Raw genomic sequence first — 450,986 nt, 5'->3', positions numbered from 1 at the left:
CGACCTGACGCGCTGGCCGGACGAGCTCCCCAATGTCGGGTGGGCGTACGGCGTACCCAAGACGCATCTCCGGGAACTAGTCGAGTACTGGCGTCACGGTTACGACTGGCGCGCGGCGGAGCGGCGCCTGAACGAGTGGCCGCAGTACACGACCACCATCGACGGCGCGAACGTCCACTTCGCCCACATCCGCTCGCCCGAGCCGGAGGCGACGCCACTCCTCCTCACCCACGGCTGGCCGGGCTCGATCGTGGAGTTCACCCACGTCGCCGGACCGCTGTCCGACGCTCGCGCGTACGGCGGCGACCCGGCCGACGCCTTCCACGTGGTGATCCCGAGCATCCCCGGATTCCCTTTGTCCGGGCCGACCCGCGACACCGGCTGGGAGCTGCTCCGCATCGCCGAGGCCTGGTCCGAGCTGATGACGCGCCTGGGCTACCACCGGTACGGCGTCCAAGGTGGCGACTGGGGTGGCGCGATCTCACGTGAGCTCGGCCGGCTCCACCCCGAGCAGGTGGTCGGCGTACATCTCAACCTCATCCCGGGCGCGGGCGCGACCGCCGAGCCGACACCGGAAGAGCTCGAGCCACTCGACCCGGCCGAGCGCGAACGCACCTGGGCCTCGTGGCGCCGGTATCAGGAATGGGCGAAGGACAAGCAGGGGTACGCCGACCTGCAGTCGACGCGACCGCAGACCCTCGCCTACGCGCTCACCGACTCCCCGGTCGGGCAGCTGGCCTGGATCGCCGAGAAGTTCGCGGAGTGGTCGGATCCGGCGAGCGCCATCGACCGCGACCTGCTGCTCACCAACGTGATGCTCTACTGGCTCACGCGTACGGCGGGATCCGCGGGCCGCATCTACTACGAGCGAGCGCATGCGCCGTACTGGGGTCAGCCGCCGGAGCCGTCCGCCACCCCGACCGCCTTGCTGGATCTTGCGCACGACAACTTCATCCCGCTGCGCCACATCGCGGACCGGACCAACAACATCGTCCGCTGGACCAGCCACCCGCACGGCGGTCACTTTGCCGCGCTCGAACAACCCGGGGTCCTGGTCGACGACATCCGGGCGTTCTTCGGGTCCTTGGCCTGATGGCGGTGCGCCGGCATGCGCCAGGTCTTTGCCGGCGCACCTGCTCGGTCGGCAGACCGCCCCGGTACCCGCAGCGCAAACACTGAATCAACTTCGAACTATCGTGACAGCATGAGTTTCACCGGGTTCCCGGCCGCGGCGCTGGACTTCTACGACGACCTCGAGATGGACAACAGCAAGACGTTCTGGACGGCGCACAAGCACGTCTACGAGGAGTCGGTCCGCGCTCCGATGGCGGCGCTGCTGGCGGAGCTGGAGGAGGAGTTCGGCCCGGCGAAGCTGTTCCGGCCGTACCGCGACGTGCGGTTCGCCAAGGACAAGACGCCGTACAAGACGCACCAGGGCGCGTTCATCGACGTCGCGCCGGCGACCGGGTGGTATGTGCAGGTCTCGGCGCCCGGTGTGCGGGTCGCGGCCGGGTTCTACGAGGCGAGCTCGGAGCGGCTCGGCCGGGTCCGGACGGCGATCGACGACGACCGGCGCGGCAAGCAGCTCGAGCGCTTGCTGGCCGACCTCACCGGGGCCGGCTGGGAGATCGGCGGCGACAAGCTGAAGACGAGCCCGCGCGGGTACGACGCGGACCACCCGCGGATCGACCTGCTCCGGCACAAGTCGCTGACCGTGGGGAAGTCCTACGGCTTCGAGCCGGTGATCCACACGCCCGAGCTCGCCGAGCTGGTGCGCGCCGACTGGCGTGCGACCAAGCCGCTGATCACCTGGCTGACCGACAACAGCTGAACGCCGGACCGGCGCGCTGGAACGTCAGTCGTCGTACGAGCGCAGGATGCGGGAGAGGATGTCGCGCGTCTTGTTCGGCGGCGGCGCCGCGACGCACAGCGCTTCCATGGTGGCCGTGTAGCGGTCCAGGTCCTCGAGCTTGTCCAAGTACAGCGCACTGGTCAGGTGCTCGATGTAGACGATGTCCGGCAGGTCCTGCTCCGGGAAACGCAGGATGCTGTACGCGCCGCCGGTCGCGGCGTGGCCGCCGCCCTCGAACTCCATCACCTGGAGCGTCAGGTTCGGCAGGTGGGTGGCTTCGAGCAGGTGCTCCAGCTGCAGCCGCATCGCCTTCACGCCACCGATCGGCCGGCGCAGCACCGACTCGTCGACGACGGCCCACAGCCGCACCGGGTCGGGCCGGGTCAGGATGCCCTGCCGGTTCACCCGCAGCGCGACGCGGCGCTCGACCTCGTCGGCCGGGATCAGGCCGCGGCCGAGCTGGACGACGGCACGCACGTACTCCGGGGTCTGCAGTAGGCCGGGGATGAACTGCAGCTCGTAGGTACGGATCAGCTGGGCGGCGGACTCGAGGTCCAGGTAGGAGTGGAACCAGCTCGGCAGCACGTCGCCGAAGCGGTGCCACCAGCCGGGGTTGTTCGCGTCGCGCGCGAGGGAGAGCAGTCGCTCGCGCTCCTCGCCGTCGTCCAGGCCGTACAGCGTCAGGAGGTCGCTGACGTCGCGCTCCTTGAAGCCGACACGGCCGAGCTCCATCCGGCTGACCTTGGACTCCGACGAGCGGATCTCCCAGCCTGCGTCGGAGCGGCTGATCCCCGCCGCCTCCCGCATCCTTCGCAGGTGCGCCCCCAGGATGATCCGGAGCGCAGTCGGCCCGCTTTGCGCGCCCGACTCGGTCACACCCACCTCCCACAGCCCCCAGCAGTTCGGCTCAGCGGCGACATCACTCCGCAGGCAGACATCATCGCATGGACGACCGGCAATCTGCCGAAGTTCTTACATAAGCCGCCAGTCTTCACATCCACGATCACACAGCGTAGTGCTGAACCGGTCAGCCGAGGTCTATTTGTCCTGACAAATAGACACTCAGGGCCGCTGTTGAACGGTGTTCGCCGGTCGCCTCGAGGGCTCTCCGCAGGCGGAAACCAGGTTTTCGGGTCACGAAGTGGAAAACGTGCGGATGCACGTGCATCCGACGCTTGCATTCGCAGCGTGCCGACGCCATGATTGATTCATGCACAGAAGGTGAGCTGAATCTCGCGAAAAGTGACATCGCGTGATCCGGCAGGCCGGTCCTACAGACCGCCGGTGGCGCAAGCGCCGGCATGACTGGTTGGGGAACCCGAGTCGATGAACCACGACGACAGTGAGGCAGCCGAGCACACCGCCGACACGAGCGGACGCGCGCCCGACGAGCTGACCGAGCGGGAGATCCAGGAACTGGTTGCGCGTTGCCCCGAGCAACAGCGCTGGGCCTTCGAGGGCTGGCTGCGCGGCGTCCGTCACCTCGACGGCGACCCGATCGTGAGCTTGGCCCCATGACCACCGACCGAGCAGCAGGAGGCCGAAAGATGGTGCGGATCTGGCTGGGAGACCACCTGATCGCCGAGTACCTTGCCGAGCCCGACCGCGCATCGCGGTACCAGCGGGTGATGACGCCGAAGTTCACCGGATTGCGAATCACCGTTGACAATTCGGCCGGCGCGACGGCGTCCGAGCTGCCGAGTGAGCAGCTCTGGCCGCTCACCGTGCAGTAGTAGCTGCCTGCCCCAACCAAAGACCAAGGCCGACCCTTGCCGGAGGGTCGGCCTTTGCTGTTCACCTGCAGTTCAGTACGGCGCTCTGCCGGACGCGCTCGGCGTCGTCGGCGGGGCGCCGTACTGCTGCCCGTTGACTCGTCGCGATGCCGGTTGACTCGTCGCAGACAAGAAGAGGCCCCTTCGTCACTCGCCTGGCGAAGGGGCCTCTTGCTTCCGGTGAAGTTCAGACGAGGTCGTCGAACTCCCCATCGTTGACGCCGCCGAGGAACGCCTCGATCTCGGCCTTGGTGAACACCAGCGCCGGCCCGTCGGTGTGACGCGAGTTCCGCATCGCCACGCCGCCGCCCGGCAGTTTCGCGACCTCTACGCAGTTGCCGTTGGGGCCACTCCGCTGACTCTTCCGCCAGTTCAGCTCGGTGATCGAGTCGCCGGGCATGCCGTTGTAGACAGCAGTCATCAGCTGCACCTTCCGTACGTCTTTGGCATATGCACGTGCATTTGGCCTTGCATTTGCATCGTACACGCTTAGCGACGATGTGTCCGCCCCGTTACCCCGCGTGCCAAAACCCCCCACCCCACCCCTCCCCCGTAGCCCCCCGTGACCGTTTCTCCCCACCACCCCGCCCCAAATGCCCACCACCCCCACCCCACGCCTCATCACCCGGCTCGGCTCCGCCGGACACCTCGCCACCCGGCTCTGGGGTGGGGCGCCGGGTGGTGGTGCCCTCGGCTACCTCGGCCTGTGGTTCTGGAGGGTTGTTGGGGTTGGGGGGATGGGGGGTGGGGAAAGAGGGGGATGAAGGCGTTGCAGGTTGGTGGTTTGTCAGGACCTGGCGGATATGAAAAGGCTTCTCTGGTTGAGGAATCAGGGAAACGAGCGGTTGCTTCGACCGACTTTCGGACCAACACCCCCGCCGGACCGAACCAGTGCTCCAACAGGTCCGCAACTGCCCTACGATGACAGTCCAGAATTCCCCGACACGAAGGCTGCGCCGATGGCGACTTCCGACACTTCGGATCCGAATCCGGAGTTCGACACTTCCCAACCGACCATCGCGCGCGTCTACGACGCACTGCTTGGTGGTAAAGACAACTTCGCCGCCGACCGGGAAGGCGCGGGGCTCTACCTGAAGTACGTCCCGGACGCCGGTCGCTGTGCGATCGAGAACCGGCAGGCGCTGGTGAAGGGCGTGCAGTACCTGGCCCGCCAGGCCGGGATCGACCAGTTCCTCGACATCGGCAGCGGCCTGCCGACGCAGAAGAACACCCACGAGGCGGCGCAGGACGTCAACCCCAACGCCAAGGTCGCGTACGTCGACAACGACCCGATCGTGCTCGCGCACGGCCGGGCGCTGCTGGCGACCAACAACAGCACCATCGTGGTGACCGCGGACCTGAGGCGGCCCCAGGAGATCCTGGACAACCAGGAGATCAACGCCCACCTGGACTTCAGCCGCCCGATCGCGCTGATGATCGTCGGTCTGCACATGCACTTCCACGACGACGAGAAGCCGGACGAGTGGGTCCGGACGATCATGAACAAGATGGTCCCGGGCAGCTACCTGTTCATCACCGACTTCGTCGACACCGGTGAGCCGCTGCAGAAGGGGATGGAGCGGGCCGGCCTGGAGAGCCTCGGCAACGGCTGGATCCGGACCCCGGAGCGGATCGAGCAGCACTTCCTCGGGATGCCGCTGATCCCGCCGGGCCTGGACTTCCTGGCCCGCTGGTTCCCGGAGGACCCCGACGCCGCCATCCCGGCCGTCGACGAGCTGCAGCCCTACCAGCGCATCCTGATGGCAGGGATCGCCAAGAAGGAAGTCTGACCCTCAGCACCCCGCAAGGCGCGCGCCCCGGCACCCGGGACGCGCGCCTTTCGCATGTCCGGAAAATGGTTGGGTACCGCACCCATCGTGGACAGGGTGCAGAACGTCTGGGGCGAGCGAACGCCGCACGAGCGCGGTACGGCGTGGCCGGTCCGAGTGGATCAGGAGTTGTCCATCGCCGAGCACGAGGTCGATCGGTGGGTGCAGTCGGCCTGTGTGCTCTGCAGCAACGGCTGTGCCTGCGACATCGCGGTGAAGGAAGGCAAGATGGTCGGCGTCCGCGGCCGGGCCGTGGACCGGATCAACCACGGGCGGCTCGGCCCGAAAGGGTTGTACGCCTCCTGGCAGTGGAGCGACCAGGACCGGTTGACTCAACCACTGGTTCGAACGCCTGACGGACTGCGGCCCGCCCCCTGGGACGAGTCGATGAGCCGGATCGTTGAGGAGTCGAAGAAACGGCACCCGCTGCAGCACGGCTTCTACACCAGCGGCCAGCTGTTCCTCGAGGAGTACTACACCCTCGCGGTCATCGGGAAGGCCGGTCTAGGTACGCCGCACATGGACGGCAACACTCGCTTGTGCACGGCGACCGCGGGAGCGTCGCTCAAGGAGACGTTCGGCTCGGACGGCCAGCCCGGCAGCTATGAGGACATCGACTCGTGCGACGCGCTCTTCCTGTTCGGGCACAACATGGCCGCGACCCAGACAGTGCTGTGGTCCCGCGTCCTCGACCGGGTCGAAGGTCCGGACACCCCGGCGATCGTCGCCATCGACCCCCGCGACACCCCGGTCGCGCAGCTGGCCGCACGCACCGGCGGTCTGCATCTTGCGCCACTGCCCGGCACGAACCTGGCGTTGATGAACGGCCTGATCCACGAGCTGATCGAGCACGGGTACGTCGACCAGGAGTACGTCGCCCGCCACACCCTCGGGTACGACGAGCTGGTCGCGACCGTGGCGCCGTACGAGCCGAAGCAGGTTGCGGAGATCTGTGGCGTGAGCGCGGTCGACGTCCAGCGGGCGACCGAGCTCTTCGGGACGTCGGAACGCGTGCTGTCTACCGTGCTGCAGGGCTTCTACCAGTCGCACCAGGCGACCGCTTCGGCCTGCCAGGTCAACAATCTCCACCTGCTGCGCGGTCTGATCGGGAAGCCGGGCTGCGGCGTGCTGCAGATGAACGGGCAGCCGACCGCGGAGAACACCCGGGAGTGCGGGGCTGACGGTGACCTGCCCGGTTTCCGCAACTGGGCCAACCCACAGCACATCGACGAACTGGCGAGACTCTGGAACGTCGACCCGCTGAAGATCCCGCAGGGCGCCGCCGACGCACGCGATGCAGCTGTGGCGGTACGTCGAACAGGGCTCGATCGACTTCCTCTGGATCTCCGCGACCAACCCGGCGGTGTCGCTGCCCGAGTTGCCGCGGATCCGGGAGATCCTCGACCGGGACGAGTTGTTCCTCGTCGTCCAGGACGGGTTCCTGACCGAGACGGCGCAGTACGCCGACGTCGTGCTGCCGGCCGCGCTCTGGGGTGAGAAGCAGGGCACGTTCACGAACGCGAGCCGCACTGTGCATCTGTCGGACCAGGCTGTCGATCCGCCGGGGGAGGCGCGCAGCGATCTCGAAATCTTCCTCGACTACGCCCGCCGGATGGACTTCCGCGACCGGGACGGCGATCCGCTGATCGGCTGGGCGACGCCCGAGGAGGCGTTCGAGGCGTGGAAGGAGTGCAGCCGCGGCAGGCCGTGTGACTACAGCGGCCTGACGTACGACGCTTTGCGCGGCGGCAGCGGGATCCCGTGGCCGTGCACCGACGAGGTGCCGGAGGGAACCGATCGGTTGTACGCGGACTCGGTGTTCCCGACCGACCCGGCGGTCTGCGAGGACTTCGGACACTGCCTGTTGACCGGAGGCAGTACGACGCCCGATCAGTACAAGGCCAAGGCCCCGGCCGGGCGGGCGTTCCTGAAGACGGCCGCGTTCCAGCCGCCGCCGGAGTGGATCTCGGCCGAGTATCCGCTGATCGCGACCACCGGGCGCTCGCCGTACCACTTCCACACCCGGACCAAGACGGGCCGGTCGCCGAAGCTCCGGCGCGCCGAGCCGTCGGTCTGGGTGGAGCTGTCCGCCGCGGACGCCGCCGACCTTGGGGTTGCCGAGGGCAACCAGGTGCGGGTGGAGTCGGCCCGCGGGTGGATGGAAGGTCCGGCGCGGATCGGCACGGTCCGGCCGGGCGTCGTGTTCGTCCCGTTCCACTTCGGCTACTGGGACGACGATCGCCGTACGGCGGCCAACGAGTTCACGCTCACCGAGTGGGACCCGGTCTCGAAGCAACCGCTCTTCAAGGTCGCCGCCGTCCGGGTACGGAAGGTGTGACATGCATCTGTCCACGTACTTGGGCCTGCTGCACTCCGCGGAGGAGTCCCTGGCCGACGCATTCGGCAAGGTCGGCCGTGACCACGCCGACGAGCCGGACGTCGAGCACCTGTGTCACGCGCTCGGCGAGAAGGCAGCCGGTCATGTCGAGGCGCTCGGGCCGTTCATGAGCCGGTACGGCGAGCAGCGCGAGGACGAGCCGGATCGCCTCCGCGCGGCCGAGTTCAGCGGCACGCGGTCGGGCGGCGTCGGCCTGCTCCGAGATCTGCAGGACCTCTATGCGCTGGCGTCGTTCGTCGACATCACATGGACCGTGGTCGGCCAGGCGGCGCAGGGCGTGCCCGACGGCGATCTCCTGAAGACCGTGAAATCGTGCCAGGCGGAGACAGCGACTCAGCTCAGCTGGCTCCAGACCCGGATCAAGCAGGCGGCTCCGCAGGCTCTGATCGTGGCGAAGTGAGCGGCTTGGTGGCCGGACCGTCCAGGTTCTGGCCGGTGTAGCTGAAGCGGGAGCCGTGGCAGTTGCAGTCCCAGGTGGTGTCGGCGGGGTTCCAGCGCAGCGGGCAGCCGAGGTGGGTGCAGACGGGGTCGACGGTGTAGAGGTCGCCGTCGTGGTCGCGGTAGGCGCCGACGGTGCTGCCGTCCTCGAGGGTGAGCAGGCCGCCCTGCCCGATCTCGAGGTGGTCGAGCCCGCCCTTCAGCCGGCCCAGGTGCCCGCTCGCGAACTCCTTGCCGACGTGCAGGTTGTCCTTCACCAGCTTCGCCACCGCCTGGATGTCGCCGATCCGGCCGGCGTCGTACAGACTCGCCGTCGGGTTGTCGCGGTCGAGGACCAGGTCGCGGAGGATGCCGGCGGCAACGGTCCCGTTACTCAGGCCCCACTTGTGCATGCCGGTGGCCACCAGGACCGGCGTACCCGGCGCCTTGCCGACGAACGGCAGCAGGTCCGGCGTGCTGTAGTCGTGCGCGGACCAGCGGTACTCCGGCACGGCCTCGAAGCCCCACGCCTCGCCGACCCAATCGACCAGGCTCTGGTACGTCGACTCGGCGTCGCTCTCCTCGTCGTTGCCGACGACGATCAGGCCGTTCGGGCCACCGCCCGGCCACGGTCGGGTCGACCGCGTGGGTGAGTCGACGGAGATCGCCATCCCGCGCGGCGCCTCGACCGGCAGCCGTACGGCGATGCCCTGCGACTGGCTCGGTCGGGTCCGCGCGAAGTACCCGCCGGTGAGCCCGATCGGCAGCAGCGTCGCGAGGATCGCGTGGTTGGCGCGGACCAGCGGTCCCTGCGCGGTCACGGCCTGGATGTCGTGGTCGGTGTTCAGCTCGGTCACCCGGCTGTTCTCGAAGATCCGGCCGCCGGCCCGAGTGAACGCCGTCGCGAGGCCGGCCAGGTACTGCGCCGGATGGAGCTGCACCTGGTCGTCGAAGCACACGACCTCGGCGACCTTCAGTGGCAGGTCGAGCTCGTCCGGGTCGACGAAGCGGGCCGGGAGCCCGAACGCTGCCGCGACATCGGCCTCGCGGCGCAGCGGCGAGTCGGGCGTCGCCGAGTAGACGAAAGCCGACGTACGGGTGAGCTCGCAGTCGATGCCGAGCCGGTCCACCAGCGCGGCGACCTCCTCGACGGCGGCCTGGTTGGCGGTCGCGTACTGACCCGCCTTGCCGGCGCCGTGCCGGTCGAGCAGATCGGCGTAGATCGCGCCGTGCTGGGATGTGACCTTGCCGGTCGTGTTGCCGCTGGTCCGCCCACCGACCCGGCCGGCTTCCAGCAGTACGACGTCCGCGCCCTCCTGCTGCAGGTACAGCGCGGTGGTCAGTCCGATCACGCCACCACCGACCACGACCACGTCAGCGTGCTTGTCGGCGAGAATCCCGTCGTACGCCGGAATCGTCGCGGTCGCGAGCCACACGGAACCTTGCGTCGTCATGTGGTTCCGGTACCCGCGCGGGGCGATCTCAGTGCTGCCGCTCGGCCAGTAATGCGAGCCGGCGCAGGGTTTCGTGGTTGCGGACGCTCAGGATCGGGTCGACCAGACTGTGCGGGAGCGCGGCGGCCGGTCCCTTGACTGCCTGCTCGCGCATGACCAGGTGGCAGTCGCCGTCACGGTCGGTCGCGACGAACTCGACCTGGCCCTCGCCGGTCGGCCAGGCGCGTACGCGGAGTTGCAGGAAACGCAGTGGCTCGTACTGCTGGACGGTCGTGGTGTCGTCGATGACCAGCGGCCAGATCCCGACCGAGTGGTGCAGGCTGCGACCGGGCTGCGGGAACCCCTCCTCGACGTCCCGCACCCGGGATGCCCCGACCACCCAGGCGGCGTACGTCCACCCGTCGGTCAGGATCGCGAATACGTCGGCCACGGGCGCCCGGATCAACCATTCGTTCTCCGTCATGCGCCGCCTGTACCCAGGCCTGAAGCGTTGTCAACGTTCTGGTGACATGGGACTTGTCAACGGATCGATGACATGCTAGAACATGAAATGCGTGTTGACACCGACTGTCGATGAACCTGGAGGTGGAACGATGTTGATGCGCACTGACCCGTTCCGGGAGTTCGACCGGCTCGCCCAGCAGTTGACCGGTGCGGTGTCACCGGGGACGTGGTCGCGGCCGAGCCCGATGCCGATGGACGCCTACCGGTCGGGTGACGATTACGTGATCGTGTTCGACCTGCCCGGAGTGAGCCCGGACGCGATCGACCTCGACATCGAGCGGAACGTGCTGACCGTGAAGGCGGAGCGCCGTCCGGCCGCGCTGGACGAGGACGTCGAGATGCAGGTGGCGGAGCGACCGCTCGGGGTGTTCTCGCGGCAGTTGTTCCTCGGTGACACCCTCGACGCGGACCGGATCAGCGCGTCGTACGAGAACGGCGTGCTGACGCTGAAGATCCCGGTCGCCGCGCAGGCCAAGCCGCGCAAGATCGCGGTCGCCGGCGGTGAGACCGGCAGCCGGACCGTGACCGGGGAGACTGTCGGCGACAGCAAACAGCTCGACGCCTGACCGCCGACGCCCGACAGGAGTTCCGATGGCACAGCCCGATACGCCCGCTCCGGCGGCGGCTCTGGAACTCTTGCTCGAGGTGCTGGGGAGGTTGCCCTCCGCCCCGAACGTCCCCGGGGTGGAGGGCGATTCCGCCGCGGACGAGGTGCTGGACGCGCTGGTGGCGCTCCGGGAACTGCGCGAGCAGCTGAACGGCTGGGAGCCACGGCTGATCGAGGCGGCCCGGGCCGCCGGGATCAGCTGGATCCGGCTGGCCCCCGTGCTCGGCGTCTCCAGCCGGCAAGCCGCCGAACGGCGTTATCTCCGGCTCAACCCGCACGCGTCGCAACCGGAACTGAACGGCGAGCAGCGGGTGCAGGCGGCCCGGGACGAGCGGGCCGGCGACCGCGCGGTCGCGAGCTGGGCCCGGGACAACGCTGCCGACCTGCGCAGGCTCGCCGGACAGGTCGCGGCACTCGACGGGCTCGACGGTACGGCGCAGGCGAGTGTCGACGCTGTACACGATGCCCTCGGCAACAACGACTCGGCCGCTCTGCTCGCGCCGCTCGCCGCGGCGGGCGCGCAGCTCGGCAAGGATCACGAGGCGCTGGCCGACCGCATCACCGAGGTCGGCGCCCGCACCGACGAGGCCCGCCGCACGAGCCGAACCCGCCACAACGACACCCAGCCCGCCCCCACAGACAAGGCATAGGGTCGCGCGCGTGTCGCGCGCATGAGTTCTCGCCAGGTGGGGTACGGGCGAGATTGCAAGGGCATGACCGTGGTCCAGATACGTGCCACGCCGTGACTCACCGTCGCGAGGTCATACCAAATGGTCACCGTAGAACAGCAGGTTCCTGTTCAGTGTTCGACCGCGGCCGATCGGGCCGCCCGGGAAGCAGCCACCCGACAGCTGATGGAGCGCAGGGCTGCCAGCATCGACGAAGCAGAGCGGCAACGGCTGCTCGAAGAGGTCGTCGAGCTCAACATCGAGATGGCCCGCGGGATCGCCCGCCGGTTTCGAGGCCGCGGGGCCGAGGCGGACGACCTGGAGCAGGTCGCGTACCTGGGCCTCGTGAAGGCGGCCCACCACTACCGCCTCGACGCCGACACGCCGTTCATCGGGTTCGCCATCCCGACCATCCGGGGCGAGGTGAAACGCTACTTTCGCGACTGCGCGTGGACAGTGCGGATCCCGCGCCGGCTGCAGGAGATGCAGGGCACGATCGCGACCAAGCTGCCGCTGCTCGAGCAGCAGCTGAACCGCGAGCCGACGCCGGCCGAGATCGCCGCGCACCTGGACGTCGAGGTCAGCGAGGTCGAGCAAGCGCTCGCTGCCAAGGGGTGTTTCAACGTCCTGTCGCTGGACCGCCCGTCCGACGTGGACGCCGACCTGACGCTGGCCGACGTGGTCGCCGACACCGAGGACGGCAGCATCGACCAGCTGGAGACGGTCGAGATGCTGCAGCCGGTGCTGTCCGAGCTCGGGCCGCGGGAACGCCGGATCCTCCAGTTGCGGTTCGTCGAGGGCTGGACCCAGTCCGAGATCGGCCGCGACATCGGCGTCAGCCAGATGCAGGTCTCCCGGGTCCTCCGCAAGATCCTGGACGACCTCCGCACCAAGCTGGCCCCGCTCCCGGCCGCCGCCTGACCCGCACGCCGGTGCTTGCCCGGGGCAACCCCGGGCAGGTGCCGGCTGCCCGTGACGCCGGGTGGGCGTTCGTCGTTCATCTGTCCGTGCTCATGGTGGGGACTCACCCGCCCGGGATGGTCACGCCGGGCCCCGGGTAGTTGCACAATGGGGGAAACGACGGATGGAGTCGGTGGTTTTGGCGTTCGGGATGTTCAGGACAGTGCCCGCGGACGCGGTCACCATCGTGCGGTCGTACCCGCCGATGGTGGTCTGCTTCGCGGCCGCGTTGACCGGAACGGCGCTGGTCTTCGACGTCTTCTACCTGATCGCGAGCCCCGGGCTCACGCTGGCGCTGGTCTACACCGTGCCGGTCCTGGCCGGTCTGATCGCCGGTCTGGTCGCGGCGGCCGACGACTTCGGGCTGGAGCGTGCGGTGCTCCTGCGGACGGTCGGGGTGGCGGTCGCCTTCGGCCTCACCAACGCGGTCGTCGTGGCGATGCTCGCCGCGATGCGCCGGACCGACCCGACGAACTGGAAGGCCGGTGGCCAGGCGGTGCTGTTCGCCGGGTGCACGGTCGCCGCGGTCGCCATCTCGATCGTTGCCGTCAGCAAACTGATCGACGTACTGGGCCTCGAGCTGCGGACCAAGCTGCGGCGCCGCCCGGTCCGGGTCCCGGTCGCCGCGGTGGCGGTGGCGGCGGCCCCCCGGCCCCGGGCGAGCAAGGAGTCCGCCGCCCGCGCCCAGCCCGTGCCGGTCCCGGCGCCACCACCACCGACTCCGGACGACGAGGAGACGATCCACATCTACGTCCCGCCGCCGCCGAAGATCGTGGATCTGGAGGAGGCTCGTCCGGTCAGCGCTAGCGAGTCCACCGGCCACGCCGACCGGCTGGTCCCGCGAGTACGTCGTACTGCGACCCGCCGTGCGCACAAACCCGGTCGGCGTCCCGGTCAGTAGCAGGTCTGGTCGGTGGCCGGGAGGCGGCCGCTGATCAGGTAGGACACGACCCGGTTGTCGACGCAGTCGTTGCCGTACTCACCGAAGACGCCGTGCTTGCGCGCGTTCTTCAGGGTCAGCAGGCGTGCCTTCGTCAGGCCCTTCTGCAGTTGCGCGGCGTTCGCATAGATCGCGCGCGGGTCGCCGTCGGCCGCGACGATCAGCGCCGGCTCCCGGTTGGCGATCCGGGTCAACGGCTCCTGCGGCTGCACCGGCCAGAACGCGCACGGCGAGATCATCCGGGTGAGCGAACCGAAGTACGGCTCGGCACGCCGGTGCTGCTGGATGTCGCGCCAGTAGGTCTGCGGATCCCGCGAGACCGCCCGGTCGCCACACGGGATGGCGATCTGCGCGCTGATCAACTGCGAGAACGCAGGGGTCAGCAGCAGCTCGAGGAACCCGCCGAGCTTCTCGCCCGGCTCGACCGGCCCGTTGGTGGCCGCGAGCAACGTCTGCACGAACTCGGCGTACGTCGCCCGGGCCGGATCACGGTCGTCAGCCAGCGGGCCGAACAACACCATCGGCATCGACCCTTCGTCGAGCGTGTACTTCCCGATCCGTAGGCCCTTCTCGGCCGTCACCTGGTAGATCCGGTCGATCTTGGCCAGCACCTGCGCGGTCGTCGTACCCAGTTGGTACGTCGAGTGCCGGGCAGCCGCCCAGGTCGCCCAAGCACGCAGTGCGGCCTCGTTCGCCGGGCCGACGTCCCGCAGCAGCTGCGGTCCGTACTTCGACGGATCCATCGGCCCGTCCAGGACGACGCGATCCGTGCGGCCGGGGAACAGTTGCAGGTAGACCGCGCCGAGGTAGGTGCCGTACGAGTAGCCGAGGTATGAGATCTTCTCCTCGCCGAGCGCGATCCGGACCTGGTCGATGTCCCGGGCAGTGTTCCGCGTGGTGATGTACGACAGCACCGATCCCGCGTTCTCGGCGCACCGCGCGGCGATGTCGGCCTGCTGGCGGGTGGAACGCGCGAACGACGACCGGTCGCTGCCGCCGGACCACGGCCAGCCCGCCAGCGGGAGCTTGCAGTCCACCGGCGTACTGCGGCCGACGAAGCGCGGATCGAGTCCGATCAGGTCGTACCGCGACCCGGCTTCCTTCATCGCGACCCGCAGCCGCAGCGGCATCGTCAGCCCGGGACCACCCGGACCGCCGTCGTTGAGCACCATCGCACCGATCCGGTCACCGGTCGCCTTCAGCCGCGACATCGCGATGGTGATCTTCGGCCCGTCCGGCCGGCTGTAGTCGAGCGGCACCTTCAGCTCACCACACTCCGCCCCGGCCTCATCGAGCGCAGCGCCCTCGGCGTCGGCTTCGTTGAGCTGACAGTGGTGCCATTGGATGGCGGGCGGTTCTTCCGTGGCATGCGCCGTACCCGACAACAGCGCCAAGACCAGTAGCAGTTTCATCGATCCTCCTCGAAGTCACTCCCGACGCTAGAGATCGGCACGCCCCGGCACAGTGCGCCTGAGACCCGCTTGGAGGTCGCGTGCGCGCTACCGCTTCGCGACACTGGGAGGCGTGTGGGATCTCGTGGTGGTCGGGGCGGGGCCGGCCGGGGCTTCGGCGGCGTTGGGGGCGTTGGCCGTGGATCCCGGCCTGTCGGTGCTGCTGCTGGATCGGCACGAGTTCCCGCGGGACAAGGCGTGCGGGGACGGGATCGCGCCGCACGTGTTCGACCTGCTGGCCGAGGTCGGGGTGACCGGCATCGTCGACGACTGGACGCCGGTACGGCGGTTCACGCTGACCCGGGGCCCGGTCGGGGTCGACCGCGACATGGCCCGGCCGAACTGGGTGGTGCCGCGGACCGTCTTCGACCAGCGGCTCGCCGAGGCGGCCCAGGCCGCCGGGGCAGATCTGGTCCGGCGTCGCGTCCGCGGGATCAGGGTCGCCAAGGACTTCATCACTGTGGACGGTGAGCTCGAGGCCCGGTTCGTCGTCGGCGCGGACGGCGCGCATTCCGTCGTACGGCGGGATCTCGGGGTGCCGCCGGGACCGGTCGCGCTGGCGATCCGCGGGTACGCGCCGACCCCGCCCGAGCGGGCGGCGAGCCAAGTGATCGCTTACGGTCCGGGCCGGCAACCGTCGTACGCCTGGTCCTTCGACCGTGGCGACGGCTGGTCGAACGTCGGGTACGGCGAGCAGCTCACGGCCAGTCGCCCCCGCCCGACCCGAGCCGACCTGCTCGCGCACCTGGAGGAGTTGCTGCCCGGAACAACCGACGGCGGGAAGTCCTGGTGGGGTCACCATCTGCCGCTGTCGAGCTGGTCCTGGCGTCCGCAGTCAGGCCCGGTGATGCTCGCCGGTGACGCCGCCGGGCTGATCAACCCGATGACCGGCGAGGGCATCTACTACGCCGTCGCGACCGGTCTCCTGGCCGGCCGAGCGGTCGCCGAGGCACTGCACGACAACAGCACCGACGCCGGTACGTCGTACCGTCGCCAGACGAGCCGCCTGCTGGCGAAGCACCTCCGGCACACCGCGCTGACTGCTCAGCTCACGCGCTCTGCCCGCGTCCTCGACGCCGGTATCCGCGCCGCCGCGAACGATCAGGCCATCTTCGACGACCTGGTCGAGCTCGGGCTCGCCGACGGCCTCATCACCGGCCGCCTGCTGCGCTCGCTGGTCGTGTGACATCGTGAGCGAGTGGACTTTCCGACGACTGCGTGGCAAGGGGTTGAGCTCGAGCAGCGGCTGGCGTGGGCGCGGCGCTGGATGCAGCGGACCGCTGCGGCGGCCGGGCGGTTGCCGGACATGGCGTCCGTGCGGCTCGCGGTCACAGCGCACCTCGATCTGAAGTCGGCGCTGTTCCTCCAGGCGTACCGGGAGGCCGGGGCCGCGGTGATCGTGCACCCGGCCGATCCGGCGACGACCCGGCCGGACATTCAGCGACTGGTCGAGACCTGGGGGATCGAGGTCACCGACCCGGGCGCCTGTGTCGAGTGGGCTCCGACGCACACCGTCGAGATGGGCGGCGACATCGTGGTCGAGGCCGCCGCGCGCGGGTACGACGGCGTCGTCGCCGGGATCGAGATGACGCGGACCGGGCTCAACCGAGTCGCCGAGCTGGCGTTGTCCTACCCGGTGTTCGACCTGGACGGCGTACCGCTGAAGAACCAGTTGCACAACCGGTTCACGGTCGGCACGAGCACCTGGCACACGGTCGTCGCCCGGACCCAGCTCTCACTGAACGGCCTCGACATCCTGGTCGTCGGATACGGCGAGGTCGGCGCCGGCCTGGCCCGTACGGCGCGGGGCCTCGGAGCGATCGTGCAGGTCGCCGAGGTCGATCCGGCCCGCGCGCTGGTCGCGTCGTACGACGGCTTCGAGGTCGTCGAGCTCGGTGGTGACCGGGCCGACATCGTGGTCACCGCGACCGGGCGGACCGGGACCGTCTCCGCGGACGTGATCCGCGGCCTGAAGGACGGGTGTCTGATCGTCAACGCCGGTCACTCCCCGGACGAGCTCGACCTCGAGGCGCTGGGGGCCGGCGAGCCGGCGATCCCGTCGGTCACGAGTCATCGGGTCGGCGGCCGCGAGATCCTGCTGTTCGCCGGCGGGCACGTGGCCAACCTGGCGGCGGGGGACGGCGACAGCCTGAACGCCTTCGACATCACCGCCGCGTTGATCGTCGACTCGGCCGGCTGGCTGGTGGCTCACGGCAACGAGTACCCGGCCGGCATGCACCCGTACCCAGGTCCTAGCTGAGCGCTGCCAGCTGCTCCGGCGAGAGCCGGGTCGGCGTCGGCACGGCCGTGTAGGTGTCCGCCGTCGGCTGGTCGAGGACGACCGGGTCGGTGTACTCGTCGTACTTGGTCGCATTGACGAGCGCCTCGGTGATGCGCTCAGGTGGCCAGCCCAAGGCTCCGGCCAGCTCGTCCGCGGTGAGCGGACGGGTCGCGTGCAGGAGCGCGGCGAGCACGGTGAAGGCGTCGTCGATGACCTCGAAGGCCGGCCCGCCGGCCATGTCCTCGCCCAAGCGGTGGAAGAAGTCGGCCATCTTGCCCAGGCGAACACCCGCAGGTGACTCGGAGCCGAGCAGTTCGGCGCCTTCGGCGGCGGTCTCGGCCCAGTTCAGGTTGGTGCGGGCGCTGACCTTCCAGGCGTGCACCCAGACGTCCTCGGCGATGATGTAGTGCTGGAGCCGGCGGCGTGGGTCGGGCTCCCGATGGATCATGCCGACCTGCTCCAGGTAGCCGACCGCCTTGGAGACCGAGGCCGGGCTGACCCGGAGGACCTGGACCAGTTCGGGCGCGGTCAGGCTGCTGGTGTCGGCGGTGTACAGCTGCGCGAGGACCCGGGCCGCCATCCGCGGGAGGCCGCCGTCGACCATCATCGCGGCGAAGCGCTCGGCGAAGTCCTGTACGACCGCCCGATCGCCGGCCGGCGACGCGTCCCGACCGGCCGGCCTACTCCGCCGGGCCCGTGAGCTCGTGGCGTAGTGGGCGTGGTCGGCCCGGTAGCCGTGGGCGCCGCCGTTCCGGGCGACCTCGCGGCTGACCGTCGACGTCGGACGGTCCAGCTCGCGGGCGATCTCGGCGTACCCGAGCCCGGACTCCAGGCCGGCCGCGATCCGCTGCCGGTCCTCGTGCGTCAGCCTGCCACCCGGCATCCGCGCCTCCTCAGTGCGTTCATCGTCAGCTCATTGCAACGGCCGGTTGCATTCGATCTCATCGTCATTGCACAGATTGCCACGTTTCGCCCCGAAAGTCAGGCGATCACGCCCTGAGAGGCGTTGCCGGGTACCTGAACGCAACGTAGCTTTCAGGAAATCGGAAACGAAAGGAGCCGCCTCATGGTGCTGGCGGTGGACGGCCTGCGGATGCGCTACGGCGACATCGAGGTCCTGCACGACGTCTCGTTCCAGGCCCGGCACGGCGAAGTCGTCGCCCTGCTCGGCCCGAACGGCGCCGGGAAGAGCACGACCATCGAGATCCTGGAGGGATTCCGGCTGCGGTCGGCCGGAACGGTCGAGGTGCTCGGCGTCGACCCGGCGCACGGCGACGAGCGCTGGCGTTCGCGGCTCGGCATCGTGCTGCAGTCCTGGCGCGACCACGGCAACTGGCGAGTCCGTGAGCTGCTGCACCACCTCGGCACGTACTACGCGCCGTACTCGACAAGCACCATCGATCGCCCGTGGGACGCCGACGAACTACTGGCTGCGGTCGGCCTCACCGATCACGCTGGCCAGAAGATCAGGACCCTGTCCGGCGGCCAGCGGCGCCGGCTCGACGTCGCGATCGGGATCGTCGGCCGGCCCGAGGTGCTTTTCCTGGACGAGCCGACCACGGGGTTCGACCCGCAGGCCCGCTACGACTTCCACGACCTGGTACGGCGCCTCGCCGCCGAGCACTCGACCACGATCCTGCTCACCACCCACGACCTCGACGAGGCGAGCAAGCTCGCACACCGGATCCTGATCCTCACCGACGGCCGGATCGTCGCCGCCGGTTCGCCGGCCGAGCTCACCACGCTGATCGCCGGCGACGACGAGGTCCGCTGGACCATCGACGGGCAGCACTTCCGCAGGTCCACCGCCGACTCGACCGAGTTCGTCCGCGCCCTCTTCACCCAGTACGGCGCCGCCGTCCGCGACCTCGAAGTACGGCGTGCCTCCCTGGAGGACACGTATCTCGCGCTGGTGCGTGGAAAGGAGCCGGTCGCATGAACGCGTCCGCCGTCCGGGCCGGGTGGAAGCGCGGCCTGATCGAGCTGCGCCAGTCCTTCACCAACGGGCCCGAGCTGTTCAGCCACTTCCTCTGGCCGCTGCTGATGCTGGTCGCGTTGTTCTTCCTGCGGGACCGGGACTTCGGCTCCACCGGCTTCCTGCTCGGCGCGCTCGCGTTGCCGAGCATCCTCGGCATGAACGCCGCGATGGGCATGGTCAGCATGAGCCAGCAGCTCACCGCGGACCGCGAGGACGGCACGCTGCTGCGGGCCAAGGCGACCCCGAACGGGATGCCGGGCTACCTCGCCGGCAAGGTCGTCTCGGTGGCCGGCGGAACGCTCGCCGACCTGGCCATCCTGCTGATCCCCGGCCTGCTCATCGTGGAGGGGCTTGCGCTCGGCTCGGCCGCGGGCTGGCTGACCCTGGTCTGGGTGCTGGTGCTCGGGATGGTCGCGACGCTGCCGATCGGTGCGGTCCTCGGCTCGGTCTTCACCACCGCGCGGTCGCAGGGGCTGATCCAGCTTCCGGTGCTCGGCCTGATCGCGATCTCCGGCATCTTCTACCCGGTCACCGCGCTGCCGGACTGGCTGGAGTGGATCGGCCAGCTGGGCCCGATCTACTGGATGGGCCTTGGGATGCGGTCGGCACTGCTGCCCGACAGCGCGGTCGTCGTCGAGATCGACGCCTCCTGGCGGCACCTGGAGACGGCCGCAGTGCTCGGCGTCTGGGCGGTGATCGGGCTGGCCGTCGCTCCCGTCGTACTCCGCCGGATGGCCCGCCGGGAGTCCGGCTCCAAGGTCGCCGAGCGCCGCGACCGGGCCCTCCGACGAGTCGCCTGAAGCGTTTTGAAAGGGGTGTTGAGCCTGACGACCCGGATGCGCCGGACCCGGACGAGGAGGAACCGTGGTGGCGACAGGAGACCGGCGGCTGAACGTCTGAGATGGTCGGAGGATGGGCGACCAGATGGACGTGTGGGCGGTGCAGCGGCCCGGGCCGATCGACGACGGGCCGTTGCAGCGGGTGCGCCGTCCGGTGCCGGAACCGGGGCCGGGAGAGGTGCTGGTCAAGGTCGAGGTGTGCGGGATCTGCCGGACGGACCTGCACCTGTGTGAGGGCGACCTGGAGCCGCGGCGGCCGGGCGTCGTACCCGGTCATCAGGTGGTGGGATCGGTGATTGGGCGTGCACCCGGGGCCGAGCGGTTCGCAGTGGGGGATCGGGTCGGGATCGCGTGGCTGCGTGGGACCTGCGGGTCGTGCGAGTTCTGCCAGGCGGGATCGGAGAACCTGTGCCCGCGGTCGTCGTACACGGGCTGGGACGCAGACGGCGGATTCGCCGAGTACGCCGTCGTGCCGCAGGACTACGCGTACGCGCTGCCGGCCGACCGCCCAGCCGCGGAGCTGGCGCCGTTCCTTTGTGCGGGGATCATCGGTTACCGCTCGCTGCTGCGGGCGAATCTCCCGCCGGGCGGCCGGCTCGGCATCTACGGGTTCGGCTCGAGCGCGCACCTGACGGCCCAGCTCGCGACCGCGCAGGGCGCCGAGCTGTTCGTGATGACCCGCGGCGAGCGGAACCGGGAGCTGGCCCGCTCACTCGGTGCCGCGTACGTCGGTGAGACTGCCGATCGACCGCCCGTCGCGCTGGACTCGGCGATCGTGTTCGCTCCGGCCGGCGAGGTCGTGCCGTACGCCTTGGAGGCGGTGAGGCCTGGCGGGACGGTCTCGGTGGCGGGGATCCATCTGACCGACGTCCCGCAACTGAACTACGAGCGTCATCTCTTCCACGAGCGCGACCTGCGCAGCGTCACCTCCAACACCCGGCGGGACGGCGAGGAGCTGTTCCGGCTGGTCGCGCGGCTGCCCGTCCGCGCTCACACCACCGTGGTCCCGTTCGACGCTGTCGACCGGGCGCTGTCCGACGTCGCGAACGGGCGGGCAGCTGGCTCGCTGGTCGCCGTACTTAACGTTTGAACCGTTCGGGGCCGCAGTTCGTTAGAACTGGGTGAAGATTCAATCCGGGGTGGGGTCGGGGCTTCAGCGCGGACGACTAGCTGCGTTAGATTTGATCAAATCCGACTGGGCTATCAGGGGAGTGTGAACGCCATATGCGAGGTCTGACCAGGCAGGTGTGGTCGGTCCTTGCGGCTGCCTTCCCGGCGCGACAGGTTGGGCAGTGCTGAGCAGGGTTCTCGGCGCGGTGGGTGTGGTCCTGCTGATCGCCGGGGTGGTGTTCGCCGTCCGTCCGGTCACCGTGGACGGCCGGGACTGCGGTTCGGTCTTCCAGCCGGACAAGGGGATCACGCCGATGCAGTGCGACCCGCGCCTGGACGCCCGCGGTGACGTCGTGGTCGGGCTCGGGACCGGCGGCGTCGCCCTGATGCTGACCGGATTCGCGGTCGCCGCCGTCCGCGACCGCCGGACCCGCGTCGCCTCCTGAGCCACCCGCTCACCAGTGCGTCAGTCTGCGCGCACGATCGTTGCTAGGACCTCGTTGAATGCCTCGGTCGACGACGGGTGCGTGTAGATCGAGTCGCGCAGCTCGGCCGCAGTGATCCGGTGCCGCATCGCCAGCGCGACCGTGTTGATCAGCTCCTGCGCATCGACGCTCAGCAGCGCCGCGCCGAGGATCTCGTCGGTCTCGGCGTCGACCACGAACTTCATCATCCCGCGGGTCTCCTCGACGATGTACGCCCGCGGCATCGCGACGATGTCGGCCACGTTCTCCAGCGCGATCCGGAGCCGGTAGCCGGCCGCGCGGGCCGTCTGCTCGGTCAGCCCGACGGTGGCCAGCGGCGGTGACATGAACAGCGTCTGCGGTACGCCGACCCGGTCGGCGGTGGACCGCTTGCCGCTGCCGAGCAGCTGGTCGAGCACGATCCGGCTGTCGTCGAGCGAGATGTAGGTGAACTGCGGGCCGCCGTTGACGTCGCCGAGGGCGAAGATGTGCGGCTGGCTGGTGCGGAGGTACTCATCCACCTCGATCGCCCCGCGTTCCGTCGTACGCACGCCTGCCTTGTCCAGCCCGAGGCCGGCGGTGACCGGAGCGCGGCCGGTGGCGGCCAGGATTGCGTCCACCATGAGCGTGTGCTCGCGGCCGTTCCGCTCGTACACGACTGTGTCCTCGCCGCGGATCTCCAGGACGTCGGCGCCGGTGACGAGCTCGATGCCGTCGGCGGACAGGATCCCCGCTGCCGCGGCGGCCACGTCCTCGTCCTCGCGGCCGAGGATCCGCGCCGCCGACTCGAGCACCGTCACCTGGGCGCCGAACCGGCGGTAGATGGACGCGAACTCGATGCCGAGGTAGCCGCCGCCGATGACCGCCAGCCGGCCGGGCAGCCGGGTGGTGTGGATCAGGTCGACGTTCGTGACGGTGCGCGGGCTCTCCCGTAGTCCGGGGATGTCCGGGATCACCGGCTCCGACCCGGTGTTGACCAGGAAGGTCTCGCCGGTCACCCGCAGATCATTGCCAACAGCAACCGTATGCGGATCGACGAAGCGGGCTTCGTCGGTGAGCACGGTGATCGTCTCCGCGCCGTTCAGAGCCTCGTAGTTGCCGGCCCGGAAGGTCGAGGTGAGTTCGCGCACCTCGCCGATCGCGTGCTCGAACCACTCCTGGGGCGGGTCGTCCGGGCGCCGCTTGCCGGAGTGGTGCACCAGCGCCTTGGTCGGCACGCAGCCGACGTTCGGGCAGGTGCCGCCGTACATCTGGTCGGAGCGCTCGATCAGCACCACCCGTTTCCCGGCCCGGCCGAGCGCGGCCGCGGCCACCTTGCCGCCCTTGCCGAACCCGATCACGACCACGTCCGCTTGCAGGGTAGAAGTCATGAGGTTGAGTTTGGTCGCTAGCATTGAGACGCAACAGCTCTTTTCGGCGCAATTTTCTGCTCAGGAGTCTCATGGACACCATCACGCGGCTCATCGAGCTGGCCCGGCCGGCGGCAACGGTGGACAAACGCTGCCTGCTGGCGGGCACGACCGAGATGAAGATCGCGCCGTACGGCGACACGGAAGCGGCGTTCCATTTCGTCCTCGCCGGCGAGTGCACGCTGGAGCTCCCCGGTCGTACGGTCCAGCTGAAGGCCGGTGACGCCGTCCTGCTCGCGAGCAGTCCGTCCCACACCATCCGTACGCCGGGCGCGGGCCGGGTGCGGCCGTCGGTCCAGACCCCGGGTACGGCGTTCGACACGATCCGCAGCCCGTCGGACGAGGAGCCGGTCACCGACATCTTCTGCGGCCGCTACACCGTCGGCTCGCGGTCCGGCGGACTGCTCTTCCGCAGCCTGCCGGATCCGCTGGTCGTGTCCTTCGATCCGGATGACGAGGCAGTCCGGACGGTGAGCACCCTGATGCGCGTGGAGGCCCTGGCCGAAGGACCAGGTACGGCGGCCATCCTCAACGCACTGTCCTGTGCCCTGTTCGCGATGATGCTGCGTCGCGGCGACCTGGCCGGGGTCGCGCCCTGGACCGCGGTCACCGACTCCCGGATCGCAGCCGGCATCGACGCCGTACTGCAGGATCCCGGCGCCGACTGGACCGTCGAGCGGCTGGCCGAGGTGGCCGCGATGTCCCGGGCGACGTTCGTCCGGCACTTCGGCCGGCACACCGGGACGACAGTCGCCGGGTTCGTGACGACGGTGCGGATGATGGTCGCGGCCGACCTGCTCACCGACCGCGACCTCACTGTCGCGGTCGTCGCCGATAGGGTCGGTTACCACTCGGAGTCGGCGTTCACCAAGGCCTTCCGGGACGCCACCGGCCAGACTCCCGGCCGGTTCCGCCGGGGCATTTCCTGATCAGCCGTTGACCTTGACACCGTGTCAACCGGAAAGGTGGGGGCATGTTCACCATCGGGGACTTCGCGGCATTCGGGCAGGTTTCGGCCCGGATGCTCCGGCACTACGACGCGATCGGGTTGCTCCGGCCGGCAGTCGTCGACGCGGCGACCGGGTACCGCTACTACACGGCCGCGCAGCTCAGCCGGCTGAACCGGATCATCGCGCTGAAGGATCTCGGGTTCAGCCTGCAGCAGGTGCACGAGATCGTCGACGCCAAGCCGTCCACGGAGGAGCTGCGCGGCATGCTCCGGCTGCGGCGGGCGCAACTCGAGGACGAGCTGGCGCGGAGCGCGTCCCAGCTCATCAGTGTCGAGGCGAGGCTCCGGCTGATCGAGAAGGAGGGTCACATGCCCACTGACGACGTCGTACTGAAACACATCGCCCCGACCCGGGTCGCCCAGCTCACCGCGCTCGCCAAGAGCTACGAAGGTGAGGACATCGCCCCGGTCATCCAGCCGCTGTTCGGCCAGCTCATGGACCGCCTCGGCGCGGCCGGCGTGGTGCCGTCCGGTTCACCGCTCGCGTACTACGAGGACGCCGAGGACGACCAGATCCTCGTGCACGCCGCCGTACCCGTCGACGCCGACACAGTGGCCGACGTCGACGTGCACGAACTACCGGAGCTCGAGCAGGCCGCCACCATCGTGCACCAAGGAGACATGTACGAGGCGGACCGCAGCATGCAGACACTCGCCCGCTGGATCGAGGACAACGGGTACCGCAGCCAGGGCTACGCCCGGGAGGTGACGCTGCAGTTCGACCCGGAGAACCCCGCCAACTGGGTGCACGAGTTCCAGATCCCGGTCACACGTCCAAACTGATCGTCGCGAACGAGTGCGGTGGCAGCGTGACCCGCAGGCCACGCGGGTCCGCTGCCAGGTCGGTGAGCGCCACCGGGGCCACCGCCCCGGGATCCGTGGGGGTGTTGTGCGTCTGCGGCTTCGATGCCGTGAGCAACCGGCCGGCCGGGTTGCGGAACTCCGCGCCTCGCAGGTCCAGTACGACGTCCGCCGGCGAGCTCGGGTCCAGGTTGCTGACCGAGATCAGCGCCTTGCCGTCCTTCGCGCTGGCCGACGCGGACAGCAGGTCCATCGTCTTTCCGTCCAGCTCGTACGGCTCCGGCTGCTCGACCAGGTGCACCGGGACCGACGTCGCGTCGTGGTGTCCCTTGTTCATCTCGAACACGTGGTACGTCGGGGTGAGCACGAGCCCACCGCCGTCGTCGGTCAGCAGCATCGCCTGCAGCACGTTGACCGTCTGGGCGATGTTGGCCATCACCAGCCGGTCCGCGTGCCGGTGGAACACGTCGAAGTGCACGCTCGCCACCAGCGCGTCCCGCAGCGCGTTCTGCTGGAACAGGAACCCGGGGTTGGTACCCGGCTCGACGTCCCACCAGGTGCCCCACTCGTCCAGCACCAGGCCGACCTTGCGTTCCGGGTCGTAGGCGTCCATCACCGCGGAGTGGCCGCGGATGATCCGGTCGATGTCCTGCGCCTTGATCAGCGTCCGGTAGTAGTCGTCGAGCGCGAACTCGGTCGCGCTGCCCTTGCTGTCCCAGCTGCCGGCGATCGTGTAGTAGTGGAACGAGATCGCCTGGAAGATGTTCTTCGGCTCCCGGCCGCAGCCCAGGCAGCTGATCGCCTTCATCAGCGCCTCGGTCCAGGCCAGGTCGTAGTCGGACGCTCCGGCCGCGATCCGGTAGAGCTTGTTGTCGCCGTAGCTGCGGCAGAAGGTGGCGTACCGGCGGGCCAGGTCGGCGTACGCCTCGGCGCGCATGTTGCCGCCGCAGCCCCAGGTCTCGTTGCCGACACCCCAGAACGGGACCTTCCACGGCTCGTCCCGGCCGTTCGCCTTGCGCTGCCGGACCATCGGGCTGTCACCGTCGCGGGTCAGGTACTCGACCCACTCGCTCATCTCCTGGACGGTCCCGCTGCCGACGTTGCCGTTCACGTACGGGTCGGCGCCGAGCAGCTCGCACAGCGCCATGAACTCGTGGGTGCCGAAGTGGTTGTTCTCCTCGACGTTGCCCCAGTGCGTGTTGATCATCGACGGGCGGTCGGCCTTCGGGCCGATGCCGTCCTTCCAGTGGTACTCGTCGGCGAAGCAGCCACCCGGCCAGCGCAGGTTCGGGATGTCCAGCGCCTTCAGGGCCTCGACCACGTCGAGCCGGATCCCGCCCTCATTCGGCAGGCCGGAGTCCTCGCCGACGTAGAAGCCGCCGTAGATGCAGCGCCCCAGGTGCTCGGCGAAGTGGCCGTACAGGTGCCGGCTGATGGTCGGTCCGGAAACGTCCAGGTCGATCACGACCCGTGACGACGATGCGTTCGACAACGAAGTCTCCTTGTTTTCTTGATGTTTCAGACAGTACGACGCAGGTCAAGAGCGACCGGTGCGTCGCGGTCGCAGCCGAGCCGCTCCCCGTCCGCGCGCAGTACGGCGACGTGGATGTCGGTCAGCCGCCGCGGGTCGACCACGTTGTCGACGGATCCAGCGGTGCGGTGGGTGAAGTAGAAGATCCAGCCGACCTCGAGCCCGTCCTCGTCCCGGCCCACCACGACGTCCGCGTGGTGACCGACGCCGCGGTCGAGCGAGCGCGATCCCGGTTCGTCGAGGATCTGTCCGGCGGGCTCCCAGGTGGTCAGGTCGGTCGACCGGTACACCGCCTGGCCGCGCCACTCGTCGGTGATCATCCAGTAGTACTCGCCGAGCCGGAACACGTTCGGCCCTTCGTGCGGAGCACCACCGATCACCTCGACCGGCGCCGACCACTCGGTGAGGTCCGTCGAGTCCACCGACCAGGTGGTCGATCCGTGCGCCTCGTCCTTGTACCAGAGCCGCCAGCCGCCGCCGGGCAGCTCGTGCGCGCAGGCGTCAATCACCCGATCCGACGAGAGCGGCAGTACTCCGTCGTACTGCCAGGCGACGAGGTCGGTCGAGCTGTGGTGCAGGATCGATCGCGGATGCCCTTCCCAGCGGTCGGGTACGCCGGGGATGTAGCTGGTGAACATGTGGAAGCGATCGCCGGCGCGGATCACCTCTGGCGCCCAGAGCGTGTTGCGGCCCGGATGCGGATCGAGGCCGGCCACGACCCCGTCGTACGTCCAGGTCAGGCCGCCGTCGGACGAGCGGGCCACGCCGATGTCGGTGCCGTGCACCCAACGCGTCCCGCCATCGGGCTCGCGCGCCCGGCGCTGGGTGTAGAACATCCACCACGTCCCGTCCGGTCCGGCGATCACCGCCGGATCGGTCGGCGCCAGGTGCACCGGATCGGTGTAGAGCGGCGAGGGAGCTCGGGTCACGACTTCACGCTTCCGGCCAGCAGGCCGTCGACGATGTGGCGCTGGGTGAGGATGAAGAAGACGACCATCGGGATCAGCACCAGCACACTCATCGTCATGAAGCCGGGCCAGTCGGTGGAGAACTCGCCGACCGAGCGGTACACCTGCAGCACCAGGGTGGCGTTCTCCGGCGAGCTGAGGAACACGCTCGGCGTGATGAAGTCGTTCCAGATCCACATCGTCTGGAACACCCCGACGGTGGCCAGGATCGGCCGGATCAGCGGCAGCACGATCCGCCAGTAGATCTGGAACGGACCGGCGCCGTCGATCCGGGCCGCCTCGATGATCTCGAACGGCAACCGGCTGATGTAGCCCTGGATCAGGAAGTAGACGAAGATCGAGCCGCCGGTGTAGATCACCACCAGCCCGCGCAACGTGTCGACCAGCTCGACGTCGACCAGCAGCCGGTACAGCGGGATCAGCGTCGACTGCCCCGGCACCACGAACCCGAGCAGCAGCAGCGCCCCGAAGATCCGGTTGAACCGGCTGGCCCGCATCGCCATCGCGTACGCCGCGGTGGAGCCGACGAACAGCATCACCACGATCGAGGCGACCGTGACGATCAGCGTGTTCACGAAGCTCCGCCCGAGCGGCACGGTCTCGAAGATCTGCTGGTAGTTGCCCAGGAACAGCTGCGTCGGCAGCGCCAACGGCGACCGCGTCATCTCCTCCTGCGTCTTCAACGTGTTGACGACGATGTAGTACAGCGGCACCCCGACCAGGCACGCCAGCAGGATCATCACCACACTGGTGACCGGCGAACGTCGTTGTTTCAAAGGACTCTCCGTTCGATGCGGCGGGAGACCCAGAGCTGGGCGACGGCGACCACGCTGACGGCGATGGTGAACAGGACGGCGAGCGCCGAGGCCAGGCCGTAGCGGCCCTGGGCGACGCCGCTGGTGATGATCGACTGCGTGATCGTGTACGTCGAGTAGCCCGGACCGCCCTTGGTCAGGGTGTACGGGAGGTCGTAGACCTTGAGCCCGCCGGTCATCAGCAGGAAGTTGCTGATGACAATGGCCGGGGTCAGCAGCGGCAGCGTGAGGTGGAAGAACTGCTGCCGCGCCGACGCGCCGTCGATCGTCGCGACCTCGTAGTAGTCGGACGGAATCGACTGCAGGTAAGCGAGGTAGAGCATCGCGTGCCAGCCGGCGCCGCCCCAGACCGCGACCACGATCACCGACAACCGCGCCAGCGTCGCGTCCGACAACCACGGGTACGGACCGGCGTTGAAGAGACTCTCCAGCACCGAGTTCAGTACGCCGGAGCCCAGCGGGGACAGGATGTAGCCCCAGACCAGGCCGAGGATCGCGATACTCGGGATGGCCGGGAAGAAGAACACCGACCGGACGAAGTTCCGGGCGAAGAACTTCTTGTTCAGTACGACGGCCAGCGGGATCGCGACCACCGTGATCAGCACCGCCGTACCGATCGTGAAGGCCAGCGTGAACCCGAGTCCGGCCAGCATCGACGGGTCGGTCAGCACCTTGGCGTAGTTCGACAGGCCGACGAACTTCACGTCGGCCGAGTAGCCGGTGAAGTCGGTGAAACTCCAGTAGAACGTCTGCGTCAGCGGCACTACCAGGAGCACCACGAAGACCAGCGCGACCGGCACCAGGAACAGCTGGTTCGCGGTCGTCTCACGGGCCCGCGCCCAGCCGGTCCGCGGTGGCCGGCCCGCGGCCCCGGCCGGAACCTCGGTGGAGGTCCCGGCCGGAGCGATCAGGCCAGCGGTCACGACGTACTCGCAAGCTTGGTGTCGAGGGCGGTCGCGACCTGCTCAGGCGTTGCCTTGCCCTGCACCAGCAGCTGGAGCTGCGCGGTCGCCTCGACGTTCAGGATGTCCTCGGCCCGCTTCCAGGCGATCTGCGGCAGGTAGACGTTGCCGGCCCGGACGTCCTTGACGATCGGGGTCAGCGCCGGGTCGAGCTCGGGCTCGAAGTCGGTGGTGACGGTGATCGCGCCGGTCGCCTTCTGGTAGAGCGCCATCGCCTCCGGCGAGTCCAGGAAGGCGAGGAACTTCTCCGCGACCTCGGGGTTCTTCGCCTTCGAGTTGATCGCGTACCCCGGGCTGGCCGCGCCGGCCAGGTACGGCTTCCCGCCGCCGATCCCGGGGATCGGGGCCATCTCGATGTTCAGCTTCGGCGCCGCCTTGCGGACCCCGGGGACGTCCCACGGGCCGGCGATCATCATCGCCGCCTCGCCGGTGGCGAACTCGGTCCGGACCTGGTCACCGGTCAGGCCGACCACTCCGCGGGTCACCAGGCCCTCGGACCACAGCCGCGACCACTGCGTCAGCGGCTCGACCCAGTAGTCCTTGAACTTCGCCGAGCCGTCGAAGATCTTCTGGTCCATGGTGTCGCCGGTGGACGCGTTCTGCGCGCCGAGGAAGGCCGACAGCGGCGTCGACATCCCCTGCACGGACTCCAGGTACGGCGTGACGCCGGCATCCTTCAACTTGTGGCACAGGGCAAGGAACTCGTCCCAGGTCTGCGGGACCGTGGTCGCGCCGGCCTTGGCCAGCAGGTCCTTGTTGTAGAGCACGCCGGCGCCCCAGGACGCGACCGACATCCCGTACACCGCGCCGTCCGGGCCGGAGTACGTGGTCTGGTTGAACTTCGGCACGTTCTTCAGGTACGCCTTGTCCTTCAGGTCGACCACGTGCTTGCCGTTGATCAGGTTCGTCTTGTTCTCGGCCGCGATCGCGAACACGTCGGCCGCCGTACCGGCGAGGATCCGCGACTGCAGGGTGGAGATGTACTCCGCGACCGGCGGGGCGTTGGAGAACTCGACCTTGAGGCCGGGGTTCTGCTCCTCGAACTTGGCGATCAGCGGCTTCATCGTCTCCTCGCCGTCCCAGGAGAAGAAGGTCAGCTTCTTGTCGTCACCGCCGCTGCCCGGGGTGCCGCCACAGGCGGCCAGCGGGAGGGCGAGGGCGAGGGCCGCCAGGGCGGCCAGAGTGCGGCGTTTCCTCATCGCAACTCCAGATCGTGTTTAAGGTATGGACCATGAAGAAGGGCAGCACCGTGGTGACGATGGCCGATGTGGCGCGGTCCGCGGGGGTGTCCACGATGACCGTGTCGAACGTGATCAACGGCCGTCCGCGAGTGGGCGCGGCGACCCGGGAGCGGGTGCTGGCGGCGATCAGCGACCTCGGCTACCAGGTCAACCTGGCCGCCCGCCACCTGCGCGCAGGCCGCACCGGGGTGGTCGGCCTCGCGGTTCCGGAACTGGAACGCCCGTACTTCGCCCAGTTGGCCGGCCGGCTCGCCGACCGGTTCGAGGCCCACGGCCTGCGGATCGTGATGGAGCGCACCGGCGCGAGCCGCGAGGGTGAGCTGGACGCCGTCGCGTTCTCCCGGCTGCGGATGTACGACGGCCTGATCCTCAGCGTGGTCGACATCGACCCCGCCGAACTGACCCAGATCCGGACCGACGCGCCGGTGGTGCTGATCGGTGAGCGGGCGCTGCCGTCGCGGTTCGACCACGTGATGATGGACAACGTCGACGGCGCCCGGCAGGCGACCGCGCATCTGCTGGCCACCGGGGCCCGCCGGATCGCCCTGCTCGGGGGGAACCCGGACACCAGCGCGAACATGCCGGCGCTGCGGGCCGAGGGCTACGCGATCGCGCACACCGAGGCCGGCGTGCCGATGGATCCCGAGCTGACCGTCCGGTGCAGCTTCCGGCTGCAGGACGGGTACGACGGGATCCGGGCGCTGGTCGATCGCGGGATCGCCTTCGACGCGGTGTTCGCGCTGACCGACGTGGTGGCGATCGGGGCACTGCGGGCGCTGGCCGATGCCGGGCGCCGGGTGCCCGGCGACGTCCAGGTGGTCGGGTTCGACGACATCGACGAGGCGTCGTACCTGGTCCCGTCGCTGTCCTCGGTGAACCCCGGGCACGACGAGATGGCCGAGGCGATCACGTCGCTGCTGGTCGCCCAGATCACCGGCGGCCCCACCGGCGACCCCCGGGAGCTGATCGTCCCCGCCGAGCTGATCCAGCGCGGCACGACGAACCCCGCCGCCTGACCGCACTGCAAACCTCATCGAATCTCCCGGAAGGGTGGGCTGTCCGACAGAGGTATATCGATAAACCTAACCAGTCGGCAAGAGGTCGACTCCGATGAGTTTCCGTGCCGGGTGGGCGTGGCTCAGCCCGGCGCCACCGCTGAGGGCGAAAGCGCCGGGCTGGATTTTGGGGTGCTCAGCCAGGGGTTGGGGAGCGCCGGCCCCGGCCCTTGCCCTGGAGGGTGGGTACGTCGCCGGGCTCTTCGTGCACCGTCCACTGGGCGTCCACGGACTTCACGCCCGGGATCCGCTTGACCGCGTGCCGGGTCGCCTTCTCCTCGGCGGCGAGTATGTCGCCGACCAGCGTGACGGTCCCGTTGTCCACCCGGACCTGGACCGCGTGCGGGTGGCTCGTGTGCCGCCCGAGCTCGGCCCGGACCCGGTCGTGCAGGACCGAGTCGTCGGCCGAGCGCCCGGTGACGCGGTAGCGAGCGGCCATCGCCATCCCGCGTCCGCGGTTCGTCATGTTCCGGGACATGCCGCTCATGCCCGCGCCCATCCCGCGGCCGGCGTTCGCGGACTTGTCCCGCAACCGGGCTCGTCGTGCGCGGCCTCTGTCCGGGTCCAGCAGGTATTCGGTCACCACCCCGGCACAGACGCCCGCCACGGCAAGCCCGGCGGTCTTGAGGAACGGATGCCCGTGATCCTTCACCGCGATACCGCGGCGCCGGGTACTGCGGTCGACGATCAGTCGCATCTTTCTCTCACCCTCTCGATGATGGTCGCTCACCGATCGGGTACCCATTCGGCCGTAGGGAAATCGTCAGCGCTCCAGCAGCGTCGCGATCTCCGTCAGTTGCTCGTCCCGCAACGGCCCGAACTCCATCGCCCGCGCGTTCTGCTCGGCCTGCTCGACCGTGCGGAACCCAGGAATCGGAACGGTTCGCGGGCTTCGCGCCCACAGCCAGGCCAGCGATCCCTGCGCCAGCGTCCGCCCGTCGCTCTCCAGTACGTCGCGAATCGCCGACACCTTGTCCCACCACTCCGGCGCGGGCACGCCGCCCTTGTCGAAGTACCGCAACCAGGCCGGCGGCAGCGTCCGGATGTCCGCCCCGGTGGCCGGCTGGTTCGCGTCCCGGCGGCCCAGAAGCCCCATTCCCAAAGGCGTTCGGTTGATGCTGGCCAGATCGGCCCGCTCGCACAGCGCGAAGAAGTCCGGCGCGTCGTGCAGGACGCTGGCCTCGTGCTGCACCGCCGAGCAGTGCTTGCCTTCAGCAAAGAACTCCGCGCTGGCCAGGGTGTCCGTGCTCCACGCGTAGCTGCGGATCAGTCCTTCGCGGACGAGATCCTCACACGCCTCCCGCAACGGCAGCGCGACCTCGTTGGTGGTGTCGAAGTGCAGTTGGTAGACGTCGATGTGGTCGGTCCCGAGCCGGTCGAGTGACGCCCGGACGGCCTTGCCGACGTACTCGGCCGACTTGTCCTGGTGGTGCATGACGCCGGTCGACTCGTCGAAGGTGTTGCCCCACTTGGTCGCGATCACCACCTGGTCCCGCATCCCCGCGAGCGCCTTGCCGAGCACGCGCTCGCTGTGCCCGGCGCCGTACACGTCGGCGGTGTCGAAGAAGGTCACGCCGAGCTCGACGGCCCGCCGGATCGCCCGCACGGACTCGTCGTCGTCGACCTCACCCCACCCGAGCGGCTCGCCGGCCGGATTCGTGAACGGACCCCCGATCGCCCAGCACCCGAACCCCACCGGGCTGACCTCGATACCGACTCGTCCCAAAGCACGTTTCTCCATGCTCCGAGCCAACCAGCATCACGGTCAGACGTCCAATGCATCTTTGCCGCGCAATCAATGCATGCAGAACATCAACTCACACCGGTGACTCCGCCCGCGGCGTCGGTGGTGTAGAGCCCCTTGGACAGATCCAATACGACAAGTGGGTTGCCGAACGGGTCCGCGACGACGGCGCAGCGTCCGACCGGGATGTCGAAGGGGGCCTGCACGAGGCGGCCGCCGCGGCCGACGAGCTGCTCGGCCGCCTCGTCGGCCGAGGTCACCAGCCAGCTCGGCGCGTAGTCGAGGCCGGTCGCGAGCACGATCTCGGTCTCGCTGTCCGGTAGCCGCAGCCCGGCCTGGCCGATCTCGTCGTTTCGCCACACCAGCTCGTGTCCCAGCGCGTCCCGGTAGAACGCCAGCCCGCTGTCCAGGTCCGGGACTCGCACCGTCACCGCATCCACTGCTCGCAGTAGTCCGCTCATGCGTTCCAGAATGACGCCTGGTGAGGTTGTCGGCTGAGATCAGGAAGCGCGAGCGGCCAGGGCTTCGTTCATGGCGATGAACTGCGGCTTGATCGTGTTGTTCAGCATGGACTTGGTGAACGGGATGGCGGCGCCGCGGAAGGTCTCCTCGTGGATCAGCCGGGTGCGGCCGTTCGGGAGCTCCTCGAGGCGGAACGAGTGCTCGCCGTCGAAGATGAACCCGGGCGGGACCTTGCCGATCCAGCGCAGCTCGCGGTTCGGCTCGACGACCAGCAGTTCGGGGGTGAACGAGGTCTCCTTGCCCTCGGTGTCGCGCAGCACGTTGGTGATCGTGCCGCCGGCCGTCAGCTCACCGGTCGAGGAGATGATGAACGGGTTCCACTCCGGGTACTTGTCCCGGTCGGCGAGCACCTTCCACACCTGCTCCGGGCCGGCGTCGATCTCGATCGCGGTGTGCAGGACGAACGGCCGGACGACCGTGTAGGCGGTGTAGCCGGCGATCAGCACGATGAGGGCGCCGAGGGCAACGAGGATCTTCATGACTGCTCCTGAACAGGACCGAGCGTGCTGAGCACCAGCTCGCTCACGTAGGCGGGTGTGATCGGCTCCCCGGTGATGAGAAGCCGGTAGTACAGCGGGCCGACAAGCTGGTCGACCAGAACGGCGGGGGAGGCGTGCCCGGGGACGAGCCCGTCCTCCTGGGCTCGGGCGACGACCGCGGTGACGGCCGCGTGCCGCTCACCCCACAACGCCCGGACGCTCTCGCTGACGCGCGGTTCGCGAGCGGCGGCCGCGGTCAGGTCGGCGACCAGGGTCGTCGGTACGGCGGCCAGCGCCGAGTAGATCGCGGTGACGAGGCCGGTGAGGTCGCGGCGCGGGTCGTCACTCGGCTCGAACGGCACGGCGGTCCGCAGCCCGGCGATCATCGCGATCACCAGCTCGGCCTTGCTCGGCCAGCGCCGGTAGATCGTCGTCTTCGCGACGCCGGCCCGGTCGGCGACCCGGTCGACCGACATCCCGTCGTACCCACGCTGCCGCATCTCGGCCATGGCGGCGGCCAGCACCCGGCCCTCCACTCCGGCATCCCGCGGCCGCCCTCGCCCCACCATCACCGTCTCCTTTCCGCTACTCCGGTATCGAAAAGGTAGCTCAGACCCCTGATTTACGCAACTCCGGTAGCGAATAAGAAAAGGCTGCCACGAGTTGGCAGGTTTTGCTGACAGCGTGGCGCAGGTGCTCAGCTCTCATCGGCTGCTGCTTCCGGCGGCCTTCATCACCTCCCTCGGCAACAACATCCAGCTGATCGGCGCCGCGCTCCTGCTTGTCCAGACGCACGGCTCGATGCTCGACGTCGGCTGGCTCTTCATCGCGGTGGCCGTCCCGCAGGCGGTGCTGTCGCCGTACTTCGGCCGGCTCGCCGATCGCTTCGACCGTCGCAGGCTGTGGATCGGCTGCGACGTGGTCAGCGCGGTCGCCGCTCTGTGCCTGCCAGTCGGCCTGGGGATCGGCGGCCCGCAACAGGCGGTCGTCTACGCGAGCAACTTCCTGCTGGCGATGGTCGCGGCGTTGTTCGTCCCGGCCAGTGCCGCGCTCGTGCGGGAGCGGGTGCCGGCGCCGGAGCTGCGCCGGTTCAACGGGCACTACGAGATCGCCCTGCAGTCGGGCATGTTGCTGTCGGCATCGATCGGCGGATTCGCCTTGCAGTACTTCGGTTCCACGCCGCTGTTCGTGTTCAACGCGTTCACGTTCGTTGCCTCGGCGCTGCTTGTGCTCGCGGTCGGGCGGACGGCTCGGCGGGCCGAGGTGATCGAGGAGTTGCGACCGGCTGTAAAGCCCGCCGGACGGCGGTTGCCCGTTGGTGCGCTGGCGTTGCTCTACGGCCAGGGGTTGGTGGTGGTGACGGTCTTCAATGCGTTGCTGCCGGTGCTGATCGTCGGTGAGTGGCATCGCGGTGCAGCGGTGGTCGGGATCGTCGACGCGTTGGGCGGGGCCGGGTTCCTGCTGGCCGCGGTGGCCTATCGGCGGTCCGCCGTACGTCTCGGGGATCTGCGGGTGGCGATTCTCGGGTTCGTCGCCGGCAACGCGCTGCTGGCGGTGCAGCCGCTGTTCGGGGCCGGTGTGCTGATGGGTGGTGTGTTCGTCGGGGCGTTCGTCTTCGGGCAGGCGCGGATCGCGGCCCGGTCGCTGCTGATGACGTCGGTCGAGGAGTCCCAGGTCGGCCGTGCGTTCGGCGCCGCCAACGGCTACGGCCTCGCGGCGACTGTCGTCGTCATGCTGCTCGCGTCGTTCGTCACCGGCCGCACCGACACCAGGTACGGGTTCGCCCTGCTGGCCGCGATCAATGTCGCCGCCGCCGTACTGGTCGCCGCCTGGATCCGCCGCGCCAGATCTAACAGTACTTATATAAGTGCTGTTATGATCCGGGTATGGAGGATCCGAGCGAGCAGAGTCAGTGGCGCGGGTTGCATCGGTTGCTGGCGGGGATGGATGCGGAGATCGCGCGTATCTACACCGACCGGCAGATCAAGGGACTCAAGCCCAGTTACGTGATGGAGCTGCTCCGGCTGCACGCCAGGGGGCCGATGACGATCACCGAGCTGGCCGAGTCCGTCGGCCGGACCCACTCGGCGCTCAGCCAGAAGGTCTCCGCGATGCGCGCCGCAGGCCTGGTGCGGACGGTGCCGGGCGCCGACGCCCGGAGCAAGAAGGTCGCGCTCACCGCGAAGGCCAAAGGCATCGTCGAGCTGCTCGCGGCCGAGTGGCGGGCGACCGAGGCCGCGATCACCGAGCTCGAGGCCGAGCTCCCGTACCCGATGACCCAAGTGGTCCGGGACGTCGAGGAAGCCCTGGCTCGCAAGAGCTTCCACGACCGCATCGCCGAAAAGCTCGAGTCATGAGTGCCCGGCATGCGCTGATCGACCTGGAGCCGCTGCGGCTCTCGCCCGTCTTCCGGCGGTTGTGGGCCGGGCAGGTGCTGTCGACGTTCGGCGGCCAGCTCGCGTTCGTCGCGGTGATGTTCCAGGTGTGGGACCAGACGGCGAGCGCTGCGTGGACCGGGGCGGTCGGGTTGTCGCAGGCGTTGCCGCTGATCCTGCTCGGGCTGTTCGCCGGCGTGGCCGTCGATCGGGTCGAGCGGCGCCGGTTCTACCTGATCACGATCAGCGGCCAGGTCGTCGTGTCGGCGCTGATGGCGAGCCAGTTGGCGATCGGGCCGGTGCCGGTCGGCGTACTGCTGGGGCTCGTCGCGGCGCAGGCGGCGTTCGCGGCTGCCGGCGGGCCGGTGGCGCGGACAGTGCTTCCGCAGTTGCTGCCGCGGGAGTTGCTCGCCGCCGGGATCGCGCTCAACCGGATCGCGTTCCAGGGAGCGATGCTGGTCGGCCCGGCGGTCGGCGGACTGATCGTCAACGCCTGGGGTGTCGGCGTCTGCTACCTGATCGACTGCCTGAGCTTCCTCGCGGCGTTGTACGGCGTGCTCGGCCTGCCGACGATGCGTGTCGAGGCGGTGGCGCGGCCGGGACTGCGTGGGGTCCGGGACGGGTTGGCGTTCGTGGTGTCGACGCCGGTGATCCGGGGTGCGCTGCTCACCGATCTCGCGGCGACGGTGTTGTCGATGCCGGTGAGCCTGTTCCCGGTGATCAACGCCGAGCGGTTCGGCAACGATCCCCGGACGCTGGGGTTGTTCCTGAGTGCGATCGCGGTCGGCGGGGTGGTGGCGTCGGTGCTGTCCGGTTCGTTCACGCGGCTGCGGCGACCCGGTGTGGTGATGCTCGCCGGGTCCACCGGGTGGGGGATCGCCCTGGTGCTGTTCGCGTTCTCGCCGTTGCCGTGGCTCGCGTTGGCGTTCCTCGCGGTCGCCGGCGCCGCCGACACAGTGGCGGTGGTGGCGCGGAGCACGATCGTCCAACTGCACACGCCGAACGAGTTGCTGGGCAGGGTGACGGCCGCCGAGCAGATCGTCGGACAGGCCGGCCCTGACCTCGGAAACCTTCGCGGCGGCCTGGTGGCTCAGGCGACCTCCGGAGTCGCAGCGCTGGCCTCCGGCGCCATCCTGTGCGTCGCCGCGGTGGCAGCCGTGGCACTGACCACCCCTGGCCTCCGCGGTGCGGAACGACAGGAGGTGTCCGGCCGAACCCGCACACCTCCGGCGTAGCAGACGCGTGTGGAGGTGGATACCTCCTGTCGTTAGGTACCGACGGTGCGGAAGCCGGCGTTACCCATCGAGGACTCCGGGGTGTTCGACGACCGGGCCGCGTTGCGGTAGCGGTTGCAGTACGAGTCGTGGCACAGGTACGAGCCGCCGCGCATCACCCGGGCGGCGCCGAGGGACGGGCCGCGTGGGTCCTCGTCCGGGGAGAACTTGTAGTACCGCGGGCCGAACCAGTCCGCGCACCACTCCCACACGTTGCCGACCGTCTGCCAGAGCCCGTAGCCGTTCGGCTCGAAGGTGTGCACCGGGGCGGTGGTGAGGAAGCCGTCCTCCTCGGTGTTCGACTGCGGGAAGACGCCCTGCCAGATGTTGCAGCGCCAGACGCCGTCGTCGCCGATCAGGTCGTCGCCCCACGGGTACCGCGCGCCTTCGAGCCCGCCGCGGGACGCGAACTCCCACTCGGCCTCCGTCGGCAGCCGCCGGCCCGCCCACGAGCAGTAGGCGACGGCGTCGTTCCAGCTCACGTGGACGACGGGATGGTCGTCGAGCCCGTCGAGGTCGGACCGGCCGCCGCCCGGGTGCCGCCAGTCCGCGCCGCGCACGCCGGCCCACCACGGTGTGCCTGCGGCGGGACCCATCAGGTCGGCCGGGTCCGCCTGCACCGCGAGGTGGAACACCGCGGAGAACCCGAAGATCTCCGCCTCGGTCCGGTAGCCGGTGTCCTCGGTGAAGCGGGCGAAGTCCCGGTTGGTCACCGAGGTCGCGTCGATGCTGAACGGCTTCACCCGCACCTGGTGAATCGGTGTCTCGCCGTCCCCCGGGTTGCCGTCGCCGTAGCCGTCACCCATCGCGAACAGGCCGCCCTCGAGCGCGATCTGCTCGATGTCATGCTGCCCGGGCGCAGACGCTGGTGCGGGTGGCGTCGTACTGATCCCGACCACCGGGCGCGACGGCGCACAACACGACGGCTGTTCCTCACTCATGAATCCAGGATCTCATCACAGGGTCGGCGGGCCTTGCTCGATGCGGCGGAGGATGGGGTCGAGGCGGTAGAAGTCGGTGCCGCGGATGAGTTGGCGCTCGTCCCACCAGGTGGCGCCGGCCTCGGCCAGGGGCTCGATGGTTGCGCGGGCGTCGGCGGGGGTGGTGATGCCGCCGACGATCACGTCGTACGGCGTGGTCTGGTCGTCGCGGAGGCTGCGCAGATAGGTGACCAGCTCGCGGAGTTGGTCGACCGGCGGGGCCTCGCCGTGGTTGGCGTCCAGGAACAGGGGTACGGCGCCGTCCCAGCGGGCCGCGCGTCGCATCGGGGCCTTGCGCGGCCAGTAGCCGGCGATCCAGATCGGCGGGCGCGGGTGCTGAACGGTTGCCGGCAGCAACGTTACGTCGTCGGCGTGGTAGTGGCGGCCGTCGTGGTCGACCCGCTCACCGGACCAGTACGCCGTCAGCAGGTCGAGGCCCTCGTCGAGGCGTTCGGCCAGCACCTTCGGGTCGGTCTCGTCGCCGAAGCTGCCGAACTCGTCGTCGATCGGACCGCCCAGGCCGGCGCCGAAGACGACCCGGCCGTTGCTCATCGCGTCCAGCGTCGCGACCTGCCGCGCGAGCTGCTCCGGCCGGCGCCGGGCGACCGGCGTCACCAGCGGGCCGAGCGTGATCCGCGACGTCGCGAGCGCGGCTGCGGTCAGCAACATCCACGGATCGCCGAACGGCTGCCCCTGCCGCTGCTTCTTGCTGTGGACCACGTGATCCCACAAGAACAGCCCGTCCCACCCCGCCTCCTCAGCCGCCCTGGCCACCCGAGCCACCGTGCGAGCGTCGGCAAAGTCCCCGAAGTTCGGAATGTTGATCGAAAAGCGCACCCCCGCATCCTGCCCCGTCGCACCGACAGCTTCAATCGGTTACCCGGTCAGTCCGGGGTGGGGAGGGCTTCTTCGTGGAGGCTGGTGAGCATTTCGTCGCGGAAGTGGATGAGGTGGAGGCGCCAGACTTCGGCGGCTTGGGTGGGGTTGCCTTGGACGACGTACTGGATGACCTGGCGGACCTCCTCGACGTGACCTTCGCGGGTGGGTTCGGGGCGCAGGGCCGAGGAGCGGAGCTGCATCCAGTGCTCGGACTCGGTGTGCCGGAGGGCGTCCTCGAGAGCCGTCTCGAGGACCGGGTTCCGGGCGGCGCGCGCGACGGCGCGGTGCACTGGCAGATCGCTCCGGTAGTGACCGGTCCGCTCGAACTCCTCCTCGAGCGCGGCCCCGGCCTCCCGCAGCGCCGCCATGTCCTCGGGGTAGCGCTTCTCCGCCGCGAGCCGGGCGAGCTCGGGCTCGATCACCAGCCGCGCCTCGAACACCTGGTTCGGCGTCACCTCGGCGCCCCAGTTCGCGACGTGCGCCGCGGACGCGATCACCACCGTCCCGTGGCCCTGCCGGGACCGCACCAGCCCGGCCAGCTCCAGCCCCGCGAGCGCCTCACGCAACGTGGGCCGGCTGACACCGAGCGTCCGGGCCAGCTCCCGCTCGGCCGGCAACCGCTCGAACCGCTGGATCCGCCCGTCCCGGATCGCCGCCACCACCTGGTCCGCGACCTGGGCAGGCGCGCTCCGCGGTACGACGACCGGCGCGAACGGCCCCTCGTCGCCGGGTGTGCTCGTTTTATCGGACGCACTCACACGACAAAGTGTAGAACAGGTTGACAGGTGGTCAGACCAATTGTCATAGTCCCGCCATGAATTGGTCTGACCACCTGGCGAATCCGAGCAGCAACGGCCGCGAGATCCTGTACGGCGCCCAGACCGCCCAGGCACTCGCCAACTTCCCGCTGGCCGGCCCCCGCCTCGCGGACCGCCCCGAGCTCGTCAACGCCGTCGTCGCCGTGAAGATCGCCGCCGCCTGGGCGAACTCCGCCCTCGGTGAGCTGGACGAGGAACGGGCCCGCGCGATCGTCACCGCCGGCGAGGAGGTGCTGGACGGCAAGCACCGCGACCAGTTCGTCCTCCCCGTCGTCCAGGGCGGTGGCGGCACCTCGACGAACATGAACGTCAACGAGGTCCTGGCGGCCCGCGCCAGCGCGCTGTGCCGCCGCAACGTGCACCCCAACGATCACGTCAACCGCGGCCAGTCCACCAATGACGTGATGCCGACCGCGATCGCGATCGCTGTCATCCCGCTCGTCAACCAGGCGCTCGTCGGACTGCGCCACGTCGCCGAGTCCCTACAGAAGAAGGCGATCGAGTACGACGCCCTGGTGCATCTCGGCCGGACTTGCCTCCAGGACGCCGTACCCATTCCGGTTGCCGACTTCCATCGGGGTCAAGCGGCGAGCATCGACCCGGCGGCGGACGCGTTGGCCGCGGCGGCGGATCCGCTGTACGCCGTACCGCTCGGAGGGACTGCTGTCGGCACGGGGCTCGGCGCGGCGCCGGGGTTCGCCGAACGGGCGCTGGAGGAACTCGCGGCGATCACGGACCTTCCACTCACCTCGTCGCCGAGTCCGTCGTACGCACTGGCGAGTCTCGAGCCGCTGACTGCGGTCACCGAGGCGGCGAGCCGGGCCGGTCGCGTGCTGGCCCGGATCGCCCGGGACCTGCGGCTGCTTGCTTCCGGGCCCGTCGGCGGGATCGGTGAGATCGAGCTCCCCGCCGTACAGGCCGGCAGCTCGATCATGCCGGGCAAGGTGAACCCGGTGATCCCCGAGCTGGTCATGCAGGTGTCGTTCCTGCTGAACGGCGCGACCACCGCCGCGCGCGGCGCCACCGAGGTCGGCGAGCTGGAGGTCTCTGCGATGGCGCCCGTCGTCACGCTCGGCCTGCTCGACGGCCTCACCAACCTGCACCGCGTCGCCGAAGTCTTCGCCGATCGCTGCATCAACGGGCTCCGCTGGCGCGAAGACGCTGTCAACCGCAACCTCGCCGGCTCCCTCGAGCCCGCCGTACGCACCGCCACCACCACCGGCTATGACACCGCCGCGAGGGCACATCGATAAGGAGACTGTCATGTCCCACCGATCCCGCCTGCTTGCCGCAGGTCTCCTGCTCTTGACCATGGCCGCGGGCTGCGCGGACCCGACCACCGTGTCCGACGCCGCCTCGACCCCGGACCCGACCTCGGGTTCGACCGGGCCGAGTGCTCCGGCGACGGTGCCGGTGACCGAGGCCGACCCCGAGGTCGAGGCGTTGGTGCCGGCGGAGATGAAGAAGAAGGGCACGCTGGTGTTCGCGACCAACGCGCCGTACCCGCCGCTGGAGTACTTCAAGGAGGACAACAAGACGCTGATCGGGTACGACATCGATCTCGGCAACGCGATCGGCGCCGCGATGGGGCTGAAGGTGGAGTGGAAGAACATCTCCTTCGACGCGATCATCCCGGGACTCCAGGCCGGCAAGTACGACGCCGGGATGGCCGGGTTCAGCATCGAGCACGAGCGGCTCGGCACCGTCGACTTCGTCTCGTACTACCTGTCCGGCGGCGGCTTCCTGATCAAGAAGGGCAGCGGGATCAAGGTCGGCTCGTTCGACGATCTCTGCGGTTACCGGGTCGCGGTCCAGAAAGGCGTCAGCCAGGTCGACGCCCTGGTCGAGGCGAGTGAGCACTGTGTCGCCGAGGGCAAGAAGGCGATCACGGTGAACCAGATCCCGGACCAGAACGTCGTCGTCCTGAACCTCGCCTCCGGCCGCGCCGACGTGGTCGTCGGTGACAAGCCGCAGGTCGAGTACGCCGCCGGGCACGCGGACGGGCTGTGCGTGATCAGCACGTACCAGACCGGCCACAGCATCGCCGGCATCGCCGTACCCAAGGGCAAGAAGGACCTGACCGCCGCGCTGCAGGCGTCGATCAACCACCTGATCGAGAACGGCGACTACGCGCAGATCTCGAAGGTCTGGAACACCGGGGTCGCGGTCGAGGGCGCCACGCTGTCGGACCAGTACCAGAAGGTCAGCCGGCCCTGGGGCGTCGGTCCGGACGGCACCGTGAACAAGTCGCTCGTCTTCACCGATCCGGCCGCGATCCCGCCCGGGCACACCTACTACTACCAGCCGGTCCGTGAAGGTTGTGCCTGATGACGACCGAGGTGCAGAACGCACCGAAGACCGGTGAGCTGGAGATCCGGGCGATCCCGCCCAGACATCCCTGGCGATGGGCTGCCGCGGCCATCGTCGTACTGCTGGCCGCGATGCTGGTCCACTCGATGCTCACCAACCCGCGGTACGAGTGGGACGTCGTCTTCTCCTGGTTGCTGGCCAAGACGATCCTGCGCGGCCTGCTACTGACGCTGGCGCTGACCGCGGTCTCGATGCTGGCCGGCATCGTGCTCGGCGTCGTCTTCGCGGTCATGCGCGGCTCGGAGAACCGGTTGCTGTCCGGTGCCGCCGGCATCTACATCTGGTTCTTCCGCGGTACGCCGTTGCTCGTCCAACTGGTCTTCTGGTTCAACCTGAGTGCGCTCTACCCGCAGATCGGGATCGGCGTGCCCTTCGGCGGCCCCGAGCTCACCTCGCTCGACGCGAACGCGCTGATCTCGCCGATGACGGCCGCGTTCCTCGGGCTCGCGCTGAACGAGGCGGCGTACATGGCCGAGATCGTCCGGGCCGGGATCGTCTCGGTCCCGGCCGGCCAGGTGCAGGCGGCGTCCGCGCTCGGCCTGACCCGGATGAAGACGATGCGCCGGATCGTGCTGCCGCAGGCGATGCGGGTGATCATCCCGCCGACCGGCAACCAGACGATCTCGATGCTCAAGACCAGCTCCCTGGTCAGCGTCCTGGCCATCCCTGAGCTGCTCTACAGCGCGCAGATCGTGTACTCGCGGACGTTCCAGACGATCCCGCTGCTGATCGTCGTCAGCCTCTGGTACCTGGCTCTGACCTCGGCGCTGACCGTTGCCCAGGGCAAAATCGAGCGCAGGTTCTCACCGGACGCCGATCCGGTGGTACGGCGCTCCTGGCGGTTGGGAGCACGCGGATGACACAGCCGTTGCTGCGCGCCGAGCGCGTCCACAAGAACTACGGCGCCAACGAGGTGCTGAAGGGCGTCGACCTCGACGTCATGCCGGGCACGGTGGTCTGCATCCTCGGTCCGTCGGGGTCCGGGAAGAGCACGTTCCTGCGGTGCATCAACCACCTGGAGCGGATCCGGTCCGGCCGGATCTCCGTCGACGGCGACCTGATCGGCTACCGCCAGGTCGGTGACAAATTGCACGAACTGGACGAGAAGGCGGCCAGCCGGCAGCGCGCCGAGGTCGGCATGGTGTTCCAGGAGTTCAACCTGTTCGCGCACTTCACCGCGGCCGAGAACGTGATGGCCGGGCCGGTGCTGGTCCGCGGCGTGGACCGCAAGCAGGCGCGGGCGCAGGCCGTCGAGTTGCTGACCCGGGTCGGCCTGGCGGAGAAGGTTGACGCGTACCCGAGGCAGCTGTCCGGTGGCCAGCAGCAACGTGTCGCGATCGCCCGTGCGTTGGCGATGCGGCCGAAGCTGATGCTGTTCGACGAGCCGACGTCGGCGCTCGATCCCGAGTTGGTCGGCGAGGTGCTCGATGTGATGCGCACGCTGGCGGCCGAGGGGCAGACGATGATCGTGGTGACTCACGAGGTCGGGTTCGCGCGGGAAGTCGCGGACGTCGTGGTGTTCATGGATCAGGGCGTCATCCTCGAGGTGGGGCCGCCGGACGCCGTACTGAACCATCCTGTCAATCCACGGACCCAGGCCTTCTTGTCGAAGGTGCTGTGAGGAGCTTCATGCCTGTGTACGACGTCGCCGTACTCGGACTCGGCGCGATGGGTGCGACCGCGGCCTGGCGAGCCGCCGGGCGCGGACTGTCGGTGATCGGGTTCGAGCAGTTCACGCCTGCGCACGCCCGTGGTTCGTCGCACGGTGGTTCGCGGATCTTCCGGAAGACGGTGTTCGAGGGGATCGAGTACGTCCCGATCGTCGATCGTGCCGAGCGGTTGTGGGGCGAGCTCGAACGGGAGTCGGGAGCAACGATCTTTCGGCGGTCAGGCGGGCTGTGTATCGGGCCGGCTGATGGTGAGCTGGTTCGGGATGCGAGGCGGTGTGCGGTCGATGGTGGGGTAGAGGTCGAGTTGCTCGATGCGGATGCGTTGGCGGCTCGGTTCCCGCAGTTCGCGGTGTCGCCGGGGGATGTCGGGGTGCTCGAGCCGGGAGCCGGCGTACTCGATCCTGAAGGATGCATTCGGGCTGCGCTCGACCTGGCGAAGGCCGCTGGTGCGGAGCTGCGCTTCGAGACGAGGGTGACCGGGCTGCAGCATGACGACGACGTTGTGCTGATCTCGGTGGGGGAGGAGACGTTCTTGGCGCGCCGGGCGATTGTTGCCACCGGCGCCTGGTTCACGGATCTGGTGCCGGAGTTGGCGTTGCCGTTGCGGGTTCAGCGGTCGCCGTTGGTGTGGTTCTCGGGACCGGATCGGAGTGCGTTCGAGGTGGGGCGGTTTCCGACGTTCATTTGGGAGAGCGGGGAGCTGGATGGCTGGGGGATCCCGGACGTGGACGGGCGCGGCGCGAAGGTCGGCGCGGGGCCGTCTGTGCCGAAACGCTGGCTCGAGCACGCGGCGGACAACAACTATCCGATCGGCCCAGCGGACACGGGTCCGGGGGAAGCGTTCGTGCGGCGTGCGTTCCCCGGGCTGGAACCGGTCGCGGTGGCCGCCGCGGCCTGTATGAACTCCAAGTCGCCCGACGGCGACTTCGTCATCGGGACACCAGCGGCTGCGCCCGCGCTGGTGCTGGCCGGTGGGTTCTCGGGGCATGGATTCAAACACGCTGCCGCGGTCGGTGACATCACCGTCGACCTGGCCGTGGACGGCGCGAGCGAGATCGCGTTGGCGCGGTTCTCGCCGGATCGGTTCTTCGGAGGACAGGGATGAAGCTGCGCACACTGGGACGGGCCGGCGTCCGGGTCAGCCCGATCGCGCTCGGCACGATGAACTTCGGTCCCGTGACGCCGGCGGACGAGGCGCACCGCATCCTCGACGCCGCGACCGACGCCGGGGTCAACCTGATCGACACGGCGGACGTTTACGGCGCCGACGCGAACCGGACGATCGCCGACGACTCGATCGAGAAGGGCCGGACCGAGCGGATCATCGGCGACTGGCTGGCTCAACGGCCCGGCTGGCGGGATCAGATCGTTCTTGTCTCCAAGGCTTACGGGCGGATGGGGCCTGGGGCGAACGATCTGCATCTGTCGTCGGTGCATCTGCGGCGGGCGTGTGAGGCGTCGTTGCGGCGGTTGCAGACCGACTACCTGGACGTGTTCATGCTGCATCACGTCGACCGCTCGACCAGCTGGGACGAGATCTGGGAGACGCTCAGCGACCTGCGCCAGGCCGGCAAGATCCGGTACGCCGGAACCAGCAACTTCGCCGCCTGGCAACTGGTCCAGGGCCAGGAGGCGGCCGCCCGGCGCGACCTGCTCGGCATCGTGGTCGAGGAGAGCATCTACAACCTGATGGAACGCACCGTCGAGCTCGAGGTGCTCCCCGCGTGCGCGTCGTACGGCATCGGCGTCATGCCGTACTCGCCCCTCAACTCGGGCCTGCTCGCCGGCATCCTCTCCAAGACCGACAAGGCCTCCCGCAGCGCATCATCCCGCGCCACCAGCAACCTGGCACTCCACCACGCCAGGCTGGAACGCTACGAAAAGCTCTGCCGCGACCTGGGCCACCCACCCGCCGTAGTAGCCCAAGCCTGGCTCTGCGCCCAACCCGCAATCGTCGCCCCGGTCGTCGGCGCCCGCACCCTCCAACACCTCCAAGACGGCCTCGCCGCCGCCAACCTGACCCTGGACCCCGCCACCCTGTCCGCCCTAGACGAAATCTTCCCCGGCCCAGGCCCCGCCCCCGAGTCCTACGCCTGGTAGGTCTGCAGAACCTTGGTGATGTTGGTGAGGGCGGCGTTCAGGTAGTCGGGTTGTAGACCGTGCGTGATGCGCAGGTGGTGTTCTACGCCGAAGTGGTGGCCGGCGCCGACCAGGACGCCGGCTTGGGTGCGGAGGGTGTCGGCGACTTCGGCGCTGGTCAGCGGCAGGTGGTAGCGGACGAAGGCGAGGGCGGTGGCCTCCGGCGGGACCACCGACAGGAGCCCGTTGCTCTCGGCAACCCACTTGGCGAGACGGGTGTAGCCGTCGCGGATCAGCCCGCGGTTGCGGGTGAGCAGGCGGCCCTTCGACTCCAGCGCGATCTCGGCCAGGTGCATGGACAGCATGCTCGTGGCGATCGTCGCGTACTCGTGCCGTCGCCAGGCCGCCTCCACCAACGCAGGCGGCGCAACCAGCCACCCCAACCTCAACCCAGGGAGCCCGAAAGCCTTCGACAGACTGCCGACGCAGACGAGCTTGTCGTACCGGCTCCACAGGCTCGGCGTGATCTCGTCGGTCAGTCGCTCGGTGCCGCGATACACCTCGTCCGCCAGCACCCAAGCCCCGACCCGCGCGGCCGCGGCGACGACCGCATCCAACTCGTCCGGGGTCAGGATCGTCCCGACCGGGTTGTTCGGATTCGTGATCGCGATCAGCTTCGTGTCCCGCCGTACGACGCTGTCCAAGGCCGCAAGGTCCGGACGCCAGCCGTTGTCGGGGTCGAGCGGGAACGCGTCCACCTCGGCGCCGGCGTTCAGCGCGAGCCCGCGCACCTGCCGGTACCCCGGCTCCATCACCACGACGTGATCACCGGCTTCGACGAGGCTGGACACCGTGATCGCGTTGGCCTCGGCGGCGCCCACAGTGACCAGCACGTTGTCGGAAGCCGCTCCGTGCCAGTCGGCGATCAGCGCCCGCAGCGCATCCGTCCCACCGACCGGCGGGTAGTGCAGTTCGGTCTCGAGCATCTGTCGTACCGCTGCGGGATCGTCGCCGAGCAGCTCGCCGAGCGCGACCGGATGGCAGCCGCTGTCGGCGAGGTTGTAGTCGACGGAGTGTTCGTACCGGGACTGCCACTCTTCGAGGGCGAACGGCGTGAACGTCATGAGGTTCCTTTCAGAGCAACCGTGCGACGGCCAGGTCCTCGAGACCCAGGCCGATCGAGCGGAAGAAGACGGGTCGGTCACCGGACGGGCGTTCGCATGCGTCGGTGAGGAGTTCGGGAAGGTCGCCGCGCAGGCGGTCCGGCGACCACACACCCTGCTCGGCCGCGATGAGTAGCTCGCCGGCCGATCCGGTGACGGTCGCGCGATAGTCGCCGTACACCTCGAGTCCCGGCAACGCCGCCGGGTCGATCTCGTGGGCGCGCGGCGCGTTGGTGCTGATCGACGTGACGAGCGTGCCGGGGGAGAGCGCGGTGACGTCGATGACCGGCTCGGCGGCCGACGTACAGAGGAGTACAACGTCCGCGCCCGATGCAGCCTCGTCGGCGCTGGCTGCGAGCGTCACGCCATCCGGCGCCTCGCGCAACGAGCGGCTGTACATGCGTACGTCGGTGAACGACCGGACCGCGTGGGCGTAGCGCAGGTGCGCATGGGCCTGCGCGCCCGAGCCGATGATGGCCAGCGTGGACGCGTCCGGGCGGGCGAGCAGGTCGACGGCCAGGGCAGTCGTGGCTGCGGTTCGCTCGACAGTGAGTGCAGCCGAGTCGCACAGGACCGCCGGACGACCGGTCTGGGTGCTCAACACGAGCGTCCACGCGGTGACGACGGCCGGACTGCTCGGCTGAGGCAGGTACGGCGACACCTTCACGCCGTACGCGTCACCCGCCGCGGCCTGGTAGGCGATGACGTCCCCGCCACCGGGCAGCAGCGTGACAGTCTGGGGCGGCTGGACCGCAGTACCGGCCGCCAGCTCGGTGAACGCCGTCCGCAACGCGTCGAGGACGTCGGCCACCGGCAACTCGGGAAGCTGTTCGACAACAGGTATGCTAGTGCTCATAATGAGCAATATAGTGCACATCAAGGAGTGCGGGTGTCAACCGAGACCAATCGCAGTACGGCGTTCATCGAGCGACTCGGCGGCGAGGTGCGCCGGCGTCGGCAGGCCGACGGGCTGACCGTGCAGGCACTGGCCGACCGCGCCGGGCTGAGCCGGCGGATGCTCACTCAGATCGAGCAGGGAACGGCGAACCCGAGCCTGGTGACCGTGGACAAGATCGCCGAGGCGCTCGGCGTCGACTTCGCCACCCTGACCGCGCCGTCCACGACTGACTCGCTGCAGCTCTCCGACCCCGTCGAGATCTGGCGCAGCGACGCCGGCAGCCGCGCCGTCCTGCACGTCGCCGCATCCCGCCGTGGCGGCCCCGAGCTCTGGGAGTGGACCCTCCAACCCGGCGACCGGTACGACGCCCAACCCGACCCACCCGGCTCCGAAGAACTCATTCTGGTCATCGCCGGCGCCCTCACGCTGACGGCCGACAACCAGTCCCTCACGCTTATGCCAGGCCAGTCCGCCCGCCTGGCCAGCGACCGCAGCTACTCCTACGCGGCGTCCTCCGCCGGGGCGACCTTCACTCGCGTGGTGACGCTAGGCGCAGCTCGATGAAGGGGATGGTGTCGCCGGGGAGCAGGTAGGTCTCGACCTCTTCGAAGCCGTGTGACTTCGCGAACTGCAATCCGTCCTCGTTGGTCGCCAGGATGTGGGTCTCGATGCCCTCGGCGCTGAGCTCCCGGCCGCGCGCCAGGCTGCGCTCGTAGATCGCCGTACCGAAGCCCTGCCGGCGGTGCTCAGGCAGTACCCGCGCGATCACCGTCGCCGCCGCGGTCTCCTCCGACGGCGGCCGGACCGTCGAACATCCGACCAGGACATCACCGGCGTACGCGACCTCGAGCACGTGCCGCCCGGCCCGCTCGCGAACCTCGTCCACCGACAACGGCGCCGTCGGGATGATCTCGTTGTGCACCCGCTGCCAGTCCAGCAGCGTCCCCTCATCACTCACCGGCACAATCCGCAGCTCAGGCACCCTGCGAGTCTAGTGGCGTGCGAGGCTAGGGCCGTGCGGATTCTCTACGTGGGTAACAGCTTCACGGCGCGGAACAACCTGCCCGGGCTGATCAAGGCGATGGCGGCGGCTCGCGGGATCGAGATCGAGCACAAGCTGATCCAGGCCGGCGGCGCCTCGCTGCGGCAACACCTCAACGCCGGGAAGGCGCTCGAGGCGATTGCGAGTGGTGCGTACGACGTCGTCGTACTGCAGGAGCAGAGCACGCTGCCGATCAAGTCACCGGCACGCTTCCGTGAGAGCGCCCGGGACTTCGACGCAGCCATCAAAGCAGCCGGCGCCCGTACGGCGCTCTACATGACCTGGGCCCGCCGAAACGCCCCCGACACCCAGCAAGCCCTCACCACCCAGTACGCCGCCGCCGCAGCCGAACTGGACGCCACCCTCATCCCGGTAGGCCTCGTCTGGCAACACTTCCTGGCCACCCACACCGAGCCGCCGCTGCACGACAAAGACAACAGCCACCCAGCCCTCCCCGGCTCCTACCTAGCCGCCTGCGTCTTCCTGATAGCCCTCCTCAACGAAGACCCCGCCCCCATCGATGTCCCCATCAAATCCCTAGACCCCGAAACCGCCACCCACCTCCGCCAATCCGCCTGGACCATCTACGAGTCCCTCACCGCCTAACCACCGAAGGACATGGCCAAAGGACACGGCCTCCGGCCGCGACTGTTCTCTTGGCCACCTCCGGCGGCGCGCCCAAGCAAGTTGCGGTGGAGGTGATCGGCGACAGGCAACCCGCTCCCAGCCACGCCGCCAACCGGAGGTGGTGACGTCGCCGACCTCAGCGCGTTCGGTCGCTCGTCGGTGTGCTCGTCAGTGTCACCAGGTCGTGTGGCAAGGCGCGATTCGGTGAAGGTGGTTGGCGGCGGGCAACCCCGTGCCAGCCACGCCGCCGTACGAACGGAGTGGTTCGGTGAGTTGTGGATTCGTGTTGAGGATCCGCTTGCCGGAGGACCGAATTCGACAACTCGGCGACCGCGCCACCGGCACGTTGGGTCCCTCGTCGGTGCGCTGCTCACCAGTTCGTTGGCCAGGGCACGGTTCGGGTGGAGGTGGTCTGCGGCAGGCGACCCCGTCCGAGGCACGCCGCCGTGCGACCGGAGGTGGTTCGGTGAGTTGTGGATTTCGGTTGTAGCCCAAAGCATGCTGGAGGACCGAAATCGACGACTCGGGGACGTTGCCGACACCGGCGCGGATCGGGCCCCGGTTGCGCTGGGCAGGTGGCACCAGGTCGTGGGCCGGCGGAGGCGGCCGATGGACAGCCGCTCCGGGGTGAACCTGGACGGGCGTCTGCCGGGGATGCGGCGGGTGGGGGCGGGGCTCGACTCGGGTTCGAGTGGCTGTTGTGAGTTGCGACGTTCCTGCATACACCGGTCGGGGTGGTCCCGCGCTGATCGCATGGGCTTGAAGGCCGGTTGCGGCTCGCAAGAACTGTCGCCGCCGGAGGCGGGGACCTTTCGTGAGGGCGGGGGCCTACTTGGCGTCGTGGAAGACGAGGCCTAGGGTTTGGCGGTGGCCGGTGTGGATGGGGGAGACGCCGTGGCGGACGGGGGCGGCGGACCAGCCTCGGGTTGATTCGACGGGGCGGTCTCGGGTGGTGAAGACGAGGCCGTGGCCGTGCGGGATGAGGGTGGCGGTGCCGCGGGACTGGGCGCGGGGGCGTTGTTCGACCAGGAGGAACTCGCCGCCGGTGTGGTCGACGCCGGGGTCGTTGAGGTTGATGACGACCTGGAGGGGGAAGACCTTGTCGCCGTACAGGTCGCGGTGCAGGGCGTTCCAGTCGCCGGGGCCGTAGCGCAGCAGGATCGGGGTCGGGCGGGTCTGGCCGGCGCGGTGGCAGATGTCGAGCCACTCGTCGAGGGTTTCCGGCCACTCGGCGTCGCGGCCGAGCTTCTCGTACCAGTCGCGTGCTATTGGCAACAATCGCGGGTAGAGGGCGTGCCGCAGCGAGTCGACCGCCTCGGGGAACGGCTCGGCGAAGTACCGGTACTCGCCCTCGCCGAACCGGTGGCGCGCCATGTTGACGGTCGCCCGGAAGCGCGAGGCGTCGTCGTAGAGCGCAGCGATCCGGGCCGCCTCCGCCGGGGTCAGCAGTTGCGGCAGCAACGCGCGCCCGAGGTCGTTCACCTCGGCCGTGACCTGGTCCCAGTCCGCCTTCGCCACCCGTCGCTCGTATCTGTCCATGACAGTGGAACGGCCCAGGCCGCAGATGTGTGAGAGGGGCCCGTCACAATCCGCCGGGGCAGTCGGTCCTTGCTTGTGAAGGCGGGCGTCTCTTGACTGCGGGCGCGCGCGGAGCGACGGTTGGGGGAGAGGTGGGTGGGCACCGGATGCGTATGTCGGACAGTGGTTGGGAAGCGTACCGCCGCGGCTGGAAAGCAGCAGTGGTGGTGCTGGCCGGCCTCGGCCTGGTGACTGCGCTGGTCTTCGTCGGATGGTCGACCAACCTGGTCGCCTTCCTGATGGGCGGGACGCTGGTGGCCTCGGTGTACCTGAGTGTCGGGCTGGCCCAGGAGCGGAAGACCCCCGAGCTGGTCCGGGACGTGCTCCGGTGGGCCGGGCGGGCCGGGCTCTGCGTGGTGGCGATCTGTGGGTACGCGACCGCGATCGGGATGGCCACTCTCTGGCTGGTCCTGCTGCTCGGCGTCACCTCACCGCCCCTCGTCAACTGGCTCTGGCCCCACCAGGAGGGTCCGGTACGGCGACCTGCCCCGGAGCCCCCGGTCGAGCGCCAACCCCGCACGAACCGAAAACCCGACCGCAAGCCGAAGATGGACCGCAAGCCGAAGCCCGACCGCAAACCGAAGACCGACCGCAAGGCGAAGAGCGACCGCAAGCGGCAGCCGATCCCCGAGCCCCCGCCACCGCTCCCGGAGCCGGTCGTGCACGAACCGGCCGCGCCGGTCGACCTGTCCAACTTCACCGACCTGGACCTCTGCCTCGCCTGGCGCCGCAGCTTCACCGAGCTCGAGGGCTGCACGACGGACGCCCAGCGCCTCGCCGTGATCGCCGCCCGGCACGCCTACCTGGACGAGCTCGAACGCCGCGCCCCCGACGCCTTCGCCCAGTGGCTCGAGTCCGGCCCCCGAGCCGCCGGCAACCCCGCCAAGTTCTTCGCCCCGCGCACCAACCACGGCGAACCTGAGTAAACAGTCGATTGACGATCTCCCGTCACCGGCCGGGGTGCATAGATACCATCGATGCATGCTCGATCTGGTTCGGCTTCGGGTATTGGCGGCCGTGGCGGCTCACGGGTCGGTGACCGCGGCCGCGCAGGCCCTGCACTACACGCAGCCGACGGTCAGCCATCACCTCGCGCGCTTGGAGGCGGCCACCGGTGCGCGCCTGGTGCAGAAGGTGGGGCGTGGGATCCGGCTGACGCCCGAGGGGCAGGTGCTCGCGCGGCGGGCGGCCGAGATCATCGGCCGGGTCGACGCCGCGGACGCGGAGCTGGCGGCGCTGATCGGGCTGGAGGCCGGCCGGGTCCGGCTCGGCGCGTTCACCTCGGCGCTGACCGTGCTGGTCCCGCCCGCGGCCGCCGAGCTCCGCCGCCGGCACCCCGACATCGAGCTCGAGCTCACCGACGTCCATCCGGTCGTCGCGCAGCAGCAACTCCGGGACGGAGAGCTCGACCTGGCGATCGTCTTCCGGTACGACGACGATCCGCCGAGCGACGGCATCCGGTACACCTACCTGCTCGACGACCCGGTCTACCTGCTGAGTCGCCGTACCGGGGACAAGCTCACCGACCATCGCGACTCCGCCTGGATCGCGGGGTGCGTGAACTGCCGGCAGGAGTTCGTCGACCTCTGCGCGGAGGCCGGGTTCACCCCGCGGATCGCGTACACGAGCGACGACCTCATGGTGAAGCAGGCCTTCGTCGCGCACGGCCTCGGCGTCACCACCATGCCGGGCCTGGCGCTGCGCACCCACCTGGCCGACCGGGTGAAGGCGACGAAGGTGAGCGCCGTACGCCGCATCTATCTCGCGACGTACGGCGAACCACCCGACCCGCCGGCGACCGCTGCGTTCATCGAAGCGCTGGAAAGGCATCACGGAGGTCGGCCCCGATGAGGTCGATCGCGTGCCGTCCGGCCGACAGCACTCCCGGGAAGTTGAGGAACGCGTGCATCGTGCCGGCGTACTCGACCAGTCGCGCCGGTACGTCGTCCGCCGCGAGCCGGGCCGCATAATCTCGTGCATCGTCGCGGAGCGGATCGCGTCCGGCCGCGAGGATCAACGCCGGCGGCAGGCCGTGCAACGACCCGGCCCGCAGCGGTACGGCGGTCGCCGGCAACTCACCGGCCGGGAAGTACTGTGCCGACGACCAGCGACCCGGCGCGATGCTGAGGAACGTCCCGTCGAACAGGCGGTACGACTCGGTGTCCTGGTCGACGTCGAGACTCGGATAGCAGAGGATCTGCCGGTCGGGGAGCGGCCGGCCTACGTCCCGGGCGAGCAGGCAAGCCCCGGCGGCGAGGGCGGCGCCCGCGCTCTGACCGCCGACCGCGATCCGGCCGTCGCCGTTGAGCTCAGCAGCATGCTCACGCAACCAGTCGAGCGCGTCGCGTACGTCGTGCAGCCCTGCCGGATAAGGGTCTTCCGGCGCGAGCCGGTAGTTGAGTGAGACGACGGTGACGTCGCCGACGGCGGCGATCCCGGATGTCGCGCACTCGATGTCGCGTAGGTGCCCGCCGATGAATCCACCCCCGTGCAACCAGAGCAGCAGCGGCCTCGGCTTCTCGGTCAGCGGCCGGTACAGCCGGGCTTCCAGGGTGCCGATGGTCAGGTCCTTGACCTCGATGCCCGGGGCGACCGGGCCCGCGAGCTCGGGGTCGGGCAGCTCCTCACGGTCGAGCAGCAGGGCCTGGTACGGATCGAGCTCCGGACCTGCCGGCTCGGCCGCGAACCGGGCCAGCAGGGCATCGGTCTCCGGCGCGAAGGCGGGCTGGTCGACGATCGTCATGCCGGGACCTGTGCGGGCTTGAGGTGGCGGGCGGCGTGGCCGAAGAGGGCGCCGTCCGGCGGGGTCGCGGCGTACTCGGCGAGTGCTCCGATCCCGCCGTCGTACCCACCGCCGGTCGCCGGGTCATTCCACGCGTTGTCGTCGTACTGCTGGATCTCTGCGACGAGCGCGTCGGTGACGCTGTGGAACCGATGCAGGAGCAGCCCCGACGGGATGTGCCGGCCCGCCTCGACGCCGCCGACGTTCAGCGCACTGCCCGCGTCCGCGGTCTCCCAGCGCGGATCCAGACTCCAGTGCAACCGCCCGGCTGCGGCATCCCGCAGTACCGCGAACGTGATCTCGTCCCACATCAGGATGTGTGCGGTCAGGTCGTGCAGCGAGTCGCAGAAGTGCCCGAGCGGCCCCGACACCACCCGGTACGGCGCCCGCAGCTCAGCCTCACTGAGCCCGTCGATCCGCTCCGCCAGCAATCCATGGTCGTCCATCACCAACCGAGCCGCCTCGCCCGGAGTAGTCGTCGCTTTACGCATGTCTGCAGCCAACCATCCCGCCCTGCGGAGCCGGCCCGAATTGACGAATCTCCTCAATCCATTGCCTTGTGGCGTCTGCGAGGATGGTCGGGTGACGACGATCGCGGTGGTTGGGGCTGGTGGGGTCGGCGGGTACTTCGGGGGGCGGCTGGCGCGAGCCGGGGTGGAGGTGAACTTCGTTGCGCGCGGCAATCACCTGGAGGCACTGCGGGCTGACGGCCTGGCGGTGCGGAGTGTGGCCGGCGACTTCGACGTGGCGCCGGTGCGGGTGACGGGGGACGCCGCAGAAGTTGGGGTGGCCGACTACGTCTTGGTGTGTGTGAAGACGTGGCAACTGGCCGATGCGATCGCCGCGATCGAGCCGCTGGTCGGTGACGCGACGGCGATCGTGACCGTGCAGAACGGGGTCGAGGCGCCGGATCAGGTGGCGACGGTCTACGGGCGGGAGCGGGTTCTGCCGGGCGCCGCGGAAGTGATTGCGTACGTCGAGGGCCCGGGGACCATCCGGCACCTCGGCGGGCCCGGCCGGCTGACCTTCGCCGAGTGGGACAACCAGCCCACGCCGCGGACCGACTGGTTGCTGACCGCCTTCACCGACGCCGGCCTGCTCGCGCGAAACCCGGACGACATCTGGGCCGCCCTCTGGACCAAGTTCCTGTCCGTCGTCCCCGGCGGCGGCCTGGGTACGGCGACCGGCGCCGGCTACGGCGTCCTCCGCTCCCGGCCCGGGACGCGGCGACTGCTGACGGAAGCGACCACCGAGATCCGCGACGTCGCCCTGGCGCTCGGGATCGAGCTGCCAGCGGATGTCGTACCGAACACCCTGGCCTGGATCGACAACTTGCCCGCGAACGGGACCACGTCGCTGCAGCGCGACATCCTGGCCGGCCGTCCGCACGAGCTCGACGCGTGGACCGGCGCGGTCGTCCGCCTGGGCGACCGCGCCGGTGTCCCCACCCCCGTCAACAGCTTCCTCTACGAGATCGCCGCCGCCCGCGCTGAAGGGCGTGGCTCCTGACTCCCCGCCTACTGCGCGGCACTCGGCACGGCACCTCGCCGCACTGGCGCGAAGGCCACGATGCTCCGCATCGAGACCTCCGCTCCAGGTGTGCGCGATCCTGTTCCGCCCGTTGCGCGGCAGCATCCAGGACACGGTCGACCGCCGCTTCAATCGGTCCCGGTACGACGCCCTGCACCGGATGGCCGGCTTCCTCGACGACGTCCGGTCCGGTCGCCGTACCCCCGAGGAGGTGCAGACCGTCCTCCGCGAGATCCTCGCCGACCCCGGCCTCGAGCTGCTCGTCTTCCTGCCGGAGAGCCAGCGGTACGTCGACCTCGCCGGGCACACCCGGACCGACGACGACCGGCACCGGATCGCGATCGAACGCGGCGACCAGCCGATCGGGGTCGTCCTGCACGCCGGCACGGCCGAGCTCAGCCCGGAGCTGCTTCGGCGCGTCGTCGAGGATGGCGGTCTCGCGGTCGAGATCGCTCGGCTGCGGGCGGAACTGCGGCTGCAGCTGAACGAGGTCAAGGCGTCCCGGGCCCGGATCGTTGCCGCCGGCCACGCCGAGCGCCGCCGGATCGAACGCGATCTGCACGACGGTGCCCAGCAGCGCCTGGTCTCCATCGGGCTTGCGCTCCGGCACGCCCAGCACCAGCTCGGCTCGGCGCCCACGGCCGCCGGTGCAACGCTCGATCGTGCGGTCGAGGAAGCGACCCTCGCGATCGGCGAGCTCCGCGAGCTCGCTCGTGGCCTGCCGCCGACCCAGCTCGACGACGGGCTGGCGCCGGCCTTCCACGACCTCGCGCGACGGGCTCCGTTGCCGGTATCGGTCGACGTGCCCGACGAGCGGTTCGAGTCCGGCGTCGAGGCGGCGGCCTACTTCATCTGCTGCGAGGGCCTCACCAACGCGGTCAAGCACGCGAACGCCACGCGGGTCGGTCTGGCGGCGAGGCATCAGGACCACAGCCTGCTGGTGACGGTGACCGACGACGGCGTCGGTGGTGCGGCCGCGGGCACCAGCACCGGCCTCACCGGGCTCGCCGACCGGGTCGCGGCGCTCGGCGGGATCTTCCGCATCGACAGCGAACCGGGCCGCGGTACGACGCTCATCGCGGAGCTGCCATGCGGATCGTGATCGCGGAGGACCAGGTGCTGCTGCGTGAAGGGCTCAAGATGCTCTTCGTGGACGGCGGCCACGAGGTGGTCGCGACGCTGGGCGACGCGGATGGGCTGCTTGCGGCGGTGGCGTCGTACCAGCCGGATCTGGTGGTGGCGGACATCCGGATGCCGCCGACGTTCAGCGACGAGGGTGCGCGGGCGGCCGAGGCGGTGAAGAGCGCGCACCCGGAGGTCGGTGTGCTGCTGCTGTCACAGCACATCGAGACAACGCACGTGGTGAGGCTCGTGTCGTTGGGCGGATTCGGTTACCTGCTGAAGGATCGTGTGCTCGACATGGGGGAGTTCCTGGCCGCGGCCGAGCGGGTTGCGCGGGGTGGGTCGGCGCTCGATCCGCAGGTCGTGGCCGGTTTGGTGGCACAGCGCGGGGACCACGATCCGCTGGCCGCGTTGACCGAGCGCGAACGGCATGTGCTCGAGCTGATGGCCGAGGGACTGACCAACAGCGCCATCGCACGGCGGCTGTTCCTCAGCGAGCGTACGGTCGAGGCGCATGTCCGGCACGTGTTCACCAAGCTCACGTTGCCGGAATCCGAGGACGGGCATCGTCGCGTTCTCGCCGTACTGGCTCATCTCAGTGCGGCGACTCCAGACCGAGGTCGGCCAGGATCTCCGTGACCGGCCGCCCGGGTGGGGCCGCGGCGGTGAGGCCGCGGATGCAGCCGGTCATCACCATCCGGAAGTAGGCCTCGCTGCTGATCTTCGCCCACCTGCGCCAGGCGGGCTGACCGAGCGCGGGCGCCGCGATCAGGGTTGCGGCGCCCGCTTCTTCCGTTGCCCGACGACGATCAGTACGGCGCCGATCGCGGCCAGCACGAAGAACGAGCCGACGGCGCTGAGGGCCGGCACCATGAACGTGGCAGCGGTGTGGCGGCGGCCGACGAAGTACGTCGCGCTCTCGTTGGTGCACACGACCTCGACCGCCTGCGCCGGGACCTTCTCGACCGAGTGCGCGACCACGTAGTAGAGGTCGCCGGCGTCGTCGAACTGCTCCGAGCGGGACGGCGCCTGCAGCGCGATCGCCGTACCGCTCGCGTCGGTCGCCGTACAGGACTGGCCGGCGCCGCGCTCGGACGCGAAGATCGTCAGCCCTTCGCCGTCGAGCCGAACCGGGCCGTCGCCGATCGGCGCCGGTGTGCCTGGGATGGCGCGCATCAACTGCACGCCGAAGAAGCCGCTGATTACGAATGCCAGCACCAGGCACCCGGCACCGGCCCACGTCAATTTCCGCATCCGCGAAGGTTAGTGGTTCAGGCGCAGGATGCGGGCAGAGGGTTCGGGGACGTCGGTTGTGATGCTGAGCGAGTTCTCGTCGGTCCAGGTGTAGGTCCAGCCGGTGGTGCCGGTCGGGAAGTGTGGCGTGATGGTGGATCTGGGGACAGGGAGGGTGATGGCGGCCGGTCCGGGCGCGCGGTGCCAGAGGGCCAGGTAGGAGACATTGGGGCCGCTCAGGGACAAGGCCAGCCACTCGTCGGTCCACTCCGGGAGACCGAGCGGCCAGGCCGGGACGAGGGAGTCGAGATCGTCGAGCAGGACGCGGTGAGCGGCTAACGCGGACCGAACCAGGTCGAGCTCGGACGGCGTCATCCGATCGAGGTGGCCGGAGAGGTAGAGGCGACCGGGGATGCCGTTGACGAGAGCGAAGACGAATTCCTCCTCCGTGCTCCCGCTGATCGGGTAGGCCCAGTGGCCCGCCTGCTCCGGGAGTACGGCGGTGGGGGCGGCCGCGGTGATCGGTGCGTAGAGCAACGGATGTTCCTGGTCCGAGGTCGACTGCAGGTGCAGGCGGGACAACATCGCGTAGTCCATCCGCATCGCGCCGGACGCGCAGTTCTCGATCAGCAGCTCGGGGTGGCGTTCGTGGAGGCCGTCGAGCCAGCTGAGCAGTGCCCGGTTGTGTTCCAGCAGTCCTTGACCGAGCGACTTGCCGTCCTTGTCGGTGCCCGGTCCGGTGGTCGTGTTGTTGTCGAACTTGAAGAAGCCGACGCCGAAGTCGCCGACCAACCGGTCGACGGTGTCGTCGAGATGCTTGCGCGCCGCCGTACTGCGCAGGTCGAGGAGATAGCGGCCGGACTGGGCGACCCGTACTCCCCGGCGGCTGAGGAAGCTGTCGTCGGGGAGTTCCCGGGCGAGCGGTGACCGGACCCCGATGACCTCGGGCTCGAGCCAGAGGCCGGGAACCATGCCGCGGCTGTGGATCCGGTCGATCACCTCGGCGAGACCGTTCGGGAACCTGGTCGTCGACGGCTGCCAGGCCCCGACGGTGTTCCACCAGTCACCGTCGGCGTACCAGCCGGCGTCGATGCAGAAGTAGTCCGCGCCGACCTCCGCGGCCGCATCGATGAGCGGCAGCAGCTTCTCGGTGGTCGGATCACCCATCAGGGTGTTCATGTAGTCGTTGAAGACGACCGGCATCCGGTCGTCGATCGGGCGCCGGTGGCGGATCGCACGGCGTTGCCGGGTGAGGGCGCCGAATACGCTGTCCAGATCCGTGCCGGCGACGAGCGAGACCGGCACAGTCGTGAACGGCCGGCCGGCCGTGAGCGTGACACTCCACTGGTGCTCCTGGTCGGTCGGACCGCTCAGCAGCAGGTAACCGCCACGTTCGTTCTCGCCGAGCTCGTAGTGCCACGGCCCGTTGTGCTCGATCTGCCAGCCGATCGCGTACGGCGTGGTCCGGCCGATCAACGCACCGAGCGGAAGTCGCTCCCCGGTGGACCACGAGCCGGTGTTCGTCACCGCATGCCGGCTGCGGGCGACATGATGGTGCGGATCGCGGTCGATGTTTGCCAGCGCCGCAGAGCGGAGCGACTGCACGGACCACCGGTTCTCGGCCATCCAGCTGTTGACCGCGGAGTACAAGTCGGCGTCGATCGACACCAACCCGACGACCAGCGACGACAGGAAAGTCAGCTCGAGGCTGCCGGACCCGGTCATCGACGCCTCGGACCACGCGCGGACGCCGGCCCGCGCTTCGAACACGCTGGTGACGCGCAGCCCGGTGTCCGGCTCCTCCTGGATGATGCGCAACATCGCGTCGGTCTCTTCATGGCGGACGTAGCGCAGCTTCTGCCCGAGGCTCGTTCCGGCCTGCCGGCTGTGGCTCGCCGCGAGTCCGTGCCCGACGGCCGAGACCTCGACCAAGGGCTGGCTGGGATCCGTTTCACCACCGTCCGGTTGGGAGGCTTCGCGTACGCCGATCAGGCGGACCGGACCGTCGTCGTCGAGAGCGAAGGTCAGGGTCAGGTCAGGGGTACTCCACTGCAGCAGGGGCATCCAGTCGCCTCAATTCGTGGCCGGGCTCACGGTGGCTTGTTCGAGCAGGTAGTCCTCGACGGTGAAAAGGTGGGCCGCCATCCGGGTTCGGGCCCGGTCCGGGTGGTGGGCGGCGAGGGCGGCGAGGATCGACAGGTGTTCGCGGTGCGAGGTCTCGTCCGCCCCGGGCTGCGAGATGGATCGGCGCAGCCGGTCACGCATCGTCCGTCCACCGAGCGCGTCGATCAGTGCGGCCAAGATCGGGTTCCCGGCTGCGTTCGCGATGATGCGGTGGAAGGCGATGTCGTTCTCGATCACGGTCTCGTGGTTGGGTTCCTCGAGCGTCAGCTCGGCCTCGTTGTGGCGCAGCAACTCGGCTGCCGCCTCGAGATCGGCCGCGTCGATCTGCAGGGCTGCCAGGGCGGCGGCCTCCGTCTCGAGGATCCGGCGGACGGCGTGCAGGTGATGGGTTCCGCTGCCGTCCTGGAGGTCGACGACGAATCCCATCGGAACCAGCAGCATCGACGGATCGAGCTTGGTCACGTAGGTGCCGGCGCCTTGCCTGGTCTCGAGCACTCCCATCATCGAGAGCGCCCGAACCCCTTCCCGCAACGGGTTCCGGGAGACCCCGAGGACCGCGCCGAGCTCCTTCTCGACCGGAAGCCGGTCGCCGGGCCGGAGCCGGCCGTCGAGGATCATCTGCCGAATGCCCTCGACGACGACGTCGGTCTGTGAGACGCCCGGCGTGCGTGGCGGGTCAGCGAGCTCGCCCGGGTTCATGGCACCGGGTCCTCGGCTCGGCGGGCGGCCCAGTAGGCGCCGTCCGGAAACTGGTAGGTCTGGAGTGACTCCCTGTGCATCTCGGCACTGTAACCGGGCGCTGCAGGCAGCACGTATGCACCGTTGCTGACCACGCAGGGCGCGACGAAGTGCTCGTGCAGGTGGTCGACGTACTCGGTGACCCGGCCGTCGAGGCTGCCGGAAACGGCGACGTAGTCGAAGATCGCGAGGTGCTGAACGAGCTCGCACAGACCGACTCCACCAGCGTGCGGGCAGACGGGTACGTCGAACCAGGCGGCCAGGAGGTAGACCGCCAGGACCTCGTTGACGCTGCCCAGCCGGGCCGCGTCGAGCTGGCAGTAGTCGATCGCGCCGGCCTGGAACATCTGCTTGAACAGGACTCTGTTCATCCCGTGCTCGCCGGTGGCGACGCCGATCGGCGCCACCGCCTTGCGGATCGCGGCGTGCCCGAGGATGTCGTCGGGACTGGTGGGTTCCTCGATCCAGACCGGCTCGAACTCGGCCAGCGCCTTGACCCACTCGATCGCCTCGGGCACGTCCCACACCTGGTTCGCGTCGATCATCAGGTGACCGTCCGCTCCCAGCACTTCGCGAGCGATCCCGCACCGCCGGATGTCGTCCGCAAGGTCGGCGCCGACCTTGAGCTTCACGTGTTTGTAGCCGGCGGCAACGGCTTCCTCGCAGAGCCTGCGCAGCTTGGCGTCGGAGTAGCCCAGCCAGCCGGCCGAGGTGGTGTAGCAGGGGTACCCGGACGCCTCGAGCTGCTCGATTCGTCGCTTACGACCCTCTTGTTGTCTCGCCAGCAGGGTGACCGCCTGCTCCGGCGTCAGGACGTCGGACAGATACCGCAGGTCGGCGGCGGCAACGAGCTGCTCGGGTGACATGTCGGCCAGCAGTCGCCACAGCGGTACGCCGGCTCGCCGGGCGGCCAGGTCCCACACCGCGTTCATCACCGCGGCCAGGGCCAGATGGATGACGCCCTTGTCCGGTCCGAGCCACCGCAACTGACTGTCGGACTGGAGCTCCCGGTAGATCCCGCCGAGGTCTTCGCACAGCACGTCGACGTCCCGGCCTACCAGCGGCTCGCCGCGCTGAGCCGCTGCGGCGACGCACAGGTCGTTGCCGCGCCCGATGGTGAACGTGAAGCCGTGCCCGGTGAGCCGGGGGTCGTCCGTGTGCAGTACGACGTACGCCGCCGAGTAGTCGCCGTCCTTGTTCATGGCGTCCGATCCGTCGCTGGTCAGCGAGGTCGGGAAGCGGATGTCGACGACCTCCACCGAGGTGATGTGTGGCATGGCGCGCCCCTCAGGATCAGACAATAGATGGGATCTTTCTTCAGATCCGACGTCGTTCAGTATGGACCAAGAGCAGACACAGCGCTACGATTCCGAAAAATCATGGGATCAATTCCCGTGACGCGACGGAGGGTTGTGAGATGGGCGACATGCTGGGCCCGGACCGCTCCGGCCTGCAGCGGCTGGTGTACGACCGGCCGGCCGGAACCTGGCTGGAGGCGTTGCCGCTGGGCAACGGCCGGATCGGCGCGATGTGTTTCGGCGGTGTCGGCACCGATCGGATCGGCCTGAACGACGAGACCCTCTGGTCCGGCGGTCCGGAGACCGCGCGGTTGCTGTCGACTCCGCTCGGCGCGACCGGCGCCGGGGCCGTGCAGGCTGTCCGCGACGCGCTCACGGCGGGCGACATCCGCCGGGCGCACGAGCTGGCCCGAGGTCTTCATTCCGGCTACTCGCAGGCGTACCTGCCGCTGGGTGATCTCCTGCTCGAGTCACGCGTCGATGGAGTGACACCTGCCGCGGGCGACGTCACGCAGTACCGACGGGAGCTCGATCTCGACGCTGCCCTGGCCGTGGCGGAGTTCGAGGTGGGCGGCGTTGCCGTTCGCCAGGAGGCCTTCGTCAGCGCGCCGGACGGCGTACTGGTGCAGCGAATCACCGCATCGCGACCCGTCCTGGCGCTCACGTGCCGGCTGACGTCGCAGTTGCGGTCGGCCCCGCACGCGGTCGAGAACGGACTAGGACTGTTCCTGCAGGCGCCGGCCGATGTCGCTCCGCCGCATCGTGACGTACCGGAGCCGATCCGGTACTCCGACGGTGCGGATCGGGGCATGGCGGCGGCCATCGCCTTGCGTGCAACCACCGACGGCCGGCTCCGGGTGAGCGAGGCCGAGCTCATCGTCGAGGACGCAGCGGAGATCGTGCTGATCGTCTCGACCGCGACCGGGTACGACGGCCCCTTCACTTCGCCGACCCGGACAGCCGAGGAGTGCTGGTCCGCGGCGGACCAGGTCGTGCTCGCCGCGCTCGATCGGGAGTACGGCGACCTCGTGGCGGATCATCAGCGTGATCACCGGCGGCTGTACCGCCGGTCGTCGCTCGAGCTGGCCGGATCGCCGGAGCGGTCCGGGCTGCCGACCGATGAGCGGGTGGCCCGGGCGGTCGAGGTCGAGGACCCTGCCCTGGCCGCACTGATCTTCAACTACGGCCGCTACCTGATGGTGGCGAGCTCGCGACCGGGTGGCCTGCCGACGAACCTGCAGGGGATCTGGAACGACATCCTGCGGCCGCCGTGGAGCTCGAACTTCACGGTGAACATCAACACCGAGATGAACTACTGGCCGGCCGAGACGACCAACCTCTCCGAGTGCCACGAGCCGCTGCTTCGGTATATCGATCACCTGGCCCAGGCGGGCCGCAGTACGGCCCGCGAACGGTACGGCTGCGGCGGCTGGACCGCGCACCACAACGCCGACGCCTGGTGCTGGACCAACCCCGTCGAGGGCGACCCGCGGTGGTCGAACTGGCCGCTGGCCGGCGCATGGCTCACCAGCCACCTGTGGGACCACTACGAGTTCACCGGCGACCTGGAGTTTCTCGGTACGGCGTGGCCGGCGATGCGCAGCGCGGCGGAGTTCTGCCTCGACTGGCTGGTCGAGCGGCCGGATGGCAGCCTCGGTACGTCGCCGTCGACGTCCCCGGAGAACGACTACCTGGCCGACGACGGTCTACCGGCCTCGGTCACCGAGTCGTCGACCATGGATCTGGCGCTCATCTCGGAACTGTTCCGCCGGGTCGAGCAGGCGGCCGAGTTGCTCGACGTCGTGGACCCGCTCGTCGACGAGCTCGCCACGGCACGCAAGCGACTGCCGGAGCCACCGGTCGGCGCACGAGGTCAACTGCAGGAGTGGGCGGCGGACTTCGCGGAGGAAGATCCGCACCACCGGCACATGTCCCACTTGGTCGCCCTTCACCCGGGCAGCGCGATCACGCCGGACGGCACGCCGACTCTGGCAGCAGCGGCCGCGCGCACGCTCGACCTGCGCGGCGACGAGGCGACGGGCTGGTCGCTGGCGTGGAAGATCAACCTGCGAGCCCGGCTCCGCGACGCGGCCGCGGCACATCGGCTGGTGCGCGCGTTCCTGCGCCCGGCGAACGACACCTCGACCGACTACGTGGGCAGTGGCGCCGGCATCTACCCGAACCTGTTCTGCGCGCATCCGCCGTTCCAGATCGACGGCAACTTCGGGGCGACGGCAGGAATCGCGGAGATGCTGCTGCAGAGCCACACCGGCGAGATCGAGCTGCTGCCGGCGCTGCCCGCCGAGTGGACCAGTGGACGAGTGACCGGCCTCCGGGCCCGCGGCGGGGTCGTCGTCGACATCGCCTGGACACCGAACGGCATCGAGGCCGTCCTGACGGCTGACCGGGACCAGGAGCGGATCGTGCGCCACGGCCACGACCGGGTGCCGGTGAGTTTGACGGCCGGTGTCGGTCACCGCATGAGCCCGAGTTGATCGCCGGCCTGCACGAGGAGGTTCGATGGCAGTCCTGACAAGCATCCCGCCGCCCGTCGGCGAAGCACCGGCCCAGCAGCGCCGGCGCCGGCGGCGTGAACGCACCACCGTCACCGGTCTGCGGCGGAGTCTGCGCCGGCACTGGACCCTGTACCTGCTGATGGTCGTGCCGCTGGTCTGGTTCGTGGTGTTCAAGTACATCCCGATGTCGAACGCGGTGCTGGCGTTCAAGAACTACAACGTGGTGGCCGGCATCTGGGGCAGTCAGTGGACCGGCTTGCGCAACTTCGAGCTGTTCTTCCAGAACCCGGTGTTCTGGACGCTGCTGAAGAACACTTTCCTGCTCTCCGTCTACACGGTCGCGGCCAGCTTCCCGCTGGCGATCGTCCTGGCGCTGGCGCTGAACGAGATCCGCACCGGGTTGTTCAAGAAGTCGGTCCAGCTGGTGACGTACGCGCCGTACTTCATCTCCACCGTGGTGGTCGTCTCGATGACGATCCTGGTGCTGTCGCCGCGGCTCGGCATCGTGAACGAGGGGCTCGGGTTCTTCGGCGTACCGGCGGTGGACTTCCTGGGCAACCCGGACTACTTCCGGCACATCTACGTGTGGTCCGACGTCTGGCAGACGACCGGGTACTCGGCCGTGATCTATTTGGCGGCGCTGGCCGGGATCGATCCGGCCCTGCACGAGGCCGCCAAGGTCGACGGTGCCGGCCGGCTGCGGCGGATCATGCACGTCGACCTTCCCGGCATCATGCCGACCGCGGTGATCATCCTGGTGCTTGCGGTCGGCAACATCATGGCGATCGGGTTCGAGAAGGCGTTCCTGCTGCAGAACCCGCTGAACCTCAGTGAGTCCGAGATCATCGCCACCTACGTCTACAAGACCGGCCTGCTGAACGCCGACTTCAGCCTGGCCACCGCCGTCGGCCTGTTCAACTCCGTCATCAACCTGGTCCTGCTGCTGGGCGTCAACATGGTGGCCAAGCGGATCACCGGAAACGGACTGTGGTCATGAGCGCCGGAACGACGACCCTGCCGAGCAAGCGGACCGAGCGCCGGGCGGCGCGCGCACGCCGGATCCAGGAGTCGCGCACGGACCGGATGTTCATGTTCTGCGTCTACCTGCTGCTGATCGTGTTCCTCGCCGTCGTGCTGCTGCCGCTGCTGTACATCGTGGCGAGCTCGTTCAGCAGTCCCGAGGCCGTGTCGTCCGGGCGGGTGCTGTTCTGGCCGGTGGAGTTCTCGCTGCGCGGGTACCGCGCGGTGTTCGAGAACCCGCAGATCATCCAGGGCTACGTGAACTCCTTGTTCTACACGGTCGTCGGCACGCTGGTCAGTGTCGTGATGACGATCGCGATCGCGTACCCGATGTCGCGCCGTACTCTGGTCGGCCGGAACGTCGTGATGAGCCTGATCCTGTTCACGATGCTGTTCACCGGCGGGCTGATCCCGACGTACCTGGTGGTCCAGCAGGTCGGACTGCTGGACACCCGGTGGGCACTGATCGTCCCGCAGGCGATCGGCGTCTGGCAGGTGATCATCGCTCGGACGTACTTCCGCACCGTGATCCCCGAGGAGCTGGTCGAGGCCTCGCAGCTGGACGGCTGCGGCGACCTGCGGTTCCTCTGGTCGGTGGTGATTCCGCTGGCCAAGCCGATGATCGCCGTGATCGCTCTGATGTACGCGATCATGCAGTGGAACTCGTACTTCGACGCGCTGATCTACCTGAAGAACCCGGATCTGTTCCCGCTGCAGCTCGTGCTGCGCAACATCCTGATCCTCAACACCTACAGCGGCGGCGCGATCGACGCCTCCGTCGTTCTGCAACGGCAGCAACTGGCCGATCTGCTCAAGTACTCGCTGATCGTGGTGGCCAGTGTGCCGGTGCTGCTCATCTATCCGTTCGTGGCGCGCTACTTCACCAAGGGAATCATGATCGGCGCCGTCAAGGGCTGATCCTTCGCACCATCTCTACCCCTGTGAGGGACAACATGACAACTCAGCTCAGGAGAACCAGGTTCGCGGCGGTCGCCGGGCTCTGTGTTCTGGCACTCGGCCTGGCCGCCTGCAGCGGATCCGGCACGACGGCGGACGAGAGCAAGCCGCTGCCCACCGTGACCGGGAACCCGGCCGTGACACTGGACGTCTTCGCGCCGCAGGGCGCCGAGACCAACCTGGCCACGAACGAGTTCACCCAGAAGGTGAAGCAGCAGTTCAACATCAGCTTCAAGTGGCAGACCAGCACGTTCGACGGCGGGCCGGCCAAGGAGAAACGGCAGATCTCGCTGGCCAGCGGCGACTACCCGGACCTGTACCTGCTGATCCCGTGGGTCGACCAGTTCACCCCCGCCGAGCTGCTCAAGCTGGGCAGCCAGGGCGTCCTGGTTCCGCTGAACCAGCTGATCGACCAGTACGCGCCCAACATCAAGAAGGCGCTCGACGCCGAGCCGGAGTGGAAGGCGATGGCGACGGCTCCGGACGGCAAGATCTACGGCATGCCGCAGTGGGTCGACTGCTACCACTGCTCCTACCAGGGCAAGTTGTGGATGAACACCGCCTGGCTGAAGAAGCTCGGACTCGAGCAGCCGAAGACCACGGAGGACATGCGCAAGGTCCTGCAGGCGTTCAAGACCCAGGACCCGAACGGCAACGGCAAGGCGGACGAGATCCCGCTCAGCGCGAGCGTGCGGGACGCGTTGATCCCGTACTTCATGAACGCGTTCATCTACGACCCGCAGGGCACCAGCGGCAACAACAACTCGACCCTGGTGCTGAAGGACGGCAAGGTCGACCTGCAGGCCAACAAGGACGGCTGGCGCGAGGGACTCAAGTACCTGAACTCACTCTACAAGGAGGGCCTGATCGACAAGGGCGCCTTCACCCAGAACCCGGACGCGCTGCAGCAGCAGGGTGACGGTGGCAAGGCGCCGCTCCTCGGCTCGGCCACTGTGCTGCACCTGGGCATCGCGGTCAGCAACCTGCCCGACGGTCGCCAGAAGCAGTACGACGCGGTCCCGCCGCTGACCGGGCCGGGCGGTGCGAACTTCACCGGGTACAACTTCCCGAGTGCGCCGGGTGCGACGTTCGTACTGACGAACAAGGCCACCCAGGAGGAGCAGATCCAGGCGATCAAGCTGCTCGACTACATCTTCACCGACGAGGGGCAGATCAACGGGCAGTTCGGCAGCGAGGGCAAGACCTGGACGAAACCACAGCCAGGCGACGTCGCGCTCGACAAGTCGCTGAAGCCGGTGTTCAAGCAGATCCCGCAGCCCTCCGGCGCAACTCCGCCGAACTCCGGGTGGGGAGCGCTGGCGCAGTACAACAACACCGAGAAGTTCCGGAACTCCGAGGCGATCGCGACCGACATCTACAGCCCGGCCGGGTACGAGCGGCGGTTGTTCGAGGCAACCAAGCTGTACGAGGGCAAGGAGGACAAGGCGCTGATCTACCCGTACTGGAAGGTCTGGATCGATCCCTCGCTGGGCAGTGAGGTCGCGACCTTGCAGACCAACATCGAGAACTACGTGCAGCAGAACGCCCTGCAGTTCATCACCGGGTCGAAGAACATCGACTCCGACTGGGACGCCTACGTCAAGGGCCTCGAGGGCCTCGGCCTGAAGCGCTACCTCGAGATCCAGCAGACCGCGTACGACAAGATGCCCGGCAAGTAGCTCGACCGTGGGCCGGCCGGTGTGAACCGGCCGGCCCACACACCCATCACCGACCAGGAGCAACCAGTGCCGTTCGACGCAACTTTCGAGTCCCTGTCCACGTTCGAATGCCCGGACTGGTTCCGGGACGCGAAGCTCGGCATCTGGTCGCACTGGGGACCGCAGTCGGTGCCGCGGTACGGCGACTGGTACGCACGCCACATGTATCGCCAGGACAGCGACCAGTATCGCTACCACCTGCGTACGTACGGCCATCCGTCGGAGTTCGGCTACAAGGACGTCGTACCGCTGTGGAAGGCCGAACGGTTCGATCCGAAGGACCTGATGGACCGGTTCGTCACGGCAGGCGCCCGGTACTTCGTGGCCCAGGCCGTGCACCACGACAACTTCTTCAACTACGACTCGGCGGTCAACCCCTGGAACTCGGTGCGGGTGGGCCCGGGCAAGGACATCCTGGCGCTGTGGAAGGCCGCCGCGGCCGAGCGCGGGCTGCCGTTCGGGATCACCGAGCACCTGGGTGCCGCACTGGGGTGGATGGCCGTCAACAAGGGCAGCGACAAGCACGGGCCGCTCGCCGGCGTGCCGTACGACGGCACCGATCCGGCGTACCGCGACGTGTACCTCGACAACAGCCGCTACCTTCCCGCGGACGACGTGGTGGTTCCGGACCCGTGGTACTGCGACGATCCCGCCTGGCGCGACTACTGGCTCGCGGCGGTGACCGAGATGATCGACCGGCACCAGCCCGATCTGCTCTACACCGACGGCCCGTTGCCGTTCGGCGAGGTCGACTACGAGCCCGGTCTGCGGGCGGTCGCGCATCTCTACAACACCAGTGCGCGGATCCACGGGACGAACCGCGCCGTGTACCAGCAGAAGGACCGCCGGCCCGAGGTGCACGTGGTCGGTGTGATGGACATCGAACGCAGCCAGACTCCTGGTATCCACTCCGAGCCCTGGCAGACCGACACCTCGGTCGGTGACTGGTTCTACAACGTGCGCGACGTCTACAAGACCGCCGGTCACGTGATCGAGATGCTCGTCGACATCGTGGCGAAGAACGGGAACCTGTTGCTGAACATCCCGCAACTGCCCGACGGCACGCTCGATCTGGAGTGCTCGCAACTCCTCGACGACCTCGGCGCCTGGATGCGGGTCTGCGGCGAAGGAATCTACGGGACGAGACCGTACCGGGTGTTCGGCGAGGGACCGTCGAGTGTCGTGATCAAGGGCTTCACCGAGGACCGCGTGAACTGGACCGACGCCGACTACCGCTTCACCCGCCGCGAGGACACCGTCTACGCTTTCCAGCTGGCCTGGCCGTCCGACGGCCGCGCCGTCATCCGAAGCCTCGCCGGGAGCGAGACAGTCACCGGCGTCCGCCTCCTCGGCCACGGCCCGGTCCCCTTCGACCAGGCCCACGGCATCCTGATCGCCCGCCTCCCCGACAACCCTCCTCTCGCGGCCGCGAACTGCCTCGCCCTCACCGTGGCAACCACCTGAAACCACTTGGAACGGACACCGCCTCCGGCGAACCGACACCGCCTCCGGCGGCGGCAGTTTGTTGCCGCCTTCGGCGGGGTCGCGGGTGGGGTTGTCATGGCGTGGAGGCGGTCCGGGTTCCGGGAGCGTGGTGGCCTCCGGTGCAGTTCGACAGGACGTATACCCACGGCTGGCTGCTCCCTCGCCTGAACCGGCTGGGGATCGGGGTCGAGGGCCGGACACCTCCTGTCGAAAAGGACACAAGCCGCATTACGACCCCAACGTTGGTTGCCGCGGCGCTAGCTGCTCGGTAAGTCTCGCGGGCGACGACATCACGGCGTTGCACCGGCTTCTCCGCCGATGGGCGCCTGGCGCGTCTCACCGGTTGGCGCAGCCGCCGGAGGCGGCCGCTAGAACAGCCGCCGCCGAAGGCGTGTCCGTCCTGCGGTGGGCGGGGCTGTCCGCCGATGCCCTCGAGCCGGACGCCGGTTCGCGACCCCCCCGACGGCGGCTGCAGAACAGCCGCCGCGGAAGCCAGTGTCCGTCCTGCGGCCAGGCGTTCTCTCCGCCGGTCGCCTCCGGCCGGACAGCGGCTTGCGACTCCGCCGAAGGCGGCTGGAGAACGGTCGCCGCCGAAGGCGGTGTCCTTGGACCTGAGCCGCCCGGAGTTGTAGAAACCCGCAGAACTTACCCGGTTCAGCTTGTGCTGGGTGGGGCGCGGCCGGCTGGTCACGGTTTGGCAACTGGGTGGCGAGGTCTTGCCAGGGGTTATTCCAATGGTTAGTTTAACCGGCACTCAAACGCTCAGGGTTCAACAGAAACCCTCAGGGTTCAACAGGCAAGGAGGGCCAGCGATGGCCATGGACGGGACGCAGCTTTCGCGTCGGGGTTTTCTCGGGATGGGTCTGGCCGCGGGCGTCATCACGCTCACCGCCTGCGGGGCCGACAGTGACGACCAGGGTTCGTCGTCGGGCAACGCCACCGCCGCCAACCTGGTGATGACGGTGTGGGGCGGGGAGAACGACAAGACGACGTACCAGAAGCGGATCGACCTGCTGGTCAAGAAGTTCCCCGAGCTGAAGGTGACGCTGCAGCTGATCCCGGGCGACGGGTACGCGCAGAAGGTCCAGACGATGATTGCCGGCGGCAAGGGCCCGGACATCATGCAGGTCGCCGAGAGCGTCAACGTCTACTCGAGCAAGAACCAGATCCAGCCGCTGGACGAGCTGGCCGCGAAGGCCGGGATCGACCTGGAGAAGCGGTTCGGCTCGATCGGGAAGCTGTACTCCTACCAGGACAAGGTCTACGCGGTCCCGGACCGCTCCGGCGCGATGATCGTCTTCTACAACAAGGCGCTGTTCGAGGCCAAGGGCATCAAGGCGCCGAGCGCGGACTGGACCTGGGACGACGCGCTCAGCGCGTTCAAGGAGCTGACCGTGCCGGGCAAGCAGTGGGGTTACGCCGGCTCGGGCTGGTGGGCCCAGTGGTGGAGCTTCGTGTACCAGAACGGCGGCAAGATCATCGACGACAGCGGCAAGCCCGCGGTCGCCACCGACGAGGTGATCGAAGCGCTGCAGTGGGCCGGTGACCTGATCTTCAAGCACGGCGTCGTACCCACCCAGAAGCAGTACGCCGACATGGGCGCCGACGTCGGCGGCGACGCGGCGTTCGCGAACGGCAAGGTCGCGGTCAACACCACCGGGTTCTGGGGTATCAGCGGCCTGACCAAGTCCAAGATCGAGTGGGACATCGCCCCGCTGTGGAAGGGCAAGGAGCAGGCGGTGACCGCGTTCGGCAGCGGCCTGGCGGTGTCGCGGACGGCGAAGAATCCCGAGGCGGCGCTGAAGGCGATCGACTTCCTCACCTCGCCGGAGGCCCAGCAGCAGATCATCGCCACCGGCCAGGACGTGCCGGCCAACATCGAGGTGCAGAAGAGCGAGGCGTTCCTGAAGCCGGCCTGGATGACCAAGCCGGTGAACATGAACGTGTTCGGCGAGTCCAGCGACTTCGTCTACCGGGCGCCGTTCATCCCGGCCTGGAACGAGATGCAGAAGGCGTTCGACGACGGGCTGGCCGACTTCTGGCTGGGCAAGCAGGACGCCCGGACCGCGCTGACCGCGATCCAGAAGCGGCTCGAGACCATCGTCAAGCCGAGCTGATGTCCAGGTTGCGCCGCCGCGAGGCGATGTGGTTCTACCTGTTCGCGTCGCCGTGGATCATCGGCTTCGTGGTGTTCCTGCTCGGCCCGATGATCGCCTCGGTCTACATCTCGCTGACCGACTGGGACTCGTTCACGCCGCCGAAGTGGGTCGGGCTGGAGAACTACACCCGGCTGCTGACCGAGGACCCGGTGTTCTGGAAGGCGTTGTGGAACACGTTCTACTACGCCGCGATCTCGGTGCCGCTCGGGCTCGGGATCGGGCTGTGGCTGGCGAACCTGCTGAACAAGCAGGTTGGCCTCCGCAAGGTGTTCCGGACGCTGATCTACCTGCCGACCCTGGTGCCGCTGGTCGCGACGGCGATGATCTTCAAGATGGTGCTGGCCCCGTCCGGCCCGCTCAACGACGTGCTCGGGGTGTTCGGCATCCCGGGCCCGTCGTGGCTGCTGGAGGCGGTCTGGGTGAAGCCCGCGCTGATCCTGCTGTCCGTCTGGGGCGCCGGCGGCGCGACCGTGCTGTTGCTGGCGGCAATGAAGGGCATCCCGCGCGAGCTCTACGAGGCGGCCGAGGTGGACGGCGCCGGGCCGATCCGGCAGTTCTGGAGCATCACCGTCCCGCAGCTGACCCCGATCATCTTCTTCAACCTGATCATGGGGCTGATCGGCGCCTTCCAGGTGTTCTCCCAGGTCTACATCCTGACCAAGGGCGGGCCGAACAACGCCAGCCAGATGATGGTGCCGATGCTGTTCGACGAGGCGTTCTCCTTCTACCACATGGGCTACGCATCGGCGCTGTCCTGGCTGCTGTTCGCAGTCATCCTGGTGTTCACGCTGCTTGCCTTCCGCACCGCCCGGCGCTGGGTGTTCTACGAGACCGAGGTGAAGTAATGGCCACCGTCCTCTCTCCTGCTGCACCGCCGCAGCAGGACCAGCGGCGTACGCCGGAGCGGCCGCCCGGCCGGGATCGGGTGCTCGGCGTGTTTCGGGCGTCGCCGTTCACGTATGCGACGTTGATCGTGGTGTCGGCGGTGTTGTGTGTGCCGTTGGTGTTCGTGGTGTCGATCGCGCTGGCCAGTGACCAGACGGTGAACGCCAACACCTTCACGATCCTGCCGCGCGAGTTCCACTGGGACAACTTCACCCGGGTGTTCAGCACCGACCTGCCGATGCAGCGGTTCCTGCTGAACTCGGTGATCATCTCGACCGGCGCGGTGATCGGCCAGGTGCTGTCCAGCGGCCTGGTCGGCTACGCGTTCGCCCGGTTGCGGGCGCCGGGCAAGAACACGCTGTTCATCATCGTGCTGGCCACGATGATGATCCCGGCGCAGATCACGATGATCCCGCAGTTCATCCTGTTCAAGGAACTCGGCTGGGTGAACACCTACCTGCCGCTGATCGTGCCGAACTTCTTCTCCAACGCGTTCAACGTCTTCCTGGTCCGGCAGTTCGTGTCCCGGCTGCCGAGTGAGATCGACGAGGCGGCGATGGTGGACGGGCTCGGCTTCTTCGGCATCTACCGCCGGATCATGCTGCCGATGCTCAGCCCGGTGCTGATCGCGATCGGGATCTTCACCCTGACCGCGACCTGGGGCGACTTCATGGGCCCGTTGATCTACCTGAACGACGAGACCAAGATGCCGCTCGCCCTGGGCGTGCAGTACATCACCAGTACGTCGGCCGCGCTCCAGGCGCCACCGTGGAACCTGGTGATGGTCGGGTCGATCCTGCTCACCTTGCCGATGATCCTGGTGTACTACCTGGGTCAGCGGTACCTGTACGAGATGGACATCAGCGGCGGCAGCGCGGGGGTCAAGTGAACGCGGTTTCCATGGATGCCCAGGGCATCGTCATCGACGGCAAGCCACAGGTCGTCCTGTGCGCGTCCCTGTTCTACTTCCGGCTGCCCCGCGAGCAGTGGCAGGAGCGGCTCGAGCAGGTGCGCGCGTCGGGCTATACGTGTGTCGATGTCTACCTGCCATGGAACTTCCACGAGCTCGCGCCCGGCCGCTGGTCGTTCGACGGGCGGCGGGACGTGGCCGCGTTCCTCGACCTCGCCCACGCGACCGGGCTGCACGTCATCGCCCGGCCCGGTCCGTACATCTGCTCGGAGTGGGACGGCGGCGCGCTGCCGGCCTGGCTCGGCCTCGACCCGGACCTGCGCGTCCGGCAGAACGAGCCGCGCTTCCTCGCTCAGGTGAGCGCCTGGTACGACGAGGTGCTGCCGCTGCTCGCAGCCCGGCAATTCGGCGCGGGCGGCTCGGTCATCATGGTCCAGCTGGAGAACGAGCTGGACTTCTTCGACTGCGAGGACCGCACCGGTTACCTCACTGCCCTGCGCGACCAGGCGGTTGCCCACGGCATCACGGTGCCGCTGGTCGCCTGCGCCGGTCAGGGTGACCTGTTCGGTGCCACGGGCAACGTGCCGGGCGTCGTACCGGCGTGCAACTTCTACCCGAACGACGACTCGCCGTACATCGAGGAAGAGGTACGGCGCTACACGCAGCTGCTCGGGGATCGTGGGTTGCCGCTGCTGATCACCGAGACCAACCGGCGGCACCGGACACTGCGCCGGTTGCTGGCCAGCGGTGCGTCGCTGATCGCGCCGTACCTGCAGGCCTCGGGGTGGAACTTCGGGTACACGCCGTCGAGCGGCAACTGGGGCACGCCGGGCAACTTCATGAGCCACGGGTACGACTTCGGCGGTTACGTGTCCTCGACGGGGATCGAGCGGCCGGAGTACGGCGAGGCGCAGGTGCTCGCCCGCGTCCTCGAGGCACTGGGCTCCCGGTTGGCGCTGGCCACGTCGGGAGCGTCGGTCGAGGTGGTCGCGGACTTCCCGACCAGCTCGTCTCCGTCCGCACTGGACCTTCACGGCGGCGGACAGTTGGTCGCGGTGCCGAACCTGGGATCGGAAGACGGGCGCGCCCGCGTCCGGGACGTGTCTGTGGCGGTTGCGGCGGACTCGTGCCCACTGATGCCGATCGACCTGCCGCTGGGCGACAAGACGCTCACCCTTGCGTCCGCCGACCTCGTCGGGCTGTCCGATGACGGGCTGATCTTCTCGTCGAAGGTTCCGGTGACCGTTGTCATCGGCAACACCTCGGTGGAGATCGCGGTCGGGAGCAGCTTGGTGGTCGACGGCGTCCCGGTCAGCGTGCAGGCGCCGCCGGACGTCGACGCGCCCGCGAAGGTCGAGGCGCAGGACGTGACTGTGGTGCGCCGGCGGGAGACCGAGGCTCCGGACAAGCCCGCGGGGACTCACGAGTTGCCGCCGACGCTGGAGTCGCTTGGGGTCTATCGCGGACGCGGGACGTACCGCGCGACGGCTGACCTGGCGGGTGTCGACGAGCTGTTGCTAGTCGGGGCGGCGGACATCGTGGATCTGTCGGTCGGTGGGCAGGTTCAGACGCTGGCCGGTTTCGGTGCCACCGAGCGGATCGACGTCCGGGGGCTCACCGGCGAGATCGAGACGACGGTCGAGATCTGGGGTCATGCCAACTTCGACGATGCGCGGCTCCCGGCGCTTCAGCTCGGTGCGTTGCGCGGTCTGGGCGCACTGTGGTCGATTGTCGACAATCAGGACATCTCGGCGTTGTGGATCGTCGACGGGCACTGGGCCGGCGACCCGGCGCCGCTGCGGAGCCTGACCGGATGGAGCAGCACGCGCGTCGGCACGCCGGTCACCTACACGCGCCGGATCGACACGACGATGACGACGGCCTTGCATCTGGACGGCGTACGCGAGCCGGTGCACGTGACGGTCGGCGACGGTGAACCTTTCACGGTGCACGCCGAGAATCCGTGGGTGCTCGTGCCGGCCGGGACCAAGCAGATCTCGGTGACCGCGCCGCACAACCCGAGTGGGGGCGGCCTACGCGCCGAGTTGCTGAGCTTGCAGCCGGTGACCGACTGGACGTGCGCCGTGCAGGACGACGAGCTGCTGACCGCGTTCGCGCTGCAGGACGGCCCGGCGACGGAGATCGAGCTGCCGCTGACGCTGGAGCCGGGGGAGGAGGCCTGGCTCGACGTACGGCTTCCATCGTTGCAGAATGGATCGGTTGTCCGGCCCGAGGGCACGCAGGTGCGGGTCACCGGCTGGGCGTCCGGCGAGTGTGTGGGGCGGGTCTGGACCGGGGAGCGTCCGGCCTTCTCCGGCGGCGATCCCGACGTACTGTGGATTCCGCCGGGTTGGTCCGGGCTGACGCTGCTGGTCCGGGGCGTCGGTGGCCCGGGCACGCCGGAGCTGCGAAAACTGAGTGTCGAGTGATGGAGGGGGAAGGTTGCCGAGGCAGACGTCTCGCGATCTGCGCAACGAGAGCCGGTTCGAGGTTCTGCACGCGCTGTTCTCGCTCGGTCCCTCGACCCGGCAGGAGATCGCCAAGCACACCGGGCTGAGTACGGCGACCGTCGCCACGCTGGTGACGCAGTTCCTGGCCGAGGGGGTGCTGCGGATCGCGACGGTCGAGCAGAACACCGTCGGCCGTCCGTACGAGCGGCTCAGCATCGACCCCGACCGCGGCCGGATCATCGGCATCGACGTGGCCGAGACCTACGTCGACGCGACCGTGTACGACGTGACGCTCGGGCCGCTCGGGCAGAGCGAGGTGGCTCTCGACGAGCACGAGAACGACCCGGCGTACGTCGTCGACGGCATCGTCCGCGCGATCAAGGCGGCCGTCGAGGCCAGCGGGACCCGGCGCGACGCGATCATCGGCGCCGGGGTGAGCATGCCCGGCCAGGTCCGTCCGGACGCCGGCGTCTCGGTCTTCGCGCCGAACTGGGACTGGCACGAGGTGAAGATCGAGGCGCTGCTCGAGGAACGCCTCGGCATGCCGGTGTACGTCGACAACCCGCTGAAGGCGGTCGCGCTGTCGGAGATGTGGTTCGGCGTCGGCCGGGAGACCAAGACGATGGCCGTGGTCAACCTCGGGACCGGCGTGGGCGCGGGGATCGCGATCGACGGTTCACTGCTGCGGGGCGCGGCCAACAACGCCGGCGAGTGGGGTCACACGCTGCTGCAGCTGGACGGCCGGCCGTGCCGGTGCGGGCGGCGCGGCTGTGTCGAGGCCTACCTCGGGGTGCACGGGCTGGAGATGTCGCTGGCCGAGATCGATCCGGATCATCCCGCGCTTCGGCAGCCGCTGCAGCGGGGGTTCGTCGACGCAGTCGCCGAGGGGCTTGCCGCCGACGATCCGGCGCTGCTCGAGCTTGCCCGCCGTACGTCGCACTACCTGGCGGCCTCGCTCGGCGACCTGGTCAACCTGCTGAACGTCCCGCACGTCACGCTCACCGGGTGGACGACGAAGGCGCTGGCCGAGTGGCTGCTGCCCGCCGTACGGGAGGAGCTGCCCGAGCATGTGCTGCCTGGTTCGCGGCCAGGGCTGACGGTCGGGGCCTCGCGGGTGCCGGGCAATCCGGTGGCGCTCGGGATGGCGGCGTTCACGTTGGAGCAGTTCCTGGGCGCGCTGGGGCTGGCAAGCTCGGCCAGCGCGCCGGGCACGCGCCGCCGGCTGCGCGCCAAAGCCTAGGCAGCTTTCTCGAACTGGGTGGTGTAGAGCTCGGAGTACAGGCCGCCGGCGGCGAGCAGCTCGTCGTGCGTGCCGCGTTCCCGGATCCGGCCGTCGTCCAGGACGAGGATCAGGTCCGCGTTGCGGATTGTCGACAATCGGTGTGCGATCACCAGCGAGGTCCGTCCGGACAGCGCGTTCGCGAGCGCGGCCTGTACGGCGGCCTCGGACTCGGAGTCCAGGTGTGCGGTGGCCTCGTCGAGGATCACGATCGACGGCGCCTTGAGCAGCAGCCGGGCGATCGCCAGCCGCTGCCGCTCGCCACCGGACAGCCGGTAGCCGCGGTCGCCGACCACGGTGTCGAGTCCGTCGGGCAGGCTGTTCACCAGGGTTGCGATCTGGGCGGCCTCGAGCGCCTGCTGCAACTCGTCCTCGGTCGCCTCCGGTCGGGCGAAGAGCAGGTTGGACCGAATCGTGTCGTGGTACATGTGCGAGTCCTGCGTGACCACGCCGATCACCGATCGCAGCGAGTCCTGCGTGACCTCGCGGACGTCCCGGCCGCCGACCAGGATCGCTCCGCCGGTCACGTCGTACATCCGGGAGACCAGGGAGGCGAGGGTCGTCTTGCCGGCGCCGGACGGACCGACGACCGCGACCAGCTGGCCGGGCTCGACGGTGAAGCTGACGTCCTTCAGCACCTCTTCGCCGGTCTCGGCGGACAGTGTCGCAACGGACTCGAGCGAGGCCAGCGAGACCTCCTCGGCGGACGGGTAGCGGAAGGACACGTGCTCGAACTCGATCGACGGCTCGACGGTGGCCGGGAGCTCCTTCGCGTCCTTGCGGTCGGCAACCATCGGCGGGAGGTCGAGCACCTCGAGCACGCGCTCGAAGCTGACCAGCGTGGTCATGATGTCGACCTGGATGTTGGACAGCGCCGTGAGCGGGCCGTAGAGCCGGTTCAGGTACGCCGTCAGCGCGACGACCGTCCCGATCCCGAGTGCTCCCTGGACCGCGAACACGCCGCCCACGCCGTACACGAGAGCCACGGCGAGCGCGGCGACGAGGGTGAGCGAGACGCGGAAGATGGCGGCGTACATCGCGGTGGTGACGCCGATGTCGCGCACCCGGGCGGCCTTGCCGGCGAAGTCCTGCGAGGAGTCCTGCGTCCGGCCGAAGACCTTGGCCAGTACGGCGCCAGCGACGTTGAAGCGCTCGGTCATCGTCTGGGCCATGGTCGCGTTCAGCCGGTAGGTCTCGGCGGTTGCCTCCCGCAACCGGCCTGCGATCAGCCGGGCGGGCAGGATGAACAGCGGCAGCAGGACCAGCGCGAGCAGGGTGATCTGCCAGGACATGACGAACATCGCGCCGAGGACGAGGGCGACGCTGAGCAGGTTGGAGACCACGTTCGAGAGCGTCGAGGTGAAGGCTTGCTGGGCGCCGAGGACGTCGCCGTTCAGGCGCTGGATCAGCGCGCCGGTCTGGGTCCGGCTGAAGAACGCGACCGGCAGCTGCTGGACGTGGTCGAACACGGCGGTGCGCAGGTCGTAGACGAGACCCTCACCGATCCGGGAGGAGAACCAGCGCTCGGCCAGCGCGAGCGTGCCGGCGAAGACCGCCAGGGCGCCGACGGCAAGCGAGAGCCAGATGACCAACTGGGTGTTGCCGGGGACGATGCCGCGGTCGATGATCTCGCGGAACAGCAACGGGGTGGCGGCGCCGGTGGCCGCGTCGACGGCGACCAGGACCAGGAAGACGGCCAGTTGGCGGCGGTAGGGGACGGCGAACTTGAGGATCCGCCGGAGCGTGCCGGCGGAAAGCTTGTGGTTACGGACCGAGGAGTCCTTGAGCAGCGAGCGCATCGCGCGACCGCCGCCGGCTCCAGAGCCCGGAAGTCCGGAGATCTGTGACATCGGTGCCTTTCGGTCGGGGACCAGATATACTGAGTTTAGCTCACTATGAGCTGGGCTCACAAGATCCGTCAACCCTTAGGCTTTGCTCGTGCCCGGACCGGATGACACCGCTGAACAGATCGCGGCGCTGCTCGAAGGCATCGTCCGCCGGCAGCGGCGCGCGCTGAAACAGGACGTCGACGTCACCCACGGCCAGTTTCGTCTGCTGCGCACCCTGGACCACGCCGGCCAGCCCCTGCGGCCCAGCGAACTGGCCAATCAGCTCGGCATCGTGCCGCGCTCGGCCACCACGGTCGTCGACGACCTGGAAGCCGCCGGCCTGGTCGCCCGCCGCCCCGACCCCGCCGACCGCCGCGCCACCCTGGTCGCCCTCACCCCAGCCGGCACCAAGGTCCTCACCACCATCCGCCGCCAACGCCGCGACGCCATGGTCTCCCTCATCGAACGCCTGACCCCCACCGAACAATCAACCCTCCTCCACCTCCTAACCCGCCTATCCGACGACTAACCACGCCCCCCACCACCCCGCCACGACCGCCCCGCCGCCACCGCCCCCCGCGTCCCGCCGCCGCGCCCGCCGCACCCGCCGCGCCGCCGCACTGCCGCACCCGCCGCGCCAGCCGCCCCCGGCGTCCCGCCGCCCCCCGCGTCCAGCAGCCGCGCCCGCCGTACCCGCCGCGCCCGCCGTACCCGCCGCGCCCGCCGTACCCGCCGCGCCGCCGTACCCGCCGCGCCGCCGCGCCCGCCGCCCCCGCGCCCGCCGCCCTCCGGCGCGCCCCCATCCCACGTTTGAAGGGATAACCCCTTCGCTTGTGGGTTCTCCCCTCGCAGACGAGGGGAGAACCCACAACTCGAACGGATATCCCTCCGAAGGTCAGGCCCCGATGCGCAACGCTGCCCATTCCGGGCCGAAGGGTCTCCCACGCCCCCGGAGCCCCGCCGGCCACGGCCCGCACCAGGCTGGCAGTTGTGGTCGCCTACCGCGGACGACGTTGCGTGGAGGGCCGGGACATGCGGACAGGTAGTGCACCGGCGAAACGCCGTACACGCCGACCCGACGGCGCTCAACCGCACCACCGTCGACCCGGCACTACCTGTCGAAATGCATGCCCTCCCGTCTCGCCGCCACCGCAGACTCACCCATGGCCCAGCCAGACCAGCACACCCGCCATACCAACCACACATCAGTCACAAGAGCCGGATATCCCATGCCATTGTGGGTTCCCCACTCGTCTACGAGCGGAGAACCCACAACGCGGAGGGATATCCCCTGAAGTTGCCGGTGGGGACGGGTGGAGGAGGGGCGGGGGAGGCGGTCTCGCCGGGGTGGGACGGGGAGGCGGTCTTACGGGCGCGGCACGGGGGCGGCGGTTGCGGCGGCGGGAGGCGGTCTTACGAGGGGTGGGACGGGAAGGTGGTCTCGTGGGGGTGGGGCGCGGAGGGGGTCGCGGCGGCAGGCGAGGAGGCGATCGCGCAGGAGTGTGGCGGGGAGGCGGTCGGCGCGGGCGTGGGACGGGGAGGCGGGCTCGCGGGAGTGTGGCGGGGAGGTCGCGTGGGGGTCGGGCGGGGAGGTGGTCGCGTGGGGGTGGAGCGGGGAGGCGGGCGGCGCGGGAGTGGGACGGGGAGGCGGGCTCGCGGGGGTGGGCGGGGTGTTCGGGGTCGGGCGGGGTGTTCGGGGTCGGGCGGGGGTGGGTTAGGTGGGGTGGGTTAGCCAGTGGATGGGGTCGGTGGTGGGGAGGGTGGGGAGGCCTTCGGTGGTGAGGGCGGCGGTTAGGAGGGTGCGGCGGTGGGCGGCGTAGGTCAGGACGTGGGCGATTACTGCGCCGATGGTGTAGATCTCGATCGTCTCGCCGGGGCAGACGATGAGTTCGTCGAGGCGGGCGTCGGCGCAGACCGTGCGTACCTGGTCGAGGAACTCCGGGCCGGCGACGGCCAGCCGTTCCTGCAACTGGCTGATCGAGGGCCGCTCCTCGGTGCTGAAGTCATAGGGGCGACCGGCGATTGCGGCGGTCCACATCTCCAGCTGGATCACGAGTCGCGCTAGCAGTCGACGTACGGTCGGATCGTCGTCGACGCCCGAGATGGACAGCTCGATCGGGGCGTCGAGGCGGTCGTCCGGGAGGGTCGCCGCCTGGGTCATCAGTTCGCCGGCGAGCCACACGTGGTGCTCGACCATCCGCGTCAGGACGTCCATCGAACTCACCTTCTCTCTGGCCGGCACCCGGATCCCGGCCGGCGGATGGAAGTGCACGCCACGCGGCGAACCGATCTGCAGTCGCGTCGGCTGTCGGCGCCAGGTCGCCGGCGCGACGCCGTACGCCCGGCTGAAGGCCCGGGTGAACGACTCGTGCGTGCTGTAGCCGGCTTCGACCGCGACGTCGAGGATCGACCAGGTCGTCGTGAGCAGCCGGTACGACGCCCGCTCCAGCAGCACCCGGCGTCGCATCCGGCCCGGCGGCTCACCGGCCGCGGCCGCCACCATCCGATCCAGGTGGAACCGCGACAACCCCACCCGCCGCGCCAGCTCCTCGCCGTCCGCGACCGCATCCTCCAGCGCCCCGGCCAGCACCCCTAGAAACTCGTCGAACGCGTCGGTCCCCATCACCCCATCGTGCCCCGCCCTCGGCCCACCCGCTTGACGTGTTTTGCGGTCAGTGGTGGTGGCGGGGCCGGTGCCCGGGATCCACCACAGCATCCGGCGGAACGCCTCCATCGCGGTATCTGGTACTCCGGATGCAGCGTGCGTCCGCTGGAACCAGTGCAGTGGACGGCGCGTTGTAGCAGGCGTCGTCGTTCTCAGCCGTGGAGGAGACCGTTCGTGTACGTGCCGACCGCGCCGATGATCGCCGCCGCCTTCGAGTTAGGGGAGGCGGTGGGGGAGCTGGACCTGGTTCGTCGTGGGGATACCGACACCTGGCGGCTGGAGACGGCGACGGGGGAGTACTTCGTGAAGGGCTACTGGCCCGACACCGGCGGCCAGTTCACCTCGGGTGGGCTGCTCGATCAGCTCACGATGGCGATGGACTTCGAGCAGCGCGCGCACTCCGCAGGGATCGATCTCGCCGAGCCGGTGGCTCCGGTCGACCCGGTGGCCGGGTGGGTCACGCGGGTTGAGGATCGCCTGTTCAGGGTCTATCGCTGGATCGCGAGCCGCCCGTTGAGCGCGGACGACGACATCTCCGAGTGGCTCGGCCGGACGATGGCCCAGGTGCATCAACTCCAACCGCTCGGCCGGGCCGGCCTCCCCGAATGGTGGCGTACGGCGCTCAAACCGCAAGCCGACTGGGAGCAGTGGTTCACCGAAGCCGACCGCCTCGGCAAGACGTGGGCGCCACTCGCGTGGGAACGGCTGCCGGACATCACCGCCGTGACCGCCCGCATCACGGCCGCCTGCGACGACGCCCCCGACTGCGTGATGACCCACGGCGACTTCAAGACGCACAACCTGCTGATGACGCCGAACGGCCCGGTTCTGATCGACTGGGATAGCGTGCGCGTCGACAGCGCAGCCCTCGAGGCCGGCCGGGTCGCGCACATCTTCGCGGCCGGTGCGCCGGAAGGCATTCAGCGGGTCTTGACTGCTTACACCGAAGCCGGTGGCGACGTCTCCTGGGCGGGGGACGACCTCTTCCTGAGCGTGGCTCGCAAGGACCTGCACAGTCTCTTCGAGCATGTGCAGGTTGCCCTGGGCATCATGTCTGCCCCGCGCTGGATGACCGACCCGGACCAGATGATTACGGACCTGCTCAGGCAGGAAGGCTCTGCCGCAGGAAGTTGAGCTGCCGGTGCAGGAGGTTCTCGACCGTCTGCGGATCCTTCACCGCATGGCCTTCCCCGGGGAGCATGACGAACTCGTGCGGTGTGCCGAGCGCGTTGAGGGCGCCGGCGAAGCGGAAGGCGTTGCCCGGCCAGACGTTCGCGTCGGCCAGCCCCTGGATCAGCAACAGCGGTCGGCTGAGGTTGGCGGCGTACGGCAGCAGTGAGGTACGGCGGTATGCCTCCGCCTGCTCGTCCGGATGACCGAGGAAGCGTTCCTTCCAGTACGAGTCGTACCAGCGCTGATCCGTGACCGCGGCCCCGCCGATCGCTGCATGGAACACGTCCGGCCGGTGCAGCAGTGCTCCGATGGCCAGGTAGCCGCCGTAGCTCCAGCCGCGAATCGCGACCCGGTCGAGGTCGAGGTCGCCGTACTGCTCGGCAATCGCGTGCAGGGCGTCGATCTGGTCGTCGAGCACCGGCTCGAGGATGTCGCCGACCGTCGCGCGGTCGAACGCCGGCCCGCGTCCCGGCGTGCCGCGACCGTCCGTGGTGAGCACGATGAACCCGTGCTCGGCAAACCATTGCGAGGTCAGGAAGAACGGCGACCGGTAACGCTGTACGAGCTGCTGCCCGGGACCTCCGTACGGCGTCAGCAGCACCGGAAGCTTCGAAGACCCGGGCTCATGCCATGACGGCCGGAACACCGCGGTCCGCAGCTCACGTGGCCCGGAGCTGACGAACTCGACCCGCAGGTCGAGCACCGGCTCCTCCTCGACGGATGGCAACTCTTCCCCGTTGACTGTGATCCGCCGTCCGGCCGGCGTTCGTGAGTCCAGCACTACGGTGCCGTCGGCCACCAATCCGTCGTGGACACCGGGCTCGTCGGTCAACCGCCGTACGTCGCCATCCCAGACATACATGTGGACCTCGGTCGGATCCGGCTGGGCCGTGAAGGTCACGGTCTCACCGATGACCCAGGAGACATCGGCGACCTGCAACCCGGGCGGTGTCACGGCCTCGTCGCCGATCATCAGCCGGTACGTGTCGACCGCCTCGTCCCGCTCGATCCACACCAACCGGCCGGACGCCGTCTGCCGCGGCACACCCTCGGGTACGCCGACGAACTGCGGATCCGTCACCTCGCGAACCAGCGTGGTCGCGCCCGATCCGGGATCAACCTCGAGCACCTGCAGACACCGCTGATCCCTTGTCTGGACGGCGATCAGCGGCCGCTCGGCCGTCCACAGGCCGCGAACGACGTACTCGAACCGCTCCCGGTCCCACTGCACCTCGCGCCGCTCGCCGTTGAGGTCGAACACGAACAGCCGGACGTCGGCGTTCGCCGTACCCGCGGCTGGATAGCGGAACGGCTTCGGCTCCGCGGTCGGGTCGGTTGGATCCGCGATGAATCGGACCTGGACCCGGCTCTCGTCGACGCGGGTTGCCAGCAGGCGTTGGCCGTCGGGCGACCACCACATCCCGTCGCCACGTCCCATCGACATCCAGGCCGTGAACTCCGGCCTTCCCCAGAAGACGTTCCCGCCGTCGGCCTTGGCGAGCGAGCGTTCGTTCTTGCCGTCCACGTCGATGAGGTGCAGCGCGCGGTCGCGGCCGAACGCGATCGTCTTCCCACTCGGGTCGAGGCGCGCCACATCGACGTTCTCGACCGGTAGTTGGTCGAAGTGCCGGCCGATCAGGTCGGCCAGGAACAGGTCGTGCTCGCGGATCACGAGCAGGGTGGCGCCATGACCGTCGTACGACGATGCCGGGCCGACGCGTCGCTCGTGCTGCTCGGCGACGTCGTACGCCCAGAGCGCGTCGTCGCGCAGGTAGACCACGAACCGTCCGGCGCCGGCGATCCCATGGTTGCCCGGCGCACCGGCCCGGAAACGCTTGGTCCGGGCAAGCTGTCCCGGCAGATCCGCAACCACCCCAGCACCTCCGGCCTCGACGCGGATCGCCAGTCTGTCAGAGGTCCGGTCAGGTGGTGAAGAGCTTTCCGTAACCAGTTGGACGCGCGGCGCAGCCGGCAGCGTGCAGAAGCCCCCAGAGCAGTGCCGAGTTGGCCGTCAGCACCGGACGGCCGAGGTCCTCCTCGAGCGCCGAGACGATGCCGACGGCACGGAAACCGTTGCCGCCGATGAACACGGCCTCGGCCTCGTCGGGCGTGTACTTGCGGACCCAGGCGTAGAGCTCGGACGGGTTGACGCTGCGCTGGTTGCTCGGCAGCCCACAGGGTTTGCGCAGCACGACGTCGAACTCCTGCGACGCGAAGTACTCGCCGCCCAGCCGGTTGAGCTCGGCGTCGAACCATGGCGGGTCGAAGATCGCGAGCGTCCGCGCGTTCAGCCGGCGCAGACCCGCCACCGCCGAGGCGCAGGTCGCGACCACCGGGATGCCGGCGCTGTGCCCTTCCAGCCGCTCGACGACCTTGTGCTCACCGTCGGCGCCGTTCAGGTACGACGAGCTCGTGAAACCGATGCCGATGGCACCTAATGGGGCCGCGGCGAGCAGCGCGACCGCGTCGTCGATGTACGGCGGCTGGACGAACATCTGCACCGGCGCCAGCGCGATCGTCGGATCCATCAACCCGCCGGTCGTCATCGCCCCGAACGGAACCCGCGCCGCATGCACCCGCACACCCTCCGGCGCCATCGCCTGCAACTCCGACTCCGGCCCGACATCCCCATGCGGCGTCAGCACCCCGAGCCGTACCCGCACATCCCACCCATCCGGCTGCCACATGTCCCAACCTCCGTCCCCCACCTTCGATTGTGCGCTCGGGGAACCAGCAACGGCTAGGGCTGGAGGGAGGCCACCGTCTCGAGGATCCGCCAGTCCTCTTCGGCGGTACGGCGGACGTCCGGGCTGATGTAGGTGTCGAGTACGACGTACTCCGCGCCGAGCTCGGCGAGCCCGGCCAGGTCGGCCTTGATCTGGTCGAGGGAGCCCTCGCCGAGCACGCGGTCGTCGTCGGCGAGCTCGGTCGTCGGGTGGGCCCGGATCCGCGGGCAAAGGGCCGGCAGGTCCGCGCCCGCCTCGGTCGCGGCCCGGCGCAGCATCGGCATCCCCGTGTCGCGCAGCCAGTGTGGATGCGGGTTGATCGGGTGCCAGGCATCGCCGTACTGAACTGCCCGCCGGACCGCCGCCCGGCCAGCCCCGCCGACCCACACCGGCGGGCGCGGCGCCGGCCGCGGTCCGGTGTGGATCTCGCCGTACGGCGCGTGCGGCCCGGGTGACGTGGTGATGTCGTTGCTCCAGGCATCCACGATCGCGGCCAGGTACTCGTCGGTGATCGGACCACGACGGTCGAACGGCACACCGAGGGCCGCGTACTCCTCCTCGGACCAGCCGGATCCGACCCCTAGGATGAACCGCCCGCCGCTGAAGTGCGCGAGGTTGGCTCCGACCCGGGCGGTCTGCAACGGATGGCGGTAGGGGAGGACCGCGACCGACGTGCCGAGCTCCAGCCGGGTGGTGTGCGCGGCGAGCCAGGTGATCGTGGTGAACGGGTCGTAGAACGGGACCGGGTACAGCGCCTGCACCTCGGGGGTCAGAGCGATGTGGTCCGAGATCGTCGCGAGCGCGAACCCGGAGTCCTCGGCGAACCGGGCCCAGCCCAGCAACGACTCGGGTGTGGTGCCCGGGCCGTAGTTGAGCAGGTTCAGCCCGAGCTTCACCGTCGCGCCTCCAGGAAGGCGGCGAACGGTTCGCGCGCCTCGGCGAGCTCGATCTGCACGATGCGATCCGGGTCGAGCTGCCGGGCGGCCGCCTGGATGTCGATCAGCACAGGGGCGAACGGCGTACCGAGATCAGGCACCCACTCCTTCGGGGCTGCGTAGACGATGCGGTCGATCTCGGTGGCGATCGCGGTCGTGTGGCAGATCGGGCACGGTTCGCAGCTCGTGTAGAGCGTCGTACCGGTCAGGGTGATCGTGCCGAGCTCACGACAGGCGGCCCGGACGGCCACGACCTCGCCGTGCGCCGTCGGGTCGTTGTCCCGCAGCGCGGTGTTCACCCCGGTCGCCACCACCTCGTCCCCGTTGGCGATCACCGCCCCGAACGGCAACTGCCCCTCGGAGCCGTTCACCCGCGCCAACTCGATCGCCTGCCGCAACAACCCGAGCTCCATGCCCGGACGCTACCCGCCGCCCCAGGCCACCCACCACCGGATTCCGCGTGCTCAGTGCGTCGCAGGGCCGGTCGTGCTCTCCCGTATGACGAGGTCGTAGTCGGCCGGGAGCTCGGCCGGTGGCGACTGGTCACCGTCGAGGCGGCTCAGCAGCAGCTGGACGGCGTGCTTCGCGATCTGGGTCTTGTCGGGGCGGATCGTGGTCAGGCTCGGCGTGCTGTAGCGGCCGTCCTCGATGTCGTCGAAGCCGACCAGCGCGATGTCCTCGGGAACACGGAGGCCGCGGCTGAGGATCGTGCGCAGCGCGCCCAGCGCCAGCAGGTCGTTGTAGCAGAAGACCGCGTCCGGGGGATCGGGCAACGCGAGCAGCTCGGCCATCGCGGCCGCGCCGTCGGATCGGTGGAAGAACTCGGTCGGACGGATCAGCTCCGGCACCACCTCGAGGCCGGCCGCGTGCAAGGCGCTGCGATAGCCCTGGGTCCGCAACTGGCCGGTCTTGCGGCTCTCGTCGGACTGGTCGCCGATGGCGGCGATCCGCTGCCGGCCGAGATCGATCAGGTGCCGGGTCGCGAGCCCGGCGGCGGCGACGTTGTCGATCATGATGTGGTCGAGCCCGCCCTGCACGACGCGCTCACCGAGCAGCACCACCGGGGTGGAGGACGGGCGATCGCGGAGATCCGCGTCGCCCAGGGCGAGCGGGCTGAAGATCAGCCCGTCGAACATCGCCGCGCGGTTGCCGCGCATCACCAGCTCCCGCTCGCGCACCGGGTCGCCGTCGGTCTGGTCGACCACGACCGTGTAGCCGGCGGATGCTGCCTGCTCGATCACGGCCCGGGTCAGCTCGGCGAAGTACGGTACGTCGAGCTCCGGCAGCACCAGCGCGATCAGCCCGGACCGGCCGCGCCGCAGCGTGCGGGCGACCGCGTTGGGCTGGTAGCCGAGCTCGTCCAGCGCTCGCTGCACCCGGGCCCGGGTCTCCGCGGCGACCTGGGGAAAGTCGTTGACGACGTTCGACACCGTCCGGACCGAGACACCGGCCCGTTCGGCGACTTCACGCAGTGTGGCGGGCACTGGGTACCTCTTCCCGGTCGGCGAGCTCTTGACACTTGCAACGTTGCAAGCATAGCGTTCCGAGCGTTCCTTGCAACGTTGCAAGCCCCGCAGAAGTCATCAGCTCTGCCGAAGTCATGAGGAAGCGCCATGACCACTTCGTTCTCGTCCCCTGTCTCCCGCCGCACCGTGCTCCGGGGCGCTGGTGCCGCCCTGATCGCCGGCGGACTCGGCGCCTGCGCGCCGGGGAACACCACCGGCAGCACTCCGCTGCCGAGCAGCGCGACTACGCCCCCGTCCGGTGAGCTCACCATCTGGGACCGCACCGGCGACCTGTTCAAGGTCTTCGACAAGGCGATCGCGAGCTTCACCGCGAAGTACCCGCAGGTGAAGGTCAACCACGTCGCCGTCGACATCAACGCCAAGCTCCCGGCCACGCTGATCAGCGGCGCCGGCGTGCCCGACGGCGCGTTCTACGACGACGCGCTGCTGACCGGGGTCGCGCCGCACCTGCACGACCTCAGTCAGCTGATCGAGCAGTACAAGGCGGACATCGCGCCGTACAAGCTCGGGGTGGTGACCGTCGACGGCAAGGTCGTCGCGGTGCCGTGGGACCTCGACCCCGGCCTGCTGTTCTACCGCGAGGACATCGTCACCCAGGCGGGTGTCGATCCGGCGAGCCTGACGACGTACGACGCCCTCCTCGGCGCGGCCAGGACGGTCCGGGAGAAGTTCCCGAAGGCGAAGCCGATCCACCTGGAGAACGACCAGTTCCTGGCCCAGCTGTGGATCGACATGTTCGCCAACCAGCAGGGCGGCGCGATGGTCGACGCGGCGGGCAAGCTCACGATCGACTCCGATCCGTACCGAAACGCGCTGACCTGGCTCGACCAGGTGCGGGCCGACGGGCTGGGGACGCTGGCGAAGTACACCCAGCCGACCGACCTGCAGACCCAGGACAACGGGACGCAGGTGTTCGTGCCGTGGGCGCAGTGGTTCGTGTTCGCGCCGCAGCAGTTGCTCAAGGCAAGCAAGGGCAAGTGGCGGGCGACCGCGCTGCCGGCCTGGCAGGAGGGTGGCGCCCGGTCCGGGGTGATGGGCGGTTCGTCGTTCGTCATCCCGGCGAAGTCGAAGAACCCGGAGCTGGCCTGGCGGCTGTACGAGCACCTGGTGTTCAGCAAGGAGGGGTACACCGCGGTCTACGGGCCGAACGACGTGTACCCGGGTGGCCTGAACACGTCGATCCCGTCGTACCTGCCGGCGCTCGACCCGAACGCGCCGCTGTTCAAGCCGATCGACGCGCTCGGCGGGCAGGACCTGTGGAAGGTCGCGGTCGAGGCGGGCAGGCAGGTCCCGGGCGGGTACTCGATCCCGACCTGGTGGGGCAAGGCGGTCGACTACTTCGGCGTCAACGTGCAGAAGTTGCTCGCCGGGCAGATGAGTCCGGACGAGGTGCTGAAGACCTCGGCCACCCAGATCCAGAAGAACCTGATGGGGCCCAGTTGATGGTGACCGTCACCGAGGCGGCCCAGACTCGGCGGGAGGCGCATCCGGTACGACACCGCCGCCGGGTCAAGGCTGCGCCGTACCTGTTCGTCGCGCCGTTCGTGCTGGTGTTCGCGGCGTTCAGCGCGTATCCGATCTTCTTCGCGCTGCAGTTGAGCTTCACCAACTGGCACGGGGCCGGGGTGCTGGAGTTCATCGGGTTGGCGAACTACCGGTTCCTGCTGGCGAGCCCGGACTTCTGGCAGTCGATGGCCGTGTCCGGTGGGCTGTGGCTGCTCGTCGTACCGGCGCAGGTGCTGATCGCGCTGACGATCGCGGTGGCGTTGCGCAAGGCAAGGTTTCGGGCGTTGTTCAGCGCCGCGTTGATCGCGCCGTTCGTCACGCCGCTGGTGGCGATGGCGCAGGTCTGGATCATCTTGTTCGACCAGGACTTCGGAGCGGTCAACCACGGCCTGACCTCGCTCGGCCTGCCGGCGGTCGGCTGGCTGACAACGTCGATCTGGGCCAAGGTGACCGTCGCGCTCCTGGTCTTGTGGCGGACCACCGGGTACGCCGTCATCTTGTTGATGGCGGGATTGTCGACAATCCCCTCGGACGTCTACGAGGCCGCCCGGATCGACGGCGCGAACGCGTGGCACCAGTTCTGGTCGATCACGGTCCCGCTGGTTACCCGCACGTTGAGCTTCGTCGTCGTGATCGGGACGCTGACCGTGTTCCAGCTCTTCGCCGAGCCGTACGTCGTCACCGGCGGCGGACCGTTCAACGGGACCCGCACCGCCGGACTCTACCTGTACAAGCACATCACCAACTCCGACCTCGGTCTCGGCGCGGCGAACTCGATGCTGCTCGTGGTGATGGTGCTCGCGCTGTCGCTCGCCTCGATCCGGCTGCTGCGTTCCCGGGAGGACGGATGAAGCTCTCTGCTGTCGGTCGCTACGGGTTGCTCACCATCGCCGCTGTCATCAGCCTGGCGCCGTTGCTGTGGATGATGGCTTCGTCGCTGAAGCCCGGTGGCGACATCATCGCGCGGCCGTTCAGCTTCGACCTGGGGCAGCTCACGCTGGGCAACTTCCGGGCGATGCTGGACACGATCCCGATCGAGACCGGGTTCCGGAACACCGCGATCGTCGTACTCGTCAAGGGCGCGTTGACGATGGTGTTCTGCCCGATGGCCGGGTTCGCCTTCGCGAAGTACGACTTCCCCGGCAAGCGGCTGCTGTTCGGCACGGTGCTGACCACGTTGATGCTGCCGACGCTCGTGCTGCTCATCCCGCTGCTGCTGGAGATGAGTCAGCTCGGTTGGGTCAGCACGTTCCAGGCGCTGATCCTGCCGGGGGCGATCGACGCGTTCGGGGTGTTCTGGATGCGGCAGGTGATCATGTCGATCCCGGACGAGCTGCTCGACGCCGCCCGGGTGGACGGCGCCGGCGAGCTGCGGATCTTCGCGAGCATCGTGGTCCCGGTGATCCGGCCGGGGCTGGCGGCGCTCGGCGTGCTGACCTTCATCAACATCTACAACGACTTCGTCTGGCCGGTCGTGGCGGTGAACGACGAGCAGCACCAGACCCTCCAGGTGATGCTGTCCGCGCTGGCGCAGAACATCCGCTCCGGCCAGCTCGGCGCCGACTGGACCAGTGTCTGGGGTCAGCTGCTGGCCGCCAGCACGATCGCCGCGATCCCCGTCCTCATCGTCTTCATCGCCCTGCAACGCCACCTCATCAAAGGCGTCATGGCCGGAAGCCTCAAAGGCTGACTGGAGAACCCTGTGAACACACCACGCCCCGACTACCCCCGCCCACACTTCGACCGCTCGACCCAGTGGCTGAACCTCAACGGCGAGTGGGACTTCGCACCCGACCCAGCCGGCACCGTGCAGCCGGATGACGAGTTCCCGGCAACCATCGTCGTCCCGTTCCCCTGGGAGCATCCTGCGTCGGGTGTGGTCGCGCATTGGTTGCCTGTCGCCTGGTATCGGCGGCGGATCGAGCGGCCTGCGGAGTGGGCCGGGCAGCGGACCATCCTGCACTTCGGTGCCGTGCACCATCACGCCACCGTGTGGGTCAACGGTCAGCCGGCAGTCGAGCATGAGGGTGGGTATCTGCCGTTCGAGGCTGACATCACCGACCTGCTGGACGACGGGACCGGCACGCTGGTGGTGCGCGTGGACGCGCCGCTGGACAAGCGGTTCATCCCGCACGGGAAGCAGCGGAGCATGCCGGCCGACGACTACGACGGCTGTGCGTTCTCCCCGTCCAGCGGGATCTGGCAGGCCGTGTGGCTCGAGCCGCGACCGGCGGAGTACATCTCCCAGCTCACCCTCCGCCCGACCCCGGAGCTCGACGGCATCGAGGTGACCGTGACCGGCCCGTCGCCGGTCCGGATCGAGATCCCCGGCGTCGCCGTCCACGAGTTCGACGACCTGACCGGCCCGGTCACCCTGCCGATCTCCGAGCCGCGGTTGTGGAGCCCTGAAGATCCCCACCTGTACGACGTCGTCGTCACCGCCGGCGAGGACACGGTCCGCGGCTACACAGGGTTGCGGCGGATCGAGTGGCAAGGCAACAACCTGCTGCTGAACGGCGTGCCGACGTACGTCCGTGGCGTGCTGGATCAGGGCTTCTGGCCCACCGGCGGTCACACCGCGCCGACCGACGACGCGCTCAAGCGGGACCTCGAGCTGGCGCGGGAGGCCGGGTTCAACCTGGTCCGGAAGCACTTGAAGCTCGAGGATCCGCGCTGGCTGTACTGGGCTGACAAGGTCGGCATGCTGGTCTGGGCCGAGCCGCCGTCGACCGGCCGCTTCACGCCGGAAGCCGTTGCTGCTTTCGAAGCGGTCACCGCCGGGATGGTCGAGCGCGACGGCAACCACCCGAGCATCGTGATCTGGGGTGCGTACAACGAGGAGTGGGGACTCGACTGGGACGTCCCCGGTGATCCCGCGAAACAGGACGCCGTGCGGCGGGCCTACCGGATCATCCGGGACGCGGACCCGAGTCGTCCGATTGTCGACAACTCCGGGTGGGCGCATGTCGAGACCGATCTCGTGGACTGGCACTACTACGACGAGAACATCGGGTCCTGGGCGGCGGTCGTGGACCGGCTGGTCAACACCGCGGACGGGAGCTTCCCGGTCCGGCTCGGCCCGGACTTCGTGGCCACCAAGACGATCGCGGCGCCCGGGTTCGACCCGTCGGACCGGATCCAGCTGAACGGCGAGTACGGCGGTGGGTCGACCAGTGTGGAGCGTGGTTGGCACCTGCGCTGGCAGACCCAGGAACTCCGCCGGCACGCCCGCAACGCCGGCTACATCTTCACCGAGCTCTACGACATCGAGCACGAAACGGTAGGCATCTACACCTACGACCGCCGCCCCAAGGACCTAGGCGGCACAGTTCCCGCCGACGTCCACGCCGAAACCACCCTGATCGTCGACGTGACCCCCGAGGCTCCTGGACGGGACCTGGTCAGTGCCGGCGAGGTGACGGTGCCGGTTCGGGTTTCGCATCACGGGCGGGATCCGTTGGTGGGGACGTTGCAGTGGGCAACTGGGTCCGCGCCGGTCGACGCGAAGCCGTTCGTCGTGACGGACCCGACCGATGTCGTGGCGACTCCAGGACGGCTCCAGTTGTGGGTCACCGACGCGTCCGGCGCCGTCGTCGCGCGCACCTTCGTAGACATCGTCCTGCACTGATCTCGGGAATCCGCCCCTATCCGAGGAGGTCTCATGTCCGTTTGCAGGTTGCTGGTCGCCTTGGCTGTGGTCGCCGCCGCCCTGGTGACCACCCCGGCGGCCGCCGCGCCGCCGGGGAACGTGCTCTACAGTCCCAACCTCTCCACCTATCCGAACGCCGACGCCAGCTACCCGCGGGCGATCCGGCTCGACCACGACGGGAGCGCCGGCCGGACCGTCCTGGCGACGTTTGCCCGCCGCAACGAATCCGGCCCCAGCGCCTTCCCGGTCTTCCGCAGTACCGACGGCGGCGCAACGTTCGGCGCCAACCCGATCAGCACGATCACTTCCAACACGGCCGGCTGGGATCTCGGCGCTCCGGTGATCTACGAGGTGCCGCGGACCGCGAACGGGCTCAACCAAGGTGACCTGCTCGCCGCCGGTACGGCGTGGGACGAAGGCAACTTCACCGCGCAGAAGGTCGAGGTGTCCAAGAGCACCGACCACGGCGCGACCTGGCAGTACCTGTCGAACTGCACGCAGACCAGCGGCCAGCCCAACACCATCGGCCACGGCATCTGGGAGCCCTAGTTTCTGCTGGCGCCGAACAACACCCTCGCCTGCTTCATCTCCGACGAACGTCCGGCCGGGTCGCCGACCAACAACCAGATCATCGGCCACTACACCTCGACCAACGGCGGCGTGAGCTGGAGCGGCAGCATCACCACGGACATCGCGTTCCCGGCCGACAACCTCGCCCGCCCGGGGATGTCGATCATCACCGCGCTGCCGAACGGTCAGTTCATGATGACCTACGAGATGTGCCGGGACGCGACGAACGCGGACCACGCCTGCGAGGTCTACATCAAGACCAGCCCGGACGGCCTCAACTGGGCGCCGACGAACAACCCCGGCACGCTGGTCCAGACGAGTGACGGCCGCCAGTTGCTGCACACGCCGTACCTCGCCTGGGTGCCAGGCGGCGGACCGAACGGCACGCTGCTGCTGTCCGGCCAGCGTGTCGTCACCGGACCGACCGGCAACAAGGCAGTGATGGCGGAGTCGGGCTCGGTCCTCTTCGCGAACACCTCGCTCGGCAGCGGCAGCTGGACCGAACTCGAAGCACCGGTCAACGTCAACCCGACCGGCGGCTACGCGGTCGGCGTCCCGGCCTGCCCTGGGTACAGCTCGCCGATCGTCCCGTCGGCGAACGGTACGTCGTTCCTCTACCTAGCGGCGACGTGGTTGGGCACGGGCAACCAGTGCCAGGTGCGGTTCGGGACCGGTGTCGTCGGTGGACCGACCGGAGCGATCACCGGCCCGGCCGCGGCCGGGAAGTGCCTTGACGTGGACACCAACACCGCGGTCAACGGACGAGCCGTGCAGCTGTGGACGTGTGGCGCCGTACCGGGTCAGCAGTGGACGATGATGGCCGACGGCACCATTCGCGCCTTCGGCAAGTGCCTGGACATCGTCGGCAACGGTACGGCGAACCTGACCAAGGTCCAACTATGGGACTGCGGAACGGCCGGCGGCCAGATCTGGCAGCCGCAACCGAACGGCTCGCTGCTGAATCCGCAGTCAGGTAGATGCCTCGACGCACCCAACGGTGCCACGGCAGACGGCACCGACCTGCAGATCTACGACTGCAACGGTCTCGACCCGCAGAAGTGGAAGGTGCCGGTGTAGAAGGGCGAGCGGCCGCGGTGGAACCCGCGGCCGCTCGGCGTCTCTGCTTGGGAAACCGCTACTGGATGTCGTCGTCCTGCCCGTCGAGACCGTCCAGCCGGTCCTTGGCGAAGTCGGTGCCCTGGTCGATCTTGTCGCCGTGCTCGCCACCGGTCTTCTCGTCGGCGAACTCGCCGGCCTTGTCGACGCCCTCGCCCACCTTGTCACCGTGCTCGTCGACGGCATCCGTCGCCTTGTCCTTGAGGTTGTCGAACATACCCATCGTGTTTCCCCGTTCTGTCGATGGTTGCCTTGGACTACCTGTCCGTCTGTACCCCATCGAACCGATCCCACACAAGGCTTCCGCCGGGGTGTTGGCCCCTTCATCGGAGAACGCTTGCCGACTCGTCAGTCGGCGAAAGGATTCCGGCCCGCGGCCAGGGCGGGAAGGATCGTGGAGTTCAACCGGCTGTAGAGGTGCCGCTGGAGCATGGGACCGAAGGTGATGCGGGCGGCGCCCAGGGCGGCCAGGTCGGCGAGCGAGTTGTTGCCGGTGCCGTAGCTGATGTTGACCGGGCCGGGGATCTCCTTTGTGAGGGTGCGGATGGTTTCGGGGTCGTCGGTGGCGATCGGGTAGACGCAGTCGGCGCCGGCTGCGAGGTAGCGGACGGCCCGGTCGATCGCGGCACGCGGCCGGTCCTCGGGCGCGCCGGCGCCGCGGATGAAGACGTCGACCCGGGCGTTGATCACCAGGTCTGGTCCGGCGGCGGCACGGACCTCGGCGAGGAAGGCGGCCTGCTCGTCGGCGTCGACCAGTTCACCCGTCGCGGGATCGGAGTCCTCCAGGTTGAGGCCGACGGCGCCGGTGCCGGCGAACCGCTCGGCGAGCTCGGCCGGCCGGAGCCGGTAGCCGCGTTCGAAGTCGACGGTGACGGGGACAGAGACCGCTCGCGCGATCCGTGCGGCCGCGGCCAGGACGTCGTCGACGGGGGCCGCTTCGCCGTCGTCGTACCCGAGGATCGTCGCGGTGGCGAAGCTGCTGGTCGCGACGGCCGGAAAGCCGGCGTCCTCGACGGCCCGGGCCGAGGCCGCATCCCAGGCGTTGGGGATGACGACGGGGGTGCCGGGGACGTGCAGAGCGCGCAGGGTGTCAGCCGGGGTCATGGTTCCTCCTTGGACGACCGGCCGATCGGGAGACCGAAGGCCGGGAAGATGGCGGGGGTGTGGAAGGCCGTCACGGCGGCGATTCCGCCGGCGGTCAGGGTCAGGACCTTGATCGAGTGCGCGTGGTACAGGCCGTCGCTGCTCCGGTTGTAGAGCGCGAAGGCGGGCTGGCCGTTGGCGGAGGTCTCGACGAGGAACCCGCGGCCGGGATCGAGCTTCGCGTCCAGCAGCCGCAGTACGTCGGTCCGCCCGCGGAACCAGGACGGAACGGGCGGCATCTCCCACCGGGTGTCCGCGGTCAGCAGCCCTTCGAGCGCGACCAGGTCCTTGCGCTCGAAGGCGGCGGCGAAGTCGTCGAGCAGCGCCCGTCGGACCGGCTCGTCCGGTTCGCTGAGCTCGTCTTCGGCCGGGTGAACCCTGGCCAGTTCGGCCCGGGCCCGCTGCAGTGCGCTGTTGACCGCCGCCGTGGTGGTCTCCAGCATCACCGCTACCTCGGCCGCCGGCCAGTTGAGCACCTCGCGCAGGATGAGTACGGCGCGTTGCCGCGGTGCGAGGTGTTGTAGAGCGGCGACCATCGCCAAGCGGAGGCTTTGCCGCTTCCCGACCACGGCGGCCGGGTCCGCATTGAGTATCCGGTCCGGGAAGGGCTCCAGCCAGGTCACCTCGAGGGCGTCCGGTTGCAGGTTGTCCGGGTCGTGGCTGGGTGCGCCGATGGCGGATGGGACGACGCGACGGCTGCTGTGCTGCAGCGAGTTGAGGCACACGTTGGTGGCGATCCGGTAGAGCCAGGTCTGCACCGACGAGCGCCCTTCGAACCGTGACTGCCCGCGCCAGGCGCGCAGATACGTCTCCTGCACCGCATCCTCGGCGTCGTGCAGCGAACCGAGCATGCGGTAGCAGTGTGTGACCAGGCCTGCCCGGTGTACGGCGAACTCGTCCTCGAGGTCCATGCCACCTCCCTCCACCTGTATAGACCGCGCCCACCGACAGAACTCATCGGAGCGATCACCAGAGGGAGACGAGGACCTTGCCGGAGGCGTCGGAGTTCTTGGCGACGGTGAAGGCTTCGACGGCCTGGGGGGCGGGGAACTCGTGGGTGACGACCTGCTCGAGGCGGGGGTTGGTGTCGAGGAGGTCGACGGCCTGGTCGATCTCGTCGTTGAAGCGCATGGTGCCGCGTAGCTGGAGCTCCCGGGAGACCAGGGGCGACAGGTTCACCGGACGGGCCTCGTTGAGCGGGATGCCCACGAGTACGACGATGCCGGCGCGCCGGGCGGCGTCGAGCGCGCCAGTGATGGCGACCGGGATACCCGTGCACTCCAGTACGACGTCGAAGTGTCCGGACGGGACGTCCTGCGTGCCGATCTGGATGGTGTCGTGGACGCCGAGGTCGCGGGCGCGCTGCAGCGGACCCGGGAGGACGTCGGTCGTGACTACTTCGGCGGCGCCGAGGGCCAGTGCGGCCGCGGCGGTCAGCAGGCCGATCGCGCCGGAGCCGGAGACCAGCACGCGCCTGTCCTTGACGCCGCCGGCGATGGTGATGCCGTGCAAGCCGACAGCGAGCGGCTCGGCCAGGGCGGCGCGGCGTAGCGGCAGGGTGGTGGGCAGGACCCGGAGCATGCTCTTGCCCACCACCAGGAACTCGCTCATCCCGCCCTGGGTGTGCGGCCAGGTGGACGCGCTGCCGAGGTAGGCGCCGTTCGGCCACAGGTGCGGACGGTCCTCGATCCCCGGCTCGGACGTGCCGAACGTGGCGGGGTGGATGGTGACCGGTGTCCCGGGCGCGAGCTCACCCGACGGGTCGAGGTCGACCGTGCCGGAGAGCTCGTGCCCGGGGACGAGGGGTTCGCGGACGACGTACTCGCCGTTCGCGCCCTCGTTGTAGTAGTGCAGGTCGGAGCCGCAGATCCCGCCGTACGCCATCCGGAGGCGCACCTGCCCGGGCTGCGGTTCCGGGGTCGGCAGCTCGGTCTCGACGAGGTCGAGCTTGCCCTGGATGACGATGGCCTTCATGGCTCTCCTCTGACTTCGGGTTGCTCAGGCGGCGGTTGGGGCCAGTGTGCGATCGGTGGCGTTCTCGGGTGCGAGCAGGTCCCGGTCCCTGGTCTCCGGCGCCAGCAGGCCGGCGGCGAACGTGACCGCCATCGCCACCGTCATGTAGATCGCGACCGGCACCCACGAGTCGAAGGCGCCGAGCAGCGCGACCGCGATCAGCGGTGCGAAACCACCGCCGAGGACGGCGGCGAACTCGCGGCCCAGCGTGACCCCGGCGTACCGGTACCGGCTGCCGAACATCTCCGGGAAGTAGCTCATCGTGACCGCGACCCCGCCCTGGCAGGCGAAGATGAACCCGACGATCATCGCGCCGTAGATGAGCGTGAGATTTCCGGTGCTCAGGGCAAGGAACGTCGGGAACGGCAGTACCAGCAGCAGTCCGGCGATCCCGAGGAACACGGTCCGGCGGCCGAACAGGTCCGACAGGTACCCGAGCACGATCGCCCCGAGCCCGCCGAAGATCGCACCGACCAGCAGGATCTCGGGCACGGTCTGCGCGTCGATCTTCACCTCACCCTTGAGGTACGACGCCATGAACACCTGGTAGGTGTACGACTGCACACTCAGCCCGACCGTCATCAGCGTGACCAGCGCGACCGCCTTCTTGCCGTTGCGGAACACCTCGCGCACCGGCGCCGCGGCGGCTGCACGCTCGGCCTTGATCTCGGTGAACACCGGCGTCTCCTTCAGCTTCCGCCGCAAAATGTACGCCGCCACCGTGACGAACGCGCTGCTCAGGAAGACCAGCCGCCAGCCTCACGCCAGCAGTTGCTCCTCGGGCAGCAGCTGCACGAGTGCCCACGCTCCGGCGCCGAGCGCCGTACCCGCGGCGGCGCCGGTCATGATCAGCGCTGCCAGCCGGCCACGGCGACCGACGGCTGCCGTCTCGGTCAGCAGGGTCGCGCCACCGGACTGCTCGGCGCCCGCGCCGAAACCCTGCAGGAAGCGGCTGAGCACCAGCAGGATCGGCGCCCAGACCCCGACGCTCTCGTACGTCGGCAGGACGCCGATTGCCATCGTCGACACGCCCATCAGGGTCAAGGTGGCCACCAGGATCCACTTGCGCCCGAGGCGATCGCCGTACCGTGAGAAGAAGAAGCCGCCGAGCGGGCGGGCGCAGAAGCCGACTGCGTAGGCGCTGAAGCTGGCCAGCAGACCGGCGGTCGCGGAGACGTTCGGGAAGAACAGGCTGCTGAACACGAGCGCCGAGGCGGTGCCGTAGATGACGAAGTCGTACTGCTCGAGGGCGGTGCCGATCAGGCCGGCGAGCGCGGCCCGGCGGACCTCTTGGCGGGGTGGTTCCTTGGTGACCGTTGTTGTCGAGGTTGCTTCCATGGCGGATCCTCTGGGGACGTCAGGCCGCGGGCGATGCCTGCGGCTGGTGAGGGGTGCGGGAGCGTGCGGCCTCGCGGGCCGCGGCTCGGACGCCGTCGGTGCGGATGACGGCGACGTACTCGGCGATGCGCCGGACGAATTGGTTGCTCTGAGCAAGCTCAGCGGGGAAGAAGCGCGTGGTGGCTTCCTGGGCGAGGGTCTCTGGACTGCCGGCGACGAGGTGGTCGCGGGCGGGGTCGACCATGGCGCGCGCGTGCGGTCCTGGGTCGAAGCCGTTCGGTGGCGCGACGCAGCACAGCCAAGCGGCGATGGTCAGCGCCAGGTGTTCGGGCATGATGCCCTTGGCAAGGAGTCGCAGGGCGGGCGCGGGTATGCGTTGCGGGAGCTTGACGGATCCGTCGGTGCCGACCTGCTGCGTGCGGTGGCCGAGGGCGTCGTTCGACCACCTCTGGAACAGCGAGTCGACGTACGCCTCGACGTCGAAGCCGTCCGGCAACTCGATGCTCGGCAGATACTCGTCCTCGAGTACGGCGCGGGCCGCCGACTCGATGAAGTCCTGGGCGCGCGCCTCGGGGATGGTCGCGCGGCCGTCGAGAGCGCCGAGGTACGCGATCAGCGAGTGGGTGCCGTTGAGCAGCCGCAGCTTGATCAGCTCGTACGCCTCGACGTCGTCGGAGAACACCGCGCCGGCCCGCTCCCACGCCGGCCGCCCGGCGGCGAACCGATCCTCCATCACCCACATCGTGAACGGCTCGGCCGGAACCGTGATGGGGTCCTGCACGCCGAGCAGCCGGTACGCCGAAGCGCGGTAGGCGTCCGTGGTCGCGGGAACGATCCGGTCGACCATCGAGTTCGGGAAGGTCACGTTGGCGGCGACCCAGTCCTCGGCGTTGCTGTTCGCGGCCTGCAGGAACTCGAGGATCAGGCGGCGGGTCTGGGCGCCGTTCGACTGCATGTTGTCGCAGTTGAGGACGGTGATCGGGCGGCCGTGCGTGGCGGCTCGGAGTTCGAGCGCACGGGCGAGCTGCCCGATGACGGTCACGGGTGCGGGACTGTTGAGGTCGGCAACGATGCCGGGGTGGTCGAGGGCGAGCCGATGGGTGCTCGGGTCCATGCAGTAGCCGTGTTCGGTCACGGTCACCGACACGATCCGGGTGTCCTCGGCCGCGATCGCGGCGACCACGGCAGCGGGGTCGTGAGCAGCGACGATCGCGCCGGTGTGCACGCCGGGCACGCTGATCGCGGAACCCGCGGGCGACAACTCCAGCACGGAGTACAGGCCGTCCTGGGCGTTGAGCGCATCGGCGACGGTGGCCGAGCGGCTGGCGACGCCGAGGATGCCCCAGTCGCCGGCTTGCGCGGTGTAGACCGCCTGGTGCGCGCGGTGGAAGTTGCCGAGCCCGAGGTGGACGATGCCTGCGGTGGACGGCCGGTGGTCGTGGGTGAGCAGCTGCCGGGGGACGGACCCGCGGCTCAGAGTCGGAGACAAATCGATCACCAGTCGGTCATCGCGCCGTCGAGGGTGCGCGCGACGGGCAGGTAGGCGGGCTCGTACGGGAACTTCGCGGCCAGTGCTTCGTCGACCTCGACACCGAGACCCGGCGCTTCACCCGGGTGCAGGTAGCCGTCGGCGAACGACCACGAGTGCGGGAACACCTCGTGTGCCAGCGGGTCGTAGCCCATGTACTCCTGGATGCCGAAGTTGTGCGTCGACAGTCCGAGGTGGACGCTGGCCCCGAAGGACACCGGCGAGACATCCGAGGGCCCGTGCGGCGCGGCCCGGACCTGGTAGACGTCGGCCAGCGCGAAGATCTTGCGCAGGTGGCTGATTCCGCCTGCGTGGGCGACCGCGACGCGGATGAAGTCGATCAACTGCTCGGTGATCAGGTCCTTGCAGTCGTAGATGGTGTTGAACACCTCACCGATCGCCAGCGGTGTCGTCGTGTGCTGACGGACGAGACGCAGGGCCTCCTGGTTCTCCGCCGGTGTGACGTCCTCGAGCCAGAACAGGTCCGCCGGCTCGAGCTCCTTTCCGAGTCGTGCCGCCTGCTGCGGGGTGAGCCGGTGGTGCGCGTCGTGCAGCAAGGCCAGGTCCGAGCCGACGTGCTCGCGGACTGCGGTCAGCACGGACGGCGCGTGCCGCAGGTAAGCGTCGGTGTTCCACGACTCCACGACCGGAGCGGCGCCGCGGGTCGCGGGCTCATAGCCGTGGGCGTCGCGATGCACGCCGTACACGGTCTCCAGTCCTGGTACGCCGGACTGCGCTCGGACGGCGCGGAATCCCTCCTCGCGCCGGGCGTCGACGGCGTCGAGCAAGGCGGGAAGCTCCCAAGCCGAGGCGTGGGTGTAGGCGAGCACGCGGTCGCGGACGGCGCCGCCGAGCAGCTGGTACACCGGCAGGCCGGCGGTCTTGCCCTTGATGTCCCACAGGGCGAGGTCGACGGCGCTGATGGCGGCCATCGTGATCGGGCCGCGGCGCCAGTACGCCCCGCGGTACAGGAACTGCCAGGTGTCCTCGATCCGCGCCGGATCGATCCCGACCAGCAGCGGGTTCACGTGGTCGCGCAGGTACGACGCGACGGCGAGCTCGCGGCCGTTGACGGTGGCGTCTCCGTACCCGACGAGGCCGTCGGCGGTCCGGAGCTTGAGCGTGACGTAGTTGCGGCCGGGGCTGGTGACGATGACCTCGGCGGCGACGATGCGATCGGTCATGAGGAGTGCTTTCAGAGTCGGACGACGTTGCGCAGCTCGTTGCCTTCGGCAAGAGCTGTGATGTTGGCCGCGATGTCCTGGACGCGGCCGAGGAAGGTCTGCCGGGTGATCCCGGACACGTGCGGAGTCAGCAGGACGTTGTCGAGCTCGCCGAACGGCGCGTCGGCAGGCTTACCCACGCCGTCGGGGCCGGGGTACGAGTACCAGACGTCCAGGGCGGCGCCGCGGATGGTCCGGTCGCGCAAGGCGTCGTACAGGGCCTGCTCCTGGACGAGCGGTCCGCGGGCAACGTTCACGAGGACGCCGTCGCGCCCGAGCCGTTTGAGTTCGGCAGCGCCGATGAGGCCGCGGGTGGCGTCGGTCAACGGTGCGGAGACGACAAGTACGTCGGACTCGTCCAGCAGACGCGGGAGTTGCGCGGTGTCGCCGGCCCAGTTGAGGCCCTCGGCGTCGGCTCGGCCGGACCCGGTGACCGCTTGGCCTTGGGCACCGAAGGCTTGCAGCACTCGCCAGGCGGCGCGGCCGATGTGGCCGAGGCCGACGAAGCCGATCGAGGCGCTGGCCAGCGTGTGCGGTTGGGGCAGCGTGGCGTCGTACACCGGGGAGAGCCAGCGTCCTTCGCGGAGTGCCGCGTCGGCTTGGGGGAGGCCGCGGCGGAGCGCGATCGTCGCCCAGACGATGTACTCGGCGATCGCGTCCTCGTGGTGGTAGGTGTTCGCGAGCGTCCTGCCGTCGATGGCTTGCCGGTCGACGCGGTCGGTGCCGGCGCCGGCGACCTGCACGAGCCGGAGGCCGGGCGCTGCGTCGGCCATCTCCTTGCTGAACGCCGGTCCGACGAAGACATCGGCGTCGGGGAGCGCGTCGAGGACCGTGTCCGGGGTGGCCCAGACGGTTTCGGTGCCGGGTGGCAGCAGGGCCTCGAGGTCGGCGCGCAGGGGGAGCAGGTTGGGGTCGGTGACGACGACTCTCATGCGTTGCTCCGTCCGCGCGCCGGTGTCCAGCCGGAGACCGGCCCGGTGCTCTGCCGTACGACGAGTTGCGTCGGGAGCGTGACCGTGCGCGGAACCGACGGCGCCTGGGTCGGCTCTGCGCTGAGCTGCTGGTGGAGCATGTCGACGCTCATCACGCCGGCGCGCGACATCGGGACCTGGATGCTGGTCAACGTCGGCCGGCCGACCTCCGCGAGCGGGGTGTCGTCGATGCCGATCACGCTGAGGTCGCCGGGCACCTCGACGCCGAGGTTCGCGGCGCCGGTGATGATGCCGAGTGCCATCAGGTCGTTGTGTGCGATCACGGCGGTGGCACCGGAGGCGACGACGCTCGCCGCCGCGGCTTGGCCGCCGGCCACCGTCTCCGCCTGCCAGCCGATCAGTTCGAGCTCGATGTCAGCCTCGTCCGCGAGGTGCTGGAGCGCGCCGACCCGGTTCTGGTTCGACCAGGACAGCGGCGAGCCCTGTGCATAGGCGACGTGGTCATGGCCGAGCACGCGCAGGTACTCGAGCGCCTGCCGCAGGCCGTCGGCCGCGTCCGGGACCACGCTGTTGGTCTCGTCCGAGGTGCGGTTGACCAGGACGAGCGGCGTGTCACCGCACAGCTCGACGATGTCGTGGGCGGGCAGGCGGGGCGAGCAGACGATGAACCCGTCGACCCGCTCGTGCAGCTCGCCGAGGATCTCCCGCTCCCGGTCCGGGCTGCCGTCGGTGTCGGTCAGCACGATCGTCTGCCGCCGGTTCCACCCGTGCGCCTGGGCCGCCTTCACGAAACCGGCGAACACCGGGTTGCCGATGTCCGGCACGATCACCGCGACCGTGGCCGAGCGGGTCGGCAGGCTCGCGGACCGCGACCGGCGGCCGGCCGAGGCGACGTACCCGATCTCCTCCGCGGCGGTGATGATCCGGCGCAGGGTGTCCCGGCCGATCCGGTCCGGGTCGCTGAACGCCCGGGACGCGGTCGACAACGAGACGCCGGCACGCTGCGCGACGTCGGTCAGGGTTGGGTTCACGGATCGGCTCCCGGGTGGTCTCCAAGGTTTCCGCAACTTTGCGGCAAGTTGCGCAAACATGTCAAGACCTTGGCTCAGGACCGCGCTTGGCCGGAACCCAGTCCGCCTGCTGTCCAGTATCTGACAAGAGTGTCGAAGTATTGACGCCTGCGTAAGCAGCTGTCTAGTTTGGTGTCCTCACAGGAAGCGAGGACGCCATGGCTTATGTCATCGGAGTGGACGTCGGCGGGACGTTCACCGACGCGGTGCTGGACGACGACGCGGGCACGATCGTCGCGGCGAAGGCGCCGTCGACGCCCGCGGACTACTCCCAGGGCGTGATGGACGCGCTCGCCGGCCTGGCCGAGCAGCTCGGCGAGCCGGTCGGGCGGATGCTCGCCGGCACGCACCACATCGCGCACGGCACCACCTCGTCACTGAACGCGCTGGTGACGGGCAACGTGCCGCCGGTCGGCTTCCTGACCACGGTCGGGCACCGCGACTCGATCTTCATCATGAACGTCGAGGGCCGGTACCTCGGTTCGTCGCCGGACGAGCTGCAGAACGTGCTCGGCCAAGGGAAGAACCACGGCCTGATCCCCAAGCGGCACGCGCTGGAGGTGGTCGAGCGGATCGACCGGGACGGCCAGGTCGTGGTACCGCTCGACGAGGACTCGGTGCGGACCGCGGTGGCCGGTCTGCTCGCCGAAGGGATCCGCTCGATCGCGGTGTCGCTGCTGTGGTCGTTCAAGAACCCCGTGCACGAGCGGCGGATCCGGGAGCTGATCCACGAGGCCGATCCGGACGTGTTCGTCGCGCTGTCCTCGGAGGTCAGTCCGCGGATCCGTGAGTTCGCCCGGAACGCGACGACGATCATGAGCTCGCAGATCGGGCCTGGTCTGCGCGACTACCTGGGCGTGCTCGAAGGCCGGCTCCGCGCGCAGGGGCTGGCCGGCCCGCTGCTGGTGATGCAGAGCAACGGTGGCGCGATCGCCGCGAGTGCGGCACCCTCCGCGGCGATCAGCACGGTCGGCTCGGTGCTCACCGGTGGCGTCGTCGGCGCCGTCTCCCTCGGCCGGCAACTGTCCCACCGCAACATCATCACCACGGACGTCGGCGGTACGACGTTCCTCGTCGGCCTGATCGTGGACGGCGAACCGGTCCGGGCCAGCACCACGATCATCAACCACCACCCGGTCAACGTGCCGACGCTCGAGGTGCATGCGATCGGCTCCGGCGGCGGCGCGATCGCGTGGATCGATGCCGGAGGCAACCTCCAGGTCGGACCGCGCAGTGCGCAGTCCGTCCCAGGCCCGGCCTGCTACGACACCGGCGGCACCGAACCCACCAACACCGACGCCAACCTGGTGCTCGGCATCCTCCCGGAGTCCGGGCTGCTCGGTGGCCGCAAGGCGCTCAACGTGGAGGCGGCCCAGCGGGCGATCCGGGACCGGATCGCCGGTCCGCTGGGCCTCAGCGTCGAGGATGCCGCGGCCGCGATCTGGGCGATCCAGAACGCCCAGACCGGTGACCTGCTGCGCAAGACGGTGGTCGAGGCCGGCCACGATCCGCGGTCGTTCGTGCTCTACGCGTTCGGCGGCGCGGGTCCGGCGTACTGTGCGTCGTACGCCGCCGAGGTCGGTGTCCGTGAGGTCGTCGTACCGCTCGGTCCGGTCGCGTCGGCGTTCTCTGCCTACGGTCTGGCGTCCTCGGACGTCGTGCTGGCCGCTGAGCTGTCCGATCCCGGTCCGATGCCGTTCGATCCGGTGCGGGCGCAGGAGAACTTCGCCTTACTCGAGGAGCAGGTCCGGTCCGCACTGGACCGTCAAGGCCTGAGCTTCGAGCGGATCGAGTGCGTCCGGTCGCTGGACCTGCGCTACACCGCACAGCTGGCCGAGGTCTCGGTCGAGGTTCCGAACGGAGTGCTCGACGCGACCACGGTGGCCGACACGGTCGCGGCCTTCGAGAAGCGGTACGCCGAGTTGTACGGCGAGGGCACCGGCTTCAGCGCGGCCGGGATCCAGGCGATCACCTTCCGCGTCCGCGGGACCGGCGTGCTGCCGTTCTCGCCCACGTTGCCGAAGCTCGCCGATGCCGCCGGGCCGGATCCGTCCGCGGCCCTGCGCTCCACCCGGAAGGTCTGTCTGGACGCCCGGGTCGGGTACGTCGAGACGCCGATCTACGACTATCGCGCGCTGAAGGCCGGCCACGTGATCACCGGTCCCGCCGTGATCGAAGTGCCCACTACGACTGTCGTCGTACCGCCGGAGATGACCGGTGTGGTCGACAACCTCGGCAACCTGACGATCGACACCCAGCGGAGGCCCTGACCATGGCGATGCAGATCCCCGGCTCGGAGCACTTCTCCAGCCGTCCCGTCGACCCCGCCGTACTCGCCGCCGGGCTGCCGGCGTCGCTCCCGGTGCACACGGTCACGCAGGAGCAGATCGACGGCCTCGACCCGCTGACCTACGAGGTGATCCGGCACCGGCTCTGGTCGGTGACCGAGGAGATGGGCGAGGCGCTGAAGCGGATGTCCGGCTCCCCGATCGTCACCGACGCGAACGACTTCGACTTCGCGATCTGCGACGAGGTCGGCCAGGAGGTGCAGGTCGGTCTCTACAACACGATGCTGGTCGGCGCGGTCGATCTGGCGATCTACTGGACGCTGCAGCACCGGGCCGGCAACCCCGGCATCCGCGAAGGCGACATGTTCCTCTGCAACGACCCGTGGGTCGGCGGCGGGCTGCACCAGAGCGACGTGATCGTCTTCCAGCCGGTCTTCCACGAGGGCAAGCTGTTCGCCTGGACCAGCGCGATCTGCCACGAGCCGGACCTGGGCGGTGTCGGGCTGGGCTCGTTCTCCCCGGCGGCACAGGACGTGTTCGCCGAGGCGTTGCCCACTCCGCCGATCAAGGTGGTGCGCGATTTCGAGCTCCAGGACGACGTGGCCGACGCGTGGGTACGGCGGTCGCGGGTGCCGATGCTGGTCAACCTCGACCTGCGCGCCAAGATCGGCTCGAACTCCGTCGGCCGCAAGCGCCTCACCGAAGTCATCGACCAGTACGGCGCCGACACGGTCAAGGCGGTGATGAAGCGGATGATGTCGGACGCCGAGAGCCGGCTCCGGCGCAAGCTGACCGCCCTGCCGGACGGTACCTGGCGGGCGACCGGCTACCAGGACCAGTCGCACGAGGGCGACCGTGGCGTGCACAAGATCACCGTCGCGATGACCAAGGCCGGCGACCACCTGTCCTTCGACTTCCACGGCACCGACCCGCAGAGCGGCGTCATCAACTGCACCTTCGCCGGGATGCGCGGCGGCGTGATGCTCGCCCTGCTGCCGATCCTGGCGCACGACATTCCCTGGTCTGCGGGTGGACTGATGCGCTGCTTCGACCTGGTGGCGGAGGAGGGCACGATCAACAACGCGACCTTCCCGGCAGCCGTCAGCCGCGGCCCGATCGGCCCGGCCTGGCTCACCGGCACCTTGGTCGCGGAATGTCTGTCGCAGCTGCTCGACCAGTCGGTGGATCTGGGCAAGAGCGTCCAGGCCGCGTGCTGTGGCACCTGGGACACCGCGGTCGTGGCCGGCCTCGACGAACGGGGCGAGGTCCCGATGCCGTTCCTCAACGTGATGATGGAACCGATGGCCGGTGGCTTCGGCGCCCGGCCACAGACGGACGGCATGGACACCGGTGGGCTGTTCTGCATTCCGATGGGTCGCATCCCGGACGTGGAGATGACGGAGTTTCTCTACCCGCTGCTCACGCTGTGGCGGCGCGAGGAGCCCGACTCAGGCGGTCCGGGGCGGCAGCGCGGTGGCGTGAGCGCGTCGGTCGCGGTGACGTTGTACGGCTCGAACAATCCTGCCGGGCTCGTCCTGGCCTCGGCCGGCAAGGCGGTCTCGCAGAACAACGGGCTCGCCGGTGGCTATCCCGGCAACACCGGGCTCGATGCGGTTGCCCGGGGCATCGACGTACACGCGCTGCTCGGGCAAGGCAAGGTGCCGCAGTCGCTGGACGAGTTGGGTGCCGGTGTCGAGCTCGGCGACTGCTACGCACAGTCCTACTTGGCTCCCGGTGAGGTGCTGTACCTGAGCTGGCAGGGCGGTGGCGGGTACGGCGATCCGCTGCGTCGAGATCCGGCTGCCGTAGCGGGCGACGTACGGGAGCAGAAGGTGTCACCTGCAGCCGCCGTCGACGTGTACGGCGTCGTCCTGCAAGACGGTGTGGTCGACGATGACGAGACCGCCGTACTGCGTGAGCGGCTGCGAGATCAGCGACGGCAACGCGCAGGTGCGTCGCAGGCAGCCGATGCACCGCGGGTGGATGTGGCGAACGCACGGCGGCTCGACGACAACCTCGTTGTCGCAGGCAACCAGGTTGGCTGTGCGCATTGCGGCCATCAGCTCGCGGACCTGTCGACCGAAACGCAGCTCCAGCTCGCGCTCTTCGAGGGCCCGTCGACCGAGGCGGGGCCGCAGATCACCTCCGAGCCGTCGACGTACGTGGACGACGAGGTCGTGTTCCGGCAACTGTGCTGCCCAGGGTGCTGGACGGCGGTGTACTCCGCGGTTGTGCCGAAGGATCACGCAGATCACGTGTCGGACGTCGGCCGCTTCGCGCTTGCAGGCGGGCCGCAGTGAGGCTTCGGTCCGTGGATGTGCTGGGTGGGGGACCGGGCGGTCTGTACGTCGCCCGGCTCCTCAAGCTCCGCCATCCGCACACCCGGGTCCGCGTCTTCGAGCAGTCGGAGCCTACGAGCACCTTCGGGTTCGGCGTCGGTCTGGCCACCCGGACGCAGCGGAACCTCGACGCCGCGGACCCGGAGACGTTCGCGGCGATCGTCGCCAACGCCTGGTCGCACGAGATGTCGATGGCGGTCGGCGGTCGGCAGGTGAGCCTGGCGCTCGACAACCTGATCGCGATCGGCCGCTCGACGTTGCTGGACGTGCTGCGCGCGCACGCGGCCGAGGCCGGCGTCGAGTTCCGCTACAACGCACGCGTCACCGCGGACGAGCTCGACGCCGGCCTCATCATCGCCGCCGACGGTGTCAGCAGTGGCACGCGAGAGGCGCGGGCGGAGGTGTTCGGCGCGCGGGTCGACGTACACAAAGGGCTGTATTTGTGGGCAGGGACGGACGTGGCGCTGCCGAGGGCGGTGTTCGCGCCGGTGCGGACCGAGTACGGCACCTTCGTCGCGCATGCCTATCCCTATGCGAGCGATCGGAGCACGTTCCTGATCGAGACCGACGAGGAGACGTGGCGCCGGGCCGGCTTCGACGCGACGACCGAGCGGCTGCCGCTCGACGAGAGTGACACGGACTCGCTCGACTGTCTTGGTGACGCCTTCGCCGAACACCTGCACGGCCACAGGTTAATCGGGAACCGCACGCGCTGGCTGCGGTTCCGTACCGTCAGCTGCGATCGCTGGCATGACGGCAACGTCGTACTGCTGGGCGACGCGGCACACACCGCGCACTACTCGATCGGGTCCGGCACCAAGCTCGCGATGGAAGGCGGTATCGCACTCGCCGCGGCGCTTGCCGACGCGGACGATCTCGAGGCGGCGCTCGTCCAGTACGAGCAGGTACGGCGGCCGGCCGTCGAGCATCTCCAGGAGACGGCGACGCGCAGTATGAGCTGGTGGGACTCGTTCCCGACCCGGCTGGATCTGCCGGTGGAGCAGTTGCTCGTCTCGTACATGACGCGGGCCGGCAAGGTGTCTGTGGACCGGTTCGCCGGGTCGGCGGGTGACATCGTACGCACGGCGCTTGCGCAGTACGCGCACTGCGACGTCTCGCAGGTCGACGAGGGCAACCTCACCGAGTGGGTGTTGCGGCAACCGCTCGGCGCGGCCTTCGGATCGCGTCGCGTGCGTGGCTCGGAGATCCCCGGGCTGCGACCTGTGCACGTGACGGTGGACGATCCGTGGGGATCGGGAGCGGACACCCTCGTGAAGGAGCTTGCGTCCGATGAGGCGATCTCCGGCGTGCTGGTGAGCGCTGCAGCAGATACTGGATCGGTGCTGACGATGTTCGACGTAGCGGAACGGATCCGGCGTGAGGTGGGCACGCTGGTGGTGGCGCGCCTCGATCCGGCCGCGATCGAGCTCGCCGTCGGCGCCCTCGTCACCGAGCGCGTCGACCTCGTCGACCTGGGCGGCGCCGCATGATCACCGACGAGCTGGTGCCGCCGTTCCGGGCCGAGCTGGCCGAGCGCTACCGCGCGGCTGGGCTGTGGGGTTCGCGCACGATCGCCCGGGAGTTCACCGCCGTCGCGCAGCGGTACCCGGACGCGGTCGCTGTCGTCGCCGAGCAGGGGAGCCTGACGTACGCCGAGCTGGACGAGCGCACCGATCGGTTCGGCGCGGGCCTGCTCGAGCTCGGTCTGCGGCCCGGGGACCGGGTGATCTTTCAGGTCACCAACCGGCTCGAGACCGTCGTTGCCTGGTACGCGTGCCTCAAAGCGGGACTGGTGCCGGTGGCAGCGCTCGCCGCCCATCGAGCCCATGAGATCGGCGAGATCAGCCGGCAGTGCTCGGCTGCGGCACACTTGGTCGAGGCCGGCTTGCCGTTCGACCTGGTCGCCTTCGCCCGAGAGATCGCCGCCGGCCATCCGACCCTTCGCCACCTGATCACCATCGGCGCGGACGAGCCCACACCTGGCGCCGCGCTGAGTGCGGAGACGATTCGCACCCGCATCGACGAGGCTCAACGCAGCGTCGGGCCGGAGGACCTGGCCGCCCTGCAACTGTCCGGCGGTACGACGGGAGTGCCCAAGCTGATCCCTCGCCGGCACGCGGAGTACTGGTACAACGCAGCGTCGTACGCGCGTCGCCTGGGCTGGACCACGGAGACGAACGTCGGTCATCTGATCCCGGTCGTCCACAACGCCGGCATCGCCTGCGCGGTCCATGCCGCGCACAGCTGCGGCGCCACCCTTGTCCTCGGCACCCCGGACGCCGCCGCGTCGGCGGCCTTGCTGCACCGGGCGGGCGTCGATTCCGCGCTGATCGGCCACGGTCACTTCGGTGCGCTCTGCCAGCCCGGGTTCCTCGATCAGCTGCCGGCCCTGCGCCAGGTGGTGCTGTCCGGGACGAAGGTCCCCGAGGCCCTGTTCGACGAGCTCGAGCGGCGCGGGATCTGGTCGGGACAGCTGTTCGGCATGGGCGAGGGCTTGTTCGTGATGAGCCGGCTGGACGATCCGCGGGAGGCACGGCTCTGGACGGTCGGCACCCCACTGAGCGAGTACGACGAGGTCCGCATCCTGCTCCCGGGCACCGAGACCGAGACGCCGTACGGCGAGATCGGCGAGCTGTGCTGTCGCGGGCCGTACACGATCCCCGGGTACTACGCAGCCGCCGAGCGGAACGCCCTCGCGTTCACATCGGACGGGTTCTACCGCACCGGCGACCTGGCCCGGTGGCAGACGTACGACGGCGTTCCGCAGCTGCTGATCGAGGGCCGGATCAAGGACGTGATCAACCGCGGCGGCGAGAAGATCAACGCCGAGGAGGTCGAGCTCCTGCTGCTCCGGCACGCCGGCATCCGGCAGGCGGCCGTGGTGGCGATGCCCGATGCCCGGCTGGGCGAGCGGTCTTGCGCGTACGTCGTGGCCGGCCCGGACGTCGACCTGCCGGCGGTCCAGCGGCACCTCGCCGCGCTCGGGGTCGCGAAGTTCAAGTGGCCCGAGCGGATCGAGCAGGTGGACGACCTGCCGCGGACGAACGTCGGCAAGATCGACAAGGCGGCGCTCCGCAGCCGCGTCGCCGCGGCCGTGCGCGCGGGCGCTGCCGGTTAGAGTCTGCCCATGACGTTAGGCAACGCCGAGGAACGTGGCCGGAGCAGCACTCGTCGCGATCTGGTCGAGAGCCAGATCATCGCCGAGGCGACCAGGCTGTTCGCCGAGCGCGGCTTCTCCGGGACGAGCCTGAAGGACATCGCGGACGCGACCGGGCTGACCCGCCCGGCGCTCTACCACTACGTCAAGAACAAGGACGAGATCCTGGCCAAGCTGGTCAGCGAGCTCGCCGAGGGACCGGCCCGCGCACTGCGGGCCATCCGCCGGCAGAGCGGGCTCGGCGCGGCGCAGAAGCTGCGCGAGATCGCGCACGCCATCGCGCTGCAGCAGGCGAGTGAGCCGGCCAAGTTCCAGCTGCTGATCCGCTCCGAGGCGGACCTGCCCGAGGAGCTCGTCGGGCCGTACAACAAGAGCCGCCGCGACGTCCTCAACGAGATCGTCGCGGTGATCGAGGCCGGGGTCGCCTCCGGGGAGTTCCGGCCGGTCGATCCCCGGATCGCCGCCCTGGCCGTCATCGGCCAGTGCAACTGGGTCGCCTGGTGGCACCATCCCGGCACGCCGGAGGAGAACTCCCGGGTCGCCACTACCATCGCCGACCTCGCCGTCGCGTCGGTGCTCTCCTCCGATGACGCCGACCCCGGAGTGGACCCGCGGACCCGGGCGATCGAACGCCTCAAGCAGGACGTCCAGCACCTCGAGAAGATCCTGAGCACCGATCAGCGGTGATCGCGGAGCCAGCTCTCGATCGTGGCTGCGGCCAGGGAAGTGCCGGTGGGCGCGCCCTTCGTGATCGGCCCGCCGAAGTGGGTGCCGGGCACGGACTGCACGGTCAGGTCTGAGGCGCCCAGCGCACTGCTCATCGCCGTGATGTCGATCGGGTACGACGCCTGGTCGCCGGTGAACTCCAGGAGCAGCGTTGGCACGGTGACGCCCGGCGCGCAGTCGAGCAACGTGGCGTTGGTGGACAGGGCGGACCACGTGGACAGCCAGGCCTCGGCCGTCGACAGGCGAGCGAAACCGACGAGGCCGTAGTTGGTCAGATCGGGTCTGCGGCCGAACAAGGAACCGTAGGGACGATCGTTCGGATCCAGCGAGAGGTCGACGTTGCGCAGGTCGGCATCCGTACGGAAGACGGTCAGCACACGGGGTGCGAGTGCTCGGCGGCGATCGGCCGCGTCACCGCCGGACTCGAAGGTGCGCTTGGCCTGCTGGGCATCCGACACGTAGGCACGAGCTTTGGCGTCGAGACGTCGTACGCGCTCCTCCTGGGCGGCGCGGTAGCGGGTGATGAACTCGTCGTCGTACCTGCTCGACTCCGGCGCCGGGCGGAATCCGTTGGCGGGGTTGAACGGGTCGAGCTCCGGGTCCACCGAGAGCGGGTCGGACTCGTCGGCCACGGACGGGTCGATGAGTCGTTGCAGGAGGGCCCCTTGGCCGGGATGTGGGGCCAGGAAGATGCAGCCGTCCGGCAGCGGCATCGCGGTGTCGGCCAAGGGGACCGGTCGGCCGGAGGGCGTCGTGGGCAGGCGTTCTTCAGGAGCCAGGGATGCCTGCTGGCAGTAGAAGGCGGCCAGGGTGCCGCCGCCGGAGTGGCCCAGCGAGTAGACGTCGAGGCCTTGCTCACGCAGGAAGGCGTGACCGGCGGCGAAGTCGATGATGGCCTGTTCGTGCAGCAGGTTGAGGTCGTTGTTCGGGGAGCGGGTGCCTTGGGTCCAGACGCCGTACCCGATCGTCAGCAGGTAAGGGACCAGCGGGTGATGGGTGACGTCCTGGCGGGGGTGCATGATCGTGACGACCGCGGTCGCGCCGCGCGGTATCCGCAGGACGCCGGTGACCTTGGCGCCGTCGCTGGTGCCGAGCTCGTGCACGCTCGTCGCGACGCCCGTCGGCGCGTCGATGGTGGTCGCGTAGCGGCCGGAGCCGAGCCGGGTTGCCGTCATCGCGGATCCACTCGCAGCGCGTCCTTGTCCCACTGGACGATCCGGCCGCCGGCCAGCCCGGCGACACAGCTGTACCAGACGGCGTGCCGGCAGCCGGTGGCCCGGCGGTCGATGACGATCGGGCCGTCGTACTCGATGACGAAGTACGGGCCGAGCTTGTCCACCTGGACGCCGTCGGACTGCGCCGCGACCTTGGCGACGGACGTGTTCTCCGGTACGTCGAGGACGAACAGCCGGCTCATACCGGCACCTCCCAGGAGGGGGCGCGTTCCACGATCAGCTCGGCCTTGCGGGTCAGCAGGTCGTCCATCGTGTGCCCCTCGCGCTGCGCGATGTCCACCAGCGCGTCGATGGTGAGGTTGGCGTCCAAGTCCTCCTGGGGCGTGACCGGTCGCAGCGCGCGGGTGACCTCGACCATGTAGCCGTTCGGGTCGTGGGTGTAGATCGACTCGATCGTCTCGTGCTGGATCTGCATCTCGACCGGCCACTCGCTCTCGTCGAGCCGGCGACGGTACTCCAGCAGGGCGTCCTCTGAGTCGACATGGATCGCCAGGTGCCGCGACCGGACGAACCACTCCGGCGTGCTGTCGTCGAACCGCGCGTACACGTCGCCCTTGCCGGCCGGCGCCGGCCGCGGGTGCCCGAAGTAGTAGAAGAACGCGATCCGGTCGTCGTTGCCGACGTCGAAGAAGAAGTGGATGAAGTCCGGGTGGTCGTCCGGGCCCCAGCCGGCCGCGCAGATCGAGTGCACGACCGGGAAGCCGAGGACGTCGCGGTAGAAGCGGACCGTCCCGACCGGGTCGAAGGTGGGGAAGGCGGCGTGGTCGACGCCGCGAGCCAGGTGCCGTCCGGCGAGCTCGTTCATCGGGAAAGTCCTCCTTCGCGGCGAAGCAGTGCGCCTGCTCCGGGGATGTCGAGTGGCAGTCCGGCGGCCCTGAGGATGCTGTAGGCGCCGGCCGTCGCGGCCGAGAGCACCGGAAGCCCGAACTCCTGCTCAGCCGAGTCGACCAGCGGCAACGACGGCATCTGCACGCAGGCCGAGATGACCAGCGCGTCGGCCCGGCTCAGCTCCAACGAGCGGGCGGCCGCCATCACCTGGTCACCCGGGATGCAGCCGACCGCACGGTTGTCCTCGACCTCCAGCGCCCGCCAGTCCACCACCTCGAAACCCTCGGCCTCGAGGTAGCCGACCACCTGCTCGGCGAGCGGCTTCAGGTACGGCGTGACCAGCGCGATCCGCCGCGCCGGGACAGCCCGCAGTGCCTCCACCAGCGCCCCGGCACTCGACCTGACCTTGGTCTCGGATCCGCCGGTGGCGAGCTGCTCCGCGATGAGTCCTTCGACGCGCTGATGCTCACCGGGGCCGGCGGACATCAGCGCGACCAGGCACGCGTACAGCAGCACGTCGGGATCCGCGTCGCCGAGCTCCAGCACGCACCGCTCCCGCTGCGCGTTCATCGCGGCGAGCTGCGCGGGTGACACCTTGGCCATCCGCATCCGGCTGCTGTGGAAGGAGAACGTCGCCGCCGGGTGCCGGCCCAGCAGCGCCGGCAGCTCGGTCTCGACGGTGACATTCGAACTGGGCACGACCAGCCCGACCCGCACATGACTCATCGGAATCCTCTCGTCCTGTCCAGGATTCGACGGATCCGACGAAAAGTCAACACCAGCGTCAATTAGGCCATCGGGATCAGGGCTGCGGCGGGAAGGGTCGGTGCGGGGGAGCCGCCGTCGGGTTCGACGGTGAGGCCGAAGGCTGCCTTGCCGGAGGCGCCGTCGACGACTGTGGTGAGATCGCCGGACGCGAGACCGACGGAGTGCGCGGTCCGGTTCGGGTCGATCAGCCACAGCTGCCAGGTCCGGTCGGCGGGGAGTTGCGGAAGATCCCGCAGTACGACGACCGCGGCATCGGCCTGCTCGGACGCGACGATGGTCGCCTGACCGCCGCCGGTGACCGGGCTGTGCAGCGTGCGGGCATCGGGTTCGGCGAGTACCTCGGCCACGCGGTCGTTGGCCTGGATGACCTCCTGCTTGTCGCGGTACTGGTCGATCGCGATCCCACCGGTCGCGGCCACGGCCAGCGCGGCGGCCGCGAGCGCGAGCACGGATCGACGGCTGACCCGGCGGCGGGCGAGCTCGTCGGTTGCGCCGGGCACGAGTGGCGGCAGCTGGCGGATCTCGTCGATCGCAGACATCACGCCGACCTTCAAGGTGGGGGGTGGTGGCGTCGCGACCTGGGTGGCGAGTTTGACGGCTGCCTCGCGCAGCTCGAAGACCTCGGTGGTGCAGTAGGCGCACTCGGCGAGGTGGTCCTCGAAGCGGGCGCGCTCGTCGTCGGGCAACGCGTCGAGGACGTAGGGGCCGGTGAGGGTGTGCACGTCGGGTTCGCTCATGGCGTGACCCCCTTCGTGGTTCCGAGGCAGTCGCGCAGCCGGATCAGGCCGTCCCGCATTCTCGCCTTGATGGTAGGCAACTTCGCGTCGAGACGCTGGGCGACCTCGGGGTAGCTGTAGCCCTCGTAGTAGGCCAGGGCGATCGACTCGCGCTGCAGATCGGTCAGGTTGTCGAGGCAGCGCCGTACCTGCTCGACCTCGAGCCGGGTGGTGACCGTGTCGGCGACCTGGTCGAAGTCGACCTCCACGGACCGGACGCCGGCGAGCTCGGTCCGGTCCGCGGCGGCCTGCTCGGAGCGGACCCGGTCGACGGCCCGGCGGTGCGCGATGGTGAGGATCCAGGAGCGCGCCGAGCCGCGGCCGGCGTCGTACCGGGTCGCGGTGCGCCAGACGTCGAGCATGACCTCCTGGGTCACCTCCTCCGACTGCGCCGGGTTGCGCAGGATCCGCCGGACCAGGCCGAAGACCGACGGCGCGACCCGGTCGTACAGCGTGCTGAACGCCGCCTTGTCGCCGCGGCCGGTCCGGACCAGCAGGTCGCCGTCGCTGACCTCGCCCGGGCGGGTGCTGGACCCGCCCGGCCAGGGCAGTGGGATCGGTTCGGGCATGATCACGCAGCCGGCGGCATCAGGACCGAGTCGATCAGGTAGACGGTGGCGTTCGCGGTCTTCACGCCGCCGCAGATGACGTTGGCGCCGTTGACCTTGAGGTTGTCGCCGGAGCCGGTGATGGTGACCTCCTGCTTCTCCACAGTCACATGCTTGCCTACGACGGCCGCGGGGTCGAGCTGTCCGGGCACCACGTGGTAGGTCAGGATCTTGGTCAGCAGGGCGTCGTTGGTCTTGAGCGTGTTCACGGTGGCCGCGGGAATCTTCGCGAAGGCCGTGTCGACCGGCGCGAAGACGGTGAACTCGCCGCCGTTCAGGGTGGAGACCAGGTCGACCTTCGGGTTCAGCTTGCCGGACACGGCCGAGACCAGGGTGGTCAGCAGCGGGTTGCCGGAGGCGGCGGTGGCCAGCGGCGCGGCCGCCATACCGTCGATCGAGCCGGCGCCGCTCGGGTTGGCCTTCGCGTAGTCGGCGCAGCCCGGGCCGACGAGGCCCGCCGCGCCGCTCATCGACGGCGTCGTGCTCGGCGCCGAGCTCGGAGTCTGGGCCGGCGCGCTCCCGGCTCCGGAGTCGTCGTCGCTGCCGCAGGCGGTCGTCGCGAACGCGAGGGCCAGGGCGGACAGGGCGATACCGATGTGCTTACGCATGAGGGTTCTCTCTCTCGAAGGGGTTGCCGTTGTGGGTACTTCGGAGCGGCCGGCCCGGCGGATGGGTCACTCGACCATCACGACCGTGTTGTGCAGGCCGCTCGAGCCGTTCGGGCGCGGCGGAGTGCGCTGATCGGTCTGGGTGGTGCCGTCGGCGTCGGTCGCGCGGACGGTGAGCTTGTGGTTGCCAGGCGTCGCGGTCCAGCGGAAGGTCCAGTGCCGCCAGGTGTCGACGGTGTCCTCGGCGGCCAGCTCCGCCTCCTGCCAGGGCCCGTCGTCGACCTGCACCTCGACCTTCCGGATGCCGCGATGCTGGGCCCAGGCGACACCCGCGGCGACTGCGGGGCCGGGCTTGATGCTGGCGAAACCCTTGGGTACGTCGATCCGCGCCGCCGTCTTGATCGGCGCCTCGACCGCCCAGCCGCGGTCGGTCCAGTACGCGCTGAAGTCCTGGAACCGGGTCACCTCGACGTCGACGACCCACTTCGTCGCCGACACGTAGCCGTACAGCCCGGGCACCACCATCCGGACCGGGAAGCCGTGCTCGAACGGCAGCGGCTCGCCGTTCATCGCGACCGCGAACAGCGCGTCCCGTCCGTCGGTGAGCGCGGCGAGCGGGGTGCCGATCGTGAGTCCGTCGATGCTGGTCGACTTCACCGCGTCCGCGCCGTTCCGTACGCCGGCCTCCGCGAGGATGTCGGCGATCGGGACACCGATCCAGCGGGCGTTGCCGACGTACGGGCCGCCGACCTCGTTCGACACGCAGGTCAGGGTGACGTCTCGCTCGACCAGCCGCCGGTCCAGCAGGTCCCGGAACGACAGCCGGAGCTCCTTGTCGACCATGCCGTGAACGCGCAACTCCCACTGGTCAGGGTCGATCCGGGGGACCTGGAGCAGGGTGTCGACGCGGTAGAACTTGTTGTTCGGCGTGACGAAACTGCTGACTCCGGGTACGTCGGCCTGCACACCAGCTGGGAGTGGTCGCGCGGGATCCGCCGGTCGGGGGATGCGCACCTTGGTGCGTGCGCTCTCGCTGGTTCCGAAGGACACGACTCGGGTGGTCGCGAAGGAGCCGGCGCCGACCACGGCCAGGGCGGAGACGGTCAGCAGGAACTGCCGGCGGTCGAACCCGGCCGGCTGTTCCGCGCGAGGTCGCGGTCTGCGGACGACGAGGGCCATCGCGACGACCGCGACGACGAGCGTGACGATTGCGGGGAGCAACCGTTCGGCGACCCCCGTAGCCGCCGAACGGCTGAACCCGGCAAACCCCACCCCAACCAGGCCGAGCAAGAACGCAATCCCGACCGCAACCCGCGGCCGACGGCGTCCGAGCACGCTGGCGGTTGCGGCCGCGGCCGCGAGGACCACGCCGATGCCGAGCCGTAGGAGCGGGCGGTCGGCTGTGCCCAGTTCCCGGACGGCGAAGTCCTTCAGCGGTCCCGGTGCCCAGTCGATCACCTGGACTCCGACGGCGTCGACCGGCCAGGGGCCACCGGTGATCGCCGCCACCAGGTAGCCGACGGCCAACGCCGTACCGGCTGCGATGACACCGCCGGCGGCCGCCGCTGCGTGCTGACTCCACCTCTCGCGCATGGCAGTTCTTCGGAGCCCGCGCCCGAACAGATGGGTGATGGACCCCATGGAACGGGCGAACGCGCGCCGAAAGGATGAAGGCACAGATCGAGCCGCCCCGAGCCGGCGCGCCAGGGAGGTCCTTGTGAGCGGTGTCGAAGCGGTCAGCCGGACCGGACAGGACGGTGTGATGCGTGCACGGGATATCGCGGTCAGCTTGCCCACCGTCACCGTACGCGACCCGCCGGGCACCGAGGTGTTCTACTCCGAGCACGAGGGGATCGACTGGAACGTCATCTTCCTGCTGCTCGGGATGATGATCGTGATCGGCATCATCAAGCAGACCGGGGTGTTCGACTACCTCGGTATCTGGGCGGCCAAGCGGTCCCGGGGTGAGCCGTACCGGCTGATGGTGATGCTGATGGCGATCTCGTCGACGCTTGCCGCGCGGCCGGGCGGGGCGAGTCGTTCCTCTACCCGGGCGTGATGAGCACGCTGGTGCGGGACTACCTCGACCGGGTCCGGCGGGGCGAGCGCGTGCCCGGGCAGGTCCTCACGGCGCCCGAGGACGAGGTGGTGAAGCTGATCGCCGAAGGGCATTCCAGCAAGGAGATCGCGGCCGCGCTGACCATCAGCCCGAAGACGGTCGAACGGCACCGGGCGAACATCCTGCAGAAGCTCGGGATGCGCGACCGCACTGAGCTGACCCGCTACGCCATCCGGGCCGGCCTGATCGAACCCTGACCCTTCCGGCCGGGGGAAGCAGGCGGTCTGCGGCGGTCCGAGCTAGCGTTCTGGGCGTTTGTCGATGCGGATGAGGGTTTGCTGGCCGGTCGCGATCAGGGACCGCTCGGTGCTTTGGACGGCGAAGACTTCGAGGCGGCAGACGGTGAGGGTGCGGCCTGATTTGAGGACGGTGCCGATGGCCTCGAGGTGGTTGCCTTCGGCAGGGGCCAGGAGGTTGATCTTGTACTCGACGGTGAGGACGGAGCTGCCTTCGGGAAACAGGGTGTAGGCGGCGTAGCCACCAGCGCTGTCGGCGATCGCGCTGGTGGCTCCGGCGTGGAAGTAGCCGTGTTGCTGGGTCACCTCGGGACGGCTGGGAAGGATGATGTGCACCCGGCCGGGCGCGATCTCCGAGAGTTGGGCGCCGAGGTGGTGCATCAGTCCCTGGCGCTCGAAACTGTCCCTGACCCGCGCCTCCAGCTCCATGTCACGGGACTGTACTCACCATTGGCTCACGTACTTGCCGATGGTCTCGCGCATGAACGTCGCCGAGTCGCGGGCGCGGTCCTCCCAGGCGAACACGCACGAGGTCATGATCGTGTCGTCGCGGTCGCCGAAGCCGAGCCGGCCGAGGGTGGTGAAGAAGGTGTCCCAGTCGACCTCGCCCTGGCCGATGTCGAGGTGCTGGTGGACGCGGGCGGTCGAGCCGGGTGGGTTGACGATGTAGCGCAGTCCGGACGACGCGGTGTGGTCGAACGAGTCCGCCAGATGCAGGTGCGTCAGCAGTGGGCCGGCGTAGGTCAGGATCTCGACCATGTTGCCGCCCATGTGGAAGGTGTGCGGGGCGCAGTACAGGAAGCTGACCAGCGGTGAGTTGATGCCGCGGATCATGTCGATGGCGACCAGGCCGTCCTCGACGAAGTCGTCCGGGTGCGGCTCCAGCCTGAGCTCGACTCCCTCGCGTTCGAAGACCGGGAGGAGTTCTTCGAGTGACTTCCAGAACATGCCTTCGCTGCGACTCGCCTGTTCGGGGCGGCCGTTGAACTCCGAGTTCATCACCCGGCAGTCCAGGTCGACGGTCAGCTGGATCGCCCGCTGCCAGTACCGGACGGCGGCCTGGCGCTCGTCCTCGTCCGGGCCGGACCACCTGTAGAGCGGCAAGTGGCAGGCGACCTGGACGCCGGCCGCGTCGAGGGCCTTCTTGAACGCGCTGACGGTTGCGTCGTTGGCGCGTGGGTGCAGGAAGAACGGGGTGAAGTCGTCCCGCGGGGACAGCTCGATGTACTCGTAGCCCAGGTCGGCGACGAGACCGGGCAGCTCGAGCAACGGCGTCGTACGGAACATGTACGGGTCGAGGGCAACCTTCATTCGAGCACCCCGGCCTTCTCGGCGGCGGCGATCAGGTTGTCGGCGGCGAACTTCAGGCCCTCGATCTGGCCGAACGACGCGTCCTCGTGCTCGATGTTCACCGGCAGGTCCGGATCGACCTTGTGCAGCGCGGTCAGGAAGCGCGCCCAGAAGTCCACGTCGTGCCCGCGCCCCACGGCGACGAACGACCAGCCGGGAACGGCCGGCCACCGCGTCACGGTGTACCGCCCGCCGAGCCCGAGCGGCTGCTCCGAAGCCGGGATCCACTCGAACCGGTCGTCCAGGACCCCGTTGATCGCAGCCGTCTCGTGGATGAGCGTGTCCTTGGCAGCCGCGAAGAACACCAGGTCGCCCAGGTCCTCGATCGCCCGGACCGGGTCGATGTGCTGCCAGAACAGGTGGCTCGGATCCAGCTCCGCGCCGAGGTGGGTCGCGTTGGTCCGCTCGACCAGCCGCTTCAACGTGGCCGGGTTGAAGACCAGGTTGTGCGGGTGCATCTCGATCGCAACGCGTACGTCGTACTGCGCGGCCAGGGCCTCGATCTCCGTCCAGAACGGTACGGCGACCTCGTCCCACTGGTAGTCGAGGGACTCTTTGTAGACGCTGTCCCAGGGAATGACCGTCCACGACGGCCGGGTCCCGCCGGCCTCGGCGGCGGGCAGCCCGGACATGGTGATGACGGTCTTGATCCCGAGCAGGCCGGCCAGCTTGACGGACCGCTCGAGGTCGGCGCCGTGCGTGATCTCGGGATCGGGGTGCAGCGGGTTGCCGTTGCAGTTCAGCGCGGTGAGTTCGATGCCGTACCTGTCGAAGGTCGCCAGGTACTCCTTGCGCGCGTCCGCACTCTCGAGGAGTTCCTCGACCGGGAGGTGCGGGGTGCCGATGAAACCGCCGGCGTTGACCTCGACGCTGGTCAGGCCGAGGTCGCGCAGGATCGCCAGCGCCTCGTCGAGGGGCTTGTCGTGCAGGCAGGCGGTGTAGGCGCCGAGCTTCATAGCGGGTGGTTCCTTTCAGCTGAGGGAGACGGCCTGGCCGTTGTTGAGCGCGGACTGGGTGACCGCGGCGAGGATCTCGAGGTTGTGCAGGCCGTGGGCCAGCGACGGCACCGGCGCGAGTTTGCCGAGGCCGGCGACCTGGTCCAGGAAGGCTCTGGCCTGCCAGGTGAACAGGTCGTTCTGGCCGTGGCCGACCGACGGGAAGTCCATCGGGATGCCCTTGTCGATCCCAGGGTGCTGCGGACCGATCAGCACAGTGCGGAAGCCGTTGGTCTTCGCGTCCGGACCGTGGTCGGCGAAGGTGAACTCGCCGGGCCGGTTCAGGTCGAAGGCCGCGGCGCCGTCGGCGGTGAAGATCTCGAAGCCGAGCCCGTTCGGCAGGCCGTGCGAGATCCGGCTGATCGAGAACGTGCCGACGGCGCCGTTGGCGAAGCCGGCCGTGAAGGTGGCGATGTCCTCGTTCTCGACCGGCTCCAACTGCTCGCTCACTGCACCGGCCGCATGCCCGACCGTCGCGCCCAACGGCACCGGCCGCTCGCTCGTGAACGTCCGGAACACGGCGCCGCTGACCGACGCGATCGGTCCGCACAGGTACTCCCCGAGATCGACGAGGTGACTGCCGATATCCGCCAGCGCCCCGCTGCCAGGCCCGCCCTGGTAGCGCCAGCTCATCGGGTTGCCCGGGTTCTGCGCGTAGTCGCACCAGTAGTGGCCGTTGAAGTGCCGCACCGGCCCGATCGCCGCGAGCTGCTCACGGATCGCGTTGATTCCCGGCGTACGACGGAACGAGAAGCCGACCCCGGACTGTGTGCCGGCCGCCTCCGCCGCGGCGACCATTGCCTTCGCATCCTCGACCGAGGGTGCGAGCGGCTTCTCGCACAGCACATGTTTGCCAGCGGCAAGCAATGCCTCGACCACCGGCCGGTGCAGCTCGTTGGCGATGGCAACCGACACCACGTCGACGTCCGGCGCCTCGGCGATCGCCTGCCAGGACGTCTCAGCGCGCTCGTACCTGAACCGCCGGGCGCCGTCGACTGCGAACGGTTCGTACGCGTCCGCGATCGCGACCAGCCGGATCTCCGGCAGGTCCAGGTCGTAGAGCTGGGACGCGGCGCGGTAGCCGGCGGCGTGCGCCCGGCCGACCATGCCCGCGCCGATGACGGCGACGCCAAGAGAGTTCACAGCTGTCCTGCCTTCGCTTCTTCGGTCGTGGTGAATGCCTCGATCTCGGCCTCCAGTTCGGCCATCGCCTCGCCGCCGGCCATCAGGTCGGTGATCTCCTCGCGGGACCGCTCGCCCTTCCGGAAGTCCGCGGCCAGCGCACCCCGGATCAGTACGGCGAAGTGGTCGCCGACCGTCATCGCGTGCGTGACGTGGTGGGTGACCAGCACGACCGCGATGCCCTTCTGGCGCGCCTGCATGATGATCCGCAGCACGTGCGCGGCCTCCTTCACGCCGAGCGCCGCGGTCGGCTCGTCGAGGATCAGCAGCTTGGCGCCGAAGTACACCGCCCGCGCGATCGCCAGCGCCTGCCGCTCACCACCGGACAGTCCGCCGACCAGCCGGTTCCCGTCGGTCACGCGAGTGATCCCGAGACCCTGCATCTCCCGGACGGCGACCCCGCCGGCGTACCTGCGGTCGAACCGGCGGAACGGCCCGCGCCACCTGGTCGGCTCGGCCCCGACGAAGAACGACCGCCCGATCGACATCAGCGGGAATGTGCCGCCGAACTGGTGCACGGTGGCGATCCCGTGCGCACTCGCGTCCCGCGGGCTGCGGAAGACCACGGTGTCGCCGTTCGCCTTGATCAGGCCCGACGTCGGCTGGTGCACTCCGGACAGGATCTTGATCAGCGTCGACTTGCCCGCGCCGTTGTCGCCCAGCAGGCAGAGCACCTCACCAGGGTGCACGCGCAGCGAGATGTCGGTGAGAACGTCGGTCGCACCGAACGACTTGCAGACGTCGGTCAGCTCCAAGAGCGGTTCCGTCATGATCACGCCTCCTTCTCGGCGCGGAGCGCAGTGGGTAGCTTCTTCGTGCGGGGCGCGTGCGCCAGGGCCATGCGCCGGAACGTGTTGTTCATCAGGACGGCGGCGAGGATCAGCACGCCGAGGATCAGCGCGGCCCAGTCGGAGTTCCAGCCGGTGTAGTAGATGCCCTGGCTGACGATCGCGAACGTGAGCGTGCCGAGCACGATCCCGACGACCGAGCCGTAGCCGCCGGTCAGCAGCACGCCGCCGATGACGACCGCGATGATCGAGTTGAAGACGAACGACTGCCCGTTCGCGACCTGCGCGCTGTTGTAGAGCATGGTCTGGATGACGCCGACCACCGCGGCGCCGAACGCCGAGGCGATGAACAGCGTGATCTTCACACCCTGGACCGGGATACCGGTGGCGCGGGCGCTCTCCTTGTCACCGCCGACCGCGAACACCCAGTTGCCGTACGGGCTGACGTGCAGCAGCCAGCCGACCACGAGGATCGCGGCGATCCACCAGAAGATCGCGACCTCGAACTTGCCGCCGACCAGGGTGCCCAGCACCGCCTTGGCCTGCGGACCGGGGTCGATCGCGACACTCGTCGTACCGGTGACGACCCGGGACAGGCCGAGCGTCAGGCCGGAGAGTCCGGACAGGGTCGCGAGCGTGACGATGAAGGACGGGACGTTGGTCCGGGTCACCAGCAGGCCGTTCAGGAAACCGACGGCCAGGCCGAGCGCGAGTGCGGCCACGATGCCGACGATCACCGGGCCACCCCAGTAGCCGGAGACGATCGCCACCGTCATCGAGCTCGCCGCCAGCACCGAGCCGACGGACAGGTCGAGCTCGCCGGCCACCATCAGCAGGCCGACCGGGATGGCGATGATGCCGAGCTCGGCGGCGACGTTGAGCCAGCTCGCGGCGCCGCCGGCGGACAGGAACTGCCCGCCGCCGAAGATCGCGAAGAACACGAAGACGCTGATGGTGCCGATCAGGGCGCCGGTCTCCGGCCGGCGGGCCAGGTCGCCGGCCGACGCTCCCGAGCGGGCGCCGTACCCGGCCTGTGACTTCGCAGGCGACGGGTCGGCCAGTTGGACTGTCATGGGAAATACCACCTTGTGCTTGGTGATCGTGCTTGGTGATCCGAGGGTCAGCGGACGCCGGCTTTGGCGCCGGCGATGGCGGAGTCGACGTTGTCGGCGCTGATGATGGCCGGGCCGGTGAGCAGCGGGCGCTGCGGCAGCTCGAGGCCGTACTTGAGGTAGCCGTTGGCCATCGAGACCGCGAGGTAGCCCTGCAGGTACGGCTGCTGGTCGATCGAGAACAGCTGCTTGCCGGCCTTGATCCGGTTCAGCTGCGACTCGTCCATGTCGAAGGTGCCGAGCTTGACCCGCCGGCCGAGACCGGCCTGGTCGATCCCGCTGGCCGCGCTGTCGGCGTCCTGGGTGCTGATCGTGACGACTCCGTCGATGGTGTCGTCCTTGAGCAGCGCCGCCTTCACGCCCTGGGCGACCGCGGTCGGGTTGCCGAAGTTGGACGACGGCATCGGCAGCTGCTTCGAGCTGCCGCCGCTCGCCTTGACGCCGTCCGCGACACCCTTGCAGCGCGACTCGGTGTTGGCGGCGCCGGGCACGGTGTTGACGCACAGCACGTTCTTGGCGCCCTGCTTGCCGAGGAACTCACCGCCCGCCTTGCCGGCCGCGTACTCGTCGCTGCCGATGTAATTCAGCGCGCCGAGCCGCTCGGCGGCCTCCATGCCGCCGGCGTTGTAGACGATCAGCGGCACCCCCTTGGCGACCACTCGCCGGAAGGCGGCGTCCTCGGCCTCCGGCACCCAGTCGGGGCCGATCACCGCGGTCGCGCCCTGGCTGAGCGCGGAGTCGATCAGCTTGGCCGCGTCCGGGCCGAGGTTGTCGTAGTTCTGCGGGCCGAGGAAGGTGACCGACCCGCCCTGGGCCTGGATCACCTTGCCCGCGTCGTCGACCCCACGCTTCACCTTCGACCAGAACGGGTCGTCGGACTTGCCGCCGATCACGAAGATCGCGGTCTTGCCGCTGTCGGCGGCCGCGTTGGCCGCAGTTCCGGCGTCGGCGGCCGCCGCGTCCGCCGTGGCGCCGGAGGGTTTGCCGCTGTTGCAGCCGCTGGTGAGGAGCAGGGCCGCCAATGCGACCGCGCCGATCCGCATGAGTGACACGAGTCGATCCCTTCCTGGAGTGCTGGGGGTGTGGCGCCAGTCACCAGAGAACCGGCACATTTCGGCTCTGTCAATACTTTGTAACGACATTTTAGAGCGCTCTAGATTTTCTGTCGTTGTAATCGTCTATAGCGCTCTAGAACTATTGCGCTAGAGCGCTATAGGCTGGATCGTGCGTTACGGTGGGCCGACGCGGAACGGGAGGTGTGCAGGTGACGGCAGAGCTGGGGCGGTCGGGGCGGCGGGTGACGCTCGCCGATGTCGCTCGCCGAGCCGGGGTCTCGCCGGCGCTCGTCTCGATCGTGATGCGGGACGCGCCGGGTGCGAGCCAGCAGAGCCGGCAGTTGATCCTCGCGGTCGCCGAGCAGCTGGGCTACCGGCCGGATGTGCGGGCGCGTTCGCTGGCCAGTCTCAAGGCGCACACCATCGGGGTGCTCTTCGGGCGGGCAGGGCGGTTCCACATGGAGCTGATCGACGGGCTCTACTCTGCCGCCGAGGAGCGCGGCTGGGATCTGGTCCTCAGCGCGCTCACCACCAGTCGGGACGAGAAGCAGGCGCTGGCTTCACTGCACGACTTCCGGTTCGACGCGCTGATCATGCTGGGTCCGCCGGTGGCCGCGCCGCTGCTCGCGGGCGACGTCCCGCTGGTGGTGATGGGTTGGCACGTCGACCATGCGGATGTCGACATCGTGCGTACGTCGGACGAGCACGGGATCGCGCTGGCCGTGCAGTACCTCGTGGAGCTCGGCCATCGCCGGATCGCCCATCTGCAAGGCGGTGACGGGCTCGTGGCGATCGCGCGGCGTGATGCTTACGTGCAGGCGATGCGGGCTCATCGGTTGAGCAAGCAGGTCCGGATCGTTCGTTGTGATGGTGAGGATCAGCTCGACGGGCAGCGTGCGGCGCGGGCGATGCTCGACGACAAGGCCGAGCTTCCGACCGCGATCGTCGCGTTCAACGACGACATCGCCGCGGCCGCGATGAGCGTGCTCGGGCAGCAGGGGATCGACGTCCCCGGGGACGTCTCGATCATCGGGTTCGACGACAGCGTGCTGGCCCGTGGGCCGGGGATCGAGCTGACGAGCGTGCAGCAGCTGCCGCGGGAGATGGCCCGGCTCGCGGTCGACCGGGTCATCGCCCGGACGGCCGGCGACGCCGTACCCGATCGCGAGCTCGTCCTCGAGCCCGAGTTGATCATCCGCTCGACCACCGGACCAGCGGCCGGCTGAACGGCCCACGACCCGGACCGGCTGTGGTGGAACCGGTCCGGATCGTGATGTCCTCAACCGATCGAGATCCGGTCCAGGTCACCTCGTTGTGCCACTGCGGGTCTTTTCGATGGCCTCCGGGGTGACGGGGGTGAAGAAGTTGACGAGGTTGCCGTCGGGGTCGCGGAACAACAGCGACCGGTTGCCCCAGGGCATCGTGGTGGGCTCGTTGACGAAGTCGGTGACGAAGCCGGTCAGGTTCTGGTGAACGCGGTCCACGTCGTCGACGAGGAACTCGGTGATCACGCTGTGGTTGTCCGCCGGGTGGGCAGAGCCCGGGGCGAACAGCGGGACGGTGCGGGTGCCGGCGATCGCGAGGGTTGCGCCCGCGGTCTTGAGCTCGGCGAAGTCCTCGGTGGCCCACGTCGCCGGCGCCCCTGTGGCTCGCTCGTAGAACTCGACGAGGCGTGCGACGTCGCTGGTGATGATGCGGATCGAGACGAAGTCCATGGGAATCTCCTTGGCTGTGCTGGAGGCGTGCACGTCGCAGGCTAGGAGAAATAGTGGACAGAATCGGTCCTGTATTCGCGTTAGGCTGCGAACATGCCACGACCCACCGGCCGCGTGCTGACACTCCTGGAGTTGCTGCAGTCGGGCGGCACCCGGACTGTGGCCGAGCTCGCCGACCGTCTCGGCGTCGAAGGGCGCACTGTGCGGCGGTATGTGGACCAGCTGATCGACCTGGACGTGCCCGTGGAGTCGGTGCGCGGCCGCTACGGCGGGTACCGGCTGGCTCCCGGGTACCGCTTGCCTCCCCTCATGCTCAGCGACGACGAGGCGCTGGCCGTGCTGCTCGGCCTGGTCGTCGGCCGCCGGGCAGTGCTGACGACGACGCAGCGCGCGGCAAACGAGACGGCGTCAGCGAAGATCCGCCGGGTGCTTCCCAAGCACATCGCCCGCCGGCTCGACACACTCCTCGAAGCTCTCGCCTTCACGGATCAGCCCGGCGAGTTGGACCACCCGGACGCCGGGCTCCTCCTCACCATCGCCGATGCGGTGCGCCACCGCCGACCGGTCTCGATCCGCTACACCGACCGCGACGGACGGCGCAGCGAACGCACACTGCACGCGTACGGGATCGTCGCCCATGCGGGCCGGTGGTACGTGACGGGCAAGGACGCCCAGGTCGGCGAGGACCGAACCTTCCGGCTCGATCGCATCGCAGCCGCGAGGGCCCTGCCCGGCTCATTCGAAGCGCCCGTGGGTCCCGGTCCGGCACAGCGCGTGTTGTCAGGATTCGCCACGGCCGAGTACCGGCATCAGGTGACCTTGCGGATCCACGGGACAGTTGAGCAGATCCGCGCCTACCTCCCCGCCAGCGTCGCGAGCCTGGAGGAGCACGAGCCCGCGGCCGGTCAGGACCCGGCGGCCGAGCACTGGCTGCGCGTCGAGCTACGGGCGCAGCAGCTCGACTGGTTGCCTCGGATACTCGCCTCACTCGACCGGCCGTTCGTCATCGAGCGCCCCGATGAACTTCGCGACCTCGTCCTCGCGCTCGCCGATCGCCTCACGTCCTACGCCCGCCAAGCCTGACATCGAGGAACAAATGTCATCCAGTGCAGGATCGCCCCTGGCTGGCCGGTATTGCTAGGCGGCCTGCATACTACTGCCTTTCGAGCAGGTTCTTCAGGGTGCGCAGGTCGGCCTGGACGGCGTCCGCGTCGCGGGCGAAGTCGTCATCGGTCATGCTCGGGCGCTGCCGGACGGTGAAGACGATCTCGGCCCCGTCGCCGTCGGGGAGCACGCGCATCGGGTTGTGCACGGTCTCGCCCGACGGCAGCGTGACGTCGTGGTCGAGCACGCCGTACTCGTTGCGTTCGGCAAACTTGATGGTGATCCGGCCCATCGGGGAGTCCGCGACCCACTGGCCGTCGACCTGCTCGATGGAGCCGGCCAGGCCGGCTGCCCACTTCGGGGTGTTGAGCGGATCGGCGGCGTACGTGTAGACCTCCGCGGCCGGCCGGTCGATGTGTTCGCTGAGGTGTCGTGAAGTGCTCATGCCCCCGACGGTAGCGAGGCCACCGCCGGGGGTCTTGAACGAATCGGACTTGTGTACAGCCGTTGACCTTATGCGCCGGCGTTGTCCAGGCGGTCCAGCTGGTCCTCGGTGAGCTTGATGTCGGCCGCGGCCAGTGCGACCTCGAGCTGCTCGAAGGTGCGCGGACCGGCCAGGGTGATCAGTTCGGGGTCGGTCTGGTGGAGCAGCCAGCTGATCACCAGCTGGTTCGGGGTGACGTCCAGCTCGGCGGCGATCTCGGTGAGGACGGCGAGGCGTGCGTCGGCGTCCGGACCGGCGTAGTTCTTCATGATCTGGTGACCGTCGCGCTTCGCCGGGTCGTCGTAGATGCCCTTGAGGATCGGCGAGAACGCGACCAGCGTGAGGTCCTTGGTGGCTCGCAGGTAGTCGGCTTGCTCGTCGTCGACGATCGTCAGGGTGTCGGCGCCTGCCTTCGGACGCAGGTACGAGTGCTCCTGCTGTACGGCGACCGGCGCCGGCCAGCCGTTCTGCTCCGCGAGCGCGCGGATGCGTTCCAGCCGCCAGGTCCGGACGTTTGACCAGCCGATGTACCGGGCCTTGCCTGCGGCAACGATCTCGGCGAGTGCTTCGAGGGTCTCTTCCAGCGGGGTGGAGCGGTCGTCTACGTGGACGTAGTAGAGGTCGACGTGGTCGGTGCCGAGGCGGCGCAGGCTGTCGTCGATCGCGTGCCGCAGCGTGTCGCCGCCGGCGCCCGCAAACTGGGCGGCCATCGTCTCCCAGCTGCCGTCGCCGGTGCGGATCGCCTCCGGGTCGCGCACCCACGCGCTGCCCTTGGTCGCCAGGAAGATGTCATCTCGCTTGCCGGTCTTGGCGAGCCAGCGGCCGAGCAGTGCCTCGCTCTCGCCGCCGGTGAAGTCCGGTCCGGGCCACCACGCGTAGCAGTCGGCCGTGTCGATGAACGTGCCGCCGGCCTCCAGGTACCGCTCGAGCATCCGCACCGACGTCGGCTCGTCGGTCGACGTACCCATCAGCATCGCTCCCAGTGCGAGCTGGCTGACGTGCTCTCCGGTCCGGCCCAACGCGACCCTGCGCATATCTGATCCTCCTCGTGAATCTGTCGGTGATTACGAGGCTAGGTACGGCGTTGTTCATTCGTCCAATGCCGATTGTTGGCAGACTTCATGCGTGTGGCGTATCAAGCGGGCAGGGTGCCGCGGACGACGCTGTCGCGGGAGTGCGCCGGGTTGCCGTCGTTCGGCTCCAGGGAGACGTCGACGATCCGGTAGCCCTCGCTGGTCAGGTTGTCCGGGATCCGGAAGGTGCCGCCCTGGGCGGGGTCGAGGACGCCGAGCGACACCATCCGCTCACCGTCGGCGTTGATCAGCCACAGCTCGTAGTAGCCGGTGCTCGCGTCGAGGCCGGTGACCGAGACCTTGAGCTCGTTCCCGTCCTGGATCAGGTCCGCGGTCCCGCCGCCGGTCTTCCCGGGCAGCGGCTCGAGCTGAACCACCGCGACGGGTGGCGGCGCCTCCTCGTCGCGATCGAGCACCGCCGCAGCCCCCAGGCCGATCCCAACCCCAAGCACGGCAGCCACACTCGCCGCCAACACCAACGTGCGCCGCCCATACCCGCGCCGCGCAGGCGCCGCCGGGGTGGTGGGTTCCGGTGTGGAGGCGGTGGTCGCCGGTGGCGCGGTCCGGTCGGGCGTGGGGGTGGTGGGTGCCTCCGGTGGGGTGGTGGGGGTTGGGGTGGAGGGGGTGGTCAGGTGGAGGTCGGCGGCTATGCGGTCCCAGAGGGCGGGGGGTGGGCTGGCCAGGTGGGGGGCGCTGGTGGCTTCGGCGGCCAGTTCGCGGAGTTCGGCGAGGGTTGTCTGGCAGTCGGGGCAGGTGGACAGGTGGGCAGCGGCGTCCGGGTCGGGGGCCGTGCCTTCCAGGGCCCACTGGGCCAGGAGCTCCTCGTCAAGATGCGTCACTGTTCACCTCCTTCAACCGGTCCCGCAGGGACAGCAAACCTCGTCGCGCATGACTCTTCACCGTGCCGAGTGGCAGGTCCAGACGCTCCGCGATCTGCGGGTACGTCTGGTCTTCGTAGAAGGCCATCCGCAGGATGGTCCGGCGCGGCTCGTCGATCCGGTCCAGCTCGTCGGCGAGCACGACCCGGTCGACGAGCTGGTCGTCGGCGGCCGCGACCGGCTGCGTCGCCATCGTCTCACCGACCGCGGCCGCGTTGCGCCGGTCCCGGCTGCGTGCGTCGAGCCGGTCTGCGATCCGGTGCCGGGCGATCCCGGTCAGCCAGGAGCCGAGCGTCCCCGCGGCCGGGTCGAACGTCTGCCGGCCGCGCCAGGCGGAGACGAACACCTGCTGGGTGACGTCCTCGGCGTCGGCCTGGTTGCCGAGGGCGCGGACCGCCAAGGTGAAGACCAGGCGTGACCAGCGCCGGTAGGCGGCGGCGAGGCTGTCCTCGCGCCCCTCCGCGAATCCCGTGGCGATTTCGGCCGGCGACGGGTCACCGGCGAGGCTGGTCACGGCTGGGACTCTAGCCGTGGTGTCAGATTTTGGTGGCACTGACCACCAGATTCTGCTGATATCCGCCGTTGTCCGGGTCATAGTCTCCGCCACACGTGACGACCTGGAGCCGGTGCGGTCCGGTCCGGTCGAAGAGGTCGGCGAGCGGCAGCCGCCGCTTGGTGATCTCGCGGATCGAGTCGATGCGGTACGTCGTGGTGCGTCCGCCGTACGACGAGATCCGGATCAGCTGGCCGGGACGGACCTTCCGCAGCCGGACCAGCGGCCCGACGCCGTACTCCTTGCTGTCGAGATGACCGCCCAGCACCATCGAGCCGCGGCCGTCGCCCGGACCGGGCCCGAACCGGTACCAGCCGATCGTCGCCGGGTCGGGCGGCAACTCCATCTGACCGTCGGCGGCGACACCGACCGCCCGCACCGGTACGTCGATCCCCGCAGCCGGCACGACGAGCCGCGTCGGCACCGACACAGCGGCGGTCGACGGCACAGCAACGGTCGACGGTACGGCGGCGTCGTGCGTCCGCACCGCGGGCAGGTACTTGCAGCCAGGTGGCGAGAGGAGTGTGGCCGCCACGAGGACGGCCACACCACGGGCATGGCTCACGACCGGGCACGCACCCGGACCGCAGCCGTGCCGCCACCGATCAGCAGCAGTGCGAGTACGGCGACCGCAACCACCGGCCAAGCGGATTCCGACGACGCGGCCTGACCACCCGTCCCGCCCGGTACGCCGGACGGGTTGCCGTGCAGACCGGAGATGGTCTGGACCGCGAGCTTCAGGTTGTTGGCCGACGCGCTGCCCCAGGCGTAGACGATCGTGTTCGTGCCCTCCTTCAGGTTCAGCTCAGCAGGGCCGAGGGCAACGGTCGTCGTACCGGCCAGGACCACGTCGGCCTCGACCGTCCCAGCCGGCAGGTCGGCCTTCGCCTCCTTGGGGTTGGTGAGCCCGGTGAAGACCGGCTTGCCGCCCGCCCGGACGTCGACGGCCGGTGCGGCGGCGGTGTGCCGGACCGTCAACCGCGCCTGGCCCGGGGCGAGCCGGGAGGTGTCGTTGACGAACGGCGTCAGCACCGGCTTGCCGCCCGCGTTGAGATGGGCGACGACGGTGACGTTGGCGCCGCCGGGTACGGCGACGTCGTTCGCCTGGATGAGCGCGGCGGTCTTGCCTGCCGCCGTGACCTTGAGGTCGTAGTCACCCGCAGGCAGCTGGAGCGGGTCGGTCAGCGATCCGGGCTTGAAGTTGGACAACAGCTTCGATCCGTTGGCGTAGACGTCGACGGTTGCCCCGGGCACCCCGTGCAGCACGGAGACAGTCGCGTTCTCGGTCGGTCTCGCCTGGGCGCTTGCGGCCGGCACCCCGGCGAGCAGCAGTCCTGCGCCGATCAGTGCGGCGAAGTTGCGAACAGACATCGAACCTCCTCGAAGTCGGTAGATGTCTGTTCCTTCCGGGCCGGCCGGGTCGCCGGATGCACCGAAGAAATTTCGTCCGGAACGCATCCGTGGGAGGGGTCCGCGCCGAAGTAGGGGCAACACGACGTGAGGAGCTCCGGCATGGAAGGACACCGCCCGTCCGTTGCTGTCATCGGCTCGGGAGTGGCTGGGCTGACTGCGGCGTACCTGCTGAGTCGGACCCACGAGGTCACGGTCTTCGAGGCCGACGACCGTCCCGGCGGCCACGCGCACACGCACGATGTCACGGACGCGGCAGGCCGGACCCATCGGATCGACTCCGGCTTCATCGTCCACAACGAGCGGACCTATCCGCACCTGCTCAGGCTGTTCGGGGAGCTCGGTGTCGCGACGCGCCCGACGGAGATGTCGATGAGTGTGCACTGCGACGGCTGCGGCCTGGAGTACGCCGGTGGCCGGGGCGCTGCGTCGATCGCCGGCCGGCAGCTCGCCGATCCCCGCTTCCTCCGCATGCTGGCCGAGGTACGGCGTTTCCACCGCGAAGCCCGCCGCCTGCTCGCGACCGATGGCGACGACCCGACCTGGGCAGCGTTCCTCGCGTCGCACCGGTTCTCGTCGTACTTCGTCCGGCACTTCGCGATCCCGCTGGTGTCCTGCGTGTGGTCGTGCGGTTCGGGACCGGCCGGACAGTACCCCGCCCGGTACCTGTTCCGGTTCCTCGACCACCACGGGATGCTGAGCGTCGGCGGATCGCCGGTCTGGCGGACGGTCGACGGCGGGTCACGGACGTACGTCGACGAGATCGTCGCGCGGATCGGCCACGTCCGGACAAGTGTTCCGGTGCGCGCCGTACTGCGGCATTCCGACGGCGTCTCGGTGTTCACTGCGAACCGCTGCCTCGAGTTCGACCGCTTGGTGCTGGCGACTCATGCGGACACCACCCACGATCTGCTCACGGACGCGACGCCGTTGGAGAAGGAGTGCCTCGGGGCGTTCACCTACTCGGTGAACCCGGCCTGGCTGCACACCGACCGGTCCGTCCTGCCCACGACGCGGCGGATGCGGGCGTCCTGGAACTACCGGATGCGTGACTGCCGCACCGACGAGCCGCAGGTGCTCGTGAGCTACTGGATGAACCGGCTGCAAGGCCTGACCGCGGACGACGAGTACCTGGTGACGCTGAATCCACACGGCTGGGTCGATCCCGCGGCGGCGGTACGCCGGATGACGTACGCACATCCCGTCTTTACACCGGAGTCGGTCGCGGCGGGTGAGCTGCTGCGCGATGCCGGCGGGCCCACGCTGGCATTCGCGGGAGCCCATCTGGGATGGGGATTCCACGAGGACGGCTGTCGCTCCGGCGTCGAGGCGGCGGCGCGGTTCGGTGTCCGGTGGTGACGCTTCCACCGGTGCCCGCGATCGTGCCGGGCCACGTGAGCCACACGCGCCGCGTGCCGAAGCGGCACCGCTTCCGCTACCGCACGTACCAGTGGCTGGTCGACATCGATGCCCTGCCGGACCGCGGCGCCCTCGCGTCGTTCCAGGGCCGCGACCACCTCGGCGATCCGTCGCTGCCGTTGCGGGACAACGTGGCAGCCTTCGTGCGCGCCGCCGGCGAACGGCTCGAGCCGCAGGACCGCGTGCTGATGCTGGCGAACGCACGCAGCCTCGGCTACGTCTTCAACCCGCTCACCGTGTTCTGGTGCCTCACTCCGGCGGCTGAACTGCGCTGGGCAGTCCTCGAGGTGCACAACACGTACGGCGGCCGCCACACCTACCTGGCTCGTCCCGGCCGCTCCTCGCTCCGCAAGGAGTTCTACGTTTCCCCGTTCTTCACTGTCCACGGCGAGTACGACGTGACGCTCAGCCTCGACCATGACCGGATCAACGTCGCGATCGACCTGCGTCAGCACCAAACGCGCGTGTTCAGCGCTGCCTTCACCGGCCGCCCCACGCCGGTTCGCCGCACGACCATGCTCGCCGCCGCACTCGTGCCGTACCAAGTCGCGACTCTGATCCGCCTGCACGGCATCTGGCTCTGGTTGCGCCGACTGCCAGTGGTTCGCGAAGGACTCCGATGATCACACTTCCACACAGCCCTGTCCGGGCCGCGATCGCCCGGCAGATCGTGCGGAATGCAGTACGCGAGCTGCCGGTCGGGATCAGGCTGCCGGACGGCACCCGGCTCGGCGGTGACGGACCCGAGTTGGAGATCGTGTCCGATGCGTTCTTCCACCGCGTCGGGCACGATCTGCGGATCGGCTTCGGCGAGGCGTACATGGCGGGGGACTGGCGGGCCGGCGCCGGTTCCGACCTGGGCGACGTACTGACGGTCTTCGCCCGCGAGCTCGCCGGGCTGGTCCCGTCGGTTCTGCAGCGGTTCCGCCGGCTGGTCGAGCCGCCGATTGCCAACGGCAACGATCGGGCCGGGGCGCGGGCGAACGTCGCGCACCACTACGACCTGTCGAACGACCTGTTCGCGACGTTCCTCGATCCGACGATGAGCTACTCGTCGGCGCTGTTCGCCGCCGGTGACACGCTGGAGCAGGCGCAGCGGCGCAAGATCGACAGCATCCTCGACCTGGCCGGCGTGCGATCCGGCGCGAAGGTCCTGGAGATCGGCACCGGCTGGGGCCAGCTCGCGATCCAGGCGGCTGCCCGCGGGGCCGACGTACGAACGATCACCTTGTCCACCGAGCAGCGCGATCTCGCCCGCCGGCGGATCGCGGCAGCCGGCTTCGAGGCGGATGTCGAGCTGTGTGACTACCGCGACGTCGACGGGCAGTACGACGCCGTGGTCAGCGTCGAGATGATCGAGGCGGTCGGGGAGCGGTACTGGCCGGCGTACTTCGCCGCGGTGGACCGGCTGCTCGCGCTGGGCGGGCGGTTCGGACTGCAGTCGATCACGATGCCGCACGACCGGATGCTCGCGACCCGGCACACGCAGGGGTGGATCCAGCAGTACATCTTTCCCGGCGGGCTGATCCCGTCCGTCGAGGCGATCGCGGCGGCGTCGGGCGGGCTGGAGATCGTCGAGCGGCGGGACTTCGGAGCCGACTACGCGCGCACGCTCCGGCTGTGGCGGGAGCGGTTCGTGGCGCAGGCGGACCTGGTCGACGCGCTCGGGTTCGACGAGGTGTTCCGGCGGATGTGGGAGTTCTACCTGGCGTACTCGGAGGCGGGTTTCCGGTCCGGGTACCTGGGAGTCTCGCAGTTCGCCATGGTTCGGGAGGATTCGGCAACGGTGAGGAGAGGTTCGTGGAGCTGACTGGTCGCCGTACCTGGATCGTCGGGGCGTCGTCGGGGATCGGAGCTGCGCTGGCCGGCGAGCTGGCGGATCGTGGCGCCCGGGTGGCTGTGTCGGCCCGGCGGGCCGAGAAGCTGGCGGAGGTCGCGGGCGGGCGGATGGCGGTGGTGCCTGTCGACATCACCGATGGCGAAGCGGTGCGGTCCGCGGCGGAGCGGGTCGTCGAGGAGCTCGGCGGGCTGGACATCGTCGTACTGAGTGCCGGCTACTGGAAGCAGATGGACGACTTCGACGCCGAGTCGTTCCAGCGTCATCTCGACGTCAACCTCTCGGGTCTGGCGCACTGCCTCGACGCGGTGATCCCGCGGCTGCGGGCAGCGCGAGCCGGCCTCATCGTCGGGATCGCGTCGGTAGCCGGCTACCGAGGACTGCCCGGCGCGGAGGCGTACGGCGCGACCAAAGCCGCTCAGATCAACCTGCTCGAAGCCCTCCGGGCCGGCCTGCGGCGGGACGGGATCCTCGTCACCACCGTCTGTCCCGGATTCGTGGACACCGAGATGACCCGGTCGAACAGGTTCCCGATGCCGTTCATCATCTCCCCGCAACGAGCCGCGCAGGAGATCGCCGACGGCCTCGAACGCCGCCGTACCCGCATCACCTTCCCCTGGCAGATGGCCTGGCTGGCCCGCCTCGGAAAGCTCGTCCCCGACGACCTCTGGGCCCGACTGCTCGGCCGCTAGCTCGCCGCGTGGGCCAGCGCGCTGGGGGAGAGGCAGCCGACGATGGCCGGCGCCTGTTGGATCAGGGTGTCGTCGGTGAGGGCCTCGACCATGAAGAGGGCGTAGTCCACGCGCCGGGTCAGGTTGCTCGCGAGCACCGGGTCGCCGACGTGCCGGCTCCAGACCGGCAGGCCCTGGCTCTCGCCTTCCTCGAGGTCGCTCCCGCGGACGACGGTCCAGCGCCGGTCGCTGGCGAAGATCCGCCGGCACGCCTCCACCTGGTCGTCGATCTCGATCGCGCGCACGAGCCGCGCCAGCCAGGTCGTGACCCGGACCATCAGCCGGAACCGCCGGGAGTACTGGTCCCGGCCGTCCCGGGTGATGTGCCAGCCGCAGGAGAACACCAGCCGCGCGTCCGGGGCGGCGTAGTCGAGAACCGCCTGCGCCGTACCTGACGAGTACTGCTGCACGCCCCACGGGACGAGGACAGTCAGTACGCCGTCGCAGCCGTCGACCGCCTTGCGGATCACCTCGCGGTCGTTGGTCGGCCCCGGCACGATCGTGATCCGGTCCGCGAACTCGGCCAGCTTCGGGACGCTGCGTTCGCGGCAGACACCGACCACCTCGTAACCGCGGTCCAGCGCATGCCGAACCATGTAGCGCCCGAGCTTCCCCGAAGCGCCGACGATGCAGATCTTCATGTCTCCACCCCCTGATCGTACTTACAGTGTAAGTCAGCGTAGACTTACACCGTAAGTCGGTCAAGGAGGACGGATGCGCCGTACGCGAGCGAAGCGGGAACCACTCACCCGGGAGCGGGTGGTCGCGGTCGCGGTGGCGCTTGCCGACGAGAAGGGCGTGGCCGGGGTCAGCATGCGGGCGATCGCCGCGCAACTGGGCGTCGAGGCGATGTCGCTCTACAACCACGTGGCCGGCCGCGACGACATCCTGGACGGGATGGTCGACGCGGTGTTCCGTGAGATCGACCTGCCGACCGCGCAGGCGGCGGACTGGAAGGCGGCGATGCGGGACCGGGCCGCCTCGTCGCGCGCGGCGCTTCGCCGCCATCCGTGGGCCGTCGGCCTGATGGACTCCCGCAGCCGTCCCGGCCCGGCGACCTTGCGCCACCACGACGCCGTACTCGGGGCCCTGCGCGCCGGCGGCTTCTCCGTCGCGATGGCAGCCCACGCCTTCTCGGTGATCGACAGCTACCTGTACGGCTACGTCCTCCAGGAGCTGAGCCTGCCGATGGCGAGCCCGACCGACGTGGGCGAGGTCGCCGGCGACCTCCTCCGCGACCTGCCGGCCGACACCTACCCACACCTCACCGAGGTCATCACCCAGCACGCCCTCAGCCCGGACTACGACTACACCACCGAGTTCGACTTCGGCCTCGCGCTGATCCTCGACGCCCTGCAACCCGACGAGCTCTAGCAACCCATGTCACAGAGCGCGGAGTTACCTGGTCCTCACTGGTGAGCAACCGATCTGAGCCTTGGCCGGGGAGGCGAGTCATGAGTCATGCACGCGGGTTGGCTGCCTTGCCACGGCCGGTGGCAGTGGCACTCGGCGGCGGCGGAGTGCTCGGCGCCGCGCATGTCGGCGTCGGCTACGCGCTCGAGCAGCGCGGGTTCGTCCCCGACCTGATCGTCGGTACGTCGGTGGGCGCCCTCACCGGCGCGATCGCGGCAGCCCACCCGGACCGGGCCGCGCCCTGGCTGGACGAGGTGTGGACCCACCTGCGCCGCCGGGACGTGTTCCCGTTCGGCTACCTGTCCTCGCAGCGGTCTGCCATCTTCAACGACCGTGGCCTGCGCCGGCTGATCGCGCAGGCCGAGTTGCCGTCCCGGATCGAGGAACTGCCGATCCCGTTCACCGCGGTGGCCATGGACCTGGTCACCGGAGCCGAGATCCGGATCGACCACGGCGACCTCGAGTCGGCACTGCTCGCCAGCGCGGCGATTCCCGGCGCCTTGCCGCCGGTAGTTCGAGAGGGCCGGACGCTCGTCGACGGCGGCGTGATCGCGTACGTCCCGGTCCGCGCAGCCTTGGCCGCCGGAGCAGCCAGCCTAGTGGTGCTGTCGACCGGTCCGGCGAGCTGGCCGGTGACACCGACTCTTCCGCGCCGGCGCCCCGGCGCGATCGCTTCGCGCGCCGCCAACCTGCAGGTCCATCACCAGATCGAGCTCGACCTGCACGACGTCGCCCGGCGGATCCCGACCGTCGTACTGCCGACCGGCATCGACACCTGGCCGGCGCCCTGGGACTTCAGCCATTCGCAGCGGCTGATCGGCACCGCGTCCGTGACTGCGGCGAACTTCCTGGACCAGTTGCACCTCACCGGTCCAGGCCTCTACCGAGCCGACGACACGACGGTTGCACCACCCACAACGGTCAGATCTTGAGGCCGGCAGCGCGAGCCTCGCTGAGTGCGATCGCTTCCTGCAGTGCCGCCAGGATGTAGCGGGGGACCTTCAGTCCTTGACGTTCGGCCCAGAGCAGTTCGCGTTCCACCCGGCTCACCTGCCGTGCGACCTCCAGCAGGTCGCGGTCGAACTCGAGGGCGCGCGCGACGTCGCCGAAGTCCGCCCGCTGCGTGCGGTTGTTCACGCCGACGAGGTCGAACGACCGGCGGCGCAGGATCCGCGTGAGCTGGAGCTGCCAGTCGCTCATTCCCTCCTCGCCGACCAGTACCTCGGCCGACATCCGGTAGAACGCGAAGTGCCCCGGCTCCTGCCGCCGGATCGGCGCGATGACGGTCTCCGCGATCGCGTCCTCGCCCATTCCGCGCAGGCCGTCGACCAGCCGGGAGTACGCGATCACCGCCGACCGCTCGGTGGCCGCGCCGGTCAGGTAGTACAGCAGCCGGATCACGCCGAGCATGCCGGGCAGGTGCGAGAGTACGCCGACCAGCTTCATCCCACCGCTGACCGACACGTCGATCTCGGCGGGCGTCATCCCGAAACCCTGCTGGACGGCGTCGAGCAGGATGCCGTGCTGGAGCTCCTGCGGTGACCAGACGTCCTGGTAGAACAGCCGGTCGACCTCGGTGGCGTCGGGCATCAGCGCGCGCAGCTCGAGCACGTTCCGCTCGACCTCGAGCTCGACCCGGGTCAGGTAGTTGAACACCCCGCCGTACCGCTGCCGCACCTGGTCCGGGTCCTTGATCGTCAGGTCGGCGGCGTCGAGGGACAGCGGCGGGTGTTCCTCGGCGAACGTCTCGACGAAGCGCCGCAGACCGTCCCGGGAAGCCCGCCGGGGCACGGCGCCGCGGCCGTCCCGGACCTGCACGTGGGTCATACCTGTTCTCCTTCGTGGGCGGCTCGTTGCTGTGCGCAACGACGTACGCCGGTCGCGGGCAGGCGTCACCCACTAGGACCGTTCAGGCCGCTGCGGTGTGACATCCGGACGGTCCTGTCACATCTCGCGCCGGTGCTCGGACTTACCTGTGAGCCGACCGGCACGCGGCCGGCTGTCCATCGCACGGAACAGGACAGATCCATGACGAATCCCCTGACTCGCCGCCCCAAAAGACGCGGCCGCACGCTGGCGTTCCTGCTCACCGCAGCCGCGCTCGCCCTCGCGAGCTTCAACCCGGTGCAGAGCGTTGCCGGCGAGCAGCGCGGGACGAAGCCGACCATCGTGCTGGTGCACGGATCCTGGGCGGACGCCTCGAGCTGGAACCGTGTCACCGAGCGGCTGCAGGACGACGGCTACACGGTCCGCGCGATTCCCAACCACCTGCGCTCGGTAGCGGGTGACGCGGCGTCGGTGCGCACCTTCCTGGAGACCGTGCCGGGACCGGTCGTCCTGGTCGGGCACTCGTACGGCGGTTTCGTGATCACCAACGCGGCCACCGGGCTGCCGAACGTCAAGGCGCTCGTGTACGTCAACGCCTTCGCGCCGGACACCGGTGAGAACCCGTTCCAGCTGGTGGGGCCGGACTCGGCGCTCGCTGTGGACCCGGCGACCGTCTTCGACCTGGTCCCCGCCACGCTGCCGCCGACGGCCACCACCGACGTGTACCTGAAGCGGTCGACCGTGTTCGCGTCGTTCGCGACCGGCCTGAGCTCCGATGACAAGGACCTGGTCTTCGCGACCCAGCGGCCGGGCGCGTTCGGCGCGCTCAACGAGCCGTCCGCGACCCCGGCCTGGAAGACGATCCCGTCCTGGAGCGCGATCGGCATCAAGGACCAGATCATCCCGGCCAGTGCCCAGCGGATGATGTCCAAGCGGGCCGGCGCCAAGATCACCGAGTACGACGCCGGGCACCTCGGCCTGATGACCGACCCCGGCACCGTCACCAACGTGATCAAGCAGGCTGCACGCAGCTAGGCCGACGCAGTACCTGGTGGGAGCAGGGTGGCGATCTCGCGGCGGGACGTGATGCCCAGCTTCGTGAACACCTTGCGCAGATGCCATTCGACCGTGTGCGGGCTGATGAACAACCGGGCGCCGATCTCGGGGTTCGTCAGCCCGTCGGCGGCCAGGCGGGCGATCTGCGCCTCCTGCGCCGTCAGCGCGTCGACCGTCGCGACGGCCGGCTTGCGCACGGTCGCGCCTGTCGCCTGCAGCTCGCGACGTGCGCGCTCCGCGAACCCCTCCGCCCCGAAGCCGGTCAGCATCTCGTGTGCCGCGCCGAGCTGCGCGCGGGCATCGACCCGGCGGCCCTCGCGGCGCAGCCACTCGCCGTAGCAGAGCCGGACGCGGGCAAGCTGCATCCGCACCTCTGTGGCGTCGAATCGCTCGATCGCCTCCCGGTAGGAGTCCTCGGCCGCGGGGCCTTCGCTCACCAACGCACGGGCGAAGGCCGCGGTGCCGACGGCCCAACCGGTGCCGGTGGTCTGTGCCATCTCGACGAGGGCCCGGACCGCGTCGGCTGCGTCCGCAGGCCGCCCGAGCCGGGCGGCGGCCTCGGCGAACTCGGCCAGCGCGTGCAGGGAGAGCCCGAGCTCCTGCGGGTTCGCGCTGGCCTGCTTGGCGGCCGCGTACGCCACGTCGTACCGGCTGAGGCCGTTGTAGAGCACCGCGGCGGCCCATTGGGTGTCGGCCAGGACCTTGTCGTGGCCGCGGACCGCGGCGAGCCGGTCGGTGATCGTCGTAATGGCCTGCTGGGTCTGAGCTTCACGGCCTCGCCACGGCTCGAGGAACATCGGCCCGTAGTGCGGCCAGAAGCCGCTACCGGTCGCTTCGCCGACCGTCCGCACCTCCTCGGCCAGCGTGGCTGCCGTGGTGAGCTCACCGGCAAGCGCCCGGTTCGCCAGGCGAAGGAGAAGGGCCGGCGCCAGCACAGGCAGCGTTCCGGTCTCGCGGGCCACGTCGACCAGCAACTTCGAGAGCACGGACCAACTGCCGAAGTCCCAGACGTCCGTGGCCAACCGGCCGGCGAGCTGGTACCAGCCGAGCACCTCCTGCCTCGACTGCCCCTCGGTGCTCAAGCCGGCGAGAGCCTGCAGCACCATCGGCGCCCCGGCGGCGTACCCCGCTGTGGTGATTTGCGCTAGGCCCTCCAGGAGCAGAACATGTCGCGTCGGCTGGTCGGGCTTGGGCGCGCTCAGCACAGATTCGGCCACTTTGCGGGAGAGCCCACCGCCGGACAATGAGGTGACGATCGCCTCGCGGTAGGTCGACAGCGCGAGTCCGGGGTCGAGTACTTCGAACCGCTTGGCTGCGTCGAGGAACAGCGGCAACGCAACGGTCATGCCTTGGGTGAGGGCCGCGATCCGGCCGCGGAGCAGCGTCAGCTTCACGGTGCCGAGCGCATCGAGTGGACTCAGCTCCGCCGTCCCCGCCAACGCGAGCCCGGCCTCGAACGCGCCCGCCTCGAACTTGGCCTGGGCGGCGGCCAACGTGCGGGCGCCGCGTCGTACCGGGTCTGGGGTCAGCTGGGCGGCGCGATCGAGGAACGCGGCTGCGGCAGCGACTCCGCCACGGGACTGGGCGCGGTCCGCCGACCGCTCCAACTCGGCCGCCACCGCTTCGTTCGGTCCCGCCGCCGCGCGGGCCAGGTGCCACGCCCGGCGGTCGGGGTCGAGCTCGGGGTCGGTCTCTTCCGCCAGCGCGTGGTGGATCTCGCGGCGTTCGTACAGGTTGGCGGCACGGTAGGCCGCCGAGCGGACGAGCGGGTGCCGGAAGCGGACCCGGGCGCCGAAGGTGATCAGCCCGGACGCCTCGGCCTGGGCCGCGGCGGCGTCCACGGCGATCCCCAGTCGCTCGGCCGCGCGCCACAGCAACGTCACGTCGCCGACCGGCTCGGCCGCCGCGGTGATCAGCAGGCGCTGCGTCTCGGTCGGCAGCAGCTGGACCCGGCGGAGGAAGCCCTGCTCCAGCTGGCTGGACAACGGCGGCGCATCCGGACGGACGAAACCGCCGGCGATCTCGGCCACGGCCAGCCCGCGAGGCAGCTCGAGCAGGGCCAGCGGGTTGCCTCCGGTCTCGGCGACGATGCGGTCCCGGACGCGCTCGTCGAGCGGACCGGTGACGACCGACGCGAGCAGGGTGCGCGAGTCGCTGTCGGACAACCCGGTGAGGTGCAACTCGGGGAGGCCGGGGAACGTCTCGCCGGGACTCGGATCCCGGACGGCGAAGACGAGCAGGATCGACTCGGCCAGCAACCGGCGTGCGACGAACTGCAAGGTCTGGGCCGAGGCGTGGTCCAGCCACTGCGCGTCGTCGATCAGGCACACCAGCGGTTGGTTGCCACCGGCATCCGCGAGCAGGCTCAACGTCGCCAGACCGACCAGGAACCGGCTGGGCGGTTCACCGTCGTGGAGACCGAACGCGGTGGCGAGTGCGTCGCGCTGTGGCCCGGGCAGCTGGTCCAGACCGGTCAGCAGTGGAGCGCAGAGCTGGTGCAGGCCGGCGTACGAAAGCTCCATCTCCGACTGGACGCCCGCGGCCCGGACGACGCGGCATCCGGTGGACTGGGCACGGAGGTACGTAAGCAACGCGGTCTTGCCGATCCCCGGTTCGCCGCGCAGGACCAAGGTCGCGCTCTGCCCGGCTCTGGCGCCGGCCAACAGCTCGTCCAGGGCCTGGCGCTCGTCCCGCCGCCCTAGGAGTCCGGCTCTGGAACCTCTCGTCGCCACGGCGCGCCCCCACTGGTCGATAGGCATCCTAGCCGCTGTGGCACGGCGAAACCCGTCACCGAGCGCTACCGCCACACTGCTTGCCCCAGGCAACGTCACACCCGGTGGCCCTGCCCGGTCTTTGGGGTGCAGAAAGCACTCTTCAAGGGAAGGACGACCTGATGACGAAGCACATCCTGGAGCAGGCGGCGCAGGGGATCGCGGACGCGACCTCGAAGCCGCCGTTCCTCTACCAGCTGTCGAAGGAGGAGGCCCGGAAGGTGCTGGACGACCTCCAGGCCGCGCCGATCGACAAGCCGGCCGTCGACGACAAGTGGATCACCGTGCCGGCCGAGGCCGGCGACGTCCGGGTCCGGATCGTCAAGCCGGTGGGCTCTGAAGGCCTGCTGCCCACGATCCTATACATCCACGGCGGGGGCTGGATCCTCGGCAACGCCGGCACCCACGACCGGCTGGTCCGCGAGCTGTCCGTCGGCGTCGAGGCCGCGGTCGTGTTCGTCGAGTACGACCGCTCGCCCGAGGCGCAGTACCCGGTCGCGATCGAGCAGGCGTACGCCACCGCGCAGTGGATCACCGCACACGGCCGGGACGAGGGGCTCGACCCGAGCCGGCTGGTGATCGCGGGCGACTCGGTCGGCGGCAACATGACCGCGGCGGTGACCATCCTGGCCAAGCAGCGCGGGGACGTCACCTTCTTGCACCAGTCGCTGTACTACCCGGTGACCGACGCCGCGCAGGACACCGACAGCTACCGCGAGTTCGCCGACGGGCCGTTCCTGACCGCCGCGGGAATGGCCTGGTTCTGGGACGCGTACCTGCCGGACCACACCCGGCGTGGGGAGATCACCGTGTCGCCGCTGCGGGCGGAGCCGGCCGACCTGGCCGGGCTGCCGGAGGCGTTCGTGATCGTCGACGAGAACGACGTACTGCGTGACGAGGGTGAGGCCTACGCGCGGAAGCTGACCGCGGCCGGGGTCCGGACCACCAGCGTCCGGTACAACGGCACGATTCACGACTTCATGATGCTGAACCCGGTGCGTGAGTCCGCGGCCGCCACCGGAGCGGTGGAGCAGGCGATCCACGTGCTGCGCAAGGCGCTCGGCGTCAAGTAGGTCAGACGACCGACACCGGGCTCGCGGCGTCGATCAGGGGTGCGGTGAGCTGTTTGCGGGACGTGACGGCGAGCTTGGTGAACACCTTGCGTAGATGCCATTCCACGGTGTGGTGACTGAGGAACAGCTGGCTGCCGATCTCGTGGTTCGTGAGCCCGTCGGCTGCCAGCTGGGCGATCTGGGCTTCCTGCGCGGTGAGGATGTCGCGGGTGTCGAACTGCCGCTTGCGTGCGGTCGCTCCGGTCGCGACGAGCTCCTGGCGAGCCCGCTCGGCGAACGCCTTCGCGCCCATGTCGCCAAAGCTGTCGTAGGCGACACGCAGGTGGAACCGCGCATCCTGCCGACGCTGCTCCCGACGCAACCACTCGCCGTACACCAGGTGCGCACGAGCCAGGTGTACGGCGATCCGCGTGCGGCCGAGTCGCTCGATCGCCTCGCGGTACAGGGTGTCGGCAGCGGGGCCCTCGGTGAGCAGTGCGGTCGAGCGGGCCAGGACTCCGAGTGCCCAGTCGGTCCCTGCTGCGCCCGCGTGCTGCTTGAGCCGTTGCAGCGCCTCGCCCGCCGTCCCATGGGCGTTGCTGCGGGCTGCGGCCTCGACGAGCTCGGCAAGGGACCAGCCGTAGAACCCCAGGTCCTCCTGCTCGCAGGCTCGACGGGCCGCGTCGAGCGCGACGTCGTACCGGGAGAGGCCGTTGTAGAGCACAGCGGTCACGCACTCGGCCAGGGCGAGCGCGCGGCCTTCACCTCGCTCCGTCGCGTCCTTGACGCCGGCCTCGATCGTCCGCAGGGCTGCGTCCTCCTCACCGCGCCAGGCAGCGAGCATCAGACGGGTGTACCGCAGCGGCGCGCTTCCCGTTGCTGCGGCGATCGCGTCCGACTCGGCGACGAGCGCAGCTGCCTGAGTGAACTCTCCGGCGTGCAGGTGTACGCCGGCGCGGTACGACAGCGCCACCGGAAGCACGCCGAGAGCACCGAGCCCGCGGCCGAGCTCGACAGCTCGGGCAGCCAGGTCATGCCAGGCCTCGTCGTCCCAGAGCTCCGGTGCGATCGGCTCAGGCGCGACCGGACACGCCAGCCACAGCCAGTGCTCGAGCCTGGCCTCACCGTGGCTGGCGTCCTCGCGCAAGGCGCGCAGGGCTCTCCGCAGTGGCTGTACGGCGGCGGCGTACCCCTCGGTGAATCGTGTCGCGACCCCGTCCAGGAGGAGGTCCATCGGACCGGCCGCGGCAGCGGCGGGGCGGGCAACGCATGCTGCCTCGGCCGCCTTCACGACGTCACCGAGCCGGCCGCCGAAGATGGCGGCTCCGAGGGCTTCCAGGTACGCCTCCCGTGCCAACGGGTCGGCCAGGTCCTCGAGCAGGTTGGCGGCGTCCAGGAGCAGTGGCGCGGCGTCGCTGCCGCGCCGGCGGGCGAACAGGATCTGGGCCCGCAGCCATGCGAGGTGTGCGCTCTGGAGGTCGTCCAACGGGCCGATCTCTGCGGTCGCGAGCAGGTCGTAGGCGGCGTCCGGTTCACCGGCCCGGAACTTGGCGCCGGCGGCGGCCAGCGCTCGTTCGGCACGCCGTACCGGATCCGGGGTCAGCTCGGCAGCCCGCTCCAGGAAGGCCGCCGCGGCCGCGAGGCCACCGCGGGCCCGGGCTCGCTCGGCTGCGCTCTCCAGTTCGGCGGCCACCGGCTCGTCGAGCCCGACTGCCGCGTGGGCCCGGTGCCAGGCCCGGCGATCCGGATCCACAGCTGCGTCGGTGGCCTCGGCCAAGGCGCGGTGCACAGCGCGCTTGTCCGCCTGGGGAGCGTCGCGGTAGACGACGGTGCGGATCAGCGGATGCCGGAACCGCACCCGGGCGCCGAGGTCGATCAGGCCCGCCGACTCCGCCGACGCGGCTGCGTCGGGACCGATCCCGAGTCGCTGCACAGCCCGCCACAGCAGGGCGGCGTCACCGATGGGCTCGGCCGCGGCGGTCAGCAGCAAGAGGCGGGTCTCGGACGGCAGTGGCTGGAGGCGCCTGCGGAAGCCCTCCTCGATCCGGCTCGTCAGCGCCCGCGGGTCCGGTGCGTCGGGGAGCCCGAAACCACCGGCCAGCTGTCCGGCCGACAGGCTGCGGGGCAGCTCGATGAGGGCCAGCGGATTGCCGTGGGTCTCGGCGACGAACCGGTCCCGCACCCGCTCGTCCACGACTCCCGTGATCGCCGTGTCCAGCAGGGCGCGGGCATCGCTGAAGTCCAGGCCCTTCACGACGAGCTCGGGCAGGCCGCTGAGCTCGCCGGCACCGGTTGGTTCCCGGACCGCGAAGACGAGGGCGACCCGCTCGGCCAGCAGCCGGCGGGCCACGAAAGCGAGCGTCTGGGCGGACACCCGGTCCAGCCACTGGGCGTCGTCGACCAGGCAGATCAGCGGCATGTCCTCGGCGGCGTCGGTCAGCAGGTTCAGCATCGCGACGCCGACCTGGAAACGGTCCGGGGGATCACCTGGGGCCAGGCCGAACGCCGTACCGAGGGCGTCGTACCTTAAATCGGTCGAGCGCTCCCTCAGCTGGGCGTACAGCTGGTGCAGGCCGCCGTACGCCAGCTCGAGCTCGGACTCGACACCGGCTGCTCGCACGACTCGGCAGCCGGCGGAGTGGGCCTGCACGTCGTCGAGCAGAGCGGTCTTGCCGATGCCGGCCTCGCCGCGGAGGACGAGCGCAGCACTCTGGCCGGCTCGCAGACCGGCCACGAGCCGGTCGAGAATCGCGCGTTCGCGCTGCCGGCCTTGCAGCTGAATCGCCATCGCCCACCGCCCAATGACCGAGCCTAGGCCGCGGGTGGTGGAGTGGCAACGAGCCTCAGGCGGCCAGACCGCCGGCGGCGAGCGGGAAAACCACGTGATCCGGTTCGGCCACGGGGGTAGCGTCGGGGGCTCCCCGGACCTCCAGGAGGTGCCCGTGTCTGAGGCCGCTGCTCAGCCGCTGCTCGCGTCGGTGTCCCGCGCCGCACGGAAACTGGAAGACCTCGGCGATCCTCTGCCTGCCGAGGTGACCGCCCGGCTGGCTGAGCCGGACGCCGACCCCGAGACCCTGCTGCGGCCGTTCGTCCTCCTGGACGTGCGGATCGACGAGCTGGGGAACGCGGTGTGCACGCCGGGCGCCGCGCCGCCGCGCTTGGTGCAGCACGGGTGGCGCAGCTTCCTGGTGCGGGTGCAGAACCCACACCGCTTCGAGGCCAAGCTGGAGCCGACCCCAAGCGGCGTGTACGGCCTCATCGACTACGCCAGCCACTCGGCGCGGATCGCGTTGCACGACACGCTGACCGTCGTACCGCGGATCAAGAACGCCTGGCTGGATGCGAAGGTCGCCGAGCCCAGCGAGTTGTCCGGGCTCGAGGTCGAGTACAAGGTGATCAGCCTGTACAGCCGCGAGGACGGGGTCCGGCAGGGTGGCCTGAGTGTGGTCGTCGCGGACGAGCTCAACCACCACAGCCTGAGCCGCACGCCGTCGGGGATCGCATACCGCCGGATGAGCCTCGAGGACCGGCAGTACGGCGCTTCGTTCGACTTCGACTGTGCGACGGCCCGCGACATCCAGCTCGATGTGCGCGAGCCGGACGGGCGGAGCTGCATGGCGTCGATCACGGTCCGCGACGCGCAGGGGCGCTCGTACCCGTCCAAGGCGATGCGGCTGGCGCCGGACATGTTCTTCCACGAGCACGTGTACCGGGCGACCGGCGAGGTGATCCGGCTGCCGGAGGGGCGCTACGAGATCACTGCGCTGCGTGGGCCGGAGTACCGGCCGGTGCGGATCGAGGCCGATGTCGACGCGGCGACCGACGTACTGGCTGTGCCGCTGGACCGGTGGGTCGACCCGGCGAGCCGTGGCTACTACTCGGGCGATCCGCACATCCACGCCGGTGGTTGCTCGCACTACAACGTCCCGAGTGAGGGCGTGACGCCGGAGACGATGATCAGGCACGTCCGCGGTGAGGGGCTGTGGCTCGGCAGCGTGCTCACGTGGGCGCCTTGCTACTACCACCAGAAGCAGTTCTTCAGCGGGAAGTCGATCAGCCCGCCGGCGGACCTGGAGTATCCGGCGATGCAAGAGGCGCAGGGGATGACCTGGAGCCCGCAGCCGACGGACCGGGACGCCGAGAGCGTGCTGCGGTACGACCTGGAGGTGTCCGGGTTCCCGTCCAGCCACTCCGGTCACGTGATCCTGCTCGGGCTCACCGACCAGGACTATCCGGGCACCAAGGTGATCGAGGACTGGCCGTCGTGGAACCTGCCGGTCCTGGAGTGGGGACACGCGCAGGACGCGCTCACCGGGTACGCGCACTGCGGCATCGGGCTGGCGGTCGGCACGGACGAGCTGCCGAACTACATCGTCCCCGGGTTCCACGGCATCGGGTCCAACGAGATCGTGGTCGACGTACCGCTGGGTGCCGCGGACTTCCAGTGCGGTGGACAGTTCACGCCGGTGGTCGAGCTGAACATCTGGTACCACCTGCTCAACGTCGGCTATCGCACGCTGATGCTGGGCGAGACCGACTACCCGTGCATCTACGACGACGGTCCGGGCATCGGGCGTACGTACGTGCGACTGGACGAGCCGCCGCAGGGACCGCGGGCGCTGGAGGCGTGGATCCAGGGCTTGCAGGACGGTGCGTCGTACTTCGGTGATGGCCGGAGTCACGTCTTCGACCTGGCCGTCGACGGTCACGTGACGCGGGAGCACACCGTGGCCGCGCCGGGCCCGGTGCGGGTGAGTGCGACGGTCGCAGCCTGGCTGCCAGAGCAGCCGCCTCCGCCGGCGCCCGGACGGCTCGTGTACAGCGCGCCGGTGGGCTGGCACCTGGAGCGAGCGCGCATCGGCACGTCTCGGAACGTGCTTGTCGAGGTGCTCGTGAACGGTGTGCCGGTGGGGACGGAGGAGGTGGTTGCGGACGGCACCGAGCAGGCAGTGTCGTTCGACGTACCGCTGGAACGCTCGTCCTGGGTGGCGGTGCGGATCCTGCGCAGTGTCCACACCCAGCCGGTCTTCGTCGAGATCGCCGGCCGGCCGATCCGGGCCTCGCGGCGCAGCGCGCAGTGGTTGCACGACTCCGTCGACGCGCTGTGGAAGGCGAAGTCCGGGTTCATCAGGGACAGCGAGCGCGAAGCCGCACGGGAGGCGTACGACGCCGCCCAGCAGATCTACCGGGTCCGGCGAGACGAATGCGAGGTCGACTGATGATCCACGTCGGCTGCTGCGGACCGGTCGAGACCGACGCGCCGCTCGCGATCACCATCAACCCCGAGGCACGCGTGACCGTCGCGCGGACCGGCGTACCACTGGGGCAGCCGACGCCCGGCGAGTGGCACACGATTCCCGTTGCCGTGGTCAACGAGGGGTTCGTGACCGGACCGCTGAGCATCGAACCCGAGCCGGTGGACGGCGTCGCCTGGGACCTGCTCGTGCAGGAGCTGACCGGGGAACGCCGCCAGGACACTTCGCTGCGCGTCCGCGTCGACACACTCGCTGTGGTCGACGTGACTCTGACCTGCCGGGCGCTGTCTGCCCTGGGCGGGCTGGCCACCCACAGCACCACGAGCTTCCTGCTTCGGCCATTGCGTCGCCTTCTCTGACCAGAGCGCATACCGTTCTGTCAGGCATGCCCGCACCCGAGCCGCGCGAGGAGTCCGATGAGCCCATCCGCGAACCTGGTCGGTCGGCGTCGCGAGTGTGCGGTACTGGACGACTTGGTGGCGGGTCTGCGCGCCGGCGACTCCGCGGTCTGCGCGATCCGGGGCGAGGCCGGGATCGGCAAGTCGGTGCTGCTGGACTATGTCGCGGAGAAGGCTGCGGGCATCACGGTGACGCGCACGCAGGGCATCGAGGCCGACATGGAGTTGGCGTACGCGAGCCTGCACCAGCTGTGCGCGCCGTTCCTCACCGTGATCGACGGCGAGCCGGGCCGGTGCTGGTCGTTGTCGACGACGCCCAGTGGCTGGACCAGGTTTCGCTTCAGACTCTGGAGTTCGTGGCCCGGCGGCTGCTGGCCGAGGCGGTCGCCATGGTGTTCGCCGTACGCGACCCTGCGGGGGAGTCCGCGCTGCTTGGGCTCCCGCCGCCAGCTCCCCGCCGCCCTGGCCACCTCCGCCTGACCACCGTCGACTGGTTCATCCGGACGGGATGAGGCAGCCGGCGTGCCGGTGCGGCGACCATCTGAGTGCGGCGCGAGTGTTCGGTGCCGTCGACGGAAGAGGTGCCTGATGATTCGGTCGTGGTGTCTCTACCTGGCCACCGCGACCGGGATCGTCTGCCTGGTCGCCCAGTGGGGGGTGGCGGCTGCGTTCGTGTGCGCGATCCTCGGCCTCGTGACCGGGGCCGCGGTTGCGTCTGCCGTCTGGTCGGAGAACGACGACGGGTGGCACGCGGTGCGGGGAATCGCTCGGTGCGGGCTGACGGCCGGGCTGATGGTGCCGGCCGCGATCGGTCTGATGGCCGCCTTCGGGTTCGCCGGCGTCCTGATCGTTCTGATCTTGGCCTGCACCTCGCCCGCAGTCGTCTCGCGGGCCCGGGGACGATGGCTCCCGGCGAAGGATCGGCCGGCACAGCAGGCGAAACCGGTCCGCGCACGTCGGGCCCGGCCCGCCGCGAACCAGCCCCAGCCCGAGCCTGCTGCCGAGGCCCCGGCCGAGCCGACGCCTCCGCTCGCTGTCATGGACGACGCGGCCCTTTGCCTGGCCTGGCGGCGGAGCTTCGTTCTGCTGCAGGCCGCCCGGACAGCCGCCGAACGCCTGGCCGTCGTCGAGCAGCGGCAGCAGTATCTCGACGAGCTGCACCGGCGATCGCCAGGCGGACTCGCGGCCTGGTTCGCATCGGGTGCGCGGGCGTCCGGCAACCCACTCCCGTACGTCGACCAGGACCGGCGCCGGATCGACTGACCGGTTCCGGGTCAGGCCGGGATCAGGCTGAGTGCACGGGCCCGTCGTACGGCCTCGTTCCGCCGCGAGACGGCCAGCTTGCGCAGGATGTTGCGGATGTGCGTCCGGACGGTGTTGACCGAGACGAACATCTCCAGCGCGATCTCCTCGGTGGTCAGCAGTTCGGACAGGTGACCGAGCACCTCGGTCTCCTTCGCCGTGAGTGGCTCGATGTGCGGCTCCAGGTGTGACAGGTCGCCCGCCGGGCCGTTCCGGACGGGGAGAGTCCGGCGGCCGTCACCGATGGCCGACCCGAGCCAGCCGTTCCGGCCGGCCAGGTCAGTGCCGGCTGCGAGCAGTTGCCGCACGGCGGCAGGAGCCTCGACGAACGGCCGGCGCAGCTCCTCCGGCTCGGCCAGCTGCAGCGCGCGGTTCAACGCGGCCCTCGCCCGTGCGGGCTGCGCCCTGTGCAGCTCGTGGGCGGCCTCCAGCAGTCGCGCGCCCACCGTGGCCTGCAACGGCGCTCCGTTGCCTTGAGCAAGGATTGCCGACACTGAAGCGGCGACGCCGGCCCAGTTCCGCCGCTGCAGCTGGGCCTGACCGAGCACGAGTGCGCCGATGGCGTCGCCGCAGCCGCCCAGTTCCTCGATCAGCCGCGCCGCCTCGTCCGGCTCGCCCTGGACGACCTTCAGCCTGGCCGCTTCGATCTGCAGTGGGTGCGTGGGCCAGCCGCCGTTGACGCCCGGGTGATCAGCAGCTGCCTCGACCAGTGCGAGCGCCTCGTCGACCCCTCCGCGGGCTTGTAGCAGGCGCGCCTGCACGATGGCGGACTGTGCCTGCAGGACCGGTTCGTCGCACGCGTCGTACGAACGCATCGCCGCCCTGACATGCTCCTGGCCGGCTCTCAGGTCGTCGCGTTCGATGCTCACTCTGGCCAGGGCGATCTCGGCCGCCGGCGGGGGACCGTCGGCCGGCAGGCCCGCCCGTTCGGCGAGCGCCGCCGACTGTGCGGCCCACTCGTAAGCGCCACGGAGAGAGCCCTGGTAGGAGTCGATGAGCGCGAGGTAGCCGAGGCATGTCGCGGCCAGACTCTCGTAGCCCGGAGTCGCTGCGCCCACCGCTGCCGCCAGGGCGGCGCGCGCCTGGGCGATCTCGCCGTCGTACAGAAGGCATCTCGTCTTGATCGCCTGGACCAGCAAGATGAGCTCGGGGTGAGCCGCGGCCTTCTCCTGGTGCCTGAGCAGCTCCTGCTCGGCCCGATCGGCGAGCATCCCGGTCCGAGGATCGTCGACCACGCACGAGCGCACGGTCTGGACGATGCCGACCGCCAGTTCGACGGTGTGGTCGGTGTCCGCCTCCGGGACCAGCGACGCGCCGACGCGCTCCAGTTCGTTGGCGCAGCGGGCGGTGTCGCGGTCGGCCAGGGCCAGCGCGGCCCGGACCACACCCGCGGCCGGATCCTCGATGTCGGACGGCATCTTCCTGAGGTCGCGGTCGAGTCCGCCGCTGTCCTTGCCCAGCAGGACCTCGCCGATGGCCAGATGCTCGACGACGTACGCCGACGCATCGCTCCACGCCTCCGCCGCGGAGGCGACGCCGACGGCGGACTCGAGGAGTCCCTGCCGGGCGTACCAGTCGCCGGCCTTCTTGTGCAGCTGCCGCCGGAGCCGCGGCGACTCGTGCGCGAGCTCGGCGCGGAGCAGGTCACGCAGGAACGGGTGGTACCGGTACCAGCCGGGATGATCGGGCAGGTGCTCGACGAGGACGTTGCCGGCGGCGAGGGACGCGAGGGTGCGGCCGGCCGAAGGCCCGCCCAGCTCCTCGATCAGGCCGGGCTGGAGCACATCCACGACACTGGTGCGCAGCAGCAGTGTCCGCACCTTGGCGGACTGGGTCCGGAGCACCTCGGCCGTCAGGTACTCGGCGATGTTGCCGTTGTCCCCGGCCAGCTGGGTCACGGCCGCATCCGGATCGTCGCTGGACTCCAGGCACATGGTCGCGAAGCGCAGGCCGACCGCCCAGCCTCTGGTTCGCCGGGTCAGCGCGGCGATCGAGTCGCTGCTGATGCTGACGCCCGACTGCTGCACCAGCCGCGCCGTCTCCTCCTCGGTGAAGGCGAGATCCGCCATCCGTACCTCGGTGACGAGGCCGGCCAGGCGATACCGGTGCAGCGGGAGCACGGGGTCGACCCGGGTCAGGATCAGGACGTGCAGGCGCTGGTCGCTGTGCCGCAGCAGGAAGTCGATGCCGCTCGAGTCCCCGGCGGTCGCGAGCTCGTAGCCGTCCAGGACGAGGGTCACCGGATCCGCCTGCTTGGCCAGCGCGGTGGCCAGTTCGGTGAGCATCTGGGAGTGTGCGCCGGCGGTGTCGTCCCGTGCTCCCGGCAGGACCACGCCCTGCCGGCGGAGAGCCTCGAGCACCTGCGGCCAGAACCTCGCGGCGGGGACATCCTGTTCCTCGAAGGTCAGCCAGGCCGTGCTGTGCCCGGCGGCTGCGCGCTGCGCCGCCCAGGCGGCGACGAGCGCGGTCTTCCCGCTGCCGGCCGGAGCGCTGACCAAGGTCAACGGCAGTTCGGCGCCGGAGTCCAAACGTTTGCTCAGTCTCGGGCGCTCGACGTACCGCCGCGGAGGTCTGGGCATAGCGAACCTGACCGCCAGGACGGGATCGATGGACCCGTCACTGCCGGCCGCCGCGGACTGCTCCCTCGCGTGGGCGCCCCCCATGAGCCATACCGTGACCCGGTCGCGGGCCGGTGACATCACCCGACGCGGGTGATACCAAGGCGATCTCGCGTATCATTTCCGACGGAGAGGCTGGTCGTGGGGGCAACGACACAGGCTGAGTACCTCGTCGCGGGGGCGATGTAATCCGGGCGCTCAGGACCGGCGACCACAGTAGCCGTCATCCAACGTGCGCCGCGGGACTTCGGCAACCGGGGAGCGGCGGTCGACAGGGGTCGGGGAGATGTCACCTGCTGAACCTGAGCCATCTCGTTTCGGTGCCTCCGAGGCGTCGGACCGCCATTTGCTGGCCACGAAGCTGGCCCGGCCACGCGTCCCGTCGACGTACGTCGAACGCCCGCGGATCGCCGACCTGCTGGACGACGGCACCCGTCGCCCGTTGACGGTGGTGAGCGCCGGCGCGGGCTGGGGAAAGACCTTGGCGACGGCATCCTGGGCTGCGTCGGCGGCTGCCGACCGGCCGGTGGCCTGGCTCTCGCTCGACGAGAGCGACAACCATCCGCGCTCGTTCTGGTCCTACTTCGTGGCCGCGATCCGCAGCGCCGCCGAGATCCCACGCGGCAACCCGCTGGCGGGTCTCGCGCCGGGTCTCGGCGCCGGGGACGAGAATCTCCGCCGGCTGGTGGCCGGGCTGACGCAGTTGCCGGAGCCGGTCGTCGTCGTGCTCGACGACTTCCAGCTCGTGCACGCACCGGCGGTCCTCGGCGCCGTTGCCCAGGTGCTGCGGCATCCGCCGCCGCAGTTGCGGCTGGTGCTGCTGACCAGGGCGGATCCCGCGCTGCCGCTGCCCCGCCTCAAGCTCAAGGACGAGCTGGCCGAGATCCGGTCCACCGACCTCGCCTTCGACGTTCCCGAGGCGTTGGCACTGCTCGCCGGGGCCGGTGTCGTGGTCGATCGGGACGGGGCCCGGCTGCTCGTGGATCGCACCGAGGGATGGCCGGTCGGGCTGCGGCTGGCCGCGTACTTCCTCAAGGGCGGTGAACCAGGCCGGACGCCCGCGGACTTCGCCGGCGACGACCAGGCGGTGACCGACTACCTCCTCGATGAGGTGTTCGCGAGCCAGCCACCCGAGCTCCGGCGGTTCCTGCTGCGGACCTCTGTCGCCGACCGGCTGAGTGGCGGACTCGCGCAGGTGCTGTCCGGCGACCCTCGCGGCCAGCGCTTCCTGGAGCGGCTCGAGCGGTCGAACGCGTTCGTGGTCGGTCTCGGCTCGGACCGGCAGTGGTACCGGTACCACCCGCTGCTCCGGGAGATGCTGCGGCACCAGCTGACGATCGCCGAGCCCGAGATCCTGCCCGACCTGCAACGGCGGGCCGCGCTCTGGTTCGCGACGAACGACCAGCCGGTCGAGGCGTTGCGGCACACTGCGGAGGCGGCCGACTGGTCGTTGCTCGGGCGACTGTTCGTCACGCAGGTCGCACCGCTGATGGTCTCGGCCGAACGCTCCGTGGTCGCCGCCGAACTGGCTCGCATCCCCGTCGGCCGGCTTGCGGAAGGGCCGGAGCTGGCTGTGTGCGCCGCGGCGCTGCGGATGCACGCCGGCCGTTTCCAGGACATGCAGCCGCATCTCGACCGGGCGCAGCTGCAGCTGGACAGCACGAGCCCGGAGTCGAGGATCGCCACCTCCATCGCGATCCGCCTGTTCTCGGCGGCCGTGACGCGCTCCCGCGGCGACATCGACGCCCTGCTGGCGACCTCGGCGGCGGCGCTCGAGGAGGCGTCCGGGCCTGGCGCTTCGCTGCCGGCGGCCGAGCAGTACCGCGCCGTCGCCCTGAGCAACCTGGGGACAGGTCTGCTGTGGTCCGGCAATTTCGACGAGGCCGAGGCGCGCCTGCGGGAGGGACTCGCGCTCGCGACCGCGACCAGGCTGGAAGCGTCCCGGATCAACATCCTGGCGCACCTGGGACTCGCCGCCGCGGTCTCGGGCAGACTGCGGCAGGGCTTCGGGTACGCCGCCAAGGCCGTCGAGCTCGTCGACGCGCGGGGTTGGGAGCCGCTGGCGCAGGCGGCCACCGGATACCTCGCGCTGTCGATCATCAATCTGCAGTGGAACAACGTCGACGACGCGCAGAGCCTGCTCTTCCGGGCCAAGGAGGCTGCGACTCTCGACCTTGCCGCCGGGTGCGCGGTGGGCGTGACCCAGGCTCGCCTGCACGCGTCGCTCGGCCGCGTGGAGGCGGCGCGTGAGCAGATGGAGCGGGTGCGGAACGAGATCGGGCAGTGGCGGCCCCCGACCTTCATCGAACGGTGGCAGGCGATCACCGAGGCCGAGATCGAGCTCGCCGCCGGTGCCCCGAAGGCGGCGATCGCCAAGCTCGGTAGGCCGACGGACCGGCAGCCGCCGTTCGCCCGTGAGCAGGCCTGCCTGGCCGAAGCATTCCTCGCCTGCGGTGAGCCACAGCGGACCGAGGAGATCCTCGCCCCACTGCGTGACCGGACGACCGACCGCACCGCCGCGGTGGAGATCTGGCTGCTGACGACCCTGGCGGCCGACAGCCTGCGCGCGAACAACCGTGCCGTCGAGGCCCTCGGCCGCGCGGTGGAGATCGCCCGTCGGGAGGGCGTCCGACGGCCGTTCCTCGTCATGGACCCCGAGCGGATGCCGCGCCTGCTGACCCAGGTCGAGCAGCTGGACCCCGATACCTCCGGCTTCGTGGACGAGCTGCTCGCGGACCTGGGCATGGTCAGGTCACACAGCGCACTGGCCGATGTGCCGGCCGAACCGCTGACGGACCGGGAGCTGACCGTCCTGCGGTACCTGCCGACGATGATGACCAACGCGGAGATCGCGGCGGAGCTCTTCGTGTCGGTGAACACCGTGAAAGTGCACCTCAAGCGGATCTTCCAGAAGCTCGGCGTGGCCAGCCGGCGCGACGCCGTACACCGGGCTCGTGCGCTGGGACTCCTGAACGGCTGAGCGGCGACGGCTCAGTCGGCGTCCTCGCCGCGGTGCCCGATCACCCAGGTCTCCGCTTCGTGCAGCGCTTGCCCGGTCGATTCCCCGACCAGCTCGGTGGCCTCGAACACGGTGACCGGCCCGGACGCGTCCACCCGGTTGGTACGACGCAGGAGCTCGGCAAGACCGCGGTCGACGCCGCTGAGGTACAGGCGGCCGCCGACCGCGTGCAGGGCGGCGGCGTAGTCGGCCACGACCTTGACGAACGTCGCGCCGACGGACGTGTGGCCGCGAAGCCGGAGAACGACAGCGGGCGCCTCGGCGCCGGCCGGATCAGGCAACCGGGTGGCCAGGGTCCGGGAGCCCGCGTAGAGGAGGCTGCCGTACACGTCGAGCACGATCGTCTGATGGCTCGGCAAGTGCTCCGGGGCCGGATGCTCGGTCCAGCGGCCGTCGCCGGCGGGCTTCAGCTCGACGACCTTGAGGTCCATCGCACCCTGGTTGAGCTGAAGCACGAGCGACAGCGTCACGCCGATCCCGACGGCGGTCGCGACCGGGAGGAACAGGGTCGCGAGGAAGGTCGCGATGATCGCGATCTGGGACGTCGGTCCGGTGCGCAGGATCGTCATCAGCTCACGCGGCCGGAGCGAACCGGCGGCCGCGAAGATGAGGACCGCCGCCAGGGTCGGCATCGCGACGGCTCCGATCAGGTCGGAGAACGCTGCCAGAATTACGACCATCCACAGTCCCGAACAGATCGCCGCCCACCTGCCGCGGCCGCCGACGGCCTGGTTCAGCGCCGTCCGGCCGACAGAACCGCCCACCGGCTGGCCGCGGAAGAAGCCGGCCGCGAGGTTGCCGACGCCCTGGGCGATGAAGTCCCGGTCGGGGTTCGAGGCGGTTCCGTCGTGATTGGGCGCGGCCTCGGCGACCCCGCTGCCCTGCACGAGGACGATCGCCGCGACGGCCAGCGCACCGGTGACCAGCGGCAACGACAGGCTGCCGAGGTCCGGCAGTTGCGGCGCCGGGATGCCCCGCGGAATCTCGCCGATGTCCTCGACGCGTGCCACCGAGTCGGCGCCCGCGATGATCACGACCGCCGTCGGGACCGCCAGCGCGATCAGGGCACCCACCGCTCCCAGCCGGGTCCGGGACAGGCCGACGAGGATGCCGAGCGCCGCGAGACCCGCCAGCAGCGAGGCGATGTCGATCTGCGCCGGATGGAATATGACGTCCGCCGCCTTCGCCAGCGCGAAGTCGCCGCTGGCCTGCACCCCGGTGAGGTCGGGGATCTGGCCGAAGAAGATGTTGACCGAGATCCCGGTCAGGAAACCGGTCATGACGGAGTGCGAGACGAACCGTGTGTACCGTCCCAGCTTGGCGATACCGGCCAGGATCATCACTACACCGGTCAGGATCGTCAGCAGGAACAGGGCGTCCGGCCGGTCCGCCGGGTCCACGTCCTCCAGCGCCGAACCGGCCGCCAGCGCCGCCGCCGTGGTCGTGGTGATCACCATCAGCCGGGTGCTCGACGTCAGCCCTCCGGCCACCGGACCGGCGAAACTCGCGTACAGGCCGTGGATCGGGTTCACGCCGACGAGTACTGCGGCCGCCATACCGTCCGGCACCCCGCTGATCGCGCCCGGCAGGCCGGCGACCACGTCGGCGCGCAGCGCGCGGCGCTCCGGCCGCATCGACCGAAGCCATCCGGGCACGCGATGTGCGCTCACCTGGGATCAGAGCTCGAGGCTGATCGGGAAGGTGGCGATCCAGGTGAGGGTGGCGGCGAGCACGACGCAGCCCGCCACCGTCAGGACCCAGCGCAGGCGCCGGTTGGCCATCTTGGTGCTCATCCCGGCGAAGAACAGCACCACGGCGTACAGGACGACGGTGAGCACGTAGTTGCTGGCCCGCTGGATGTTCCGGCCCACCTCGGCGGTGGAGACTGTGGCGGCCGCGTCCAGCCGGTCGGCTTCCTGCCGCGACCCGAGGTGGTACTGGTTCATGGCGAACGGAGTCGGCGGCGCATCCGGATTCGTCGCCGGCCGGGTCGCCACCCAGGCGTCGAACGCGGTCCGGAACTCCGGCCGGAAGCGATTCACGTAGAAGGTGGCGAGATCGGTCTCACCGCGGCGGTCCGCGTCCGCCCAGGCGATGAACGTGGCGACGTCGACCTGGGTCTGGGCCTCGGCCAGCCCCTGTGCCCTGGCGGCCTCGATCCTGATCGTGTTCGTCCGTCCGGCCGCCTTGGCCTGCTCGCCGTTCCACCGGGTGGCCTGGTAGCTGCTCCACGAGGTGCCCAGCGCAGCGATCACCAGCAGGATGGTGACGACCACCTCCTGCAGGCTGCGGCCGCCTGCGGTCCGCTCGTCAGCGCCGGTTGCCATCGTCGTCACACGGGGGCGACACCTCGAGCCCGGCCACCTGGAGCTGGGCACCGATCACGCTGACGGTTCGCTCCATCGCCGTGGGTTGCAGGCGGCCCACTCCGTCGCCGTGCGGATGGTCGAAGAAGATCAGCAGGAACAGCAGGAGAGTGATGACCGTCGTCACGCTGCCCATCAGGACGGCCTGCGTCACGGCGCGCTCGGCCCGGTCGGCGAAGAACAGCATGTAGCCGAAGATCACCACGGAGATCACCGCCAGGACCAGCCACAAGGGGGTCGGGATGATCCCCTCGGCGCCGTGCACCCGGTCGATCCGGGCCTGTTCCCGGTCGGCGGTCTGGTCCATCCACCGGTCGTAGGCCGACTGCTCGGTGGCCGTCTGCGGGTCGACGGTCGAGACGGTCAGGAACAGCTCCGCTCCCCACGGGTTGATCGAGTTCCCGAGGGTGCCCTGGTTCAGGGCGTCCCACTCGGTTCCGGCCACCGAGCGCGCGTAGCAGATCAGCTCGCCGGTCAGCTCGGCTGCGGCGCGGTCAGGCAGGAACTGCGCAGTCTGGACCTGTTGCGCCACGATCGTCGCCTCGGACTCGGCGCCGGACCGGGCCTGGTCGTACGACGTGAACGACAAGAAGATGATGAAGCCGAGCAGCACGGAGAACCCGGTCGCGAGCACACCGAACACGCCCGATGCGCGGTCACCGTCGCTGAAGTAGCTGCCCTCCGGCGCCCGCCTCCGCACGAGCAGCATCGCCGTGACGGTGACCGTGACCGCGAGGATGACGATCAGCGCGGCCCAGACGAGGTTCATACCGGCCGGCTACTTCGCGGCCCCGGGGACGGCTGCCTCTCCCGGCGGCAGCGGGCGGGAGCCGGCCGTCGACCTGCCTGCACCGACCAGAACCTGCACGACGGCCAGCAGGCCGGCTACGAGGACGAGCGACCAGAAAAGCCGCGACAGTGAGACGTCGTTTCCCCACAGCAGTACGACGACGCCGAGCAGACCGGCCACCACGCGCAACCACCGGGCGTTCGGCGCGACCCATCGGCCCGCGTCGCCGACCGGGCTGTCGGACACGGCGCCGCCGATACTCTCCAGACCGCCGCTGACAGTGTCTCGTACGGCGGATCCGTACCGGTTGGAACCGGCGTACCAGCCGATGACCACGAGGATCAGGCCCAGCCAGAGGAACACCTGGCGACCGCGTTCGAGGTAGGCGAGCAGAGTGTCGAAGAACACCGCGCTGGCCGGACCGAACGTCGTACCGGCCAGGGCGTCGATGAACAGTTGCCGCCCGACGGCAAGCGCCAGCGCCATCAGCAGGGCGTTCGCTGCCAGCGCCGCTCCGATGACCACCGTCATTCGTGGACGGTTGCGGGCGAGCACCAGTGCGATGAGATACAGCCCGGCCACCGCCACGATCAGCCACTGGGCCAGCGGGTTCGCGAACGCGTAGATCGTCTTGATCTGCTTCAGCTGCGGTGCGTCCATCAACACGATCTGCTTGTCGATGTCGGGGACCGGGATGTTCTGCACGATCGTGAGTCCCCGGTCGACCAGGCGTTGCTTGACCCGCTCGATGACTTCGGAGACGTCCAGGACGATCTGATCGCCCTGCAGCGAGACGGCTCCGGACTGGTCACCGGCCAGGATGCGCTGGAAGGCCTGCTGGGCTCTGGTGTTGGCCGCGGTCCACAGGTCGGCGAACTCGTCCGAGGCGAGGAACTCGCGGACCTGGCGGTCGATCAGGCTGTTGATCGCGGCAGACAGGGGACCGATCAGTCGCTGGAGCCGGGGCCGGTCGGTGATCACGCCGGCGAACACGTCGTTGAGCATCGCCTCGATGTCGACCTGCTCCTCGATCGCGGTGGTGACCTTCGTCGCGATGGCGTCCTGCACCTCAGGGGAGTTCACCAGCGGGCCGACGGTGTTCACGTAGCGGGTGGTGTCGTTGAGCGTGCGTTGTCCCCAGTACGCGACGGCTGCGGGTGTCGTCAGGAGCGCCGCCAGGAACACACAGATGACCACCGCGGCCGTGCGCCCCCGTGAAGGCCGGTCGGCCGCCGGTGCTTGGCCCGGCACGCTGCGCTCCGGACCGGGCGGAGTGGGGTCAGGATTCGACATGCTGCGCCTCCTCGCCTGCCGGCTGCAGGTCGATCGTCGCCTCCGCCCGCAAGCCGGGCCTCACCCCACGCGGATGAACCGCCGCCGGGCTCACACCTGGACACCGCCGGGATAGCCGGCTGCCTGCCGGCGCTGCAGGCCGCCGGAAATCCAGTGCACGATGTCGAGAAGGCCGGCGAAGGCCACCCAGAACCAGTCGGACCCGGACAGGCCGCCGCCGGTGTAGAGGATGACGTACATCAGCGTCGCGAAGGGCAGGAAGACGATCCCGAGCAGCGGCCAGATCCACGAGTCGAACGCGGCGTCGACCAGCTTGGGTCGCGCCACCCACACGATGAACAGCGCGAACCGCGGGAACACCCCGGCCAGCAAGACGAAGAAGCACCCCATGTCGACCCTCCCGCAATCCGGCCATCGTCGACCTGCATCGTGACCCGGCCGCCGGCGCTGAGCATCATCCGGCCGGGGTGAGGCGCGCATGGCTGGCGAGAGCAAGCATCCAGACAGGAGCCGCCGCCGATTCCGGCGGCGGTTGAAGCAACGGGAGGAGATGCCAAGATGACTGCGCAACGGGGCGGGGCGGCAATGACCGGCTTCGTCGTGTTCGCCGGCGTGATGCTCGTCATAACAGGACTGGTCAACGTCTTCCAAGGACTCGTTGCTCTGTTCGACGACGAGCGGTTGGTGATCACGCCGGAGAACCTGATCTGGGTGGACGTGACCGGCTGGGGCTGGTTCCTGCTGATCTTCGGCCTGATCCTGCTGGCCGTCGGCGGCGGCCTGCTGCTGGGCCAGACGTGGGCCAGGATCACGGGCATCGTGGTCGTGTGCCTGCACGCCGTACTACAGATCCTGTCGCTCGGCGCGTACCCGGTCTGGTCGCTGCTGATGCTCGCGCTGGACGTCGTCGTGCTGTACGCGCTCACTGCCCGGTGGTCCGACGTCCGCGACCGGCTCGGCAGGCATGGCAGCAGCAGCGTGGACGTGGCCTGGAACGGCCACGAGGACGAAGCCAAGCCCGCCACCCAGCAGCAGCAGGGTGCCCCACCGATGAGCTGACGACTGGAGGGTTACTCGGGGGCTCCCCGCCGGGAGCCCCCGTCGTCTGCCTTCGGCCGTGGGTCGCGCCAGTTCGCGCCGGTCTGCTGGATGTACTGCGCGACGGCGTCGTCGAGCGTCGGGAGGAAGTGCGCCGGGTCGATCGTGCGGGTGAGCTCGTACCGCTCGATCTTCGCGCGCACCGGATCCTTCATCTCCGCGAAGACCAGGGACACCCCGCGGGCGTTCAGCCAGGAGTCGAGCTCCTGCAGCATGTCGGAGGCGGTGGTGTCGACGTCGGTGATCGGCTCGGCGGCCACGATGATCCAGCGCAGGTCGGGGTGGTCCTCGGCGATCTCCCGCACCTTGTCACTGAACATCCGCGCGTTCGCGAAGATCAGCGGCGCGTCGAAGCGGTAGACGACCAGCCCGGGCAGCAGTCGGGCGTCGGGGTAGCTCTCGGTGTCGTGCAGGCCCGCGATTCCGTCCACCCGGCCGAGCTCGGTCTCGTGCGGCCACCAGGCGCGGCGGAAGACGTTCAGGATGGACAGGGCAACGGCGATGAGAATGCCGGGCAGCACGCCCAGCAGGGCCACGCCGAGCAACGCGATGACGGACAGCCCGAACTCGGTACGGCGCTGGTGCCACAGCCGGCGCGTCCCGGCGATGTCGGCCAGCGACAGCGCCGCGGCGATGACGATCGCGCCCAGTGTCGGTTGCGGCACGTACTGCATCAGTGAGGTGGCGAAGACCAGGACCACGGTGATCATTCCGGCGCCGACGATGCCGGTCACCTGGGACCGGGATCCGGCCTGCTCGGCCACGGCGGTGCGGGACCCGCTGGTGCTGACCGGGAAACCCTGGAAGAAGCCGGCCGCGATGTTGGCGGCGCCGATGCCGACCATCTCCTGGTTTCCGCGCACCCGATCGCCCTTGCGCGCGGCGAACGCCGACGCCGTGGACATCGTGTCGGCGAGCGCGACGACGGCGATCGCGAGCGCCCCCACGAACAGCGGCGGCAGGTCGCCCCAGCCGACCGCGGGGATCGTGAAGGGCGGAAAACCCTGTGGGAGCACGCCGACCGTGTCGACCTCGCGCTCCTCCAGGTCGAACGCGTTGACCAGGAGGGCGGCCAGCACGACGACGATGAGCACGCTCGGCAGTTTGGGCAGCAGCCGGTTCAGCAGCAGGATGCCGGCCAGGGAACCGATCCCGAGGATCGCGGCCGTCGCGTTGGCGGCGCCGTCGGCGAGTCCGGTGAAGAAGTCGCGTGTCTCGGCCACCAGTCCCTCGGCGTCGACGGAGAAGCCGAAGAGCTTGTCCAGTTGCCCGATGATGATGGTCAGCGCGAGCCCGTTCATGTAGCCGATCTGGGTCGGCTTCGACAACAGGTCCGCCACGAACCCGAATTTGGCCACTCCGGCGATCGTCATCACGACACCGACCATCACGGCCAGCATCGACGCCAGCGCGACGGCGCGAGCGGGATCGCCGTTGGCGAGCAGGAGCGGCGCGATGGTTGCCGCGATCATCGGTCCGAGGGACGAGTCGGGACCGAGCACGAGTACCCGGGACGGCCCGAAGACCGCGTAGCCGAGCAGACACAGGATCGAGGTGTAGAGCCCGGTGACCGGTGGCAGGCCGGCCAGTTCGGCGTACGCCATCCCTTGGGGCACCAGCAGTGCCGAGAGCACCAGGCCGGCCACGACGTCCCGCGGCAGCCAGGTCCGCTGGTACGACCTGGCCATTCCCACGCCGGGCACGTACTCCTGCCACCAAGGCTGTTTCACGTCCGGTCGGTCGGAGACTGAGGCCATGGTGATCAGCCCGCCGGCTTACTCGGCCACGAACGGATCGGGCGCGGCCCCCTCGGGAGCCTGCTTCTCGAGGGTGACCTTGATCTCCTGCAGCGCCTCGCGTGCTTCCTTGCTGACCTTCGGGTAGCGCGGATCGAGCTCGATCAGCGTGTTGGCGAGCACCGCGGCCGCGGCGATCCGCGCGTACCACTTGCGGTCGGCGGGAATCACGTACCAGGGCGCCCACTCGGTGCTGGTCCTGGACAGCATCTGCGAGAACGCACGCTGGTAGGCGTCCCAGTACTCGCGCTCCCGGATGTCGGCCGCGGAGAACTTCCAGTTGTGGTCGCGCAGGTCGATGCGCCGCAGGAAGCGGATCCGCTGCTCCTCCTGGGACAGGTTCAGGAAGAGCTTCACGATCTTGAAGCCGTTGTCGCTGAGCGTCCGCTCCCACGCGTTGATCTCGTGGTAACGCCGTTTCCACAGGCCCTTGCGGGTGCCGCGCGGAAGCTTCTGACGGTCGAGGAGCTCGGGGTGCACGCGGACGACGAGCACCTCCTCGTAGTGCGAGCGGTTGAAGATCCCGATCTCGCCGCGGGCCGGCAGCCGCTGCCCGTAGCGCCACAGGTAGTCGTGGTCGAGCTCCTCACTGGAGGGGACCTTGAAGCTGTTCACCGACACACCTTGTGGGTTGACGCCGGTCATCACGTGGCGGATCGTGCCGTCCTTCCCGGCGGCGTCGAGCGCCTGCAGGACCACCAGCACACCGTGGGTGTGCTGGGCGTACAGCCGGGACTGGTACTCCGACAGCAGCTCGGTCCCCTGGACCAGCAGTTGGCGGCCGCGCTTCTTCGACTGGATCGTGCCCTTGAAGTCCGGCTCGAAGTCCTTGGCCAGGTTGACCTTCGACCCCGGTTCGACCCGGAACGGCGCGATGAAATCGGCAATCCGCTGCTCGCGAGATGTCATTCTCTGCTCCCTACCTCTGCAGGCGCCGGTGTTTGCCGAGCGCGGGCCGGCGCAAGGGCGTGTTCGGGGCTGAGCGTCGCCGGGGTCCGCTGCCCACGGCGGGTGACCAGTTTGTCCAGCTCGACGACGACCGGGAGCAGCGCGGCCAGGCCGAAGCAGGTGAGCCACTGGCGCGGACTGAGCGCGACAGTGAGCAGCCCGCCCTGGAAGACGCGGAGCTCGGTCGCCAGGAACAGCAGTACGACGGGGATCAGGCCGATCGCCAGCGCTTTGATGATCGGGGGCGTCAGGCCGCTGGCCGGAGCGCGCCGGTTGACCACCGCGTTGAACGTCGTCCCCAGACCCATCACGACGAAGGTCATCGTGATCGACACGGTGCCCTGCGTCGTACTTGGCTCGTCCGGCCCCGCCACCAACGGCGCAAACGCTGCCAGGAAGAGCACGATCGCGTAGCCGACCCACCTGATCACGGCGTTCCGGTTCGTGATCGGCACCCCGGGGTCGCGCGGCGGACGGTGCATGACGTCGGGATCACCGGGGTCGACAGCGATCACCACGACACCGACGGCAGTGGCGAAGAACAGCAGGAAAAGCACCATCGACGGAGTCATCGCCACCCCGTCGTTGATGTCGAACACGGTGGCGGCGAGGAACAGCAGGACCAGCCCCAGCAGCTGCGTCATCTGGTACCGGACGTACGAGACGACCTTGTCGTAGACGCGCCGGCCGATCTCCACGGCGTGCACGAGGGTGCCGAAGTTGTCGTCGGTGAGCACCATCCGCGCGGCCTGCTTGGTCACTTCGCTGCCGCTGCCCATCGCCACCCCGATGTCAGCCTGCTTGAGGGCTGCCGCGTCGTTGACCGCGTCACCGGTCATCGCGACGATCAGGCCCTGCTCCTGCATGGCCCGGGCCAGCCGCAGCTTGTCCTGGGGGGTGACCCGTCCGAACACGTGCAGCTCGGGCAACCGCTGCTTCAGCTGCTCGTCGCTGAGCGCCTGCAGTTCCGGGCCGCCGATCGCGCCGGGGCCGAGGCCCAGGTCCGCGCCGATCGCCTGCGCCGTGACCGCGTGGTCGCCGGTGATCATGCGCACGTCGATGCCGGCGGTGAGCGCCGTACGGACCGCGTCCTTGGCCTCCGCGCGCAGCGGGTCGATGATGCCGGCCATCCCGACGAACGACAGCCCGGTGGTCAGGGACATCGGATCGCCGGTCATCGTGTCGAGCTCGTCGCCAGTCACCAGGCGGGCCGCGAACGCGAGCACCCGCAGGCCTTTCTGCCCCATCCGGGTGTTGGCCTCGTCGATGCCGGGCCGCGACTGCGCGATCGGAACCTGCGAGCCGCTCAGCGGTCCGCCCGCCTGGCTGCAGCGCGCGACGACGACGTCGGGGGCGCCCTTGACCAGTTCGATGACATGCTCGGCGCCGTCGACGGTCACCCGGTGGAACGTCGCCATGAACTTGTACTCGGAGTCGAACGGGACCTCCGCCAGCCGTGGGTAGTTGCGCCGGGTCTCCTCCGCGTCGATGCCGAGCTTCGCGGCGAGCACGACCAGCGCCGCCTCGGTGGGGTCGCCGATCACCGAACCGTCGTCGCCGACCACTGCGTCGCTGTCGAGGGCCAGTCCGAGCCCGAGACGGGTGAAGTCGGGAACCGGGACGCCGGCCACCGAACGGATCGCGCCGCTCTTGCGGTAGCCCTCGCCGTCCACTGTGAACCAGGTCCCGCCGGCGTACAACGTCGAGACCATCATCTGGTTCAACGTCAGCGTCCCGGTCTTGTCGGTGTTGATCGCACTCGTCGCACCGAGGGTCTCGACATCGGTGAGGTTCTTCACCACGGCTCTCGCGTCGGCCAGCTGCCGGGCGCCGAGTGACAGCAGGCCGGAGACGAATGCCGGCATGCCGGTCGGCATGGCCGAGATGGCCATCGCGGTGCCGAGCAGCAGCAGGTCCTTGCCCGGCATCCCGCGGATCAGGCCGACCACGACGATGACCGCGACCGCTCCCCAGGCGATGATCCCGAGAACCTTCGTGAGCGAGTCGAGCTCCCGCTGCAGCGGCGACCGGGTGCGCTTCACCGAGGTGAGCATCGACGCGATCCGCCCCATCTGCGTCTGCAGCCCGGTCGCGGTGACCACGATCGCGCCGGTGCCCCGGGTCACGGAGGTGTTCTGGAACAGCATGTTGGTCTGGTCGCCCAGACCGACGTCGGGGGAGGCCAGCGCACTGGTGCCCTTGGCAATCGGTGCGCTTTCCCCGGTCAGCGCGGCCTCCTGCGCCTCCAGCGTCGCGGACCGGACGATGCGTCCGTCGGCGGGCACGATGTCGCCCGCCTCGACCTCGACGATGTCACCCGGGACCACCTGGGTGGCCTCGATCATCGCGACCTCGCCGTCGCGGACGACCCGCGCCTGCGGCACTTGCAAGGTGGCGAGCGCGTCGACGCTCGCCCGGGCCGCCAGTTCCTGGCGGGTGCCGAGCCCGACGTTCAGCAGGATGAGCAGGGCGACGATGACGCCGGTCGAGAGCTCCCCGATCACCAGGCTGACCACGACGACGGCGATCAGCATGATGTTCATCGGGTCGCGCAGCTGCTGAGCGGCGACCACCCAGATCGAGGGCGGCTTCTCCGCGGGGATCTCGTTCGGGCCGTACGACGAGAGCCTGGCCGCCGCCTCGGTCGCGGAAAGTCCCGAGCCGGTGTCGGAGCCGGCCGCCGCGACCACCGCCTCGGCAGCGAGCGAGTACGGCGCTTTCCCGGTGCCGGTCGCCGGTGATGCTGCCATGCCAGTCGTGCCGGTCGGGCCGGCGGTGCCGGTCTCACTCACGCGTGTCTCCCCTCGCGCCGACGTCAGACCTGCTGCTGGATGGCGTCGATCCGGTTCGAGCTGATGGCCTTGATGAAATCGGCGAAGTCCTGGTCGTTCTGGGCCGCGTAGCGTTCGGAGAAGTCGGTGATCGCCGTGTCGAAGGCGCTGTCGTCACCGAGGTAGGCGGCGATGGAGACCGGGTCACCGGACCGTGCGTGGGCTCGGGCCAGGGTCCATCCGCAGGTGCGCGCGTAGAACGCCATCGTCGCCGGAGCCATCAGCTCCACGAGCGCCGAGCCCTTCATGTCGCGCAGCTGGCGCCAGTAGAAGTAGCGGTCCGCCTGGACACCCTTGGACCAGCCCAGGAAGATGTCGCTGCTGGCCTGCATCAACCGCTGGCCCTGGACCACCCGCTCACCCGGCTGCTTGAACGTGCTCTTGCGCAACGGTCCTTCGAGCACCGACTGCGTGGCTTCCTTGACCTGGAGGAACAGCGGATCGCTGCGGTCACGGCCCTGCAGCAGGACGATGAACGCCCGGGTGCCGACGCTGCCGACGCCGACGACCTTGCGGGCCCAGTCGACGACCTCGAAGCGCTCCAGCAGTTGCCGGAGGTCGAGCCGAAGAGTGGAGCGGTAGTCCCGGAACGCGTCGAAGACGACTTCCTCGAGCGCCCCGGGTTCCAGACCGTAGGTCTCGTGGAGGTCGCGCGCGGGGACGACCACTGGCGGAACGCTGGCGATCCGGTAGCGTCCGTCGACCTCCTCGCTGAGCTTGGACAGGGCCTGCTCGCTGTTGCGGGAGTGCGCCTTCAGAGCGTTCTTCGCGAAGCGCTTCTGGGCCTCCTTCACCTGCTTCGCCGTCATCCCGCTCGTACCGTCGTCCGCGCCGGTGTCCTTTTGCTTGCCCTTCTTGGACCCCTTGCCCTTGCCCTTGTCGCCGCCGGCCGCACCCCCGGCGGCGAGGAAGGCCTCCACCGACTGCTTGATCTGCTCCTCGGAGATGTGGGCGTACCACACGTCGAGTGTCTTCATCGCGGCGAACTCGGCCATCGCCTCCCGGTAGGAGGTGACGCAGGCCTTGGTGATCGCACGAGTGTCCGACGTCGAGCAGCCGTTGTTCTGCGCCGCCACCGTGAAACTGGCCGCCAGCCGCTTGACGTCGTACTCGAACGGGCCCGGAAGCGTCTCGTCGAAGTCGTTGATGTCGAAGATCAGCGTTCGCTCCGGGGAGCCGTAGACACCGAAGTTCGACAGGTGGGCGTCCCCGCACAGCTGGACCTCGAGCCCGGAGGTGGGTGTCTCGGCGAGGTCGACGGCCATGATCTTGGCGGCCCCCCGGTAGAACGTGAACGGCGAGACCATCATCCGGCCGTGCCGCAACGGCACCAGGTCCGCGTCGCGCCGGAGGTTCTGCTCCTCGATGAGTGCCACCGGGTCCGGCCGATCCGCGGCCGGCCGCCATCCTGCGTGACTGTCCGGCTTCGTTCGCGTACGAGCCTCGAGACCGCGGTCCCGGCGCTCCTCCAGCGTCAAATGGTGAACCTTCGCCGACATGACCGGCCGCCTTTCTCCGTCGCAGGCGCGACTCGCCGGGCGAGCCGGGTACCCACCCGGCGAACCGCGTACGGCGCTGACGATTCAGCAGAACCCGGGCCGCCGCATCACCCCTGAGGGACGATCAGGCGCCCGGCCGGTGGCGGCGGATTCATCCGGGGTGTGGGATGTCCGAGTGGAGCGGATGGGTGTGGGGTGAGTTCCATGAAGCGACGGGTTGCGGCAGTTGTGGCGCTGGTGGTGGGGGCGGCGACTGTTGTGCTGGGCGCCGTGGTCGCCGTCCGGGAGTTTCCGCGCGGCCTCGGGGTGCTGGCCTGTGTGGTGATCGCCGCCGTTGCGGCCTGGTACGGCGTGCTGCGCAGAGGAGTCGCCCGCACGGCGGGGCTGTACATCGCGGGTGTGGCCCTGGCCGGGGCGGTGATCCTGATTGCCGTGGGTGGGAAGTTCGGCGTCGATCTGCTCGTCCTGGGTGGGCTCCTGGTGACGCTGGCCGCGACGCGAGCCAGCTTCACCGCTCGGGTGGAGTTGCCGCGTGTGGCCGCGCCACAGCATCCCGTGCTGTTCTACAACCCGCGCTCCGGCGGCGGGAAGGCCGAACGCTTCGCGCTCGCCAAGGAAGCGCGGGACCGCGGGATCGAGCCGATCGAGCTGAAGGCCGGCGACGATCTCGAAACCCTGGTCCGCGGCGCGGTCGAGCGGGGCGCCGACGGACTCGCGATGGCCGGCGGCGACGGCTCGCAGGCGATCGTCGCCGCGATCGCCGCCGAGCGCTCGCTGCCGTACGCCTGTGTGCCGGCCGGCACCCGCAACCACTTCGCACTCGATCTCGGAGTCGACCGGGACGACGTCGTCGGCGCTCTGGACGCGTTCGTCGACGGCGGCGAGCGGCTGGTGGACCTTGCCGAGGTCAACGGCCGGGTGTTCGTCAACAACGTGTCGCTCGGCCTGTACGCAGAAGCCGTCCAGCGCAGCGGGTACCGCGAGGCCAAGCTCCGGACGCTGCTCGACACCGTGCCGGACGCGCTCGGCTCCGGTGGCAGCCAGCTCGACATGCGTTGGACCGGCCCTGGGGGCGACGGCCATCGCGGCGGTGCGGCTGTGCTGGTCTCCAACAACCGCTACCGACTCGGCCGCGCGGTCGGTTCCGGCACCCGACCGCGCATCGACGACGGCCTGCTCGGCATCACTGTCCTCGGTTCGCCCACCGAGGGCGAGGAACGCCGCGCTCAGCGTCCCTGGCGCGAGTGGTCCGCTCCGACCTTCGAGGTCGAAGCCGACCGGCCACTACCCGCAGGCGTCGACGGGGAGGCCCTCGTTCTCGACGCGCCGCTGTTGTTCCGGATCCGGCCGGGAGTTCTCCGGGTGCGGATCGCGCACCAGCACCCCGGGGCGTCGCCGTCGGCGACGGCTCCCGAAGGCCTGCGCGACGGCCTGGCCGAACTGGTGCGCATCGCCCTCGGCCGGAACCGGAAACCGGCGAGTTGACACTGGCGAGTTGACACTGGGAGGCCCGCAATGGATCTGATCGAGGTCGAGACCAAGGAGTCGATGAGCCGGGAGGCCGCCGCGGCGCGCCTGCACGCGCTCGCCGACATGCTTGCCAAGGACAACAATGTCGAGTTCGAGCGGGGTGGCCTGCGGATCACGGTGCGCGTACCCGACGAGGTGCACCTGAAGGTCGAGTTCGAGCTCGGGGACGACGGCAGCGAGCTCGAGGTCGAGCTCACGTGGTGACGGCACCGAGGCCGAGCTCACGGGCCGTCCGGCGTCGTGGCGAGACCGGCACCCTGAGCCTCCTCGAGGACTTGGACCACGCGGTGTTCCGGTCGGTCGCGCGGATGTCGACGCCGGTGCTGGACGAGCCGCTGCGGCGGGTGTCCGACTTCGCCGACTTCTCCAAGCCGTGGTTTCTGGTGGCCGGCGCCCTCACGGTGTTCGGCGGCTCGCGGGGGCGGCGCGCTGCAGTGGCGGGACTCTCCGCGATCGGGGCCGCGTCGCTGGTGGTGAACCAGCCGATGAAGAAGGCGGCGCGTGAACGTGTCCGGCCCGATCGGCATTTCCATGGCGTCCCGGTCCGGCGCTGGGTGCGGATGCCGACGTCCGGATCGTTTCCGTCCGGACATTCCGCGTCCGCAGCGGCCTTCGCCGTCGCGGTCGGAGGCGTCCTGCCCGGGCTCCGGCCGCCGCTGCGGGTGGCTGCCGCGGTCGTCGCGTTCTCCCGGGTCTACACGGGAGTGCATTACCCGAGTGACGTTCTGGTCGGGGCGACCGTCGGAGTGCTGTCCGGGCGACTGGCCGCGCGGCTGGCGCTACGCCGCCGGCCGCCGACCGACCTGACGGTGCGCGGGGCGTCGTGATCGCGGGGCGGGGACCGCGTCGTCGCCGGCTTGCTCGAGGCGGACGTAGCGCTTGCCGAGCGGCCCGGCCGACACGCCGTGCAGCACCACACTCAGCAGCACGGTGAGAGACACCGCGGCGATGGCGCGTTCCACCAGCTCGATCTCACCCAGCTCTTCGATCGCGAGCAGTGCGAACACCACCGAAGCGAGTCCCCGCGGCCCGAACCATCCCACGAAGCCGACCGTGCGCACGTCCAGTCCCTTCCCGATCAGCGACAGCGCGACCGGCGCCATCCGCACCACAGTCAGGCTCAGTACGGCGTACGCGATCAGCGGCACGTCGAAGTTGTGGACTGCGATCGGCACCAGCGCGGCCCCGAACAGGAACCAGACGGCGAACGCCAGGATCTCACCGAGGAGCTCCGGTGGCTCGATGGCGTCGTCCGGGTCGATCACCTCCTCGTCCAGCCCGGCCCGGAAGGCCAGGCCGGCCAGGAACGCCGCGATGAATCCGTTGCCGCTGAGGGCGCCCGCAAGAGCGAAGCTGCCGAGTGCGGCGGCGAGCGTGCCGAGTCGCGCGGCGCCGGTGCCGGCCCAGTGCCGTTGGGAACCGATCGTCAGGAGCTTGGCGCTTCCCAGGCCGGCCACCAGGCCGACGATGACGCCGACCGCCAGCTCCAGCAGAGCGCCACCCCCGTCGGTGGCGGTCCCGTCCTCGTGCGCAGCTCCGAGCTGTCCGGCGGCGACGGCGATCGTGAAGGTGACGACCGGTGTGACGATGCCGTCGTTGAGCCCACTCTCCACGTTCAGGGCGCGGCGCAGGCGCATCGGGATTCGCTGGTCGTTGATGACCTGTGCGCTGAGAGCAGCATCGGTGGGGGCCAGCGTGGCACCCACGAAAGCTGCCAGCGCCCAGGTGAGATCGTCGAACAGCCAAGCCGCCAGGAGCGATCCGAGGACCACCGAGAGCGGTAGCCCGATGCCCAGCAGGCGCGCGGGAAGGTAAATGTCTCGCCGCAGCCGGGAGATGTTGACCCGCGCCGCGTCGGCGAACAGCAACAGCGCGAGGGTCAGCTCCGCGGTCAGGTGGACCGACGGCGCGCCGACCTGCAGCGTGAGCGGTCCCCAGTCCTGGTTGCCCAGCACGTAGCCGGCGACGGTGAAGACCAGCGGACCGGTGATGTTCGCCTTGGCCAGGAGGTCCGACGTCACGGCCCACGCCAGGACGAGGAGCGCGAGTACCGCGAACGCGGCTTCGGTCATTGGCGCGCAGTCGTGCGCCGCCGCGACCAGCGGGTCCGGGGGCTGAGCGCGCGGACGTAGAAATCGCCAAGCTCGTAGTGCTGGTCAGGGCAAGTGGGCAGCGACCTGGCCGAGCCGAAGGTGACGTCCTCGATGGTGAGCCGGGAACCGCGGCTCAACGCGTCGTGGTAGCCGACGAGTCGCCCGTCCACGCGCAGGTACGTCTTTCCGTTGGTGTGCCAGTCGAAGCGCAGTTCCACGAAGTGCGTGGTGGGATTCGGCAGCTGGCCGATGTCGTGCCGGCTCCGGTGCAGCCGGACCCGGACCAGAGCCTGGAAGGTCGTCAGCGGTTCGAGGCGCAGGTCGAACGAGTTCCCGAGCCGAAGGATCCGCAGCGACGAGGCAACGGCTGGATCAGGCTGCTTGATCCGCAGCCGGCAGCTGATCCCGACGACGTCCAGAAGCGGTGTGTCGAGGACGTAGCGCAGAGCACGACCCGGTGCGACCAGCACGGTGCCGTCGGACGGATCGAGGGCGGGCGAGGCTGGTGACCAGGTGCCGGGTAGGCCGTGCAACGACCGGAGGTCGTGGTCCGGGAACTCGTTCAGCAACACCGATCGCCACATGGGGACCTCCTCATCCGGCTTGCTCCGCGGCGACTTCGCCAGGCTGGACTTCCTCTGCGGGCTCCGCGACCGGTGCGTGCTCCGGCAGTTGGTCGCCGGAGATGAGGCCGCTGAGCCAGCGGGTGGACGGATCGGCGTCCAGGAGCAGGGCCTTGACCAGCAGCGACAGCGGGATGGCCAGTACGGCGCCCACCGGGCCGAGGATCCACGCCCAGACGATCAGGGACAGGAACGTCAGCGTCGTGGACAGCCCGACCGCGTCCCCGACGATCTTCGGCTGGATGATCGACTGGATGATGAAGTTGATGATGCTGTAGGCCACGATCACCCACACCAGCGTCGCCCAACCCTGGTCGAGCAGTCCCAGCAGCGCCGGCGGCACCACTCCGATGAAGAACCCGACGTTGGGGATGTAGTTGGTGATGAAGGCGAGCAGACCCCACAGCCAGGGCAGCGGGATGTCCAGCAGGTAGAGGATTCCGACGTCGAACACGGCGACGATCAGCCCGAAGACGGTGGAGACGATCAGGTAGCGGGTCGTGTTGCGGGCGAAGCCGGCCAGCGCGCCGGCGATGTCCGGCCGCGTCCCCGCCGCCTCACCCAGCCGGTTGGCGAACGGGGCTGCGTCGATGCACATGAAGAACAGCACGACGACGACGAGCCCCAGGCTCGACACGACCCCGAGGAGTCCGCTCAGCCAGCCTTGCAGGACATCGAAGAACTGACTGAGGTCGATCCCCTGCAGCGCGGCCTGGAGTTGCTCGGTGCCCACGCCGAGGCCGGCCAGCCAGCTGCGCGCGTCGTCGACCAGTTCGGCGAACTGGTCCTGGTAGGTCGGCAGCAGAGTCGCCAGCTTGGCCACCGAGTAGGCCAGCGCGCCTGCCATTCCGAGCAGGAAGACGTACACGGTCACCAGCGAGATCAGCGCGGCGATCCATCCCTTGACGCCACGCCGGACCAGGAGCCGGCGCAGCGGGCTCACCGCGATCGTCAGCACCAGAGCGAGGAAGACCGGCCCGGCGATGTCGGAGAACCCGCGCAGGCCGGCGGCGGTCAGGACCGCGCCCGACGTCCCGAGCAGGACGACCACCCCGCGCGGAAGCGCCCAGGAGGCAACCGCCGAATCTGTTGCCGGGACCCGGCCGTCAGGCGACTCCGTGGAGCCTGCGGACATCGTCGCAACCCCCTCTCGCCGACTCACCCGGGCCTCGAACATCACTCAGATCGGTCTGGGCAGCATCACCCACGCCGGATGATCCTCGGCCGGCCCTGCCGTTGCGGCTGGGTCATCCGGTCGGGGTGAGGCGGCGCCGGACGTCGCTGCGAGACGCTGCCCCCGTGACGTGGAGCACCCTGTGAAGGAGGCCGGATGGGTGACGGGTCGCCGGCCGGTACGGCCAGAGCGAGCCAGGATCGGCAGCCGTCCGACTACGCCGGGGCGATCTACGGGTCCCTGCTCGCGGCGTCGGTGGTGGCCGGTACCGGTCCCGGGCAAGAGCCTCCAGACCCTGCGGAGCTGGTTGTCCTGTTGCTGGCAACCGGCGTGGTGTTCTGGCTGGCCCATGTCTACGCGCACCTGGTCGGCGAACGATCGAGCCGGGCACTCATGTCCGCGAAGGAGTTCCGCGTCGCTGCCAGGCGGGAGTGGCCGATCGTGCAGGCCGCCGTACCACCCGCGGCCGCGGTTGCCGTCGGCGCGCTGCTCGGGCTGTCGGACGCCGGCGCCGCCTGGCTGGCGCTCGCGGTGGCAGTCGGATCTCAGCTGGGTTGGGCGCTGTACGTCGCCTCCAGAGCAGGCGCCACCTTGAGCCGCCTGATCGCCGCGGGGGTGGTCAATCTCGTGCTGGGCATGGTGATCGTCCTGCTGAAGGCCGCCTTGACGCACTGAGAGGTGTCGCGATGACCGACCACACCGCCGGGAAGTGGTTCCTCCGCCCGCACGAGCGCGGCAACCCGGGCACGGACATCGACCGGATGGGAGACGTGGACGGATCCTGGGTCGAGGGCAACCTGGTGCGGCCGCTGATCCACGGTGCGACCTACTTCCGCCGGCTGTACGAGGAGCTGAGCGCGCTGCGGCCCGGCGGCCGGGTGTACTTCACCGACTGGCGTGGCGACGCGGACCAGAAGCTGCTGCCCGACGGCCCGTCGATCGGGGCCGTGCTGGCCGACCTGGCCCGGTCGGGGATCGAGGTCAGGGGGCTGCTGTGGCGATCGCACTCGGACCACCTGCAGTTCAGCGCCCAGGAGAACCAGCGGCTGGGGACGAAGCTCAACGAGGCCGGCGCCGAGGTCCTGCTCGACCAGCGGGTCCGGCGGATGGCGTCGCACCATCAGAAGCTGTTCGTCATCCGGCACGCCGGCCGGCCCGAGTTGGACGTCGCCTTCGTCGGCGGTATCGACCTGTGCCATCAGCGCCGCGACGACGTCGAGCACCTGGGGGATCCGCAGCAGGCGCCGATCGATCGCAGATACGGCGACCGCGCACCCTGGCACGACGCCGCGCTGGAGATCCGCGGACCGGTCGTCGGCGATCTGCTGCGCACCTTCTGCGAGCGCTGGGACGACGGCCATCCGCTGGACCTGCGAACGCCGCACCGGATGCTCGTGCAGCGGCTCGCCCGGATGCCACGCCATCCGCAGCCGCTGTCCGAGGCGTTCCCCGATCCGCCGGTGGCCGGGCCGCACGCCGTCCAGGTGCTGCGAACGTACGGCCACAAGCACCCCGGATATCCGTTCGCGCCCGAGGGTGAGCGCAGCATCGCCCGTGCGTACGGCAAGGCGTTCGGCAACGCCCGGAACTTCATCTACGTGGAGGACCAGTACCTGTGGTCCGAGCTGATCGCGCGCGGGATCAACGATGCCCTGGAGCGCTCGCCCGGCCTCCGGGTGATCGTCGTCGTACCGCGGTACCCGGCCGCCGACGGAGCGCTGAGTGGGCCGCCGGCCCGCTTCGGCCAGCTGCGCGCCCTGCGGATGCTGCGGCGGACCGCGCCCGAACGGATCGGGATCTACAACCTGGAGAACGAGGCGGGGGCGCCGATCTACGTGCACGCGAAGATCTGCATCGTCGACGACGTCTGGTTCACCTGCGGCTCGGACAACTTCAACCGCCGATCCTGGACCTGCGACAGCGAGCTCACCTGCGCCGTCCTGGACCAGACGGTCGAGGACCGCGAGGTCGTTGCCGACGGCGCCCGCCGACTGGCGCGTGACCTGCGGCTGGAGGTGTGGTCGGAGCACCTCGGCCGGACTCGCCGCGACCTGGCGAAGCTCGACCCGGCGGACGGCTTCGACCTGTGGCGGCGAACGGCGGCGGACCTGGAAGCCTGGTACGCCGGCGGCCGCAGGGGAGCGCGGCCGCGCGGGCACATCCGCCCGCACGAGGCACGGCCGGTGACCCGGTTCCAGGCGTTCTGGGCGGAGCCGCTGTACCGAGTCGTCTACGACCCGGACGGCCGCCCACGCCGGATGCGCCGGCGGGGGGAGTTCTGAGGTGAGTGCCGAGGTCGTGTTCTGGTGCGTTGTGCTCGCGCGCTTCGCGCTGCCGCTGCTGATCCCGTCGTTCCCGCTGCCGGCGATTCTCGCCTGCCTGCTGCTCGACGGTGTCGACCAGACGATCTTCCAGGCCTTCGGGTACGACCCGCCGTTCTACCAGAGCTACGACAAGGCGATGGACGTCTTCTACCTGTCGGTGGCGTACCTGGCGAGCCTGCGGAACTGGACCAACCCGTCGGCGGTCCGGGTCAGCCGCTTCCTGTTCTTCTACCGCCAGGTCGGGGTGGTGGCCTTCGAGCTCACCGGCGCCCGGTTCCTGCTGATGCTGTTCCCGAACACCTTCGAGTACTTCTTCATCGCGTACGAAGGGGTTCGCACCCGGCGGAACCCGCTGCGCTACTCGTTGCGGTTCTGGGTGCTGGTCGCCGCGGCGATCTGGATCTTCGTCAAACTGCCGCAGGAGTACTGGATCCACATCGCCCAGCTGGACCTGACCGACACGATCCGCGACGTTTCCTGGTTCCTGCCGGTGCTGGTCGTCGCTGTGCTCGCGCTGCTCGCGATCGTGTACTTCGTCGTCCGGCCACGACTGAGCCCGGCCGACTGGTCCTGGCGGCTCCGGGCCGACCCGCTGCCCGAGGGAATCGGCGAGGCCCGCGAGCGGGCCGCCTACCAGGCCGCGCACCGCAAGGTCTTCGACTCGACGACGCTGGAGAAGACCTTCCTGATCGGCCTGATCAGCGTGATCTTCGGCGAGGTGCTGCCCGGCGTCGAGACCAGCAACGTCCGGCTGTTCCTCGGGATCGCGGTCTTCGTCGTGGTCAACGCCGCGATCGGGCTCTGGGCGGCGAAGCGCGGCTACTCCTGGAACTCCGCCGCGGTCTCGTTCGGGGTCGTGCTCGCGACGAACGTCGTACTGGTGGTGCTGGCCGACGTCCTGCTGTCCCGGGGATCCGGCCGGCTGGCGCTGACGGACACGCTCTTCTTCGTCTTCCTGTTCAGCGTGCTCACCACCCTCTACGACCGGTACCGCCCGATCGCGGACTACCGTGCCGCCGCCGGTGGCCTAAGTGTCCGGTCGCGAGGGCAGTAGTCCCAGCTCCCAGGCCCGTCGTACGGCCTCGTTGCGGCGCGATGCGCCGAGCTTGCGAAGGATGCTCCGGACATGGCTCCGGACCGTGTTGACGGAGACGTACATGGTGCCGGCGATCTCTTCGGTGGTCAGGAGCTCGGCGAGGTACTCGAGGACCTCCTGTTCCTTGCTGGTCAGCGACGAAGTGATGACGAGCTCGGTCTGCGGCATGCCCCAGCGATCGGCGGCGCGGCCACGGCCTCGATGGGACGGCCCGCGGAGCCAAGCGTGCTGTCTCATCAGCTCACCGCTCGGCTGGAGCATCCTTCGCAGCGGCTGCGGCGCCTCCGCGAACGGGCGCCGAAGCTGCTCGGGAGCGGCCAGTCTGAGGGCACGTTCCAGACAGAGCCCGCCGCGGCCGGTGTTCCCGGCTCTGAGCGACTCCGCGGCTTCGACCAGCCAGCCGTCCACCTGAGTTTCGAGCGGGGCGGCGCGATCGGTGGCCACGTGTGACTGCGCCGGCGGGCGCTCACCTGCTTCGGCCGCTGCGCTCTGCAGCACCAGGAGGGACTCGGCTTGATCGCGGCCGTCCGACTGCTCGATGACCCTGATGGCCTCCTCCGGCTGGTGTTGCGTCACCAGCAGCTTCGCTTGGTCGACGACCAGGGCCTGGCCGAGCCAGCCGCCGTACGAGCCGTAGTTGCTGCGCGCGGCCCGCAACTCCGCGGCGGCCAGATCGAGGTCGCCGCTCGCCCGCAGCAGCCTGGCCCGAACCAGGGCGAGCGCAGCAGCGACAACTCGCGTGTCGTGGATGGGAGCGGCGGCCTCGGCGGCACGCTGCACCAGGTGTTCGGCGCCGGGCAGATCGCCCCGGTCGGCGCGCATCCAGGCCTCGGCCACGATCGTGGCCTGGGGCAGGTCCGGCTGCGTCTCCGACTCCGCGAGCGCGGTCGCCTGCGCGACGACCTCCTCGGCTCGCCGCAGCCGGCCTCGGATCGCCTCGACCAGCGCCGACATCCCGAGGAACTCGGCCAGAGCCTCGTGGGCGCCACTGTCCTCCGCGATGGCAGCACCTGCGGTGAAGGCCTCCAGAGCCGCCGGGAAGTCTCCGTGCCTGAGCAAGGCCCGGCCCTTGCAGCCGATGACCAGCAGCCTTGCTTCCGGATGGGCGACGACTGAATCCGGCGAGGCCGCCCGGAGCCTGGTCTCCGCGGCCAGTACGGCGGTCAGTCCGGTCTCGGTGTCGCCCCCAAGGCTGGCACAGACCGCCTCCAGCACACTGACCGCCAGTTCCACCGACTGGCTTCGGGCGGACACCTCGTGGTCCAGCCAGGTCCTGGCCTTGGCCAGCTCCATCGCGCAACGGTCGACCTCGAACGTTCCGAGCGCGAGCGAGGCTCGGACGATCGCCGCCTCGGGCCCGTCGAGGTCGTCGGGAAAGCCGGCGAACAGAGAAGCCAGCTGCCGGCTGCTGCGCCCGGCGAGGAGCGCGGCACAGTCGAGATCCGCCACCAGGTACTGGGCCGCGTGGAACCAGTCGCCGGCCGTGACGGCGTGATGGATCGCCTCCATCGGCTGACCGTGCCTGGCGAACCAGGCGGCGGCAGCGCTGTGCAGGGCAGTAGCGACGGTGGGTTTCTCGTACAGCAGCTGGGCGCGAAGGAACTCGCGGAACAGCGCCTGGTAGCTGTAGCAGTCCGCGGTTCCCGGCACCGGCTGGATGAACGAGTTGCCGTGGGAGAGGAACTGGAGCGACCGGAGGTCACACGGACGCCCGGTCAGGGCTTCGGCCAGCCCCGGGCGGACCACGTCGACCAGGCTGGTCCGGAGCAGGAACCTGCGCAGCTCCGGTGGTTGCGCGTCGAGCACCTCGGTCATCAGGTACGCCGCCACGTTGCCGGTGTCCCCGCGGAACTCCCGGATGACCCGCTCCCGGTCGGACTTCCCGGCGAGGTTCATCGCCGCGAACATCAGGCCGACCGGCCAGCCGTCGGTCCGGGCGTGGATCTCGGCGACCTGCGAGTCGGTCAGCTCGAGCTTGAACGTGCGCATCAGCGCCGTGGTCTCGGCCACGGTGAAGGCCAGGTCGGTGGCATGGATCTCGGCGATGGTGTCCGCCAGCCGGTAGCGGTGCAAGGGCAGCGGTGGGTCGGACCGCGTCACCAGCACCAGCCGCACTCGTCCGGCATCGCCGCGGATGATGCGGTGCAGGCTCTGCCCGAGCTCCGGAGTGATGGTCAGGTCGCCGCAGTCCACCACGAGCACCAGCACCTGCCGGCCGCTGCGGTGTGCACCCTCGCGGACGCGCTCCAGAACGTCCGCAGCTTCGCTACCGGCCTTCAGCGCGACCCGCCTGACCTCGGCCGACCCCCGGTAGAGCGCGGCCCACGACTCCACCAGCATCGTCTTGCCGAAGCCCGCGGGCGCGCTGATCAGCGTCAGCGGCCGCTGGACCCCGAGGTCCAGGCGATCGACGAGCCGCGGCCGCGGCACTGTTCCGCGCAATACCACCGAGGTCGCTGTCGTGGACTTCCAGCGACCCCCGAACGGTGCATCCGGTGAAGTGTGTTGTCCTGCTCCCACCCCTGCGTGCTGATCGCTCGGCATGTCCCCTCCTGGCGATGCGTGACGACGTCACTGACCGCTGGGGAGGGCGTGCGTGGCAGGTCGCACCCTTTGACGGAACCACGAAAGAGCCTTTAAAACCAGCGTTTCCCGTCCGATTGCCGGACAATTCGAGACGAACTGGTACCGATTGCGGGGCGAACCGGACGCGGTCCCGGCACGCCGGTCGGCAGTTCACCCCACAGGGGTGAAGCCGCGGCAACGGACGTTTGCGAGCGTCGAAACGCACAGGCTGGAACGGAGTGGTTTCGATGGTCGATGCGACGTACGAGATCCGCGTGGCCGGCGCAGTACCCGAGCAGGACCTGCGGGACATGCGCGCGGAGACGCTCGCGGTCGACCAGGTGAGCACCGTCGTCTATGCGATCCCGGACCAGGCCGCGCTCTACGGCCTGCTGGCCCGACTCCGTGCCCTGGGCATCGAGGTCGTCGAGGTCCGCCGGATCCTGGATCCGGGCTCGGCAGAGCGCATCGACATCGATCCGGGGAGGGAAGACGATGAGAGCGACACGTGAGCGCTTCCGCCCGTCGTACCAGGTCGTCGTCCAGGGGGAGCTGAGGCCGGCCGTGCTGGCGTTCTGCGCCGGTCCGCAGGCTGATCACAAGACGTCCGGAACCTTTCGCATCCGGGTCCGGGAGGACCAGGGCATCGCGGACCTGGCGGCGATGCTGCAGGCCGCGGGCCTGACGATCCTGAGCATCCGGCAGGTCACGCCGGCCGAGGTCCGGGCTCCCGCGACACTGCCGGGCTGAGTTCATCCCGCGCGGGTGATGACTGGTGCCGGCCGGCCGCGGCAGTGTGGCGGGGAACAGGACGCCGGGGTCGCCAGACCCTTGTGGAGGGGTGGAGAGTCATGCCAGCAGCAGACGTTCACGGACCCATCGACTACGTGCTCCTCGAGTTCACCGGCAACCGGTTGACCGGTCGAGCGGCGGAGGAACTCGTGAACCTCGTCGAGCGCGGCATCATCCACGTGTACGACGTGATGGTGGTCGGCAAGGACGCGGACGGGTCCACCTACATGGTCGATCTGGCCGAGTCGTCAGGTCCGGCCGGTGGGTTCACGGACCTCAGTGGCGCCCGGTCGGGGCTCCTGGCCGATGAGGACCTCGCCGAGGTGGCCGGCGCGATGGAGCCGGGCACCCTGGCCGCCATGATCGTCTACGAGAACACGTGGGCGCGGCCGTTCGTCGCGGCGGCGCTCGAATCGGGTGGCACGCTGATCGCCGGCGGGCGCATTCCGGCCGAGGACGTGATGGCCGCCCTCGACGCGCTGGAAGCCCTGGACGCCCTGGAAAAGACGAGTTGAGGAGCCTGACATGCCAGGACTGCTGCGAGGAATAGTGCGGACCGCTGCCGTCGCAGGCACTGCGACTGCGGTCCACGGCCGGGTCCAACGGCGTCAGGACGAAAAGTTCGCCCAGCGCGACGCCGACACGGCCGCCACGCGGAATCAGGCCTACGCCGAGCAGATGGCGCCGCCGCCGACCTATGCCGCGCCGCCGCCTGCTGCGGCACCACCTCCGGCCACGGCCGACCGCTTGGAGCAGCTCAAGAGCCTGGGCGAGCTCAAGCAGTCCGGTGTTCTCACCGAGGCGGAGTTCGAGGCACAGAAGGCCAAGATCCTCGCCGGCTGACATCATGGCCGAGGATGCGAGCGGTGTTCCGGCCGGCACGAAGGCGAACCCGCGGCTGGCGATCCTGCTCGCGATGGCGATGTTCGTGCTCGTCGTCGACACCTCGTTGATGAACGTCTCGATCGCCTCGGTGGTCCGGGACCTCGACACGACGGTGAGCGGCGTCCAGTCGGCGATCGCGCTCGAGGCACTGGTCTCCGCCGCGTTCATCCTGATCGGAAGCAAGGTCGGCGACCTGATCGGCCGCAAGCGCGCGTACCTGCTGGGACTGTGCGGGTACGCGGTCGGCGCCTTGGCGATGTCGGTGGCGCAGAGCCTCTGGGCGATCATCGTCTTCTGGGCCCTGGTGGGTGGCCTCGGGGCGTCGCTGCTGCTGCCCGCCATGCAGTCGCTCATCCACGGTAACTTCGACGGAGCGGCGCAGACGAAGGCCTACGCCCTGGTTGGCGCCGCCGCCGCGCTGGCTGCCGCGATCGGGCCGCTGCTCGGGGGTTTCATCACCACCTACCTGTCCTGGCGGGTGGCGTTCCTGCTCGAGGCCGCGGTGATCGCGGTCGTGCTGATCGGCCAGGGGCTCATCCACGATGCGCCGTACACGGGCTCTCGGCGGGTGGACGTGGTCGGCGCCTGCCTTTCGGTCGTGGGGATGGGCGGCATCGTGCTGGGCATCCTGGTATGGCAGGAAGGTGGAGAGTTCGTCGGCCTGATCCTGGCCATCGGCGTGGCCGGGCTCGCCGCGCTCGCCTACTGGCTGCGGCGGCGCAAGCGCCGCAACGAGCCGACGCTCCTCGACCCAGGACTCTTCAGCTCTGCCGTCTTCAAGCTGGGGGTCTCCCAGCAGATGCTCCAGCAGATCGCGCTGGGCGGCACGATGATCGCATTGCCGATCTATCTGCAGATGGTGCTCGAGTACAACGCGATGGAGGCCGGCCTGTCCCTCGCGCCGCTCTCGCTCAGCATGTTCGGGATGGCGATCCTCGCCGAGAAGCGGGCGGGACGGCGGCTGCCGGGCACCATCGTCAGGTGGGGATTCGCATTGCTGACCACGGGCCTGGTGCTGCTGATCCCGATCGTGCCCCGGGCCGACTCCGGCTGGGCCCTCGTCGGGCCGCTGCTGCTCGCGGGCATCGGTCTGGGCCTGCTGGTGTCCCAGCTGAACAACTACACGTTGTCGCCGATCTCGCAGGAACGGGTCAGCGAGGCTGCCGGCGTCAACTCTGCGGCGGGTTCGTTCGGTCTGTCCTTCGGTCTGGCGTTCGCCGGCGCCATCATGCTCGCGACCCTGTCCTTCACGTTCACCAACCTGGCGCAGTCGAGCACAGTCCTGCCGCCGGCCCAGCAGGAACAGGTCGCCACCGCGCTGGAAGAGGACGCGGAAGTGATGACCAACACCGAGCTCGACAAGCTGCTCGCCACGCAGCCGCCGGAGATTCGCGCGGAGATCATCGACATCAACACGACCGCGCGCCCGATCGCCCTGCAGGTGGCGCTGGGCATTCCGATTCTCGCCGCACTCGCCGGCCTGGTGAACTCGTTCCGGATGGTGCGCTTGCAGGGCCCTCGGGTCACTGCCGCTGACTGAGGTTGTGCTCGACGGCGCCGAACAGGGTGCGGGCAACCAAGCCGACCATGATCAGGTCACCGAACATCTGGATCGTGGTCACCGCGCGGGCTGCTCCGGACACGGGCACGATGTCGCCGAAGCCGACGGTCGCGAAGACGGTCACGGTGAAGTACGCCGCGTCGAGCCGGTTCATCGGCTCGGAGAAACTCGCCGGCTGGGCTTCGGCCATCAGGACGTAGGTCGTCGCGAAGACCGCGAGGAACAGCGGCACCGACGTCGCCAGCGCGCCGATCGCCCGGACCCGGGGGTAGGGCGACTTGGCGATGTCGAGGACCTGCCATCCCAGCACGAGTCCCACGACGACCAGCCCGAGGACCAAGGCGGCCACGGGCAGGCCGCTGTCGAGGCGCATGGGCAGCAAGAAGTAGCCCACGACGATGACCAGCCCGACGAGCAAGGATCGCAGCAGCGACCTCGTGGCGAGTCGGCGGCGGGTCCGCGGGGGGAGCAGCCGGTAGTCGACCTCGGCGCCTTTCACAGCTCAAGTCAAGCCCGGACTCCGCGCTGGTGGTTCATCCGGCGGGGGTGATGCTGGCCCGGCCGGGTCCGGTGTTCGGTGGAGCTTTCACCGAGCAGCGCCGGAGCACGCGACTCGACCAGGACCGCAGGGGAGGGCAGCATGAGTGCATCGACGCCGATGGCGACGACACCCACCGCCGTGCGCACGACGAGGTCAGCGCCTGCCGACCGTGGATCGCGCCGTTTGACTCCGTCCGACCGGGCCCGTTTGGGGCTCGCGGCGCGGGCCGCGCTGCCGCCGCGCGAGCAGGCTGAGCTGGTGCTGCCGCCGGACCGCCCGGATCCGGTCTCGCTGCTCGAGGAGCAGGCCCGGTCCCGCGTGCCCGACCTGGTGCCGGTGCGGCACGGCAGGATGCTGGTATCGCCGTTCGCCTTCCTGCGCGGCAACGCCGTCGGGATGGCGACCGACCTCGCCGTGGCGCGCGTGTCCGGCCTCGGAGTGCAACTGTGCGGTGACGCCCACCTGTCGAACTTCGGGGTTTTCGGATCTCCCGAACGGCGCCTGCTCTTCGACGTGAACGACTTCGACGAGACCATCGCCGGTCCGTGGGAGTGGGACGTCAAACGCCTCGCCGTGAGCTTGGTCGTCGCCGGCCGGTGCAACGGCTTCTCCCGCAAGGAGCGCCGCAAGAGCGTCCTGGAGACGGTACGCCGCTATCGCGACGCCGGCGCGGAGTTCGCCACGATGCGCGCCCTCGATGTCTGGTACGCCCGCGCCGACATCGACGAGGTCCAGGAGATGCTGCGCGCCAAGATGAGCTCGAGCCGGCGCCGGAACGTCGATCAGGCCTTGCTGAAGGCCCGCGGCAGCGGCAGCCTCAAGTCGTTCGCCAAGCTCACCGAGCTGACCGACGACGGGGTCCGGATCAAGGCCGATCCGCCGTTGGTCGTGCCGATCGCGGACTTCCTGCCCGACCTGGACCGGGAAGAGCTCGAGACCGGGGTCAGGAACCTGCTGAACCTGTACCGGCGGTCGCTGCCGACCGAGCGGCGGGTGCTGTTCGACCAGTACGAGTTCGTCGACATGGCCCGCAAGGTGGTCGGGGTGGGCAGTGTCGGCACGCGCTGCTGGATCGTGCTGCTGCGCGGCAGAGACGACGGCGATCCGCTGTTCCTGCAGGTCAAGGAGGCAGGTCCTTCGGTGCTCAAGGGGAAGGTCCCTACTGCGCTCCGGCAGCGGTCTGCCCCGCGCAACGACGGGGAGCGGGTCGTGGTGGGGCAGCGCCTGATGCAGGCGGCCAGTGACATCTTCCTCGGCTGGCAGCGGACCGAAGGCATCGACGGACAGACCCGCGACTTCTACGTCCGGCAACTGCGGGACATGAAGGGGGCGGCCGTGGTCGAGAAGATGGATCCGGCCGGCATGATGATGTACGGCCAGCTGTGCGGCTGGACGTTGGCGCGGGCGCACGCGCGTTCCGGTGACCGGATCGCGCTGGCCACGTACCTCAACAGCGACGACGCGTTCCCCGAGGCGATGGCCGAGTACTCCGAGGCGTACGCCGACCAGAACGAGCGCGACTACCGGGCCTTCGTGGACGCCGTCGACAGCGGCCGGCTGGAGGCCGAGAGCGGACTGTAGCCGGCCTCGGCTAGGTGCCCGACTCCGCGGTCGAGCGGGCGTCTCGCGGTGCGTCGGCTCGATGCCCGCAGTACCGGAGGATGTTTTTCAGGGCGACGTGCAGGGCATCGGCTCCGACCACCCGTTCGGTCGGGAACGGCACGTCCACCGGAACGGCGACGAACGCGCGGTCCTGCCAGCCACCCAGCCCGCCGTGACACCCGACCAAGCCCTCGAAGGCAGCGACCTCCTCGGTGCCGGGTTCGACCAGGCTGTTGACGTAGATGTCGGGCGCTTCGGGGCGCAATGCCGCCCGGCGGACGAAGGCCGGGGCGTTCGGTCCGAACGGGGCCAGCGGGTCGACTCCGTCGACGCGACCGTCGTTCAGCCGGTGCCGGCCCGCGGCGCCCAGCGCCACCGGCCCGGCGACCTCGTCGAGGACGACGACGAAGCCGACACCCGGATGAGTGACCAGGCCGGCCACCAAGGCGGGATACCGGTCGTCGAGCTGAGCCCGGGTCAGTCGCTGCCGGGCGCCGCGGACGTAGATGAGTCCGAGGTTCCCCGACCCGAACACGTGGAACTCCTCGTCGCCCTCGGCCTTGCCCGAACGGCGGCTGGTGCCTGCGTCGACGGCGTCGGCCTCGTCGTGCCCGCGGCGCTGCATGGCCTCGGCGGCGTTGCGCATGGTCCGGCCGCTGACGCCACTCCCGGTGGCCAGTTCGTCCACCAGGATCCGGGTCCGGCCCCACCCCTCGACCGGTTCGGACGAGACGGCGACATCCGCCGCCGCGAGCCGCGACACGACGACGGCGAGCTCCTCGCCGTACCGGTCCGCGAAGGTCGTGCCCTGCGCCTGGCCGTGGTCGGACAGGATCACGAAGCGGTAGCGGCGTGGAGCGACGGACGCGATCAGCTCGAGCTGATGGAGCACGCGGTCGACCGACTCCAGCGCCTCGAGGCTCTCCGGGCGCAGGATTCCGGCATGGTGGGCGACCTCGTCGTAGTCCACGTAGTCGACGTAGATCGACCTGGTGCCGCGCAGCATGTGGGTTGCGACGAGTGCCGTGTTGATGTCGCGCAGTGCGCCGTTGGTCACCGCACGCAGGGCTGCGGTCGACCATGAGCGGTGGCAGCGTGGGCGAACGTCCCGCCGAACCCCGCGGCGGGCCTGGAACCGGTCCCGCAGCAGTTCCGAGATCGAGCGGGACAGCCCGCGGGTCAGCCCGCTCGGACTGGCGACGAACCGCGCCACCGCCCACCGGGTGATCTCGCCGCGGCCGGCCCGCCGGCTCATCGTCAGCGCTGCCTGCGGGGCGTCGCCGGTGAACAGGTTGCTGATGCTGACACCGCCGTCCACGAGCAGACCCCGCCTGGTCGTGAGGGCCGCCTCGATCACGGCGGCGTCGGCCGGGCGGTTCGCCACCAGGATCCTGTCGTTGGCACGGTCGTACCAGCGGAACGCGGGGATCCCGTCGATCACGCCGTGCAGGATGCCCATCTGGCTCGCCGGTGTCGTGGCCGGCAGCTTCGGCGTCCACTCGTGCAGCCGGTGACTGCCCGAACGGATCCAGCGCGACAGCGTCGGCACCGTCCCGGCCGTGACCGCCATCTGGAGGACCGGGAACGGTACGCCGTCCAGCTGGACGAAGACCACGCCGTCCACGTCGGGGTCGTCGAGCTTCACCGGGCGGCGACGGGCGGACGACACGAGCCGCTCGACCAAGGCCTCGTCGGTGCCGGACGTACTGAGCCAGCCGACGACCGTGCCGACGATGCCGATGATCCAGGCAACGAAGAACGCGTCCCAGAAGCCGTCCACCTGCACTCCCGGCAGCAGCCAAGCGGCCACGAGGACGAGCAACGCCTGTCCGACGAGCGCCAGGACCAGCACGCCTATCCACCCCAGTCGCACGGCTCCCGCCACCAACAGCGGCTGCAACAAGACACCCGCGAGCCCCAGCACGATGGCGAACCCGAGCGGAGCGAGCGGCAGATCCGCATGGAACCCGGGCACGATCGCATCCGCGAGCAGGACCGCCAGTGCCGTTGCCACAAGCCACAGCGCCACTGACGCCAGTGACGAGTACCACCGCCGGTGCCGCACGCCATGGGCCAGATGTCCGGCGAGCTCCGATCGCCGGTCGGAACTGGCCGTTGACGTCATTCCACTGCTCCGGGACGGCTCGGGTCCGGTGCGGACGATCGGTACAGATCCTCGACGACGACTCCCGCGGACTCGAACAGGCCGATCAGGTCCACCAGGTCCAGCACCCGGTCGGCGGGGACCTCCACCCGAATCACCGTGCAGGGCTCCATCGCGGCGATCCGCTGCCCCGGGAAGGCGGCCCGCAACATCGGGCCCAGTTCGCCGACGACGGTGAACTCGTACGCCGTACAGGGTTTCCGGTGTGCGATCACGGTTCCTCCTCACCCGCTTCCTCTTCCGTGGGTGGCGCCTCGTCCTCCGAAGCCACCACGGACCGGACCTCGACCAGGTCGAGACCGAAGGCACGCAGGCGCTGCAGGAATCCGTGCAGCGCAGCCTGGTCGGTGAACATACCGGTCAGCACTGTCCGCATCTCCAGGGTCGTGATCGTGACGTCCCCGAGCTCAGGCAGCAACTCGTCGGGCACCGGACCGACAACGCGGATCTCGTACGTCGTCAGAGACATACGATCCATCGCACCGCCGAGGTGGGGGTTGTGTCGTCATCCCTGTGGTATGACCGGGACGAACGACGTCCGGCGTGCGGTCGCTCGAAGATCCTGATGGCGGCCACACGCCGGACGGCTTCGGGTTGTTAGGCGAGCATCTCTCGCAGCTCGGCCTCCTGGTCGGCCGAGAGGTTGGACTGGATCAGTTCGCCATGGAGTCCACGCTCGGCCAACGCGGCCTTCACCTTCTCCGGCACGGCCTGGCTGGTCATCACGAACAACGCCGAGGTTCCGGGGGTGATCTTGTCGCGGGCGGACTTGATGAAGTCGTCGTCGATGCCGACGTCGCTCATCGATCCGGCCAGCGCACCGGTCGCCGCGCCGATGGCCGCGCCGAACAGCGGCACGAAGAAGATCAGCCCGAAGAGCATCCCCCAGAACATGCCGCCCATCGCCCCGGCGCCGGCCAGGTTGTGCAGCTGCCGCGTCTTGGGCTTCTTCTTGCCCGGCTCCCACGAAACCGTCGCCGCGTCGTGCAGCTGGATGAGTTCCTGCTTGGCCAGGGACTCCAACGTGGTGACCGCGTCGTCGGCTGCCGTCGGGCTTTCGAACTTCCACACCGTCAGTGTCGCCATCGTGTGCTCCTTGGATCGGTCGGTACGTCACCTGCAGCCTTGACCGGCAGCAGGGCGACCGCCTCATCCCCACCGGGTGAACGGAGCCGGGCCGGCCGGGCGGGATCCGGCGAATCATCCGTGCCGGGTGATGCGACCGGACCGGCGGCGTGGGGAAGGTCTGGAGAACGTCGCCGGACAGGAGGCCGACGCATGACAATGCCAATGCCGTCGCACGCCGCCGACAGGGCGCCGCGGGTGAACGCGGGCCGCCTCTGGGCGGGCGGAGCCGCCACCGCTGCCGTCGCCGCGCTGGTCGCGATCGTGGGGATCCTGCTCGCCCGCGGCGTCTTCGACCTGGCCGTGCTCGCCCCCGAGGGCGAGGGGGTCTGGGGCGACGCGGACAGCTGGACCTATGCCGCCTGCTCGGCCGCCGCCGCCCTCCTGGCCACCGGGCTCGTCCACCTGCTGATCCTGTCCACGCCCAGTCCGCTCCGGTTCTTCCGCTGGGTGGTCACCCTCGTCACGCTGGCCGCCATGCTCGCCCCCTTCGCCGCCGAACGCTCCTGGGAAAGCGTGGCCACCGCCCTGATCAACCTGGCCATCGGCATCACCATCGGCACCCTCATCTCCAGCACAGCCCGCAGCGCAACCACCACCACCCCACCCGGCCCGCTCCCCCCAACCCCGTAGGCACACCCCGCTCACACCCCTTGCTGTGCTGCGCTCCTGTGCCCGCGCACGGTGCTGCGGAACGCGATCGGAGCCTGCCCGGTGCGCCGGTGGAAGCACTTGCTGAAGTGGGTCGCGGTACGGGCCTAGTCCTCCACCCGATGTGTACGCGCGAAATCTCTCTCGACTACATCGCGGAACCGCAGGTACGCCGGATCAGGCTCCGGGGCGCAGTCAAGTGGGCCAGGCGCAGTACGAGGACGGACAGCAGATGGCGCCGGGCCGCGGTGTGGATTGCCAGGGGCAACTGCCAGAGCGCCTCGAACTCCAAGAACACCGTCCCGACTGCCGCCGGAGAGCTGTTCGGAAGCAAGGACCCGTCCGCGGTGGACCGCTGGGTGGCCGCGGACTACATCCAGCACAGTGCGCTGGCCGCCGATGGTCCTGAGGCTCTGCGCCGGCTGGTCGCCGGCCTGCCGGAGGACTTCCGCTACGTGAGCGCCCGCGTCCTTGCCGACGGTGACCTGGTGGTCCTGCACGGCACCTACCACGGCTTCGGCCCCGACCCGCTGGTCGGTTTCGACATCTTCCGCGTCGACGGAGACGGCAAGCTGGCCGAGCACTGGGACGCCCTGACTCCCGTCGTCGCCGATACGGCCTCCGGTCGTACGCAGACGGACGGTCCCGCCGAGGTCACCGAGCCGGACAAGACCGAGGCCAACCGTGCCCTGGTCGGCGAGTTCGCACAGAGGGTCCTGGTCGGCGCGGACTATTCGGTGCTCACCAACTACATCTCCACCGCGACCTACGCCCAGCACAACCCAGAGGCCGCCGACGGCCTGGACGGGTTCGCCGCCGCCGCTCACTGGGCCGAGCAGGGTAAGAACCTCGCCTACAAGACGGTTCACAAGGTCATCGCCGAGGTCGATGGCGGCCTGACGGAGTTCGGTAGGGAGGTGGTAGCCGAGATGAACCGGGTGGGGATGGTAGTCGACGCCGCGCACTGTTCCTACCGCACGTCGATGGGTGTCTTCGCCGCCTCGGCTGCGCCGGTCGTGCTCTCCCACACGGCGGCGCGTGCAGTGCACGATCATGTGCGCAACGTGTGGGATGACCAGATGCTGGCGTGCGCGGCCACCGGTGGCGTCGTCGGGATCAACGGCGTGGGGATCTTTCTGGGCGCCAACGATGCGAGCACCGAGGCGCTCGTCCGTCACCTCGACCATGCCGTCGAGCTGGTCGGGTGGGAGCACGTCGGGCTGGGGCTGGACTTCTGCTTCGGCGGTGTCGATGCCGAGCTCGCCGAGACCCCCGACCTGTTCCCGCCGAGCTACACGCAGTGGGACCGCGTGGAGTTCATCGAGCCGGAGCGCCTGCCCGCCATCACGGCTGCCCTGGTGGACCGCGGGTATGCGCCGGAGGCCGTCGAGGGGATCTTGGGCGGCAACTTCCTGCGCGTGGCGGAGAACGTGTGGCTGTGAGGAGCACACTCAGGTCAGGAGTAGATATGACTGGACCATCTTCACCCCGCCGCGTTGTGGTCGTGGGAGCCGGAGTAGTCGGGCTCTCGTGTGCGTGGTTCCTGCAGGAGCACGGCGCGGAGGTCATCGTGCTCGAACGGTCGGGGGTGGGGGCCGGTGCGTCGTGGGGCAACGCCGGTTACGTCACGCCCGCCATGGTGGCGCCGCTCCCGGAGCCGGCGTTGCTGCGCGAAGGCGTCCGGAGCCTGCTCACCCGGGGTTCGCCGGTCACGCTGAGCGGGCGGCCTGCCGCTACGACGCTGGCGTTCCTGACCGGCTTCGCCCGGCACTCGACCGCGCCGCGTTGGCGGCGGGGGATGGCGGCGCTGAGTCGGTTGGCCGTGGATAGCCTCGGCGCTTTCGACGAGCTCGCCAAGGGCGGCGTGCCGGCGGAGGTCCACGAGCGGACCATCCGGATCGGGTTCACCGCCGGTCAGGACACCGCAGTTCTCGAGCACGAGCTCACCGCCGCCCGCGCCGCCGGGCAGGACGTGACCCATCGGATCTCCGCCGGGCACGAGCCGCCGTTCTCCGACCGGATCACGCAGGTCCTGCACCTGGAAGGCCAGCGGTTCGTGGCGCCGGGCCAACTCCTCGACGCGCTCGCCGGCTCGGTGCGCGAACGGGGCGGTGAGATCGTCGAGGGAGCCCTTGTGCGGTCGGTCGGGTTCGGTCCCGGCGCGCTGCAGGTGGACACCTGGACCCGGCCGCCGTACCGGGCCGATGCCGTCGTACTGGCCACGGGCGCGTGGCTACCGGAGCTGGGACGCCGCCTCGGCGTCCGGGTGCCGGTCCAGGCCGGGCGAGGCTATTCGTGCAGCATCCGGCTGGCCGAACCGCTCGCGGGCCCGGTCTATCTGCCCGGCGTCCGCGTCGCGCTCACCCCGTACGGCGAGCGGGTCCGCGTCGCCGGCACGATGGAGATCGCCGACCGGGACGCGCCGTTCGACCGGCATCGTCTCGACACGATCCTGCGCTCGATCCACCCGCTGATCGATGGCGCCGACTGGGACGACGTACGCGAGCCGTGGGTCGGGTCCCGGCCGCTGACATCCGACGGGCTCCCGGTGATCGGCGTGACGAACGTTGCGGGCGTGTACGTCGCGGGTGGCCATGGAATGTGGGGAGTCACGCTAGGGCCCGTCACCGGCAAGCTGCTGGCCGCGCAGATCATGAGCGGCACAGCCGCGCCCGAGCTGGCCCCGTTCGATCCGCTGCGTCGCGGGTGAACTCGCGCTGCTTCCCTTCCAACTAGTCGGAGGACCCTGATGAGCCAGGACGCAGTCACCCCGCCGCCCGCACCGTCGTACCGCAGGCAGGGCAATCTGCTGCTGTTGTCAGGCCAGGTCGGCGTCGACGAGAACTGGTGACCCGTCACCGGGACGTTCCACCACGAGGCCCGCGCGGCCTTCCACAATGTCCGGCGGGTCCTGGCCGACGCCGGCGCGGTGCTACGGGCGAACGCGGATGATCGTCTTTCCCTTGGTTCGCTCGGTGGAATTGAAAGCAGTCACGGCATCGTCGAGAGTCGCCACCGCGCCGATGTTCGTGCGCAGCCGCCCGTCCCGCACCCGCTGCACGATCTCACCCAGCTCGGCACGGTCGGCTTCGACCACGAAATCCACCGCCAGGCCGTCAGCCGGCCGGGCCTCGACCGGGCCAACGACGGACACCAGCGTTCCGCCGGCCTTGATCATGGCCGCGGAGGTCTTCTGGACGTCGCCGCCGATGACATCGAAGACCAGATCGACTTGACCGACGTCTTCCAGCGCATCATTCCCGAGGTCGACGAACTCGTGTGCGCCGAAGTCGAGCGCCTTCTCACGGTCGGCGGCGCGTCCAGTGCCGATGACGTAGGCACCGGCCTCGCGTGCGAGCTGCGTCACCATCGTCCCTACTGCGCCGGCCGCACCGTGCGCGAGGACGCTCTGCCCGGCTTGAAGCCGGCCGTGCTGGAACAATCCCTGCCACGCGGTCAGACCTGAAATCGGAAGAGATGCGCCGACAGTGAAGTCGACGTCGCCCGGCAAGGGGGCGAGGTTGCGTGCCTCGATCGCGACGTACTCCGCCAGGGTGCCGTCGCGGTGCCAGTCGGCGAGGCCGAACACCCGCTGCCCCACCGACAGCCCCGTCGTGCCATAGCCGAGGGCGGTGACCACTCCGGCCAGCTCGTGGCCGGGGATCGACGGTGTCCGGCTGCGGTCGAGGCGATCAGTCCAGGTCGAGGGCCACGCCAGCTCGGTCGGGACGAATCCCGATGCGTGAATCCGAACGACGACGTCGTTGATGGCTGCTGCCGGCTCGGGTCGCTCGGTGAGCGTCATCCCTGCCGTTCCCGCAGCCTCGTTGGTTACCACGATCGCTTTCATTGCGCTTGTCTCCTCTGTCGTCTGGTCGCTTGGCGGTTGAACGGATGGCTGCGGATGGCTAGGCACGAATCCGGATGATCGTCTGTCCGCTGACTCGATCGGTCGGATTGAAGGCGGCGATGGCGTCGTCGAGCATCGCGACGGTGCCGATGTTCGTCCTCAGCCGCCCGTCCCGCACCCGCTGGACGATCTCGCCCAACTGGGCGCGATCGGGCAGGACTACGAAGTCGATCGCCAAACCGTCGGCAGGCCGCGCCTCGGGCGGCCCGGCGATGGTCACCAGAGTTCCTCCCGTCCGAATCACGCCTGCGGATCGCTGCTGGATCTCGCCGCCGATGACGTCGAACACCAGATCGACTGCGCCGACGTCTTCCAACGCGTCGTTCTCGAGGTCGACAAACTCCATCGCCCCGAAGTCGAGCGCCTTCTGGCGGTCGGCGGCGCGTCCGGTCCCGATGACGTAGGCACCGGTCTCACGTGCCAGCTGAGTCACCATTGAGCCGACCGAGCCGGCCGCACCGTGCACGAGAACGCTCTGGCCGGCCTGCAGGCCGCCGTGGTTGAACAATCCCTGCCACGCGGTCAGACCCGGCATCGGCAGGCTCGCCCCCACTGTGAAGTCGACGTCGGCCGGAAGCGGTGCGAGGTTGCGTGCCTCGATCGCGACGTACTCCGCCAGCCCGCCGTCGCGATACGAGTCCGTGAGGCCGAACACCCGCTGTCCGACCGCCGGCCCGGTCGTGCCGTAGCCGAGAGCGGTGACTACTCCGGCCAGCTCCTGCCCGGGAATCGACGGTGTACGGTCTCGGTCGAGGCGATCGGTCCAGGTCGAGGGCCACGTCAGCTCACCCGACGTGAACCCCGAGGCATGAACCTGGACGACGACGTCATTGATCGCCGGCTTCGGCTCGGGCCGCTCCACCAGCGTCATGCCGGACGTTCCGGCAGCCTGGTCCGTCACCACGATCGCCTTCATCCGCCGCCTCCCTGTCCTCGCCTGCACGCCCCGCTCGGTTCACCTGTACCTGTAGCACCGGGAACCCATCGTCTTACCACTCTGATCGCTGCGTCATTCCTGCAGCTAGGTCTCTGGCCCGGCGCTTCTACCTCGTCCACCGGATCAGGTTCACCCATCGATCGCTCCGATGTCGTCATCTGCTGTCCCTCTCGGCCATCCTGTGTAGCTCTCCATGCTGGGTGTGCGGGTTGCGTGCAGCGGCGACGGTGAACAGAGTGGCGAGGAAGGCAAGCCCGCCGTACCCGAGTGCGATCTGCGGTAGCGAGTAGACGTTGGAGAGTCGGGCGGAGATGAGGCTGGGAACAGTCGCGCTGCTGTAGCTGAGTAAATAGACAACGGCGAACGTTGGCGCCGGTCGGACAGAGTGCTGCCGAACAGCAGGCCACGAGTGGCGGCGCTGATGGCGATGCCCTGAGCGGCTCCCGCGATGATGGTTGCGGCGATGAACAACGGCAATGCGCCGGTGGTGATCGCTGTGATCAGTCCGATCCAACCGGCAAGGAAGGCGATCATGCCGACGCGCTCAGCCGCCGCCGGTGACAACCGGCCGCCTAGAGGTGCGCCGAGGGCGCTAGGGCCCATGTAAGCAGCGAACACCAGTCCGAGGACGAGCGAGCTGCTGGTGCGAAGTTGATCTGCGATCAGCGCGGGTACGAAGGCCTGGTAGAACGCCCCGGTGGCCCAGGTGGCCAGGAACACCGCGGCCGCGACGGGAAGTAGATGCCTGGCTCGAACCGGTATGCGAACGCGAGGATGCAGTGATTGCCAACCGCCCGGCGTCGGGGGCACGGTCTCCGGGCTGATCGCGACGAGTGCGGCAGACAGCAGGAGCAAGCCGATGACGACCAGATAAATGAGGTCACGTGGCCATGGGCCGAACTGCACGAAGGCACCGGACGCGATGGCGCCGACGGCGAGACCGAGCATGACTGTTTGGCTTGATGCGACCGAAGCCAGCCAGGTCGGCCTGGCCGGCGCCGCATCGACGATGTAGGCGGTGAGGCTGCTGCTGGCCAACCCGGCGCCAAGGCCCATCAGGAGTCGACCGGCGATCAGGATGCCGATGTCGTGCACCTTCAAGAGCAGCAGACAACCCAGTACGAGCAGCCCGAGGCTGGCGATCGCGGTGGGCCGCCGGCCCACATGATTGGACAGCCGTCCCAGCACGAGCAATGTGCTGAGAGTGGCGGCGGAGTAGGCGACGACAGTCAACGAGATGTCAGCGTTGGTGAACCCTTCCTCGGCCCGGTAGATGTTGAAAAGGGGGATGGTCGAGCCCACCGCAGCAAACACGGCTACCAGGGCGACCACTGCGGAGATGAACGCCAGCCGGAGGGTTGCGTCCCGGCGGGCGAGGTCGATCGCTGGTGTCAACTGCTGTGTCTTTCTCGTGTTTTGACGAACCGCCCCGGGTGTCGGGTCGTCCTGTTTGGTTCGTTGCGTCCCGTCGCACCGTCTTACCGGCGATTGGTCCAGGTGGTGAGGAAAGGTCGGGCGGTGGTCGTGACACAGGGGAGGTATGCCTATGGAATCTGTTGCGAACTCGGTGCAGTTGCCGCCGCTGGACAATCCGAACGAGCGGGTGGCGGTTGGTGAGGACCTGCAGCTCGTACTGCAGGATCTGATCGATCTGTCGCTGATCGGGAAGCAGTTGCACTGGAGCGTGGTCGGAGCTGCCGCGCGTGGAGTGCATCTGTTCCTCGACGAGTTGGTCAAGGAGTGGCGCGAGCTCGCAGATGTCGTCGCCGAGCGAGCCATGACGTTGGGCTTTGTCCCGGACGGACAGAGCTCGACGGTGGCGGCCGGATCACGCGTCGAACCTGTCGCGGTGCGGTCGCTGGCCGATCACGCAGTGGTCTGGGAGCTCGGTCGTCGGGTGGCAGCAGTGGCTGAGCGGATCCGTGCACGGCTGAGCTCGATCGGTGCGGCGGATCTGGTGACGCAGGACGTGCTGGTCAGAGTGGTCGGGATGTTTGAGAAGCAGCAGTGGCTGTTGCGTGTACAGCTCGGTGAGAAGGCGTAATGGCTGTCACCAGGGGATTTCTTGGCCGGCGTGCCGCAGACCCTACGCGGGTACCGCCCGGTCAGTACGTCACGCGAGACTTTCCGGTGTTGTCGGCCGGGCCGACCCCGTACACGCGGTTGGACGCGTGGGATTTCACGATCCGGGGCGCTGTGGACAAGCCGGTCTCGTGGTCGTGGGCGGAATTCCAGGCGTTGCCCCGCGAGGAGTTCACCGTCGACATCCACTGCGTGACGAAGTGGACGAAACTGGAGATGACCTGGTCGGGGGTCTCTCTCGACACGTTCCTCGATGCGGTGCCGACCCAGGCGCCGTACGCCCTGGCGTACTCCGACGGCGGCTACACCACGAACATTCCGCTGGCAGACCTGCAAGGTGGAAAGGCCTGGGTCGTCGACGAGTACGACGGGCAGCCACTTGATCCGGAGCATGGTGGGCCTGCGCGTCTGCTGGTACCGCACCTCTACTTCTGGAAGAGCGCGAAGTGGATCCGTGGGTTGGAGCTGCGGACCGACGATCAGCCCGGTTTCTGGGAGATGTTCGGCTATCACAACTACGGAGACCCGTGGAAAGAGCAGCGGTACTACGGCGACTGACGTGGCAGACCGGCATAGTGATCGGGACGGCTTTCGAGACTCCGCGGGTGAAGATCATCACGCTCGACGTGCCTGACTGGCCTGGGCACCGCGCGGGGCAGCACGTGGATGTGCGGCTGACAGCGCCCGACGGGTATCAGACACAGCGAAGCTACTCGATCGCGTCGGCGCCGGAGGACGACCACCTGTCGCTCACCATCGAGCGACTCGACGATGGTGAGGTCTCGCCGTATCTGGTCGACGAGTTGCGAACAGGGGACGAGCTCGAGTTCCGTGGTCCGATCGGCGGGCATTTCGGCTGGGACGACGACCTTGGCGGTCCGTTGTTCCTGGTGGCCGGCGGCTCCGGCCTGGTTCCCCTGCGGGCGATGCTTCGGCATCACCGTGCCATCAACAGCCGAGTACCGGTTCGGGTGCTGTGCTCGGCGCGCTCGCTCGACCTGCTGATCTATCGTGAGGAACTCATGGAGATGACGGCCGACGACCTCATCGATGTCTCGATCACCTTGACTCGTGAGGCTCCGACCGGCTGGCGTGGCTACCGCGGCCGCATCGACCCGGCGCTCTTGTCCACGGCCGGGTGGACAGCCAAGGAACAGCCGCTCACCTACATCTGCGGACCGACAGCGTTTGTCGAGACGGCGGCGGCCGGCTTGCTGGCTCAAGGGTACGACGCTGGACGCGTCCGGACCGAACGCTTCGGCGGGACAGGGGTGTGACAACGATGGGACCTCTCGATGGCAACGCCATGGCGGGCGTCATGCACGATCTCTTTGCGCGAGACATGACGACCATGGGCCGGCCGCTCAACTTTCACCCCACCTCGGAAGGCACCTGATGACCATCCAGACTCCGCCCGACCCGACCGCCGCCGACCTGGCGAAGCACCTGCCGCACGCGATCACGAGATTCCTGCGCGAAGCCGATCCCCAGCACAAGGCGAATGCTCACGATCTGCTGTCGGCCTTCGCGACCGACGCGACCGTGGTCGACAACGGCAACACCTACACCGGTCACGACGAAATCCACCGCTGGCGGGAGACCGAGTCCAGCCAGTACAGATACACGGTCGAGGTCAGCCACGTCGAGAAGTTCGACGACACCCACTACGTCGTCACCAACCACCTGGAGGGCGACTTCCCTGGCGGCGTCGTCGACATCATCTACCGCTTCACGCTCGCCAACGACCTCATCACGCACCTCCAGATCGCGCCCTGACTCCCGAACTTCTCAGGACCGCGCGCAGGCAGGCTGCCACATCGTAAGATCCGCGTCTGTCCAAGCACTGACGGTTATCCAGAACGGAGCCGATGGGCAACCCCGCTTTCTGATCGACAGGTAGAGGTGAAATTCATGAGCGGGTGGAAGGAGGGGCTCGAGCGATTCCTGGCCACCGACCCCCGTGACGTCGGGTGTGATGAGACGATGGCAGTTCTGCATCTCTACGCCGAGCTACTGGCGGCCGGAGTCGATGCTGCCGAGCGCTATCCCGGATTGGCATCGCACCTTGCGGCCTGTGAACCCTGCGCGGAGGATGCGGACGGACTGCTGGCCGCTGTGGCCGGCACAGAGGAGTACGGACAATGACCAGCGGAATTCACGACACCGGACAGGTCACCCGGAAGCCGGGCGCAGAGACAGCCGTCCTCGCCGGCGGGTGTTTCTGGGGCCTGGAGGACCTCATTCGCCGACAGCCCGGCGTGCTCGGAACCCGCGTCGGATACACCGGCGGGCGGAACGACCATGCGACGTACCGCAATCATCCCGGGCACGCCGAAGCGGTCGAGATCGTCTTCGACCCGGCGCAGACGACCTACCGTGACATCCTGGCGTTCTTCTTCCAGGTCCACGACCCGTCGACCCTGAACCGCCAGGGCAACGACGTTCCGCGGCGTACCACCTCTGCCTGAGCCTGATGCCGGCAAGGCACTGTGGTTCGTGAGTCGAGGATGAGAGGTCTTGGGTGCGATGAATGACATGCTGCAGGGAATCCGAGCGGATGACGACGCGGCGGTTGCGCCGGCCGACATCCCGAAGGCGGTCACGGCCGGTCGGCTGGTGTACGGCGATGGTGCTAGTCAGGTCTTCACGATCGACGGCCGGACCACCTACTCCGAACGAAGCGGTGACAGTGCAGGGGAGTGGTACGTCGACGACCACGGTCGGTTCTGTTCGTATTGGCCGCCGTCCTATCGAGCCTGCTACGCGCTTCGCTGGATGGTCGAGGACGCGCGGATCGTCGGACTCCGATTCGTCGGCCTCGGTGATGGTGTCACGTTCGAGGGCCGCTACGAGTAGTTCCTCGGCGGGCGGTCTTGACACCGTCCCGAGGAGCGACTGAGACGGCGTCCGCGACAAGCGTCTGGAGAGCGGGAATCACCTCCGTCTCGAACCACGGGTTCTTTGCCTGCCACCTGAAGTTCAGAGGTGAAGGATGGACGGGCGTGGTGGGAGGTCGCCGTGTGTGCCCTTGCCCGGATAGTAGAAGTCCATCGGGAGCAGAGCGATCGTGTCCGGGGCGTAGAACTGTTCCTCGGTGACGCCCAGCCACTGCCGCAGTTTGATGCCGCTGGCATCGTTCCACGGGATCTGGCTGTCCTGAGCATGCCTGCCCTCCCTGATCTCGTCGCGTAGTGCTTCGAGTTCGTCCATGCGGGCCTCAATTCGTCTAAGAAACAGGACGATATAGACCATTTGTCGAGTGATCTTCAACCTCTGTCGTCGGACCATTGTCCCGTGCTAGCGGTCGAGGCATGCCTAGGCGCCACGTTCACAACTCATCCTACTTCGGAGAGATTTGGTCTCGCGTGATCTCGGGGAGACGATGCGCTCGGATCTGCCGCGGTGCGGTCCCGGTGCTGAGTGGACGGAGTAACAAATGGACGGTATCGTCCATGTTGTTGTTTCACCGGCCGGCGCAGATGTGCCGGATCTGGGGCCACTACGTTGCGTTGATCGCCGGAGAGTCAGTGAAGAGCGAAGGGTCCGAGTCGTTGTCGCAGGTACGGGTCGTCTCTCCAGAGGTGGCCCGGGAGAACCGTGCCTGGGTTCGCGACCTGAGCGGTCGTGGCGATCGGCGTGAGCTTGCGAGCCGGCGCCTGTACGAGGTTCTCCTGCGCGCCGCGAGGGCGGAGGTCGCGCGGCGCGCGGCCAGGCTGCGACTTGTCGGCCCGGAGGTGGACGACATTGCGCACCAGGCCGCCGCGGACGCTCTCCTGGCGATCTGTGGCAAGGTCGAGACGTTCCGCGGTGATTGCAAGTTCACCACCTGGGCGTACAAGTTCGTGATCTTCGACGTGGCCGCCAAGGTCAACCGGCACTTCTGGCAGCGCGCCGGCGTCGCGTTCGACGACGAGGACTGGGACCGCCTTCCCGCACGGCTGGGGATCGAGCCTGAGGCGCACGCCGAAAGCCGGGACCTGGTGGACGCCGTGCATCGCGCCGTCGATGAGAAGCTGACGGCGAAGCAACGGATGGTCTTCGTCGCGCTCGTGCTGAACGGAATGCCCACCGATGTGCTCGCGGATCAGCTCGGAGCGACACATAATGCGGTCTACAAGATGATGTTCGACGCCCGCCGTAAACTGCGGAATGCATTGGTCGAGGCCGGCTACCTGCCGGAGCAGCAGATCGCCTGAGCGACGGCACGGCGGCCCTGCGTCGCTTCCTGCGGGCCGATCCGGTTGGCAGGGGTGACGTCAGGTAGAGGCCTACTCGGGCGGCTCAGCCGGCGGACGGCGAAGTACGACAGATCGGTGGTCGGCGAGGAGGTTCAGATGGCAGTCGTCAACCGCGGGTTCGGAGGCAGAGGCGGACCTGATGACAGACTCCCTCCGGGCCAGCACCTCACCGACGACTTCCCGGTGTTGTCAGCGAGCGTGACTCCACTGATCCCCAAGGACAGGTGGGAGTTGACGATCACGTCGGAGACCGGTGTGCAGCGTCGCCTGACGTGGCCCGACCTGCTCGCTCTTCCCTCCGAGTCGGTCGTGGTCGACATCCACTGTGTCACCAGGTGGTCCAAACTCGGCACCCACTGGGAAGGGGTCCCCGTCGATGCCGTCCTCGGAGACGTGACCGATGAGGCGACCCACGTCATGGTCAGCTCCTACGGCGGTTACACGACCAATCTGCCGTTGGCCGAGCTCCGGGGTGGGAAGGCCTGGATTGCCTACCGGTACGAGGGAGAGGACCTCGGAGCGTTGCACGGCGGTCCTGCCCGTCTGCTCGTCCCGCAGCTGTACTTCTGGAAGTCGGCCAAGTGGCTGAACGGAATGCAATTGCTGTTGCAGGACGAGCCAGGCTTCTGGGAGGGAGCCGGGTACCACAATCATGGTGACCCCTGGCGCGAGCAACGCTACGAGTTCGACTGACCGGTACAGCGAGCTGGACCGGGCGCGCATCGGTCTACTCGATCGACACCCGCGTGGTGTCGAACGCGACGTACCCGGTGAAGTCGTGTCCGACAGTCTCGATGGCCGACCGCTTCGGATGCGGGTAGCACCATGCAGCGTCGATGTGCTCGTGGTGCGGAGTTTCCACACTGTAGTAGCGGGCTTGGCCCTTCCAAGGGCAGACATAGGGAGTCGGGCTGTCCTTCAAGGTGCCGATCGTCAGCGACTCCGGAGGGAAGTATTGATTCCCTTCGATCGAGATGGTGTGTTGGGTGTCTGCGTCGGCGAGTAGCACGCCGTCGATCGTCGCTCGCACTGTCGGCCCTTCGGTAGAGGTCTTCACCGACTCTGTGTCCTGTCCGAGCATCGGCCTTACGGGCTACTTGACGGTGTCGTCGTAGAAACCGTTGATGCCGTCCACGATCTCCTGCAGGCAGTCCTCTACTGCGAAGTGTCCAGAGTCGAGGCGAACCAGCTTCGCATCGGGCAGGTCGCGCAGATACGCCTCTCCGCCGGCAGGGGTGAAGAGGATGTCTCCCTGGCCCCAGAAGATCAGCGTCTTGGGCTGGTCACGGCGAAGCCGACTCTGCCAGGTCGGGTACTGCGCGGCGTTCGTCCGGTAGTCGTAGAACAGATCCAGCTGCACCCGGTGTGCGTTCGGCCGGGCCAGGAAGTGCAGATCCAAGTTCCAGTTGTCCGGGCTGATCTTCGTCGGATCGGGGTGACCGGCCAGGTAGATCGCCTTCACCGCTTCCGGCTCGAGGAGTGCCACGAGAGGTGCTTCGGTCACCGCGTTGCGGTTGACCCAGAGGACGTGCCGAATCCCGTCCCAGACCTCGGTGAACCCCTCCTCGTAGGTGTTCGCGTTCTGGATGATCTGCCACTGCAGCCAGTCCGGATGAAGCGAGATCAGCCGGTTCCCGATCGGGCCTCCGTAGTCCTGCATGTACAGCCCCATCGGTCCGGTGAAGTCGATGGCCAGCAATGCCTCGTCGACAATCTCTGCGAGGTGGTCGAAGGTGTAGTCCCACTCCGCAGGATCCGGCATCTCGGTGTTCCCGAAGCCGGGGTAGTCGATCGCGACCAGGTGGAAGCTGTCGGCCAGGGCCGGCATCAGGTTCCGGAACTGGTGAGACGAGGAGGGAAAACCGCCCAGCAGCAGGAGTTTCGGCGCTCCAGGCTTACCCGCTTCGCGGTAGAAGACCTCCAATCCGCCGGCAGACACGGTCTGAAAAATCGTCATGGGCACTCCACATTCATTCCACAGGGATGTGATCGAGCGCGCGCTCGTCGGGGCGTTCGGGATCGCTTGTACGGTCCAGCGTCCGCGCTCGTACGAGTTGGCCTCCACGACAGATCGGTTTCTTACCTGGCAATTCACCGCGTCACCCACGCCACGGTAGCTGCCTGCCGGATCGAGTGCTCAGTTGCGCCCGGCCATCACGCCCCCGTCGACGTTGAGAATCGCGCCGGTGATCCAGCTGGCCTCCGGGGAGAGGAGAAAGACGATCGACGAGGCGATGTCCTGGGCTGTTCCGACCCGTCCCAACGGGTGGAAGCCGTCGAACTCCTTCACGGTCTCCTCGAGTTTGTCGGCGGGGATGAAGCCCTCGTACAACGGCGTGGCCACCACTGCGGGAGCCACAGCGTTGACGCGAATTCCGTCGGCCGCCAGTTCCATGGCCAGGTTGTGGGTCAGGGCATGCAGGCCGGCTTTCGCCATCGAGTAGCCGGTCGCCGGTGTCGCCGCCACCGCCTGATGGGCCCACATGCTGCCGATGTTGACGATCGCGCCGCCGGCGCCTGCGGCTTTCATGCCCCGTACGACGGTCTGGGTCAGGAAGAACGTAGCCCGGTTCAGCTCCAGGTACGCGTCGTAGTTCTCCTGGCTGTAGTCGAGGAATTCCCTGGGAATGAAGAACCCCGCCGCGTTGACCAGCAGTGTCGCGTCGGCATGCTCGGCCGCGAGTTGCTCTTGCACGTCTTCGACCTGCTTGCGATCTGCCAGGTCCGCAGTGATCCCCCAGGCTTCTCCCTTCTTGCCGAGCTCGGCGACCGTCTCGTCGACCTTCACTTGCTGACGTCCGACGATGACGGCCTTGCCGCCTTGCCCGACAACGTCCGCCGCGGTCTGCCGCCCCATGCCGCTGCTGCCACCGACCACGATGAGCTTGCGGCCCTCGAAGTACCCACTCATATGCTTCCCCTCGATCCCTGCCAGGCCGGAGCGGCCCGGATTCCCCTCTGTGTGTGCCGATCGGGGGCCGGCCTTACTGGTTCCCGGAATCCCGGGGAGTTGCTCAGTCGAGGTCGTCGAGCTCCAGCGGCTCGTCGTCCACGACGTGGATCGCGGCTTCTTCGGCGCTCGCAGCGCCTCCGTCGATCCCGACGTCGGTCGCGACAAGCTCTTCCTCGAAGTCGAAGTGCGACCCCTCGTCCGGAGCGACGAGACGACCGGCACGGTCTCGGCCGATCTCCGGGCCGTCGACGTGCTCCGACGGTGTGGCGTACGGGTCGATGTCCGGCTCCTCCTGCGCAAGCCGCTGCTCGAAGGTCTCACCCCGCAACGCCTCCGCTGCGGTCGTCCCGAAGCCCTCACCGGCCGACCACTTCTCCGGCGGCGAGTAGCCTTCGTCGAGAAGGTCGGAGACCCCTCGTCCGTCGAGGGTGTCGGAGAACTGGAGCTGGTCCTCGTCGTCCACGCTGTAACTGCCGTAATACTCTCGACTGACCTCGCTCATACGTCCTCCTGACCTCGGGCCGGCGGTCTGCCGGCTCCTCGCGAGCATTGGTGTCAGCCCCGGCACGCCTGCTTACCCGTGGCGTGACATCACGCCGAGCCTGCCCGGAGCACGGGACATACCGGTCCAGACAGCATTGATCACGGAGGTGTGTCGATCACGTCGAGCATCTCCACGAAGGCGTCAGCATTCGTTGCGGCGCCCCGATAAGCTCTTGGCGTGCCCGAGACAGTGAACGAGCTCGATCGCCGCCTGACCGCCCGCGGCGCGGCCACGCGAGCCCGGATCGTCGCCTCTGCCGACGAGCTGATGTCCCTCAAGGGCGCCGCAGCGACCACGCTCGACGAAGTGACAGCGGCGAGTGGGACGAGCAAGTCACAGTTCTACCGGCATTTCGCCGACAAGGCCGCCCTGGTCCAGGCGGTCATCGCGCTGCGGGGAAGCCGTGTGCTCGAGCGTGAGGAACAGTACCTCCGCAGAGTCGACTCGTTCAGCGGCCTCGACCGCTGGTGCCGGGCCATACTCCAGCGAGTCACCGCACGCCGCGGAGCGCTGGGCTGCGAACTGGGCTCACTGTCAACCGAACTCTCCGATCAGGACGAGGCAGCACGGATCGATCTCGAAGCACATCTGGTGTCCTGGATCTCCCTCCTGACCGCAGCGCTCGAGCGGATGAAGTCCAACGGCACATTGTCCGAGGATGCCGCTCCTTCGACGCTGGCAACGGGCATCATGGCCGCACTCCAGGGCGGGTACGTTCTTGCCCAGGCGGCGCGCGATCCCGGACCGATGCGGATCGCACTCGAACTGGCGATGGATTCGGTCCGAGCGCACGCGACGTCGCCCGACAACTAGACGGCGATCGGCCGATCTGTACGTACGGAGTCTCCGCGTCGTACGAAAGGCGGGCACTGGACGCGTAGCGCCGGTGATCACCGGCGCAAAGGTAAGACGCAGGTGTCGCAGAGACTCCAACAACTATGTTGGCACCCGTGAATCCGGCAAGACCCTTCGTCGGCAGAGTTGCCTTGGTGACCGGCGCAGGCGGTGCGATCGGGCGGGCAATCGCCGAGCAGCTCGGCGCCGCCGGTGCCGCCGTCGCGGTCGTCGCCGTGTCGAAGGCCCGTGCGGACGCCGCCGTGGAGGCCATCCTTGCAGCCGGAGGCGAGGCGGCCGGGTTCACCGTCGATCTCTACGACCCCGCCTCGATTCCCGGCCTCGTCCACGGTATCGAGCAGGTACTCGGCGAGGTCGACATCCTGGTCAACAGCGCCTCCACCGTGACACCGCTGGGCCCCGTCAGCGCACTTGACCCGGCGGCCGTACTTCGTGCCCTCACCATCAACGTCGCCAGCGTGGTTGCGCTCGCCGGCGCGGTGATCCCAGCAATGGGTCGGCACGGCTGGGGGCGGATCGCCAACGTCTGCGGTGCGGTCGGCAACCTGGTCTCCTGGCCCGGTGGAAACATCTACGGGACCTGCGTCGCTGCGCTGGAAGCACATACCGTGAACCTCGCCGCAGAGCTCACCGGCACCGGGATCACTGTCAACGTCCTCCGTGCACAGAAGCCGGGTACGTCGTTGCGGACCTGGCTCGCCGCGATAGATCCCGAAGCGATCGGCGATCCCTTGATCCGGCGATTCGTTCTCAGCCAGAAGGACCTCGCTGTCGTCGATTACGACAGGCTGGCCGCAATCCTGGTGAATCACCTGACCACGACCCAGACGGGCCGTGTCTGGAATGCCGTTCACGACCCGATCGACTGATGCCCTGGCTGGGGCATGCTGAGGAGATCGCGGTACTCAGGGTTCTTCTCGACGAATCGGCGTACGACCGCGCAGTAGTTCGACACCGTCACGGCCTTCGTGCGAATGTCGTCGAGAGCGCGGCCGACCAGCACCCACGACAGTCCTCGTCCGCGATAGGTCTGGTCGATGACGGTGTGCGTGATGGACAGGTGCGAGCCGATCACGTGGTAGACGAGGAGCCCCGCTTGTTGGCCGTCTGCGAGGACCTCGTAGTACTCGTCGTCTGGGTGATGGACCACACTGACCACAGGGCGAGCCGGCTTGCTGGTTGTCTCCATTCCCTGAGCGCTGGTCGGAGACTGCGGGGGAGCGGGGGCCGGGTCGACGACTGCACCGTCGATGGTCAGTAGGTCGGCCAACGGAGCCAGCCAGGCTGCACCGAACGCCTCGGCAGGAAGGCTGGCCTGCCAGGTGAGGCTTGATCCGGCGTCATTGCGGAAGTGAAGGACGAGCTGCCAGGCGCCCTCGGTGTCGTGGAGTTCCGTTGCTGTGCGCAGTTGCACTCGCACGCTGCTCGGAAGCGAGTTGAGCACCACCGGCTGCGTCCGCAACGGCAGGATCGTGCGCCCGACTTCCGACCGTACGCCGCCCAGATCGTCGGTCCGTGCGGTGTTCCAGCTCGCGACCATCACGTCGATGTCGGCGCCGCCGAACAGGCCCGCGGTCACGCTGAAGTCGACGAGCCGGCCACCGGCGATCGCTTGCTCAGCTGGGCCGGTCAGGGTCAGCTCGCCACCGGCGAGGTAGAAGCCCGTTCCATCGGGCCGAAGAAACTGATCAGTCATTGCCACTTCCTCTGTGCTGCTCTCCGAACTCAGGGCCTGCTCGCGTTCCCAGAGTGGACTATATAGTCCATGAATGTATCAACGTAGGGCGGTCCTCCATGTCCGCCCGTCTGCGCTCCGACGATGCAACATCCCGACCGAACGTCACTACCTGGAAGGAGTTTGGTCCGTGGCTGCACGCTGCTGATCGTCGGATCACCGGGCGGGTTGTGCGAGGCTTGCGTCTCCGGAGCGGGACTGATCAGGCCTCTTTGCGTCGCCAGACGGTTGGCGTGGGTGGAATTTCTCGATCGACAGGATGGTGCAGATGACGGTGATCACCGAAAGTGAACGGCTCGTGATTCGGGAGTGGACCGAGTCCGACGCAGCTGCCGCCTTGGCGATCTACGGGTCCAGTGAAGTGGCGCGCTGGCTGTCGCCTGCGATGGAACAGGTACCGAACGAGCTGACCATGCGTCAGCTGCTGCGCTCATGGATCGAGGCCGGCAAGAGTCTCGTACTGCCCGCTGGGCGGTGGGCGATCGTCAGCAGGGCCGACGGCGAAGTCGTCGGCGGCCTGATCCTCAGCTTGCTTCCGCCGTACGAGGAAGACTTCGAGATCGGCTGGCAACTGAAACCGGCGGCATGGGGCCGCGGGCTGGCGACCGAGGCGAGCCACGCCCTGCTGCGATGGGCGTTCGCAACCGGCACGATCGACGAGTTGTACGCGGTCGCTCGACCGCAGAACCTTCGTGCGTGCGCTACAGCACGGCGTCTCGGCATGGAGTGGGTCGGCGAGACCGACAAGTACTACGGCCTGGCCATGCAGATCTACCGAATTCGCGCAGCCGAACTCGATCCTGCCCCCTTCGCGCCAGAGCCCCGGCAACACTGACCAAACGCTGCAGGCGCTGCCCCCACCGAGCGATCGCGGGCCTACCGGTAAGACGGCGGGACGGAACGACACTGATCACTTGCACGATGACGCTGGTCGCAGTGAACAGCCCAACGATCGTTGAACCGCACACAGGAGGAATAGCAATGAGCGATACCGAGCAGGCGGCCGAAGATCTGGCGATCCTCGAACGGCTCAACCTGGATTACGTCGAGGCCGACCAGGCCAGCGACGCCACGCGGTTCAGCGAGTTGCTTGCCGAAGATTTCGTCGTACAGACCCCGGGGGTCACCCGCAACCGTGAGGAGTTCCTCGAGTACATCGCCAAGCCGCGGCCCTTCAAGGATCTCGCTGTGCACGATGTCAAGGTCCGCATCCTCAGCGATGTCGCCTTGATCCACGGTCGCAGCACCTACACCATGCTCGCCGACGGCGCCGAGCACGAAGCTCTGTACACGGATGCCTACCAGAAGCGTGCTGGCACCTGGGTCTGCGTCTCTGCCTGTGCGATCGCTCCTGGCACCTGACCTTCTGACAACCGAGACACTGGCGCCGACACGTCCGGGAAAGCGTCCGCCGCCCGTCACGACCGCTGATCCTCAGCGGTAGTCGGTTCGCCAGCACACGCCGCCCCGCGCGTCCCCGAGCCGACGGGGCGGTGTCCGGACAGCAGATGACGCGGTCCGCCTCGGACAGCGCTCAACTCGTGTGGCGACCACGCCACCGAGCACTGAGGCTGCGAGCGTTCGACATCTTCGGGGGGCACAACGGTCCCGCGCGGGGGCGAGTGCGGGCACTGCTGGCGATCGGGTTCGGTCGACAGAGGATACGGAAGGATGGCCTCTTGTGGCGCGAGTTGTGATCATCGGAGGCGGTCCCGGCGGGTACGAAGCGGCCAGTGCGGCCGCCCAACTGGGGGCGGAGGTGACGGTCGTCGATTCCGACGGAATCGGCGGTTCAGCGGTGCTCACCGACTGCGTTCCGAGCAAGACGCTGATAGCGACGGCCGAGGTGATGACCGAGGTCGAGGAGGCCGGCCGGCTCGGCGTCCGGCTCGAGGACGGCGACGACGATCCGGCGAATTCTGTGCGTGTCGACCTCTCCGTCGTCAACCAGCGGGTCAAGCGGCTGGCCGCCGCGCAGTCCGACGGCATCACCCGGCGGCTCGACCGGGACAAGGTGAGGATCATTCAGGCTCGCGGCCGGCTGGACGGGCCGGAGACCGTGATCGCCGGCGACGAGCGGCTGGACGCCGACGTCGTGCTGATCGCCACCGGGGCGCGGCCGCGGATCCTGAAGGGCTCCGAGCCCGACGGCGAGCGGATCCTGACCTGGGAGCAGGTCTACGAGCTCGAGGAGCTGCCCGAGCGGCTGATCGTGGTCGGGTCCGGTGTCACCGGCGCCGAGTTCGCCAGCGCGTACGACGCCCTCGGTAGCGACGTCGTCCTGGTGTCCTCGCGGGACCGGGTGCTGCCCGGGGAGGACGCGGACGCGGCCGCCGTACTGGAGGACGTGTTCGAGCGGCGCGGGCTGACCGTGCTGGGCAAGTCCCGGGCCGAGTCGGTCAAGCGGCAGGGCGACGGGGTGGTGGTGACGCTCACCGACGGCCGCACGGTCGAGGGATCGCACGCGCTGCTCGCGGTCGGATCGCTGCCGAACACCGATGACATGGGACTTGCCGAGTCGGGCGTGTCGCTGGGCGACGGCGGCTTCGTCACGGTCGATCGGGTCTCGCGGACCACCGCCCGCGGCGTCTATGCGGCCGGTGACTGCACCGGCGTACTGATGCTCGCCTCGGTCGCCGCCATGCAGGGCCGGATCGCGATGGCGCACGCGCTCGGCGACGCGGTCAGCCCGCTGGATCAGTCGACCGTCTCCGCGAACGTGTTCACCGCCCCGGAGATCGCCACCGTCGGCGTGTCCCAGGCGGCCGTCGACGCCGGCGGCAGTACGGCGATCGTCGTCAAGGTCCCGCTGGCCGACAACGCCCGCGCCAAGATGCAGGGCGTCCGGGACGGCTTCGTGAAGCTCTTCTGCCTGCCGAACACCGGCATCATCGTCGGCGGCGTCGTGGTCGCCCCGCGCGCCAGCGAGCTCATCCACCCCATCTCCCTGGCCGTAGCCGCCCGCCTCACCGTCGACCAGGTGGCCGCCTCCTTCACCGTCTACCCCTCAGTCTCCGGCTCCATAGCCGAAGCCGCCCGCCAACTCCACCTCCGCGGCTAGTCGACCGGTCGCCGTTCCGGGGGACTAGCAACGGAACACTCCACGGGTGCCGTGTTCAGTGGTCCGACCGGGCTGGCGCGAGCAGCTCGAAGTCACCGACCAGTCGGCAGTGCTGCGAAACCATGTGATGTGACGCACAGTCGCAATCAGCTGAAGGTCCGCAGATTGCTGCGCATCAGGCATGAAGAAACCCAGGACACCTTCGTGACCTGGGCCGTTGTGCGCCGCCAGGGACTCGAACCCCGAACCCGCTGATCTCCAGCTGAGACTGATCGCGGTTTGCCGATGATGAGCGAAACCTCTTCTTGGCAAGGGATTCGTGGACGGTCTCGTTCGCACCGGTTCTCATCGATCACCATCCTCTCGCGCTGATTGAGGGGCGTAAGAGGTGAGTGACAGGGCCTGCCGGGCCCGCTGGGTCGGCCTCTCCGGATCGGAAGCTTGGTCTGAGTTTCGTGTCGTCTTCTGGTTGGGTGGCTTGGCTACAGCGAGTGGCAGGACGAGCTCGCCGGGGTGAGGGATGAATCGAAATCCCGTGGCGAGCCTGAGTCGCCGTTGGGACGTGTAGTGCGACGGCATGCGCGCGCTGGTTGACGAGGCGATGGGCGATCCCCGGCTTGTTCTCGTGAGCGGGTGCCGGCAGAGCGGTAAGAGCACGCTGGTACGGCTGGTCGGGACTGGCGTGGATGCGGAGTGGTACGACGGCCAATAGTCCGTCGTCGCCCCGGAGATCGGGAGCGCGGTGATTGACTTTGAGGGACAGATCGATCAGCGGCTCGAGATCGCAGCTCGGCGCGGCCAGGCCCTGCATACACGCAATCGCCGTCGGCGCTTCGGGCGTCGTCGTGGCGCCCCGCGCGCCAGCGGGCTCATCCACCCCATCTCCATGGCCGAAGCCGCCGGCCAACTCCACTTCCGCGGCTAGCCGATCATCCGGGAACCCGGAGACAGCCTGATCACGGCGCAGAGGATCCGCGGTCTTGCTCCTGGCTGATCAAGTCGGCCGCCGTCGGCGTGCTGGGACATGCCGACCACCTTCTGGACCATCACCCCCCGTGCTCCCGGACGCCTCGAATGACCTCTCGTCGATCTCGTCCTGCGACTCGTGGTGAATCCCCGTGCGGGCAGCACGTCGATCCGCAACTGCCGACGCGCGGAGGGTGTAGCGGCGTTCGGCGTAGGCGAGGTCGTCCAGCCAGAGGCGGCCGGCGGCCCAGCGCATCGCGGGTCTTAGGGCGGCTGCGGCTCTGGTCGCCCAGACGAAGCCCGGGCGGTCCGACGTTGCGACCGTTGCCTCGATCACCGCGGTCCGGGGACGGCCGTCGTCGCCGAGGCCGAGTGGTGTCGCGTGGGTCTCGACGACACTGCCCGCTCCCTCGCCGGCCAGGATCCGCATGACCACCGTCCGCGGTCCGGGGCAGGTGAACTCGGCGCGCACCGGTACGCCGATCGACCCACCCAGCCGGAACGTGACATCGACGAGGAAGCGATCTGCCGCGGGATCGTCCACGCCCTCCGGGACCTCGACAACCCGGAGATCGGAGAACGAGTACGGATGGAACCACGCGCCGTGCCACGGGTCGAGGCGATTGGCGACGATGTCGACGGGCTCGCAGATTCCTTCCATGCTGGCGACCGCGTCTAGCACCCGCTCGCCTTGCGGTCGAACGAGCTCGAGCGGGCGATCGGTCGGCTGCTCGCCACCCGGGCCGTCGAGTCGCACCCAGCTGAGTACGCCGTCGTCGTGGCTCGGGAACGATCGCCAGCCCGTCCTGTCGCCGTCGCCCCCGACGGCGAGCCCGTGCCAGCGGCACACGACCTTCCCGCAGTCGATCGCGCCGAGTGCCAGCGGCGCACCGAGGTGCGGGCACGCGCCCTCGCCGACGCGGAGTGAGCCGTTGACGTGGCGCCAGGCAACGAGCTCGACGCCCGCGACCACGATCCCCAGCGGTCGGTCCGCCCGGACCTCGCGACTGGCTGCGAACACGAACCAGTTGCCCGAGGCCCGGTTCGTGGCCCGCTTGACCGCGGACTCGATGACCGCCGGTGAGGCCGCGCGGTACGTCGGCTCCTGCCGGCTCCACGCCTGCCGGGGAAGGAACCGGACCGGCCAACCGTCGGGCCAGGTCGTCCGGATCCGTTGTGTCACGCGGTCTCTAAAATGGTTCACAACGCTGCCTCTCCGGTTGCCGGGGCCGGTGCAGCCCCCGGATCCTCGGTCTGTTCGGAACGGAGTACAGCTCGTGACCGGGCTGTCCGAAGTTGCTGAGGAGCAGATTCGCTGCGTGGAAGCCCGTGGTCGCGGCCCGTTCCATCAGCGCCACGGGCAGGTCGATCCGGATGCCGTCGCCGGCCAGCACCAAGCCGTCGACCGGTGTTCTGACCGGCGGGCGGCCGGTGAACGACCCCGGTGTGAACCACGGGCAGTCGTCGTTCCAGAGCGAGACGGTGTCGACGGTCTTCGCGTCCGCCGTCTCGGGATAGACCCGATGCAGTTGCGATTCGAGCCTCGTCGCCAACGTGCCGGCCTGATCGGGATCGGCGGAGTACGCGTGCAGCTCGACGACAGAGCCGCCGCCCGCTGCGGCCCACCGGCGAGCTTCGGCTTCGTACCGTTCGAGTACCGAGACGTTGTCCAGCTCACCCCGTCCCGCTGTTCCCAGGAAGGCGGGACGCGCCGCGTCCACAGGTCGATCGAGCCACAGTCGATGCACGAGGAACGGTGGCGCGTTGCGCTGGCTCGCGACCTGTTCACGCCACTCGGGTAGTCCGAGTTCGGGTGAGCGCTGCAGAAGGTGCTGAAGCCCCCGTGGGTCGGCCGCCAGTACGACGGCATCTGCATCGATGGTGCGATCGGGCATATGCACCCGGAACCGTCGTGGACCGCCCAGCTCGACCGCGTCGGCCCTGGCCGAGGTGGCGACGTCCGCTCCCAGGTCGTCCAGGTACCGTCCCAGCGGCTCCCACAGCGCAGGGCCGAAAGCCGCGTCAGGAACGTCGAACAGCAGGCCCTCGGATGATCCGAGGAAGTAGAGATGGAACATCAGCGCCATCTCGGCGGCGGAGAGTTGGCTCGGTGGGGCGAAGAAGCTGCGGCTGAACACCTCGAAGGCCAGGTGCCGCGCGGCCGGCGGGAAGTTGATGGCTTCCAGGAAGTCGTCCGCCGTGACCGAGTCCAGTCGTCGATAGATGTCCGGCACCGAGACGGTGGCGAGCGGCAATGCGGCGCGCGCGTTCAACCGCAGCAGGTCACGCAGGCCGAAGGTCGGGCTGCGGAGCGCGAACATGACGGCGTTCCAGGGCGGCGTCGTCGGCAACCCGCGGAACGTGTCCGTCCGGCCTTCCGCGTCGACCAGCGGATAGTCGGGTACGGCGACCAGCCGGCGCAGCTCGGGATCCGTCCGGCGGAGCAGTTGCCGGAGGTTGTAGTACTGCCGGAAGAACGCGTGGAAACCGCGGCTCATCGACACCGCGCTTCCGTCCCGCAGCTCCTGCGGCCAGGAGGCCACCCGGCCGCCGAGGTACGGCTGGCATTCCAGGAGGGTGACTGTGACGCCGCGCTCGGCCAGTGCAGTCGCTGCGGAGAGGCCTGCAATGCCGCCACCCACGACAGTCACCCGGCGATCAGGGACAGCGGATCTCTGCGGTGCCGGTGGACGGTGGATCTCGATGCGGGCGTCGTGGCCGAGGGGCAGAGGCATCAGTCGCCGTCCGGCATCGAAGGCGGCGGACACCTCGCTGCGGGGGAGTCCAGCGGTCATCGAAGCTCCCGTTCGCTGTTGTCCACGGTGATGGTGCCGGGTTTCGAGCGCAGCTTGAGGTACTCCCACACGAGCAGAGTCGCGGTGATCAGGGACATCCCGAACGCGAAGTCCTCGACCGGGATGTCCCACGGGAAGCGCACACCGACGGTGTGCCGGTCGGCGTACAGCACGATGGGAGCGTTCAGTTTCGTCAGCCAGCCGTCGACCGGGATTTGGAAGCCGAGGACGATGATCATGCTGAGCCAGTACGCCGGGCGCCGGAACAGTCCCGTGCGCAGCCACCGGAGCTCCAGCAGCACGACGACGAGGACCGACAGTACGGCGGGCAGCGTGTATCCGAGTCCTCTCATGCCGTGTCCCGGGCCTTCCGGCGGCCGAGCATGAGCGTCACGGTCTCGTAGGTGAGCAGTCCGCAGGTGGGGACCACGATGAAGAACACCAACTCTTCCAGCGGAATGCTGCCGGGCAGCGTGATCCCGGTCAGGTAGGCGGAGTCGTAGCCCCATACGCCGGCCGCGATCGCGATGGCGTCCCAGATCAGGAACACGGTGACGACCGGGAGCAACGCCAGTACCCATCGACGCGGTCTGCGGTACACCCGCGCTCCCAGCAGTTCCAAGGGCAGCGTGACCGCCACGCACAAGCCCATCACGATCAGGTACTGCAGGTGATTCACCGTGCACCTCCTGCTCGTCGCCGTACCCACAGGGCCCGGACCAGGGCGGCGCCTCCCACCGTCACCTTCCGGCTGGTGGTGACGCGCGCCCGCCGTGCGAAGACGTTGTAGTCCGCCGCCTCGATCCGCTGCAGGATCTCCGAGTAGAGGACGTACGCCGTTCGCACGCACGGTCTCGACCGCGGCGCGAGCTGGTCGATGCCCCGCTCCGCGACGGCGTAGATCTCCCGGGTCAGCGCGATCTGCTCGCGCAGGGCGGCCACGATTCGTTGCTCGGTGCATCCATTCCGCAGACACCAGCCGATCAGGTCTCGGTCCACGCCGTGGGCGGCGAGCTCGTCCAGCGGCAGGTAGATGCGTCCACGCTCGAAGTCCTCGGCGATGTCGCGGAGGAAGTTCGTCAGCTGGAACGCCAGGCCGAGCGCGGCCGCGGCCGGCGCGGCGTCGGACTGGCGGCCGACCGTTCCCAGCACCGGCAGGACCTGCAGCCCGATCACTTCGGCCGAGCCGCGGGTGTAGCGGTACAGGTCCGATCTGGTCGGATACTCCTCGACGGCCAGATCCATTCGCATCGAGGTCATGAAGTCGTCGAACAATGCCGGATCGATCTCGTAGCGCCGCGCCGTGTCGACGACCGCGGCGAGGATCCAGTCGTCGCTCCCGCCGGTCCGGAGGTCGGCCCTGAGCCGATCCTGGATCCCGAGCAGGGCGTCGGCGATGTCCTGCGTGGTCGCGTGCGGGTCGGGCACATCGACGATGTCGTCGGCGAACCGGGCGAAGCCGTAGAGGGCGTGTACGGCGGGCCGCTGCTCCGGCGCGAGCATGCGGGTCGCGAGGTAGTAGGTCTTGCCGTGCTCGGCGTTCAGGCGCCGGCAGCTGACGTACGACCGGACCAGGAAGGGGTCCTGGATGCCGGCGGCGGTGAGTTCTGCGGTCTTCATCGGTTGCCTCCGGCTCTGAGCCTCGACCGGCCGGCGGTGCGGACCGGTCCGGTGAGGCGGTCCGCGGCGAGCCGCCCCGACAGGAGAGCGGTCGGCACGCCGACGCCCGGTACGGTCCCGCCGCCGGCGAGGACGACGTTCTCGGTCCGTGAAGGAAAGTTGCCCGGGCGGAAGGGTCCCGTCTGGGAGAAGCTGTGGGACCATGCGAACGGTGTACCGGCCACCATGCCCTGCTCGGCCCAGTCGGCCGGTGTGATCAGGTGCCGGGTGGTGACGGCGCCGGCCAGACCCGGGATCTGTCGTTGCTCGACCAGGTCCACGAGCTCGTCGGCGTACCGCTCGGCCATGGTGTCCCAGTCGATGCCGGGCGCCGTGGTGAGATTCGGTACGGGCGCCAGGATCGAGATCGTGTCGCGGCCGGGCGGACCGAGCTGCGGGTCGGTCGCGGTCGGACGGGTGATGAGCAAGGACGGATCGGACATCAGCTCGCCGTCCCGGATCAGTTGCTGGAAGGTCTTTCGCCACGCGGCGCCGAAGGAGATGGTGTGGTGGGCCACGTCGGCGTACTCCCGGTTCAACCCGGCGTGGAGCACGACTGCGGACGGCGCGGCCCGCAGCGGGACCGGCCGGCGCGGTGAAGTGCCCATCAGGTCGTAGCTGACTGGGATCTCGGTGGTCAGAACGACGGCGTCGCAGGAGAATCGCCGGCCGTCTTCGGTGATGACCGCTGTCACCCGGTCGCCGATCTTCTCCAGCGTTCGGACGTTCGCGTCGTAGTGGAACTTCACGCCGGCGTCGGTCGCTGCCTCCGCGAGTGCGTCGGGTAGACGGCTGACCCCGCCGGATGGGAAGTACACGCCGGCCACGGTGTCCATGTAGGTGATCACGGCGTAGAGGGCCAGGGCGTCGTACGGCGCCTGTCCGACGTAGAGGGACTGGAACGTGAAGACGCGTCGCAGTCGCTCGTCGTCGATGAAGCCGGCGATGACCGGGTCGAGTCGCCGGAATCCACCCAGCGCCGCGACGCGCGCGAGCTGCGGGGTCAGCAGCGACAGGGGAGAGTCGAAGTTCGCGGCGACGAAGCGATCGAACTCGGCGCGGTACAGACGTTCGAGCCAGGCCCGCAGGCGTCGGTAGCCTTCCGCGTTACGGACGCCGGCGAACGGCTTGATCGCGTCGTACATCTGTGCCTCGTCGCGATGCACGAGCAAGGAGCTGCCGTCGGCGAAGCGAGCGTCGTACGCCGGCGTGAGCTCGGTCAGCTTGAGCAACTCCCGGCTGGACCTGCCCATCGCCTGGAACACGTCCTCGATGACGTCGGGCATCGTGATGACACTCGGTCCGGTATCGAAGCGATGACCGTTCTGCATCAGCCGGCCGGCCCTGCCGCCAGGTACCTTGCCCCGCTCCAGGACCACGACCTGCCGGTCGCGGCCGACCAGGTGGGCGGCTGCGGCGAGTCCCGCGAAGCCGGCACCGACCACGACAACGCGGTCAGTGCGTCCGGTGACCCGGCGCATCATCGGTGTCCTCCTGGTCCGGGGCTCATGCGCTGCGCCGGGTTGCCTGATCAGCGAGTAGGACGAGTGCGTCGCGCGGGAAGCCGGTGACCGCCGGTGCGAGGGCGGCGACGGCGCGCTCGACTCTCTCGGCGATCGATTCTTCCGCCCACTTCTCCGCACCGCTCTCGCGAATCACGTCCTGCCAGTGCCGAACCCACTCGGCTCGGTCTTCGGGGTGATCGGGTCGTCGGGCGGCCAACCGCTCGAGCTCGGTCGCCAGCCGGTTCTCTGCCAGCTCGTGGGCGGCAACGATGACCGTCGTCGCCTTGCCCTGGAACAAGTCGTCGCCAACCGGTTTTCCGGTGACCGCCGGGTCGCCGAAGACACCGAGCAGGTCGTCGCGCAGTTGAAAGGCCTCACCGATGGCCTCGCCGTACCGACCCAGGGCTGCCGTGATGTCGGACGAGCAGCCGGCGAGCGCCGCTCCGAGCTCCAGCGGACGGCGTACCGTGTAGTTGCCCGACTTGCGACGCGCGACATCGAGCACGTCGTGCAGAGCGGGCTGAGCTGAGGCTTCGTTGAGCAGATCGCCGAACTGACCGACGGCGAGCTCGGCCCTCATCAGGTCGTACACTCGCCATCCACGGTCCATCGCGACCCGACCCAGGCCCGCTTCCCGCAGCATTCGTTCGGCCCAGATCAAGCAGAGATCACTCAGGAGCACGGCCGCCGAACGCCCGAAGTCGGCCGGCTGACCTCGGTAGCCGCGCCTCGCCGCCCAGTTCGCGAGCTGTGCGTGGACTGCCGGCGCACCTCGGCGGACCTCTGAATCGTCCATCACGTCGTCCTGCATCAAGGCGAAGGCATGAAGGAGTTCCAGACTCGCCGCTGCTTGCGCGGCTCGGCCGTCGTCGGGCTGTCCGCACCGCCACCCCAGATACGCGAAGGTCGAACGAACAAACTTGCCACGGCCGACGAAGTCGTTCAGGACGGACCCGAGGACATGGGTCTGCGGGAAGGTGAAGTGATCGGCAGCCTGGCGAGCTGCGAAGTCGACAACGAGCTCCCGAGTCTCGGCGGCCCGTCGACCGAACCAGGAGTTGAGACGATCGTGGGTTGTTACGGCTGAATACACTCGACCTCCACCGGGAACCACGGACGACGGCAAACCTTCGTCCAGTACTTCCGCCCGACACGCCTTGGCGGATTCAGGTAGCGGCGAAATCTCTCGAGTCGATCGGATCACCCTCTCCGGGAAGGTGTTGCCTCGTCGGTCCGGTCGTCGGTCCGGACGTCGTCGAGTTCCGGTGGGGTCTGATGCCTGCGCGCCGCCTCGACCTCGCCCGCGGTCGGCTTTTGCACCGCGTCGGCGAAGTAGAAGCGGGAGAGTGCGGCCCGGAGCCGGTCCCGGCGGCGATGGGGTCTGGCCACGCCGTTCCCGTCGGCGGCCGGCGGCGTCTCGGCCGGATTGACGCGATCCCGGGCTGTGAGCATGTAGGCCTCGTAGTTCGAGATCGGAGTGTGCTTCTCGAAGTACGCGCCGTCGGGGGAGCGGACGATGACGCCGGTCTCCAGGCCGTGCAGGATCCGCTCGTTGTCGGCACGCTGCAGCGAGATCGCGATCCGCCGGGTGATCCAGAACGCGATGACCGGGCCGAGGATCACCAGGAACCGGCAGATCCAGGTGATCGTGTTGATCGAGGTGTGAAAGTGCGTCGCGATCAGGTCGTTGCCGCTGTTCAGCCAGAGCACGCCGTAGAAGGTGATCATCGCGGCGCCGATGCCGGTGCGGGTCGGGACGTTGCGGGGCCGGTCCAGCAGGTGGTGCTCGCGCTTGTCGCCGGTGATCCATGCCTCGATGAACGGGTAGAGCGCAACGAAGCCGATGAACAGGGGAGGTACGAGCAAGGCGGGTAGGAGGATGTTCCAGCTGATCGTGACCGTCCCGAGCTCGGACTCCAGACCGGGCATCAGGCGGACCGCGCCGTCGAGCCAGCCCATGTACCAGTCCGGCTGGGAGCCGGCCGTCACCTCCGCCGGGTTGTACGGGCCGTACAGCCAGACCGGGTTGATCTGCATCAGGGCACCCATCAGGGCGGTGATGCCGAACACGACGAAGAAGAAGCCGCCGGCCTTGGCTATGTACACCGGCATCAGCGGGTAGCCGACCACGTTGTTGTTGGTCCGGCCGGGGCCCGGGTACTGCGTGTGCTTGTGGTACACGACCAGGAACAGGTGCACCGTGATCAGCGCGAGGAGGATGCCTGGGATCAGGAGCACGTGGACCGTGTAGAAGCGGGAGACGAAGTCGTCGCCGGGGAACTCGCCGCCGAAGATGAAGAAACTCAGGTACGAGCCGACCACCGGCGCCGCGAGCACGAGTCCTTGGGTGATCCGCAGACCGGTGCCGGAGAGCAGGTCGTCGGGCAGGCCGTAGCCGATGAAACCCTCGACCACTCCGAGGAACAGCATGACGATCCCGATGATCCAGTTGAGCTCACGCGGCTTGCGGAACGCGCCGGTGAAGAAGATCCGCAGCAGGTGGATGCTCATCGCCGCGGTGAACAGAATCGCGGCCCAATGGTGGATCTGCCGCATCAGCAGGCCGCCGCGGACGTCGAACGAGATGGCGAGCGTGGATTCGTACGCCTCCGACATCGTGAGGCCCTTGAGCAGGCTGTACGAGCCCTGGTACTCGATCTCGGCCATCGACGGCTTGAACCACAGCGTGAGGAAGATGCCGGTGAGGATCAGGATGATGAAGCTGTAGAGCGCGATCTCCCCGAGCATGAAGGACCAGTGGTCCGGGAACACCTTGCGCAGATTCTTCCGGCCGATCTTGGCCAGTCCCAGGCGATCGTCCGCCCAGGCCACCGGCTTGGGTAGTTCGGCTGCCACTTCGTCACCTCCGGGGGCAGTCCTGATGCAGAACTTATGCACAATTGATGCACGAGAGGAGCGCTGGGTAAAGTCGGGCGTGTCAGGTGGTCCGGTCAGCGGTCGTTCCCGGCGGCAACGATTCGGAGACAGGCCGCGCCCTGCGCGGCGGGGCCCGGCCGGCGTGGCGCTGCGATCCACCCGCTACCGCGGGAGAACCACGCCTCCGTAGGCGGCTCAGCCGCCGTTCCGCGTGAACCGGTGCCGTTTCGTCAGCCGGTCGACAGCCGAAGGCAGGTCGTTGAGCGGCTCGGCCGAGGCCGGCCAGCCGGGCCCGGAGAGCAGCACCGGGCAACCGGCGGCCTCGATGCGGTTGCGCAGACGCAGCTGCCCCGGGCGGCGGACGAGAGCCCAGAGTACGACGACGCGCGGCTTGGATCGGGTGACTGACTGCAGCACGGCGCGGTCGGTGCCGTCCGAGCCCAGCAGGATGACCGGTCGACCGACTTCGAGCAGAGACGCTTTCAGCATGGTCAACGGCAAGGTATGGCGTTCCTCAGGACACTGCACGAGAAGCACCGGACGACCGGCCCCCGACTTCAGCACGCGCCGGTCGAGGTAGCGCGCGACGGCGGCCTGCACCGCATCCGCAAGCAGGATCTCGATGTCGGTGCAATCACCGAGCCGGCCGAAACGCTCCTCCAGGATCCGAAACGCCGGCGAGACCAGCTCCGTCCACGTTGCAACCGCGCCGTGCGTCATCAGGTAGTCGTCGAGGACACCAGCCAGCTCGTCGACCGCGACCGACTCCGCGAGCTCGGCGATGCGGCGGTCCTGGTCCACGGCAGCGGCCGGCAAGCTGTCCTGGAGGCTCAGTTGCGCGGCGTCGCCTGCGGAGATCCCGGTGGCGATCAGACGCTGCATTCGGCGCAGCCGGTCGATGTCCCAGGGCGTGTACCGGCGATGGAGTCCCGATGTCCTGGCGGACGGACCGACACCGTAGCGCGCATCCCACGTGCGCAGCGTCACCGCAGGGATGTCCAGCAGCCGCGCCACCTGCCCAACCGGCAGAACGGTCGCGACCCGTTCGGTCCGATCGATCGGCGCATCCGACGCTCGCATGACTCAACGATGGCACGAAAACGACCGGGACCGGCAATTGATGCTCAGCTCGGGAGAGTGCCGCGGATGATGCTGTCGTGCGAGTGCTCAGGGTTGCCGTCGCGGGGCTCCAGGGAGACGTCGACGATCTGGTAACCCTGGCTGGTGAGCCCAGCGGGGATCTGGAAAGTGCCACCGGTTCGCGGGTTCAGGATGCCGAGAGACACCATCCGCTTGCCGTCGGCGTTGATCAGCCACACTTGGTAGAATCCGCTGGTCGCGTCCAGGCCGGACGCATCGACCTTCAACTGGTTCCCGGCCGAGGACTGGACGAGATCCGCCGTACCGCCCCCCACCCTGCCGGTCAGCGGTTCGAGCCTGATCATCGCCTCGACCTTGGTGGGCGTGTCTTCGCGATCGGTCAGCACGAGGGTGCCGGCGACGCCGACGCCCAGACCGAGGAGCGCCGCCACGCTCGCGGCCAAGGCGAGCGCACCTCGGCCCGAATCTTCTGGTTCGCGCGCTCGCCCCATCGGTGCGTGTGTGCGGCGAGGGTGCGGCCGCGTGCGGCTCAGGTCCAGCGACGGACTCCTCGTCGCCGACGAGAAGATTCACCTCGCCGCGGACACGCTGCCACAGATCCGGCGATGGATTCTCCAGGCGGGGAAGTCCTGCTGCCAGGTCTGCCACGGACTGCAACTCGGCGAGGTTGTCACGGCAGCGAGCACAGTGCTGGAGATGATCGGCGGCGCCGGGATCCGGACTGTTTCCTTCGAGCGCCCACTCCGCGAGGAGCTCGTCATCAAGATGCGTCGTCACCCGTGCACCTCCCTCAACCGGTCGCGTAGTGACAGCAAGCCGCGGCGGACATGACTCTTGACCGTGCCCAGCGGCAGATCGAGTGCTTCGGCGATCTGCGGCTGTGTCTGGTCTTCGTAGAAGGCGAGCCGCAAGATGCTTCGCCGTTCACTGATCGCGGTTGCGGGCGGCGAGCCGATCCGCGATCCGGTGCCGGGTGATACCGGTGAGCCAGGCACCCAGTGAACCTGAGCCGGGGTCGAAGGTTGCGCGGCCGCGCCACGCCGAGACGAACACCTGCTGAGTGACATCCTCAGCGTCCGCACGATCACCCAGAGTCCGGAATGCGAGGGTGAAGACCAGGCTGGACCACCGCGCGTACGCATCCGCGAGGCTCTGTTCGCGGCCGTCGGCGAAGCCCTTCGCGATCTCGGACGGCGAGGGCGCGCCGGATCGGAGCCCTCCAGCCGCAGGCGGTCCACCGCCCGGAGAGGGTTCACCGGTACGGTCCTGGTAGCACCGGCGAAACCGCGGCATGCAGCCGCCTTCCCACCAGCGGGGGTCGGCGGCAGCAGCCGGTCATCAGGGTTCTCCTCGGCAAAGCGCTCTTCGCCTGTACCTTCCGCAGAAGAAGTGCACGCGGATGCGCGCCGATGTCAGGAGTTACCCAAGTCACGCCGTGTGGCGTCGCGGTCATGCACTCGATGGTGCACGACCGCGACACCGGGCACTCAGATGTCGAGCGGGCGGAGTACCAGCCAGATGCCGTGGGCGATCTGCCGGTTGCCCTTGTTGATGTCCAGTGCCCACGGGTTGACCAGCGGGTTGGCGTCGTTCCGGTCCGCGTCGACGAGCCTGATCAGACGGCAGCGCTTGCTGAGCACGTCGACCTTGATGGTGCCGCCGGACAGCGCAGTCGTGAGCTTGGCGCCGTCGGACCGCAGGGCGGTCCTGCTGTCGATCGTGGCCCCGGGGACGACGTGGTAGAGCAGGACCGACTCGATCGTGTTCACGCCGAGGAGCCCGGCCAGGCCGCTGAACAGCTCGGCCTCGGTGCGGTACGTCTTACCGGTCAGATCCTTGGCGAGGAGCTGGAACGCGCGATCGCTGGGCAGGAACGCCGTCAACCGGACCGTTCCGTCGGCCAGGACCTTGACCGGGCTGTTCGGCTTCGCGGCGAGAACGGCGCCGACCGCCTGCGTCAGGACGTCGTAGTCGTTCCAGTTGCGATCGAAGGTGTCGCCGTCGGCTGCGAGCACGCTGGCCAAGCTCTTCGTCCCCAACGGGCGGGTGGCACCGGCCGGTGCCGCGGAGGCGATGACACTGGTTGCGAGCATTCCCACGGCGACCGCTGCGGCGGTCAGGTAGCGAGTCAGGCGTCGGGTGGTGTTTCGCATCGGACAACCTTTCGGACGGTCGGCGGCGGCCTCGTTGCCGCCGCTCTCGACAACTACTTCTCTGCAACCGCCGCGACCGGATGCGCGGACTCGCCAGGGATTGCGGCGGATCCCCGGCGCGGCACAGCTGGCCACCAGAAGCGATCGCCCAGGACGAATGCCAACGCCGGGACCACGACAGTCCGCACGAGGAGAGTGTCGAGAAGTACGCCCACGCAGACGATGACGCCGACCTGGGTCAGGGTGATCAGCGGCAGGACCCCCAGAACGGCGAACACTGCGGCGAGCAACAGACCTGCGCTGGTGATGACGCCACCCGTGACCCGGAGCGCAGTCTGCATGCCCTCGCGAGTGCCGGACTCGAAAGCCTCCTCACGAGCGCGGGTGCTGAGGAAGATGTTGTAGTCCACGCCCAGCGCGACCAGGAACAGGAACGACAGCAGGACGACTGAACCGTCGAGTGCCGGAAAGCCGAGAACGTGGTCGAACAACAGCCAACTCGCCCCGAAGCTGGCGAAGAAGGAGGCGACCACGGTGATCAGCAGCAGTAACGGAGCCACCAAAGATCTGAGGACCGCAATGAGTACGAGGCCCACGAGGAGCAGGATCAACGGCATGATCAGCAGCCGGTCACGCTGATCCGCCTGCTGAACGTCCACGCTCTCGGCGGGTCCACCACCCACCAGGACTCGGTCGTCGACCTGGTCGAGTCGGTCGCGGAGCTCGCGCACCGTGGCCGACGACTCCTCGGTGCCAGGCTGGGTCTCGAGGATGACGTCGTACTGGGCGAGCCGGTCGTCACGGCTTCCCGGCCGTACGTCGGCAACGCCGGGTACCCCGGTCAAGGCTCGGGCGATGCTGTCCACCCTGTCGGCGGGACCGACGACGATCAGCGGCTCGGTGGCGCCGGCCGGGAACGCCTTGGCCAGGACTTTCGCGCCGCGGACCGCCTCAGGCTCCGCCCGGAACTGTTCGTTCTGCGCGAGACCGGTTCGTACGTCGAACGTTCCGAGGGCGAGCCCAGCCAGGAGAAGGGTCGAGAGCAGCAGAACCGTCGCCGGCCGGCGCGCCACACCGCGGCCGAGACGTCCCCACAGCTTGCCTTCGGTGGCCGGGTCGCCTGTGCGTGGGATGAGAGGCCAGAACACTCGGCGGCCGAAGAGGACGAGTGCCGAGGGCAGGATGACCAGTCCCGACACCACCGCGAACGTGATGCCGATGATGCAGGCGATTCCGATGCCTTGCAGTGTCTCGGTGCTTGCGAGCAGGAGAAGCGCGAGCGCGCCGATCACCGTGCCGCCGCTGGCCAGGATCGGTTCGGACACGCGCCGTACTGCGATTCTCATCGCATCCAAGGGCTGCTCCGAGGCCCGAAGCTGCTCGCGGTACCTGGCGATCAGGAGCAGGGCATAGTCGGTCGCGGCACCGAAAACGAGCACGCTCACGATACCGGTGACGGGCCCGCCGCTCGGGATCCCGAGCCCGGACAGAACCTGCTCGGAGACGCCTCTCGTCACCTGCTCTGTCAAGCCGACGACCAGGAGCGGTATCAGAACCAGACCAGGGCTTCGGTAGGTGAGGAGTAGCAGTACGGCGACGACACCGGCCGCGACCAGGATCAGCCGAGCGTCAGCGCCGTCGAAGACCCGCGTCAGGTCCGTGGTGAAGGCCGCAGGTCCGGTGACGTCCGCCGAGAGTCCGTCGGGCAGACCGGACAGGTCTGCCCGGATGGAGTCCACCCTCTGGGCGGTGGCTTCGTCGTCCGCTGCAGGCAGGGTCAGGACCGCGAGCGCGACTCGGCCGTCCTGTGACACCTGCAGCGGAACTCGGGAGCCAAGACTGCCGGCCTTCTCCTGCGCAGCCGCTCGGTCCGTCGGGCTGAGTGCTGCTTGATCCGACCGACTGAATACGACCAGGGCCGACGTGGCATCCGATGCGGGGAGTTGAGTACGGAGTTGCTCGACCTCAGCTGACTCCGCCGAGGTGGCGAGGCCTGTACTCGAGCGCGGAGACGCCTCGTCCGCTGCAGGCACCAGCAACACCGCAGTGGCGAACACGATGCCCGCCACCACGACGAGGAGCGCGGTCAGGCGAGACCTCAAGTACCAACGCGAACCAGACACTGTGGCTCTCCAGAGCAGAGTGAGACTTGATGAAGCTCGGTCTTTGCAGACTTCGAAGAAGTAGTCGCGGCGCTCGTCTGCACGCCGCCGGGCACCGATCGTCGACCGAGCTCAGTGCCTGGGCGGATGGAGATCGCTGGGCGGCTCGCCTCGAGCCGGCTGGATCACGCGGGAGTCGCCGTTACGACCAGGTTGTCGCGGTATCCTCCGTCGTTGCGGTCGTAGGGGCCACCGCAGGTCACGATCTTCAGAACAGGTGGTCCCTCCCGAGCGAAGAGCTGGTCGACAGGCAGCTTCTTCTTCGCGATGTCGTCGACCTGCCGCACTCGATATCGGACAGTTGAACCATCGCCCGAACGCACGGTGATGAGGTCACCCCGGTCGAGACGGCGAAGGCGGACCAGGGGGCCGACGCCGTACTCCTTGCTGTCCAGATGTCCACCGAGCACGACCGTGCCTTGATCGTCCGTCGGTCCCGGACCGAAGCGGTACCACCCGATGACCCTTGGGTCCGGCGGCAGCTCCATCTGTCCGTCCTTGGCCACGCCGACCGGCCGCACCGAGATGTCCAGTGCCGCCGCCTCGATGACGACCCGGGACGGCGCCGACGGCGATGGCTCGGCGGTCGGCAGGGTGGCCGACCGCGTGCGAACACTGCTGCCGGAGCCGGCGGTCGTAACCGTACTGCTCGGTGACGGGCTGCTCGGCCTCGAACTGTCTTTCGACGCTGTGACCGTCGAGCCCGGAGGGCTACAGCCCGGCAGGAGAACAAGAGTCAGTGCGGCCACCACGAGGGCGGCCGCACGACGATGGTTGGTCACGACCGGGAACGGACTCGGACTGCCGCCGTACCTGCTCCGACAACGGCCAGGCCGGCAAAGCCGAGCACGCCGACCAGCCAGAGTGGCGTGTCGGCCGACGCGACCTGACCGCCGGTGCCGCCCGGGACGCCGGAGGGGTTGCCGTGCAGGCCGGAGATCGTCTGGACGGCGAGCTTGAGGTTCTTGTCGTTCGCGCTGCCCCACGCGTAGACGATCGTGTTGGTGCCCTCCTCGAGGTTCACATCGGCTGGACCGATCGCGACGGTCGAGGTGCCGGCCAGGACGACATCGGCCTTCACGGTGCCGGCCGGCAGGTCGGCCTTCGCCTCCTTCGGGTTCACCAGGTTCTCGAACACCGGCTTGCCGCCGGCCCGAACGTCGACGGCGGGCGCCGCGGCGTCGTGCCGAACGGTGATCCGGGCCTGGCCGGGGTCCAGCTTCGAGGTGTCGTTGACGTACGGCGTCAGGACCGGCTTCCCGGCGGCACTGAGGTGTGCGACAACGGTGATGTTGGCTCCACCCGGAACGGCTACGTCGTTGGCCTGGATGAGCGCCGCGGTCTGGCCGGCAGCGGTCACCTTGAGGTCGTAGCTGCCCTCCGGCAGGCGAACCGGGTCGGTGAGGGTGCCGGGCCTGAAGTTGGTCAGCAGGGCCTTGCCGTTCGCGTAGACGTCGACGGTCGCGCCCGGTACTGCGTGCAGTACCGAAACGTGAGCATCGGCTGTCGGCTTGGCCTGAGCGGATGTCACCGCGACGGCGGGCACACCGGCGGCGAGCAGACCTGTCGCTGCCAGGGCGGCGAATCGACGAACAGACATGCAAATCCCTCCTTGGGAATCGAGCTTCTTGCCTGTCCTTCCGCCGACGGCCGCGACCTGGATGCAGAACTTGTGCAAAACTTTCGCAAAGCCGGCGCACCATGGCCGTGAACCGCGGCGGTCGTCGGAATCGACGTCGGCCAGCGCCTCGAGCATGAGTGTGCCGCGGCGGTCCGGCGACCGGCCGGATGAGAGTTCCGTTCCGAGGCCGGACCGGGTCTCGGGCCCTTGATGCTTACCGGCCGAGGACTGCCATGAAGTCGCACTGAATCAGAGCGGGTCCGTCGATCAGCAGCGGCTGTGAGTGCCGGGCGGGTCGGGAGGCGGGGTCCGGGAACATGCGGGTCCATTCCTCGTTCAGGGCGTCCCGGTTGTCGCGGTCGCGGAGGTAGACGGTCACCTTGATGATGTCGTCCGTGCTGCCGCCGGCTGCCTCGACGACGGCGCGTAGGTTCGCGAACACGTTTGCGCACTGCGCGACCAGCCCCTCCGGCAACTCGTGTGTCTCGGGGCTTACGCCGTGGATCGCACCCGAGACGAGCAGGTCACCGATCCGGCTTGCGTTGGGCACTGGGTAGCGGTGGGCGAGCCCGTCGACGGTGACACTCTTGCGCTTGGTTGTGGATGTCGGGACGGTCATCGATCTTCTCCTCGGATCGCGGTGTAGAGGGTTGTCGCATGGTTCCGGACCGGCCACCTCCTGTCCGGTGGCCGGTCCGGTGCCGGGACCTGCGGCTCCTGTCGCAGAGCGGATTACTCAGGCAGTGCGGGCGCTCGTTCGGTCGCCGCCGCGAGGCCCGGCTCGAGTTCGAGGCCCTTGGTCTCAGGAAGTACCAGAGTGGCTACGATCGCGATGCTGTAGCCCACCAGAGCAATCAGGCCGATGGCCTCGGCGAGGGAGATCCATTGCGCCAGGATGCCTATGCAGGTGACGGCGAGCGCTCCGGCCGCCTTGCCGAAGTTGTAGGCGAAGCTCTGCCCGCTGCCGCGGATCGCGGTCGGGAACAGCTCGGTGAAGAACGGGCCGAGCGAGGCGTAGTTGCCGATGGTGAAGAAGCCGAACGGCACCCCCATCAGGATCAGCCCCCAGCCGGACAGCGGCAGGAACATGTACCCGACGGTCACCAGCCACGAGCAGACGAGGAACAGCTGGAAGGTTCTGCGCCGGCCGATGGTGTCGGCGAGGTAAGCGCTGGCAAGGAAGCCGAAGAAGGAGCCGCCGGTGACCAGGAAGACGTAGTAGCCGGAGGCACTCGGCGACAGGTGCCGGACAGTCTTCATGAAGGTCGGCAGCCAGTTCACGATGGCACCGCCGACGCCGATCACGCCGAAGGCCAGGAGTGACGCCAGGATGGTCGTCGACCGCGTCTGCCGGCCGAAGATGGCCCCGAGCCCCGGACGCCGGTGACCCTGCGCCGCAAGGCTGGCGCGGTTGTGCTGGTACAGCTCCGGCTCCTCGAGCTTGCGCCGGAGGTAGACGACGAGCAGGCCGGGCAGTACGCCGATCATGAGGAGTACCCGCCAGCCGTACTCCTCCGGGACGTGTGCCAGAACCACTCCGGCGAGGATCGCGGCGGCGCTCCAGCCGATGCCGAATCCGCTCTGTACCGAGCCGACCGCCTTGCCGCGGTGCTTGGCCCGGATGATCTCGCCCATCAGCACCGCACCGGCGGCCCACTCACCACCGAAGCCGAGGCCCTGCAGCACACGGATGACGATCAGTTGCTCGAAGTCCTGCGCCCAGCCGGCGATGAACGTGAACACTGCGAACCAGAGAATGGTGAACTGCATGACGCGGACGCGTCCGTAACGGTCGGCCAGGAAGCCGCACGCCCAGCCGCCGACGGCGGCTGAGAGGAGCGTCGCGGTGGCCAGATAGCCGGCCTCCGCCGTGGTGATTCCCCAGGTCGCAATCAGCACGGGGAGGACGAAGCTGAAGATCTGCGCGTCCATCGCGTCAACTGCCCATCCGGCGAAACATCCCCAGAACGTGTTGCGCTCGCGCTTCGTCAGCTCGCGGTACCACTTGAACATGCTGGTGCCTCCAAGTTGTGATGATCTCTCGTACTCATCCCTCCTCACACGACGAGTGGTGTCAGACCTCCGTCCATCGTGAGCGAGGCACCGGTCACGTACGACGCGCGTGCGCTGCACAGGAAGACCGCCGCGTCGGCCACCTCGTCGGGATTTGCGTACCGCCCGAGCGGGATCCGCTGCTGGTTTCGCCGAAGCAGTTCCTCGGGGGACTTCCCGGTCATGCGCGACTCGGCCGCCAGGGACATCTGGACCCGGTCGGTCATGGTCGCCGCGGGATTGATCACGTTGACGCGTACGCCGGCGTGGCCCCACGCCGCGGCCAGCCCGGCGGAGGCCAGCATCAGTGCGGCGTTCGCGGCTCCGCCGGGGAGATGGATCGGGGAGGCGACCTTGCCGCCGGTGCCGATGATGTTGACGACCGCGCCGTTGCGCCGGGCAACCATCCGCGGGAGGACATGGTCCATCACGTTCATGTACGTGAAGAACTTGGCGTCCATCGCCACCCGCCACTTGTCGGGTGTCAGCTCATCCGGAGGTACTCGCGTGGCCCCGCCGGCCGAGTTGACCAGTACGTCGATGGGCCCGACCTGCTCCTCGGTTGCCGCGACTGCCTGCTCCGCCGCTGTCACGTCCGACAGATCGGCCGAGAACGTCGTGACGGTGATACCGTCGGTGGCCAACATCTCCTGCGCGGCCTCGAGGTTGGCGGTGCTGCGCGACACGATCGCGACACGAGCCCCTTCGCTGCCGAAGGCGCGGGCGCAGGCGAGACCGATGCCCTTGCTGCCGCCGGTGACCAGTACGACCTTCCCGTCGAGCTCGAGCTTCATTTCGGATCCTCCTGCGTCAGCACCTCGGAGTTGTGAACGTTGATCGGGGTGCCCTGGGCGAAGGCCACGACCTGGTCGAAGGCGTTGCCGTAGGCGAACTCGTAGTTGTCGCGCTCGACGTAGCCGAGGTGCGGCGTACAGAGGGCATTCGGCAACTGCAGGAGCGGGTTGTTCGGATCGGTCAGTGGCTCGTGCTCGAACACATCGATCGCTGCCTTGCCCGGCCGGCCGGCGCGGAGGGCGGCGACGAGCGCGTCCGGTCGGATCAACTCCGCCCGGCTGGTGTTGACGAGCAGCGCTGTCGGCTTCATCAAGGCCAGCTCAGTGGGACCGATCAGGCCGATGGTGTCTGCGTTCAGGCGGAGATGCAGGCTGAGCACGTCCGAGTCCTCGAACAAAGCCTCCTTGCTCTGCGCGACCGGGAACCCTTCCGCCGTCGCCCGGTCGAGCGATCCCTGCCGTCCCCAGACCAGCAGGTCCATCCCGAAGGCCGCGCCGATCCGCGCCACCATCGAGCCGAGGCGACCGAAGCCGTAGATGCCCAGCGTCCGGCCGTGCAGGCCCGCCCCGATCGTGGACTGCCAGCGGCCCGCGCGCAGCGCCGCGCTCTCGAACGGGATGTTGCGCATGGCGGCCAGAATCAGGCCCCACGTGAGCTCAACGGTCGGGTACGACGGCCGCGAGGTCAGGGCCGAGGACACGAGCACGCCGTGCCGGGTGCAGGCGGCGAGGTCGATGTGCGGCACGTGGCCGTTCTGGCTGATCAACTCAAGTTTCGACAGCCTGCTCAGAAGTGGCTCTCCGACCTTGGTCCGTTCCCGCAGGAGCACCAACACCTCGGTGTCGGCCAGGCGCTCGGCGAGCACAGCCAAGTCGGCAACGGAGTCGTTCCAGATCGTGACGTCGTGCCCGCGTAGTCTGCTGAAGCAGTCGAGCGTCCGGACGACGTCCTGGTAGTCGTCGAGGATGGAGATCCGCAGTTTCCGGCCGGCATCGGTCATCGCGTCACGCATTCGTCGGCAGATCGGCAACGGGGGTGTCAGCTTCGATCGCGGCCAGCTTCCGCTCCTCGAGGGCGGCCTTCCGCACGGCCAGTGCCAGCACCTCGGCTGCCCGCAGGATGGGGATGAAGCAGACGCCGGTCTCGTCGGCGACGACGATGTCGCCGGGGGAGACCCGAACGCCCTCGATCTGGACGTCGCCGTTGATCTCCACCGTTTCGATGCGCCACTTGCCCGTGACGGGGGTGATCTCGCCGGCCCAGATCGGGTAGTCGACCCGCCGTGAGTGACCGAGGTCGCGGATGCCGCCGGCGACGACGGCACCCGCCTCGCCCTGCCGCTTTCCGGTCTGTGCCGAGATCCCACCCATGTTGGAGATGCCGGCCACGCCGTCGATGACGACGACATCACCGGGCAGCGCCAGGTTGTGTGCCTCGAACTCCGCCATCCGGTTGACGTGACCGCGGGCGGTCTCGTACACGTGCTCGGCCTGGAGGATGTTTCGCACCGTCAGCGCAGGTCCGACCATCTTGGCGGTCGGCAGGGTCGGCTTGAGGACCGAGGCGCCCACCACGCCGGTGATCCCGAGCTCGTCCATGATGTCCGAGACCACGCTGGTCGCGTCCGCGAGGCGCTGGAAGCCCTCGATGACGCCTAGCGGCGGCCGAGGCGTCCGGAGAAGACGGATGCGCTCGTGGCTGATCTTTCCGGTCAGCTTCGGGAGCACGTCTCCAGCAGGAACATCATTCATGTGAAGAATCCTTAGGGCGTCGTGGAAACCGGTCGGCCCGCTGTCGAGCCGGTCTCGAGTAAGCCGGTTTCATGCGAGTTCGTGCTGATAGCGTGAGCCCAGTCACCCCGACCGTCCAATAGAGAGTCGAGGGGGTTCATCATCAACCACATGAATAACGCCCGCATCGATCTGAACCTGCTCGTGGTTCTCGAGGCGATCATGCTGGAGCGGAACGTGACCCGTGCCGCGGCGAACCTGTCGATGAGCCAGCCGGCGGTCAGCAATGCCCTCCGCAGGGCGCGGAAGCTCACCAACGACCAGTTGTTCCTCAAGGTCGCCAACGGTGTCCAGCCGACGGCACGGATGCTGGCGATGTGGCCGGAGCTGCATCGATCCCTCGCCGTGATCCGGGCCTCGATCGCACCCGAGAACTTCGATCCCCGGGCCGACCCGACGACCTTCCGGCTCGCTGTCACCGATCCCCTCGCCGCAGAGGGAGTCCGCGGAATCACCCTGAAGCTCAGGTCCACGGCGCCGTACGCCCGCATCGCCTTCTCGTTGCACACGAACGCCGGCTCCCTGGACGGGATCGAGCGCGGCACGCTGGACTGTGCCGTGGGCATGTTCCCGGCGATTCCCCGCGGCATGCACGCGCGCGGCCTACGGACAGACCAATACATGTGTGTGATGAAGAGCGTCCATCCGTTGACGAGCAGCATGAGCCTGGACGACTTCGCCGCCGCCTCGCACGTGCTGGTGACGCCATCCGGGACCGACCTCGGCGCGGTGGACGGCTGGCTCAGCTTGCAGGACCGCACGCGAGCGATCGTCGCAGTCGTCAACCATTTCGCCGACGCACTGCGGATCGTCGCTGAGAGCGATCTGCTCACCTGCGTGCCGAGCGGCTTCATCGATGGCCCGGGCCGCACCATCCTCGAGCAACACGACCTGGTGGTCCGCCCGTTGCCGTTCGAGACCGAGAAGCTGATCTACAAGCTGGTCTGGCACGAACGGCTGCAGGCCCATCCCGCTCACCAGTGGTTCCGCTCACTCGTCGCCGAGGTCTGTGGAGGCGCAAATGGGGCAAGGAAGGCGCCATCACCCCCTGGCCAGGACAGGCCTGCTGAAGCAGAACCCTCCTGGGCCAGGGGGTGATGCGGGACTGATGTTGTTAGGGCTGAGCTGGACGCACAGCGGGGGTCAGGTCGACTCGGTGAGGCCGATTCGGGTGTGCAGAGCGCGGAGTTGCGGAGGTGACCACCAGGCCCGGCTCCCGAGGAGGCGAAGCGCGGTCGGGACGAGGACGCCGCGGATCAGGGTCGCGTCGATCAGGACGGCGAGCCCAGACCCGATTCCGAAGAGCTGGATGAAGCTGACCGAACTGGTGCCGAAGGCGAAGAAGCTGACCGACAGGATGATCGCCGCCATCGACACGATCCGCCCGCTCCGGGCCAGCCCTGTGGTCACCGACTCGCGCAGTGCGACGCCCTCGTCATGCTGCTCCTTGATCCGGCTCAGCACGAAGATCTCGTAGTCCATCGACAGCCCGAAGGTGATGCAGAACAGCAGGACCAGCATGCTCGTGTCCAACGGCAACGGCGTGAACCCCAGCCAGCCGGACAACCATCCGTCCTGGAACACCAGCACCATCGCCCCGAGCGTCGCCGACAACGCAACCACGTTCAGCACCAACGCACGCAACGGCTGCAGCAGACTCCCGGTGAACAGGAACAGCAACACGAATGTGGTCAGCGCGATCAGCCCGGCCGCCAGCGGCAGTCGCGATCCGATGGCTTCCTGGCTGTCCATGAACCGCGCCGTCGTCCCTCCGACCAGGAATTCGCCCGGCCCCGGCAACGCGCGCGCCGCGTCGACCAGCGCCCGCGCCTCGCCCGACCGCGTATCCGCGTCTGTGATCACGGACAGCCTCTGGATGCCGTCGGCCGTCAGCCGTGGATCGGCCGGCCCCGCTTGCCTACCTGAAGCGAACGCTCCTGCCGCGGACTCGACCCGTACGACGTGTGGCAGCCGCGAGAGGTCCTCCGCATAGGTCCGGACGGCGCTCGTCCCCACCGCTCCGGAACTGACCAGCTCGACCGCGTTCGTGTCGTCGGTGCCGAAATCATCGCGCAGTGCGTCACCGACGACGCGACTGGTCGCCGTGGTCGGCAGCACGCGATCGTCCGGCGTACCGAACTCGACATGCAGTAGCGGAGTTGCCAGCAGCAGCAATCCGGCGACCACCGGCAACGCGACCAGCGTCGGTCGGCGCATTGCCAGTCCGGCAAGCCGCCCCCAGAATGGCGCGACAGTCGTCGGGGCACCCTTGAGCCATGGCAGCCTGCCCGCGTTGACTCGCGGACCGAGCACGGTCAGCAGGGCCGGCAGGACTACGAGGGCGGTGACCATCGCGATCACGATCACGCCGATCCCGGCGTACGCGAAGGACCGCAGGAAGAACAACGGGAACATGAGCAGCGCGGCCAGTGCGACGGCGACTGTCATGGCGCTGAAGACGATCGTGCGCCCAGCTGTTTCGACCGTCCGGACGACCGCGGCGTGCGAGGCGGCGCGCGGGTCGGTGGCGGAATCCGGGATCCTGGCCAGTTCTTCGCGATAGCGGCTGACCATCAGCAGTGCGTAGTCGATCGCCAGCCCGAGCCCGAGGGCGGTGGTCAGGTTGATCGCGTAGATCGAGACGTCGGTGACCGAGCCGAGCAGGGAGAGCTCCGCGAAGGTACCGAAGATTGCGACCACCCCGACTGCGAGCGGCAGCAGGGCAGCGACCAGGCTGCCGAACGCGAGCACGAGCAGCGCCAGGATGATCGGCACGGCGATGGCCTCGGCCGTCGCGAGGTCGCGGCCGACCTGGCCGCTGACGTCGTGGTTCACCCCGGCCTCGCCGCCGACGTCGACTTTGAGCCCGGCCCGCTCACCGCCGTAGTCGCTGATCAAGCGAGCGGTGAGCTCGTCGCGGGAGTCGAGGTCGCCGCCGGTCGAGGCGACCACCAGTGCCTTGGTCCCATCGGCCGACTTCATCGCCGGCGCTCTGGTGGTCCAGTACGACGCGACGCCGGTGAGCTCCGGTTCGGCTGCGATCCGGCGGGTCAGGTCGGTACCGGCGGCGGTGACACCGGGATCGTCGACGGCCCGGCGGGCGTCGACCACGAAGACGAGGTCGGCCCGGCCGTCGAAGTTGGCGGCGAGTTGGGTCATGGCCCGGCTGGACTCGGAGCCGGGATCGTCGAAGCCGCCGCCGGCGAGTTTGCCGAAGGCACCGATCCCGAGGACGGCGGCTCCGGTCGACAACAGCATGGTGACCAGCAGGACGGCTCGGGCGTGGAAGGTGATGAACGTACCGAGGCGATGCAGCATTTGCGGAGCTCCAAGAAAGGGCAGGGGAACGTGGGCCGGAGGATCAACGGGTGAGCTCGGCCGGCATCGGGACCTGGGCCACGCCGCGATCCGTCAACGATCCGAAGGTGATCGTCCGGCCGTGGGGCAGGACCGAGCTGACGGAGTGGAACCGGCCGGTTGTGTCGTGGAAGCTGAAGATCGGGCTGCCGTGACGGTCGAGTACCATCGCGAACCCGTACGGACGGCGGACGGAGCCAAGTTGGTCGGGCGGGATGGCAGCGAGGGCGCGCCGGGCAGCCTCGCTGCTGAAGACGGCGTCGACCTCGTCGCTGCGCAGGTCGCTTCCCCCGATCCAGACGCGGCCCCGGTCGTCCAGCCGGATGTTGTCCGGCCCGTTGACCAGCCACGGGCCGAACTGCTCGGTCGTCCCTTCTCGGCTGCCTCGGAGCCAGACACGGGTCAATCGGGTGCGGAAGGATTCCGCCACCAGCACGTAGTGCTCATCCGGGTCGACCTGGACGCCATTGGCGAAGTACAGGCCGTCGGCAACAACGTCGGTCACACCGGTGGTCGGCTCGTAGCGCAGTAGCCGGCCGTTCGGGCGGCCGTCGAGCAGGTCGTTGGGGAACCCGGGAAGGTAGACCGTGCTCGCCTCCGTGAAGTAGATCGTGCCGTCGGTGGCGACCGAGACGGCGTCGGGGAAGAAGATGAGTCTGCCGTCGAGACGGTCGGTCAGGACCCATGTCTCCCCGGTGCGCGTGTCGATGGCCATCACACCCTGCCGGGCGACCGCGGCGATGAGGATGTGTCGGGAGTAGGCGTCGAGTCCGAGTGGGCGGCCGGCCACGGTGGCCACGCGCTTGACCCGCCGGGCCTCTCCCTTGCTGTTCATGCTGATCCGCCAGATGCCGCCGTCGGCGGTGCCCGTGTAGAGGTGGCCGTCCAGCCCCGGGGCGATGTCCTCGGCGCCTTGGAGCTCGTCCTCCCCGATGATCGTGGCGTTGGTGATGTGATCGTTGACGGCGAGCGGCCCCAGCAACGCCGGCCGCGGCGGGAGATCGGTCCAGAGCTGGGGCTCCCAGTCGGCGGGCAACTCCGAGCGCTGATGGTCGACCGCCGGTCCCGAGGGCTCGGTGCGCGGCAGCGGAGGCCGGTCGGCCGGGCGTGCTTGCGTCGCGACCGAGTCGTCGATGCCGAGATACGCCATCGTCAGCAGGGCGGCGATGGCAGGCGCGCCACGCCGAAGAGCGCGCCGGACGGCCCGCCGTGACGGGGTGGTGATGGTGGTGGTGTTTGTCATGCACGACAGAAGATCGCACGCTCCTCAGCCGCGTCTCCTGGATACCTCAGAGGATCCTCCGGACTCTGAGGTGGCACTGAGGTGGACGCGCTCTAGTGTTCGTTCATGACTGCACACGTGCTCGTCGTGGACGACGACGACGCCATCCGCGACATGGTCGGTACGGCGCTGCGGTACGCGGGCTTCGAGACGAGCGTCGCGAGTGACGGTTCCGAGGCCCTGGCGAAGATCGGCGCCGGCTCGCCTGATGTCGTCGTGCTCGACGTGCTCATGCCCGGCCTTGACGGCTTCGAGGTCTGCCGGCGACTGCGCGCGGACGGCGCGGGTGTCCCGATCATCTTCGTGACCGCGCGTGCGGCCAGCCGCGACGTGCTGGAAGGCTTCGGGCGCGGTGGCGACGACTACATCACCAAGCCGTTCGTGCTCGAGGAACTTGTCGCTCGCATCCGCGCCGTGCTGCACCGAGCCGGACGCCTGCGCCGCGATGGCCGACTGCGCTGCGCGGACCTGGAACTTCACGAGGACCGGCACGAGGTCCGCCGGGCCGGCCGACGGGTGGACCTCTCGCGAACGGAGTTCAATCTGCTCCGCTACCTGCTGGCCAACGCCGGGCTCGTGCTGTCGAAGCAGCAGATCCTCGAGCGCGTCTGGCGGTACGACTTCGACGGCGACGGGCATGTCGTCGAGACCTACATCAGCGCGCTTCGTCGCCGGATCGACGTCGGCGGCAGCCCTCCGCTGATCCACACCATCCGCGGCGTCGGCTACACGCTGCGTGCTCCCGAGGACTGATCCGATGCACCTGCGCACCAAGCTGACACTCGGGATCCTGCTGGCCACGCTCGCGACGTTCGTCGCGGTGGGGTTCGTGGCGATCCCGGCGGCCAAGATCGCGTTGCGGGACCGGATCGACGCCAGGCTCCGCGCGGATCTGCCGGCGATCCGCGCCTCCGTTGTCACTCCCCGCGGTGAGCTGATCCCGGGCGCACTGGAGTCCGTCGGCGCGCTCGGTGACCGTGCGTACGCTCTGGTGCTCGTCGGCCGCTCGGGAGTGAAGGTGCTCGCCACCTCCGGTCCACCTGGCGCACCCGATCCTCCGCCCGAGCTCGCGGTCGGCGACCTGGCGGCCCCGGGCGGGGTCGAGTACGCCGAGGCGGCCGACGGCTCGCAGTACCGCTACACAACGGTCGACATCGGCGGCGACCGGTCGCTCGTGGTGGCCGCGCCGGTCGATGACCTCGGGGAGCTGGTCGACGATCTCACCCGCACCTTCACGCTGCTGGCGACCGGCGGCGCCGGCGTACTCGCGCTGATGTCGTGGTGGTGGATTCGGCGCAGCACCCGTCCGATCGAGCGCCTGACCGAGCGCGCCGAGGCCATCGCCGGTGGCGACGCCGATCGGACCCTCTCCGTGCCGGCCGGGATCGCCGAGCTCCGCCGGCTGACGCGGGCGCTCGACGCGATGGTGGCGAGCGTCGACGCGTCGCTCGCGATCCGGACACAGTCCGAGGCACGCCTGCGGGAATTCGTCGCGAACGCATCACACGAGCTGCGGACGCCGCTCACCAGCATCAGTGGCTACCTGCAACTCGATCTCGACGGTGCCCTCGCCGGCCACGAGCAGCACCGCCGCTCGATGGGCCGCGCCCTCGCCGAGGCCTCGCGGATGCGCCGCATCGTCGCCGACCTCCAGCTCCTCACCGAGCTGGACGAGGACCTGACGCCGGCGACGGCCGACGTCGACCTCGTCGAGGTCCTGCACGAAGCGATCGCCGACGCGAACGCGGTCGACCCGACGCGCACCCGAACGCTGGACGTCGGCGACGCTCCGCTGATCGTTCGCGTCAACGCTGATCAGCTACGTCAGGTGATCGCCAACCTCCTGGACAACGTCCGCGTGCACACTCCGCCCGGAACCGCGACCGTCGTGTCGGCGGGCCGCCAGGGCGGCGGCGTCGTGATCGAGGTCGCGGACGACGGCCCGGGTGTCCCCGACGACGAGCTGCATCGCGTCTTCGACCGCTTCTGGCGCCACGACGTCTCCCGCTCTCGCGGGTCTGGCGGCAGTGGGCTGGGGCTCTCGATCGTGGCCGCGATCGTGGCCACCCACCGCGGCGCCGTCCACGCCACCCGCTCCCCAGGCGGCGGACTCGCAGTCCGGATCACTCTTCCATCCCCGAACGGCGCACCACCGTGGACGACGAAGGTGGTCAACCGACAGTGAGGGGGCCGACGTGGGTCACTCTGGCTGCGAGGTGGTACAGGCCTGCGGTGGACCGGCCGACCGAGGCCCCGTCGCCGCCGACCGTTGTCGTCACTCAGTAGCACGACGTCACAGGAGCCGATCTCGGCTGGCTGGAGTGCGGGGCCTGCGGTTTTGATGGAGGAGGTGCCCAGCCGAATTGGTACGTGCGTCCTGGTGGGTGAGTATCCGCCACCCGCCGATCTCGAGGGGACGGTGGGCCCGCCCAGGTGCGTCATCTGAGCCATGGACGGGGCGACCGTTCTGTTATTGGTTGCCGGTCAGGAGTCGGCGGTGCGGCCGGGCACGACTTGCGCGTGCTGGAGTGCCCAGTTGAGCGCGTAGTCGGCCACGGCCTCCCAGCCTGGGGCCGCGCAGGTCCAGTGGTCGCGTCCCTCGAACTCGTGGTATTCGGTGAGGGCAGGAGACTTCTTGTAGTGGTTGGCGTTCGACTTGTTCACAGCCGGCGGCATGATGTGGTCCTTTTCGCCGGCGATGAACAGCAGCGGAGCGCGGTCGGCGGCGTAGTCGAGCCAGGTGTCTTGGTGGCCGGGTTTGAAGTTGGCGAACAGGCCGAACTCCCAGACCCAGTTGCCCGGGGCGGGGATGTGGTAGCGGTCCCAGACTGCCTTGGATTCCTCCTCGGTGAGGGTGTTGGTGAAGGCGTAGTGGAACTCCTCGGGGGTGAATCCCACGGCCTTGTGCCGGTTGGCCGGGTTCTTCAGCGCGGGGAACAGTGACTTGGCCTGGGACAGCGGGTTCACGCGTACGCCCTCGGTGGGGGCGGAGTCGACGACGACCCCTGCTGAGCCGAGGCCGCGGGCCAGCAGCAGCTGGGTGAGGGTCCCGCCGAAGGAGTGGCCCATGATGATCGGCGGAGTCTCGACCTTCTCGATCACGGTGGCGAGGTGGTCGAGGGTTTCGGGCACGGTCAGGTTTGCGATGACTTCGGGGTTCTCGCGCAGGGACTCGACCTCGATGTCGAAGCCGGGGTATCCGGGTGTCAGGACGGTGAAGCCCTTGGCCTGGTAGTGCTGGACCCAGTTTTCCCAGCTTCGGGGCGTCATCCACAGGCCGTGCACGAGGACGACGGTGTCGGGACGGCGGGTGTCGTTCATGATGTTCCTTCCGGTCAGGCGTCGATGAACTCGAGCAGATCGGCGTGCAGCCGGTCTCGGTCGGTGTCGGGGAGTGCGTGGCCGCTGCCTTCGTAGACCTTGAGTACGGCGCCGTCGATCAGCGCGGCGGATCGCTTGCCGCCCACTTCGAACGGCACGATCTGGTCGTCGTCGCCGTGGATGACCAGAGTCGGTACGTCGACTTTTTCCAGGTCGGGGCGGAAGTCGGTGGCCGAGAACGCGGCGATGCACTCGTAGGCGCCGCGGTGGCCACAGGCCATGCTCTGCAGCCAGAACGCGTCCCGGAAGCCTTGGTCGACGTCCTGCTTGCGGTTGTGCCCGAAGAACGGGCCGTCGGCGAGATTCCGGTACAGCTGTGATCGGTCGGCGGCCTCGCCGGCCCGGATCTCGTCGAACACCTCGATAGGTAGTCCTTCGGGGTTGTCGTCGGTGCGCAGCATGAGTGGCGGCACGGCGGACACCAGGACGAGCCGGGAGACGCGGCTGCTGCCGTGGCGGCCGAGGTAGTGGACGATCTCGCCGCCGCCGGTGGAGTGGCCGACAAGGGTGAGGTCTTGCAGATCCAGGGTGTCGATGAGACAGGCCAGGTCGTCGGCGTAGGTGTCCATCTCGTTGCCGTTCCAGGTCTGGCTCGAGCGCCCGTGGCCGCGCCGGTCGTGGGCGATGGCGCGGTGCCCGTGTTCGGCGAGGAAGCGGGCTCCGGATTCCCAGGCGTCGGAGTTCAACGGCCAGCCGTGGCTGAGGATCACCGGCGAACCACCGGCGCCCCAGTCCTTGTAGAAGATCTCGGCGCCGTCATCGGCGGTGATGTAAGGCATGGGGGTCCTCCTTGGCTGAGGTTTCCCCGAGCCTGTACCGGTACGGGTAGGCGCGGACCACGTGAAGCACGTAGTCGTGACGATGTGCGGGCCGTCAGGAGGGCGGGTGGATCCGGTCGGCGAGCTGCCGACGAGAGGTGACTCCCAGCTTTTGGAAGACCTTGCGCAGGTGGTAGTCGACGGTGTTGACGCTGAGGAACATGGTGGCGCCGATCTCGGCGTTGGTGTTGCCGGCCGCGGCGAGCCGCGCGACGGTCAACTGTTGGGCTGTGAGGTCGAGCGGGCTGCGTTGTCCCGCCGCGGGCGCGTGGTCCCCGATGGCCTCCAGTTCGTTGCGAGCACGCTGGGCGAAACCGGATGCCTCGATCCGCTCGAAGATCTCCACAGCCTGACGCAGCTGCTCTCGCGCGTCACGGCGACGCCGTGTACGGCGCAGCCATTCGCCGTACAGGAGGTGAGTCCGGGCCAGCTCGATCTCGATGCCGGTCGGGGCGAACGTCGCGACGGCCGCTTGGTAATAAGGTTCGGCGCCGGCGTCGTCGACAAGCGCTCGCGACCGTTGGGCGACACCGGCTGTCCATGGCGACCCGTTGGCCCGTGCCAGCTTCTCCAGGTACTCCACGAAGCCGAGTGCCTCATCGAGGTGATCACTGCGTACCGCCGCTTCGACGAAGTCCGGGTACTCCAGCGGCGTGACCTGGAGGTACGGATCGTCCACGAGTGACTTCAAACTGGCATACGCCTCGTTGTAGAGGCCTTCACACAGATCGCGGATGGCGAGGGCCGCTACCCCGGAGGCGTGCACGCCGCCGAAACCCATCGACCGTGCGCCTTCGGCGATCTGCTCGACCTGCGATCGAGGTGCGCCGAACCAGGCCAGGAGGGCCACGTTGACTACGTTCTCGGCGTCGTAGCCGATGGCGCGGCGCAACTCTCGCACTTGTTCGACGTAGTGGGCTGCGCGTTGCGGACTTCCGCCCTTCAGTTCGGCCAAGGACAAGATCCAGAGCGCGGTTTCGAGCAGCTGCAGCGAGCCTGCCTCGCGGGCGGCTTCTGCTGTGCGCTCCAGGCATTCTCGGCGCGCGTCGGCGTCCCACAGAGCCGTGGTCAGTGCGACGCTGATCGTTCCGTAGTGCAAGAGGCTTTCCGGGTCCAACGCGGCGATCGCGTCCACAGCGGTCCGCATGATCGGGACCGCCTCGTCATAGGGCAGCAGGATATGGGCACTCAAGGCACGGAGGATCGTCGCGGCGATGCCATCGTGGAGCTCGGCCCCCTTCCGCATGCGCCGGCCGAGCTCGGACAGTGTCGCACCTTGAGCGAGGCGTTCGGCCGGCATCGTGTACTCGAATGCCTTGATCAGCGCGTTCTGCTCCAGCGTGGCATCGTGGCCGTGGAACAACTCGGCAGCGGCCAGCATGTTCGCCCCGCCGTTCATCAGCGCCGGGTCCGCGGTGAAGATCGCGATGCTGGCACGGGTCGAGATCAGTCGACCCTGCGAGACTGCGTCCAAGGCGTCCTCGGCCACATCGTCGAGCAGGCTCTTGGCCAACTGTGCGGCGCCGGCGGCCAATGCCGCTTCGGCCGCTGCCACCAGCCGGGCGTACTTGCGACCTCCCTGCGGCGTCAGCGCGGAGGCCTGCGCCAGCACTCTGGCGCGAGACGCGAACCCACCGCGCCGGCCTGCCAGGTCGGCAACGCGTTCCAGCCGATCCGCCACCGCAGGGTCCGTGCCCAGGGTCGCCTTGGCGGCGTGCCAGGCTTCCAACTCGATCAGGCCCAGCCGGCCGGCAGCCGCCGACAGCGCGCCGTGGATTCGCCGCCGCTGCCCTCCCTGGGCGGCGTTGTACGCCGCGGACCGCACGAGCGGGTGCCGGAACCTGACTGACGGCGAAAGTTCCACCAGGTCGGCGGCCTCCGCCGCGTCACCCGCGCCGTCAGGCAGGCCGAGGGACTGTCCGGCCGCGCGGATCAGGTCCACATTCCCTGTGGAGTCTGCCGCTGCGATCAGCAGCCACTGCTGCAGGTCAGGCGCAAGGTGGCGGATCCGGCGCAGGTAGAACGCCTCGAGGCGGTGCCCGACGGGGAACGGTTCGGCGGCGAAGGTGGACTCGGTCAACTGCTTGATGCTGAGCTCACTGGCCAGGTCGATCAGCGCGAGCGGGTTGCCACCCGTCGCCACGACGATCTGCGCTGCCGCCGCCGGATCGAGGACTTCGGGCAGGGACGACCTCAGCAACCTGATCGCCGATTCGGGAGCGAGACCGGTGAGACCGAGTTCAGGTACGCCCGCCATCTGGTCCGCGAGACCGGCATCGTGGCGGCCGGCGAAAATAATCGCAGCCGACTCCGCTTCCAGTCGTCTGGCAACGAACGCCAGTACGTCCAGCGACTCGGAGTCCAGCAGGTGTGCGTCGTCAACCGCGCACGCGACCGGTTCTACCTCTCCCGCGGCGGCCAGCATCCCGAGCACACCCAACCCGACCAGGAACCGATCCGGTGGCGGGCCGTCGGCCACCCCGGCAGCCACCCGAAGCGCGTGCTGGTGGCGTTCCGGAAGCGACGGCGCGTACGCACGCAGCGGGATCATCAGGCGCTGCAAGGCGGCGAACGGGATCGTGGACTCCGCCTCGTAGCCATCAACGCGCAGTTGCCGCATACCGGTCGCACCCGCCAGAGCGGCTTCGAGCAGCGAGGTCTTTCCTATCCCTGGCTCGCCGGACACAAGCAACGCACCACCGCGTCCATTTCGCGCGTGCCCAAGCAGGCTGCGGACCTGTCGCTGTTCCGCATCCCGCCCGAGCAGACCCCCCTCTACTCCCATGGCTGCTGACCCTAAACGGCCGTGTGAGGCCCCGCCAGCGATAACTACTACGCACCTCACGTGGTCCGCGTCACCCGGAGGTCGATCCAGGATGCGTTCACCGGTACCGACCCAAGGAGAGCATCATGAAGCTCCGAGCACCACGCCGTCTGCACGTGCTGGCGACAGCGCTGGCCGCAGGTCTCGTCGGGATCCTTCTGCTGACCGGATCCCTTCTGAACGCCACCGCATCCCCTAGCGCCCAGCAGACCAACTCCCAGCAGGCGCGCACCACAGCCCTACACTCCGCGGCGAAGCCCACCATCGTCTTCGTGCACGGCGCGTTCGCCGACTCCAGCGGCTGGAACGCAGTTGCCGGCCGCCTGCTCGAGGCCGGTTACCCCGTCCTCGCGTTCTCGAACCCACTGCGCGGACCTCGCGCCGACGGGGCGTATCTACGCGACTTCCTGGCCACCATCGAGGGCCCGGTCGTGCTGGTCGGCCACTCCTACGGAGGCGCCGTCATCACGAACGCCGCCACCGGCAACCCCAACGTCAAATCCCTCGTGTACGTCGCCGCCTACGCCCCAGACGAGGGAGAGAGCGTCGCCGCCGCCAACACGTTGGGCGGCGGGCACACCGAGGTTACCGACCACCTCGTACTCCGACCGTTCCCCGGAGCCGCCGAAGGAGACGCCGACGCCTACATCGACCCGGCCCACTTCCACCGGCTCTTCGCCCAGGACCTGCCACAGGCAACTACCCGATTCATGGCCGCCACTCAGCGGCCCGGCGCACTGGCCGCGCTTGTGACGCCCTCCGGAGCGCCGGCCTGGAAGACCATCCCCAGCTGGTACCTCGTCGCCAATCAGGACCGCATCATCCCACCCGAGGCCGAGCGGGCGATGGCCGCCCGGGCCGGCTCGACCGTCGTACAGATCAACAGCTCACACGTCGCGATGATGAGCCACCCCGACATCGTGGTGAAGCTCATCCGGGCCGCCGCCAGAGGCTGACCAGCGACCCCCGCCGGCCGACGCCCACAGGCGGCCCCGCTCGTGCGAGGCCGCCTGGCATCTATGACCTGAATGCGTCGGCCATCGTCTGCTCCGGGCCGTACCACCAGGAGCCGCCCGCGGCGAGCCGGTTGTCGCCCTGGGCGTCGGCCAGCCACTCCCAGACATTCCCACCCATGTCATAGAGTCCGTTCACCCCGGCCGGCGAGCTTCCGACCAGTGCCGCTACGGCTCGAAGGCTCGATCCCATCCTGGACAGCTGTTTCGACGACCCGGACCACACGGTGCAGCTGACCGGCACCATCCGCGTCGCGGGCATGACGGCGCGACCGGCGCCGGTCGAGGGCGCGACGTTGCACCTGGTGGGCGTGACTACGACCAGCCGATCAGAGACAGCGGTTGAGCCAGCGTCGCTCGAAGTCGCCGACCAGCTTGAGATTGCAGCAGGGACTTCGATCGTTCACTGACGGATTGTCAGGTCAGCAGGCGACGAACCCGCAGTACTCGAGAACGCCTGCTGTCCCCACGCCATCATTGCGTCGGCCGAGACGATCATCGATGACGTGGGGTACCGACGAGTCGGCTGGGCGGATGCCCTTATGGCCTCCACAGCGAACCCCGCCGAACCGACGCTTCTTGAACTCGACGCTGTACTTCAAGAAGGACACGGTCACGTCAGACCAGTCGAATGCATTCAAAGTCTCTTCGCGGGGAGCCGGAATCGCCTGACCACCGTGAAGTGCGCCCGTACGCCGACGGGTTGACCATGACCGTGCTGCCGATCGAACACGACTTCTGGCGCTCCTGCCGCCTCGACTACCCGGTGGCGTAGCTGATGGAGACGATGCCTGAGCTGGAGGTGATGCTTCCGCTGTTGACGCGTTTGCCGTTGACGGTGAAGACGACGGTGAGGTTGCCGTTGCCTTTGGTCTTTCGCAGCAGGATCCGGTAGTTGCCGCCTGAGTCCTTGACCGAGAGAGTGGCGCTCCCGCAGCCCTTCTTGGTGCCGCGGCCGATCTGGCCGGCCCAGCAGACGCTGTCGGCCGCGGTGATCTTGACGGTTGCGCGGGATGTCGATGTGGTGGTCGTGCCCGTGCTTTTGCCCTTGCTGGGACGGCTGTTCGGTGCGCTGCCTTGTTGGGTGGTTTCGATGGGTTCACAGCCGAGCAACGCGAGCGAGGCAAGTGCCGCAACCGCGATGGTGATCAGCCGGCGGAGAGGCATCGGCTCGACCTCCTGTCATCCGGTTTTGACGGTGAAGCTGGGTCGGATGGACGTCGGCTTCAGTTCGTTCTTGACGAGTGCCTGGATCTCCGGGAGACCGGGCTTTTCCTTGGCCGCGGAGAGGCGGGCGGCCTTTGAGCGGGACGCGGAGCGCAGGTCAGCCTCCAGTTGGGCGGCGAGCGCGGCGAGCTGTTCCCGGGCCTTGCGTGAGAGTGCCTGGTGCTTCTTCGTGACGACGACGAGTTGGACAGCGACAGCGGCTGAGGTGCAGCCGGAACACGAGGCGTTCACCGCCAGTGCGCGGTTTCGGATGGTCAGGTTCGTTCCCGGCCGCGTCACGACGATCTGGACGGAGACGCTGATCGCACTGCAACCACGGCAGCTCGACCAGGAGGTCGCCAGGTTGTCGGCCGTGCCCTTGCGTGCCTTGCCGACGTAGATGACCTGTACGGCGGTCGCCGTACCCGTGCACGAGTTGCAGGTTGCCGAGGCACTCGCCACGTTGTCGGCCTGCGCCCGCTTGCCGCGCGACCGTTCGAACATGGCGGTGCGGTCGGTGTCGGATGTGCCGGGCACGACCGGGTTGGCGGAGGCGACCAGATCGAAGTCCTGTCCCTTCCGGTGGTTGAGCAGGCTGGAACCGCCGGCCGCCGCCCCGAGGAGGAGGGATACGACCAGCACGGATGCTTCGATGCCTTGGCGGACTCTCATTGGGTCATGGCTCCTTCTCCAGCAGGGGTCATCGACTGCTCCAGCGCTCCATCGAGAAGCCACTGGCGACCTTCTCGGCCAGTTCCAGATATGCGTCGCGGGTGGAAGGCCGCAGGTCGTCGAGGCCGATCGCAGCGCCGGATTCCAGCGCGGGATCCCACGGGATGCGGACCGTTCCGGCGCAGCGGGCCTCGAAATGCTTCTCGATCTCGTCGAGTTGGAGCCAGCGCGGCCTGCCTCGCGTCGTGTTGATGACGGCGACGGCGGACTCGACGAGATCCGCGTGTCCGTGCTGGTCGAGCCAGTCCAGAGTGCCGGCGGCGACCCGGGCGCCGTCGAGCGCCGGCGGCATCACGACGACGATCTGGTCGGCCTCGCGGAGGATGCCCTGGATCGCGCTGTCCAGGATGCCGGTTCCGGTGTCGACGAGGATCAGGTTGTAGTGCTGGGTCAGGAGATCGATCACGACGCGGTAATCCCGGTCGCCCAATGCCTGGCTGATGGTCGGATCGTCGTCGGATGCGATCACCTCGAGCCGAGTCGGCGCCTGCGACGTGTATGCCCGCAGATCGGCGTACTTGGTGATGAGCTCGCGCTCGCCCAACAGACTGGTCACGGTGGCCGGCGACTCCCGCCGTACCCGGTAGATGAGAGAGCCGGCATCCGGGTTGGCGTCCAGCGCGACGACGCGATCGCCGCGGTGCTCCGCGAGGGTGTGGCCGAGCATCAGGGTCGTGGTGGTCTTCCCGGCACCGCCTTTGCGGCTCAGCGTGACCACTCGGCGCGGGCCATGCAGCGGCGTCCGGACGCGCGAGATTCGTTCCTGCTCGCGCTGCTCCGCAGCACTCGGACCGACGTTGACGCGGCCGTTCGTTGCGACGTACATGCCGTGGCGCCAGCCGTGCCGTGCCGGAGGTGTCCTGCGTCGGAGCATCTGCTCTTCGGTGAAGGCGGCGGCTCCGGGAGGCGCTGCCTCGGCGACCTGGGACTCGGCTGCCAGGTGGTCGATCATCGGGTCCTCCGCAGGCGGTGTGGGCTGCGGCGATTCGCCGGCCGAAGGCCGGGCACGCAGCGCGCTGGCGAGGTGGAGCAGTGACCTTCCCAGTACGAGGCCGATGCCGACGATGGGGAGAGTTATCCCGAGCAGCGACAGGGCAGTCAGCGTGGCGGCGCCGGGTTGGCCCGCGGCGATGAGTTCCCGCGTGCCCGTCCACAGCTCGGTCGCACGATCCCAGAAGTGGGCGAGGTAGCCGGGAGCGTTCCAGGCGATGGCTCCCAGGCCGATGATGAGAGTTGGCACGGTCACGAGCACCCAGGCTGTGACGACCACACGGGTGCGAAGCTTGAGCTGCGACGCGCTCCGGGCCTTCTGGCGGCTGGGGAGCAGACTCCGCATGATCGGCCGGACGTGCCCGAACAGGTTCGGTACGCCGGCCAGGTCCCCGAGGATGTAGTAGCCGTCGAAACGTACGACCGGCAACAGTTGCTGGAAGATCTCGAGGTGCGAGAGGGCGATGACCGCGAGCAGCGGCGCCCATCCGGTCCACAGGTAGGCCGCCGCGGCCGCGACGATGAAGACCGCGTTGAAGTACACGCCACCAAGGTCGGTCCGCAGTCGCCCGGCGCGGTTCAGTCGGTAGGCACTCGTCACATTCGTGTAGAAGGCCGGGATCCAGAGATAGAGGCCGACGCCGATCGGTCCGGGCTTCGCGCCGCCGTAGGTGCACCCGGCCGCGTGCCCGAACTCGTGGAACAGGGTCGCGGCGAGAAGAAGGACCAGTACGGCGAGGACCCCGGCCGGGTCGACGAGCGCGGCGAAGATGTCAGTCGTCGCCCGGTTGGCGACCAGCCACACGTCGAAGGCAGTCACGCCTGCGAGGACGGCAAGGATGACTGGCCGGTGGAAGAGGGGCGCGAAGATCCGGCCGATGATGCGGACCGCGGCAGTCGGCAGCAGGACGCCACGGATGCTCAGGGCGAGCAACGGATCTGCTCGCCGTTGTCCGACGGGTGCGCCGTTCCAGAGTGCGACCAGGCCGGATGGCGCGAGCTTGCTCTGGATCAGGGTGACCAGGTCCGCGGGATCGAGCCGCCGGCCGTACGCGCGGCTGACCCGGTCGGCGAGCAGATCGGTGGACGCGTGTCCGTCGGCGTAGTGGACGATGAGGTAGAGCAGCTTCGTGAGCAGCACCATCTGACGATCGGAACGCTCGACCAGATAGCGCTGGTCGCGGAACCCGGATCCCTCGTACAGTCCGAGCATCCGCAGGCCGGCGGCACGACTTGGCCTGGGCCCGCCGTTGACGGGTCCTACCGTCGTACTGTCCACCAACTCGTTCGTCACAGTGCCCCTCGACCAGTGCGGGGGGCGAGACGCCCCCCGCCCGTCCCCGGTGTGGCTAGTGCTGGTAGGCGCCGATGTTCTGCAGCGCGGCTGCGGCTGCCGTCGAGCCGATCGTGCCTGCGTTCACCGCGATCGCGATGTTGACGGCGGTGATGTTGGTGATGTTCACCAGCGCCAGCGCCTCCCTCGCAGGCAGCAGATCGGCCGACTGGCCGGCGACCTCCGTCGGGGAGATCGTGCGGAGATCCGTCATCGATCCCATCCTTTCCTCGAGTGCGTGGGCGGCCCTCACGACCGCCCACACACCTGGCCCCGTCGATCGGCTAGTGCTGGTTCACGTAGATCGACTGCAGCGCCACTGCCTTGGCCGCGGAGTAGTGCGATGCCGCGTTCAGCGCGACAGCCGTGTTCGACGCGTAGATGTTCGCCCAGTTGAACGAACCCAGCGCCTCTCGCTCCGGGAGAACCTGGACCTCTTCCAGGTCGAGCTCGACATGCGTCAGCAACTTGTTCATGAGTCACCCCCTCCGTCCAGATCGGTACTCACAGCAAGTGCAGACCCCGGCACGTACTCACTGCGTTGTCACAGCGTTGTCAACGCGTTGTCACAGCGTCATCAGGAATCGTCGCTCGACGTGACCGCAAACTTCGAGGATCGTTTTCCTCATCGTGGGTCTTCCAGCCGGTGTCTTACGGGGCGAGCCGGCGGTCAGGCGGCTCGCGGGGGAGATGGATCATGACTGATGACGCGCGCTCCGAGGCTGCAGCCCTGGTGATCCGGGTGTGGCGGGAGACTGCGGAACGTTCCGGTATCAGGGCTCGGATCACACGCCGGCCCGACCTTGCCGATGAGCGACAGACGACCATGGTGGTGGCCTCACCGGAAGAGGTCTACCGCGAGGTCCGCGTTTGGCTCGAGCATTTTCTGGAGCAATCGAGTCGCGATAGTTAGTGGCCGAACATGTTGACAAAGCGGCATTTCCTGACCAATGGTGCAAAGCAGTGGTGGCATCATGTGTCTCGGCAGTCACAGACAGCGGAGGGCACTGGCGAGCAGAGCGGATGTGGGGCATCGCTCGCTCTGGCGCACGTGTTCTCGACCGAGGGGGAGTCCAGGCATGCGGGCATTCACCGGTTTCGACGTACGGCTGCAACTTCTCGGCGACTGGTTCCTGACGACCGGGCAGGCCAAGCCGATCACCTTGCCTGCCGGCCCCCAACACCTGATTGCATTGCTGGCGTTGCATGGCCGGTGTGCCAGGACTCAAGCGGCCGCCACACTGTGGCCGGATTGCACGGATGACGTGGCTGCAGCGCGTCTACGCGCCGTACTTTGGAGATTGCGTCACCGCCATGCCGGCGTACCGCCATTGCTCGAGATCGGCGAGACCTCCCTCGCACTTGCGCAGGAGATTGGCGTGGACACCGATCGCCTGCGGGTCAGCGCCGAACTGCTCATCCAAGACCCCGACCGCAGCGACGACGCCGTCGAGGAGGCCGCAGCCGTCATCCTGCACTCCGCCGAACTGCTGCCTGGCTGGTACGACGATTGGGTGCTCGCCGCTCGCGAACGGATGCAGCACCTGCGCCTCGGTGCATTGGACTCCCTTGCTCGGCGACTACGGCGTCAAGGACGCGGTCACGAGGCGCTCCAGGCCGCCCGAGCCGCGATCAGCATCGAGCCGTTGCACGAGAGCGCGCACCGCGCCATCGTCCGAACCCACCTCGACAACGGTGACCTCGTCGAGGCCGTGAGGCACTACGAGCAGTTCCGCGCGATGCTCGACCGCGAACTCGGCCTCCCACCCAGCGCCCTGTTCCGCGAACTGCTCCACCCCTACCTCGCCGCCGTCGTCGCACCCCCCAAACTCGCCAAAACGCGCTGAGGGCTCGTCCGTCTCCAAACTGGCGATAGGGCGCGCAGTACGAGATCGATGTCGGTGACGCCGGCCCGGGCGAGTTTGCTGGGGACGTCTGGCATACTCCGGGCGACTGTCACTTTGAGCCCTGGGGGGCATTGTGCCTTTTCGTCCTGCTCACCTGCTGCGCCTTGGCCTGCCGACGGCGCTGGTTGCCGGGTCGCTGGTCGCTCTGACCGGTTCTTCCGGTTCGGCGGCTGAGCCTGGGCCTTACCGTCCGGCGTTCACGGCGCGGCACAACACCGCGAAGCCGGAGTTCGAGCCGAACGCGGTCATGGTGAAGTTCAAGAGCAAGGCCACGGCGTCGGCTCGCAGGGCTGCGGCGTCCAAGCTCGGTGCCACGGAAGAGGAGCAAGCAGGCTCGAGGGTCGTCAAGCTCAAGGGCAAGCTCTCCGCACCCGAACTGCTCAAGAAGGCCAAGGCAGACCCTGCGGTCGAGTTGGCTTCGCTGAGCTACCGCCGTCGGGTCTCGGCGGTGCCGAATGACCCGTTCTACCCGGTGGTGAGCGGTGTGGGTCAGGCGGCGTACCTGAACACCGTTCGCGTTCCGCAGGCCTGGGACGTGTCCAAGTCGACCGGCAGTCAGGTCGTCGCGGTTCTCGACACCGGGGTGGATGCCGGGCATCCGGACCTGGTCGGTCGCCTGGTTCCGGGCTACAACGCGGTCTCGAGCACTCGACCGAACCCGGTGGACGACAATGGCCATGGCACGATGACGCTCGGCATCATCGCCGCGAGCGCGAACAACGGCATCGGCGTGGCCGGCGTCGGCTGGAGTGCGAAGGCGATGCCGGTGAAGGTTGCCGGCGCCGACGGTGTGGCTGATGACATCAACATCGTCGAGGGCATCGATTGGGCGGTGGCGAACGGCGCCAAGGTCCTCAACATGTCGTTCGGCAATCCGGGCGACAACCCGGTGCTGCATGATGCGATCAAGCGTGCGGTCGCCAAGGGCGTTGTCGTGGTGGCGGCTGCGGGGAACGACGGCAGTGCCGTGCTGCAGTACCCCGCCGCGTATCCGGAGGTCATCGCGGTCGCGGCGACGAACGCCGGCGGAGTTCTGACCGACTTCAGCTCGTACGGCGACTGGGTCGACCTCGCCGCGCCGGGCTGGGATGTCCTGAGCACGGGCGTTCGCAGTATGAGCGAGGCGGTGCCGTACTGGTTCTGCAGCGGTACGTCGTGCTCGGCGCCGATCGTCGCCGGCGTGGCGGCGCTGGTGAAGAACAAGTGGCCGACGTACACGCCGGCGCAGATCGAGAGCAGGCTCGAGACGCTTGCCCGGGACGCGGGCCCACGGGGCACCGACCCGTACTACGGTGCCGGCATCCTGGACGCGTACGCCGCCCTCGGTGGGCGGTGGGCCCCGGACTTCCCGACCAACTCGATCGACCTCAACGACCAGCCGGAGCGGGCCATCCCGCTGTCGAGCGAGATCACTACGACGATCAGCACCGAAGGCGAAATCGACTGGTACGAGGTGACGTCCACGGCCGCCCGCACCATCCGGGTATCGCTGACCGGTCCCGAGTTCAACGGCGACAAGTACGCGGTGAACTTCGGCCCGCGGATCGACATCCACGGCGCCGACCTGAAGTCGCTGACCTACGCCGCGGCGCCGTTCCCGACGGAGCTGGACCCGGACACGGGCGGCCCCCTGTGGGGGCCGTTGACGGCCGCCACCAATGTCAACGTGGCCGCGGGCAGCACCTACATCGCGGTCCGCAACTCCAATGGCTCGCGCGACACCCGCCCGTACACGCTGACCATCGAGGAGGGCGGCGCGGGTGGTTCCGGCTCCGGCGCGGACTATCCCGTCCGGGACGTGATGCCGCCCGATCTGGCGAGCGGCCAGGCGCTGGACACTCGTCCGGTGGTGACGTTCGCGCGGGAGGTCGTCGCGGACAGCGTGACCGCCGGCCGCGTCCGGTTGGTGCACGGCCGGACCGGTACGACGGTGGGCGGCGCGGTCGCGTACGACGCGGCGACCAAGCAGGCCGTCATCACGCCGACCACGCCGCTGCTCGACAACACGCCGTACCGGATCGTCGTGAGTGGTGTCCAGGAGGCGGGCGGTACGGCGCTGGCGCCGTTCAGCAGCGTGTTCTCGACCGTGGACATGGCACCAGCGAAGCCGGAGTTCGACGCCACCGGTGCCTACCTGGCCGCGAATCTGACCTGGAAGATCCCGGCCCTGCCCGACTTCGACCAGGTGATCGTCCGGCGGAACTCCGGCAGCCAGGTGCCGACGCTGACGACCGGCGCGCTGGTCTACTCGGGTACGGCGTCCTCGGTGAAGAACACCGGGCTCGCGCAAGGCGTGACGTACACCTATGCCGCCTGGATCAAGGACCGGGGCGGGAAGGTCAGCCCGGTCGCCGTCACGCAACTGCTCGGGATGAGGACGACGATCAGCACGACCGCGGCGCTCGTGAACTACGGCGGCACGATCACCGTGCGCGGGAGCACGTTGCGGGTCGACAACAAGGCGTACACCGGACTGCCGGTCAACCTGTACGTGCGGCCTGCGAACTCGTCGACGTTCAAGCTGCTGGCGGCATTGAAGACCAGCTCGACCGGCGCGGTCGCGTACGCCTACAAGCCACTGGTGTCGTCGGTGTTCATGATGACCTTCCCCGGCAATGGTGACCTGATGGGGACCCGCAGCCCGGACCTGACGGTGCAGGTCGCGCCGACGATCTCGGCGGCCCTGTCACCGGCAACGATCCGGTTGGGGCAGGTGACGAAGTTCAGCGGCTATGTCGCGCCGGCGCACTACGGCAAGCCGGTGTATCTGCAGCAGTACTCGAACAAGGTCTGGAAGTCGATCGCGTCGGTGAAGCTGAGCAGCTCGGGCGCCTACGCGTTCGGCATCAAGCCGGCCATCCGCGGCCAGATCGCCTACCGCGTGTGGTTCCCGGCCGACGGCGACCACGCGCAAGCCTTCACCGTGAACAAGATCCTGACCGTCAGCTGATTCACAGCCGCTGATCGACAGAGCCGGCACGCGCCCCGGAGTGACCGGGGCGCGTGCCGTGCTGTGCCGCCGGGACTGCAACAAACTGCAATCCGGGCCGCAAAGGCTTGCCTTACCAGCTGGCACATCTGTAGGGTGCGCGCCCGCTGCGTGATCGGCGGATCGTCAACCAGGGCAGGCGATGGAACGTTCTAAGCGAACTTGCGCAAAGTGGTCTCCATGCCTCAAAGTTCCTCCCTGTGGGGGCAACCTTGAAGAGACTGAAACCAAACCGACGGCAAGTCTTGATGGCTGGGGCGGCTGCTGCTGTCGCGACCGTCGCCGCCGCCGAAAACTCATCCGCCGCCGACCTCTACGGGTCCGGCATGCTCGGCGACTGGACCATCCTCAGCCGGGCGATCTCGAGCACGGCCACGATCGCCTACGTCCGTGATCACGACGGTGTGTACATGTTCGGTGACAGCATCGCGGTCCAGGACGGCAAGGCGTTGGCGACCAAGCTGATGAGCCGGACCGGAAGCAGTCTCGCGGTGCACAACTGGTCGGGCCGGCCGACAGCGCCTGCCGTCGACGCCCTCGAGAACTGGGCGGTCAAGTACGGCCTGCCGCGGCGGATCCTGATGGCCACCGGCACCAACGACATCTTCAACCCGCCGGTCTTCGCCGCGCAGGTGGATCGCGCCATGAAGATCGCCGGCCCCAACCGCACCGTGGTCTGGGTCAACACCCAGATCTCCCGGACCGCGAAGAGCGCGGCGATCCAGGTCGCCGACCAGCGCAACAGCGCCTGGATCAACTCCCAGATCCACGACGCCGACAAGAAGTACCCGAACCTGCGCATCGTCCGCTGGGCCGAGTTCCTCGCCGCGAAGCCGTCCCTTCTCACCCAATGCCTCCGCGAAGGCGTCCACACCACCGTCCCCTACGGCCAAGACGCCCGCAACGAACTCATGGTCCAAGCCCTCACCGCAGACTAGACCCGTCGCGAACGGGCTGGACATGGGTGAGGATCTGGAAGAACAGCGGACCGTTGATGCGTGTCGGCATCATTCTTGTTCTGGTTCTTGGCTTGATCGGCGTCGCTCAGGCCACGTTTCCCGACAGCGGTCCGAGCTGGCCGCGGATCGCGATCGTAGCGGCGACGGTGGCTTCGATGCTTGTTGTGGGAATCAGAGATTGGTTGCGCGCTCGGAGTCGAACACTGGATGGAAAGGACGAGAACTGAACGCTACTGCTCTGCCCCTCCGGGATCCCCTACTTCGCGACGAGTTTCTTGGCCTTCTTACCTGCGAGTTGTGAGCGGCTCACCCGCGTGAGCTGCGGGCGGTGTCGCCCAGCTGGTCGAGCGCTTCCCTCGGATGAAACTCGCGGTCGACGTCGATGCGGTGGAGTTGCGGCGTGACACCTGACCGGAGGGCCGCCGAAGATGTCGTTGCAGTGGCAGTCGGAGTCGCCGCAGGAAGTCGGCGGTGAGGCTCGAGGAGTATCCGAGTCGGCCACCCGCACATGCAAACCGGAACGACCCGAACTGATAAGTCGGTGACGACCGCGACGCCCTCTCGCGCGCAGTACTCAGACGTCTGTGACCACCACCGGCCAAACTGTCGCTGATCGACTATGCAACGTCGATGCAGGGACGTTCGATCGTCGAGCGTGCCCTGGTTACGGCGACGAATCTGCGCGGGCCCCTGATTGGTAGCGGAGTTCGATGGCGCGCGCTGCACAAGCAGCATCGCCGTGGCCGCACCGGCGACACTGGAACCGACCACGATGACGTCGTACGACGGGCCGGTCATTGGCGCTCCTTGCGAAGTCCGGAAAGCAGGCTGAGTAGGGCGTCTTCAGCAGTGGATCGCGCAGCTGCACGATCGTCACCCGTCGCGATCAGCAGAGCCGCCTCGATCGTGGCGCTCAGCAACAGTCGAGCCGCGACGTCCACCGGTTGCTGAGAGATGACGCCGTCGAGCCGGGCACGTTCGAGGCCGGCGATGATGAGACCGAGGCCGTGATCCGCCTCGATCTCCCGCCAGGCGGTCCAACCCAGGACGGCGGGCGCGTCGGTCAGCGCGATCTGAATCAGCTCGGGGTCTTCGCAGGCGTCGAGGAAGGCTCTCATGCCGTCGGTCAGTGCGCTCCAGGCGTCCTGCGGATCGGTGATCTCGGCGAGGATGCGAGCGGTGAGCTCGCCCTCGAGCTGCTCGAGCACCGCCCGGAAGAGCTCCGGCTTGCCGCCGAAATGGTGACGGAGCGCGCCGCGCGTCAGCCCGGCGGCGCCGACGATCTCCTCGGCCGAGACGTCCCCGTAGCCGCGCTCGGCGAACAGCGGCCGTGCTGCCGAGATCAGGGCGGTACGGGTGGCTCGCGAACGGTCCTCCTGACGGCGGCGCTCGACCATCAAGTCACCCTGCCGGATCGAGTGAAGTCGATGACGAGGTCGGCGAGCACCGTGGGTTGGTCTTCGGGGATGAACGTGTAGCTGTCCGGCACCAGTCGCAGCTCGGCGTCGGGCAGCAGCCTCTCGAGACGGCGCGCGAGCGAGACGGGGAACAGCCGATCCTCCTGCGCCCACACCAGCAAGACCGGACGCCGGTACGTCGGAAACGCCTTGGCGGCGGCGAGGGTGTGCCGGCGATGTACGCCACGCAGGAATCGGCGCAGATCGCGTCGCACACCGCGGTCTGTCCGCGCCGGCCCGAGATAGGAGTCGGTGATCTCCTGGGGAATCGGTCGCTTGGCGACCCAACCGAGGGCCATCGGCAGTCGGTGCAGCGCCCGCAGGCGCAGAGCCTGAGCCAGCGGCCACATCGAGCCCGGTACGCGCGCCAACGCCGTCAGCGGTCGGAACAGGGGCGGGAAGAAACGCTCGAAGCTGTCGCATGACGTCAGCACGACCCGCGTGACCCGCTCCGGCCGCCGCGCCATCAGGATCTGCACCAAGGCGCCTCGCTGGGCTTGACGGGGGTGGGGGCTAACCGTTAGATATAGCTAACGGTTAGAGGGGGTGCTCATGCAGCAGGAAGTGGTGCTGGCGATGCTGGCGAAGGAGCCTTCGCACGGCTATCAGCTGCGGGCGCGGCTCCGCGAGGCGCTCGGCCCGCTCGGGGACGCGATGAACGCCGGCCACATCTACGTCACGCTGACCCGGCTGGAGAAGGCGGGACTGGTGGCGGGCGATCCACCGACGACCGCGAGGGACCGATCGGATCGCAAGACCTACGGGCTGACCCCGGCCGGTCAGGAGCGGGTCGCCGAGTGGCTGGCGGAGGTCAGCTGGCCCAAGCCCGACCTGGCCGAGTTCCATCTCAAGCTGATCGCGGCAGCCGCGGCCGGGTTGGCGGATCCGCTCACGATCGTGGACACGCAGCGCCGCGAGTTGCTGCGCCGATTGCGCGACGCCCAGCGCGCCGCGATGGCCGAGCCCGACGGCTCGGATGCCGCACTCCTGTTGGAGGGCATCGTTCTCCGGCTGCAGGCGGACCTGCGCTGGCTGGAGGCATGCGAACAAAGCTGGACCGGCCGAGGGAGCAGATCATGAGCGACACTGCCATGACTGCCGTGCTGCGGGCCCGCGGGCTGCGCAAGGAGTACGGCACGGGAGAGGGGCTGGTCCGCGCCGTAGACGGGGTCGACCTCGAGGTCGTCGCCGGCGAGACGGTGGCGGTGATGGGGCCGAGCGGCTGCGGCAAGTCCACGCTGTTGCATCTGCTGGGCGGCCTGGACCGGCCGTCGAGCGGGGAGTTGTGGCTGGGCGACCGGCGCATCGACAAAATCGGGGAGCGGGCGCTGGCCCGGGTACGGCGCACCGACGTCGGGATCGTGTTCCAGGCCTTCCACCTGATGGACGAGCTGACCGCGGTGGAGAACGTCGAGCTGCCGGCGCTGCTGGCCGGACGCTCCCCGTCGACGGCGCGACGTCAGGCGGCGAGCCTGCTGGACCGGGTCGGGCTCGCCGACCGGTCAGGTTTCCTGCCCTCGGCGCTCTCCGGTGGCCAGCGTCAGCGGGTCGCGATCGCCCGGGCATTGAGCAACGAGCCGCTGATCGTGTTCGCCGACGAGCCCACCGGCAACCTCGACAGTGCCGCCACCGTGGACGTGCTGCGGCTGTTCGACAGCCTGCGCGAGGCTGGACAGACGCTGGTCATGGTCACCCACGACGCGCGGATCGCGGCGACCGCCGATCGGCTGATCTCCATGCGCGACGGCGCGTTCGTCGACGAGACACGGCTGACCGGCGGCAGTACAGGCCAGCTCGGCGCCCTGGTCGGGCTGGAGGGCTGAGCCGTGGGCCGGCTCCTGCTCGTCGGTCGCCTCGCCGTCCGCAACGTGCGGCGGCGTCCAGCCGAAGCAGCGCTGCTGGTGCTGGCGATCATGGCGGCCACGGCCGTGCTGACGCTGGGACTGGTCCTGCACGGCGTGACCGAAAACCCGTACCAGCGCACCCGCGAGGCGACGGCCGGTGCCGACGTCGTCGCGAGCGTCGGCCCACTCGAGGTCGCGCCGGGCCGTGCACTGCCGGTCGATCGGGCCGAACTGGACGCGCTGACCAATGTGCCAGGCGTTGTCGACCACAGCGGGCCGTACCCGGCGACCACGACCAAGCTCGAGGCCAACGGCGTCCGCAGTGCGGTGTGGGCAGTGGGGCGCGACACCGCGGAGGTCTCGGTCGACCAGCCCAAGCTGACCGAGGGCAGCTGGGTGCGAGACGGCGGGGTGGTGATCGAGGCCGCCTTCGCTGACGCGCTCGACGTCGGCGTCGGGGACGAGGTCACCTTGAACGGCCGCTCGTTCAAGGTCGTCGGCGTGGCGGTCACCGCGGTGGCGCCGTACACCCACCTGTGCTTCGGCCATCCGGTGTGCTCGTTCTTCTACGGCTCGCCACCGGATTGGGTGCGTCAAGGCCCGCCGGCGGAGCGGCCGGACGGCCGAACCATGACCGCCGATTACGCGCCGCCGCCGGACGACGCGGGCCTGGTTTGGCTGACCCGAACCGACGCGAGCGGACTCGCCCCTGCAGCGGCCCTGTCCTACGTCATGAACTTGAGGCTTGCCGACCCGGCCGATGCTCCGGGCTTCGTCGCCGAGCACTCCCCAACGAGCTGGGACGCGCTCTTCCTGGCGTCATGGCAGGACATCCGCGACACGTACGGCGAATTCGTGCGGGGAGCGCAGCAGGCCCTGGTGACGTTCAGCTCACTGCTCACCCTGCTCGCCATGGCCAGCGTCGCGGTCCTCGTCGGTGGCCGGATGGCCGACCAGACCCGACGTGTCGGGCTGCTCAAGGCGGTAGGCGGAACCCCCGGCCTCGTTGCCGTCGTGCTGCTCGCCGAGTACGTTGCGCTGGCTGTGCTCGCCGCGGCCGCAGGGCTCACCGTCGGATGGCTGGCCGCTCCGTTGCTCAGCGACCCCGGGGCAGGCCTCCTCGGCAGCGCCGGTGCGCCGTCGCTGACCCTGTCGACGGTCGGCGTGGTCACGGGTGTGGCCCTCGGAGTGGCGATGGCCGCGAGCTTCGTTTCTGCAGTCCGCGCCGCTCGCAGCAGCACCGTCCAAGCCTTGACCGACTCCGCCCGTCGACCCCGGCGAACGCGCTGGCTGATCGCGCTCTCGACGCAGCTGCCCGCCCCGCTGCTCCTCGGCGTGCGGGTGATCGCGCGACGGCCGCGCCGCGTCCTGCTGGGCGTTGCCAGTATCGCCGTCACGGTCAGCGGGATCGTCGTCGTGCTGGCGGGCCGGGCCGCGATGGCTTCCGACTGGGAAGGGCCCTCCAGTCTGGACCCCGAAGCCGGCCGGGCGAACCAGGTGCTGTTGGTACTCACGGTCGTGCTGGTCGGCATGGCGGCCGTCAACGCCATCGTCATCACGTGGGCAGCCGCGCTCGACGCCAAGCACGCCTCGGCACTGGCCCGCGCCCTCGGCGCGACCCCCGGGCAGGTCAGCGCGGGACTCTCGGCGGCGCAGGTGCTTCCTGCTCTCGTCGGCGCTGTCCTGGGCATCGCGGGAGGGCTCGCACTCTGGGCCGCGGTGAGCAACGACGAGGCGAACCCGACGTACTGGCAACTGCTCACCGTCGTAGCGGGAACCGTACTCGCGGTAGCGGCGCTCACGACCATCCCGGCCCACATCGGCGCTCGCCGTCCGACAGCGGAGATCCTGCAAGCCGAAGTCCCCTGATGCTCAGGGATGACACCCGCGAACGACCACAAAATGGTGGCGCTCGCGGGTGTCACAGCGGGGGTAGCCGTCTCGTCTTAAGTGGTGTAGATGATCCTGCGCTCGAGGCGTTGATGATGAGATGGACAAAGCGCGATCCGGGGTGGCAGCCGAGGCATTCGTGGTGGCGGCGGGGGTACCCGACGTGAGTCCGCGGGACGAGTTGCTCGAGGAGTTGCGGCCGGTCGCGTTCGCGATCGCATACCAGATGCTCGGCAGCGTCTCCGAGGCCGAGGACGTGGTGCAGGAAGCGCTGCTGCGCGTGCACCGGACGCTGGATGCCGGCGAGCTGATCGCATCGCCGCGTGGCTTCGTTGCCACGGTGAGCACTCGGCTGGCGATCGACGAGCTGCGTTCCGCGCGCGTCCGTCGCGAGGAATATGTGGGCGAGTGGCTGCCGGAGCCGATCGTCACCGACGGTCGCGATGATCCGGCTCGGCAGGCGGAGCTGACCGATTCGCTGTCGTTGGCGATGCTGGTTCTGCTGGAAAGCCTCACGCCTGAGCAGCGCGCGGTTCTGCTGCTGCACGACGTGTTCGGCTACGACTACGTGCAGATCGCGGAGATCATAGGCAAGAGCCAGGACAGCGTGCGTCAGCTCGCCACCCGCGCCAGACGCCATGTCCAGCAGCGCCGGCCCCGCTTCCAGACCACGCGCGAGCAGCGCGACGAGCTGGCGCGACGGTTCTTTGCGGCCGCCGAGCAAGGCGATCTCGCTGGGCTCGAAGCGCTGCTCGCCCACGACGTGGAGCTGACCGGTGACGGCGGCGGCAAGGTTCCCACCCTGGCGCGCACGCTGCGCGGGCGCAACCGTGTCGCGCGTACGTTGACCGACTGGGCCCACCTGCTCGCCCGGCTTCCGGGTGTGTCGTTCCGCCCGGTCGAGGTCAACGGTGGGCCGGGAGCACTCTGGGTCGATGCACAGGAGCGGTTGATCGGCGTGGTGGCGCTCGAGATCGCCGGCGGTCAGATCACCAGCATCAACTCGATCGTCAACCCCGACAAACTGAAGCACCTCGGGCCGCTCGCCGACTTCACATCGCCATGGGGGTGGGCGAGATGAACTCCTTCGTGAGGTTCGTCCTGCGTCACGGGCGGCTCGTCGCACTCGCCTGGCTGGTCGTGCTCCTGGTGGGCGGAGCAACGGCCGGACAGCTGAACCAGCGGCTCAGCATCGACTACTCACTGCCAGGGCAGCCCGGCTACGAGGCCGAGAAGCAGCTGGAGCAGACGTATGGGACGAACTCGTCGTCTCCGTTCATCTCGGTCGTGACCGTCCCCAAGGGCAGCACCGTCGAGGGGGAGAAGGCTCGGGTGGGCGATGTCTACGAGGCGATCAGGCAGCAGGTTCCGGGCGTCCGCGTGGTCGACTTCGCCAGTACGAACGACCCTCGCTTCCTCACCAACGACGGGCGGTCGACGTTCGGTCTCGTGTTCATGCCGCTGCCGTCGGGGTTCGGGTCAAGCCTGGAAGCAGAGATCAGCGCAGCGGCTGACGCCGCGGCGGAACGTTCCGGGCTCGAGGCGGGCCTCACGTCGTACGAGATGCTGGCCGGAGGTGGTGACAGCGACGGGCCGAGCGTGCTGGTCGAGACCCTTCTCGGAGGGCTGGGCGCGCTGGCTGTGCTGATCTTCGTGTTCGCGTCGTTCCTCGCGCTGGTGCCGTTGATCATCGCCACGGTGTCGATCCTCAGCACGTTCCTTGTCGTGCTCGGTCTGACGACGTTCACCGATGTGAGCTTCGTCGTGGAGTTCCTCATCGCCCTGGTTGGCCTCGGTGTCGCGATCGACTACTCGCTGCTCATCGTCTCCCGCTGGCGGGAGGAGCGTGCCCACGGCCAGGAGAACTCGACCGCGGTCGTCACCGCCATGCGCACGGCCGGCCACGCCGTCATCGCATCCGGTATCACGGTGGCGATCAGCCTCGTCGCGCTCATCGTCGTACCCGTCCCGCTGCTGCGCAGTATGGGCATAGGCGGTCTGCTGATCCCACTGGTCAGCGTGCTGGTCTGCTTCACGCTGCTCCCGGCCCTGCTCGCAGGCATCGGGCCACGGGTGGACAGGCCGCGCATTCGCAAGGAGGCGGTGGCCTCACGCGGCTGGACGGCCTGGGCGCGGCTGATCGTTCGACACCGGTGGCTCGCGGCCGCGACGAGCCTTGCGGTGCTCGGCGTGCTCGTTGCGCCTGTCTTCGGGATCGCGATCGGTCAGGCCCGCGCCGACTCGCTGGCGCGTTCCGGGTCGTCGTTCGAGACCCTGCAGGTGCTCCGGGACGGTGGGGTGGGCACCGGTGTGCTCACCCCGATCGAGGTGCTGGTGCCCGCCGACCAGGCGGACGCAGCCGCCAGGGCTGCCTCGGCGGTGGACGGGGTCCATGCCGCAGTGGTGGGCGGGACCTCGGACGGCCGGGCGGTGGTCGAGGTACTGCCCCGCAACGAGACAGTGGACAGCACCGGTACCGCGGTCGTGGACCGGGTCCGTGATGCTGTCGAGGACGCCGTCGACGGGCCGGTGGGAGTCACCGGTTCAGGCGCTACCGTTGAAGACTACTTCCACGCCGTGTACGAGAACTTTCCCTACGTGCTCGGGCTGATCGCGCTGATCACGTACATCCTCCTGGTGCGGACGTTCCGGTCGCTGTTGCTTCCGCTCAAGGCCGTGATCCTCAACTTGATCTCGGTTGCCGCCGTGTTCGGCGCGGTCGTCTACTTCTGGCAGCAGGGGCACGGCTCGGACGCGGTCTTCGACGTCAGCGGCACCGGCGCGGTCACGTTCTGGCTGCCGCCGCTGATCTTCGGATTCCTGTTCGGACTGTCCATGGACTACGAGGTGTTCATCCTGAGCCGAATGCGGGAGGAGTACGACGCCACGGGGTCGACCCGTCAGGCTGTGACCGTCGGGCTGGGCCGCACTGGTCGGCTGGTGACGTCGGCGGCGCTCATCCTGTTCTGCGCGTTCGCGGCTCTGGCATCCGCGCCGGGCACGGACATCAAGGTGTTCGCGACCGCTCTCGGCGTGGGCATCCTCATCGACGCGACGATCGTGCGCGCTCTGCTCGTTCCCGCGCTGGTGAGCGTTCTCGGACGATGGAACTGGTGGCTGCCCGAGTGGCCGGCGCGACTGCTGCGGATCGAGCCGTCGCCGCTCGCGACCAAGGGGGTCGTCGCGCCGCCCGGCCGACGGGAGCCGGCCGCCGGACGCGTTGAGGAGGAGGTCGAGGAGACGCACCAACCGGCGCTGGACTGACCAGGGCGCTTGGAGTGGCGAGGTGGAGGTTCCCATCGCCGGCGCTGCCCGTGCGGACGAGCGCTAGCCTGCGTGGGCGAAGGTGGCGACGACGCGGTCGGCCGCGGCCGGGACCAGTGCTGGGTCGTCGTAGAAGTCGATCTGGCCTTGCGAGGTCAGCCACAGCTGGTCCTTGGGGCCTGGTAGGCATGCGAAGAACCGGTGGGCGAGGTCTGGGGCCAGAGCGGTTTCGGAGTGCACGATCGCGACCGGCTTGGTGAGGTTGTCGGCCGCGCCCTGGGCGTCGAACGCTAGTAGATGGGCGTAGGAGGCGACGGCGAATCCGTTGGTGTAGACGCCGGCCACGCCTGCGAAGCCGTGGAACCGGGCATCTCGCGAGACCGCGACCGCCATCGGCCCGGCGCCGAAGCAGACACCGACGCCGTAGGCCGGTAGGTCGGCCATCGCGGGCACGTTGGTCAGCGCGGTGACAGCGTTGCAGATGTCGATGATGTTCTCCTCGGGGTCCTCGAGCTGCCGTGGCTCGCCGCCGCTCTCACCGAAGTGGCGGTAGTCGAAGGCGAGCTCGGCGTACCTCCCGTTCGGCCATCGCTGCCGCGTAGGTGCCGGCCGCCTGCGCTTTGACCGAGGTGAGTGGCCCGGTGACGACGGCGATGCCTCGGGCCGGGTCAGCCGGGAGGTAGAGGTCTGCCACGACCGTGACGTTCTCGCTGCGGAAACGGAATGGCTGCTTGTTCATGGTGTTTGGTCCTTGATGTGGTCTTGGTCGGTGAGTTGAATTCGTCCGACCAGTTCCGGGCCGGTGGTCGCGGTGACCCTGTTCGCGGGCATCAGGTTGCGGGTGCCCTCGACGGCAGGAAAGAACGCGATCCAGGACGACATGTCTGCTCCGTTCCGAGATGTCGTGGACTTGTTTCGGCCACGATGCGCCCGCCTACCCACGCCGGTCCAACACCTGAATCGCGGCGATTCACTCGTGCGGCGTGTGAGTCAGCGAGCGCCGATCCGGGTCGCCTCAGGCTCGGGCAGCCACGTGCCGGGCGGAACGTCCAACCAGTGCTCCGCGGCGGCGAGGTCGTCGATCGCGCTGTGCAGTGCTCGGAGGCCGGGGTGGCTCAGGTCGCGGCGCCAGACCATGCTCCACGGGTACGCCGCGACCGGCTCGATGAGCGGCCGCAACACCACCGGGGACAGCCGGCTGACTGCTGAGCACCAAGATCCTGGCCGCAACCTGCTCCTGGGTGAGCGCGCGCCGTACCCTCAAGCGCCGGACGCGAGCACCCGCGGCCTTCTGCTGCACGGCGATCCTCCTCACTATGGGGCGTCCGTGTGCCCTTCTACCGGCCACGGTGCCTGGACACCACGCCGCCCGCACGACAGTTTCCCGCCAGCCGGCCTTTACTCGCAGGTCCTCGCTGGGCCACGGACAGCGCTATCGGACTCAGCCGGTAGGCTTCCCTCGTAGCGTGCTGGGCATGGCGGTCGAGCGTTGTTTTCGGCGGTGGCGAATGTCTCTAGAAGCTCATGCGATCAAGGAAGCCCTACTCAATGACGCGCTGATCCGCGCTGGGATCGATCGGCATACTTGGCGCCCGCACCTCGGGTTCGCTGCCAACAAGCGCGCGGTCGAGGCTGTCTACAATTACTACGGACAACTCTTCCTTGCCTATCCGCACCTCAAGTGGGCCGGCATGGCCAGCCTGATCGGCCCGTCCTTCTACGCCGGCTTCCAGGACCTCGGATTCGTCCCAGATGTCGCACGCAAGGCGGCCATGGCAGTGTACGAACGTTCCTTGCGACGCTTCGTCAAGCGCACTGTTGCCGACCTCGGCTTCTACGAGACGACATTTCTCAGGATGCAGAAGAAGATCTTCGAGGACCAAGCGCCGATGCACGAGGCATACATCACGCACGGCGTCGCCAAGATCGAGGAGCTCTATCATTCAAGAATAATCGACCTCGCTACGCTCGAGGCCTGGCGGGACATCGATCGCGGCCAGAAGGTGAATGACACTGCGCTGATCGATCGCGGCAACCGCGCACTGCTGTTCCGCGAGCAGCTCGACATCATCGACCGGTTCTACCTCCAAATGCTGCGGCATGATCGGCCGGAGGGCCTGGCATTTACGTATCTGCTGACGCTCGCCGGAGCACCGTCGATACCCGGCACTCATTCTTTCCCAGAACGGTTCCCGCTCGCCGTGGTCGCACGCTTGCCCCAAGCAACCATCAGCGTGCGGACTCCGCTGGCGAATGGCAACATCGCTGTGTTCGCCAACCGCTGGCGGCTGATTGAGGACGACACGCTGCCGCAGTTCCTCGGGTATGTCGCCGGCCACGCCGACGAGGCACGCACATTGGTGGGAACGCCGGTCTCGGAGCGCGCAGAGCGCTACCAGCTACACAGGCGTGCGGGCTATCTCGTCGTTACGGCCCTCACGCGATGGGACGTCAGTGTTGCAGCAGCAGGCGCTGTGCCGCTCGAGTCGCCACCCAGGAAGCCACTGCTGGCGGCCATGACCGACGATCTGTCGATCGATTTGACCAGCCCACCCACGCGCGCCTCGGCGGGGTTCGATGAAGGCGCCGACAGCCGGGTCTGGATGAACCCGAACCGCAGGCCGTTCGACGTTCGCGTGCTGCTGCCAGGTGGGCGCGTCTACCGCACCTCCGCCGCGGAGGCGGTGATGCTGAGTTCGACTGCCACCCACGAACCCGACCGGCTCATGGTTCAACCTCCGGCTGCCGATCTGGATGCTGACGCCACTCAGCGCCTCATCGCGCAGTACGCCGCCGAATGGGGCTTCCCGGCCGACGCTGCCACGGGCTGGCGGACCGGCGTAGAGCGCCGCATCGGGAGCGACCGCAACTACAGCACCCACGTGTTCACACCGGACAACGTCGGCTTCGTCCATCTTGAATTCCAGGTTTCCCACCACGTGAGCGAAGGTACGTTCGTCGTGTCGACCCTCTTCTCGTGGACGTCCACGGCGCCGGGCACAAACTGAGCGACCCACACGTCGCTCTGGCCGGCGGACCTGCGGGGGACTCGGCGGCAGTCCTGGGCGGCCAGGAGATCGCGCGGCGTCGCGCGCAACCGCGTTGCCCGGCCGGAGTCAGATTCGGAGTGGGTACTTCGGGGCGGCCCAGGCGAGGTCGTCGACCGCGAGCCAGGGCGCGACCGCAACGGCCCTGGGCGTTGCGCCGGTGAAGGTCATGACGTCGCGGTGGAGGTGGGACTGGTCGGGCGTAGCCGCTTTCTGCCGCCACGTGGGCGGCGCTGTGACCTGCGGCGAGGCGGTGGGCAGCGTGGTCGAAGCGGATCAGCTGCGCGGCGCGTTTGGGGGTGAGGCCGATCTGGGATCGGAACCGGGACCACAGCCGCTTGCGGCTCCATCCGGTCTCGGCAGCCACCTGCTCGATCCGAACCCGTCCCTGGCTGGTCTCCATTCGACCCCCGGGCCTGGATCCGGAGACCGCCACCGTCGCGACGCTTGACACCGCCGGCCGCTGGGTGCTGGTCGCCGGTAGCACCGTCGTGGTGAGCATGCTCGGCCTGTTCGCGATGGGTCTGTCGTTCATGCGCGGCGCCGCGCTCGTCACGATCATGGCGGTACTCGTCGTGATGGCGGCCGCGGTGACGCTCTTCCCGGCGCTGCTCGGCTACTTCGGCCGGTGGGTCGACCGGCTACGCGTCCCACTGGTAAGGCACCCTCAGACGCAGACCACCGCAGGCGGCCACGTCCTGCCGTCCCGCGGCTGGACCGGCTGGAGCAGGCTCATCGACCGCCACAGCGTGATCGCGTCGCTGGTCGGAGTCGGTGTGCTCCTCGTGCTCGCCGCACCGTTCCTCGGCGTACGGTTCGGGTTCCCCGACGCCGGTAACGATCCGGCGGGCAGGTCCACCCGGCAGGCGTACGACATGCTCGCCGACGGTTTCGGTCCCGGCGCGAATGGCCCGCTCGCCGTCGTCGCGAACCTCGCCAACGGCGCCGACAAAGACCTGGTGAACCAGCTCGCCGACCAGGTGCGAGGCACGCCGGGTGTGGCCACGGTGCTACCGCCACAGCTGGACCCTGCCGGTGACACCGCCCTGCTCACGGTGATCCCGGCAACCGGGCCGCAGGACACCGCCACCGAAAACCTCGTCCGCACGCTACGTAAGCACGTGATCCCGGCCGCCACCGGCGGCGCGGCGCACGAAGTGCATGTCGGCGGTGCCACCGCAATCGCGATCGACGGCACCACGAACATCGCCAAGCGCATCCCGCTGTTGATCACCGGCGTGGTCGCGCTGTCCGTTCTCCTGCTGCTGGCTTTCCGCAGCATCGCGATCCCGCTGACCGCCGCGGTCATGAACCTGCTGTCAGTGGGTGCGGCGTACGGCGTCGTTGCGCTCGTGCTCCAGGGCGGGCCGGTCGGCGAGCTGATCGGCATCGACACCTACACGCCGATGCCCGCGTTCATCCCGGTGCTGATGTTCGCCGTACAGTTCGGGCTCTCGATGGACTACGAGGTCATCCTCGTCAGCCGGATGCGCGAGTCGTGGCTGCGCACCAACGGAGACGGCACCACGGCGGTCGTCGACGGCCTGGCCGGGACCGGTCGCGTCATCACGGCCGCTGCCGCGATCATGGTTGCCGTGTTCGCCGCGTTCGTACCAAGCCCCGAGGTAACCATCAAGGTCATCGGCGTCGGCATGGCGGCGGCGATCGCGATCGACGCGACCGTCGTACGGATGCTGCTCGTTCCGGCCATCATGCACCTGCTCGGCCGAGCGAACTGGTGGCTGCCCCGATCGCTTGACCGGCGACTTCCCCAGCTGCACATCGAAGGGCGGCCCGGCGCCTTCCTCCCAAGCCCACGATCCGAGGCGCCGAACCCCCACACTCGTGCGCCGGCACCAGCCGGCACCACGCCCGGTAAGTAGTGCGAGCCGCGTGCTGCTCTCACCCGCCACAGCGGAGCAGCCCGCGCGCACACCGCAGCCGCCACAATCTGCACATCGCAGACTGTCGGCCGCGGTGGAAGGAGCGGACCCGGATTGGCGAGCACTACATGGCCGGCAACTGAATGGCCGTGGTCTGATCGCTCGATGCGGTCGTCGCCGCACCCGAGTCTCATCGCGTGCTGTTCGAGGTTGAGCACACGCGCGTGCTCGAGGTGACCATCGCTCCCGGGTCCGGGAGCCGGAGCATATGCGCCGCTGCCCGAGCGTCATGGTCGTACAGGAGTCAGAACGCATCCGCTACTACACCGGGGCCGTCCTGACCTTCACCTCACCGGAGCAACCCACCGACGCCGACAGTGGCCCGCGAACCAGTTGGCTGCAGCCTGAGGGGCTCGACCGCCAGCTAACTGTAGGTGGTGTACGTCGTACGGCACGGCAGCGTCTGGCGCGGGATCTACGAGACCCCATGGATCCGTGCACGGCGAACTGCTCGAGCACGTCGACCAGGAGGTGACCGCCAGATGACCGCGCTCGCCTGTGCAGGCGTCGTACCGGGTCAGGTTCGTCGCTTCGACCTCATCCGCTTGACAACCACATAGGCGCCGCCGCCCGGGTGATGCCAGGTCAGGTTAGCCAGTGCATGACGAGTCCGAGTGCGACGAGGCCGATGAGGCGGGTGAGTGAGGCGGTTAGAAGGTTTCCCGGCGGCCCGTCGTGACGAGCGATGAGCTCCTGGGTTTGGTGCGGTGGTGGCAGATTCAGCGGGCGTGGTTCGTCTGGACGCTCGCCGGAGAGCAGATTGCCCACGTACCAGCGGCCAAACAAGGCGCGTCGATGTGGCAAGGCGACGCCTGCGTCGGCGGCAACCCAGCGCGGCTTGGACCGCCGGCGTCGGCCGGTGCTGATCCAGGCCTCATGCACGACCGCGTCGCCGGGGAAGGACAGCATTGCGTCTCGTTCCTCGTCGCAGCGGTACACCTGCTCGGGTTTCGGCATGCGACCGTCCCGCAGCGCTGGCGGCACCGACCAGACTGCCAGCAGGGGCCGGAGCATCTTCGGTGCGGGATCGTTCAGCAGGATGACGAACGCCCGGCGCGGTGCGGATTTGGCCTTGGTGAACGATCGGAGCGCCAACCAGCTTGCCGTGAGCCTGCGCAGCACCCAGAGCGAGGCGCTGAGGCCGACCACGACCGCCGTGATCGTGACCACTGGAGGCAGGTCGAGGACGGCACCGCCGACCAGGGCGATCAGTCCCGCGATCAGCCAGGCGATTGCGCGGCGTCGTTCGAGGAGCACGTTGTCGCGGAGGATCGGCGTCAACGGCTCGGTCATGGTTGCGCTGACCGTCGTTGTCGCCGGGGTCGTGGATGCCGACGCTGCCCGGGTGGCCAAGGCTCGGTCGACGAGGCCACGATTGGCGCGGGCGCTGCGGATACCCCACACGTTCGCCGACAGCAGGCCGCCCATCAGGCCGGCGATGACCGCCCAGCCCAGCCCGGCGTCGACCAGACCGGTGATCAGGAATCCGATCGCCACGGCGCCCCACTCGAGCAACTGGATGCCCGCGGGAACCGAATGACCGGCAATCCACCGCCGCATCCCGCGCACCGCCACGATCACCCCGAAGGTGAACGCGGCGACGAACCCGGCGCCAACCAGCGCCATCGCCATAGCGCCACCGTCGCCGGCCACGAACATCAGGCCTGCACCAGCACCGAACGCGATAAGGATCAGCACCACCGACACAGGCACCGAACTTCGCGGTCACGCGCGATCGTCACGCGGAATGACGTCGCTACCCATGCACTCAGCGTTCCACGTGACGACGTCACAGGCAGCTCGAGCAACTGGGCGAACGCGGTACGGCGCCGCGCACGGTGGTCTCGTCAATCAGTGGGACTCTCTGCGGCCCCGTGGCGACATCCCGTCGTACTAGAGGCCCTCCGCAACAATTGAACCGGACCTGGTGGATCTCGGGCACAACTCACTCGGGTGCGGGTCGCGGTGGTCCAGCACCAGGTGGACTGCCTTGACCCACCTGGACCGGCGGAGGCAGCAGGACAGCCGCCGCTGGACAGACCTACTGCGGCCGTCCGCCTTCGCCGGCATGCCGGCCCAGCACGGAGACCCGAGCGGCGAAGGCAGCGGCGAGGAGCGTGGTGAAGACGGCCAGGACCCAGGGAGCGCCGGCCGAGCCGCCGAGGTCGTTGTCGAGGAAGTCCGAGATGGCGTGGAAGCCGCAGCCCACGGCTCCGCCGAGCAACGCGACGGTGAGAGCGTCCCTCCAGACCAAGGCGCCGGCCAGTGCCGCCGCGATGCCGAGCTGGAACGCGCCTATGTTGTGGACGAAATGCAGGTTGTATGGCGGGTAGGTCGCGACGTTGTCGTAGAACGACCTCGGCCAGCCAAACGCCCAGACGCCAGGCACCGCGAAGATCAGGACACCCAGGATGACGGCTCCGGTGACGAGGCGGTGCTTCATCGTTCGTCCTCCCAGCGCGATCGATCGGTGGTCCGATTGTCAACTCAGTGCGGCACTCCCGAGATCTGTCGCAACTCGGAGGAGTCTGTCTGCGGTGGCGTACCAGATCTACCCGCGCAAGCGTCGCACCGCGCACGACTGTCTGCCGGCACCTCGGTCCATCCATTGTCGAGTTAGGTGACGTCCCGCTGCACGGTGGTGGTTAGGGCTATCGCGGCGAAAACGAGTGTGTAGCCGGCGAGTAGGAGTCCACCGGCCCATTGGGAGATGTCGGGTGCGCCGGGCAAGCGCGCGAGGGCTTGGCCGCCGGCGGCCGGCAGCCACGGCTCGAGGGCGTCGATGAGTTCTGCGACCAGACCTTCGACGAGCGCGATCCAGGCGAGGGCGGCGGCGATTGCGGCGGCCAGGTTGGTGATCAGGGCGCCGAGGGAGACGCCGATGGCGGCGAAAGCGGTGTTGAAGGCGACACCGCCGGCGAGCGTGCGCCACAGGTCGCTGTTGGACAGGTCGAGCGAGCCGCCGTTCGCGCTGACTCCCACGGCAGTTGCGACTACCGCCGTGATGGCGAGCACGAGGCCGAGGATGGCGCCGGCGGAGGTGTAGACGGCGAACTTGGCGGCGATCACACGGCCGCGCCGCGGTGTGGCCAGGTACGTGTCGGTGATGGTCCGGTGCCGGTATTCGCCGGCCACCGCTGTGATTCCGAAGACGAGCGTGAGCAGGGACATGAAACCGGCGTGTGCGACCGCGTCGATGGCCGTCTGCGGCTGTCGCACGTCTGCTCCGTCCACGACCACTCCGGCGACGCCGACGATTACCAGTACCGGACCGGCGGCGAGCAGCAGCCACGGGCCACGGACCGTTCGTAGTTTGCGGATTTCGTTGGCGATGAGGGTCGTCATGGTAGGTCCTTCAGCGATGGTCGGCGGCGTCGGTGAGGCGCAGGAAGGAGGCTTCCAGGTCGCCGAGGCCTTCCAGCGGGCCGGCGAAGCGCAGCCGGCCTTCGTTGATGATCACCACCTGGTCGACGGTCTGCGCGACCTCGCTGAGCATGTGGCTCGAGACCAGGATGGTGCGGCCCTCGTCGGCCAGGTCGCGCAACAGACCGCGGAGCCACGCCATACCGGCCGGGTCGAGGCCGTTCGCCGGTTCGTCGAGTAGCAGCACCGGTGGGTCGCCGAGCAGCGCTCCGGCCAGACCGAGGCGCTGGCGCATGCCGTGCGAGTAGCCGCCCACCCGCTGACCCGCGGCCTCGGTCAGGCCCAGCTGGTCGAGGACGTCCGTCACCCGCCCGTCCGGCACACCGGTCACCTGGGCGAGGATCCGCAGATGGTCCCGGGCGCGACGACCGGGATGGGCTCCGGTCGCCTCCAGCACCGCGCCCACCGTGCGGCGCGGGTGCGGCAGCGACAGGTACGCCTGCCCGCCGATCAGAGCGGCGCCGGCTGTGGGGCGTACCAGCCCGAGCAGCATGCGCAGGGTGGTGGTTTTGCCCGCACCGTTGGGGCCGAGGAACCCGGTGATCTTTCCCGGCGGGACGTCGAAGGTCAGGTCCTCGACCGCTCGTATCCGGCCGAACTGCTTGGTCAGACCGTCAACCGATATCGGTGTCGTCTGCATCGTCATTGTGTGTCTCCGGTACGGCTGTTGCTCTCGGCACCATTTTCTTCGGGTCGAAGCCGTGCGGCGCGAGACCCAGGCCGAGTCATCGGGCGGGTGGGTAGCGGTCATCGGGGTTTGCGGCGCGGTACGAGGCCGAGTGCGAGGACCGCGGCCACGGCGGCGACGACAGTGAACACTGTGAAGGCGTCTTTGAACCCCTCGATCGAGGGTGTGTTGGCGAGACCCGCGGCGGCGACTGTGGAGGCCACCGCGACACAGATCGCGGCACCGAGTTGGTTGAAGGTGTAGATAACGCCGGATATCAGGCCGGCCTCGTGCTGCGCAGCGCGGCCCAGGGCCGAGGTGGTCGCGGCGACGAACAGCGGACCTCCGCCCAGTGCGAACACCACAATGCCGGGAAGGGCCTCGACATAGACGTTGCCGCCTGCCGACAAGCCGATGAGAAGACCGTTGCCGATAGCAACCATGGCCAGTCCGACCAGGGCGACCGGGCGCGCGCCGATGATGCCGAGCAAGCGGCCGGCAGCGATGGCTCCGATCATGAGGGCCAAGGCTGCGGGCAGGAAGAACAGGCCGGTCTCCAGAGCGCTGAGGCCGCGAAGGTGCTGCAGGTACTGCGAACCGAGAAAGAGGTCCGCGATGGTCACGCCTGCCGCGATGAACATCAGGAACGCGCCGGTCGCGATCGGACGGCGCGACAGCAGGCTCGGGTGCATGAGGGGAGTCTGTGTGCTGCGCTCGACGGCGGCGAACACGCCGTACAGGACGATGGCGGCCGCGATGGGCACAATCGTACGGAGATCCGTCCAGCCTGTGTCGCCGGCGTTGACCATGCCGTAGATGAGCAAGCCGGTGGCGGCGGTGACGGTCACCGCGCCCAGTACGTCGAGGCGTCGGGCGGCGCGGTCCGGGTGCGACGGCGGCACCATGGCGCGGATGCCGGCCAGCAGGATGACGCCGATCGGAACGTTGATGAAGAAGACCCAGCGCCAGCCGGGGCCGCTGGTGAGGAGTCCGCCGATGAGCACCCCGGCGGCGAAGCCGATGCCGCCGAGAGAGGCCCATACGCTCAGGGCTCGGTTGCGTTCCTCGCCGTGGAAGATGCCGGTGATGGCCCGCAACGCCGCGGGGGACAGCAGCGCGGCCCCGACGCCCTGGCCGATGCGACCGCCGATCAGGAGGATCTCGTTCTGCGCCAGGCCGCAGGCGAGCGAGGCGAGGGTGAAGATGACCAGGCCGATCAGCATCATGGTCCGGGAGCCGAACCGGTCGGCGAGCCGGCCGCCGAGCAGGATCAGCCCGCCGAAGAACAGTACGTAGGCGCTGACCGCCCAGGTGGACGCCGTACGGCTCAGGTCCAGGTCGGCGCCGAGGTCGGGCAGGGCGACGTTGACGACAGTCAGATCCAGGATCAGCATGAACTGCGCTGTGCAGATCGCCGCGAGCGCCTTCCAGCGGCGCGGGTCCGCGGACTCCTGCGGCTCGTCGGTGTCACGAGCCGGATGGTGGGGGTTGCGCATCAGGACTCCTAACTCGTCCATCGCTGCGCGGACACAGCTGTGTGAGTGCTGGGCGTTGAGCGCGTGGTGCGCGACGTGGTTCCACAACGCCAGTCATATGGCTTCAAGTAGCCTTGAAGGCAAGATGACGGATCAGACTTTGACCATCGGCGAGTTGGCGCGTCGCACGGGCGTCGCCACCTCAGCGCTGCGCTACTGGGAAGAGCTCGGCGTGATGCCGCCCCCGGCCCGCGTCGCGGGCGAGCGCCGCTACCCGCTGTCAGCGGCACAGGACGTTGGGATCATCCTGCTGCTGCAAGATGTCGGATTCTCACTGCGCGAGTTGAAAACGCTGATCGCCTCTCGTCGGCTGGCAGACGACTGGCGTCAGCTCGCCCACCGCAAACTGGCCGAGCTCGACGCGCACATCGCCAAAGCCGAGGCTGCCCGCGAGGCCCTCGAACACGCCCTGCGCTGTCCCCACGAGAACATTCTGCATTGTCCCAACTTCGCCGAGGTCACCACCGCCCGCCTCGCCGGAGTGCCTCTCTGGGAGGCCCATCCCCACTGAGAGCGGCGGCTGTGACGTACGCGGGAGGCCGGGCGCCAGACCTGCCCTGGATCGAGCGTGCATGCTCGCGCCGCGTCCATCGATTGACCACTGAGCTCGGCGGGACGTCAGTTGCCATCAGCAGCCGCGCGTAGTTCGGCAACACGACGTTGCTCAAAAGGACGCTCGACAGCGTCTTGACGGCCGCGCCGTTTCCGATGCGACAGCAGCTCCAGATGCGGCAACCATTGCCCGGGGCGTACGGTTTGTTGGCCGGTGTGCATGTATGGCGCTCATGCTGGCGATTCTCGGCGCAACGTCGACCGAGACGGCGTCCGATCCGGTCAGCGCATGGCTGTCAAGACAACAGCTCCGCGGTCGTTGTGCTGGGCGACGTCAAGAAGCCAGGAGGAGGCCCGCTGGCACGCAGCGGCCGCGACCGAGCTGGCGCACTTACGGCATCTGCAGACTCTGCAGTCTTGAACGGGCCTTGAGCCTGAGCAGAGAGGCCTGTAGACCGAGGTCGAGACATTGTGGACGTGAGTCGCGTGACGTCCTCCTCGGACAGATCGCGTGGTGTGAAGTGCGGGCCTGACGGGACCCGCGGAGTCATCCGGTCGATGCGAAAAGGTGCCTTCGTCGCGGTTGAGATCGGCACCTCACCGGCAGGTGAACCGCCGACGAAGATCTCACCAGCCTGCCCGTCTGCGGCGGGCACCACCACGACCGGTGCGTTCCACCAGGAGACCGGCTGGTCGGCCGCGTTGCAGTTGTAGAACGCGCCGCGCCGCCAGAGGTCCGGCTCGGGGCAAGTCGTGTCGGCGAGGTTGACCACGCTGACCGGTTTGAACGCCTGCACCTCCAACCCGCGGGAGCGCAGGATCCGCGCGAAGCCGACTGAAAGGCCGGACTTGCCGGAACCAGCCGCCGCACTCAGGATCGTGAAGCCAGACGTCGTCGCGGTCATGAAGAAGTGGTCACCTTTCTACGACGTGCAGTCGGAGGAATTGCGCGGCGCCGGCGGTCACGTCGGCGATGTCGTTGCGCGAGCGCTCGGACAGTTGCCTGACGACGTCGACATCAACGCGGCCGTGCCGGCGGTCCCACGTCCAGATCGCTGCGACCGAGCCGCCGACCAGCACTGAGCCGCGGGCTTCGCCGATGGAGTTGAAAAGCGAATCGTACGCATCGTCCGCGACATAACGCCGGCGTGACTCGTGGTACCCCTTGAGACTTGGATCTTCGTAAGCCGTCAAAGCAGTGTGCGTCGGGGAGATTTCGGGCGTTCGGCGCAGCGAATCCTCGTCGCCTGCGCGCAAATACATGGTGGAGTCGTGTGACTCAAGCCCGGCGTCATGATCGCGGCCGACCATGTCGGCCAGGTTCCGTACCAATGTGTCCTGAGCTGAGTCGTCGTGCGGGTCGTCATCGGACCGCCCGCACGGCGATGGTTTCGGTGGCTAGGCCGTCACGACGGCTGGGAGTCCGAACGGCTCGAAGAGTTCGGGGGAATGGAACGAGACCACGTGGGTGACGTGCCGGTTGGCGAGGGTGAGCACCTGGAGGGAGTGCGCGCGGTACTTGTCGGCGCCGTCCGGGGCGTAGTAGCCGAAGGCCGGCTGGCCGTTGGCTGCCGTGGGGAGCATTCGCGCACCGGTGGGCGGCCACTTGCTCGCTACCAGTCCGGCCACGGCGGCGCGTCCGGCGTACCAGGTCGGGACAGGCGGCATCTCCCAGACCGCGTCTTCGGCGAGCAGGCTGGTGAGGGCCGCAATGTCGGCCTGTTCGAAGGCGTCGACGTAGCGGCGGAGCAGGTCGCGGGTCTCGGCGTCGTCGAGTGGCGCGACCTGCTCGGCCGTGGGCGCCAGCCGCTCGATCCGGCTCCGAGCCCGACGCAGGGCGCTGTCCGCGGCAGTCACGGATATCCCGACCAGGTCGGCCGTCTCGGCGGATCTCATCCCGAGTACGTCGCGCAGGATCAGCACCGCGCGCTGGCGCGGTGGCAGGTGTTGCAGGGCCGCGATCAGTGCTAGCCGGACCTGCTCACGGGATTCCGCGACGGCCACCGGGTCGGCCTGCGAGTTGAACACCCAGGAATCCGGCACCGGCTCCAGCCAGGGAATCTCCGTGGCGTCCGGGCCGGGGTCGACCCGGGGGTCGGTGGTGGCCCCGCGCAGGTCCGAGGGCAGCGCCCGGCGGGATCGCTGCTCGAGCGCGGTCAGGCAGGCGTTGGTCGCGATCCGGTACAGCCAGGTCCGTAGCGACGACCGGTCCGGGTCGTAGACGTCGAAGGCCCGCCACGCCCGCAGGTAGGTCTCCTGTACCAGGTCCTCGGCGTCGTGGATCGAGCCGAGCATCCGGTAACAGTGCACCAGCAGTTCGCGGCGGAAGTCCTCCGCGCGCCGGACGAAGTCCGCTTCGGTCATGGTGTCCACCAGGTCCGCCCTCCGATTGGTCAGGATGGCCGGCGAAGGCCTGCCGGCACCTGTACCTACCGGCTGCGCCGGTCGAACTCGTCGGCCCGAACCCGACGAATTCCGATCTGCGCGCCGGTATCCATCCCTGACAGTGTGCCGACACCGGATGGAGAACGAGTGAACACGACTTCTGCGATGGGCCTGTCGGCCCGCCGTTGGGCCCTTGTGCTGGGATCGCTGGCCTCGCTGATGGCCGCCTTGGACACGCTGGTCGTGTCCACTGCTCTGAGTACCATCCAGCGCGATCTGGGTGCCTCGCTCGAGGACTTGGAATGGACTGTCAACGCCTACAACCTGACCTTCGCGGTCCTGCTCATGCCGGCCGCGGTGGCGGGCGACCGGCTCGGACGGCGCCGGATGTTCGCCGCCGGGCTGGCCTTGTTCACCGCGGGGTCCGCGGCGTGCGCGGTGTCCGGCGGCGTCGGTGCGCTGATCGCCGCCCGGGTGGTGCAGGGGGCCGGCGCGGCGCTGGTCATGACCCTGGCGCTGGCGATCGTCAGTGCCACCTTTCCGGCTGACCGGCGCGGGCTGGCGATCGGCGTCCTGGAAGGTGTCACCGGCCTGGCCGTCGCCTGCGGCCCACTGGTCGGCGGCGCCGTGGCGGACGGGCTGGCGTGGGAGGCGATCTTCTGGCTGAACGTGCCGATCGGCCTGGTCGCCGTACCGCTCGCGCTGCGCAAACTGCCGGAAAGCCATGGCCCGGACACGTCGTTCGACCTGCGCGGGCTGGCACTGGTCACCGCCGGCGCGCTCGGCCTGGTCTGGGGCCTGGTCCGCGGCAACACCGCCGGCTGGACCAGCCCGGAGATCCTCGGCGCCCTGCTCGGCGGCGTCGCCCTGCTGGCCATGTTCATCGGCTGGCAGGCGCGGGCGCCGTACCCGATGGTGCCGCTGAGGTTGTTCCGGCACCGGGCCTTCGCGGCCGGCAATGTGGCGATCTTCTGCACGTTCGGCGCCCTGTTCACGGCCGTGTTCTTCTTCGCCCAGTTCCTCCAGACCACCTTCGGCTACGGGCCGTTCGACGCCGGGCTACGGCTGCTGCCCTGGACCGTGACGCTGTTCTTGTGCGCGCCGCTGGCAGGTGCGCTGACCGACAGGGTCGGCGAGCGGCCGCTGATGGCGGGCGGGCTGGCACTGCAGGCGATCGGCCTGTTCTGGGTCGCCTCGATCGCCGAACCCGGGATGTCGTACGGCGCCCTGGTGCCGCCGCTCGTGGTCGCCGGCTGCGGTGTGTCGATGGCGCTGCCCGCGGTACAGAGCTCGGTCGTCAGCGCCGTCGGCCACGCCGACATCGGCAAGGCCGCCGGTGTCAACAGCACGATGCGGGAGCTGGGCGGCGTGTTCGGTATCGCGGTCGGCGTCGCGGTGTTCTCCGGATTCGGCGGCACGGCATCGGCCCAGACCTTCGCCGACGGGTTCGGTCCGGCCATCAAGGTGGCCGCCGCGATCTCGCTGGCCGGGGCGGCCGCCGGCCTGTGGCTACCCGGCCGCACCAACGATAGGTCGACGCCACCACAGCAGGTTCCAGCTACGACCTAAGGACGCGCCCGATGAGCACGACCACAATGATCCGCTACCAGACCACCCCCGAGACCGCCGCCCGGAACCGCGAGCTGATCGAGCAGGTGTTGGCCGCACTGCCGGCGTTCCAGGAGTTCCAACACACCATCCGCGACCGGCTGGCCGTCGCACCCGACCGCACCGCGGCAAGCGAGCTCGGCTCCTTCCATCCCTAGCCCTTGCACCGACGTGTCCGGGGAGGAAAACGCACCTTGACCACACGCGTCAGCGTCAACGTCTGAGGACGCCTCTGCGCCGCCTTCCCGGGCGGCACGACCGTGGGACGACGGGTTCGTCGCGACGTGGGTGGTGGACGTCGGGCCTACAGTGGTGCCGTGGTGCTGCGCGTCGTCTTCGCCGAGGACAACCTTCTGGTGCGCGAGGGTGTCGCCGCGCTGCTGTCCGAGACCGACGACATCGAGCTGGTCGCGACGGTCACCGATCCGGGCTCGCTGATCGAGGCCGTTGCCGAGTACCGGCCGGACGCTGTACTCACCGACATCCGGATGCCTCCGACGTTCACGACCGAAGGCATCGACGCCGCCAAGCGGATCCGGGCCGGCCATCCGTCCACCGGGGTCGTGGTGCTGTCACAGTACGTCGAGGAGGATTATGCGTTCGACCTGCTGTCCGAAGGCGTCGCCGGGCTCGGCTACCTGCTGAAGGAGCGCATCTCGCAGGGCGACGAACTGGTCCGGGCGCTCCACGACGTCGCGCGGGGCGGCTCGGTCCTCGATCCGCGAGTAGTGGAGGGACTGCTCGCGCGCAAGGCGCAGGAATCGCGGTCACCGTTGCTCGGGCTGACCGACCGCGAGCGCGAGGTGCTCGAGGCGATGGCGGCCGGTCGCAGCAACTCGGCGACAGCAAAGGCCCTGTTCATGAGTGAGCGCGCCGTCGAGAAGCACGTCGGCTCGGTGTTCCAGAAGCTGGGTCTTACCGATGAGGCCGATGTCAATCGCCGGGTGATGGCGGTGCTCGCCTTCCTCGAAGCCACCGGCGGTCCCTCCGCACGCTGACCGGACCGGGCATGAGGGTGGGACAGCCGCACGGTCTACGGCGGCCAGCACCATGTCGTCGGGGGTGGCGGCCGCGCCATGATGGCGCCGAGGAGGTGTGCGGGTGCCAGATGTGCGCGTCCTGGTCGTAGACGACCAGGAGACGTTCCGCCGGGCGATCGCCGCTGTCGTCTCCGAGACGGACGGCTTCGTCGTCGTGGACTCCGCCGGGTCGGGCGAGGAGTCGCTCGCTGCCGTCGCCCGGCTGCGCCCCGATCTGGTCCTCATGGACGTCAACCTGCCCGGCATCGACGGTATCGAGGCCACCCGGCGTATGACGCTCGACCCTGACGCGCCGGTCGTCGTCCTGCTCTCGACGTACGACGAGGACGACATCGACATCTCCGGTTGCGGTGCTGCGTCGTACGTCGCGAAGGCCGCGTTCGGCCCGGACCGGCTGACAGCCACGTGGGCCGCGGCTACGACGTGGCCGCCGACCCAGCCTCGCCAAGCGGAATGCTGATCGACAGCACGTCCCCGTCACCGAGGGACGGCGACCCGCCCACAGCCTCGACACGGTCGACGATTGCCTGTACATCGACCTCGGCCCGAGCGACTCCCCGAATCCGCAGTACCAAGTCCGGTCCCATCGTCAGCAGGCCGACCTCGGCGGATCCGGAGCCGGCACTCAGGGCCTCGACGCAGCAGAAGTAGACCGCCGCCTCGACCCTGGCAGGGAACCGCCGGACGGCCGACGGCTCGACGTGCAGGGCGGCCTCCGGCCTGCTTCGTGCCAGGTGTGACCGCAAAGCCGGCACCAGACCCGACCGGGCGAGCTGGGTCGGGAACACGCCACGGGTCAGTTCGCGCAAGGACTCCAGCGCCGTGTTGGTCCGGGTCACGAGTCGTTCGAGCTCGTCCAGGGTGGCGGACCCCGATGCCGCGACGCTCAGGCTGCCGAGCTGGGCGGGCATCGTGTCGAGGTGTGGCAGCACCTCCCGCGAGATCGCCGACTCCAGTTGGCGGCGGGCCGCGTCGTCGGCCGCGATGATCCGTCGCCGCGACTCGGTCAGTGCTTGTGTGGTCCGGTCGAGGGCCGCCACGTGCTCAGCCAGCTCGGCCTCGATCGCGGCATTGCGGAACGCCTGCGCGGTCTGGTCGGCCAGGTCGTGCAGCAGTCGTTCGTCGACCGCGCGGAGCCGACGGCCCTTCGGCATGGTGACTCCTATGCTGCCGAGGGTGTCGCCACCGTGTCGTACGGGCGCTTCGTACTCCGGCTGCCGGTGCGGCGTGCCGGTCGGCCAGTGTTCCGGCATATCTCCCGCGCCGGGCACGCGCAGTACGGCGGTCGAGCTTGCTGCGGACACCGCACGGCCGGCCGCTTCGGCGACGGCCGGAAGCAGTGTCTGCGGTGACGGTGTCTCGGTCAGGCGCCGGCTGAAGTCCGCGAGTGCCTCGTAGGGAAGCGCCCGCGAGCCGTAGGCGAGCCGGTTCGCGAACCTGACGACTCGCCGTCGCAGCGGCTGGAAGGCGAGGGCGACCAGCGACGTAGCGAAGAGCGACAGCCAGAACCCGTTCGTCTGGGTGTTGACGACTGCCGCGACCGCCACGACCAGGCCTGTGTACCCGATCGCCGCGAATGCGGTGCCGACAGCGAGTACGACGGCGCGGTTGATGATCACCTCGATGTCGTACAGCCGGTAGCGCAGTACGGCGATGGCGAACAGGATCGGCAGGCAGAAGTAGGAGACGAACAGCGGGAGGCTCGCGGCCCAGGTCTGCCGTCCGCCGTTGAACAGTTGGACGACGAGCAGCCAGACCAGGCCCACCACCGCCAGCAGAACAGACACGGCGATCAACCGCAGTTGCTGCCGTTGCACGCCTCGGCTGAGCCGCAGCCGCCGGAACATGCACACGGTGGCGGCGATGAGACCACCGACGGTGAGGAGGATGCCGGCGGTGAAGAGCACGCTGCCGACAGGGCCGGCCTGCTGCATGTCGATGTCGAACTCGGTCGGCGACACGGTGAGCTGTCCAGCGGTCCAGCAGCCGAGCCCTGCGAGCGTCGCTATGCCCGCGATGCGCCAGCGGCGGGACAGGAAGTGCCCGTCCGGCGCGACCAGGTACATGATCGCCAGCGCGCCGAGGATGAGTTGGCCGCCGAGCAGTACGGCGGTCCATCCGGCGACGCTCCCGACGCTCCGCGGCCCGGGGCCGTCATACCTCAGCACCCAGAAGCTGTAGGCCTCGGTCAGCAGCGAGATCGATCCGCTGACACCGGTCAGGCAGAGCAGCCAGCCGATCGGATGCCGGGCATACCGCGACACGATCAGCGCCCCCATCGCGGCCGAGCCCACGGCCGCGGCTTGGACGAACGGGAAGCCGTGGACGGCGACGGCGTCCTCGGACAGCAGCGGCCAGTACCTCGCGGTGATCGAGACGTCTCCGACCGCGACCAGCACGGTGATTGCCGTCAGCGTCCAAGCCACCCGGGCGTACATGTCAGCCTTTCTGTCGGTCCGGAATGTGAAGGCATGGCAACCGCGCCTCGACGATGGTGCCGCGGCCGGGTGCGGTCTCGATCGTCAGCGTGCCGCCCACCGCCTCGACGCGGTCGCGCATGTTGGCCAGACCCGCGCCGGAAGCCGTCGTCCTGGGGTCGATGCCGGATCCGTCGTCCCCGACGATTGCCGTGAGCCGGTCGGGATCGCCTCGCAGCTCAACCCGGATCGACCGCGCGGACGAATGCTTCGCGGCGTTCTGCAATGCCTCCAGCACGCAGAAGTACGCTGCGGCCTCGATCTCGGCGGAGTACCGGCCGGTGCCGACCTCGTGGAGCTCGACCGGGACCGGGCTCGTGGAGATCGCCGTCCGCAGTGCTGCGACCAGTCCCTCGTCGACGAGCAGGCTCGGATAGATGCCTCGGGAGAGGCTGATGAGCGTGTCGATCGTTGCCGTTGCCGCCGGACCCTGCGCCGCGATCAGCCGATCGGCCCGCTCCGGCGACCGCCCCGCCAGCGTGTGGGCCAGTCGCAGGTTCACGGCAAGGGCCACGAGGTGCTGCTGGGCGCCGTCGTGAATGTCGCGTTCGAGCCGTCGTCGCTCGGCGTCCTGCGCGTCGACGAGTCGCTGCCGGGATATCCTCAGCTCCTCCGCCCGGGTGGACAGTTCCTGGAACCGACGCCCGAGCTCAGCTCGCAGCCGGGCCCCGCGCAGTACAAGCCCGGCCTGGTCCGCGAGCCCTGCGAACAGCCGTTCCTCGACCGGTGAGAGCGGTACGTCGTCGCGTTCCTGAATGGCGAGCACGCCCAGCAGGTCTCCGGCCTGGCGTACCGGGAGCTCGCGCCGGCCGGGCACGCTGCCGGCTCCGGGTGCTCCGACCGCCGAGCCGGCACCAGGGGGCCAGGAAGCGGCGAGGGTCAACCGGTCGTCCACGACGAGCCACACCTGCGCGCCAGCGGCACCGGTGCCGTCCGCGAGCACCTTGGCCATCCGCACCGGCAGCTCCTCGTTCGCGTAGGTGCTGGTCAACGCGGCCGAGAACCGGCTCAGGACGTCGTACGGCGACAAGCGGCCGGCCCGCACCAGCTGGGACACGACGTCCTCGAGCCACGACTGCACCGGCTCGAAGCCCAGCGCGACCACCGCCGTGGCAAGCACGGAGAGCCCCACATGCGGCGACGACGTGTGGCCGATCAGCACGCCGCCGCCCAGCACCACGGCGACGTACACCAGCAGCACGAACCCGGCCAGTCCGCCCAGCACGAGCACAGCAGCGAGTCGTTCGCGCCGGGATCGCCCTCTTCCCCACCGCCTCCTCACCTCTGCAGTCTGCGCCCATCTGCGGCGCGGCGGGAGGGCTCTGCCCGAACCCCTAAGGGTGGGGTTGGCCGCACGATCGCCCGCAGATGGCACGCGGCCAGCTCCCGGACGTCGTGCGCCCAGCCCGATGGGCGCGAACTTCCGGAACGCCTTTGCTTGTTACACGCCGCTCGACCGGGGGGCAGAAACAGACGTAGGAGAAATCAGATGTCCGTCACCACCAGCACCACCATCCGGACCACGGCCGCCCGGGCCGAGGGCGTCAGCAAGTTCTACGGCACCGGCGACGCCGTCGTCGCCGCGCTGAAGGACGTCGACGTCGCCCTCGATGCAGGCAGATTCACCGCCATCATGGGGCCGTCAGGGTCGGGAAAGTCGACCCTGCTGCACATGCTCGCCGGTCTCGACCGGCCGTCCTCGGGTGAGGTGTACGTGGGGGGCACCCGGATCACCTCACTCAACGACAAGGCACTCACGCTGCTGCGCCGGGACCGGATCGGCTTCATCTTCCAGTCGTTCAACCTGTTGCCGACGATGAGCGCCGCGGAGAACATCGTTCTCCCGATCCGCATCGCCGGCCGCAAGCCGGACGACTTCTGGGTGCGGTCGATCGTCGAGAAGCTCGGCCTCGCCGAACGGCTCGACCACCGTCCCACCGAGCTGTCCGGCGGCCAGCAGCAACGGGTCGCCGCAGCTCGCGCCCTCGCCTCGCGACCGCAGATCATCTTCGCCGACGAACCCACCGGTGCCCTCGACTCGACGTCGGGCACCGAGCTGCTCGGCTTCCTCCGCACGGCGGTCCGGGAGCTCGGCCAGACCGTCGTCATGGTCACGCACGACCCGACGGCATCCGGCTACGCCGACCGAGTCCTCTTCCTGGCCGACGGCCACGTCGTCGACGAGATGGACGAGCCGACCGCCGACGCCGTACTCGACTTCATGAAGCACCTAGGAGCATGACAGATGTTCACCGCAACCCTGCGAGGCATGCTCGCGCACAAGCTGCGACTTGTCCTCACCGTCGCCTCGATCGCACTCGGAGTCGCGTTCCTGGCCGGCACGCTCGTCCTGACCGACACCATGCGGCTGGCGTTCGACCAGCTGTTCGGCAAGGTCTCCTCCGGCACCGACGCGGTAGTCCGAGCCGAGGCCGCCTACACCCAGTCCGAAGGCACCGGCACCAGCCGGGGTCCCATCCCGTCCTCCGTACTTCAGAAGGTGCGCGGCGTCGACGGCGTCCGCACCGCCGAGGGCGAGGTCAGCGGCTACGCGCTGCTGACCGACAACGACGGCAGGGCCGTGCTCACCAGTGGTGGCGCCCCCACCATGGGCTACAGCATGCCGGCGGACCCCAAGCTGCGCGGCGACGTCAAGTTGCGCAGTGGGAGTGCACCGTCGGGACCGCATGAGGTGGCGATCGACGCCACCAGCGCGGAAGAACACCACATCGCGCTCGGCTCCACGATCAAGGTGCTGCTCCGTGGTCCGACTCAGGAGTTCACCGTGGTCGGTACCGTCGGCTTCGGCGGTGAGAAGAACCTCGGCGGTACGACGTCGGCGTACTTCGACGCAGCGACCGCGCAGAAGGTACTCGGCTCACCGGGAGTCTTCGACGCCATCGAGGTCAGCGCCGAGCCCGGCGTGAGCCAGGCCGAGCTGGCGCGGCGGATCGATGCTGCCCTGCCCGACGGCGCGGAGGCGGTCACCGGAGCCACCGTGGCGAAGGAGGCCTCGGACGCGATCAACGAGGACCTCAAGTTCGTCAGGTACATGTTCATGATCTTTGCCGGCATCGCGTTGTTCGTCGGATCGTTCATCATCTGGAACACGTTCACGATGACCGTGACGCAGCGGTCCCGCGAGATCGCGCTGCTGCGGGCGATCGGCGCCACCCGGCGCCAGGTCAGCAGGAGCCTGATCATCGAGGCGTCGCTGCTCGGTGTCTCCGCCTCGGCCGTCGGCATCGGTCTCGGCGTCGGCGTCGCCAAAGGGCTGAAGCTCCTGATGGACGTCGTCGGTTTCAGCCTGCCGAGCACGTCGCTGCAACTGCAGCCGCGCACGATCTGGGTCTCGCTGCTGGTGGGTACGATCGTGACCGTCGTGGCGGCTCTCGTCCCGGCCTTCCGGGCGACGAAGGTGCTGCCGGTGGAGGCATTGCGCGAAGCCGTGCCCGGCGCCGGCAACCCGTCGAAGAAGCGCGTCGCGACCGGCGTCGTTCTCACCGGCACTGGCCTGACCGGGATGTTCTCGGCGCTGTATGGCGACGCCGGCATGGCGCTGTTCGGCCTGGGCCTGCTGGGCATCGTCGGCGGAGTCATCACGCTGCTGCCGGCCGTCGCCCGTCCGCTGGCATCGCTCATCGCAGTGCCGCTGCGGCTGCGCGGTCTGCCCGGCGAACTGGCCAGGCAGAACGCGATGCGCAACCCGCGTCGTACGTCGTCGACGGCGGCCGCACTGATGGTCGGCCTGACGCTGGTCGTGAGCATGGGTGTGTTCGCGTCCTCGCTGAAGGCCTCGTTCGGCGATGTCATCGGAGGGTCGACCAACGCCGACCTGTTCGTCACTGCGTCCAGCACCCAGGCGCCGGGCTTCAGCCCCGAGGTGATCAAGGTGGTCGAGGCCGTCCCGGGCGTCGACAAGGTTTCGGCGAGCGGCTGGGGCCAGGCACGGTTCGACGGCGCGGACTCGAAATACTCCGCAGTCGACCCGGCGACAGCCGCGGACGTGCTGAACCTCGGATTGTCGTCTGGCTCGCTGTCCGATCTCGGCACCGACGGAGTGGTGGTGCAGAAGGCGGCCGCCACCGCACACGGGTGGAAGGTGGGTGACACGATCCCGGCAGAGTTCGCGGAAACCGGCAAGCACAACCTGCGCGTGGCCGGTATCTACGACACCAAGGGTTGGATCGGTGACGACTTCGTGATCAGCACTGCTGGTCAGACGGCGTACGCCGGAAGGCAGCTCACGGCGTCCGGTCTGGTCACCATCGCGGCCGGCGCCGACACGGCGACCGTGCAGAAGGCGATCACGGCGGCCTTGGCCGACCACCCCGACGCCAAGGTGCTCGACCGGAAGGGCTTCGAGAAAGAGGCCAGCGGCTTCATCGACGACCTGCTCACCTTCGTCACCGTGATGCTGGCGCTGGCGGTGCTGATCGCGCTGCTGGGCATCGTCAACACCCTGGTGCTGTCGGTGTTCGAGCGGACCCGCGAGCTGGGCCTGCTGAGGGCGGTCGGCATGACGCGCGGTCAGGTCCGGGCGATGGTGCGCTGGGAGTCGGTGGTGATCTCGCTGATCGGCGCACTGGCCGGAGCCGGCCTCGGCATCGGCCTGGGGCTGGCACTCTCGCAGGTCCTCGCGGACGAGGGCATCAAGGCGATCTCGATCCCTGGCCTGCAGGTCACGCTCTATGTGGTGCTCGCGGCGGTTGCCGGCGTACTGGCCGCCGTCGGACCGGCCCGGTCCGCGGCCAAGGCCGACGTGCTGCAGGCGGTGGTAGCCGACTGACCACCTGCAGCCTGGCGCAACCGCGGCCCGGCGGTGTCCTCACGGACAACGCCGGGCCGCGTCGCTGCGGAGCTATCCTCCGGGGGCTGTCCTCGCCGTGAGCCGACGGTTGCCAGCGGCAACTCTTGCCCAAACGGACAACCCGCCAACCACAGAAACACACGGGCACAGATCGTGCCGCTGGAAGTAACTGAATCGGCCATTTCAGTGTCCGAGGAGCTACGCGCGCCTTGACCACAGGGCTACAGCTCGGTGCTTGAGATGACATCTACAGGTTGTTGGCGTGAGTCCGTGCTCGGCGCTGCGGGCCCTCACTCGTGGGACAGTTGGCCGACGATGACGATCTTTACGTTTCACCTTGCGGAGCTCCGTCCGACGACGACGGTGGGGGCACTGTGGAAGGCGCCGGCTGTGTCTTCCACGCCTGGGCTGCGGTATGCCGAGTGCCTGGCGCTGATGCGCCTCGGTGCGCCGACGGTTTCGCCGGCTCGGATGCAGTTGCGTCGGATGGCGATGTTCGCGCGGTGGGAGGACGAGGCGGCGGTCGAGACGTTTCTGGCGGATCACCGCATGGGCAGGGAGTTGGCTGCGGGCTGGCATGTGCGTATGCAGTTCCTTCGTCGTTGGTCGCGGCTTGCGGCGCTGCCGGACCTGCCGGCGAGGGCGGGGGAGTGGGATCCTGCCGAACCTGTCGTGGCGGTCACGCTGGCTCGGATGCGCCTGCTGGAGGTGCCGAGGTTCCTGAAGTGGGGCAAGCCGGTGGAGCGGCTGGTTCGTGACCATCCGGGGGCCACGTTGGCGCTGGCCGCGATGCGCCCGCCGCGGACGATCTCTACCTTCTCTGTTTGGCGGACGGTGGGCGAGATGGAGGAGATGGTGCACGGCCATAGCAGTGTCCCGGAGCCCGAGCGTCATGCTGCCGCGATGGCCGAACGCCGGCGCAGGGACTTCCACCATGAGTTCGCGACCCTGCGGTTCCGGCCGCTGTCGGAGCACGGCTCGTGGCAGGGGCGCAGCGGCATCGTTCCTCGCTAGACCCGGCACGTTGTCCCACGCCTGGAAGAACGGAATGTTGCGGCCCATGAAGTACACGGTCTCCATCGAGATCGCCCTGCCGCGGGAGAAGGTGGTCCGGCTGCTCGAGGACCCGGCACACCGGCCGAAGTGGCTGCGGGGTCTGGTGCTGCACGAGCCGCTGAGTGGCGAGGACGGGCAGCTGGGCACCAGGTCGCGGGTCGTGATGCAGATGGACCGGCGGAGGTTCGAGGGCACCGAGACCATTACACGCCGGGAGCCGGCAGACCTGCGCGAGATCCAGACAGCGAGCGTCGTTCACTTCGACCGCGAGATCGTCGGCGAGGGCATGTGGAGCGCCGCGCGCGAGCGGCTGACCGAAGCCGGCCCGGAAACGACGCTGTGGGAGAGCGAGAACGAATACCGGTTCAGCGGTTTTCTGATGAAGCTGGTGGGACTTGTGATGCCCGGCGCCTTCCGCAAGCAGTCGCTACAGCACATGCAGGACTTCAAGGCGTTCGCCGAGCACGGAACGGACGTCCGCGAAGCGACGAACTGATCCGCCCTGACCGGTCAGGCGTCTGACGGCGTGGCGTGTCGATCTTGCCTCCGTTCGTAGATGACCGTTGGGGCAAGCTCCACCAGGGCTGTCTGGAGAAACCGTTGCAATCAAATAGGTTCAGTTGACTGGCAGTTTCACTGACGGTGAGCGCCTCGCGAGGACATCCACGTCGCGCAGTTGATCATCCCCCGCGGGATCGGCGGCGGCGAGCCTGACCACGAACCCACTGCCCTCTCCGATCGCATCTGATCCATGCACCGCGACCGTGCCGCTTACCGGACCCCCGTAGGCGAAGACATTGCATGACCGTCCCGGCCCGCATCGTCAACGCCCGGCCGGAAGGGGCAGCCGTAGTCGCGCATTCCGATCATCGGGTCGACTGACGGCGTCGGCCGACGCTGATGGCCGCCGTCGCCTGGCGGTTGCCGGACGTGCTTTCGCATGCGGTCGATCCCGGCTGGGTGCCTACGAAGTTGGGCGGACTCTCCGCCAGCAGACCGAGAAGGCCCAAACCGCCGCGTACGGCCCCCGGTTCCGGGACGACCTGCTCGCATCTGTCCACCGCCACACGGCGTCTACCCGCCGGGCACCTGACCCGTCTGACCCTGATGACTCGAGACGAAGGAGCCACTCCGATGACCGTCACCAACGACTCACTGGGAAGACCGCATTCGTCACCGGCGGCAGTGCCGGCTCGCCGACGAGCTCATCGTTCAAGGACTCAAGGCGCTGGCCCTGCGACGTCTCCGACGAGGACCAGGTGATGTACGCCGTGACCCGCACCGTCGAGGAGTTCGGCAGCCTCGACATGGCGTTCAACAACGCCGGGATCATGCTACCGCCGGCCGACTCCGCCGACGAGACCGGAGAGGCGTTCGACCGGCTCGTCGCGGTCAACCTCCGCGGCGTGTGGGCGTCGATGAAGCACGAGTTGAAGCAGATACGCGAACAGGGTCCGGCGCGATCGTGAACTGCTCCTTGCTCGCCGGCCTCGGCACGATCCGTCTCAAGAAGTGCTGTCCGTGCTCTGTGCTGCTGCCGAAGAAGCGGTGTCGACGATCGACTGGTCGATCAACGCGGCCATCGCGGTGTGCGCGGCGCGGGGACGCTTGTTGCGGATGGCAAGCAGTACCTTGGCGTGGAGATCGACTGCTTTGTCGTCGAGGGTGCCGTGTGTGTAGCGGTCGCGTAGCCGCATGCCGGTCTCGATAACCGTCGCCATTCTGGTGAGCAGTTCGTTGTGCGCGGCGTCCAGGAGTGCGGCATGGAACGCGAAGTCCGCCTCGACCTGGGCGGTGGCGTCCGGGCTATGGATGCGCGCAGGAGCTGCTGGATGGCTGTCGTCGACGTGGATCACAGGGGGCTTGATGCTTCGGGGTCTGGGTGGTGGTCGTGGTTATCTGCCGCTGTCCATCATGCGGATTTCCGGAGGAGCGATGCTTGTTCAGCGGGTGCTGTCGCCTGCCACGCGGGTGGAGTCATGGACGGTTCTGGGCGATGACGGCCCGGTGGTGTCGGTCGAGCGGTATCTGGCCTATCTGACCGACATCGACCGGTCCCCGAACACGGTGAAGGCCTCGAGTCCACCGACCGGGTCACGGCGTCCGCCCGGGCCTTCAACGAGACGGAGTTCGACTGGTGCGCCTCCTTCCCCGCTCGATCTCTTCCCTGACGCCGAGGATGGCGACGACGCCGAGGACGTGGAGGACGAACCCGTGGGTGGCGAGACCTTGTCGGTCCTCGGGCGTTGCGACTTCCGAATCACCGACGAGGTCGCGTGCTTGCGGCCGGACGCGCGGCGTACCTGCGCGCTTGGCCCGACGACACCAGGAAGACGCAGAGATCAGGGTTCAGCAGGTAGGTGACTCGGGCCGCCGAGTTGGAACACGCCGACGGTCTGACCGCATTGGACAACGCCACGTGTCTGAGGTTCCAGCGAGACGTCATCGGCTTCGTTGTTCACGAGGCCGAGGATGAAGAGACCTTCGACAACGATCCGTTTGGGATCACTCGAGACTAGGCGACCCAAGCTGGGACTGGCGCACCGTCATAGCGGTTCGCGCAGAGCCGCACCGTCGAGCGAGCAGCCACCTGAGATGAACCCGCCTCGGTGGCGGCCGCGCAATCTGCTGGCGGCCCGGTGCGTGGATCTCTAGTCTCTGTTCATGGGCGACGGTCGGATTTTGCTGCGTGACATCGTCATCGATCTCGGTGATGGGTCGCGCTGGCGCGAAGAGCTTGAGGCGCTGGCTCCGCTGATTGCAACCGCCCTGGGGATGGGCGAACGGGAGACGCTGTCCTATGGATACAGCCTGGGCAATGACCGCGGCCAGCTTACAAGCGTGCGCTACCACCGCGCGTTCTCCGGAGTGCCGCTCATATGGGGTGATGTGTTCATCGAGGTTGGCAAGGGCGGCCGGATCGTCGAGGCCAGGCCCGCATCCGCCACGCCGATCGAGCTACCCACGGCTGTCCCGACACTGTCAGGTGAAGCCGCCGAGCGCATCGTGCGCGAGCGGTTCGCGGCCGGCGACCTGGCCGCGCTGGAGGACCAACTGTTGCACCACCCGTGGGTAATGGACCGGACTGTTCTTGAGGTCCTTGCGCCAGACGATCGGGCCTGGCTGGTGTGGAACTGCAGCCTGACGGTGCCCGTTCCTGGACTCGGAGCCCACGTCTTGATCGACGCGCACACCGGGGACGTGGTCACGAGCTGGCGGTTCGGGTGTTTCCACCCAGGGCCTTCGTTCAACGAAATGGTGCTGCCACCCAGGCAAGGCATCCCCGCCGACACACCTCCCAGCTGAGCCGGCCGACGGCGCCGCTGGACCGGTTCAACTACGGTCCAGCAACTCACGGAGAACCTCGGCTGGTCGATCGAACGCCCCTCATCGACATGCGCGCACCTCAGCAGGTTCGGGCGTCCCGTGAGTGGATCCCCAGCAGCAGCAAGCCCGGCCCAGGCGTCGCTCTTCGATAACGATCCGCCTGCTGGCACCGCAACATGAGACCACGAATGCCCGTGTCGGACACCGTCCGCGACGAGAACGCCCAGGTCACGGCAGCGCCCGCAGCCACAACTCCAGATATGATCGATTCTCAACAGTCGTATTTCGCAACAGGATCGGCCCGATCAGCCTCGACGTCCAACGCGAGTACGGTTCGGTCGTCGTGTTGTACACGGGGACTCCGAAGCTGAGCCCACCGCCGGCCAGAAAGTCGCCGGCGTTGAAGGACTCGATGATGTCGCGTTCCCCAAATCTGGTGAGGATCGCGAGCTGACGGCCGACAGTGTCCCACTCGAGATCTTCGATGGTCTTACCCTCAACGAAGCCGAGGTCGGCCAGCGTGGCCGTTCCGCCATCGGGCGACAGGAACGCGACCACTCCGCGTGTATTCGCGGGCACGTACGCCAGCACGTTCCCCGTCGGAGACAACACAGCTCGCGTAGCCCCCTCGGAACCGTCGATGGTGGCGATCCGTGCCCCTTGTCCCGCCGCCTCGACCTGGGTCAGCGGCGCCCCGGCGAGGCTGCTGTCCTCGACGATCAGAGAGTGGTTGTCGCTGTGCCAGATCGGATGATCCAGGTTGCAGCCCACTCTGACCACCGCCGAGTCGGACAAGGTCAGGATGTCCACACAGGTCGACGAATCGCCGTCCGCCGTGCTGAAGGCGATCCGGGTGCCGTCCGGCGACCACGCCGGATGCGCAAGGCCGGCTCCGGACCGGACAAGCCTGTCGGCGCCCTGCTGACGAACCCATAGACCGCCGTCAAGAACGTACGCGATGTCGACACCGTTCGGCCCGCTCGTTACCTCGGTGGCCCCCGTCGGTGCGTTCTCGATCGGCACGATCTGTGTGGCCTTGGGCACTGCGAGACTCCCGAGCGCGGCCAGCTCGTTCGGCCGTCGGACGAGGGCGGTGACCTGCTCCCTCGCCTTCGCCGGTGACACGCGAGGGCTTTCCGGGCTCGGCTCGAACTCGTTGACGGCCCATATCTGGTACGTCACCGGACGCGAGGCCGCGGTCCACGGTTCGGTCCAGTGCGTCTGGTCCGGCGCGACATTGAATGTGGTGTCGATGCCGTCGACGGTCCGCCGTACGACGAACCCGACCGGCGTGGCGTTGCCCCATGATCCCGGCATCCACGAAAGATCCACGCCGCTGTACGTCGCATCCACCGTGACCTTGCCAGGCGTGTCGGGCCGGTCATAAACGCTGGCACTGAACTGAACATGACGCACACCTCGCGAGGTGCCGTCGAGGATCTCGACGTCCTGCGCATACTCTCCGGCGGTGGTGGCGGTGAGGCTCATGTCGACAACACAGCTCGCCCCAGGCCGGACGATGCCACCGCACCCGGCATTGCCCAGAAGCCAGCCGAAACCACCCTTCAGCGGCTGCACAGAAAGTCTCAGGTCAGTCGTCCCCACGTTGGTCAGGGTTGCATGCCTACCCGGCCGTTGCGTACCGGCGAAGACCTTGCCGAAATCGACCCGCGGCGTGTCGACAGCGATGGCCGCGTACGGCTGGGTGACTCGGCAGGGCTGGAATAGTTCTGTATGTAAGGCAATCGCCGAGCTCAGGGTGCGGTGGAATCGCCTCAGGTCCGTCAGTCGCGAGGGAAGGCGGGTCGATCCACTGTCTGTCGTGACTGTGCGCAAGGCCTCCTGGCCACCCGCTCGACGCGGGTGGCCAGCTGCTTGGCCCGGCTCGAACGTGTTGATGCTCGGCTGTCGAGAACCGCCAGGAGTCCGGGACCGGGTCAGGCGGGCACGAACTTCACGGCGCTGGTGCGGAGCCAGTTGGTGCCGGCTGCGTTGGTCAGTGTGACGTGGGCTGTGGTGCCGGCGGTGAAGGTGTAGCGGCCGAGGAGGATCCAGCGCATGCCGCCTGTGGTCTGGTCGATGGTGGTCGCGTCGGATCCGCCCGAGTGGGTGACGGTGTAACGGGCGGCGGTGGTGCTGTTGGAGTGGTTCGGGACCCAGGCGTAGACGTCGTACTCGCCGGAGGTCTCCAGGGTCGGTCGCCAGTCGGCGCTCGCCGTGGCGGAGTTGCTGGTTCGGGTCGGGGTGCCCTGCCAGCCTGGGACGCTAGACGCCGTCCAGGCCCCGGTCTCGCTGTAGCCGGCGTCGTTGATCCCGACGATCGCCATCGGCTTCGGTGTCACCGAAACGGTTATCGGCTTCGACTCGTTGCCGCTCTGATCGACAACGGTGACCGCGAGGGTGTGTGCGACGTTGTTCGTGAGATCGCCGACGGGGAAGCCAAGGCCGCGTGACTGGGCGTCCGCCGGGTTGCCGGTCGGTACGTCGGTGATCCGGCGGCCGTCGGCGTACACGTGGTATCCGTGCAGATCGACCTCGGTGCTCTGCGGCCAGTACAGCACCGCACCACCGTTGGTCGCCTCGGCGGAGAGTTCCGTCGAGGGCGCCGGGGACACCTTGTCCATCGGAACGTGGAGGATGAACGGCGTGGACGGTGCAGACTCCTTGCCGGCCCGGTCGACCGAGGTCACCGTCACCCGGTGCGTCTGCCCGGCGAGCAGTTCGTACATCCGGAACGAGGTGTCGCGGACCGGCTGCCAGGTGACCCGATTCCCGTCGAGATACACGTGGTAACCCACTGCGGCCGTCGGCTGCCAGCGCACCTGGAGGACCTGGTCGCCGTTCGCCAGGTTCGGCTGAACGTAGGCGAACACAGCACTGGGTGCTGATGGCAACGGTGCCGAGGCGGGCGCCGGCAGGAATTTGATCGCATCGGCACGCGCGACTCCACCGGCCGCCCGGTTCAGCTCGACCGAGCCGTTGCTGCCCGCATCGAATGCGAAGTTGCCCAGCTTGACCCACCGGTCCGCCCCGAGGCTCAGATCCGCCCCGACCGTACTGACTCCACCGGCATGCGTGACGGTGTACGTCGGCGGCGTGGCCTGGTCGGCGCCGACGCGAACGAACCTGACCACGTTGGTCCGCAGGTACCCGCGTCCCGCGGCGTTGGCGATCGTGACTCGTCCAGCGGTGCCGGCGGTGAACTCGTACGTGCCCAGCGAGATCCACCGTTTCCCGCCGGTCGTCTGATCGACATCGACCGATGCCTGACCACCGGGGTGCTCGACGGTGTAGCGCGCGGCGGTGGTGCTGATCGCATCGTTCGGCACCCAGGCGGACACCTCGTACTGCCCCGCGATCGGCAGGTCTGGCCGCCACGCCGCCGTCGCCTTCGTGTCGTTCGTCGTCCGGGTGGCGGTTCCGTCCCAACCGGTCAGACTCGAGGCAGCCCAGGCGCCGGACTCCGTGTAGCCGGGATCGGTGACTCCGACCCGGGTCTCGGTGTCCTGCCGGCCGTCCGGGATCCATGCATAGACGTCGTACGTCGTGCTCCCGGGCAGCGTCGGCGCCCAGCGCGCGGTCGCGGCCGGATCACCGGACCATCGAGTGTCCTGCCCGCGCCAGCCCGTCACGGTGTTCGAGGACTGCCAGGTTCCTTGTTCGCTGTAGCCGGCCTGATCGTTGTCCACGACAACTGCCGGGACGAACTTGACCGCGTCGGTGCGCAGAGTGCCGCTTCCTGCCGGGTCCGATGTGACGCGCACGCCTTGACCGCGGCCGGGCGTCATCTGGTAGGCCCCGAGGCTCACCCATTGCTGGCCTGCGCTGTCCTGGTTCACGACGGCTGAGGTCTGCCCGCCGTCATGGCTCACCGTGTAGCGGGCGGCCTTATGGCCGGTGCGCAGGTAACTAGGGTTCCAGACGAACACCTCGTACGACTGCTTGGCCGGCAGTTGTGGTCGCCAGGTGGCCGATGCGGCGGGGTCGTCGGTACGGCGTACGTCTTTGCCCTGGAAGCCGAAGGTCTGGTGGTGCCCGTCGGTGATGTCGTCGCTCCAGGTGCCGGTTTCGGAGTACCCGGGGTCGCCGTTGTCGACCACGACGGTGTCGGCGGTCACGTCGGCGCCCGGCTGGACCGGGGCGTAGTACCGGAAGTAGTCCCAGGCCGTTTCCCCTGGCAGGTTGGACTCGTCGACCGGTGCGGTGAACCCGAGGGTCGTCAGCCAGATGTTCTGCAGACCGTGTGGCCCGGGCTTCGGCAGGACGCGTGTCAGCTGTCCGTCGATGAAGTACCGCACCTGCGTCGGCGTCCACTCGAAACCGTAGACGTGGTAGCCGTCCGAGGAATCCGGACCCTTGTACAGGCCGCCCGGGTTGCCGATGTGTTGCGGCACGAACCAGTGCGAGACCTGGCTATACAGGTCCGGCGCGTGCGAGTCGACCTCGAAGCCGTCGATCTCGTTCACCCGGTTGTTCGGGCCCTTGTACAACGGAGTGTCGGGCACGTAGTCGGACAGGCCGGTCGTCCACAGCGCCGAGTGGAAGCCCTTGTATCCCCACAGTTTGGCGCGCGTCTCGTAGTACCCGTAACCGAAGGTCTTGCGGCTGATCACCCCACCGCACGTGTACGGCTTTCCGTTGCGGTCCTCGCGCTTGAGCGCGATGCGCATCGAGCCGTCGGAGACGGTGACGTTGCCGGGGTTGTTGGAGCAGATCGCCTTCTCGCCTTCGCGGTAGAACCACGAGCCGGTGTCGAGTCGCGTCCCGTCGAACTCGTCGGACCAGGCGAGCTGGTACCCCGGAACCGGCAGCGACGGTGTCGCGCCGGCGACGGAGGACGCAGGCGGCAGGGTCACCAGCCCCGCGGCGAGCAGAATGCCGGCGATGCCGGCGTGGACAGACTTGCGGACCTTCACGAACACAACCTCCTAGTTCGACCGGACGAGTTTGACCGAGTCGGCGCGGATGCAGCCCGCCCCGTCGCGATCGATACGCACGATGTACGGCGTACCGCCGGTCAGAGCGTGATTGCCGAGCGGAACCCAGCCGCTGGCCTGGGTCAGATCGATCCGGGACCGGATCAGTGCGGTACTGCCGTCCCAGACCGTCACAGGTGCGTCGACCTGTCCACCGGATCCGCCGACCCGGTAGAAGTAGATGTCGTACGACCCGGTGGCCGGGGGAGCAATCGTCCAGCGGCCCGCCGTTCCGCTGTCACACGAGTAGCGCGCCGTGAGGCCTGCGAAGCCGCGGACACCGGACGTCGCCCACCCCGTTCCGGTCTCGGTATAGGTGCCTCCGGTGGCGTCGTTGTCGGCGTACGCGTCGCGCTCGTAGTACCGGAAGTAGTCGAACTGCACCTTCCCTGGAAGCGCGCTCTCGTCCACCGGATTCTCGATCGGCTGGTAGGCGATCGCGGTCAGCCAGACGTTGAGGTAGTTGTGCACGTAGCTGTCGGCCGGGTATGTCGCCGGTACGTCGCCGCGCGCGACGAGCGAGCCGTCGACGTAGAACTTGACCGTGTCTTCGAGCCATTCGAAGCCGTAGGTGTGAAAGGCCGCCGAGGTGTCGAAGCCGACGTCGTAGATGCCACTGGTCGGGGTGTAGCCCTGCCCCCAGGCGATCACGTTGTGCCGGATCCGTCCGGGCAGATTCGAGTCGACCTCGAAGCCGTCGATCTCGGTCTGCGGGCTGGCGCCGCCGTTCTCCGCCGCCCAAAAGGCCGAGTGCCACCCCGTGCCGACGTTCGTCCTGGCGCGAGTCTCGTAGTAGCCGTAGCGGGAGCTGCGTTTGCTGATCAGGCCGCCGCCGGTGTACCTATCGTCGGAGTCCACCGCGAGCCCGCAGTTCTCACCGGCGGTGTTCTTCGGGCACAGGTAGATGGTCATCAGTCCATCGCCGACGACGACGTTCTCGGAGCGCTGCTGGCTGCCCTTGATGTCGGTCCGGAACGTCCACGCGGTGGTGTCGGTTGTGGTGCCGACGAATTCGTCGGCCCACTCCAGTTGGTATCCAGTCGGCGCTGCCTCCGCCGACGTGGCCGGCGCGGGTGCCGTAGCGACGAGCAAGAGGGGTGCTGCGAGTAGTGCGGTCAGTTTCATCTTGTTCCTCCAGAGCCGACGGACGGTGGCTCCTGCACAGGTGAAGATGACGGGACCGTAGCACTAGAGATCCACTATGTGAATATCTGATCCTATATATCGCTATCCAATCGCACCGCGTCCGGGCGTGGAGATTGCAGTAAGGGTTGTGGTGCCATCTACGATACGGATGACGGAACCAAACTTTTACGGGTGAGAGGTGAGCTCGGTGGCGCGTGCGATGGGTCGTGAGGCCGGACCGGGGACGCAGAGCGTCGAGCGGGCGATGTCGCTGATGTCGGAGTTCACCGAGGCGCACCCGCAGCGTCGGGTGTCCGAGCTGGTGGAGGCGACGGGCCTCGGGCAGTCGACGGTGTCGCGGCTGGTGGGGGCGTTGGTGGCGCTGGGATTCCTGGCGTACGACCAGCGCAGCGGGCTGTACGGCATCGGGCCGAAGGTGATCACCCTGGCAGGTATCGGGCTGAACGAACTGCCGGTGCACCAGCAGTCCCGTCAGGTCGCGCAGAACCTGGCAGCAGATCTCAATCTGGGTGCGAACGTCGCCGAGCGCCGCGGGTCCGAGCTGTTCTACCTGTGCCACTTCGAAGGCCGCGCCGCGGGCCGGTCGTCCACCTTGGTCGGCAGGCGTGGCCCCCTGCATGCGACGGCGATGGGCAAGGCACTCATCAGCGAGCTCCCGAAGGCGGAGCTGAAGAGCCTGCTCGGCGACGATCTGGCGCGCTACACCCCGCACACCGTGACCGATCACACCGCGCTGGACAAGCTCCTCCGCGGGGTGCGCGAGCGTGGGTATGCCCTCGAGGTGGAGGAGTTGGCGTTCGGTCGAGCCTGTCTCGCCGCGCCCATCCGGGACCGGACCGGCGTGATCGTCGCCGCTCTGTCGGTCTCCGGCCCGCTGTCGGCGATGGATCTCGGCACTCGGGAGGAGTCTCTCGCCCTGCTGGTCATCGAGCAGGCTGACCAAATCTCGTCGGGTCTGGGCTATCACGCGTCAGCCGCCGTGAGCTGACCAGCACAGCGGCTAGCGCCGCCGTCGCTGGACCGATCAGGAGCACGGCCGGTACGGCGTACCATGCGCCGACGCCGGCCGCGATCAGCCCGATGGCAGCGCCCGCGGGTACGGCGGGCCGGCGCCATACGACGTGGATCGTGAGCAGCCAGAGTTCCGTCGTACGCCGGGATTCGACGGCGGCCGCGACGGCCGGGAGCAGCCAGAGCGTGACCAGATAGCCCAGCAGAACCAGGGACAACGGCACGGCGATCACCGTCCCGCGTGCGACCACGAGATAGAACCCCAGCACCCACACCGTTGCCAAGGGCAACCCGAGCACGACCTGCCCGCGCACGATCCACGCACGCCACGCGGACCAGAACGTCGACCAGGCGTGCATCTCGGCCGAGTTCAGATACCCATGGATCACGCGGTGGACCGCCAGAGTCGAGGGCGCTACTCCCACCACGACAGCGCCCGCCGCGACGCCCAGGACCCATAGAACCGAGACGAGCGCCAGCCGAAGCGGCCAGTCGAGCCACCGGTAGAACGCCGCAGTCCGGCCCGTGAGTTCGACCTCCATCAGTCGGCCCGCAATCTGCCCTGGAGATCCGCCCGCCCGACCACGGCCGGCGACAAGACGGACAAGCCGCCGTCGACCGGCAGCACGACTCCGGTGATCGCGGACGCGCGCGGCCCGGCCAGGAACGCGACCGCATCCGCGACCTCCTCAGCCCGGATCGTCCGGCCGAGCGGATAGCCGGTCGATGCATCCGGCAACTTCTCACCGCCGACCATTCCCGGGGCGACCGCGTTCACGCGCACCCCGCGGTGCGCGTACTCGACGGCGAGCTGGCGAACGAGCGCGTCCACCCCGCCCTTGGCTGCTGTGTACGCCGCAGCCCACGGTGCGGCCACCAGCGTGTTCACCGACGAGACCGCAACGATCGCGCCGGCACCGCTTGCTGCCAGGTGCGGCAGCGCTGCCCGCACCGGGAAGAACACCGTGTCGAGCGTGTTCGACAATGCCTCGCGCCATTGCGAATCACTGGTCCGGTGCGCCGGGACCAACGGCATCCGCCCGGCGGCCGTCACCAGGACGTCGAGACCGCCGAACTCCGCTGCGACCCGATCGACCGCGGCGGTCGCCGCGGCGGGATCCGAGCAGTCCGCGCTCAGCCGGAGGTCGAGGCCCGCAACCCGATCGTCTTCCAGGGACACGCCCGCGACCCGGCAGCCGTCGGCCGCCAGTGCCGCGACGATCGCGGCCCCGATCGGTGTCGTCGCGCCGATCACGAGCCCCCGGCGAGTCACTTGATGCGCGCCGCGTGGACGGCGTCCTCGTCGACCTCCACGCCCAGCCCCGGCCCGGTCGGTAGCGCGAACCCGAGATGACCCCGCTCGAGCGCAGTCGTCAGCACGACGTTCACCGGGTCGAAGAGCGTCGGATGGAACTCGTAGGCGACCAGGTTCCCGATCGCCGCGGACGCGTGGATGCTCGCCGCCATGACCACCCCGAGCCCGGACGAGTGATGCGGCGCCAACGGCACGAACCACGTCTCGGCCACTGCCGCCAGGTCGACCGTCTCGGTGATCCCCGTCCGCCCTACATCGGGCTGCAGGATCGCCGCGGCCCGCTCTTCCAGCCACGGACGGAACTCCTGCCGGTGCCGCAAACTCTCCCCGACCGCGACCGGAGTGTCGATCCGGCGCGCGAGCTCGGCATGCCCGCGGACGTCTTCGAATCCGACAGGTGCCTCGAAGAACCATGCGCCCAGTCCGTCGAGTCCGCGGCCGAGGCGGATCGCCTGGGCCGCGTCGTACACCCCGTGGACGTCGACGGCGATCTGCAGGTCGTCGTGCACCGCCCGCAGAGCCTCTACGGTGGCCAGATCCTCGCGGACGCCGTACCCGAGCCCGATCTTCACCCGCCGTACGCCCTGATCCACCCAGTCCTTGGCGTGGGCGATCCGCTCGCTGTCCTTCGTGCCCTGCAGCCCGGAGACGTACGTCGGCACGACGTCGCGCTGGGCGCCGCCGAGTAGTTGATGAACTGGTACGCCGGCGATCCGTCCGGCGAGATCCCACAACGCCACGTCGATCGCGGCGACCGCGTCGCCCTGATGCCCGCCCAGGTGACCGCGTTCGCGCATCAGGGCCCGAAGCGATGCCACCAGCGGTCGGACGCGGGTCGGATCGGCACCCAGCAGCGCGGGCTTGAGCAGGAGTTCGATGACCTTGGCGGGCACTTCCGGAGCGACTGGAGCCAGCGCCTCGCCCCAGCCGACCGACCCGTCGTCGGCGGTGAGCCGGACGAGCAACGCCTCGCGTGCGGAGCCGTAGATGCTCGGCCACGGCGGCTTGGTCCTGTAGGTGCGCGGTTGGGTCAGCGCCAGCGGAAAGACCTCAACATCGGTGATCGTAGGCATCAGTGGATCCCGGTCAACGAAGCGGATGCGGCAGGAAGGTCCAGCCGGTCGAGTATCGCGGTCAGACCCGCCTTCGCGCGAGCGTCCAGAGCGCGCGCCGGCACCCGGACCGTGGCGTCGTCGATCAGCCCGCGGCAGACCAGGACCTCTTTGTGCACGGCCCAGGCGATCCCGGACTGGAGACCGTACACAAGCAGCGGAAGCAGCAGGTCGAACCGGGCCCGAGCGTCGTCGTACCGGCCCGTGCGCCAGTCGTTGACCACCGGCGCCAGAAGATCCGGGATCTCGCAGGCAGGCATCGTGCCGACCGCGCCGGCGGCGAGTTCGTCGAGCAGGAACTGCGCGTTCTGGCCGCCGAGGACCACGAAACCGGGCTCCTCGATCCGGTCGACGACCGCTGCGACCTTGGGTGCCGTCGGCGGCGCCTCGACCTTCACCGAGGTGACTCCCGGTACGGTGGAGAGTTCTGCGATCTGCGGCGGCGACATGGCCACACCCGTGACGCCCGGTGCGTCCTGCACCATCACCTCGATCCCGACCTCGGCCACCTCCGCATAGAACGCGGGCAACTGCGCCGGGCTCGGCGGCACCATGAACGGCGGTAGCACCATCACCGCGGACGCACCGGCAGCGGCTGCCTCGGCGGCCTGTTCGACAGCGGTCACGGTCGACGTCGCAGCTACGCCGACGACGAGCGGTGCGGCGTTGGCGACCACATCGACCACCTCGCGGGTGACAATGCGACGCTCGTCGGCGGTGAGCGCGAACGCCTCGCTGGCCATCCCGAGGACGGCAACTCCGTGCACTCCGCTCGCGAGCTGGAACTCGGTCAACCGGCGCAGACCGGGCAGATCCAGGCTGCCGTCGGGACCGAAGGGCGTGGCAAGGATCGGAACGAGTCCGGCGATGGTGGGTAGCTGCTTGGCGGTCAGCATTCGGCATCCGATAGGTGCTTGACGAGATCCATCATGTGCGTAAGGCTGCCACATGGTGGATGTCATCGTCCATCATTCGCCATCGAAACCCAGGAGAGCCTGTGGCGCCCGAGGCAGGGTCGAACCGAAGCGTCGAGCGCGCTGTGGCCGTACTGCGTGCCTTCGCGGTCACCGGGAGCCTGCGGGTCACGGAGGTCGCCAACCTCGCCGGCCTTCGCCAGTCCACCGCGTCGCGGCTGCTCAGCACCCTCGAGTCCGCCGCGTTCGTCGAGCGCGACGCCGACGGTCACTACCGTCTCGGCGCCGAGTTGATCACTCTGGCCGGCGTGGCCGTGAACGGTCATCCCGTGCACCACGCGGCCCGCCAGCCGGCCCAGTCCCTCGCCGCCACAACGGGCCTCGGCGCGAATGTCGCCGTTCGGCGCGGGCGCGAGGCGTACTACCTGTGCAATTTCGAGGGACGACTCGCGCCCCGGTCGTTCTCACTCACCGGGCGGCGGAACCCACTGCACGCCACGGCGCTCGGCAAATGCCTGCTGCTCGGCGTCGATGACCGTCGTGACTTGCTGGGCGAGCTCGAGCGGTACACGCCACGCACCATCACCGACCACGCCTTGCTCGACGCGGCGATCGACTCGGTCGCGTGGCAGGGCTACGCGACCGAGACCGAGGAGCTATCGCTCAGCCGGGCCTGCGTGGCCGCCCCGCTCCGCGACCGCTCCGGTGGAGTCGTCGGTGCGCTGTCCCTGTCCGGTCCGTCCAGCGCCGTCGACCTCGCCACCCGGGAGCACGAACTGTCCCGGCTGGTGGTCGAGACCGCTGACGCCATCAATTCGCACCTGGGCCATCACGGCCCCGCCGATCCACAGATCACGGCGCCTCCCGGGCGCCTCGACCAACGGAGCCGATCATGAAGATCCGCCCTGCCCTCACTGTGCTCACGTGCGCGGTGGCGCTTGCCCTGTCGGGCTGCAACCTCGTCGGCGGCAGCTCCGACTCGGGTGGTGCCGCGGACAAGGTCACCGTCACCGTGGCCCTCGTCCCGGACCCACCCGGCGCAAGCCAGTTCTACCGGCAGCAGTTCGACGAGTTCGAGAAAGCCAACCCCGGCATCGCGGTCAAGGTGGTGGAGAACCCGACCGACCAACAGCTGAACGCGGTCGAACTGATGTTCCAGCAGAACCGCGCACCAGATGTCTTCCGCGCCCAGGACGACGGCATGGACCGGATGGCGGCGCGCGGCTGGGTCGCGCCGCTGGACGAGTTCGTGACGCCCGAGTTCCTGAAGCGGTTCCCCGAGGGAAGCATGGATCCGGCCACCTCCGGCCTGCACCGCGACGGCAAACTGATGAGCCTGCCGCTGGTGTGGGGGCCGTGGTCGTCGCTGCGGGTCTTCCTCTACAACGAGGACCTGCTGAAGAAGTCCGGTTTCGACGGCCCGCCGAAGACCTGGACCGAGCTCGAGCAGATGGCCACCAAGATCACCGCCGACGGCCACGGCAAGTACTTCGGGTACGCGCCGACCGCCGCCAAGGCTCCCGCGGCCGAGATGCTGGCCGGCACCGCTGTTCCGTACTCCGTGGCCGCCGGCGGCATCGACTTCCGCACCGGGAAGCCGGCGACGTCGAGCCCCGGCCTCGTCGAGGCGGTCGAGCTGCATCGACGGATGCAGGCCGCCAAGGTGATGGTGCCGGGCTGGGAGAGCTGGGACGGCAGCCGCGCGTTCAAGGAGTTCGCGGCCGGCAAGTTCGCGATGTACCCGACCGCGCCCTGGCACGTCGCCGAAGTCCGGAAGCTGGCACCCGAGATCAAGCTCGGCGTCACCGGCCTGCCGGTGCCGGCCACGGGACGCGGCGCCTACCTGGCCCGGACCAAGTCGTTCAGCCCGCTGTGGTCGATGTCGTCACAATCGGCGCACAAGGCGGAGAGCTGGAAGGTGATGGACTTCCTCTCGTCGGAGTCCTTCCACCAGGCGTACTACCAGAAGTTCGGCACGCTGACCGCCCTCGAAGGGGCCTGGAAGGCCGAGGCGGAGAAGAACCCCGACCAGGCCGCGATCCTGAAGGTCGCCGAGGAGAGCCTGCGCCGGGCGCCGAACCCGGCGCTGGCGAGCAAGGGCGGCCAGGCGCTCATCCAGGCGCTCGCCGCTAAGCCCGACCTGAAGTACACCGACGCCGCGGTCAGTTCGATCGTGAAGAACCAGCCGTTCGCCCCGGCCGCCGCCCAGCTGGACAAGGACCTGCAGACCTTCCTGGACAAGACGACCGCCGACTTCGCCGCGAAGGGCCAGGAAGGGTCCGTCAAGGATCTGACCTTCGCGGGCTGGGACCCCCTGAAGGACTTCACGCCGGGAGGCTGACCGGATGACGACGACGATGGTGCGCGCCGTCCAGAAGGCCCCGGCCCGGGAACGCCCGGGCCGCGGGCCGGGGCGGCTGCGCAAGCACCTGTGGAGCTATGTGTTCCTGATTCCGCTGGTGCTGCTGTTCGGGGGTTTCACGATCTGGCCGATGATCGCGAGCTGGTGGTACGCGTTCTTCGACTGGGACGGCGTGGGCTCTCCGACGAACTGGGTCGGGCTGGACAACTTCCGCGAGGTACTCGCGTCAGACGCCTTCTGGCGGGCGTTCTGGCATTCGTTCGTGTTCTCGCTGGCCGCGATCTTCGTCGAGCTGCCGCTCGCGCTGGTCCTGGCGGTTCTGCTCAACAACACCTGGCTGCGGTTCCGGAACCTGTACCGGCTGGTGCTGTTCCTGCCGGTGGTGGCAACGACTGCCGTGATCGGCATCGTGATCGCGATCCTGCTGGACCCGGCTGGTGGTCTGGTCAACCGGATCCTGCTCGACGCCGGCCTTGTCGACGTGCCGGTCAACTTCCTCGGCAGTACGTCGATCGCGCTGCCGACCCTGCTGTCGATCGACGTGTGGAAAGGATTCGGGATCACCTTGATCTACTGGCTCGCCGCCCTGCAGACCGTCCCGAAGGACCTGCAGGAGGCGGCCGCGATCGACGGCGCCGGGTTCTGGCGGTCGCTGCGGTTCGTCACGCTGCCGGTCGTCACGCCGATCGCGATCGTGATCCTGCTGCTCGTGTTCCAGCGCAGCCTGAACACGTTCGACCTGGTCCGGGCTGTCACCGAAGGCGGGCCGGACTATGCGACGGACGTCGTACCGACGTACATCTACCGGTACGCGTTCGACCCGTCGTTGCAGGCGCCCCGGTATGGGTTCGCGTCGGCGGCGGGTGTGGTGTTCGGTCTGCTGACGCTGGTCGTGACGTTGCTGCAGGCACCTTTCCTGCGACGGCGGGTGGGCTCATGACCCGCTTCCTGCGCCGCAACGTGTGGCACCTGCTGCTCGTACCGCTGTGCCTGGTGTGGGTGTATCCGTTCGTGTGGATGATCTCGGCCGCGTTCAAGACGCCGAAGGAGATGCTGCTCGGCGGCCTCTCGCTCCTCCCGGACGACGCCACGCTGGACAACTTCCGGCGAGCCTGGACGACGGCGAAGTTCAGCACCTACACGGCCAACACCGTCACGTTCTCGATCGCGGTCGTCGTCCTGGTGCTGCTCGTCGCCTCGGCGGCCGGGTACGCGTTGTCGCGGCCTGGGCTGCCCGGGAAGAAGGTGCTGGTCGCGGTGCTCGTCGCGACGATGTTCATCCCGCACGGCTACACGATCATCCCGACGTTCGTGCTGGTGAACGGTCTCGGCCTCGGCAACGGGCTACTCGGTGCGGCGCTGGCCCAGGCCGGACCTGCGCTCGTCGTACCGGTGCTGCTGTTCATGGGCTTCTTCGGTGGCATCCCGAAGGAACTCGAGGAGGCCGCCCGGATGGATGGAGCCGGGTACCTGCGCACGTACTGGCGGGTGATGCTGCCGCTGGCCAAGCCCGTCATCGGCACCGTCGCGTTGATGAACTTCATCGGCGCCTGGAACGCGTTCTTCATCCCGCTCGTGTTCACGCTCGGCAACCCGGATCTGCGGACGCTCGGCGTCGGGATGTACGGGTTCTACGGCCAGGACACGACCGACTGGACCGGCCTGGCCGCGGCGGCCTGCATCAGCGTCATCCCGATCGTGGTGGTCTTCCTGTTCCTGCAACGCACCTTCGTCGAAGGGATCGCCGGTGCGGTCAAGAGCTGACCGGATCTCCTCGACCGCCTACATCCAAGGCGAATCACCCCGGCTCGATCCGCGGACCGGCGAGCTCATCTGGGTCGACATCCTGGCCGGCCGCGTTCACCGCGGCCGGCTCGTCGGGGGAGTGCTGACCGTACTCCGCGACTACGACATCGGCCGGCGCGTCGGTGTCGCCGTACCGCTGGCCGAGCCGGGTGGTGGCTGGGCACTGGCCGTGCGGGAAGGGTTCGCGCACCTGGCCGAGGACGGTACGGTCACGTCGCTGATGACCGGTCTGACCAGAGGGCAGGATCAGATGAACGACGGCGCCTGCCATCCGGACGGCAGCTTCTGGGCTGGTTCGCAGGCGCTCCCGCGAGCCCCGCGGGCGGCGCTGTTTCGTCTCGATCCGGACGGCTCGGTGAGTCGGATGCTGTCCGGCCTGACTGTTGCGAACGGCATCGACTTCGCTCCCGACGGCCGGACGTTGTACTTCATCGACACGCTGCCCTTTCGCCGGCTCGAGGCCATCGACCTGGTCGCGGGCCGCCCCGCGTCGCGCACGACGATCGTCGACGTCGGCGGCGGCAACCCGGACGGGCTGGTCCTGGACGACGAGGGCTGCGTCTGGGTGGCTGTCTGGGACGCGAGTGAGGTACGTCGCTACGCACCGACCGGCGAGCTGCTCGCCACTGTCGAGCTACCCGTCCCGCGACCCACCGCAGTCTGCTTCCAGGGCAGCACACTGGTGATCACCACGGCCTCGCTCGGCCTGGTTGACCCATCACGGGGAAGCGGCCACCTGTTCGCTGCCGACGTAGGCGTGACCGGTCCGCCGGCCCGAGTCTGGACCGGAGCAGCCCCGACAGCCTGACGCGCCGTCGGAGCTGCGCCTGTCAGACCGGTCGGAAAAGCGGACCGACCCCGCTCCGTTGCTCGTCGACACGTTCCTCGGTCCGAACGGCCGGGTCGCAGATCGCTCTGGAACCTGCATACCGACTTTGGAACCGGCGCCGGTAGACACAAGCGCAACGTTGGAGGGTTCGGCGGCCTGCCGTCGGTCGCGGACCTTAGGACGGTGCTCAGGCAGACAGGCTACCGCAACCTCCAGGTCATGCTCGAATCCCGGAGCGACGAGTTCCGTACCCCGGTCCCGTCCGGTAACCAGCTCCACAACGGCATGCACGGCTACATCGGCGGTGACATGGGCAATCCGATGATCTCGCCGTTCGACCCGATCTTCTACTTGCACCACTGCCACATCGACCGGCTATGGGCGAGGTGGCAGGCCGACGGCCACGCGACCCAGTACCCGTGCGCCTGCGCCAAGCCCGAACACGGTCCGGCCAGCCCGATGTATCCCTGCCTCGGACAGCGTGTGGCCGTCACCACTCGGTGATGAGTGGGGTGTCTGGCTCGTGTCGGCGCCAGGAGTTGGTGAGGCGGGTGAGGCGGGCCGGTGCCGCGATGCCGCGTACGGTCGCGATCTTTCCGTTGGTGAGGTCGAACGTGACGGCTCCGACGACCGTGTCGCCGACCACGAAGAGGATGGCGGGGCCGCCGTTGACGTCCGCGTAGTGCACCGCGGGTGTGCCGCCCGCGAAGCGCCGTTTCCACGTCGATGACCCTAGAAGCGGTCAGACGATCTCAGCCGGTGTGTCCGGCGTGCGTACGGCGGTCAGCGCGCGGGGCTCGGCGGTGACTCGGTTCTTGCGCTTGGGCATGCCGAAGGTCGGGTGCGAGGTGGCCCACAGCGATGTCTTGACGATGCCGGTCTTGATCAACGCGGCGGTGCGGCCGCCGGTGTGCTTCGGTTTCGCGGCTCCTTCGTCGTCGACCATCTGTACGATTCCGTCCCGCCGTCCGAGGCTGATGTGGTTGCCGTAGTACAGCAGTTTGGTCCGGCGTACTTCGCGGCCGGTGAGCCGCGCGATGATCGCTTCGACGGCCTGCGTGCCGGTGTAACCGGCCGACGCGCAGGACATCGGCAGCGGTCGGCCGTTGTCGCCGATGGCGTAGGCGGCGTCGCCGATCGCGTAGATGCCTGGATGGGACACCGATTGCATGGTGCGGTCGACGACGATCCGGCCGTCGTCGGTGACGTCCACCCCGGCCTCGGCCGCGATCGGATCGACCGCGAACCCGGCCGTCCACACGGTGGCGTCGGAGGCCAGGACGGTTCCGTCGGTGCAGAGCACTCGTTCGGCTTCGACGGTTTCCACGCTGGTGTTTTCGAGCACGGCGACTTCCAGCCGGTCACAGACCCGGCGCAGGTGCTTGCGCGCGCCGGCGGAGAGTCTGGCGCCGAGTTCGCCGCGGGCGATCATTGTCACCGACAGCCCGGGCCGGGACTCGGCGATCTCGGTGGCGCTCTCGATGCCGGTCAGCCCGTCGCCGATGATCAGGATGGTCCCGCCTCCGGTTCGCTGGTCCAGCTTGTCCAGGCGCTCGCGCAGGCGCAGCGCCGAGGGGCGGCTGGCGATGTCGAAGGCGTGCTCGGCGGCGCCGTCAAGGCCGCTGGTGTCGCCGTGGCTGCCGAGTGCGTAGACCAGCGTGTCGTATTCGAGTTCGCCGCCACCGTCGGCGTCGGCGACAGTGACGATCCGGCGCTCGGCGTCGACGGCGGTGACGCGGGCCGGCCGCAGTTGGATGCCGGTGCCGGCGAAGACGTCGGTGAGCTGCGGATTCTCGATCGCCTGCCCGGCCGCGAGTTGGTGGAGCCGCAGCCGCTGGACGAAGTCCGGCACAGCGTTGACGACGGTGATCTCGGTGTCTGTCCGAGACAGCCGGCGAGCCAACGTCCCGGCCACGAAGGCTCCTGCGTAGCCGGCGCCGAGGACGACGATTCGGTGCTTCAGGTGTGTTGCTCCTGTCGGTTCGGTTGCTCTCGTGGGGTTGAGCGAGACAGCGCCCCGATTGCTGACAGGAACGGGTTATGGCCTGAGTCACAGCGCCGGCCGGGTGATCTGCTTCACACGTTGTCAGGATTTCCGAGGCTGTGACGTCTTGTGCTCGAGAACGCCCGGAGCGAAGGAGACGTCATGGTCGGGAAGAAGATCGCCGTCGTCGTGGTCGGTGGAGGGTACGCCGGTGTGATGGCGGCCAATCGTTTGACGCAGCGAGACGACGTGGCGGTGACGGTCGTCAATCCCCGTCCGGTCTTCGTACCGCGCCTGCGTCTGCACCAGCTGGTTGCGGGGACTCATGACGCGGTCGTCGACTACAAGGAAGTACTGGCCGACGATGTCCGGCTCGTTGTCGACACCGTGACTTGGATCGATGCGACCGGGCGCAGTGTGGCGCTGGCACAGGGCGGCAGCATCGACTACGACTACCTGGTGTACGCGGTGGGCAGCGAGAGCGCCGGTCTGCGGGTACCGGGCGTTGCCGAGTTCGCCTACCCGGTCGCGACCCTGGAGGCGGCGCAGCGGTTGCGTTCGGTGCTCCACGACGTACCCCAGTCCGCTGAGGTGACGGTCGTCGGTGGCGGCCCGACCGGCATCGAAACCGCGGCCGAGTTGGCCGAACAAAGACGTACGGTCACGCTGGTCTGCGGCGGTGTGCTCGGCCCCTATCTGCACTCGCGAGCGCGACGCACCGCGAGCAGATACCTCGCCAGGCTCGGGGTCCGCCTCATCGAGGGCTCGGGTACGACGGTCACCGCGGTGACGCGGGACACCGTGCAACTCACCGACGGCCGCACGGTGCCGAGCCGGGTCACGATCTGGACCGTGGGCTTCGACGTTCCCGATCTGGCCGAGCGCAGCAAACTGAGCGTCGATGCCGCCGGGCGGCTGCTGACCGACGAGACGTTGGCCAGTGTCGACAGTGACCGGATTGTCGCCGCGGGCGACTCGTCGGCGCCGTCGGATCTGCCCTTCCGGATGAGCGCCTACGCGGCAGGATGCCTCGGCGCCCATGCTGCCGACACCGTGCTGGACAGGATCGCGGGTGAACAGCCGAAGCCGATCGATCTGTCCTTCCCGGCCATGTGCGTCAGCTTCGGCCGGCGTACGGGGATCTTCCAGCTCGCCCGCAAGGACGACACAGCAGTTCCGCTCTACTTCACTGGGCTCGCGGGAAAGACGCTGAAGGAACTGTCCTGCGAGTCGAGTGTCAAGCACCTGGTGACCGAAGCGCACAAGCCCGGCTCGCACCACTGGCCGAAGGACGGCAAGCACCGGCCGGCTCTGCTCGCGGCTCGCGGTGACGACGCGCCGGCACCGGTTGCGTAGGGCACGGACGCGCGGTCCGCCGCACCGAACCGGACAACGGCACAGGACGACTCGGGAGCAGAAACCATGGACGACACCACAGGTGAACCCGACGGCCGGCTGCGCCAGGGTTCTGCGGATCGCGACGGCGGCGACACCGCCGTCGTCGAGGCGACCGCGACCTTCATTGCCCATCGCAACCTGCTGTTCACGGTCGCGTACGAGATGCTCGGTTCGGCTGCCGATGCCGACGATGTCCTGCAGGAGACCTGGCTGCGCTGGGTGAACGTCGACGCGGCTCAGGTCGTCCACCCCCGTGCGTACCTGGTCCGGATCACCACGCGTCAGGCGCTGAACCGGCTGCGGTCGGTGCAGCGTCGCCGCGAGGCGTACTTCGGCGCCTGGCTGCCGGAGCCCCTCCTCACGGCTCCGGACGTTGCCGCCGACATCGAGCTCGCCGAGAGCGTGTCGATGGGACTGATGCTCGTGCTCGAGACGCTGACTCCGACGGAGCGGGCCGTCTTCGTGCTGCGGGAGGCTTTCGGGTTCGGGTACGACGAGATCGCGGTTGCGGTGGACAAGTCGCCGACGGCCGTATACCAGATCGCCCACCGTGCCCGCCGTCACGTCGAGGCCCGCCGCCCGCGGCGCACGGTCACGCCCCGACAGGCCGAGGCGGCGGTCGCGGCGTTCCGGCGGGCGCTGGAGACACGGGACCTGCAAGGCCTGCTCGACGTGCTGGCGCCCGACGTCGTGGCGATCAGCGACGGCGGAGGCGTCAAGCAGGCGACGCCACGCCCGATTATGGGGGCCGACAAGGTGGCCCGGTTCATGGTCGGTGGCCTCACCAAACGAGACGTCGCGCTCACGGTCGAGGTGACCGCGGTCAACGGCGGGCCCGCGCTGGCCCTGTACGTCGACGCGGAACTCGACGGCGTACTCGCGATGCATGTCGACGACACCCGGATCACCGGCCTCTACTACGTCCGCAACCCGCAGAAGCTGACCTACATCGACTCCGAAATCCCGCTCACACTGCGGTGAGCACCGTTCAGGACCACACAGTTCGAGGAGCAGACATGACCCCGCGGACACCGCTCGCCAGCACTTCGCGTCCGTCACCATGGCCGAAGGTGGCCGGCGCAGTAGTCCTTCTCACGGCGATCACCAGCATGTTGCTGATCGCGTTCGCCTGGCCGTCGGTCCGGTCCTCGCTGCACGATGTGCCGATCGCGATCGCCGGACCGGCCAGTGCTGCCGGACAGGTTCGGGCCGCGCTGGATCAGCGTGTGCCAGGTGGCTTCGACGTCACCGAGGTCGCCGATACCGCGGCCGCAGAGCAACTCATTCGCGATCGGGAGGTGTACGGCGCCATCGACCTGAGCGCCGGCACTCCGCAAGTGATCGTTTCCTCCGCCGGCAGCACGGCCGTGGCCCAGAGCCTGCAGAGCATGGCGGCCGGCCTGTCTCAGGCGGGGAAGCCCGCGGCGTCGTCCGGTGTGCGTGACATCGCCGCGCTGCCGGCAGACGACCCTCGCGGCGCCGGCCTGTCAGCAGGCGCGATGCCGTTGGTGATGGGCGGTCTGCTGGGCGCAGTACTGCTGACCAGGCTCGTTCGCGGAAGCGGCCGTCGCGTCACCGGAGCGCTCGGCTACGCGGTCTGCGGTGGTCTCGCGGTGGCAGCGATCCTGCAATTCTGGTTCGGGTCGCTGAGCGGGGACTATCTGGCCAACGCCGGCGCCGTCGCATTCACCATCGCGGCCACGTCTCTGACCATTCTCGGGCTGGAATCGCTGCTCGGCCTCGCCGGAATCGGCGTCGGTGCTGTCGTGATGATGCTCGTCGGCAATCCGCTGTCGGGTACGTCGACCGCACCCGAGATGCTGCCAGGCTGGTCCGGCGCGCTCGGGCAGCTCATGCCTCCGGGCGCCGGCGGCCGGCTGCTGCGCTCCACCGCCTTCTTCGAGGGTCGTGGCATCGCCCAAGCCGTCACCGTGCTGGCCGCCTGGGTCGCGCTCGGGGCAGCCCTGTGCCTGATCGGCGGCCTTCGCGCCCGCAGCACTCGCAGTACCGCGGAACTCACCTCAACCTCAAAGGAAGCAGTCGCAGCGTGACAGCGAAGCGGTGGAGGAGCAGGATGACGCATCCCTGCTCGTCTGGGCAGGCACCGCCTGCGCGTAGCTCGGAGGCTTCGCCGGCGAGCGATCTTATGGCGTGCGGGCGATGGCGCATGCCTGCGAGGTTGGCGCCGTCGGTACCCTTGACCCAAGCGCCGGAACTGTTGTCCATCGGAGAACCCATGGTCGCGCCGCTGATCGCCGAGGCGGATGCCGTCATGCGAGCCCGGACAGAGTTGCTGTACGGGGAGTTCATGAGGCGCGAACGACGCCGCGCCGAAGCCCGCCCGCACCTGCGATCGGCGTTGGCGACGTTCGAGAGCTTCAAGGCGCGGCCGTGGGCCGACCAGACGCGGGCGGAGCTGAGGGCGAGTGGAGAAACGGTTCGTCGCGGCGGCACGGCTCATGGACGATACCTGCCGCCACGGGAGCTCCAGATCGCCAGAATGGTCTCGACCGGCGCGTCATCCAAGGACTGGCGGCGAACTTGTTCCTTGTTCCCGCAGCTCGACTACCGCTTGCGCAAGATCTTCACCAAGGCCGGCATCACGTCACGGAACCAGTTGCGTGCGTTGGAGGTTGGGTGAGCCTCCGAGTCCGAATCGTCAACGCCTGCCAGCGTGCTGGGCAGGGCGGAAGCCCGACTGCGGTCGTCGACGAGGCGGTCCTGAGTGATGCCGAGCGCCGTGCGGTGCCGGTCGCAGCAGGCACATCGCATGTCGTGTTCGTCTCGACCGACGGATCCGCGCCCGGCAGCCCGGCCGTGTCACTGCGCTTCTTCACCGCCGCGGGAGAACTGCCCGCCTGCGGACACGGCACGGTGGCTGCACTCGCGGTACTCGCCGAGCTTGCCGGGGTGCCGGAGTACGAGGCTGTTCTGCGGTCCGGGGGCCGGACCTTCGCCGGTTGGGCCACGGGCGGTGGTGACCGGTACGAGGCTGTCTTCGATCCCGGACCCGTGGAGTTGCGCGCCCCAGCGGGGGGCCGACCGGTCCTCGCCGCCTTGGGGGTCGATCCGGAGGCGGGGCTGGCTCGGTGTCGTATCGCCTCGGTCGGCCGACCCCGGATGCTGGTGGAGGTCTCGGACCACGTGGCCCTCATGAATCTCTCGCCCGACATGATCCGGCTTCGGGACGCCTGCGACGGGCTGGGATTGCTGGGTTGCTACGTCTACAGCGAGCCGTCTGAGCACGGGCGCGCCACCGCCCGCATGTTCGCTCCCTCGATCGGTGTTCCCGAGGACATCGCCAATGCCAACAGCACGGCCTGCCTGGCTGCCCACCTTGTCGATCGGGGCTTCCGCGCACTCAGCGTCGACATGGGTCACTCGCTCGGCGAACCCTCCACCATCATCGCCACCACCCGACCCGGTCCCCGAGGCCCGCTGGTCCGAGTCGGCGGCACCGCGACGATCTCCAAGGACATCTACGTCAGCTGACCCTCCAAGGCCCGATCGCCCGTCCCCGGAGTCAACTCAGGAGAAGAACCTTGGCGTTCGGGACTGGCGACCTCACGGATGCGGCCAGCGATGCTCGTCGCGCATTCTGCAAGGTGTGCCGGACAAGACATCCTCTCGGTCCTCTCCTACTGTCGACTGCGGCAGCAGACGCGTGATCGCCGTGGCCGGTGCAACGGGCGCCGTCGGAGTGTTCGTAGTACGTGCGCTCGAAACGCGAGGTCTCGGCGTCGTGCCGATCTCCCGGGCGAACGGTGTCGACCTGCTGAACGTGCGCGGCCTGACCGAGGCGCTCAAAGGGGCTGACGCGGTGATCGACGTCAGCAGCGTGGTCACGGCCCGCCGCGGAGAGTCGGTCGAGTTCTTCAGCCACGCTACTCAGAACATCTTGACCGCCGAGCAGTTTGCAGGTGTCCGGCACCACGTGGCGCTTTCCATCGTGGGAGTCGACAGAGTCCGGTACGGATACTACGAGGGCAAGCATGTCCAGGAAGAGCTGGTCCGTTCATCTGCCATACCTCACACCGTGTTGCGGGCGACACAGCTCCACGAGTTCGCCGGTCAGATGCTGGACAGGATGCGGTTCGGACCGGTGTCCGCCATCCCGTCAATGCTGTGCCGGCCGGTAGCCGCCGCTGAGGTCGCGGACCTGCTGGTGGACATCGCCGACACCGGGCCGGATTGGTCCGACGGATCGTCGATGGCATAGATGGCCGGACCGGAGGTCCTCACGCTGTACGCCATGGTGAGAAAGCTGCGGCGCGCCCGCGGCGACCACCATCCGGCGGTCCCGGTGACTGTTCCGGGGCGTGCGGGGAAAGTGATGCGTAACGGTGGGCTGCTCCCCATCGGGCCGTACCACCGAGGCGTTGTCACCTTCGATGCCTGGCTCTCGGATCCGCTGTCGGCCGCGGGCGGGTACCCGCGGCAATCTACCCGAACGCGGTCGGCCAAGGTCGGCGGGCGGCACTGAACCGTCGCACAAGATCTCATCACGGGACCCGCAGGCATTCCGCATCCGGATCACACGGCTCGGCATTGCGAAGCGGCGCTCCGCAGATCCATTTTCCTCTAAAGGACACAGCTCAGTTGGACCACAGCAACAGCAGCGTTCATCGGAGCGAGTGGAACAAGACAGGCGAAATCACCGATGCGACCGTCGCTCCAGCGCTGGAATTCTGATGCTGTGTCAACGATGGTGTCCTCCCTCTGGGGTGCGCGTCTCCTGGCGCCTGGACCACCTGGCGCGAACCGCACTGAAACCAGAAAGATCACAATCGCCTGCGCAGCACGCGTCGCGGGCCGGCCTAGCGGCACAGAGACGGGCTCGACACGCGCCCCCCAGGGCTCCGGTGGAGGAAGGATGTCCGGTGTGGCCAGTACAACTGCCACGATCAAGAGACCCGGCAGTACGAGACCGATCGCGATACTCACAGCGATGACGGCGGTTTGATCCGGAGCCTCCCAGAACCAATCCGGCTGCGCCATCATCCAACCCGCTGCCACCGGGCCGACGATGCCGTAGGCAAGAAGTCCACTGGTCGCAACCCTGAACGACCAGTGGCCGGTCGGAGTGGACCGAGTGTCGCGCCCTGTCTGCTGCCGATACCGTCGACCGTCGGTCAACAGATAGGCCAGCACGATGACGACGGCCGGCACTGTCCAGGCCTCGCTGCTGCAGTGTCGCACGTAAGGCTGCTCCCGATCTTGTCCTCTCGTTAGACATGTGCTGTTATGACGTCTTATGGGAAGACAAGTGAGGATCACCTGCCGGGCTCGCCGGCGCACGACGGTGCGGGGCGGTGCTGGTGATCACGACCGACGACGGTGTGCCCGCCCTCAAGTCAGGCGACAACACGAACACCCTCACCACCAGCGGTTCATGGACGGTCTACGACGCGATCGGCGTCCGGCAACTCCCGTGAGTTGACCGCCAAACAAGTGATGTAGCTCCGACTAATCGCCTCATTCGCCCGCTCACGTTGAGGAAACACGATGAAGCTTCTACGGTCACTGTCCCGCGGCGTGCTCGCTGTGGTTGTCGGGCTGGCTGCCACCATGGTGGCGTCGAGCCCGGCGGCCGGACAGAGCATGTCGAATCCCAAGCCACTGACCATTCCGGCGCTGCAGGAGTGGTCCGGCGGCACCGGCTCGTTTACGTTCACTGGCGCCACCAGGATCGTTTGGTCCAGGACGTACGCGCCGACGTTGGCGTCGACGAGCCAGGTCTTCGCCGACGACTTGCTGGCGCTGACCGGTCGCCCGGTCACGCGGTTCGCCGGTACCGTGGCCGACCTGCGGCCCGGTGACATCTTCTTGACGCTCGGCTCGACCGACAGCGGACTCGGCGCCGAGGGGTACGCACTCTCGATCACCGACAAGATCACCATCACCGCCCGCGACGAGCGCGGCGCCTTCTACGGCACCCGTACCGTCCTGCAGTTGCTCAAGCAGAGCACCTCGATCCCGCAGGGCGCCGCGCGGGACTGGCCGCTCAAGCCCGAGCGCGGACTGATGGTGGACAACGGCCGCAAGTACTTCACGCCGCAATGGCTGCGGGACCACGTGAAGGAACTGGCCTATCTCAAGATGAACTACTTCCACCTGCATCTGTCGGACAACAAAGGCTTCCGGATCGAGAGCACGTCGCACCCGGAGATCGTCTCGCCGGAGCACCTGACCAAACAGGAGGTCAGGGACCTCATCGCGCTCGCCGCGAAGTACAAGGTCACGATCGTGCCGGAGATCGACGCGCCGGGCCACATGACGCCCATCCTGGCCGCCCACCCCGAGCTGAAACTGATCAGCAACACCGGCGCGGTGCAGGGCTCGTACATCGACCTCAGCAAGCCCGCGGCCTACGCGCTGATCAAGGATCTGTACGACGAGTATCTGCCGCTGTTCCCCGGCCCGTACTTCCATATCGGCGCCGACGAGTACCACGTCGCCTACAACTCCTACCCACAGCTCGAGCAGTACGCCAAGGCGACGTACGGCGCCAACGCCATCGGCAAGGACGCCTACCTCGGCTTCATCAACTGGGCCAACGACATCATTCGCGCGGCCGGTAAGACCACCCGGGCCTGGAACGACGGCATCGGCGGCGGCAGTGCGGTCACGGTCGACACCAACGTCATCCTGGAGTTCTGGTACAACTACGGCAAATCGCCGCAGACGCACATCGACAACGGCCATCTGATCTCCAACGAAAGCTGGACGCCGACCTACTACGTGCTGCACGCCGGCGGTCCGGCTGGCCCGTCCAGTCAGTGGGGATACGACACCTGGAACCCCGACCTGTTCCAGGGCGGCCAGGCGATTACGGAAGCGTCGAAATCGAAGAACCTCGGCTCGAAGCTCCATGTGTGGTGCGACAACCCCGACGTGGCCACCGAGGCGCGGATCGCCTCCGACATCAAACAAGGGCTGCGGATGCTGGCCCAGCAGACCTGGGGCTCGCCGAAGCTGGTGACGCCCTGGTCGAATTTCGTCTCGGCGATCAACACGATCGGCCGCAACCCGGCCTGGACGTCCAACGTCCAGCCAGGCAACCTCGCCGCGGACAAGCCGGTGACCGTCTCCAGCACCGAGACAGCGAGCTTCCCCGGCGTGAACGCCGTGGACGGCGACTACTGGACCCGCTGGTCCAGCGGCTACACCAACAACGAGTGGATCACTGTCGACCTCGGATCAACCCAGCGGATCGGCCGGGTCAAGCTCCACTGGGAGAACGCATACGGCACGGGCTACCAGGTCCAGGTCTCCAACGATGCCACTACCTGGACCACGATCCACGCCACGACCACGGGTGATGGCGGCATTGACGACCTGGCAGGCCTGTTCGGCTCAGGCCGCTACGTCCGCATGCAGGGCACAGCGCGGGCGACGAAATGGGGCTTCTCGCTGTACGAGTTCGAGGTTTACGCGCCCACGATCCAGTAGCGGCCCACCCACCAAGGAGTTTGATCGTGAGACACAGAAGAATTGCCTGTCTACTAGCTGTCGCGGCGATGATCGGAACGTCATTGCTGCTCGGCCCACCCAGGACGAAGGCCTACGCACAGCAGGTGCCGGGTAGCGCTCCGTTCATCAACTCGTGGCTGGTGTCGGGTCCGTTCGACTCGCCGGTGGCCGACAAGGCCTACGAGTGTGAGGCCGGAGAGGCCGTGAACTACGCCGCGCGGGCGTCCGGAATCACGGCTTCGTCGTCGACTCTTGCGGTGAACCCCGTGTCCTATCTGGTCGACGGGACCACCAGCAAGCAGTGGGTCACCCAGAACGACTCCAGCCCGTGGGTGAAGTTCACCTGGAGCACTCCTATCCCCTTGAATGAGGTGCGCATCGCGCAGTGGGGCGACTCGCGGCATGTGAACAGCTGGTATCACATCACCTTCACCCTCGCCGACGGGAGTTCCGTGGAGTCGGGCAGGGTCGACAGCACGTCCGCCAGCCCAGCCGCGCCGACCGTGTACTCCGCGCAGCCCGGGCTGAAGAACGTCGTCGAGATGAGAATCGAGATCGACAAGGGACGAGCGCCGTACCCTTCGATCACTGGACTGTCCGAGGTCGAGGTGTACGACCGGCCGGAACCGGTCGACGGGAAGGTCAAGATCGCGCCGAAGCTCGGCGAGTCGCTCGGCTTCGGTGCCGAAAGCCGTGCCTGGGAGTACTTCGACGACCGGATCTACAACCGAAATTACGACGACTACCAGGACCTGTACGGGTACTACGCCGTCAAGAAGGGTGTCGACACCAGGAACAAGTACGTCTACGCGAACACGTACGTCTACAGTCCGGTCGCCCAGGACGCCTACTTCAATGTCGGAGCGAGCGGGTCGTACCGAATCTACGTCAACGACCGCTGTATGACGCCCCCGAGCACGCCCGTGGAAGTGCAGAAGGATCTGACCAAGCAAGCGATTCACCTGCAGCAAGGGTGGAACAAGCTGATGCTCCAGATCAAGCACACCTTCACCGAGGACGTCAACTCGAACGGCGTTCCGATCGGCAAGGACCACAACGTCGCCTTCCTCGGGTTCTACGGACGAGTTGCAGACCAGTACGGCAACCAGCTCGGCGGCCTCGCGAATTCCGTCACCGGGCCGGCCTCGTCCTTGGAGATCGTTTCGCAGGGACTGTCGACGAACGACCCGCTCAAAGCGCCCTTGCCAAAGAACGACATGCCGACCGGATACAAGGAATGGCCGTACGTCTGGAACAAGTCGGTCACCACGGCGAAGCACGGCGTGATGGCTTCCGCCTTCCAGTTCATGGCCGCCGGAGGCGAACCCGGCTACACCTGGAAGATCATCGACGGCCGGCTGCCCGACGGACTGGAACTCAACGCCGACGGCACGATCGCGGACGGCCTGGTCGGCGGGAACGCCGACCTGAACAGCACCAAGGGCATCATCAGCCGCGCCGCCGCAACCGGTGACTACCACTTCACCGTTCAGGTGACCGACCGCGCGGGACAGACCGCCACAAAGCCGTTCACCACCACGGTGAAGGAGCGCCCGAACAAGTGGTTCGAGGAAGGCCGGGTCGGTGCGCTGACGCACGCCACCCCGACGTACAACTACTTCGTGGATCCGAACTACTCGGTCGACCGATGGGCAGCGCGAGCCAAGCGTCAAGGGCACTCGCTCGTCTCGATCGAGTCCCTGCAGCAGAACTACTTCTGGCCCTCCAAGTTCGCCGATCCACAACACATCAGGCAGCTCTACCTCCCCAAGGACAGCAGCGGCAAGGTAGTCGACGGGCTGAAGCAGTACGAGCAGGCCGTCAAGCGCCACGGGATGAAATTCGGGCTGTACTACGCCACCGAGGGCGGTGGCCTGCAGCACTTCTCCACCGACGTCTTCGTGCAGAACGTGGAAGACCTCATCCGGCGATACGACCCGACGTACCTCTACTTCGATGGTCCACAGGCGATGCCCAACGCCAACTACGACGTGATGTACAGCGCCGTGCGCGACCACAGCCCCGACATCATCATCGACTCGAACGCCTGGGGCGCAGAGTACGGCGACCCAGACCTGCGGACCGGCGAAGCCTCCGGCATCTTCGCGAACGCGGGCAAGAACCACCTGGTCAAGCGCGCGCCGATGGAACCCTGGAAGATGATTCATACGAAGAACCAGGCATCTCCGTACTACGGTCAGCGCGACGACTTCCGGCTGGTGACCCAGGAGATGGTCATGAACGCGGGCCGTGGCTACGTCGACAACAACGACCAGTCGGTCATCGACAGCCGCGGACCCAACTGGAACTCACCCACCGAAATCGCCACCAGGTACCCGAAGGGCGTCCAGGAATTCATCGACGTCAGAGAGAATCTGGCCGACTGGTTCGCGCCGACGGGCAGGCCTGAGAGGCACGAGTCCACCACCGGTACGACGCCGTACTTCCTGTCAGACTACGGCTACGATGACGACGGGCGGGGGAACTACGAGAAGTTCGCGTTCCCGAACACCACGACCGGACCGCAGTGGGGTTACGCGACTGCCAGGGACAACAACATCTATCTGCACATCATCAAAGGCCCCGACGGCAAGAAGGGGTTCGACGCGATCAAGGGAAGATCTCTGACGATTCGCCCGGTCAACGATCGGGTGACCTCGGTGAGTTGGCTGAACAGCGACGTCCCGGTGACGTCGTTCAGCCAGCAGGGCGACAGCCTCACTGTCAACCTTGCCAACGTCGCGGAAGATCCGATCGACACGATCATCAAGATCGTGACCGACAACCCGATGCGGAACTACCGACTGACCAACGTCGTCGCGAGCGGCGAGCGGCTGGCACCCGGAGTGCTGCGAGTCAAGGCCGAGGGATACATGACGTTCCCTGCCCTCAAGGCCAACCTTTCTGCGGTCACCTACAGCAGCACCGATCCTGGGGTGGCGCAGGTCAGTCCTTCGGGAATCGTGACTCCGGTGTCGGACGGCACAACCACGATCACGGTGTCCGGCACCCATGAGGGCGTGACGAAGCGCGGTGCGTTGAAGGTCAGGGTCAAGGGTCAGGTTGTCTACGTCGGCGAGGACCTGATCGGCGCATCCCTGCTGGTCGGTGGAAAAGAGACGTATGGCGAGTTCGGCCTGACCGACGGGCTTCGGTATGAGCTCGAAGGCACGTCGGCCAAAGGTGGAGCGATCGGATTGGACGCGGCCCAGATCAGATGGCACGGCGGTATCGTCGATCTCGCCGGCGGCAGCAACTACACGCCGGTCGCCATCAAGGAAGTGGACACCTTCAAGTTCGAGAAGAACAAGATCGTCACTCCGCAGGTCGAAAAGCTCACAAGAGGCGTCGTCTGGGCAGACATCACTCTCGACGGCAAGATGTTCACGACCAACCGCGTCTTCCTGGACCTCCAGCCGTATCGCAACCTGGCCAAGACGGCCGAAGCCTCCGCCAGCCACGACCCGGAGGCTCTGAGGAACCTGACCGACGGAAAGGCCATCGACGCAGGGAACTTCGACAGCTCGAAGTGGTCCGTTGCGGGGGGTGAACCGGCCTGGATCCAGTACAAGCTGCCGGCACCGGCCGATATCGCGAACATCAACGTGAACTTCAACTCGCTGAACCAGCGGTATCTGAACACGCCCAAGACGCTCAAGATTCAGACCAGCCTCGACGGAGCGAGCTGGAGCGATGTCAGTACCGTCAACGGCCCGACCGGCACGGCGTACTTCGGCTACTACAACCAGTACCCGGTGAATGCGCACGGCCAGTACGTCAGGTTGGTCTTCGACGGCGGATCGAACGGCTCGACGGCGGACCTCCTCGAGGTGGCCATCAACGGGAGGTAAGGCGGCCGCGGAACTGTGACGACCGCGACGGTCAGCGCCTCGCCCCAGCCAGAGCCTGGCGGGGCGCTGACCCGACCGAGCAACGCGGCCTCAGGTTTCGCCCGGTGCTGCGGCGCCGGTCGTGGAGTGCTGTGTGCGGGAAAGAGGCGGCTGTTGATCTCCTGCTCGAACTGCTCGAGTGTGGTGTCGATGTGTTCCGCCATCAGGGCCGCGGCGCAGCTCGTCACCTGCCGCGATCGCCACCGCGACATCCAGATGCTGCTGTGCACAGGAACATGCTGGACGACGCCCTGCCGATCGCGCCCTGGAACTTCTCGTCGGCACAGTTGAAGGACTCGAGGTCCCCGGCTTGCGCGGCGTCGGCAGTCAGTTGCGCGGCTTCGCGGAGCGACTTCACGTGCGGCGGGGTGGCCCGGCTGCGCTGCCAGCTGCGTCGTAGTGGTCTCGACGAAGCGACGGCACTCGAGGATTTCCTCCACCTGGCGAAGGTCGGTCGGCAGGAAGTGGGACAGCGACTGCCGGAGAAGCTTCCGGCTCCGCCACATAAGTCCTCGGCCAATCTGAACCGAGATCCGGCCCAGGGCTTGCCGACACGTTCCCGCCCGCCCTCGCCTGAAAGCCCCAGCATCCCCGCGCCGCCGCCGGGTCCCGCGGTACGTCGATCTCGACCGCGCCGGAGTTCTCGGTCAGCACGGTCTTGGAACGGGCCCCGTTGCGGACGTAGCCCGCGACCGGCTGGCCATGTCTCATGGCCGAGGTGCTCGGTCATCTCCTCGTTCCTCGCCGACTCCAGCACCACCTTGTTCAGCTGCCCGAGCTCGCCCGGTGTCGCTTGCTTCCTGCAGCCGCATCGACCAGACCAAGGCCGGTGCGGAGAGCACGGGAATCGCCGCGACCTCTTCGAAGCGCTCGACGAAAACTGCCATCTCCGCCTGCCAGCGATCATTGACCGGGTCACCGGCCAACCTCTGCTCCAAAAGGGCGAAGTCATCCACGTCGACAAGATGGAGGAGCGTCCGTCCGTCGCGCCAAATCGCCCAGTCCCTTACGCCGGCTCCGGTGAGGGACGCGTGGAGATCCGCTGGGATTCGTTGGTGAGCGGCCTCGTAGGCATCCTCCTGACCCTCGCGCAAGACGCTCACCAGGACCACCGGACGGAACCTGCTCATCGGTGACGTCCTTCCATGGCCCAATTCCTCCGAGGACCAGTACGGCTACGAGGTCTGGCTCGGCCGGGCATCGGGGGAGTTGGTCTTGATGCGCCAGGCTTCGAGGATGTGTGTGCGCATTGCGGTGCGCGCTGCCTCGGGATCGCCGGCCTCGATCGCTGCTGCGATCGCGGTGTGGCCGGTCTGTGCGTGTCGCAGTTGTTTGTCGGTGGGCGTGGTTCCTGAGTACCGCCTGCTGTCTCGGGCGTGGCCGTGGAAGCTTGCGGCGATGGCCTGCCCGATGTCGTTGCCGGACAGTGCCATGACGGCGTCGTGGAACTGTAGATCGAGGTCGAGATAGCGGGCGGGGTCGTTGAGAGCGTTGCTCAGTTGCTCGATCAGGTGTCGCAGTTCGGCTGCCTGCGCGTCGGAGCGGCGGCTGGCCGCCGCGGCGGCCATCTCAGACTCCAGTGCGACGCGAACGTGTACCAGGTTGTCCAGCACGGTGAGTGAGTTGTCGTGGCGGATTCGCGCGTCGAGGACGTCATCGTCCAGCGGGTTCCACTGTGTCATCGGCGCGACGACTGTGCCATGGCCCTGCCGGATGGTCACCATGCCTCGCTGCTGCAGGGACTGAAGCGCCTCCCGGATGACGATCCTGCTCACGCCGAACTCGTCGCAGAGCGCCTGCTCGCCGGGCAGCGCCTCGCCCGCCGTGAGGCGACCGCTCACCACGGCGTCGATGAGGTCCTCTACAACCGTCGTGGCCAGACGCAGCGATCGCCGCGACACGCGTTCGCCCTTGCGGAGTCCGGAATTGGTGCTCATTGGCAACCCGCTCACCTTCCAGTCGAAGTCTCAGGTAAGTCTACTCCACATCTTGTCCTGTCGTTAGACATGTGCTGTTATGACGTCTTATGGGAAGACAAGTGAGGATAGCGAGCGTGGACGTGCGTCCGGTTGTGATCCCGGCCGCGCGTCCGGCGTTTCGATGGCGGGAGGGTCTGCCGGGCTCGCCGGCGGGCGACAGCACGGGTGCGGTGCTGGTGATCACGACCGACGACGGTGCGCAGGGTCGGGCGTTCGACCCGCACGGGGCGATCGTCGGTGACATCACTCGCCGATTGCTGGCCGAAGCGCTGCTCGGTCGAGACGCGGCTGACCGTGAGCTGTTGTGGCATGCAGTCTGGGAGCTGGACCGCATCGAGGAGTTTCCGATCTATGCGCTGGGCCTGGTCGACGTGGCGCTGTGGGACATGGCCGGCCGGCGGGCGGGCATGCCGGTGCACGAATTGATGGGTACGTTCCGGCGCAGCATCCCGGCGTACGCGTCGACGACCACCTTTGCGACGGTCGGGGAGTTCCTCGAGGTGGCCGACCAGTGCCTGGAGCGGGGATTCACCGCGATCAAGCTGCACGCTTGGGGCGACGCGCGGCGTGACGCGGAGCTCGCTTGCGCGCTGCGCGAGCATGTCGGCGACAAGGTCGAGTTGATGTACGACGGCTCGGCCGGGTTCGATCTCGCGGACGCCGTCTACCTGGGCCGTGCCCTCGGCGACGCGGGGTACCGCTGGTACGAGGAGCCGATGCGTGAGTTCAGCATCACGGCGTACCGGTGGCTGAGCGAGCGCGTGTCCATTCCGTTGCTGGTCGGGGAAACCTCGGACGGCGCCCACTACAACATGGGCGACTTCGTCGCGAGTGGCTGCGCGACCTACGTTCGCACGAGTGCCCGCTACAAGGGCGGCCTGACCGGTGCGCTGCGGATCGCGCACCTTGCGGACGCCTTCAGGCTCAGGGCCGAGGTGCACGGCGGCGGCCCGGAAAGCCGCCACTTGTGCATGGCGATCGCAAACACCAGCTACTACGAGTCGCTGGTGACCAGCAACCCCATCGTGACCGAGGACTGCATCGGACCCGACGGCACCGTCGCGGCACCGACCGAACCCGGCGTCGGACTGCCGGACGTCATCGAGGAACAACTCGACAGGGCCGCTTGAATTTGGCGACCGACATTAGCAGCACCCAGACGGTGCATTACAGGGAATCTGGATAACCGCGCGACGCTGACGCCTCAGTTGGCACACGCGCGCCAAAACACCACGAAAGAGACAAAATGCGTACACGACGGCGTACCAAGCAGTCCGTGTTGATGGCCACTGTTGCCGCGTGGGCTCTAGCCCTCACCGGGTGCACAGCTAGCGGCTCGGAGCCCTCCAGTTCCGGCGACAAGGTCACACTGACCTTCCTCGTTTCCGAAACGCCGAACCTCACTGCGAAGTACTGGGATGACGCGATCGCTCGCGCCTCCGAGAAGGTGCCGGGCGTCACGATCAAGAAGGTCGTCGGCGAGAATACCCCGGCCTACGCGCAGCAGCTGTTCGCGTCTGGACAGGCACCTGACATCTTCGCGACGGGGATCGCGAACGGCCTTGCGCAGAAGGGCATGCTCGCTGAGTACACCCGCGACGAGATGGAAAAGGCCGGAGTCACCGACTTCACGTCGGGCACGATCAACGGCAAGTTCTACGGCATCGCCGTCGGCGCGCAGGCGATTCCGCTGGTGTACTACAACAAGGACCTTTTCGCGAAGGCCGGCATCAGCGAGGCGCCGAAAACCTACTCGGAGCTGCTCGATGACTGCGCGAAGTTGAAGGCGGCCGGCATCGCCCCGTTCGAAATCGGTGGCGGCGGCAAAGACACCTGGGCGACCACCTTCGCGCTGGTGTCTGCGGTTGCCGCCGACGTCCTCACCGTTGACCCGGGCTGGTTCCTCAAACGCACGAAGGGCGAGGTGAAGTTCACTGACCCTGTGTTTGTCGCCGCGGCCAAGAAGGTGCAGAACCTCGCCCAGAACGGGTATGGCGACAAAGACGCGATGACGCGCTCCTACGCTGACCTCGAGCAGGCGTTCCTCGCCGGCAAGGCTGCGATGTACCCGATGGGTTCGTGGTTTGCGGCCGCCGCTGACAAGGCAAAGCTGACCAACATTGGTGTCTTCGGCTGGCCGAGCGATGCCGGCAAGGCGGCCTTCCCGACCGTCAGCGGCGCGGGAATGAACGTGAATGCGAAGTCGAAGGACGTGGAGCTCGCCAAGAAGTGGTCGTTGGCATTCGCTACCGACAGGCAAAACCGTGACTTGGGAGTCATCACCGACGGGGATATCGTGACGATCAAGGACTATAAGTTCCCCGACAATGTCGGTGCGGTCTACAAGGAAACGGTGAAGGCCTACGACGCGGCTGTTGCAGCCGATGCGACGGTTCCCGCCTGGGCCAACATCACTGGTGATGGTGCACTGCCGCCGGGATTCTCGGACCTGATGACTGCGGCGAATGTCGACCTGCTGACAGGCAAGAAAACGCCTGAGCAGTTCGCGCAGTACCTCGACGAGCAATACGCTGCGGCGCAAAAGTAGCCGTACCACCTCAACCCGAGTGAGGGGATGGTGCCGGCACGGCCCATCCCCTCGTCGCGAAAAGGCCTCACGTATGCAAACGCAGAAAAAGCACCAGTCGGCTCCGCGCAATCCTCTTCACTTCCTCTTGTTTGCGCTCCCCGGCGCCGTGCTCTACGCGGTGTTCGTCCTCTGGCCACTGCTGGTCGCGCTCTGGTCGAGCTTCACCAACGAGGACGCCTACAGACCCACCACATCGTTCGTGTGGTTCGACAACTATGGTCGGTTGTTCACCGATCCGGCCTATTTGCAGACGCTCCAGAACACGGTGATCCTTGCCCTGATCTGCATCGTCGTGCCGAACGCGCTTGGCCTCGGGATTGCCGTTCTGCTCGACCGCGTGGGGTGGGCGTTCAACGTGATGCGTGCGGTGTTCTTCATTCCCGTCATCTTGTCGTCGGTGGTCGTCGCGGTGATCTGGCAACAGATGCTGAAAGACGACGGGTTGGTCAACGCATCGCTGCGGTCGTTCGGGGTGACCAACCCGCCCGGATGGCTTTCTGATCCGTCGCTCGCGCTGTACAGCGTTGGATGGATCACCGCATGGCAGGCCGTTGGCACGTGCGTCGTCCTGTACCTCGCCGGGCTGCAGAGCATTCCGAAGGAACTGCTCGAGGCCGCCTCGATCGACGGTGCTGGGCCCCTCAGGAGGTTCCGCACCATCACTTGGCCACTGCTTGCCCCGTCGGTCACCATCATGACCGTCCTGTCGATGATCGGCGGATTCAAGATTTACGACCAGGTCAAAGTCATGACGAACGGCGGGCCGGGCGTCGGCACGACCTCGACGCTCGCATTCGACGTCGTGCGAACCGGTATCGACGCCGGTGCGGTGGGCTACGGCGCCGCAAAGGCCGCTGTCATGTTCCTCATCATCGCTGCGATCTCGTTGCTCTCTATTCGAATTATGCGCCGCAGGGAGGTGGACCTGTGACCGTGGACACCGGCATAGGTAGCCGCACGAGCGCCGGCACCGGCCGCACCAGCGGCGGCGGAGGCGCCGCCGGCACCGGCCCTACTCCCCGGGGCCGTCGGCAGATCAACAGCCAGATCGAAGCCGGTCGCGCTGGGCTGACGCGCACGCTGATCGCGCTGGTCGTGACTGCTCTGTTCATCTACCCGATCTACCTCATGGTCCTGAACGCGTTCAAGACGCAGGACGCCATCTACCGGTACCCGGGCCTACCGACCATGCCGTTGACCTGGCGAAACTTCGTCGATGTCCTCACCCGCCCGGACGGGTTGTTCTGGACCGGCCTGATCAACAGTGTTCAAATCACCGTCGTCGGCACCCTGCTCTCGACCATGATCGCTGCGATGATGGCGCACTACATGGTGCGGTCAACCGGATGGTTCGCCAAGATGCTGTGGGTCATCATTCCACTAGGCCTCATGATCCCGCCCGCCACGACGTTGCTCCCGTTGCTGCGCATGATGCGAGATTTTGGGTTGATTGGCTCGGTGTTCGGGCTGATCCTGCTCTACGTGGCCGGTAGCCTGCCGTTCGGCGTGCTGGTGTTCACGGGGTTCATGCGAACCATCCCGAAAGAGCTCGAAGAGGCCGCGGCGATGGATGGTGCTGGACCGGTCCGTACGTTCTGGTCGATCGTGTTCCCATTGCTGAGCCCCGCCGGCGCGAGCGTCATCATTTTCGTTGCGGTCGGCCTGTGGAATGACTTCATTACCCCGCTGATCATTCTTGGCCCGGCCAACGGAAGCACCATCACCGTCGGCATGTACCGCCAAATCAGCGAACACGTCTCGAACTACGGCGCGGTGTTCGCGTACATGGTGCTCGCCACGATTCCGATTCTCATCTTGTTCATCTTCTTGCAGAAATACTTTGTGAAGGGATTGCTCGGTGGAGCAACAAAGGGATAATCGTCTCCGCGCCTCGGCGCGAGGCATCCGTCTTGCCGTGGCTGGAGCCGGAATGCGCGGGCAGGCGTACGCGACGGCCGCAGCCGCGATCCCCGGCGTCGAAATCGTGGCAATTGCCGAGCCGAACCCGACGACGACGGCCCGCGTCATCAGCCAATTTCCGACTGCGCAGGTCTTCTCGGACTGGCGCGAACTCCTCACGCAACCGCGCATCGCTGACGCCGTCATCGTGAGCCTGCTCGATCGAGATCACCGCGAGGCGAGCGTGGCGTTGGCCGAGGCGGGCTACGACATCTTGCTCGAGAAGCCGATCGCGACGAGTCAGGCCGATTGCGACGACCTCGAGGCCGCTGCCGCCGAGAACGGTGTCAGCATCACCGTGTGCCACGTGATGCGGTACACGTCGTACACGCGGAAACTTCGTGAACTTATCGACAGCGGCGCCATCGGCGACATCATGCAGATCGAGCACCTCGAGCCGATCGGGCACCTGCACTTCGCGCACTCGTTTGTGCGGGGCAACTGGCGTCGGTCGGCCGACACCAACAGCCTGTTGCTGGCGAAGTCTTGTCACGACATCGACTGGTTGCTCTACATCATGGGTCGGCCGGTTCAGCGGGTGACGTCATTCGGATCGCTCGGGCATTTTCGGCCAGAGTCGCGTCCGACCGGAGCGTCCGACCGCTGTGTGAGCTGTGCGGTCGAACCGGATTGTGCCTACTCGGCGGTGCGGTTCTATCGCAGCGGGCTGAACAACCCGGGCTCGCCCGAGGAGTACAACGCGCTCGTCATGGCGGGTGAGGTGGCGCCGGAGGCGATCGACCGGGCGCTCGAAACCGGTTCGTGGGGGCGATGCGCGTATCTCTGCGACAACGACGTCGTCGACCACCAGACCGTGCAACTCGAGTTCACTGACGGGCGGCTCGCGAGCTTCACGCTCTCGGCCTTCTGTGAGGCCGCGAACCGCAAGACTCGCATTTTCGGCACCGCCGGGCACATCACCGGCGACGGGCAGATGATCAGCGTGTACGACTTCCGGACGCTAAAAACCACCGAGTACGACACTGACGCGCTCGGCTTTGCGGCGGCGAGTGGGCACGGCGGCGGCGACGCCGGGCTGGTCGAGGAGTTCATTTCGGCGCTTCGAAATGCCACGCCCGAGGCGCTCTCGACGAGCATTGCTCAGAGCATGGCGAGCCACCGGGTGGTGTTCGCAGCCGAGGAGGCGCGGCGCACCGGCACCGTGGTTTCGCTGACGTCGTGAGGCGGTTGGGTCTTGCAGTTGACCGCTGCCATCAATAGGCGGCGCACCGCTCAAGAAGAATCCCGAGAGTCGACCGTCGGGATGGGCTGGCGAGGTCCCCGGCGGTCGGGCATCGATTATCTCGACAAACAAGGAGGTAGCGTGAGGAGACGACGAAAGATCCTGCCCGGCGTCGTGGCAGCTGCGATTGTGCTCGCACTTGCGGCCGCCGGCAGCGTTCTGTCTGGGCCGCAGGCCCGTGCGGCTCAGACGACTGGAAACGCGCCGTACCTGAACCAGTGGGCGGTGTCGGGTCCTTACACCGATCCGGTGGTGGAGCAGTCTGCTGCTCCCGTCGTTCCCGCCCTGGGCACGTCCCTGGTTGGTCCGAACGGCAGCGAAACATCCACCTGGCAGTACTTCGACGACCGCATCTTCAACCGGAACTACGACGACTACAACGACCTGATGGGCTATTTCGACGTCAAGCAGGGCCGGCCGACCGTCGACAAGTGGGTTCTGGCCGCAAGCTACGTCTACAGTCCTGTCGCGCAAACAGTTCAGTGGCAGGTCGGTGGATCGGGTCTGTACCGGCTCTTCGCCAACGACGCCGCGGTCGGGCAACAGGACCGCGTCCCAAGCCGGGTCGGCAAGGGCGGTACGAGATACCCGGTGCAGCTGCACCAGGGCTGGAACAAGCTGCTGATCGAGATGCAGCACAAGAACCCTGGTACCAGAAAGAATTTCCTTGGTTTCTATACGAGGCTCAGCGACGGTTCCGGCAACACTGTTTCCGGGCTCACGTACTCGGTCACCGGACCGAACGTGGCCAACGATCAGCTGACCATCGTCACCGAGGGGCTGAGCGTTGACCGGAGCGCGTTCGACGCGCGCAACGCGGACGTCCCGGCGAACGACTACCCGTCCAACACGCTGCCGTACGCCTACGACGAGAACCCGTATGTCGGGATGGTGGCAACCATCGACGGCAACCGGAACACGTCGAGCATCGCGCCGCAGGCGTCTCCCTTCGCCTTCCAGGCGGCCGGCGGGAGTCCCGGCTACACCTGGACGCTTGCCGGTGGCCAGTTGCCGCCCGGCCTGACGCTCGCATCCGACGGTCACATCGGGGGCACCGTCTCGGACGGCGCCCACGGCGCATCACAGAAGGACTACACGTTCACCGTCAAGGTGACCGATGGCCACGGCGCCACGACGACGAAGCCGTACACCATCACGGTCAAGAAGAACCCGGTCGACTGGTTCATCGACGGCAAGATGTCGGCCCTGTCCCACACGACCGGCACGATGCCGAACCTGTACGACCCGAACTTCAACTACGACGACTGGGCACAGACAGCCAAAGAGATGGGCATGACCCTGCTGTCGACCGAGAGCCTGCAGAACACCATCTACTACTGGCCATCGCCGAACGCCAACCTGACCCCGGACAACAGCAACAAGCTGTACAAGTACAACGCTCTGTTCCAGGCCGCCGACGGCAGTTGGCACGTGCGGGACCGGGTGATGCAGGCCAAGCAGGCTGCAGAGCGTTACGGGTTGAAGTTCGGCGTGTACGTGTCGTCGCTGTACGAAGGATCCGAGATCCTCGAGAGCGACATCCAGGGTCTGGTCGCCCGATACGACCCGTGGTACGTGTTCGCCGACGGGGGACCGGAGAGCTATTCCAACCCCGACGTCGCGTGGAGTTCCGCCCGCAACTACAACGACCGGGTGCTCATCGACTCGAACCCCAACGCGCAGACCGGCGATCAGGACATCACCCTGTACGAGCGTCCGTTCTGGAACAGCGAGCCGTACAACGATGGCGGTTGGCGTACCGGGATCCTCCGGCAAGGCCGCAAGGTTGCCCACGAGGAATGGAACGACCCGTACACGACGGCGCTGGACGTCTGGACGCAGTACGCCAAGGGCAACGAACGTGACAACTGGATCGAAGCCACCAAGGAACTCATCAACCAGTACGGTCACGGTTATGTCATGAATTACGACTCGTCCATCACCGTGACCCGGGGCATGGACAATCTGAGCAGCAACCTGGACAACACGAACATCTTCTCGATGGTGCCGATCTCCTCGCAGCAACTGTCGGACATGCGGACTTCGATCGTGAGGTGGATGGACAACGAGCGCGGACCCGATCTGCGCGAGTCGATGTACGGCACCACGCCGTACACCATGGACTACACCCTCAAGCCCGGCTGGTACACCGACCCGCAAAAGGCGATCGCGCACGGCCAAGGGCCGGACTGGGGCTACGCCATGGCCCGCGACCAGTACGTCTACATGCACATGATCAAGAACCAGATCGCCGGCGTCGCGAAGACGGGATTCACCGGTCAGGCCGAGCTGCGCCAGATCGGGCCGTTCGACTATCCGGTCGACAAGGTCGAGTGGCTGAACAAGGGTGTGGCGCTGCCCTTCACCACGGCCAAGGTGAACGAGAAGTACTACATTTCCATCGACACAAGCGACCTGGTCGCCGATCCCGTTGACACCGTCCTCAAGGTTTCGACGCAGAACCCGGTCAGAAACTACAAGCTGACGAGCGTCAAGCTCTTCAGCAGCCAGACCTCGCCGGAGACCCTGCAGCTTCGCGCCGAGAGCTACATGAACAACTACACGAACGTGTTCGCGCCGGCCCGGCTCAAATTCACGAGCGACAACCAGCAGGTCGCGACTGTCAGCGCGGCAACCGGCCTGGTCACGGCCGTTGGTGACGGCGCCGCGACCATCACCGCAACGGCAACCTACGACGACGGCGTGAATCCGCCGCAGGTCCGGACCGACACCTATCCGGTCAAGGTGCACAACCGTGCGATCTCGACCACCCTTCCCGTTGTCGGCGTGAACATGTTCACCAACGGTGCGCAGTTCTGGGGAGAGTTCCCGACCAACAAGGACATTCCGGTCACGTTCAAGGGCTTCACCCAGAAGGGCGGCGAGATCGACATCCTCGACGCCTCGAACGTCAAGTACCACTATGCGACGGTCGACGGCAAGCGTGACAACCCCACAGGGAAGGTCGTGGTCACCGAGGTGCCCGCCGACCGAACTCCGTTCGTTGTCAACGGCAACACGATGCGGTTCACCGGCACTGTTTCCAGCCCGACGATGTACAGCTACTGGGCCGACGTCACGGTGAACGGGAAGACCTACACGTCGACCCGGAACTACATCACGCTGCTTCCGGCCGCCAATTCCGCCGCCGGAATTACGCCAAAGGTGAGCACCGACACCGGCCATGCGAGGCTGCTGTCCGACGGAACGATCAACGACACGACCGGCGGCAACCTCGCCAAGTGGCGGGCGCCGGCAGGCGATGAGAATCCGAGCATCACCTACGACCTGCGCACGATGCAGGACCTCTCGCGGGTCAACATCTTCTTCAACCACCACATGCCGAACGCCGACAACGTCACGTACTACAACGTGCCGAAGAAGGTGAAGATCGAGTACAGCGCCGACGGCTCCCACTGGACCACCGGCAACGAAACGACCACATTGTCCGGCGCCGGGCTGCCGACCTCGAGGAACACACTGGCTGTTCCGCGCAGCAACACAACCTTGTATGCGTGGGAACAGGAAGGCCTGTACTACAACTATCCGGTCGATCCCGCGAAGCCCAGCGTGCACGCCCGGTACGTCCGAATCTCCTTCCCGGGTGGCGGCCAGGACGGCAGTCCGATCGACGTACTCGAAGTCCGACTGCAGTCGTTGCGAGACCTGACGGCCCTGGGCACTCTCGAGCTTCACCCACAAGCCGCCGCGGACGGCCAGACGGCAACGATCGACGTGAAGGGCTCCTCCTTTCTCGGTGCACCTGTTGACCTGAAAGACGCCGAGCTCACGATCACCAGCGACACCTCGTCCGTCGTGACCGTCGGTGCGGACAAGGTGTTGTCGTCGGCCGGGGCGGGCAGGGCACGGATCAACGTCACCGCGGAGCTGGGCGGCTACCGCGCCGGCGACTACGTCTACGTCGACGTGGATGCGGACGGACGGATGTCCTTCCCGGTGTTCCTGAAAGGCGTGAAGCTCGCGTTGAGTAGCAGTTCCATCGAGGTGAACGAACCAATCGTCGGATCGATCGAGGGAACTCTGAGCACCGGCGAGAAGGCCAACCTGTCGAAGGCAAAGACCGAGTACGTGCTCAGCGACAACAGACTGCAAGCCGTACCGGGAAGCAACACCATCGTGTTGAAGGAACCTGTCGCCACCGCGTTCCAGGCGACCGCCAAAGCGGTCGTGACCCTGGACGGAGTGGCAGTGGAATCCAGCCCGGCGACGATCGTGGCCCAAAGCAGCAATATCGCGGCCACGGCCACGGTCACGGTTTCCTCCGTCCGCGACCGAAACGGTGTCCCGGACGGCAACAACCAGGACGACCGCTACCTGGGGACGAAGGCGACGGACGGCAACAAAGCTACGTCCTGGGCCGCGAAGCAGACCGACCGGACCCCGTGGATCAAGCTCCAGTTCCCGTCACCCGTGGAGATCGACCGCGTCAACCTGGTCGACCGCGGCCATGACGTCAACCAGATCGTCGAAGGCGTGCTGGAGTGGGAAGGCGGCAGCAAGACGATCACCGGACTCAAATGGGACGGCCAGCCGGACAACATCGTGACACTCGACACTCCCGTCAAGACAAGCTGGGTGAAATTCACCATCGATCCGGACAACACCTACAACAACCCGAGCGGTGCAGAGTGCGGGTTGGCCGAGTTCGGCGTGTTCGAGGTACAGAAGCCAAAGGCAATCGTCGATTTCAAGTCGGTTGCCGTCGATACCAAGGTCGGCGACCTTCCATCGCTGCCTGCCCAGACCGAGGCCGTCTACAGTGACGGCACGACCGGATCGGTCGATGTGACCTGGGAACCAGTTACCTCAGACATGGTCGGCAAGGAGGGCTGGTTCATCGTGCTCGGAACCGTTGCTGGAACCTCGGTCAAGGCGACCGCGGTTGTCAACGTCCTGAATCGGTAGCCGCCACTGACGCTGAAGAAGGGCTCAACTCTGTGGCCCCGAGGCATCGGATGCCTCGGGGCCACGACCTGATGTTCAACGAGTGCCGCCCTGGCGAGGCCATCGAGCGGTACGTCGGCGACACCTACGTCCAGAACAATCCGCATGTCGGCGACGGCAAGCAGGCGTTCGTCGACTACTTCGAGCGCATGGCGGCCGAGTACCCCGGCAAGCACGTCACCTACAAGCGCGCCTTCGCCGAAGGCGACCACGTCGTCGTGCACTGCCACCAGACCTGGCCCGACGAAGACTATGCGGGCATCGACATCTTCCGCTTCGACCAGAACGGAAAGATCGTCGAACACTGGGACGTCCTCCAGGTCGTACCACCGACCTCCCAGAACGACAACACCATGTTCTGACCACTTCCTAAGCGGCGCGTTCAGTGGCTTCTGACGTAGCGGGCGATCAGTGCGTAGCTCTGGCAGGCCTTGTCGGCGTCGTTCATGTCATATCCGTGATCGGCTTGTGGGACGTCGACATGCTCGACCAACGCGCCTGCTTCGCGCAGCCGTCGTGCGTACCGCTTGCCCTCGGCGTGCAACCGGTCGAGCTCGGGCGTGATGACCACCGCGGGAGCGATCCCGGTGAGGTCGGTGGTGTCGCCCGGGTGAGCGGGGGGAACGAGCCGGTCGGCTCGCATCGACCGATCCGGTACGTACGCGTTGTCGAAGGTGATTGCGGCCCAACTTGGCGGCGCCGGAACCGTCCAGCCAGGACCCCATAGCTTGCGAGCGGCATCTTCTGCTGCCCTCCCGCGATGGTCCGCCCGCCTTCACCCAGCCGATACTTGGGGTATGTCGGAGATGGACCTGCCTGAGCTCGATCGTGCGGAACTTCGGGCGGTTGAGGTACTGCGTGGTGGTGTGGCTGTTGTGGTGACCAGGCCCAGTCCGATGACGTACGGCGTGGTGGCTCGTGATGCCCGTGCGATCAATCGTCTGAAGGATCGCCCAGTCGACCAGCCGGTCGGAATCTCGGTCCACTCGGAAGCCGCGCACGATCAGCTGTTCCGGTACCTCGACGTCGGGACCGACACTCTCGCCGCGATCGACTTCGCTCTCGCCGAGCGAATCTCCGTGCTGGCGCCGATTCGGTCGGACCCGACGATGCCCGAGTGGCTGGCGCCGGCCATCCAGGACGGCTGGATGCTGTTCTTCGACGGCTCCTGGGGGCGACTGGCGTTTCTGTGGACGAGCTTCCCCTTCCTGTATGGAAGTAGCGCCAACCGGACCGGCGAAGCTCCGGCCGCCTCCGCCGCCGAAGCCCGTGCGCAGTTCCCGGCCGAAACCGTGATCATCGACGCCGACCACCTCCGCGAGCAGGTCCCCACATACGGAGCCAGCACGATGATCCGCGTCGAACCGGACGGCCGGTTCTCCCTACACCGGTCAGGTATCCAGGACCAGGCGGCCGGCGGGGCCGGCGTACTCCTGGACCGACTGCGCGAGTTCCGATCCGCGATCGGGCGACTGGACGGATCGGCCAGTACGCCGATGGGCAAGGCGTATCTGTCCACCGCAGTCACTGAGGATGGCGAACCCAAGCAGCTGGTGCCGAAGACGCGTATCCGGCTCCAGTTCGCGCGAGTGCCCAACAAGAACGCGGACGGGCCACGGGTGTACGACGTCGTGCGAGCGCACGTCGGTTGCAACCGCATGGGCACAGCCGTCGCAGCCGGCGAACTGCTGGCCGACGGGAGCCTGTGGATCGACGGACTCGGCGGCACCCAGGTCGGCTGCCAACCGCCGCTACGGGATCAGGAGGAATGGTTGAAGACATTCCTGACGAGCAAACCCTCCTGGCGGCTGAACGGTGACGAGCTCACCCTGACCTCAGGCGGTACGACGATCACGCTGCTGGACCGGAAGGTCGCCGAACCCGACTTCCCGCTCGACGGGATCAGGTGGGAGGTCGTCACCACCATCACCAACGCCGACGTGCGCCACCACCGCTATCACGCGGAGCAGGCCTGGATCACCCTCGACGGCGAGCGTCTGACCGGCTGGACGGGATGCAACGAACTCTCCGGCACCATCACCCGCAACAACACAGAACTGAGCTTCAGCGACGTCGCCACCACCGCCCACACCTGCACATCCGAAACCGCCGAGGTCCAGGCCGCAATGCTGGCCACCCTCGGGCCCGCGGTCTCCTACACCATCGACTACAACCAGCTGACCCTACTGGCCCCGTCCGGCATCGGCCTCGACCTGAAGGCGGGGTAGAGCGGCCGCCCATTGTCGTCGGGCCCTAGACAGGATGTACACGTCCTGGGATGCATCCTGGTCCGTGTTGCCTCAACAGTCACGAGCTGTGACGCCAACGCAGGCCACTTCGGTACACCGCCATGACTCGCACTCGCCTGCAACCGGCACTTCGCAGCGCTGGACCCGTGCAGACGGTTTCGGACATCGACATCAGCCGGGTTGTCGGGTCGGGGTGTTAAGAAACGATCGCTTCTCAACACCCGCGTCAGCCCAGCGGCCGTCTCTTTCTGCGCACCTTGCGCATCGACCCACGAAGAGTGCGAGCCCGAGGAGGCCACCATCATTGCTACGACCATGCTGGGGATTGGAGGATCTTTGGAGAACGCGGTGCCGTCAAGGTGTCGAGCCATCCGGCAGGGTAGCACGACGGGACTTCAACCGCTCGAAGGTGCTCTCAGCAACAGTCTGCGGAGAGCCGAGCTTGGCCGGCGCACAGCCGTCCGGCCCCCGCCTGCTCGCACCCGGCGAGGACCTGCGCGCATGTCTCCGCGGCCATCCGCTGCGGTTGACGGATCAGCCGGCGGCCTTGAGGAGATCGTGCTGGAGTTTCGAAATGGTGGCGGCGAGTTGGGTGTCGGGGCGGAGGCCTTCGCTGGTCTCGCTTGACTCGGTCACCGACACCTGGGCGAGGACGTTGCCGACGACAAAGTTCGCGTTCGCAGTTGCCGTGAAGCGGGTGGGAGACGACTTCTTGAAGAGTCCTGAATCCGTCCAGGTGCGGGAGATTCCCCGAACCGTGAACGTATCGCCGTGCTCGTACTGGTCCCAGAAGCGGTCCTGGAGGGTTACCGCGCCCTCATGAGAACGGAACCGGTACAAGTACACAACCAGTCGTCGGTCGTCGGACGACATGCGGATACTGACGTAGCCGCGGACGAATCCGGTCCGGGCGAGCAGCTTTCGATCCTCCTCCGGCGTCCCGGACAGCTTGCTGACGAACCGCTCGGCGTCGAACGGACCGACCCGTTCCCGATCCCAGTCCCGAGAGGATCGTCTGGTGAAGGTGGCGGATCGGACGACCAGCCGCGCGAGATCGTCCTGTCGCGGCGTGGCAGTCGGCCGCGGCGATGCGGCTCGTGACGGCGTCGCCGCAGGAGTTGGCGCCGGTGATGCGGGAGCCGCCGAGACTATCGGCGATGCCGTCGGTGGCGCGACGCTCTGCTCAGCGGAGCTGCCGCAGCTGACCAGCAGTGGTACGGCGAGCAGGGCAACCCCGGCACGCAACATCTGGTGTTCCTTCCTCCCCGCCGGACTCGCTCGTCCGGCCGAGAGCAGACCCTACCCGGCGTCGGGGTGCATGTGCCCGCTCGCGCGCTGCGATGAGCGCTGATGACGCCCCGCGCCGCGGGTTGCGGGCCCCGCGCCTGGTCTGTCGATCGACGTCTCGGACCGGATCTGCCCGGCGCACCACTGCATTCATGGTTCCTCCGATGTTTCACCATCCGATCGTCGCGGCGCACGAGCTCGAGCTGCACGCCAGCAGTGACGTCTTCCGCCCTGTCCCGCTCGGCGCAGACCACTCATCCCAGAACGACCCACGGAACCAGAGCATGCCACCGCGGAGGCGGCCGCCGGGGCAGGTGGTGGCGTAGTCCTCGGCGGCTTTGACGACGGCGACGGTGAGCGCGGTGACGAGCGGCCCGGCGTTGCCGGCGCCTTCCCGGGAGAGGCTGTAGAGGGTGCCGCCGCGTCGTACCAGCTGGTGCGGGTTGAACTCCGGCCGCGGGGTCGGGCCAGGGTTGACCCAGGGCGCGACGCGGCTGGAGCCGAGGCAGGTCGCCATCTGCTGGGCGATACCGAACACGCCGCCGCGCTGCTTCTCAGGAGCGGACGGCCTCGACGGCCTCGGCCATCGCGATGGCGCCCTGGCCGCGCAGCAGCTTCTCCGGCTGGGTGTGGTCCATGTCGGGAAGCCCGGCCAGGCACCGCTGCCCTGTGGTCACGAGCTCAGGGCCGAGTCGTCGGAACTTGCTCCGTCGCTGCTTCGTGGACTGCTGCCAAACCCTGGTCATTGTCGCGAGTCGATGGGTATGGATCGGTCGGTTCTGTCGCGGGGGGGGGGGGGGGCCCCCCCCCCCCGGGGGGGGGGGGGCGGGGGGGCTGGGGGGGGGGGTGGGGGGGGGGGTGTGCGGGGGGGGGGGGGGGGGGGGGGGGGGGGGGGGGGGGGCGGCCCCCCCCCCGCCAGGGTGGAACGTGCTGTCGGTCAGCTTTGCAGTGATTTGAGCGCGCCCTTGTGCTTAGCGAGCCAGTCGGCGAAGGACTGGAGGGTTGGGTTGAGCTCGCGGACCTTTTGTGAGGTCGCGGTCGCCGGTGAACTGTTCGTGGTTCTCGGCGTAGTACTGGAACATCTCCGCGAGTGGCAGTGGCCAACGGGCTGTGGCGGCCAGTGGCTGTGGCAGGCCACTGAAGATCGTCACTCCGTAGCGGGGTCCACGAAGTGTCCGGCACCGGGACTCGCGTAAGTGGTCAGAGATTGCTGTCGATGGCCTGCAAGTCCTCGGGTAGCTCTGCGGCCGGACCTGCACCGGTGGTGGCGCTGGTGTCGCACTTGAGGCCCAAGGTGTACGCCGCCATGGAGATCGAGCCGGCCGCGTGGCCGTCGACAAGCTGCTCGAGCGGTTCGCCGTCGGCGAGTCCGGCGATGTACAGCAACGGCAGATAGTGGTCGGGGGTCGGCACTGCCCGGGCGAAGTCCGGGTGACCGTCGAGGGCAGCGACTTCGTTCGGGGAGTTCTCCAGGGTCTGTCGTGCGACGTCGTCGAATCGAAGCGCCCAGTCGTAGCCGGTCTCGGGTTGGCGGTAGTCGACCGCGCGAAGATTGTGTACGACGTTGCCGCTGCCGACGATCAGGATGCCTTCGTCTCGCAGGGGTGCGAGCTTGCGCCCGAGCTCCAGATGGTGGTCGAAGTCCTTGAATGCGTTGAGCGACAGCTGGACAACTGGTATCTGGGCATCCGGGAAGGCGTGCAGCAAGACCGACCAGGTGCCATGGTCGATGCCCCAGCTGTCGATGTCCTGGCCTACCCAAGTCGGCTTGCACACGTCGGCCACCTGCTCGGCCAGTTCCGGCGAGCCGGGCGCCGGGTACTCGATGTCGAACAGCTCCTGGGGGAAGCCGTAGAAGTCGTGGATCGTGCGCGGTCGAGGCATCGCCGTGACGGCGGTCGCGTTGGTGTACCAGTGGGCAGAGACCACCAAGATGGCACGAGGGCGCGGTACCGACTCGCCGAACGTTCGCCACGCTTCCGTGTAGCGGTTGCGCGTCAACGCGTTCATCGGGTTGCCGTGACCGAGGAACGCGGCGGGCATCCGCTGTCCGGTCACAGCCGCCTCCCTGTTCAACCTCCGACTCGTCAACACTCGACGATACGCTCATCGACACCGACGGACACAGCAGTCGTCCAGGCAGAACGATGCTCGGTCCACCAGGTGGCTTGGGCGAGTGGCAGCGGCGGGTGGCCGTGTCAGGGTGGGGTCACAGCGGGAGTCAGCAGTTCGAGGACGCGGTCCGCCCAGCCGTGTCGCGGCGATCCGAATCTGAGGACCTCGGCCAGGTAGGCACCGATCAGGAGGCCGAGCAACGTGTCGGCGTCGACGTCTGCCTCGAGTCGACCCTCCGCGACGTCGGCGTTCACCAGGTCGGTGAGCGTACCCAGCCGGGATGCGAAGCGTGCCCGGAGGGCCGAGGTGAAGTCGGGATCGCTGTTGGCGATGACAGCGGCGGTGCCGCCCGGTCCGATTCGGTTCTCCAGGATGTCGCTGATCCGGTCGAGAACCCATCGCAGCTTTTCCCTGACCGGGAGTTCGGGTGGCAGTGGAGCGGGGTCGACGAGGTGCTCCATGGTCGTGCGCATCAGTTCGTCGCGGCTGCGGTAGCGGCGGTAGATCGTCGTACGTGCCACGCCGGATCGGGCCGCGACCGAATCGATGTTGATTGCGGCTGGGCCCTTCAGACGCAGTAGCTCGAGTGCCGCTTGGATGATGCGCTGGTCGGTCGACTCGAGCCGGGGTCGGCCGCGGCCGGTGGAGCTGCGGGGCATGGGTCCAGTCCTCCGGGAGTAATCTGTCACGATTTACGCTACAAGAATTGTAGCGATAAAGCAGCCTCACCCCAAGGAGGATTCGACCGAAGGGACATGATCCTGCTGATGCTGACCGGGCTGACGATGTTCATCATCGCGCTCCGAGTCATCGCGCGGGAGCGCGAAAGCCGCGAGACGCCGACAACTGATTCCCTACCCGCTCGGCGGATGATCTACCGCTGACGGTCGCAGATTGTCAGCGGCGCGGCATGTGCTGTTGGCAGTCTCCCTCTGCAGCGTGGACGGCCGATCAAATGATCGACGCCCGCTTCGTCTCGGGCCAACCGATAGGAGGTTCGGTACTGAACTTGTGGACTCACTGCTTCGGTGCGGTGACTGGTTCGTGCTCGGCGACGGCCGGCGCCGTCGCACCGCTGAGGAGTGTGCGTGTGTCGGAGACACCGCGGCGGTTGCGCAGCAGGTGCGCGACGGATCCCCACACTCCCCGGCGGAAGAGAAGTACGACGCCGACGAAGATCAGACCGGTGATCAATCCAGGTCCGGTGACGTGCAGTGGACCGACGCTGATCCCCGAGGTAGCGACGAAGTCCTCGACTTGGACGATCAGGGCGGCGCCGATCACACTGCCCCACAGAGTTCCGATACCACCGAGAACTGTCATGATCACGACCTTGCCGGACGTCGTCCAGTACACCTCCTGGAGCGAGGCGAAGCCGTGACTGATCGCGTACAGGCCGCCGGCGATCCCTGACAATCCGGCCGAGATGACGAAGATCATCACCTTGTATCGGTCCACCGGGTACCCGAGTGACCTCGACCGCGCCGGGTTCTCACGGATCGCGACGAGGACGCGGCCGAAGGGCGAGTGCACGACCCTCCAGGCGATCGCCAGGCCGATCAGCGCGATAGGCAGCCCGGCGTAGTAGAAGTAGAACGGGTCGGACAGGTCCAGCCCGAAGAAGTTCTTCGGGATGCCCTGCAGGCCGTTCTCGCCACCGGTCGCCGAGCTCCACTGGTTCGCCAGGAAGTACACCATCTGGGCAAAGGCCAGGGTCACCATCGCGAAGTAGATACCGGTACGGCGTACGGCGAGCACCGCGATCGGCACCGCCAGCGCCATCGCGACGACCGAGCCTCCGAGTACGGCGATCGGGAAGGGCATGCCGGTCTCGATCGCGATCGTGCCCGCGGTGTACGCCGCACTGCCCCAAAACGCCGCATGTCCGAACGAGAGCAGACCGGTGAAACCGAGCAGCAGGTCGAGCGCGACGGCGAACAGCGCCCAGGCGATGATGTCCATCGCCACTGGCGGATAGATGAGCCATGGCAGCGCGAGCGCCAGCACCAGCCCGCCGAGTACTGCGGCCAGTCTCCAGAACCGGGGCATCGCGGCCAGTTTGCGGATCGTCAATACCGTCACAGGGCAGCCTCCTCACGGCCGAACAGACCGGCCGGCCGCCACAGCAGCACGATGGCCATCAGGATGAAGACCGACGTGGTCGCCAGTCCGGGGACGTACACGTTGCCGAGAGCCTGCAGCATGCCGATCAGGAATCCGGCGGCGACCGATCCGAAGATCGACCCGAGGCCTCCGATGACGACGACCGCGAACACGAGGATGATCAGGTCGGCGCCCATCAACGGGCTGACGGCCCGCATCGGAGCGGCCAGTACGCCGGACAGGGCGGCCAGAGCGATGCCGAACCCGAACACCGGTGAGATCCACCGTCCGACGTCGATGCCCATCGCCCTGGTCAGCTCGCTCCGTTCGGTCGCGGCGCGGATGATCATGCCCACGCGAGTCCGGGCCAGGAGCAACCAGGCGCCCAGCGAGACGAGCACGGAGAACACCAGCACGAAGACCTGGTACGCCGGGAAGCCGAACAGCCCGAGGTCGACGGAGCCCTGCAATCCGTCCGGCTGCGGATACGGCTGGGGCTGCGAGCCGTACTTCATCCGCAGCAGGTCCTGGAAGATCAGGGTCAGGCCGAAGGTCAGCAGGAAGTTGTACAGCGGGTCCAACGCGACCAGACGGCGTACGAGCAAGCGCTCCAGCACCATCCCAACTCCGCCGAGCACGAACGGGACCACGACCAGAGCCACCCAGAAGTTGACGCCGGCTTCGTTGAGGAGGACGAAAGCGCCGAACGCGCCGAGCATGTAGAACGCGCCATGGGCGAAGTTGACCACCCCGAGCATCCCGAAGATCACCGCGAGCCCCAGTGCCAGCAGTGCGTAGAAGCTGCCGTTGACGAGTCCGTTGAACGCGTGCTGGAGCAGGTCGGTCATCCCTGGTCCATCTTGCAGGTGCTCTCGGACACCGGCTTGAACGCCTTGTCCGCAGGAATGGTGGTCACGATCTTCTCGTAGTCGTACTCCTCCTTGACGTCGCTCTTCGGCTTCACCTCGGCCAGATAGGCGTCGTGGACGACGCGATGGTCCTCGGCCCGGATCTTGCCGTTGCGCAGGAAGAAGTCGTTGATCTCCTTGCCTTCCAGGTTCTTCACCACGTCGTTCGACGCGTCGGTGCCGGCGGCCTGCACAGCCTCCAGGTAGTTCATCGCCGCCGAGTAGTTCCCGGCGTGGGCGAACGACGGCCGGACTCCGGTCTTCTCCTTGAACTTGTCGGCCCACTCGCGGTTCTGCTGGTCGAAGTTCCAGTACCAGGCGTCGGTGAACCGGGTGCCCGCCAGTGCGTCCGGCCCGAGCGAGTGGATGTCGGTGATGAGCGCGGTCGTCGCGGCGGTGATGTTGAAGTACAGCTTCTCCTTCGCCTGGGCCTGTCCGGCGACCGCGAGCGCGGCCGACGAGGTGGGGACATCGAAGATGGCGTCGGCCTTCTGCCGGTCGTACATCTCCTGCGCCTTGGTGTTCGCCACCTCGGGCTTGTTCTGGTGGTCGGCGACCACGACCTCGATGTTCTTGCTGACCGCGTCGTCGCCGTGTTTGGCCTTGAAGTCCTCGACGGCCATCTCGATCGCCTTGACGGCGTTCGGGCCGGACAGTTCGCTGTAGATGCCGGTCTGGTCGTTGATGACGCCGAGCACGATCTTGTCGTCGCTGATCTTCCCGCCACCACCCGATGGGCCGCCCGCCCCGCCACCGCAGGCTGCCAGCAGCGAGACGACCGCAAGGGTCGAGATCGCCGGAATGAGGTTTTGTCGCATCAGGATCTCCTCCGAAGGTGGGGTCAGATACCGAGGTACTCGAGCAACTCGTGCTCTCGTTCCTTGACCTCGGTGTTGTCCAACGTCTGCACGACCCGGCCCTGGGCGAGCAGATAGTGGCGATCGGCAACGGTCGAGGCGAACCGGACGTTCTGCTCGACGAGCAACACGGTCACCCCGGATGCCTTGACATCCCGCAAGATGTCGCCGATCTGGCGCACCAGCACGGGCGACAGTCCTTCCGTCGGCTCGTCGCACAACAGCAGCCGGGCGCCCATCCGGAGTACGCGGGCGATGGCGAGCATCTGCTGCTCGCCACCCGAGAGCCTGGTTCCCGGGAACCGGCGGCGTTGCTTCAGCACCGGGAACGACTCGTACACCCGGTCCGCGGACCAGGCGCCGTCACCGACGGCCGGTGGCAGCCTCAGATTCTCCTCGACGGTCAGGCTGGCGAAGATTCCGCGGTCGTCCGGCACCAGACCCAGACCTCGACGCGCACGGTGGTGGGCCGCCAGTCCGGTGATGTCGGTGCCGTCCAGGGTCACCACCCCCGCCGTTGGCTGATGGAGCCCCATCAGGCAGCGCAGTAGCGTCGTCTTGCCGGCGCCGTTGCGGCCGACCAGCGTGACCACCTCGCCTGTCTGAACATCCAGCGACACCTCGCGCAGCACCTGCGCCTCGCCGTACGACGCGTTGATCCCCTGCACCTCAAGCAGCGGACTCACCGCCCAGGTACGCCTCGATCACCCGCGAGTCGTTGCGGACCTCGTCGTACGTCCCCTCGGTCAGGATCCGGCCGAACTGCAGGACTGTGACGCGGTCGGCGAGGCCTGCCACGACACTCATGTTGTGCTCCACGAGAACGACAGTGCGATCTGCGCGGATCCGCCTGATGAGTTCGACCGTCCGCTCGACGTCCTCCAGCCCCATACCGGCCGTCGGTTCGTCGAGGAGCAGCACGGCTGGATCGAGAGCGAGCGCGAGCGCGAGCTCGAGCGCTCGCTTCTGCCCATAGGCAAGCGTTCCGGCCGGTACGTCGCGATGCGTGATGAGACCCACCTGGTCGAGCAGATCGCCGGCGCGATCGTGGAACCTGGTCAGCACCCGATCCGACACCCAGAACCTGTGGCTCAGCTTTGTTGTGCTCAGCAACGCCAACTCCACATGCTGCTGCAGGGTCAGTTGCTCGAACAGATTGGTGATCTGGAACGAGCGGGCCACACCCAATCGCGCGATCCGTTCCGGCGACGACCCGGTGACCTCCTGCCCGCCCAATCTGATCTGGCCCCCGGTCGGCTTGAGGAACCCGGTCAGCAGGTTGAACAGCGTCGTCTTGCCGGCACCATTCGGCCCAACCAGCGCATGCACATCTCCCTCGGCGATGGCCAAGTCGACGTTGTCCACGGCAGTGAAGCCGCGGAAGGACTTACTCAACCCCGCGGTCGTGATCACCGCCCCGGCCCGTCCGCCCGCGTCACTTCGATTCATGGGGGGAACCTAGGGCCGCAACGCAGACCGTCCTATGTCCTAGCTGGCCACAGTGCGCGCCCTGTTTATGTGGCGCGCACACAGTTTCGCCCTGGTGCTGCGAATTGACAGCCTCATGGGAGCGGTTAAGTATCCTCGCACGCGCGGCGTGGCGACTTACGTCGCGGCGCCCAGGTCTCGCAGGCCACTGCCGAGGACGGGCGTAGCCGGCCGCGGCCTGAGCCGGTACCTGGCTGAGGTGCTCAGATTCGGATCGCCGCCCGAGCGGAGTTCCCTCAGGGGAATAGAAACGCTACAGATGGTGTTTCGTAAATCATCGGGCTTCAGCGTCTAGTCCCTGGGTGGACGACGCGAAGCCGTCACCGCCGCACTCTGGAAGGTAGAACCGATGAATGCTCGCGCAGTCGATCACCAGGCTGCCACGTCATCCAATGCGCTGTTGAACGTCAGCCGATACCGGCACCCCGTGGCGTTCTATGTCCTCGCCACGGCCATCCCGTGGGCTCTGTGGTTCACCACCGCCTGGCTCTCGCACCGGCCCGACACCAGCCGGCTCACCCTCGGCACCATGACCGGCCTCGCCTTGGCCGGTCTGGTCGCGCCCGTGCTCGTGGCGATCTGGTTCATCCGCAAGGACGGGCTCACCCGCGACGTCCGCACGCGTCTGGTGTCGCCGCCAGGCGCGCCGACCTGGATCTGGGGCGCGGCCCTGTTCCTGCTCCCCGTCTCCCTCCTCGTCGCCACCGCGATCTCCATCCCGTTCGGCTACGACATCTCCCAGTTCCGGCTCCGGGACAGCTTCTCGTTCACCGCGGGCCTGAGGCCGGCCTGGATAGTCCTCCTCCTGGCGCCCGTCCTGGAGGAGCTTGCCTGGAAGACCTACGGCACGGACTCGCTCGCGTCCCGGATGAACGTCCTGTGGACATCCCTGGTGTTCGGTGTCGTGTGGGTCTTGTGGCATGTGCCGCTCGGCTTCATCAAGGGCTACTACCAGGCAGAGGTCGTGGACGAGGGCTGGATCCACAGCCTCAACTACGCCGTATCGCTGATCCCGTTCCTCATCCTGATGAACTGGCTGTACTACCGCGGTGGCCGCAGCGTCCTGGTCGCGATCGTCTTCCACCTCGCCGCCAACTTCGGCAACGAGCTCTTCAATACGCATCCGGACACCAAAGTGATCCAGACCGGCGTACTGCTCGTCCTGTCCATCGTCGTGATCTGGCGCGATCGCGCACTGTTCCTGACGCCCCCGAGCCGCCGCGCCTGACGCCGCTGCCGACCAAGGAATCAGATCTGGGTGGCCTGGAGGAGCAGCGCGTCAATCGTCGACGTCATCTGTCGTGGAAGCCTTTTTGTTGCTCGAGGTGCTCTGCTCGACCCCGGTCCTCACCGGCGTCGAGCAGGTTGTCCTTCGGCGCCCGGTTGTCCGGGTACTCGGCCAGCGCGAGGTCTGCGTGGTGCAGGTCGAACGCGGGGCTCTCGGACCGGATCCGAGGCAGCCGGTCGAAGTTGTGCCGCGGCGGCGGCGAGCTGGTCGCCCACTCCAGCGAGCGGCCCCAGCCCCAGGGGTCGTCCACGCCCACCAGCGGCGCCTTGCGCGACTTCCAGACGTTGTAAAGGAACGGCAGCGTCGAGGCACCGAGGAGGAAGGCGCCGATGCTGGACACCTGATTCAGCGTGGTGAAGCCCTCGTTGGCGCCGTACGAGGCGTAGCGCCGCGGCATGCCCTCGACGCCGAGCCAGTGCTGCACCAGGAACGTGGTGTGGAAGCCGATGAACAGCAGCCAGAAGTGCAGCTTGCCGAGCCGCTCGTCGAGCATCCGGCCGGTGAACTTCGGCCACCAGAAGTAGAACCCGGCGAACATCGCGAACACCACGGTGCCGAACACGACGTAGTGGAAGTGCGCGACCACGAAATAGGTGTCTGTGACCTGATAGTCCAGGACCGGCGAGGCCAGGATGACCCCCGTCAGACCGCCGAACAGGAAGGTCGTCATAAAGCCGATCGACCAGAGCATCGGCGTCTCCAACGACACCGAACCACCCCAGATCGTGCCGATCCAGTTGAAGAACTTCACCCCGGTCGGCACCGCGATCAGGAACGACATGAACGAGAAGAACGGCAAGCTGACCGCGCCGGTGACGAACATGTGGTGCGCCCACACGGTGGCTGACAACGCCGCGATCGCGAGGGTTGCCCCGACCAGACCCATGTAGCCGAAGACCGGCTTGCGGCTGAACACCGGCAGGATCTCGGTCACGATGCCGAAGAACGGCAGCGCGATGATGTACACCTCGGGATGCCCGAAGAACCAGAACAGGTGCTGCCACAGCAATGGCCCACCGTTCGCGGCATCGAAGACGTGCGCTCCGAGCATCCGGTCTGCGGCGAGCATCAGCAGCGCGCCGGCCAGGATCGGGAAGGCGATCAGCACCAGGATCGACGTCACCAGGATGTTCCAGCAGAAGATCGGCATCCGGAACATCGTCATACCCGGCGCCCGCATGGTGATGATCGTCGTGACGAAGTTGACCGCACCCAGGATGGTGCCCAGACCGGCCATCCACAGGCCCATGATCCACAGATCACCGCCGATACCCGGCGAGCGCACGGCGTCGGACAGCGGCGCGTAACCGGTCCAGCCAAAGTCCGCTGCCCCTCCAGGGGTCAGAAACCCACTGAAGGCAATGAGCCCGCCGAACAGGAACAGCCAATAGCTGAACATGTTCAGCCGCGGGAACGCGACGTCCGGGGCGCCGATCTGGACCGGCATGATCACGTTCGCGAAGCCGACGAACAGCGGGGTCGCGAACAGCAGCAGCATGATCGTGCCGTGCATGGTGAAGAGCTGGTTGTAAACCTCCTCGTTCACGATCTGCAGGCCCGGTTCGGCGAGCTCGGCGCGGATGACCAGCGCCATCACACCGCCGATCAGGAAGAAGCCGAACGACGTGATCAGATACAGGTGCCCGATCAGCTTGTGATCGGTGCTGGTCAGCCACCGCACAACTGCCGTGCCAAGACGGCGCCGCGGAAAGGCGGATTCGGAGGGGCCGGCTCTGCCCGCCACTGACCACGGCCGGTCCTGATGGGCGCCGACATGCGTCAACTGCTCGTTCAGGGAATCGTCGCCGGTCTGGGTCGTTCCCACGGGCCGGCTCACCTCCTCGTCACAACGAATGGCGGCGGCGCGATCGCCCGTCGGCGCGGCCACACGAGCCAACGATGCCGCTCCCGTGTCAGTGCCAGGTAGGTGTTCCCCCGGCGAAGGTCACCCTCCGTTGTTGCCGGACATCGGCAAGCTGCTCAGGCCCTGGGCGACCATTCGCGGCCGGTCCGTGGTCAGGGCTCGATGAGGCCGGCCCGGATTGCGTAGCGGGCAAGCTCCAAACGGTCGCGGAGACCGAGTTTCTGGAGCATGTTCGCCCGGTGCCGCTCGACCGTCTTGATACTGATGAACAGGATCTCGGCGATCTCCTTGGAGGAATGCCCCTCGGCGACGAGCTTGAGGACCTCCTCCTCACGGGCGGTCAGGATCTGCTCCGGGATCGCCTGACCGAGCCGGACCCGGTTCAGGTAGTTGCGGATCAGCGCGTTCACCGCCCCCGGGTAGAGGAACGGCTCCCCACGCATCGCGGCATGGCAGGCCTCCACCAGATCACGGTCGGCCACGGACTTCAGCACGTAACCCGCCGCGCCGGCCCGCAGCGCCTGGAAGAAGTACTGCTCGTTGTCGTACATCGTCAGCATGAGAATCCGCAGGTCGGGATGGCGCGACGACAGTTCACGGGCGGCCTGCAGGCCGGTCATGCGCGGCATCGCGATATCGAGGATCGCCAGGTCGATCTCGGTGGTCCGGACCAGGTCCACGGCCTCCTTGCCATCGCCGGCTTCGGCGACCACCTGGAGGCCCGGTGTGCCGTCCAGGATCAGCCGGATGCCGCGTCGTACCAGGACATGATCATCGGCGAGCAGGATGCGGATCGCTTCCGGTGCGGCCATGTTCAGGCTCCGTTCCGGTCGAGCGGCACCGACAGGTTCACCTCGACACCACCTGTCGGCGAGACGCCGACCTCGAGTGTGGCGCCGACCAGCAGGGCACGCTCACGCATGCCACGGATTCCGGCTCCCTCGTGGGCCAGGCCGATGCCGCGGCCGTCGTCACGAATCCGCAGGCTCACAACGTCCGCACTGTGGCGCAGAGAGATCTCGACGCGAGCGGCCTCGGCGTGCCGGGCGACATTGGTCAGTCCCTCCTGCGCAACCCGGTAGATGACCAGTTCGGCCTGCTCGTCGAGCGCCGGCAGACCAGGCTGAAACTGATGCAGGATCGCGAGACCGGTGTGCGTGGACAGGTCGGTGACCAGCGCTGTCAACGCACTGACCAGCCCCAGATCTTCAAGCACACCGGGCCGCAGCCTGCGCGCCAGCCGCCGTACTTCGTCGAGGCTGTCGCGGGTCGTCTCCTCAGCATGGCGCAGGTCCGCACGCAGCTCGTCATCGTCCACGCGTTCTGCTGCGCGGATCAGTTCCAGCAGGACTGCGGTGAGGCTCTGGCCGACCTCGTCGTGGAGCTCCTGCGCGATCCGCCGGCGCTCCGCCTCCTGGGCGGACAGCGCTCGAGTGTTGCTCATGGCACGTTCAGCCTCCAACCGCGCGAGCATGTCGTTGAAGGCGGTGATCAACTGCGAGACACCACCCCGCCCGGCGACCGGCAGGCGCTGCCCGGGTCGTAGCAGGTCAACCGTGGCCATCCGGCGGCTCAGCCGGTCCAACGGAGCCAGCCCCACATGGAGCAGTACGGCGTTGGCGACCAACATCACGGCCAAGCCTCCCAGGAGCACCAGCGCCTCGGTGAACAGCACCGGAACAGACACTGTCACCGGGGCCCACAGCAACAAAGCTGTGGCGGCGGCAAGCACTAACGCGTTCAGCGCGAAAATGCGCCAGAACAAAGGCACCGCAGGCACCCCTTCCTTCGTCGCCGGAGATTGACTCGGCCGACGGGCAGCAGGTGGTGGGCTCGAAGGCAGTCGACGTGGCACGCAGTCCAGCTTGCCTCCTGGGTCGCCGCGGGTCGATCCGGCCTGACCCTCATCTGCCGACCGCTGCGTACAGCTCTCACCGCCCGCGAAATGGGTGTCAGGCTCGATGGTCAACGGTCGCAGCATCGCCGATGGTGGTGACAGAACCAAGTCACGAGCCTCAAGACGGGCGACGCAGGCAGCCGGCGTACGCGGGTGGACCTCCAGGGCGTACGCCGGCCTCCCGTTGCCGTCCCCTTGAAAGGATCCGATGTAGATGACCACCGACACGGGCCGCACCCAGCAACTCACCAAGCACGAAGCACGCCAGCGGCTGGCGCACGAGCGCAACTCCCGCCTCACCCAACTCAGGGCGATCGAGGAGTCCGCGCCGCACCCGGACAGCGGCCTGCAGGACGCCCAGACCGCCGCGATCCGGCGCGTGCTCGAAGAGATCGACGCTGCCGGAAGCCGGCTGGCGGACGGCTCCTACGGCACCTGCGTAGACTGCCAATCCGCCATTCCCGTCGAACGCCTCGAGATCCTGCCCTACGTACGCTTCTGCGTCGCCTGCCAGCAACGCGCCAGTTGACCACTCCACACCCTTCCAACGCAGGTGCTCGCGGATCGAATCCTGGACGAACGACCGGTGGCGCCGTTCTGCCGCCGAGCCGGCCTTCTGCAGGGCGGAAAAGCTGGCCCGCCAGGCCAGGCACAACGCGTCGTCGCCCAGTGCAGCCGCGCCGCACCTCACGGCCTACCGGATCTCGAGCACCTGTCGTTACGCCGGCATCGCAGGCCACGCAACGCCAGGCCGACGATGCCCTCAGGGTTGCCACGCCGGGTCGGCACAACCTGTGGGTAGTCCGCCCCACTGTGGTTGTGCCAACCCGGCGGTCTCCGGCGTTCCAGCCAACGCCGATCCCGATGCTCTGGTCGTCAGGGCCGGTACGGCGTCGTCGGCCGCCGGCTCGGTGTTCTCCGGCACGCGGGCGCCACTCGACTTGGCGGCCTCGGGAGGAGTCGACCGTTCGAGGAAGCGGAGTAGTTCGACCGGGAACGGGAGCACCAGCGTCGAGTTCTTCTCGGCTGCGACCTCGACGACCGTCTGCAGCAGCCGCAACTGCAGCGCCGCCGGATGGTTCGACATCACCTCGGCCGCCTGCCCCAGCTTCTCCGACGCCTGCAACTCGCCGTCCGCGGTGATGATGCGGGCACGACGCTCGCGCTCCGCCTCGGCCTGACGCGACATCGACCGCTTCATCGCCTCCGGCAGTGCGACGTCCTTGATCTCCACGCGCTCGATGTGGACACCCCAGTCCACGGCAGGGCTGTCGATCATCAGCTCCATGCCCTCGTTGAGGCGCTCCCGGTTGGAGAGCAGATCATCGAGCTCGCTCTTGCCGATGATCGATCGCAGCGAGGTCTGCGCGACCTGACCGACCGCGGACATGTAGTCCTGGACATCGACGCCCGCGCGCACCGGATCGATCACCTTGAAGTACACGACGGCATCCACCCGGACCGTGACGTTGTCGCGAGTGATGCCGTCCTGCGCGGGGACCGGCATCGTGATGATCTGCATGTTGACCTTCTGCAGCCGGTCCACGATCGGCACCAGGAGCACCAAGCCGGGCCGGCGGACCGTCGGAAGGACCCGGCCGAACCGGTACACCACTCCCCGCTCGAACTGCCTGACCACCCGCATACTCGCCGCGATTCCGATCACGCCGACGACCAAGGCGACAAGCACCACATCCAGGACAATCATTTCTGCTCCGTAGGGAAGGACTCAACAGGTCGTCTGCCGCCAGGCGTCGGCTCACCAGTTCGCCGGCGGATCGCTGGCCGGGAACGAATCTGCGCCCCAGATGTCCACGATGTCCGGCCGTTGTGATTCCTTGGCGTACTGACATGTCAGGCAAAGGCCGGCCATCGGGATAGCCTGCAGCCGGTCGACGGGGATTGCGCGACGACAACATTGACACACGCCGAACGAGCCGATCGTGAGGCGGAAGAGAGCGGCGTCGATCTCGGCCAGAACGGCTCTGGCGCCGGTCATCAGCGCGGCGGTCACCTCGGCCTGGCCGTCGTCGGCGACGCCTGCCGCTTCAAACGACAGGTCGGTGAGCTGGTCGAGACGAAATCGACGCTGCAACTCGAGCTCGCTGCGAAACCACTGCAGGTCGAGGGCAGCTCGGCCACGTGGTCTGCTGGGCGGCGCGGCCTCATCCAGATGACTCATCGAAACCTCCTCTGCACGACAGATCACTCAGCCGCGGACACCTGCGGCCGGCTTCCGATTCGCACAAAGCCACCATCGCGCCGGGCGCGCGGACACGGTACGGGTCCGGTCGGCGAAGGTCGGATGCCGTGGTTGCCGGGTATCGGCAACCTCGCGGCGAACCCTGGCTTCTGTCGTGCTACGACATATTTTGGGACTGAGCGTTGCTGTGACGGCGCACCGGTCGAATGCGGCTGGGTAGGAGGGCTGGGTCTCGCCGATGCGCCGTCCGGCAAGGTTCGAGGCCGAGGTGACACGGCGCGCCCGGCACAAATGGGTGTCAGGCCCGATGGTCTGCGGCGAGGGCTTGGGCCATGGTGGTGGTACGACGCAGTCACCAACCCGACCAGCGTCCACTCAGCCGGCGTGTGCGATGCCTCCTTGGCGCACGCCGGCTGTCATCATCCCGGGGCAGTTCGAAAGGACTTCGATCCAGATGACCACGGGCAGGACCCAGCACCTCACCGGGCACGCCGCACGGATCCGGCGCGCTTCACACTTGGCGGCGGTCGGCAACCAATTGCTCGGCGACGCCGACCTTCGCAAGCTCCGTGCGACCCTGCAAGAGCACCGGCGGTTCCGGCTGCAGCAGCTGGGCGAGATCGCCGGAGGAAGCAGCCTGGGCGCCTCCGGGGCAGGCTCCACGCCGCACATCGAGGTCAGTCGCAAACTCGCAGTGGCAGCACGTGCGGCGCTTGAGGAAATCGAGGTAGCGCTGGCCAAAATGGACGCAGGGCGGTACGGCAGGTGCAGTCGATGCGGTCGTGCCATCAGCCTCCAACTCCTGTGGAGCTACCCGCAGGCTCCTTACTGCACTCCCTGCCACCGGGTCATGAGAGGAACGCAATGACCGCGCTCTCGCAGCTCGGAGCAGGGCGACGCAGTCGCGGCTCGTCCAGCCGCCGATGCCTCGCACTCGATCTCGGTAGTGCGCAGACCCATGCCTGGATGCCCGACCGCGGCCTGGTCCTGGACACGCCCACCATCACGCCCGCCGAACTCGGCTACCCCGTTCGTCGAGGCAGCATCGTCGATACCGTCGGCGCGAGCCGCATTCTCGCTCGCCTGATCAACAGCCGCGGGGCTCCCGGTGACCGCCCGGCGCTCGTCGTCATGACCATGCCAGTCCTGGCGACCGTCGCCGACCGACTTGCCGCGCTCACGGCGATCGACGTACTCCAGCCGGGCGCCGTACTGACCATCGAGAGTGTCAAGGCCGCTGCTTTCGGAGCCGGCGCCGACCTCGTCGAACCTCTCCTCGTCGTCGATCTCGGAGCCGACCTGACCGAGGTGGCAGTCCTGAGCAACGGCTCGCTGATCGAAGCACGTCGCGATCCACTCGGCATCAGCGACTTTGGCAGGGGCAGTACGGGCGACGACCTCGCCACGTCCGTCGGCGACATGGTGACCGATCTTCTGCGCCGGGATTGCGGCCCCCAGGTGGTCGACGCACTTGACCGAGGTCCACTCCTCACCGGCGGCGGCGCTCTGCGCCCGGCCGTCACCTACCGAATCGCCAAACGACTGTCCGCTCCGATCCGAACAGCTCCGGCGCCGCACACCGCCGCCGTACGCGGCGCCTGCGCGGCCAGGCTCGCCGTGGACCGCCACCCGGCCTCGTAGGGCCCACTACCTGTATCAGAGATCGCCACATCCACGTCACCGGGACGTCGTTCGCTAGGAGGAGAGTCCGTGAGGGTGATGTCCAAGGCATTGACCTGTTTGGTGGTCCGGGCGAGCTCGGTGGCCAGCCGGCGTACGCTCAGCTCGACCGCGCACAGGTCGAGCTGCCATTCGAGCTGCTCCTCGTAGACCGCCGCCACTGCGTCCAGCTGGGCGGAGACCAGGGCAGGAGCCCAGCCGCGGGTCGCGGGATTGCGGCGGACGGGATCGTGGCGCAGCTCGAACACTTGGACCCCTGCCACGGCCCGGGACTGCAGGTCCGCGCCGATCCCGGTCGCCGCGACCAGAGCACCCGATCCGAGAGCCTCCGGGCCGCAGATCGCGGTCGCCTGATCGACACGCTGCCGGGCCTGGACCGCGAGACTCCGCAGCTGCTCCAGACCGTCCAGGAGCTCGGTGCGGTGCTGCCGGAACTCCCGCACCAGCGCTGTTCGCTTGTCCTTCAGCAGATCGCGGCCCTGAGCAACGAAGACCGCCCGCCGCCGGCGGTCGAGCAACTCACTTCGGGTGGCGATGAGGGACTCCATGACACTCCCGGATGCTTGAACGGGCACCTCTGACCTTGCCGCCAAACCGCCTCGCCGGGTAGTGACACCTTCGGCGAAGGTCGGAACGCCTTGCTTGCCGGGAACCGGCAAGAGGTGCGAGGTGGTGTTGCTCGAAGCAACAGTCGGCTGTGGACGCTGCTGAATCGGCTCGGGCGGCGCCGCTCGCCTCAGCGTTGGGTCGCGCGGGCCAGTTCCGTGGCGAATCCCTGTCGCCACGTCACATGCTGGGGGCGCCAGTCGAGGGTGTATCGGGCGGGCATGTTGTACGCGCCGCGCAGCTGGGTCATCCAAGCGACTCCCCAGCCGCCGGCGGCCAGTCGGGCCAGGGCCACGGGAACCTGTCTTGGGGCGGGCGCATCCAGCAGCTCGGCCAGAAAGGGCAGCCACTCGCGCACCGGGGCCGGCTCGTCGTCGACGATGTTCAGCGCGCCGGTGGCGGAACTGTCGAGCGCCGCGGCGACGGCCGCGGCCGCGTCGTCGACGTGGAGGAAGGAGAAGGTCCCGAAACCGGACCCGACGATGGGTAGCTTTCCTGCCTGGACCTGGCGTACCAACGACCCGTCGGGTGCGAACATCGTGCCCGGGCCGTAGAGCTGGCCCAGTCGCAACACAAGGCCGCCGGCTCGCTTGGTGCGCTCCTCGAGCTCTCGCAAAGCGCCGAGCACGGGCGCGAACTGACTTGGCGGGTTTCGCCACCACGGCGAAGCCTCCGTGGCAGGCACCCACCTGTGCGGGTCGTAGACGCAGGCCAGGCCCTGGGTGACGACGCGGTTGGCTCCTACGCGCGCCAGCATCCCGGAGTCCAGCGCATCGGCTCGAGCGACGTCGGCGCCGAGATCTTGGACCGCGATCGCGGTACTGGCCGAGCGGGCGAGGCCGACGACTTCGTGGCCCTTGAGGCTGAGCAGTGGCAGCAACCGTCGACCGATGACTCCAGTCGCTCCGGCGACGAAGACGCGCATGGTTCCTCCTGGATGGGTTTCGTCGTGGCTGCGCCTACGGACCGCCGGCATGAGCCAGTTCGGCGACGAACCCTTGCCACCACGAGCGGTACGTCGGGTTCCAGTCGAGGACGCGTTTGACGTTGGTGTTGTCGGCACCGCGCAGCTGTGTCATGAGGGCGATGCCCCAACTGCCGATGGCCAAGCGGGCCATCGGCAGCGGAAGATGCAGAGGCGGAGGCGCACCGACCAGTTCGGCCAGCACCGGAAGCCACTCGCGGATCTGCGCGGGCTGGTCGTCCACCACGTTCAGTGCACCGTCGACGGTGGTTTCGAGTGCGGCGATGATCGCGCTCGCGGCGTCATCGGTGTGGGTGAAGGAGAAGGTTCCGGTGCCCTGCCCGACGATCGGCACAGTGCGGTTCTGAACCTGGTCGACGAACGACCCACCGGGCGCGTAGATCGTGCCGGGGCCGTACAGGTGACCGAAGCGCAGGACGAGTCCGCCTGCTTCCGCCGTCAGGGCCTCCAGGCGCCGGAGGGCTTCGAGCACGGGACCGAATTCTCTCGGCGGGCGATGCCAGAAGGGCACGTCCTCAGTGGCCGGGCCGGCTCCGTTGGGTTCGTAGACCACGGCGGAGCCCTGGGTGATCACCCGCTTGGCGCCGGCTTGGGCCGCCGCATCCACGAGGTTGATGGTGCCCTGAGTGCGCAATCGGTTGGTCTGGGCGAATTCACGGGCCAGCCGCCTCGGGTTGATCCGCGCCGGGATGGCTGTGAGCAGGTGTACTACGGCGTCGGGCGCGGCCACCCGCACGGCGCGGCGCATGGCGGCGTGGTCCAAAGCGTCGGCTTGTACGACGTCGGCGCCCAGGCGCTCGAGGGCGACGGTGGCGGCCTGCGACCGTGCCAAACCGATGACCTCGTGGCCGGTCGAGAGGAGCTGAGGCACCAGACGGCGACCGATGACGCCAGTTGCTCCGGCGACGAACACACGCATGATTCCTCCTGGAGTCCCGGGCCGGCGATCAAGGCGCCGGGTCGGGACGGTTGTTCAGTTGATATGCCTGCTGCGCCGCACGCGGCACAGAGGAGTCCAGCCCGCCGCTGTCGGCGAGCTGCTGCAGCACCCGAACAGCGATGGCCGGCGCGTCGACACCGAGATGTCGACGGAGAGCGGCGCGGGTGTCGGACCGGCCGAATCCGTCGGTTCCCAGCGAGGTCCAGGCACCGGGGACGAACGGTGCGATCTGATCGGGGACAGCGCGCATCCAGTCCGACACGGCGACCACTGGACCGGGCGCGCCGCTCAGCCGGTTGGTGACGTAGGGGATTCGGGCCGGGGCGCCGGGGTGCGCGAGGTTCCACGCTTCGACGTCGAGTGCGTCGCGGCGTAGCTGGGTCCACGAGGTCACCGACCACACGTCCGCCTGGGTCCCCCAATCCGCCGCGAGCAGGCGTTGCGCCTCCAGGGCCCAGGGCAACGCGATGCCGGAGGCAAGGATCTGTGCTTTCGGTCCATCGACGTCCGGGGCGGCGGAGTAGCGGTGCATCCCGGCGAGGATTCCGTCGACGTCGACGTCGACGTCGACGTCGACGTCGGCGGGCTCGGCCGGCTGTGTGATCGGCTCGTTGTAGAGCGTGAGGTAGTAGAAGACGTTCTGGTCCTCGCCGGGGTGCGGTTCGCCGTACATGCGCCGGAGGGCGTCGGCGGTGATGTGCGCGAGCTCGAAGGCGTAGGCGGCGTCGTACGCGATGCACGCGGGATTGGTTGATGCCAGTAGCAACGAATGACCGTCCTGGTGCTGCAGGCCTTCCCCGTTCAGGGTGGTGCGGCCGGCCGTGGCCCCGAGCAGGAATCCCCTGGTCAGCTGATCCCCGGCCGCCCACAGTTGGTCCCCGGTGCGCTGGAACCCGAACATCGAGTAGAAGATGTACAGCGGGATCATCGGTTCGCCGTGCGTGGCGTACGACGTGCCAGCGGCGGTCCAGGACGCGGCGGAGCCGGCCTCGGTGATGCCCTCGTGCAGGAGCACACCCCGCGGGTCCTCCTGGTAGCTGAGCATCTGCTCGCGGTCCACCGACAGGTAGCGTTGTCCGTGGGGGGAGTAGATCTTCTTGGACGGGAACAGCGAATCCAGACCGAAGGTGCGTGCCTCGTCGGGGATGATCGGCACGAAGCGGTGACCGATCCGCGGGTCCTTCATGAGGTCCTTGAGCAGCCGGACGAACGCCATCGTGGTGGCGACCTGTTGCCGGCCCGAGCCGCGCCGGGCGATCTCGTACGCCGCCTCGCCCGGCAGCTGGAGTGGTGCGCTGGTGACTCTCCGGGCGGGCAGGTAGCCGCCGAGTGATCGACGGCGCTCGTGCAGGTACTCCAGTTCCGGAGAGTCCGGCGGGGGAAGGTAGTACGGAGGCTTGACGGCGTCGAGCGCGGCGTCGGGGAGGTCCAGGAAGAGCCGGTCTCGGAAGCTCCGGAGATCGTCGACGGTCAGCTTCTTCATCTGGTGGGTCGAGTTGCGGCCCTCGAAGTGTGAGCCGAGCGTCCAGCCCTTGATGGTTTTGGCCAGGATGACCGTCGGCTGGCCCGTGTGCTCGGTCGCGGCCCGGTAGGCGGCGTAGAGCTTGCGGTAGTCGTGTCCGCCCCGTTTGAGGTTCCAGATCTCGCTGTCGGACAGGTGCTCCACCATGGCCGCGGTACGGGGATCGCGACCGAAGAAGTGTTCGCGCACGAACGCGCCGGACTCGGCCTTGTAGGTCTGGAAGTCGCCGTCGGGAGTGGTGTTCATCAGGTTGAGCAACGCGCCGTCGGTGTCGGCGGCCAGCAGCGGGTCCCACTCGCGGCCCCAGATCACCTTGATGACGTTCCAGCCGGCGCCGCGGAAGTACGACTCCAGTTCCTGAATGATCTTGCCGTTGCCGCGGACCGGACCGTCGAGGCGCTGCAAGTTGCAGTTGACAACGAAGACAAGGTTGTCGAGCTCTTCGCGCGCTGCTACGCCGATCGCACCGAGGGACTCGGGCTCGTCCATCTCGCCATCGCCGAGGAACGTCCACACCCGTTGCCGGCTGGTGTCCTTGAGGCCACGATTGTGCAGGTAGCGGTTGAAGCGCGCCTGGTAGATCGCGTTGATCGGCCCGAGGCCCATCGAGACCGTCGGAAACTCCCAGAAGTCCGGCATCAGCCGTGGGTGCGGGTACGGCGGCAGTCCGCCGCTAAGCCCGGCGTGTGACAGCTCCTGCCGGAACCCGTCCAGTTGGCTCTCGGTGAGTCGGCCCTCCAGGAACGCGCGCGCGTAGATGCCGGGGGAGGCGTGACCCTGGAAATAGACCTGATCGCCGCCGCCAGGGGCGTCGCGGCCGCGGAAGAAGTGGTTGAACCCGACCTCGAACAGAGCTGCCGCGGAAGCATAGGTGGAGATGTGTCCGCCGACGCCGACGCCGGGCCGCTGGGCCCGGTGCACCATGACCGCAGCGTTCCAGCGGTTGTAGGCACGGATCCGCCGCTCGACATGCTCGTCTCCGGGGAACTCCGGTTCTGCATCGGGAGCGATGGTGTTGAGATAGTCGGTGTTGCGCAGGTTCGCGACGCCGACGTGCCGGTCGCGGGCCCGCTGCAGGATGCTGAGCAGCAGGTACCGCGCCCTGTTCTGCCCGGCATGGTCGACCACCTGGTCGATCGACTCGAGCCACTCGCGGGTCTCCGAGGGATCCAGGTCGAGCAGTTGGCTGTGCAGCCCGAGGCTCTCCGGCAGGCCTTGCGGCGTCGGTGTCATGCTCGCTCCTTCGGATTCGAGAGCCCGTCAGGTGTCCGCTTCAGCCCTGGATGCCCCAACAGCTCCCACTGTGCCGTTCCGGCGGCAAGTCCAGTACGGCGGCCATCGGCGAACCTGTGGCAAGGCTCATGGCCGACGCCCGGCAATGATGCTCTACTGGGAATTGGCCCACCAGCGGCGTCGATCCAGCGTTAGGGGGAGTGGATGAGCGGGTCCGGGGAGCTTCAGTGGCCGGGATCCGGCGCCGCGAACAGCGCGGACGAGGCGTGGCTGACGGCGATCGCGCAAGCGGCTGCGGGAGACTCCCAGGCGCCGCTGGAGTTGCTGGTCGAGTATCTCACTCTCCTGGCAGACGCCGCGATCTCCGGGAGACGACCCCGTGAACACGAACTGGCGATCGTGCGTGAACTCGGCCGTCGCGCTGCCGAACAGGGCATCCCTGCCGGCCGAGTTGTCGACCTCTACCTGTCCGCGGCCTGGCGGATGTGGCGGGATCTGCCCGACGTCGTGCCGTATCGCGACCGCGACACCGTGCGTGCCTCGGCGCAGGCCGTACTTCGCGCTGTCGGTGAGGCGATCGCCGTACTCGTCGACAGCTACCAGGCCGCTACCCAGCAGCTGGTCCGGCAAGAGGAGGCGCTGCGCCGCGAACTGGTCGACGACCTGCTGCGCGGGGACCCCGATGTCGCCCGAATCGTGGAGCGCGCCGAGCCGTTCGGACTCGACCTCGGCCGGCCGCACCAGGTCGTCCTGGCCCGGCCGGCCGACGGTCTTCCGGAGGGCGATACCAGCGTGAGCATGCTGGAAGCCTTCATCCTCGACCGGTTCGGGGACCGTGAAGTGCTGGTGGCAACCAAGGAGGGACTGCTCGTCGTGCTGATTCCGGCGACCGTCCCCAGCACCGCTCCACGCACCATCACGCAGGGCGTGGGGACCGCGATCCACGACGCGTTGACCCGGCACCGCTCCGGCCGTGAATGGCGGGTCGCGACGGGGCGGCCCTACCCCGGCTCGTACGGTATCGCCCGCTCCTACGAAGAGGCGCGGGAAGCGCTGACTCTGACCGACCGGTTGAGCCTTGACACCTCGGTCGTCGACGCCAAGGACATGCTCGTGTACCGGGTTCTGGTCCGCGACCAGGCCGCCATCGTCGATCTCATCCAGACCGTGCTCACCCCGTTGACCGAGGCTCGCGGGGGTGCTGAGCCGTTGCTGCAGACCCTCGAGGCGTATTTCGCCACCGGCGAAGTCGCCACCGACGCAGCGCGTCGCCTGCATGTGTCGGTCCGCACCGTCACCTACCGGCTGGCCAAGGTCAAGGAGCTCACGGGCCACGACGCGGGCGATCCCGATCAGCGATTCACTTTGCACATCGCTGTTCTGGGCGCGCGACTTCTCGACTGGCCCGCGCGCGATTTCCCCCGCATCGCGGACGCCTACTGACCGTGCAGCGGTTGAGGGCCGGGTCGTTGCCGGGCCCCGGCGATCAGGACGGCGCCAGTTCGCCGGTCGACGCCGTACCTCTCGAGGAGCAGTGGCAGCACAGTCGTAGCTGCACGAAATGGGAGGTGCCGTGGATCGAACTGCCGTCGCCCGAGCGACCAAGCTGCAAAGCCTCTACGCCGACTATGGCCAGAGCCCCTGGCTGGACAACCTCACCCGCGCACAGCTTCACGACGGCAGTCTGGCGCGGATGGTCGGCAACGGGATCCGAGGTGTCACCGCGAACCCGACGATCTTCGCCAGGAGTATCACCGGCTCGAGCGAGTACGACGAGCAGTTCGCCGAGCTGATCGCGGCCGGCAGTTCGGTGGCCGAGGCGTACTGGGAACTCGTCGTCGAAGACGTCAGGCAGGCCCTCGCCGTCCTGCGGCCGTTGTTCGACGCGAGCAACTCCGCTGACGGGTTCGTGTCCGTGGAGGTGTCTCCTGCGCTGGCTCACGACGCTCCGGCGACGGTCGCCGCAGCCCGGTGGCTCAGTCGGCGGATCAACCAGCCCAACCTGCTCGTCAAGATCCCGGCGACCAGCGCCGGTGTCGCCGCCGTCGAAACCCTGACCGCCGAGGGCAGCAGCATCAACGTGACACTGTTGTTCTCCCTGTCCCGCTACGCCCAGATCATCGAGGCCTACCAGTCCGGGCTGGAGAGGTTCGTCCTGAACGGCGGCGACCCGAGCACCGTCAACAGCGTCGCGTCGTTCTTCGTCAGCAGGGTCGATACCGAGGTTGACCGGCGCCTCGAGGCGATCGGAACCGACGAGGCGCTGGCGCTGCGCGGCGAAGCTGCGGTGGCCCAGGCCAAGCTGGCCTACAAACTGTTCACAGACCGGTTTTCCACCGATCGTTGGCAGCGGCTTGGGCGCCTGGGCGCAGACGTCCAGCGACCACTGTGGGCCTCGACGTCCAGTAAGAGCCCGAGGACGCGCGACACCCGGTATGTTGAGGAGCTCATCGGCGCCGACAGCGTCACCACTTTGCCGGAGCCCACTGTCGCCGCCTTCGAGGATCACGGCGTACTGGCACGGACGGTCGACACCGAGCTTCCGCGGGCCTCGGAGGTGATGTCGCGATTGGTGGCCTTGGGCATCGACCTGGACGACGTTGGCCGCGCCCTGGAGGTGAACGGCATTGCGGCCTTCGACGCGGCGTACGACGACGTGCTGACCGACCTGTCCGGCGCTGCCAGGCAGGCCTCACGACACTGACGTCATGACAGCTCCTCCAGTTCGGGGAGGGGACGCGGTCCGGTCAGCTGTCGAGTGGCCCGATGGGTGGTCCCATTGGCTGCAGTGCGGCGGACGTGAACGACCGCCACCGGACTGTGGGCGTGCTGGAGGACCGCGTGGCTGACCGATCCGAGCAGCATGCCGGCGAACCCTCCCCCGCCGTGCGAACCGACGACGACGAGTTCGGCGCCGAGCGACTCGTCGATCAGCACCTGCGCCGGGTGGCCGGGCACGATCCTCGCCTGCAGGTCGATGCCAGGGACCCGTAGCTGATCAAGCGATTCGTCGAACCGTTGCTGTTCGACCTGCTCGCCGATGAGGCTGGGCGTGCTGCGCGAGCGGTGTCTGCGTGGCGGCGTGGTCACGTGGACGGCGGTGACTCCGACATGGCGGCGGGCCGCCTCCTTGAACGCGAACCGGAGCGCGGCGGTCGAGAGCTCCGATCCGTCGACGCCGACCACGATCCGGCCGGTCGGGTAGGCAGGAAACGCCGTACCGTCTCGCTGCGGGCGGACGACGATGACCGGGCAGGGTGCGTGCGCGGCTAGGGTAGCGCTCACCGATCCGACCAGCAGGCCGCGGAAGCCGCCAAGGCCCCGGCTGCCCACGACGACCAGCTCAGCGTCCTCTGCCTGGCTCAGCAACGTCGGCGCGGCGCCGGCGACGAACAGCTCGGCCTTGACCATGAGGCCAGGAGCCAGATGGCGCGCGTGGTTCTCCGCCTCGTCGAGAATCCACCGGGCCGCCTCCACGACGCCGTCGCCGACGGTCGTCGCGCCCGTGATGTCGATGGGATCGCCGAGGGCCGGCCAGGTGACGGCATGAACGATGTGCAGTGGGCAGTGCCGGTAGGACGCTTCCGCGGTGGCCCAGGCCAGTGCTCCCTGAGCGGACACCGAGCCGTCGACACCGACCAGGACCGGTCGTCGACCACGAAACCTCGCCGCACTTGATGTCCTCATACCGCCGCTCACCTTCAGCTCTGGACGCCTGCGGTGCCGACTGTGCCGATGAAGTGGGCGAAAAGGTATGTCGACGACCGGCGAACCTGTGACCCGCCTCATGGCCGACGCCCGGCAAGAGCGCCCGACCGGCACCCGCCGTTGCCGGGGACCGGAAAACAGCCCCGGAGACGTTCGCCGATTGAGGTCCTACTGGTCGGCACCGCATCGAGGCAGGGTGGCAGGTGAAGAAGGAAAGCGAAGAGTACTGCGGGAGGTGTGTCGTGCAAGGCGCGCAGAGCGTCTACCGCGTCGTCTGGCTGCTCGTGTGTGGGCTGCTCGGCGTGATCGGCGGGATGGCCGCATCGACCTTGTCCTTGGGGACGATCATCACGGTGTTCGTGATGGCAGCCATCACCGGCGGGGTCGTCTCGTGGCTCGTGCTGATCCCTGAGGGCGACAACCCCAGGCTCCCGCCGGGCGGACGCCGAGTAGTGGCGACCAGCACGGTCCTCAGCGGGGCAGGCTGCCTGGCTTTGGTCGGTGTGGGGATGCTCCTGGGCGCAGCGATGGCGGTGCTGTTGCTGGTGTTCGTGATCGGTGGATCGCCGCACGTCGTCCGGATCGGCCTGCGCCGGTTCGGGCGGCACGGCCACGTGTTCACGTCGCCGCGGGCGGCCGGCCCGCGAGGGTACGACGGGACCTACCCGGATTCTGTGCCAGAGCCCAGCGCTCCCACCGAGCCCGATCCCGAGCAGGTAGCTGCCGCCCGTCCTGCGCCGGCTGACCTGAGCGACGAGGAGTTGTCTCTGGCATGGCGCGCCAGTTTTCCCGCCCTGCAGAGAGCAACGTCACCGGCGCAGCGCCTGCGGATCGTCGCGGAACGCCAGGAGTACCTCGACGAGCTCGAGCGCCGAAGCCCTCGCGGTCTGGCTGCCTGGCTGGCATCAGGTGCCAGGGCGGCAGGAGACCCCAGGCCATATCTTCAAGGGGAAAGCGGAGCAGGCCGTTCTCCGATCGATTGGGACGGCTTGATCCACGGTTCCGGAAAGTGAGTCCAGATCAGGCAGCCGAACAGCCGGTACGGCGACCCGCCGGCATTCAGCGCGCGATCACGACCGGGACCACCGCGTGGCGAAGAAGACCTTGGCCCACTGATCCCAGGAACGCCCCGGCCACGACGGATCGTCCGCGTCTCCCCACGACGACAACCTCGTCGCCTACCGACGCCGCTGCGAGCTCGGCGACGACGTGCCCCTCGATCGATCGGGTTTCCACGATCACGTCGGGGAACCGGATCTGCCATCGGGCGACAGTGTTGGCCAGCAACTCCTCTGAGTCGCGGCGAACCCGTTCGATGTCTGCTGCTGAATGGCCGCTGAACTGCTTCGGAAGATTCCATACCTGTACGGCGACGAGGTGGGCACGGCGCTGTTCGGCGCGAGCGAAGGCGAACTCCAGGGCCGACTCGCTTCCGGTGGAATCGTCGACGCCGACCACCACGGCGCCTGATCGATTCCGGACATCGGCACCTGGAGGGACGACCACGACAGGGCAGGCGGTTCGCGCAGTCACCTCGACGGCTGTGGAGCCCAGCACCAAGTTCGCGAAGCCACCATGTCCACGGCTGCCCAGGACCAGGAGCGCGCAGTGCCGCGACTCCTCGGTCAGCACCTTGACGGGTAGGCCGTTGACAATGTCGCTGGTCACCGCGACCGGTCTGCGATCGAGCCGCCGGGCAAGTGCGGCCAGGTCCGCGAGTCCGCGTGCCGCGGCATCGACATGCGGATCCGGACCGCCACTGCGGGTCAGTCCGACAGGCAGCGCAGGCACGATCCGCAGCACAGCGCCGCGGAGGCGGGCCTCTCCTGCTGCCCACTCCAAGGCACGACGGCTGTGCTCGGACCCGTCAACTCCCACGACGACGGAGGGCCGCGAGGCGTTCGTTACGTCTGCCATCAGCTCCTCCTCGAGTCCAAGGTACGGAAGGCGGCTCCGGCAGCGGCGGTAGATCGTCGTACGAGCGACGCCCGGCCGCGACTGGTTGGGTTGTGGGGCACGGGGTCCGTCTGCCGGGAATAGATCTACCTCTATTTACGCTACATACTATGTAGCGTAAATTCGATCATCCAGGAAGGTGAGCGTGATGTCGGTCGGAGCAGTTGACTTCGTCCTCTGGTTTCTGATGGGAGTGGCGGTGGTCGTCATGAGTGCGCAAGCTGTCATCCGGTCCCAGCGCGCCGAGCCGCGGTCTACGGACGACGATCGATCCGGCCGTGCGTGACCGTGGCCAGGCCGCACTGCGGGCACGCCTCTTTCAGCGGGAACAGACGCCGGCTTTTCGCTGCGTATGAACTCTTCGTGACCCGGCGGCATCAATGCGGCAGGTGGCGGGTGTCGACCAATTCCTGAGCGACGTCGCGCAGCTTGCGGTTGCGCTGCTGCGAGTAGCGCCACAGCATTTCGAAGGCCCGATCCTCGCTGAGGTCGTAACGCTCCATTGGTATGCCCATCGCCTACGGCCCGGCGGCCACCGGTTTGGGTGATCGTCCCGGGGCGGGAAGGGCGCGTTGCATGGCATGGAGGACGCCGGCGCGGCCGGCTGGCGTAGGTCGACGGAACTGGTGGCCGCGCCGGACTCGGGGTCAGCCGATCCAGGTCCGGCGACTCTTCCCGGACTCCTGGAGACAGCAGACAAGGTTCTGCGTGGCGGAGACGTTCGCGAGGCTCGGAATCATATCGAGGAAGAGCAGCTGACTCGGACCAACACGCCATCGGATCGATCCGCGGACGGGCGGGTTCTGACGGGTATGGGCTGGTCGATTCGGCGTGCGATCGAGTTGCTCGATGCGGCGATCGATCGTGCGGGTGAACAACTCGCCACGGCTGCTGCTTGATGGGTTTGCCGTTCTTGTCGGCCTCGATGACCTTGGTGGAAATGCTCCCCCGGGCCCCGATCGGCAGTGGTGGCCTCGACATGTCATGCCTCCAACCGGTGTGATGGTTGGCTGCTCAACGCTCTCGGGTCGGGCAGAACCGACAAGTCGGTAACGATGCGAAGCGTTGTGATGTGACACACAGTCACGATCAGGCGAGCGCCTCGGAGACCTGGGCCGAGGCGTGACTGTGGGCCGCCGTCGGCCGCTGACGAGGCAAAGAGGTGAGTAAAAGGTGACCTGCAGGCATGAAGAAACCCAGGCCTGCGCTGTGACCTGGGTGTTTTTGCGCCGCCAGGGACTCGAACCCCGAACCCGCTGAATTCCAGCTGAGGCTGATCATCGTTTGTCGCTGATGATCGAAAGCTCTTATAAATAAAGGATCCTTTGGCCGCGCTCCGAGGGCGTCATGTATCAAATCATACCCCGTGATGGCATTGAGGGGTGCGATTTGATACACGCGTCGGATCCTCCCCTTCACATCCGATCAGGATCTCGCTGCGGGATGCGGCGCCACGCCCTGCACCCCATTCTTCCGGACTCACGCCGGCCGGCTCGAACAGGTCGTTCGCCAGGGAGCCGGCGGCGCTCCTGCGCCGCGATGGGGTCGAGGTAAGTCGCGAGCCGGTCGGGTGCCACGAGCTTGTCGGCGCTCACCGCGCCACGGATCGCGCCGGCGACCAAAGACAGGTCGGTCCCGAGCTCGACCAGATCCGCGATCGTGCGCTCGACAGTCAGGGTAGGGAGGCCATCGACCGGGATCACTTCGTCACGGCTCAGTCGCCGGACGCGTAGACGCACGCCGGCGAGCCGAGTGCCGTTGCGCGCAGGCACCATGAAGTCAAAACCGTCGGAGACGAAGTCACCGACATCGTGAACGATCGCCGCCGTGACACCGGCCGCCACGACCGATGCGACACCGGCCGCGGTGCGGGGCGCGGTCGCTCCGCCAAGAGCCAGCCAGGTTGCGTAGATTGCCTCGTGATCCTGCGGTGGCGCTCCGGTCATGCGGTACTCGCCCTGTGCTACACGCTCGATCGCGCCGGCTGACGCCTCCGGGAGAGCTGCTTGCGCGAGACACCGGCGGTGCAGATCGAGTGATCCGAGATGCTGATGGTGGCCTCGCCGCCGTAGAGATGTACTGCAACGGGACCGGCGCTGGCGATCGGTTCAGCACACAATGGTCCGGCCTGGGCTCAGGTAGTTGGCCGGTCGGCGGAGGTGTGGGTCGGGCTTAGACGCCGGCTCGGTTGAGGCGTTCGATGAGGCTGGGTTTGCGTGCGTGGGTTTGCCGCAGAGTGATGGTGCGCTGGGTGAACGCGCCGGGGCGGTCCTCGCGTTCGGCGAGTGCCTGGAGGTCGGTGAGCAGAGTGACTGCTGCGTCGTACTCGGCGGGTTTCCGGGTGGCGATCAGGGCCTCGACGCGCGACCACGCAGCCTCTTCCTGGCGGGCCAGGTCGTCGAGTCGTCGTTCGCGGGCCAGGGCGCGTGCCTGCTCGCGCCGCGCCTCGTCTTCGGCGCGTTGAGCGGTGAGCTGACGCTCGCGGTCGGCTCGCCGGCGTGCGGCGCTGTCGAGCAGATCAGCAACGGTGCGGGGGGCTGGGGTGGGGATGGTCGGGGTGACCTGGTCCTGGAAGCGGCGCAGCATCTCCATCCGTACCCGCGTGGCCTCACCCTGGACGACCCGTCGCAGCAGCCGGTCCTTCTCGGCGATCGGCAGGCCGGCCACCCAGTCGGCGACATCTGCAGGATCGTCGGCGATCTGCTCGATTGGCGGGGAGGTTTGGGCTGCGATCGCGAGCAGGTCTTCATCGAGGCGGAGGAAGTCGGTCAATGCTCGCTGTGCCGCGGTGAGCGTGCCGAGCCCGGGCGGGACTGGTGGTTCGAGATCGTCGTCGGCGTCGAGTTCGAAGACCTCCTCGTCAGGTTCCCAGGCGCCGTAGGCGGCCAGCCACGCGAGGTAGAGTGGCCGCAGATCACCCGCGGCGAGTTCGGCACGAACGCCGACGATTGCTGACAGCAACGACTCGGCGTCGTAGTCGAAGTCGAACTCGCCGTTGTGGTCCTGGCTGGTGAAGTCGAGCACGACGAACTCGCCCGCGAGCCAGGCGCTCAACGCGTCGCCGGCGCAGTATCGCTCGACGACGTCCGGGCCGAGCAGATCACTGGGCAGGCGAACCAACACGCGGTGCGTGCCCCAGTTCGTCACATGCAGATGCGCGTCGTAGTAGCGCTCCATCAACAGGTTCGGGTCGCCCCGGAAATCGCCCCAGTGGTACTCGTTCACGAAACTGGTGGCCGTGATCCTTGCCCGGGTGGACAGCGACCGGACCGCTGCCTGCTCGTCATCGTCCAGTGGCCGGTCGATCGCCAGGAACTCGTAGTACTGGTACTCGCTCACTGCCCGTCCAGTTGGTGGTTGAAGGGTACTGCCCGGAAGCTGGAGTCGTCTCCCAGGTGGAAGAACAGATGCCCCTCGATCGACTCGTGGCCGACAAGCGCCGCCCAGCCGCGTCCGCTGACTTGGTCGCCCTCGTCGACCCCCTCCCAGGTGAAGTCGACAGTGGGCCGGCCGTCTCGCTCGGCCGGACGGCAGTCCAGCCAACCACGGACCGCGATGAACCCGAGCTGGCCGGTCCTGTCCCCGGCGAACTCGATGAAACCCGGTTCGGTCAGGTCGATGGCGTCGCGGTCCCATCCACTCATCTCCACGATCCGCCACCGGCCGATCAGCGGTGCCACGAATCTCCGAGCTCGGTTTGCCACGCGCGCCAGCATAACCGTCGCGCGGAGATGTACGGCAGCTGCTATGCGTCGTCGATCAGATCGTGCTGTGCAAGTGCGGACTCGCCGCAGACGACCGCGTGGGAAGCTCGTGTGTGCACGTCAGCAGATCGAGATGTGCGGACTCGGGAGCCATGAGCGGCAGATCTGCAGTCGCCGCATGGGCAGGTTTGCAGGCTGGCTGGTGGCAGATTTGCATTCCGGGACATGCCCGGGGCGCCGAGAAAGCGATTCTTCGAGACCCTAGAGTCCCTCCGAGCGGTTCAGTGCCACGTCGATTGGTTGCTCGGGGAGCCGATAGCGGGGTTGTGTTACCACTGGCCTGACATACAACCCGGCAGTCGTGACACAACCTGGCAGCGGCCAGGAACCTGAACGGCTTGGCGCCTGGGTGAACCCGGGGTCTGAGGTCAGCGGTGGAGGTCTTGGAGTAGGGGGTGGATGAGACGTTCTTCCATGACTGCGCGACGGTGTTGCGACAGTGCGTCGGCGAGTCTGGGGTCCCATGGGCTGGTGGTGGGGGTTCCTTTGAGCGGTTCGCTGTCGCCGGTTTCGAGAGCGGCGAGGTAGTCGTCGGCGGTCATCCGCCACGGGGTGGCGTCGTACCGTTTGATGGCGGCCGCGGTGGTGCGTAGTCCGGTCCAGTCGAAGTCGCCTCGCCAGTGGATCCGTGCGTGCGTCCGCTCCAGGAGTTTGTGGAGGGCTGCGGAGGGCTGGCCTTCGCTGCAGATCAGGGTCGCGCAGTTCTCGGCGAGTTCGTCTGCGGCGACGCGGAGTACGGCCGGGTTCTCGCACACGTAGATGTCGTCGGCGACTGGTGTCAGGGGATCGATGGACAGTTGGTGCAGGGTGAGGCGGAACGGGATGCCGAACGCGGCGGCGTCGTTGAGCCAGGTCGCGATCACATGGTCCTCGGCGGCTTTGAGGCCGAGCACGAGGACCTGGCTGGCAAGGTCGTCCATGATGACGCCGGCTGCCTCCCAGGCGGCCCGCTGCTCGCCGCGGGTCACCGGCTTGGGTGTCGCGGTGCGGAGTGCCCAGGCTCGCAGGACGAGCGTGGCGAGCGTGGTCCCGGACAGTGCTTTCGTGTTTCCGGTGGCCCACTCAGCCAAGGCCGGCAGTGGCAGGCCGTCGGCTGGAAGGCGGTTGAGGACTTCGGCTGCCCAGGCGAGTTGTTCGTCGTCGTCGCGACGGATCAGCCGTGTGACGGTGCCGTCGCTCTGGACCTGTTCGAGCCAGGTCTGGAACCAGGGCTCGCCGGCGTGGCGTGGGCAGCGCCGTACGGCGTCTGCGACGGCCGCGGATCGTCGCGCGTCCTCGCTCGCGCGTTCTGCCGCGCGGTTGCGGACCGGACCGTCGAGCCGCGCGAGTACGGCGAGCAGGCCGGCGCCGTAACGGTCGTAGAGCGCGTCGTCGATCTCGGCGAGGGGGATGGTCAGCCTGGCGACGCTGGGATTGCGATGGCGTCCGGTCAGCCCGATGACAGTCCGTCGTTCGGCATCGGTGGGGTTGGTCAGGCCAACGTTGCCTTCGACAACACCACCGGTGCGCTCAAGGCGCCGCCGGCAGCTCGCGAGCAGGCGCTGCCAGCCCGTGTCGTTGCGCAGGTCCTCGATCATTCGTCCTCGTCGATGTCGCTGAGCTGACCCATGTGGTCGTCATCCGAGCGACGCCGGGTACCGGGAGAGCCGAGCCGGGACGCGAGGTCCGCGCCCGCCGTATCGGCGAGGACTTCCTTACCGTCCCAGACCATGAGTACGGCGCTGACCGTCCGATCGGTCTGGGAGTGCCGAAGGTCATAGTGAGCACAGCCGGGAACGGTGTCGTGGGTGGCCCACAGGTCGTACCCGGTCATGAATAGGTCGAGATCGAACTGGGTCGCGACGCCGAGCAGTTCACGCCGGCCGGGTTCGTCCACGCCGGCGAAAGCCTCGTCGAGGGCGATCAGCCGAGGGCAGTCGACTGTTGCCGATGACAACGTCACGTGGGCGGCGGCGAAGAGGGGCATGTGCAACGACACTGACTGCTCGCCGCCGGACAGCAGACTGTGTTTGGCCTGGGTCAGTCGTTCCTCGCTGCCGTCCGGGCGGAGCAGTTGCAGGACGAACGTCCGCCAGCGCCGGTAGTCCAGGACCTCGGCGAGCAGGTCGGAATAGCTGCGGTCCGGGTGGTTCGCGCGGGTACGCTTGATCTCGCGCGCGTAGTGGCTCCGCAGCGTCGCCAGGTCGTCCGGGCCGAGGCCGGCCGCGTCGTGCTCGAGCAGTCGGCAGACTGCGCGTTGTTCGTCGTCGAGCCAGTCGGCGAGCTCCCAGCGCATCCCGATCGAGGCGCCGGACGACATCCGTCGGCTGCGCATCTCGGTCACCATCTTGCTGATCAGGTCACGGGCATCGAGCGTCCGGTCGTGGATCTGCTGGGAGAGCCGGCCGAGCAACGCGTCCTCGAGGATCCGGCGTTCGGCCTCGGTCAGCAGCAGTTCCTGGTCGCGCCGCGATTCCTCGATCCGCCGGGCGAAGTCTCCGACGGGCGCGAAGCCCTGTTCGTCGGCGACTCGGACGACGATGACGTCATCGTCGCTGGACCATTCCGGCCGGTAGTCGTGCCCGGCGGCCGACAGTTCTGCCTGGAGCTCGGACAGCGCACCGGCGACCCGGGTCTTGCTGGACTTCAGCGACGCCTCAGTCGGGCGCAACTCCTGGGTGGATCGCAGGATCGCGGCCTGCAGCCGCGCGACCGCGTCCGGCACCGGGGCCACAGTCGCGGCTGGATCAGCGGCCAGCATCGCCCGGGTCTGCGCTGCCAGCCGTTCGGGTGTCTCCCACTCCTCTGTGGTTGCCGGCCAGCCATGATCAGCGGGGACCCTCAGGATGTCCAGCAGTTCCCGGTGAGCGTACGGCGCGAGGCGATGAGCGTCGGCCTGTGCTTCGCCGACGGCCCGGGCCAAAGCGGCGCCGGCATCGTCGGCCGCCTGCTTGCTGGCGGACTCGTTCCCGATCACGTCGCGGAGTTCGCGTTCGGTCTGTTTGTCGGTGAGTTCGGCGTCGTGGATCGCGGACCGGGTGGCCTCGACCTCGGCCAGTAACTGCTCGACGTCTGCGCCGACCGCAGCCTGCAACGCGGTCAGCGCTTCGGTCTGCTCGGCATGAGTGAGCTCGGCGTCGCGAGCTTCCTCGTCGAGTCGCTGAGCCTCCTCCCGAGCTTCGTCCCAAGCGCCCTCGGCCTTGGAGAGCTGCTCGTGCCGTGATGCCTGGTCCCGGCGTTCGGTGACCAGACTGTCTCCGGAGCGGACGAATCGGTCGATCGCGTCCCGCACCAGCTGGACCGCGGTCGCGTCGGCCGCGATCGAGTGCATCGCCGCGGTGGCGTGCAGCCGGCGCTCCCGGTCCGCGGCTTCGGCGATCGCCTGGTCGAGGCCGGCGCGGGCGCGTCCTTCAGCGGTGCGGAGAGCCTGCAAGGTCGCTGTGGTGCCAGCCAGCTTGCGCAGTGCGGCGATAATCGCGCCAGTGGCCGGCAGGTCGCGTTCGGCCCGCGCGATGCCGTCCAGCAACGCGGTCGTCGCGCTCAGCTCGTCGCCGAGTTGCCGCAGTTTCGTCTCCAGCCCGGCGATCTCCTGGTCGAGCTCCGCGAGCCGGGCCGCGCGGCGGCGCTCGCGGGCGGTGGCGCCGATGTACTCGGCGTACGGCTTGTGATGTGCGCCGATCTGGATGCCCAGCGCAAAGGAGCCCTGCTCTGGGCTCACCGTCGGTGCCGAAGGCGGTTCGTCGCCCAGGTCTGCGAGTACGATCGACTCCAACAGGGCGACGATCCGCTCCTCGTCGACCGGCGTACCGGGCTCGGGTGTCAGGACGGTGGCGAGCGTTCGACCGGCCGGTCTGCGGGCCGGGGGGAGCGGTACGAGGTAGGCGTCGGACTCGTCGGCGCCGAGCGTCTGGTCGTCGGGGAACACCCAGGCGTCGAGGAGGTTGGCCGCCTCCAGCGCGGCTTCCACCGCCGCGGCCTGATCCGCGGCGACGTGGTCGGCGAACCGGATCAGCCGCCACAGCGGGGTGCCCGGGCGCGCGTCCCGCGGGGCAGTGCGGGCGTGGAAGGCGGGTGGTGCGTCGTCGCGCTCCGTGGCGATCTCCGCGCGTTTGTCCTGTGCAACCTGCAGGTCGCCGGCCACCGCCGCGTGCTCTGCCCGGAGTTCGGCCGCGTGATCGCGCCGCTCCTGTACCTGGGTACGCACGGCGCGGTCGAACAGCTGTCCGAGGCCGGGCGCGTCAGGTTCGCCGATCCGCTCGACCCCGTGGCCCAGCGTGGCCCGGAGATCCGCCGTATCCAGTCCGTGAATCGCCGACTCGTGACGTGCTGCCCAGCGTGCGAGCTCGGCGGTCACCGCGTCCCGTGCTGCCGCGACCTCCTGCGCGTCGTGTTCGAGCTGCAGTTCGGCGTCGGCCACCTCGGTCTGCGCGCGATCGTACTCCTCGTCGCGTCGCCGCTGTTCCTGGCGGGCGTTGTCGAGCCGGGTCAGTGCGTCCTCGACCGCGAGGACGTCGGCCCGGCGGATCTCGGTTCGGGCGGTGACGCGCGAGCGTAAGCCCTCGTCGTCGGTCGCGTCGGCGACGTCCCACTCGATGCCGGCTTCGCCCGCGGCGGTTGCCAAGGTCATTGCGGCGCGGGCGACAGCGCGGTCCGCCTTGTCGAGCGCTGTTCGCGCCTCGTCGACGGCGCCGGACCGCCGGTTGACCAATTCGGTGGCCCGGGTCGCGGTTCCACGTTGTTTTGCGGCCGCAGTACCGAGGCTCTCCACCAGCTCGACGAGCTTGTCCAGGTCGGCCTTGGACTTGTAGGCGTCGCTTGCCTGCAACGATTCCAGCCGGGAACGGGACTGTGCCAGGACAATCGCAGCTGCCTCGCGACGTTGCTCGGCTTCCTGTAACGCAGTCCTTGCCCCGGCCGCCTCGGCGATTCGGCCGGCGAGAGCGTCCCGGGTCGCGCTGACCTCGGCCAGCCGGCCGCCGACGATGTCCGCGGCCGCGCGCGCGTGTGTTCGCAGGTAGGTGGTGTAGGTGCCCAGGAACGTCCGCGCTGCCTCGTCGGCCTTAACCAGGCCGTCCAGTGTTCGCTGAACGCTTTCCATGTGGTCGAACGAGCGCGCGGCTTCCTTGATCAGCTCGTCGTCGAGCGGCCGGAGGCCGTCTGCGAGCGTCCGCGACAGCGACTTCGGGTCGAGGTTGCGGGCCAGTTGTGGGCGACGCAACGTGAGCAGGAGGGCGAGGAGCTGCTCGTAGCGCTCCGGCCCGAGGCCGAACAGGGCGGCATCGACGGCGGCACGATGCTCGCCCGAGCGGTCGACGACCGCGCGGGCGCCGAGTTGTTCGACGAGCTGCTTCTTGGTCAGCGGCCGGTCGTCGGGACCGAGCAGCGAGAAATCGACCCCGACGCGGCCAGGGGTGACGAAGTACCAGCGCGTGACGCGGTCGTTGTGCCGCTGGGCCCGGAGCCCGGTGCCTATCGTCACGGCCTCGGCATCGCCGGTCACGGCGCGGCGGGTGAACTCCATCCAGACATAGCCGTACGCGCTGTCCTGGCCGCCGAACAGCAGGTTGGACTTCATTGTCCGTTCCTCGCTGGCGAACGGGTTCAGGCGCCGGGGCTCGATCCGGCCGTCGAGGACGAACGGAAACAGGACCTCGAGTGCCTTCGTCTTGCCCGAGCCGTTCGGTCCTCGCAGGACCAGCCGGCCATCGGCGAAGACGAACTCCTCGTCGCGATAATCCCAGAGGTTGATGACGCCGGCACGGCTCGGCCGGAAGCGGTCGTCGCTCAGGGTCGGTGTCCCCTCGTTGCTCGTCATTACTCGTCGAACAGAGTTGGCTCGGGTGCGCGTCGGCGTACCTGAACCGCGACCTCACGGTAACGGGCCATCAGCGGCAGGACCAACAAGCCGCCAGGTACCGCTGTGGCCATCCCGAGCGACACGAGACGCTCCACGACCCCGCTGAGCAGCCGCTCGGGTTCGGCTCGCAGCGCAGTCGCGAAGGTGTTGCCGTACCGCTCGATCAACCCTTCCATCGCGGTCGCCAGCCAGGTTTCCTCGATCAGCGGGTACGTCGCGGGCTCCGGGCGATCCGGCTCGGGCGCCTCCGGCGGCGGAGCGGTGGCCGGGCCCGCGCCCGCGAGTTCCGCGAGGATCCCGGCCCGGGGGAGCGCGTTGTCGAGGTCCGTTTCCAGCTCGGCGCTCCGCCCGGCCTGGAGCGCCATCTGTGCCGGTGACGAGCCCGCGACGCGCTCGGCGATCAGGCCGATGAGCAGGAGGGTGGCCTGTGCGACGGTGCCGGAGCCGGGGAAACGGATGTCGGAGAACTTGCCGGAGGTGTCGAGCATGGCGATGCCTTCGGCGCGTCGCTCGGCGACCAGCCCGGTCAGCCGCTCGACCTGCTGCACCGCATGTGGCCCACGGAGGATATTGCGCGTTGCATCGTCAACGGAGTCGAAGTAGGTCACCGGCTGTTCCACCAGCGCCCGCGACACGCGGGTCGCGGCCTCTCGCCGCCGGGCGTCCCGGCCGATCCCGTCCGGCCGGCCAGCGTTTACACCACCGAGCAGCGCCGAGACACTGCTGAGGTGCTGCAGAACGCGCGTCGGGCGGTAGATGGCAGTGATCGCGTCCTGATCGATGTCGTACAACGCCTCACCCGAGTCCGGGTCGTCCGCCCAGCGGCGGGCACTCCCGTCCGCCAGCCGCACCGCGCCGCGGATCTCCAGCCAGGCGACCGCGTCCACGAACGCGGACCGGTCGGCGGCCCTCTCGGTGGACAGGCCGAGACCGTCGATGCGGCGGGCGTCGGCCGCGACGTGGTCGGCGAGCTCCGACAGCGCGATCTGGAGACCGGCACGCCCGAGCGCGGCCAGGGTCAGAGCCAGGTACGCGTACCGCCGCCGATCGAACGGCCGATCGGTGGCGGTCCTGGCCGGCTGTGACGCGTCCAGCTCGTCGAGGATCCTGATCAGCCGGGCCGTCCGCGCGGTCAGCTCCAGCCGGTATCCGAACACCGTGTGCAGGTCGGATCGCAGGTGGTCGGCGAATCGCCGGATCATCGGCATCGCGGACGGATCGGGGTACGTCTCGGTGATCAGCGGGTTCGACAGCAGCAGCCGTACGGCGTGCTGGTAGTCGGCGAGCTCGATCCCCTGGATCGGCGTACTCATTCGGCCGCCTCGACGGTCAGACGGTGCCGGTCAAGATGCAGCCGGCCGCGGACCGTATCGACGACAGTAGGCGTCGGGTGCGGGACGAGCCGGAGCTTGATGCCGTACGCCGTACCGCTGCCGGTGGATCGGGTCGTGCCGGCCGTGGGGACCCGGGTAGTGAGGGCTACGCTCAGCAGCTCGAACAGCAGCTCGGTCTCGTCCTCGTCGAGCACCCTCCCGTCCAACCCGTCCGCCAACGACGAGGCAGCTCCGATACGAGCCGCGTGTTCGGCGAGCTGCGCTTCTCTGAGCCGCCGGCGCAGGGCGTCGTTGCGTTCGATCCGCGCCGGACGCCCAGGACTCGGCGGCTTGCCGGTCTCGACCAGGGTCCGGGCGATCGGCACTGCCGGGGCTTCCCACCACGACCGCCGTGCCGGGATCAGCTCCGGATCAGCGTGTACGACGCCGACGTGCCTCGGCACCCGGAGGTTGAACACCGCTCCGAAGAGCGCATGCGCAGCGTCCTCGTTCGGCGTTCGCGCGAACCACTCGGCCAGATGCCGCAGCTGGCTCTCCCGGCTGACCCCGCGCGTCCGGGCCTCGGTGAGCCGGCGGAGCATCGCGAGCACCTGCGCGATCGCGCTGACCGTTCCGGACTGAAGCCGCTCGACCTCGGGCGCTCCGTCCTCACCCGCGACGAACCAGTGCGTGAGGCCTCGCCACCGCTGGTGCCAATCCGCCACCCGCTCTGCGGGCGAACGAAAGATCCGCTCGTCGGCCTCCGCAGCGAGCTCGACCATCCGCTGCACGCCATGCGACTCCACCTGGGCGGTGGCCGCGGCGAGCTTGGGTGCGTAGCGTGCCAGCTCGGTTGTGAACTCCCGCATATGTGCGAGCAAGGCATCCTTGTGCGCAAGGAAGATCTCGACCGACGCTTCCTGCGGTTTCGCCAGGTCGCCGAGCATCAGATAGAAGCGGGCTGCTCTGGCAGCCAGGTCCGACAGCTTGCTGTCCAGACGGGTCAGCCTGCGGTACACGTCCTCGCTGTTGTCCGAGGCAACCGCCTCGCCCAGTGCGACCAGGTCGTCGAGCAGTTCAGGCAGGACGAGCCTCGACAGCGACGCGTCGGCGACGCTTGCGCCGAGCACATCCTCGACGGCGCGGTACGCGCGATAGCCGGCCTCGGTGAACTGATAGACGTAGTGCCGGTTGCGGTACTCCGCGAGACTCGCGGCCCGGGCGCCGTCGTAGCTACGATCAACCACTCGGTAGGCGTGCAACTGGTCGAGAATCCTGGTGATCTCGTCGGAGTCGAGCTCACTTGTGAGCGGCAGGATGTCGTTCGCGTGGACCAGCACTTGATAATTCGCGCGCGCCCGATCCATCGCCCGCAGTACCTGCAGATAGTCCGTCCGCTTGTCGGCAGCCGTCCAATGAAACAACCGGAGACGATCATCCAACTCGAACGCATCGATCCCGAAGGCCGACCGATCTGTCTCCCGCGGTCCGTCGTTCGACACGTCAACTCCCTCAGACTGCACACGCCAAGGCTACCGAGCCGCGGCACCCGGCAATGCCCGACCGGGGACCGAGCTCCTTCTGCCAGAGGGCGTACAGCTCACGCTGTCTTGTCGTCAGGCGAGATTGGGGTCGTCGAAGGCGTGTTCGAGGGGTGCCTGAACTGTGGTTCTTCGCGGCGGCGCCGCAGAGGACGACGTCGCCGGGATGCAACGTCATCACGGCGGAGAGATACACCAGTACGTCGGCGACTCCTCGGGCCAGTCCGGCCGTGCTCGCCTGCGGGCCGAGACCGGTCTCGTCGCCGAGTTGGACCGCGACGTCGCTCGGATCGAGATCCGTGCGGATCCACGGTCCGAGCGGTGTATAGGTGTCTCTGCTCTTGGCGGTGGTCCACAGGCTGTCCGATGCCTGGGCGGTTCGGTCGGTGACGTCGTTGGCGCAGGTGTAGCCGAATACGGCGGTGAGGGCGTTGTCACGGGTCAGGTTGCGGGCGGGTGTGCCGATGACGACGGCGAGTTCCGCTTCGGCGTCGATGTGGTGGTGCCGGCCGACCTCCAGTTCGATGGCTTCTCCTGGGGCGATGACCGAGTGTGGAGACTTGTGGAACGCCTGCGGTGGTAGCGCTTGGTCGGCCGGCCCGGTGTTGTGCGCCATGCCGACGATGACCCGGGGGTGGCACGGCGCCAGCAGGGTTGCGCGCTCGGCCGGTATCGAGGAGGTCGTGCTGATCGTCCCTGCCGCGTCGGAGGCGAAGGGATCGGCGATCGGGTGATAGCTCGCGGTGTCGTCGGCGTCCAGTTGAACGTCGGCGTACGTTCGTGCGCCCTGGTGGGGTCCGGCCGTGACCTGGATCCTGGCGACCAGCATCAGGCACCACCGACCGGCGTCGCGTCCTCGGGGACACCAGCGTCGCCGGCGATGCCGAGCGGGGCGAGCGGCTCGTTGACCCACGACACCAGTTGCCAGCCGGCGCCGTCGGCTTGCCGGGTGAAGACCCTGATGTTGCGAAAATGCTGCGCCCCGGCCGGAGTGGCCTTGGAGACCGCGCAGACCACGACCGCCCGGTTGTCGAACATCGTCGTGGACTCGATGCGCGTCTGCCGTGGCGAGCTGACGGTCAAGGAGTCGAGGAAGGTCGCCCGGTCGTCGAAGCGCACGCCATCCGGGCGGCCCATGCTGAAGGTTGGTGCGAGGAGACGTTCGAAGAAGGCTCGATCCGCGGACGCTTCGGCGTCCCCGATCGCGAGGTTGATGGCGGCGAGTTCGCGTTCCGGCCGGATCATGCGGAGTGCCTCTCCGTGCGGTCGCCGGCCCACAGGGTGTGGAAGGTCCCGGTTTTGTCCACACGCTGGTAGGTGTGCGCCCCGAAGAAGTCGCGCTGGCCCTGGGTCAGGGCGGTGGGCAGCCGTTCCGATCGCAGACCGTCGTAGTAGGACAACGCTGCCGCGATGCCGGGCGTTGGGATACCTGCTCTCGCGGCTCCCGCGACGACATTGCGCCAGGAGTCCTGCGCGGCCGAGACGGCGACGGTGAAGTACGGTGCCAACAGCAACGACTCGGGAAGCTCGGTGCCGGCGGCGACGTCATAGGCCTCGGTGATCCGGTCCAGGAACTTCGCCCGGATGATGCACCCGCCGCGCCAGATCCGAGGTGCGCGAGGCACCTGAGCAATGACTCGGGTTCCCTGAGCTATCCTTCGTGTCGCGGTTCGGCCCCGACTTCTCCACCCGCCGCACCTCTTGAGCAAACGCCGATCCGACCTCCAGATAGTGGCAGCGTTGGCGCATCTGCGTCGTGTCCTCGCAGGCGGCTTCGCGGAGGAGACTGACTGATCAATCGGCCGAGTCACTGCAACGGGAACGGCGGCTGCCACCACCACGGCCGGGTATCGACGACCACGCGATCCAGCCATTTGACCCACCAGAAGCCCCGTCGCCCCGGCGCGACGAGCCGTGCCGGCCCGCCATGGCCGATAGACAGCGGCCGGTCGGCGAGATGCGTTGCGATGAGCAGGGACGGTACGTCCCGCAGCGGCAGGCGCCGCGCGTACCCGGTAACGGAGACCGCGACGACGCTGCGTGCGTCCGGCGGGAGCGATGCCGGCAGCAACCGGTCGAGCCGCACCCCGCGCCAGCGCTGGTCGGCGTACCAGCCGCCGGTGCAGTCGAGCACCGCCTCCATTTCGTCGGTGGCCATAGCCAGCAACGCGTCGCGGTCGAGTTCGGCCACCTGCCGACCCGCCACCCCGACACGCAGCCGCCAGGTGGCAACGTCGACCCTGGGCACAGCGTCCAGGGCCCACTGCGTGACCGGCATCGCCTCCGGACGATCCGAGCCGACCTCGTGCGAGCCGGTCACCCGGCGGTCCTGCCCCGGCAACGAGAGCCCACGGGCAACACCTTCCACCGCGACGTATGCCGCAGCCGCACCCCCGCCGAGCCAGAGCGCGCGGAGCAGGGTGCGCCGGGACAGGTCAGTACGCCGCGGCCGCTGCGGGTGCTGGAGCACGTGCAGGACAGCGAACGGCACCGCAAGCACCGCGGCACCCACGTGCACCTGCATCGGCGTCAGACCTGCGTAGGTCCGGAAGCCGCCGAGGACGTGCACGACGCCCGCGAGAAGCGATACGGCGACGAGAGCCCCGAGGACGAGGCCGGCAGCCGCACGCCAGGAAGCCGACCGGAATGCCCTGCTCCGCCGCACGATCAGCGACTTCCACGGGACGAGCAGCACCAGGGCCAGACCCGCCGCGCCGTGCAGCACCGTGACGATCCACCCGGGCGTCGTGGTACCCGTGCCGAACGCGGCCCAACCGGTGGTGAACGCGAGCACGAGAAGCACCAGCAGGGCGACGTTGGTACGGCGCCCGGCACGTCGGCGGACCCGACCTTCCCGGCCCATACATCAAGTGTGCAGCGTCAGCTCCGGAGGGCCTCGCCAGGGCGGGGCGGCCCACGGTTAAGTGGTGCTCCGCACGCCTTCACGCACATCGGCTGCGTGCGTTGGCCGGCGTCCCCACGTGGTCGCCAGGCTTCTAGCTTGTCGCACATCAGCCGGGACACTCGTCCCCCAGGTCATCTGCCAGTCGGAGCGCGGGTCGCGGCATGGGCGGTCAACAAGGGGGCTCACGGTGGTCGCTACCTTGGCCAATGCCGTCGCTCCGGCAGTACGGTCATCGGCGCAGTCGCGCCCAAATGAGCGGCGGAGTCTGATGGCTCTGAACGCACGAGCGTAGAGTCACCGAGAGGGGGCCCGCACGCGGTGATTTGGGGGGTGCGCGGTGAGCGAAAACGAGAACATCGATCCACGACCTGCGGGATCGCCGGCGGAAGCGCGGTCCCAAGCAGGGCGGTTGCTTCTCATCGTGGGTGCGGTACTGGTAGGGGCTGTCCTTCCTGCCCTCCTGGTTGGCGCGCTCGTGGGCGAGTTCGGCGTCTCGGCGTCGTTCACCGGTGTGTTGTGGGGAGTGCTCGGAGCCAAACTCGGTGGGACTCAACGGATTGCTTACCTGGCTCCTGCACTCGGTGTCGTGGCGGCCTGGCAGCTTGGACGGCGTACGACTGGTGGTGGGCGGCGCTGCTTGCGGCTACGGGAGTTGTCGCGGGCGCAGGATTCCGGGCTGGCTGGTTCGGCGCTCTGTTAGTCGGTTCATATGCCGCAACGTTCACTACCCCGGTGTCGACAGGAACGGCCGCACTGACCTTCGGCGCCATCGTGGCGATCGGAACGGTGTACGGCGTCGTCATCGCTCGTCGGTTCGGCGCGCCGCCGGTAATCGAGGGTGATCGGTAGTCACTGCCGGTCACTGCCCTCATCGCTGTCGCATTCGGCGCAGTCCTCGGTGCGGCTGCTGCCCTCGGGGTGGCCATGTCGTGGACCGGGCCCTACTGGGCACCCGAGCCGATCCGCATCCTGGTCATGTACATCCTGATGGGCAGACGCGAGCGGATCAGGGAGAAGGCCCTCGGCACCGCACTCGGTGCAGCTGCGGCGGTGGTCGTTGCGATCATCGGGCCACCCGCGTGGGTACTCACCGCGGCGGCGATCGTCGCGTTCCTGCTGGCACTCACGCAGCGGGCCGTGTACTGGCGTCCGCGACGGACCTCGTCCACTGCTGCTCGGAGTTCAGCTCTGAAGTCCCTCGCCGGATCGTAGGCGCGGGAGTCCGCGGGCGATTGCGGCAGCGGTCGCCTGCATGCTCGGCAGGTACGAGACGAGCGTCCGGCGACTCGAACGGATCGACGGGCATGCCAGGACCAGGGCCGCGACTGCCTTGCCGTGATGGCCCGTCACGGGGATTCCGATCGCGTTGACGCCTCTCTCGCTTTCCTCGAGGTTGAGGGCGTAGCCGTTCCGGCGTACGGCTGACAGCTCGCGACGGAGGGCGGCCAGGTCGCGGACCGAGCCGTCGCGCATCGGCACCTGGCCTGTTGGATACAGGGCCGTCAGCTCGGCGTCCGTCAGGCACGCGAGGAGGACCTTGCCGCCCGAGGTGGTGTGCGCCGGAAGCAGGAGACCGACCCGGCTGCCGACGCGGAGTGCGTGCGTACTCTCGACGCCGTCGACGAAGCGGGAGCCGTTGCCTTCGAGTGTGACCAGGTGCACTGTCTCCTCGGTCTCGGTGGAGAGCGCAGCCAGGTGTGGATGCGCGACGCTACCGAGGTTGGCGCGACGCTCCTGCGGGACACCGAGTTGCTTCAGTAGCGGGCCCGGAAAGTAGACCCGCTGCCGGTCCTGCTCCGCGAACCGCAGCCGCTTCAGGGTGGACAGCAACCGGTGCGCCGTCGGTGGAGTGACCGAGAGAAGTTGAGCCGCGTCTGCCACGCGTAGTCGGCCGCGCTCGCTGAGGGCCGCGACGAGCACAAGCGCGTTCTCGGCCGACGAGACCACCTCGGGTGATGGCATCAGCGCCTCGGTATCAGGATCCGACGACCAGTACGACCCGGCCGACATTCAGATCATCCTCCAGATACCGGTGCGCCGCAGCTGCCTCGGAAAGCCCGAAGGTCGCCGCCACCGGAGGCCGGAACCCCCGCGCGACCTCGTCCCAGAGCCGGCGGCTGCTGGCCTTGTTACCGGTCCGTACGCCGAGGACCTGCTGGCCCATCGAGTACAGGCGTTGCAGATTCACTGGAACCTCGGCACCCCGGAACGCACCACTGGACACCAGCACCCCACCGCGCCCCAACGCAGCTTGGCTGTTGCGCCACAACCGCGGATCACCGATGTCGTCTACGACGATGTCGGCTCCGACGCCGCCGGTCAGGTCGAGGATCCGGTCGGCGAAGTCGGCCGCGGTGCCGTCGAGCACGTGCTCGAAGCCGAGCTGCCGCAACTGGGCTCGCTTGCCTGCAACGCGGGAGGTCGCCACCACGTTTGCCCCGAGCTGCTGGGCCAGCAGCGCGGTGATGCTTCCGAGTGCGGACGGCGCTGCTTGCACCACGACCCAGCTGCCAGGTCTCAGGCCCGCCTGGGTCAGCTGGTTCATGGCCACGGCGCCACCGAGTGCGAGCGCGCACGCGGTGACCGGGTCGATCCCCGCGGGCACCGGGTGGAGGTTCGTTGCCGGTACGGCGACGTACTCGGCGTACGCCCCTGGTCGGTGGGTACCGATGATCTCCAGTCGCCGGCAGAGTTCGTCGCGCCCCTGGCGGCACACAGAGCACTCGCCGCAGGTGATGACGGGGAATGTCGCGACCTGCTGTCCGACCTCGAGGTCGGTGACGTCCGCCCCGACAGCGGCGACGACGCCTGCATGCTCGGCCCCGAGAACGTGCGGGAATGTGAAACGAGCATAGGGATGCGTGCCCGCACGGGCCGACAGGTCCAGCAGGCGGCCGACGCTCACCGCGGCGACCTGCACCAGGACCTCGCCCGGCAGGGGGTGTGGCACCGGCAGCGAGTGCGGCTGTAGTACGTCAGGTGACCCGAACTCGTGGAACACGGTCGCGGTCATCGTGCTGCCCGGGGTCCGGAGCGCCGGCCACCGTGCAGTCTCGCTGCGGATTCCCTCCTGTGTGGTCATGGTTTCACCATGCGGTTCTCGAGGCGTCCGATGCGCTCGATCTCGGTGACCACGACGTCGCCCGGGCAGAGGAACGTGTGCCGCGGCATGCCGACTCCGGCCGGCGTGCCGGTGAGGATGACGTCACCGGGCTCCAGTGTCAGGATCCGGCTGGCGGCCGCGATCAGGCGGGGGATCGGCACCACCATGTCGGCGGTCGTTCCGTCCTGTTTGAGCTGTCCGTTCACCGACAGCCGCAGGCCGAGGTCGTGAGGGTCCTCGATGAGCCAGCTCGGGACCACGCCGGGCCCGAGCGGGCAGAAGCCGTCGAACCCCTTGTGGCGAAGCCAGTCCCAGTCGAACGGCGGGAAGACCGCGTCGGTGCGCGGGAAGAGGCCACGGGCCGACAGATCGTTGGCGACCGCGTAGCCGGCGACGTGATCGAGCGCTTCGGCAGCAGAGATGTCCCTGCCTCCGCGGCCGATGACCACGGCGAGCTCGGCTTCCCAATCGACGTTCGATTCTCCGTCGGGCAGGGCCACCTCGTCCCACGGCCCGACGATCGTTGTGGTCGGGGGCTTGAGGAAGAAGAACGGCTCGCCGTCCGGATCGGGCGGCTGGGTGCCCATCTCCTGCGCGTGGCTGTAGTAGTTCGCACCGGCGCAGATGACCTTGCGCGGATAGGTCAACGGAGCGATCAGAACGCCATCAGGCACCGGTACGAGGCTCGAGACGTCGAGCCTCCGCAAGGCCGGAGCATGATCATCCCAGCGGCTCAGCGCGTCCATCAGGCCGGCGCTGCGGAAGTCGTCCGGTGCCGCGCGAACGGCGCCGTCGACCAAGACGCCGAGGTACGTCGAGCCGCCCGGATCATCGGGAATGGCGTACTGCACCAGCGCCCACGGGTGATCGGACATTGTGCCCCTCTCATTTGGCCTCAAAGTGCACACACTTTGCGCTATCCTGTCAAGGCCGAGAGTCTGGCGGCGATCTCGAGGAGGAGCACGGCATGAGTGAAAGCAGCGTCATCGCCTCGCTGGGGAAGCCGATGATCCGCGACCCTCGGACGACCAGCCTCGACCTGCACGCCCATCTGCGCCGGCTGATCACCAGTGGCGCACTGGCTCCCGGCACGATCCTCAAACAGGCCGAGCTCGCGCGGATCTTCGAGGTCAGCCGGACCCCGCTGCGAGAAGCGTTCCGGATGCTGCAGGAGGAGGGCCTGATCGAGGCCGACCTGAATCAGCGACCGCGAGTCCGCGGCCTGGACGCCGACGAGCTGGATCAGCTCTATGCCAGCCGGATCGCGCTCGAGGCGCTGGGGGCCCGGGTCACGACGGGCCGCTTGTCGGCGGACGAGATCGATGAGGGACGCTCGCTGTTGCGGCGGATGGACGAGGCGCGCGGCGATCAGGCGATGCCCGAATGGCTCGGTCTGCACCGCCGCTTCCATCAGATCTGCACCGCTCGGGCGGGTGGCCCGCTGGCCCGGGCGATCACGTCGTACGGCGAACAGAGCGAGCGCTACCTGCTCACGTACCAGGCCTGGCATCCGGACTCTTTCGCGCGGGCCCATCGCGAGCACGTCGCGATCCTGCGTGCGGTCGGTGGTTCGGACTCGATGCTGTCGGGGTGCCTGATGGCCGAGCATCTCTCGCACACCGCGATGACAGTCTTGCGCGATCTGTCCGTGGATCTGCCGGCGCGTGCGGTCGTGCAGGCACTGGCGATGGTCAGCGGCACCCTGGACTGATCCGCGGACGATTCCGGAGGGTGGAATTTGCCCGGCGGGGTCTTCACCTCCGCAGATTGTTCCATGCAAAGTGTCTACACAAGCACTACGCCGTCAGATGGGAGACCGACGATGAGAGTCAAGGGTCTGCTGCACTACGGGCTCCAGGTGCCCTCGCTCGAAGTCGGCCACGCTTTCTACACCGACTTCGGACTCGCGGTTCGCGAGCGCGACGACGCGCTGGTGGTGCGTTGTGACGGGCGTGGGATGGATCAGGCCGTTCTCAGCGAGGGGCAGCGCAAACAGCTGCGGTTCGTGTCGTTCGCCGTGGAGGCCGGGTCGTTGCCGGACTGGCAGCGACGGCTGGAATCGGCCGGCGTCAAGCTCGCCGACGCGCCGATCCAGGCGGCCGACGGCGGCCTGTGGTTCTCCGATCCGGACGACGTACAGGTCAACCTTCGGGAGGACGAGCTCGTGCCCTGGCGCAAGGCGGCGCCGGAGGACTCGATGTTCAACTTCGGTGACGACATCCAGCGCCTCGACCAGGCCCGGTGGCTGACCGCGGACGCGCCGGCATCACCGCGCCGGCTGAGCCACATGCTGATCTTCGTGTCGAGCCTGGCCGCGTCCGAGCGGTTCTACACCGAGCTACTCGGTCTTCGGTTGTCGGACCGGATCAAGGGCATGGCCACGTTCCTCAATGCGGGCCCCGGGGATCACCACGTCTTCGGCTTCATCCAGAGCACACACCCCGGCCTGCACCACTCCAGCTGGGAAGTCCCGAACTTCGACCAGTTGGCAATCGGAGCACGGACGATGCAGGAGCGGGGCTATCAGGAGGGCTGGGGACTCGGCCGGCACACGCTGGGCTCGAACATGTTCCACTACATCCGGGATCCGTGGGGAAGCTGGATCGAGTACAGCACCGATATGGACCGGATCACCGAGGCGTGGAAGGCCAGTGACTGGGACATCCCGCCGGCCGTCTGGTGCCCGATGCCTCCGGAGACGTTCCTGGCAAACCTGGAAGACCAGGGCTGAGCCGGTCTGGACTGCTCAGGCCTGGTGGGGGACGGGTCTGCCCTCGGCGTCCGTGGGAGCGCCGGCCCAGATCCTGAGTGCGTCCATGGCGGGTTCGAGACCCCGGCCGCGCTCGGTGAGCCGATAGGTGACCGTCACCGGCGGTCCTTCGGAGACCTCGCGCTGCACCAGGCCGGCATCCTGTAGCTCGGTCAGGCGGTCGGACAGCACTCGCTTGGACAGCTCGGGCAGCGCCGCGGCGAGCTCGTTGAAGCGTGCAGGCCGCTGCAGCAGCAGATCGATCAGCAGGCCGGACCAGCGCTTCCCGAGCAGGGCAAACGCCTCCTCCGTGTAGGAGCAGGCGTGCAGCGGAACTCTCGGCTCGATCACCCGTCCAGTGTACGGGGATTCGAACTTTTCTCATCAGGTGCTATGAAGTAACCTGCTGCTAAAAGCGCACCTTAGTGAGAGGAAATCGAGATGAGCGAGAATCCGTACCCCGCCGCGCGGCTGACCCGTGACCTGGCCGCCCTGGTTCTGGTCGACCATCAGGTCGGCCTGCTGCTCGGCGTGCACGACCATGATCAGGAGCAGCTCCGCCGCAACGTGATCGCCCTGGCGAGGGTCGCTCAGGCGTACCAACTGCCGGTCGTCATCACGACGAGTGCCGACGACGGACCGAACGGCGTCCTCTTGCCCGAGCTGGCCCAGGTACTACCGGACGCCTCGGTGATTCCGCCGGCCGGGCGAGATCGATGCCTTTGACAACGAGCAGTTCGCGGCGGCGGTGCAGGCGACCGGTCGTGACCAGCTGATCATCGCCGGCATCAGCACCGACGTCTGCGTCACGTTCGCGGCGTTGTCCGCGGTCGCCGCCGGCTACCAGACTCACGCCGTACTGGACGCTTCGGGCACGTGGAACGCGCTGGCCTCGCACGCCGCCGCCGCGCGCATGCAAGGTGCCGGTGTCGTCCTCAACAGCACGGTCGCCGTGGCGGCCGAACTCCAGCGGGACTGGCGTCACGCGGGTGGCCAGGAGTTGGCTGGTCTGTACGCGCAGCACGCGATTCCCTTCTATGGTTCGCTGATCTCGTACGTCGTACCTGCCGCCGAGCCCGCTTGCAGGGCTGACCCAAGCGCCGGGGTCTGAGGCGGCCCGCGTTCCGCTCCGCGAAATCAGCGTGCGGCAGGGGTGAGCTGAGGGGACCTTCGAGCGAAGGTGTATGCACTTCGGGACAAATTGGAGGAGCCATGATCGACGTCAGCCGCACGCTTCCCGTCAACGACGGGTCGCAGCCGGAGCTGTCCTTGGACCAGGTGTGGGAGGGTCTGGTCGACAAAGCGGCCAACCCGCTGCCGTACGTCAAGAGCATCACCGAGTGCACGGTGGTCGACCGATTCGAGGGTGGCCTTGTCCGCGACATCATTCATGTCGGCAGGCCGGTCCGTGAGGTGGTCACTTTCTATCCCAGGAAGCGGGTGCACTTCGTGCGGACGCACGGTATCGCGCGGGGGACGATCGACAACGAGATCGGTACCGACTCGAGCGGGAACCTCGGACTCACCTTCACCTTCCGCATCGTCGTCGACGGTGTCGAGGACGGCAGCGCCGAGGAGACGGAGTTCGCGACGCAGATGGAGGCCGACTATCTCGACGCCGTACGGACGACCCTCGCCGCCTGCCGAGAGCGCGCTGGTACGGCGTCCCCGCCGAACGGACCGGTCACCACGGCCGTTTTCAAGGTGGTCGACAGTCTCGATGCCAAGGGGTTTGCCGAGTTCTTCGCACCCGACGGCAAGATCACCTTCGGGAACAATCCAGCGCTTGTCGGTCGCAGCGCGGTCGAGTCCGGAACGGCCGACTTCTTGAAGACCATCGACGGCATCAAGCACGAGATCGTGAACGAGTGGGCCGCCGGCAACGACACCGTCGTCGAGTTGTCGGTCACCTACGCTCGCAAGGACGGAGCGACCGTCACGATCCCGGTCGTGACGATCTGGACCGCCCGAGACGACGGGCTCTTCCAGGACTACCGCGTGTACTTCGACCTGGCACCGGTGTTCGGATGAACTCACCTGGTGCCCACGGACGTGTCGCCGTCGTGACGGGTGGCGCTGCCGGGATCGGTCAGGCGCTGGCGGAACGGCTCGCCGGCGACGGCCACCGGGTGGCGGTCGCCGACTTGTCGCCTGCCGACGAGACACTCAGTCTCATCGGAAAGACCGGAGCCGAGGGCTTCGCCGCGATATGTGACGTGTCCGCGCCGGATTCGGTGCAGGACTTCGCCATCGCTGTTGAGCGAGCGTTCGGACCGGTGGACGTTCTGGTGAACAATGCGGGCATCTATCCGCTCACTGCGTTCCTGGCCATGGATTGGGCCGAATGGCGCCGAGTCCTCAGTGTGAACCTGGACTCGATCTACCTGTTCGGCAAGGCTTTCGTCCCGGGTATGGTCCAGCGCGGCTGGGGTCGCGTCATCAGCGTTTCGTCGACAACATTCCATTCCGGCATAGGACTCAACACGCACTACACCGCCAGCAAGGGTGGTGTCATCGGCTTCTCGCGCTCGCTGGCTGCGGAGGTCGGGGAGCACGGCGTCACGGTGAACACCGTCGCGCCCGGGCTCGTTCGCACGGCGACCACAGCGCATGGCCCGCACGCAGCCTGGTTCGACGCGCTTGCTCAACAGCAGGCGATCAAACGAACCCAGGAGCCGAAGGACCTCGCTGGACCGGTATCGTTCCTCGCCTCGGACGACGCCGCGTTCATCACCGGACAGACCCTCTGTGTCGACGGCGGATGGATGCGCTCGTGATGACGCAGACCGTACTGGTCGCCCAGGGATGCCTTCGCACGTAGTCGAGAGCCAGTGACGTTTGCTTGCTCATATCAGCATTCCACGTCCATTGGTTCGGCCGGTTCGATGGTCACGCGCAGACCGGTGAACCGTCGGCTGAGGCCGACGGCTTGGGATGACGCTGCGCTACGCCTGGTCGTGTAGTTCACGATCGCGGACCGGCCGAACCAGACGCGGACCCTCACAGTGGGATCCGCGGTCCTGATTCCCGTTGCGTGGTTCACCTCTTCACGCCCTGAATGGCCGTCGCTGTCAGAACCGTTGGCTGGGTAGCGCACGCCGCCACCCGGTGCGTCGGAGTCCCAATAGAGCATCGTCAACACTTCCGTTCCATCCAGAACCTCCGGAGCCCTCCGGAGTCGTGGCCCGTCATGGCCTTCCGAGAGCTCCCGTGAAGTCACGCGGAATCTGTCGGAGTCGAGTGAGCCCGAGCAAGTACTTGGAGTCGGTCGATCGCCCCGCGAAGGGCTCGAGCGGCAGCCCAATGCTCGGTTACCGACATGGGCCAGGCGCTCCAGTACGGCACCTTGGCGGCAGCGTCGGCCGCGGTGTCTTCTTCGTCTCGGGCCAGATCCATCAACAGCCTGCAGGCGGCCTCGAGGACGTCAGGCCTCACGTCTTGAATGTTCATGGCAACGGCACCTCCATGCCCCTGGTCCTCAGGTTGCGCCTCACCTGTGGCCGGCGCATCAGTCGTGCGGCCCGTTGTCTTGGTCCCTTTTCGCTGCCCTTCCTCGCCGATCTGCACAAGGCCGTCTGCGACACATGTCCCGGCTACCGCCATTGCGAACCAGGTTCACGTCGGCCTCCTCGCCTCCGTGGCCGGGATGGCCGGGCGGCGTTTCGTCTGGGGGAATCCGCCGCATGCGCTCATGACACTCGCAGTTCGCCGGCGTTAGTCTGGATGCACCTCACGCCGTGGTGATGGTGAGCAGGACATGACCGAGCGCTTCGGACCGTCACTCGACGGGCGCGTCAGGTACGCGTGAAGACCGGAGGAGAGCTATGACCACGCCGGCCGGCTCGACGGAGGCAATCACCATCTTCGTCGTCGACGACCACGCGGTCGTGCGCCGGGGAATGCGGGCGTTCTTCGACGTGATCCCTGACATGGCCGTCGTCGGCGAGGCGGCCGACGGGCAGTCGGCCGTTGACGAACTACGTGTGCTGGCGGCCCACGGGCAGGCGCCTGACGTAGTACTGATGGATCTCGTCATGCCTCGGCTCGACGGGATCAGTGCGATCGCTGCCATCAAGAAGGACAGTCCGGAGATCGAGGTCGTCGCGCTCACGAGCTTCAGCGAGGCGGAGAGGGTGCACGCAGCCCTCGAGGCCGGAGCGGCCGGCTATCTCCTGAAGGACGCCGAGGCCGACGAGGTAGCAGCAGCCGTCCGCGCGGCCCACGCCGGCGAGGTCCATCTCGACCCTGCGGTCGCGCGCAAGCTGACCCAGTCACTTCGTTCGGGACGAGGCTCGCAGGCGACACTGACCGCTCGGGAACGCGAGGTCCTGATGCTCGTTGCCCAGGGCAAGTCAAACCTGGAGATCGCCGACAGCCTGACGATCAGTGAGCGCACTGCCCGAACCCACGTGAGCAACGTGCTGCTGAAGCTCGGACTCACGTCACGGACGCAAGCAGCCCTCTGGGCCATTCGGGAAGGACTTGTACCCTCGCCGTAGCCGGCTTGACGCGCCCTGACGTCCGCGACATCTGACGTACGTCGACTGCGCCCGATGTCGCCATGATCACTGGTCACACGCCGGTCGTCAGCGACCCACGGGACTGGTTGACTGACCAGGTGTCAAGGCAAGGACTCGGAGGGCGACCGTGCGCAATGGGGGCAGAGCCGACGTGGACGTCCTCGTCGTCGACGACGATCTACGAGTTCGCCAGGCGGTCGTCCGGCTACTCACTGCGTGGCCCGGCTTCAGGGTGGTCGGGGAGGCGGGGGATGCCGAGGCGGCGGTGAGGAGTGCCGAGGAGCGACATCCCAGAGTCGCCCTGGTCGATGTGCTGCTACCCGATGCCGACACAGGCCTGGGCCTTATCGATGCCCTGAGCCACGACATCGGGGCGCCTGTCATCGCAATCAGCGGTCAGAGCAGCTTTCGAGGGGCCGCACTGTCGGCCGGGGCGGTGTTCTTCGTCGACAAGGGCATCTCCCCGGAGCTCCTCGTGGGCGTCCTGACGGAGGCCGCGAACGAGCCGCCGGGTGGACGGCCCGGGCCAACGACGCAGAACTTCTGAGCAACGTGGAACCTTCTGAACCACCTGGAGGTGTCAGTTGAAGGATGACGGGCGGACCAGCCTGCGTTCCTTGATGCTCGGGGTATTCGCCGCGAGTCTCCCGTTGGCCGTTGGTCGGCGCCTTGGCTACTTCGCTGATCAGGGCTTGGATGTGTGCGTTGAGCGTGTGCACTCGTCGCGCCAGCAGATGAGTGCGCTCGCGGACGGCAGCTACGACGTCATCCAGACATCCCCCGACAACCTGGCCGCCTACCGGGTCAACGAGACCAACCCGCTGGGGCGACGGCTCGCCGTGACGGCGTTCCTTGCGGCCGACAGCGGGATGAACCTGGTCCTCGTCGGCGAGCCCGGGGCGACCGCTGTGGACGCTGTACGCCACCGGGTGCTCGCGGTCGACTCGGCGGACTCGGGCTTCGCCTTCGTCGCCTACGCACTGCTCGAGCGCCATGGCATGTTCCGTGACCGTGACTACACGGTGCACGAAGTCGGCGGTGTGGCAGCGCGGGCAGAGCACCTGCTGAACGGCCAATGCAGCCTTACCCTGCTGTCGAACGGGTTCGAGCTGCAGGCCGTCCGTCGAGGGTGCACGGTTCTGGACCAGGTTGGTTCGGTGGCTCGGCCGTACCTCGGGACTGTCTTCAGCTCCCTGTCTGCATGGTTGGAAGAGCATGCGGACATCGCGGCAGCGTTTACCGTCGCATACCTCGACGCAGTGGCCTGGTGCCTGGACCCGGCGCACCGGGAGGACGCCGTCGAGCTGCTTGCCTCCGAGCTCGGCGTGACCAGCCGGATGGCCGAGGGCCTCTACTCTCCGTACGTCGACCCTCGTCACGGGCTGGTTGCCGATGGAATGGTCGGCCAGGCCGCGTTGCGCTCCGTGTTGGACCTGCGCGCGCGATACGACGGTTTCGATACCTTGCAGGGACCGGCCGACCTCGACCTCCTCTCGCGTCCAGGAATCCTCTACGACCAGACGACGTCAGAGTGGGCGCACCGGAAGCGCTCGTCACGGTCGGTCACGGCGACGTGAGCGCGCCCGGCGCCACCGCGCGGACGACCGTCGACACACCAGGAGTGCTGTCGATCACGATGCGGCCGCCAAGACCCTCGATCCGTTCGCGCATCGTCCTCAGCCCCAGGTGGCCGGGATAGTCCGCGTCGGGGTCGAAACCGACACCGTCGTCCGAGACCTGGACGAACAGGGATCCGGGCTCGGTGGGATCCTCTCGAATCTCGACGCCCACATGGCTCGCCTGGGCATGCTTGACGACGTTGTGGAGTGCTTCCTGCACCATCCGGAACAGCTCGTTCTCCGTGGCCTCGTCCAACGGCAGCGCGTCGTCGGGCCCTTCGACGCTGATGTCGAGACGTTCACGGGCTGCGACGGCGGCGGCGTGGCGGCGAATGCCTGCGACAAGTCCCTCCTCGTGCAGGGCTCCGGGGCGGAGCTGGAAGATCAGCGCCCGCATCTCGGCCAGCGCGCCTTGGGTCAGGTCGCGCAGCTCGGCAACGCCCAGTTCGATCGGGTCGTCAGGCGCCAGACCCCGGCGCTGCGCCGCAAGCTCCACCGCGCGTGCGGTCATGGTCATGGCGAACAGCGCCTGGCTGATCGAGTCGTGCAGCTCGCGGGCAAGCCTGTGCCGCTCCTCCAAGGCGGTGTGGCGTTCGAGCTCATCGAACATCCGGGCATTCTCCACGGCCACGGCGGCATGGTCCGCCATGGCGCTGAGGAACGCGACGTCGGCCTCACCGGGCTCGTAGGTCTCGCGATAGAACACGGTGAGCACGCCAACGGGTCGGCCGCGAACCAGCATCGGTACCGCGACGAACGCACCCCAGTTCGCCTGCCGTAGCACGTCGTGCAGCGGAGCCCACCGGGGATCGCCGAGCACCTCCCGGCGCCAGTCGGGCCAGACGATGGGTCGCTGCAACTCGAAGACCCGGTAGACCGCCAGCGGCGCTCCGAGGCGGCGGCACTCCTCGACCCGTGCCGCGTAGTCCTCGGGCAGGCCGGCCGTGCCGGACACGGTGGCGATCCGGGACTCGGGGTCGACGGGTACGACGGCGCAGCCGGCGACGCCGGTGGCGTGGAAGACCTCCGAAGCGACCCGGTCCAGGGCTGCTTGGAGCGACTCGGCGAACGCGATGCTGGAAGCGGTGCGGGCGAATGCCGCGACCCTGCGTGCCTGGACCTGGCTCTCGGTGACGTCTCGGAAGGTGACGATCACCAGCCCGCGACCCTCGGCATGGAAGGAGCTCTGCGAGTACTCCAGCTCCCGTTCTGACCCGTCTGGGCGGTGGTAGCCGACCGAATGGGCTGTCACCTCACCCGACGCCTCCGAGGGCGTCGTCCGGCCGAGCCGCAGGGTGGTGAGGAACGGGCCTGTCCGGCCGACGAGCTGCTCGGCGCGGCGGCCGAGAATACGACTGCCGGACGGATTGATGTAGACCAACCGGCCGCGTTCGTCGAGTACGGCGATACCGTCCATCGACGCCCGCACGAGTTCTGCCAGGGTGCCGAGCCCAAGCCGCTCAGGGCTCATCTCGGCCGCTGCCGGCGTAGCCTCGGCGTCCGACGGCTCGTCCATCACTGCTCCCTGCTTCGCAGACGGTCCCGATCCTCCTCCCACGGCGTCCGTAGTCAGAGGTCGGTCGAGCCAGGATCACCAACGACGTCGAGCGGCGTGTGGCTCGCGAATCGGCGCCCGGCGTAGACCAGTGGCGGACCGTCGAGACCGACGGCGGCCTCCTCGACGCTGCCGATGACGATTCGATGATCGCCCCCAGGGACGACGGCGTCCAGTGAGGCCACGAGCCAGCCCACCACCCCATCCAGGCGCGGTAGCCCGGCGGACTCGTGCCAGCGAACGCCCGCGAACCGGTCAGCCCGCTTGGATGCGAAGGCTCTGGCGACGTGCACCTGTTCGGTCGACAGCACGTTGACCGCGAACCGTCCTGAGGAGCTGATCGTGGGCAGCAGGGATGACTGGAAGTCCAAGGCGATCGCAACCATCGGGGGATCCAAGGACAGCGAGGTAACAGCGCTGACGGTGGTGCCCCGTGGCCGTCCGCCCACCGACATCGCGGTGACGACCGTCACGGGGGCCGGCAGGCAGGCCATCACGTCCAAGAACTCGCGGCGGCCGACCGCGCGGTGTGAGGCCGGTGTGAGGCCGCCGAACAGTGCCGTCGGGCCTGTCATGAGCTGCTCCGATCGGAGGTCGGCCAGGAGCCAGGAACGTGTCGATCCACCGTAGGAAAACCGGACCCCGAGGGCACGCGACAGATGTCCTGGCGGATGCGGGGCTTGCGTCCCAGGCAGTGCTGCCTGCATCGACCGGCCGAGCCGGGTCGGACGGTCGATGACGCAGACAGCCAGCGTGGACGACCGTTGTCGAACGAGGTCATCACGATGACCCACACCACTGAAAGGTCGTGACATGATCGAGAGCGACCCCGGCCGTCCGACGCCGACTCGCGTCTCGAACGAGCCGGCGATCCGTTTCGCATCCGTCGTCACCACGTTCGGCGACGAACTCGTTCTGGACAGGGTCTCGTTCGACGTCGATGCCGGCGATTTCGTGTGCCTGCTCGGCCCGAGCGGCTGCGGCAAGTCGACAACGCTGCGCATCCTCGGTGACCTACTCGACTTCGACGAGGGCGACGTCGAGGTGGGCGGCCGACCCCCGAAAGACACTTGGCGCGACCTGGCCTACGTGTTCCAGCAGCCGCGCCTGCTTCCCTGGCGAACGGTTCTCGGCAACGTCATGGTGGGCATGGACCTTCGCGGCGTGGGCGGGTCGAAGGCCGACCGGCGGGCCACCGCGGTTGCGAAGCTCGCGCTCGTCGGTCTCGCCGATGCGGCACAGAAGTACCCAGGAGTGCTCAGTGGCGGCGAGCGTCAGCGGGTGGCCTTCGCCAGAGCACTGGCCATGGACCCCCACGTGGTCTTCATGGACGAGCCGCTGTCGGCACTCGACATCCGGACCAAGCACGAGCTGCGCAACGAGATCGTCGACCTCTGGCAGCGCACAAGCAAGACGATCCTCTTCGTCACGCACGACCTCGACGAGGCGCTCTTCCTGGCCGACAAGGTGATCGTCTTCTCGAACAAACCAACGCGCATCCTGCGCCAGGTGGCCGTCGAGGCGCCTCGTCCCCGCGACCTCGACCAGGATCCCGAGCTGCAGCTGCTCCGCAAGCAGCTCCACCAGCTGTTCCAGGACGCGAGTGAGTCGGACGACCCCGCTGATCGGCGGAGCGAGCTCGGCCATGCGGCCGCCGAGGAGGTGACGGCATGACGCGCGGTTCGAGCCGGGGCGGCACGACGACCTCACCCGCCGTCGATTCCAGGAGTAAGGCCGGGCGGGTACGGCGCCGGCGGTCGGAAGCCTCAAGGTCGGGCTGGTTGCTCTCCAGGACTCTCACCGACGGAGTCCCGCTCCTGCTCATCGTCTTGTGGTGGTACTTCTCTCAACGCCTTCCGGCTTACGTGCTGCCGGATCCGATCGAGGTGGTCGTTAGGACCTGGGACCTCCTTGGAGCGGATGCCGACGCCTTCCACCACACCTACGTATCGGCGGTTCGTGTCGCCACAGCGGTGACGATCGCACTGGTCGTCGGCACTACGGTGGCGGTGGCAGCCCGGTACGTGCCGCCGCTGCGTGGGCTCCTGATCGACAGGTTCAGCCCGTTCGTCAACGCGTTTCCCAGCATCGGGTGGGCCATCGCAGGTCTGTACTGGTTCGGCGTTTCGACGCAGGCGGTGCTGTTCGTCGAGGTCGCGATCATCCTTCCCTTCACCCTCATCACCGTCTGGGAAGGGCTGAAATCGCTGGACCCGGAGACCATGGAGATGGCGCACAGCTTCACCCGTAGCCGCATGCGCGTGCTGCGGATAGTCGTCGCTCCGTTCCTGGTGCCGTACCTGTTCTCGGCGCTGCGGATCTCCTTCGGAACGGCCTGGAAAGTGGCTCTCCTGGCTGAGATCTTCGGCGCCAGCGACGGGCTCGGCTACCTGCTCAACTACTCGCGCGAGCAGTTCGACTCCACGACGCTCTTCGCGACCATCTTCACGATCATTCTCATCGTCCACGCTGTCGACAAAGCGGTCTTCGGACCCGTCGAGCGACGTCTCCTGCGCTACCGGCGAGTCCCCCTGACACGTCAGTGAATGCCCGGGACCCGCGCCACCTCGTCAGCACCAACGCTCTGGCTTATCAACGCGAAAGGTCAATCGTGTCCACAACCCCACCACAGCAGGGCTCCACCAGTCGAACGCGTCGGACCGCCGTCGTCATCCTCGCGCTCTGGTGCCTCGTTGCTCTCGCCGGTTGCGCGTTCGGCGCAGGGCCGTCGGCGGCCGAAGCCAAGACGATCAAGCTCGCGGTCAGCGACGACCCCACCAGGCACATGGCACTGTGGGCACTGGAGCACGGGAAGGTCGACACCGGTGGCATCGACGTCGAAGTGACCTACCTCCCGAACGAGACCGCAACCCAGGCGTTCCAGACCCGCCAGTACGACTTGATCGAAGCGTCGCCGGTGTCCGTCGCCGCATCCGCGGCATCCGGCTTCCAGACTCGGATCGTCTCCGCCGGCGTCCTGAACCGAACCGGAACGGTCGTCTACGTCCGCAGCAACTCGGCGATTCGAGGCGGCAGCGACTTCAAGGGAGCCCGCATCGCGATCGGTTCGCTCGGTGGGAGCTCGACCCAGGAGCTGCGCTTCGTGCTCCAGGAGGACTACGGGCTCGACACGAGCCTCAAGGGCGGTGACGTGGTTTTGCAGCCTGCGTCGCCCGACAGCGTGTTCACGCTCCTGAAGCAGGGGCAATTCGACGGTGCGGTGATGCTCAACCGGGCTTCGTACCTTGCCGGCAAGGACCCCTCCCTGCGCGTCGCACTCGAAGTCAGCAAGGAAGCAAGCGCGATCACCCACGCCTCGGCAACGCAGACGGTTCTGGTTACCTACCCTGACGTCGAGGACGTCAAGCGCGACGCGCTCGCCGAGGTGAGCAGCGCGCTGGCTGCCAGCGTGGCCTACGCGCGAGACCACAAGGCAGAGGTGGCCAAGGAGGCAGCTCAGGGGAACGCCGCGACGGCCGACTACCTGCAATGGTGGTGGCAGCACGCTGACCTCCGGTTCGGGTCACTCGTCGACGCCGACATCGCCGGCGTCGAAGCCTTCTGGACGATGGCAGAGACGGTTGGTCAGATCAAGGACAAGCCCAGCTTCGACGACCTTCGGTCGAGCGCCGCTCCCGAGCCCTCCTGATGGACCGGCAGGCCATGATGAGCACACAGCGCAGCTTCACGTTGTCCAACTGGACGGACCTCGATGAGGTGCCACGCGATGTCGGTCCGGACGGTCTCTACGAGATGCCCGGTATGGGGCGCATCCCTGCCCACCTGCCGCTCGGTCACACCAAGTTCCTCGGATCGGGCTCAGGCGTAGACGCCGGGCCGCCCTGGCTGTACCTGTTCCAACGGCCGATCGGGGAGGTGACTCCCTGGCGTCGCCACACCAGCGACCACCTCGAGTTGGTCCTGTCCGGGGAGATCGAGTGGTACGACGACGCCGGCAACGCGGGGACGCGGCTGGGTCCGGACAGCGTGTTGTTCATCCCAGCCGGTCGCAGCTACCGCTACACGACCGTCAGCGCCGCCGATCTTCTGGCCCTGTGGTACGGCGTGCCCGACGTCATCGCGGAGGCGACGCCGCACCTGGCCGCAGACGAACCCACGACAAGGGGATGACCATGGACTTCTCGCTCTATCTCAACCCCCAGACCAGGGGGGCGGCCGAGGACCGGCAAGTCATCGAGCACGTGACCTCCTCGGCCCTTCGCGCCGACGTCGCAGGCTTCCGATCGATCTGCCTGACCGAGCATCACTTCAACGACTACAACACCTACGCCGACCCGTTCGTGTACGGGGCGTTCCTCGCCGGCCGGCTCCGGAACGCGTGGCTCGGGCTGACCGTCGCGACCGTCCCGCTGCACCACCCCATGCGGTTCGCGGAGCAGGTCAACCTGCTGGACCAACTGACCCGCGGCAGGCTGTTCGTCGGGATCGGCGTTGGCGGGTCCAACCTCGAGTTCGAGGGCATGGGCGTCGACATCGAAGAGCGCCGCGATCTGCTCGACAGGCACCTCGAGCTGGCCCGCCGGGCATGGGCTCTACCTGACCGGCAGGGCAGCCTGACCTGGAGCAGCGGGCACTCGTCGGGCCAGGTCCGCGGCCGGGTGATGCCGGCGCCGTTCGGTCCGACTGGCCCGCTGCTGGCACGCGCCTGTCTGTCCGACGAGAGCACCCGCGCGGCCGGACAGGAAGGGCTGGCCCTGCTGATGGGACGCTTCGGACCCGAGCGAGCCGCGCAGCAGCTCAACATCTATCGCGAGTCGCTGGAAGAGGCGGGACACACGAAAGCGCGGATCGAGCACCTCATGCACTGGTCCGGCCTGGCGAAGATGATCGTCGTCGGCGAGGACGACGCGAGCGCACGAGATCAGGCCGAGCCGATCGTCGACGCCTATATCGCCGCCGCGAACCGCTCGCGGTCAGCGGACAACGCCGAGGCCGCGATGAGCGCTGGGGTTGGTGCGTCAGAGGCGCACGTGAAGGCCGACTACCTGGAACGCGCGATCATCATCGGCGGGCCTGAAACCGTCGCGCGTCAAGTCGCCGACTATGCCGAGATCGGGCTCGGTCACCTGATGCTGTGGTTCAGCTGGGGCTTCATGAGCGCCGAGACCGCAGACCGGTCCCTCACGCTGTTCATCGACGAGGTCGTGCCCCGCTATCACGCCTTGAAGGCCCGGAACGCCGGCGCTGCCTGAGCGCCGTACCCGATCGATCTCGCAAGATCTCTCGAAAGGAGCATCGTCATGGACGGTATGGATGTCGGGCTGCTACTCGTCCGGTTGGGGGTCGGTGCCGTGCTGGCACCGCACGGCCTGCAGAAGCTGTTCGGCTGGTTCGGCGGACCCGGAGTCGGCGGCACCGCGCAGTACTTGCGCGGGCACGGGTTCCGCCCCGCGAAGCTGCACGCCATCGCAGCCGGACTCTCCGAGTTCGGCGGGGGTCTCCTCGTTGCGCTCGGCCTTCTCACCCCGCTCGGCGCGGCGGTGATGGCCGGAACCATGATCGTCGCCATGGCCAGCGTGGCCGGCAAGCGCGGATTCTTCGCCAACACTGGGGGCATCGAGTTCCCGCTGGCGCTCTGCCTTGGTGCGCTCGCCGTGGCGTTCACCGGCCCGGGGGACATCTCGGTCGACGCGCTGTTCGGAATCGCTTACCACGGCACGGCCTGGGGACTGGGTGCCGTCGCGCTGGCGCTGATAGCCGCGGGTGGCACCCTCGCGACCCGCCTTGGCGGTAAGACCGTCGAGCCTGACGCGGTGGTCGCGGACTCGTCGCACTCCTGACGTCATCCTCTCGAAGTTCCGTCCCCCGAGCACACCGGCGACGTGGCTTCAGCACCACCGAGGTGCACGCATTTCCAAACCAGAAAGGGTCCCGATGGCAACGCAACGATGGTCGCTGGTCCAGTACGACGCCAACGGGGCAAAGGGATCAGAGCTAGGGGTTCTTGCCAACGGCAAGGTCACTCGACACATGGCGGAAGCGTGAGGACGCAGGGGGCAGCGGTGGCTTCACGGACCGATTGGCCGGTCCGCCGTACGCCGGGCACGACCATGACCGCTGTGACCTTCCGCGAGTTCGGAGGGCCGGACGTACTGCACTCAGAGCCGGTCCCGGTTCCCGAGCTCGGTCCTGACGAGGTGCTCGTCCAGGTTGCGGCGGTGAGCGTCGGACGCCTGCTGGACTTGGCGGCCCGCGCCGGCACCCACCCGTACGCGCGCTTCACCTTCCCGCACATCCTCGGCGCCGACCACGCCGGCGTGGTGGCGGCGATCGGGAGTGAGGTGACCGGGCTGGGGCTCGGCCAGCGGGTGGCGACGTTTCCGGTCGTGACCTGCGGGATATGTGCCACGTGTCTCGCCGGGCACGACGAGCTCTGTCCGAACCTGCAGATCATCGGCACCGACCGGCCCGGCGCCTATGCCGACTACGTCGCCGTGCCGGCCGTCAACGCGCATCCCGTACCGCACGGTATCGACCCCGTCGACGCCTGCGCTCTCGTGCTCGGAGCGGCCACGGCGATGAACCAACTCACCCGTGCAGGCATGCAGCGGGGCGACTGGGTCGTGGTCCAGGCGGCGCCGTCCGCGCTGGGTAGTATCACCGCTGCTCTCGCCAGGCACCTCGGCGCGAACGTCGTCGTCACCTCCCGCGTCGCGGACAAGCGAACGCAGCTCAGTGAGCTCGGCTTCGAGCACGTGCTCGACGGAACGGCCGCGGAGTTCCCCGACAAGGTTCACGAGCTGACCGGCGGAGCCGGCGCCGACATCGTCGTTGACAACATCGGCGACCTCAAGCTCTGGCGCAACAGCCAGGCCGTCCTCGGCCGGGGCGGCACGCTGGTCACCAGTGGAGCATTCCGCGGGTCGGAGGTTCCCCTGGACCTGCAGCGCCTGTACTCGATGGGTCAGAGCGTCCTCGGTCTGCGAACCGGCAACAAGGAGAGCAGCCGCCGGGTGTGGGAAGAGGTGGAGCGAGGATTCCGCCCGCCTGTCGCGGCGACGTTCCCACTGCAGGAGGCCGCGGCGGCGCACCGGTACCTGGAGGACGACCTGAACGTCGGCCGAGTGGCCTTGGTGACCGAGGGCTGAGCCAGATGGCGAATGCGCAGCCCGGGGCGTTGATCTCCTCGGCAGAGAAGGCCCTGCTGCTTGCATGTCTACCCGAGCGCCAGCGACGGCTGATTGGAGTGAGGAAACCGATGCACGTCAAGGGTCTGCTGCAGTACGGCCTCCAAGTGCCCTCCCTGGAGGTCGGCCGTGTGTTCTACACCGACTTCGGCCTACAGGTCGCCGAGCGGGGGTGCGCTTTGGCCGTGCGGTGTGACGGTCGGGAGATGGACCAGGCCCTGTTGACCGAGGGCTCCCGCAAGCAGCTGCAGTTCGTCAGCTTCGCGGTAGAAGCCGGATCCCTACCCGAGTGGCAGCGCAGGCTGGAGTCTGCGGGGACGTCGCTCGTGGACGCGCCGGTCCAGTCCGCGCAGGGAGGCCTGTGGTTCACCGACCCCGACGGGGTTCATGTCAACCTGCGGGAGGACGATGTCGTCCCCTGGCGCAAGGCCGCTCCCGAGGAGTCGATGTTCAACTTTGGTGACGAGATTTAGGGTGGACCAGGCTCGCTGGCTCAGGGCTGACGCCCCGGCATCCCCTCGCAGGCTCAGCCACATGCTGATCTTCGTGACCGATCTGGCGAGATCGGAGCATTTCTACACCTCGCTGCTCGGCCTTCGGCTGTCCGACCGGATCCGCGGCATGGCGACATTCCTCAACTCCGGGCCGGGCGACCACCACGTCTTCGGGTTCATCCAGAGCACCCATCGCGGCCTGCACCACTCCAGCTGGGAAGTGACGAACTTCGACCAGCTGGCCGTCGGCGCCGGGACCATGCACGACAAGGGCCACGAGGAGGGATGGGGTCTCGGCCGGCACACCCTGGGCTCGAACCTCTTCCACTACATCCGCGATCCGTGGGGCGGCTGGATCGAGTACGGCGCCGACATGGACCGAATCACCGACGCTTGGAAGGCCGGCGATCGGGAGACTCCGCCTGCGGTCTGGTGCCCCATGCCTCCGGAGACGTTCCTGGCCAACCTCGAAGAGCCCGGCTGGAGGGACAAGGGAAGGAAGCGGGTTACGCACTGCTTTCGACAGACCCGACGCGCACTTTCCTGGTCGGTGTCGGTGCGGAGTTACGGTGGTCGAGGAGGCGAAGATAGTGACACGTCCAGGGTGGGTCAACGACGAGTTGTTCCCGTTCGAGAGCCGGTACGCCGATGTGGCCGGTGCCCGGGTTCACTACATCGACGAGGGTGACGGCCCAGTGTTCCTGGGCTTGCACGGGAATCCGACCTGGTCGTTCCTGTACCGGCACATCGTGCAGGGGTTGAAGGATCGGTTCCGGTGTATCGCGCTCGACTACCCGGGGTTCGGCTTGTCTTCCGCTCCGGCTGGGTATGGCTACACGGTCAGCGAGCACGCCGCGGTGGTGGAGGCGTTCGTCGAGCAGCTGGACCTGCGTGACATCACGTTGATGGTGCAGGACTGGGGTGGTCCGATCGGGTTCTGGGTGGCCGGCCGTCACCCTGAGCGCTTCCGGGCGTTCGTGATCGGCAACACCTGGGCGTGGCCGATGGCGGACAGGGCGACCAAGACCTTCTCCAAGACCCTTGGCGGGCCGATCGTCGGTGGGTTCCTGGTGGAGCGCGCGGACGTCTTCACCGAAGTGTTCATGCGCGGCGGTATCCGGCGAAAGAAGCTCACCATCGATGAGCGGTTCATGTACAAGCGCCCCCATCCGACTCGCCAGTCGAGGGTCCCGGTGCACGTGATGCCGCGTGAGATCCTGGCAGCCGGCGAGTTCCTGGCAGAGGTCGAAAATGGGCTCGCGCGGGTCGCCGGGAAGCCTGCGCTGGTGGTATGGGGTGACAAGGATCCGGGATTCAAGACGCCGCACCGGCTCCGCTGGGAACGGACATTCCCGAACCACCGGACCGAGATCCTCAGGGGCGCGTCGCACTACATCCAGGAAGACGCTCCGGACGAGATCGTCACCGCGATCCGGTCCTGGTGGCCAGGCGGCCGCTGAGCCGAGGGTCGCTGAGGTGCTGTGCGCCATGTCCGAGGTCGGGATCATAGCGGCAGGCGACCTGCCCCTCGCGCCAACCTGACCGACAAGTTGGCGTCCGTGGAGGGGCTGATCGCCGCGGCCGCATCGCGGACATCGCTACCGCGCTCCGGTCAGCGGGCGTCCCATGTGAGGTTGTCCTCGATGAAGCGTCGCAGGGATTCCAGCGATTGCTGGTATGCGCCACGAATCATGTCGGAGAGCCGGTCGGCGTCCGCGGAATCGAGCTGCTCGAACGTGGAGTGCAGGGTGACGGTGGCGGAATCGGCGGTAGCGCCTTGCGTGACTGTGAAGGTCCCGCGGGAGTGACGCACCGGCAACGGCACCTGGACGTGCTCGAACCGGAGGCTGTGGTGCGCGGGCGACAGTTCGCTGATCCGCTCGTGTACCTCCTGTCCGTCGGCCATCTGGCACACCCGCAGGTCCCCGTCTACCCGCGCGGAGACCACTCCTGGCAGCCATTGCCGAGTAGTGGGCAGATCGGCCAGAACGGCCCAGACGTCGTCGGGGCCGGCCGAGATGTCGATGGTGTTGGTGATCGTGGGCATCGGTCGGGTCCTTTCGTGGTGAGACGGCTTCACCAGTTGTGACGGCAACCAGGCCGCGAATTCATCGCGCGTGAGTCGTAGCCTGGGCGCGTGGCGACGACTGACGGATTCGTTGCGCCTGCGGATGCGCCAGCTCTGCTGGCGGCTGCGGTAGGTGGTGATGCGGAGGCGTTCCAGCTCTTGACCGCACCGCACCGACGCGAATTGCTGGTGCACTGCTATCGGATGCTCGGTTCGGTGGACGACGCGGAGATGCCGTTCAGGAGGCAATGCTGAAGGCGTGGCGGCGACTGGCGGGGTTTCAGGGGCGCTCGTCGCTGCGGGCCTGGCTGTACCGGATCGCCACCAATACGTGCCTGGATGCTCTCGACTACCGCGCCCGGCGAGTGCTTCCGACCGCGATCGCCGACCCCGCTGACCCCCGGATTCCCCCTGAACCGGACGACCCCGAGTTACCGTGGCTTCAGCCGTATCCGGATGCGCTGCTGGACGTGACCGACCCAGACCCAAGGGCCGACCCGGCCGCCGTGGTGGTTCGCCGCGAGCACATCGAGTTGGCCTTCATCGCAGCCATCCAGTACCTGACTCCGAGGCAACGTGCGGTGCTGGTGTTGCGCGACGTCCTCGGCTGGTCCGCGGCGGACACCGCTGCGATCCTCGAAGTATCGGCCGCCTCGGTCAACAGTGCCCTGCAGCGGGCCCGCCGTGGCCTCGATGCCCGGCTGCCCGGCAGTGGCGACCAGACACCGCCGGCGGACCAGATCGAGCTGGCGAGGAAGTACGCGCGGGCCTGGCATGCGGCCGACCTGGCCGCCCTGGTCGCATTGTTGCGCGCCGACGCCCAGATGGCGATGCCGCCGAGCAGGTCGTGGTACGACGGGAGCGACAACATCGAGGTCTACCTGCGGAAGCTGTTCGGCAGCGCGTTGGGCAGGAGCCTGCGCCTGGTACCGACGGCAGCCAACCGTCAGCCCGCGCTGGCCGTCTACGCGCCCGCGGACCGCGAACCCGATGGGTATCAGCCCTTCGCCCTCATGGTGCTCACCATCGACAACGGACTGATCTGCGCCGTCACCGGCTTCGTCGACCCAAGCCTGTTCCCGAGATTCGGCCTTCCGCCACGCCTAGCCGCAACCGACCACTGAATGACCGTCGCAGATACCGAGTCGCGTCGCTGCGGCCGAGAAGATCGCCTCGCCTCTTGAACCGAAACCTCACTTGGCCGGGGGGAGCTTGTCGTCCGGCACTGATGTGGGCACGGCCTGCACGTTGACGGTGAACTCGACAATGTCGGAGATCAGGCCGCGGAAGGCCGATATGCCGAATTCACTGCGCCGGAGGCGGCCGGTGGCGCGGGCGCCGACGCGCTGGATGCCGAAGCCGTCGGTCACCGGTCCTGCGGTGTCGGCGACCAGGTCGACCGCCCGCGTCACGCCGTGCAGTGTCAGCTCCACCGTCATCAGGTAGGTGGACAGCACATCCTTGGTCAGCGACGCCAGCCTGACCTTGGCCTCCGGGTGGACACCGACGTCAAGGAAGTCCTCGCCCTTGATGTGGTGATCGCGGGTCGGCACACCTGAATCGAAGCTGTCCAGGTCGAAGTTCGCGTCGAACGAAACGAGCTCCGGCACTTCACCGTCCGGCCCGTCGCCGAGCTGGACCGGGCCACGGAGGCCGTTGAATCGGCCGTGAATGGTGGATACGAGGTAACGAACGGAGAGGTCGACGGATGAGTGTGCTGGGTCGATCTTCCACTCCATGAGCTTTCTCCTGTCGGTGCGATGATGACGGTGTTGTCCTCAGCCCAGGCTGAGGAGTTTGCGGCTGTTGCTGTGCGCAATCTTTCGGCGGTCGAGCTCGCTGATGGGGGCCTGATCGATCCAGGCCGAGGCTTCGGCGTTCGTGGAGTAGGGGTAGTCGACGGAGAACAGAATGTGGTCGGCGCCGACGGTCAGGATGGCGTTCGTCAGGGCGTGGTCGGAGAATGCGCCGCTGGTGGTGATCCAGATGTTGTCGGCGAAGTATTCCGGCAGTGTCTTGTTGATCTTCTGGGCGAACGGGTTGAGGTCGAACATGTGCTGTGTTCGCCAGAGCAGGGCCGGCAGCGCCTCGCCCAGGTGGCCCAGAATCAACTGGGCGTCGGGGAAACGGTCGAAGTGTCCGCCGAGCAGGAGCCGTACGGTGTGAGAAGCCGTCTCGGTCCCGAAGCCCCAGGTGGCGCCCTTCATCTCGGGATGCCCGTCGTACGGGATCAACCCACCGGGTAGCGCGGGGCGGGGATGCAGGTAGAGCGGAACATCGAGTTCGGTCAGGGCTTCCCAGAAGGGGTAGTACGCCGGATCGTCGAGGTAAAGGCCGTGGTCGTTGTCCCCGACATTGGTGTAGCCGTTGACCAGGACGCCCTTGAACCCGAGCTCGGTGATGGCGCGGCGTATCTCCTCGACCGCGCGGTCGGGCTGCTGCAGGGCAACGGCGGCAAAGCCGGAGTAGCGGTCGGGGTGCCTCGCGACCTGCTCGGCCAGGAAATCGTTCTGCCGGCGGGCTTCCGCGGTGGCCTGGGACGGATCGGTAATCGCCTGGATGCCGGGAGCGGTCAGTGACAGTACGACGTGCTCGATGCCGGCGGCGTCCATCGCGTTCAGGCGGATGTCGTCGAACTCGCCGAGTTTCTCCAGCACCGGCCGGTAGTACGACGGCATCACTCCGCCGCCGTCGGACATTCTGGCCAGTTCCTCGTCGCTGGCCAGAATCCGCGAAACGTCGTCCGGATGCGCGTACGCCTCTTCGAGCGCGATCTTCGGCAGGACGCTGATGCTCATGTTTCTTCCTCTCGTCCGGCAGTGCTGATTCCAGGCTTGCACCGGTCGATGAGCTACCCGGCTACTCTTTAGAGCAGGATCAGCTGGCCGAAGGAGTGGAGACCGATCGACGAGGCGACGCTGGATGCCGTGCTGGCAGTGCTGCGGTCGCCCGACGCGGTGATCTTGGCGCGGTTGTCGGCCGAACTCGCCGGCGACGTGCCACACGACTGGGCCGCAGCCCTCATCGACGACGCCGTACACAGCACAGGCCTCGAGCTCGGCGCGGCCGCACCAGTGGTCACTGAGCTGGCCGAACTGATCCAACGCGTCCCGCCCGGTACGACGTGGTCCGGGCGCGCGGTTGTCGGCGGGTCCGCACGGCAGGTGCTCGCGGTGGCGTCCACCGAGCCTGCCGCGGCGGGCAGCGTGCTGGTTCTGGTCGGCGGCCGAGGCAACGCCACGGCACGTGACCTGGTGCAGCGCCTCTGGGAAGTCGCGGTGGTACGGCTGAGGATGCTCATGTCGCTCGGCGCGCTCGATCCGCCGCTGTACCTGGCTGCCGGCCGAGCCGCCGCCGGCGAACACGCCAAAGCCCTGACTGCTTTGAAAGACGCACACTCGGCCACGCTGACCGCACTACTGGGAGCGCTGCGTTCGCGCCGGCTCGAAGACAGTGCGGCCCGGCAGGCCGCCATCTCGCTCGCCTCCATGGCGTTGACCGGACTCCGCGCTCGCCCTGCGGCTGGCGAACGGACCGCCGCCGAGGCGTTCGCTGCCATGAGCGCAGGGCTGCGGTCGCTGTCCGGGTACAGCGGCTTGGACCTCGAACTGGTGCCACCCGAGCGGGGCGACCGGCTGCTCGCACCCGCTGTCGCCGCTGCCGCCGGAACTGTCGCGCGGGGATGTGTTCTGACCATGGTGGAACACACCGACCCCCGCCGGATCCGGGTCGGCTGGGAGGTGAACGACGCGGATCTGACGATCAGTGTGCGCGACAACGGCAACGGCGCCTTGTTCCCGCAGGAACTGGCCGAGTACCGGCTCCGGGAGCGGGTGATCGCGCTGGGTGGCGACTTCGCAGTAGACGCCGTACCCGGCTGGGGAACCGCCGTCACGGCCCGCATCCCGCTCGCGCTGCCACCCGTACCTGGCCCGGACGCGCTGGGCGTCCTCAGCCCTCGCGAACTCGAGGTGCTGACCGAACTCGCCGCAGGCAGACGCAATCGGGAGATCGCAACCCGGCTGCACATCACCGAACACACGGCGAAATTCCACGTCGCGAGCATCCTGGCCAAACTCGGCGTCCGCTCCCGCGGAGAAGCCGCCGCCCTAGCCCGCGACGCCCACCTCTGACCGCCCGGGGCCGGAAAGCCAAGGTACGCGTCGGGCCGCGGATCCGGAAGTTCTCTGCAATCTGAGCAGGTACCAGGTCACGGTTCCACGGTGTACTGGCATGCACAACTCGTCCCAGTTCTCCACAAATGTGGAGCAGGGGCGCTAGCTGGAGATCACCATCGTCTCGTGGGATCACTTCGAGTTCTGGACAGCTGCTGGCCGGTCGGTACGTTCTGGCGGATCATGCTGCCACTCGCGAGGCCGTGCCTCGCGGCGGTGGCGGTGATCAAGGCCCTGCCGGTCTGGAACGAGTACCTAATGGCGCTGGTTCTGTTCAACACCGACGATCTGATACCTGTGCAGCGAGGTATGACCAAGTTCGTGTCGGCCGAGACGCCGCGACAGCGTTGTCGGCCCTCTCAATCATTGCCAAGTACGTCTTCGCCCAACGTCGCTATGGCCTCGTTTTCAAGCGTCGTCGACACCGACGCGACACTAACGCCGCCGAAGGCGTTGACTCGACCAACAGACGCCGCACCGTGAACCGCCCAAGCATGCCCCCAGCGTAACCTGGATTCGAACATATGTTCTAGTCGGGGTAAGTCGGGGTCGTCGAAGGCTCGTTCGAGAGCCTCGGCCGCGGCAGGGTTCGCCACGCGGCGGGCCAGGTAGATGTCCTGGGTGATGGAGACCTGGCCTGGCCTAGTTGGTCCGCGATTTGGCGAGCGGTATGGCCGGCTTCGTCCAGGGCGGTGGCGGTGGTCTTGCGGAGGGCGTGGGAGCGGATCCAGGCGAGTTTGTCGGACTCGGTCGGTTGGGTCGCTCTGTCGACCGCAGTGGCTAGGGCGGGCAGGTTCTCGAGTTCAAGGCCGTAGGTCCCGATCAGGTCAGTGATCAGTTGACGGTCGACTTTGATGCGGCCGGTTTCGATGAGTTCGATTCTGGTTTGGGCCCAGGTGAGGGCTTCGGCGACTTGCTTGCGGGTGAGGTGTGCTTCGCGGCGGAGGGCTCGGAGGGTGAGGCCTAGGTCGCGGCGGGCGGTGTTGGCGACGGGGGAGAGGGCTGTGCGGAGGTGGCGGCGGGTGTTGGAGGGGTCGCGGTAGCCGCCGAGGGTGTCGGTGAAGACCGGGCTGTCGAGGCGGATGCCTGCGGCGTGGCGGGTGCGGAGCATGGCGATGGCCCAGTTGGGGAGGTGGAGGAGGCGTTCGCCGGCCTTCGACTTCGTGGGCTTGCGGATGAGGCCTTCGCCCTTGAGGCGGGCGATGGTGTGGGTGATTTCGACGGTGCCGGAGTCGAGGTTGATTTGGTGCCAGAGGACGGCGAGGGATTCGCCGATGCGGACGCCGGTGCCGAGCATGAATGTCACCAGGTCAGGCAGATCGGCCTCGACGGCGTGTTCGTCAGCTGCCAGGCTCTTGCGAAGCAGCGTGACCTCTTCGCTGGTCAGGGCACGAGGTGGAGCCTTGGGCGCGGCTTCGATGGAGTCGACCTGACGGACGGGGTTGACCGAGAGGGCACCGTAGCGGAGGCGAGTTTCATGGCACCGGAGATGATGGCGCGGCAGGTCTTGGCGGTTGGGGCGCCCGCCGTGGTCTTGATCTTGGTGAGAACGGTGTCGATGCGAGGAGTGGTGGCTTCGCCGATGCGGAGTTCGCCGAGGGCGGGGCGGACGTGGTTCTTGAGGGCTCGCCGGTACGTGTCGAGGGAGGTTGGTGAGCGGGTGCCGTCGGCGACCAGTGCCTCGAATCTCTTCTCCCAGAGGTCGAACAGGTGGTTGATCTTGTGCAGCGCGGTCAGCTCGCCTGACTGGTTGGTCTTGGCGCGGTCCTGGAGCTTCTTCAGCAGGGCGCGCTCGGCCGCTGTCTTGGTCTTGCTGTACGCCGACACCTGGCGGACGTGGCCGTCGTGGTCGCGGAACTTGGCCTGCGACTTGTACTTGATCGGCTTGCCCTTGCCGTCGGTCGCTGTGACCCAGGTCGAGATCTCGCCCCAAGAGCCGAGAGGGATCGGCGGCTTCGCCATGTCAAGCCTCCAACCTGTCTGATGGTTGGAAGCTCAACGCTGGGGACGGCGCCGAATCGGAGAAGTCGGCAACGCTGCGAAGCGATGTGATGTGACGCACAGTCACGATCAGATGAACCGCGATCCGGCGGCCGCGGGTGGTGCACGAGGCGGCGGTGTGCGGATCGGCTCGGAGTCGGCGCGCGGCATTTGAGTGCGTATTGAGTGCGTCGCGGACATCAAGAAACCCAGGGCACCTGCGTGACCTGGGTGTTTGTGCGCCGCCAGGGACTCGAACCCCGAACCCGCTGATTAAGAGTCAGCTGCTCTGCCAATTGAGCTAGCGGCGCCTGTGTTGTGTTGTGTCTTGCGGTCGAACGATGAGGATCGTAGCAGGGGTGGATGGGAGATGCGAAATCGGTTAGCGGGTGAGGAGGGACATGGCTGCGTTGTGGCCGCCGATGCCGGAGACGGCGCCGCCGCGGCGGGCGCCGGAGCCGCAGATCAGGAGGTTGGCGACGTCGGTCTCGGTGCCCCAGCGGCCGGTGTCGGTGTCGTCGGCGGCCCAGGGCCACTGCAGGTCGCCGTGGAAGATGTGGCCGCCGGGCATGCCGACCGACTCCTCGATGTCGTACGGCGTCTTGGCCTCGACGCACAGGTTGCCGTCCGGGTCCCGGGCGATGCAGTCCTCGAGCGGTTCGGCCAGGTACGACGCCAGCCCGGCCAGCACCCGCCGGGTCGACTCCTCCCGGGCCGCGTCGTTGTCGGAGGCAAACAACCGGGCCGGGAAGTGCACGCCGAACACGGTCAGCGTGTGGTGGCCTGAGGCAACCAGCGACGGGGACAGGATCGACGGGTCGGTCAGCGAGTGGCAGTACACCTCCGACGGGGGTACGGCGGGCAGTTCGCCGGACGCAGCCGATCGGTACGCGGACTCCAACTGACTGTAGTCCTCGTCGATGTGGAACGTGCCCGCAAACGCACGCCGCGGGTCGTCCCCGGACTTCAGCTCAGGCAGCCGGGACAGCAGCAGGTTGATCTTGAGCTGCGACCCCTCAGGCTTCACGCCGACCGGGCGGTCACGCAGCGCGTCCAGCGTGGTCGGCGCGACGTTCGACAGCACGTAGGAGCAGTCGACCGACCGCTCGCCGTCCCCACCGAGCCACGTCACCGACGCGCCGACGCCGTCCGCCTCGACGGACGTCACCGAGGCGTTGGTGACCAGTACGGCGCCCGCCCGCCGAGCCGCGGCCGCCAAGGCGTCCGTGACCGCGCCCATCCCGCCAACCGGCACCCGCCACTCGCCGGTGCCGTTGCCGATCAGGTGGTAGAGGAAGCACCGGTTCTGGATCAGTGACTCGTCGTGCAGGCCGGCGAACGTGCCAATCACCCCGTCCGTCGCCACCACGCCGCGCACGGTGTCGTCGGCGAACCGCCGTTCGATGGTCTCGCCGAGCGGACGCTCGATGATCTCGTCCCACAGGGCCGGGTCGATCCGCGAGCGCATCGAGGCGGCCGGCTCCAACGGCTCGAGCAGGGTCGGCGCGATCACCTCGGCCAATGACCCGACCGCGCCGTAGAACTCGGACCAGGCCGAGTACTCCGCATCGCTCCCAGTCAGCGCCTCGAAGGACGCACGCGTGCCCGCACCCTCCGGTCGCTCGACGAGGAGGCCGACGTCGCGGCCGGAGCGCCGTACCGGGGTGTACGACGCCACCGCGCGCGACCGGAGGTCCAGCGACAGGCCCAGGTCCGCGACGATCTTGTCCGGAAACAGGCTGACCAGGTACGAGTACCGCGACAGCCGGGCGTCGACCCCGGCGAACACCTGCTGGCTGACCGCGGCGCCGCCGGTATGGCGCTGCTGCTCCAGGACCAGCGTGGACATCCCGGCCTGGGCCAGGTACGTGGCGGCGACGAGGCCGTTGTGCCCGCCGCCGACGATCACGGCGTCGTAGAAATCCTTCATCCGACCGGCCAATCCAGCTTGTGGTACGCGGCGTCCCAGAACATCCACTCGTAGCGGCACGTCGTACTGAAGTGCTGGTGACAACGCTCCCGCTCCGACGCGCTCACGTCCAGCCCGTCGGTCACCGCAAGCACCGACTCGACGACAGCGTCGAACTCTTCCGAGCCGTACGTCTCGATCCACTGCCGGTACAGCGGGTCCGGTGACGACCGCTTCAGCAGCTCGCGACCCACGTCGCGGTAGATCCAGTAGCACGGCAGTACGGCGGCCACGGCCTCGGCGTACGTGCCCGTCGCGCACACTGCGGTCAGATAGGACATGTACGCCGTCGTCGTCGGCCCGGACCCGGCTGTGTCGACATCCGCCGACGTCAGACCCAGCGAACCGAGCAGCGACGCGTGCAGCTCCCGCTCGACCGCGATCGCGTTGGCCGCGTGCAGGGCGAACATGCTGACCGCGTCCTCGTCGACCGCGCGGCCGGCGACCAGGGTCAGGGCACGCGAGTACGAGCGCAGGTAGTGACTGTCCTGAACGATGAAGTAACGGAACGCGTCGTGGTCCAGCGTGCCGTCGGTCAGCCCGGTGATGAACGGATGCCGGACGATCTCGTCGTACACGGGCGCCCCACCGCGGTCCCACAGCTCGGTGGAAAACGTCATCCCCAACTCCCTCGCCGTCGACTGCGACGACCTTATCCACAACGCGGCACGACAGCACGAGACGAAAGTCACTCGCGCGCTCTACCCTGGCGCCATGACCATCCAGGGGGAGCGGGTTGACGTGACGGCCGGTATGCCGCCCGACACCCCCTTGCTGCGCCGGATCCGGGCCTCGGTGATCGGCGACGACCAGGTCATGTACGGGCCGTACGGGCCGCGCCGGGTGACGTACGCCGACTACACCGCCTCCGGACGCGCCCTGACCTTCCTCGAGGACTTCATCCGCGCCGAGGTGCTGCCGCGATACGCGAACACCCACACCGAGTCCAGCGGGACCGGCCTGCAGACCACCCGGCTGCGCGAGGACGCCCGCCGGATCATCCGCGACAGCGTCGGCGGCGACGACGAGACCGCGGTGATCTTCTGCGGCTCCGGTGCGACCGGCGCGATCGACAAGCTGATCGGCATCCTGGGACTGCGGATCCCGGCCGAGCTCGACGACACCTACCACTTCACCGACCAGATCCCGCCGGAGCAGCGCCCGGTCGTGTTCATCGGGCCGTACGAGCACCACTCCAACGAGCTGCCGTGGCGCGAGTCGATCGCCGACGTGGTCGTGATCAGCCAGGACCACGACGGCCACATCGACATCGACCAGCTCGAGTCGCGGCTCGTGCAGTACGCGGACCGCCCGCTGAAGATCGGCTCGTTCTCCGCGGCCAGCAACGTGACCGGGATCGTCAGCAACACGCGCCGGCTCTCCAAGCTCCTGCACCGGTACGGCGCTCTGTCGTTCTGGGACTGTGCCGCGGCGGCGCCGTACGTGGAGATCGACATGTACGGCGACGACCCGCTGGAGTACAAGGACGCGATCTTCCTGAGTCCGCACAAACTCATCGGCGGGCCGGGGACTCCCGGCGTACTGGTTGCCCGCCGGGAGCTGATCCGCAACCGGGTGCCCGACGTGCCTGGCGGTGGGACGGTCGCGTACGTGAACCCGCTGGAGCACCGCTACCTCGAGGATCCGGTGCATCGGGAGGAGGGCGGCACGCCGAACATCATCGGGTCGATCCGGGCCGGGCTGGCCTTCCAGCTCAAGCAGGCGGTCGGGATCGACGTGATCCGCGCGCACGAGGACGCCTACCTGCGGCGCGCGGTCGAGGCCTGGCAGCAGGAGCCGAACATCCAGATCCTCGGCAACCTGGACGCTGAGCGGCTGTCGATCGTGTCGTTCGTGGTGAAGGCGCCGTCCGGACGGTACCTGCACCACAACTACGTGGTCGCGCTGCTGAACGACCTGTTCGGGATCCAGTCGCGCGGCGGGTGCTCGTGCGCGGGCCCGTACGGGCACACGCTGCTCGGGATCGACCTCGAGCGGTCGCACGAGTTCGCCGCGGAGATCCTGCACGGCTGCGAGGGGATCAAGCCGGGCTGGGTGCGGGTCAACTTCAACTACTTCATCTCCGAGGCCGCCCTCACGTACGTCGTCGAGGCGGTCAAGCTGGTCGCCCGCGACGGGTGGCGGCTGCTCGGCGACTACCGCTTCGACCCGGCCAACGGCCTGTGGCGGCACCACCGCGGCCCGATCGAGCCCCCGATGCGGCTGTCCCAGGTCGGGTACGACGCCGACGGCACGCTCCGGTATCCGCACCACGACCACACCGCCCCCGAGTCGGCCCTCGAGGACTACCTGGCCGAGGCCCGCGACCTGCTCTCGACCTGCCCAGGCACCCCCGACCACGACGGCGAGGTCAACGCCGACTTCGACCACCTCCGCTGGTTCGACCTTCCCGCCCGCTGCCTCAGCAACCGGACCTGAGGCGTTTCGGGAGCTGCCTAAGGACATCGGGTGGCGAGGTGTGGGCAGATGCCCGATGTGGGCAGCGGGGCTGCGCGACGACTGTGGTGATGCAAGCAATTCTCACCGCAAGGAGTTGGCCATGAAGCACCCGTTGTCCATCCTCGCCGCGCTCGCCTTCGCAGCCGGCACCACGATGATCGGCGCGACGGCGGCATCGGCGATGCCCCCGGACGAACCGAGTCCTAGGGTCACCGAGGCCGTCCCGGCTGGTCCGCCGAACTACCCCGAGTACCCGGAGGAGCCGGCCGGGGTGCCCGACACCAGCACGGCCCTGACCGCCGTCGACGACACCGGCACCGAGGCCGTTCAAGCAGGCGCTTCAGCGATCGGCGGCGCCGCCATCGCACTCGCCACAATGTGGCTCGTCCAGCGCCGCCGCGTCCACACCGCCTGACCAGTAGCCGTACCTGCACCAGCAGGTACGGCTACACCAACTGCCTTGGGTGACGCATGATGGGCAGGTGGCCACCGAGCTGGTGGGTCGAGGGGATGAGGTCGGGTTTCTCAGGGGGCTTACTGCCACGCTGCCGACCTCGTCGGCGGCTGTGCTCGTCCGGGGCGAGGCGGGCATCGGGAAGACGCTGCTGGTCGAGACCGTGCTCGAAGGAACCACCAGTCCACAGCGCCCTTCGACCTGACGTTGCTCGACCGCGCGATCGACTCGCCTGACGCCCTGGAAAGCATCGCCCGGCCCTACTACCTGGCCGCTCGCTACAACCCCGACCTGACCACGTTCCGGATGTCCTAGCGCAGTCGCTGCTCCAACCAGTGGGCGGTTGCGATTGTCTGGTCGTTGTCCTTGGCAATGACCTGGAGGCCGATGGGGAGACCTGTTGTGGGCAGGGGAATGGTGATCGCGGGGTGCCGGGTGAGGTTGGCCAGGCGGGTGTTGCTCAGGAGTGACGTGCGTACGGCGACGGCGCCGGACGGGGTGTCCACGGCGTCGATGGGTGGCGCTGTGGTGAGAACAGTCGGCGTGAGGATCGCATCGTGCTCGTGGAGTAGCTCGTCCAGAGCAGCGGTGATCTCGACGGCCTTGGTGCGGGCGGCGTCGTACCGGACACGGGGGACGGTTGCGGCTTCGCGGAGCCGCTCCTGGACGTCGGGTTGGTAGTGGCTGGTGTCTCGGCCGGCGTGGTTGGCGGCTGCTTCCGGGCCCTGCAGGTCGGCAGCGGTCTGGAAGCTTTCCGCCCAGTCGGGGAGGCGTACGTCGATTGTCGACAATCCACTGATCGCGTCGGACCAGGCGGTGCCGACCTCCGGCGTGTAGTTCAGGTACTCCTCGTTCACCACGACACCCAGCCGCTCAGGCTCCCGCCCGGCGCCAACGGGCAGGTCGGTCAGCGCAGCGACGGCGTACGCCGCGTCGGCGACGGTTGTGGTGAGGACGCCGACATGGTCGAGGCTGATCGCGAGCGGGAACACGCCGTCGACGGGCAGCGTCCCGTAGGCGGGCTTGAAGCCGACCACGCCACACAACGCGGCCGGGATCCGCACCGAGCCCGCGGTGTCCGTCCCGAGCGCCAGCGGAACGATGCCCGCGGCAACGGCCGCGCCGGCGCCGGAGCTCGACCCGCCGGTCATCCGGCTCGGGTCGTGCGGGTTGCGGCACGGCCCGACGCGGTTCGACGTACCGGTGCAGCCGTAGGCGAACTCGTGGGTATGACTCAGCCCGATCACGATCGCCCCGGCCGCCCGCAGCCGCGCGACCACCTCGGCATCCCGCCGGCCGACCTCGTCCATCCCGGCCGACCCACAGCGGAACGGCAGGCCCTCGACCTCGATGATCTCCTTCACCAGCACGGGTACGCCGGCCAACGCGCCCGAGCGCGGATGGTCAGCAGCCGCCTTCCGCGCACCCGGCGCGTCGAGATGCACCACAGCGTTGAGGTGCTGACTCTCGTCGGCACGCCGAAGCGCCTCTTCGACCAGTACGACGGGATCCAGCCGCCCGGAGCGTACTCCTTCAGCGATCTCCCGGATCATGCGTCGACCCGGTGATCGGCCGCGAGAGACACCGCGAGCTCGAGCGTTGCGTCGTCCAGGGTGACCGGGCTGGGCGCGCCGTACGCGTCAAGAAGCTGGCCCTGGACCATGTCGACGGTCAGGCCGGGCACCTCCGTCGACAGCGAGCCGACCGACACCGGGTCGAACGGCAGCTCCAGATGCCGGTAGACGTCCGTCAGCACGGCCCGGAGCCGCTCGTCGTCACCCACCACGACCAGTGCGCTGAACAGCCAGCCGTTACGGACGACGCGCTGCCCGGTGCCGACCAGCTTCACCACACCGCGCGCGTTGATGCTGTGTGCACCCGGACAGTACTCACCAGGCACTGCCCCCACCCGCGCGTCGATCCCGAGAGCTTGCAGTACGTCGGCGTACAGCAAGCCGTACTCCTTGAACCGGGTCTCCAGGCCGTCCGGTGCGAGTTGCTCATGCTTGACGTGGTCCACCACCAGCGCCTCGGTCGTGTAGGCCACCGGACGCCCGCCCACTGCCCGCACCAGCGGCTCGAACCCAGCGGCCCGAGCAGCCTGCGCAGCAGCCGCGAACCCGGGCAGCCGCGTGTCCCGTCGTCCGAACACCACGACCGGCGACGCAGGCCGGTAGACGCGCAACGCCTCCGTCACCTCGCCGGCCGACACCCGCCGTACCAGCGCATGTCCAACCGCCAACTCAACCGCCGCGTCGTCTACCCCGCCACCGATCACCAGCACCCAGCCATCGTGTCACGCCCGCCGTGGAAGGCTGTGAGCCATGGTGCTTGGAGTCGATGCGTGCAAGAAGGGGTGGGTCGGGGTCTCGGGGGAGCTGCGGGGGTACTTCGGCCGGACCATCGACGAGGTGGTCGCGGCGGCGGCGCAGGACGGGTCCCTGGACGTGGTCGGGATCGACATCCCGGTCGGCATGCCCGCGACTGGAGCGCGGCAGGCCGACGTGCTGGCCCGGCGGATGGTTGGACGGCGAGCGTCGTCGGTGTTCTCCACGCCGGTGCGGGATGCGGTCGCGGCGGCCACGTACGCGGAGGCGTTGGAGGTCAGTCTGCGGCTGACCGGGAAGGGGATCAGCAGGCAGTCCTATGCGTTGGCGCAGCGGATCCTGGAGGTGGACGCCTGGGCGCCGACCGCGGGCTGTCCGGTGATCGAGGTGCATCCGGAGGTCTGCTTCGCGACGATGGCGGGCCACTCGCTGGAGCATCCGAAGTCGACCTGGGCGGGCATCGAGGAGCGCAGGCGCCTGCTGGCGAGCGTTGGTCTGCTGATGCCCGCCGACATCGGCGCGGCTGGTGAGTATGGAGCCGTCGACGACGTGCTCGATGCGGCCGCGGTGGCGTGGACGGCCGGGCGGTACGCCGAGGGCAAGGCGGTTGCCTACCCGGATCCTCCTGAGGTCCTCGGCGAGGGCGTGACGGCCGCTATCTGGGTCTAGCGCGCTCCGGCGTCGCGCAGAAGGTCGGCGATCTCGTCGTACCCGCGGTTGGTGGCGTGCTGGAGTGGGGTGACGCCGTCTGCGTCGGCGAGCGACGGGTTGGCGCCGGCGGCCAGCAGAATGCCGACGATCTGCTGCCAGGGCTCGGTGCCTTTGCCGAGGATGATGGCTTCCAGCAGGGCGGTCCAGCCGAGGTTGTTGACGTGGTTGACGTTGATCGGGGTCTTGACCACGCGACGGACGTAGTCGACGTGGCCGCGTTCGCTGGCCGGGATGACGGAGATGCCGCCGTACCGGTTGCGCAGGGTGAGGTCGGGGTCGGCCGGCAGCAGCGTCTCCAGCATGGCCACGCTGCCGGTGACGCCGGTGACCAGCCAGGCGGAGTCCTGCCGGTCGTCCTGCGCGTCCGGGTCTGCGCCGAGCGTCACCAGCAGCCGGGCGACGTCGACGCGGTCGTGCAGTGAGGCGAGCAGCAGCGCAGTACGGCGGTGTGCATCACGAGACTCCAGCTCCGCGCCGGCCCCGAGTGCCGCCGCTGCCCGGTTGGCGTCCCCTGCCTCGGCTGCTTCGAGCAAAGCATCCGTGGCGTCGTCGCGCGCCGGCGGTTTGGTGCCTAGCGCGGCCGCAACGGCACCATCGCCAGCAGGAACCGGAGTGGTGCCGGCGGGGTTGCGGTCCGCGCCCGCGGCGATGAGCAGCCGGACGGTGTCGACGTACCGCGGGCTGCCGTCGCCCAGCTGCACCGCCTCATGCAGTGCGGTCCAGTTGAGCCGGTTGACGTGGTCGACAGCGACACCTGCGCGGAGCAGGCGGCCGACGACGGCGGCGTGACCACGCTCGGCGGCGCGGATGAGCGCCGTACCGCGGTAGCTGTCCAGGCTGCGCACGTCGGCGCCGTGCTGCAGGGTCAGCTCGAGCAGTTCGAGGTAGCCCTCGCTAGCCGCGATCAGGAACGCGCTCTGCACGGTGTCGTCGACCGCGTTCACGTCTGCGCCTGCCGTGATCAGCCGACCTGCCGTGCGGACGTCGTTCTTCCAGGCGGCGTCGATGAGTTGCTGGTCCAGTGATCGCACAGTGGACGTCCTCGGGGTCGGAGCGGGCGGCGGCGGCTCAGCGGGGGAGCAGGCTGCCGCCATCAGGACGACGGCAGCCATGGCGACAACTCTGTTCATCAGCGTGGCGGGGTCAAGGCGACGACCTGGTACGGCGGTACGGCGACCTGCTCGTCGAACTTGCTGTCCACCAGCAGCAGCCTGCCCTGGGCGAGCTTGGCAGTGGTGAACACCCGGGTCGGGTCGGTCGGAGTCGCCGAGACCAGCGTCGCCGTACGGCCGTCCTGCGACAGCTGCAGGGTGCTCAGCACCCGCGAGAAGTTCCGCACGACCCACAGCGCGTTGCCGTCCCGCACGAGACCGTCCGCGTTGACCAGGTCCGCCGTACCGGTGTCCACAGCCGATACCTTGCCGCTGCGCAGGTCGAAGCGCCACAGCTTGCCGACGTTGCCCTGGGCGACGACCAGTGCGCGGCGGTCCGGCGACAGCACGATGCCGCCGAGGTTGAAGCCGGCCTGCGTCGGGATCGTCGCAGTGGCGTCCGCCCAGGTCCGCACGGTCCAGTCGCCGTGCTGCTCGGCCACACGGAACACCTGCGGTGCGTTGGAGTTGGTGAAGTACGCCGCTCCGTCCGGCCCGATCACAACGTCGTTCAGGAACGCGTTCGGCACGCCGGTGCGCAGGGCGGCCAGCAGTCGACCGGCCCGGTCGTACACCCACAGGTCGGGTGCGCCCGGGTGGTCGATGCCGTTCGGACCGCCGGCGACGTACACCCGGCCCTCCGAGTCGACGGTGACGCCGCGGGCGGTCCAGCGGCCGTCAGTGCCGTCGCCGCGCAACCACTCCGTCGCGCCGGGGGAGCGCAGGTCGCCACGGTGGATCTCACCGCCGGTCGTCTCCGACACGTAGAACCGCTGCGTGCGTACGTCGTACCCGATGCCCTCGTACTTGGACCCGCCCGCGTCACCGGGCAGCTCGTAGCTGGCGGGCCGGGCGGATGCGAACGCAGCAGGAGCACCTGCGCCGAGCAGTGCGGCGGACAGCGCCAGCGTGGCGGACAGGGAGCGGACGGACATGAGTACCTCGCTTCGACAAGGGGTGGATGTCTCAAGCCTGCTCCCTGGGCGGCTGGGGTACGACGGGCGTTCGGGGACGATCGGATAGCCGAACGGATGATTTTCCCGGCCGTGGTTCGGGCCTACCATCGGCTCGACATGACCACTTCACGAACGCAGCTACCGTGGGTGACCGGGATCCCCGCCCGCGCCGACGGGCTGGTGACGGCGCTGCACACGGCGTTCGTCGTCCTCGTGCTGGCTTCCACGGTGCGGTACCTGACCGGGCACGGATTCGGCGACCGGGCGCCGTGGGTGCTTGCCGGAGCCGGTGTGCTGCTGGCGACCTACGCGGCGTACCGGGTGCTGCCTGGGCGGGTGTGGCTGGGGCTGCTGGTGGCGGTGTGGTTCGGGCTGGTGCTGCTGGCGCCGTCGTTCGCGTGGTGCGCCGTACCGCTGTCGTTCGTGGCGCTGCGCGTGCTGCCGTTCTGGCCGGCCTGTGTGGTGGTGGCCGGCATGGTCGCGACCACTGTGGTCACGTGGACCCGGATGACCAACCGACTGGACCCGACGATCGTGCTGGGGCCGGTGTGCGTCGCCGTACTGGCTGTCAGCGCCTACCGGGCGTTGGAGCGGGATGCACTCGCGCGGCAGGCGTTGCTGGACGACCTGCACGCGGCGCAGGGCGACCTGGCAGACGCTCAGCATCAGGCCGGCGTACTGGCTGAGCGGGCGCGGCTCTCGCGGGAGATCCACGACAGCGTGGCGCAGGGGCTGTCCAGCATCAACCTGCTGCTGCAGGCGGCCGAACGCGAGTGGGACGACCGGCCAGGCGCTGCTCGCCAGCACGCGTCGCAGGCAGCGGCGACTGCTCGCGACGGCCTAGATGAGGTACGGCGGGTCGTCCGCGACCTAGCGCCCGCGGATCTGGTGAGCGGCTCGCTGCCGGACGTCTTGCGGCAGACATGCGAGCGACTGGCCGAGCACAGTGGAGTCGATGTGCAGGTCCAGGTGCACGGCACGCCGGTGGCACTCCGGCCGGACGTGGAAACCGCACTACTGCGTACGGCGCGTGGTGCACTGGCTAACGTGCTCGAACACGCTGCCGCGACCACTGCGGTCGTCACACTGACCTACCAGCCCGATGCCGTCGTACTGGACGTCCGCGACGACGGCCGTGGTCTAGGCGCCGGTAGCTCTGACCCGGACCGTGGCCGCGGCCTGGCCGGTATCCGCGAGCGACTCCAGGCGCTCGGCGGCACGCTGGTGCTGGAGAGCGAGCCAGGTGAGGGTACGGCGCTGGCCGCATCGGTACCGCTGGAGCAGTCGTGATCCGGGTAGCGCTGGTCGATGACCACCCTGTGGTGCGCGCGGGGATGCGTGCGCTCGTGGAGGGACAAGACGACCTGACTGTGGTCGGTGAGGCGTCCGACGCGCACAGTGCCGAGCAACTGGTCGCGGCTGTCCGGCCAGACGTCGTACTGATGGACCTGAACCTCGGCAGCGGGCCAGGTGGGGCCGAGGTGACCGCACGGCTCCGTGCATTGCCGGAGGCGCCACAGGTCCTGGTGCTGACGACGTACGACACCGAGGCCGACATCCTGAGCGCGATCGACGCGGGCGCGTCCGGCTACCTGCTGAAGGATGCGCCGCCGGAGGACCTGTTCCGAGCCATCCGCGGCACTGCCCGCGGCGAGGTGGTCCTGGCGCCGGCAGTCGCCGCCCGACTGGTACGACGGACCGGCCCGAGCCTTACCGATCGCGAAGTCGAGATCCTCGGCCTGCTCGCGACCGGCCAGTCCAACCGCGAGCTCGCCAAGCGGCTGTTCGTCAGTGAGGCGACCATCAAGTCCCACCTCTCGCACATCTACACCAAGCTCGAGGTGGACACCCGGGCCGCGGCCGTGGCCCGGGCCATCGAGCAGCGGATCATCCGGCCGCCCGCGTGAGGCCTACTCGCCGTTGAGGTTGGAGCCCGGCGCCGGCGGGACGGTCCAGCGGAAGTAGACCGGGTCCGGGAACTCGGCCTGCACCCAGTGGAACTCCTGGATGACGGTCGCGGTCCCGTTGGCGTGGCCGATCGCGAACATCTGCGCGTGCTGGCCGTTGCGGTCGATGGCGAGCAGCAGAGTGCCGTACTGGCCGCACTTCTCGGCGATCAGGTTCTGGTACGGCTCCCACCAGCTGCCCGCCGCCCGGACCAGCTTCACCACCGGCTTCAGCGGCGCGGTGACCGGCAGCCGGACCGTGTAGAGCGCGCAGCCCCGGGTGGTGGCCAGGAACGTGTCGTACGTCCGGGTCTGGCTGATCAGCGCCATCGTGCGCAGCGATGAGAACCCGGTAGCACTGACCGGCTTGGTCCAGGTGTCGCCGGACATGGTCCAGCGGAACAGGACACCGTCGGAGCGCAGCGCGTACTGGTTCGTACGGCGGTAGGCCGCGGTGGCGTCGTAGTACCGGGAGGTCTCGATGGTGCTGAACCCGCTCCAGCCGGCGCCGACCCGCTGCTTCACCAGCGTCCCCGGGACGAGCTTGCGGTCGGCGTCGGCCCGGTAGCCGACCTTGTACATCACGTCGCCGAACACCATCCACCCCGAGAACACCGTGCCGTCGGCCACCGCCTGACTCACCATCGACGCACCGAGCCGCGCGCCCTGGAACACCCCGGTCGCACCCGCAATCTCCGCCGTACGCGAGGGAGGCGTCGACCGCCAGTATGTTGCAGGTGCCTACTTGGTCTTGGTGGCCGGCGTGGTCCCCTTGGACGGCTTCACGACACTGCGGTCAGGCAGCTTCCACTGCGGGCTCTGCACCAGCTCGGTCAGCTGCGCAACGGTGAGAAGCGGCTTGGCGCGGGTGTGTGGCGTCCCCTTCTCGGCCGGCCCGTTGTAGCTCGTCAGGCTCATGAAGCGCCCGTCAGGCAAATACCGTGCCACGTAGTTGGACACCACGCCGTCGACGTTGCGCGACCCGGCGTACGAAGGCACCTCCATCAGACTGAACACCTTCGACCCATCCGGAAGCGTGGTACAGCCGCTACCGGCCGCAGCACACCGGTTCTCCTCGCCACCGCCGGTCAACAGCACCTCCACCCGCGACGCCCCCTGCCCGTCATCGACCACGTACGAGGCGCCAATCGCTCCCTTGTCACCCCAAGCCTGCGGCGCAGACAGCGTCCGCCCCGGCGCCTGCACGAGCGCCCGCAGCGTGGCCAGCACCTCCTGCGACGTCACCGGCGTCGCCTTGGGCGCAATCGGCGTCGCCGACGGCGCGGTCGTAATGCCGCTCACTGCCACGTCGGACGGTCCGCCAACGAGTTGCGTTGCGCTGACCACCAACCCCGCCGTTGCCAGCACGGCACTAGCGCCGGCGACGCTGAGGAGCGCAGTACGGCGTCGCCGCAGCCGAAGCCCCTCGTGCAGACTCCGCTCGAGCAGATCGTTGGAGACCGGCTCGAGATTCTCAGTAGCCCGCTGCATCAGCGCAGGCAGCGTGTCGTTCAGGTTGTTCATGAGTTCTCCCGGTGAGTTCAGTGCACGATCAACTGAGCCGCGTCGTCACCAAGGACGGCCCGAAGCCGCTCCAAGGCCCGCGACGTCCGGGTCGTGATCGCGCTGGCGTTCTTCCCAAGATCGAGCGCCACCTGCTCGACGCTGCGATCTTCGAAGAACCGCAGCACCAGCACCGCCCGATCCAACGGCGCCAGCTCAGCCAAGGCCGCCTGCAACGCCACCCGCAACGCGAGATCCCCACCCCGCTCAACCCGCTCCGGCACCTCAGCAGTAGGCCGCTCGGACCAGCTACGCCGCCGCCGCTGAGACACAAACGTCCGAGCCATAGCAGCCCGCGCATAAGCGGTTGGATTGTCGACGCGATGCCAGGTCTTGAGCATGTTCGCCAGCGTGTCCTGCACCAAGTCCTCGGCGTGATGCCGATCCCCAGTCAGCAACCAAGCAGTCCGGTACAACTGCGGAATCCGAGCCCGCGCAAACTCCTCAAACTCATCAGAACCCCTCATCGCAGCCCTTCGATCGACGCTCCTGCCTAGATGACGCATCCATCCACAAGGCAGGTCACACCCAGATCAGAAGACTTTCGACAGCACCCACACAGCAAAAGCAAGAAACCCGACCACGAACGTGACGACGACCACAGCCCCGTACCCCAACCACAAGCTCCCAGAAGATTTCACCCGCACATCCTTCCAGCAGAACCCCAGCCACCGAAGTAAGCCGACCGACATCCCCAGCCACGGAGCCGAGCGAAGCGAAGGCGCAACCCCGACCGACAACCCCAGCCACGGAGCCGAGCGAAGCGAAGGCGCAAGGGGGTGCGGGTGGCGAAGCCCCCGCCCGCGCCGAGCGAAGCGACGGCGCACGAAATGGAGAAGGCGACCCGCTCCGCGCTCTCCGCGGACACGAGTCGCCCTCGCCTTCGGGTGAGTGACGGGACTCGAACCCGCGACCACCTGGACCACAACCAGGTGCTCTACCAGCTGAGCTACACCCACCATTGCCGTCCGGACTGCGACGGCTGAGCAATCATAGCGATGATGGCCGATTACCAGAAATCGGGTCGGCAGGGGCTCCGTTGACACCGTCGGCGACCAGGCTGGCGGCCGCCCGGGCGGTGTCGGAGTCCGGCCCGGGCTGCGGCACGAACACGGTTTCGCGGTAGTAGCGGAGCTCGGCGATGCTCTCGGTGATGTCTGCGAGCGCACGGTGGTTGCCGGTCTTGGCCGGGGTGGCGTAGTAGACCCGCGGGTACCAGCGCCGGACGAGCTCCTTGATGGAGCTGACGTCGACGTTGCGGTAGTGCAGGTGGGCTTCGACGCGGGGCATGTCGCGGACCAGGAACGTGCGGTCGGTGCCGACGGAGTTGCCGGCCAGGGCGGCCTTGCGGGGCTCCTTGACGTACCCGGAGATGAAGTCGAGCACCTGCTGCTCGGCGTCGGCGAGCGGGATCCCGGTGGCGAGCTCGTCGAGCAGGCCGGAGGCGGTGTGCATGTCGCGGACGAAGTCGCCCATCTGCTCGAGGGCGGCAGGAGGCGGCGCGATGACCAGGTCGATCCCGTCACCGAGCACGTTCAGTTCGTAGTCGGTGACGAGTACTGCGACCTCGATCAGGGCGTCTGCCGCCAGATCGAGGCCGGTCATCTCGCAGTCGATCCACACCAGCCGGTCGTTCATGGGCACCCACCCTACGGTGAGGCGCCGACACCGTCGCGTTCGCCAGGCCGGTCAGCGTGGTGCGTGCCCGATGTGGATGCTGCGCACCGACAGTACGGCGAGGTCCGTGCGCCGCCCGAGGTAGTGCGAACTGTCCGGATCCAGCAACTGCTCCCACACTGCGAGGTCCTCAGCGGACAGCCACTCCTGATACTCGACGTGGCCGTGCCCATGGCCATGACCATGCCCATGACCGTTCCCACCGCTCTCCGGCTTGAGCCGCTCGACGCGATGCTGGAACTGCGTGACGACCCGCTCCTGCTGCTCGGCCGCCAGCGGCGGTGACGACTCGGTCAGGATGCTCCGCGTCCCGACCTCGACCAGTCCGGCCCGCGTCAGCGCGTCGGTCCACCCGTACGGCATCGGCACCGTCCCCGGAAGCGAGTCACGCATCGCCGCGAACCACTTGTCCTGCGCCAGGTCCAGCCGCAGCTCCAGACCGGGCTCGCCGATGCCCAGGTCCCACGGCAGGCTCCTTGCCGGCAGACCGCTCTCCGCGAGCGCCAGGCGCCCACCTGGAGCGAGTAGCGACGCCAGCGCGTCGATCGCTGCTTGCTGGTCGGCCGCGTGGTGCACCGAGGCCGACGCCCAGATCAGGTCGGCCGGCGCGTCGATTGCCTTGCGCAACGGTTCGGCGCCGTCGTCCATCGAGGCCAGCTCGCACCGGACGGCGCCGGCGGTGTGCTCGCGCGCCTGCTCGAGTACGTCGGGATCCGCGTCGATCGCGACCACCGTCGTACCGGACGGCATGGCCGCGGCGAGCGCCTTCGCCATCCCGCCGCCTCCGCAGCCGACGTCGACGGCCACCTTGTCGCTGTCCCGCACGAGTCCGGCGGCCACCGCGGCGTTCCAGTCGGCCTCGTTCGCGGCCGACTCCCGCAGGTGCCCGGCCCATTCACCCCATTCGATCTCCACCATGAGCCAAGTCTCCGCCGCGACGGCCGGAATCCGATGAACAGTTGCCATTTCGGCAACACTCATTTCGGCTCCCCGGCGTTCCGGATCGGCCGGGACGCCGATCCCGCCCGGACCGGGAGATTGTGACGTTCAACCAGGAGATCAGGGCTAGCACTGTTGCGGCGCGGTGATCCGGGGTGCTGTCCTAGGCACTGTCTGGGGAGGAGGTGGGGCGCCGGTGGATTCCGTGGCGGGGACGGTGGCGCGCCCCCGGTTGGCGACGTTGCTGGACGAAGGTGCCCAGCGACGGCTGCTGACCGTGGTGGCGGATGCGGGGTTCGGGAAGTCGACACTGCTCAGCTCGTGGGCCGCCGGGCGTCCCTGCGCGTGGCACACGGTCCGGGCAGAGGACGCATCGCTCGCAGCCATGGTCTCCGGCCTGGTCGAGGCGCTACGCCGTCAAGTGCCTGCGCTCGAGGCGATCCCGGCCGAGTTGCAGAGTCCGCGCGGCCCGGACGCCGACGCGGAGCAACAGACCCGTGCGCTCGCCTATGCCGCCCTGCTCGCCGACGGCCTGGAGCAGAACCTCAGCAACGACCTGGTTCTGGTCCTGGACGACCTGCACGAGCTGGACCCACTGGCTCCGGCCACCAGGCTGATCGAGGGACTGGTCCGCACCGCACCGCCGCACCTGCACCTGGTCGTTGCCTCTCGCACCCACATGCCGTTCGGCATCGACCGCCTGCGCGGCCGTGGGCAGGTCCTGGAGATCGACGCGCCCGCTCTCGCGTTCACAGTGCCCGAGACCCTCGCCGTACTGCAGAAGGTGCTCGGTGAGGGCACGGACGACCTGGCCGAGTCGCTGCAGACCGCAGTCCAGGGCTGGCCAGCCGCCGTACGTCTTGCTGTGGAAGCCCTCCGGACAGCACCGCCGGCGGAGCGCACCAGCCGGCTGCAGCGTGCTCTGCGGTCAGACGGTCCGCTGTACGACTACCTGGCCGAGGAGGTCTTCGCAGCCGAGCCCCCAGCGGTACGGCGCTTGGTCGCAGGCGTAGCTGTGTTGCCGCGGTTCGGGTCGGAGCTGTGCAAGGCAATAGGACTGACAGACAGCGCCGAAACGCTCCAGCAGCTGCGGACACGCGGACTGCTCGTCTCGGCCGGTGAGGCGGACGGCTACGAGCTGAACCCGCTGGTGAAGAACTTCGCCAAGGACCGGCTGGCTGTGGACGAGCAGGAGATGGCAGAGCTGTCCCTGGAGGCCGGCAGGTGGTTCGAGTCGACCGGTGAGCACCGCGACGCGCTGGCCTGCTACCAAGCCGTCGAGCCGGCTGCTGCGGCGCGCATGCTGGCTGAGCGCGGCCACGCGATGGTCAGCGGTGGGCTGGCCGAGATCGTGGTCGCTGCGGTCGCCGCACTGCCTGCGGACCTACGTGACGCCGGCATGGACCAGTTGGAGGGCGAAGCCCGGCAGGTGCTCGGCGACTGGCAAGGCGCGAAGGAGTGCTTCGACCGGATCATCGGGCCGGAGGGTGAGATCCCGGTTGCCATCGCCTGGCGGCTCGGACTGATCCACCACCTGCGCGGCCAGACCGATGTGGCGATCGCGACGTACCGGCGCGGACGCATCGATGGGCAGCACCCGACGGACGAGGCGTTGCTGCAGGCATGGTGGGCCGGAGCGCACTGGCTGCGTGGCGAGTTCGACGAGTGCCGTGCGCTGGTCGCCGCCGCGCATGAGACTGCAAAGGTCTCCGGTGACGACGGGGCGCTGGCCATCTCCTACACCGTGCTCGCCATGCTGGCTGCGGTCGACAGCGACCCGCACGGCAACTACACCAACTACGTGCGAGCGCTCGAGCATGCCGAGCGCGCCGGCGATCTGCTGCAGTCGATCCGGATCCGGGTGAACCGGTCTTCGCACCACATCGCCGAGGGCGGCTACGCGCTCGGGCTGAAGGAGTTGGACATCGCTCTGGAGCTTGCGGACCGGGCAGGCTTCGCCGTGTTCCGTGCGCTGGCGCTGAACAACCGTGGAGAGGCTCTGCTCCGGCTCGGTCGGCTGGACGAGGCCATCGGCGAACTGGAGGCGTCGCGAGCGCTCTACCAGAAGCTGGACTCGAAGCGGGTGGCACAGCCGCTGTCCGTACTCGGGGAGGTCTACCGCGAGCGGGGTGATCGTGCGATGGCCAGAGCCTGCTTCGAGGAGGCCATCCCGATCGCCGAGGAGACCAAGGACATGCAGTCCCTGGTCCCGGCCCTGGCCGGCCTGGCCCGGGTGCTCGCGGTCGAGGAGCCGCAGCGGGCTGCCGAGCTGGCCGCACTGGCTCGGCAGGCAGTTGCCTACGGCCCCGTCCTCGGCCTGTCCGGTGCACTGGTCGCGCTGGGCTGGGTCACGCTGCACGCCGGCAACGAGACCGAGGCCGCGGCGACTGCGGAGGAAGCGGCCGCGCTGTGCCGCAAGCGACGGGACCGGGCCGGCCTGGCCGACGCGCTCGAGTTGTACGCGGCAGCAGGCGGCGGTGAGGTCCTGCACGAGGTGCTGAACATCCGCAGCGAGCTGGGCGACCAGCTGGGCGAGGCGCGGGCCGAGCTGATGCTTGCCAAGCGCACCAGCGGTCCGGACGGCCGTGAGCTCGCACTGCGCGCTCACCAGCAGTTCCTGGCTGCCGGAGCGACCCGCTACGCGGCTGCTGCTCTGGAAGCGAGCGAGGAGACCGGTCCGGCGGCCGTGCGGATCGAGTGTCTCGGCGGATTCCGGGTGCTGCGGGATGGCAAGGCAGTCCAGCTGGGGGAGTGGCCGTCTAAGAAGGCGCGCGACCTGCTGAAGATCCTGGTCGCCCGCCGCTGCCGTCCGGTCGCCCGCGTGCAGCTGCTGGACCTGCTCTGGCCGGAGCAGGACGAGTCGGTCGCATCGCCCAGGCTGTCCGTCGCCCTGTCGACTGTGCGGTCCGTGCTCGACCCGGAGAAGCGGTACCCGCCAGACCGGTTCGTTGGCGCCGACCGGGCCACCATCTGGCTGGATGGTGAGCAGGCCGCCGTCGACGTGGAGCACTTCCTCCACGACGCCCGGGAGGGACTCACGACCAGCGACCTGCGGTTGCTGCGGGCGGCAGAGGCGGCGTACAGCGGGGACTTCCTGGAGGAGGACGTGTACGCCGACTGGGCCGCCGGGATGCGGGAGGAGGCCCGGGCGCTGTACGTCCGGGTGGCGCGCGTGCTGGCCGAGCGGGGCCGGCGTGACCCCGACGCCGCGGCCGGGTACCTGCTCCGGATCCTGCAGCGGGACCAGTACGACGAGCGCGCTCACCTAGGCCTGGTCGGGGCGTTCCAGGCCAGCGGTGCGCACGGCGAAGCACGCCGGGCCTACCGCACCTACGTGCAGCGGATGGGTGAGCTGGAGGTCGAGCCGGCCCCCTATCCGGCGGTGCCGGCCCGGCTTTAAGACTATCTGAAGGTACGGCCGCACCATCTGACCATGGCAGCGCCGGTGCACAACCCAGTGGTGGTCCGCGAATACGACCGCGCGGGGCACACCGGTCGGGACTACCGCTCCGAACCAGGCACGCCCGTCAGGGCTGCGCTGGCCGGTGTGGTGGTCCGGGTGGAGCCGGGTCGGGTCGTGGTCGAGTCGAACGCGATCTGGCACGTCTACGACCACCTGTCCGAGCTCACGGTCAGCCAGGGGGAGACCGTGGAGACCGGGGACCTGCTGGGGGTCGCGGCCGGCCCGCACCTGCATTACGAGGAGCGGGTCGCGCCGTACGGGGTGGGGGATCAGCGGAGTCCGCAGTTCGATCTGCACACGAATGCCCGGATGCGGATGGTGGCGCAGGGCGGGTCGGCCGAGGAGGGAGCGGCCGAGTCGTCCGGTGCCACCCCCGAGCCGTAGCGTGGAGTGGTGATAGCCACCAGCTTCCACACCGCCCGGCTGGTCATGCTGCCGCTGCAGGTGGAGTACGCCGGGGAGATGGCGGAGGTGCTCTCCGACCCGGACCTCTACACGTTCACCGGCGGCGAGCCGCCGACCGTGGAGGCCCTGGAGAACCGCTACCGCCGTCAGTTGGCCGGACCGGGCCGCGAGAACGAGTACTGGCTCAACTGGGTAGTCCAGTACGACTCCCAGCTCGTCGGCTACGTGCAGGCGACAGTCACCGGCCGTACGGCGGAGATCGCCTGGGTCATCGGGACCGCTTGGCAGGGCCGTGGCTACGCCAAGGAGGCCGCCCGGGGCCTGGTCGACTGGCTGGGTGCCCACGGCGTCGAGCGGATCGTCGCCCACGTCCACCCCGATCACGCCGCCTCAGCGGCCGTCACCGCTGCCGCCGGTCTCACGCGCACGGATCAGGTCGACGACGGCGAGTACCTCTGGACAACATGACAGCAGGCCCAGCCGCGATGCGACTGGGCCTGCTGTGCTGCTCAGCTCAGAGCGGGCGGACGTTCTCCGCCTGCAGGCCCTTCGGGCCCTGGGCTACCTCGTACTCCACCTTCTGGTTCTCCTCGAGCGAACGGAAGCCGCTCGTCTGGATGGCCGAGTAGTGGACGAACACGTCGGCGCCGCCCTCGTCCTGGGTGATGAAGCCGAAGCCCTTTTCACCGTTGAACCACTTCACTGTTCCGCTGGCCATGTTCTGCTCCTCGCGTTAGGGCCGGTACGAGCCCCGGCCCGGTGCCGGTTCTCGGGTTGCCGTTTGAGCCCTCCCACAACAGACCAGGCCTGAGATGAGAAAACGCCCTGCGGATCACAAATCCGCGGGCGCTGAAACACGAACGTGGAACTGCAAAACTGCAACCGCAGGCAACCCTAGCAGACCCCCGGCCATCCGTCGCGTCCCCGACGGGAAACGGGCGAGCGCTTGCCGGGGGTGTGATCTTGACCGCATTCAGGCTCCCGCCTACTGTATCCCGTATACCGAGCCCCTCCGGAAGGTGGGACCATGGACTCTGCCCATTTCGCGGTCAACTGCTCGATCCTGTTCACCGAACTCCCGTTGCTCGACAGACCGGCGGCCGCCCGGCAGGCCGGGTTCGAGGCGGTCGAGTTCTGGTGGCCGTTCGACACCCCTCTGCCCGGCGACGCGGAGGTGGACGCGTTCGAACGCGCCGTCACCGACGCCGGGGTTCAGCTCGTCGGCCTGAACTTCGCGGCCGGCGACATGCCCGGCGGCGACCGCGGCCTGGTCTCCTGGCCGCAGCGATCACTGGAGTTCCGGGACAACATCCCGGTCACTCTCGGCATCGGCGAACGCCTCGGCTGCCGTGCCTTCAACGCGCTCTACGGCAACCGCGTCGACGGCGTCCGCCCGGAGGCCCAGGACGACCTGGCCGCCGAGAACCTCGCCCTCGCCGCGACCGCGGCCGGCTCGTTCGGCGGCGTCGTACTGGTCGAGCCGGTCAGCGGCGCCGACCGCTACCCCCTCCGTACGGCGGCCGACGCGGTCGAGGTGATCGACCGTGTCCAGGCCGAGTCCGGCGTCACCGCGATCGGCCTGCTCGCCGACCTCTACCACCTGACCGTCAACGGGGACGACGTGACGGCGGCGATCTCGACGTACGCGAACCGGATCGCGCACGTCCAACTCGCCGACGCGCCCGGCCGGAACGAACCCGGCACCGGGAAGATCCCGGTCGACCAGCATCTCGGCGAGCTCCGGGCCGCCGGGTACGCCGGCTGGATCGGGCTGGAGTACAAGCCGTCCAGTATGACGGCCGAGAGCTTCGACTGGATCTCACCCTCCGACTGAAAGGCAGCTGGCATGCCCCGAATGACCGCCGCCCGCGCCGCGGTGGAGATCCTTCGCCGTGAAGGCATCTCCCACCTGTTCGGCCTGCCCGGCGCGGCCATCAACCCGTTCTACGCCGCCGTCCGCGCCCAGGGCGAGCTCCAGCACGTGCTCGCCCGGCACGTCGAGGGCGCCTCCCACATGGCCGAGGGCTACACCCGGGCCGCCCCCGGCAACATCGGCGTCTGCGTCGGTACGTCGGGACCGGCCGGCACCGACATGATCACCGGGCTGTACTCCGCGAGCGCCGACTCGATCCCGATCCTGTGCATCACCGGCCAGGCCCCGGTGGCCAAGCTGCACAAGGAGGACTTCCAGGCGATCAACATCGCCGACATCGCCAGGCCGGTGGCCAAGTGGGCGGTCACCGTGCTGGAGCCGGCCCAGGTGCCGGGCACCTTCCAGAAGGCGTTCAAGCTGATGCGCGAGGGGCGTCCCGGCCCGGTCCTGATCGACCTGCCGCTGGACGTCCAGCTTGCCGAGATCGACTTCGATCCCGACCTCTACGCGCCGCTCCCGATCGCGACTCCGCGCGCCACCGTCGCGCAGGCCGAGTCGGTCCTCAGGCTGCTCGCAGAGGCCGAACGCCCGCTGATCGTCGCCGGCGGCGGGATCATCAATGCGGACGCGGCCGACCTCCTGGTCGAGTTCGCCGAGCTGACCGGCGTCCCGGTCGTCCCGACCCTGATGGGCTGGGGGACCATCCCGGACGACCACCGGCTGATGGCCGGCATGGTCGGGCTGCAGACCTCCCACCGGTACGGCAACGAGACCCTGCTCGCCTCCGACCTGGTGATCGGCATCGGCAACCGCTGGGCGAACCGGCACACCGGCTCGATCCCGACGTACACGAAGGACCGGAAGTTCGTCCACATCGACGTCGAGCCGACCCAGATCGGCCGGTTCTTCGCACCGGATCTGGGCATCGTCTCGGACGCCAAGGCCGCGCTGGAGACGCTGCTCCACGTCGCCCGGCAGCAGGTGCCGCTCCCCGATCGCTCGGAGTGGGCGGCCGCCTGCCGCGACCGCAAGAAGACGCTGCTCCGCCGTACGGACTTCGACAACGTGCCGGTGAAACCGCAGCGGGTCTACCAGGAGATGAACAATGCCTTCGGACCCGAGACCCGGTACGTGTCGACCATCGGATTGTCGCAAATCCAGGCCGCCCAGATGCTGCACGTCTACCGCCCGCGGCACTGGATCAACGCCGGCCAGGCCGGACCGCTCGGCTGGACCGGCCCGGCCGCCCTGGGCGTCGCGGTGGCGGACCCGGACGCGACCGTCGTCGCGCTGTCGGGTGACTACGACTTCCAGTTCCTGATCGAGGAGCTCGCGGTCGGCGCGCAGTTCAACATCCCCTACATCCACGTCGTAGTGAACAACTCCTACCTCGGCCTGATCCGGCAGGCGCAGCGCAACCTGGACATGGACTACTGCGTCCAGCTCGCCTTCGACAACCTCAACAGCCCCGAGGTCGAGGGGTACGGCGTCGACCACGTGAAGGTCGCCGAAGGCCTCGGCTGCAAGGCGCTGCGGGTGCTCGAACCCGACGGCATCCTGCCTGCCCTCGACGAGGCGAAGAAGCTGCTGCTCGAGTTCCAGATCCCGGTCGTCGTCGAGGTGATTTTGGAACGTGTCACGAACGTTGCCATGGGCACCGAGATCGACAACGTGGTGGAGTTCGAGGAGCTCGCCGGCGTGACGAACCCGGTGCCGACGCTGTCCGGTCTGAGGAGGGACTGATGAAGGTTGCTGTTCTCGGCGCCGGGGCGATCGGCGCCTACGTCGGCGCGGCCCTGCACCGCGGCGGGACCGAGGTCCACCTGATCGCCCGCGGCGCCAACCTGGCGGCGATCCGGTCCGACGGCGTGCGGGTGCTCAGCCCGCGCGGCGACTTCGAGGCCCGGACGCCGGCCACCGACGACCCGGCCGAGGTCGGCCCGGTCGACTACGTCTTCCTCGGCCTGAAGGCGAACTCCTACGCCACCGCCGGCCCGCTGCTCGAGCCGCTCCTGCACGACGAGACCGTCGTCGTCGCCGCGCAGAACGGCATCCCGTGGTGGTACTTCCACGGCCTCAAGGGCCCGTACGAAGGCCGCCGGATCGAGTCGGTCGACCCCGGTGGCGCGGTGACCGAGGTCATCCGGCTCGACCGCGCCGTGGGCTGCGTCGTGTACTGCTCGACCGAGCTCGAGGCGCCCGGCGTCGTACGCCACCTGGAAGGCACCCGGTTCTCCATCGGCGAACCCGCGGGCGGGCTGTCGCCGCGGTGCGAGGCGTTCAGCACGGCGATGATCGCCGGCGGACTGAAGTGCCCGGTCGAGGAGGACGTCCGCAAGGACATCTGGATCAAGTTGCTCGGCAACGCGGCGTTCAACCCGATCAGCGCGCTGGCCCGGGCGACGATGGTCGAGATCGCCACCCACCAGGGCACCCGGGCGATGGTCCGGCTGATGATGGAGGAGTCGCTGGAGATCGCGGCCGCGGTCGGCTGCCATCCGGAGATCTCGGTGGACAAGCGGATCAACGGCGCCGAGCGGGTCGGCGAGCACAAGACGTCGATGCTCCAGGACCTGGAGAAGGACAAGCCGCTCGAGCTCGACGTGATCCTCGCCGCGGTCGTCGAGCTGGCCGACCTCACCGGCACCAAGGCGCCGACGCTGCGCGCGGTGCACGCCGTCGCGGATCTCCTCGCCACGAAGGTGGGCGTGCCTTCCTGAAGCCAGGTGGGTCCGGCCACAGCGACGTCGGACCCACCTGTACCAACCAAAGACCAAAGAAAGAAGCAGTGATCAGGGAGTTCCAACCTGATTACAATTCGGTCGGCCCTAACGAGAGACCAGACACGAAGTGCGCGACGGGCTCGGCCATCACGTCGAGCTCGAGTACGACGAGTTCGTTGCGCCCGGGCCGCAGTACCGGACCCGGAACGTACAGCGTCTCCTGCGGCCCCCGCCGCCAGTACCGCCCGAGGCAGAACCCGTTGACCCACGCGATGCCCTTGCCCCAGGCAACCGTGGAGAGAAAGTGGTCGACCGGCTCAGCGACCTCGAACCCCGCCCGCCAAGCCGTAGGCCCAACCCCGGGGGCATCCGGCGTCTGGCCCACGGAGTCCCAAAGCCCCGGTACGGCGTCCAGGTCGATCACGCGGGCCGTCCAGTCAGTCAGCTCGGTGGATCCCAGATGCACAGGACCGATCAGCCCCTTCGGCTCCCCGATCCGCTTCCCGTAGTTCACCCGGCCCTGATCCTCGACCACGATCTCGAGCCGCCCGCGGCCGGCCGGCAACATCAGAGCCCGATCGTGCCGTTCCCGATCCAGGACGCCCACCGGAGCCCCGTCGAGGAATACATACGCCCGGTCCCGCACCTCGTCGACGCTGAGCAGCATCGGCTGATCGATGTCGATGGACGTCGCGAACAGCGCCAGTTGGGCGTCCAACTCGTCGAGCGTCGGCATCACGTCGTACTGCGACGCCGTACCCCAGACCGACGGGTCGGCGAGCAGCCGGATCGGCGAGCCGAGCGCCGCGGATGTCTCCGGTGCGGCCGGCCCCGACGCCGGGACAACGTCGGGGACGGGCGCGTACCGGGAGATGACGTCCCGGAAGGCGTGGAACTTCGCGGTCGGGTTCCCCGCCTCGTCCAACGGGGCGTCGTAGTCGTACGACGTGATGGTCGGCCGGTAGACGCCCTTGTCGTTCGCCCCACTGGTCAGCCCGAAGTTCGTGCCGCCGTGGAGCATGTAGATGTTGACAGACGCGCCCGCCGCGAGCAGCGCGTCCAGCTCGGCGGCGGCCTCGTCGACACCGGTCGTGTGGTGCGGCCCACCCCAGTGATCGAACCAGCCGTCCCAGAACTCCATGCACATCAGCGGCCCGGTCGGCTGGTGCCTGCGCAGGGTCGCGAGCCGCTCGTCGGCCCGCGACCCGAACGAACCGGTCCGCAGCACGCCGTCCAGCCCGCCCGCCGCCAGCATCGCGTCGACCGGCTGGTCGACGGTCACCAGCGGCACCGTGGTGCCGGCGTTCCGGATGATCTCGGCGATCGACTTCAGGTACGTCGGGTCGTCGCCGAAAGCGCCGTACTCGTTCTCGACCTGGACCAGCAGGACCGGGCCGCCCCGGTCGACCTGGAGCGGCTGCACGATCCGCAGCACGTTGCGCAGGTACTCCTCGACCGCGGCCATGAACTTCGGCTCGTACCGCCGGACCCCCATGCCCGGCTCCCGGAAGAGCCAGGCAGGGAGCCCGCCGTTGTCCCACTCCGCGCAGATGTACGGGCCGGGGCGGACGATCGCGTACAGCCCGGCGTCGGCGATCTCCCGCAGGAACCGCTCGAGGTCGAGCATCCCGGAGGTGTCGAAGACGCCGGGAGCCGGGCTGTGCGCGTTCCACGGCACGTACGTCTCGATGGTGTTGAGCCCCATCAGGCGGGCCTTCTCGATCCGGTCGGCCCAGCTGTCCGGGTGCACCCGGAAGTAGTGCAGCGCACCGGACAGGATCCGGAACGGCCGGCCGTCGAGGAGGAAGTCGGACTCACCGATCGCGAACTGGGACACCGGCTAGCCGTTCACCTGGAAGCCCTGCTGGTTGCCGTAGGCCACCAGCGCGTCCTGCCAGGCCTTCAGGCCGGTGTTCAGGTCGGACTTGGACTGGTACGACTTGCCGACCGTGTCGCCGTAGATGCTGTTCGCGTACAGCTCGTACGGCAGGTAGCTCCAGCCCTTCACGACGTTGTCGGCCGCGCCGGTGAGCACCTGGTTGATCTGCTGGCCACCGAAGTACGCGCTCGTCTTGTCCACGAACGCCGGGTCCTTCAGATCCTTGGTCGTGGCCGGGAAGCCGCCGCTGGCGAGGAAAGGCTTGACGCCCTCGTCGTGGTTCAGCCAGCGCACGAACGCCGCCGCCAGCGCCGGGTTGGCGCTCTGCTTCAGCACGGACTCGGTGCTGCCGCCGTTCTCCGCGGTGGCCGGCTGGCCGTCGTACGTCGGCATCGGGGCGACCGCCCACTTGCCCGCGCCGGCCTTGACCGACGCCTCCATCACACCGGGCATCCACGCGCCGGTCGGCAGCGTCGCGATGGTGCCGTCACCGAGCGCCTTGAACCACTCGTCGGTCCAGCCGGGGATCTGCGACACCAGACCACCCTCGACCAGCTGGTTCCAGGTCGAGGTCCACTTCTTGGAGCCCTCGTCCTGCAGGTTGATGGTGATGTTCTTGCCGTCGGTCTTGAACGGCTGGCCACCGGCCTGCCAGATCATGCTGGTGGTGAAGCCCGCGTCACCGGAGTCGTTGGTGATCCAGGCCTTCGGGTTGGCCGCGTGCAGCTTCTTCGCGGCGGCGACGTACTCGTCCCAGGTCTTCGGCACGGCGATGCCGTACTTGTCGAAGACCTCCTTGTTGTAGAACAGCGCCATCGGCCCGGAGTCCTGCGGCAGGCCGTAGAGCCCGCCGCCGGCGTGCACGGCGGCCCAGGTCGAGGCGGTGTAGGCCGACTCGTACTGGTTGAAGCCGTACTGGTTCAGGTCGACCAGCGAGCCGGGCAGCGCGAACTGCGGCAGCGCCTGGTACTCGATCTGCGCCACGTCCGGGGCGCCCGAGCCGGCCTTGATCGCGTTCTGCAGCTTGGTGTAGTGGTCGTTGCCGGTGCCGGCGTTGACGTAGTTCACCTTCACGTTCGGGTACTGCGCCATGAACGCCTTCACCTGGGCCTCGGCCGACGGCGTCCAGCTCCAGTAGGTGATCGTGCCGCCGGCCTTCAGCGCGGCGTCGACGGCGTCGGGCGAGCCCGTGGTCTGGCTGCCGCTGCCGGAGGTGTCCGACCCGCCGCCGCACGCAGCCACGACCGCGAGGGCGGTGAGAGCGGCTCCGGCAACCACCAGTTGCCGGAGGCCACGCCAATGTGACTTCATCGGTGTTCCTTTCACTTGACGCTGCCCGCGCTCAGGCCCGACTGCCAGAAGCGCTGAAGGAGCAGGAAGGCGATCACCAGGGGCACGATGGTCAGCAGCGAGCCGGTGATCACCAGGTTGTAGATGGGGCGGGCACCCACGCCGGTCGCCTGGTTGCTCCACTGGGTGAGCCCGACCGTGAGCGGGTAGAGGTTGGGTTTGCTGAGCATGATCAGCGGGAGGAAGTAGTTGTTCCAGGTCGACACCACCGCGAACAGCAGGGTGGTGACGATGCCCGGGGCCAGCAGCCGGAGCGCGACGGTGAAGAAGATCCGCACCTCGCCGGCGCCGTCGATCCGGGCCGCCTCGAGCAGCTCCGGCGGCACCGCCTCGGTCGAGTACACCCACATCAGGTACAGCCCGAACGGGCTGACCAGCGACGGGATGATGATCGCCCACACAGTGTTGGTCAGGCCGAGGTTCGAGAACATCAGGAACGTCGGCACCGCGAGCGCCGTCCCCGGTACGGCGACCGCGCCGAGCAGCACCGCGAACACGGCCCGGCGGCCGGCGAACTTGTACTTCGCCAGGCCGTAGCCGGCCGCCGTCGCGAGCAGAGTCGCGCCGCCGGCCCCGACGACGACGTACAGCAGCGTGTTGCCGAGCCACTGCAGGAAGATGCCGTCGTTGTAGGTCAGCGTGTCCTTGATGTTGTCGAAGAGAGCGAAGCTCTTGCCGAACCACAGCCCGGGCGTCGACAGCAGGTCGGCCTGGGTCTTGGTCGAGCTGATCAGCAACCACGCCAGCGGGACCAGCGTGTAGATCAGGTACAGGACCATCAGACCGGTCAGCAGCGGCGACTTCCGCGGCCGCAACGGCGACGTGGCCTTCTTGTTGGCGCGAGGCGCCGTACGCACGGCCCGCGGAGCGTCCACGGTGGTGGTCGAGGTGCTCATCAGAGGGCCTCCCGGGAGCCGCGCAGCTGGACGACGTACGCGATGATCGCGGTGATGACGCCCATCACGATCGCGACGGTGGCGGAGTAGTTGAACTGCTGCCCGGCGAAGGACAGGTTGTAGGCGTACATGTTCGGCGTGTAGTACGTGGTGATCACGTTCGGCGCCAGGGTCCGCAGGATGTTCGGCTCGTTGAACAGCTGGAAGCTGCCGATGATCGAGAAGATGGTCGCGATCACGATCGCGCCGCGCAGCGCGGGCAGCTTCACCGCCCGGATCGTCCGGAAGGTGCCGGCGCCGTCGATCGCGGCCGCCTCGTACAGCTCACCGGGGACCGTGCGCAGCGCCGAGTAGAAGATCAGCATGTTGTAGCCGACGAACTCCCAGGTGACGATGTTGGCGATCGACGGCAGCATCCAGCTCCCGCTCAGCGGCTGGATCGCGGTGGTACCGAACAGGTCGTTCAGGTTCGCGGCCAGGCCGAAGTTGTCGCCGTAGATGTAGCCCCACATCAGCACCGCGACCACGCCCGGCACCGCGTACGGCAGGAAGATCACGATCCGGAAGAAGCTCGCGCCGTGCAGCCGGGCGCTGTCGATGGCCAGCGCGGCCAGCAGCGCCAGCCCCAGCATCACCGGCACCTGGACGACCAGGAACACCGCGACCCGGCCGAACGCCTCCCAGAACTTCGGGTCCTGCAGCGCCTCGGTGTAGTTGTCCAGGCCGACGAACACGGTGCCGCCGAAGAAGGCCTGGTCGCGGAACAGGCTCAGGTAGATCGCGTACCCGATCGGGGCCAGGAAGGTCAGCGCGAACACGGCCAGGAACGGGCCGACGAAGACCCATCCCTTCCCGTCCTGACCGAACCTCCCACGCCTCCGGCGTAGTGCTACGGACTGACTCATGCGCCCGCCGGCCTCCTTCGTGACTTGTCGCCGACACGCGATGTTGACGTCAACATCGATCGCCGAGACGGTAGCGTGTTTACGTCAACATGTCTACACTGCGGGCACAAGCAAGGAGGGGTGACGATGTCAGCGGAGGAGCCTGCGGTCCGGCGGCGGCGCGGTCCGTCGATGGCCGACGTGGCCCGGCTGGCCGGCGTGTCCGGGCAGACGGTGTCCCGGGTCGCGAACGACCGGCACAACGTCGACGCGGTCACCCGGGACCGGGTCCAGGCCGCCATGCGCGAGCTCGGCTACCGCCCGAACAGCGCCGCCCGGGCGCTGCGCAACGGGCAGTTCCGCAGTATCGGCGTGATCGTCTTCGAGCTGCACAGCTTCGGTACGACGCGGACCCTGGACGCGGTCGCCGCGGCGGCCACCATCAGCGGCTACGCGATCAACCTGCTGCCCGTGCTCGACGTGAACCAGAGCGCGGTGACGAACGCGTTCAGCCGGCTGGGGGAGCAGGCGGTCGACGGTGTGATCATCCTGATCGAGGCGCACACGCTGGACGAGGCCGGCGTACTGCTGCCCGAGGGGCTGCCGGTCGTGGTGGTCGACTCGAGCGCACACTACGACTACCCGATCGTGGACACGAACCAGGCCCAGGGCGCCCGGCTGGCCACCGAGCACCTGCTGGACCTCGGGCACGAGACCGTGTGGCACCTCGGCGGCCCGCCGACGTCGTTCGCCGCGGACCGGCGCCGGCGCTCGTGGGAGCTGACGCTGAAGCAGCGCGGTCGCGAGGTCCCGCCGGTCCTGGACGGCGACTGGACACCGGGCTCCGGGTACGAGGCCGGCCGCGAGCTGGCCGCGAATCCGGACGTCACGGCCGTGTTCGCCGCGAACGACCAGATGGCGCTCGGGTTGCTGCGGGCGCTGCACGAGCGGGGCCGGGTGGTGCCGCACGACATCAGCGTGATCGGCTTCGACGACATGGAGGAGGCGGCGCACTTCTGGCCGCCGCTGACCACGATCCGGCAGAACTTCGCCGAGGTCGGCCGGCTCAGCGTCGACGCGCTCATCCGCGAGATCCAGGCCGGCGAACACCACCACGACCCGGTCGCCGTACCCACCAAACTGGTAGTCAGGAGCAGTACGGCGCCGCCGCGGAAGTCATCGCGCTGACAGCTGCTCGACCACCTTCAGCAACGCGGAGTGGTCGAGCGAGCCGTGGCCTTGGGCGCGGGCTGCGGCGACGAGTTGGGCGACCACGCCGGTGACGGGCAGAGCGACGCCGGCCGACCGGGCGGAGGCGAGGGCGATGCCCATGTCCTTGTGGTGCAGGTCGATCCGGAATCCGGGCTCGAACTGACGGGCCAGCATCGTGCCGGCCTTGAGGTCGAGGATCCGGTTGCCGGCCAGACCGCCGGCGAGCACCTCGAGGCCGCGTTCGCCGTCCACTCCGGAGGCCTCGAGCAGCACGATCGCCTCGCTGACCAGGCTGATGATGCCGGCGACCAGGAGCTGGTTCGCCGCCTTTACGGTCTGACCGGCGCCGTGGCCGCCGACGTGCACGATGGTCCGCCCGAGATCCTCGAAGATCGGCTTGGCGGTCGCGAAGTCCGCCGCGTCGCCGCCGACCATGATCGACAGCGACGCCATGATCGCGCCCTGCTCGCCGCCGCTCACCGGCGCGTCGAGCACTCGTACGCCGCGCTCGGCCCCGGCTGCGGCGACCTCGCGCGAGGTCTCCGGCGCGATCGAGCTCATGTCGATCAGCAGTACGCCGGGTTGCACCGCCGCCAGCACGCCACCCGGGCCCAGGACGACCTCGGCGACCTGTGGCGAGTCCGGCAGCATCGTGATGACCACCTCGGCGCCGTTCACCGCACCGGCGATGTCCGCGGCCGGCTTGCCACCGGCCTGCGCCAACCGATCCACGGCCGACGGTACGACGTCGTACCCCGTCACGGTGTGTCCGGCCCGGACCAGGTTCGCCGCCATGTGCGACCCCATGATCCCAAGCCCGATGAAGCCGATAGCCGTCATACCGCGACCTCCTCGACGGCCATCACGGCTCGCATGAGCTGAGCGGTCTCGGTGGGGGTTTTGCCGACCTTGACGCCGACTGCCTCGAGGGCTTCCTGCTTGGCGGCTGCGGTGCCGGAGGAGCCGGAGACGATGGCGCCGGCGTGGCCCATGGTCTTGCCCTCGGGGGCGGTGAAGCCGGCCACGTAGCCGACGACCGGCTTGGTCACGTTGTCCTTGATGAACGCCGCCGCCCGCTCCTCGGCGTCGCCGCCGATCTCGCCGATCATGACGATCGCGTCGGTGTCCGGGTCGTCCTGGAACGCCTGCAGCGCGTCGATGTGGGTGGTCCCGATGATCGGGTCACCGCCGATCCCGATCGCGGTGGAGAACCCGAAGTCCCGCAGCTCGTACATCATCTGGTACGTCAGTGTGCCCGACTTCGACACCAGCCCGATCCGGCCCTGGCCGGCGATGTCGGCGGGGATGATGCCCGCGTTGGACTGGCCGGGGCTGATGATGCCGGGGCAGTTCGGCCCGATGATGCGCGTGGTGCCGGACGCCTGCGCGTGGGCGAAGAAGGCCGCGGTGTCGTGCACCGGCACGCCTTCGGTGATCACCACCACCAGCGGGATACCCGCGTCGACCGCCTCGATCACGGCGCCCTTGGTGAACTTCGGCGGCACGAAGACCACCGACACGTCCGCGCCGGCCGACTTCACCGCGTCGGCGCAGGAGCCGTGGACCGGGATCGACCGCTTCGCGAAGTCGACCGACTGGCCGCCCTTGCCCGGGGTCACGCCGCCGACCACGTTGGTGCCTGCGGCAAGCATCCGGCTGGTGTGCTTGTGTCCTTCGGACCCGGTCATGCCCTGCACGACGACCCGGCTCTGCTCGGTCAGGAAAATCGCCATCTCACATGCCTCTCAGTTCTGCGCGGCCGCAACGGGGGCGGCCAGTTCGGCGGCCCGGGCGGCGGCGCCGTCCATCGTGTCCACCACGGTCACCAGCGGATGGTTGGCCTGGGCAAGGATCCGGCGGCCCTCGTCGACGTTGTTGCCGTCCAGCCGGACCACCAGCGGCTTGTCGGCCTGGTCGCCGAGCAGCGCGAGCGCCTGGACGATCCCGTTCGACACCGCGTCGCAGGCGGTGATGCCGCCGAACACGTTCACGAACACACTGCGGACCTGGGCGTCGCCGAGGATGATGCCGAGTCCGTTCGCCATCACCTCCGCCGACGCGCCACCCCCGATGTCGAGGAAGTTGGCGGGTTTCACGCCGTACGGCTCACCGGCGTAGGCGACCACGTCGAGGGTGGACATGACCAGGCCGGCGCCGTTGCCGATGATGCCGACCGAGCCGTCCAGCTTGACGTAGTTCAGGCCCTTCTCCTGGGCCGCGGCCTCCAGCGGGTCCGCGGCCGCCTTGTCCTCGAAGTTCGCGTGGTCGGCGTGCCGGTACGCCGCGTTCTCGTCGAGAGTCACCTTGCCGTCGAGGGCTTCGAGCGATCCGTCGGCCAGCTTGACCAGCGGATTCACCTCGACCAGGGATGCGTCCTCGGTGATGAACACGTCCCAGAGCTTCCGGACGACGTCCCCCGCGCCGGCCGGGAAGCCTGCGGCCGCGACGATTTCGGCGGCCTTGGCCTCGTCCACGCCGACGGCCGGGTCGATCGCGACCTTGGCGATCGCGTCCGGCTTGGTGTGCGCGACCTCCTCGATCTCGACACCGCCCTCGGTGCTGGCGATGCAGAGATAGTCGCGGTTGGCCCGGTCGACCAGGAAGGAGAAGTAGTACTCCTCGGCGATGTCTGCGGCCGGCGCGAGCAGCACCCGGCGGACGGTGTGGCCCTTGATGTCCATGCCGAGGATCTCGCCGGCCCTGGCCACGGCCTCGTCGGGGGAGCCGGCCAGCTTCACGCCGCCGGCCTTTCCGCGGCCGCCGGTCTTCACCTGCGCCTTCACCACCACCCGGCCGCCGAGCTCCGCGGCGGCCGCGGCAGCGTCCGCCGGGTCCTCGACCACCCGGCCGAGCGTCACCGGGACGCCGTGCCGGGCGAACAGTTCCTTGGCTTGGTACTCCATCAGGTCCACGTCAGCCTCCCGGCTCGTAGCTGTGTTCAGACGACTGTATGCGGTATGCAATCTGGTCACAAGGGCGGGGTTGGAACGCCCCAGGTCTGGACAGCCGCGCCGGGGAGGCGTACCACAGATCTCATACGGTATGCAGTAGTCAGGAGGCGATATGAATCACCCCATGTATCCAGACCGGGGTGGCGGGGTGGGGACAGTGAAGGTACAGCCCCGGGACGTGCGTGACGTCTACGGACGGCAGTACCGCATCGGCGAGGACGCCGAGGAACTGACCGGACACTCCCGTCGATGGCAACTGTGGGCGACCTGGGCCTGCATGGTCGCCATCAGCCCACTGCAGTACTCCTTCGGATCCGCCGCGATCGGCTTGCAGGACGGACGTGGCTGGGACGCCGTCGCGACCATGTGGCTGCTCGCCGTCTTCGTCGCCTGCCAAGCACTGATCGCGATCCCGGCCGCCTGGGCCCAGCGAGTACGGCGGGCGACGCCGACCCAGCTCGTTGTCGTCGGCGGTCTGCTCGGCGCGATCGGGCTGGTGACCCTCGCGCATGCGGACAGCTATCCGTTCGTCGTCCTCGGCTACGCGGTGGTCGGCGGCGCCGGCGCCGGGCTCGTGTACGCGGCCTGCATCACTACGGCCGCACGATGGTTCCCCGATCGCCGCACCGCCACGATCGGTTTCGTCACCGGAGGGTTCGCGGTGGGCGCGGTGCCGAGCATCGCATTGTTGACAATCTTCCAGTCGACAACCGGACAGCGGATCGTCTTCGACCTGACCGCGCTGGTCGCCGTCGTGATCGTGCTGATCGCCGGCGGCGTGCTCAAGGACCCGCCGCGGCACTGGTGGCCCGCCCACATCGACGCGCAGGTGTGGGCGATCGACCGCAAGCTCAACCGGAACATCCCGCACAACGCGCCCGCGGTCCGCCACTACCGCCCGGCCGAGGCGATGCGCACCGGCGCCCTCCCACTGATGTGGCTGACACTCGCTCTGAGTACGGCGCTCTCCCTCTTCGGCATCGCCTTCGTCGTGAGCTACGCCGTCACCGCGGAGCTGGGCGTCGCGGTCGCCGGGTTCGCGGCCGGAATGCTTGCCGCAGTCAACGGTCTTGGCCGATCGCTGGCCGGGCACCTCTCGGACCGGTTCGGCCGGCGTCGGGTGCTGGCCGCCGTACTGATGGTCGAAGGGTTCACACACGTCGGGCTCGTGATCGCGGGGGAGGCGGGTGCGGGCTGGGTGTTCGTGCTGTGCGCCATGTTCGCCGGGCTGGGTGGCGGTGCGTTCTACGCGATCATGGCGAATCTGGTGCTGGAGTTCTTCGGCGAGAACAGCCTGCTGCAGAACCAGGCGATCCTGTACTCCGCGAAGGCTGCCGGCGGACTCGTCGGCGTCGGTGTCGCCGCGTCGGTGGTGGCGTCCGTCGGGTATCGGCCGCTGTTCCTCGGTGCCGGGTTGCTCGGCGTGCTGACGGCGCTGATCGTGCGGTTCCTGAAACAACCAGGTCGGCCGGCGTTGCCGGTTCGCCCGCAGTTGGGTACACCGGTCGCCGGGTCGGGCGAGTGAACGGCTACGGCCGGGTTGCACGGCCCGATCCGTGCGTGATGGAGCTGGTGTCGAAGCTGGCCCGGGAACCGTGGACCGATCGCCCGACCTGCGTGCATCCCACCCTGAGCGCGGTGGCCAGAGCGGTGCACGACCACAGCAGCTCCGCCGGCCGCAAGGCCCTGCTCCCGCTGGCGCCGAGCTTCCTCGGTACGGCGCAGACCGGCTTCGAACCGTCCGCCCGCGTTGTCGCGCTGTGTGTGTCGACAGCGCTCGCGGGCGGCGAGCTCACGAAGGACGAACGCGTCCGGTTGGCGAACGCGCACCAGACCGCGATCCACCTGATGAGCGGGCGCGAGGAACCCGGGGGAGCGGCTCGCTGGTGGCTGCCGCTGCTCGGCCGGTTCGGCTGGAGCGAGCCGTTCTACCGGACCTTCGTCGCCACCGAGCACGCCGCAGAAGCAGTCGCGGTCACCGCCCGGCTTTCGAACGGTGACCGCGACGTACGTCTGAGGCAGTTACTGAAGCAATGTCTGGCCGCTCACGGTGCCCGGCGGCCGGGTGCTCCCAGGCCCTCGTGCTCGACGTCCGCCCAGAAGCCGTGGTCGTAGTCGCCGTCTGGGATCACCACCAGTTCGCGCCTGCGGGGTGCGCGGACCTGCTGCTCGAGGCGCTCCAGGTCTGCGGCACACCGTTGCAGATCGTCCATCAACCGCAGTACGTCGAGATGCGGACCGAGCTGATTCCTCAACGCCAGAAGGGATTTCTCCAACGCATGCACGGCCTCGCGGGTCCGGTCGAGATGTTCGTGAATCGTCATCGCAGCCTCCGTTGTGTCCTGTGGCGGGCGTCCTTCGGCGCTTCCGGCGCCCATGCACGCACCTCACGGCACTCGAGCAGCGCCCACGATGCTCCGCATCGAGGCCACTTCTCGAGCACCGCGATGCACGCACCTGGACACCGGAATCGCTCGAATGACGCCCGCCACAGGACACCGCTTCGAACTCTGGACAACCACCACGGCGTGCGATAAGACTACGACTACACCATACGGTATGCAATCTACATTCAAGCCGTACCACCGGCCCTTCCGAGGAGATGACTGCAGATGGCGCAGACAGTGTCGGAGACCCAACCAGCTGCTGAGGTGAAGGGGCCCGAGGAGTCACAGCCGGCGACGATCTCAGGTGGTCACCTGGTCGCCAAGGCGCTCAAGGCCGAGGGGATCGACGTGATCTTCACCCTCTGCGGCGGCCACATCATCGACATCTACGACGGCTGTGTCGACGAGGGCATCGCGGTGGTCGACGTACGGCACGAGCAGGTCGCCGCGCACGCGGCCGACGGCTACGCCCGGATGACCGGCAAGCCCGGCTGCGCGGTCGTCACCGCCGGCCCTGGGACGACGGACGCCGTCACCGGCGTCGCGAACGCGTTCCGGGCCGAGAGCCCGATGCTGCTGATCGGCGGCCAGGGCGCGCTGAACCAGCACAAGATGGGGTCCCTGCAGGACCTGCCGCACGTCGACATGATGACGCCGATCACCAAGTTCGCCGCGACCGTGCCGCACACCGCGCGGGTCGCCGACATGGTGTCGATGGCGTTCCGCGAGTGCTTCAACGGCGCCCCCGGCCCGTCCTTCCTGGAGATCCCGCGCGACATCCTGGACAACTCGGTCCCGGTCGAGTCCGCGACGGTCCCGGAGCCCGGCCGATACCGGGCCTCCACCAAGAGCATCGGCGACCCGGCCAACATCGAGGCGCTGGCCGACCTGCTGGTCCGGGCCGAGAAGCCGGTGGTGCTGCTCGGCACCCAGGTGTGGACCTCACGCGGCACCGACGCCGCGGTCGAGTTCGCCCGGAAGCTGAACATCCCGGCGTACATGAACGGCTCCGCCCGCGGCTCGCTGCCGCCCGGCGACCCGCACCACTTCCACCTGTCCCGCCGGTACGGGTTCAACAACGCCGACCTGATCCTGATCGTCGGCACGCCGTTCGACTTCCGGATGGGCTACGGGCGCCGGCTGCCGAAGGGCGCGACCGTCGTGCAGATCGACATGGACTACCGCACCGTCGGCAAGAACCGCGACATCGACCTCGGCCTGGTCGGCGACCCGGGCGCGATCCTGGCCGCGGTCACCCAGGCGGCCTCGGGCCGGATCCAGAAAGCGGGCGACCGGAAGGCCTGGTTCGCCGAGCTCCGTGCCGAGGAGGACGCGGCGTACCAGAAGCGGCTGCCGAAGCAGCTGTCGGACGCGAACCCGATCCACCCGCTGCGGCTGGCGCACGAGATCAACGAGTTCCTCACCGAGGACTCGATCTACATCGGCGACGGCGGCGACATCGTCACCTTCTCCGGCGGCGTGGTGCAGCCGAAGTCGCCCGGCCACTGGATGGACCCGGGCCCGCTCGGCACCATCGGCGTCGGCATCCCGTTCGTGATGGCGGCCAAGTACGCCCGGCCCGACAAGGAAGTGGTCGCGCTGTTCGGCGACGGCGCGTTCTCGCTGACCGGCTGGGACTTCGAGACCCTGGTCCGCTTCAACCTCCCGTTCATCGGTGTCGTCGGCAACAACTCCTCGATGAACCAGATCCGCTACGGCCAGGAGGTCAAGTACGGCCAGGCCCGCGGCCGGGTCGGCAACACCCTCGGCGACGTCCGGTACGACGAGTTCGCCAAGATGCTCGGCGGGTACGGCGAGGAGGTCCGCGACCCCAAGGACATCGGGCCGGCCATGCAGCGCGCCCGCGAGTCCGGGCTGCCGTCGCTGATCAACGTCTGGGTCGACCCGGACGCGTACGCCCCCGGAACCATGAACCAGACGATGTACAAGTAAGGGGACCCAGCATGACAAAGGCCCTCGAAGGTGTCCGTGTTCTCGACATGACCCACGTGCAGTCCGGACCGTCCTGCACGCAGATTCTCGCCTGGCTCGGCGCCGATGTGATCAAGCTCGAGGCGCCCACCGGTGACATCACCCGCCAGCAGCTGCGCGACATCCCGGACGTCGACAGCCTCTACTTCACGATGCTGAACTGCAACAAGCGCAGCATCACGCTGAACCTGAAGTCCGACCGGGGCAAGGAGATCTTCACCGACCTGGTGAAGGACGTCGACATCCTGGTGGAGAACTTCGCTCCCGGCGCGATCGACCGGATGGGCTTCACCTGGGAGCGGCTGCAGCTGATCAACCCGCAACTGATCTTCGCCTCGATCAAGGGCTTCGGCCCGGGCCGCTACGAGGACTTCAAGGCCTACGAGGTGGTCGCCCAGGCGATGGGCGGCGCGATGAGCACGACCGGGTTCGAGGACGGGCCGCCGACCGCGATCGGCGCCCAGATCGGTGACTCCGGCACCGGGATCCACCTGGTCGCCGGCATCCTTGCGGCGCTCTACCAGCGGACGCACAGCGGCAAGGGCCAGCGGGTCAGCGTGGCCATGCAGGAAGCCGTGCTGAACCTGACCCGGGTCAAGCTGCGCGACCAGCAGCGGCTGGCGCACGGGCCGCTGCGCGAGTACCCGAACGAGCACTTCGGTGACGAGGTGCCCCGGTCCGGCAACGCCTCCGGCGGTGGCCAGCCCGGCTGGGCGCTGCGCTGCGCTCCGGGCGGCCCGAACGACTACATCTACGTGATCGTCCAGCCGCCCGGCTGGGCCCCGATCGCGAACCTGATCGGCAAGCCCGAGCTGGCCGACGACCCGGACTGGTCCACCCCCGCAGCCCGGCTCGGCAAGCTGGACAAGATGTTCGCGCTGATCGAGCAGTGGACCGAGCAGCACAC

The 450,986-nt window shown here is 68.5% G+C and carries 431 protein-coding genes, 2 tRNA genes and 6 pseudogenes (2 of these 439 cut by a window edge); 210 read left to right on the top strand and 229 right to left on the bottom strand.

The window, feature by feature from the left end; genetic code table 11:
• Positions 1–1,093, top strand: the 3' portion of a protein-coding gene (locus tag ACIBGM_RS07835) for an epoxide hydrolase family protein (RefSeq protein WP_396384916.1). It extends 116 nt beyond the left edge of the window; the window shows 1,093 of its 1,209 coding nt (coding positions 117–1,209); its start codon lies off the left edge, out of view; the stop codon is at positions 1,091–1,093.
• A 111-nt stretch (positions 1,094–1,204) separates the two neighbouring features.
• On the top strand, positions 1,205–1,831 hold the full coding sequence (locus ACIBGM_RS07830; protein WP_396384851.1) for a DUF2461 domain-containing protein: 627 nt from the start codon (positions 1,205–1,207) through the stop codon (positions 1,829–1,831).
• Between the two features lie 24 nt (positions 1,832–1,855).
• Here the strand turns inward: ACIBGM_RS07830 and ACIBGM_RS07825 are convergent, their stop codons facing one another.
• The gene (locus ACIBGM_RS07825; protein ID WP_360524973.1) at positions 1,856–2,728 is read right to left on the bottom strand and encodes a helix-turn-helix transcriptional regulator; all 873 of its coding nucleotides are present in this window, start codon (positions 2,726–2,728) and stop codon (positions 1,856–1,858) included.
• 450 nt (positions 2,729–3,178) lie between these two features.
• Between ACIBGM_RS07825 and ACIBGM_RS07820 the strand changes: the two genes are divergently transcribed.
• Together ACIBGM_RS07820 and ACIBGM_RS07815 are read left to right on the top strand one after the other, a co-directional pair.
• Positions 3,179–3,370, top strand: a complete 192-nt coding sequence (locus ACIBGM_RS07820; RefSeq protein WP_360524976.1) for a hypothetical protein — start codon at positions 3,179–3,181, stop codon at positions 3,368–3,370.
• Positions 3,367–3,585, top strand: coding sequence for a hypothetical protein (locus ACIBGM_RS07815; RefSeq protein WP_360524979.1), 219 nt, complete (start codon positions 3,367–3,369; stop codon positions 3,583–3,585). The genes ACIBGM_RS07820 and ACIBGM_RS07815 overlap by 4 nt, the downstream gene beginning before the upstream one ends.
• Before the next feature lie 226 nt (positions 3,586–3,811).
• Here the strand turns inward: ACIBGM_RS07815 and ACIBGM_RS07810 are convergent, their stop codons facing one another.
• Positions 3,812–4,045, bottom strand: a complete 234-nt coding sequence (locus ACIBGM_RS07810; protein ID WP_360524982.1) for a DUF397 domain-containing protein — start codon at positions 4,043–4,045, stop codon at positions 3,812–3,814.
• 538 nt (positions 4,046–4,583) lie between these two features.
• On the opposite strand from ACIBGM_RS07810, the gene ACIBGM_RS07805 reads away from it, so the two are divergent.
• From ACIBGM_RS07805 to ACIBGM_RS07790, 4 genes and pseudogenes are all read left to right on the top strand, one after another.
• On the top strand, positions 4,584–5,414 hold the full coding sequence (locus ACIBGM_RS07805; protein ID WP_396384850.1) for an SAM-dependent methyltransferase: 831 nt from the start codon (positions 4,584–4,586) through the stop codon (positions 5,412–5,414).
• Positions 5,415–5,468: 54 nt separating this feature from the next.
• Positions 5,469–6,545, top strand: a pseudogene (locus tag ACIBGM_RS07800) (molybdopterin-dependent oxidoreductase); the annotation flags it as partial.
• A gap of 202 nt (positions 6,546–6,747) precedes the next feature.
• Positions 6,748–7,791: a molybdopterin oxidoreductase family protein gene (locus ACIBGM_RS07795; RefSeq protein ID WP_396384849.1), complete on the top strand. Its 1,044-nt coding sequence runs from the start codon at positions 6,748–6,750 to the stop codon at positions 7,789–7,791.
• A 1-nt stretch (position 7,792) separates the two neighbouring features.
• A complete protein-coding gene (locus ACIBGM_RS07790) occupies positions 7,793–8,251 on the top strand; it encodes a hypothetical protein (RefSeq protein WP_360524991.1) in 459 nt (152 codons plus the stop codon).
• On the opposite strand, the gene ACIBGM_RS07785 is transcribed toward ACIBGM_RS07790, so the two are convergent.
• Positions 8,211–9,722: an FAD-dependent oxidoreductase gene (locus ACIBGM_RS07785; RefSeq protein WP_396384848.1), complete on the bottom strand. Its 1,512-nt coding sequence runs from the start codon at positions 9,720–9,722 to the stop codon at positions 8,211–8,213. The two genes, ACIBGM_RS07790 and ACIBGM_RS07785, sit on opposite strands and share 41 nt — an antisense overlap.
• 28 nt (positions 9,723–9,750) lie before the next feature.
• Positions 9,751–10,185, bottom strand: a complete 435-nt coding sequence (locus ACIBGM_RS07780) for an SRPBCC family protein (protein ID WP_396384847.1) — start codon at positions 10,183–10,185, stop codon at positions 9,751–9,753.
• A gap of 130 nt (positions 10,186–10,315) precedes the next feature.
• Here ACIBGM_RS07780 and ACIBGM_RS07775 point away from each other — a divergent pair, with 130 nt between their 5' ends.
• The 4 genes from ACIBGM_RS07775 to ACIBGM_RS07760 all read left to right on the top strand — a co-directional run bounded on the left by ACIBGM_RS07775 (position 10,316) and on the right by ACIBGM_RS07760 (position 13,362).
• Positions 10,316–10,792 (top strand): Hsp20/alpha crystallin family protein, encoded by a 477-nt coding sequence (locus ACIBGM_RS07775; protein WP_396384846.1) that lies wholly within the window; start codon positions 10,316–10,318, stop codon positions 10,790–10,792.
• A gap of 25 nt (positions 10,793–10,817) precedes the next feature.
• Positions 10,818–11,483: a hypothetical protein gene (locus ACIBGM_RS07770; protein WP_360525003.1), complete on the top strand. Its 666-nt coding sequence runs from the start codon at positions 10,818–10,820 to the stop codon at positions 11,481–11,483.
• A gap of 204 nt (positions 11,484–11,687) precedes the next feature.
• Positions 11,688–12,422, top strand: a complete 735-nt coding sequence (locus ACIBGM_RS07765) for a sigma-70 family RNA polymerase sigma factor (protein WP_396384845.1) — start codon at positions 11,688–11,690, stop codon at positions 12,420–12,422.
• Between the two features lie 163 nt (positions 12,423–12,585).
• Positions 12,586–13,362, top strand: a complete 777-nt coding sequence (locus ACIBGM_RS07760) for a hypothetical protein (RefSeq protein ID WP_396384844.1) — start codon at positions 12,586–12,588, stop codon at positions 13,360–13,362.
• Here ACIBGM_RS07760 and ACIBGM_RS07755 read toward each other — a convergent pair.
• Entirely contained in the window at positions 13,356–14,813 is a 1,458-nt protein-coding gene (locus tag ACIBGM_RS07755) for an alpha/beta hydrolase (RefSeq protein ID WP_396384843.1), read from the bottom strand. The genes ACIBGM_RS07760 and ACIBGM_RS07755 overlap by 7 nt on opposite strands.
• A 112-nt stretch (positions 14,814–14,925) precedes the next feature.
• On the opposite strand from ACIBGM_RS07755, the gene ACIBGM_RS07750 reads away from it, so the two are divergent.
• The gene (locus ACIBGM_RS07750) at positions 14,926–16,038 is read left to right on the top strand and encodes an NAD(P)/FAD-dependent oxidoreductase (protein ID WP_396384842.1); all 1,113 of its coding nucleotides are present in this window, start codon (positions 14,926–14,928) and stop codon (positions 16,036–16,038) included.
• A 12-nt stretch (positions 16,039–16,050) separates the two neighbouring features.
• Positions 16,051–17,112, top strand: a complete 1,062-nt coding sequence (locus ACIBGM_RS07745; protein ID WP_396384841.1) for a hypothetical protein — start codon at positions 16,051–16,053, stop codon at positions 17,110–17,112.
• Here the strand turns inward: ACIBGM_RS07745 and ACIBGM_RS07740 are convergent.
• Positions 17,105–18,016 carry a MarR family transcriptional regulator gene (locus ACIBGM_RS07740; protein ID WP_360525021.1) on the bottom strand — a complete coding sequence of 304 codons (912 nt, stop codon included), beginning with the start codon at positions 18,014–18,016 and terminating at the stop codon, positions 17,105–17,107. The two genes, ACIBGM_RS07745 and ACIBGM_RS07740, sit on opposite strands and share 8 nt — an antisense overlap.
• Positions 18,017–18,199: 183 nt before the next feature.
• On the opposite strand from ACIBGM_RS07740, the gene ACIBGM_RS07735 reads away from it, so the two are divergent.
• The 4 genes from ACIBGM_RS07735 to ACIBGM_RS07720 all read left to right on the top strand — a co-directional run bounded on the left by ACIBGM_RS07735 (position 18,200) and on the right by ACIBGM_RS07720 (position 21,506).
• A complete protein-coding gene (locus ACIBGM_RS07735) occupies positions 18,200–19,072 on the top strand; it encodes an ABC transporter ATP-binding protein (RefSeq protein ID WP_360525024.1) in 873 nt (290 codons plus the stop codon).
• Entirely contained in the window at positions 19,069–19,911 is an 843-nt protein-coding gene (locus tag ACIBGM_RS07730; RefSeq protein ID WP_360525027.1) for an ABC transporter permease, read from the top strand. The genes ACIBGM_RS07735 and ACIBGM_RS07730 overlap by 4 nt, the downstream gene beginning before the upstream one ends.
• A 112-nt stretch (positions 19,912–20,023) precedes the next feature.
• Entirely contained in the window at positions 20,024–21,040 is a 1,017-nt protein-coding gene (locus ACIBGM_RS07725; protein WP_360525030.1) for a zinc-dependent alcohol dehydrogenase family protein, read from the top strand.
• A 202-nt stretch (positions 21,041–21,242) separates the two neighbouring features.
• Positions 21,243–21,506 carry a hypothetical protein gene (locus tag ACIBGM_RS07720; RefSeq protein ID WP_360525033.1) on the top strand — a complete coding sequence of 88 codons (264 nt, stop codon included), beginning with the start codon at positions 21,243–21,245 and terminating at the stop codon, positions 21,504–21,506.
• A gap of 20 nt (positions 21,507–21,526) precedes the next feature.
• Here the strand turns inward: ACIBGM_RS07720 and ACIBGM_RS07715 are convergent, their stop codons facing one another.
• On the bottom strand, positions 21,527–22,894 hold the full coding sequence (locus ACIBGM_RS07715) for an FAD-dependent oxidoreductase (RefSeq protein WP_396384840.1): 1,368 nt from the start codon (positions 22,892–22,894) through the stop codon (positions 21,527–21,529).
• Between the two features lie 71 nt (positions 22,895–22,965).
• Here ACIBGM_RS07715 and ACIBGM_RS07710 point away from each other — a divergent pair, with 71 nt between their 5' ends.
• Both ACIBGM_RS07710 and ACIBGM_RS07705 read left to right on the top strand, forming a co-directional pair.
• Positions 22,966–23,862 (top strand): AraC family transcriptional regulator, encoded by an 897-nt coding sequence (locus ACIBGM_RS07710; protein WP_396384839.1) that lies wholly within the window; start codon positions 22,966–22,968, stop codon positions 23,860–23,862.
• Positions 23,863–23,906: 44 nt separating this feature from the next.
• The gene (locus tag ACIBGM_RS07705; RefSeq protein ID WP_396384838.1) at positions 23,907–24,725 is read left to right on the top strand and encodes a MerR family transcriptional regulator; all 819 of its coding nucleotides are present in this window, start codon (positions 23,907–23,909) and stop codon (positions 24,723–24,725) included.
• Here the strand turns inward: ACIBGM_RS07705 and ACIBGM_RS07700 are convergent.
• Genes ACIBGM_RS07700 through ACIBGM_RS07680 form a run of 5 tightly spaced genes read right to left on the bottom strand, consistent with a single transcriptional unit; the run spans position 24,709 to position 30,218 of the window.
• On the bottom strand, positions 24,709–26,235 hold the full coding sequence (locus ACIBGM_RS07700; protein ID WP_396384837.1) for an alpha-N-arabinofuranosidase: 1,527 nt from the start codon (positions 26,233–26,235) through the stop codon (positions 24,709–24,711). The two genes, ACIBGM_RS07705 and ACIBGM_RS07700, sit on opposite strands and share 17 nt — an antisense overlap.
• Before the next feature lie 26 nt (positions 26,236–26,261).
• Positions 26,262–27,203 carry a hypothetical protein gene (locus tag ACIBGM_RS07695; RefSeq protein WP_396384836.1) on the bottom strand — a complete coding sequence of 314 codons (942 nt, stop codon included), beginning with the start codon at positions 27,201–27,203 and terminating at the stop codon, positions 26,262–26,264.
• A complete protein-coding gene (locus tag ACIBGM_RS07690; protein ID WP_396384835.1) occupies positions 27,200–28,018 on the bottom strand; it encodes a carbohydrate ABC transporter permease in 819 nt (272 codons plus the stop codon). The genes ACIBGM_RS07695 and ACIBGM_RS07690 overlap by 4 nt, the downstream gene beginning before the upstream one ends.
• Complete coding sequence (locus ACIBGM_RS07685; RefSeq protein ID WP_396384834.1) at positions 28,015–28,980, bottom strand: carbohydrate ABC transporter permease; 966 nt, start codon at positions 28,978–28,980, stop codon at positions 28,015–28,017. Before ACIBGM_RS07685 ends, ACIBGM_RS07690 begins: the two co-directional genes overlap by 4 nt.
• Positions 28,977–30,218 carry an ABC transporter substrate-binding protein gene (locus ACIBGM_RS07680; protein ID WP_396384833.1) on the bottom strand — a complete coding sequence of 414 codons (1,242 nt, stop codon included), beginning with the start codon at positions 30,216–30,218 and terminating at the stop codon, positions 28,977–28,979. Before ACIBGM_RS07680 ends, ACIBGM_RS07685 begins: the two co-directional genes overlap by 4 nt.
• Positions 30,219–30,250: 32 nt before the next feature.
• On the opposite strand from ACIBGM_RS07680, the gene ACIBGM_RS07675 reads away from it, so the two are divergent.
• Entirely contained in the window at positions 30,251–31,276 is a 1,026-nt protein-coding gene (locus ACIBGM_RS07675; RefSeq protein ID WP_396384832.1) for a LacI family DNA-binding transcriptional regulator, read from the top strand.
• A 175-nt stretch (positions 31,277–31,451) separates the two neighbouring features.
• Here ACIBGM_RS07675 and ACIBGM_RS07670 read toward each other — a convergent pair whose 3' ends face one another.
• From ACIBGM_RS07670 to ACIBGM_RS07650, 5 genes are all read right to left on the bottom strand, one after another.
• Positions 31,452–32,012: a BON domain-containing protein gene (locus ACIBGM_RS07670; protein WP_396384831.1), complete on the bottom strand. Its 561-nt coding sequence runs from the start codon at positions 32,010–32,012 to the stop codon at positions 31,452–31,454.
• A 66-nt stretch (positions 32,013–32,078) separates the two neighbouring features.
• Positions 32,079–33,056: an aldo/keto reductase gene (locus ACIBGM_RS07665; protein ID WP_396384830.1), complete on the bottom strand. Its 978-nt coding sequence runs from the start codon at positions 33,054–33,056 to the stop codon at positions 32,079–32,081.
• 71 nt (positions 33,057–33,127) lie between these two features.
• On the bottom strand, positions 33,128–33,520 hold the full coding sequence (locus tag ACIBGM_RS07660; RefSeq protein WP_396384829.1) for a VOC family protein: 393 nt from the start codon (positions 33,518–33,520) through the stop codon (positions 33,128–33,130).
• A 39-nt stretch (positions 33,521–33,559) separates the two neighbouring features.
• The gene (locus tag ACIBGM_RS07655; RefSeq protein WP_360525072.1) at positions 33,560–34,060 is read right to left on the bottom strand and encodes an SRPBCC domain-containing protein; all 501 of its coding nucleotides are present in this window, start codon (positions 34,058–34,060) and stop codon (positions 33,560–33,562) included.
• On the bottom strand, positions 34,057–34,629 hold the full coding sequence (locus ACIBGM_RS07650) for a TetR/AcrR family transcriptional regulator (RefSeq protein ID WP_396384828.1): 573 nt from the start codon (positions 34,627–34,629) through the stop codon (positions 34,057–34,059). The genes ACIBGM_RS07655 and ACIBGM_RS07650 overlap by 4 nt, the downstream gene beginning before the upstream one ends.
• 124 nt (positions 34,630–34,753) lie before the next feature.
• On the opposite strand from ACIBGM_RS07650, the gene ACIBGM_RS07645 reads away from it, so the two are divergent.
• Genes ACIBGM_RS07645 through ACIBGM_RS07635 form a run of 3 tightly spaced genes read left to right on the top strand, consistent with a single transcriptional unit; the run spans position 34,754 to position 37,670 of the window.
• Positions 34,754–36,070 (top strand): MFS transporter, encoded by a 1,317-nt coding sequence (locus tag ACIBGM_RS07645; RefSeq protein WP_396384827.1) that lies wholly within the window; start codon positions 34,754–34,756, stop codon positions 36,068–36,070.
• Positions 36,070–36,417 (top strand): MarR family winged helix-turn-helix transcriptional regulator, encoded by a 348-nt coding sequence (locus tag ACIBGM_RS07640; protein WP_396384826.1) that lies wholly within the window; start codon positions 36,070–36,072, stop codon positions 36,415–36,417. Before ACIBGM_RS07645 ends, ACIBGM_RS07640 begins: the two co-directional genes overlap by 1 nt.
• Positions 36,414–37,670 carry an MFS transporter gene (locus ACIBGM_RS07635; RefSeq protein ID WP_396384825.1) on the top strand — a complete coding sequence of 419 codons (1,257 nt, stop codon included), beginning with the start codon at positions 36,414–36,416 and terminating at the stop codon, positions 37,668–37,670. The genes ACIBGM_RS07640 and ACIBGM_RS07635 overlap by 4 nt, the downstream gene beginning before the upstream one ends.
• A gap of 32 nt (positions 37,671–37,702) precedes the next feature.
• Here ACIBGM_RS07635 and ACIBGM_RS07630 read toward each other — a convergent pair whose 3' ends face one another.
• Genes ACIBGM_RS07630 through ACIBGM_RS07620 form a run of 3 tightly spaced genes read right to left on the bottom strand, consistent with a single transcriptional unit; the run spans position 37,703 to position 40,326 of the window.
• Positions 37,703–38,650: a formylglycine-generating enzyme family protein gene (locus ACIBGM_RS07630; protein WP_360525088.1), complete on the bottom strand. Its 948-nt coding sequence runs from the start codon at positions 38,648–38,650 to the stop codon at positions 37,703–37,705.
• 15 nt (positions 38,651–38,665) lie between these two features.
• Positions 38,666–39,526, bottom strand: coding sequence for an LLM class flavin-dependent oxidoreductase (locus ACIBGM_RS07625; protein ID WP_396384824.1), 861 nt, complete (start codon positions 39,524–39,526; stop codon positions 38,666–38,668).
• 47 nt (positions 39,527–39,573) lie between these two features.
• A complete protein-coding gene (locus ACIBGM_RS07620) occupies positions 39,574–40,326 on the bottom strand; it encodes a FadR/GntR family transcriptional regulator (protein ID WP_396384823.1) in 753 nt (250 codons plus the stop codon).
• A 56-nt stretch (positions 40,327–40,382) separates the two neighbouring features.
• Here ACIBGM_RS07620 and ACIBGM_RS07615 point away from each other — a divergent pair, with 56 nt between their 5' ends.
• From ACIBGM_RS07615 to ACIBGM_RS07590, 6 genes are read left to right on the top strand one after another with little or no spacing between them, the layout of a single operon-like run.
• Complete coding sequence (locus ACIBGM_RS07615; protein ID WP_360525097.1) at positions 40,383–41,639, top strand: lyase family protein; 1,257 nt, start codon at positions 40,383–40,385, stop codon at positions 41,637–41,639.
• Between the two features lie 10 nt (positions 41,640–41,649).
• Positions 41,650–42,714, top strand: a complete 1,065-nt coding sequence (locus ACIBGM_RS07610) for an ABC transporter substrate-binding protein (protein ID WP_396384822.1) — start codon at positions 41,650–41,652, stop codon at positions 42,712–42,714.
• Positions 42,714–43,616 carry an amino acid ABC transporter permease gene (locus tag ACIBGM_RS07605; RefSeq protein ID WP_360525103.1) on the top strand — a complete coding sequence of 301 codons (903 nt, stop codon included), beginning with the start codon at positions 42,714–42,716 and terminating at the stop codon, positions 43,614–43,616. Before ACIBGM_RS07610 ends, ACIBGM_RS07605 begins: the two co-directional genes overlap by 1 nt.
• Positions 43,613–44,377: an amino acid ABC transporter ATP-binding protein gene (locus ACIBGM_RS07600; RefSeq protein WP_360525106.1), complete on the top strand. Its 765-nt coding sequence runs from the start codon at positions 43,613–43,615 to the stop codon at positions 44,375–44,377. Before ACIBGM_RS07605 ends, ACIBGM_RS07600 begins: the two co-directional genes overlap by 4 nt.
• Before the next feature lie 8 nt (positions 44,378–44,385).
• A complete protein-coding gene (gene solA, locus ACIBGM_RS07595) occupies positions 44,386–45,531 on the top strand; it encodes an N-methyl-L-tryptophan oxidase (RefSeq protein ID WP_396384821.1) in 1,146 nt (381 codons plus the stop codon).
• Positions 45,528–46,526, top strand: a complete 999-nt coding sequence (locus tag ACIBGM_RS07590; protein ID WP_360525112.1) for an aldo/keto reductase — start codon at positions 45,528–45,530, stop codon at positions 46,524–46,526. Before solA ends, ACIBGM_RS07590 begins: the two co-directional genes overlap by 4 nt.
• Here ACIBGM_RS07590 and ACIBGM_RS07585 read toward each other — a convergent pair.
• Positions 46,514–47,629 (bottom strand): aminotransferase class I/II-fold pyridoxal phosphate-dependent enzyme, encoded by a 1,116-nt coding sequence (locus ACIBGM_RS07585; protein WP_396384820.1) that lies wholly within the window; start codon positions 47,627–47,629, stop codon positions 46,514–46,516. The genes ACIBGM_RS07590 and ACIBGM_RS07585 overlap by 13 nt on opposite strands.
• 10 nt (positions 47,630–47,639) lie before the next feature.
• Entirely contained in the window at positions 47,640–48,524 is an 885-nt protein-coding gene (locus tag ACIBGM_RS07580; RefSeq protein WP_360525118.1) for an ornithine cyclodeaminase family protein, read from the bottom strand.
• Between the two features lie 33 nt (positions 48,525–48,557).
• On the opposite strand from ACIBGM_RS07580, the gene ACIBGM_RS07575 reads away from it, so the two are divergent.
• Positions 48,558–49,130 (top strand): helix-turn-helix domain-containing protein, encoded by a 573-nt coding sequence (locus ACIBGM_RS07575; protein ID WP_396384819.1) that lies wholly within the window; start codon positions 48,558–48,560, stop codon positions 49,128–49,130.
• Here ACIBGM_RS07575 and ACIBGM_RS07570 read toward each other — a convergent pair.
• The gene (locus ACIBGM_RS07570) at positions 49,096–49,548 is read right to left on the bottom strand and encodes a GNAT family N-acetyltransferase (RefSeq protein ID WP_360525124.1); all 453 of its coding nucleotides are present in this window, start codon (positions 49,546–49,548) and stop codon (positions 49,096–49,098) included. The genes ACIBGM_RS07575 and ACIBGM_RS07570 overlap by 35 nt on opposite strands.
• 33 nt (positions 49,549–49,581) lie before the next feature.
• Here ACIBGM_RS07570 and ACIBGM_RS07565 point away from each other — a divergent pair, with 33 nt between their 5' ends.
• Complete coding sequence (locus ACIBGM_RS07565) at positions 49,582–50,214, top strand: hypothetical protein (RefSeq protein ID WP_396384818.1); 633 nt, start codon at positions 49,582–49,584, stop codon at positions 50,212–50,214.
• Positions 50,215–51,063: 849 nt separating this feature from the next.
• Here ACIBGM_RS07565 and ACIBGM_RS07560 read toward each other — a convergent pair.
• On the bottom strand, positions 51,064–51,774 hold the full coding sequence (locus ACIBGM_RS07560; protein WP_396384817.1) for a 2OG-Fe(II) oxygenase: 711 nt from the start codon (positions 51,772–51,774) through the stop codon (positions 51,064–51,066).
• Between the two features lie 146 nt (positions 51,775–51,920).
• On the opposite strand from ACIBGM_RS07560, the gene ACIBGM_RS07555 reads away from it, so the two are divergent.
• Together ACIBGM_RS07555 and ACIBGM_RS07550 are read left to right on the top strand one after the other, a co-directional pair.
• A complete protein-coding gene (locus ACIBGM_RS07555; protein ID WP_360525133.1) occupies positions 51,921–52,739 on the top strand; it encodes a hypothetical protein in 819 nt (272 codons plus the stop codon).
• Between the two features lie 55 nt (positions 52,740–52,794).
• Complete coding sequence (locus ACIBGM_RS07550; protein WP_360525136.1) at positions 52,795–53,664, top strand: LysR family transcriptional regulator; 870 nt, start codon at positions 52,795–52,797, stop codon at positions 53,662–53,664.
• Here the strand turns inward: ACIBGM_RS07550 and ACIBGM_RS07545 are convergent.
• Positions 53,621–54,556, bottom strand: a complete 936-nt coding sequence (locus tag ACIBGM_RS07545) for an alpha/beta hydrolase (RefSeq protein WP_360525139.1) — start codon at positions 54,554–54,556, stop codon at positions 53,621–53,623. The two genes, ACIBGM_RS07550 and ACIBGM_RS07545, sit on opposite strands and share 44 nt — an antisense overlap.
• Complete coding sequence (locus ACIBGM_RS07540; RefSeq protein WP_360525142.1) at positions 54,553–55,086, bottom strand: hypothetical protein; 534 nt, start codon at positions 55,084–55,086, stop codon at positions 54,553–54,555. Before ACIBGM_RS07540 ends, ACIBGM_RS07545 begins: the two co-directional genes overlap by 4 nt.
• 91 nt (positions 55,087–55,177) lie before the next feature.
• On the opposite strand from ACIBGM_RS07540, the gene ACIBGM_RS07535 reads away from it, so the two are divergent.
• The 3 genes from ACIBGM_RS07535 (at position 55,178) to ACIBGM_RS07525 (ending at position 57,886) form a co-directional block, all read left to right on the top strand.
• Entirely contained in the window at positions 55,178–56,104 is a 927-nt protein-coding gene (locus ACIBGM_RS07535) for a 2-dehydropantoate 2-reductase (RefSeq protein ID WP_360525145.1), read from the top strand.
• A gap of 88 nt (positions 56,105–56,192) precedes the next feature.
• Positions 56,193–57,227, top strand: a complete 1,035-nt coding sequence (locus ACIBGM_RS07530) for a histidine kinase (protein WP_360525148.1) — start codon at positions 56,193–56,195, stop codon at positions 57,225–57,227.
• Positions 57,215–57,886, top strand: coding sequence for a LuxR C-terminal-related transcriptional regulator (locus ACIBGM_RS07525; RefSeq protein WP_396384816.1), 672 nt, complete (start codon positions 57,215–57,217; stop codon positions 57,884–57,886). The genes ACIBGM_RS07530 and ACIBGM_RS07525 overlap by 13 nt, the downstream gene beginning before the upstream one ends.
• A gap of 129 nt (positions 57,887–58,015) precedes the next feature.
• Here the strand turns inward: ACIBGM_RS07525 and ACIBGM_RS07520 are convergent, their stop codons facing one another.
• From ACIBGM_RS07520 to ACIBGM_RS07505, 4 genes are read right to left on the bottom strand one after another with little or no spacing between them, the layout of a single operon-like run.
• A complete protein-coding gene (locus tag ACIBGM_RS07520; RefSeq protein WP_396384815.1) occupies positions 58,016–58,501 on the bottom strand; it encodes a hypothetical protein in 486 nt (161 codons plus the stop codon).
• A gap of 9 nt (positions 58,502–58,510) precedes the next feature.
• Positions 58,511–60,544 (bottom strand): glycoside hydrolase family 36 protein, encoded by a 2,034-nt coding sequence (locus ACIBGM_RS07515; protein WP_396384814.1) that lies wholly within the window; start codon positions 60,542–60,544, stop codon positions 58,511–58,513.
• Positions 60,545–60,553: 9 nt separating this feature from the next.
• Positions 60,554–61,303 carry a FadR/GntR family transcriptional regulator gene (locus ACIBGM_RS07510; RefSeq protein ID WP_396384813.1) on the bottom strand — a complete coding sequence of 250 codons (750 nt, stop codon included), beginning with the start codon at positions 61,301–61,303 and terminating at the stop codon, positions 60,554–60,556.
• On the bottom strand, positions 61,300–62,619 hold the full coding sequence (locus ACIBGM_RS07505) for an L-fuconate dehydratase (protein WP_396384812.1): 1,320 nt from the start codon (positions 62,617–62,619) through the stop codon (positions 61,300–61,302). The genes ACIBGM_RS07510 and ACIBGM_RS07505 overlap by 4 nt, the downstream gene beginning before the upstream one ends.
• A 140-nt stretch (positions 62,620–62,759) precedes the next feature.
• On the opposite strand from ACIBGM_RS07505, the gene ACIBGM_RS07500 reads away from it, so the two are divergent.
• The 10 genes from ACIBGM_RS07500 to ACIBGM_RS07455 all read left to right on the top strand — a co-directional run bounded on the left by ACIBGM_RS07500 (position 62,760) and on the right by ACIBGM_RS07455 (position 77,980).
• Positions 62,760–65,135: a glycosyl hydrolase family 95 catalytic domain-containing protein gene (locus tag ACIBGM_RS07500; RefSeq protein WP_396384811.1), complete on the top strand. Its 2,376-nt coding sequence runs from the start codon at positions 62,760–62,762 to the stop codon at positions 65,133–65,135.
• Between the two features lie 25 nt (positions 65,136–65,160).
• Positions 65,161–66,153, top strand: coding sequence for an ABC transporter permease (locus ACIBGM_RS07495; RefSeq protein ID WP_396384810.1), 993 nt, complete (start codon positions 65,161–65,163; stop codon positions 66,151–66,153).
• On the top strand, positions 66,150–67,094 hold the full coding sequence (locus ACIBGM_RS07490; protein ID WP_396384809.1) for a carbohydrate ABC transporter permease: 945 nt from the start codon (positions 66,150–66,152) through the stop codon (positions 67,092–67,094). Before ACIBGM_RS07495 ends, ACIBGM_RS07490 begins: the two co-directional genes overlap by 4 nt.
• A 35-nt stretch (positions 67,095–67,129) precedes the next feature.
• Positions 67,130–68,812, top strand: a complete 1,683-nt coding sequence (locus tag ACIBGM_RS07485; protein WP_396384808.1) for an ABC transporter substrate-binding protein — start codon at positions 67,130–67,132, stop codon at positions 68,810–68,812.
• A gap of 66 nt (positions 68,813–68,878) precedes the next feature.
• On the top strand, positions 68,879–70,315 hold the full coding sequence (locus ACIBGM_RS07480; RefSeq protein WP_396384807.1) for an alpha-L-fucosidase: 1,437 nt from the start codon (positions 68,879–68,881) through the stop codon (positions 70,313–70,315).
• A gap of 833 nt (positions 70,316–71,148) precedes the next feature.
• Positions 71,149–72,453: an ABC transporter substrate-binding protein gene (locus ACIBGM_RS07475; RefSeq protein ID WP_396384806.1), complete on the top strand. Its 1,305-nt coding sequence runs from the start codon at positions 71,149–71,151 to the stop codon at positions 72,451–72,453.
• Positions 72,453–73,340 (top strand): sugar ABC transporter permease, encoded by an 888-nt coding sequence (locus ACIBGM_RS07470; RefSeq protein ID WP_360525182.1) that lies wholly within the window; start codon positions 72,453–72,455, stop codon positions 73,338–73,340. The genes ACIBGM_RS07475 and ACIBGM_RS07470 overlap by 1 nt, the downstream gene beginning before the upstream one ends.
• Positions 73,340–74,269, top strand: a complete 930-nt coding sequence (locus tag ACIBGM_RS07465; protein WP_360525185.1) for a carbohydrate ABC transporter permease — start codon at positions 73,340–73,342, stop codon at positions 74,267–74,269. Before ACIBGM_RS07470 ends, ACIBGM_RS07465 begins: the two co-directional genes overlap by 1 nt.
• Positions 74,266–76,719: a beta-galactosidase gene (locus ACIBGM_RS07460; protein WP_396384805.1), complete on the top strand. Its 2,454-nt coding sequence runs from the start codon at positions 74,266–74,268 to the stop codon at positions 76,717–76,719. The genes ACIBGM_RS07465 and ACIBGM_RS07460 overlap by 4 nt, the downstream gene beginning before the upstream one ends.
• A gap of 13 nt (positions 76,720–76,732) precedes the next feature.
• On the top strand, positions 76,733–77,980 hold the full coding sequence (locus ACIBGM_RS07455; RefSeq protein ID WP_396384804.1) for an ROK family protein: 1,248 nt from the start codon (positions 76,733–76,735) through the stop codon (positions 77,978–77,980).
• Here the strand turns inward: ACIBGM_RS07455 and ACIBGM_RS07450 are convergent.
• Positions 77,977–79,818 carry an ABC transporter ATP-binding protein gene (locus ACIBGM_RS07450; protein WP_396384803.1) on the bottom strand — a complete coding sequence of 614 codons (1,842 nt, stop codon included), beginning with the start codon at positions 79,816–79,818 and terminating at the stop codon, positions 77,977–77,979. The genes ACIBGM_RS07455 and ACIBGM_RS07450 overlap by 4 nt on opposite strands.
• A 139-nt stretch (positions 79,819–79,957) precedes the next feature.
• Here ACIBGM_RS07450 and ACIBGM_RS07445 point away from each other — a divergent pair, with 139 nt between their 5' ends.
• Positions 79,958–80,377 (top strand): MarR family winged helix-turn-helix transcriptional regulator, encoded by a 420-nt coding sequence (locus ACIBGM_RS07445; RefSeq protein ID WP_396384802.1) that lies wholly within the window; start codon positions 79,958–79,960, stop codon positions 80,375–80,377.
• Between the two features lie 1,185 nt (positions 80,378–81,562).
• On the opposite strand, the gene ACIBGM_RS07440 is transcribed toward ACIBGM_RS07445, so the two are convergent.
• A complete protein-coding gene (locus ACIBGM_RS07440) occupies positions 81,563–82,471 on the bottom strand; it encodes a helix-turn-helix domain-containing protein (protein WP_396384801.1) in 909 nt (302 codons plus the stop codon).
• Between the two features lie 216 nt (positions 82,472–82,687).
• Here ACIBGM_RS07440 and ACIBGM_RS07435 point away from each other — a divergent pair, with 216 nt between their 5' ends.
• A complete protein-coding gene (locus tag ACIBGM_RS07435; protein WP_396384800.1) occupies positions 82,688–83,647 on the top strand; it encodes a phosphotransferase enzyme family protein in 960 nt (319 codons plus the stop codon).
• On the opposite strand, the gene ACIBGM_RS07430 is transcribed toward ACIBGM_RS07435, so the two are convergent.
• From ACIBGM_RS07430 to ACIBGM_RS07410, 5 genes are read right to left on the bottom strand one after another with little or no spacing between them, the layout of a single operon-like run.
• Entirely contained in the window at positions 83,616–85,559 is a 1,944-nt protein-coding gene (locus ACIBGM_RS07430; protein WP_396384799.1) for a prolyl oligopeptidase family serine peptidase, read from the bottom strand. The two genes, ACIBGM_RS07435 and ACIBGM_RS07430, sit on opposite strands and share 32 nt — an antisense overlap.
• A gap of 49 nt (positions 85,560–85,608) precedes the next feature.
• Positions 85,609–86,373, bottom strand: coding sequence for a maleate cis-trans isomerase (locus ACIBGM_RS07425; RefSeq protein WP_360536015.1), 765 nt, complete (start codon positions 86,371–86,373; stop codon positions 85,609–85,611).
• A 53-nt stretch (positions 86,374–86,426) separates the two neighbouring features.
• The gene (locus tag ACIBGM_RS07420; RefSeq protein WP_360536013.1) at positions 86,427–87,308 is read right to left on the bottom strand and encodes a TIGR03619 family F420-dependent LLM class oxidoreductase; all 882 of its coding nucleotides are present in this window, start codon (positions 87,306–87,308) and stop codon (positions 86,427–86,429) included.
• A complete protein-coding gene (locus ACIBGM_RS07415) occupies positions 87,305–87,760 on the bottom strand; it encodes a nucleoside deaminase (protein WP_360536011.1) in 456 nt (151 codons plus the stop codon). The genes ACIBGM_RS07420 and ACIBGM_RS07415 overlap by 4 nt, the downstream gene beginning before the upstream one ends.
• A gap of 51 nt (positions 87,761–87,811) precedes the next feature.
• Positions 87,812–88,831 carry a LacI family DNA-binding transcriptional regulator gene (locus ACIBGM_RS07410; RefSeq protein ID WP_360536009.1) on the bottom strand — a complete coding sequence of 340 codons (1,020 nt, stop codon included), beginning with the start codon at positions 88,829–88,831 and terminating at the stop codon, positions 87,812–87,814.
• A gap of 129 nt (positions 88,832–88,960) precedes the next feature.
• On the opposite strand from ACIBGM_RS07410, the gene ACIBGM_RS07405 reads away from it, so the two are divergent.
• The 6 genes from ACIBGM_RS07405 (at position 88,961) to ACIBGM_RS07380 (ending at position 95,675) form a co-directional block, all read left to right on the top strand.
• Entirely contained in the window at positions 88,961–90,316 is a 1,356-nt protein-coding gene (locus tag ACIBGM_RS07405) for an ABC transporter substrate-binding protein (protein ID WP_396384798.1), read from the top strand.
• Positions 90,316–91,230, top strand: coding sequence for a sugar ABC transporter permease (locus tag ACIBGM_RS07400; RefSeq protein WP_360536005.1), 915 nt, complete (start codon positions 90,316–90,318; stop codon positions 91,228–91,230). Before ACIBGM_RS07405 ends, ACIBGM_RS07400 begins: the two co-directional genes overlap by 1 nt.
• The gene (locus ACIBGM_RS07395) at positions 91,227–92,069 is read left to right on the top strand and encodes a carbohydrate ABC transporter permease (protein ID WP_360536003.1); all 843 of its coding nucleotides are present in this window, start codon (positions 91,227–91,229) and stop codon (positions 92,067–92,069) included. Before ACIBGM_RS07400 ends, ACIBGM_RS07395 begins: the two co-directional genes overlap by 4 nt.
• Before the next feature lie 12 nt (positions 92,070–92,081).
• A complete protein-coding gene (locus tag ACIBGM_RS07390; RefSeq protein ID WP_396384797.1) occupies positions 92,082–94,007 on the top strand; it encodes a glycoside hydrolase family 2 protein in 1,926 nt (641 codons plus the stop codon).
• Positions 94,008–94,040: 33 nt separating this feature from the next.
• Positions 94,041–94,577 carry a hypothetical protein gene (locus ACIBGM_RS07385; protein WP_396384796.1) on the top strand — a complete coding sequence of 179 codons (537 nt, stop codon included), beginning with the start codon at positions 94,041–94,043 and terminating at the stop codon, positions 94,575–94,577.
• Positions 94,578–94,688: 111 nt separating this feature from the next.
• On the top strand, positions 94,689–95,675 hold the full coding sequence (locus ACIBGM_RS07380) for a ricin-type beta-trefoil lectin domain protein (RefSeq protein WP_396384795.1): 987 nt from the start codon (positions 94,689–94,691) through the stop codon (positions 95,673–95,675).
• 58 nt (positions 95,676–95,733) lie between these two features.
• On the opposite strand, the gene ACIBGM_RS07375 is transcribed toward ACIBGM_RS07380, so the two are convergent.
• The 9 genes and pseudogenes from ACIBGM_RS07375 to ACIBGM_RS07335 form a co-directional block, all read right to left on the bottom strand.
• A complete protein-coding gene (locus tag ACIBGM_RS07375) occupies positions 95,734–95,937 on the bottom strand; it encodes an antitoxin (protein WP_396384794.1) in 204 nt (67 codons plus the stop codon).
• A 125-nt stretch (positions 95,938–96,062) separates the two neighbouring features.
• Positions 96,063–96,818, bottom strand: coding sequence for an isocitrate lyase/phosphoenolpyruvate mutase family protein (locus tag ACIBGM_RS07370; RefSeq protein ID WP_360535995.1), 756 nt, complete (start codon positions 96,816–96,818; stop codon positions 96,063–96,065).
• Positions 96,815–97,768 (bottom strand): sigma-70 family RNA polymerase sigma factor, encoded by a 954-nt coding sequence (locus ACIBGM_RS07365; RefSeq protein ID WP_396384793.1) that lies wholly within the window; start codon positions 97,766–97,768, stop codon positions 96,815–96,817. The genes ACIBGM_RS07370 and ACIBGM_RS07365 overlap by 4 nt, the downstream gene beginning before the upstream one ends.
• Positions 97,769–97,823: 55 nt before the next feature.
• Positions 97,824–98,831, bottom strand: a complete 1,008-nt coding sequence (locus ACIBGM_RS07360) for a zinc-binding dehydrogenase (protein WP_396384792.1) — start codon at positions 98,829–98,831, stop codon at positions 97,824–97,826.
• 24 nt (positions 98,832–98,855) lie between these two features.
• Positions 98,856–100,208: pseudogene (locus tag ACIBGM_RS07355) on the bottom strand (MFS transporter).
• Between the two features lie 19 nt (positions 100,209–100,227).
• Positions 100,228–101,706 carry a mannitol dehydrogenase family protein gene (locus tag ACIBGM_RS07350; protein WP_396384791.1) on the bottom strand — a complete coding sequence of 493 codons (1,479 nt, stop codon included), beginning with the start codon at positions 101,704–101,706 and terminating at the stop codon, positions 100,228–100,230.
• Positions 101,703–102,920, bottom strand: coding sequence for a D-mannonate dehydratase ManD (manD, locus tag ACIBGM_RS07345; protein WP_396384790.1), 1,218 nt, complete (start codon positions 102,918–102,920; stop codon positions 101,703–101,705). Before manD ends, ACIBGM_RS07350 begins: the two co-directional genes overlap by 4 nt.
• A gap of 11 nt (positions 102,921–102,931) precedes the next feature.
• Positions 102,932–103,891, bottom strand: a complete 960-nt coding sequence (locus tag ACIBGM_RS07340; RefSeq protein WP_396384789.1) for a 2-hydroxyacid dehydrogenase — start codon at positions 103,889–103,891, stop codon at positions 102,932–102,934.
• On the bottom strand, positions 103,888–104,922 hold the full coding sequence (locus ACIBGM_RS07335; RefSeq protein ID WP_360535981.1) for a LacI family DNA-binding transcriptional regulator: 1,035 nt from the start codon (positions 104,920–104,922) through the stop codon (positions 103,888–103,890). The genes ACIBGM_RS07340 and ACIBGM_RS07335 overlap by 4 nt, the downstream gene beginning before the upstream one ends.
• Positions 104,923–105,119: 197 nt before the next feature.
• Here ACIBGM_RS07335 and ACIBGM_RS07330 point away from each other — a divergent pair, with 197 nt between their 5' ends.
• From ACIBGM_RS07330 to ACIBGM_RS07310, 5 genes are read left to right on the top strand one after another with little or no spacing between them, the layout of a single operon-like run.
• Positions 105,120–107,231, top strand: a complete 2,112-nt coding sequence (locus tag ACIBGM_RS07330; RefSeq protein ID WP_396384788.1) for a hydantoinase/oxoprolinase family protein — start codon at positions 105,120–105,122, stop codon at positions 107,229–107,231.
• A 2-nt stretch (positions 107,232–107,233) separates the two neighbouring features.
• The gene (locus tag ACIBGM_RS07325) at positions 107,234–109,549 is read left to right on the top strand and encodes a hydantoinase B/oxoprolinase family protein (protein WP_396384787.1); all 2,316 of its coding nucleotides are present in this window, start codon (positions 107,234–107,236) and stop codon (positions 109,547–109,549) included.
• An 11-nt stretch (positions 109,550–109,560) separates the two neighbouring features.
• On the top strand, positions 109,561–111,078 hold the full coding sequence (locus tag ACIBGM_RS07320) for an FAD-dependent monooxygenase (protein WP_396384786.1): 1,518 nt from the start codon (positions 109,561–109,563) through the stop codon (positions 111,076–111,078).
• Positions 111,075–112,706, top strand: coding sequence for a (2,3-dihydroxybenzoyl)adenylate synthase (locus ACIBGM_RS07315; protein WP_396384785.1), 1,632 nt, complete (start codon positions 111,075–111,077; stop codon positions 112,704–112,706). Before ACIBGM_RS07320 ends, ACIBGM_RS07315 begins: the two co-directional genes overlap by 4 nt.
• A gap of 9 nt (positions 112,707–112,715) precedes the next feature.
• Positions 112,716–113,432: a TetR/AcrR family transcriptional regulator gene (locus ACIBGM_RS07310; protein WP_396384784.1), complete on the top strand. Its 717-nt coding sequence runs from the start codon at positions 112,716–112,718 to the stop codon at positions 113,430–113,432.
• Here ACIBGM_RS07310 and ACIBGM_RS07305 read toward each other — a convergent pair.
• The 8 genes from ACIBGM_RS07305 to ACIBGM_RS07270 form a co-directional block, all read right to left on the bottom strand.
• A complete protein-coding gene (locus ACIBGM_RS07305; protein WP_396384783.1) occupies positions 113,423–114,646 on the bottom strand; it encodes an alpha/beta hydrolase in 1,224 nt (407 codons plus the stop codon). The genes ACIBGM_RS07310 and ACIBGM_RS07305 overlap by 10 nt on opposite strands.
• Positions 114,643–114,888 carry a hypothetical protein gene (locus ACIBGM_RS07300; protein ID WP_360535967.1) on the bottom strand — a complete coding sequence of 82 codons (246 nt, stop codon included), beginning with the start codon at positions 114,886–114,888 and terminating at the stop codon, positions 114,643–114,645. The genes ACIBGM_RS07305 and ACIBGM_RS07300 overlap by 4 nt, the downstream gene beginning before the upstream one ends.
• Positions 114,885–115,511 carry a VOC family protein gene (locus ACIBGM_RS07295; RefSeq protein WP_396384782.1) on the bottom strand — a complete coding sequence of 209 codons (627 nt, stop codon included), beginning with the start codon at positions 115,509–115,511 and terminating at the stop codon, positions 114,885–114,887. The genes ACIBGM_RS07300 and ACIBGM_RS07295 overlap by 4 nt, the downstream gene beginning before the upstream one ends.
• Positions 115,508–116,260, bottom strand: a complete 753-nt coding sequence (locus ACIBGM_RS07290) for a maleate cis-trans isomerase (protein WP_396384781.1) — start codon at positions 116,258–116,260, stop codon at positions 115,508–115,510. Before ACIBGM_RS07290 ends, ACIBGM_RS07295 begins: the two co-directional genes overlap by 4 nt.
• Before the next feature lie 62 nt (positions 116,261–116,322).
• Positions 116,323–117,039, bottom strand: a complete 717-nt coding sequence (locus tag ACIBGM_RS07285; protein WP_396384780.1) for an anti-sigma factor domain-containing protein — start codon at positions 117,037–117,039, stop codon at positions 116,323–116,325.
• On the bottom strand, positions 117,036–117,647 hold the full coding sequence (gene sigK, locus ACIBGM_RS07280) for an ECF RNA polymerase sigma factor SigK (RefSeq protein WP_396384779.1): 612 nt from the start codon (positions 117,645–117,647) through the stop codon (positions 117,036–117,038). Before sigK ends, ACIBGM_RS07285 begins: the two co-directional genes overlap by 4 nt.
• A 2-nt stretch (positions 117,648–117,649) precedes the next feature.
• The gene (locus ACIBGM_RS07275; protein WP_360535957.1) at positions 117,650–118,294 is read right to left on the bottom strand and encodes a fasciclin domain-containing protein; all 645 of its coding nucleotides are present in this window, start codon (positions 118,292–118,294) and stop codon (positions 117,650–117,652) included.
• A gap of 66 nt (positions 118,295–118,360) precedes the next feature.
• Entirely contained in the window at positions 118,361–119,887 is a 1,527-nt protein-coding gene (locus tag ACIBGM_RS07270) for a molybdopterin-dependent oxidoreductase (RefSeq protein ID WP_396384778.1), read from the bottom strand.
• Positions 119,888–120,011: 124 nt separating this feature from the next.
• Between ACIBGM_RS07270 and ACIBGM_RS07265 the strand changes: the two genes are divergently transcribed.
• Both ACIBGM_RS07265 and ACIBGM_RS07260 read left to right on the top strand, forming a co-directional pair.
• Positions 120,012–120,353: an SLC13 family permease gene (locus ACIBGM_RS07265; protein ID WP_396384777.1), complete on the top strand. Its 342-nt coding sequence runs from the start codon at positions 120,012–120,014 to the stop codon at positions 120,351–120,353.
• Positions 120,353–120,610 carry a response regulator transcription factor gene (locus tag ACIBGM_RS07260; RefSeq protein WP_396384776.1) on the top strand — a complete coding sequence of 86 codons (258 nt, stop codon included), beginning with the start codon at positions 120,353–120,355 and terminating at the stop codon, positions 120,608–120,610. Before ACIBGM_RS07265 ends, ACIBGM_RS07260 begins: the two co-directional genes overlap by 1 nt.
• A gap of 42 nt (positions 120,611–120,652) precedes the next feature.
• Here the strand turns inward: ACIBGM_RS07260 and ACIBGM_RS07255 are convergent, their stop codons facing one another.
• From ACIBGM_RS07255 to ACIBGM_RS07225, 7 genes are read right to left on the bottom strand one after another with little or no spacing between them, the layout of a single operon-like run.
• Entirely contained in the window at positions 120,653–121,078 is a 426-nt protein-coding gene (locus ACIBGM_RS07255) for a PaaI family thioesterase (protein ID WP_396384775.1), read from the bottom strand.
• Positions 121,079–121,093: 15 nt separating this feature from the next.
• Positions 121,094–121,960, bottom strand: a complete 867-nt coding sequence (locus ACIBGM_RS07250; RefSeq protein ID WP_396384774.1) for a sugar phosphate isomerase/epimerase family protein — start codon at positions 121,958–121,960, stop codon at positions 121,094–121,096.
• A complete protein-coding gene (locus ACIBGM_RS07245; protein WP_396384773.1) occupies positions 121,957–122,955 on the bottom strand; it encodes a sugar phosphate isomerase/epimerase family protein in 999 nt (332 codons plus the stop codon). Before ACIBGM_RS07245 ends, ACIBGM_RS07250 begins: the two co-directional genes overlap by 4 nt.
• A 15-nt stretch (positions 122,956–122,970) precedes the next feature.
• The gene (locus ACIBGM_RS07240) at positions 122,971–124,137 is read right to left on the bottom strand and encodes a Gfo/Idh/MocA family protein (RefSeq protein WP_396384772.1); all 1,167 of its coding nucleotides are present in this window, start codon (positions 124,135–124,137) and stop codon (positions 122,971–122,973) included.
• Positions 124,134–124,946, bottom strand: coding sequence for an ATP-binding cassette domain-containing protein (locus tag ACIBGM_RS07235; protein ID WP_396384771.1), 813 nt, complete (start codon positions 124,944–124,946; stop codon positions 124,134–124,136). Before ACIBGM_RS07235 ends, ACIBGM_RS07240 begins: the two co-directional genes overlap by 4 nt.
• Before the next feature lie 2 nt (positions 124,947–124,948).
• Positions 124,949–126,037 (bottom strand): ABC transporter permease, encoded by a 1,089-nt coding sequence (locus ACIBGM_RS07230; protein ID WP_360529643.1) that lies wholly within the window; start codon positions 126,035–126,037, stop codon positions 124,949–124,951.
• A gap of 47 nt (positions 126,038–126,084) precedes the next feature.
• Entirely contained in the window at positions 126,085–127,119 is a 1,035-nt protein-coding gene (locus ACIBGM_RS07225) for a sugar ABC transporter substrate-binding protein (RefSeq protein ID WP_360529891.1), read from the bottom strand.
• A 221-nt stretch (positions 127,120–127,340) separates the two neighbouring features.
• On the opposite strand from ACIBGM_RS07225, the gene ACIBGM_RS07220 reads away from it, so the two are divergent.
• Complete coding sequence (locus ACIBGM_RS07220) at positions 127,341–128,357, top strand: LacI family DNA-binding transcriptional regulator (RefSeq protein WP_396384770.1); 1,017 nt, start codon at positions 127,341–127,343, stop codon at positions 128,355–128,357.
• Between the two features lie 78 nt (positions 128,358–128,435).
• Here the strand turns inward: ACIBGM_RS07220 and ACIBGM_RS07215 are convergent, their stop codons facing one another.
• Positions 128,436–128,846 (bottom strand): VOC family protein, encoded by a 411-nt coding sequence (locus tag ACIBGM_RS07215; protein ID WP_360529648.1) that lies wholly within the window; start codon positions 128,844–128,846, stop codon positions 128,436–128,438.
• A gap of 93 nt (positions 128,847–128,939) precedes the next feature.
• On the opposite strand from ACIBGM_RS07215, the gene ACIBGM_RS07210 reads away from it, so the two are divergent.
• A complete protein-coding gene (locus ACIBGM_RS07210; RefSeq protein ID WP_396384769.1) occupies positions 128,940–129,929 on the top strand; it encodes a helix-turn-helix transcriptional regulator in 990 nt (329 codons plus the stop codon).
• A gap of 70 nt (positions 129,930–129,999) precedes the next feature.
• On the opposite strand, the gene ACIBGM_RS07205 is transcribed toward ACIBGM_RS07210, so the two are convergent.
• The 6 genes from ACIBGM_RS07205 to ACIBGM_RS07180 form a co-directional block, all read right to left on the bottom strand.
• Entirely contained in the window at positions 130,000–130,395 is a 396-nt protein-coding gene (locus tag ACIBGM_RS07205; protein WP_396384768.1) for an SRPBCC family protein, read from the bottom strand.
• Positions 130,396–130,463: 68 nt separating this feature from the next.
• Positions 130,464–131,468: an aldo/keto reductase gene (locus tag ACIBGM_RS07200; protein WP_360529657.1), complete on the bottom strand. Its 1,005-nt coding sequence runs from the start codon at positions 131,466–131,468 to the stop codon at positions 130,464–130,466.
• A 101-nt stretch (positions 131,469–131,569) separates the two neighbouring features.
• Positions 131,570–132,346, bottom strand: a complete 777-nt coding sequence (locus ACIBGM_RS07195; RefSeq protein ID WP_360529660.1) for an anti-sigma factor domain-containing protein — start codon at positions 132,344–132,346, stop codon at positions 131,570–131,572.
• The gene (locus ACIBGM_RS07190; RefSeq protein ID WP_396384767.1) at positions 132,333–132,899 is read right to left on the bottom strand and encodes a sigma-70 family RNA polymerase sigma factor; all 567 of its coding nucleotides are present in this window, start codon (positions 132,897–132,899) and stop codon (positions 132,333–132,335) included. The genes ACIBGM_RS07195 and ACIBGM_RS07190 overlap by 14 nt, the downstream gene beginning before the upstream one ends.
• Before the next feature lie 22 nt (positions 132,900–132,921).
• Positions 132,922–133,503, bottom strand: coding sequence for a class F sortase (locus ACIBGM_RS07185; protein WP_396384766.1), 582 nt, complete (start codon positions 133,501–133,503; stop codon positions 132,922–132,924).
• Positions 133,500–134,309 carry a DUF4397 domain-containing protein gene (locus ACIBGM_RS07180; protein WP_360529669.1) on the bottom strand — a complete coding sequence of 270 codons (810 nt, stop codon included), beginning with the start codon at positions 134,307–134,309 and terminating at the stop codon, positions 133,500–133,502. The genes ACIBGM_RS07185 and ACIBGM_RS07180 overlap by 4 nt, the downstream gene beginning before the upstream one ends.
• 141 nt (positions 134,310–134,450) lie before the next feature.
• On the opposite strand from ACIBGM_RS07180, the gene ACIBGM_RS07175 reads away from it, so the two are divergent.
• Genes ACIBGM_RS07175 through ACIBGM_RS07160 form a run of 4 tightly spaced genes read left to right on the top strand, consistent with a single transcriptional unit; the run spans position 134,451 to position 138,296 of the window.
• A complete protein-coding gene (locus tag ACIBGM_RS07175; RefSeq protein ID WP_396384765.1) occupies positions 134,451–135,707 on the top strand; it encodes an NAD(P)/FAD-dependent oxidoreductase in 1,257 nt (418 codons plus the stop codon).
• 11 nt (positions 135,708–135,718) lie between these two features.
• Positions 135,719–136,390 carry a DUF1365 domain-containing protein gene (locus ACIBGM_RS07170; RefSeq protein WP_396384764.1) on the top strand — a complete coding sequence of 224 codons (672 nt, stop codon included), beginning with the start codon at positions 135,719–135,721 and terminating at the stop codon, positions 136,388–136,390.
• On the top strand, positions 136,387–137,577 hold the full coding sequence (locus tag ACIBGM_RS07165) for a class I SAM-dependent methyltransferase (RefSeq protein ID WP_396384763.1): 1,191 nt from the start codon (positions 136,387–136,389) through the stop codon (positions 137,575–137,577). Before ACIBGM_RS07170 ends, ACIBGM_RS07165 begins: the two co-directional genes overlap by 4 nt.
• The gene (locus ACIBGM_RS07160; RefSeq protein WP_396384762.1) at positions 137,568–138,296 is read left to right on the top strand and encodes an SDR family NAD(P)-dependent oxidoreductase; all 729 of its coding nucleotides are present in this window, start codon (positions 137,568–137,570) and stop codon (positions 138,294–138,296) included. Before ACIBGM_RS07165 ends, ACIBGM_RS07160 begins: the two co-directional genes overlap by 10 nt.
• Here the strand turns inward: ACIBGM_RS07160 and ACIBGM_RS07155 are convergent.
• Positions 138,293–138,976: an NAD(P)H-binding protein gene (locus tag ACIBGM_RS07155; RefSeq protein WP_360529684.1), complete on the bottom strand. Its 684-nt coding sequence runs from the start codon at positions 138,974–138,976 to the stop codon at positions 138,293–138,295. The genes ACIBGM_RS07160 and ACIBGM_RS07155 overlap by 4 nt on opposite strands.
• A gap of 73 nt (positions 138,977–139,049) precedes the next feature.
• Between ACIBGM_RS07155 and ACIBGM_RS07150 the strand changes: the two genes are divergently transcribed.
• Both ACIBGM_RS07150 and ACIBGM_RS07145 read left to right on the top strand, forming a co-directional pair.
• On the top strand, positions 139,050–139,709 hold the full coding sequence (locus ACIBGM_RS07150; RefSeq protein ID WP_396384761.1) for a TetR/AcrR family transcriptional regulator: 660 nt from the start codon (positions 139,050–139,052) through the stop codon (positions 139,707–139,709).
• 80 nt (positions 139,710–139,789) lie between these two features.
• A complete protein-coding gene (locus tag ACIBGM_RS07145) occupies positions 139,790–140,680 on the top strand; it encodes a patatin-like phospholipase family protein (RefSeq protein WP_396384760.1) in 891 nt (296 codons plus the stop codon).
• Here ACIBGM_RS07145 and ACIBGM_RS07140 read toward each other — a convergent pair.
• Positions 140,670–141,575 carry a GTP-binding protein LepA gene (locus ACIBGM_RS07140; RefSeq protein WP_360529693.1) on the bottom strand — a complete coding sequence of 302 codons (906 nt, stop codon included), beginning with the start codon at positions 141,573–141,575 and terminating at the stop codon, positions 140,670–140,672. The genes ACIBGM_RS07145 and ACIBGM_RS07140 overlap by 11 nt on opposite strands.
• A 201-nt stretch (positions 141,576–141,776) precedes the next feature.
• Between ACIBGM_RS07140 and ACIBGM_RS07135 the strand changes: the two genes are divergently transcribed.
• Positions 141,777–142,610 carry an alpha/beta hydrolase gene (locus ACIBGM_RS07135; protein WP_360529696.1) on the top strand — a complete coding sequence of 278 codons (834 nt, stop codon included), beginning with the start codon at positions 141,777–141,779 and terminating at the stop codon, positions 142,608–142,610.
• Here the strand turns inward: ACIBGM_RS07135 and ACIBGM_RS07130 are convergent.
• The gene (locus ACIBGM_RS07130; protein WP_396384759.1) at positions 142,607–145,363 is read right to left on the bottom strand and encodes an AAA family ATPase; all 2,757 of its coding nucleotides are present in this window, start codon (positions 145,361–145,363) and stop codon (positions 142,607–142,609) included. The genes ACIBGM_RS07135 and ACIBGM_RS07130 overlap by 4 nt on opposite strands.
• A gap of 161 nt (positions 145,364–145,524) precedes the next feature.
• Between ACIBGM_RS07130 and ACIBGM_RS07125 the strand changes: the two genes are divergently transcribed.
• A complete protein-coding gene (locus ACIBGM_RS07125) occupies positions 145,525–146,475 on the top strand; it encodes an alpha/beta hydrolase (protein WP_360529702.1) in 951 nt (316 codons plus the stop codon).
• A gap of 1 nt (position 146,476) precedes the next feature.
• On the opposite strand, the gene ACIBGM_RS07120 is transcribed toward ACIBGM_RS07125, so the two are convergent.
• A complete protein-coding gene (locus ACIBGM_RS07120; RefSeq protein WP_360529705.1) occupies positions 146,477–149,242 on the bottom strand; it encodes a LuxR C-terminal-related transcriptional regulator in 2,766 nt (921 codons plus the stop codon).
• Between the two features lie 154 nt (positions 149,243–149,396).
• Here ACIBGM_RS07120 and ACIBGM_RS07115 point away from each other — a divergent pair, with 154 nt between their 5' ends.
• From ACIBGM_RS07115 to ACIBGM_RS07100, 4 genes are all read left to right on the top strand, one after another.
• Positions 149,397–151,673, top strand: coding sequence for a CehA/McbA family metallohydrolase (locus ACIBGM_RS07115; protein ID WP_360529708.1), 2,277 nt, complete (start codon positions 149,397–149,399; stop codon positions 151,671–151,673).
• Complete coding sequence (locus ACIBGM_RS07110; protein ID WP_396384758.1) at positions 151,673–152,068, top strand: hypothetical protein; 396 nt, start codon at positions 151,673–151,675, stop codon at positions 152,066–152,068. Before ACIBGM_RS07115 ends, ACIBGM_RS07110 begins: the two co-directional genes overlap by 1 nt.
• Before the next feature lie 57 nt (positions 152,069–152,125).
• Positions 152,126–152,587, top strand: a complete 462-nt coding sequence (locus tag ACIBGM_RS07105) for an ATP-binding protein (RefSeq protein WP_360529714.1) — start codon at positions 152,126–152,128, stop codon at positions 152,585–152,587.
• 108 nt (positions 152,588–152,695) lie between these two features.
• Complete coding sequence (locus ACIBGM_RS07100; protein WP_360529717.1) at positions 152,696–153,370, top strand: hypothetical protein; 675 nt, start codon at positions 152,696–152,698, stop codon at positions 153,368–153,370.
• 11 nt (positions 153,371–153,381) lie between these two features.
• On the opposite strand, the gene ACIBGM_RS07095 is transcribed toward ACIBGM_RS07100, so the two are convergent.
• Complete coding sequence (locus ACIBGM_RS07095; protein ID WP_396384757.1) at positions 153,382–155,988, bottom strand: LuxR C-terminal-related transcriptional regulator; 2,607 nt, start codon at positions 155,986–155,988, stop codon at positions 153,382–153,384.
• A 385-nt stretch (positions 155,989–156,373) separates the two neighbouring features.
• Between ACIBGM_RS07095 and ACIBGM_RS07090 the strand changes: the two genes are divergently transcribed.
• On the top strand, positions 156,374–159,007 hold the full coding sequence (locus tag ACIBGM_RS07090) for a LuxR C-terminal-related transcriptional regulator (protein ID WP_360529723.1): 2,634 nt from the start codon (positions 156,374–156,376) through the stop codon (positions 159,005–159,007).
• A gap of 11 nt (positions 159,008–159,018) precedes the next feature.
• Here ACIBGM_RS07090 and ACIBGM_RS07085 read toward each other — a convergent pair whose 3' ends face one another.
• From ACIBGM_RS07085 to ACIBGM_RS07065, 5 genes are all read right to left on the bottom strand, one after another.
• Complete coding sequence (locus tag ACIBGM_RS07085) at positions 159,019–160,680, bottom strand: SulP family inorganic anion transporter (protein WP_396384756.1); 1,662 nt, start codon at positions 160,678–160,680, stop codon at positions 159,019–159,021.
• Positions 160,681–160,722: 42 nt separating this feature from the next.
• The gene (locus tag ACIBGM_RS07080) at positions 160,723–161,382 is read right to left on the bottom strand and encodes a hypothetical protein (protein WP_396384755.1); all 660 of its coding nucleotides are present in this window, start codon (positions 161,380–161,382) and stop codon (positions 160,723–160,725) included.
• Entirely contained in the window at positions 161,357–162,181 is an 825-nt protein-coding gene (locus tag ACIBGM_RS07075) for a hypothetical protein (protein ID WP_396384754.1), read from the bottom strand. Before ACIBGM_RS07075 ends, ACIBGM_RS07080 begins: the two co-directional genes overlap by 26 nt.
• Before the next feature lie 9 nt (positions 162,182–162,190).
• On the bottom strand, positions 162,191–163,495 hold the full coding sequence (locus ACIBGM_RS07070) for a hypothetical protein (protein ID WP_396384753.1): 1,305 nt from the start codon (positions 163,493–163,495) through the stop codon (positions 162,191–162,193).
• 90 nt (positions 163,496–163,585) lie between these two features.
• Entirely contained in the window at positions 163,586–163,885 is a 300-nt protein-coding gene (locus ACIBGM_RS07065; RefSeq protein WP_360529738.1) for a hypothetical protein, read from the bottom strand.
• A 168-nt stretch (positions 163,886–164,053) separates the two neighbouring features.
• On the opposite strand from ACIBGM_RS07065, the gene ACIBGM_RS07060 reads away from it, so the two are divergent.
• The gene (locus tag ACIBGM_RS07060) at positions 164,054–164,554 is read left to right on the top strand and encodes a hypothetical protein (protein WP_360529741.1); all 501 of its coding nucleotides are present in this window, start codon (positions 164,054–164,056) and stop codon (positions 164,552–164,554) included.
• 11 nt (positions 164,555–164,565) lie between these two features.
• Here the strand turns inward: ACIBGM_RS07060 and ACIBGM_RS07055 are convergent, their stop codons facing one another.
• The 4 genes from ACIBGM_RS07055 to ACIBGM_RS07040 are packed head-to-tail and all read right to left on the bottom strand — an operon-like array spanning position 164,566 to position 171,667.
• Positions 164,566–166,323: a SulP family inorganic anion transporter gene (locus tag ACIBGM_RS07055; protein WP_396384752.1), complete on the bottom strand. Its 1,758-nt coding sequence runs from the start codon at positions 166,321–166,323 to the stop codon at positions 164,566–164,568.
• A 45-nt stretch (positions 166,324–166,368) separates the two neighbouring features.
• Complete coding sequence (locus tag ACIBGM_RS07050; protein WP_396384751.1) at positions 166,369–167,298, bottom strand: polyphosphate kinase 2 family protein; 930 nt, start codon at positions 167,296–167,298, stop codon at positions 166,369–166,371.
• Positions 167,295–170,129 (bottom strand): cation-translocating P-type ATPase, encoded by a 2,835-nt coding sequence (locus tag ACIBGM_RS07045; protein ID WP_396384750.1) that lies wholly within the window; start codon positions 170,127–170,129, stop codon positions 167,295–167,297. Before ACIBGM_RS07045 ends, ACIBGM_RS07050 begins: the two co-directional genes overlap by 4 nt.
• Positions 170,130–170,152: 23 nt before the next feature.
• Positions 170,153–171,667, bottom strand: coding sequence for a DUF2252 domain-containing protein (locus ACIBGM_RS07040; protein WP_360529753.1), 1,515 nt, complete (start codon positions 171,665–171,667; stop codon positions 170,153–170,155).
• A gap of 204 nt (positions 171,668–171,871) precedes the next feature.
• Between ACIBGM_RS07040 and ACIBGM_RS07035 the strand changes: the two genes are divergently transcribed.
• Genes ACIBGM_RS07035 through ACIBGM_RS07025 form a run of 3 tightly spaced genes read left to right on the top strand, consistent with a single transcriptional unit; the run spans position 171,872 to position 174,024 of the window.
• Positions 171,872–173,152: a diacylglycerol kinase family protein gene (locus ACIBGM_RS07035; protein ID WP_360529756.1), complete on the top strand. Its 1,281-nt coding sequence runs from the start codon at positions 171,872–171,874 to the stop codon at positions 173,150–173,152.
• Between the two features lie 30 nt (positions 173,153–173,182).
• On the top strand, positions 173,183–173,401 hold the full coding sequence (locus tag ACIBGM_RS07030) for an amphi-Trp domain-containing protein (RefSeq protein ID WP_396384749.1): 219 nt from the start codon (positions 173,183–173,185) through the stop codon (positions 173,399–173,401).
• On the top strand, positions 173,398–174,024 hold the full coding sequence (locus tag ACIBGM_RS07025) for a phosphatase PAP2 family protein (protein ID WP_396384748.1): 627 nt from the start codon (positions 173,398–173,400) through the stop codon (positions 174,022–174,024). Before ACIBGM_RS07030 ends, ACIBGM_RS07025 begins: the two co-directional genes overlap by 4 nt.
• On the opposite strand, the gene ACIBGM_RS07020 is transcribed toward ACIBGM_RS07025, so the two are convergent.
• The 3 genes from ACIBGM_RS07020 to ACIBGM_RS07010 are packed head-to-tail and all read right to left on the bottom strand — an operon-like array spanning position 173,977 to position 177,048.
• Positions 173,977–175,269, bottom strand: a complete 1,293-nt coding sequence (locus tag ACIBGM_RS07020; protein WP_396384747.1) for a cation:proton antiporter — start codon at positions 175,267–175,269, stop codon at positions 173,977–173,979. The two genes, ACIBGM_RS07025 and ACIBGM_RS07020, sit on opposite strands and share 48 nt — an antisense overlap.
• Positions 175,266–175,874, bottom strand: a complete 609-nt coding sequence (locus ACIBGM_RS07015) for a hypothetical protein (protein WP_360529768.1) — start codon at positions 175,872–175,874, stop codon at positions 175,266–175,268. Before ACIBGM_RS07015 ends, ACIBGM_RS07020 begins: the two co-directional genes overlap by 4 nt.
• Before the next feature lie 10 nt (positions 175,875–175,884).
• Positions 175,885–177,048 (bottom strand): AI-2E family transporter, encoded by a 1,164-nt coding sequence (locus ACIBGM_RS07010; protein WP_360529771.1) that lies wholly within the window; start codon positions 177,046–177,048, stop codon positions 175,885–175,887.
• A 195-nt stretch (positions 177,049–177,243) separates the two neighbouring features.
• On the opposite strand from ACIBGM_RS07010, the gene ACIBGM_RS07005 reads away from it, so the two are divergent.
• Genes ACIBGM_RS07005 through ACIBGM_RS06995 form a run of 3 tightly spaced genes read left to right on the top strand, consistent with a single transcriptional unit; the run spans position 177,244 to position 180,465 of the window.
• Positions 177,244–177,762, top strand: coding sequence for a hypothetical protein (locus ACIBGM_RS07005; protein ID WP_360529774.1), 519 nt, complete (start codon positions 177,244–177,246; stop codon positions 177,760–177,762).
• An 11-nt stretch (positions 177,763–177,773) separates the two neighbouring features.
• A complete protein-coding gene (locus ACIBGM_RS07000) occupies positions 177,774–179,369 on the top strand; it encodes a phospholipase D family protein (RefSeq protein ID WP_396384746.1) in 1,596 nt (531 codons plus the stop codon).
• 1 nt (position 179,370) lies between these two features.
• Positions 179,371–180,465 carry a hypothetical protein gene (locus ACIBGM_RS06995; RefSeq protein ID WP_396384745.1) on the top strand — a complete coding sequence of 365 codons (1,095 nt, stop codon included), beginning with the start codon at positions 179,371–179,373 and terminating at the stop codon, positions 180,463–180,465.
• Here ACIBGM_RS06995 and ACIBGM_RS06990 read toward each other — a convergent pair.
• Positions 180,439–182,955, bottom strand: coding sequence for a LuxR C-terminal-related transcriptional regulator (locus tag ACIBGM_RS06990; protein WP_396384744.1), 2,517 nt, complete (start codon positions 182,953–182,955; stop codon positions 180,439–180,441). The two genes, ACIBGM_RS06995 and ACIBGM_RS06990, sit on opposite strands and share 27 nt — an antisense overlap.
• A gap of 365 nt (positions 182,956–183,320) precedes the next feature.
• On the opposite strand from ACIBGM_RS06990, the gene ACIBGM_RS06985 reads away from it, so the two are divergent.
• From ACIBGM_RS06985 to ACIBGM_RS06965, 5 genes are all read left to right on the top strand, one after another.
• On the top strand, positions 183,321–183,584 hold the full coding sequence (locus ACIBGM_RS06985; RefSeq protein ID WP_360529785.1) for a hypothetical protein: 264 nt from the start codon (positions 183,321–183,323) through the stop codon (positions 183,582–183,584).
• Positions 183,568–183,822: a hypothetical protein gene (locus tag ACIBGM_RS06980; RefSeq protein ID WP_360529788.1), complete on the top strand. Its 255-nt coding sequence runs from the start codon at positions 183,568–183,570 to the stop codon at positions 183,820–183,822. The genes ACIBGM_RS06985 and ACIBGM_RS06980 overlap by 17 nt, the downstream gene beginning before the upstream one ends.
• Positions 183,823–183,923: 101 nt before the next feature.
• Positions 183,924–184,379 (top strand): DUF6325 family protein, encoded by a 456-nt coding sequence (locus tag ACIBGM_RS06975; protein WP_360529790.1) that lies wholly within the window; start codon positions 183,924–183,926, stop codon positions 184,377–184,379.
• Between the two features lie 10 nt (positions 184,380–184,389).
• Positions 184,390–184,707: an SHOCT domain-containing protein gene (locus ACIBGM_RS06970; protein ID WP_360529793.1), complete on the top strand. Its 318-nt coding sequence runs from the start codon at positions 184,390–184,392 to the stop codon at positions 184,705–184,707.
• A gap of 4 nt (positions 184,708–184,711) precedes the next feature.
• Entirely contained in the window at positions 184,712–186,289 is a 1,578-nt protein-coding gene (locus ACIBGM_RS06965; RefSeq protein WP_360529796.1) for an MFS transporter, read from the top strand.
• Here ACIBGM_RS06965 and ACIBGM_RS06960 read toward each other — a convergent pair.
• Positions 186,273–186,809 (bottom strand): potassium channel family protein, encoded by a 537-nt coding sequence (locus tag ACIBGM_RS06960; RefSeq protein ID WP_360529799.1) that lies wholly within the window; start codon positions 186,807–186,809, stop codon positions 186,273–186,275. The two genes, ACIBGM_RS06965 and ACIBGM_RS06960, sit on opposite strands and share 17 nt — an antisense overlap.
• 141 nt (positions 186,810–186,950) lie before the next feature.
• On the opposite strand from ACIBGM_RS06960, the gene ACIBGM_RS06955 reads away from it, so the two are divergent.
• Positions 186,951–188,432 carry a DUF2252 domain-containing protein gene (locus ACIBGM_RS06955; RefSeq protein WP_396384743.1) on the top strand — a complete coding sequence of 494 codons (1,482 nt, stop codon included), beginning with the start codon at positions 186,951–186,953 and terminating at the stop codon, positions 188,430–188,432.
• Positions 188,433–188,442: 10 nt separating this feature from the next.
• On the opposite strand, the gene ACIBGM_RS06950 is transcribed toward ACIBGM_RS06955, so the two are convergent.
• The 4 genes from ACIBGM_RS06950 to ACIBGM_RS06935 form a co-directional block, all read right to left on the bottom strand.
• Positions 188,443–190,467, bottom strand: coding sequence for a phage holin family protein (locus ACIBGM_RS06950; protein WP_360529805.1), 2,025 nt, complete (start codon positions 190,465–190,467; stop codon positions 188,443–188,445).
• Positions 190,468–190,574: 107 nt separating this feature from the next.
• Positions 190,575–190,832, bottom strand: a complete 258-nt coding sequence (locus ACIBGM_RS06945) for a hypothetical protein (RefSeq protein ID WP_360529807.1) — start codon at positions 190,830–190,832, stop codon at positions 190,575–190,577.
• Positions 190,829–191,086 (bottom strand): hypothetical protein, encoded by a 258-nt coding sequence (locus ACIBGM_RS06940; RefSeq protein ID WP_360529810.1) that lies wholly within the window; start codon positions 191,084–191,086, stop codon positions 190,829–190,831. Before ACIBGM_RS06940 ends, ACIBGM_RS06945 begins: the two co-directional genes overlap by 4 nt.
• A gap of 128 nt (positions 191,087–191,214) precedes the next feature.
• On the bottom strand, positions 191,215–191,703 hold the full coding sequence (locus ACIBGM_RS06935) for a DUF1269 domain-containing protein (RefSeq protein WP_360529812.1): 489 nt from the start codon (positions 191,701–191,703) through the stop codon (positions 191,215–191,217).
• A gap of 192 nt (positions 191,704–191,895) precedes the next feature.
• On the opposite strand from ACIBGM_RS06935, the gene ACIBGM_RS06930 reads away from it, so the two are divergent.
• The 3 genes from ACIBGM_RS06930 (at position 191,896) to ACIBGM_RS06920 (ending at position 195,103) form a co-directional block, all read left to right on the top strand.
• Positions 191,896–192,375, top strand: a complete 480-nt coding sequence (locus tag ACIBGM_RS06930) for a DUF6069 family protein (protein ID WP_360529815.1) — start codon at positions 191,896–191,898, stop codon at positions 192,373–192,375.
• Positions 192,376–192,641: 266 nt separating this feature from the next.
• Positions 192,642–193,835 (top strand): membrane dipeptidase, encoded by a 1,194-nt coding sequence (locus ACIBGM_RS06925; protein ID WP_396384742.1) that lies wholly within the window; start codon positions 192,642–192,644, stop codon positions 193,833–193,835.
• 26 nt (positions 193,836–193,861) lie between these two features.
• Positions 193,862–195,103: an FAD-dependent oxidoreductase gene (locus tag ACIBGM_RS06920; RefSeq protein ID WP_360529820.1), complete on the top strand. Its 1,242-nt coding sequence runs from the start codon at positions 193,862–193,864 to the stop codon at positions 195,101–195,103.
• Positions 195,104–195,325: 222 nt separating this feature from the next.
• On the opposite strand, the gene ACIBGM_RS06915 is transcribed toward ACIBGM_RS06920, so the two are convergent.
• The 3 genes from ACIBGM_RS06915 to ACIBGM_RS06905 all read right to left on the bottom strand — a co-directional run bounded on the left by ACIBGM_RS06915 (position 195,326) and on the right by ACIBGM_RS06905 (position 198,572).
• Positions 195,326–196,309, bottom strand: coding sequence for an NADP-dependent oxidoreductase (locus ACIBGM_RS06915; protein ID WP_396384741.1), 984 nt, complete (start codon positions 196,307–196,309; stop codon positions 195,326–195,328).
• Positions 196,302–197,219 carry an NADP-dependent oxidoreductase gene (locus tag ACIBGM_RS06910; protein WP_396384740.1) on the bottom strand — a complete coding sequence of 306 codons (918 nt, stop codon included), beginning with the start codon at positions 197,217–197,219 and terminating at the stop codon, positions 196,302–196,304. The genes ACIBGM_RS06915 and ACIBGM_RS06910 overlap by 8 nt, the downstream gene beginning before the upstream one ends.
• Positions 197,220–197,369: 150 nt before the next feature.
• On the bottom strand, positions 197,370–198,572 hold the full coding sequence (locus ACIBGM_RS06905; RefSeq protein ID WP_396384739.1) for an MFS transporter: 1,203 nt from the start codon (positions 198,570–198,572) through the stop codon (positions 197,370–197,372).
• Between the two features lie 214 nt (positions 198,573–198,786).
• Between ACIBGM_RS06905 and ACIBGM_RS06900 the strand changes: the two genes are divergently transcribed.
• The 7 genes and pseudogenes from ACIBGM_RS06900 (at position 198,787) to ACIBGM_RS06870 (ending at position 202,178) form a co-directional block, all read left to right on the top strand.
• Positions 198,787–199,284, top strand: coding sequence for a Dps family protein (locus ACIBGM_RS06900; RefSeq protein ID WP_396384738.1), 498 nt, complete (start codon positions 198,787–198,789; stop codon positions 199,282–199,284).
• Positions 199,284–199,880, top strand: a complete 597-nt coding sequence (locus ACIBGM_RS06895) for a sulfite oxidase-like oxidoreductase (protein WP_360529835.1) — start codon at positions 199,284–199,286, stop codon at positions 199,878–199,880. Before ACIBGM_RS06900 ends, ACIBGM_RS06895 begins: the two co-directional genes overlap by 1 nt.
• A 47-nt stretch (positions 199,881–199,927) precedes the next feature.
• The gene (locus ACIBGM_RS06890; protein WP_396384737.1) at positions 199,928–200,599 is read left to right on the top strand and encodes a ferredoxin reductase; all 672 of its coding nucleotides are present in this window, start codon (positions 199,928–199,930) and stop codon (positions 200,597–200,599) included.
• Between the two features lie 118 nt (positions 200,600–200,717).
• Positions 200,718–201,098 (top strand): nuclear transport factor 2 family protein, encoded by a 381-nt coding sequence (locus ACIBGM_RS06885; protein ID WP_396384736.1) that lies wholly within the window; start codon positions 200,718–200,720, stop codon positions 201,096–201,098.
• Positions 201,099–201,233: 135 nt separating this feature from the next.
• Positions 201,234–201,467 (top strand): hypothetical protein, encoded by a 234-nt coding sequence (locus ACIBGM_RS06880; RefSeq protein ID WP_396384735.1) that lies wholly within the window; start codon positions 201,234–201,236, stop codon positions 201,465–201,467.
• Positions 201,464–201,763 (top strand): annotated as a pseudogene (locus ACIBGM_RS06875) (peptide-methionine (S)-S-oxide reductase); the annotation flags it as partial. The gene ACIBGM_RS06880 and the pseudogene ACIBGM_RS06875, both read left to right, overlap by 4 nt.
• Before the next feature lie 85 nt (positions 201,764–201,848).
• Positions 201,849–202,178, top strand: a complete 330-nt coding sequence (locus ACIBGM_RS06870; RefSeq protein WP_360529850.1) for a hypothetical protein — start codon at positions 201,849–201,851, stop codon at positions 202,176–202,178.
• A gap of 123 nt (positions 202,179–202,301) precedes the next feature.
• On the opposite strand, the gene ACIBGM_RS06865 is transcribed toward ACIBGM_RS06870, so the two are convergent.
• Complete coding sequence (locus ACIBGM_RS06865; RefSeq protein ID WP_360529852.1) at positions 202,302–202,532, bottom strand: hypothetical protein; 231 nt, start codon at positions 202,530–202,532, stop codon at positions 202,302–202,304.
• A gap of 242 nt (positions 202,533–202,774) precedes the next feature.
• Between ACIBGM_RS06865 and ACIBGM_RS06860 the strand changes: the two genes are divergently transcribed.
• The gene (locus tag ACIBGM_RS06860) at positions 202,775–203,518 is read left to right on the top strand and encodes a sigma-70 family RNA polymerase sigma factor (RefSeq protein ID WP_396384734.1); all 744 of its coding nucleotides are present in this window, start codon (positions 202,775–202,777) and stop codon (positions 203,516–203,518) included.
• 138 nt (positions 203,519–203,656) lie between these two features.
• Positions 203,657–204,253, top strand: a complete 597-nt coding sequence (locus ACIBGM_RS06855) for a molybdopterin-dependent oxidoreductase (protein WP_360529858.1) — start codon at positions 203,657–203,659, stop codon at positions 204,251–204,253.
• 34 nt (positions 204,254–204,287) lie between these two features.
• Here ACIBGM_RS06855 and ACIBGM_RS06850 read toward each other — a convergent pair whose 3' ends face one another.
• The 4 genes from ACIBGM_RS06850 to ACIBGM_RS06835 form a co-directional block, all read right to left on the bottom strand.
• Positions 204,288–204,590, bottom strand: coding sequence for a DUF427 domain-containing protein (locus ACIBGM_RS06850; RefSeq protein WP_396384733.1), 303 nt, complete (start codon positions 204,588–204,590; stop codon positions 204,288–204,290).
• Positions 204,591–204,653: 63 nt separating this feature from the next.
• Entirely contained in the window at positions 204,654–205,517 is an 864-nt protein-coding gene (locus tag ACIBGM_RS06845) for an alpha/beta fold hydrolase (RefSeq protein ID WP_360529864.1), read from the bottom strand.
• 180 nt (positions 205,518–205,697) lie between these two features.
• Positions 205,698–206,471: an SDR family oxidoreductase gene (locus ACIBGM_RS06840; RefSeq protein ID WP_360529867.1), complete on the bottom strand. Its 774-nt coding sequence runs from the start codon at positions 206,469–206,471 to the stop codon at positions 205,698–205,700.
• A gap of 103 nt (positions 206,472–206,574) precedes the next feature.
• Positions 206,575–207,015, bottom strand: a complete 441-nt coding sequence (locus ACIBGM_RS06835; RefSeq protein ID WP_360529870.1) for a DUF5709 domain-containing protein — start codon at positions 207,013–207,015, stop codon at positions 206,575–206,577.
• A 219-nt stretch (positions 207,016–207,234) separates the two neighbouring features.
• Here ACIBGM_RS06835 and ACIBGM_RS06830 point away from each other — a divergent pair, with 219 nt between their 5' ends.
• Positions 207,235–207,870: a TetR/AcrR family transcriptional regulator gene (locus tag ACIBGM_RS06830; RefSeq protein WP_360529873.1), complete on the top strand. Its 636-nt coding sequence runs from the start codon at positions 207,235–207,237 to the stop codon at positions 207,868–207,870.
• A gap of 137 nt (positions 207,871–208,007) precedes the next feature.
• Positions 208,008–208,781: an SDR family NAD(P)-dependent oxidoreductase gene (locus ACIBGM_RS06825; protein WP_360529876.1), complete on the top strand. Its 774-nt coding sequence runs from the start codon at positions 208,008–208,010 to the stop codon at positions 208,779–208,781.
• Here ACIBGM_RS06825 and ACIBGM_RS06820 read toward each other — a convergent pair.
• Positions 208,763–209,608 carry a GNAT family N-acetyltransferase gene (locus tag ACIBGM_RS06820; protein ID WP_396384732.1) on the bottom strand — a complete coding sequence of 282 codons (846 nt, stop codon included), beginning with the start codon at positions 209,606–209,608 and terminating at the stop codon, positions 208,763–208,765. The two genes, ACIBGM_RS06825 and ACIBGM_RS06820, sit on opposite strands and share 19 nt — an antisense overlap.
• A gap of 307 nt (positions 209,609–209,915) precedes the next feature.
• On the opposite strand from ACIBGM_RS06820, the gene ACIBGM_RS06815 reads away from it, so the two are divergent.
• The 4 genes from ACIBGM_RS06815 to ACIBGM_RS06800 all read left to right on the top strand — a co-directional run bounded on the left by ACIBGM_RS06815 (position 209,916) and on the right by ACIBGM_RS06800 (position 213,420).
• Positions 209,916–210,482, top strand: a complete 567-nt coding sequence (locus tag ACIBGM_RS06815) for a GNAT family N-acetyltransferase (protein ID WP_396384731.1) — start codon at positions 209,916–209,918, stop codon at positions 210,480–210,482.
• A gap of 86 nt (positions 210,483–210,568) precedes the next feature.
• Positions 210,569–211,009, top strand: a complete 441-nt coding sequence (locus tag ACIBGM_RS06810; protein WP_360529885.1) for a nuclear transport factor 2 family protein — start codon at positions 210,569–210,571, stop codon at positions 211,007–211,009.
• A 319-nt stretch (positions 211,010–211,328) separates the two neighbouring features.
• Positions 211,329–212,708: an NAD(P)H-quinone dehydrogenase gene (locus ACIBGM_RS06805; RefSeq protein ID WP_396384730.1), complete on the top strand. Its 1,380-nt coding sequence runs from the start codon at positions 211,329–211,331 to the stop codon at positions 212,706–212,708.
• Between the two features lie 577 nt (positions 212,709–213,285).
• Entirely contained in the window at positions 213,286–213,420 is a 135-nt protein-coding gene (locus ACIBGM_RS06800) for a hypothetical protein (RefSeq protein WP_396384729.1), read from the top strand.
• A gap of 282 nt (positions 213,421–213,702) precedes the next feature.
• On the opposite strand, the gene ACIBGM_RS06795 is transcribed toward ACIBGM_RS06800, so the two are convergent.
• The 10 genes from ACIBGM_RS06795 to ACIBGM_RS06750 all read right to left on the bottom strand — a co-directional run bounded on the left by ACIBGM_RS06795 (position 213,703) and on the right by ACIBGM_RS06750 (position 224,054).
• Positions 213,703–214,857 carry a DUF5914 domain-containing protein gene (locus tag ACIBGM_RS06795; protein ID WP_396384728.1) on the bottom strand — a complete coding sequence of 385 codons (1,155 nt, stop codon included), beginning with the start codon at positions 214,855–214,857 and terminating at the stop codon, positions 213,703–213,705.
• A gap of 7 nt (positions 214,858–214,864) precedes the next feature.
• A complete protein-coding gene (locus ACIBGM_RS06790) occupies positions 214,865–216,469 on the bottom strand; it encodes an FAD-dependent oxidoreductase (protein WP_396384727.1) in 1,605 nt (534 codons plus the stop codon).
• On the bottom strand, positions 216,466–216,822 hold the full coding sequence (locus ACIBGM_RS06785; RefSeq protein WP_396384726.1) for a lycopene cyclase domain-containing protein: 357 nt from the start codon (positions 216,820–216,822) through the stop codon (positions 216,466–216,468). The genes ACIBGM_RS06790 and ACIBGM_RS06785 overlap by 4 nt, the downstream gene beginning before the upstream one ends.
• Positions 216,819–217,148, bottom strand: a complete 330-nt coding sequence (locus ACIBGM_RS06780) for a lycopene cyclase domain-containing protein (protein WP_396384725.1) — start codon at positions 217,146–217,148, stop codon at positions 216,819–216,821. Before ACIBGM_RS06780 ends, ACIBGM_RS06785 begins: the two co-directional genes overlap by 4 nt.
• The gene (locus tag ACIBGM_RS06775; protein ID WP_360531408.1) at positions 217,145–218,089 is read right to left on the bottom strand and encodes a phytoene/squalene synthase family protein; all 945 of its coding nucleotides are present in this window, start codon (positions 218,087–218,089) and stop codon (positions 217,145–217,147) included. The genes ACIBGM_RS06780 and ACIBGM_RS06775 overlap by 4 nt, the downstream gene beginning before the upstream one ends.
• Positions 218,086–219,612: a phytoene desaturase family protein gene (gene crtI / locus ACIBGM_RS06770; protein WP_396384724.1), complete on the bottom strand. Its 1,527-nt coding sequence runs from the start codon at positions 219,610–219,612 to the stop codon at positions 218,086–218,088. The genes ACIBGM_RS06775 and crtI overlap by 4 nt, the downstream gene beginning before the upstream one ends.
• Positions 219,613–219,634: 22 nt before the next feature.
• On the bottom strand, positions 219,635–220,726 hold the full coding sequence (locus ACIBGM_RS06765; RefSeq protein WP_396384723.1) for a polyprenyl synthetase family protein: 1,092 nt from the start codon (positions 220,724–220,726) through the stop codon (positions 219,635–219,637).
• Between the two features lie 107 nt (positions 220,727–220,833).
• Complete coding sequence (locus ACIBGM_RS06760) at positions 220,834–222,489, bottom strand: cytochrome bc complex cytochrome b subunit (RefSeq protein WP_396384722.1); 1,656 nt, start codon at positions 222,487–222,489, stop codon at positions 220,834–220,836.
• A 216-nt stretch (positions 222,490–222,705) separates the two neighbouring features.
• Positions 222,706–223,524, bottom strand: coding sequence for a MerR family transcriptional regulator (locus tag ACIBGM_RS06755; RefSeq protein ID WP_360531397.1), 819 nt, complete (start codon positions 223,522–223,524; stop codon positions 222,706–222,708).
• A 110-nt stretch (positions 223,525–223,634) separates the two neighbouring features.
• Complete coding sequence (locus ACIBGM_RS06750) at positions 223,635–224,054, bottom strand: anti-sigma factor (protein ID WP_396384721.1); 420 nt, start codon at positions 224,052–224,054, stop codon at positions 223,635–223,637.
• A gap of 79 nt (positions 224,055–224,133) precedes the next feature.
• On the opposite strand from ACIBGM_RS06750, the gene ACIBGM_RS06745 reads away from it, so the two are divergent.
• Complete coding sequence (locus tag ACIBGM_RS06745; RefSeq protein ID WP_360531431.1) at positions 224,134–224,442, top strand: hypothetical protein; 309 nt, start codon at positions 224,134–224,136, stop codon at positions 224,440–224,442.
• On the opposite strand, the gene ACIBGM_RS06740 is transcribed toward ACIBGM_RS06745, so the two are convergent.
• From ACIBGM_RS06740 to ACIBGM_RS06690, 11 genes are all read right to left on the bottom strand, one after another.
• Positions 224,385–224,606: a sigma factor-like helix-turn-helix DNA-binding protein gene (locus ACIBGM_RS06740; protein ID WP_360531392.1), complete on the bottom strand. Its 222-nt coding sequence runs from the start codon at positions 224,604–224,606 to the stop codon at positions 224,385–224,387. The two genes, ACIBGM_RS06745 and ACIBGM_RS06740, sit on opposite strands and share 58 nt — an antisense overlap.
• Positions 224,536–224,904 (bottom strand): sigma factor, encoded by a 369-nt coding sequence (locus ACIBGM_RS06735; protein ID WP_396384720.1) that lies wholly within the window; start codon positions 224,902–224,904, stop codon positions 224,536–224,538. The genes ACIBGM_RS06740 and ACIBGM_RS06735 overlap by 71 nt, the downstream gene beginning before the upstream one ends.
• Positions 224,905–225,098: 194 nt before the next feature.
• Positions 225,099–225,764: a fasciclin domain-containing protein gene (locus tag ACIBGM_RS06730; RefSeq protein WP_360531386.1), complete on the bottom strand. Its 666-nt coding sequence runs from the start codon at positions 225,762–225,764 to the stop codon at positions 225,099–225,101.
• 53 nt (positions 225,765–225,817) lie between these two features.
• Complete coding sequence (locus tag ACIBGM_RS06725) at positions 225,818–227,866, bottom strand: MMPL family transporter (RefSeq protein ID WP_360531383.1); 2,049 nt, start codon at positions 227,864–227,866, stop codon at positions 225,818–225,820.
• Positions 227,867–228,051: 185 nt separating this feature from the next.
• Positions 228,052–228,708, bottom strand: a complete 657-nt coding sequence (locus ACIBGM_RS06720) for a class F sortase (RefSeq protein WP_360531381.1) — start codon at positions 228,706–228,708, stop codon at positions 228,052–228,054.
• Entirely contained in the window at positions 228,705–229,526 is an 822-nt protein-coding gene (locus tag ACIBGM_RS06715; RefSeq protein WP_360531378.1) for a DUF4397 domain-containing protein, read from the bottom strand. The genes ACIBGM_RS06720 and ACIBGM_RS06715 overlap by 4 nt, the downstream gene beginning before the upstream one ends.
• A 235-nt stretch (positions 229,527–229,761) precedes the next feature.
• The gene (locus tag ACIBGM_RS06710) at positions 229,762–230,166 is read right to left on the bottom strand and encodes a RidA family protein (protein ID WP_360531375.1); all 405 of its coding nucleotides are present in this window, start codon (positions 230,164–230,166) and stop codon (positions 229,762–229,764) included.
• A 113-nt stretch (positions 230,167–230,279) separates the two neighbouring features.
• Entirely contained in the window at positions 230,280–231,560 is a 1,281-nt protein-coding gene (locus ACIBGM_RS06705; RefSeq protein WP_360531372.1) for an MFS transporter, read from the bottom strand.
• 44 nt (positions 231,561–231,604) lie between these two features.
• A complete protein-coding gene (locus ACIBGM_RS06700; RefSeq protein ID WP_360531369.1) occupies positions 231,605–232,393 on the bottom strand; it encodes an SDR family oxidoreductase in 789 nt (262 codons plus the stop codon).
• Positions 232,390–233,406: a D-2-hydroxyacid dehydrogenase family protein gene (locus ACIBGM_RS06695; protein WP_396384719.1), complete on the bottom strand. Its 1,017-nt coding sequence runs from the start codon at positions 233,404–233,406 to the stop codon at positions 232,390–232,392. Before ACIBGM_RS06695 ends, ACIBGM_RS06700 begins: the two co-directional genes overlap by 4 nt.
• The gene (locus ACIBGM_RS06690; RefSeq protein WP_360531362.1) at positions 233,399–234,145 is read right to left on the bottom strand and encodes a hypothetical protein; all 747 of its coding nucleotides are present in this window, start codon (positions 234,143–234,145) and stop codon (positions 233,399–233,401) included. The genes ACIBGM_RS06695 and ACIBGM_RS06690 overlap by 8 nt, the downstream gene beginning before the upstream one ends.
• Before the next feature lie 150 nt (positions 234,146–234,295).
• Between ACIBGM_RS06690 and ACIBGM_RS06685 the strand changes: the two genes are divergently transcribed.
• Positions 234,296–235,282: a LysR family transcriptional regulator gene (locus tag ACIBGM_RS06685; RefSeq protein WP_360531359.1), complete on the top strand. Its 987-nt coding sequence runs from the start codon at positions 234,296–234,298 to the stop codon at positions 235,280–235,282.
• 45 nt (positions 235,283–235,327) lie between these two features.
• Here ACIBGM_RS06685 and ACIBGM_RS06680 read toward each other — a convergent pair whose 3' ends face one another.
• Positions 235,328–237,502 (bottom strand): MMPL family transporter, encoded by a 2,175-nt coding sequence (locus ACIBGM_RS06680; RefSeq protein WP_396384718.1) that lies wholly within the window; start codon positions 237,500–237,502, stop codon positions 235,328–235,330.
• A 43-nt stretch (positions 237,503–237,545) separates the two neighbouring features.
• Positions 237,546–238,784 carry an SMP-30/gluconolactonase/LRE family protein gene (locus ACIBGM_RS06675; protein WP_360531353.1) on the bottom strand — a complete coding sequence of 413 codons (1,239 nt, stop codon included), beginning with the start codon at positions 238,782–238,784 and terminating at the stop codon, positions 237,546–237,548.
• A 105-nt stretch (positions 238,785–238,889) separates the two neighbouring features.
• Between ACIBGM_RS06675 and ACIBGM_RS06670 the strand changes: the two genes are divergently transcribed.
• Together ACIBGM_RS06670 and ACIBGM_RS06665 are read left to right on the top strand one after the other, a co-directional pair.
• Complete coding sequence (locus tag ACIBGM_RS06670; protein WP_360531350.1) at positions 238,890–239,576, top strand: response regulator transcription factor; 687 nt, start codon at positions 238,890–238,892, stop codon at positions 239,574–239,576.
• A 4-nt stretch (positions 239,577–239,580) separates the two neighbouring features.
• Positions 239,581–241,008, top strand: a complete 1,428-nt coding sequence (locus ACIBGM_RS06665; RefSeq protein WP_396384717.1) for a sensor histidine kinase — start codon at positions 239,581–239,583, stop codon at positions 241,006–241,008.
• Positions 241,009–241,307: 299 nt separating this feature from the next.
• Here ACIBGM_RS06665 and ACIBGM_RS06660 read toward each other — a convergent pair whose 3' ends face one another.
• From ACIBGM_RS06660 to ACIBGM_RS06650, 3 genes are all read right to left on the bottom strand, one after another.
• Complete coding sequence (locus tag ACIBGM_RS06660) at positions 241,308–242,144, bottom strand: alpha/beta hydrolase (RefSeq protein ID WP_360531344.1); 837 nt, start codon at positions 242,142–242,144, stop codon at positions 241,308–241,310.
• A 14-nt stretch (positions 242,145–242,158) separates the two neighbouring features.
• The gene (locus ACIBGM_RS06655) at positions 242,159–242,983 is read right to left on the bottom strand and encodes an alpha/beta fold hydrolase (protein ID WP_396384716.1); all 825 of its coding nucleotides are present in this window, start codon (positions 242,981–242,983) and stop codon (positions 242,159–242,161) included.
• Between the two features lie 94 nt (positions 242,984–243,077).
• Entirely contained in the window at positions 243,078–245,807 is a 2,730-nt protein-coding gene (locus ACIBGM_RS06650) for an AAA family ATPase (protein WP_396384715.1), read from the bottom strand.
• Between the two features lie 125 nt (positions 245,808–245,932).
• On the opposite strand from ACIBGM_RS06650, the gene ACIBGM_RS06645 reads away from it, so the two are divergent.
• Complete coding sequence (locus tag ACIBGM_RS06645) at positions 245,933–246,802, top strand: alpha/beta hydrolase (RefSeq protein ID WP_360531335.1); 870 nt, start codon at positions 245,933–245,935, stop codon at positions 246,800–246,802.
• Between the two features lie 61 nt (positions 246,803–246,863).
• Here ACIBGM_RS06645 and ACIBGM_RS06640 read toward each other — a convergent pair whose 3' ends face one another.
• The 6 genes from ACIBGM_RS06640 to ACIBGM_RS06615 all read right to left on the bottom strand — a co-directional run bounded on the left by ACIBGM_RS06640 (position 246,864) and on the right by ACIBGM_RS06615 (position 251,596).
• The gene (locus tag ACIBGM_RS06640; protein ID WP_396384915.1) at positions 246,864–247,106 is read right to left on the bottom strand and encodes an SUMF1/EgtB/PvdO family nonheme iron enzyme; all 243 of its coding nucleotides are present in this window, start codon (positions 247,104–247,106) and stop codon (positions 246,864–246,866) included.
• 512 nt (positions 247,107–247,618) lie between these two features.
• Entirely contained in the window at positions 247,619–248,026 is a 408-nt protein-coding gene (locus tag ACIBGM_RS06635; protein ID WP_360531332.1) for a hypothetical protein, read from the bottom strand.
• 15 nt (positions 248,027–248,041) lie between these two features.
• Entirely contained in the window at positions 248,042–248,737 is a 696-nt protein-coding gene (locus ACIBGM_RS06630; protein ID WP_360531329.1) for a hypothetical protein, read from the bottom strand.
• Positions 248,738–248,765: 28 nt separating this feature from the next.
• Positions 248,766–251,081 carry a MinD/ParA family protein gene (locus tag ACIBGM_RS06625; RefSeq protein WP_396384714.1) on the bottom strand — a complete coding sequence of 772 codons (2,316 nt, stop codon included), beginning with the start codon at positions 251,079–251,081 and terminating at the stop codon, positions 248,766–248,768.
• 55 nt (positions 251,082–251,136) lie between these two features.
• A complete protein-coding gene (locus tag ACIBGM_RS06620; RefSeq protein WP_360531323.1) occupies positions 251,137–251,334 on the bottom strand; it encodes a hypothetical protein in 198 nt (65 codons plus the stop codon).
• Positions 251,335–251,404: 70 nt separating this feature from the next.
• Positions 251,405–251,596, bottom strand: a complete 192-nt coding sequence (locus ACIBGM_RS06615) for a hypothetical protein (RefSeq protein WP_360531320.1) — start codon at positions 251,594–251,596, stop codon at positions 251,405–251,407.
• 221 nt (positions 251,597–251,817) lie between these two features.
• Here ACIBGM_RS06615 and ACIBGM_RS06610 point away from each other — a divergent pair, with 221 nt between their 5' ends.
• The 5 genes from ACIBGM_RS06610 (at position 251,818) to ACIBGM_RS06590 (ending at position 257,202) form a co-directional block, all read left to right on the top strand.
• Positions 251,818–252,033 (top strand): hypothetical protein, encoded by a 216-nt coding sequence (locus ACIBGM_RS06610; RefSeq protein WP_360531317.1) that lies wholly within the window; start codon positions 251,818–251,820, stop codon positions 252,031–252,033.
• A 166-nt stretch (positions 252,034–252,199) separates the two neighbouring features.
• The gene (locus tag ACIBGM_RS06605) at positions 252,200–252,967 is read left to right on the top strand and encodes a BTAD domain-containing putative transcriptional regulator (protein ID WP_360531314.1); all 768 of its coding nucleotides are present in this window, start codon (positions 252,200–252,202) and stop codon (positions 252,965–252,967) included.
• A gap of 133 nt (positions 252,968–253,100) precedes the next feature.
• Positions 253,101–255,977: a S8 family serine peptidase gene (locus ACIBGM_RS06600; RefSeq protein ID WP_396384713.1), complete on the top strand. Its 2,877-nt coding sequence runs from the start codon at positions 253,101–253,103 to the stop codon at positions 255,975–255,977.
• A 287-nt stretch (positions 255,978–256,264) separates the two neighbouring features.
• Complete coding sequence (locus tag ACIBGM_RS06595) at positions 256,265–256,954, top strand: hypothetical protein (protein WP_360531308.1); 690 nt, start codon at positions 256,265–256,267, stop codon at positions 256,952–256,954.
• 26 nt (positions 256,955–256,980) lie between these two features.
• Complete coding sequence (locus ACIBGM_RS06590) at positions 256,981–257,202, top strand: hypothetical protein (RefSeq protein ID WP_396384712.1); 222 nt, start codon at positions 256,981–256,983, stop codon at positions 257,200–257,202.
• Between the two features lie 567 nt (positions 257,203–257,769).
• Here the strand turns inward: ACIBGM_RS06590 and ACIBGM_RS06585 are convergent.
• Together ACIBGM_RS06585 and ACIBGM_RS06580 are read right to left on the bottom strand one after the other, a co-directional pair.
• Positions 257,770–258,372, bottom strand: a complete 603-nt coding sequence (locus tag ACIBGM_RS06585; RefSeq protein WP_396384711.1) for a TetR/AcrR family transcriptional regulator — start codon at positions 258,370–258,372, stop codon at positions 257,770–257,772.
• On the bottom strand, positions 258,372–258,914 hold the full coding sequence (locus ACIBGM_RS06580; protein WP_396384710.1) for an alpha/beta fold hydrolase: 543 nt from the start codon (positions 258,912–258,914) through the stop codon (positions 258,372–258,374). Before ACIBGM_RS06580 ends, ACIBGM_RS06585 begins: the two co-directional genes overlap by 1 nt.
• 70 nt (positions 258,915–258,984) lie before the next feature.
• Here ACIBGM_RS06580 and ACIBGM_RS06575 point away from each other — a divergent pair, with 70 nt between their 5' ends.
• From ACIBGM_RS06575 to ACIBGM_RS06555, 5 genes are all read left to right on the top strand, one after another.
• Positions 258,985–259,512, top strand: a complete 528-nt coding sequence (locus tag ACIBGM_RS06575) for a PadR family transcriptional regulator (RefSeq protein ID WP_360531299.1) — start codon at positions 258,985–258,987, stop codon at positions 259,510–259,512.
• On the top strand, positions 259,509–260,255 hold the full coding sequence (locus ACIBGM_RS06570) for an ABC transporter ATP-binding protein (RefSeq protein ID WP_396384709.1): 747 nt from the start codon (positions 259,509–259,511) through the stop codon (positions 260,253–260,255). The genes ACIBGM_RS06575 and ACIBGM_RS06570 overlap by 4 nt, the downstream gene beginning before the upstream one ends.
• Positions 260,256–260,258: 3 nt before the next feature.
• The gene (locus ACIBGM_RS06565; RefSeq protein ID WP_396384708.1) at positions 260,259–262,145 is read left to right on the top strand and encodes an FtsX-like permease family protein; all 1,887 of its coding nucleotides are present in this window, start codon (positions 260,259–260,261) and stop codon (positions 262,143–262,145) included.
• Positions 262,146–262,266: 121 nt separating this feature from the next.
• Positions 262,267–263,247, top strand: coding sequence for an RNA polymerase sigma factor SigJ (sigJ, locus tag ACIBGM_RS06560; RefSeq protein WP_396384707.1), 981 nt, complete (start codon positions 262,267–262,269; stop codon positions 263,245–263,247).
• A complete protein-coding gene (locus ACIBGM_RS06555) occupies positions 263,244–265,430 on the top strand; it encodes an MMPL family transporter (protein WP_396384706.1) in 2,187 nt (728 codons plus the stop codon). The genes sigJ and ACIBGM_RS06555 overlap by 4 nt, the downstream gene beginning before the upstream one ends.
• Before the next feature lie 63 nt (positions 265,431–265,493).
• Here ACIBGM_RS06555 and ACIBGM_RS06550 read toward each other — a convergent pair whose 3' ends face one another.
• The 4 genes from ACIBGM_RS06550 to ACIBGM_RS06535 all read right to left on the bottom strand — a co-directional run bounded on the left by ACIBGM_RS06550 (position 265,494) and on the right by ACIBGM_RS06535 (position 266,615).
• Positions 265,494–265,874 carry a hypothetical protein gene (locus ACIBGM_RS06550; RefSeq protein WP_396384705.1) on the bottom strand — a complete coding sequence of 127 codons (381 nt, stop codon included), beginning with the start codon at positions 265,872–265,874 and terminating at the stop codon, positions 265,494–265,496.
• A gap of 91 nt (positions 265,875–265,965) precedes the next feature.
• Positions 265,966–266,169 (bottom strand): hypothetical protein, encoded by a 204-nt coding sequence (locus tag ACIBGM_RS06545; RefSeq protein WP_396384704.1) that lies wholly within the window; start codon positions 266,167–266,169, stop codon positions 265,966–265,968.
• Positions 266,166–266,312 carry a hypothetical protein gene (locus ACIBGM_RS06540; RefSeq protein WP_360531279.1) on the bottom strand — a complete coding sequence of 49 codons (147 nt, stop codon included), beginning with the start codon at positions 266,310–266,312 and terminating at the stop codon, positions 266,166–266,168. Before ACIBGM_RS06540 ends, ACIBGM_RS06545 begins: the two co-directional genes overlap by 4 nt.
• A gap of 108 nt (positions 266,313–266,420) precedes the next feature.
• Positions 266,421–266,615, bottom strand: a complete 195-nt coding sequence (locus tag ACIBGM_RS06535; RefSeq protein WP_360531276.1) for a hypothetical protein — start codon at positions 266,613–266,615, stop codon at positions 266,421–266,423.
• Between the two features lie 290 nt (positions 266,616–266,905).
• Here ACIBGM_RS06535 and ACIBGM_RS06530 point away from each other — a divergent pair, with 290 nt between their 5' ends.
• Positions 266,906–268,438 carry a hypothetical protein gene (locus ACIBGM_RS06530; protein ID WP_396384703.1) on the top strand — a complete coding sequence of 511 codons (1,533 nt, stop codon included), beginning with the start codon at positions 266,906–266,908 and terminating at the stop codon, positions 268,436–268,438.
• A gap of 295 nt (positions 268,439–268,733) precedes the next feature.
• On the opposite strand, the pseudogene ACIBGM_RS06525 reads toward ACIBGM_RS06530, so the two are convergent.
• A pseudogene (locus ACIBGM_RS06525) lies at positions 268,734–268,880 on the bottom strand (AraC family transcriptional regulator); the annotation flags it as partial.
• On the opposite strand from ACIBGM_RS06525, the gene ACIBGM_RS06520 reads away from it, so the two are divergent.
• Positions 268,816–270,360 (top strand): MMPL family transporter, encoded by a 1,545-nt coding sequence (locus tag ACIBGM_RS06520; RefSeq protein WP_396384702.1) that lies wholly within the window; start codon positions 268,816–268,818, stop codon positions 270,358–270,360. The pseudogene ACIBGM_RS06525 and the gene ACIBGM_RS06520 sit on opposite strands and share 65 nt — an antisense overlap.
• 645 nt (positions 270,361–271,005) lie before the next feature.
• Here ACIBGM_RS06520 and ACIBGM_RS06515 read toward each other — a convergent pair.
• The 5 genes from ACIBGM_RS06515 to ACIBGM_RS06495 all read right to left on the bottom strand — a co-directional run bounded on the left by ACIBGM_RS06515 (position 271,006) and on the right by ACIBGM_RS06495 (position 276,006).
• Positions 271,006–272,121 (bottom strand): hypothetical protein, encoded by a 1,116-nt coding sequence (locus ACIBGM_RS06515; RefSeq protein ID WP_396384701.1) that lies wholly within the window; start codon positions 272,119–272,121, stop codon positions 271,006–271,008.
• A gap of 340 nt (positions 272,122–272,461) precedes the next feature.
• Positions 272,462–272,863 carry a hypothetical protein gene (locus ACIBGM_RS06510; RefSeq protein ID WP_396384700.1) on the bottom strand — a complete coding sequence of 134 codons (402 nt, stop codon included), beginning with the start codon at positions 272,861–272,863 and terminating at the stop codon, positions 272,462–272,464.
• Between the two features lie 173 nt (positions 272,864–273,036).
• Positions 273,037–273,765 carry an ABC transporter permease gene (locus ACIBGM_RS06505; RefSeq protein ID WP_396384699.1) on the bottom strand — a complete coding sequence of 243 codons (729 nt, stop codon included), beginning with the start codon at positions 273,763–273,765 and terminating at the stop codon, positions 273,037–273,039.
• A 10-nt stretch (positions 273,766–273,775) separates the two neighbouring features.
• Entirely contained in the window at positions 273,776–274,483 is a 708-nt protein-coding gene (locus ACIBGM_RS06500; protein ID WP_396384698.1) for an ABC transporter ATP-binding protein, read from the bottom strand.
• 107 nt (positions 274,484–274,590) lie between these two features.
• On the bottom strand, positions 274,591–276,006 hold the full coding sequence (locus tag ACIBGM_RS06495) for an MFS transporter (protein WP_396384697.1): 1,416 nt from the start codon (positions 276,004–276,006) through the stop codon (positions 274,591–274,593).
• A gap of 124 nt (positions 276,007–276,130) precedes the next feature.
• Between ACIBGM_RS06495 and ACIBGM_RS06490 the strand changes: the two genes are divergently transcribed.
• A complete protein-coding gene (locus tag ACIBGM_RS06490) occupies positions 276,131–276,556 on the top strand; it encodes a MerR family transcriptional regulator (RefSeq protein WP_396384696.1) in 426 nt (141 codons plus the stop codon).
• Between the two features lie 337 nt (positions 276,557–276,893).
• On the opposite strand, the gene ACIBGM_RS06485 is transcribed toward ACIBGM_RS06490, so the two are convergent.
• From ACIBGM_RS06485 to ACIBGM_RS06475, 3 genes are all read right to left on the bottom strand, one after another.
• Complete coding sequence (locus ACIBGM_RS06485) at positions 276,894–277,502, bottom strand: hypothetical protein (RefSeq protein WP_396384695.1); 609 nt, start codon at positions 277,500–277,502, stop codon at positions 276,894–276,896.
• A 10-nt stretch (positions 277,503–277,512) separates the two neighbouring features.
• A complete protein-coding gene (locus ACIBGM_RS06480) occupies positions 277,513–277,908 on the bottom strand; it encodes a DNA glycosylase AlkZ-like family protein (protein ID WP_396384694.1) in 396 nt (131 codons plus the stop codon).
• A gap of 87 nt (positions 277,909–277,995) precedes the next feature.
• On the bottom strand, positions 277,996–278,961 hold the full coding sequence (locus tag ACIBGM_RS06475) for a sigma-70 family RNA polymerase sigma factor (RefSeq protein ID WP_396384693.1): 966 nt from the start codon (positions 278,959–278,961) through the stop codon (positions 277,996–277,998).
• Positions 278,962–279,129: 168 nt separating this feature from the next.
• Between ACIBGM_RS06475 and ACIBGM_RS06470 the strand changes: the two genes are divergently transcribed.
• From ACIBGM_RS06470 to ACIBGM_RS06455, 4 genes are all read left to right on the top strand, one after another.
• Positions 279,130–280,551, top strand: a complete 1,422-nt coding sequence (locus ACIBGM_RS06470) for an MFS transporter (RefSeq protein ID WP_396384692.1) — start codon at positions 279,130–279,132, stop codon at positions 280,549–280,551.
• Between the two features lie 11 nt (positions 280,552–280,562).
• Entirely contained in the window at positions 280,563–280,748 is a 186-nt protein-coding gene (locus ACIBGM_RS06465) for a hypothetical protein (RefSeq protein ID WP_360531237.1), read from the top strand.
• A 159-nt stretch (positions 280,749–280,907) separates the two neighbouring features.
• Positions 280,908–281,588, top strand: coding sequence for a response regulator transcription factor (locus ACIBGM_RS06460; RefSeq protein ID WP_360531234.1), 681 nt, complete (start codon positions 280,908–280,910; stop codon positions 281,586–281,588).
• Between the two features lie 103 nt (positions 281,589–281,691).
• The gene (locus tag ACIBGM_RS06455; protein WP_396384691.1) at positions 281,692–282,090 is read left to right on the top strand and encodes a response regulator transcription factor; all 399 of its coding nucleotides are present in this window, start codon (positions 281,692–281,694) and stop codon (positions 282,088–282,090) included.
• Here ACIBGM_RS06455 and ACIBGM_RS06450 read toward each other — a convergent pair.
• Together ACIBGM_RS06450 and ACIBGM_RS06445 are read right to left on the bottom strand one after the other, a co-directional pair.
• Complete coding sequence (locus ACIBGM_RS06450) at positions 282,047–284,068, bottom strand: hypothetical protein (RefSeq protein WP_396384690.1); 2,022 nt, start codon at positions 284,066–284,068, stop codon at positions 282,047–282,049. The two genes, ACIBGM_RS06455 and ACIBGM_RS06450, sit on opposite strands and share 44 nt — an antisense overlap.
• A 1-nt stretch (position 284,069) precedes the next feature.
• Positions 284,070–285,338 (bottom strand): ATP-binding protein, encoded by a 1,269-nt coding sequence (locus ACIBGM_RS06445; RefSeq protein WP_396384689.1) that lies wholly within the window; start codon positions 285,336–285,338, stop codon positions 284,070–284,072.
• Between the two features lie 258 nt (positions 285,339–285,596).
• On the opposite strand from ACIBGM_RS06445, the gene ACIBGM_RS06440 reads away from it, so the two are divergent.
• From ACIBGM_RS06440 to ACIBGM_RS06420, 5 genes are all read left to right on the top strand, one after another.
• Entirely contained in the window at positions 285,597–286,349 is a 753-nt protein-coding gene (locus ACIBGM_RS06440; RefSeq protein ID WP_396384688.1) for an ABC transporter ATP-binding protein, read from the top strand.
• 3 nt (positions 286,350–286,352) lie between these two features.
• Complete coding sequence (locus tag ACIBGM_RS06435; RefSeq protein WP_396384687.1) at positions 286,353–288,896, top strand: ABC transporter permease; 2,544 nt, start codon at positions 286,353–286,355, stop codon at positions 288,894–288,896.
• Positions 288,897–289,403: 507 nt separating this feature from the next.
• Positions 289,404–289,931 carry a hypothetical protein gene (locus ACIBGM_RS06430; protein ID WP_396384686.1) on the top strand — a complete coding sequence of 176 codons (528 nt, stop codon included), beginning with the start codon at positions 289,404–289,406 and terminating at the stop codon, positions 289,929–289,931.
• Between the two features lie 46 nt (positions 289,932–289,977).
• Complete coding sequence (locus ACIBGM_RS06425) at positions 289,978–290,469, top strand: SRPBCC family protein (RefSeq protein WP_396384685.1); 492 nt, start codon at positions 289,978–289,980, stop codon at positions 290,467–290,469.
• A gap of 301 nt (positions 290,470–290,770) precedes the next feature.
• Entirely contained in the window at positions 290,771–291,442 is a 672-nt protein-coding gene (locus tag ACIBGM_RS06420) for an SDR family oxidoreductase (RefSeq protein WP_360535069.1), read from the top strand.
• A 36-nt stretch (positions 291,443–291,478) separates the two neighbouring features.
• On the opposite strand, the gene ACIBGM_RS06415 is transcribed toward ACIBGM_RS06420, so the two are convergent.
• A complete protein-coding gene (locus tag ACIBGM_RS06415; RefSeq protein ID WP_396384684.1) occupies positions 291,479–291,829 on the bottom strand; it encodes an FCD domain-containing protein in 351 nt (116 codons plus the stop codon).
• An 808-nt stretch (positions 291,830–292,637) separates the two neighbouring features.
• Here ACIBGM_RS06415 and ACIBGM_RS06410 point away from each other — a divergent pair.
• Entirely contained in the window at positions 292,638–293,279 is a 642-nt protein-coding gene (locus ACIBGM_RS06410) for a hypothetical protein (RefSeq protein ID WP_396384683.1), read from the top strand.
• Positions 293,280–293,528: 249 nt separating this feature from the next.
• Here ACIBGM_RS06410 and ACIBGM_RS06405 read toward each other — a convergent pair whose 3' ends face one another.
• From ACIBGM_RS06405 to ACIBGM_RS06395, 3 genes are all read right to left on the bottom strand, one after another.
• The gene (locus ACIBGM_RS06405; RefSeq protein ID WP_396384682.1) at positions 293,529–295,136 is read right to left on the bottom strand and encodes a hypothetical protein; all 1,608 of its coding nucleotides are present in this window, start codon (positions 295,134–295,136) and stop codon (positions 293,529–293,531) included.
• A 101-nt stretch (positions 295,137–295,237) separates the two neighbouring features.
• A complete protein-coding gene (locus tag ACIBGM_RS06400) occupies positions 295,238–298,216 on the bottom strand; it encodes a family 16 glycosylhydrolase (RefSeq protein WP_396384681.1) in 2,979 nt (992 codons plus the stop codon).
• A gap of 12 nt (positions 298,217–298,228) precedes the next feature.
• Positions 298,229–299,401, bottom strand: coding sequence for a family 16 glycosylhydrolase (locus ACIBGM_RS06395; protein ID WP_396384680.1), 1,173 nt, complete (start codon positions 299,399–299,401; stop codon positions 298,229–298,231).
• 208 nt (positions 299,402–299,609) lie between these two features.
• Between ACIBGM_RS06395 and ACIBGM_RS06390 the strand changes: the two genes are divergently transcribed.
• Positions 299,610–300,410, top strand: coding sequence for an IclR family transcriptional regulator (locus tag ACIBGM_RS06390; protein WP_396384679.1), 801 nt, complete (start codon positions 299,610–299,612; stop codon positions 300,408–300,410).
• On the opposite strand, the gene ACIBGM_RS06385 is transcribed toward ACIBGM_RS06390, so the two are convergent.
• The 4 genes from ACIBGM_RS06385 to ACIBGM_RS06370 are packed head-to-tail and all read right to left on the bottom strand — an operon-like array spanning position 300,346 to position 303,756.
• On the bottom strand, positions 300,346–300,975 hold the full coding sequence (locus ACIBGM_RS06385) for a DUF624 domain-containing protein (protein WP_396384678.1): 630 nt from the start codon (positions 300,973–300,975) through the stop codon (positions 300,346–300,348). The two genes, ACIBGM_RS06390 and ACIBGM_RS06385, sit on opposite strands and share 65 nt — an antisense overlap.
• A complete protein-coding gene (locus tag ACIBGM_RS06380; RefSeq protein ID WP_396384677.1) occupies positions 300,975–301,706 on the bottom strand; it encodes an SDR family NAD(P)-dependent oxidoreductase in 732 nt (243 codons plus the stop codon). Before ACIBGM_RS06380 ends, ACIBGM_RS06385 begins: the two co-directional genes overlap by 1 nt.
• Positions 301,703–302,821, bottom strand: coding sequence for a mandelate racemase/muconate lactonizing enzyme family protein (locus ACIBGM_RS06375; protein ID WP_396384676.1), 1,119 nt, complete (start codon positions 302,819–302,821; stop codon positions 301,703–301,705). Before ACIBGM_RS06375 ends, ACIBGM_RS06380 begins: the two co-directional genes overlap by 4 nt.
• Entirely contained in the window at positions 302,821–303,756 is a 936-nt protein-coding gene (locus ACIBGM_RS06370; RefSeq protein ID WP_396384675.1) for a dihydrodipicolinate synthase family protein, read from the bottom strand. The genes ACIBGM_RS06375 and ACIBGM_RS06370 overlap by 1 nt, the downstream gene beginning before the upstream one ends.
• Positions 303,757–303,857: 101 nt before the next feature.
• On the opposite strand from ACIBGM_RS06370, the gene ACIBGM_RS06365 reads away from it, so the two are divergent.
• The 6 genes from ACIBGM_RS06365 to ACIBGM_RS06340 all read left to right on the top strand — a co-directional run bounded on the left by ACIBGM_RS06365 (position 303,858) and on the right by ACIBGM_RS06340 (position 309,275).
• Positions 303,858–304,670, top strand: coding sequence for an IclR family transcriptional regulator (locus tag ACIBGM_RS06365; RefSeq protein ID WP_396384674.1), 813 nt, complete (start codon positions 303,858–303,860; stop codon positions 304,668–304,670).
• Positions 304,667–306,115: an ABC transporter substrate-binding protein gene (locus ACIBGM_RS06360; protein ID WP_396384673.1), complete on the top strand. Its 1,449-nt coding sequence runs from the start codon at positions 304,667–304,669 to the stop codon at positions 306,113–306,115. The genes ACIBGM_RS06365 and ACIBGM_RS06360 overlap by 4 nt, the downstream gene beginning before the upstream one ends.
• A gap of 4 nt (positions 306,116–306,119) precedes the next feature.
• Positions 306,120–307,076: a sugar ABC transporter permease gene (locus tag ACIBGM_RS06355; RefSeq protein ID WP_360535045.1), complete on the top strand. Its 957-nt coding sequence runs from the start codon at positions 306,120–306,122 to the stop codon at positions 307,074–307,076.
• Positions 307,073–307,900, top strand: coding sequence for a carbohydrate ABC transporter permease (locus ACIBGM_RS06350; protein ID WP_360535043.1), 828 nt, complete (start codon positions 307,073–307,075; stop codon positions 307,898–307,900). The genes ACIBGM_RS06355 and ACIBGM_RS06350 overlap by 4 nt, the downstream gene beginning before the upstream one ends.
• Entirely contained in the window at positions 307,884–308,750 is an 867-nt protein-coding gene (locus ACIBGM_RS06345) for an SMP-30/gluconolactonase/LRE family protein (RefSeq protein ID WP_360535041.1), read from the top strand. The genes ACIBGM_RS06350 and ACIBGM_RS06345 overlap by 17 nt, the downstream gene beginning before the upstream one ends.
• Before the next feature lie 204 nt (positions 308,751–308,954).
• Complete coding sequence (locus tag ACIBGM_RS06340) at positions 308,955–309,275, top strand: tyrosinase family protein (RefSeq protein ID WP_360535039.1); 321 nt, start codon at positions 308,955–308,957, stop codon at positions 309,273–309,275.
• On the opposite strand, the gene ACIBGM_RS06335 is transcribed toward ACIBGM_RS06340, so the two are convergent.
• Both ACIBGM_RS06335 and ACIBGM_RS06330 read right to left on the bottom strand, forming a co-directional pair.
• Complete coding sequence (locus ACIBGM_RS06335) at positions 309,262–309,459, bottom strand: hypothetical protein (protein ID WP_360535037.1); 198 nt, start codon at positions 309,457–309,459, stop codon at positions 309,262–309,264. The two genes, ACIBGM_RS06340 and ACIBGM_RS06335, sit on opposite strands and share 14 nt — an antisense overlap.
• Positions 309,460–309,513: 54 nt before the next feature.
• Positions 309,514–310,722, bottom strand: a complete 1,209-nt coding sequence (locus ACIBGM_RS06330; RefSeq protein ID WP_396384914.1) for an NAD(P)/FAD-dependent oxidoreductase — start codon at positions 310,720–310,722, stop codon at positions 309,514–309,516.
• Positions 310,723–310,917: 195 nt separating this feature from the next.
• On the opposite strand from ACIBGM_RS06330, the gene ACIBGM_RS06325 reads away from it, so the two are divergent.
• The 10 genes from ACIBGM_RS06325 (at position 310,918) to ACIBGM_RS06280 (ending at position 323,477) form a co-directional block, all read left to right on the top strand.
• Complete coding sequence (locus tag ACIBGM_RS06325) at positions 310,918–312,111, top strand: FAD-dependent oxidoreductase (protein WP_360535033.1); 1,194 nt, start codon at positions 310,918–310,920, stop codon at positions 312,109–312,111.
• A 66-nt stretch (positions 312,112–312,177) separates the two neighbouring features.
• Positions 312,178–313,134 carry an RNA polymerase sigma-70 factor gene (locus ACIBGM_RS06320; protein ID WP_396384672.1) on the top strand — a complete coding sequence of 319 codons (957 nt, stop codon included), beginning with the start codon at positions 312,178–312,180 and terminating at the stop codon, positions 313,132–313,134.
• A gap of 35 nt (positions 313,135–313,169) precedes the next feature.
• Positions 313,170–314,204: a hypothetical protein gene (locus ACIBGM_RS06315; RefSeq protein WP_396384671.1), complete on the top strand. Its 1,035-nt coding sequence runs from the start codon at positions 313,170–313,172 to the stop codon at positions 314,202–314,204.
• Positions 314,205–314,389: 185 nt separating this feature from the next.
• Positions 314,390–314,794, top strand: coding sequence for a hypothetical protein (locus tag ACIBGM_RS06310; RefSeq protein WP_360535027.1), 405 nt, complete (start codon positions 314,390–314,392; stop codon positions 314,792–314,794).
• Positions 314,791–315,645, top strand: coding sequence for a PhzF family phenazine biosynthesis protein (locus ACIBGM_RS06305; protein ID WP_396384670.1), 855 nt, complete (start codon positions 314,791–314,793; stop codon positions 315,643–315,645). The genes ACIBGM_RS06310 and ACIBGM_RS06305 overlap by 4 nt, the downstream gene beginning before the upstream one ends.
• A gap of 172 nt (positions 315,646–315,817) precedes the next feature.
• Positions 315,818–316,372, top strand: a complete 555-nt coding sequence (locus ACIBGM_RS06300) for an SDR family oxidoreductase (protein WP_396384669.1) — start codon at positions 315,818–315,820, stop codon at positions 316,370–316,372.
• 33 nt (positions 316,373–316,405) lie between these two features.
• Positions 316,406–316,636 carry a hypothetical protein gene (locus ACIBGM_RS06295; RefSeq protein ID WP_396384668.1) on the top strand — a complete coding sequence of 77 codons (231 nt, stop codon included), beginning with the start codon at positions 316,406–316,408 and terminating at the stop codon, positions 316,634–316,636.
• Between the two features lie 829 nt (positions 316,637–317,465).
• Positions 317,466–317,588: a hypothetical protein gene (locus tag ACIBGM_RS06290; protein WP_360535021.1), complete on the top strand. Its 123-nt coding sequence runs from the start codon at positions 317,466–317,468 to the stop codon at positions 317,586–317,588.
• 70 nt (positions 317,589–317,658) lie between these two features.
• The gene (locus ACIBGM_RS06285; protein WP_396384667.1) at positions 317,659–319,605 is read left to right on the top strand and encodes a family 20 glycosylhydrolase; all 1,947 of its coding nucleotides are present in this window, start codon (positions 317,659–317,661) and stop codon (positions 319,603–319,605) included.
• A 26-nt stretch (positions 319,606–319,631) separates the two neighbouring features.
• Positions 319,632–323,477: a discoidin domain-containing protein gene (locus ACIBGM_RS06280; RefSeq protein ID WP_396384666.1), complete on the top strand. Its 3,846-nt coding sequence runs from the start codon at positions 319,632–319,634 to the stop codon at positions 323,475–323,477.
• A 639-nt stretch (positions 323,478–324,116) separates the two neighbouring features.
• Here the strand turns inward: ACIBGM_RS06280 and ACIBGM_RS06275 are convergent.
• The 3 genes and pseudogenes from ACIBGM_RS06275 to ACIBGM_RS06265 all read right to left on the bottom strand — a co-directional run.
• Positions 324,117–324,300 (bottom strand): annotated as a pseudogene (locus ACIBGM_RS06275) (transposase); the annotation flags it as partial.
• Positions 324,224–324,646: an L-rhamnose mutarotase gene (locus tag ACIBGM_RS06270; RefSeq protein ID WP_360535013.1), complete on the bottom strand. Its 423-nt coding sequence runs from the start codon at positions 324,644–324,646 to the stop codon at positions 324,224–324,226. The pseudogene ACIBGM_RS06275 and the gene ACIBGM_RS06270, both read right to left, overlap by 77 nt.
• A 45-nt stretch (positions 324,647–324,691) precedes the next feature.
• On the bottom strand, positions 324,692–325,453 hold the full coding sequence (locus ACIBGM_RS06265) for a FadR/GntR family transcriptional regulator (protein WP_360535011.1): 762 nt from the start codon (positions 325,451–325,453) through the stop codon (positions 324,692–324,694).
• Between the two features lie 122 nt (positions 325,454–325,575).
• Here ACIBGM_RS06265 and ACIBGM_RS06260 point away from each other — a divergent pair, with 122 nt between their 5' ends.
• The 7 genes from ACIBGM_RS06260 to ACIBGM_RS06230 all read left to right on the top strand — a co-directional run bounded on the left by ACIBGM_RS06260 (position 325,576) and on the right by ACIBGM_RS06230 (position 336,614).
• The gene (locus tag ACIBGM_RS06260; RefSeq protein WP_396384665.1) at positions 325,576–326,625 is read left to right on the top strand and encodes an enolase C-terminal domain-like protein; all 1,050 of its coding nucleotides are present in this window, start codon (positions 325,576–325,578) and stop codon (positions 326,623–326,625) included.
• A 152-nt stretch (positions 326,626–326,777) separates the two neighbouring features.
• Positions 326,778–328,043, top strand: a complete 1,266-nt coding sequence (locus ACIBGM_RS06255) for an extracellular solute-binding protein (protein ID WP_360535007.1) — start codon at positions 326,778–326,780, stop codon at positions 328,041–328,043.
• Positions 328,044–328,116: 73 nt separating this feature from the next.
• Entirely contained in the window at positions 328,117–329,016 is a 900-nt protein-coding gene (locus tag ACIBGM_RS06250) for a sugar ABC transporter permease (RefSeq protein ID WP_360535005.1), read from the top strand.
• The gene (locus ACIBGM_RS06245) at positions 329,013–329,963 is read left to right on the top strand and encodes a carbohydrate ABC transporter permease (RefSeq protein ID WP_396384664.1); all 951 of its coding nucleotides are present in this window, start codon (positions 329,013–329,015) and stop codon (positions 329,961–329,963) included. Before ACIBGM_RS06250 ends, ACIBGM_RS06245 begins: the two co-directional genes overlap by 4 nt.
• Entirely contained in the window at positions 329,944–331,227 is a 1,284-nt protein-coding gene (locus ACIBGM_RS06240) for a Gfo/Idh/MocA family protein (protein WP_396384663.1), read from the top strand. Before ACIBGM_RS06245 ends, ACIBGM_RS06240 begins: the two co-directional genes overlap by 20 nt.
• 141 nt (positions 331,228–331,368) lie before the next feature.
• Positions 331,369–336,213, top strand: coding sequence for a discoidin domain-containing protein (locus ACIBGM_RS06235; protein ID WP_396384662.1), 4,845 nt, complete (start codon positions 331,369–331,371; stop codon positions 336,211–336,213).
• Positions 336,214–336,263: 50 nt separating this feature from the next.
• Positions 336,264–336,614 carry a nuclear transport factor 2 family protein gene (locus ACIBGM_RS06230; RefSeq protein WP_396384661.1) on the top strand — a complete coding sequence of 117 codons (351 nt, stop codon included), beginning with the start codon at positions 336,264–336,266 and terminating at the stop codon, positions 336,612–336,614.
• Positions 336,615–336,634: 20 nt separating this feature from the next.
• On the opposite strand, the gene ACIBGM_RS06225 is transcribed toward ACIBGM_RS06230, so the two are convergent.
• Positions 336,635–336,931, bottom strand: a complete 297-nt coding sequence (locus tag ACIBGM_RS06225; RefSeq protein WP_396384913.1) for an alpha/beta hydrolase fold domain-containing protein — start codon at positions 336,929–336,931, stop codon at positions 336,635–336,637.
• Between the two features lie 118 nt (positions 336,932–337,049).
• On the opposite strand from ACIBGM_RS06225, the gene ACIBGM_RS06220 reads away from it, so the two are divergent.
• The gene (locus ACIBGM_RS06220; RefSeq protein WP_360534991.1) at positions 337,050–338,480 is read left to right on the top strand and encodes an META domain-containing protein; all 1,431 of its coding nucleotides are present in this window, start codon (positions 337,050–337,052) and stop codon (positions 338,478–338,480) included.
• A gap of 555 nt (positions 338,481–339,035) precedes the next feature.
• On the opposite strand, the gene ACIBGM_RS06215 is transcribed toward ACIBGM_RS06220, so the two are convergent.
• The 5 genes from ACIBGM_RS06215 to ACIBGM_RS06195 form a co-directional block, all read right to left on the bottom strand.
• Entirely contained in the window at positions 339,036–339,749 is a 714-nt protein-coding gene (locus ACIBGM_RS06215; RefSeq protein WP_396384660.1) for a hypothetical protein, read from the bottom strand.
• A 208-nt stretch (positions 339,750–339,957) separates the two neighbouring features.
• The gene (locus tag ACIBGM_RS06210; RefSeq protein WP_396384659.1) at positions 339,958–340,326 is read right to left on the bottom strand and encodes a hypothetical protein; all 369 of its coding nucleotides are present in this window, start codon (positions 340,324–340,326) and stop codon (positions 339,958–339,960) included.
• Positions 340,327–340,342: 16 nt separating this feature from the next.
• On the bottom strand, positions 340,343–340,534 hold the full coding sequence (locus tag ACIBGM_RS06205) for a hypothetical protein (RefSeq protein ID WP_396384658.1): 192 nt from the start codon (positions 340,532–340,534) through the stop codon (positions 340,343–340,345).
• A 454-nt stretch (positions 340,535–340,988) separates the two neighbouring features.
• A complete protein-coding gene (gene ygiD, locus ACIBGM_RS06200; protein WP_396384657.1) occupies positions 340,989–341,846 on the bottom strand; it encodes a 4,5-DOPA dioxygenase extradiol in 858 nt (285 codons plus the stop codon).
• Positions 341,847–341,986: 140 nt separating this feature from the next.
• Positions 341,987–342,562 (bottom strand): TetR/AcrR family transcriptional regulator, encoded by a 576-nt coding sequence (locus ACIBGM_RS06195; protein ID WP_396384656.1) that lies wholly within the window; start codon positions 342,560–342,562, stop codon positions 341,987–341,989.
• A 96-nt stretch (positions 342,563–342,658) separates the two neighbouring features.
• On the opposite strand from ACIBGM_RS06195, the gene ACIBGM_RS06190 reads away from it, so the two are divergent.
• On the top strand, positions 342,659–342,787 hold the full coding sequence (locus ACIBGM_RS06190; protein WP_396384655.1) for a hypothetical protein: 129 nt from the start codon (positions 342,659–342,661) through the stop codon (positions 342,785–342,787).
• 133 nt (positions 342,788–342,920) lie between these two features.
• On the opposite strand, the gene ACIBGM_RS06185 is transcribed toward ACIBGM_RS06190, so the two are convergent.
• From ACIBGM_RS06185 to ACIBGM_RS06165, 5 genes are read right to left on the bottom strand one after another with little or no spacing between them, the layout of a single operon-like run.
• Positions 342,921–343,985, bottom strand: coding sequence for a branched-chain amino acid ABC transporter permease (locus tag ACIBGM_RS06185; protein WP_396384654.1), 1,065 nt, complete (start codon positions 343,983–343,985; stop codon positions 342,921–342,923).
• A complete protein-coding gene (locus ACIBGM_RS06180) occupies positions 343,982–344,854 on the bottom strand; it encodes a branched-chain amino acid ABC transporter permease (protein ID WP_360538097.1) in 873 nt (290 codons plus the stop codon). Before ACIBGM_RS06180 ends, ACIBGM_RS06185 begins: the two co-directional genes overlap by 4 nt.
• Positions 344,851–345,732 (bottom strand): ABC transporter substrate-binding protein, encoded by an 882-nt coding sequence (locus ACIBGM_RS06175; protein ID WP_396384653.1) that lies wholly within the window; start codon positions 345,730–345,732, stop codon positions 344,851–344,853. The genes ACIBGM_RS06180 and ACIBGM_RS06175 overlap by 4 nt, the downstream gene beginning before the upstream one ends.
• 23 nt (positions 345,733–345,755) lie before the next feature.
• Positions 345,756–346,457: an ABC transporter ATP-binding protein gene (locus ACIBGM_RS06170; RefSeq protein WP_360538093.1), complete on the bottom strand. Its 702-nt coding sequence runs from the start codon at positions 346,455–346,457 to the stop codon at positions 345,756–345,758.
• Positions 346,441–347,220 (bottom strand): ABC transporter ATP-binding protein, encoded by a 780-nt coding sequence (locus tag ACIBGM_RS06165; protein ID WP_360538091.1) that lies wholly within the window; start codon positions 347,218–347,220, stop codon positions 346,441–346,443. The genes ACIBGM_RS06170 and ACIBGM_RS06165 overlap by 17 nt, the downstream gene beginning before the upstream one ends.
• Before the next feature lie 466 nt (positions 347,221–347,686).
• On the opposite strand from ACIBGM_RS06165, the gene ACIBGM_RS06160 reads away from it, so the two are divergent.
• Complete coding sequence (locus ACIBGM_RS06160; RefSeq protein ID WP_396384652.1) at positions 347,687–348,487, top strand: CPBP family intramembrane glutamic endopeptidase; 801 nt, start codon at positions 347,687–347,689, stop codon at positions 348,485–348,487.
• A gap of 64 nt (positions 348,488–348,551) precedes the next feature.
• Here ACIBGM_RS06160 and ctaD read toward each other — a convergent pair whose 3' ends face one another.
• The 3 genes from ctaD to ACIBGM_RS06145 form a co-directional block, all read right to left on the bottom strand.
• On the bottom strand, positions 348,552–350,228 hold the full coding sequence (ctaD, locus tag ACIBGM_RS06155; RefSeq protein WP_396384912.1) for a cytochrome c oxidase subunit I: 1,677 nt from the start codon (positions 350,226–350,228) through the stop codon (positions 348,552–348,554).
• A gap of 335 nt (positions 350,229–350,563) precedes the next feature.
• On the bottom strand, positions 350,564–351,223 hold the full coding sequence (locus ACIBGM_RS06150; RefSeq protein ID WP_360538087.1) for a response regulator transcription factor: 660 nt from the start codon (positions 351,221–351,223) through the stop codon (positions 350,564–350,566).
• A gap of 2 nt (positions 351,224–351,225) precedes the next feature.
• Positions 351,226–352,104, bottom strand: coding sequence for a HAMP domain-containing sensor histidine kinase (locus ACIBGM_RS06145; RefSeq protein WP_360538085.1), 879 nt, complete (start codon positions 352,102–352,104; stop codon positions 351,226–351,228).
• 418 nt (positions 352,105–352,522) lie between these two features.
• Between ACIBGM_RS06145 and ACIBGM_RS06140 the strand changes: the two genes are divergently transcribed.
• Positions 352,523–352,837: a TraR/DksA C4-type zinc finger protein gene (locus tag ACIBGM_RS06140; RefSeq protein WP_360538083.1), complete on the top strand. Its 315-nt coding sequence runs from the start codon at positions 352,523–352,525 to the stop codon at positions 352,835–352,837.
• A 234-nt stretch (positions 352,838–353,071) separates the two neighbouring features.
• Here the strand turns inward: ACIBGM_RS06140 and ACIBGM_RS06135 are convergent, their stop codons facing one another.
• Complete coding sequence (locus ACIBGM_RS06135; protein WP_360538081.1) at positions 353,072–354,016, bottom strand: slipin family protein; 945 nt, start codon at positions 354,014–354,016, stop codon at positions 353,072–353,074.
• A 51-nt stretch (positions 354,017–354,067) separates the two neighbouring features.
• Positions 354,068–354,490, bottom strand: coding sequence for a TraR/DksA family transcriptional regulator (locus tag ACIBGM_RS06130; protein WP_360538079.1), 423 nt, complete (start codon positions 354,488–354,490; stop codon positions 354,068–354,070).
• Between the two features lie 259 nt (positions 354,491–354,749).
• Between ACIBGM_RS06130 and ACIBGM_RS06125 the strand changes: the two genes are divergently transcribed.
• Complete coding sequence (locus ACIBGM_RS06125) at positions 354,750–355,379, top strand: TraR/DksA family transcriptional regulator (protein ID WP_396384651.1); 630 nt, start codon at positions 354,750–354,752, stop codon at positions 355,377–355,379.
• Complete coding sequence (locus ACIBGM_RS06120; protein ID WP_396384650.1) at positions 355,376–356,152, top strand: rod shape-determining protein; 777 nt, start codon at positions 355,376–355,378, stop codon at positions 356,150–356,152. Before ACIBGM_RS06125 ends, ACIBGM_RS06120 begins: the two co-directional genes overlap by 4 nt.
• On the opposite strand, the gene ACIBGM_RS06115 is transcribed toward ACIBGM_RS06120, so the two are convergent.
• The 4 genes from ACIBGM_RS06115 to aceE all read right to left on the bottom strand — a co-directional run bounded on the left by ACIBGM_RS06115 (position 356,035) and on the right by aceE (position 361,477).
• On the bottom strand, positions 356,035–356,739 hold the full coding sequence (locus tag ACIBGM_RS06115; RefSeq protein WP_360538073.1) for a V-type ATP synthase subunit D: 705 nt from the start codon (positions 356,737–356,739) through the stop codon (positions 356,035–356,037). The genes ACIBGM_RS06120 and ACIBGM_RS06115 overlap by 118 nt on opposite strands.
• A gap of 188 nt (positions 356,740–356,927) precedes the next feature.
• Entirely contained in the window at positions 356,928–357,722 is a 795-nt protein-coding gene (locus ACIBGM_RS06110; protein WP_360538071.1) for an NAD-dependent epimerase/dehydratase family protein, read from the bottom strand.
• Positions 357,723–357,756: 34 nt separating this feature from the next.
• Positions 357,757–358,701, bottom strand: a complete 945-nt coding sequence (locus tag ACIBGM_RS06105; RefSeq protein WP_396384649.1) for an NAD-dependent epimerase/dehydratase family protein — start codon at positions 358,699–358,701, stop codon at positions 357,757–357,759.
• Between the two features lie 28 nt (positions 358,702–358,729).
• Positions 358,730–361,477 (bottom strand): pyruvate dehydrogenase (acetyl-transferring), homodimeric type, encoded by a 2,748-nt coding sequence (aceE, locus tag ACIBGM_RS06100; RefSeq protein ID WP_396384648.1) that lies wholly within the window; start codon positions 361,475–361,477, stop codon positions 358,730–358,732.
• A gap of 204 nt (positions 361,478–361,681) precedes the next feature.
• Here aceE and ACIBGM_RS06095 point away from each other — a divergent pair, with 204 nt between their 5' ends.
• Entirely contained in the window at positions 361,682–362,920 is a 1,239-nt protein-coding gene (locus ACIBGM_RS06095; RefSeq protein ID WP_360538037.1) for a helix-turn-helix domain-containing protein, read from the top strand.
• Positions 362,921–363,050: 130 nt separating this feature from the next.
• On the top strand, positions 363,051–364,181 hold the full coding sequence (tal, locus tag ACIBGM_RS06090) for a transaldolase (protein WP_396384647.1): 1,131 nt from the start codon (positions 363,051–363,053) through the stop codon (positions 364,179–364,181).
• Between the two features lie 2 nt (positions 364,182–364,183).
• Here tal and ACIBGM_RS06085 read toward each other — a convergent pair whose 3' ends face one another.
• On the bottom strand, positions 364,184–365,164 hold the full coding sequence (locus ACIBGM_RS06085) for a universal stress protein (RefSeq protein WP_360538033.1): 981 nt from the start codon (positions 365,162–365,164) through the stop codon (positions 364,184–364,186).
• Between the two features lie 224 nt (positions 365,165–365,388).
• On the opposite strand from ACIBGM_RS06085, the gene ACIBGM_RS06080 reads away from it, so the two are divergent.
• On the top strand, positions 365,389–366,198 hold the full coding sequence (locus tag ACIBGM_RS06080; protein WP_396384646.1) for a hypothetical protein: 810 nt from the start codon (positions 365,389–365,391) through the stop codon (positions 366,196–366,198).
• 46 nt (positions 366,199–366,244) lie between these two features.
• On the opposite strand, the gene ACIBGM_RS06075 is transcribed toward ACIBGM_RS06080, so the two are convergent.
• The 13 genes and pseudogenes from ACIBGM_RS06075 to ACIBGM_RS06015 form a co-directional block, all read right to left on the bottom strand.
• Positions 366,245–367,102, bottom strand: coding sequence for a universal stress protein (locus ACIBGM_RS06075; protein WP_396384645.1), 858 nt, complete (start codon positions 367,100–367,102; stop codon positions 366,245–366,247).
• Positions 367,103–367,518: 416 nt separating this feature from the next.
• A pseudogene (locus ACIBGM_RS06070) lies at positions 367,519–367,659 on the bottom strand (ANTAR domain-containing protein); the annotation flags it as partial.
• A gap of 897 nt (positions 367,660–368,556) precedes the next feature.
• Complete coding sequence (locus ACIBGM_RS06065; protein WP_396384644.1) at positions 368,557–369,087, bottom strand: hypothetical protein; 531 nt, start codon at positions 369,085–369,087, stop codon at positions 368,557–368,559.
• A gap of 226 nt (positions 369,088–369,313) precedes the next feature.
• Positions 369,314–370,480, bottom strand: a complete 1,167-nt coding sequence (locus tag ACIBGM_RS06060) for a hypothetical protein (protein WP_396384643.1) — start codon at positions 370,478–370,480, stop codon at positions 369,314–369,316.
• A complete protein-coding gene (locus tag ACIBGM_RS06055; RefSeq protein ID WP_360538021.1) occupies positions 370,477–370,845 on the bottom strand; it encodes a hypothetical protein in 369 nt (122 codons plus the stop codon). Before ACIBGM_RS06055 ends, ACIBGM_RS06060 begins: the two co-directional genes overlap by 4 nt.
• A 428-nt stretch (positions 370,846–371,273) precedes the next feature.
• Positions 371,274–372,482 (bottom strand): TIGR02679 family protein, encoded by a 1,209-nt coding sequence (locus ACIBGM_RS06050; RefSeq protein WP_360538019.1) that lies wholly within the window; start codon positions 372,480–372,482, stop codon positions 371,274–371,276.
• Entirely contained in the window at positions 372,479–376,699 is a 4,221-nt protein-coding gene (locus ACIBGM_RS06045; protein WP_396384642.1) for a TIGR02680 family protein, read from the bottom strand. The genes ACIBGM_RS06050 and ACIBGM_RS06045 overlap by 4 nt, the downstream gene beginning before the upstream one ends.
• On the bottom strand, positions 376,699–378,054 hold the full coding sequence (locus tag ACIBGM_RS06040; RefSeq protein ID WP_396384641.1) for a TIGR02678 family protein: 1,356 nt from the start codon (positions 378,052–378,054) through the stop codon (positions 376,699–376,701). The genes ACIBGM_RS06045 and ACIBGM_RS06040 overlap by 1 nt, the downstream gene beginning before the upstream one ends.
• Positions 378,051–379,556, bottom strand: coding sequence for a TIGR02677 family protein (locus ACIBGM_RS06035; protein WP_360538013.1), 1,506 nt, complete (start codon positions 379,554–379,556; stop codon positions 378,051–378,053). The genes ACIBGM_RS06040 and ACIBGM_RS06035 overlap by 4 nt, the downstream gene beginning before the upstream one ends.
• Before the next feature lie 10 nt (positions 379,557–379,566).
• Positions 379,567–380,424: a fumarylacetoacetate hydrolase family protein gene (locus tag ACIBGM_RS06030; protein ID WP_396384640.1), complete on the bottom strand. Its 858-nt coding sequence runs from the start codon at positions 380,422–380,424 to the stop codon at positions 379,567–379,569.
• Entirely contained in the window at positions 380,424–380,840 is a 417-nt protein-coding gene (locus ACIBGM_RS06025; protein WP_396384639.1) for a nuclear transport factor 2 family protein, read from the bottom strand. Before ACIBGM_RS06025 ends, ACIBGM_RS06030 begins: the two co-directional genes overlap by 1 nt.
• The gene (locus tag ACIBGM_RS06020) at positions 380,837–381,220 is read right to left on the bottom strand and encodes a hypothetical protein (RefSeq protein ID WP_396384638.1); all 384 of its coding nucleotides are present in this window, start codon (positions 381,218–381,220) and stop codon (positions 380,837–380,839) included. Before ACIBGM_RS06020 ends, ACIBGM_RS06025 begins: the two co-directional genes overlap by 4 nt.
• Positions 381,221–381,402: 182 nt before the next feature.
• The gene (locus ACIBGM_RS06015) at positions 381,403–382,458 is read right to left on the bottom strand and encodes a molybdopterin-dependent oxidoreductase (protein ID WP_360526687.1); all 1,056 of its coding nucleotides are present in this window, start codon (positions 382,456–382,458) and stop codon (positions 381,403–381,405) included.
• Between the two features lie 894 nt (positions 382,459–383,352).
• Here ACIBGM_RS06015 and ACIBGM_RS06010 point away from each other — a divergent pair.
• Positions 383,353–383,712 carry an FUSC family protein gene (locus ACIBGM_RS06010; protein WP_396384911.1) on the top strand — a complete coding sequence of 120 codons (360 nt, stop codon included), beginning with the start codon at positions 383,353–383,355 and terminating at the stop codon, positions 383,710–383,712.
• On the opposite strand, the gene ACIBGM_RS06005 is transcribed toward ACIBGM_RS06010, so the two are convergent.
• The 3 genes from ACIBGM_RS06005 to ACIBGM_RS05995 are packed head-to-tail and all read right to left on the bottom strand — an operon-like array spanning position 383,683 to position 386,478.
• Positions 383,683–384,510 (bottom strand): IclR family transcriptional regulator, encoded by an 828-nt coding sequence (locus tag ACIBGM_RS06005; protein WP_396384637.1) that lies wholly within the window; start codon positions 384,508–384,510, stop codon positions 383,683–383,685. The genes ACIBGM_RS06010 and ACIBGM_RS06005 overlap by 30 nt on opposite strands.
• Positions 384,476–385,582: an alcohol dehydrogenase catalytic domain-containing protein gene (locus tag ACIBGM_RS06000; protein WP_360526681.1), complete on the bottom strand. Its 1,107-nt coding sequence runs from the start codon at positions 385,580–385,582 to the stop codon at positions 384,476–384,478. Before ACIBGM_RS06000 ends, ACIBGM_RS06005 begins: the two co-directional genes overlap by 35 nt.
• Positions 385,579–386,478, bottom strand: a complete 900-nt coding sequence (locus ACIBGM_RS05995; protein WP_396384636.1) for a fumarylacetoacetate hydrolase family protein — start codon at positions 386,476–386,478, stop codon at positions 385,579–385,581. Before ACIBGM_RS05995 ends, ACIBGM_RS06000 begins: the two co-directional genes overlap by 4 nt.
• Before the next feature lie 92 nt (positions 386,479–386,570).
• Here ACIBGM_RS05995 and ACIBGM_RS05990 point away from each other — a divergent pair, with 92 nt between their 5' ends.
• Positions 386,571–387,314: a GntR family transcriptional regulator gene (locus ACIBGM_RS05990; protein WP_396384635.1), complete on the top strand. Its 744-nt coding sequence runs from the start codon at positions 386,571–386,573 to the stop codon at positions 387,312–387,314.
• Between the two features lie 111 nt (positions 387,315–387,425).
• Positions 387,426–388,334: a VOC family protein gene (locus tag ACIBGM_RS05985; RefSeq protein WP_396384634.1), complete on the top strand. Its 909-nt coding sequence runs from the start codon at positions 387,426–387,428 to the stop codon at positions 388,332–388,334.
• Between the two features lie 15 nt (positions 388,335–388,349).
• On the opposite strand, the gene ACIBGM_RS05980 is transcribed toward ACIBGM_RS05985, so the two are convergent.
• Entirely contained in the window at positions 388,350–388,703 is a 354-nt protein-coding gene (locus tag ACIBGM_RS05980) for a helix-turn-helix domain-containing protein (protein WP_360526669.1), read from the bottom strand.
• 90 nt (positions 388,704–388,793) lie between these two features.
• On the opposite strand from ACIBGM_RS05980, the gene ACIBGM_RS05975 reads away from it, so the two are divergent.
• From ACIBGM_RS05975 to ACIBGM_RS05945, 7 genes are all read left to right on the top strand, one after another.
• Positions 388,794–389,078, top strand: coding sequence for a hypothetical protein (locus ACIBGM_RS05975; protein ID WP_396384633.1), 285 nt, complete (start codon positions 388,794–388,796; stop codon positions 389,076–389,078).
• Positions 389,079–389,100: 22 nt separating this feature from the next.
• Positions 389,101–389,463: an isochorismatase family protein gene (locus ACIBGM_RS05970; RefSeq protein WP_396384632.1), complete on the top strand. Its 363-nt coding sequence runs from the start codon at positions 389,101–389,103 to the stop codon at positions 389,461–389,463.
• Between the two features lie 101 nt (positions 389,464–389,564).
• A complete protein-coding gene (locus tag ACIBGM_RS05965) occupies positions 389,565–390,383 on the top strand; it encodes an AtaL-like protein (RefSeq protein WP_396384631.1) in 819 nt (272 codons plus the stop codon).
• Positions 390,380–391,129, top strand: a complete 750-nt coding sequence (locus ACIBGM_RS05960) for an SDR family NAD(P)-dependent oxidoreductase (RefSeq protein WP_396384630.1) — start codon at positions 390,380–390,382, stop codon at positions 391,127–391,129. Before ACIBGM_RS05965 ends, ACIBGM_RS05960 begins: the two co-directional genes overlap by 4 nt.
• Positions 391,130–392,176: 1,047 nt before the next feature.
• On the top strand, positions 392,177–392,851 hold the full coding sequence (locus ACIBGM_RS05955; RefSeq protein WP_360526657.1) for a response regulator transcription factor: 675 nt from the start codon (positions 392,177–392,179) through the stop codon (positions 392,849–392,851).
• A 172-nt stretch (positions 392,852–393,023) separates the two neighbouring features.
• Complete coding sequence (locus ACIBGM_RS05950; RefSeq protein WP_360526654.1) at positions 393,024–393,419, top strand: response regulator transcription factor; 396 nt, start codon at positions 393,024–393,026, stop codon at positions 393,417–393,419.
• Positions 393,420–393,492: 73 nt separating this feature from the next.
• Positions 393,493–394,449, top strand: coding sequence for an ABC transporter substrate-binding protein (locus ACIBGM_RS05945; RefSeq protein WP_360526699.1), 957 nt, complete (start codon positions 393,493–393,495; stop codon positions 394,447–394,449).
• On the opposite strand, the gene ACIBGM_RS05940 is transcribed toward ACIBGM_RS05945, so the two are convergent.
• Positions 394,436–396,007, bottom strand: a complete 1,572-nt coding sequence (locus tag ACIBGM_RS05940) for a GAF domain-containing protein (protein ID WP_360526651.1) — start codon at positions 396,005–396,007, stop codon at positions 394,436–394,438. The two genes, ACIBGM_RS05945 and ACIBGM_RS05940, sit on opposite strands and share 14 nt — an antisense overlap.
• A gap of 53 nt (positions 396,008–396,060) precedes the next feature.
• Complete coding sequence (locus tag ACIBGM_RS05935) at positions 396,061–396,621, bottom strand: flavin reductase family protein (protein WP_360526648.1); 561 nt, start codon at positions 396,619–396,621, stop codon at positions 396,061–396,063.
• Positions 396,622–396,859: 238 nt separating this feature from the next.
• On the opposite strand from ACIBGM_RS05935, the gene ACIBGM_RS05930 reads away from it, so the two are divergent.
• From ACIBGM_RS05930 to ACIBGM_RS05885, 10 genes are all read left to right on the top strand, one after another.
• On the top strand, positions 396,860–397,720 hold the full coding sequence (locus ACIBGM_RS05930; RefSeq protein WP_360526645.1) for an ABC transporter ATP-binding protein: 861 nt from the start codon (positions 396,860–396,862) through the stop codon (positions 397,718–397,720).
• Positions 397,721–397,827: 107 nt separating this feature from the next.
• On the top strand, positions 397,828–398,592 hold the full coding sequence (locus tag ACIBGM_RS05925) for an ABC transporter permease subunit (protein ID WP_360526642.1): 765 nt from the start codon (positions 397,828–397,830) through the stop codon (positions 398,590–398,592).
• A gap of 65 nt (positions 398,593–398,657) precedes the next feature.
• Positions 398,658–399,695, top strand: coding sequence for an ABC transporter substrate-binding protein (locus ACIBGM_RS05920; protein ID WP_396384629.1), 1,038 nt, complete (start codon positions 398,658–398,660; stop codon positions 399,693–399,695).
• 17 nt (positions 399,696–399,712) lie between these two features.
• Positions 399,713–400,177 carry a hypothetical protein gene (locus ACIBGM_RS05915; RefSeq protein ID WP_360526636.1) on the top strand — a complete coding sequence of 155 codons (465 nt, stop codon included), beginning with the start codon at positions 399,713–399,715 and terminating at the stop codon, positions 400,175–400,177.
• Positions 400,178–400,179: 2 nt separating this feature from the next.
• On the top strand, positions 400,180–401,259 hold the full coding sequence (locus ACIBGM_RS05910) for an LLM class flavin-dependent oxidoreductase (RefSeq protein WP_360526633.1): 1,080 nt from the start codon (positions 400,180–400,182) through the stop codon (positions 401,257–401,259).
• 48 nt (positions 401,260–401,307) lie between these two features.
• Positions 401,308–401,847: a DoxX family protein gene (locus ACIBGM_RS05905; protein WP_360526630.1), complete on the top strand. Its 540-nt coding sequence runs from the start codon at positions 401,308–401,310 to the stop codon at positions 401,845–401,847.
• Between the two features lie 222 nt (positions 401,848–402,069).
• Complete coding sequence (locus ACIBGM_RS05900; protein WP_360526627.1) at positions 402,070–403,155, top strand: zinc-binding dehydrogenase; 1,086 nt, start codon at positions 402,070–402,072, stop codon at positions 403,153–403,155.
• 110 nt (positions 403,156–403,265) lie between these two features.
• Positions 403,266–403,667, top strand: a complete 402-nt coding sequence (locus ACIBGM_RS05895; RefSeq protein WP_360526624.1) for a VOC family protein — start codon at positions 403,266–403,268, stop codon at positions 403,665–403,667.
• 61 nt (positions 403,668–403,728) lie between these two features.
• The gene (locus ACIBGM_RS05890; protein WP_360526621.1) at positions 403,729–404,376 is read left to right on the top strand and encodes a VOC family protein; all 648 of its coding nucleotides are present in this window, start codon (positions 403,729–403,731) and stop codon (positions 404,374–404,376) included.
• Positions 404,279–405,148, top strand: coding sequence for an alpha/beta fold hydrolase (locus ACIBGM_RS05885; RefSeq protein ID WP_396384628.1), 870 nt, complete (start codon positions 404,279–404,281; stop codon positions 405,146–405,148). The genes ACIBGM_RS05890 and ACIBGM_RS05885 overlap by 98 nt, the downstream gene beginning before the upstream one ends.
• 152 nt (positions 405,149–405,300) lie before the next feature.
• On the opposite strand, the gene ACIBGM_RS05880 is transcribed toward ACIBGM_RS05885, so the two are convergent.
• Positions 405,301–405,735, bottom strand: coding sequence for an SRPBCC family protein (locus tag ACIBGM_RS05880; protein ID WP_396384627.1), 435 nt, complete (start codon positions 405,733–405,735; stop codon positions 405,301–405,303).
• A gap of 90 nt (positions 405,736–405,825) precedes the next feature.
• Between ACIBGM_RS05880 and ACIBGM_RS05875 the strand changes: the two genes are divergently transcribed.
• Together ACIBGM_RS05875 and ACIBGM_RS05870 are read left to right on the top strand one after the other, a co-directional pair.
• Positions 405,826–406,011: a hypothetical protein gene (locus ACIBGM_RS05875; RefSeq protein WP_396384626.1), complete on the top strand. Its 186-nt coding sequence runs from the start codon at positions 405,826–405,828 to the stop codon at positions 406,009–406,011.
• The gene (locus ACIBGM_RS05870; RefSeq protein ID WP_396384625.1) at positions 406,005–406,880 is read left to right on the top strand and encodes an RNA polymerase subunit sigma-70; all 876 of its coding nucleotides are present in this window, start codon (positions 406,005–406,007) and stop codon (positions 406,878–406,880) included. Before ACIBGM_RS05875 ends, ACIBGM_RS05870 begins: the two co-directional genes overlap by 7 nt.
• A 69-nt stretch (positions 406,881–406,949) precedes the next feature.
• Here the strand turns inward: ACIBGM_RS05870 and ACIBGM_RS05865 are convergent, their stop codons facing one another.
• Positions 406,950–407,495 (bottom strand): YceI family protein, encoded by a 546-nt coding sequence (locus ACIBGM_RS05865; protein ID WP_360526609.1) that lies wholly within the window; start codon positions 407,493–407,495, stop codon positions 406,950–406,952.
• Between the two features lie 39 nt (positions 407,496–407,534).
• Positions 407,535–408,554, bottom strand: coding sequence for an amidohydrolase family protein (locus tag ACIBGM_RS05860; RefSeq protein WP_396384624.1), 1,020 nt, complete (start codon positions 408,552–408,554; stop codon positions 407,535–407,537).
• 129 nt (positions 408,555–408,683) lie between these two features.
• On the opposite strand from ACIBGM_RS05860, the gene ACIBGM_RS05855 reads away from it, so the two are divergent.
• Complete coding sequence (locus tag ACIBGM_RS05855) at positions 408,684–409,889, top strand: LuxR C-terminal-related transcriptional regulator (RefSeq protein WP_396384623.1); 1,206 nt, start codon at positions 408,684–408,686, stop codon at positions 409,887–409,889.
• A gap of 168 nt (positions 409,890–410,057) precedes the next feature.
• Entirely contained in the window at positions 410,058–410,414 is a 357-nt protein-coding gene (locus tag ACIBGM_RS05850; RefSeq protein ID WP_360526600.1) for a hypothetical protein, read from the top strand.
• 46 nt (positions 410,415–410,460) lie between these two features.
• Here ACIBGM_RS05850 and ACIBGM_RS05845 read toward each other — a convergent pair whose 3' ends face one another.
• The 5 genes from ACIBGM_RS05845 to tenA all read right to left on the bottom strand — a co-directional run bounded on the left by ACIBGM_RS05845 (position 410,461) and on the right by tenA (position 414,500).
• Entirely contained in the window at positions 410,461–411,228 is a 768-nt protein-coding gene (locus tag ACIBGM_RS05845) for a helix-turn-helix domain-containing protein (protein WP_396384910.1), read from the bottom strand.
• A gap of 86 nt (positions 411,229–411,314) precedes the next feature.
• Positions 411,315–411,893 (bottom strand): phage integrase central domain-containing protein, encoded by a 579-nt coding sequence (locus ACIBGM_RS05840; protein WP_396384622.1) that lies wholly within the window; start codon positions 411,891–411,893, stop codon positions 411,315–411,317.
• Positions 411,894–412,149: 256 nt separating this feature from the next.
• Positions 412,150–412,222, bottom strand: a tRNA-Lys gene (locus ACIBGM_RS05835).
• A 71-nt stretch (positions 412,223–412,293) separates the two neighbouring features.
• Positions 412,294–413,841 carry a phytoene desaturase family protein gene (locus ACIBGM_RS05830; RefSeq protein ID WP_396384621.1) on the bottom strand — a complete coding sequence of 516 codons (1,548 nt, stop codon included), beginning with the start codon at positions 413,839–413,841 and terminating at the stop codon, positions 412,294–412,296.
• Positions 413,838–414,500 (bottom strand): thiaminase II, encoded by a 663-nt coding sequence (tenA, locus tag ACIBGM_RS05825; RefSeq protein ID WP_360526591.1) that lies wholly within the window; start codon positions 414,498–414,500, stop codon positions 413,838–413,840. Before tenA ends, ACIBGM_RS05830 begins: the two co-directional genes overlap by 4 nt.
• A 94-nt stretch (positions 414,501–414,594) precedes the next feature.
• Between tenA and ACIBGM_RS05820 the strand changes: the two genes are divergently transcribed.
• The 3 genes from ACIBGM_RS05820 (at position 414,595) to ACIBGM_RS05810 (ending at position 416,999) form a co-directional block, all read left to right on the top strand.
• Positions 414,595–416,319, top strand: coding sequence for an aminotransferase class V-fold PLP-dependent enzyme (locus ACIBGM_RS05820; protein WP_360526588.1), 1,725 nt, complete (start codon positions 414,595–414,597; stop codon positions 416,317–416,319).
• A gap of 121 nt (positions 416,320–416,440) precedes the next feature.
• Complete coding sequence (locus tag ACIBGM_RS05815) at positions 416,441–416,755, top strand: hypothetical protein (protein WP_396384620.1); 315 nt, start codon at positions 416,441–416,443, stop codon at positions 416,753–416,755.
• Between the two features lie 67 nt (positions 416,756–416,822).
• Positions 416,823–416,999, top strand: a complete 177-nt coding sequence (locus ACIBGM_RS05810; protein ID WP_360526582.1) for a hypothetical protein — start codon at positions 416,823–416,825, stop codon at positions 416,997–416,999.
• A 106-nt stretch (positions 417,000–417,105) separates the two neighbouring features.
• Here ACIBGM_RS05810 and ACIBGM_RS05805 read toward each other — a convergent pair whose 3' ends face one another.
• Positions 417,106–418,347 (bottom strand): amidase, encoded by a 1,242-nt coding sequence (locus ACIBGM_RS05805; protein ID WP_396384619.1) that lies wholly within the window; start codon positions 418,345–418,347, stop codon positions 417,106–417,108.
• Positions 418,344–419,078 carry a lipoyl protein ligase domain-containing protein gene (locus ACIBGM_RS05800; RefSeq protein WP_360526576.1) on the bottom strand — a complete coding sequence of 245 codons (735 nt, stop codon included), beginning with the start codon at positions 419,076–419,078 and terminating at the stop codon, positions 418,344–418,346. The genes ACIBGM_RS05805 and ACIBGM_RS05800 overlap by 4 nt, the downstream gene beginning before the upstream one ends.
• A 40-nt stretch (positions 419,079–419,118) precedes the next feature.
• On the opposite strand from ACIBGM_RS05800, the gene ACIBGM_RS05795 reads away from it, so the two are divergent.
• A complete protein-coding gene (locus ACIBGM_RS05795) occupies positions 419,119–419,790 on the top strand; it encodes a DUF429 domain-containing protein (RefSeq protein ID WP_396384618.1) in 672 nt (223 codons plus the stop codon).
• Here the strand turns inward: ACIBGM_RS05795 and ACIBGM_RS05790 are convergent.
• Together ACIBGM_RS05790 and ACIBGM_RS05785 are read right to left on the bottom strand one after the other, a co-directional pair.
• The gene (locus ACIBGM_RS05790) at positions 419,787–420,944 is read right to left on the bottom strand and encodes an ankyrin repeat domain-containing protein (RefSeq protein ID WP_396384617.1); all 1,158 of its coding nucleotides are present in this window, start codon (positions 420,942–420,944) and stop codon (positions 419,787–419,789) included. The genes ACIBGM_RS05795 and ACIBGM_RS05790 overlap by 4 nt on opposite strands.
• Positions 420,945–420,961: 17 nt before the next feature.
• Positions 420,962–421,918: an SMP-30/gluconolactonase/LRE family protein gene (locus tag ACIBGM_RS05785; protein ID WP_396384616.1), complete on the bottom strand. Its 957-nt coding sequence runs from the start codon at positions 421,916–421,918 to the stop codon at positions 420,962–420,964.
• A gap of 138 nt (positions 421,919–422,056) precedes the next feature.
• On the opposite strand from ACIBGM_RS05785, the gene ACIBGM_RS05780 reads away from it, so the two are divergent.
• Together ACIBGM_RS05780 and ACIBGM_RS05775 are read left to right on the top strand one after the other, a co-directional pair.
• A complete protein-coding gene (locus tag ACIBGM_RS05780) occupies positions 422,057–423,229 on the top strand; it encodes a sensor histidine kinase (RefSeq protein WP_396384615.1) in 1,173 nt (390 codons plus the stop codon).
• On the top strand, positions 423,226–423,846 hold the full coding sequence (locus ACIBGM_RS05775; RefSeq protein WP_360526561.1) for a response regulator transcription factor: 621 nt from the start codon (positions 423,226–423,228) through the stop codon (positions 423,844–423,846). The genes ACIBGM_RS05780 and ACIBGM_RS05775 overlap by 4 nt, the downstream gene beginning before the upstream one ends.
• A gap of 3 nt (positions 423,847–423,849) precedes the next feature.
• Here the strand turns inward: ACIBGM_RS05775 and ACIBGM_RS05770 are convergent, their stop codons facing one another.
• The 6 genes from ACIBGM_RS05770 to ACIBGM_RS05745 all read right to left on the bottom strand — a co-directional run bounded on the left by ACIBGM_RS05770 (position 423,850) and on the right by ACIBGM_RS05745 (position 428,043).
• Positions 423,850–424,530 (bottom strand): hypothetical protein, encoded by a 681-nt coding sequence (locus tag ACIBGM_RS05770; RefSeq protein ID WP_396384614.1) that lies wholly within the window; start codon positions 424,528–424,530, stop codon positions 423,850–423,852.
• A 96-nt stretch (positions 424,531–424,626) separates the two neighbouring features.
• Complete coding sequence (locus ACIBGM_RS05765; RefSeq protein ID WP_396384613.1) at positions 424,627–425,409, bottom strand: hypothetical protein; 783 nt, start codon at positions 425,407–425,409, stop codon at positions 424,627–424,629.
• A 17-nt stretch (positions 425,410–425,426) separates the two neighbouring features.
• A complete protein-coding gene (locus ACIBGM_RS05760; RefSeq protein WP_396384612.1) occupies positions 425,427–425,915 on the bottom strand; it encodes a SigE family RNA polymerase sigma factor in 489 nt (162 codons plus the stop codon).
• A gap of 419 nt (positions 425,916–426,334) precedes the next feature.
• Positions 426,335–426,407: transfer RNA gene (locus ACIBGM_RS05755), tRNA-His, on the bottom strand.
• Between the two features lie 31 nt (positions 426,408–426,438).
• Complete coding sequence (orn, locus tag ACIBGM_RS05750; RefSeq protein WP_360526546.1) at positions 426,439–427,086, bottom strand: oligoribonuclease; 648 nt, start codon at positions 427,084–427,086, stop codon at positions 426,439–426,441.
• Between the two features lie 51 nt (positions 427,087–427,137).
• Positions 427,138–428,043: a class I SAM-dependent methyltransferase gene (locus tag ACIBGM_RS05745; RefSeq protein WP_360526543.1), complete on the bottom strand. Its 906-nt coding sequence runs from the start codon at positions 428,041–428,043 to the stop codon at positions 427,138–427,140.
• Between the two features lie 217 nt (positions 428,044–428,260).
• On the opposite strand from ACIBGM_RS05745, the gene ACIBGM_RS05740 reads away from it, so the two are divergent.
• From ACIBGM_RS05740 to ACIBGM_RS05730, 3 genes are read left to right on the top strand one after another with little or no spacing between them, the layout of a single operon-like run.
• On the top strand, positions 428,261–431,464 hold the full coding sequence (locus ACIBGM_RS05740; RefSeq protein WP_360526540.1) for a tetratricopeptide repeat protein: 3,204 nt from the start codon (positions 428,261–428,263) through the stop codon (positions 431,462–431,464).
• Between the two features lie 33 nt (positions 431,465–431,497).
• The gene (locus ACIBGM_RS05735; RefSeq protein ID WP_360526537.1) at positions 431,498–431,911 is read left to right on the top strand and encodes a M23 family metallopeptidase; all 414 of its coding nucleotides are present in this window, start codon (positions 431,498–431,500) and stop codon (positions 431,909–431,911) included.
• 9 nt (positions 431,912–431,920) lie between these two features.
• Complete coding sequence (locus ACIBGM_RS05730; RefSeq protein WP_396384611.1) at positions 431,921–432,400, top strand: GNAT family N-acetyltransferase; 480 nt, start codon at positions 431,921–431,923, stop codon at positions 432,398–432,400.
• Between the two features lie 46 nt (positions 432,401–432,446).
• On the opposite strand, the gene ACIBGM_RS05725 is transcribed toward ACIBGM_RS05730, so the two are convergent.
• A complete protein-coding gene (locus ACIBGM_RS05725) occupies positions 432,447–432,650 on the bottom strand; it encodes a cold-shock protein (RefSeq protein WP_360526531.1) in 204 nt (67 codons plus the stop codon).
• A 309-nt stretch (positions 432,651–432,959) separates the two neighbouring features.
• On the opposite strand from ACIBGM_RS05725, the gene ACIBGM_RS05720 reads away from it, so the two are divergent.
• Genes ACIBGM_RS05720 through ACIBGM_RS05710 form a run of 3 tightly spaced genes read left to right on the top strand, consistent with a single transcriptional unit; the run spans position 432,960 to position 436,525 of the window.
• Positions 432,960–433,766 (top strand): hydroxypyruvate isomerase family protein, encoded by an 807-nt coding sequence (locus ACIBGM_RS05720; RefSeq protein WP_396384610.1) that lies wholly within the window; start codon positions 432,960–432,962, stop codon positions 433,764–433,766.
• A gap of 12 nt (positions 433,767–433,778) precedes the next feature.
• The gene (gcl, locus tag ACIBGM_RS05715; RefSeq protein ID WP_396384609.1) at positions 433,779–435,548 is read left to right on the top strand and encodes a glyoxylate carboligase; all 1,770 of its coding nucleotides are present in this window, start codon (positions 433,779–433,781) and stop codon (positions 435,546–435,548) included.
• Positions 435,548–436,525, top strand: a complete 978-nt coding sequence (locus tag ACIBGM_RS05710) for a 2-dehydropantoate 2-reductase (protein WP_360526522.1) — start codon at positions 435,548–435,550, stop codon at positions 436,523–436,525. Before gcl ends, ACIBGM_RS05710 begins: the two co-directional genes overlap by 1 nt.
• A 91-nt stretch (positions 436,526–436,616) precedes the next feature.
• On the opposite strand, the gene ACIBGM_RS05705 is transcribed toward ACIBGM_RS05710, so the two are convergent.
• From ACIBGM_RS05705 to ACIBGM_RS05690, 4 genes are read right to left on the bottom strand one after another with little or no spacing between them, the layout of a single operon-like run.
• The gene (locus tag ACIBGM_RS05705) at positions 436,617–438,365 is read right to left on the bottom strand and encodes a beta-galactosidase family protein (protein ID WP_396384608.1); all 1,749 of its coding nucleotides are present in this window, start codon (positions 438,363–438,365) and stop codon (positions 436,617–436,619) included.
• Positions 438,366–438,368: 3 nt separating this feature from the next.
• Complete coding sequence (locus tag ACIBGM_RS05700) at positions 438,369–439,718, bottom strand: ABC transporter substrate-binding protein (protein ID WP_396384607.1); 1,350 nt, start codon at positions 439,716–439,718, stop codon at positions 438,369–438,371.
• Positions 439,719–439,729: 11 nt separating this feature from the next.
• Positions 439,730–440,653, bottom strand: coding sequence for a carbohydrate ABC transporter permease (locus ACIBGM_RS05695; protein ID WP_360526513.1), 924 nt, complete (start codon positions 440,651–440,653; stop codon positions 439,730–439,732).
• Positions 440,653–441,558: a sugar ABC transporter permease gene (locus ACIBGM_RS05690; protein ID WP_360526510.1), complete on the bottom strand. Its 906-nt coding sequence runs from the start codon at positions 441,556–441,558 to the stop codon at positions 440,653–440,655. Before ACIBGM_RS05690 ends, ACIBGM_RS05695 begins: the two co-directional genes overlap by 1 nt.
• 126 nt (positions 441,559–441,684) lie before the next feature.
• Between ACIBGM_RS05690 and ACIBGM_RS05685 the strand changes: the two genes are divergently transcribed.
• Positions 441,685–442,725, top strand: coding sequence for a LacI family DNA-binding transcriptional regulator (locus ACIBGM_RS05685; protein ID WP_396384606.1), 1,041 nt, complete (start codon positions 441,685–441,687; stop codon positions 442,723–442,725).
• On the opposite strand, the gene ACIBGM_RS05680 is transcribed toward ACIBGM_RS05685, so the two are convergent.
• Genes ACIBGM_RS05680 through sucC form a run of 3 tightly spaced genes read right to left on the bottom strand, consistent with a single transcriptional unit; the run spans position 442,714 to position 445,661 of the window.
• Positions 442,714–443,589, bottom strand: a complete 876-nt coding sequence (locus ACIBGM_RS05680; protein WP_396384605.1) for a 2-hydroxy-3-oxopropionate reductase — start codon at positions 443,587–443,589, stop codon at positions 442,714–442,716. The genes ACIBGM_RS05685 and ACIBGM_RS05680 overlap by 12 nt on opposite strands.
• Positions 443,586–444,482 (bottom strand): succinate--CoA ligase subunit alpha, encoded by an 897-nt coding sequence (gene sucD / locus ACIBGM_RS05675; RefSeq protein WP_396384604.1) that lies wholly within the window; start codon positions 444,480–444,482, stop codon positions 443,586–443,588. Before sucD ends, ACIBGM_RS05680 begins: the two co-directional genes overlap by 4 nt.
• 12 nt (positions 444,483–444,494) lie before the next feature.
• Positions 444,495–445,661, bottom strand: a complete 1,167-nt coding sequence (gene sucC, locus ACIBGM_RS05670) for an ADP-forming succinate--CoA ligase subunit beta (protein WP_396384603.1) — start codon at positions 445,659–445,661, stop codon at positions 444,495–444,497.
• A gap of 196 nt (positions 445,662–445,857) precedes the next feature.
• Between sucC and ACIBGM_RS05665 the strand changes: the two genes are divergently transcribed.
• Positions 445,858–447,225 (top strand): OFA family MFS transporter, encoded by a 1,368-nt coding sequence (locus tag ACIBGM_RS05665; RefSeq protein ID WP_396384602.1) that lies wholly within the window; start codon positions 445,858–445,860, stop codon positions 447,223–447,225.
• Between the two features lie 38 nt (positions 447,226–447,263).
• A complete protein-coding gene (locus tag ACIBGM_RS05660) occupies positions 447,264–447,815 on the top strand; it encodes a hypothetical protein (RefSeq protein WP_396384601.1) in 552 nt (183 codons plus the stop codon).
• Here ACIBGM_RS05660 and ACIBGM_RS05655 read toward each other — a convergent pair.
• Positions 447,746–448,024 carry a hypothetical protein gene (locus tag ACIBGM_RS05655; RefSeq protein ID WP_396384600.1) on the bottom strand — a complete coding sequence of 93 codons (279 nt, stop codon included), beginning with the start codon at positions 448,022–448,024 and terminating at the stop codon, positions 447,746–447,748. The two genes, ACIBGM_RS05660 and ACIBGM_RS05655, sit on opposite strands and share 70 nt — an antisense overlap.
• 288 nt (positions 448,025–448,312) lie before the next feature.
• Between ACIBGM_RS05655 and ACIBGM_RS05650 the strand changes: the two genes are divergently transcribed.
• Both ACIBGM_RS05650 and frc read left to right on the top strand, forming a co-directional pair.
• On the top strand, positions 448,313–450,040 hold the full coding sequence (locus tag ACIBGM_RS05650; protein ID WP_396384599.1) for a thiamine pyrophosphate-binding protein: 1,728 nt from the start codon (positions 448,313–448,315) through the stop codon (positions 450,038–450,040).
• Between the two features lie 11 nt (positions 450,041–450,051).
• On the top strand, positions 450,052–450,986 hold the 5' portion of the coding sequence (gene frc, locus ACIBGM_RS05645) for a formyl-CoA transferase (protein WP_360526484.1). Its footprint extends 292 nt past the window's final position; 935 of the gene's 1,227 nt are visible here — the first part of the coding sequence; the start codon lies at positions 450,052–450,054; the stop codon falls past the right edge of the window.

The sequence above is a fragment of the Kribbella sp. NPDC050470 genome, assembly GCF_044458365.1.
GTDB lineage: Bacteria > Actinomycetota > Actinomycetes > Propionibacteriales > Kribbellaceae > Kribbella.
This window is presented reverse-complemented; position numbering and strand designations above follow the sequence as displayed.

Bases quoted from the DNA above. Each gene is read 5' to 3' on its own strand.
- ACIBGM_RS06635 (WP_360531332.1), bottom strand. From the start codon at position 248,026: ATGCCTCTCCGCCGGCTGATCACCATCGCGGTTGCGGCACTTGCCTCG.
- ACIBGM_RS07105 (WP_360529714.1), top strand. From the start codon at position 152,126: ATGAGCCCATCCGCGAACCTGGTCGGTCGGCGTCGCGAGTGTGCGGTA.
- ACIBGM_RS06640 (WP_396384915.1), bottom strand. From the start codon at position 247,106: ATGGTGCCGGTCAGCTGCACCGTGTGGTCCGGGTCGTCGAAACAGCTG.
- ACIBGM_RS07100 (WP_360529717.1), top strand. From the start codon at position 152,696: ATGATTCGGTCGTGGTGTCTCTACCTGGCCACCGCGACCGGGATCGTC.
- ACIBGM_RS05735 (WP_360526537.1), top strand. From the start codon at position 431,498: ATGGCAGCGCCGGTGCACAACCCAGTGGTGGTCCGCGAATACGACCGC.
- ACIBGM_RS06615 (WP_360531320.1), bottom strand. From the start codon at position 251,596: ATGAACAAGTTGCTGACGCATGTCGAGCTCGACCTGGAAGAGGTCCAG.
- ACIBGM_RS06350 (WP_360535043.1), top strand. From the start codon at position 307,073: ATGACCCGCTTCCTGCGCCGCAACGTGTGGCACCTGCTGCTCGTACCG.
- ACIBGM_RS05760 (WP_396384612.1), bottom strand. From the start codon at position 425,915: ATGAGGGGTTCTGATGAGTTTGAGGAGTTTGCGCGGGCTCGGATTCCG.
- ACIBGM_RS05955 (WP_360526657.1), top strand. From the start codon at position 392,177: ATGACCACGCCGGCCGGCTCGACGGAGGCAATCACCATCTTCGTCGTC.
- ACIBGM_RS07060 (WP_360529741.1), top strand. From the start codon at position 164,054: ATGACTGCGCAACGGGGCGGGGCGGCAATGACCGGCTTCGTCGTGTTC.
- ACIBGM_RS06885 (WP_396384736.1), top strand. From the start codon at position 200,718: ATGACCATCCAGACTCCGCCCGACCCGACCGCCGCCGACCTGGCGAAG.
- ACIBGM_RS07440 (WP_396384801.1), bottom strand. From the start codon at position 82,471: ATGGGGACCGACGCGTTCGACGAGTTTCTAGGGGTGCTGGCCGGGGCG.
- ACIBGM_RS05830 (WP_396384621.1), bottom strand. From the start codon at position 413,841: ATGAAGGATTTCTACGACGCCGTGATCGTCGGCGGCGGGCACAACGGC.
- crtI (WP_396384724.1), bottom strand. From the start codon at position 219,612: ATGATGCGCCGGGTCACCGGACGCACTGACCGCGTTGTCGTGGTCGGT.
- ACIBGM_RS06270 (WP_360535013.1), bottom strand. From the start codon at position 324,646: ATGAGCAGGTTCCGTCCGGTGGTCCTGGTGAGCGTCTTGCGCGAGGGT.
- ACIBGM_RS07290 (WP_396384781.1), bottom strand. From the start codon at position 116,260: ATGAGTCATGTGCGGGTCGGGCTGGTCGTGCCCAGTTCGAATGTCACC.
- ACIBGM_RS07095 (WP_396384757.1), bottom strand. From the start codon at position 155,988: ATGCCCAGACCTCCGCGGCGGTACGTCGAGCGCCCGAGACTGAGCAAA.
- ACIBGM_RS06255 (WP_360535007.1), top strand. From the start codon at position 326,778: ATGGCCACTGTTGCCGCGTGGGCTCTAGCCCTCACCGGGTGCACAGCT.
- ACIBGM_RS06320 (WP_396384672.1), top strand. From the start codon at position 312,178: ATGGACGACACCACAGGTGAACCCGACGGCCGGCTGCGCCAGGGTTCT.
- ACIBGM_RS06495 (WP_396384697.1), bottom strand. From the start codon at position 276,006: ATGCGCAACCCCCACCATCCGGCTCGTGACACCGACGAGCCGCAGGAG.
- ACIBGM_RS06190 (WP_396384655.1), top strand. From the start codon at position 342,659: ATGATCCTGCTGATGCTGACCGGGCTGACGATGTTCATCATCGCGCTC.
- ACIBGM_RS06045 (WP_396384642.1), bottom strand. From the start codon at position 376,699: ATGACGAGCAACGAGGGGACACCGACCCTGAGCGACGACCGCTTCCGG.
- ACIBGM_RS07275 (WP_360535957.1), bottom strand. From the start codon at position 118,294: ATGCGTAAGCACATCGGTATCGCCCTGTCCGCCCTGGCCCTCGCGTTC.
- ACIBGM_RS06675 (WP_360531353.1), bottom strand. From the start codon at position 238,784: ATGACAAACACCACCACCATCACCACCCCGTCACGGCGGGCCGTCCGG.
- ACIBGM_RS06000 (WP_360526681.1), bottom strand. From the start codon at position 385,582: ATGACCACACAGGAGGGAATCCGCAGCGAGACTGCACGGTGGCCGGCG.
- sigJ (WP_396384707.1), top strand. From the start codon at position 262,267: ATGGACAAAGCGCGATCCGGGGTGGCAGCCGAGGCATTCGTGGTGGCG.
- ACIBGM_RS06595 (WP_360531308.1), top strand. From the start codon at position 256,265: ATGGCTGGGGCGGCTGCTGCTGTCGCGACCGTCGCCGCCGCCGAAAAC.
- ACIBGM_RS06550 (WP_396384705.1), bottom strand. From the start codon at position 265,874: ATGGCCGACCTACCGGCCTACGGCGTCGGTGTCTGCTTCGGCGCCGGG.
- ACIBGM_RS07555 (WP_360525133.1), top strand. From the start codon at position 51,921: ATGCGTATGTCGGACAGTGGTTGGGAAGCGTACCGCCGCGGCTGGAAA.
- ACIBGM_RS06610 (WP_360531317.1), top strand. From the start codon at position 251,818: ATGACTGATGACGCGCGCTCCGAGGCTGCAGCCCTGGTGATCCGGGTG.
- ACIBGM_RS07015 (WP_360529768.1), bottom strand. From the start codon at position 175,874: ATGTGGCGATCGGTGTTGCTGAACGAGTTCCCGGACCACGACCTCCGG.
- ACIBGM_RS06410 (WP_396384683.1), top strand. From the start codon at position 292,638: ATGGGCGACGGTCGGATTTTGCTGCGTGACATCGTCATCGATCTCGGT.
- ACIBGM_RS06660 (WP_360531344.1), bottom strand. From the start codon at position 242,144: ATGAACGACACCCGCCGTCCCGACACCGTCGTCCTCGTGCACGGCCTG.
- ACIBGM_RS07540 (WP_360525142.1), bottom strand. From the start codon at position 55,086: ATGCGTAAAGCGACGACTACTCCGGGCGAGGCGGCTCGGTTGGTGATG.
- ACIBGM_RS07710 (WP_396384839.1), top strand. From the start codon at position 22,966: ATGGACACCATCACGCGGCTCATCGAGCTGGCCCGGCCGGCGGCAACG.
- ACIBGM_RS05650 (WP_396384599.1), top strand. From the start codon at position 448,313: ATGGCGCAGACAGTGTCGGAGACCCAACCAGCTGCTGAGGTGAAGGGG.
- ACIBGM_RS07775 (WP_396384846.1), top strand. From the start codon at position 10,316: ATGTTGATGCGCACTGACCCGTTCCGGGAGTTCGACCGGCTCGCCCAG.
- ACIBGM_RS07295 (WP_396384782.1), bottom strand. From the start codon at position 115,511: ATGAACGAGCTCGCCGGACGGCACCTGGCTCGCGGCGTCGACCACGCC.
- ACIBGM_RS06970 (WP_360529793.1), top strand. From the start codon at position 184,390: ATGCCAGGACTGCTGCGAGGAATAGTGCGGACCGCTGCCGTCGCAGGC.
- ACIBGM_RS05795 (WP_396384618.1), top strand. From the start codon at position 419,119: ATGGTGCTTGGAGTCGATGCGTGCAAGAAGGGGTGGGTCGGGGTCTCG.
- ACIBGM_RS06855 (WP_360529858.1), top strand. From the start codon at position 203,657: ATGGCAGTCGTCAACCGCGGGTTCGGAGGCAGAGGCGGACCTGATGAC.
- ACIBGM_RS05985 (WP_396384634.1), top strand. From the start codon at position 387,426: ATGAGAGTCAAGGGTCTGCTGCACTACGGGCTCCAGGTGCCCTCGCTC.
- ACIBGM_RS07225 (WP_360529891.1), bottom strand. From the start codon at position 127,119: ATGCGGATCGGCGCGGTCGCATTGGCGGCCCTGCTCCTCACCAGCGGC.
- ACIBGM_RS07630 (WP_360525088.1), bottom strand. From the start codon at position 38,650: ATGAGTGAGGAACAGCCGTCGTGTTGTGCGCCGTCGCGCCCGGTGGTC.
- ACIBGM_RS07315 (WP_396384785.1), top strand. From the start codon at position 111,075: ATGATCACCGACGAGCTGGTGCCGCCGTTCCGGGCCGAGCTGGCCGAG.
- ACIBGM_RS07725 (WP_360525030.1), top strand. From the start codon at position 20,024: ATGGGCGACCAGATGGACGTGTGGGCGGTGCAGCGGCCCGGGCCGATC.
- ACIBGM_RS05870 (WP_396384625.1), top strand. From the start codon at position 406,005: ATGCTGAAGGCGTGGCGGCGACTGGCGGGGTTTCAGGGGCGCTCGTCG.
- ACIBGM_RS05685 (WP_396384606.1), top strand. From the start codon at position 441,685: ATGTCAGCGGAGGAGCCTGCGGTCCGGCGGCGGCGCGGTCCGTCGATG.
- ACIBGM_RS06800 (WP_396384729.1), top strand. From the start codon at position 213,286: ATGCGCGCGCTGGTTGACGAGGCGATGGGCGATCCCCGGCTTGTTCTC.
- ACIBGM_RS06125 (WP_396384651.1), top strand. From the start codon at position 354,750: ATGCGCCGTCCGGCAAGGTTCGAGGCCGAGGTGACACGGCGCGCCCGG.
- ACIBGM_RS07360 (WP_396384792.1), bottom strand. From the start codon at position 98,831: ATGAAGGCCATCGTCATCCAGGGCAAGCTCGACCTCGTCGAGACCGAG.
- ACIBGM_RS06555 (WP_396384706.1), top strand. From the start codon at position 263,244: ATGAACTCCTTCGTGAGGTTCGTCCTGCGTCACGGGCGGCTCGTCGCA.
- ACIBGM_RS05710 (WP_360526522.1), top strand. From the start codon at position 435,548: ATGAAGGTTGCTGTTCTCGGCGCCGGGGCGATCGGCGCCTACGTCGGC.
- ACIBGM_RS07580 (WP_360525118.1), bottom strand. From the start codon at position 48,524: ATGAGCACTAGCATACCTGTTGTCGAACAGCTTCCCGAGTTGCCGGTG.
- ACIBGM_RS07780 (WP_396384847.1), bottom strand. From the start codon at position 10,185: ATGACGGAGAACGAATGGTTGATCCGGGCGCCCGTGGCCGACGTATTC.
- ACIBGM_RS06105 (WP_396384649.1), bottom strand. From the start codon at position 358,701: ATGCGTGTGTTCGTCGCCGGAGCAACTGGCGTCATCGGTCGCCGTCTG.
- ACIBGM_RS06480 (WP_396384694.1), bottom strand. From the start codon at position 277,908: ATGGTCGGCCGCGATCATGACGCCGGGCTTGAGTCACACGACTCCACC.
- ACIBGM_RS06140 (WP_360538083.1), top strand. From the start codon at position 352,523: ATGACCACCGACACGGGCCGCACCCAGCAACTCACCAAGCACGAAGCA.
- ACIBGM_RS07330 (WP_396384788.1), top strand. From the start codon at position 105,120: ATGGCTTATGTCATCGGAGTGGACGTCGGCGGGACGTTCACCGACGCG.
- ACIBGM_RS06315 (WP_396384671.1), top strand. From the start codon at position 313,170: ATGACCCCGCGGACACCGCTCGCCAGCACTTCGCGTCCGTCACCATGG.
- ACIBGM_RS06475 (WP_396384693.1), bottom strand. From the start codon at position 278,961: ATGACCGAAGCGGACTTCGTCCGGCGCGCGGAGGACTTCCGCCGCGAA.
- ACIBGM_RS07610 (WP_396384822.1), top strand. From the start codon at position 41,650: ATGTCCCACCGATCCCGCCTGCTTGCCGCAGGTCTCCTGCTCTTGACC.
- ACIBGM_RS05805 (WP_396384619.1), bottom strand. From the start codon at position 418,347: ATGATCCGGGAGATCGCTGAAGGAGTACGCTCCGGGCGGCTGGATCCC.
- ACIBGM_RS07245 (WP_396384773.1), bottom strand. From the start codon at position 122,955: ATGAAGCTCGGCGCCTACACCGCCTGCCTGCACGACAAGCCCCTCGAC.
- ACIBGM_RS06220 (WP_360534991.1), top strand. From the start codon at position 337,050: ATGTCGGAGATGGACCTGCCTGAGCTCGATCGTGCGGAACTTCGGGCG.
- ACIBGM_RS07715 (WP_396384840.1), bottom strand. From the start codon at position 22,894: ATGACTTCTACCCTGCAAGCGGACGTGGTCGTGATCGGGTTCGGCAAG.
- ACIBGM_RS05780 (WP_396384615.1), top strand. From the start codon at position 422,057: ATGACCACTTCACGAACGCAGCTACCGTGGGTGACCGGGATCCCCGCC.
- ACIBGM_RS05840 (WP_396384622.1), bottom strand. From the start codon at position 411,893: ATGGCGAAGCCGCCGATCCCTCTCGGCTCTTGGGGCGAGATCTCGACC.
- ACIBGM_RS06065 (WP_396384644.1), bottom strand. From the start codon at position 369,087: ATGACCGGAGCGCCACCGCAGGATCACGAGGCAATCTACGCAACCTGG.
- ACIBGM_RS06005 (WP_396384637.1), bottom strand. From the start codon at position 384,510: ATGTCGGCCGGGTCGTACTGGTCGTCGGATCCTGATACCGAGGCGCTG.
- ACIBGM_RS07065 (WP_360529738.1), bottom strand. From the start codon at position 163,885: ATGGGGTGCTTCTTCGTCTTGCTGGCCGGGGTGTTCCCGCGGTTCGCG.
- ACIBGM_RS05995 (WP_396384636.1), bottom strand. From the start codon at position 386,478: ATGTCCGATCACCCGTGGGCGCTGGTGCAGTACGCCATTCCCGATGAT.
- manD (WP_396384790.1), bottom strand. From the start codon at position 102,920: ATGACCGATCGCATCGTCGCCGCCGAGGTCATCGTCACCAGCCCCGGC.
- ACIBGM_RS06530 (WP_396384703.1), top strand. From the start codon at position 266,906: ATGGCGGTCGAGCGTTGTTTTCGGCGGTGGCGAATGTCTCTAGAAGCT.
- ACIBGM_RS05720 (WP_396384610.1), top strand. From the start codon at position 432,960: ATGGACTCTGCCCATTTCGCGGTCAACTGCTCGATCCTGTTCACCGAA.
- ACIBGM_RS07545 (WP_360525139.1), bottom strand. From the start codon at position 54,556: ATGACGATCGTCGACCAGCCCGCCTTCGCGCCGGAGACCGATGCCCTG.
- ACIBGM_RS06630 (WP_360531329.1), bottom strand. From the start codon at position 248,737: ATGAGAGTCCGCCAAGGCATCGAAGCATCCGTGCTGGTCGTATCCCTC.
- ACIBGM_RS07260 (WP_396384776.1), top strand. From the start codon at position 120,353: ATGAGCACGCTGGTGCGGGACTACCTCGACCGGGTCCGGCGGGGCGAG.
- ACIBGM_RS07500 (WP_396384811.1), top strand. From the start codon at position 62,760: ATGGGCGACATGCTGGGCCCGGACCGCTCCGGCCTGCAGCGGCTGGTG.
- ACIBGM_RS07230 (WP_360529643.1), bottom strand. From the start codon at position 126,037: ATGACAGTCCAACTGGCCGACCCGTCGCCTGCGAAGTCACAGGCCGGG.
- ACIBGM_RS07635 (WP_396384825.1), top strand. From the start codon at position 36,414: ATGAGTGCCCGGCATGCGCTGATCGACCTGGAGCCGCTGCGGCTCTCG.
- ACIBGM_RS05930 (WP_360526645.1), top strand. From the start codon at position 396,860: ATGATCGAGAGCGACCCCGGCCGTCCGACGCCGACTCGCGTCTCGAAC.
- ACIBGM_RS06690 (WP_360531362.1), bottom strand. From the start codon at position 234,145: ATGAATGATGTTCCTGCTGGAGACGTGCTCCCGAAGCTGACCGGAAAG.
- ACIBGM_RS07665 (WP_396384830.1), bottom strand. From the start codon at position 33,056: ATGGAGAAACGTGCTTTGGGACGAGTCGGTATCGAGGTCAGCCCGGTG.
- ACIBGM_RS07660 (WP_396384829.1), bottom strand. From the start codon at position 33,520: ATGAGCGGACTACTGCGAGCAGTGGATGCGGTGACGGTGCGAGTCCCG.
- ACIBGM_RS07560 (WP_396384817.1), bottom strand. From the start codon at position 51,774: ATGGACAGATACGAGCGACGGGTGGCGAAGGCGGACTGGGACCAGGTC.
- ACIBGM_RS05660 (WP_396384601.1), top strand. From the start codon at position 447,264: ATGGAGCTGGTGTCGAAGCTGGCCCGGGAACCGTGGACCGATCGCCCG.
- ACIBGM_RS06920 (WP_360529820.1), top strand. From the start codon at position 193,862: ATGACTGGACCATCTTCACCCCGCCGCGTTGTGGTCGTGGGAGCCGGA.
- ACIBGM_RS06900 (WP_396384738.1), top strand. From the start codon at position 198,787: ATGGAATCTGTTGCGAACTCGGTGCAGTTGCCGCCGCTGGACAATCCG.
- ACIBGM_RS07730 (WP_360525027.1), top strand. From the start codon at position 19,069: ATGAACGCGTCCGCCGTCCGGGCCGGGTGGAAGCGCGGCCTGATCGAG.
- ACIBGM_RS07675 (WP_396384832.1), top strand. From the start codon at position 30,251: ATGAAGAAGGGCAGCACCGTGGTGACGATGGCCGATGTGGCGCGGTCC.
- ACIBGM_RS07400 (WP_360536005.1), top strand. From the start codon at position 90,316: ATGGTGACCGTCACCGAGGCGGCCCAGACTCGGCGGGAGGCGCATCCG.
- ACIBGM_RS06395 (WP_396384680.1), bottom strand. From the start codon at position 299,401: ATGAAACTGACCGCACTACTCGCAGCACCCCTCTTGCTCGTCGCTACG.
- ACIBGM_RS07475 (WP_396384806.1), top strand. From the start codon at position 71,149: ATGGCCATGGACGGGACGCAGCTTTCGCGTCGGGGTTTTCTCGGGATG.
- ACIBGM_RS06135 (WP_360538081.1), bottom strand. From the start codon at position 354,016: ATGATTGTCCTGGATGTGGTGCTTGTCGCCTTGGTCGTCGGCGTGATC.
- ACIBGM_RS06865 (WP_360529852.1), bottom strand. From the start codon at position 202,532: ATGGACGAACTCGAAGCACTACGCGACGAGATCAGGGAGGGCAGGCAT.
- ACIBGM_RS06980 (WP_360529788.1), top strand. From the start codon at position 183,568: ATGAGAGCGACACGTGAGCGCTTCCGCCCGTCGTACCAGGTCGTCGTC.
- ACIBGM_RS06585 (WP_396384711.1), bottom strand. From the start codon at position 258,372: ATGGTCGAGCGCCGCCGTCAGGAGGACCGTTCGCGAGCCACCCGTACC.
- ACIBGM_RS07735 (WP_360525024.1), top strand. From the start codon at position 18,200: ATGGTGCTGGCGGTGGACGGCCTGCGGATGCGCTACGGCGACATCGAG.
- ACIBGM_RS07005 (WP_360529774.1), top strand. From the start codon at position 177,244: ATGGGTGACGGGTCGCCGGCCGGTACGGCCAGAGCGAGCCAGGATCGG.
- ACIBGM_RS07235 (WP_396384771.1), bottom strand. From the start codon at position 124,946: ATGACGGAACCGCTCTTGGAGCTGACCGACGTCTGCAAGTCGTTCGGT.
- ACIBGM_RS06110 (WP_360538071.1), bottom strand. From the start codon at position 357,722: ATGCGCGTCTTCGTCGCCGGAGCGACTGGAGTCATCGGTCGACGGTTG.
- ACIBGM_RS05915 (WP_360526636.1), top strand. From the start codon at position 399,713: ATGAGCACACAGCGCAGCTTCACGTTGTCCAACTGGACGGACCTCGAT.
- ACIBGM_RS06205 (WP_396384658.1), bottom strand. From the start codon at position 340,534: ATGACCAGGGTTTGGCAGCAGTCCACGAAGCAGCGACGGAGCAAGTTC.
- ACIBGM_RS05845 (WP_396384910.1), bottom strand. From the start codon at position 411,228: ATGCTCGGCACCGGCGTCCGCATCGGCGAATCCCTCGCCGTCCTCTGG.
- ACIBGM_RS05790 (WP_396384617.1), bottom strand. From the start codon at position 420,944: ATGGCTGCCGTCGTCCTGATGGCGGCAGCCTGCTCCCCCGCTGAGCCG.
- ACIBGM_RS06085 (WP_360538033.1), bottom strand. From the start codon at position 365,164: ATGAGGACATCAAGTGCGGCGAGGTTTCGTGGTCGACGACCGGTCCTG.
- ACIBGM_RS07145 (WP_396384760.1), top strand. From the start codon at position 139,790: ATGAGTCATGCACGCGGGTTGGCTGCCTTGCCACGGCCGGTGGCAGTG.
- ACIBGM_RS06175 (WP_396384653.1), bottom strand. From the start codon at position 345,732: ATGCGACAAAACCTCATTCCGGCGATCTCGACCCTTGCGGTCGTCTCG.
- ACIBGM_RS06450 (WP_396384690.1), bottom strand. From the start codon at position 284,068: ATGTACGCCCGGGTGGCTTGGACGCTGACGGCAATCACCGTGCTGGTC.
- ACIBGM_RS05960 (WP_396384630.1), top strand. From the start codon at position 390,380: ATGAACTCACCTGGTGCCCACGGACGTGTCGCCGTCGTGACGGGTGGC.
- ACIBGM_RS07740 (WP_360525021.1), bottom strand. From the start codon at position 18,016: ATGCCGGGTGGCAGGCTGACGCACGAGGACCGGCAGCGGATCGCGGCC.
- ACIBGM_RS06150 (WP_360538087.1), bottom strand. From the start codon at position 351,223: ATGGCCGCACCGGAAGCGATCCGCATCCTGCTCGCCGATGATCATGTC.
- ACIBGM_RS07505 (WP_396384812.1), bottom strand. From the start codon at position 62,619: ATGCCACACATCACCTCGGTGGAGGTCGTCGACATCCGCTTCCCGACC.
- ACIBGM_RS06985 (WP_360529785.1), top strand. From the start codon at position 183,321: ATGGTCGATGCGACGTACGAGATCCGCGTGGCCGGCGCAGTACCCGAG.
- ACIBGM_RS06710 (WP_360531375.1), bottom strand. From the start codon at position 230,166: ATGACCGTCCCGACATCCACAACCAAGCGCAAGAGTGTCACCGTCGAC.
- ACIBGM_RS06870 (WP_360529850.1), top strand. From the start codon at position 201,849: ATGAATGACATGCTGCAGGGAATCCGAGCGGATGACGACGCGGCGGTT.
- ACIBGM_RS06910 (WP_396384740.1), bottom strand. From the start codon at position 197,219: ATGAAGGCGATCGTGGTGACGGACCAGGCTGCCGGAACGTCCGGCATG.
- ACIBGM_RS06670 (WP_360531350.1), top strand. From the start codon at position 238,890: ATGACTGCACACGTGCTCGTCGTGGACGACGACGACGCCATCCGCGAC.
- ACIBGM_RS07340 (WP_396384789.1), bottom strand. From the start codon at position 103,891: ATGAGAGTCGTCGTCACCGACCCCAACCTGCTCCCCCTGCGCGCCGAC.
- ACIBGM_RS07155 (WP_360529684.1), bottom strand. From the start codon at position 138,976: ATGAAGATCTGCATCGTCGGCGCTTCGGGGAAGCTCGGGCGCTACATG.
- ACIBGM_RS06030 (WP_396384640.1), bottom strand. From the start codon at position 380,424: ATGCTGGTCGCCAGGATCCAGGTCACGGCCGGACCCCACCAGGGCGCA.
- ACIBGM_RS07525 (WP_396384816.1), top strand. From the start codon at position 57,215: ATGCGGATCGTGATCGCGGAGGACCAGGTGCTGCTGCGTGAAGGGCTC.
- ACIBGM_RS06930 (WP_360529815.1), top strand. From the start codon at position 191,896: ATGACAATGCCAATGCCGTCGCACGCCGCCGACAGGGCGCCGCGGGTG.
- ACIBGM_RS05975 (WP_396384633.1), top strand. From the start codon at position 388,794: ATGAGCGAGAATCCGTACCCCGCCGCGCGGCTGACCCGTGACCTGGCC.
- sucD (WP_396384604.1), bottom strand. From the start codon at position 444,482: ATGGCGATTTTCCTGACCGAGCAGAGCCGGGTCGTCGTGCAGGGCATG.
- ACIBGM_RS06095 (WP_360538037.1), top strand. From the start codon at position 361,682: ATGAGCGGGTCCGGGGAGCTTCAGTGGCCGGGATCCGGCGCCGCGAAC.
- ACIBGM_RS07385 (WP_396384796.1), top strand. From the start codon at position 94,041: ATGTCCGTTTGCAGGTTGCTGGTCGCCTTGGCTGTGGTCGCCGCCGCC.
- ACIBGM_RS06485 (WP_396384695.1), bottom strand. From the start codon at position 277,502: ATGACCGCGACGACGTCTGGCTTCACGATCCTGAGTGCGGCGGCTGGT.
- ACIBGM_RS06295 (WP_396384668.1), top strand. From the start codon at position 316,406: ATGGTGAGAAAGCTGCGGCGCGCCCGCGGCGACCACCATCCGGCGGTC.
- ACIBGM_RS05785 (WP_396384616.1), bottom strand. From the start codon at position 421,918: ATGTCCGTCCGCTCCCTGTCCGCCACGCTGGCGCTGTCCGCCGCACTG.
- ACIBGM_RS06250 (WP_360535005.1), top strand. From the start codon at position 328,117: ATGCAAACGCAGAAAAAGCACCAGTCGGCTCCGCGCAATCCTCTTCAC.
- ACIBGM_RS07375 (WP_396384794.1), bottom strand. From the start codon at position 95,937: ATGGGTATGTTCGACAACCTCAAGGACAAGGCGACGGATGCCGTCGAC.
- ACIBGM_RS07110 (WP_396384758.1), top strand. From the start codon at position 151,673: ATGATCCACGTCGGCTGCTGCGGACCGGTCGAGACCGACGCGCCGCTC.
- ACIBGM_RS06605 (WP_360531314.1), top strand. From the start codon at position 252,200: ATGCGGGCATTCACCGGTTTCGACGTACGGCTGCAACTTCTCGGCGAC.
- ACIBGM_RS07365 (WP_396384793.1), bottom strand. From the start codon at position 97,768: ATGGACCTCGAGGACGAGTTCGCCGTACACCGGGCAGGCCTGGTCACA.
- ACIBGM_RS06230 (WP_396384661.1), top strand. From the start codon at position 336,264: ATGCCTCGGGGCCACGACCTGATGTTCAACGAGTGCCGCCCTGGCGAG.
- orn (WP_360526546.1), bottom strand. From the start codon at position 427,086: ATGAACGACCGGCTGGTGTGGATCGACTGCGAGATGACCGGCCTCGAT.
- ACIBGM_RS07010 (WP_360529771.1), bottom strand. From the start codon at position 177,048: ATGTCCGCAGGCTCCACGGAGTCGCCTGACGGCCGGGTCCCGGCAACA.
- ACIBGM_RS06700 (WP_360531369.1), bottom strand. From the start codon at position 232,393: ATGAAGCTCGAGCTCGACGGGAAGGTCGTACTGGTCACCGGCGGCAGC.
- ACIBGM_RS07050 (WP_396384751.1), bottom strand. From the start codon at position 167,298: ATGACATCTCGCGAGCAGCGGATTGCCGATTTCATCGCGCCGTTCCGG.
- ACIBGM_RS07255 (WP_396384775.1), bottom strand. From the start codon at position 121,078: ATGGAGCTGGAGGCGCGGGTCAGGGACAGTTTCGAGCGCCAGGGACTG.
- ACIBGM_RS07585 (WP_396384820.1), bottom strand. From the start codon at position 47,629: ATGACGTTCACGCCGTTCGCCCTCGAAGAGTGGCAGTCCCGGTACGAA.
- ACIBGM_RS07520 (WP_396384815.1), bottom strand. From the start codon at position 58,501: ATGCGGAAATTGACGTGGGCCGGTGCCGGGTGCCTGGTGCTGGCATTC.
- ACIBGM_RS07760 (WP_396384844.1), top strand. From the start codon at position 12,586: ATGGAGTCGGTGGTTTTGGCGTTCGGGATGTTCAGGACAGTGCCCGCG.
- ACIBGM_RS06545 (WP_396384704.1), bottom strand. From the start codon at position 266,169: ATGAACAAGCAGCCATTCCGTTTCCGCAGCGAGAACGTCACGGTCGTG.
- ACIBGM_RS06510 (WP_396384700.1), bottom strand. From the start codon at position 272,863: ATGAAGCACCGCCTCGTCACCGGAGCCGTCATCCTGGGTGTCCTGATC.
- ACIBGM_RS06965 (WP_360529796.1), top strand. From the start codon at position 184,712: ATGGCCGAGGATGCGAGCGGTGTTCCGGCCGGCACGAAGGCGAACCCG.
- ACIBGM_RS06955 (WP_396384743.1), top strand. From the start codon at position 186,951: ATGAGTGCATCGACGCCGATGGCGACGACACCCACCGCCGTGCGCACG.
- ACIBGM_RS07175 (WP_396384765.1), top strand. From the start codon at position 134,451: ATGGAAGGACACCGCCCGTCCGTTGCTGTCATCGGCTCGGGAGTGGCT.
- ACIBGM_RS07250 (WP_396384774.1), bottom strand. From the start codon at position 121,960: ATGAAGGTTGCCCTCGACCCGTACATGTTCCGTACGACGCCGTTGCTC.
- ACIBGM_RS05745 (WP_360526543.1), bottom strand. From the start codon at position 428,043: ATGGTGGAGATCGAATGGGGTGAATGGGCCGGGCACCTGCGGGAGTCG.
- ACIBGM_RS07495 (WP_396384810.1), top strand. From the start codon at position 65,161: ATGGCAGTCCTGACAAGCATCCCGCCGCCCGTCGGCGAAGCACCGGCC.
- ACIBGM_RS06115 (WP_360538073.1), bottom strand. From the start codon at position 356,739: ATGGAGTCCCTCATCGCCACCCGAAGTGAGTTGCTCGACCGCCGGCGG.
- ACIBGM_RS05990 (WP_396384635.1), top strand. From the start codon at position 386,571: ATGAGTGAAAGCAGCGTCATCGCCTCGCTGGGGAAGCCGATGATCCGC.
- ACIBGM_RS06505 (WP_396384699.1), bottom strand. From the start codon at position 273,765: ATGACGACCCTCATCGCCAACGAAATCCGCAAACTACGAACGGTCCGT.
- ACIBGM_RS07125 (WP_360529702.1), top strand. From the start codon at position 145,525: ATGACGAAGCACATCCTGGAGCAGGCGGCGCAGGGGATCGCGGACGCG.
- ACIBGM_RS06845 (WP_360529864.1), bottom strand. From the start codon at position 205,517: ATGACGATTTTTCAGACCGTGTCTGCCGGCGGATTGGAGGTCTTCTAC.
- ACIBGM_RS06130 (WP_360538079.1), bottom strand. From the start codon at position 354,490: ATGAGTCATCTGGATGAGGCCGCGCCGCCCAGCAGACCACGTGGCCGA.
- ACIBGM_RS07680 (WP_396384833.1), bottom strand. From the start codon at position 30,218: ATGAGGAAACGCCGCACTCTGGCCGCCCTGGCGGCCCTCGCCCTCGCC.
- ACIBGM_RS07790 (WP_360524991.1), top strand. From the start codon at position 7,793: ATGCATCTGTCCACGTACTTGGGCCTGCTGCACTCCGCGGAGGAGTCC.
- ACIBGM_RS05700 (WP_396384607.1), bottom strand. From the start codon at position 439,718: ATGAAGTCACATTGGCGTGGCCTCCGGCAACTGGTGGTTGCCGGAGCC.
- ACIBGM_RS06570 (WP_396384709.1), top strand. From the start codon at position 259,509: ATGAGCGACACTGCCATGACTGCCGTGCTGCGGGCCCGCGGGCTGCGC.
- ACIBGM_RS07180 (WP_360529669.1), bottom strand. From the start codon at position 134,309: ATGTCTGTTCGCAACTTCGCCGCACTGATCGGCGCAGGACTGCTGCTC.
- tenA (WP_360526591.1), bottom strand. From the start codon at position 414,500: ATGACGTTTTCCACCGAGCTGTGGGACCGCGGTGGGGCGCCCGTGTAC.
- ACIBGM_RS06435 (WP_396384687.1), top strand. From the start codon at position 286,353: ATGTTCACCGCAACCCTGCGAGGCATGCTCGCGCACAAGCTGCGACTT.
- ACIBGM_RS07140 (WP_360529693.1), bottom strand. From the start codon at position 141,575: ATGACCCACGTGCAGGTCCGGGACGGCCGCGGCGCCGTGCCCCGGCGG.
- ACIBGM_RS07135 (WP_360529696.1), top strand. From the start codon at position 141,777: ATGACGAATCCCCTGACTCGCCGCCCCAAAAGACGCGGCCGCACGCTG.
- ACIBGM_RS07705 (WP_396384838.1), top strand. From the start codon at position 23,907: ATGTTCACCATCGGGGACTTCGCGGCATTCGGGCAGGTTTCGGCCCGG.
- sigK (WP_396384779.1), bottom strand. From the start codon at position 117,647: ATGCCCGAACCGATCCCACTGCCCTGGCCGGGCGGGTCCAGCACCCGC.
- ACIBGM_RS06325 (WP_360535033.1), top strand. From the start codon at position 310,918: ATGGTCGGGAAGAAGATCGCCGTCGTCGTGGTCGGTGGAGGGTACGCC.
- ACIBGM_RS06895 (WP_360529835.1), top strand. From the start codon at position 199,284: ATGGCTGTCACCAGGGGATTTCTTGGCCGGCGTGCCGCAGACCCTACG.
- ACIBGM_RS07600 (WP_360525106.1), top strand. From the start codon at position 43,613: ATGACACAGCCGTTGCTGCGCGCCGAGCGCGTCCACAAGAACTACGGC.
- ACIBGM_RS06860 (WP_396384734.1), top strand. From the start codon at position 202,775: ATGTTGTTGTTTCACCGGCCGGCGCAGATGTGCCGGATCTGGGGCCAC.
- ACIBGM_RS05910 (WP_360526633.1), top strand. From the start codon at position 400,180: ATGGACTTCTCGCTCTATCTCAACCCCCAGACCAGGGGGGCGGCCGAG.
- ACIBGM_RS07310 (WP_396384784.1), top strand. From the start codon at position 112,716: ATGACGTTAGGCAACGCCGAGGAACGTGGCCGGAGCAGCACTCGTCGC.
- ACIBGM_RS07450 (WP_396384803.1), bottom strand. From the start codon at position 79,818: ATGCGCTCGCTGCTCAAGGACTCCTCGGTCCGTAACCACAAGCTTTCC.
- ACIBGM_RS05945 (WP_360526699.1), top strand. From the start codon at position 393,493: ATGCTCGGGGTATTCGCCGCGAGTCTCCCGTTGGCCGTTGGTCGGCGC.
- ACIBGM_RS07785 (WP_396384848.1), bottom strand. From the start codon at position 9,722: ATGACGACGCAAGGTTCCGTGTGGCTCGCGACCGCGACGATTCCGGCG.
- ACIBGM_RS05820 (WP_360526588.1), top strand. From the start codon at position 414,595: ATGACCATCCAGGGGGAGCGGGTTGACGTGACGGCCGGTATGCCGCCC.
- ACIBGM_RS05655 (WP_396384600.1), bottom strand. From the start codon at position 448,024: ATGACGATTCACGAACATCTCGACCGGACCCGCGAGGCCGTGCATGCG.
- ACIBGM_RS06540 (WP_360531279.1), bottom strand. From the start codon at position 266,312: ATGTCGTCCTGGATCGCGTTCTTTCCTGCCGTCGAGGGCACCCGCAAC.
- ACIBGM_RS07205 (WP_396384768.1), bottom strand. From the start codon at position 130,395: ATGAGCACTTCACGACACCTCAGCGAACACATCGACCGGCCGGCCGCG.
- ACIBGM_RS06940 (WP_360529810.1), bottom strand. From the start codon at position 191,086: ATGTCTCTGACGACGTACGAGATCCGCGTTGTCGGTCCGGTGCCCGAC.
- ACIBGM_RS07820 (WP_360524976.1), top strand. From the start codon at position 3,179: ATGAACCACGACGACAGTGAGGCAGCCGAGCACACCGCCGACACGAGC.
- ACIBGM_RS05680 (WP_396384605.1), bottom strand. From the start codon at position 443,589: ATGACGGCTATCGGCTTCATCGGGCTTGGGATCATGGGGTCGCACATG.
- ACIBGM_RS06120 (WP_396384650.1), top strand. From the start codon at position 355,376: ATGACCGCGCTCTCGCAGCTCGGAGCAGGGCGACGCAGTCGCGGCTCG.
- ACIBGM_RS07510 (WP_396384813.1), bottom strand. From the start codon at position 61,303: ATGAACCCGGGCGAGCTCGCTGACCCGCCACGCACGCCGGGCGTCTCA.
- aceE (WP_396384648.1), bottom strand. From the start codon at position 361,477: ATGACACCGACGCCGCAAGGCCTGCCGGAGAGCCTCGGGCTGCACAGC.
- ACIBGM_RS07215 (WP_360529648.1), bottom strand. From the start codon at position 128,846: ATGGACTTCGTCTCGATCCGCATCATCACCAGCGACGTCGCACGCCTC.
- ACIBGM_RS07070 (WP_396384753.1), bottom strand. From the start codon at position 163,495: ATGTCGAATCCTGACCCCACTCCGCCCGGTCCGGAGCGCAGCGTGCCG.
- ACIBGM_RS06490 (WP_396384696.1), top strand. From the start codon at position 276,131: ATGACGGATCAGACTTTGACCATCGGCGAGTTGGCGCGTCGCACGGGC.
- ACIBGM_RS05905 (WP_360526630.1), top strand. From the start codon at position 401,308: ATGGACGGTATGGATGTCGGGCTGCTACTCGTCCGGTTGGGGGTCGGT.
- ACIBGM_RS07020 (WP_396384747.1), bottom strand. From the start codon at position 175,269: ATGACCGAAGCCGCGTTCGCGGTACTCGCGCTCCTCGTCCTGGCGTGG.
- ACIBGM_RS07485 (WP_396384808.1), top strand. From the start codon at position 67,130: ATGACAACTCAGCTCAGGAGAACCAGGTTCGCGGCGGTCGCCGGGCTC.
- ACIBGM_RS06835 (WP_360529870.1), bottom strand. From the start codon at position 207,015: ATGAGCGAGGTCAGTCGAGAGTATTACGGCAGTTACAGCGTGGACGAC.
- ACIBGM_RS06075 (WP_396384645.1), bottom strand. From the start codon at position 367,102: ATGGCAGACGTAACGAACGCCTCGCGGCCCTCCGTCGTCGTGGGAGTT.
- ACIBGM_RS06440 (WP_396384688.1), top strand. From the start codon at position 285,597: ATGTCCGTCACCACCAGCACCACCATCCGGACCACGGCCGCCCGGGCC.
- ACIBGM_RS05695 (WP_360526513.1), bottom strand. From the start codon at position 440,653: ATGAGCACCTCGACCACCACCGTGGACGCTCCGCGGGCCGTGCGTACG.
- ACIBGM_RS07515 (WP_396384814.1), bottom strand. From the start codon at position 60,544: ATGCCCCTGCTGCAGTGGAGTACCCCTGACCTGACCCTGACCTTCGCT.
- ACIBGM_RS07285 (WP_396384780.1), bottom strand. From the start codon at position 117,039: ATGAGCGAACCCGACGTGCACACCCTCACCGGCCCCTACGTCCTCGAC.
- ACIBGM_RS07765 (WP_396384845.1), top strand. From the start codon at position 11,688: ATGGAGCGCAGGGCTGCCAGCATCGACGAAGCAGAGCGGCAACGGCTG.
- ACIBGM_RS06790 (WP_396384727.1), bottom strand. From the start codon at position 216,469: ATGACCGCTGGACTCCCCCGCAGCGAGGTGTCCGCCGCCTTCGATGCC.
- ACIBGM_RS06680 (WP_396384718.1), bottom strand. From the start codon at position 237,502: ATGCTGCATCGCCTCGGTACGTTCATCACCTTCCACGCCCGAGCCGTC.
- ACIBGM_RS07000 (WP_396384746.1), top strand. From the start codon at position 177,774: ATGACCGACCACACCGCCGGGAAGTGGTTCCTCCGCCCGCACGAGCGC.
- ACIBGM_RS06575 (WP_360531299.1), top strand. From the start codon at position 258,985: ATGCAGCAGGAAGTGGTGCTGGCGATGCTGGCGAAGGAGCCTTCGCAC.
- ACIBGM_RS07395 (WP_360536003.1), top strand. From the start codon at position 91,227: ATGAAGCTCTCTGCTGTCGGTCGCTACGGGTTGCTCACCATCGCCGCT.
- ACIBGM_RS06375 (WP_396384676.1), bottom strand. From the start codon at position 302,821: ATGCCTACGATCACCGATGTTGAGGTCTTTCCGCTGGCGCTGACCCAA.
- ACIBGM_RS05940 (WP_360526651.1), bottom strand. From the start codon at position 396,007: ATGGACGAGCCGTCGGACGCCGAGGCTACGCCGGCAGCGGCCGAGATG.
- ACIBGM_RS05935 (WP_360526648.1), bottom strand. From the start codon at position 396,621: ATGACAGGCCCGACGGCACTGTTCGGCGGCCTCACACCGGCCTCACAC.
- ACIBGM_RS05770 (WP_396384614.1), bottom strand. From the start codon at position 424,530: ATGGTGAGTCAGGCGGTGGCCGACGGCACGGTGTTCTCGGGGTGGATG.
- ACIBGM_RS07465 (WP_360525185.1), top strand. From the start codon at position 73,340: ATGGCCACCGTCCTCTCTCCTGCTGCACCGCCGCAGCAGGACCAGCGG.
- ACIBGM_RS06650 (WP_396384715.1), bottom strand. From the start codon at position 245,807: ATGGGAGTAGAGGGGGGTCTGCTCGGGCGGGATGCGGAACAGCGACAG.
- ACIBGM_RS06370 (WP_396384675.1), bottom strand. From the start codon at position 303,756: ATGCTGACCGCCAAGCAGCTACCCACCATCGCCGGACTCGTTCCGATC.
- ACIBGM_RS06500 (WP_396384698.1), bottom strand. From the start codon at position 274,483: ATGCAGACGACACCGATATCGGTTGACGGTCTGACCAAGCAGTTCGGC.
- ACIBGM_RS07490 (WP_396384809.1), top strand. From the start codon at position 66,150: ATGAGCGCCGGAACGACGACCCTGCCGAGCAAGCGGACCGAGCGCCGG.
- ACIBGM_RS07075 (WP_396384754.1), bottom strand. From the start codon at position 162,181: ATGAACCTCGTCTGGGCCGCGCTGATCGTCATCCTCGCGGTCACGGTC.
- ACIBGM_RS06385 (WP_396384678.1), bottom strand. From the start codon at position 300,975: ATGGAGGTCGAACTCACGGGCCGGACTGCGGCGTTCTACCGGTGGCTC.
- ACIBGM_RS07305 (WP_396384783.1), bottom strand. From the start codon at position 114,646: ATGACGGCAACCCGGCTCGGCTCCGGCCGCTACGCGACCACCATCGAC.
- ACIBGM_RS06695 (WP_396384719.1), bottom strand. From the start codon at position 233,406: ATGCGTGACGCGATGACCGATGCCGGCCGGAAACTGCGGATCTCCATC.
- ACIBGM_RS06430 (WP_396384686.1), top strand. From the start codon at position 289,404: ATGGCGATGTTCGCGCGGTGGGAGGACGAGGCGGCGGTCGAGACGTTT.
- ACIBGM_RS05725 (WP_360526531.1), bottom strand. From the start codon at position 432,650: ATGGCCAGCGGAACAGTGAAGTGGTTCAACGGTGAAAAGGGCTTCGGC.
- ACIBGM_RS06195 (WP_396384656.1), bottom strand. From the start codon at position 342,562: ATGCCCCGCAGCTCCACCGGCCGCGGCCGACCCCGGCTCGAGTCGACC.
- ACIBGM_RS07120 (WP_360529705.1), bottom strand. From the start codon at position 149,242: ATGGCGATTCAGCTGCAAGGCCGGCAGCGCGAACGCGCGATTCTCGAC.
- ACIBGM_RS06730 (WP_360531386.1), bottom strand. From the start codon at position 225,764: ATGCGAAACACCACCCGACGCCTGACTCGCTACCTGACCGCCGCAGCG.
- ACIBGM_RS07085 (WP_396384756.1), bottom strand. From the start codon at position 160,680: ATGCGGCCGGAGCGCCGCGCGCTGCGCGCCGACGTGGTCGCCGGCCTG.
- ACIBGM_RS06715 (WP_360531378.1), bottom strand. From the start codon at position 229,526: ATGTCTGTTCGTCGATTCGCCGCCCTGGCAGCGACAGGTCTGCTCGCC.
- ACIBGM_RS07030 (WP_396384749.1), top strand. From the start codon at position 173,183: ATGGATCTGATCGAGGTCGAGACCAAGGAGTCGATGAGCCGGGAGGCC.
- ACIBGM_RS07210 (WP_396384769.1), top strand. From the start codon at position 128,940: ATGCCACGACCCACCGGCCGCGTGCTGACACTCCTGGAGTTGCTGCAG.
- ACIBGM_RS07805 (WP_396384850.1), top strand. From the start codon at position 4,584: ATGGCGACTTCCGACACTTCGGATCCGAATCCGGAGTTCGACACTTCC.
- ACIBGM_RS05890 (WP_360526621.1), top strand. From the start codon at position 403,729: ATGCTGATCTTCGTGACCGATCTGGCGAGATCGGAGCATTTCTACACC.
- ACIBGM_RS07770 (WP_360525003.1), top strand. From the start codon at position 10,818: ATGGCACAGCCCGATACGCCCGCTCCGGCGGCGGCTCTGGAACTCTTG.
- ACIBGM_RS05860 (WP_396384624.1), bottom strand. From the start codon at position 408,554: ATGAGCATCAGCGTCCTGCCGAAGATCGCGCTCGAAGAGGCGTACGCG.
- ACIBGM_RS06425 (WP_396384685.1), top strand. From the start codon at position 289,978: ATGAAGTACACGGTCTCCATCGAGATCGCCCTGCCGCGGGAGAAGGTG.
- ACIBGM_RS05765 (WP_396384613.1), bottom strand. From the start codon at position 425,409: ATGAACAACCTGAACGACACGCTGCCTGCGCTGATGCAGCGGGCTACT.
- ACIBGM_RS07605 (WP_360525103.1), top strand. From the start codon at position 42,714: ATGACGACCGAGGTGCAGAACGCACCGAAGACCGGTGAGCTGGAGATC.
- ACIBGM_RS06840 (WP_360529867.1), bottom strand. From the start codon at position 206,471: ATGAGTGGGTACTTCGAGGGCCGCAAGCTCATCGTGGTCGGTGGCAGC.
- ACIBGM_RS06645 (WP_360531335.1), top strand. From the start codon at position 245,933: ATGAAGCTCCGAGCACCACGCCGTCTGCACGTGCTGGCGACAGCGCTG.
- solA (WP_396384821.1), top strand. From the start codon at position 44,386: ATGCCTGTGTACGACGTCGCCGTACTCGGACTCGGCGCGATGGGTGCG.
- ACIBGM_RS06050 (WP_360538019.1), bottom strand. From the start codon at position 372,482: ATGATCGAGGACCTGCGCAACGACACGGGCTGGCAGCGCCTGCTCGCG.
- ACIBGM_RS07815 (WP_360524979.1), top strand. From the start codon at position 3,367: ATGACCACCGACCGAGCAGCAGGAGGCCGAAAGATGGTGCGGATCTGG.
- gcl (WP_396384609.1), top strand. From the start codon at position 433,779: ATGCCCCGAATGACCGCCGCCCGCGCCGCGGTGGAGATCCTTCGCCGT.
- ACIBGM_RS07425 (WP_360536015.1), bottom strand. From the start codon at position 86,373: ATGTGGCAGCCGGATGGGTGGGATGTGCGGGTACGGCTCGGGGTGCTG.
- ACIBGM_RS06975 (WP_360529790.1), top strand. From the start codon at position 183,924: ATGCCAGCAGCAGACGTTCACGGACCCATCGACTACGTGCTCCTCGAG.
- ACIBGM_RS07200 (WP_360529657.1), bottom strand. From the start codon at position 131,468: ATGCGCAGGGTCGCGTTGGGCCGGACCGGAGAGCACGTCAGCCAGCTC.
- ACIBGM_RS06655 (WP_396384716.1), bottom strand. From the start codon at position 242,983: ATGCCTTACATCACCGCCGATGACGGCGCCGAGATCTTCTACAAGGAC.
- ACIBGM_RS06810 (WP_360529885.1), top strand. From the start codon at position 210,569: ATGACGCTGGTCGCAGTGAACAGCCCAACGATCGTTGAACCGCACACA.
- ACIBGM_RS06685 (WP_360531359.1), top strand. From the start codon at position 234,296: ATGAATAACGCCCGCATCGATCTGAACCTGCTCGTGGTTCTCGAGGCG.
- ACIBGM_RS06465 (WP_360531237.1), top strand. From the start codon at position 280,563: ATGAGCACGACCACAATGATCCGCTACCAGACCACCCCCGAGACCGCC.
- ACIBGM_RS07270 (WP_396384778.1), bottom strand. From the start codon at position 119,887: ATGCGCGAGAGGTGGAGTCAGCACGCAGCGGCGGCCGCCGGCGGTGTC.
- ACIBGM_RS07405 (WP_396384798.1), top strand. From the start codon at position 88,961: ATGACCACTTCGTTCTCGTCCCCTGTCTCCCGCCGCACCGTGCTCCGG.
- ACIBGM_RS06265 (WP_360535011.1), bottom strand. From the start codon at position 325,453: ATGAGCACCAATTCCGGACTCCGCAAGGGCGAACGCGTGTCGCGGCGA.
- ACIBGM_RS06025 (WP_396384639.1), bottom strand. From the start codon at position 380,840: ATGATCCGGCCGGAACGCGAACTCGCCGCCATCAACCTCGCGATCGGG.
- ACIBGM_RS06815 (WP_396384731.1), top strand. From the start codon at position 209,916: ATGACGGTGATCACCGAAAGTGAACGGCTCGTGATTCGGGAGTGGACC.
- ACIBGM_RS05690 (WP_360526510.1), bottom strand. From the start codon at position 441,558: ATGAGTCAGTCCGTAGCACTACGCCGGAGGCGTGGGAGGTTCGGTCAG.
- ACIBGM_RS06180 (WP_360538097.1), bottom strand. From the start codon at position 344,854: ATGACCGACCTGCTCCAGCACGCGTTCAACGGACTCGTCAACGGCAGC.
- ACIBGM_RS07415 (WP_360536011.1), bottom strand. From the start codon at position 87,760: ATGGAGCTCGGGTTGTTGCGGCAGGCGATCGAGTTGGCGCGGGTGAAC.
- ACIBGM_RS06935 (WP_360529812.1), bottom strand. From the start codon at position 191,703: ATGGCGACACTGACGGTGTGGAAGTTCGAAAGCCCGACGGCAGCCGAC.
- ACIBGM_RS07040 (WP_360529753.1), bottom strand. From the start codon at position 171,667: ATGTCGGCGAAGGTTCACCATTTGACGCTGGAGGAGCGCCGGGACCGC.
- ACIBGM_RS07795 (WP_396384849.1), top strand. From the start codon at position 6,748: ATGCAGCTGTGGCGGTACGTCGAACAGGGCTCGATCGACTTCCTCTGG.
- ACIBGM_RS06285 (WP_396384667.1), top strand. From the start codon at position 317,659: ATGAAGCTTCTACGGTCACTGTCCCGCGGCGTGCTCGCTGTGGTTGTC.
- ACIBGM_RS05895 (WP_360526624.1), top strand. From the start codon at position 403,266: ATGCACGTCAAGGGTCTGCTGCAGTACGGCCTCCAAGTGCCCTCCCTG.
- ACIBGM_RS06355 (WP_360535045.1), top strand. From the start codon at position 306,120: ATGACGACGACGATGGTGCGCGCCGTCCAGAAGGCCCCGGCCCGGGAA.
- ACIBGM_RS07370 (WP_360535995.1), bottom strand. From the start codon at position 96,818: ATGACCCCGGCTGACACCCTGCGCGCTCTGCACGTCCCCGGCACCCCC.
- ACIBGM_RS06705 (WP_360531372.1), bottom strand. From the start codon at position 231,560: ATGTTCAAGTGGTACCGCGAGCTGACGAAGCGCGAGCGCAACACGTTC.
- ACIBGM_RS05880 (WP_396384627.1), bottom strand. From the start codon at position 405,735: ATGCCCACGATCACCAACACCATCGACATCTCGGCCGGCCCCGACGAC.
- ACIBGM_RS06735 (WP_396384720.1), bottom strand. From the start codon at position 224,904: ATGCCGCGGTTTCGCCGGTGCTACCAGGACCGTACCGGTGAACCCTCT.
- ACIBGM_RS06880 (WP_396384735.1), top strand. From the start codon at position 201,234: ATGAGCGGGTGGAAGGAGGGGCTCGAGCGATTCCTGGCCACCGACCCC.
- ACIBGM_RS06215 (WP_396384660.1), bottom strand. From the start codon at position 339,749: ATGTTGCGTGCCGGGGTTGCCCTGCTCGCCGTACCACTGCTGGTCAGC.
- ACIBGM_RS06040 (WP_396384641.1), bottom strand. From the start codon at position 378,054: ATGAGTACGCCGATCCAGGGGATCGAGCTCGCCGACTACCAGCACGCC.
- ACIBGM_RS07325 (WP_396384787.1), top strand. From the start codon at position 107,234: ATGGCGATGCAGATCCCCGGCTCGGAGCACTTCTCCAGCCGTCCCGTC.
- ACIBGM_RS07755 (WP_396384843.1), bottom strand. From the start codon at position 14,813: ATGAAACTGCTACTGGTCTTGGCGCTGTTGTCGGGTACGGCGCATGCC.
- ACIBGM_RS07655 (WP_360525072.1), bottom strand. From the start codon at position 34,060: ATGAAGATCCTCGTTGCCCTCGGCGCCCTCATCGTGCTGATCGCCGGC.
- ACIBGM_RS07035 (WP_360529756.1), top strand. From the start codon at position 171,872: ATGAAGCGACGGGTTGCGGCAGTTGTGGCGCTGGTGGTGGGGGCGGCG.
- ACIBGM_RS07615 (WP_360525097.1), top strand. From the start codon at position 40,383: ATGAATTGGTCTGACCACCTGGCGAATCCGAGCAGCAACGGCCGCGAG.
- ACIBGM_RS07150 (WP_396384761.1), top strand. From the start codon at position 139,050: ATGCGCCGTACGCGAGCGAAGCGGGAACCACTCACCCGGGAGCGGGTG.
- ACIBGM_RS07640 (WP_396384826.1), top strand. From the start codon at position 36,070: ATGGAGCTGCTCCGGCTGCACGCCAGGGGGCCGATGACGATCACCGAG.
- ACIBGM_RS06775 (WP_360531408.1), bottom strand. From the start codon at position 218,089: ATGAAGACCGCAGAACTCACCGCCGCCGGCATCCAGGACCCCTTCCTG.
- ACIBGM_RS05965 (WP_396384631.1), top strand. From the start codon at position 389,565: ATGATCGACGTCAGCCGCACGCTTCCCGTCAACGACGGGTCGCAGCCG.
- ACIBGM_RS07830 (WP_396384851.1), top strand. From the start codon at position 1,205: ATGAGTTTCACCGGGTTCCCGGCCGCGGCGCTGGACTTCTACGACGAC.
- ACIBGM_RS06665 (WP_396384717.1), top strand. From the start codon at position 239,581: ATGCACCTGCGCACCAAGCTGACACTCGGGATCCTGCTGGCCACGCTC.
- ACIBGM_RS07810 (WP_360524982.1), bottom strand. From the start codon at position 4,045: ATGACTGCTGTCTACAACGGCATGCCCGGCGACTCGATCACCGAGCTG.
- ACIBGM_RS07550 (WP_360525136.1), top strand. From the start codon at position 52,795: ATGCTCGATCTGGTTCGGCTTCGGGTATTGGCGGCCGTGGCGGCTCAC.
- ACIBGM_RS06165 (WP_360538091.1), bottom strand. From the start codon at position 347,220: ATGAATCGAAGTGACGCGGGCGGACGGGCCGGGGCGGTGATCACGACC.
- ACIBGM_RS06785 (WP_396384726.1), bottom strand. From the start codon at position 216,822: ATGAGAGGACTCGGATACACGCTGCCCGCCGTACTGTCGGTCCTCGTC.
- ACIBGM_RS06360 (WP_396384673.1), top strand. From the start codon at position 304,667: ATGAAGATCCGCCCTGCCCTCACTGTGCTCACGTGCGCGGTGGCGCTT.
- ACIBGM_RS06015 (WP_360526687.1), bottom strand. From the start codon at position 382,458: ATGGGCCGGGAAGGTCGGGTCCGCCGACGTGCCGGGCGCCGTACCAAC.
- ACIBGM_RS07650 (WP_396384828.1), bottom strand. From the start codon at position 34,629: ATGGTGGGGCGAGGGCGGCCGCGGGATGCCGGAGTGGAGGGCCGGGTG.
- ACIBGM_RS07670 (WP_396384831.1), bottom strand. From the start codon at position 32,012: ATGCGACTGATCGTCGACCGCAGTACCCGGCGCCGCGGTATCGCGGTG.
- ACIBGM_RS07470 (WP_360525182.1), top strand. From the start codon at position 72,453: ATGTCCAGGTTGCGCCGCCGCGAGGCGATGTGGTTCTACCTGTTCGCG.
- ACIBGM_RS06820 (WP_396384732.1), bottom strand. From the start codon at position 209,608: ATGACTGATCAGTTTCTTCGGCCCGATGGAACGGGCTTCTACCTCGCC.
- ACIBGM_RS07165 (WP_396384763.1), top strand. From the start codon at position 136,387: ATGATCACACTTCCACACAGCCCTGTCCGGGCCGCGATCGCCCGGCAG.
- ACIBGM_RS07590 (WP_360525112.1), top strand. From the start codon at position 45,528: ATGAAGCTGCGCACACTGGGACGGGCCGGCGTCCGGGTCAGCCCGATC.
- ACIBGM_RS07300 (WP_360535967.1), bottom strand. From the start codon at position 114,888: ATGAGCCGGCTGTTCGTCCTCGACGTACCGGAGAACACGTCCGTCGCC.
- ACIBGM_RS05815 (WP_396384620.1), top strand. From the start codon at position 416,441: ATGAAGCACCCGTTGTCCATCCTCGCCGCGCTCGCCTTCGCAGCCGGC.
- ACIBGM_RS06620 (WP_360531323.1), bottom strand. From the start codon at position 251,334: ATGACGGATCTCCGCACGATCTCCCCGACGGAGGTCGCCGGCCAGTCG.
- ACIBGM_RS06310 (WP_360535027.1), top strand. From the start codon at position 314,390: ATGGTCGCGCCGCTGATCGCCGAGGCGGATGCCGTCATGCGAGCCCGG.
- ACIBGM_RS05865 (WP_360526609.1), bottom strand. From the start codon at position 407,495: ATGGAGTGGAAGATCGACCCAGCACACTCATCCGTCGACCTCTCCGTT.